At 73.2% G+C, this 453,158-nt stretch carries 394 protein-coding genes, 7 pseudogenes and 2 riboswitches (2 of these 403 running past the window's edge); of the genes and pseudogenes, 187 read left to right on the forward strand and 214 right to left on the reverse strand.

The features are described 5' to 3' along the window. Together AC5WAM_RS03315 and AC5WAM_RS03320 are read left to right on the forward strand one after the other, a co-directional pair. Positions 1-414: the end of a hypothetical protein gene (locus AC5WAM_RS03315; protein WP_495521487.1), read on the forward strand. It extends 1,254 nt beyond the left edge of the window; only the last 414 of its 1,668 coding nucleotides appear in the window; the start codon falls outside the window, past its left edge; it ends in the stop codon at positions 412-414. A 106-nt stretch (positions 415-520) separates the two neighbouring features. Beyond that, positions 521-2,935, forward strand: a complete 2,415-nt coding sequence (locus AC5WAM_RS03320; RefSeq protein ID WP_495521488.1) for a penicillin acylase family protein — start codon at positions 521-523, stop codon at positions 2,933-2,935. Between the two features lie 220 nt (positions 2,936-3,155). Here AC5WAM_RS03320 and AC5WAM_RS03325 read toward each other — a convergent pair whose 3' ends face one another. Then, positions 3,156-3,926: a phosphotransferase gene (locus tag AC5WAM_RS03325; protein WP_366789894.1), complete on the reverse strand. Its 771-nt coding sequence runs from the start codon at positions 3,924-3,926 to the stop codon at positions 3,156-3,158. 319 nt (positions 3,927-4,245) lie between these two features. On the opposite strand from AC5WAM_RS03325, the gene AC5WAM_RS03330 reads away from it, so the two are divergent. After that, complete coding sequence (locus tag AC5WAM_RS03330) at positions 4,246-5,697, forward strand: amidase (RefSeq protein WP_495521489.1); 1,452 nt, start codon at positions 4,246-4,248, stop codon at positions 5,695-5,697. A 75-nt stretch (positions 5,698-5,772) separates the two neighbouring features. Here the strand turns inward: AC5WAM_RS03330 and AC5WAM_RS03335 are convergent, their stop codons facing one another. The 3 genes from AC5WAM_RS03335 to AC5WAM_RS03345 all read right to left on the reverse strand — a co-directional run bounded on the left by AC5WAM_RS03335 (position 5,773) and on the right by AC5WAM_RS03345 (position 9,127). Continuing rightward, positions 5,773-6,687, reverse strand: a complete 915-nt coding sequence (locus tag AC5WAM_RS03335; RefSeq protein WP_495521490.1) for a hypothetical protein — start codon at positions 6,685-6,687, stop codon at positions 5,773-5,775. Positions 6,688-6,750: 63 nt separating this feature from the next. Then, positions 6,751-7,176 carry a peptidase inhibitor family I36 protein gene (locus AC5WAM_RS03340; protein WP_495521491.1) on the reverse strand — a complete coding sequence of 142 codons (426 nt, stop codon included), beginning with the start codon at positions 7,174-7,176 and terminating at the stop codon, positions 6,751-6,753. Between the two features lie 163 nt (positions 7,177-7,339). Next, positions 7,340-9,127 (reverse strand): LuxR C-terminal-related transcriptional regulator, encoded by a 1,788-nt coding sequence (locus AC5WAM_RS03345; protein WP_495521492.1) that lies wholly within the window; start codon positions 9,125-9,127, stop codon positions 7,340-7,342. Between the two features lie 390 nt (positions 9,128-9,517). Here AC5WAM_RS03345 and AC5WAM_RS03350 point away from each other — a divergent pair, with 390 nt between their 5' ends. Together AC5WAM_RS03350 and AC5WAM_RS03355 are read left to right on the forward strand one after the other, a co-directional pair. Further along, a complete protein-coding gene (locus tag AC5WAM_RS03350) occupies positions 9,518-10,312 on the forward strand; it encodes a helix-turn-helix domain-containing protein (protein WP_495521493.1) in 795 nt (264 codons plus the stop codon). Positions 10,313-10,675: 363 nt separating this feature from the next. Continuing rightward, the gene (locus AC5WAM_RS03355) at positions 10,676-11,686 is read left to right on the forward strand and encodes an aldo/keto reductase (RefSeq protein ID WP_495521494.1); all 1,011 of its coding nucleotides are present in this window, start codon (positions 10,676-10,678) and stop codon (positions 11,684-11,686) included. Between the two features lie 73 nt (positions 11,687-11,759). Here AC5WAM_RS03355 and AC5WAM_RS03360 read toward each other — a convergent pair whose 3' ends face one another. Then, entirely contained in the window at positions 11,760-12,335 is a 576-nt protein-coding gene (locus AC5WAM_RS03360) for a GNAT family N-acetyltransferase (RefSeq protein WP_495521495.1), read from the reverse strand. Between the two features lie 139 nt (positions 12,336-12,474). On the opposite strand from AC5WAM_RS03360, the gene AC5WAM_RS03365 reads away from it, so the two are divergent. Both AC5WAM_RS03365 and AC5WAM_RS03370 read left to right on the forward strand, forming a co-directional pair. Further along, positions 12,475-13,167: a 4a-hydroxytetrahydrobiopterin dehydratase family protein gene (locus AC5WAM_RS03365; protein ID WP_366789886.1), complete on the forward strand. Its 693-nt coding sequence runs from the start codon at positions 12,475-12,477 to the stop codon at positions 13,165-13,167. A gap of 74 nt (positions 13,168-13,241) precedes the next feature. Beyond that, a complete protein-coding gene (locus AC5WAM_RS03370; protein WP_495521496.1) occupies positions 13,242-13,964 on the forward strand; it encodes an N-acyl homoserine lactonase family protein in 723 nt (240 codons plus the stop codon). A 22-nt stretch (positions 13,965-13,986) separates the two neighbouring features. Here AC5WAM_RS03370 and AC5WAM_RS03375 read toward each other — a convergent pair whose 3' ends face one another. Continuing rightward, the gene (locus tag AC5WAM_RS03375) at positions 13,987-15,543 is read right to left on the reverse strand and encodes an acyl-CoA synthetase (protein WP_495521497.1); all 1,557 of its coding nucleotides are present in this window, start codon (positions 15,541-15,543) and stop codon (positions 13,987-13,989) included. 115 nt (positions 15,544-15,658) lie between these two features. Further along, positions 15,659-16,762 (reverse strand): NAD(P)H-dependent flavin oxidoreductase, encoded by a 1,104-nt coding sequence (locus AC5WAM_RS03380; protein WP_366789883.1) that lies wholly within the window; start codon positions 16,760-16,762, stop codon positions 15,659-15,661. Between the two features lie 197 nt (positions 16,763-16,959). Here AC5WAM_RS03380 and AC5WAM_RS03385 point away from each other — a divergent pair, with 197 nt between their 5' ends. Then, positions 16,960-18,192, forward strand: coding sequence for an FAD-dependent oxidoreductase (locus AC5WAM_RS03385; RefSeq protein ID WP_495521498.1), 1,233 nt, complete (start codon positions 16,960-16,962; stop codon positions 18,190-18,192). Between the two features lie 73 nt (positions 18,193-18,265). Here AC5WAM_RS03385 and AC5WAM_RS03390 read toward each other — a convergent pair whose 3' ends face one another. Next, complete coding sequence (locus tag AC5WAM_RS03390; RefSeq protein WP_495521499.1) at positions 18,266-19,399, reverse strand: YihY/virulence factor BrkB family protein; 1,134 nt, start codon at positions 19,397-19,399, stop codon at positions 18,266-18,268. 136 nt (positions 19,400-19,535) lie between these two features. On the opposite strand from AC5WAM_RS03390, the gene AC5WAM_RS03395 reads away from it, so the two are divergent. From AC5WAM_RS03395 to AC5WAM_RS03410, 4 genes are all read left to right on the forward strand, one after another. Continuing rightward, complete coding sequence (locus AC5WAM_RS03395) at positions 19,536-20,168, forward strand: hypothetical protein (RefSeq protein WP_495521500.1); 633 nt, start codon at positions 19,536-19,538, stop codon at positions 20,166-20,168. Positions 20,169-20,170: 2 nt separating this feature from the next. Then, positions 20,171-20,599 (forward strand): phage holin family protein, encoded by a 429-nt coding sequence (locus tag AC5WAM_RS03400; protein WP_366789879.1) that lies wholly within the window; start codon positions 20,171-20,173, stop codon positions 20,597-20,599. Next, complete coding sequence (locus AC5WAM_RS03405; RefSeq protein WP_366789878.1) at positions 20,575-21,111, forward strand: DUF3618 domain-containing protein; 537 nt, start codon at positions 20,575-20,577, stop codon at positions 21,109-21,111. The genes AC5WAM_RS03400 and AC5WAM_RS03405 overlap by 25 nt, the downstream gene beginning before the upstream one ends. A 131-nt stretch (positions 21,112-21,242) precedes the next feature. Then, on the forward strand, positions 21,243-21,611 hold the full coding sequence (locus AC5WAM_RS03410) for a YbjQ family protein (RefSeq protein WP_242728073.1): 369 nt from the start codon (positions 21,243-21,245) through the stop codon (positions 21,609-21,611). A gap of 209 nt (positions 21,612-21,820) precedes the next feature. Here the strand turns inward: AC5WAM_RS03410 and AC5WAM_RS03415 are convergent, their stop codons facing one another. Then, complete coding sequence (locus AC5WAM_RS03415; RefSeq protein WP_495521501.1) at positions 21,821-22,294, reverse strand: hypothetical protein; 474 nt, start codon at positions 22,292-22,294, stop codon at positions 21,821-21,823. A gap of 91 nt (positions 22,295-22,385) precedes the next feature. Next, the gene (locus tag AC5WAM_RS03420; protein ID WP_495521502.1) at positions 22,386-23,630 is read right to left on the reverse strand and encodes an MFS transporter; all 1,245 of its coding nucleotides are present in this window, start codon (positions 23,628-23,630) and stop codon (positions 22,386-22,388) included. A 158-nt stretch (positions 23,631-23,788) separates the two neighbouring features. Here AC5WAM_RS03420 and AC5WAM_RS03425 point away from each other — a divergent pair, with 158 nt between their 5' ends. Next, the gene (locus AC5WAM_RS03425) at positions 23,789-24,421 is read left to right on the forward strand and encodes a TetR/AcrR family transcriptional regulator (protein ID WP_495521503.1); all 633 of its coding nucleotides are present in this window, start codon (positions 23,789-23,791) and stop codon (positions 24,419-24,421) included. Here AC5WAM_RS03425 and AC5WAM_RS03430 read toward each other — a convergent pair. After that, positions 24,394-24,522: pseudogene (locus AC5WAM_RS03430) on the reverse strand (S1 family peptidase); the annotation flags it as partial. The gene AC5WAM_RS03425 and the pseudogene AC5WAM_RS03430 sit on opposite strands and share 28 nt — an antisense overlap. Positions 24,523-24,593: 71 nt before the next feature. Between AC5WAM_RS03430 and AC5WAM_RS03435 the strand changes: the two are divergent. Beyond that, positions 24,594-24,862, forward strand: a pseudogene (locus AC5WAM_RS03435) (glycoside hydrolase family 2); the annotation flags it as partial. Positions 24,863-25,017: 155 nt separating this feature from the next. Here the strand turns inward: AC5WAM_RS03435 and AC5WAM_RS03440 are convergent. Continuing rightward, a complete protein-coding gene (locus tag AC5WAM_RS03440; protein WP_495521504.1) occupies positions 25,018-25,572 on the reverse strand; it encodes a sigma-70 family RNA polymerase sigma factor in 555 nt (184 codons plus the stop codon). Between the two features lie 801 nt (positions 25,573-26,373). Here AC5WAM_RS03440 and AC5WAM_RS03445 point away from each other — a divergent pair. Together AC5WAM_RS03445 and AC5WAM_RS03450 are read left to right on the forward strand one after the other, a co-directional pair. Then, complete coding sequence (locus tag AC5WAM_RS03445; protein WP_495521505.1) at positions 26,374-28,044, forward strand: methyltransferase; 1,671 nt, start codon at positions 26,374-26,376, stop codon at positions 28,042-28,044. A gap of 286 nt (positions 28,045-28,330) precedes the next feature. Next, positions 28,331-28,543 (forward strand): antitoxin, encoded by a 213-nt coding sequence (locus AC5WAM_RS03450; protein WP_495521506.1) that lies wholly within the window; start codon positions 28,331-28,333, stop codon positions 28,541-28,543. A 141-nt stretch (positions 28,544-28,684) separates the two neighbouring features. Here the strand turns inward: AC5WAM_RS03450 and AC5WAM_RS03455 are convergent, their stop codons facing one another. Beyond that, a complete protein-coding gene (locus AC5WAM_RS03455; RefSeq protein ID WP_366789870.1) occupies positions 28,685-29,269 on the reverse strand; it encodes a TerD family protein in 585 nt (194 codons plus the stop codon). Between the two features lie 244 nt (positions 29,270-29,513). Here AC5WAM_RS03455 and AC5WAM_RS03460 point away from each other — a divergent pair, with 244 nt between their 5' ends. Then, on the forward strand, positions 29,514-30,815 hold the full coding sequence (locus AC5WAM_RS03460; protein ID WP_495521507.1) for a hypothetical protein: 1,302 nt from the start codon (positions 29,514-29,516) through the stop codon (positions 30,813-30,815). Positions 30,816-30,822: 7 nt separating this feature from the next. Here AC5WAM_RS03460 and AC5WAM_RS03465 read toward each other — a convergent pair whose 3' ends face one another. Next, the gene (locus AC5WAM_RS03465) at positions 30,823-31,449 is read right to left on the reverse strand and encodes a TetR/AcrR family transcriptional regulator (RefSeq protein ID WP_495521508.1); all 627 of its coding nucleotides are present in this window, start codon (positions 31,447-31,449) and stop codon (positions 30,823-30,825) included. Between the two features lie 98 nt (positions 31,450-31,547). Between AC5WAM_RS03465 and AC5WAM_RS03470 the strand changes: the two genes are divergently transcribed. Continuing rightward, positions 31,548-32,726, forward strand: a complete 1,179-nt coding sequence (locus AC5WAM_RS03470; protein ID WP_495521509.1) for a serine hydrolase domain-containing protein — start codon at positions 31,548-31,550, stop codon at positions 32,724-32,726. Positions 32,727-32,804: 78 nt separating this feature from the next. Here AC5WAM_RS03470 and AC5WAM_RS03475 read toward each other — a convergent pair whose 3' ends face one another. Then, positions 32,805-33,305: a potassium channel family protein gene (locus tag AC5WAM_RS03475; RefSeq protein WP_495521510.1), complete on the reverse strand. Its 501-nt coding sequence runs from the start codon at positions 33,303-33,305 to the stop codon at positions 32,805-32,807. Between the two features lie 217 nt (positions 33,306-33,522). Here AC5WAM_RS03475 and AC5WAM_RS03480 point away from each other — a divergent pair, with 217 nt between their 5' ends. After that, positions 33,523-36,369 carry a hypothetical protein gene (locus AC5WAM_RS03480; RefSeq protein ID WP_495521511.1) on the forward strand — a complete coding sequence of 949 codons (2,847 nt, stop codon included), beginning with the start codon at positions 33,523-33,525 and terminating at the stop codon, positions 36,367-36,369. Positions 36,370-36,408: 39 nt separating this feature from the next. Here the strand turns inward: AC5WAM_RS03480 and AC5WAM_RS03485 are convergent, their stop codons facing one another. Then, positions 36,409-36,996: a TetR/AcrR family transcriptional regulator gene (locus tag AC5WAM_RS03485; RefSeq protein ID WP_495521512.1), complete on the reverse strand. Its 588-nt coding sequence runs from the start codon at positions 36,994-36,996 to the stop codon at positions 36,409-36,411. A gap of 102 nt (positions 36,997-37,098) precedes the next feature. On the opposite strand from AC5WAM_RS03485, the gene AC5WAM_RS03490 reads away from it, so the two are divergent. The 6 genes from AC5WAM_RS03490 (at position 37,099) to AC5WAM_RS03515 (ending at position 45,827) form a co-directional block, all read left to right on the forward strand. Continuing rightward, positions 37,099-37,584 carry a nuclear transport factor 2 family protein gene (locus AC5WAM_RS03490; RefSeq protein ID WP_495521513.1) on the forward strand — a complete coding sequence of 162 codons (486 nt, stop codon included), beginning with the start codon at positions 37,099-37,101 and terminating at the stop codon, positions 37,582-37,584. A 53-nt stretch (positions 37,585-37,637) separates the two neighbouring features. Continuing rightward, positions 37,638-38,678: a zinc-dependent alcohol dehydrogenase family protein gene (locus AC5WAM_RS03495; protein ID WP_495521514.1), complete on the forward strand. Its 1,041-nt coding sequence runs from the start codon at positions 37,638-37,640 to the stop codon at positions 38,676-38,678. 34 nt (positions 38,679-38,712) lie between these two features. Next, positions 38,713-39,336 carry a TetR/AcrR family transcriptional regulator gene (locus tag AC5WAM_RS03500; protein ID WP_366789861.1) on the forward strand — a complete coding sequence of 208 codons (624 nt, stop codon included), beginning with the start codon at positions 38,713-38,715 and terminating at the stop codon, positions 39,334-39,336. Positions 39,337-40,042: 706 nt separating this feature from the next. Then, positions 40,043-42,295: a YcaO-like family protein gene (locus AC5WAM_RS03505; protein ID WP_495521515.1), complete on the forward strand. Its 2,253-nt coding sequence runs from the start codon at positions 40,043-40,045 to the stop codon at positions 42,293-42,295. Further along, on the forward strand, positions 42,295-44,025 hold the full coding sequence (locus AC5WAM_RS03510; protein WP_495521516.1) for an ABC transporter ATP-binding protein/permease: 1,731 nt from the start codon (positions 42,295-42,297) through the stop codon (positions 44,023-44,025). The genes AC5WAM_RS03505 and AC5WAM_RS03510 overlap by 1 nt, the downstream gene beginning before the upstream one ends. Beyond that, complete coding sequence (locus AC5WAM_RS03515) at positions 44,022-45,827, forward strand: ABC transporter ATP-binding protein (RefSeq protein ID WP_495521517.1); 1,806 nt, start codon at positions 44,022-44,024, stop codon at positions 45,825-45,827. The genes AC5WAM_RS03510 and AC5WAM_RS03515 overlap by 4 nt, the downstream gene beginning before the upstream one ends. A 143-nt stretch (positions 45,828-45,970) precedes the next feature. Here the strand turns inward: AC5WAM_RS03515 and AC5WAM_RS03520 are convergent, their stop codons facing one another. The 5 genes from AC5WAM_RS03520 to AC5WAM_RS03540 all read right to left on the reverse strand — a co-directional run bounded on the left by AC5WAM_RS03520 (position 45,971) and on the right by AC5WAM_RS03540 (position 49,917). Next, positions 45,971-46,474 (reverse strand): RICIN domain-containing protein, encoded by a 504-nt coding sequence (locus tag AC5WAM_RS03520; RefSeq protein ID WP_495521518.1) that lies wholly within the window; start codon positions 46,472-46,474, stop codon positions 45,971-45,973. Between the two features lie 461 nt (positions 46,475-46,935). After that, on the reverse strand, positions 46,936-47,745 hold the full coding sequence (locus AC5WAM_RS03525; protein WP_495521519.1) for a class I SAM-dependent methyltransferase: 810 nt from the start codon (positions 47,743-47,745) through the stop codon (positions 46,936-46,938). Positions 47,746-47,784: 39 nt separating this feature from the next. Further along, positions 47,785-48,387, reverse strand: a complete 603-nt coding sequence (locus tag AC5WAM_RS03530; RefSeq protein ID WP_495521520.1) for a dihydrofolate reductase family protein — start codon at positions 48,385-48,387, stop codon at positions 47,785-47,787. Between the two features lie 36 nt (positions 48,388-48,423). Beyond that, on the reverse strand, positions 48,424-49,374 hold the full coding sequence (locus AC5WAM_RS03535) for a metalloregulator ArsR/SmtB family transcription factor (protein WP_495521521.1): 951 nt from the start codon (positions 49,372-49,374) through the stop codon (positions 48,424-48,426). Positions 49,375-49,470: 96 nt separating this feature from the next. Continuing rightward, positions 49,471-49,917, reverse strand: a complete 447-nt coding sequence (locus tag AC5WAM_RS03540; RefSeq protein WP_495521522.1) for a cytidine deaminase family protein — start codon at positions 49,915-49,917, stop codon at positions 49,471-49,473. Between the two features lie 143 nt (positions 49,918-50,060). Here AC5WAM_RS03540 and AC5WAM_RS03545 point away from each other — a divergent pair, with 143 nt between their 5' ends. Both AC5WAM_RS03545 and AC5WAM_RS03550 read left to right on the forward strand, forming a co-directional pair. Continuing rightward, positions 50,061-51,335 (forward strand): SLC13 family permease, encoded by a 1,275-nt coding sequence (locus AC5WAM_RS03545; protein ID WP_495521523.1) that lies wholly within the window; start codon positions 50,061-50,063, stop codon positions 51,333-51,335. Between the two features lie 32 nt (positions 51,336-51,367). Beyond that, positions 51,368-51,859: a universal stress protein gene (locus AC5WAM_RS03550; RefSeq protein ID WP_495521524.1), complete on the forward strand. Its 492-nt coding sequence runs from the start codon at positions 51,368-51,370 to the stop codon at positions 51,857-51,859. A gap of 195 nt (positions 51,860-52,054) precedes the next feature. Here AC5WAM_RS03550 and AC5WAM_RS03555 read toward each other — a convergent pair whose 3' ends face one another. From AC5WAM_RS03555 to AC5WAM_RS03575, 5 genes are all read right to left on the reverse strand, one after another. Beyond that, complete coding sequence (locus AC5WAM_RS03555; protein WP_495521525.1) at positions 52,055-52,744, reverse strand: hypothetical protein; 690 nt, start codon at positions 52,742-52,744, stop codon at positions 52,055-52,057. 123 nt (positions 52,745-52,867) lie between these two features. Next, the gene (locus AC5WAM_RS03560; RefSeq protein WP_366789851.1) at positions 52,868-53,329 is read right to left on the reverse strand and encodes a Crp/Fnr family transcriptional regulator; all 462 of its coding nucleotides are present in this window, start codon (positions 53,327-53,329) and stop codon (positions 52,868-52,870) included. 133 nt (positions 53,330-53,462) lie between these two features. After that, the gene (locus AC5WAM_RS03565; RefSeq protein ID WP_495521526.1) at positions 53,463-53,966 is read right to left on the reverse strand and encodes a hypothetical protein; all 504 of its coding nucleotides are present in this window, start codon (positions 53,964-53,966) and stop codon (positions 53,463-53,465) included. 22 nt (positions 53,967-53,988) lie between these two features. Further along, the gene (locus tag AC5WAM_RS03570) at positions 53,989-55,989 is read right to left on the reverse strand and encodes a hypothetical protein (RefSeq protein WP_495521527.1); all 2,001 of its coding nucleotides are present in this window, start codon (positions 55,987-55,989) and stop codon (positions 53,989-53,991) included. 187 nt (positions 55,990-56,176) lie between these two features. Further along, positions 56,177-57,307, reverse strand: coding sequence for a GDSL-type esterase/lipase family protein (locus AC5WAM_RS03575; protein WP_495521528.1), 1,131 nt, complete (start codon positions 57,305-57,307; stop codon positions 56,177-56,179). A 187-nt stretch (positions 57,308-57,494) separates the two neighbouring features. Between AC5WAM_RS03575 and AC5WAM_RS03580 the strand changes: the two genes are divergently transcribed. Both AC5WAM_RS03580 and AC5WAM_RS03585 read left to right on the forward strand, forming a co-directional pair. After that, positions 57,495-57,986 (forward strand): MarR family winged helix-turn-helix transcriptional regulator, encoded by a 492-nt coding sequence (locus AC5WAM_RS03580; RefSeq protein WP_495521529.1) that lies wholly within the window; start codon positions 57,495-57,497, stop codon positions 57,984-57,986. Positions 57,987-58,244: 258 nt separating this feature from the next. Further along, complete coding sequence (locus tag AC5WAM_RS03585) at positions 58,245-58,445, forward strand: DUF5708 family protein (protein WP_495521530.1); 201 nt, start codon at positions 58,245-58,247, stop codon at positions 58,443-58,445. Between the two features lie 151 nt (positions 58,446-58,596). On the opposite strand, the gene AC5WAM_RS03590 is transcribed toward AC5WAM_RS03585, so the two are convergent. The 6 genes from AC5WAM_RS03590 to AC5WAM_RS03615 form a co-directional block, all read right to left on the reverse strand. Continuing rightward, positions 58,597-58,773 carry a hypothetical protein gene (locus tag AC5WAM_RS03590; RefSeq protein WP_495521531.1) on the reverse strand — a complete coding sequence of 59 codons (177 nt, stop codon included), beginning with the start codon at positions 58,771-58,773 and terminating at the stop codon, positions 58,597-58,599. 178 nt (positions 58,774-58,951) lie between these two features. Then, complete coding sequence (locus AC5WAM_RS03595; RefSeq protein WP_366789843.1) at positions 58,952-59,287, reverse strand: hypothetical protein; 336 nt, start codon at positions 59,285-59,287, stop codon at positions 58,952-58,954. A gap of 494 nt (positions 59,288-59,781) precedes the next feature. Continuing rightward, positions 59,782-62,001 (reverse strand): Hsp70 family protein, encoded by a 2,220-nt coding sequence (locus AC5WAM_RS03600; protein WP_495521532.1) that lies wholly within the window; start codon positions 61,999-62,001, stop codon positions 59,782-59,784. Continuing rightward, the gene (locus tag AC5WAM_RS03605) at positions 61,998-62,906 is read right to left on the reverse strand and encodes a hypothetical protein (protein ID WP_495521533.1); all 909 of its coding nucleotides are present in this window, start codon (positions 62,904-62,906) and stop codon (positions 61,998-62,000) included. The genes AC5WAM_RS03600 and AC5WAM_RS03605 overlap by 4 nt, the downstream gene beginning before the upstream one ends. After that, positions 62,896-66,885, reverse strand: a complete 3,990-nt coding sequence (locus AC5WAM_RS03610) for an Hsp70 family protein (RefSeq protein ID WP_495521534.1) — start codon at positions 66,883-66,885, stop codon at positions 62,896-62,898. Before AC5WAM_RS03610 ends, AC5WAM_RS03605 begins: the two co-directional genes overlap by 11 nt. Positions 66,886-67,063: 178 nt before the next feature. Further along, positions 67,064-69,037 carry a dynamin family protein gene (locus AC5WAM_RS03615; protein WP_495521535.1) on the reverse strand — a complete coding sequence of 658 codons (1,974 nt, stop codon included), beginning with the start codon at positions 69,035-69,037 and terminating at the stop codon, positions 67,064-67,066. Between the two features lie 323 nt (positions 69,038-69,360). Between AC5WAM_RS03615 and AC5WAM_RS03620 the strand changes: the two genes are divergently transcribed. The 4 genes from AC5WAM_RS03620 to AC5WAM_RS03635 all read left to right on the forward strand — a co-directional run bounded on the left by AC5WAM_RS03620 (position 69,361) and on the right by AC5WAM_RS03635 (position 74,509). Continuing rightward, positions 69,361-69,765 (forward strand): CATRA system-associated protein, encoded by a 405-nt coding sequence (locus AC5WAM_RS03620; protein ID WP_495521536.1) that lies wholly within the window; start codon positions 69,361-69,363, stop codon positions 69,763-69,765. After that, the gene (locus tag AC5WAM_RS03625; RefSeq protein ID WP_495521537.1) at positions 69,762-71,270 is read left to right on the forward strand and encodes a CATRA conflict system CASPASE/TPR repeat-associated protein; all 1,509 of its coding nucleotides are present in this window, start codon (positions 69,762-69,764) and stop codon (positions 71,268-71,270) included. The genes AC5WAM_RS03620 and AC5WAM_RS03625 overlap by 4 nt, the downstream gene beginning before the upstream one ends. Before the next feature lie 19 nt (positions 71,271-71,289). Next, a complete protein-coding gene (locus AC5WAM_RS03630; protein ID WP_495521538.1) occupies positions 71,290-73,719 on the forward strand; it encodes a CHAT domain-containing protein in 2,430 nt (809 codons plus the stop codon). Positions 73,720-73,993: 274 nt separating this feature from the next. Beyond that, on the forward strand, positions 73,994-74,509 hold the full coding sequence (locus AC5WAM_RS03635) for a hypothetical protein (protein WP_495521539.1): 516 nt from the start codon (positions 73,994-73,996) through the stop codon (positions 74,507-74,509). Here AC5WAM_RS03635 and AC5WAM_RS03640 read toward each other — a convergent pair. Next, positions 74,490-76,040, reverse strand: coding sequence for an alpha/beta fold hydrolase (locus tag AC5WAM_RS03640; RefSeq protein ID WP_495521540.1), 1,551 nt, complete (start codon positions 76,038-76,040; stop codon positions 74,490-74,492). The genes AC5WAM_RS03635 and AC5WAM_RS03640 overlap by 20 nt on opposite strands. Before the next feature lie 152 nt (positions 76,041-76,192). Between AC5WAM_RS03640 and AC5WAM_RS03645 the strand changes: the two genes are divergently transcribed. Further along, positions 76,193-76,669, forward strand: a complete 477-nt coding sequence (locus AC5WAM_RS03645) for an HIT family protein (protein WP_366789832.1) — start codon at positions 76,193-76,195, stop codon at positions 76,667-76,669. Positions 76,670-76,712: 43 nt separating this feature from the next. On the opposite strand, the gene AC5WAM_RS03650 is transcribed toward AC5WAM_RS03645, so the two are convergent. From AC5WAM_RS03650 to AC5WAM_RS03690, 9 genes are all read right to left on the reverse strand, one after another. Then, on the reverse strand, positions 76,713-78,113 hold the full coding sequence (locus AC5WAM_RS03650; protein ID WP_495521541.1) for an MDR family MFS transporter: 1,401 nt from the start codon (positions 78,111-78,113) through the stop codon (positions 76,713-76,715). Then, positions 78,110-88,075, reverse strand: coding sequence for an amino acid adenylation domain-containing protein (locus tag AC5WAM_RS03655; protein WP_495521542.1), 9,966 nt, complete (start codon positions 88,073-88,075; stop codon positions 78,110-78,112). Before AC5WAM_RS03655 ends, AC5WAM_RS03650 begins: the two co-directional genes overlap by 4 nt. Before the next feature lies 1 nt (position 88,076). Continuing rightward, on the reverse strand, positions 88,077-88,862 hold the full coding sequence (locus AC5WAM_RS03660; protein WP_495521543.1) for an ABC transporter ATP-binding protein: 786 nt from the start codon (positions 88,860-88,862) through the stop codon (positions 88,077-88,079). Next, positions 88,859-89,854 (reverse strand): FecCD family ABC transporter permease, encoded by a 996-nt coding sequence (locus tag AC5WAM_RS03665; protein ID WP_495523494.1) that lies wholly within the window; start codon positions 89,852-89,854, stop codon positions 88,859-88,861. The genes AC5WAM_RS03660 and AC5WAM_RS03665 overlap by 4 nt, the downstream gene beginning before the upstream one ends. A gap of 44 nt (positions 89,855-89,898) precedes the next feature. Beyond that, positions 89,899-90,942: a FecCD family ABC transporter permease gene (locus AC5WAM_RS03670; protein WP_495521544.1), complete on the reverse strand. Its 1,044-nt coding sequence runs from the start codon at positions 90,940-90,942 to the stop codon at positions 89,899-89,901. Next, positions 90,939-91,934 (reverse strand): ABC transporter substrate-binding protein, encoded by a 996-nt coding sequence (locus AC5WAM_RS03675; RefSeq protein ID WP_495521545.1) that lies wholly within the window; start codon positions 91,932-91,934, stop codon positions 90,939-90,941. Before AC5WAM_RS03675 ends, AC5WAM_RS03670 begins: the two co-directional genes overlap by 4 nt. A 65-nt stretch (positions 91,935-91,999) precedes the next feature. After that, positions 92,000-92,854, reverse strand: a complete 855-nt coding sequence (locus AC5WAM_RS03680; RefSeq protein WP_366789826.1) for a siderophore-interacting protein — start codon at positions 92,852-92,854, stop codon at positions 92,000-92,002. Next, the gene (locus AC5WAM_RS03685; protein ID WP_495521546.1) at positions 92,851-93,090 is read right to left on the reverse strand and encodes a phosphopantetheine-binding protein; all 240 of its coding nucleotides are present in this window, start codon (positions 93,088-93,090) and stop codon (positions 92,851-92,853) included. Before AC5WAM_RS03685 ends, AC5WAM_RS03680 begins: the two co-directional genes overlap by 4 nt. Positions 93,091-93,824: 734 nt before the next feature. Further along, positions 93,825-94,064, reverse strand: a complete 240-nt coding sequence (locus AC5WAM_RS03690; protein WP_495521547.1) for a hypothetical protein — start codon at positions 94,062-94,064, stop codon at positions 93,825-93,827. A gap of 150 nt (positions 94,065-94,214) precedes the next feature. On the opposite strand from AC5WAM_RS03690, the gene AC5WAM_RS03695 reads away from it, so the two are divergent. Together AC5WAM_RS03695 and AC5WAM_RS03700 are read left to right on the forward strand one after the other, a co-directional pair. After that, positions 94,215-95,426 (forward strand): hypothetical protein, encoded by a 1,212-nt coding sequence (locus AC5WAM_RS03695; RefSeq protein WP_366789823.1) that lies wholly within the window; start codon positions 94,215-94,217, stop codon positions 95,424-95,426. Then, positions 95,419-95,988, forward strand: coding sequence for a hemerythrin domain-containing protein (locus AC5WAM_RS03700; protein WP_366789822.1), 570 nt, complete (start codon positions 95,419-95,421; stop codon positions 95,986-95,988). Before AC5WAM_RS03695 ends, AC5WAM_RS03700 begins: the two co-directional genes overlap by 8 nt. Before the next feature lie 16 nt (positions 95,989-96,004). On the opposite strand, the gene AC5WAM_RS03705 is transcribed toward AC5WAM_RS03700, so the two are convergent. The 5 genes from AC5WAM_RS03705 to AC5WAM_RS03725 all read right to left on the reverse strand — a co-directional run bounded on the left by AC5WAM_RS03705 (position 96,005) and on the right by AC5WAM_RS03725 (position 102,673). Further along, positions 96,005-96,628 (reverse strand): TetR/AcrR family transcriptional regulator, encoded by a 624-nt coding sequence (locus tag AC5WAM_RS03705; protein WP_495521548.1) that lies wholly within the window; start codon positions 96,626-96,628, stop codon positions 96,005-96,007. 97 nt (positions 96,629-96,725) lie between these two features. Continuing rightward, positions 96,726-98,282 (reverse strand): phytoene desaturase family protein, encoded by a 1,557-nt coding sequence (locus AC5WAM_RS03710; RefSeq protein ID WP_495521549.1) that lies wholly within the window; start codon positions 98,280-98,282, stop codon positions 96,726-96,728. 115 nt (positions 98,283-98,397) lie between these two features. Further along, positions 98,398-100,692, reverse strand: a complete 2,295-nt coding sequence (locus tag AC5WAM_RS03715; RefSeq protein WP_495521550.1) for a serine/threonine-protein kinase — start codon at positions 100,690-100,692, stop codon at positions 98,398-98,400. Then, on the reverse strand, positions 100,665-101,600 hold the full coding sequence (locus tag AC5WAM_RS03720) for an oxygenase MpaB family protein (protein WP_495521551.1): 936 nt from the start codon (positions 101,598-101,600) through the stop codon (positions 100,665-100,667). Before AC5WAM_RS03720 ends, AC5WAM_RS03715 begins: the two co-directional genes overlap by 28 nt. A gap of 260 nt (positions 101,601-101,860) precedes the next feature. After that, entirely contained in the window at positions 101,861-102,673 is an 813-nt protein-coding gene (locus AC5WAM_RS03725) for an ArsR/SmtB family transcription factor (protein ID WP_366790029.1), read from the reverse strand. A 398-nt stretch (positions 102,674-103,071) separates the two neighbouring features. Between AC5WAM_RS03725 and AC5WAM_RS03730 the strand changes: the two genes are divergently transcribed. Continuing rightward, positions 103,072-103,500: a peptidase inhibitor family I36 protein gene (locus AC5WAM_RS03730; protein WP_366789816.1), complete on the forward strand. Its 429-nt coding sequence runs from the start codon at positions 103,072-103,074 to the stop codon at positions 103,498-103,500. Positions 103,501-103,764: 264 nt separating this feature from the next. Continuing rightward, on the forward strand, positions 103,765-105,282 hold the full coding sequence (locus AC5WAM_RS03735; RefSeq protein WP_495521552.1) for an FG-GAP-like repeat-containing protein: 1,518 nt from the start codon (positions 103,765-103,767) through the stop codon (positions 105,280-105,282). Positions 105,283-105,428: 146 nt separating this feature from the next. On the opposite strand, the gene AC5WAM_RS03740 is transcribed toward AC5WAM_RS03735, so the two are convergent. The 7 genes from AC5WAM_RS03740 to tkt form a co-directional block, all read right to left on the reverse strand. Then, on the reverse strand, positions 105,429-106,178 hold the full coding sequence (locus AC5WAM_RS03740; RefSeq protein WP_495521553.1) for a nucleotidyltransferase domain-containing protein: 750 nt from the start codon (positions 106,176-106,178) through the stop codon (positions 105,429-105,431). A 265-nt stretch (positions 106,179-106,443) separates the two neighbouring features. Then, a complete protein-coding gene (gene gnd, locus AC5WAM_RS03745; RefSeq protein WP_495521554.1) occupies positions 106,444-107,328 on the reverse strand; it encodes a phosphogluconate dehydrogenase (NAD(+)-dependent, decarboxylating) in 885 nt (294 codons plus the stop codon). Positions 107,329-107,334: 6 nt separating this feature from the next. Continuing rightward, the gene (gene pgi / locus AC5WAM_RS03750) at positions 107,335-108,993 is read right to left on the reverse strand and encodes a glucose-6-phosphate isomerase (RefSeq protein WP_495521555.1); all 1,659 of its coding nucleotides are present in this window, start codon (positions 108,991-108,993) and stop codon (positions 107,335-107,337) included. After that, complete coding sequence (opcA, locus tag AC5WAM_RS03755; RefSeq protein ID WP_366796070.1) at positions 108,986-109,927, reverse strand: glucose-6-phosphate dehydrogenase assembly protein OpcA; 942 nt, start codon at positions 109,925-109,927, stop codon at positions 108,986-108,988. Before opcA ends, pgi begins: the two co-directional genes overlap by 8 nt. Next, positions 109,924-111,459 (reverse strand): glucose-6-phosphate dehydrogenase, encoded by a 1,536-nt coding sequence (gene zwf, locus AC5WAM_RS03760; RefSeq protein ID WP_366796069.1) that lies wholly within the window; start codon positions 111,457-111,459, stop codon positions 109,924-109,926. The genes opcA and zwf overlap by 4 nt, the downstream gene beginning before the upstream one ends. Continuing rightward, entirely contained in the window at positions 111,456-112,601 is a 1,146-nt protein-coding gene (gene tal, locus AC5WAM_RS03765) for a transaldolase (RefSeq protein WP_495521556.1), read from the reverse strand. The genes zwf and tal overlap by 4 nt, the downstream gene beginning before the upstream one ends. A gap of 37 nt (positions 112,602-112,638) precedes the next feature. Continuing rightward, positions 112,639-114,723 carry a transketolase gene (gene tkt, locus AC5WAM_RS03770; RefSeq protein ID WP_495521557.1) on the reverse strand — a complete coding sequence of 695 codons (2,085 nt, stop codon included), beginning with the start codon at positions 114,721-114,723 and terminating at the stop codon, positions 112,639-112,641. Positions 114,724-114,928: 205 nt separating this feature from the next. Between tkt and AC5WAM_RS03775 the strand changes: the two genes are divergently transcribed. Beyond that, positions 114,929-115,843, forward strand: a complete 915-nt coding sequence (locus AC5WAM_RS03775) for a helix-turn-helix transcriptional regulator (protein WP_366796066.1) — start codon at positions 114,929-114,931, stop codon at positions 115,841-115,843. 19 nt (positions 115,844-115,862) lie between these two features. Here AC5WAM_RS03775 and AC5WAM_RS03780 read toward each other — a convergent pair whose 3' ends face one another. The 6 genes from AC5WAM_RS03780 to AC5WAM_RS03805 form a co-directional block, all read right to left on the reverse strand. After that, complete coding sequence (locus AC5WAM_RS03780) at positions 115,863-117,053, reverse strand: acyl-CoA dehydrogenase family protein (RefSeq protein WP_366796065.1); 1,191 nt, start codon at positions 117,051-117,053, stop codon at positions 115,863-115,865. A 176-nt stretch (positions 117,054-117,229) separates the two neighbouring features. After that, the gene (locus AC5WAM_RS03785) at positions 117,230-118,483 is read right to left on the reverse strand and encodes an ABC transporter substrate-binding protein (RefSeq protein WP_495521558.1); all 1,254 of its coding nucleotides are present in this window, start codon (positions 118,481-118,483) and stop codon (positions 117,230-117,232) included. Positions 118,484-118,491: 8 nt separating this feature from the next. Continuing rightward, a complete protein-coding gene (locus tag AC5WAM_RS03790) occupies positions 118,492-119,430 on the reverse strand; it encodes a GlnX family signal transduction membrane protein (protein ID WP_495521559.1) in 939 nt (312 codons plus the stop codon). Beyond that, positions 119,427-120,935: a VWA domain-containing protein gene (locus tag AC5WAM_RS03795; RefSeq protein WP_495521560.1), complete on the reverse strand. Its 1,509-nt coding sequence runs from the start codon at positions 120,933-120,935 to the stop codon at positions 119,427-119,429. The genes AC5WAM_RS03790 and AC5WAM_RS03795 overlap by 4 nt, the downstream gene beginning before the upstream one ends. Positions 120,936-120,969: 34 nt before the next feature. Further along, positions 120,970-123,375, reverse strand: coding sequence for a tetratricopeptide repeat protein (locus AC5WAM_RS03800; protein WP_495521561.1), 2,406 nt, complete (start codon positions 123,373-123,375; stop codon positions 120,970-120,972). Beyond that, complete coding sequence (locus AC5WAM_RS03805) at positions 123,372-125,066, reverse strand: S1 family peptidase (protein WP_495521562.1); 1,695 nt, start codon at positions 125,064-125,066, stop codon at positions 123,372-123,374. Before AC5WAM_RS03805 ends, AC5WAM_RS03800 begins: the two co-directional genes overlap by 4 nt. Before the next feature lie 78 nt (positions 125,067-125,144). On the opposite strand from AC5WAM_RS03805, the gene AC5WAM_RS03810 reads away from it, so the two are divergent. After that, positions 125,145-125,441, forward strand: coding sequence for a trypco2 family protein (locus AC5WAM_RS03810; RefSeq protein WP_366796059.1), 297 nt, complete (start codon positions 125,145-125,147; stop codon positions 125,439-125,441). 210 nt (positions 125,442-125,651) lie between these two features. Here AC5WAM_RS03810 and AC5WAM_RS03815 read toward each other — a convergent pair whose 3' ends face one another. Then, positions 125,652-126,164, reverse strand: a complete 513-nt coding sequence (locus AC5WAM_RS03815) for a YbaK/EbsC family protein (RefSeq protein ID WP_495521563.1) — start codon at positions 126,162-126,164, stop codon at positions 125,652-125,654. Positions 126,165-126,942: 778 nt separating this feature from the next. On the opposite strand from AC5WAM_RS03815, the gene AC5WAM_RS03820 reads away from it, so the two are divergent. Next, positions 126,943-127,875 carry a hypothetical protein gene (locus tag AC5WAM_RS03820; RefSeq protein WP_495521564.1) on the forward strand — a complete coding sequence of 311 codons (933 nt, stop codon included), beginning with the start codon at positions 126,943-126,945 and terminating at the stop codon, positions 127,873-127,875. Between the two features lie 11 nt (positions 127,876-127,886). Here AC5WAM_RS03820 and AC5WAM_RS03825 read toward each other — a convergent pair whose 3' ends face one another. After that, entirely contained in the window at positions 127,887-129,389 is a 1,503-nt protein-coding gene (locus AC5WAM_RS03825; protein WP_495521565.1) for an FAD-dependent monooxygenase, read from the reverse strand. 123 nt (positions 129,390-129,512) lie between these two features. On the opposite strand from AC5WAM_RS03825, the gene AC5WAM_RS03830 reads away from it, so the two are divergent. After that, positions 129,513-130,154, forward strand: coding sequence for a TetR/AcrR family transcriptional regulator C-terminal domain-containing protein (locus tag AC5WAM_RS03830; protein WP_495521566.1), 642 nt, complete (start codon positions 129,513-129,515; stop codon positions 130,152-130,154). 30 nt (positions 130,155-130,184) lie between these two features. On the opposite strand, the gene AC5WAM_RS03835 is transcribed toward AC5WAM_RS03830, so the two are convergent. From AC5WAM_RS03835 to AC5WAM_RS03860, 6 genes are all read right to left on the reverse strand, one after another. Then, positions 130,185-130,661, reverse strand: a complete 477-nt coding sequence (locus AC5WAM_RS03835; protein ID WP_366796054.1) for a VOC family protein — start codon at positions 130,659-130,661, stop codon at positions 130,185-130,187. Between the two features lie 123 nt (positions 130,662-130,784). Next, positions 130,785-131,252 carry an NUDIX hydrolase gene (locus tag AC5WAM_RS03840; protein WP_495521567.1) on the reverse strand — a complete coding sequence of 156 codons (468 nt, stop codon included), beginning with the start codon at positions 131,250-131,252 and terminating at the stop codon, positions 130,785-130,787. Further along, positions 131,249-131,884, reverse strand: coding sequence for a maleylpyruvate isomerase family mycothiol-dependent enzyme (locus tag AC5WAM_RS03845; protein WP_495521568.1), 636 nt, complete (start codon positions 131,882-131,884; stop codon positions 131,249-131,251). The genes AC5WAM_RS03840 and AC5WAM_RS03845 overlap by 4 nt, the downstream gene beginning before the upstream one ends. A gap of 65 nt (positions 131,885-131,949) precedes the next feature. Next, complete coding sequence (locus tag AC5WAM_RS03850; RefSeq protein WP_495521569.1) at positions 131,950-132,933, reverse strand: universal stress protein; 984 nt, start codon at positions 132,931-132,933, stop codon at positions 131,950-131,952. Between the two features lie 124 nt (positions 132,934-133,057). Then, positions 133,058-135,466 carry a phosphoketolase family protein gene (locus tag AC5WAM_RS03855; protein ID WP_495523495.1) on the reverse strand — a complete coding sequence of 803 codons (2,409 nt, stop codon included), beginning with the start codon at positions 135,464-135,466 and terminating at the stop codon, positions 133,058-133,060. Positions 135,467-135,678: 212 nt separating this feature from the next. Further along, a complete protein-coding gene (locus AC5WAM_RS03860) occupies positions 135,679-136,548 on the reverse strand; it encodes a universal stress protein (RefSeq protein ID WP_495521570.1) in 870 nt (289 codons plus the stop codon). 371 nt (positions 136,549-136,919) lie between these two features. Here AC5WAM_RS03860 and AC5WAM_RS03865 point away from each other — a divergent pair, with 371 nt between their 5' ends. Next, complete coding sequence (locus AC5WAM_RS03865; protein ID WP_366794864.1) at positions 136,920-137,498, forward strand: Rv1733c family protein; 579 nt, start codon at positions 136,920-136,922, stop codon at positions 137,496-137,498. A 52-nt stretch (positions 137,499-137,550) separates the two neighbouring features. On the opposite strand, the gene AC5WAM_RS03870 is transcribed toward AC5WAM_RS03865, so the two are convergent. Then, positions 137,551-138,474, reverse strand: coding sequence for an NAD-dependent epimerase/dehydratase family protein (locus AC5WAM_RS03870; protein ID WP_366794863.1), 924 nt, complete (start codon positions 138,472-138,474; stop codon positions 137,551-137,553). Positions 138,475-138,537: 63 nt separating this feature from the next. After that, positions 138,538-138,870: pseudogene (locus AC5WAM_RS03875) on the reverse strand (zinc-binding dehydrogenase); the annotation flags it as partial. Between AC5WAM_RS03875 and AC5WAM_RS03880 the strand changes: the two are divergent. Further along, complete coding sequence (locus AC5WAM_RS03880) at positions 138,870-139,616, forward strand: PucR-like N-terminal domain-containing protein (protein WP_495521571.1); 747 nt, start codon at positions 138,870-138,872, stop codon at positions 139,614-139,616. The pseudogene AC5WAM_RS03875 and the gene AC5WAM_RS03880 overlap by 1 nt on opposite strands. After that, positions 139,580-139,741 (forward strand): hypothetical protein, encoded by a 162-nt coding sequence (locus AC5WAM_RS03885; RefSeq protein WP_495521572.1) that lies wholly within the window; start codon positions 139,580-139,582, stop codon positions 139,739-139,741. Before AC5WAM_RS03880 ends, AC5WAM_RS03885 begins: the two co-directional genes overlap by 37 nt. Before the next feature lie 24 nt (positions 139,742-139,765). Here the strand turns inward: AC5WAM_RS03885 and AC5WAM_RS03890 are convergent, their stop codons facing one another. After that, entirely contained in the window at positions 139,766-140,701 is a 936-nt protein-coding gene (locus AC5WAM_RS03890) for a GbsR/MarR family transcriptional regulator (RefSeq protein ID WP_495521573.1), read from the reverse strand. A 302-nt stretch (positions 140,702-141,003) separates the two neighbouring features. Here AC5WAM_RS03890 and AC5WAM_RS03895 point away from each other — a divergent pair. The 3 genes and pseudogenes from AC5WAM_RS03895 to AC5WAM_RS03905 all read left to right on the forward strand — a co-directional run. After that, positions 141,004-141,384, forward strand: a pseudogene (locus tag AC5WAM_RS03895) (ATP-binding cassette domain-containing protein); the annotation flags it as partial. Between the two features lie 278 nt (positions 141,385-141,662). Beyond that, entirely contained in the window at positions 141,663-141,842 is a 180-nt protein-coding gene (locus tag AC5WAM_RS03900) for a hypothetical protein (RefSeq protein WP_495521574.1), read from the forward strand. A 295-nt stretch (positions 141,843-142,137) separates the two neighbouring features. Beyond that, on the forward strand, positions 142,138-142,350 hold the full coding sequence (locus AC5WAM_RS03905) for a hypothetical protein (RefSeq protein ID WP_495521575.1): 213 nt from the start codon (positions 142,138-142,140) through the stop codon (positions 142,348-142,350). A gap of 117 nt (positions 142,351-142,467) precedes the next feature. On the opposite strand, the gene AC5WAM_RS03910 is transcribed toward AC5WAM_RS03905, so the two are convergent. From AC5WAM_RS03910 to AC5WAM_RS03925, 4 genes are all read right to left on the reverse strand, one after another. After that, entirely contained in the window at positions 142,468-142,935 is a 468-nt protein-coding gene (locus AC5WAM_RS03910; protein ID WP_366794858.1) for a winged helix DNA-binding protein, read from the reverse strand. A gap of 89 nt (positions 142,936-143,024) precedes the next feature. Then, entirely contained in the window at positions 143,025-143,912 is an 888-nt protein-coding gene (locus AC5WAM_RS03915; protein WP_495521576.1) for an NAD-dependent epimerase/dehydratase family protein, read from the reverse strand. 63 nt (positions 143,913-143,975) lie between these two features. Further along, on the reverse strand, positions 143,976-144,632 hold the full coding sequence (locus tag AC5WAM_RS03920; RefSeq protein ID WP_495521577.1) for a hemerythrin domain-containing protein: 657 nt from the start codon (positions 144,630-144,632) through the stop codon (positions 143,976-143,978). 255 nt (positions 144,633-144,887) lie between these two features. Beyond that, the gene (locus tag AC5WAM_RS03925) at positions 144,888-145,775 is read right to left on the reverse strand and encodes a LysR family transcriptional regulator (protein WP_495523496.1); all 888 of its coding nucleotides are present in this window, start codon (positions 145,773-145,775) and stop codon (positions 144,888-144,890) included. A gap of 264 nt (positions 145,776-146,039) precedes the next feature. Here AC5WAM_RS03925 and AC5WAM_RS03930 point away from each other — a divergent pair, with 264 nt between their 5' ends. Continuing rightward, positions 146,040-147,419, forward strand: a complete 1,380-nt coding sequence (locus AC5WAM_RS03930; protein WP_495521578.1) for an erythromycin esterase family protein — start codon at positions 146,040-146,042, stop codon at positions 147,417-147,419. Between the two features lie 58 nt (positions 147,420-147,477). On the opposite strand, the gene AC5WAM_RS03935 is transcribed toward AC5WAM_RS03930, so the two are convergent. Then, positions 147,478-148,194: a TetR/AcrR family transcriptional regulator gene (locus tag AC5WAM_RS03935; RefSeq protein ID WP_495521579.1), complete on the reverse strand. Its 717-nt coding sequence runs from the start codon at positions 148,192-148,194 to the stop codon at positions 147,478-147,480. A gap of 123 nt (positions 148,195-148,317) precedes the next feature. Between AC5WAM_RS03935 and AC5WAM_RS03940 the strand changes: the two genes are divergently transcribed. The 4 genes from AC5WAM_RS03940 (at position 148,318) to AC5WAM_RS03955 (ending at position 150,877) form a co-directional block, all read left to right on the forward strand. Continuing rightward, positions 148,318-149,019, forward strand: a complete 702-nt coding sequence (locus AC5WAM_RS03940) for an NAD(P)-dependent oxidoreductase (RefSeq protein WP_495521580.1) — start codon at positions 148,318-148,320, stop codon at positions 149,017-149,019. Positions 149,020-149,132: 113 nt separating this feature from the next. After that, positions 149,133-149,900, forward strand: a complete 768-nt coding sequence (locus AC5WAM_RS03945; protein WP_495521581.1) for an SDR family NAD(P)-dependent oxidoreductase — start codon at positions 149,133-149,135, stop codon at positions 149,898-149,900. Positions 149,901-149,926: 26 nt separating this feature from the next. Further along, entirely contained in the window at positions 149,927-150,298 is a 372-nt protein-coding gene (locus tag AC5WAM_RS03950; RefSeq protein ID WP_366794872.1) for a MerR family transcriptional regulator, read from the forward strand. Positions 150,299-150,529: 231 nt separating this feature from the next. Further along, positions 150,530-150,877, forward strand: a complete 348-nt coding sequence (locus AC5WAM_RS03955; RefSeq protein WP_495521582.1) for a DoxX family protein — start codon at positions 150,530-150,532, stop codon at positions 150,875-150,877. 137 nt (positions 150,878-151,014) lie between these two features. On the opposite strand, the gene AC5WAM_RS03960 is transcribed toward AC5WAM_RS03955, so the two are convergent. Together AC5WAM_RS03960 and AC5WAM_RS03965 are read right to left on the reverse strand one after the other, a co-directional pair. Further along, positions 151,015-151,311, reverse strand: coding sequence for a hypothetical protein (locus tag AC5WAM_RS03960; protein ID WP_366794849.1), 297 nt, complete (start codon positions 151,309-151,311; stop codon positions 151,015-151,017). Further along, positions 151,304-151,864: an RNA polymerase sigma factor gene (locus AC5WAM_RS03965; RefSeq protein WP_495521583.1), complete on the reverse strand. Its 561-nt coding sequence runs from the start codon at positions 151,862-151,864 to the stop codon at positions 151,304-151,306. Before AC5WAM_RS03965 ends, AC5WAM_RS03960 begins: the two co-directional genes overlap by 8 nt. A gap of 318 nt (positions 151,865-152,182) precedes the next feature. Here AC5WAM_RS03965 and AC5WAM_RS03970 point away from each other — a divergent pair, with 318 nt between their 5' ends. Together AC5WAM_RS03970 and AC5WAM_RS03975 are read left to right on the forward strand one after the other, a co-directional pair. After that, positions 152,183-152,521 carry a hypothetical protein gene (locus AC5WAM_RS03970; RefSeq protein WP_495521584.1) on the forward strand — a complete coding sequence of 113 codons (339 nt, stop codon included), beginning with the start codon at positions 152,183-152,185 and terminating at the stop codon, positions 152,519-152,521. Positions 152,522-153,185: 664 nt separating this feature from the next. Beyond that, complete coding sequence (locus AC5WAM_RS03975) at positions 153,186-154,007, forward strand: hypothetical protein (protein ID WP_495521585.1); 822 nt, start codon at positions 153,186-153,188, stop codon at positions 154,005-154,007. Here the strand turns inward: AC5WAM_RS03975 and AC5WAM_RS03980 are convergent. Then, positions 154,004-154,339, reverse strand: a complete 336-nt coding sequence (locus AC5WAM_RS03980) for a GNAT family N-acetyltransferase (protein ID WP_495521586.1) — start codon at positions 154,337-154,339, stop codon at positions 154,004-154,006. The two genes, AC5WAM_RS03975 and AC5WAM_RS03980, sit on opposite strands and share 4 nt — an antisense overlap. Before the next feature lie 302 nt (positions 154,340-154,641). Here AC5WAM_RS03980 and AC5WAM_RS03985 point away from each other — a divergent pair, with 302 nt between their 5' ends. The 5 genes from AC5WAM_RS03985 to AC5WAM_RS04005 all read left to right on the forward strand — a co-directional run bounded on the left by AC5WAM_RS03985 (position 154,642) and on the right by AC5WAM_RS04005 (position 160,457). Continuing rightward, positions 154,642-155,865: an arginine deiminase gene (locus AC5WAM_RS03985; RefSeq protein WP_495521587.1), complete on the forward strand. Its 1,224-nt coding sequence runs from the start codon at positions 154,642-154,644 to the stop codon at positions 155,863-155,865. Positions 155,866-155,915: 50 nt separating this feature from the next. After that, positions 155,916-156,917: an ornithine carbamoyltransferase gene (gene argF / locus AC5WAM_RS03990; protein ID WP_495521588.1), complete on the forward strand. Its 1,002-nt coding sequence runs from the start codon at positions 155,916-155,918 to the stop codon at positions 156,915-156,917. A gap of 30 nt (positions 156,918-156,947) precedes the next feature. Next, positions 156,948-157,895: a carbamate kinase gene (gene arcC / locus AC5WAM_RS03995; protein WP_495521589.1), complete on the forward strand. Its 948-nt coding sequence runs from the start codon at positions 156,948-156,950 to the stop codon at positions 157,893-157,895. Then, on the forward strand, positions 157,892-159,421 hold the full coding sequence (locus AC5WAM_RS04000) for a YfcC family protein (protein ID WP_495521590.1): 1,530 nt from the start codon (positions 157,892-157,894) through the stop codon (positions 159,419-159,421). Before arcC ends, AC5WAM_RS04000 begins: the two co-directional genes overlap by 4 nt. Positions 159,422-160,058: 637 nt before the next feature. Continuing rightward, on the forward strand, positions 160,059-160,457 hold the full coding sequence (locus AC5WAM_RS04005) for a hypothetical protein (protein ID WP_495521591.1): 399 nt from the start codon (positions 160,059-160,061) through the stop codon (positions 160,455-160,457). Positions 160,458-160,927: 470 nt separating this feature from the next. Here the strand turns inward: AC5WAM_RS04005 and AC5WAM_RS04010 are convergent. The 5 genes and pseudogenes from AC5WAM_RS04010 to AC5WAM_RS04030 form a co-directional block, all read right to left on the reverse strand. Then, a pseudogene (locus tag AC5WAM_RS04010) lies at positions 160,928-161,725 on the reverse strand (IS5 family transposase); the annotation flags it as partial. Positions 161,726-161,740: 15 nt separating this feature from the next. Then, the gene (locus AC5WAM_RS04015; RefSeq protein WP_495521592.1) at positions 161,741-162,151 is read right to left on the reverse strand and encodes a RacP protein; all 411 of its coding nucleotides are present in this window, start codon (positions 162,149-162,151) and stop codon (positions 161,741-161,743) included. Next, entirely contained in the window at positions 162,126-162,572 is a 447-nt protein-coding gene (locus AC5WAM_RS04020) for a DUF6192 family protein (RefSeq protein ID WP_495521593.1), read from the reverse strand. Before AC5WAM_RS04020 ends, AC5WAM_RS04015 begins: the two co-directional genes overlap by 26 nt. Before the next feature lie 183 nt (positions 162,573-162,755). After that, positions 162,756-163,424, reverse strand: coding sequence for a hypothetical protein (locus tag AC5WAM_RS04025; protein WP_495521594.1), 669 nt, complete (start codon positions 163,422-163,424; stop codon positions 162,756-162,758). Further along, a complete protein-coding gene (locus AC5WAM_RS04030; protein ID WP_495521595.1) occupies positions 163,421-164,122 on the reverse strand; it encodes an RNA polymerase sigma factor in 702 nt (233 codons plus the stop codon). Before AC5WAM_RS04030 ends, AC5WAM_RS04025 begins: the two co-directional genes overlap by 4 nt. 410 nt (positions 164,123-164,532) lie before the next feature. Here AC5WAM_RS04030 and AC5WAM_RS04035 point away from each other — a divergent pair, with 410 nt between their 5' ends. The 3 genes from AC5WAM_RS04035 to AC5WAM_RS04045 all read left to right on the forward strand — a co-directional run bounded on the left by AC5WAM_RS04035 (position 164,533) and on the right by AC5WAM_RS04045 (position 167,408). Beyond that, on the forward strand, positions 164,533-164,703 hold the full coding sequence (locus AC5WAM_RS04035) for a hypothetical protein (protein ID WP_495521596.1): 171 nt from the start codon (positions 164,533-164,535) through the stop codon (positions 164,701-164,703). 106 nt (positions 164,704-164,809) lie between these two features. Next, positions 164,810-164,995 (forward strand): hypothetical protein, encoded by a 186-nt coding sequence (locus tag AC5WAM_RS04040; protein WP_495521597.1) that lies wholly within the window; start codon positions 164,810-164,812, stop codon positions 164,993-164,995. A gap of 313 nt (positions 164,996-165,308) precedes the next feature. Beyond that, entirely contained in the window at positions 165,309-167,408 is a 2,100-nt protein-coding gene (locus AC5WAM_RS04045) for an ATP-binding protein (RefSeq protein ID WP_495521598.1), read from the forward strand. A gap of 613 nt (positions 167,409-168,021) precedes the next feature. Here the strand turns inward: AC5WAM_RS04045 and AC5WAM_RS04050 are convergent. Then, positions 168,022-168,390, reverse strand: a complete 369-nt coding sequence (locus AC5WAM_RS04050) for a DciA family protein (protein WP_495521599.1) — start codon at positions 168,388-168,390, stop codon at positions 168,022-168,024. A 610-nt stretch (positions 168,391-169,000) separates the two neighbouring features. On the opposite strand from AC5WAM_RS04050, the gene AC5WAM_RS04055 reads away from it, so the two are divergent. The 5 genes and pseudogenes from AC5WAM_RS04055 to AC5WAM_RS04075 all read left to right on the forward strand — a co-directional run. Continuing rightward, the gene (locus AC5WAM_RS04055) at positions 169,001-170,368 is read left to right on the forward strand and encodes a cytochrome P450 (protein ID WP_495521600.1); all 1,368 of its coding nucleotides are present in this window, start codon (positions 169,001-169,003) and stop codon (positions 170,366-170,368) included. A gap of 357 nt (positions 170,369-170,725) precedes the next feature. Further along, positions 170,726-171,010: a polyprenyl synthetase gene (locus AC5WAM_RS04060; RefSeq protein WP_495521601.1), complete on the forward strand. Its 285-nt coding sequence runs from the start codon at positions 170,726-170,728 to the stop codon at positions 171,008-171,010. Then, positions 171,003-172,055, forward strand: coding sequence for a polyprenyl synthetase family protein (locus AC5WAM_RS04065; protein WP_495523497.1), 1,053 nt, complete (start codon positions 171,003-171,005; stop codon positions 172,053-172,055). The genes AC5WAM_RS04060 and AC5WAM_RS04065 overlap by 8 nt, the downstream gene beginning before the upstream one ends. A gap of 52 nt (positions 172,056-172,107) precedes the next feature. Further along, the gene (locus AC5WAM_RS04070; RefSeq protein ID WP_495521602.1) at positions 172,108-173,271 is read left to right on the forward strand and encodes an oxygenase MpaB family protein; all 1,164 of its coding nucleotides are present in this window, start codon (positions 172,108-172,110) and stop codon (positions 173,269-173,271) included. A gap of 270 nt (positions 173,272-173,541) precedes the next feature. Then, a pseudogene (locus AC5WAM_RS04075) lies at positions 173,542-173,838 on the forward strand (transposase family protein); the annotation flags it as partial. Positions 173,839-173,868: 30 nt separating this feature from the next. Here AC5WAM_RS04075 and AC5WAM_RS04080 read toward each other — a convergent pair. Together AC5WAM_RS04080 and AC5WAM_RS04085 are read right to left on the reverse strand one after the other, a co-directional pair. Next, on the reverse strand, positions 173,869-174,081 hold the full coding sequence (locus AC5WAM_RS04080) for a hypothetical protein (RefSeq protein WP_495521603.1): 213 nt from the start codon (positions 174,079-174,081) through the stop codon (positions 173,869-173,871). Positions 174,082-174,185: 104 nt separating this feature from the next. After that, positions 174,186-174,656 (reverse strand): LD-carboxypeptidase, encoded by a 471-nt coding sequence (locus AC5WAM_RS04085; protein ID WP_495523498.1) that lies wholly within the window; start codon positions 174,654-174,656, stop codon positions 174,186-174,188. A 723-nt stretch (positions 174,657-175,379) separates the two neighbouring features. On the opposite strand from AC5WAM_RS04085, the pseudogene AC5WAM_RS04090 reads away from it, so the two are divergent. Beyond that, positions 175,380-176,180, forward strand: a pseudogene (locus AC5WAM_RS04090) (IS5 family transposase). Between the two features lie 378 nt (positions 176,181-176,558). Here AC5WAM_RS04090 and AC5WAM_RS04095 read toward each other — a convergent pair. Further along, the gene (locus tag AC5WAM_RS04095) at positions 176,559-177,374 is read right to left on the reverse strand and encodes an IS5 family transposase (protein ID WP_495521604.1); all 816 of its coding nucleotides are present in this window, start codon (positions 177,372-177,374) and stop codon (positions 176,559-176,561) included. 174 nt (positions 177,375-177,548) lie between these two features. Here AC5WAM_RS04095 and AC5WAM_RS04100 point away from each other — a divergent pair, with 174 nt between their 5' ends. Next, positions 177,549-177,884 carry an ATP-binding protein gene (locus tag AC5WAM_RS04100; RefSeq protein WP_495521605.1) on the forward strand — a complete coding sequence of 112 codons (336 nt, stop codon included), beginning with the start codon at positions 177,549-177,551 and terminating at the stop codon, positions 177,882-177,884. Between the two features lie 45 nt (positions 177,885-177,929). On the opposite strand, the gene AC5WAM_RS04105 is transcribed toward AC5WAM_RS04100, so the two are convergent. After that, positions 177,930-178,286, reverse strand: a complete 357-nt coding sequence (locus AC5WAM_RS04105; RefSeq protein WP_495521606.1) for a hypothetical protein — start codon at positions 178,284-178,286, stop codon at positions 177,930-177,932. A 156-nt stretch (positions 178,287-178,442) separates the two neighbouring features. Next, on the reverse strand, positions 178,443-178,625 hold the full coding sequence (locus AC5WAM_RS04110; RefSeq protein ID WP_495521607.1) for a hypothetical protein: 183 nt from the start codon (positions 178,623-178,625) through the stop codon (positions 178,443-178,445). Positions 178,626-179,847: 1,222 nt separating this feature from the next. Here AC5WAM_RS04110 and dhaK point away from each other — a divergent pair. The 3 genes from dhaK to AC5WAM_RS04125 all read left to right on the forward strand — a co-directional run bounded on the left by dhaK (position 179,848) and on the right by AC5WAM_RS04125 (position 182,006). Continuing rightward, positions 179,848-180,840, forward strand: a complete 993-nt coding sequence (dhaK, locus tag AC5WAM_RS04115) for a dihydroxyacetone kinase subunit DhaK (protein WP_495521608.1) — start codon at positions 179,848-179,850, stop codon at positions 180,838-180,840. Positions 180,841-180,919: 79 nt separating this feature from the next. Next, the gene (dhaL, locus tag AC5WAM_RS04120) at positions 180,920-181,552 is read left to right on the forward strand and encodes a dihydroxyacetone kinase subunit DhaL (RefSeq protein WP_366794844.1); all 633 of its coding nucleotides are present in this window, start codon (positions 180,920-180,922) and stop codon (positions 181,550-181,552) included. Between the two features lie 37 nt (positions 181,553-181,589). Beyond that, the gene (locus tag AC5WAM_RS04125) at positions 181,590-182,006 is read left to right on the forward strand and encodes a PTS-dependent dihydroxyacetone kinase phosphotransferase subunit DhaM (RefSeq protein ID WP_495523499.1); all 417 of its coding nucleotides are present in this window, start codon (positions 181,590-181,592) and stop codon (positions 182,004-182,006) included. Between the two features lie 13 nt (positions 182,007-182,019). On the opposite strand, the gene AC5WAM_RS04130 is transcribed toward AC5WAM_RS04125, so the two are convergent. Genes AC5WAM_RS04130 through AC5WAM_RS04145 form a run of 4 tightly spaced genes read right to left on the reverse strand, consistent with a single transcriptional unit; the run spans position 182,020 to position 185,444 of the window. Continuing rightward, the gene (locus tag AC5WAM_RS04130; protein ID WP_495521609.1) at positions 182,020-183,015 is read right to left on the reverse strand and encodes an ROK family protein; all 996 of its coding nucleotides are present in this window, start codon (positions 183,013-183,015) and stop codon (positions 182,020-182,022) included. Positions 183,016-183,046: 31 nt separating this feature from the next. Further along, positions 183,047-184,099 carry an ROK family protein gene (locus AC5WAM_RS04135; protein ID WP_366794842.1) on the reverse strand — a complete coding sequence of 351 codons (1,053 nt, stop codon included), beginning with the start codon at positions 184,097-184,099 and terminating at the stop codon, positions 183,047-183,049. Positions 184,100-184,141: 42 nt separating this feature from the next. Further along, positions 184,142-184,900, reverse strand: a complete 759-nt coding sequence (locus tag AC5WAM_RS04140; protein WP_495521610.1) for a hypothetical protein — start codon at positions 184,898-184,900, stop codon at positions 184,142-184,144. Between the two features lie 31 nt (positions 184,901-184,931). Further along, positions 184,932-185,444 carry an RNA polymerase sigma factor gene (locus tag AC5WAM_RS04145; RefSeq protein WP_366794840.1) on the reverse strand — a complete coding sequence of 171 codons (513 nt, stop codon included), beginning with the start codon at positions 185,442-185,444 and terminating at the stop codon, positions 184,932-184,934. A gap of 153 nt (positions 185,445-185,597) precedes the next feature. On the opposite strand from AC5WAM_RS04145, the gene AC5WAM_RS04150 reads away from it, so the two are divergent. Further along, positions 185,598-185,798, forward strand: coding sequence for a hypothetical protein (locus AC5WAM_RS04150; protein WP_172381722.1), 201 nt, complete (start codon positions 185,598-185,600; stop codon positions 185,796-185,798). Between the two features lie 80 nt (positions 185,799-185,878). On the opposite strand, the gene AC5WAM_RS04155 is transcribed toward AC5WAM_RS04150, so the two are convergent. Beyond that, entirely contained in the window at positions 185,879-186,745 is an 867-nt protein-coding gene (locus AC5WAM_RS04155; RefSeq protein WP_495521611.1) for a GNAT family N-acetyltransferase, read from the reverse strand. A gap of 185 nt (positions 186,746-186,930) precedes the next feature. On the opposite strand from AC5WAM_RS04155, the gene AC5WAM_RS04160 reads away from it, so the two are divergent. Beyond that, positions 186,931-188,112, forward strand: coding sequence for an alpha/beta hydrolase family protein (locus AC5WAM_RS04160; protein WP_495521612.1), 1,182 nt, complete (start codon positions 186,931-186,933; stop codon positions 188,110-188,112). Positions 188,113-188,115: 3 nt separating this feature from the next. Here the strand turns inward: AC5WAM_RS04160 and AC5WAM_RS04165 are convergent, their stop codons facing one another. Together AC5WAM_RS04165 and AC5WAM_RS04170 are read right to left on the reverse strand one after the other, a co-directional pair. Continuing rightward, positions 188,116-192,060 (reverse strand): hypothetical protein, encoded by a 3,945-nt coding sequence (locus AC5WAM_RS04165; RefSeq protein WP_495521613.1) that lies wholly within the window; start codon positions 192,058-192,060, stop codon positions 188,116-188,118. A 362-nt stretch (positions 192,061-192,422) separates the two neighbouring features. Then, complete coding sequence (locus tag AC5WAM_RS04170) at positions 192,423-193,040, reverse strand: TetR-like C-terminal domain-containing protein (RefSeq protein ID WP_366794836.1); 618 nt, start codon at positions 193,038-193,040, stop codon at positions 192,423-192,425. A 222-nt stretch (positions 193,041-193,262) separates the two neighbouring features. On the opposite strand from AC5WAM_RS04170, the gene AC5WAM_RS04175 reads away from it, so the two are divergent. From AC5WAM_RS04175 to AC5WAM_RS04190, 4 genes are all read left to right on the forward strand, one after another. Then, positions 193,263-194,759: an MFS transporter gene (locus AC5WAM_RS04175; RefSeq protein WP_495521614.1), complete on the forward strand. Its 1,497-nt coding sequence runs from the start codon at positions 193,263-193,265 to the stop codon at positions 194,757-194,759. Between the two features lie 193 nt (positions 194,760-194,952). Then, on the forward strand, positions 194,953-195,741 hold the full coding sequence (locus AC5WAM_RS04180; RefSeq protein WP_495521615.1) for an SDR family NAD(P)-dependent oxidoreductase: 789 nt from the start codon (positions 194,953-194,955) through the stop codon (positions 195,739-195,741). An 86-nt stretch (positions 195,742-195,827) separates the two neighbouring features. Beyond that, a complete protein-coding gene (locus tag AC5WAM_RS04185) occupies positions 195,828-196,619 on the forward strand; it encodes an alpha/beta hydrolase fold domain-containing protein (protein ID WP_495521616.1) in 792 nt (263 codons plus the stop codon). A 28-nt stretch (positions 196,620-196,647) separates the two neighbouring features. Continuing rightward, positions 196,648-197,142 (forward strand): hypothetical protein, encoded by a 495-nt coding sequence (locus AC5WAM_RS04190; RefSeq protein ID WP_366794832.1) that lies wholly within the window; start codon positions 196,648-196,650, stop codon positions 197,140-197,142. Positions 197,143-197,239: 97 nt separating this feature from the next. On the opposite strand, the gene AC5WAM_RS04195 is transcribed toward AC5WAM_RS04190, so the two are convergent. From AC5WAM_RS04195 to AC5WAM_RS04205, 3 genes are all read right to left on the reverse strand, one after another. After that, positions 197,240-198,364, reverse strand: a complete 1,125-nt coding sequence (locus AC5WAM_RS04195; protein ID WP_495521617.1) for a PLL family lectin — start codon at positions 198,362-198,364, stop codon at positions 197,240-197,242. Between the two features lie 290 nt (positions 198,365-198,654). Further along, the gene (locus AC5WAM_RS04200) at positions 198,655-199,203 is read right to left on the reverse strand and encodes a GNAT family N-acetyltransferase (RefSeq protein WP_366794830.1); all 549 of its coding nucleotides are present in this window, start codon (positions 199,201-199,203) and stop codon (positions 198,655-198,657) included. An 88-nt stretch (positions 199,204-199,291) separates the two neighbouring features. Then, the gene (locus tag AC5WAM_RS04205; protein WP_366794829.1) at positions 199,292-199,705 is read right to left on the reverse strand and encodes a nuclear transport factor 2 family protein; all 414 of its coding nucleotides are present in this window, start codon (positions 199,703-199,705) and stop codon (positions 199,292-199,294) included. A gap of 158 nt (positions 199,706-199,863) precedes the next feature. Here AC5WAM_RS04205 and AC5WAM_RS04210 point away from each other — a divergent pair, with 158 nt between their 5' ends. Further along, positions 199,864-200,457, forward strand: a complete 594-nt coding sequence (locus AC5WAM_RS04210; protein WP_366794828.1) for an exonuclease domain-containing protein — start codon at positions 199,864-199,866, stop codon at positions 200,455-200,457. A 99-nt stretch (positions 200,458-200,556) separates the two neighbouring features. Further along, the gene (locus AC5WAM_RS04215; RefSeq protein WP_495521618.1) at positions 200,557-201,543 is read left to right on the forward strand and encodes a fibronectin type III domain-containing protein; all 987 of its coding nucleotides are present in this window, start codon (positions 200,557-200,559) and stop codon (positions 201,541-201,543) included. Positions 201,544-201,619: 76 nt separating this feature from the next. Here AC5WAM_RS04215 and AC5WAM_RS04220 read toward each other — a convergent pair whose 3' ends face one another. Continuing rightward, positions 201,620-203,134 (reverse strand): amidase, encoded by a 1,515-nt coding sequence (locus tag AC5WAM_RS04220; RefSeq protein WP_495521619.1) that lies wholly within the window; start codon positions 203,132-203,134, stop codon positions 201,620-201,622. Positions 203,135-203,393: 259 nt separating this feature from the next. Beyond that, positions 203,394-203,984, reverse strand: a complete 591-nt coding sequence (locus tag AC5WAM_RS04225) for a PadR family transcriptional regulator (protein WP_366794826.1) — start codon at positions 203,982-203,984, stop codon at positions 203,394-203,396. 151 nt (positions 203,985-204,135) lie between these two features. Here AC5WAM_RS04225 and AC5WAM_RS04230 point away from each other — a divergent pair, with 151 nt between their 5' ends. Further along, on the forward strand, positions 204,136-204,585 hold the full coding sequence (locus AC5WAM_RS04230; RefSeq protein WP_495521620.1) for a nuclear transport factor 2 family protein: 450 nt from the start codon (positions 204,136-204,138) through the stop codon (positions 204,583-204,585). Between the two features lie 85 nt (positions 204,586-204,670). Here AC5WAM_RS04230 and AC5WAM_RS04235 read toward each other — a convergent pair whose 3' ends face one another. The 3 genes from AC5WAM_RS04235 to AC5WAM_RS04245 are packed head-to-tail and all read right to left on the reverse strand — an operon-like array spanning position 204,671 to position 207,560. After that, the gene (locus AC5WAM_RS04235; RefSeq protein WP_495521621.1) at positions 204,671-206,014 is read right to left on the reverse strand and encodes an aldehyde dehydrogenase family protein; all 1,344 of its coding nucleotides are present in this window, start codon (positions 206,012-206,014) and stop codon (positions 204,671-204,673) included. Further along, on the reverse strand, positions 206,011-206,862 hold the full coding sequence (locus AC5WAM_RS04240) for a TetR/AcrR family transcriptional regulator (RefSeq protein WP_495521622.1): 852 nt from the start codon (positions 206,860-206,862) through the stop codon (positions 206,011-206,013). Before AC5WAM_RS04240 ends, AC5WAM_RS04235 begins: the two co-directional genes overlap by 4 nt. 2 nt (positions 206,863-206,864) lie before the next feature. After that, on the reverse strand, positions 206,865-207,560 hold the full coding sequence (locus tag AC5WAM_RS04245) for a type 1 glutamine amidotransferase domain-containing protein (protein WP_495521623.1): 696 nt from the start codon (positions 207,558-207,560) through the stop codon (positions 206,865-206,867). Between the two features lie 204 nt (positions 207,561-207,764). On the opposite strand from AC5WAM_RS04245, the gene AC5WAM_RS04250 reads away from it, so the two are divergent. The 4 genes from AC5WAM_RS04250 (at position 207,765) to AC5WAM_RS04265 (ending at position 211,449) form a co-directional block, all read left to right on the forward strand. Continuing rightward, positions 207,765-208,730 carry a LysR family transcriptional regulator gene (locus AC5WAM_RS04250; protein ID WP_495521624.1) on the forward strand — a complete coding sequence of 322 codons (966 nt, stop codon included), beginning with the start codon at positions 207,765-207,767 and terminating at the stop codon, positions 208,728-208,730. A 168-nt stretch (positions 208,731-208,898) separates the two neighbouring features. After that, positions 208,899-209,402 carry a hypothetical protein gene (locus tag AC5WAM_RS04255; RefSeq protein ID WP_495521625.1) on the forward strand — a complete coding sequence of 168 codons (504 nt, stop codon included), beginning with the start codon at positions 208,899-208,901 and terminating at the stop codon, positions 209,400-209,402. 170 nt (positions 209,403-209,572) lie between these two features. Next, on the forward strand, positions 209,573-210,316 hold the full coding sequence (locus AC5WAM_RS04260) for a sugar phosphate isomerase/epimerase family protein (RefSeq protein WP_495521626.1): 744 nt from the start codon (positions 209,573-209,575) through the stop codon (positions 210,314-210,316). Beyond that, positions 210,313-211,449 (forward strand): Gfo/Idh/MocA family protein, encoded by a 1,137-nt coding sequence (locus AC5WAM_RS04265; RefSeq protein WP_495521627.1) that lies wholly within the window; start codon positions 210,313-210,315, stop codon positions 211,447-211,449. Before AC5WAM_RS04260 ends, AC5WAM_RS04265 begins: the two co-directional genes overlap by 4 nt. Before the next feature lie 23 nt (positions 211,450-211,472). Here AC5WAM_RS04265 and AC5WAM_RS04270 read toward each other — a convergent pair whose 3' ends face one another. From AC5WAM_RS04270 to AC5WAM_RS04280, 3 genes are all read right to left on the reverse strand, one after another. Continuing rightward, positions 211,473-212,063: a PadR family transcriptional regulator gene (locus tag AC5WAM_RS04270; RefSeq protein ID WP_495521628.1), complete on the reverse strand. Its 591-nt coding sequence runs from the start codon at positions 212,061-212,063 to the stop codon at positions 211,473-211,475. A 53-nt stretch (positions 212,064-212,116) separates the two neighbouring features. Further along, positions 212,117-214,147 carry an FAD-dependent oxidoreductase gene (locus AC5WAM_RS04275; RefSeq protein WP_495521629.1) on the reverse strand — a complete coding sequence of 677 codons (2,031 nt, stop codon included), beginning with the start codon at positions 214,145-214,147 and terminating at the stop codon, positions 212,117-212,119. Positions 214,148-214,309: 162 nt separating this feature from the next. Next, complete coding sequence (locus tag AC5WAM_RS04280) at positions 214,310-214,843, reverse strand: hypothetical protein (protein WP_138964632.1); 534 nt, start codon at positions 214,841-214,843, stop codon at positions 214,310-214,312. 351 nt (positions 214,844-215,194) lie between these two features. Here AC5WAM_RS04280 and AC5WAM_RS04285 point away from each other — a divergent pair, with 351 nt between their 5' ends. Both AC5WAM_RS04285 and AC5WAM_RS04290 read left to right on the forward strand, forming a co-directional pair. After that, on the forward strand, positions 215,195-215,692 hold the full coding sequence (locus AC5WAM_RS04285) for a methylated-DNA--[protein]-cysteine S-methyltransferase (RefSeq protein WP_366794814.1): 498 nt from the start codon (positions 215,195-215,197) through the stop codon (positions 215,690-215,692). Continuing rightward, positions 215,689-216,417 carry a 2OG-Fe(II) oxygenase gene (locus AC5WAM_RS04290; RefSeq protein ID WP_495521630.1) on the forward strand — a complete coding sequence of 243 codons (729 nt, stop codon included), beginning with the start codon at positions 215,689-215,691 and terminating at the stop codon, positions 216,415-216,417. Before AC5WAM_RS04285 ends, AC5WAM_RS04290 begins: the two co-directional genes overlap by 4 nt. An 11-nt stretch (positions 216,418-216,428) precedes the next feature. On the opposite strand, the gene AC5WAM_RS04295 is transcribed toward AC5WAM_RS04290, so the two are convergent. After that, positions 216,429-216,647 (reverse strand): hypothetical protein, encoded by a 219-nt coding sequence (locus AC5WAM_RS04295; protein WP_366794812.1) that lies wholly within the window; start codon positions 216,645-216,647, stop codon positions 216,429-216,431. A gap of 159 nt (positions 216,648-216,806) precedes the next feature. On the opposite strand from AC5WAM_RS04295, the gene dnaA reads away from it, so the two are divergent. Continuing rightward, positions 216,807-218,606, forward strand: a complete 1,800-nt coding sequence (gene dnaA / locus AC5WAM_RS04300) for a chromosomal replication initiator protein DnaA (RefSeq protein WP_495521631.1) — start codon at positions 216,807-216,809, stop codon at positions 218,604-218,606. Positions 218,607-218,619: 13 nt separating this feature from the next. Here the strand turns inward: dnaA and AC5WAM_RS04305 are convergent, their stop codons facing one another. The 5 genes from AC5WAM_RS04305 to lnt form a co-directional block, all read right to left on the reverse strand. Continuing rightward, positions 218,620-219,282, reverse strand: a complete 663-nt coding sequence (locus tag AC5WAM_RS04305; RefSeq protein ID WP_495521632.1) for an alpha-ketoglutarate-dependent dioxygenase AlkB family protein — start codon at positions 219,280-219,282, stop codon at positions 218,620-218,622. Continuing rightward, positions 219,279-220,436 carry a methyltransferase gene (locus AC5WAM_RS04310; protein WP_366794809.1) on the reverse strand — a complete coding sequence of 386 codons (1,158 nt, stop codon included), beginning with the start codon at positions 220,434-220,436 and terminating at the stop codon, positions 219,279-219,281. Before AC5WAM_RS04310 ends, AC5WAM_RS04305 begins: the two co-directional genes overlap by 4 nt. Before the next feature lie 90 nt (positions 220,437-220,526). Next, the gene (locus AC5WAM_RS04315) at positions 220,527-221,294 is read right to left on the reverse strand and encodes a hypothetical protein (RefSeq protein ID WP_495521633.1); all 768 of its coding nucleotides are present in this window, start codon (positions 221,292-221,294) and stop codon (positions 220,527-220,529) included. 64 nt (positions 221,295-221,358) lie between these two features. After that, positions 221,359-221,829: an NUDIX hydrolase gene (locus AC5WAM_RS04320; protein ID WP_138964618.1), complete on the reverse strand. Its 471-nt coding sequence runs from the start codon at positions 221,827-221,829 to the stop codon at positions 221,359-221,361. A 10-nt stretch (positions 221,830-221,839) separates the two neighbouring features. Next, positions 221,840-223,432, reverse strand: coding sequence for an apolipoprotein N-acyltransferase (gene lnt, locus AC5WAM_RS04325; protein ID WP_495521634.1), 1,593 nt, complete (start codon positions 223,430-223,432; stop codon positions 221,840-221,842). A 267-nt stretch (positions 223,433-223,699) separates the two neighbouring features. Here lnt and AC5WAM_RS04330 point away from each other — a divergent pair, with 267 nt between their 5' ends. Continuing rightward, on the forward strand, positions 223,700-224,704 hold the full coding sequence (locus tag AC5WAM_RS04330; protein ID WP_366794805.1) for an O-antigen ligase family protein: 1,005 nt from the start codon (positions 223,700-223,702) through the stop codon (positions 224,702-224,704). Between the two features lie 12 nt (positions 224,705-224,716). Here AC5WAM_RS04330 and AC5WAM_RS04335 read toward each other — a convergent pair whose 3' ends face one another. Both AC5WAM_RS04335 and AC5WAM_RS04340 read right to left on the reverse strand, forming a co-directional pair. Next, the gene (locus AC5WAM_RS04335) at positions 224,717-225,271 is read right to left on the reverse strand and encodes a hypothetical protein (RefSeq protein WP_495521635.1); all 555 of its coding nucleotides are present in this window, start codon (positions 225,269-225,271) and stop codon (positions 224,717-224,719) included. Positions 225,272-225,473: 202 nt separating this feature from the next. After that, positions 225,474-226,274 (reverse strand): glutamate racemase, encoded by an 801-nt coding sequence (locus AC5WAM_RS04340; protein WP_495521636.1) that lies wholly within the window; start codon positions 226,272-226,274, stop codon positions 225,474-225,476. 58 nt (positions 226,275-226,332) lie between these two features. On the opposite strand from AC5WAM_RS04340, the gene AC5WAM_RS04345 reads away from it, so the two are divergent. Beyond that, positions 226,333-227,514, forward strand: a complete 1,182-nt coding sequence (locus AC5WAM_RS04345; RefSeq protein WP_495521637.1) for a glycosyltransferase — start codon at positions 226,333-226,335, stop codon at positions 227,512-227,514. 40 nt (positions 227,515-227,554) lie between these two features. Here AC5WAM_RS04345 and AC5WAM_RS04350 read toward each other — a convergent pair whose 3' ends face one another. Continuing rightward, positions 227,555-228,862 carry a TerD family protein gene (locus AC5WAM_RS04350; RefSeq protein ID WP_495523500.1) on the reverse strand — a complete coding sequence of 436 codons (1,308 nt, stop codon included), beginning with the start codon at positions 228,860-228,862 and terminating at the stop codon, positions 227,555-227,557. A gap of 281 nt (positions 228,863-229,143) precedes the next feature. Here AC5WAM_RS04350 and AC5WAM_RS04355 point away from each other — a divergent pair, with 281 nt between their 5' ends. From AC5WAM_RS04355 to AC5WAM_RS04365, 3 genes are all read left to right on the forward strand, one after another. Continuing rightward, entirely contained in the window at positions 229,144-229,596 is a 453-nt protein-coding gene (locus AC5WAM_RS04355; RefSeq protein ID WP_366792037.1) for a DUF6643 family protein, read from the forward strand. A 517-nt stretch (positions 229,597-230,113) separates the two neighbouring features. Continuing rightward, positions 230,114-230,719 carry an Rv1733c family protein gene (locus tag AC5WAM_RS04360; protein WP_366792038.1) on the forward strand — a complete coding sequence of 202 codons (606 nt, stop codon included), beginning with the start codon at positions 230,114-230,116 and terminating at the stop codon, positions 230,717-230,719. Between the two features lie 133 nt (positions 230,720-230,852). Next, positions 230,853-233,255 carry a right-handed parallel beta-helix repeat-containing protein gene (locus AC5WAM_RS04365; RefSeq protein WP_495521638.1) on the forward strand — a complete coding sequence of 801 codons (2,403 nt, stop codon included), beginning with the start codon at positions 230,853-230,855 and terminating at the stop codon, positions 233,253-233,255. On the opposite strand, the gene AC5WAM_RS04370 is transcribed toward AC5WAM_RS04365, so the two are convergent. Beyond that, positions 233,215-235,491: a hypothetical protein gene (locus AC5WAM_RS04370; protein ID WP_495523501.1), complete on the reverse strand. Its 2,277-nt coding sequence runs from the start codon at positions 235,489-235,491 to the stop codon at positions 233,215-233,217. The two genes, AC5WAM_RS04365 and AC5WAM_RS04370, sit on opposite strands and share 41 nt — an antisense overlap. A gap of 300 nt (positions 235,492-235,791) precedes the next feature. Here AC5WAM_RS04370 and AC5WAM_RS04375 point away from each other — a divergent pair, with 300 nt between their 5' ends. Continuing rightward, positions 235,792-236,619, forward strand: a complete 828-nt coding sequence (locus tag AC5WAM_RS04375; RefSeq protein WP_495521639.1) for a DeoR/GlpR family DNA-binding transcription regulator — start codon at positions 235,792-235,794, stop codon at positions 236,617-236,619. 99 nt (positions 236,620-236,718) lie between these two features. Next, on the forward strand, positions 236,719-237,198 hold the full coding sequence (locus AC5WAM_RS04380; protein ID WP_495521640.1) for an SRPBCC family protein: 480 nt from the start codon (positions 236,719-236,721) through the stop codon (positions 237,196-237,198). A gap of 12 nt (positions 237,199-237,210) precedes the next feature. On the opposite strand, the gene cds1 is transcribed toward AC5WAM_RS04380, so the two are convergent. Further along, positions 237,211-238,347, reverse strand: a complete 1,137-nt coding sequence (cds1, locus tag AC5WAM_RS04385) for an L-cysteine desulfhydrase Cds1 (protein WP_138964596.1) — start codon at positions 238,345-238,347, stop codon at positions 237,211-237,213. Positions 238,348-238,709: 362 nt separating this feature from the next. Between cds1 and AC5WAM_RS04390 the strand changes: the two genes are divergently transcribed. After that, a complete protein-coding gene (locus AC5WAM_RS04390) occupies positions 238,710-239,036 on the forward strand; it encodes a hypothetical protein (protein ID WP_242727896.1) in 327 nt (108 codons plus the stop codon). Between the two features lie 188 nt (positions 239,037-239,224). Next, a complete protein-coding gene (locus AC5WAM_RS04395) occupies positions 239,225-239,734 on the forward strand; it encodes an ATP-binding protein (RefSeq protein ID WP_138964592.1) in 510 nt (169 codons plus the stop codon). Between the two features lie 108 nt (positions 239,735-239,842). On the opposite strand, the gene AC5WAM_RS04400 is transcribed toward AC5WAM_RS04395, so the two are convergent. The 3 genes from AC5WAM_RS04400 to AC5WAM_RS04410 are packed head-to-tail and all read right to left on the reverse strand — an operon-like array spanning position 239,843 to position 243,566. Then, positions 239,843-242,413, reverse strand: coding sequence for an ABC transporter permease (locus AC5WAM_RS04400; protein ID WP_495521641.1), 2,571 nt, complete (start codon positions 242,411-242,413; stop codon positions 239,843-239,845). Beyond that, complete coding sequence (locus AC5WAM_RS04405; protein ID WP_366792045.1) at positions 242,410-243,285, reverse strand: ABC transporter ATP-binding protein; 876 nt, start codon at positions 243,283-243,285, stop codon at positions 242,410-242,412. The genes AC5WAM_RS04400 and AC5WAM_RS04405 overlap by 4 nt, the downstream gene beginning before the upstream one ends. Next, the gene (locus AC5WAM_RS04410) at positions 243,282-243,566 is read right to left on the reverse strand and encodes an SHOCT domain-containing protein (RefSeq protein WP_495521642.1); all 285 of its coding nucleotides are present in this window, start codon (positions 243,564-243,566) and stop codon (positions 243,282-243,284) included. Before AC5WAM_RS04410 ends, AC5WAM_RS04405 begins: the two co-directional genes overlap by 4 nt. A 212-nt stretch (positions 243,567-243,778) precedes the next feature. Between AC5WAM_RS04410 and AC5WAM_RS04415 the strand changes: the two genes are divergently transcribed. The 6 genes from AC5WAM_RS04415 (at position 243,779) to AC5WAM_RS04440 (ending at position 248,373) form a co-directional block, all read left to right on the forward strand. Further along, positions 243,779-244,336 (forward strand): TetR/AcrR family transcriptional regulator, encoded by a 558-nt coding sequence (locus AC5WAM_RS04415; RefSeq protein ID WP_495521643.1) that lies wholly within the window; start codon positions 243,779-243,781, stop codon positions 244,334-244,336. Positions 244,337-244,422: 86 nt separating this feature from the next. Next, a complete protein-coding gene (locus tag AC5WAM_RS04420) occupies positions 244,423-244,818 on the forward strand; it encodes a (R)-mandelonitrile lyase (RefSeq protein WP_495521644.1) in 396 nt (131 codons plus the stop codon). A gap of 36 nt (positions 244,819-244,854) precedes the next feature. Further along, positions 244,855-245,439, forward strand: coding sequence for a DUF4865 family protein (locus AC5WAM_RS04425; RefSeq protein ID WP_495521645.1), 585 nt, complete (start codon positions 244,855-244,857; stop codon positions 245,437-245,439). Then, positions 245,433-246,362, forward strand: a complete 930-nt coding sequence (locus tag AC5WAM_RS04430; RefSeq protein WP_495521646.1) for a phosphotriesterase family protein — start codon at positions 245,433-245,435, stop codon at positions 246,360-246,362. Before AC5WAM_RS04425 ends, AC5WAM_RS04430 begins: the two co-directional genes overlap by 7 nt. A gap of 100 nt (positions 246,363-246,462) precedes the next feature. Next, positions 246,463-247,059, forward strand: coding sequence for a TetR/AcrR family transcriptional regulator (locus AC5WAM_RS04435; protein ID WP_495521647.1), 597 nt, complete (start codon positions 246,463-246,465; stop codon positions 247,057-247,059). 117 nt (positions 247,060-247,176) lie between these two features. Then, a complete protein-coding gene (locus AC5WAM_RS04440) occupies positions 247,177-248,373 on the forward strand; it encodes an MFS transporter (protein ID WP_495521648.1) in 1,197 nt (398 codons plus the stop codon). Positions 248,374-248,390: 17 nt separating this feature from the next. Here AC5WAM_RS04440 and AC5WAM_RS04445 read toward each other — a convergent pair whose 3' ends face one another. Next, positions 248,391-249,611, reverse strand: a complete 1,221-nt coding sequence (locus AC5WAM_RS04445; RefSeq protein ID WP_366792053.1) for an ROK family protein — start codon at positions 249,609-249,611, stop codon at positions 248,391-248,393. Between the two features lie 225 nt (positions 249,612-249,836). Between AC5WAM_RS04445 and AC5WAM_RS04450 the strand changes: the two genes are divergently transcribed. Then, positions 249,837-251,054 carry an MFS transporter gene (locus AC5WAM_RS04450; protein ID WP_495521649.1) on the forward strand — a complete coding sequence of 406 codons (1,218 nt, stop codon included), beginning with the start codon at positions 249,837-249,839 and terminating at the stop codon, positions 251,052-251,054. A gap of 151 nt (positions 251,055-251,205) precedes the next feature. Further along, entirely contained in the window at positions 251,206-251,937 is a 732-nt protein-coding gene (locus tag AC5WAM_RS04455; RefSeq protein ID WP_495521650.1) for a maleylpyruvate isomerase family mycothiol-dependent enzyme, read from the forward strand. Positions 251,938-251,981: 44 nt separating this feature from the next. On the opposite strand, the gene AC5WAM_RS04460 is transcribed toward AC5WAM_RS04455, so the two are convergent. Then, positions 251,982-252,401: a MarR family winged helix-turn-helix transcriptional regulator gene (locus AC5WAM_RS04460; RefSeq protein ID WP_366792056.1), complete on the reverse strand. Its 420-nt coding sequence runs from the start codon at positions 252,399-252,401 to the stop codon at positions 251,982-251,984. 86 nt (positions 252,402-252,487) lie between these two features. Here AC5WAM_RS04460 and AC5WAM_RS04465 point away from each other — a divergent pair, with 86 nt between their 5' ends. Both AC5WAM_RS04465 and AC5WAM_RS04470 read left to right on the forward strand, forming a co-directional pair. After that, complete coding sequence (locus tag AC5WAM_RS04465) at positions 252,488-253,996, forward strand: MFS transporter (protein ID WP_366792057.1); 1,509 nt, start codon at positions 252,488-252,490, stop codon at positions 253,994-253,996. A 70-nt stretch (positions 253,997-254,066) separates the two neighbouring features. Next, positions 254,067-254,405 carry a DUF6332 family protein gene (locus tag AC5WAM_RS04470; protein ID WP_495521651.1) on the forward strand — a complete coding sequence of 113 codons (339 nt, stop codon included), beginning with the start codon at positions 254,067-254,069 and terminating at the stop codon, positions 254,403-254,405. Here the strand turns inward: AC5WAM_RS04470 and AC5WAM_RS04475 are convergent. The 4 genes from AC5WAM_RS04475 to AC5WAM_RS04490 form a co-directional block, all read right to left on the reverse strand. Continuing rightward, positions 254,366-255,031 (reverse strand): response regulator, encoded by a 666-nt coding sequence (locus AC5WAM_RS04475; RefSeq protein ID WP_366792059.1) that lies wholly within the window; start codon positions 255,029-255,031, stop codon positions 254,366-254,368. The genes AC5WAM_RS04470 and AC5WAM_RS04475 overlap by 40 nt on opposite strands. A gap of 22 nt (positions 255,032-255,053) precedes the next feature. Continuing rightward, positions 255,054-256,331, reverse strand: coding sequence for a sensor histidine kinase (locus tag AC5WAM_RS04480; protein ID WP_366792060.1), 1,278 nt, complete (start codon positions 256,329-256,331; stop codon positions 255,054-255,056). 97 nt (positions 256,332-256,428) lie between these two features. After that, positions 256,429-257,010 carry a response regulator gene (locus AC5WAM_RS04485; RefSeq protein WP_366792061.1) on the reverse strand — a complete coding sequence of 194 codons (582 nt, stop codon included), beginning with the start codon at positions 257,008-257,010 and terminating at the stop codon, positions 256,429-256,431. Positions 257,011-257,240: 230 nt separating this feature from the next. Further along, entirely contained in the window at positions 257,241-258,443 is a 1,203-nt protein-coding gene (locus AC5WAM_RS04490) for a geranylgeranyl reductase family protein (RefSeq protein WP_495521652.1), read from the reverse strand. Between the two features lie 218 nt (positions 258,444-258,661). Between AC5WAM_RS04490 and AC5WAM_RS04495 the strand changes: the two genes are divergently transcribed. Then, a complete protein-coding gene (locus AC5WAM_RS04495) occupies positions 258,662-260,020 on the forward strand; it encodes a dipeptidase (RefSeq protein WP_495521653.1) in 1,359 nt (452 codons plus the stop codon). A gap of 141 nt (positions 260,021-260,161) precedes the next feature. On the opposite strand, the gene AC5WAM_RS04500 is transcribed toward AC5WAM_RS04495, so the two are convergent. After that, on the reverse strand, positions 260,162-260,833 hold the full coding sequence (locus tag AC5WAM_RS04500; RefSeq protein ID WP_495521654.1) for a response regulator: 672 nt from the start codon (positions 260,831-260,833) through the stop codon (positions 260,162-260,164). A 5-nt stretch (positions 260,834-260,838) separates the two neighbouring features. After that, the gene (locus AC5WAM_RS04505) at positions 260,839-262,125 is read right to left on the reverse strand and encodes a sensor histidine kinase (RefSeq protein WP_495521655.1); all 1,287 of its coding nucleotides are present in this window, start codon (positions 262,123-262,125) and stop codon (positions 260,839-260,841) included. A 243-nt stretch (positions 262,126-262,368) separates the two neighbouring features. Between AC5WAM_RS04505 and AC5WAM_RS04510 the strand changes: the two genes are divergently transcribed. Together AC5WAM_RS04510 and AC5WAM_RS04515 are read left to right on the forward strand one after the other, a co-directional pair. Beyond that, positions 262,369-263,706: a tannase/feruloyl esterase family alpha/beta hydrolase gene (locus AC5WAM_RS04510; protein ID WP_495521656.1), complete on the forward strand. Its 1,338-nt coding sequence runs from the start codon at positions 262,369-262,371 to the stop codon at positions 263,704-263,706. 113 nt (positions 263,707-263,819) lie between these two features. Continuing rightward, complete coding sequence (locus AC5WAM_RS04515) at positions 263,820-264,536, forward strand: MBL fold metallo-hydrolase (RefSeq protein WP_495523502.1); 717 nt, start codon at positions 263,820-263,822, stop codon at positions 264,534-264,536. 422 nt (positions 264,537-264,958) lie between these two features. On the opposite strand, the gene AC5WAM_RS04520 is transcribed toward AC5WAM_RS04515, so the two are convergent. Beyond that, positions 264,959-266,002 carry an NUDIX hydrolase gene (locus tag AC5WAM_RS04520; protein ID WP_366792068.1) on the reverse strand — a complete coding sequence of 348 codons (1,044 nt, stop codon included), beginning with the start codon at positions 266,000-266,002 and terminating at the stop codon, positions 264,959-264,961. A gap of 361 nt (positions 266,003-266,363) precedes the next feature. On the opposite strand from AC5WAM_RS04520, the gene AC5WAM_RS04525 reads away from it, so the two are divergent. After that, positions 266,364-266,696 (forward strand): STAS domain-containing protein, encoded by a 333-nt coding sequence (locus AC5WAM_RS04525; RefSeq protein ID WP_495521657.1) that lies wholly within the window; start codon positions 266,364-266,366, stop codon positions 266,694-266,696. Between the two features lie 42 nt (positions 266,697-266,738). Here AC5WAM_RS04525 and AC5WAM_RS04530 read toward each other — a convergent pair whose 3' ends face one another. Next, positions 266,739-266,816, reverse strand: coding sequence for a 50S ribosomal protein bL37 (locus AC5WAM_RS04530; protein WP_375256634.1), 78 nt, complete (start codon positions 266,814-266,816; stop codon positions 266,739-266,741). A 127-nt stretch (positions 266,817-266,943) separates the two neighbouring features. Continuing rightward, the gene (locus AC5WAM_RS04535) at positions 266,944-267,351 is read right to left on the reverse strand and encodes a MerR family transcriptional regulator (protein WP_495521658.1); all 408 of its coding nucleotides are present in this window, start codon (positions 267,349-267,351) and stop codon (positions 266,944-266,946) included. A gap of 58 nt (positions 267,352-267,409) precedes the next feature. Between AC5WAM_RS04535 and AC5WAM_RS04540 the strand changes: the two genes are divergently transcribed. From AC5WAM_RS04540 to AC5WAM_RS04550, 3 genes are all read left to right on the forward strand, one after another. Then, entirely contained in the window at positions 267,410-268,324 is a 915-nt protein-coding gene (locus AC5WAM_RS04540; protein WP_495521659.1) for an NAD(P)-dependent oxidoreductase, read from the forward strand. 129 nt (positions 268,325-268,453) lie between these two features. Beyond that, positions 268,454-268,651, forward strand: a complete 198-nt coding sequence (locus AC5WAM_RS04545) for a hypothetical protein (protein ID WP_366792072.1) — start codon at positions 268,454-268,456, stop codon at positions 268,649-268,651. Positions 268,652-268,709: 58 nt separating this feature from the next. Further along, the gene (locus AC5WAM_RS04550; protein WP_366792073.1) at positions 268,710-268,838 is read left to right on the forward strand and encodes a hypothetical protein; all 129 of its coding nucleotides are present in this window, start codon (positions 268,710-268,712) and stop codon (positions 268,836-268,838) included. Positions 268,839-268,954: 116 nt separating this feature from the next. On the opposite strand, the gene AC5WAM_RS04555 is transcribed toward AC5WAM_RS04550, so the two are convergent. Genes AC5WAM_RS04555 through AC5WAM_RS04565 form a run of 3 tightly spaced genes read right to left on the reverse strand, consistent with a single transcriptional unit; the run spans position 268,955 to position 272,098 of the window. Continuing rightward, positions 268,955-269,884, reverse strand: a complete 930-nt coding sequence (locus tag AC5WAM_RS04555; RefSeq protein ID WP_495521660.1) for a carbohydrate ABC transporter permease — start codon at positions 269,882-269,884, stop codon at positions 268,955-268,957. Further along, entirely contained in the window at positions 269,881-270,795 is a 915-nt protein-coding gene (locus AC5WAM_RS04560) for a carbohydrate ABC transporter permease (protein WP_495521661.1), read from the reverse strand. The genes AC5WAM_RS04555 and AC5WAM_RS04560 overlap by 4 nt, the downstream gene beginning before the upstream one ends. Positions 270,796-270,829: 34 nt before the next feature. After that, the gene (locus tag AC5WAM_RS04565) at positions 270,830-272,098 is read right to left on the reverse strand and encodes an ABC transporter substrate-binding protein (protein WP_495521662.1); all 1,269 of its coding nucleotides are present in this window, start codon (positions 272,096-272,098) and stop codon (positions 270,830-270,832) included. 276 nt (positions 272,099-272,374) lie between these two features. On the opposite strand from AC5WAM_RS04565, the gene AC5WAM_RS04570 reads away from it, so the two are divergent. Further along, on the forward strand, positions 272,375-274,432 hold the full coding sequence (locus tag AC5WAM_RS04570; RefSeq protein ID WP_495521663.1) for an NPCBM/NEW2 domain-containing protein: 2,058 nt from the start codon (positions 272,375-272,377) through the stop codon (positions 274,430-274,432). Positions 274,433-274,494: 62 nt separating this feature from the next. On the opposite strand, the gene AC5WAM_RS04575 is transcribed toward AC5WAM_RS04570, so the two are convergent. Further along, entirely contained in the window at positions 274,495-275,466 is a 972-nt protein-coding gene (locus tag AC5WAM_RS04575; protein ID WP_366792077.1) for an ROK family protein, read from the reverse strand. A gap of 430 nt (positions 275,467-275,896) precedes the next feature. Between AC5WAM_RS04575 and AC5WAM_RS04580 the strand changes: the two genes are divergently transcribed. Further along, positions 275,897-276,883, forward strand: coding sequence for a LacI family DNA-binding transcriptional regulator (locus AC5WAM_RS04580; protein WP_216677027.1), 987 nt, complete (start codon positions 275,897-275,899; stop codon positions 276,881-276,883). Positions 276,884-276,896: 13 nt separating this feature from the next. Here AC5WAM_RS04580 and AC5WAM_RS04585 read toward each other — a convergent pair whose 3' ends face one another. Further along, positions 276,897-278,204: a DUF6986 family protein gene (locus AC5WAM_RS04585; protein WP_495521664.1), complete on the reverse strand. Its 1,308-nt coding sequence runs from the start codon at positions 278,202-278,204 to the stop codon at positions 276,897-276,899. Positions 278,205-278,489: 285 nt separating this feature from the next. Here AC5WAM_RS04585 and AC5WAM_RS04590 point away from each other — a divergent pair, with 285 nt between their 5' ends. Then, the gene (locus AC5WAM_RS04590) at positions 278,490-279,395 is read left to right on the forward strand and encodes an endonuclease/exonuclease/phosphatase family protein (protein ID WP_366792079.1); all 906 of its coding nucleotides are present in this window, start codon (positions 278,490-278,492) and stop codon (positions 279,393-279,395) included. 60 nt (positions 279,396-279,455) lie between these two features. Here the strand turns inward: AC5WAM_RS04590 and AC5WAM_RS04595 are convergent, their stop codons facing one another. From AC5WAM_RS04595 to AC5WAM_RS04610, 4 genes are all read right to left on the reverse strand, one after another. Continuing rightward, positions 279,456-280,418, reverse strand: a complete 963-nt coding sequence (locus AC5WAM_RS04595) for an electron transfer flavoprotein subunit alpha/FixB family protein (RefSeq protein WP_366792080.1) — start codon at positions 280,416-280,418, stop codon at positions 279,456-279,458. Positions 280,419-280,477: 59 nt separating this feature from the next. Further along, positions 280,478-281,266 carry an electron transfer flavoprotein subunit beta/FixA family protein gene (locus AC5WAM_RS04600; protein WP_495521665.1) on the reverse strand — a complete coding sequence of 263 codons (789 nt, stop codon included), beginning with the start codon at positions 281,264-281,266 and terminating at the stop codon, positions 280,478-280,480. 228 nt (positions 281,267-281,494) lie between these two features. Beyond that, the gene (locus AC5WAM_RS04605; RefSeq protein WP_495521666.1) at positions 281,495-282,001 is read right to left on the reverse strand and encodes a flavin reductase family protein; all 507 of its coding nucleotides are present in this window, start codon (positions 281,999-282,001) and stop codon (positions 281,495-281,497) included. A 240-nt stretch (positions 282,002-282,241) separates the two neighbouring features. Further along, on the reverse strand, positions 282,242-282,577 hold the full coding sequence (locus AC5WAM_RS04610; protein WP_366792083.1) for a thioredoxin family protein: 336 nt from the start codon (positions 282,575-282,577) through the stop codon (positions 282,242-282,244). 260 nt (positions 282,578-282,837) lie between these two features. Here AC5WAM_RS04610 and AC5WAM_RS04615 point away from each other — a divergent pair, with 260 nt between their 5' ends. After that, a complete protein-coding gene (locus AC5WAM_RS04615; RefSeq protein ID WP_366792084.1) occupies positions 282,838-283,566 on the forward strand; it encodes a lysophospholipid acyltransferase family protein in 729 nt (242 codons plus the stop codon). A 27-nt stretch (positions 283,567-283,593) separates the two neighbouring features. Here the strand turns inward: AC5WAM_RS04615 and AC5WAM_RS04620 are convergent, their stop codons facing one another. The 6 genes from AC5WAM_RS04620 to AC5WAM_RS04645 all read right to left on the reverse strand — a co-directional run bounded on the left by AC5WAM_RS04620 (position 283,594) and on the right by AC5WAM_RS04645 (position 290,837). Then, entirely contained in the window at positions 283,594-284,295 is a 702-nt protein-coding gene (locus AC5WAM_RS04620; RefSeq protein ID WP_366792085.1) for a B3/B4 domain-containing protein, read from the reverse strand. A gap of 144 nt (positions 284,296-284,439) precedes the next feature. Further along, positions 284,440-286,683, reverse strand: a complete 2,244-nt coding sequence (locus AC5WAM_RS04625; RefSeq protein WP_495521667.1) for a glycosyl hydrolase family 95 catalytic domain-containing protein — start codon at positions 286,681-286,683, stop codon at positions 284,440-284,442. A gap of 180 nt (positions 286,684-286,863) precedes the next feature. After that, positions 286,864-287,472, reverse strand: coding sequence for a transglutaminase-like domain-containing protein (locus AC5WAM_RS04630; RefSeq protein WP_495521668.1), 609 nt, complete (start codon positions 287,470-287,472; stop codon positions 286,864-286,866). Positions 287,473-287,599: 127 nt separating this feature from the next. Beyond that, positions 287,600-288,670, reverse strand: a complete 1,071-nt coding sequence (locus AC5WAM_RS04635) for a threonine aldolase family protein (RefSeq protein WP_366792088.1) — start codon at positions 288,668-288,670, stop codon at positions 287,600-287,602. Then, positions 288,667-289,407: an SDR family NAD(P)-dependent oxidoreductase gene (locus AC5WAM_RS04640; protein WP_366792089.1), complete on the reverse strand. Its 741-nt coding sequence runs from the start codon at positions 289,405-289,407 to the stop codon at positions 288,667-288,669. Before AC5WAM_RS04640 ends, AC5WAM_RS04635 begins: the two co-directional genes overlap by 4 nt. 26 nt (positions 289,408-289,433) lie before the next feature. Further along, a complete protein-coding gene (locus tag AC5WAM_RS04645; protein WP_366792090.1) occupies positions 289,434-290,837 on the reverse strand; it encodes a DUF6421 family protein in 1,404 nt (467 codons plus the stop codon). A 624-nt stretch (positions 290,838-291,461) separates the two neighbouring features. Here AC5WAM_RS04645 and AC5WAM_RS04650 point away from each other — a divergent pair. The 3 genes from AC5WAM_RS04650 (at position 291,462) to AC5WAM_RS04660 (ending at position 293,170) form a co-directional block, all read left to right on the forward strand. Then, on the forward strand, positions 291,462-292,208 hold the full coding sequence (locus tag AC5WAM_RS04650; protein WP_366792091.1) for a lysophospholipid acyltransferase family protein: 747 nt from the start codon (positions 291,462-291,464) through the stop codon (positions 292,206-292,208). Positions 292,209-292,285: 77 nt separating this feature from the next. Next, the gene (locus tag AC5WAM_RS04655) at positions 292,286-292,411 is read left to right on the forward strand and encodes a hypothetical protein (RefSeq protein WP_269078112.1); all 126 of its coding nucleotides are present in this window, start codon (positions 292,286-292,288) and stop codon (positions 292,409-292,411) included. A 75-nt stretch (positions 292,412-292,486) separates the two neighbouring features. Continuing rightward, positions 292,487-293,170, forward strand: a complete 684-nt coding sequence (locus AC5WAM_RS04660) for a glycerophosphodiester phosphodiesterase (RefSeq protein ID WP_366792145.1) — start codon at positions 292,487-292,489, stop codon at positions 293,168-293,170. 63 nt (positions 293,171-293,233) lie between these two features. Here the strand turns inward: AC5WAM_RS04660 and AC5WAM_RS04665 are convergent, their stop codons facing one another. Beyond that, positions 293,234-293,788, reverse strand: coding sequence for a GNAT family N-acetyltransferase (locus AC5WAM_RS04665; protein WP_366792092.1), 555 nt, complete (start codon positions 293,786-293,788; stop codon positions 293,234-293,236). Positions 293,789-293,893: 105 nt separating this feature from the next. On the opposite strand from AC5WAM_RS04665, the gene AC5WAM_RS04670 reads away from it, so the two are divergent. Then, entirely contained in the window at positions 293,894-294,280 is a 387-nt protein-coding gene (locus tag AC5WAM_RS04670; RefSeq protein WP_495521669.1) for a VOC family protein, read from the forward strand. Positions 294,281-294,321: 41 nt separating this feature from the next. Here the strand turns inward: AC5WAM_RS04670 and AC5WAM_RS04675 are convergent, their stop codons facing one another. Both AC5WAM_RS04675 and AC5WAM_RS04680 read right to left on the reverse strand, forming a co-directional pair. Then, positions 294,322-294,852, reverse strand: coding sequence for a MarR family winged helix-turn-helix transcriptional regulator (locus tag AC5WAM_RS04675; protein WP_495521670.1), 531 nt, complete (start codon positions 294,850-294,852; stop codon positions 294,322-294,324). A 36-nt stretch (positions 294,853-294,888) separates the two neighbouring features. Continuing rightward, a complete protein-coding gene (locus AC5WAM_RS04680; RefSeq protein ID WP_495521671.1) occupies positions 294,889-296,568 on the reverse strand; it encodes an FUSC family protein in 1,680 nt (559 codons plus the stop codon). 367 nt (positions 296,569-296,935) lie between these two features. On the opposite strand from AC5WAM_RS04680, the gene AC5WAM_RS04685 reads away from it, so the two are divergent. From AC5WAM_RS04685 to AC5WAM_RS04700, 4 genes are all read left to right on the forward strand, one after another. Further along, positions 296,936-297,481, forward strand: coding sequence for a DUF5134 domain-containing protein (locus tag AC5WAM_RS04685; protein ID WP_366792096.1), 546 nt, complete (start codon positions 296,936-296,938; stop codon positions 297,479-297,481). 130 nt (positions 297,482-297,611) lie between these two features. Beyond that, positions 297,612-298,544, forward strand: a complete 933-nt coding sequence (locus AC5WAM_RS04690) for a M56 family metallopeptidase (RefSeq protein ID WP_138964063.1) — start codon at positions 297,612-297,614, stop codon at positions 298,542-298,544. A 33-nt stretch (positions 298,545-298,577) separates the two neighbouring features. Continuing rightward, positions 298,578-299,282: a phosphatase PAP2 family protein gene (locus AC5WAM_RS04695; RefSeq protein WP_495521672.1), complete on the forward strand. Its 705-nt coding sequence runs from the start codon at positions 298,578-298,580 to the stop codon at positions 299,280-299,282. 67 nt (positions 299,283-299,349) lie between these two features. After that, a complete protein-coding gene (locus AC5WAM_RS04700) occupies positions 299,350-300,054 on the forward strand; it encodes an HAD family hydrolase (protein ID WP_495521673.1) in 705 nt (234 codons plus the stop codon). Between the two features lie 22 nt (positions 300,055-300,076). On the opposite strand, the gene AC5WAM_RS04705 is transcribed toward AC5WAM_RS04700, so the two are convergent. Continuing rightward, positions 300,077-300,322: a DUF2630 family protein gene (locus tag AC5WAM_RS04705; protein WP_138964057.1), complete on the reverse strand. Its 246-nt coding sequence runs from the start codon at positions 300,320-300,322 to the stop codon at positions 300,077-300,079. Positions 300,323-300,608: 286 nt separating this feature from the next. Here AC5WAM_RS04705 and AC5WAM_RS04710 point away from each other — a divergent pair, with 286 nt between their 5' ends. Beyond that, the gene (locus AC5WAM_RS04710; protein WP_138964055.1) at positions 300,609-301,226 is read left to right on the forward strand and encodes a TetR/AcrR family transcriptional regulator; all 618 of its coding nucleotides are present in this window, start codon (positions 300,609-300,611) and stop codon (positions 301,224-301,226) included. 19 nt (positions 301,227-301,245) lie between these two features. Here AC5WAM_RS04710 and AC5WAM_RS04715 read toward each other — a convergent pair whose 3' ends face one another. Next, entirely contained in the window at positions 301,246-302,754 is a 1,509-nt protein-coding gene (locus tag AC5WAM_RS04715; RefSeq protein ID WP_366792100.1) for an LVIVD repeat-containing protein, read from the reverse strand. Between the two features lie 175 nt (positions 302,755-302,929). On the opposite strand from AC5WAM_RS04715, the gene AC5WAM_RS04720 reads away from it, so the two are divergent. Beyond that, the gene (locus tag AC5WAM_RS04720; protein WP_495521674.1) at positions 302,930-303,625 is read left to right on the forward strand and encodes a DUF305 domain-containing protein; all 696 of its coding nucleotides are present in this window, start codon (positions 302,930-302,932) and stop codon (positions 303,623-303,625) included. A 20-nt stretch (positions 303,626-303,645) separates the two neighbouring features. On the opposite strand, the gene AC5WAM_RS04725 is transcribed toward AC5WAM_RS04720, so the two are convergent. Then, entirely contained in the window at positions 303,646-304,326 is a 681-nt protein-coding gene (locus tag AC5WAM_RS04725) for a DUF6214 family protein (RefSeq protein ID WP_366792102.1), read from the reverse strand. Between the two features lie 172 nt (positions 304,327-304,498). On the opposite strand from AC5WAM_RS04725, the gene AC5WAM_RS04730 reads away from it, so the two are divergent. Further along, a complete protein-coding gene (locus AC5WAM_RS04730) occupies positions 304,499-305,941 on the forward strand; it encodes an FAD-dependent oxidoreductase (RefSeq protein ID WP_495521675.1) in 1,443 nt (480 codons plus the stop codon). A gap of 58 nt (positions 305,942-305,999) precedes the next feature. On the opposite strand, the gene AC5WAM_RS04735 is transcribed toward AC5WAM_RS04730, so the two are convergent. Beyond that, the gene (locus tag AC5WAM_RS04735) at positions 306,000-306,356 is read right to left on the reverse strand and encodes an ArsR/SmtB family transcription factor (protein ID WP_495521676.1); all 357 of its coding nucleotides are present in this window, start codon (positions 306,354-306,356) and stop codon (positions 306,000-306,002) included. Positions 306,357-306,545: 189 nt separating this feature from the next. Between AC5WAM_RS04735 and AC5WAM_RS04740 the strand changes: the two genes are divergently transcribed. Beyond that, positions 306,546-307,631, forward strand: coding sequence for an NADH:flavin oxidoreductase/NADH oxidase (locus AC5WAM_RS04740; RefSeq protein ID WP_495521677.1), 1,086 nt, complete (start codon positions 306,546-306,548; stop codon positions 307,629-307,631). Between the two features lie 59 nt (positions 307,632-307,690). Here the strand turns inward: AC5WAM_RS04740 and AC5WAM_RS04745 are convergent, their stop codons facing one another. Both AC5WAM_RS04745 and AC5WAM_RS04750 read right to left on the reverse strand, forming a co-directional pair. Further along, complete coding sequence (locus tag AC5WAM_RS04745; protein ID WP_366792106.1) at positions 307,691-308,386, reverse strand: L,D-transpeptidase family protein; 696 nt, start codon at positions 308,384-308,386, stop codon at positions 307,691-307,693. A gap of 151 nt (positions 308,387-308,537) precedes the next feature. After that, entirely contained in the window at positions 308,538-311,765 is a 3,228-nt protein-coding gene (locus AC5WAM_RS04750) for an amidohydrolase family protein (RefSeq protein ID WP_495521678.1), read from the reverse strand. A 303-nt stretch (positions 311,766-312,068) separates the two neighbouring features. On the opposite strand from AC5WAM_RS04750, the gene AC5WAM_RS04755 reads away from it, so the two are divergent. From AC5WAM_RS04755 to AC5WAM_RS04770, 4 genes are all read left to right on the forward strand, one after another. Continuing rightward, positions 312,069-312,923 (forward strand): phosphotransferase family protein, encoded by an 855-nt coding sequence (locus tag AC5WAM_RS04755; protein WP_495521679.1) that lies wholly within the window; start codon positions 312,069-312,071, stop codon positions 312,921-312,923. Between the two features lie 220 nt (positions 312,924-313,143). Then, a complete protein-coding gene (locus AC5WAM_RS04760; RefSeq protein WP_495521680.1) occupies positions 313,144-313,341 on the forward strand; it encodes a hypothetical protein in 198 nt (65 codons plus the stop codon). A gap of 161 nt (positions 313,342-313,502) precedes the next feature. Continuing rightward, positions 313,503-316,355: a helix-turn-helix transcriptional regulator gene (locus AC5WAM_RS04765; protein WP_495521681.1), complete on the forward strand. Its 2,853-nt coding sequence runs from the start codon at positions 313,503-313,505 to the stop codon at positions 316,353-316,355. 132 nt (positions 316,356-316,487) lie between these two features. Further along, positions 316,488-317,282 carry an AfsR/SARP family transcriptional regulator gene (locus AC5WAM_RS04770; RefSeq protein WP_366792111.1) on the forward strand — a complete coding sequence of 265 codons (795 nt, stop codon included), beginning with the start codon at positions 316,488-316,490 and terminating at the stop codon, positions 317,280-317,282. A 407-nt stretch (positions 317,283-317,689) separates the two neighbouring features. Here the strand turns inward: AC5WAM_RS04770 and AC5WAM_RS04775 are convergent, their stop codons facing one another. The 7 genes from AC5WAM_RS04775 to AC5WAM_RS04805 form a co-directional block, all read right to left on the reverse strand. After that, positions 317,690-319,042: a hypothetical protein gene (locus AC5WAM_RS04775; RefSeq protein ID WP_495521682.1), complete on the reverse strand. Its 1,353-nt coding sequence runs from the start codon at positions 319,040-319,042 to the stop codon at positions 317,690-317,692. Further along, positions 319,029-320,096 carry a caspase family protein gene (locus AC5WAM_RS04780; protein WP_495521683.1) on the reverse strand — a complete coding sequence of 356 codons (1,068 nt, stop codon included), beginning with the start codon at positions 320,094-320,096 and terminating at the stop codon, positions 319,029-319,031. Before AC5WAM_RS04780 ends, AC5WAM_RS04775 begins: the two co-directional genes overlap by 14 nt. Positions 320,097-320,133: 37 nt before the next feature. After that, positions 320,134-321,651 (reverse strand): hypothetical protein, encoded by a 1,518-nt coding sequence (locus AC5WAM_RS04785; protein WP_495521684.1) that lies wholly within the window; start codon positions 321,649-321,651, stop codon positions 320,134-320,136. 157 nt (positions 321,652-321,808) lie between these two features. After that, positions 321,809-322,837, reverse strand: a complete 1,029-nt coding sequence (locus AC5WAM_RS04790; protein ID WP_495521685.1) for a hypothetical protein — start codon at positions 322,835-322,837, stop codon at positions 321,809-321,811. 65 nt (positions 322,838-322,902) lie between these two features. Next, complete coding sequence (locus AC5WAM_RS04795; RefSeq protein WP_495521686.1) at positions 322,903-323,730, reverse strand: transporter substrate-binding domain-containing protein; 828 nt, start codon at positions 323,728-323,730, stop codon at positions 322,903-322,905. 109 nt (positions 323,731-323,839) lie between these two features. Next, complete coding sequence (locus AC5WAM_RS04800; protein ID WP_495521687.1) at positions 323,840-325,432, reverse strand: M81 family metallopeptidase; 1,593 nt, start codon at positions 325,430-325,432, stop codon at positions 323,840-323,842. Then, positions 325,429-326,649: an ROK family protein gene (locus tag AC5WAM_RS04805; RefSeq protein WP_495521688.1), complete on the reverse strand. Its 1,221-nt coding sequence runs from the start codon at positions 326,647-326,649 to the stop codon at positions 325,429-325,431. Before AC5WAM_RS04805 ends, AC5WAM_RS04800 begins: the two co-directional genes overlap by 4 nt. A 224-nt stretch (positions 326,650-326,873) precedes the next feature. Here AC5WAM_RS04805 and AC5WAM_RS04810 point away from each other — a divergent pair, with 224 nt between their 5' ends. The 7 genes from AC5WAM_RS04810 (at position 326,874) to AC5WAM_RS04840 (ending at position 335,373) form a co-directional block, all read left to right on the forward strand. Beyond that, entirely contained in the window at positions 326,874-328,712 is a 1,839-nt protein-coding gene (locus tag AC5WAM_RS04810) for a peptide ABC transporter substrate-binding protein (RefSeq protein WP_495521689.1), read from the forward strand. After that, positions 328,709-329,659 (forward strand): ABC transporter permease, encoded by a 951-nt coding sequence (locus AC5WAM_RS04815; RefSeq protein ID WP_366792120.1) that lies wholly within the window; start codon positions 328,709-328,711, stop codon positions 329,657-329,659. Before AC5WAM_RS04810 ends, AC5WAM_RS04815 begins: the two co-directional genes overlap by 4 nt. Then, positions 329,656-330,573, forward strand: a complete 918-nt coding sequence (locus tag AC5WAM_RS04820) for an ABC transporter permease (protein ID WP_172381614.1) — start codon at positions 329,656-329,658, stop codon at positions 330,571-330,573. The genes AC5WAM_RS04815 and AC5WAM_RS04820 overlap by 4 nt, the downstream gene beginning before the upstream one ends. A 12-nt stretch (positions 330,574-330,585) precedes the next feature. Further along, complete coding sequence (locus tag AC5WAM_RS04825; protein ID WP_495521690.1) at positions 330,586-332,658, forward strand: ABC transporter ATP-binding protein; 2,073 nt, start codon at positions 330,586-330,588, stop codon at positions 332,656-332,658. Continuing rightward, entirely contained in the window at positions 332,655-333,617 is a 963-nt protein-coding gene (gene mmuM / locus AC5WAM_RS04830; protein WP_495521691.1) for a homocysteine S-methyltransferase, read from the forward strand. The genes AC5WAM_RS04825 and mmuM overlap by 4 nt, the downstream gene beginning before the upstream one ends. A gap of 137 nt (positions 333,618-333,754) precedes the next feature. After that, positions 333,755-334,840: a WD40/YVTN/BNR-like repeat-containing protein gene (locus tag AC5WAM_RS04835; protein WP_366792123.1), complete on the forward strand. Its 1,086-nt coding sequence runs from the start codon at positions 333,755-333,757 to the stop codon at positions 334,838-334,840. 41 nt (positions 334,841-334,881) lie between these two features. Further along, a complete protein-coding gene (locus AC5WAM_RS04840; protein WP_366792124.1) occupies positions 334,882-335,373 on the forward strand; it encodes a methyltransferase family protein in 492 nt (163 codons plus the stop codon). Positions 335,374-335,562: 189 nt separating this feature from the next. On the opposite strand, the gene AC5WAM_RS04845 is transcribed toward AC5WAM_RS04840, so the two are convergent. Both AC5WAM_RS04845 and AC5WAM_RS04850 read right to left on the reverse strand, forming a co-directional pair. After that, on the reverse strand, positions 335,563-335,736 hold the full coding sequence (locus AC5WAM_RS04845) for a hypothetical protein (RefSeq protein ID WP_495521692.1): 174 nt from the start codon (positions 335,734-335,736) through the stop codon (positions 335,563-335,565). 41 nt (positions 335,737-335,777) lie between these two features. Next, positions 335,778-336,263 (reverse strand): hypothetical protein, encoded by a 486-nt coding sequence (locus AC5WAM_RS04850; protein ID WP_495521693.1) that lies wholly within the window; start codon positions 336,261-336,263, stop codon positions 335,778-335,780. A gap of 568 nt (positions 336,264-336,831) precedes the next feature. Here AC5WAM_RS04850 and AC5WAM_RS04855 point away from each other — a divergent pair. Then, positions 336,832-338,169 (forward strand): NucA/NucB deoxyribonuclease domain-containing protein, encoded by a 1,338-nt coding sequence (locus tag AC5WAM_RS04855; protein ID WP_495521694.1) that lies wholly within the window; start codon positions 336,832-336,834, stop codon positions 338,167-338,169. Between the two features lie 56 nt (positions 338,170-338,225). Here the strand turns inward: AC5WAM_RS04855 and AC5WAM_RS04860 are convergent, their stop codons facing one another. Together AC5WAM_RS04860 and AC5WAM_RS04865 are read right to left on the reverse strand one after the other, a co-directional pair. Further along, positions 338,226-338,684: a hypothetical protein gene (locus tag AC5WAM_RS04860; RefSeq protein WP_495521695.1), complete on the reverse strand. Its 459-nt coding sequence runs from the start codon at positions 338,682-338,684 to the stop codon at positions 338,226-338,228. Positions 338,685-338,758: 74 nt separating this feature from the next. Next, complete coding sequence (locus AC5WAM_RS04865; protein ID WP_495521696.1) at positions 338,759-338,881, reverse strand: hypothetical protein; 123 nt, start codon at positions 338,879-338,881, stop codon at positions 338,759-338,761. Positions 338,882-338,985: 104 nt separating this feature from the next. On the opposite strand from AC5WAM_RS04865, the gene AC5WAM_RS04870 reads away from it, so the two are divergent. The 3 genes from AC5WAM_RS04870 (at position 338,986) to AC5WAM_RS04880 (ending at position 341,923) form a co-directional block, all read left to right on the forward strand. Further along, a complete protein-coding gene (locus tag AC5WAM_RS04870; protein WP_495521697.1) occupies positions 338,986-339,663 on the forward strand; it encodes a uracil-DNA glycosylase in 678 nt (225 codons plus the stop codon). Then, positions 339,648-340,631 carry an N-acetylglucosamine kinase gene (locus tag AC5WAM_RS04875; protein WP_495523503.1) on the forward strand — a complete coding sequence of 328 codons (984 nt, stop codon included), beginning with the start codon at positions 339,648-339,650 and terminating at the stop codon, positions 340,629-340,631. Before AC5WAM_RS04870 ends, AC5WAM_RS04875 begins: the two co-directional genes overlap by 16 nt. A gap of 362 nt (positions 340,632-340,993) precedes the next feature. Then, on the forward strand, positions 340,994-341,923 hold the full coding sequence (locus AC5WAM_RS04880; protein WP_366792127.1) for a sirohydrochlorin chelatase: 930 nt from the start codon (positions 340,994-340,996) through the stop codon (positions 341,921-341,923). Between the two features lie 111 nt (positions 341,924-342,034). Here the strand turns inward: AC5WAM_RS04880 and AC5WAM_RS04885 are convergent, their stop codons facing one another. After that, the gene (locus AC5WAM_RS04885) at positions 342,035-343,132 is read right to left on the reverse strand and encodes a lactonase family protein (RefSeq protein WP_495521698.1); all 1,098 of its coding nucleotides are present in this window, start codon (positions 343,130-343,132) and stop codon (positions 342,035-342,037) included. 283 nt (positions 343,133-343,415) lie between these two features. On the opposite strand from AC5WAM_RS04885, the gene AC5WAM_RS04890 reads away from it, so the two are divergent. Next, positions 343,416-344,054, forward strand: coding sequence for an HAD family acid phosphatase (locus AC5WAM_RS04890; protein WP_495521699.1), 639 nt, complete (start codon positions 343,416-343,418; stop codon positions 344,052-344,054). 201 nt (positions 344,055-344,255) lie between these two features. On the opposite strand, the gene AC5WAM_RS04895 is transcribed toward AC5WAM_RS04890, so the two are convergent. Both AC5WAM_RS04895 and AC5WAM_RS04900 read right to left on the reverse strand, forming a co-directional pair. Next, positions 344,256-345,764 (reverse strand): FUSC family protein, encoded by a 1,509-nt coding sequence (locus AC5WAM_RS04895; protein ID WP_495521700.1) that lies wholly within the window; start codon positions 345,762-345,764, stop codon positions 344,256-344,258. Between the two features lie 212 nt (positions 345,765-345,976). Beyond that, positions 345,977-347,932, reverse strand: a complete 1,956-nt coding sequence (locus AC5WAM_RS04900; protein WP_495521701.1) for an APC family permease — start codon at positions 347,930-347,932, stop codon at positions 345,977-345,979. 179 nt (positions 347,933-348,111) lie between these two features. On the opposite strand from AC5WAM_RS04900, the gene AC5WAM_RS04905 reads away from it, so the two are divergent. Both AC5WAM_RS04905 and AC5WAM_RS04910 read left to right on the forward strand, forming a co-directional pair. Further along, complete coding sequence (locus AC5WAM_RS04905; protein WP_495521702.1) at positions 348,112-348,621, forward strand: Lrp/AsnC family transcriptional regulator; 510 nt, start codon at positions 348,112-348,114, stop codon at positions 348,619-348,621. 44 nt (positions 348,622-348,665) lie between these two features. Next, positions 348,666-349,349, forward strand: coding sequence for an HAD family hydrolase (locus tag AC5WAM_RS04910; RefSeq protein WP_495521703.1), 684 nt, complete (start codon positions 348,666-348,668; stop codon positions 349,347-349,349). A gap of 112 nt (positions 349,350-349,461) precedes the next feature. On the opposite strand, the gene AC5WAM_RS04915 is transcribed toward AC5WAM_RS04910, so the two are convergent. The 8 genes from AC5WAM_RS04915 to tsaD all read right to left on the reverse strand — a co-directional run bounded on the left by AC5WAM_RS04915 (position 349,462) and on the right by tsaD (position 359,747). Beyond that, positions 349,462-350,286, reverse strand: a complete 825-nt coding sequence (locus AC5WAM_RS04915) for an enoyl-CoA hydratase (protein ID WP_495521704.1) — start codon at positions 350,284-350,286, stop codon at positions 349,462-349,464. After that, complete coding sequence (gene mmsB, locus AC5WAM_RS04920) at positions 350,279-351,205, reverse strand: 3-hydroxyisobutyrate dehydrogenase (RefSeq protein ID WP_366792135.1); 927 nt, start codon at positions 351,203-351,205, stop codon at positions 350,279-350,281. Before mmsB ends, AC5WAM_RS04915 begins: the two co-directional genes overlap by 8 nt. Next, a complete protein-coding gene (locus tag AC5WAM_RS04925) occupies positions 351,202-352,269 on the reverse strand; it encodes an enoyl-CoA hydratase/isomerase family protein (protein WP_495521705.1) in 1,068 nt (355 codons plus the stop codon). Before AC5WAM_RS04925 ends, mmsB begins: the two co-directional genes overlap by 4 nt. Then, positions 352,266-353,423 (reverse strand): acyl-CoA dehydrogenase family protein, encoded by a 1,158-nt coding sequence (locus AC5WAM_RS04930; RefSeq protein ID WP_366792137.1) that lies wholly within the window; start codon positions 353,421-353,423, stop codon positions 352,266-352,268. The genes AC5WAM_RS04925 and AC5WAM_RS04930 overlap by 4 nt, the downstream gene beginning before the upstream one ends. A gap of 8 nt (positions 353,424-353,431) precedes the next feature. After that, positions 353,432-354,931, reverse strand: coding sequence for a CoA-acylating methylmalonate-semialdehyde dehydrogenase (locus AC5WAM_RS04935; protein ID WP_495521706.1), 1,500 nt, complete (start codon positions 354,929-354,931; stop codon positions 353,432-353,434). Between the two features lie 173 nt (positions 354,932-355,104). Then, positions 355,105-355,284: riboswitch (cobalamin riboswitch) on the reverse strand. A gap of 139 nt (positions 355,285-355,423) precedes the next feature. Next, positions 355,424-358,084, reverse strand: a complete 2,661-nt coding sequence (gene alaS, locus AC5WAM_RS04940; protein ID WP_495521707.1) for an alanine--tRNA ligase — start codon at positions 358,082-358,084, stop codon at positions 355,424-355,426. Positions 358,085-358,104: 20 nt separating this feature from the next. Then, complete coding sequence (locus AC5WAM_RS04945; protein WP_495521708.1) at positions 358,105-358,683, reverse strand: GNAT family N-acetyltransferase; 579 nt, start codon at positions 358,681-358,683, stop codon at positions 358,105-358,107. Continuing rightward, a complete protein-coding gene (gene tsaD, locus AC5WAM_RS04950; protein ID WP_366792141.1) occupies positions 358,683-359,747 on the reverse strand; it encodes a tRNA (adenosine(37)-N6)-threonylcarbamoyltransferase complex transferase subunit TsaD in 1,065 nt (354 codons plus the stop codon). The genes AC5WAM_RS04945 and tsaD overlap by 1 nt, the downstream gene beginning before the upstream one ends. 126 nt (positions 359,748-359,873) lie before the next feature. After that, a riboswitch (cobalamin riboswitch) is annotated at positions 359,874-360,090 on the forward strand. A 162-nt stretch (positions 360,091-360,252) separates the two neighbouring features. Here tsaD and metE point away from each other — a divergent pair. Continuing rightward, positions 360,253-362,577 (forward strand): 5-methyltetrahydropteroyltriglutamate--homocysteine S-methyltransferase, encoded by a 2,325-nt coding sequence (metE, locus tag AC5WAM_RS04955; protein WP_495521709.1) that lies wholly within the window; start codon positions 360,253-360,255, stop codon positions 362,575-362,577. A 45-nt stretch (positions 362,578-362,622) separates the two neighbouring features. On the opposite strand, the gene AC5WAM_RS04960 is transcribed toward metE, so the two are convergent. The 3 genes from AC5WAM_RS04960 to AC5WAM_RS04970 are packed head-to-tail and all read right to left on the reverse strand — an operon-like array spanning position 362,623 to position 364,846. Beyond that, on the reverse strand, positions 362,623-363,192 hold the full coding sequence (locus AC5WAM_RS04960; RefSeq protein ID WP_495521710.1) for a TetR/AcrR family transcriptional regulator: 570 nt from the start codon (positions 363,190-363,192) through the stop codon (positions 362,623-362,625). Between the two features lie 30 nt (positions 363,193-363,222). After that, positions 363,223-364,659 carry an amidase gene (locus AC5WAM_RS04965; RefSeq protein WP_495521711.1) on the reverse strand — a complete coding sequence of 479 codons (1,437 nt, stop codon included), beginning with the start codon at positions 364,657-364,659 and terminating at the stop codon, positions 363,223-363,225. Continuing rightward, complete coding sequence (locus AC5WAM_RS04970) at positions 364,646-364,846, reverse strand: hypothetical protein (RefSeq protein ID WP_366796161.1); 201 nt, start codon at positions 364,844-364,846, stop codon at positions 364,646-364,648. The genes AC5WAM_RS04965 and AC5WAM_RS04970 overlap by 14 nt, the downstream gene beginning before the upstream one ends. 187 nt (positions 364,847-365,033) lie before the next feature. Between AC5WAM_RS04970 and AC5WAM_RS04975 the strand changes: the two genes are divergently transcribed. From AC5WAM_RS04975 to AC5WAM_RS04990, 4 genes are all read left to right on the forward strand, one after another. Further along, a complete protein-coding gene (locus tag AC5WAM_RS04975; RefSeq protein WP_366796160.1) occupies positions 365,034-365,912 on the forward strand; it encodes an MBL fold metallo-hydrolase in 879 nt (292 codons plus the stop codon). A 111-nt stretch (positions 365,913-366,023) separates the two neighbouring features. Further along, entirely contained in the window at positions 366,024-367,085 is a 1,062-nt protein-coding gene (locus tag AC5WAM_RS04980; RefSeq protein WP_366796159.1) for a chitinase, read from the forward strand. Positions 367,086-367,268: 183 nt separating this feature from the next. After that, complete coding sequence (locus tag AC5WAM_RS04985) at positions 367,269-369,791, forward strand: polysaccharide lyase family 8 super-sandwich domain-containing protein (protein WP_495521712.1); 2,523 nt, start codon at positions 367,269-367,271, stop codon at positions 369,789-369,791. 87 nt (positions 369,792-369,878) lie between these two features. Then, positions 369,879-371,111, forward strand: a complete 1,233-nt coding sequence (locus tag AC5WAM_RS04990; RefSeq protein WP_495521713.1) for an MFS transporter — start codon at positions 369,879-369,881, stop codon at positions 371,109-371,111. 49 nt (positions 371,112-371,160) lie between these two features. Here AC5WAM_RS04990 and AC5WAM_RS04995 read toward each other — a convergent pair whose 3' ends face one another. Genes AC5WAM_RS04995 through AC5WAM_RS05010 form a run of 4 tightly spaced genes read right to left on the reverse strand, consistent with a single transcriptional unit; the run spans position 371,161 to position 376,052 of the window. Beyond that, on the reverse strand, positions 371,161-372,303 hold the full coding sequence (locus tag AC5WAM_RS04995) for an XdhC family protein (RefSeq protein ID WP_366796156.1): 1,143 nt from the start codon (positions 372,301-372,303) through the stop codon (positions 371,161-371,163). Beyond that, positions 372,296-374,467: a xanthine dehydrogenase family protein molybdopterin-binding subunit gene (locus AC5WAM_RS05000; RefSeq protein WP_495521714.1), complete on the reverse strand. Its 2,172-nt coding sequence runs from the start codon at positions 374,465-374,467 to the stop codon at positions 372,296-372,298. Before AC5WAM_RS05000 ends, AC5WAM_RS04995 begins: the two co-directional genes overlap by 8 nt. Next, on the reverse strand, positions 374,464-375,456 hold the full coding sequence (locus AC5WAM_RS05005) for an FAD binding domain-containing protein (protein WP_366796154.1): 993 nt from the start codon (positions 375,454-375,456) through the stop codon (positions 374,464-374,466). Before AC5WAM_RS05005 ends, AC5WAM_RS05000 begins: the two co-directional genes overlap by 4 nt. Next, positions 375,453-376,052: a (2Fe-2S)-binding protein gene (locus AC5WAM_RS05010; protein ID WP_495521715.1), complete on the reverse strand. Its 600-nt coding sequence runs from the start codon at positions 376,050-376,052 to the stop codon at positions 375,453-375,455. Before AC5WAM_RS05010 ends, AC5WAM_RS05005 begins: the two co-directional genes overlap by 4 nt. A gap of 318 nt (positions 376,053-376,370) precedes the next feature. Here AC5WAM_RS05010 and AC5WAM_RS05015 point away from each other — a divergent pair, with 318 nt between their 5' ends. Then, on the forward strand, positions 376,371-376,946 hold the full coding sequence (locus tag AC5WAM_RS05015) for a TetR/AcrR family transcriptional regulator (protein WP_366796152.1): 576 nt from the start codon (positions 376,371-376,373) through the stop codon (positions 376,944-376,946). 19 nt (positions 376,947-376,965) lie between these two features. Here the strand turns inward: AC5WAM_RS05015 and AC5WAM_RS05020 are convergent, their stop codons facing one another. After that, positions 376,966-377,388, reverse strand: coding sequence for a secondary thiamine-phosphate synthase enzyme YjbQ (locus AC5WAM_RS05020; RefSeq protein ID WP_366796151.1), 423 nt, complete (start codon positions 377,386-377,388; stop codon positions 376,966-376,968). Between the two features lie 133 nt (positions 377,389-377,521). Here AC5WAM_RS05020 and AC5WAM_RS05025 point away from each other — a divergent pair, with 133 nt between their 5' ends. The 6 genes from AC5WAM_RS05025 (at position 377,522) to AC5WAM_RS05050 (ending at position 382,886) form a co-directional block, all read left to right on the forward strand. Further along, a complete protein-coding gene (locus tag AC5WAM_RS05025) occupies positions 377,522-377,605 on the forward strand; it encodes a putative leader peptide (protein WP_346347462.1) in 84 nt (27 codons plus the stop codon). A 197-nt stretch (positions 377,606-377,802) separates the two neighbouring features. Next, positions 377,803-378,696: an ABC transporter permease gene (locus tag AC5WAM_RS05030; protein WP_366796150.1), complete on the forward strand. Its 894-nt coding sequence runs from the start codon at positions 377,803-377,805 to the stop codon at positions 378,694-378,696. Then, entirely contained in the window at positions 378,669-379,421 is a 753-nt protein-coding gene (locus tag AC5WAM_RS05035) for an ABC transporter ATP-binding protein (protein WP_366796149.1), read from the forward strand. Before AC5WAM_RS05030 ends, AC5WAM_RS05035 begins: the two co-directional genes overlap by 28 nt. Before the next feature lie 64 nt (positions 379,422-379,485). Continuing rightward, entirely contained in the window at positions 379,486-380,529 is a 1,044-nt protein-coding gene (locus AC5WAM_RS05040) for an ABC transporter substrate-binding protein (protein WP_495521716.1), read from the forward strand. A gap of 2 nt (positions 380,530-380,531) precedes the next feature. Beyond that, a complete protein-coding gene (locus tag AC5WAM_RS05045) occupies positions 380,532-381,740 on the forward strand; it encodes an LLM class flavin-dependent oxidoreductase (RefSeq protein ID WP_366796147.1) in 1,209 nt (402 codons plus the stop codon). Between the two features lie 42 nt (positions 381,741-381,782). Beyond that, complete coding sequence (locus AC5WAM_RS05050; RefSeq protein WP_495521717.1) at positions 381,783-382,886, forward strand: NAD(P)-binding domain-containing protein; 1,104 nt, start codon at positions 381,783-381,785, stop codon at positions 382,884-382,886. A gap of 62 nt (positions 382,887-382,948) precedes the next feature. On the opposite strand, the gene AC5WAM_RS05055 is transcribed toward AC5WAM_RS05050, so the two are convergent. Together AC5WAM_RS05055 and AC5WAM_RS05060 are read right to left on the reverse strand one after the other, a co-directional pair. Continuing rightward, entirely contained in the window at positions 382,949-383,347 is a 399-nt protein-coding gene (locus AC5WAM_RS05055; protein WP_366796145.1) for an STAS domain-containing protein, read from the reverse strand. Positions 383,348-383,682: 335 nt separating this feature from the next. Next, positions 383,683-385,212, reverse strand: coding sequence for an MFS transporter (locus AC5WAM_RS05060; protein ID WP_495521718.1), 1,530 nt, complete (start codon positions 385,210-385,212; stop codon positions 383,683-383,685). Between the two features lie 336 nt (positions 385,213-385,548). Between AC5WAM_RS05060 and AC5WAM_RS05065 the strand changes: the two genes are divergently transcribed. Next, positions 385,549-386,742, forward strand: coding sequence for an FAD-dependent monooxygenase (locus AC5WAM_RS05065; protein WP_495521719.1), 1,194 nt, complete (start codon positions 385,549-385,551; stop codon positions 386,740-386,742). Here the strand turns inward: AC5WAM_RS05065 and AC5WAM_RS05070 are convergent. The 5 genes from AC5WAM_RS05070 to AC5WAM_RS05090 all read right to left on the reverse strand — a co-directional run bounded on the left by AC5WAM_RS05070 (position 386,729) and on the right by AC5WAM_RS05090 (position 394,890). Next, positions 386,729-387,703 (reverse strand): serine hydrolase, encoded by a 975-nt coding sequence (locus AC5WAM_RS05070; RefSeq protein WP_495521720.1) that lies wholly within the window; start codon positions 387,701-387,703, stop codon positions 386,729-386,731. The two genes, AC5WAM_RS05065 and AC5WAM_RS05070, sit on opposite strands and share 14 nt — an antisense overlap. 156 nt (positions 387,704-387,859) lie before the next feature. After that, on the reverse strand, positions 387,860-389,101 hold the full coding sequence (locus tag AC5WAM_RS05075; RefSeq protein ID WP_495521721.1) for a S8 family peptidase: 1,242 nt from the start codon (positions 389,099-389,101) through the stop codon (positions 387,860-387,862). Positions 389,102-389,194: 93 nt separating this feature from the next. Next, complete coding sequence (locus AC5WAM_RS05080) at positions 389,195-391,855, reverse strand: M4 family metallopeptidase (protein WP_495521722.1); 2,661 nt, start codon at positions 391,853-391,855, stop codon at positions 389,195-389,197. Between the two features lie 361 nt (positions 391,856-392,216). Then, positions 392,217-393,047, reverse strand: coding sequence for an endolytic transglycosylase MltG (gene mltG / locus AC5WAM_RS05085; RefSeq protein ID WP_495521723.1), 831 nt, complete (start codon positions 393,045-393,047; stop codon positions 392,217-392,219). Between the two features lie 43 nt (positions 393,048-393,090). Next, positions 393,091-394,890, reverse strand: a complete 1,800-nt coding sequence (locus AC5WAM_RS05090; protein ID WP_495521724.1) for an ABC transporter ATP-binding protein — start codon at positions 394,888-394,890, stop codon at positions 393,091-393,093. 590 nt (positions 394,891-395,480) lie between these two features. On the opposite strand from AC5WAM_RS05090, the gene AC5WAM_RS05095 reads away from it, so the two are divergent. The 3 genes from AC5WAM_RS05095 (at position 395,481) to AC5WAM_RS05105 (ending at position 400,613) form a co-directional block, all read left to right on the forward strand. Next, positions 395,481-395,924: a MarR family winged helix-turn-helix transcriptional regulator gene (locus AC5WAM_RS05095; protein ID WP_366789560.1), complete on the forward strand. Its 444-nt coding sequence runs from the start codon at positions 395,481-395,483 to the stop codon at positions 395,922-395,924. 71 nt (positions 395,925-395,995) lie between these two features. Continuing rightward, positions 395,996-398,938 (forward strand): FAD-binding and (Fe-S)-binding domain-containing protein, encoded by a 2,943-nt coding sequence (locus AC5WAM_RS05100; RefSeq protein WP_495521725.1) that lies wholly within the window; start codon positions 395,996-395,998, stop codon positions 398,936-398,938. A gap of 211 nt (positions 398,939-399,149) precedes the next feature. Further along, positions 399,150-400,613, forward strand: coding sequence for a Gfo/Idh/MocA family protein (locus AC5WAM_RS05105; protein WP_495521726.1), 1,464 nt, complete (start codon positions 399,150-399,152; stop codon positions 400,611-400,613). 37 nt (positions 400,614-400,650) lie between these two features. Here the strand turns inward: AC5WAM_RS05105 and AC5WAM_RS05110 are convergent, their stop codons facing one another. Beyond that, positions 400,651-401,385 carry a L,D-transpeptidase family protein gene (locus AC5WAM_RS05110; protein ID WP_366789557.1) on the reverse strand — a complete coding sequence of 245 codons (735 nt, stop codon included), beginning with the start codon at positions 401,383-401,385 and terminating at the stop codon, positions 400,651-400,653. A 245-nt stretch (positions 401,386-401,630) separates the two neighbouring features. Here AC5WAM_RS05110 and AC5WAM_RS05115 point away from each other — a divergent pair, with 245 nt between their 5' ends. From AC5WAM_RS05115 to AC5WAM_RS05125, 3 genes are all read left to right on the forward strand, one after another. Continuing rightward, positions 401,631-403,649, forward strand: coding sequence for an ABC transporter transmembrane domain-containing protein (locus AC5WAM_RS05115; RefSeq protein ID WP_495521727.1), 2,019 nt, complete (start codon positions 401,631-401,633; stop codon positions 403,647-403,649). Next, complete coding sequence (locus tag AC5WAM_RS05120; RefSeq protein WP_366789555.1) at positions 403,646-405,427, forward strand: ABC transporter ATP-binding protein; 1,782 nt, start codon at positions 403,646-403,648, stop codon at positions 405,425-405,427. Before AC5WAM_RS05115 ends, AC5WAM_RS05120 begins: the two co-directional genes overlap by 4 nt. Before the next feature lie 1,140 nt (positions 405,428-406,567). Beyond that, positions 406,568-408,106: an MFS transporter gene (locus AC5WAM_RS05125; protein WP_495521728.1), complete on the forward strand. Its 1,539-nt coding sequence runs from the start codon at positions 406,568-406,570 to the stop codon at positions 408,104-408,106. A 181-nt stretch (positions 408,107-408,287) separates the two neighbouring features. Here the strand turns inward: AC5WAM_RS05125 and AC5WAM_RS05130 are convergent, their stop codons facing one another. Continuing rightward, positions 408,288-409,082, reverse strand: a complete 795-nt coding sequence (locus tag AC5WAM_RS05130) for a metal-dependent hydrolase (RefSeq protein WP_172381561.1) — start codon at positions 409,080-409,082, stop codon at positions 408,288-408,290. A gap of 61 nt (positions 409,083-409,143) precedes the next feature. Between AC5WAM_RS05130 and AC5WAM_RS05135 the strand changes: the two genes are divergently transcribed. The 3 genes from AC5WAM_RS05135 (at position 409,144) to AC5WAM_RS05145 (ending at position 413,348) form a co-directional block, all read left to right on the forward strand. After that, a complete protein-coding gene (locus tag AC5WAM_RS05135) occupies positions 409,144-411,717 on the forward strand; it encodes a DEAD/DEAH box helicase (protein ID WP_366789553.1) in 2,574 nt (857 codons plus the stop codon). Between the two features lie 37 nt (positions 411,718-411,754). Then, entirely contained in the window at positions 411,755-412,654 is a 900-nt protein-coding gene (locus AC5WAM_RS05140; RefSeq protein WP_495521729.1) for an acyl-CoA thioesterase, read from the forward strand. Between the two features lie 106 nt (positions 412,655-412,760). Next, entirely contained in the window at positions 412,761-413,348 is a 588-nt protein-coding gene (locus AC5WAM_RS05145) for a tetratricopeptide repeat protein (RefSeq protein ID WP_495521730.1), read from the forward strand. A 55-nt stretch (positions 413,349-413,403) separates the two neighbouring features. Here AC5WAM_RS05145 and AC5WAM_RS05150 read toward each other — a convergent pair whose 3' ends face one another. Continuing rightward, positions 413,404-414,507 carry a DUF6397 family protein gene (locus AC5WAM_RS05150; protein WP_495521731.1) on the reverse strand — a complete coding sequence of 368 codons (1,104 nt, stop codon included), beginning with the start codon at positions 414,505-414,507 and terminating at the stop codon, positions 413,404-413,406. Between the two features lie 132 nt (positions 414,508-414,639). Continuing rightward, positions 414,640-415,053, reverse strand: a complete 414-nt coding sequence (locus tag AC5WAM_RS05155) for a roadblock/LC7 domain-containing protein (protein ID WP_138963898.1) — start codon at positions 415,051-415,053, stop codon at positions 414,640-414,642. A gap of 93 nt (positions 415,054-415,146) precedes the next feature. On the opposite strand from AC5WAM_RS05155, the gene AC5WAM_RS05160 reads away from it, so the two are divergent. Then, positions 415,147-415,575, forward strand: a complete 429-nt coding sequence (locus tag AC5WAM_RS05160) for a PPOX class F420-dependent oxidoreductase (RefSeq protein ID WP_495521732.1) — start codon at positions 415,147-415,149, stop codon at positions 415,573-415,575. 90 nt (positions 415,576-415,665) lie between these two features. On the opposite strand, the gene AC5WAM_RS05165 is transcribed toward AC5WAM_RS05160, so the two are convergent. The 5 genes from AC5WAM_RS05165 to AC5WAM_RS05185 form a co-directional block, all read right to left on the reverse strand. Next, a complete protein-coding gene (locus tag AC5WAM_RS05165; protein WP_495521733.1) occupies positions 415,666-416,280 on the reverse strand; it encodes a GTP-binding protein in 615 nt (204 codons plus the stop codon). Next, a complete protein-coding gene (locus AC5WAM_RS05170) occupies positions 416,261-416,674 on the reverse strand; it encodes a DUF742 domain-containing protein (RefSeq protein WP_366789549.1) in 414 nt (137 codons plus the stop codon). Before AC5WAM_RS05170 ends, AC5WAM_RS05165 begins: the two co-directional genes overlap by 20 nt. A gap of 18 nt (positions 416,675-416,692) precedes the next feature. Next, positions 416,693-417,127, reverse strand: a complete 435-nt coding sequence (locus tag AC5WAM_RS05175) for a roadblock/LC7 domain-containing protein (RefSeq protein ID WP_495521734.1) — start codon at positions 417,125-417,127, stop codon at positions 416,693-416,695. Then, the gene (locus AC5WAM_RS05180; protein ID WP_495521735.1) at positions 417,124-419,643 is read right to left on the reverse strand and encodes a sensor histidine kinase; all 2,520 of its coding nucleotides are present in this window, start codon (positions 419,641-419,643) and stop codon (positions 417,124-417,126) included. Before AC5WAM_RS05180 ends, AC5WAM_RS05175 begins: the two co-directional genes overlap by 4 nt. A 74-nt stretch (positions 419,644-419,717) precedes the next feature. Then, positions 419,718-420,491: an MHYT domain-containing protein gene (locus AC5WAM_RS05185; RefSeq protein WP_366789546.1), complete on the reverse strand. Its 774-nt coding sequence runs from the start codon at positions 420,489-420,491 to the stop codon at positions 419,718-419,720. 267 nt (positions 420,492-420,758) lie between these two features. On the opposite strand from AC5WAM_RS05185, the gene AC5WAM_RS05190 reads away from it, so the two are divergent. Next, entirely contained in the window at positions 420,759-421,358 is a 600-nt protein-coding gene (locus tag AC5WAM_RS05190) for a class I SAM-dependent methyltransferase (RefSeq protein WP_495521736.1), read from the forward strand. Positions 421,359-421,416: 58 nt separating this feature from the next. Here the strand turns inward: AC5WAM_RS05190 and AC5WAM_RS05195 are convergent, their stop codons facing one another. Continuing rightward, the gene (locus AC5WAM_RS05195) at positions 421,417-422,172 is read right to left on the reverse strand and encodes an alpha/beta fold hydrolase (protein ID WP_495523504.1); all 756 of its coding nucleotides are present in this window, start codon (positions 422,170-422,172) and stop codon (positions 421,417-421,419) included. A 159-nt stretch (positions 422,173-422,331) separates the two neighbouring features. On the opposite strand from AC5WAM_RS05195, the gene AC5WAM_RS05200 reads away from it, so the two are divergent. Then, a complete protein-coding gene (locus AC5WAM_RS05200) occupies positions 422,332-422,853 on the forward strand; it encodes a PadR family transcriptional regulator (protein ID WP_495521737.1) in 522 nt (173 codons plus the stop codon). Here the strand turns inward: AC5WAM_RS05200 and AC5WAM_RS05205 are convergent. After that, complete coding sequence (locus AC5WAM_RS05205; protein WP_495521738.1) at positions 422,842-423,747, reverse strand: oxygenase MpaB family protein; 906 nt, start codon at positions 423,745-423,747, stop codon at positions 422,842-422,844. The two genes, AC5WAM_RS05200 and AC5WAM_RS05205, sit on opposite strands and share 12 nt — an antisense overlap. 97 nt (positions 423,748-423,844) lie before the next feature. Between AC5WAM_RS05205 and AC5WAM_RS05210 the strand changes: the two genes are divergently transcribed. Both AC5WAM_RS05210 and AC5WAM_RS05215 read left to right on the forward strand, forming a co-directional pair. Then, positions 423,845-424,120, forward strand: coding sequence for a hypothetical protein (locus AC5WAM_RS05210; RefSeq protein ID WP_366789542.1), 276 nt, complete (start codon positions 423,845-423,847; stop codon positions 424,118-424,120). Positions 424,121-424,599: 479 nt separating this feature from the next. Continuing rightward, on the forward strand, positions 424,600-425,451 hold the full coding sequence (locus tag AC5WAM_RS05215; RefSeq protein ID WP_495521739.1) for a hypothetical protein: 852 nt from the start codon (positions 424,600-424,602) through the stop codon (positions 425,449-425,451). Between the two features lie 43 nt (positions 425,452-425,494). On the opposite strand, the gene AC5WAM_RS05220 is transcribed toward AC5WAM_RS05215, so the two are convergent. Together AC5WAM_RS05220 and AC5WAM_RS05225 are read right to left on the reverse strand one after the other, a co-directional pair. Beyond that, the gene (locus AC5WAM_RS05220) at positions 425,495-425,677 is read right to left on the reverse strand and encodes a tail-anchor membrane protein (protein WP_495521740.1); all 183 of its coding nucleotides are present in this window, start codon (positions 425,675-425,677) and stop codon (positions 425,495-425,497) included. A gap of 187 nt (positions 425,678-425,864) precedes the next feature. Further along, positions 425,865-426,920 carry an acyl-CoA desaturase gene (locus AC5WAM_RS05225; RefSeq protein ID WP_495521741.1) on the reverse strand — a complete coding sequence of 352 codons (1,056 nt, stop codon included), beginning with the start codon at positions 426,918-426,920 and terminating at the stop codon, positions 425,865-425,867. A 250-nt stretch (positions 426,921-427,170) separates the two neighbouring features. Between AC5WAM_RS05225 and AC5WAM_RS05230 the strand changes: the two genes are divergently transcribed. The 3 genes from AC5WAM_RS05230 to AC5WAM_RS05240 all read left to right on the forward strand — a co-directional run bounded on the left by AC5WAM_RS05230 (position 427,171) and on the right by AC5WAM_RS05240 (position 433,289). Continuing rightward, complete coding sequence (locus AC5WAM_RS05230) at positions 427,171-430,041, forward strand: SCO1167/SCO6262 family helicase (protein ID WP_495521742.1); 2,871 nt, start codon at positions 427,171-427,173, stop codon at positions 430,039-430,041. Next, positions 430,038-431,405, forward strand: coding sequence for an SWIM zinc finger family protein (locus tag AC5WAM_RS05235; protein ID WP_495521743.1), 1,368 nt, complete (start codon positions 430,038-430,040; stop codon positions 431,403-431,405). The genes AC5WAM_RS05230 and AC5WAM_RS05235 overlap by 4 nt, the downstream gene beginning before the upstream one ends. A 525-nt stretch (positions 431,406-431,930) precedes the next feature. Further along, entirely contained in the window at positions 431,931-433,289 is a 1,359-nt protein-coding gene (locus tag AC5WAM_RS05240) for an esterase-like activity of phytase family protein (protein WP_495521744.1), read from the forward strand. 27 nt (positions 433,290-433,316) lie between these two features. On the opposite strand, the gene AC5WAM_RS05245 is transcribed toward AC5WAM_RS05240, so the two are convergent. Together AC5WAM_RS05245 and xylA are read right to left on the reverse strand one after the other, a co-directional pair. Next, on the reverse strand, positions 433,317-433,619 hold the full coding sequence (locus AC5WAM_RS05245) for a hypothetical protein (RefSeq protein WP_138963862.1): 303 nt from the start codon (positions 433,617-433,619) through the stop codon (positions 433,317-433,319). 323 nt (positions 433,620-433,942) lie between these two features. Next, positions 433,943-435,109 (reverse strand): xylose isomerase, encoded by a 1,167-nt coding sequence (gene xylA, locus AC5WAM_RS05250; RefSeq protein WP_495521745.1) that lies wholly within the window; start codon positions 435,107-435,109, stop codon positions 433,943-433,945. Positions 435,110-435,362: 253 nt separating this feature from the next. On the opposite strand from xylA, the gene xylB reads away from it, so the two are divergent. The 5 genes from xylB (at position 435,363) to exaC (ending at position 442,853) form a co-directional block, all read left to right on the forward strand. After that, positions 435,363-436,814 carry a xylulokinase gene (xylB, locus tag AC5WAM_RS05255; RefSeq protein ID WP_495521746.1) on the forward strand — a complete coding sequence of 484 codons (1,452 nt, stop codon included), beginning with the start codon at positions 435,363-435,365 and terminating at the stop codon, positions 436,812-436,814. Further along, complete coding sequence (locus AC5WAM_RS05260; protein ID WP_495521747.1) at positions 436,811-438,010, forward strand: ROK family protein; 1,200 nt, start codon at positions 436,811-436,813, stop codon at positions 438,008-438,010. The genes xylB and AC5WAM_RS05260 overlap by 4 nt, the downstream gene beginning before the upstream one ends. Before the next feature lie 1,244 nt (positions 438,011-439,254). After that, entirely contained in the window at positions 439,255-439,794 is a 540-nt protein-coding gene (locus tag AC5WAM_RS05265; RefSeq protein ID WP_495521748.1) for an N-acetylmuramoyl-L-alanine amidase, read from the forward strand. 116 nt (positions 439,795-439,910) lie between these two features. Next, a complete protein-coding gene (locus AC5WAM_RS05270; RefSeq protein WP_495521749.1) occupies positions 439,911-441,188 on the forward strand; it encodes a GAF domain-containing protein in 1,278 nt (425 codons plus the stop codon). Between the two features lie 141 nt (positions 441,189-441,329). Continuing rightward, positions 441,330-442,853 (forward strand): acetaldehyde dehydrogenase ExaC, encoded by a 1,524-nt coding sequence (exaC, locus tag AC5WAM_RS05275; protein WP_138963850.1) that lies wholly within the window; start codon positions 441,330-441,332, stop codon positions 442,851-442,853. Positions 442,854-443,050: 197 nt separating this feature from the next. Here the strand turns inward: exaC and AC5WAM_RS05280 are convergent, their stop codons facing one another. Next, the gene (locus tag AC5WAM_RS05280) at positions 443,051-443,470 is read right to left on the reverse strand and encodes a hypothetical protein (protein WP_495521750.1); all 420 of its coding nucleotides are present in this window, start codon (positions 443,468-443,470) and stop codon (positions 443,051-443,053) included. 201 nt (positions 443,471-443,671) lie between these two features. Here AC5WAM_RS05280 and AC5WAM_RS05285 point away from each other — a divergent pair, with 201 nt between their 5' ends. Both AC5WAM_RS05285 and AC5WAM_RS05290 read left to right on the forward strand, forming a co-directional pair. Beyond that, positions 443,672-443,863: a hypothetical protein gene (locus AC5WAM_RS05285; RefSeq protein WP_495521751.1), complete on the forward strand. Its 192-nt coding sequence runs from the start codon at positions 443,672-443,674 to the stop codon at positions 443,861-443,863. A 60-nt stretch (positions 443,864-443,923) separates the two neighbouring features. Then, on the forward strand, positions 443,924-445,783 hold the full coding sequence (locus tag AC5WAM_RS05290) for a molybdopterin oxidoreductase family protein (RefSeq protein WP_495521752.1): 1,860 nt from the start codon (positions 443,924-443,926) through the stop codon (positions 445,781-445,783). An 86-nt stretch (positions 445,784-445,869) separates the two neighbouring features. Here AC5WAM_RS05290 and AC5WAM_RS05295 read toward each other — a convergent pair whose 3' ends face one another. From AC5WAM_RS05295 to AC5WAM_RS05305, 3 genes are all read right to left on the reverse strand, one after another. Then, positions 445,870-447,516: an alcohol dehydrogenase catalytic domain-containing protein gene (locus AC5WAM_RS05295; RefSeq protein WP_495521753.1), complete on the reverse strand. Its 1,647-nt coding sequence runs from the start codon at positions 447,514-447,516 to the stop codon at positions 445,870-445,872. A gap of 66 nt (positions 447,517-447,582) precedes the next feature. Continuing rightward, complete coding sequence (locus tag AC5WAM_RS05300; RefSeq protein ID WP_495521754.1) at positions 447,583-448,581, reverse strand: SDR family oxidoreductase; 999 nt, start codon at positions 448,579-448,581, stop codon at positions 447,583-447,585. Positions 448,582-449,625: 1,044 nt separating this feature from the next. Beyond that, positions 449,626-450,774, reverse strand: a complete 1,149-nt coding sequence (locus AC5WAM_RS05305) for an FUSC family protein (RefSeq protein WP_495521755.1) — start codon at positions 450,772-450,774, stop codon at positions 449,626-449,628. A 237-nt stretch (positions 450,775-451,011) separates the two neighbouring features. Here AC5WAM_RS05305 and AC5WAM_RS05310 point away from each other — a divergent pair, with 237 nt between their 5' ends. Beyond that, positions 451,012-452,568, forward strand: coding sequence for an FAD-dependent oxidoreductase (locus AC5WAM_RS05310; RefSeq protein ID WP_495521756.1), 1,557 nt, complete (start codon positions 451,012-451,014; stop codon positions 452,566-452,568). A 183-nt stretch (positions 452,569-452,751) separates the two neighbouring features. Here the strand turns inward: AC5WAM_RS05310 and AC5WAM_RS05315 are convergent, their stop codons facing one another. Then, positions 452,752-453,158, reverse strand: partial view of an MFS transporter gene (locus AC5WAM_RS05315; protein ID WP_495523505.1) — the final stretch only. Its footprint extends 832 nt past the window's final position; only the last 407 of its 1,239 coding nucleotides appear in the window; its start codon lies off the right edge, out of view; it ends in the stop codon at positions 452,752-452,754.

Below are 453,158 nucleotides of genomic sequence, written 5' to 3' on the forward strand. Positions count from 1 at the left end.
GACCCGGCCCTGCTCGCCACCGTGCTCTCCGTCCTGCGGGAGAACGCGCGCCGTGCGGGCGACCTCCGCCAGGCCCTGCGTCACGGCCGCCGCGCCCTCGCCCTGGCCGAGCAGGCGGGCCGCCCCACGGCCACCGCGTTCGAGCGCGCGAACCTCGCCGAACTCCAGCTGTCCCTGGGCGATTCGGTCGAGGCGGAGCGCCTCGCGCGGGCCGCCGTCGAGCTGGCCGAGCCCTTCGGCGGCACCGTCCTCGCCTTCGCCCTCACCGCACTGGCCCGCGTCCGGACCGCCGCCGACCCGGCCGGGGCGGCCGCCCTGCTCGACCGCGCCGAGCACCGCGCCCGCGAGGGCGGCCACCGCCAGGCCCTCGACGAGGTGCGCGCCGCCCGCGCGGAGTGGGCCGCGCGGCACTGACGGAGCCGCATGCTCCACGGGACGCCCGGCGTAGGCCCTCCAGACACGTTACGTACCGGTTGGTACGCTCCAACGGCCACTGCTCTCACCGTAGTCGGGAGGCACGATGCGCATGCGCACCAGACCCGTCGTGGCGTGGGGAACGGCCCTGCTGACCGCCTCTGCCCTGCTGACCGCCACGGCGACGGCCGCGCCGGGCGGCAGCGAGCGGCCGTCGGGCGGCGGCCTCTCCGCCACCATCCGCTACACCGAGTACGGCGTCCCGCACGTCCTCGCCAAGGACTACGCGGACCTCGGCTTCGGCACCGGCTGGGCCCAGGCCGCCGATCAGGTGTGCGTGCTCGCCCAGAGCTTCACCACCGTACGCGGCGAGCGTTCGCGCCACTTCGGGCCGGACGGCGACCCGGGCGGCGGCCTGTCATCGGCGACGACGAACCTCACGAGCGACCTGTACTTCCGGGGCGTACGGCAGGCGGGCACGGTCGAGAAGCTCCTCAAGCAGCCCGCGCCGCGCGGCCCCAGCCACGCCGCCAAGGAGCTGATGCGCGGCCTGGCCGCGGGCTACAACGCGTGGCTGCGGCAGAACCGCGTCACGGACCCGGCGTGCGCGAAGGCCGACTGGGTGCGTCCGGCTTCGGCCCTGGACGTGGCCCGCCTCGGCCACGCGGTGTCGACGCTCGGCGGTCGGGGCCGGGTCGTCGACGGCATCACCGGGGCGAACCCGCCGGGCCCCGGCGCGACACGCCGCTCCCCCGACCCGCGCGGAACCGCCGAGGCGGCGCGGCGGCTGCTCGCGCCCGGCGCCGAGGGCGCCGACATGGGCTCCAACGCCGTGGCCTTCAGCGGCAGGACCACGGCGGGCGGCCGCGGCCTGCTCCTCGGCAACCCCCACTACCCCTGGCAGGGCAGCCGCCGCTTCCTGCAGCTCCAGCAGACCATCCCGGGCGAGCTGAACGTCTCGGGCGGGGCGCTGCTCGGCACCCCCGTCGTCAACATCGGCTTCAACAGCCACGTGGCGTGGAGCCACACCGTGGCGACCGGCGTCCCGTTCACCGTGCACGAGCTGACGCTCGACCCGGCCGATCCGACCGCGTACCTCGTCGACGGCCAGCGGGAGCGGATGACGCGCCGGACGGTCACCGTGCCCGTGCGGGACGGCGCTCCGGTCACCCGCACCCAGTGGTGGACCCGCTACGGGCCGGTCGTCACCTCGCTCGGCTCCCAGCTGCCCCTGCCGTGGACGGCCAGGACCGCGTACGCGCTCAACGACCCCAACGCCGCGCAGCTGCGCGCCGGTGACGCCAACCTGCGCTTCGGCAAGGCCCGTTCGGTGGGGGGCGTGCTGCGTGCGCTGCGCGACACCCAGGGGCTCCCCTGGGTCAACACCGTCGCCGCTGACCGCGCCGGTCACTCGCTGCTGACCCAGTCGCAGATCCTGCCGCGCGTCACCGACGACCTCGCCGCGCGCTGCTCGACCCCGCTCGGCAAGCTGACGTATCCGGTGGCGGGCGTGGCCGTCCTGGACGGCTCCCGGCGCGACTGCGCGCTCGGCTCGGACGAGGACGCCCTCCAGCCCGGCACGTTCGGGCCGTCGCGCATGCCCACACTCAAGGACGCCCCGTACGCCGAGAACTCCAACGACAGCGCCTGGCTGTCCAACGCCGACCAGCCCCTCACCGGCTACGAGCGGATCTTCGGCACCATCGGCACCGAGCGGACGATGCGCACGCGCGGCGCCGTCGAGGACGTCGCCGCGCTGGCCCGCCGGGGCGGCCTGACGGTCGCGGACCTCCAGCGACAGCAGTTCACGAACCGCGCGCCCGCCGGTGACCTGGCCGCCGCCGACGCCGCGCGCGCCTGCGCGGCCCTGCCCTCGGGGTCGGCGACGGGCAGCGACGGCAGGGCCGCCGACGTGAGCGCGGCCTGTGACGTGCTCAAGGCCTGGGACCGCACGATGAACACCGGGTCGCGGGGCGCGCTGCTCTTCGACCGGTTCTGGCGCGCCCTGCTCACGAAGGTGCCGGGCGCCCAGCTGTGGAAGGTGCCCTTCAGCGCGAGCGACCCCGTCCGCACCCCCCGTTCCCTCAACACCGACGCGCCCGGTTTCGCCACCGCGCTCGCCGACGCTGTGGCGGAGCTGCGGGCCGCGGGCATCCCGCTGGACGCACGCCTCGGTGACCACCAGTTCGTCGTACGCAACGGAAAGCGCCTGCCGATCCACGGCGGCACGGAATCCCTCGGCGTCTGGAACAAGATCGAGGGCCGCTGGAATCCGACGACCGGCGGCTACCCGGAGGTCGGCAGCGGCTCCAGCCACATCCAGGCCGTCGGCTGGGACGCCTCCCCCTGCCCCCGGGCACGCACGCTCCTGACCTACTCCCAGTCGTCGAACCCCCGCTCGCCGCACTACAGCGATCAGACGCGCCTGTACTCCGACGAGCGCTGGGTGGCGTCCCGCTTCTGCGAGCGGGACATCCGCAAGGCACCCGGGCTGAAGGTGGTGAGGGCGCGCGAGCGCTGAGGCCCGGGAGGCAAGCACCGGGGCGGGTGACCTCGCCAAGCCGCCTTCGGAGCCCGCCCGGGAGGGCGTCGCGAGGGCCGTCCTGGCGGACGGGGAGGTCGCCTGCTTCCGGCGGAGGATCGCGTGGCCTCTGGCGATGAAGCAGGCGGGTGGGGCGTGATCTGGGCTCGGAGGCCACTGGGCGAAGGTGTCCGGGGCCCCGGTGCGGGTGGTCGCGGCGTCATCGATCGTCGAAGGCGGCCCGCAGAACGTCGCGGTGGGTCCGCACATAGCGGATGTCCGCCTCGTACAGGTCGGTGTGGCCTGCCGCGATGTGTTGCTGGAACGCCTCGTTGCCCTGCGCGGCCTGTTCGCGCATGAGGTCCACGAGTGCCTGCAGCCGTTCGGGGACGGCGTCGACGACCTCGGCGCCCACGCCCGGGCCGTAGGCCCGGCAGAAGGCGGCGACCCGGCGCGCCTGCTGCTGCGGCGTGCCGAAGCTCTCGGGGTTGTCCGGGGCCTGGAGCGGCGCGAACCGGTAGACGGCGTAGGCGACGTCCCAGACGCGTGGTCCGGGGTGCGCCGCGTCGAAGTCGATGAATCCGACCGCCACGCCGTCCTTCACCACGCAGTTGTACTGGGCGGCGTCACCGTGGCACATGACCTCCGCCGGCTGTCGGGGCGGGAACAACCAGCGGTCGTCGGGACGTGGCCGGAAGGTGACGGTGGCGTCGTGGAGGCGGCGCAGCAATTCGGCCGCAGAGGTGAGGAGTTCGGGCGTACGCAACTGCGACGTGAGCCTGTTGTGCACCTCGCCGTCGAGGAAGGTGAGCACTTCGTTGCCCTCGGCGTCGAAGCCCCGCGGCTCCGGTGCGCCGTGGAATCCCCGGTCATGCAGGTGGTCCAGCAAGCGGTGGATCGCCGGTGCCGCCGGGGACGCCGGTCGGTGGACGACGTCGCCGTGGCGGTGCACGACGTTCACCCCGCCGTGGAATTCCTGCCGCTCCGTCATTCCCGCCTCGCTCTCCACGTTCGTGCCTCGCCTTCCGACATCCGGGACCGGGCCCCGACCGACCGTACACGGGGGCGATCACGCGTCCGCCGTTCCGGTGGGTCCGGCCCGTGCCCTCCCGGCGTGGAGGGTGGCTACTGCGGCCCGTCCCCTCCGCTTCGCGAGGGCATGGCATGCACCGGCGCCACACCGGCGACCGTGGTGGACGAGCCGATTCCGGCAGTGGACGACCGCGCGTGGCCGTGACGATTCAGCCATTCAAAACCATTGCGGGGAAAAGCATTTTATGGCCTCTCGGCAGGGTCGTTACGGTCGATTCATGGAGTGGAAATTCTCTACGGCCGAAGAAACCATGGCTGCCCTGCGCGCCCGTGAAGTGACGTCGGTGGAACTCACCGACGAGGTGATCGCCCGTATCGAGCGGGACGACGAGGCCATCAACGCGATCTGCGTGCCGGACTTCGACCGTGCGCGGGCCGCCGCGCGCGACGCCGACCAGGCGCGTGCCCGCGGCGAGGACCGGCCGCTGCTCGGCCTTCCGGTGACGGTCAAGGAGTCGTACAACATGGTCGGGCTGCCGACGACGTGGGGCATCCCGCAGTTCCGGGACTACCTTCCCGCCGAGGACGCGGTGCAGGTGTCGCGCCTCAAGGCCGCGGGCGCGGTGCTGCTCGGCAAGACCAATGTGCCCTTGGGGCTGCAGGACATCCAGAGCTTCAACGAGATCTACGGTACGACCAACAATCCATGGGATCACAGCCGTACGTCGGGCGGCTCCTCCGGCGGTTCGGCGGCGGCCCTGGCGGTCGGGTTCGGAACGCTGTCCATCGGCTCGGACCTCGCCGGTTCGTTGCGCACGCCCGCACATTTCTGCGGCGTCTACGCGCACAAGCCGACGCTGGGTCTCACGGCGCACCGCGGCATGGTGCCGCCGCCCGCACCGGCGCTGCCGACCGAGAGCGAACTGGCGGTCGTCGGGCCGATGGCGCGCACCGCCCGCGACCTCACGCTCCTGCTCGACGTCATGGCCGGACCCGATCCGCTGACGCTCGGCGTGGCGCACGAGGTGACGCTGCCGCCCGCGCGCCACGAGCGGCTCGGCGACTTCCGGGTCCTGGTCCTCGACCAGCATCCGTTCATTCCGACCGGGTCCGCCGTGCGGGCGGGCGTGCAGCGCGTGGCCGACGCGCTCGTCGACGCGGGCGCCCGCGTCGAACGGCACAGTCCGCTGCTGCCCGACCTGGCCGAAGCCGCCACGGTCTACATGCAGTTGCTGGTCTCGGGCTCGGTGGCGCGCTTTCCCATCGAGGCCTACGAGACGCTCCAGGCCCAGGCCGCGGAGCTGAGCGCGGACGACACGAGTCTCGACGCGGTGCGGCTGCGTGCCATGGTGTTCACCCATCGCGACTGGATGGCGGCGAACAGCCGTCGCGAGCTCCACCGCCACCAATGGCGCCGGTTCTTCGCCGAGTTCGACGCCGTGGTGTGTCCGATCACGCCCACTCCCGCGTTCCCGCACGATCACCATCCCGACCCGCTGCGACGCCTCATCTCCGTCGACGGCGTCGAGTACCCGTACTTCGACCAGCTCGTCTGGGCCGGCCTCGCCACCATGCCCGGCCTCCCCGCCACCGCCGTACCCACGGGCCGGTCCCCCGAAGGGCTGCCGGTGGGGGTACAGCTCATCGGCCCGATGTACGAGGACCGCACTCCCCTGAGGCTGGCCGAACTCCTTGAGCGGGAGATCGGGGGGTTCCAGGCACCGGCGTAGGGGGACCCTGCCCCACTCGGCCGCGCCCTGCGTACCCATGTCCGTCAAGGGCCGGGCGAGCCGCGGTGGCAGTCGTCACCTCGGAGTTGCCCTGCCCGTGACGCGCGCCGCTTCGGCGAGCTGGGCTCGGTTGTTCCGCCTCAGCTTCTCCAGCGTGCTCCGATTCTCTGCGACCAGGTCCTTCTGGTAGCGCGATTCCACCGCGAACCACACACCGATCAGGTTGGTCTGCTTCTTGCAGGTGATATCGGCGTTCGCCGTCTCGATCTGCCGTGTGGTGACCTTCTTGGTGAAGCGAGGGTCTCCCGGCGGGTCGAGTGGGGTGGCGTAGTCGTAACCCCTCCTTTTCATGCACTGCGCCCACTCGGTGAACACCGCGCGTACCCGGGAGTCCTTCTGTGAGCGTGTGAAGCTTTCCGCGGAGAGGTTCTGCGCTGTCTGCGTCTCGCTTTCGGAGAGGGGCGGGGCGCCGGACGACAGTCCGCGCGCCGCCTCACCCACGCACCCCTTCTCGGGAATGGGCTTGCCCTTCCACGACCGCTGTCCCTTTCCCAGGAGTACGGAAGTCTCCGCCGGGTCATCGCTCGTGGGAGCCGGTTTCGAGGCCGGTGCCTTCCGACGCGGTGGCGGCTTCGGCTGATAGCCGTACTTCGCGGCTGTCGCCCTGTCGGTCGTCCCATAGCGCCGCTCGTTGCCGTCCGGGGGTTCGGGCTGGGGCGGCGGGTCGGGCATGCGGAACGCGAAGCCGAAGCGGTGCATGCACCGGGCGACCAGGGTGCTCTGCGCCGCGGCGAGCCGGTCGAGCTCGTCCGAGGACAGTTGGTACGTGTCGAGGGGAAGCTTCAGGGAGGCGGCTGCCAGCGCGGTAGGCGTCGACTTCACCTCGGGCTCAGCGCCGGAGGCGGCACCGGAATCGCTGCTGCAGCCGGTTGCCGCGGACAAGGCGATCAGGAGCAGTGCCGCGGCGGTTCGCTTCGCGGTGAGCTGCATGGGGTCTCCGTTCGGTGGAACCGGCCCTCCGCCCGGCGTGCCGGGCGGAGGGCCGGAGCGGCATCAGCGGAGCAGGCCCGGAGCCGGGGCCACGCCCTCCGGACCCCGCGAGAAGTAGTGCGATTCGAGGTTGGCGAAGTACGGTCGCGCAAACGTCCCGGACGTTGCGGGAGCCGCGACCCCGCGAGTACCCGTGAAATTGGGTCCGGTGAATGCTTGCACATACATGGTCAAGTTCCTGTTGTCGGCGGACAGCGCCCTGTTGGCCACGGACCGGAACTGGCCGACGCCGCCGGTGAGGAACTGCTCGTTGCTGTAGTTGGTGTCCCCGCCGCTGTAGTCGTACAGCGACCCACCCAGGTTCACGGAGGCATACAGGCACCATTCACGGACCTGACACACGCCGTCGCCGCCCGCCGCGTCGGCCGGAGCGGAAAGTCCGATGACGGCTGCTGCGGAGGCGATGGCGGTCGCCGCCGCGGCCTTCACTGATGTGGGGATCCTCATGTCTTTTCCCTCTCTCCCGGATTCCTTCGACTGGTGGTTCAGGGGCCTTTTCACAAGACCCTTGGCAGCGCCTTTCCTCGGGGAAAATCGAAGACACAGGGAAGGCTATGCCGGGTGAGTTCGAAATGTCTTGAGTAATCAATACTCAAGTCCGTCCCGGGTGTTGGCCGATGAGCACCGCGAGTGCGGCGCGGCCGGAGACGCCGAGTCTGGCGTACACACGACCCAAGTGGTTGTCGACGGTCCGCACCGACAGCGAAAGGCGCTCGGCGATGGCCTTGCTGGGCAGACCGGAAGCCGCGAGGAGCGCGATCTCGTGCTCCCGCCGGGAGAGCGCGGACACGCCGAGGCCCCGCGGCGCTGTCAGCAGGGGCGTGCTGGCGCCTTCGCACCGGTCGAGCAGCACGGTCATGCGCGTCCGCGCCGCCACCGCCGCCGCCTGGTTTCCCGCCGTCAGGTGGGCGCGTACGGCTGCGGCCGCCGTCTCGGCGGCGTGCAGCGCGAGGCCGTGGTCGTCGAGCGCGGCGACCGTGGCGTCGAGGGCGGAGCCGTCCAGGGCGACCAGCGCGTCCGCCGCCCTGGTGAGAGCCGGTACCAGCGGTCCGTGCACGGCTTCGGCGAGGTCGGCGAGCCGGGGCGCGGCGATGGCGGGTGCGCCCAGGCGGGCGACGTCGTAGAGCGCGATGGCCTCGGCGTCGTACTGCTTGGTGTCTTCGGCCAGATCGGCCGCCCACCGGGCCTGCCGGGCGGCGCGCTCCAGGTTCCCGCCGGCCGCGATGACCCAGGCGCGGTCGAGTTCGATCCAGGGGTCGACCAGCCGCCGGACCTCCCCCTGCGGGCCGTCCGTGCGCAGGGCGTCGGCGCGCCGCATCCACCGCCCTGCCCCCGCGGCATCACCGGCGAGGGCCGCGGCTCCGCCCAGATCGGCGAGCAGCCACCGGGCGAGCTGGTCGGCTCCGCGTCCGTGCAGCGCGGCCACCGCTTCCCGCAGCACCGCCTGGGCGGTGGCCACCTGCCCCTGGGCCTTGGCGATCGCGCCCCGGCATCCGGCCCAGCCGATGGCCACCTCCCTGATGCCCTGGTCGACGGCGCCGCTGTAGCCCGCTTCCGCGAGGTTCCTCGCCTCGTGCAACCGTCCGGCGAGTACCAGGCCCAGACAGTGCGTCCAGCCGAACACGGCCTCGTCCCACAGCATGGAGGCGGGTTGTCCGAAGCCCGCCGTGCGGTCGGCGGCCCGGTCCCACAGCCACACCCCCTCCCGGCGCACCAGCGCACCGCCTTCGTACGCCTCCACCAGGAGGTCCCTCAGCAACCGGGGCCTGCCCGCCGCCGTCCGGACCATCGCAAGGCGGGTCACCCCTTCCACTTGAGGTCCCAGGGAGCGCGTCAGCAGTTCGTCCATCGCTCCTGGTGCCAGCGGTTCGACGCGTATCCGGTGGGCCAGCGCGTCCTTCCACAGCGCGGTCACCGCATCCGGTGTGGGCTCTCCCGCCCGTACCGTCGCCACCACGGACACCAGCCCGCGCAAGGCGAGTTGATGGATCACCCACGCCGACTGCTCGTCCAGCAGATGGGCGTCGTCGACACCCACCACGAGCGGCGGCCGGTGCCGGGCGACACGCCGCACCGCGCGGTGCAGCACGGCCATCGGATCGGTGCCGGGCGGCTCGTCGCCCGCGACCAGCGGCAGCAGGGCGCCGAACGGGATGGTCGCGCACGTGCGGGTGGCGGCCAGCCAACAGGTGTCCAGGCCCGCCCGCCGGGCACGGGTCAGGACCGCTCGCGCCAGCCGGGTCCTGCCCACTCCGGCCTCGCCCGCCAGCACCACCCCGCCGTCGGCGTTTCCCCCTGAACCGGCGGCCGTGCTCGTGCCGATCGCGGCCCCGATCGCGACCAGTTCCCGTGCCCGGCCGACCAGAGGCCAGTCGGACATCATCGGACCGTTCCCCGTCATTGGTTCCTCCCCCCAAGAGCGCCACGAAGGCGCCCCTCACAGACAACACACAGGCATTCGGACCGCGAGGGGGGCCGGATTGGAGCGGGAGAGCGAGCCGGTGACCCCGCCGTGAGCGAGTGGATCGAGGCCGGGCCGGTACGGCATGCCAGGTCGCCGCTGACTCTCCTCAGAAGTGGCGCCCTGACCTGGAAGGGCGTGGCCGCCCCGCTGACGGGGAGGAGGGCGGACCCGGCCCGAGGGGGGCGGGTGGGTGTGACAGGGCCACCTTCTTCGTGTCACCTGCCCCTGCGTTGGTGGCCATGCACACGAAACGGCTCAGTGAGTTCCTGCGGGCCCGGCGCGCTGGTGCGTCCCGAAGACCGTGAGATGCCCGCGGGGACGCGCCGTACTCCCGGGTTGCGGCCCGAGGAGGTCGCGGTTCTCGCCGGGGTGAGCACCGACTACTACGTGCGGTTGGAGCAGGGGCGTGAACGCAACCCCTCGCCCCAGGTCCTGCGGGCCCTGGCGGCAGCCCTGCTGTTGAAGGACGAGGAGGCCGCCCATCTGCGCGCGCTGGTCGACCCGCCGCACCCGCGGCGCCCCGGGCCTGCCCGGGAGCACGCGGGCCCGCACCTGGTGGCCCTGCTGGACACGTGGACGGACACACCGGCTCTGGTCTACGGCCGGTACCTCGACCTGCCGGCCGTCAACACCCTCGGCGAGGCGCTCTTCCCGTGGCTGGGCAGCGACTCCAGCCTGATCACGGCCATGTTCCTCAACCCTGCCGCCCGGGACTTCTACCGCGACTGGGCCGTCGTCGCGCAGGGGTGCGTGGCCGCGCTGCGAGCCGCCAACCCTGCTCCGGACGATCGGCGACTACAGGAGCTGGTGGGCGAACTGTGCGTCCGCAGCCCCGACTTCGCGCGCATGTGGGCGCGCCACGAGGTGCGGGCGAAGACGGCCTCGACGAAACGCTTCCACCATCCGCCGGTAGGCGACCTCACCCTGGGCTTCGAGACCTTCTCCGTCAACAGCGCGCCCGGCCAGCACCTCGTCGTCCACCGAACCGAACCGGGCAGCGCCGCCGACCAGTCACTGGCCCTGCTCGGCAGCCTCACCCTCACCGACTCACCCGCCCTCCCGAGCTCCCGAGCTCCCGACCGGAGGGCACACTCCTCATGACCACTCCTGACGCGCCGGTCTGGTTCATCACCGGCTGCTCCTCCGGCCTGGGCCGGGCCCTGCCCACCGCCGTGCTGGAGCGCGGCTGGCGGGCAGCCGTCACCACCCCTCAAGGCCGCGGGCCCGTTCCGCGGGCGGCTGACCCAAAGGTGTTCAGTAGCGCCTCGCGCCCCGTGGCAGAGATCGGCACTCCTTGCATTAGCCCGCGCCTGCAACTATTGTCTACGCATGTAAGGCGCGTCCGCATCTAAATGTGGCGCTCACACCACCCGGTGGTCCATCCCTTCCCCAGCGCCCCCGGTTCCGTCGACGGAACCGCCGTCGCACCCATGGACGTCCACCCTCACCTGCGAAGGCACCCTCATGTCACTCAGCGACATCCTGCCCGGGCGACTCGGCTTCGGCACTGCTCCGCTCGGCAACATGTTCCGCGCGATTCCCGACGACGAGGCCCGCGCCACGGTCGAAGCGGCCTGGGACCAGGGCATCCGCTTCTACGACACCGCCCCCTTCTACGGCGCCGGGCTGGCCGAGACGCGGCTGGGCGAGGTCCTCTCCGCCAAGCCCCGCGACTCCTACGTCCTGTCCAGCAAGGTCGGCCGGGTCATCCTCGACGAGCACGAGACCGCTGCCCCCGACTTCGGCGAGAAGGGCGGCCTGTTCGAGCACGGCAACCCCAACAAGATCGTCCACGAGTGGACCGCCGACGCCACCGAGCGCTCCATCGAGGACAGCCTCAAGCGCCTGGGCACCGACCGCCTCGACATCGTCTGGGTCCACGACATCGCCCAGGACTTCCACGGCGACCGGTGGCTGAGCAAGTTCGAACAAGCCCGCACCGGCGCCTTCCGCGTCCTGTCGCGCCTGCGCGAGGAGGGCGTCATCAAGGCCTGGGGCCTGGGCGTCAACAAGACCGAACCCATCGAGCTGACCCTCTCCCTGGACGAGCCCCGCCCTGACGGCTTCCTGCTGGCCGGGCGCTACACCCTGCTCGACCACGACCACGCACTCGGACGCCTGCTGCCCATGGCCCAGGAGCAGGGCGTCGACATGGTCGTCGGCGGCCCCTACAGCTCCGGCATCCTCGCCGGTGGCACCCACTTCGAGTACCAGCAGGCCCCGCCGGAGATCATCGAGCGCGTCGGCCGGCTCAAGGCCCTCACTCAGCGCCACGGCGTGAGCATCAAGGCCGCCGCCCTGCAGTTCTCCCTGGCCCACCCCGCCACCGCGGCCGTCATCCCCGGCGCCACCCGCCCCAGCCGCATCGCCGAGGACACCGCCGCGCTGGCCGAGGACATCCCCGCCGCGTTCTGGACCGACCTGCGCGCCGACGGCCTGGTCAGCGCCGCCGCCCCGCTCCCCCACAACGCCTGACCCGCACGGGAACAGCCGACGGCCGCGCCGGACACACTGCCGACGCGGCCGTCCTGTGAGCCGTGCAGGGACCCTAGCGGCGAGCGGTCCGGGCCTCCTGCCACTCCTCCCGCGTGAGCGCGTACTCGACGGAGCTCAGGTCGGTCCCCGGCGGGAACCAACTGGCGTCCGCGTCGAAGTCGCGCACGTGGCGCAGCCCGACAGCGGTCATCGTCGCCCGGGAGGCCGCGTTGCCCGCCGAGGTCATGGCGCAGACCCGGTCGAGGCCGAGGTCCTCGAAGGCGTGCCGGATCAGCTCGGCCGACCCCTCGCTGCCCAGGCCCTGCCGCCAGTAGCGCCGCAGCAGCCGGTAACCGAGCTCGGCCTGACCTGCCGCGGGCTCCTCGTCGATGTCTCCCGGCGGGCGCAGGATCCAGTAGCCGACGAAGTCCCCCTGGACGAACCCGGCCCAGTACCCCAGGCCCTCGGCCCGCTTCGCGTCCGCGAGGGCCGCCCGGTGCGCCTTCTCCACGACCTGTTCACGGCTGCGCACCCCGCCCAGGTAGCGCATCACCTCAGGATCGGAGTCGAGCTCGATCTGATGCTCGACGTGCTCATCCGACAGCGGGACCAACTCGACCCGTTCAGTACGCAAGATCACCTGGGACATGGCGCCCAGTATCTCCCACCGCCGGACGCGATCACATGGGCGGTCCGGCTGCCGCCGCACGCCGGGCCGACGACCGTGTGGGGCGCTTGCCGGAGGAACCGGCGGGCGGGGCCGAGGGCGGGGCTGCGAGGATGCGGTCATGGAGCGGATATTGAGTCGGCAGGAAGCCTCGGAGTCGGTCCGGGACCACGGGTGGCGCTACGTGCTGGGCGCCTTGCACACGTCGGTTCCGGTGGAGTCGCTGGCTCAAGCCATCAGCTTGGCAGCGGACGCCGTCGCGGTGTGCGGCGACGACGCCGATCGCCATCTGCGGGTCGACGCCCGCCCCGACCTGGCCGTCTTCACCTTGCAGTCGCTGGAACACGCGGCGGTCACCACCCGGGATGTCGAGCTCGCGCGTCGGATCTCCGCCACCGCCGCCACGTCCGGGTTCCTGGCGGGGCCCGGACTCGGAGCGGAGGCACCGCGGTCCGTCCAGGTGGTGGAGATCGGCGTCGACGCCCTGGACGTCTCCGGGATCCGGCCGTTCTGGAAGGCGGTCCTTGGCTATGCCGACGAGGCGGGCGCCGAGGGACCGGAGGATCCGCTCGTCGACCCGCTCAGGCAGGGTCCTGCCATCTGGTTCCAGCACATGGACCGCGCGCGTCCGCAGCGCAATCGCCTCCACCTCGACATCAGCGTTCCGCATGACGAGGCACCCCGGCGCGTCGAAGCCGCGCTGGCAGCCGGGGGCCGACTCGTGTCCGCGACCCGCGCCCCCGCCTTCTGGGTGCTCGCCGACCTGGAGGGGAACGAAGCCTGCGTCACCACCTGGCAGGGCCGAGACGGCTGACCACGCGTGGGCGAAGGCTCTGCCGACAGCAGACGCGCGGCGCGTCCGCACCTCCCTCCGGGCAGGATCACCGTATGCCGATCACTCCAGCGATCCACCGACTCGACCTCGGGTACCTCGTCCGGCCCGCGTCCGAAGCGGGCGGGGCGGAGCCGCGGGTGGAGCCCGTGCTCGCCTATCTCGTACGGCACGAGCGGGGCCTTCTGCTCTTCGACACCGGCATCGGCGATGCGGGGCCCGAGACCGAGGCCCACTACCGGCCGCGGCGGCGTCCGCTGCGGGAGGCCCTGGGGGCCGCCGGGGCCTCCCTCGACGACATCGCGCTCGTCGTGAACTGCCATCTGCACTTCGACCACTGCGGCGGCAATCCCCTCCTGGCGGGCAGGCCCGTGCTCGTGCAGGAGGCGGAGCTGGCCGCCGCGCGCCGGGGCGGTTACACCGCCGAGCACCTCGTCGACTTCCCCGGCGTGCGCTATCAGGAGCTGTCCGGCGAGACGGAGGTCTGGCCCGGTGTGTGGATCGTGCCGACGCCCGGGCACACGGACGGGCACCAGTCGCTGGTCGTGCAACGTACGGACGGCGCAGTGGTCCTCGCGGGCCAGGCCAGGGACTTCGCCTCGCAGTTCGCGGGCGACCACCTCGCCCGGCGGGCCGCGCGGGACGGCGCCGCTGCGCCCCTGCCCGCGTACCCGCAGTGGCTGGAGCGGCTCGCCGCGTTTGCGCCGCGGCGGGTCCGCTTCGCCCACGACGCCTCGGTGTGGGAGTCCGCGCCGGACTCCTCCCAAGAGCCGTGGTAGCCGTCGCGGGCGGGCCGCGGCCTCAGAGCGCCTTGTCCCGGCCCTCCCAGTACGGCTCCCTGAGGCGCCGCTTGTAGAGCTTGCCGTTCGGGTCGCGGGGCATCGCCGCGACGAAATCGACGCTCTTCGGGCGTTTGTAGCCCGCCAGGTGCCGCTCGCAGTGGCCCAGGATGTCCGCGGCGAGCGCGTCGTCCGCCGTGTGCCCGGGCGCGGGCTCGACCACGGCCTTCACCTCCTCGCCCCAGTCGTCGTGCGGGATGCCGAACGCGGCGGCGTCCGCGACCGCGGGGTGGGTGAGCAGGGCGGACTCGATCTCGGCGGGGTAGATGTTGACACCCCCCGAGATGATCATGTCGATCTTGCGGTCGCGGAGGTAGAGGTAGCCGTCCTCGTCCAGATGGCCGAGGTCGCCGACGGTGAAGAAGTCGCCGATGCGGTTCTTGCGCGTCTTCGCCTCGTCCTTGTGGTACGAGAATCCGCCGGTGGTCATCTTCATGTAGACGGTGCCGAGTTCACCGGGCGGCACCCGGTCGTCGTCGTCGTCGAAGACCGCGAGCTCGCTGATCGGCCACGCCTTGCCGACCGTGCCGGGCTTCTTCAGCCAGTCGCGGGCGGTCGCGAACGCGCCGCCGCCCTCGCTGGCCGCGTAGTACTCCTCGACGCACTCCCCCCACCAGTCGATCATCGCCCGCTTCACGTGCTCGGGGCAGGGCGCGGCCCCGTGGATGGCGTGCCGCATCGACGACACGTCGTACGCGGCCCTCGTCGCCTCGGGCAGCGCGAGCAGGCGGTGGAACTGGGTCGGGACCATGTGCGTGTGCGTGCACCGGTGGCGGTCGATGAGGCGCAGCATCTCCTCGGGCGTCCAGCGGTCCATGAGGACCAGGGGGTGGCCGATGTGCAGGGCTGCGGCCGCGAACTGGAGGACGGCGGTGTGGTACAGCGGGGAGCACACCAGGTGCACGTTGCCGTCGAAGGGCTTGATGCCGAAGATGCCGAGGAAGCCGCCGAGGTGGGCCTCCTCGGGGGGCTTGCCGGGCAGGGGGCGGCGGATGCCGCGCGGCCGTCCCGTCGTGCCCGAGGTGTAGTTCATGACCCAGCCGAGCGTCCGGTCCCGCGGGGGCGATGCGGGCCTCCCGGCGAGGAGTTCGGCGTACGGGCGGAAGCCGGGGGCGTCGCCGACGGCGTGGCGGCGGGCGGCCGGGAGCCCGGCCTCGTCGGCGGCGGCCGTCGCCGCGTCGGCGAACCGTTCGTGGGCGATGAGCACCTTGGCGCCGGAGTCGGCGACGATCCAGGCGATCTCCGGGGCGACCAGGTGGTGGTTGACGGGGACGAGGTAGAGGCCCGCCTGCACGGCGGCGAGGTAGGCGGTGAGGAACTCGACGCCGTTCGGCAGCACCACGGCGAACGCGTCACCGCGCTTCAGGCCCGCCGCGCGCAGCCCGTGCGCGAGCTGGTTGGCGGCGGCGTGCAGTCGGCCCGCCGTCCAGGACGTCCCGTCGGGCGCGGTCAGCACGGTCCGGTCCGGGTCGGCGGTCGCCTGGGCCCAGAAGCCGTTGGGCGGGGCGCTGTTGGTCATCGGGCTGCCTCCTCGGGCGGGGTCGGGCCGGGCGGTCGGGCCCGTGGACGGTACGGCGGGGCCCGTGGGCCGTGCGGCCGGGCCCGGGTCGGACGCGGGGTCGCCCGAGCACGGGTCAGGCGCGCCCCGCGATGCGGTTGAGCCGGGTGACGGCCCTCTCGAAGCCGCCGGTCAGGTCGTCGAAGACGGCCTGGACGCTGCGCTCGGCCGTCATCCGGCCGACGATCTGCCCCACGGGCGTGCCGAGCAGCGGTTCCACCTCGTACTTCTGGATCCGCGAGACGGCCTCGGCGACGAGCAGCCCCTGGAGCGGCATGGGCAGCGTGCCGGGTCCCGCCGGGTCGTCCCAGGCGTCGGTCCACGCGGTACGCAGCTGGCGCGCGGGTTTGCCGGTGAGCGCGCGGGAGCGGACGGTGTCGCCGGAGCCCGCGGCGAGCAGCTTGCGCGTGAGGGCCGGGGAGTGCAGGTCCGCCTCGGTCGTGGTGAGCCAGACCGAGCCGAGCCACACCCCCTGTGCGCCGAGGGCGAGGGCGGCGGCGACCTGTTCGCCGCTGCCGATGCCGCCCGCGGCGAGCACGGGCAACGGCGCGACGGCCGCGGTGACTTCGGGCGTGAGGACCATGGACGCGATCTCGCCGGTGTGGCCGCCCGCCTCGTAGCCCTGGGCGACCACGATGTCGAGGCCCGCTTCGGCGTGCTTGCGCGCGTGCCGGGCGCTGCCCGCGAGCGCGGCGACGAGCACGCCCCGCCCGTGGGCGCGTGCGACGACGTCCGCGGGCGGTGAACCGAGCGCGTTGGCGAGGAGTCTGATCGGGTAGTCGAAGGCGACGTCGAGCTGGCCGCGGGCGACCTGTTCCATCCAGCCGGTGATGCGCCAGCCCGCCGCCTCGCCCTCGGCGAGCTCGGGTACGCCGTGCCGGGCCAGGGTGTCCTTGACGAACTGCCGGTGGCTTTCGGGGATCATCGCCTCGACGTCGGCCTCGCTGACGCCCTCGACCTTCTGTGCGGGCATCACCACGTCGAGGCCGTAGGGGCGGCCGTCGACGTGGTCCTGCATCCAGTCGAGGTCGCGCGCGAGGTCGTCGGGCGCGGTGTAGCGCACCGCGCCGAGCACGCCGAAGCCTCCGGCCCTGCTGATGGCCGCGGCCACCGCGGGGAACGGCGTGAAGCCGAAGACGGCGTGCTCGACTCCCAGTCGCTTGCTCAGCTCCGTCTGCATGGGCGCAGGATGCCGCAGGCGTCCGGACGACGGAAGAGATTTTCTGATGCGACGTCAGATTTCCCGGGGCATCCCTTCGTCCGACCCCCCGCACCCCTCGACTAACCGACCGGTCAGATGTCTGACCGATCGGTTAGAGTGCTGCGCGGGCGGCGCCCCGCGACACGAGGCGCCCTACGAGGGGAGAGGTGTCGGACATGGAACGCGAGCGCACGACGTGCTGTGTGGTGGGCGGCGGACCCGCGGGCATGATGCTCGGCCTGCTGCTGGCCAGGGCCGGAGTCGAGGTGACCGTCCTGGAGAAGCACGGGGACTTCCTGCGCGACTTCCGCGGGGACACCGTGCACCCCTCCACCCTGCGGCTGCTCGACGAACTGGGCCTCGGTGAACCCTTCGCCAAGCTGCCCGCACGCAAGCTCCAGGAGATGCGGATGCACATCGACGGCACGACGGTCGTCGCGGGCAGCCTGCGCCGCATCCCCGGCCGCCACAAGTACATCGCGATGGTGCCGCAGTGGGACTTCCTCGATCTGCTCGCGGGCGCGGCCGCCGAGGAGCCGGGCTTCGCCCTGCGGATGCGCACGACGGTCACTGGCCTGACCACGGACCGCACGGGCCGGGTCACCGGCGTGACGTACGCCGACGAGCACGGCACCCGGGGCGAACTGGCCGCGGACCTCACCGTCGCCTGCGACGGAAGGGACTCACGGGTGCGCCGGGAGGCCGGGCTCGCGCCCGACTACTTCGACGTGCCCATCGACGTGTGGCAGGTGCGCGTGCCCGCGCCGCGCGACCCGGTCAAGGACGGCCGCGTGTTCCTCAGCGTCCGCGACGGCCAGGTCGCCGCCACCATGGACCGGGGCGACTACTACCAGACCTCCTACCTCATCGAGAAGGGCGCCGACGCGCGGCTGCGGGCCCACGGCATCGAGTGGTTCCGGGACCGGCTCGGCGACCTGCTCGACTGGGACCGCGAGGCGCTGCGCGGGATCGGGTCCTGGGACGACGTGAAGCTCCTGGAGGTCACCATGGGCCGACTGCGCCGCTGGTACCGCGACGGCCTGCTGTGCATCGGGGACGCGGCGCACATCATGTCCCCGGTCGGCGGCGTCGGCGTCAACCTCGCGGTGCAGGACGCGGTGGCGGCGGCCCGCGTCCTCGCGGCCCCGCTGCGGCGGGGCGACGTCGGCGTGCGCGACCTGGAACGGGTGCAGAAGCGGCGCTGGCTGCCCATGGCGGTGACCCAGGCGTCGCAGCGCGGCGAGCACGAGACGCTGCTGCGGCCCGCCCTGGCCGGAACGCTCAGCGGCGACCGGCTTCCGCTGCCGCTCAAGCTGCTCCAGAAGGTGCCGCCGCTGCGGACGGTCGCCGGATACCTGGGCGGGGTGGGGGTGCGGCCGGAGCACGCGCCGGGTTTCGCCCGCCGGTGACCGGCCGCCCGCGCCCTCGGTGACCGCCGCCTCCACCCGTCCCGTCACGGACCGGGTCCTTCTCGAACCGCCCTCACCCGCCCACTCGTTCGCCGCCGCTCCCGTCCGCCCGTTCGCCGCCGCTCCCGCGCAGCCGCTTCCGCAGCTCGCGCGGCCACTTCCGGGTGTCACGCGGCTCCACGTACGGCTCCTGCGCCTCCGGCATGCCACCGCTGATGGCGCGCTGCCGGGCGAGTTCGGCGTCGAACTCCAGGCCGAGGAGGACGGCCAGGTTCGTCAGCCACAGCCAGACGAGGAAGACGATGACACCGGCGAGCGTGCCGTACGTCTTGTTGTACGAGCCGAAGTTGGCCGCGTACACGGCGAACCCGGCGGAGGCGACCAGCCACAGGACGACGGCCACGGCGCTGCCGGGGCTGATCCAGCGGAAGCCGGAGGTGCGGGCGTTGGGTGCGCGCCAGAACAGCAGGGCGATCATCAGGACGACCAGGACGAAGAGGAGCGGCCACTTCGCGATGGACCACGCGGTGACCGCCACGTCGCCCGCCCCGATGGCGTCACCGGCGCGCTCGGCGAGCGGGCCCGTGAACACCACGATCACCGCGCTGACGGCCAGCAGCACCATCAGGGCCAGGGTCAGCCCGAGCCGCAGCGGGGTCAGCTTCCACACGGGGCGGCCCTCGGCCACGTCGTAGACGGCGTTGGCCGCGCGGATGAAGGCGGCTACGTAGCCGGACGCGGACCAGACCGCGGCCGCGAGCCCGGCAATCGCCACCACACCGCTGACCCCGCCCCGGTCCTGCAACTGCCGTACGGCGTCCGTCAGCAGGTCGCGCACCGGCCCCGGCGCGAGGTCGTCCAGGTTGTCCAGGACGGTGCGCGTGGCCGACTCGCCGATCACCCCTAGGACGGAGACCAGGACCAGGAGCGCCGGGAACAGGGACAGCACGCTGTAGTACGTCAGGGCGGCGGCGCGGTCGGGCAGGTCGTCGTTCAGGAACTCCTTCACCGTGCGGCGCGACACGGCCCACCAGGAACGGGCGGGCAACTCGCCCGGCTCGTCCGGTGCGGCCCGCTCGACCTCGGGGCCGGGGCCGGGGTCCGGGTCCTGTCGCTGTCGTGCGTCATCGGCCTCGGGGCCCCGCTGCTGTCGTGCGTCATCGGCCTCGGTGTCCCGCTGGTGCCTGCGCTCATCGCCGTCTGTCATACGGGCACGGGTGACCCCATCGGGCCCGCGCCAATCCGGAGTGCGGCCTCGCGTGTCGCGCACGGACGGTGTTCCGATCAGCACCCCGGGTACCCGGCGCGGCGTCCGACATCAAGGCACTGCAGAGGGAGCAACCATGGACCGGATGCACGACCCCGGCCGCGAAGGCCGGTCGACCGGACAGGACGTCGCGGGCGCCGCCCGCGAGGGCGCGGCCGAGGTGGTCCACGAGTCCGTCGCCCAGGGCCGGGACCTGTACGAACGGCTGCGGGAACAGGCCGCGGACGAGGCCGGCGCGCAGGTGCGACGCCTCGCGGCCGGCCTTCGTCACCTGTCGACGGACCTGTGGCACATGGGCGAGAACGCCAAGCCCGACTCCCCCGCGGCACCGCTCGTGCGGCAGCTCGCGGAGAGCGGCCACCGCATCGCCGACCGCATGGAGCACCGCCGCGCCGACGAACTCCTGGACGACGCGCGGAACTTCGCGCGCCGCCGCCCCGGGATGTTCCTGGCGGGCGCGGCGCTCGCCGGGCTCGCCGCGTCCCGGCTCGGCCGAGGCGTCGGCGCGGCGGAGCCGCGCGCCGAGGAGCGTCCCGCCGACGAGGGGGCGGCGCGCGAAGCGCCCGAGTCCGTCGCCGCGTACGCGCCCGAGCCCGCCCTGGCCCCCGGCGAGGGGCCCCCGCCCATGCCGCGCCTGGGCGCCTCCGGCACCCCGGTGACGCCGGAGCCCCCGGCCACGCCGCCGCCCACGACCGGCCGGGGGTGGTGACCGTGTCCGCCCCGCACACCGACCGGCCACCGGCCACCCGGCAGGACCCCGCCCCGGACGCGTCCATCGGTGACCTCGTTGGCGAGATCACCAACGACCTGACACACCTCGTACGCACCGAAGTCGACCTGGCCAAGACGGAGCTGAAGGAACAGGGCGGGCAGGCGGGGCAGGCAGCGGGCCTGTACGGGGGCTCCGGATACGCCACCGGCCTCGCCCTCGCGCTCGCCAGCCTCGCGGCGGTCTTCGGCCTCGACCACGTCATGGACCGCGCGTGGGCGGCGTTGATCGTCGCCGCGGTGTGGGCGGTGGTCGGCGCGGTCCTGTACGTCACCGGGCGCAAGCGGATGCGCGCGGTGCAGCTCACGCCCGAGCGCTCGATCGACTCGTTGAAGGAGGACGCCAAATGGGCGCGACACCCGACCGGCTGAGGCAGGAGGCCGAGGAGACCCGGTCCCACCTGTCCGACAGTGTGGACCGACTCGCCGAGCGGCTCAGCCCGCCCCGTGTGGCGCGCCGCCGCGCGCGTGCGGTGCGCTCGCGCGCCGAGGACGTCAGGGACCGGGTCATGGGCACCGCCCGGGCCACCACCGCGCAGGTCGGCGACGCCACCGGGCAGGTGCGGGAGCAGGCCGGGCAGACACCCGAGCGGATGCGCGCCCGGACCCAGGGCAGCCCGCTGGCGGCCGGGATGGTCGCCTTTGGCGCGGGCCTGCTCGTCGGCGCGCTCTTCCCGCCGACCGCCGCCGAGACCCGCGTCGGCCAGCGGGTCCGCGACCACTCCGAGGAGCTCGTCGCCCCGGTGAAGGACGCCGCCCGGGGGGCGGCCCGCGAGACCGGGGCCGAGCTGCGCGAACCGGCCCGCGAGGCCGTGTCGTCGGTCAAGGACACGGCTCAGGAGGCGGCACGCTCCACGGCCCGCCGGGCCCGCACGCCGGAGTGACCGCGGGCGCACCGCCCCGGCCCGAGCCGGGCCGGGGCGGTCCTCGCTACCTCTCGCGGAGCGTCCACGCCGGTGCCCACTGGCACGACGCCGTGGAGCAGGCCATGCTGGCGTCGAGGAGGTGCACTCGCATGGGCATCGAGGATTTCGGCGGCGGCCAGGCCGCGCAGTCCGACGTCTTGGTCGTGACCACCAATGACGTTCCGGGGCATCAGGTGCAGCAGGTCATCGGTGAGGTCTTCGGCCTGACGGTGCGCTCGCGGCACCTCGGCTCGCAGATCGGCGCGGGCCTGAAGTCCCTGGTCGGCGGCGAACTGAAGGGGCTGACCAAAACCCTGGTCGAGACGCGGAACCAGGCCATGGAACGGCTGGTGGAGCAGGCCAGGTCACGGGGCGCCAACGCGGTGCTCATGATGCGCTTCGACGTGACGGAGGCGGCGGACGTGGGCACCGAGGTGTGCGCGTACGGAACCGCCGTGGTCCTCGCCCCCAAGGGATAGCCGCGGCGAAGGCCGACTCGTCGCCCGCGTCTTCACCCGTGGTGACGAAGGGCTGAAGGCGGCCCCGGGAGCCCTCGCGAAGGTCGCCGTGGAGTGCCGCCGCCTAGCTGGATCCCAGTGGCGCTACCCATGCACCCGTAAGGCGCGGATTTCTCCTCGGCCGCCGTCGCGGAGGGGCCCGGGCCGTTCCGCTGCTCCCGCGCCCCGCCTCAGGCCGCGAGGGCTTCGGCGAGGGCGTCGCGGTGCCCGGGAATGTGCTGGGCCGCCCGCAGCTCGACGAGGGTGCGCCGGCTGAGGACCGCGTCGCTGACGTGCTCGCCGTTCCGGTCGTGCGTCCGCAGGGTGAGCTGGGCCCGGGCGTCGTCGGGGGTGAACGACTCCAGCACGGAGCGCAGTTCCGCCCAGGTGCGGCGCACGGTGTCGACGCGCTGGGCGTGTGTGGTCGTGTCGATGATCGCCGCGATGCGGCCGGGATCCATCGAGCGCTGGTTGTCGACGGTGGCGGCGCGCCCCCCGATCTGTTCGCCCGCCGCGGTGGCGATGATCCGGTCGGCCAGAGCGATGTGGCACAGCCGCCGATCCACGTCGGCACGCGTCTCGGCCCCCAGAGGCGTGGAGCCGCCGATGGCTTCGGCCCGGGTGAGCAGGCCCTCGTACGCGGAAGCGAGTGCGGTGACATCCATGAGTGTGGTCCGCTGTTCTGTAGAAGGTGATGGCGGGGTGGGGTCTGTAGAAGGTGATGGCGGGGCGGGGCTCGGCCGGGCCGAGCGCGGCTCACGCGGGGCGGCGGTGCTTGCGGGACAGCAGGAGCGTGTCGAGCAGGCACAGCGCGGCCACGGCGGCGGCGAAGAGCTGGACGGCCGTCAGCAGGCCGGTGCCGGTCGCGAGAAGGCCGACGCCGATGACGGGGACGCCGACCCCGAGGTAGACGATGACGTAGTAGCTGGAGAGGACGTCGGCGTATCTGCTCTTCGGCGCCAGGCGGTTGATCTCCGTGATGCCGCCCAGGAAGGTCAGCCCCTGCCCGACGCCGCCGATGACGGTGGCGACGAGGAGGAGGGCGAGGGAGGCGACCCCTCCGGCCACGGCGAGCAGCACCAGAGCGACGGCCAGCAGGAGCAGGCCCGCGATCTGGATCACGAGCGCCTGCCGCCCCGACGCGGCGAGCTGGGCGGCCACGGAGCAGGCGAGCATCAGCGTGACCGCTCCCCCGGCCAGGGCCAGGTTGCCGCTCCCGGACAGCTTCGTCACATAGGTCGGCACCAGGCTCAGGAACAGCCCGACCACGGAGAAGGCGAGGAAGCTGGCCGTGCCGCTGGAGACGAACACACCGCGCATCGGGGCCGGGACGGACGGGCGGCGCGGGCGCCACGGCGTGGCCGGCCGCGAGGTCGGGAGGGTGGCCATGGCGATGCCCGCGGGCACCAGCAGGACGATCTCCACGGCGAAGGGCAGTACGCGGGGTGCCGGAGCGTACTCGGCGAGCAGGCCGGCGAGCAGCGGCCCCGCCCCCAGGCCGCCGACGGAGGCCACGGTCGACACGAGGGCGGCGCGGCGCCGGTCGCCGTGGGGCTCCAGTTCGTTCAGCGCGGCGGTGAGCGCGCCGGACGCCGCCCCCACGGCCAGGCCCTGGAGCAGCCGGGCGGCGAAGAGCCAGCCGACCCCGTCGGCGAGCGCGAACACCAGGGAGCCGAGCGCGGCGAGGACCACGGCGGGCAGCAGCACCTTGCGGCGCCCGACGGAGTCGGACAGCGGCCCGGCGATCAGCAGGGAGGGGATGAGCGAGGCCACGTACACCGCGAAGATGAGCGTCACCATCAGCGGCGAGAAGCCGAACTCCCGCTGGTATCCGCGGTACAGCGGGGTCGGCAGGTTGGTGCCGGTCAGTAAGAGGAGCAGGGTGTAGGCGGTCGCCCAGAAGCGGACCGGGCTGCCGCCGGTGGCCCGGGTGCCCCCGGCGGCCCGTGGGTCGGTGGGGGTCCGGGCGTCGGCAGGGGCAGTCAGTCGTTCCGTCGTCATGTCGTCCTCGGATGTCTCACGTGTGGATAGCGGAGCGGTGGGCCCACCGTCATGACCGACGGTCAGTCAAACAAATGACCGGCGGTCAGTCAACGCACTGACCGACGACCGGTCAGCTATGCTGCGCGAAGCCGGAGCACCGCTCGACGGAGGTGGACATGGAGCCGAAGGCGCGCAGGAAGCGGGTCGCCAAGAGCCCCGACGACCGCAGGGACGACATCCTGCGTGCCGGGGAGCGGGTGTTCGGCACCACCGGTTTCGAGCGGGCCACGATCTCCGAGCTCGCCGACGCGGCGGAGATCGGCAAGGGCACCTTCTACCTCTACTTCGCGTCCAAGGACCATCTGCTCGGCGCCCTGTGGGAGCGCTACGTCGACGCCATCGTCTCCACGGCGCAGGAGATCCTCGCCGAGAGCGCCGCCTGGTGGCCGACCATCGACCGGGTGATGACCGCCCTCATCGGGCACGCCCTGAAGAACGCCGAACTGCACCGGATCGTCTATGGATCGGCCAACGCCAAGGCGCTCGAACTGTGCCGGCAGGCCAACCAGCGCGTCATCGACCTCATGTGCGACTTCGTGGAGCAGGGCACCCAGGCGGGCGCCTTCCGGGCCATCGACACCCGCCTCGCGTTCCGCATGTCCTACCACGCGGCCGACGGCCTCCTGGACGACCTCGTCGCCGAGGGCGACGAGCACATCGACGAAGCGCACGTGACCGCCATGGTCCTGGAGTTGATGCACCGCGCGCTGGGCGACCCCGAGGCCGTGCCCTCACCCGCGTCCGTCTGACCCCGGGGGTCCGGGATGGTGCCCCGGCCCAGGACGACCGGCACGGTCCACCAGCCCTGCCCGATGAAGACGTACGCGTAGTCGTCGCCCGGGAACGACGACCTGCGGGTCACGGTCGGCGGCGATCGCGCCAGCAGTTGCTTCGGCCCGCGCTCCATCGCGGTGGACAACACGAGCGCTCGGCTGCAACTCGGTGCGCAAGCTCATCAAGGTGGAGCCGGACCGCTGGTTCTCCTGGGCGGACCGGCTGGGCCTGCTGGTGTGGCAGGACATGCCCCCGATGACACCGGGGCGGTCCCGGGCGGCGCCGCGCGGGTCCAGCACGAGCGCGAGATGCAGGAGGTGATCGACGAGCACGCGAGCAGCCCCTCGGTGGTCATGTGGGTGCCCTTCAGCGAGGGGTGGGGCCAGTACGACGTGGCACGCGTCGCGCAGCAGGCCGGCCGAAGCCCAGCGCGTCAGGGCCGCTCATGAAGACCTGATCGAAGGCGCGCGGGACGGCACACTGCCCTGTGCCGCGCCGTGACCCGCAGGGCGTGTGGTCGCCGCCCTTGTGTCCCGGCCACCGTGCAAGCCCGTGCATGCGCGACGGGGTGTCAGTCGGGGGTGGTGAGCCCTCGGCCGCGCAGGCTGTCGCTGAGGGCCCGCATCGCGTAGTACGCACGTGACTTGACGGTCCCGGCGGGCACACCCAGGACCTCGGCGGTCTGCGTGACGGTGCGTCCCAGGTAGTACAGGTGCAGCAGCACCTCCCGGTGGCGGGCCGACAGCTCCCGCAGGGCCGCAGCCACCACCTGGCGCGTGAGCGTGTGGTCGACGCCGTCCGGCACCGGCAGGTGGGCCGGGCTCGGCTCGCCCTCTTCCGGTGGCCGGGCCCGGCGCAGCCGGTTGCCGTCGATCACCAGATTGCGGACGACGGCGAACAACCAGGGCCGCAGCGTCTCGGCTGTCGGGTCGAGTTCGCCCGAGTGCCGCCACGCGCGGATCGCCGTCTCCTGCAAGACGTCCTCGGCGCGGTGCCAGTCACCGCCCGTGAGCCGGGCGGCGAAGCGGAGCACGACCGCCCCGTGGCGGTGGTACAGCGCCCTGAGGAATTCCTCCGTCGGCTCCGCCGCCCGGGCGGCGCTCGCCCCCCGTGTCGTCGGCGGCATCAAGTCCAGCAACGTGCTCCCCCTCCGTCGCGTACATGAGCGGCAGCGGGCACCGGCGCGGGACTGCGCGGGATCCCATGACGCGATGCGCGCCGAGCGGTGCGGGGCGGGGACGGGGCGAACGGCCTCTTCGCCGACGCCCTGGGCCTCGTGGCGTCCTGACCTCGTCGTCAGGGAACGGCTGCCGCCGGGCGACCCCCCGTGTGGGGCCTCTTGCGTCTTCCTACCCGCGGTGCGCGGGAACGGAAGCGCCCGTTGCAGGGCCCGTTCGGCCCGAATGTGCCCGGTGCTCCGCGCCTCCCACCGCTCCGGATGCCTGGTCGACGGCTCGCCCGGCCGGGGGGCGGGCCGCCCCGGAGCCTGACAGGGCCCTGCGCGATGCCCGTTCACGGCCCGGCGGGTGGGTGTCGCCGAGGAGCGCCGCTGCCCCCGTGCTGACTGGAACGAGACGAAGACTGGCCGGAACGAGGTGCCGGAGTGCGGTGAGGGCGACGTAGTACCGCGTGCCGCTGTCTCTCCAGCGGTGTGCACCGAGAGGAGCTGACCTTGACGGCTCAGCGAGTACCCACGGCCCGGCCCCATCCGACACACCTCGGCCCACGACGCACCGATCAGGCACGTGCCGAACCCGCGTGCGGTGGCCCGACACCGCCCGATCCGACAGATGCCGACCAGGCGGTTCCGGACCTGACAGCTCCGGACCCGACGACCCCAGACCCGACAGCTTTAGACCCGGTAGCCCTGGACCCGGTAGCTCTGGACCCGGCAGACCTCCGCTTGATCCGTGACGCTCTGGCGTGGGTGCGCGACGCGGATACCGACGGCGTGCTGGCCGAGCTGGTTCCCGCGCTCACCGAGCGGGAGCGGGCGGAGATGGCCGCGCACTGCGCCCTGACCCACGTGGCGGCGCTGGTGTTTCCGGCCTCGCTCGACGTGCTGACCGCCGGGCTGCGTGCCGAAGGGCTCACCGTCGGGAAGGCGGTTCCCAGCACCGTCGTGCGAGCGCGGCTCGGCCGCCGGTACGGCGTGCCGACTGAATCCCTGGACGTCGCGATCCTGCACGCGGGCCTCCCGGGGGCGGGCGACAGCGCCCGTACCGTCGAGGTCTTCGCGCTGGAGGTGCCGCCGTGCTCGCCGCTCGACGGAATCGCAGCCCGGGAGCGCGCCGAGCACAACGAGTCGCACGTCGCCCTCGACGTTCCGGCACCCAACGCGGTGGTGCTGTCCGGACTCCGCGCGCTGCTCGGCGAGCGGGGCGGCCTCATACCGGACGGCGGAGGTCACAACAGGCACGAGGACTGCACGGTGCTGTACTTCCGCAGCGCCGGAGAGGCGGACCCGACCGGACGCGCGCAGACGCGGACGCCGCGCTACCGGCGGTTGGAGATCCGGGCCCGTGGCCACCACCCGCTGGCGCTGACCGCACACCTTGAGGCGACGGCCCCCGAGCCCGCCAAGCAGCTCCTCGAACTGATGACCGGCGCCTGGACCACGCAGGCGATCGCCGTGGCAGCGGAGCTGGGCGTGCTCGACCAGTTGCCGGTGGGGCGCGGCGCGCAGCCGCGCACCGTGCCGGTCGCGCAGGTGGCCGCGCGGGTCGGAGCCGATCCGCGCGGTCTGGCCCGCCTGCTGCGGCACCTCGCGGCCGTGGGTCTGGTGGCACCGGCCGGTGAGTCCTACGCGGCCACGGAGACGGGTGCGCTCCTGCGGCAGGACGCCCGCCCCTCGCTGCGCCCGCTGGCGCTGCTCTACGGCGGGCCCTTCTACGACTCGTTCGGCGCCCTGGCCCACTCCGTACGGACCGGCGAGGAGTCCTTCGCCGCGCTCTTCGGGAAGGGACACTTCGACTACCTCAGCGAACACCCCCGCCTCGCCCGGCTCTTCGACGCCGCGATGGCCGCGAGCGCGGCCATGTTCGAGCCGGTCCCCGGGCTCTTCGACTTCCGCGGTGCCCGGGTGGTGGTGGATGTGGCCGGGGGCAACGGCCACCTCCTCGGGCGGATCCTGGAACACGCGCCGCATCTGCGCGGTGTGCTGTTCGAGCGGCCGGACGTGCTGGCGGCCGCACGGCAGCAGTGGTCCGACACGAGCCGGTCCCGCCGGTGCGAGTTCGTCGCGGGCGACTTCCTGGCAGCGGTGCCGAAGGGCGGAGACGTCTATCTGCTCTCGCGCGTCCTGCACGACTGGGACGACGACCGGGCCCTGACGGTGCTCCGCAGCTGCGCGGGGAGCATGGCGGACGGCGCCGCACTGCTGATCGTGGAGCGCCTCCTGCCGACCGACGGATCGGCCTCCCTGGCCGTCTCCTGGGACCTGCACATGATGTGCAACGTGGGCGGCCGCGAGCGGACCGCCGCCGAGTACGAACAGCTCCTCGCCTCGGCCGGATTCACGCTGGACACCGTGCACGACCTCCCCTTGGACGGCAGCCTGCTGTGCGCCCGCCGTCGCGGCGCCCCACGCCCTCGGTAGTCGGGGCCACAGGGATCCCGGAGGAGAAGCACCGGGGCGTCGAGCCCGTCGCGGGGCGGTGCCTCGTCCGGGACGGGTGAGGACGCCCTGGCGGTGAGACGCCCGGCTCGGCTGCGGCGGACGCTCGGTGAGGACTCGTCAGCGGCCGCTCCGCGGTGACGTCCACGCGAGCCCGGCGCACGCCGCCTCGCCCGGCCAACACTCCGAGTGCCTTCTTGTCCGCTGCTCTTTCCCTGGGAAAATGGTCTCTGACCAGGTGCTTCACCCCCAAGAGACAGGCCCCTGCATGTTCGACGCGCTGAAGAACGCCAAGGAAAAGGCCGAAGAACTCACCGAAGCCCACGGGGACAAGATTTCCGACGGCCTGGAGAAGGCCGGCGACCTCGTCGACGACAAGACCGGCGGCAAACACAGCGACAAGATCGACACTGCCGTCGACAAGGCCCAGGACTTGGTCGAGAAGCTGGGCGAGAAGAACGAGAACGAGAACAAGCGCTGAGCCGCCCCGCGAGCCGACCACAGGTCCGGGCGCCGCACCGCCGTCGGGCGCCCGGACCTGCCGCTCCGTCCCACGGGCACCCGGACGGCGCCTGCTCGCCCCGGGCCCGGTCCCCCTTCGGCGCCGGGCCCCGGAGACGTGCTACTTGCTCACGGCGAAGCGCATCAGGGCGTGCTCGTCCCCCTGCTTGATCTTCCCCGTCGTGTTGATCACTTCCAGCTTCCATGTGCCGCCGACCCGCACGGCCTTGGCGACGGCGCACCCGTTGTCCTGGCTGAGCAGACTCGGCCAGATGTCGGCAACCTGCTGGGAGCTGCCCCCGGTCGCGTCGTAGACCTTGAAGCTGATGTTGCGCGCCTTCTGGAAGGAACTGTTCTTCTTGTACGCGGCCGCGACGAACACGATCGACGTGATGTTGGACGGGAGCCGGGCGAACTCGACCGTCACCGTCTCGTCGTCCCCGTCGCCGTGGCCCGTCTGGTTGTCGCCGCTGTGGACCAGCGAGCCGTTGCCCATCGGGTCCAGTGAGTCCAGGCCCGCGAGGCGCACCGGGTCCGCGCCCTGCATGGCGATGGCTATCAGGTCGAGGTCCGTGCCGGTCTTGCGGCGGAGCTTGCCCAGGACCCCGCCGCTGCTGCCGGCGGTGGGGTCCCAGGAAGCTCCGATCGAGAGGTGGGTCACCCCGTCGAGGTCCGCCGGGCCGTCTTCCTTGGTGAGCGTGATCACGTGCGTGCCATCCTTTGATCTAACGGGCTACTACACGCAGAGTGTGCCTGGTGGCCCGTTGGTTCCCTGGGGTGGGTCCCGGCTGACGTGCGTCGCCTCACATCGCGGCTCGGCCACGGGCCGCTTTCGGCCCGCGCCCGGCCCTCGTCGTTGACCCGGCACCTCGCCCGCAGGTTGACTCTCCCCCGCCAACCGAGCGGCAGCATCGGCGCGGCCGCCCTGATCGCGGGGAGGACCGATCGGCGTGCGACGTACGAGCAGCGGGAGCGGAAGACGGTGGCGACGGCGCGGCGGCTGTGTGCTCGCGGCCTCCGTCCTGTTGGCGTGGGCGGCGCCGCAGGCACAGGCGGAGCCGGGAGGAGACGGCGTCGTCCAGGTCGACCTCGGGCTCGACGGTGCGCAGCCCGACAACTGGTCCCAAGCACGCGGGATCAGCGCCGACGGAAGGTTCGCCCTCTTCACCTCCCTGGCCTCCAACCTGGTGCCGGGTGACACGAACCGCCTGTACGACGTCTTCGTACGGGACCTGCGCTCCGGGCGTACCGAGCGGGTCAGCGTCGGCGACGACGGGGCGCAGTTGGACGGGTCCACGAGCGAGGCGGGCATCAGTGCGGACGGCCGCTACGTGGCGTTCAGCTCCGACGCGCCCGGCGTCGCACCGGGGCAGCCGACGGGCGGCGGCGAGAAGGTCTTCGTGCGGGACCGTACGGCCGGGCACACCGAACTCGTCCCCACCGAAGGGAACTCCGGCAACCCTGCCATCAGCGGGGACAGCCGCTACGTGGCGTACCACTCGGGTCGGCGCGACATCTCCGTCGTCGATCGCCGGACCGGGGCCACCCGGCTCGTCACGACCGGGGCGGACGGCTCCCCGGCCGACAACGCCTCCGCCGACCCGGTCATCAGCGCGGACGGAGCCACCGTCGGCTTCCGTTCCAAGGCCACCAACCTGCTTCCGCGCGGGCAGGCCCGCAGCGGGGCGGAGCCGGGCGGGGCCCCGGCGTCCAAGCCGCCTCCCGCGCGCCACACCTTCCCCTTCTTCGCGTACGACGCGCGCACCGGTCGCGTCCAGAAGGCCTCCGTCGACGCGACCGGCGCGCTCCGCGACGCGCATCCGTACGCGACGCTGAGCCCGGACGGGCGCCACGCCCTGTTCAGGGTCTTCGAGCCGAACGGCCCTGACATGGACGGCTCGCACGTCGAGCTCTACGTCCGCGACCTGCGGCGGGGGACGACCACGCGGGCCGCGCCGCCGCTGCCGGGCACCCGGACGGTGCACGACGCGTACCGCGGCACGGTGACGGCCGACGGCCGGCGGCTGGTCTTCGGCTCGGGCGCCGACAATCTGGTGCCCGGTGACACCAATCAGGCCGTGGACGTCTTCCGGCGCGATCTGCTCACCGGCCGGGTCGAGCGGATCAGCGTGACCGGGGGCGGCACGGAGATCTCCTGGACGCCCAACTCCCTCTCCGTGGACGGCCTCGGCACCGCTGCGCTCTTCGACGGGGGCGGCAGGGTCTACCTCCTGCGGCTGCCCTCCGACTGATCGGGCGTCACCGCGCGCGGCGGCACGTGCCCGTGAAGACGCGGTCGAGTTGGTCGTCCAGGGCGGTGAGGACCGCCGCTTCGGGTGTGCCGTCCGGATCGATGTGCGTGTGCAGGGCGAGCCCCTCCGCGCACGCGACGATCCGCAGGGCCTGACCTGCGGCGTCGACACCCTGGGCGACCTCGCCGCACGCCTTGCCGTTGTCGATGGCCCGGGTGACGCGTGCGCGCACGCCCGCGAGGGTCTCCCTCTGCACGGCGGCGAGGCGGCTGTTGTGCGCGGCCTGGTCCGCGAAGGCGCGGCGGACCAGGAATTCGGCGCGGCGGCCTTCGTCGAGCGGCACGAGCTCGGCCAGGGCCTGGCGCAGCATCGTGGCGATGGTGCGGCCCTGTGCCTCGCCGCGGTTCACCAGTTCCTCCACGCGCGCGGTGAAGCGCGCGTTGACGCGGGTGAACGTCGCGAGCAGCATCTCGTCCTTCGCCGTGAAGTAGTGCTGCACCAGGCCCACGGACATGCCTGCTTCGGCGGCGGTCCGCGCGACGGTCACGGCGGTCAGGCCGTCCCGCACGATCAGGCGTTGGACGGCGTCGGTGATCTGCCCGTTGCGGGCGTCGTGGTCGGCGACTCTCGGCATCTGAAGACGGTACCGTGCGCTATAACCGTATGCATATATTGCTACCGGAGAAGGGGTCCTCGATGCTTCGACGTCGTTCAACTCGCTTACTGGCCCTCGTGATTGCCCTCGCCGCGCTGCTGCCTTCCGGTGTGGCCGCCGCCGGCCCCGACAGGGACGGCGGGGGCGGTCAGGCCGAGGGCCACCGCCGTCACGCCCGCGATCCGGCCCTGCAGACCCTGGCCGACCGGGTGGTGGCCGATCCGCAGCCCAACCCCGGCGCGTTCCTGTACGCCCGCGACGGGGCGCGGGTCCGCTCCGGCGCGGCCGGCCTCGCGGACCGGTCCACCGGCGCCCCGATGGACCCGGACCTGAGGTTCCGCGCCGGAAGCATCACCAAGACCTTCACCGCGACGGTCGTCCTGCAACTCGTGGCCGAGCACCGGCTGCGCCTCGACGACACCGTGCAGCACCTGCTGCCCGACCAGGTCCGCGCCGACAACGCGCTGTCCGGCGCGCCCATCACGGTCCGTCAGCTGCTCAACCACACGAGCGGCCTGTACGACTACCTGGAAGGGCTGCTCCCCCGCTTCCGCGGCCTCGACCAGTACTGGCCCCGCGACCAGCTGATCGGCATCGGCCTCGCCGAGGCCCGGTACTTCCCGACCCCCGGCACCCGGTTCCGCTACTCCAACACCAACTACCTGCTGCTCGACCTCATCGTCGAACGGGTCACCGACCGCGATCTGCGCACCAACCTGGAACGGCGCATCTTCAAGCCCTTGGGTCTGCGCGACACCTCGTACCCACTGGCGGACACCACCATCGACGGACCCCATGCGCACGGCTACGCGGACGTCTCACAGCTACTGCCGCACGTGCCGGACCCCACGCGGTACGACGTCACCTCCCTCAGCCCGTCCGAGGCGGGAGCGTCGGGTGCCCTCGTGACCACCGCGGCCGACACCGCGCGCTTCTACCGGGCCCTGCTGCGCGGGCGGCTGCTGCCCCCGGGCGTCCTGCGCCGGATGCTCGACGACACCGTCCCCACGACGCACGCGCCACGGCCCGCCGTCGGCTACGGCCTGGGGGTGTACGTGTACGCCACGGACTGCGGCCCCGCGTACGGCCACGGCGGCAGTGCCCCCGGATATCTGACCTTCGCCCTCAACAGCCGCGACGGCGACCACCAGCTCGTGGCCCACACCAACTGGAACCCCCTCGTCGAGACCGGGCTCGACAAGCCCTTCTGGGCCGCCTTCCAGGAGGGGTACTGCGCCCGGCCCTCGACGACGTAGGGTCCGCCGCTCCGAGCGGGGCCGCGCGGCCCCCGAGCGGGATCGCGCGGCCCGCACCGCCACCGGGACGAGCGCCGGTCACTCGATGTCGCCCTCGGCGTCTTCTACGGAGCCCCGCGCCGCCAGCATCCGTTCGAGCCGGTCGAAGCGTGCGTGCAGGACGCGGGCGGTGTCGTCGCGCAGGGCGCGCGCCTCCCGCTCGGCGCTCCGGGCCGGGTGGTGGCGGCGCTGGTGGTCACGGCCCACGAACCAGGTGGCCAGCGCGGCGGTGACCATGCCGTACGTCGTGATGCCGATCCCCATCTCGACCGCCCCGACCACGCGGCCCCACAGGGTCACCGGGTAGAAGTCGCCGTAGCCGACGGTGGTCGCCGTCTCGACCGACCACCACAGGGCCTTCGGATACGAGGTGAGGTTGGCGTTCCGCGCGCCGTGCTCGGCGGCGACCACCGCCCAGGAGCCGACCGCCATCGTCACCGCGAGCACGGCGGTGGCCCCGCCCGCCGCCTTCAGATGCAGTGAGCGGCCTTCACGGCCGAGCAGCAGCCCGACCGCCCTGGTGAGGAATCCGGGCAGCATGGCCGGATCCTGCGTGACCCCCTGCGGGCACGGGCGCCGGGCGCGCCCGGGGGTCACACGATCGGGTGATTCCCCCGTACGGCACGGCCGCTGTTCCATTGAGCGGAACGGGCGCTGGCCCTCACCCGCACCCCTCGACATAGTCGGCCTTCCGCGCCCCTGCCTGCACGAGCGCGTGGACACAGCTCATCGAACCCGCGACTCGGAGGTGGCGCTCATGACCCTCATGCGTCTCACGCTCGACACCGTGTACCTCTTCGAGGAGGAGGAAGCGGGATCGACCCGCATGGGCCTGTACGTCCGGGTCCTGGACAACTCCGGGACCCAGGTGGCCGAGTTCCGTTGGAACAGGCGCAACGGCGAGGTCGAGGACAACTTCCAGTACCCGCTGGACGGTGACCAGGAGTACCCCAGCGTCCTGGTGTTCGACATCGGTGGTGTCCCGGGCGGCATCGGCCGCCTCCACGTCAAGGCGTACACGGACAACGACGAGCGCTGGCCGGACGAGGGCCACCACGAGAACTTCCTCGGCGAGGCGGAGGTCGTCTTCGACACCCGCGAGCCGAGCCAGCTCGGCCAGGTGCTGCTCGGCCCCACCACCACCGACAACGGCCACACCGGCTACGCGGTGACCGGCGTCCTCGAAACCGTGCCGCCGCACGGCTTCCGGCAGGCGCGGCTGGTGTTCCGGGACGTGGTGGTCTTCGACGACGAGAACAGCGACTTCACGCACATGGGCCTGTACGTCCGCGCCTTCGCCCCGGCGCAGGGCGGCGCCGAGGCCATCGACCAGGAGCTCCTGCGCTGGAACAACGGGGGCGACCGCGTCTTCGACGAGGCGCTCTTCCCACTCGCCGGCGGCCTTCCCTCCCCCGTCACCACGCTGGCCGTGGGCGGGCCGACCCGCATCTGGGTCGAGGCGTACACCCACGACGACGAGGCCTGGCCGAGCAGCGGCGCCTACGAGAACTTCCTCGGCCGCGCGATGATCACCATCGATCCGAACGAGCCCGACACCCTGGGCCGCCACGTCCTCGGCCCCACCCAGACCGACCAGACCCACAACGGCTTCCTGCTCACGATGAGCAGCGAGCTCCTGCCGCCCGACGCCGCCCCGAACCTGGAGATCACGGGTGTCGAGGTCACCCAGGCCACCCAGCACTTCACCCCGCCCGCGGGCGGCCCGCAGCACGCCCTCGCGGCGGGCAAGGCCACGCTGGTCCGGGTCTATCTGGACTCCGGCATCGATCCGCGCGAGGGCGGCACCGTGGACGGGGTGGTCGGGACACTGACCCTCAACGGCGGCTCCTTCACCACCCCTTCGCTGAATCCGATCACGGCCCGGCCCATCGCGCAGGTCGACCGGGGGCAGATCGCGCACACCCTGAACTTCCTCATCCCCGCGGACCGTGTGACGGCCGGGACGGCCAAGATCCAGGTGCAGGCGGAGGTCGCGGGCACCCTCAGCAACCCCATGGAGGTGACGGCCGACTTCCGGGCGACACGGCCGGTGACCATCTGGATGGTGCGGGTGTCGACCCCGACGGTCCCGGCGGTCAGCGCGGCGCACTACCGCACCGTCTCCGACACCCTCCCCCGGCGCTATCCCATCGCCGACACCGGCGGGATCGTCTATTACACGGTTCCTGGCCTCACGGAGATCCACACCACCCGCGACCTCACCAGCGACGGCGGGAAGGAGGACTTCATCGACGACCTCGAAGACATCCAGGAAGACCACGGCAACGACGACCAGTTGCTGTACGCGATGCTCGACCAGGCCGCGCCCATGAGCGTCCGGGGCGCGGCACGGTACGGCGATCACGTGGCGTTCGGGTACGACATCGTGTCCACGTTCGCCCACGAGGTGGGCCATCTGCTGGGGCTCCTGCACGCCCCCTGCGGCGGCCCGGAGAGCGTCGACGAAGACTTCACCCCGCCCGACGGCCGCACCGGCGAGGTCGGCGTGGAACCGCTGACCCGGACCCTCCACCCGGCCACCGCCGGTGACCTGATGAGCTACTGCGGTGTCGACACCCGCTGGATGAGCGGCTACCACTGGCTCCGACTGCTCAACACCCTGTCCGTGCGCGGCGAACAGGCCGACGCGGCACCGCCCGAACGCCCTGTCCACGGCACGGTTCCGGCCGCGCTGACCACCACCAGCCGACCGTTCCCGGGCCAGTACGTGCGGGTGCGCGGCCGGGTCAGCCGCTCCGGAGCCGTGCGCTGGCAGCCGTGCCTGCGGACGTTCCGCAAGCCGTCGCCGCCGCGGACGGTCCCCGGCCCCGTCCACACCGTGTCCGTCGAGGACGCGGCCGGGCAGGTCCTGGCCAGCGCCCCGACCACCGTGGTCTTCGACCGCCACGACCAGCAGGAGGCAACGTTCAGCGCCCGTCTGCCCTACGCCGCGCGGGCCCACCGCGTCGTCCTGCGTCGCGACGGAACCGAGCTGGGCGCACTGGTCGTGCCGTCCGGCGCGCCCCAGTTCATCCTCAATACACCGCTGTCCACACCGGAGATCGACACCGAGGGCGTCCTGCACCTGCGCTGGCAGCGACTGGACGTCGGCGAGCCCGAACCGCGCCCCGCCTTCACGTACTTCGTACGGTTCACCAACGCCGACGGGACCTTCGCGCCCCGCCCGGGGGTCAACCTCAGCGGCACGTCCTTCGACCTGGACCTGCGCACGATGCCGGGGCACGAGCGGTGCGTGGCGCAGGTCATCGCGACCAACGGCTACCACACGTCGTACGTGCAGACTCCGGCGTTCGCCCTGCCCCCGCGGCCGCCCCAGGTACTGCTCGGCGCCGTCGAAGGACCGGTGCTGCACGCCCAGGGCAGTTCGCCGCAGCACGGCCCGATCACCGGCGCCGACGTGGCGTGGCTCGTCGACGGCCGCGCGGCGGCGACCGGCGTCTCCTTCGACGTCCGCTCCACCGGCTCCGGAGCCCACGCGATCGCGCTCAGGGTCACCGACCACGACGGCCTGAACACCACGACGCCGCTCGGGACGTACGACGGTACGAGCGGAGAGCGCCTGCCGGTCGCACTCGAACAGTAGCCGGGGCGGTCGCGCCTGCCGCGCGCGACCAGGAAACCCTCAACCGTCGGTCTGCCGGGTCCCGGAGTCGACGACGTACTCGAAGAGTTCACGGGACGCGGCGGCGGGCGGCCGTGCCTCGGGGCGGGACGCGCCCGTGGCCAGCAGGCCGTCGACGAGGACGAGCAGCTGGTCCGCGCCGAGGTCGGGGCGCGCGTGCCCGAGGGCGGTCAACTCGTCGGCGAACAGGCCGTGGAGGGTGCGCCGGTAGGCCTGGGTGACCTCGTGGGCCGGGTGCTCGGGGTCGGTGAGCGCGAGGTCGGCGGCCAGATAGCGGCAGCCGTGGAAGTCCGGGGCCGCGGCGATCTCCGCGAGCCGGTCGACGACCGCGAGGAGCCGGGTACGGGGGTCTTCCCCCGCGGCGTCCATCGTGGCGCGGTACTTCGCCAGGTCCTCGGCGGTGCTGCGGCGCAGGACCTCGGCGATGAGGCCGTCCTTGCCGCCGAAGTGCTCGTACAGCGAACGCCGCGCGGCTCCGGCCGCCTTGAGCAGGGCGTCCACGCCGACGCCGACTCCCTGGGTGTAGGTCAGCTCCTGGGCGGAGAGCAGCAGCCGTTCGCGGGGGCCCGGCTTGGTGGTGGCGGTCATGGCGCGATTGTGCCAGCCCTTGACGCAGTAGATCAACTGGTCTATCTATATCTCCAGCGACAGCAGATAGACCGAATGGTCTATCTCTTCTGGGGAGGCATCATGTCCGCTCGCCGCACCACCGAGGCCACCGGCTCCGTCCGCGCGACCGCCGAGGCCATCGGCTCCGCAGGCGGCACGACCGCGCTCATCGGCTCCGGCCGCGACACCGCCGAGGTCATCGACCGCTTCAATCGCGCGTTCATCGAGCACGACGCGGGTCTCCTGGACGGACTGATCGCGGAGGACTGCGTCATGGAGAGCGTCCAGCCCGCGCCCGGCGGGGAGCTGGTCCGCGGCCGTGAGGCGTGTGCGGCCTGGTGGACGGCCGTCATCGACGACCGCGCCACGCAGTTCACGCCGCAGGAGGTCATCGTGGCGGGTGAGCGCGCGACGATCGTGTGGAGCTACCGCTTCGGTCCGGGGCCCGACCAGTGGGTGCGCGGGGTCAACGTCATGCGCGTGGCGGACGGCCGGATCACCGAGGCGTTCGGCTTCAGCAAGACCGCGGGCGAGGTCCCGCTCGCCGCCGAGTCCGACGCCGCGTGACCCACCCCCGCCCCCGCCGTCTCTCTCCCCCCCGTCACACGAAGGGCCTTCCGATGCGGAGCTACCACCTGTCCCACAGCGGCGCCGGGCTCTCCGGCCTCACCGTCCGCGAGCACGACGTCCCCGCGCCAGGCCCCGGCCAGGCCGTGGTGGCGGTGCGCGCGACGTCCCTGAGCTTCCGCGAACTCATGGTCCTCGACGGCACCTACGTCCTGCCGGTCGAGCCGGACGTCGTCCCGGTGTCGGACGGGGCCGGTGACGTCGTCACGGTCGGACCGGGCGTCGACGCGGTCCGCGTCGGCGACCGCGTCGCCGCCACGCTCTTCCCCTCCTGGCAGGACGGCCCGTTCGCCGTGGAGCACCTCGCGCAGCGCGGCGGCTCCCTGGACGGCATGCTCACCGAGTACGCCGTCGTCGAGGCGGACTCGCTCGTGACCGTCCCCGCCCACCTATCGTACGAGGAGGCCGCGACGCTGCCCTGCGCGGCGGTCACGGCCTGGAACGCGCTGACCGGCGACGGCGACGGCGTCCGTCCCGGCGACACCGTCGTCGTGCAGGGTTCCGGCGGTGTGTCCCTCTTCGCGCTCCAGTTCGCCAAGGCGCTCGACGCGCGCGTGATCGCCACGACCAGCAGCCCGGCCAAGGCGGCACGGCTGCGCGGCCTCGGCGCCGACGACGTCGTCGATTACGCGGCCACGCCCGACTGGGCCGACGAGGTCCGCGCCCGCACCGGCGGACGGGGCGCCGACCGCGTCGTCGACGTCGCGGGGCTCCTCCACGAGTCCGTCCGCGCCGTCGCCCTGGCCGGCACCGTCGCGTGCGTCGGCTTCGTCGGCAAGACCGCGGAGCCGCTCGACCCTCGGGCCCTGTTCGCCTCCTCCGCCACCGTCCGCGCCGTGGCCGTCGGCAGCCGCGCCCAGTTCACCGCCATGAACGCCTTCATCGAGGAGCACGGGCTGCGACCGCTGATCGACCGGGTCTTCCCCTTCGACGAGGCCGTCGACGCCTACCGCCACTACGCCTCGGGCGGGGCCTTCGGCAAGGTGATCATCAGCACCTCGCGACCCCGGGCCGAAGCCAACTTGATCGGGTGACTTGTTCCACTGACTATGTCGGTAGGATGGGCCCATGGCTCACGTTTCCGCGGCCGAGCGCCGCCCTCAACTGATCAAAGCGGCCATCGACCTCATGACCAGGGAGGGAGTGGCCGCGGGCAGCACGCGCGCGATCGCTGCCGAGCTCGGTGTCGCACAGGCCACGGTCCACTACACCTTCGGCACGAAGGCGGACCTGTACCGGGCGGTGATGGAGCAACTCACCACCGACCTGATCGCACACGTCGAGCAGGCGGCCCCGCAGGACGCCGGTTTCGAGGACACGATCGTCGCCCTGGTCGGCGTCCTGTGGCGCACCGTGCGGGAGGACGCGATGCGTTACAACCTCCAGACCGAACTGAGCATGGTCGCCCTGCGCACCCCCGAGATGACCGAGGCCCTCAGGGGCTACTACCAGGGGGTGAACGACGTGACGGCGAAGCTGGTGTCCGAGGCGGCGGCGCGGACCGGGCACGAGCTGGCCCACCCGGCCGAGGCCATCGCCCGCTTCTTCCTCGCCGGCTTCGACGGGCTGACGCTCCAATGCCTCTACACCCCGGACCAGCCCGGCGAGGACCTCGCCCTCCAAGCCCTGGTCTCCGCGACCATCGCCCTGGCGGGCGGCCGCCTGGACCTGGTGAAGGTACCGACGGACTGAGCCTCGGGCTGCCGCTGCGCCGGGAGGCGCGTCACGGGTGGCCCCCGGGGCCTCGCCCCGGGGGCCACCCGCCGTGCCGCCCCATGAACGGCCCGCCCGCCCCGGCCGCCCCGTGGCGCCGAATCGGCCAACTATATGCGGCGGCCAAAGCAACCTCACCAGTCTGCTGAGCCACACCCACTTTTCCCGTACGTGGGTGCACTCGGGTCGCGCCGAAATGATTCGGTCGAGGTGGCCGAAGCCCGATGGATATCCCTCGGGCAGCTCCGCGTATTTCCATGTCGCACGTCATTAATCCCGCACGGCCATTACGACGCCTCCTGGCATTGGTATGGCTATTGCATTTGGCGTGCAGGAGCGAGACAGCTGCAGGAGTCGGGAATCGGCCGCCCTCTGGGCGCCTACGCCCAAATGCGTATGTGCGACGCCCCTCCCGGCAGACCACCCTCTCTAGCATGCGGCGACATCCGTGATGGGAGCCGTATGTCCGTGAGGAGGACCGAATGATCGTGCACATTGACTTCCACCGCACTCGGAGGATGCTGGCCCCGAGCCACAACCACTCGAGTATCGCTCCTGTGTTCACCTGGAACGACTGAGAAATAGGTGCCGGGTTCCGGGAATCGCCGACCGGCGATTCCCGGATCTTCATGGGTTGGAGGAATCGTTGACGGTCAATGAATCCACCGGAATCGGCTGTCCCCGGATGGTGCGCGTAGAATTACGGCCGCTCGTCTGGCCCCGCCCGGGCGCGGAACGGCACACGCTCGCCATCGCCCCGAGAGGCGGCCTTTTCGAGATCAAGGCGGCGCCCGAGGACGTCGCGGCGGTCCTGGCGCGCTGTGACGGCACGACCCCCCTCGAAGAGATCGTCCGCACCACCTCCGACCCGGCGGGCTACCGCGAAGTCCTGGAGAAGCTCACGGAACTCGGTGGACTCAGCACGGCCGAACCCCTCGCGGGTGAGGCCAACTGGCTGCGGTTCGACCAGGGGCCACGGCCCGATCCCGAGCGGGTGACGGCCACACCGCTGATCCTCACGGGCGACGCGGAGCTGACCGACGTCGCGCGCGTCTGCCCGGCGACGGCCAACTTCGCCTCGGTCGAGGTGACGTCCAGGTCCGGCCTCGCGGACGCCCTGGCGGCACATCCGGCCCGAAAGCCCGTGGTGCTCGCCCTGCGCGACCGCTTCGACCTCGGCTATCTGGAGTCGCTGAACGACTTCTGCGCCGAGCACCGGGTCCTGTGGTCGTCCTTCCACCTCAGCGAAGGCCGCGGCTGGGCCGGGCCGACCGTCGCACCCGGCCGTACGCCCGACTACCGCGACCTCCTGGGCCGACGGCTCACAGCGGCCGAACGGCCCGACGTCCACGCCGCGTTGACCGGCGAGGCCGTCTTCGGCGCGGGGAGCACCCCGACGCCCTCCGAACTCCTGTGGATGCTCTCCTACTTGCTGATCGACATCGAGCGCTGGGTCGCCGGGGTCACCGCGTGGTCACTGTGGGCGGAGATCGAACTCGACCCGGTCGAGCTGACCATCGCGCGCCACCCGGTGCTTCCGCTGCCGGACCGGCCCCTGGACGACGACACCCCGCCGTTCAACGAGCGTCTCCTCCTTGACAACCGCACCGGCCTGATCGCCTCCCACCAGATCTTCGAGCACGACAAGTCCGTCCCCGACCGCCTCGTCACGGTGCAGACCAACGTCGCCGACATGCGCCGCCTGTACACCTGGGCCAACAACGTGGTCTGCGGCGGCACCGCGTTCCGCAACTTCCGGGCGGCCCGCAGCGCCGCGATCGGCGAGGCCGTCGAGCGGTACTGCGGGAACTGCATCACCGAGACCGTCGACGTCCGCGAGGCGTCGTACCAGGACCTGGAGCGGGCGGGGGAATCCGCACTCGACCCGAACCGCCTCGTGCTCTACTCGGACCGGTTGTACGACAGCCCCGGCTTCCCGTTCGTCCGGTTCACCCACGACCGGACCACCCACTGGGTGCCGGGCCACTCACTGACCGCCGACCGGCCCGTGTGGGTGCCCGCCAGCCTGGTGTACGTCAACTGGTACATGGACCAGTACGCGAACGTGCCGCCCACCAACTTCCTCTACTACCCGGGACTCGCCGCGGGGCACACCCTGGAGGACGCACTGGTCTCCGGCATCGAAGAGGTCATCGAGCGGGACGCCACCATGATCTGGTGGATGAACCGCCATCCGCTCCCCAAGGTGGAACAGCCCCCCGAACTCGCCGCGCTGTGGGCCGGGCGGCCCGCCGAGCTCGGCCAGCGGGCCTGGCTCATCCAGCTGGACAACGAGTTCGACGTGCCGGTCCTGGCGGGAGTGGTCGAGAACCACATCGAGAAGCTCTTCACCATCGGCTTCGGCGCCCGGCCCGACCCGATGGACGCCGCCCGCAAGGCGTGGGGCGAGGCGTTGACCCTCCAGGACGGCACCCGGGACTTCGACGACCCGGCGGGCCTGTTCCGGGAGGCGGTCGCGGCCGGCTGGACCAACGCCATGGTCAAGCCCTGGCGCAAGGACCGCGCCTACCTCGACGACTACGCGAAGGACTTCCACGACGTCAACGACCTGCTGTGCCAGCAGCAGCTGTTCCTCGACCCGCGCGCCACCGAGGTGGTGCGGCCCTGGGTGGACACCCCGACGAGCCGGTCGCTCGACGAGCTGCCGCGGCTGCCCGACCGCACCCTGGCCACGTACCGGGACGTGGTCGAGAAGCGCGGTTACGAGATCCTCTACGTGGACGTGACCACCCACGACGTCGCCAAGACGGGGTTCCGCGTGGTGCGGGTGCTCATCCCCGGTCTGGTCCCCAACTTCCCCGCGGCGTTCCCGTTCCTCGGCAAGCGGCGCATCCAGGACATGGCGGTCACCCTCGGCTGGAGGCAGCGGCCGCTGACGGAGGAGGAGCTCAACTACTTCCCCCTGCCGCACGCCTGATGCTGCTCCACCGCCGACTCCTCGAACTCGCCACCGCCGTCCGCTGGCACATCGCGGCGGCGGTGGCCGTGGGGCTCGGCGTCACCGCCACCTACGTCGGCCAAGGGCTGCTGGTCGCCGCCGTCCTGGAGCAGGTGAGCGACCACAGGCCGTGGACCTCCAGCATCCCCCAGGTCGCCGGGGTCCTCGCGCTCGTCGCCGTACGGGCCGCACTGCTGCAGCTGCGCGAGCTGTGCGTCAGCCGGACGGCGGCCGCGACCAAACTGCGGCTCCGCCGCCGCCTCTACGCGCATCTGCTCGCCCTGGGCCCCGGCCACCTGACCAGGACCAGGACGGGCACCGTGCAGTCGGCCCTGGTGGACGGCGTGGAGGCGGTCGAGAGCTACTACGCGCGCTATCTGCCGCAGCTGGCCGTCTGTCTCCTCGCACCCGTCGGACTCGTCGCCTACCTGGCGTCGATCGACTGGGTCGTGGGGGCGCTGGTGGCGGTCCTCGTCGTGTTCGTCCCGCTGGCGCCGCGCTGGTGGGACCGGCTGCTCGGCGAGCGCGGACAGGCCCACTGGGACGCCTACGCCGCGCTCGACGCCGAGTACCTCGACACCATGCAGGGCCTGACGACGCTCAAGGCCTTCAACGCCGGAGAGCGCCGCCGGGCCGAACTCGGCGACCGGGCCGAGGTGTTGTACCGCTCCACGATGGCCCAGATGCGCGTGTCCCTGGTCGACACCGGCCTCACCGCCTTCGGGGTCGCGGCGGGCACTTCGCTCAGCGTGGGCGTCGGCGCGCTGCGCCTCGCCCAGGGGGCGTTGGACCTCGCCGGGCTCTACGTCGTCCTGTTCCTGGTGTTCGAGTGCTTCCGCCCGTTCATCGAGCTGTCCCGGTTCTGGCACGCCGGTCACACCGCGGTCTCGGCCGCCACGGGCATCCACGCCCTCCTCGACGCGGTTCCGCAGACACCCGAGCCGCCGGCCCCCCTGCGGCCCCGGCGGATCGACCGGCCCCCCGTCGTCGAGTTCGAGCGCGTCACCTTCGCCTACGCCGACCGCGCGGCCCCCGCCCTCGACCGGGTGAGCCTCCGGCTCGAAGCAGGCGGGACACTGGCCGTCGTAGGCCCTTCGGGCGCCGGGAAGACCACGTTGGTCTCCTTGCTCCTGCGTTTCTTCGACCCTGTCGGCGGGCGGGTGCTCGTCGACGGTTCGGACATCCGCGGACTGCCCCTCGCCGCGCTCCGCGAGACGATCGCCGTGGTCTCCCAGGACACGTACCTCTTCCACGGCACCATCGCCGACAACCTCCGGCTCGCCCGGCCCGGCGCCACCGGGGCCGAGATGCGGGACGCGGCCCGCGCGGCCGGAGCACACGCCTTCGTCGAAGCCCTCCCCGCCGGATACGACACGCCGGTCGGCGAACGGGGACTGACGCTCTCCGGTGGTGAACGGCAGCGCATCGCGATCGCCCGCGCCCTCCTGAAGGACGCGCCCGTGCTGGTCCTGGACGAGGCCACCTCCAGTGTCGACGCCGCGGCGGAGGCCGACATCCAGCGGGCGCTGGGGAGGCTGAGCCGGGGCCGCACGACCCTGGTGGTCGCCCACCGCCTGTCCACGGTCCGCGACGCCGGTCGCATCGCCGTCCTGGCACGAGGGCGGGTCACCGAGGTCGGCGACCACCGCAGTCTGCTGGTCCGCCGCGGCGACTACGCCCGCATGGTCGCCGCGCAGGCGGCGCCATGACCCCGGCCGCGCGGTCGGCGCCGCACGGCAGGGCGTTGACCGGTCTGCTGCCCTTCATGAAGGGGTTCCGCCGCAGGCTGGCCCTCGCGCTGCTCGTCGGCATCGCCGACCAGGCGTTCGGGATCGCCGCGGCGGTCACCGCGGTCTGGCTGGTCGGCCTGGCCGCCACCGGTCACTCGGCGCGGGCCGTCGGCCTCGGCGTCGTGCTGCTCGGCGTGCTCGTGATCGCGCGGGCCGCCGCGGCGTGGGCCGAGATGTGGATGGTCCACGACATCGCGTACCGCATCCTCGCCGTCCTGCGGGTCCGGGTCTACGAAGCGCTGGAGCGCCTCGCGCCGGCCTATCTCCTCGGCCGCCGCACCGGTGACCTCGCCTCGACGGTGATGGCCGACGTCGAGCTGACCGAGGAGTTCTTCGCCCACACCGTGATCAGCTTCCTCGTCGCCGTCGTCGTCCCGTTCGGCGCGCTCGCGGTGCTCGGCACGCTGCATCCCTTGCTCCTGGCGGCCGTGCTGCCGTTCCTGGCGGCGATCGCCACCGTCCCGGTCTGGCTGGCCGCGCGGTCCGGCGCCCAGGGAAGGGAGCTGCGCGCGCGGCTCGGCGAGGTCAACGCCGATGTCGTGGACGGTGTGCAGGGGCTGCGGGAACTGGTGGCGTTCGGCCGCGGGACGGCCTGGCTCGACCGGATCGGCCGGGGCGGGGCCGCCCTCTACCGCACCCAGCTCGCCCACGGCCGCAGGTCCGGCGCCGAGCACTCCGCGGCGGACGCCCTCGTCACCCTCGGCATGGCCACCGTCCTCGTCACCGGCTCCCTGCTGGTCTCGGACCACCGGTTGCCCGCGACCACCCTGCCGGTCGCCGTGATCCTCGCCGTCTACTGCTTCGCCCCGCTGAACGACATCCTCTCCACCGCCCGCAACTTCGGTGCGGTACGCGCCGCGACGGACCGCGTCTTCACCGTGCTCGACACCCCGCCGACCGTCACCGACCTGGCTTCGCGGCCGCCCCCTTCGCCCGTCGATCCCCAGGTGCGGTTCCGCCGGGTGACCTTCGGCTACGGCACGAGGGGCCCCGACGTCCTGCACGACGTCAGTTTCGCCGTGGCGCCGGGCGAGACGGTGGCCCTGGTCGGCCACTCGGGCGCGGGCAAGTCCACCTGCGCCCACCTGCTGATGCGGTTCTGGGACGTCCGGCAGGGCTCGGTCTCCGTCGGCGGCCACGACGTGCGCGCGTTTCCCCAGGCCGCACTGCGCGAGCTCATCACGCTGGTGCCTCAGGAGGTGTACCTGTTCAACACGTCCGTGGCCGAGAACATCCGGATCGGCCGCCAGGACGCCACCCCCGCCCAGGTCGTGGCGGCGGCGCGGCGGGCCATCGCCGATGACTTCGTGCGCGAACTCCCGCACGGCTACGACACCGTCATCGGCGAACGGGGCGCCCAGCTCTCCGGCGGCCAGCGCCAGCGCATCGCCATCGCCCGGGCCTTCCTGCGGGACGCGCCCGTCCTGGTCATGGACGAGGCGGTCTCCAGCCTCGACGCTGAGAACACGGCGCTGCTGCAGGCCGCGATGAAACGCCTCCAGGCCGGGCGCACGACACTCCTGGTCGCCCACCGCCTGTCGACGATCCGCTCCGCCGACCGGATCGTCGTCCTCGCGGGCGGCCGGGTCGCCGAATCAGGCACCCACGCTCATCTGCTCGCCCGCGACGGCGTCTACGCCCGCCTCATCGCCTCCCAGCACGACGGTGTCGTCGACACCCCGCGGCGGCCCGGCGGGGCTTCGCACGACGGCGGGTACTGAGCCGCACAAGGGCGCGCTCGGCTCCGATCGCCCGGGCGGGCCGGGGTGCCGCCCTCGTCCCGGGTGATCGTCTCTCACTGCGGCGCCTCGGCCGCCGCGCACGGCGCGGACAGGTCAGCGTTGCTGTGCCCGTGGCGTACCGCTCAGGTGGTGTGCCACTGCTGGTGGGAGCCCAGGTTGCAGTCCCAGATGATGACCGAAGCGCCGTTCCCCCAGTTGGCGTTGGCGATGGTCAGACACCGGTTGTACGCCGGGTTGCGGAGCCGGGTGCCGTCCCAGACCCACTGCTGGGGAGCCCCGCCGTGGCAGTCCCACACGTTCAGGGCGGCACCGTTCTCACTGTTTCCCGCGGCGACGTCCAGGCACTTGCCGTTGAGGTCGCTGCGGATCGTGTTGCCGGCCCAGTACCACCGCTCGCTCGAGCCCCCGAAGCAGTCCCACATGGCGACCAGGGCACCGCTGCCGGGGTTGGCCCCTCTTACCTCCAGGCATCTGTTGTTCATGTTCGAGGCGATCATGAAGCCGACCTTGGCCCGCTGTGTGCCGGGCTGCTCCGCGGCCGAGGCCGAGAGGGTGGTCGTGAAGAGGCTGACCAGCCCCAGGGCCAAGGCCGCGAGGAGGGCGCTGGGCCGTCGTGACGTCTTCACACGTACCTCCAAAGGTTGGATGCAGGCGCTTTCGTCGGCGACGACGCTACGGGGACACGGCTGTGCCCGTTGAGACGGAAACACGCCGCCCGTGGGCGCGGCGCCCGTGCGCCGGGTCAGCTCGGGAGGTCGCCCGCCACGCCGTACCGCTGGACGGTCTGGCCGCCGTCCGTCGTGCGCAGGACGTACCACGTGCCGTTGGACGGCCGCCACACGACGGCATCTGCCTTCCTGTCGCCTTCGAAGTCAGCTGTCCAACAGCGCATGTCACTTGGTGAGTTCGCTGAGTCGTGTGCGCCTGCGGAACATGGTGACGATGCCCGAAGGGAGCGCCCGGGGGGAGACGAATTTCCGCTGAGCGGAACGCGGGGCCTGCTGTGTCCGAGAGGCGAGCGGGGTGTGGTGGCTGCGCCCCTGCCCGCCTGCCGGGCACTGACCTCCTCCCCCACGGGGTCTTCGGGTCAGGGCCGTTGACCCCATGCGGAGATCAGCGGAGCGGTGGTCAGGTCGAGCCCTCCCGCGGCGACGTTGGCCAGGTGGTGGTCGATCTCCTCGTCGGTGGCGAGTCCTCGGTCGACCAGGTGGTGGCGGACCTGCCGCACCGTCGCGTCCTCCAGTACGGCGCACGCGGGCGAGGTGATCGGAAAGTACGCGTCGGCCTGCACGCCGGTCAGACCGGCTTCGCGCAGGGTCCGGGGCAGGGTCCGCCCGTAGGCAAGGTCCGCGCCGCGCTCCGCCATCAGCGTCCGGAAGCCGGACCGCAGCCGGTTGGCGAGTCGCTGTTCGGGTCCCGACTCGTCCGGGCACAGCTGGGGCAGCAGCATCGGATCAGCGTCCTCCAGGAGCAGCCAGCCACCGGGCTTCAGCGCCTGCACCATGCGGCACAGGGCCTCGGCGCGGTCCGCGATGTGCACCAGGACGAGCCGGGCGTGCACGAGGTCGAATCCGCCGGGCGGTGCGGGCGGCGGGTCGGCCGCCACGTCGTGGGTCCGCACCTCGATCACGCCGTCGGCGACGTCCCGGGTCCAGGACACGTCGATGTCGGTGGCTAGCACCCAGCCCGTCGGGCCGACGCGCTCCGCGAGCCCGAGCGGCAGGGACGGGCCACCGGCGCCGACCTCCCAGCAGCGCATGCCCGCCCCGACCCCGAGCCGGTCCACGTGCCGGAACGTCACTGGGTCGAACAGCGCGGCGAGCGCGCCGAAGCGGATGCCTGCCTCCGACTGCCTGTTGTCCAGCAGGTAGTTGCTGTCGCCGCCGTGATCAGCCATGGGGTGAGTTTGGCAGATGGTGAAGAGGCGCTGTTCGGCTCAGCGGACCCGGTCGTAGACGAGCGCCAGCGTGCCGTGGTCGCCCGCACTCTGGCTCATGAGCTTCCACCGGCCCTCGGGCAGGCCGTCGTCGAAGAGTCTCGGGCCGCCGCCGAGGAAGACCGGAAAGACCGTGAGCGCAAGGCGGTCGACCATGTCGGCCGCCAGCAGGGCTTTGATGACGCTTGCACTGGAGAGCACGAGGATGTCGCCGCCCTCGGTCGTCTTGAGGTCCGCCACCGCCTCGGCGGTGGGCTTGTCGACGAGGGTGGTCCGCTCCCACGGTGCGTCGTCGAGGGTCGTGGACAGGACCACCTTGTCGGTGTCCACGAGCCACTTCGCGAAGCCCTCGTCGCGCGGGTCGGCGCCTTCCGCGCCGATGACGGTGGGCCAGAAGCCCAGGAACCCCTCGGCGTTGACCCGCCCGAGCAGGGCCGTCGTCGCGGTCTCCCAGAGGCTCGTGAGGTGGTCGCGGGCCACGTCGGTGACGGCGTAGGGCATCACCCAGCCCATGTCCAGGGGGTTGTCCGGGCGGGCGTAACGGCCGTCGAGGGAGAGGGCGATGTTGGTGACGACTCGGCGGCTCGCGCTCTGCGCAGTCACTTCGTGCTCCTTGTATGGGTGCTGGTTGGGGTGTCCCTACTTGGTGGTGCTGGTGCTCGTCGCGCTGGTGCCCGTGGTGCCGGTGCTTGTCGTGTTGATGCTCGTGGTGCTGTCGGTGCTGCTCGGATCTCCCGCGACGCCTCCCGTGACATCCGCCATGACGTCCGCCGCGACCTTCGCCGTGACGTTCGCCGCGAGCTTGTCGAGGCTCTGGCCGAAGCCGATCTCGATGCCTGCGATGAAGTCCGCGGAGTCGATGGTGCTGTCGGCGATCCGGTACTGGACGTCGAGGTCCGTGCCCGCGTCGGTGGGGCGGAGGTGGAAGTCGACGTGGGCCGCGAAGGCCGGGCTGCCGTCGGGGAGCAACGGGGAGAGCCGGTAGCCGAGGCCCTCCCCGGGGCGCACGTCGACGAAGGAGCCCTCCGCGCGCCCGGCGACCGGGGCGGAGCCGGTCGTGTCGTCGGCGTCGCGGTACTCCAGGACGAGGCGCCCGCCCGGTCGCGCCTCGAAGACGAGCTCGGAGACGCGGAGGCCGTCGGGCGTCCACCATCCGGTGAGCAGGTCGACCTCGGTCAAGTGGCGCCAGACCAGCTCGGGGCTCCCCGGCAGGGACCGGGAGAACGTGAAGGCGCGGCCGTCGGCCCACCCCGGCTCCCGCGCGGCGAGCCACTCCGCCTCGACGCTGCGCCCATAGCTCTCGTACGTCGTGAGCGGGCCGCCGGACCGGTCCGCGGTGTCGGCGACGCGGCAGAGCTCCGCCGCCAGCTCCCGCAGGGCCTCGGGCCGCAGAGCGTAGACGCGGCGCTGGCCGGTGCGGCGGGACGTGACCACGCCCGCGCGCTCCAGGGTCTGCAGATGCTTGGTCGTCTGCGGCTGGCGCGCCTCGGCGAGCTGCGCGAGGACACCGACCGGGCGGGGCCGCTCGGCCAGCAGGCTCACGAGCCGCCACCGGGCCGGGTCGGCCAGTGCGGAGAGGAGTGCGTCCATGGCCCCAATTATGCTCACCCACGAATATTCGCGTCAAGGAATATTCGAGAGCCGGGCGCGCCGGGACTGTGCCTCGTCGATGTCGAGCAGCAGCGGCTACTCGGTGTCGGCCCGAGCCTCCGCGTCGGGCTGCTGCTCCGCCCAGACGTAGCCCTCGGGGAGCAGGTCGGTGACGGGCACGCTGCGGAGGCGCTCGCCCGCGCCGACGATGACCCGTAGGGCCGGGAAGTAGTCGAGGAGGACCTGGCGGCAGCGGCCGCACGGCGGAACGACCCCCCGGTGGCGGTCGCCCACGGCGACGATCGTGTCCAGCTCACGCACGCCCTGGGCGGCCGCCGCGCCGAGGACGACCAGCTCGGCGCAGGGCCCTCCGGTGAAGTGGTACACGTTCACGGCGGTGACGATCCGGCCGTCCCGCGCGCGGGCGGCGGCCGCCATGGTGTGGGCGTCGCCCCGGCAGCGGGTGCGGGCGACGTGTGTCGCCGTCTCGATGAGTTCGTGGTCGACGGGGTGGGTCCGGTCGGTCGTCTTCTTCTCCGCCATCTCCTGCTCCGCCTCGGTCGGGTCCGCACAGTGCCGAGGGCCTGGTGGGGCCCCGCGGAGTGGGAGGATGGCACGGCAGCGGATCATGCTGTCCTGCCGTTCTCTCCCCCGGGGTGCCTCGAAGGGCTCCGCGGAAGACTCCGTTGCTGAAAGGTTCCGCCCTGAACGCCTCTCTCGCCGAAGCGCTCTCCGCCGTTCTGCTCCTGGCGGTCCTGGCCTGTGCGGTGGTCCGGCCCTGGGGCTGGCCGGAGGCGGTCGTCGCCGTCCCGGCCGCCGGAGTGGCCATCGCCACCGGGGCGATCCCGTTGGGCCACGCGGCGGACGAGGCCGCCCGCCTCGGCCCGGTGATCGGCTTCCTCGCGGCGGTGCTGGTCCTGGCTCAGCTGTGCGACGACGAGGGCCTGTTCCAGGCCTGCGGCGCTTGGATGGCCCGGCGGGCGGCCGGGAGCCCACGCCGGTTGCTCGTGCAGGTGTTCGGTGCCGCCTCGCTGATCACCGCGGTACTCAGCCTGGACGCCACGGTCGTGCTCCTGACGCCGGTGGTGTTCGCGACCGCGGCCCGGCTCGGCGCGCGGCCCGCGCCGCACGTGTACGCCTGCACCCATCTGTCGAACTCCGCCTCGCTGCTGCTCCCGGTGTCCAACCTCACCAACCTGCTCGCGTTCGCCGCGAGCGGACTGAGCTTCACCCGTTTCGCCGCTCTGATGGCCCTGCCCTGGCTGGCCGCGATCGTCGTCGAGTACGTGGTCATCCGGCGGTTCTTCGCCACCGACCTGGACGCCGGAGCCGAGGCACCGCCCGCTGCCGAGGCCCGCGAGGTGCCGGTGTTCGCGCTGGCCACGGTGGTCTGCACGCTGGTGGGTTTCGTGGTGGCCTCCGCGGTCGGGCTCGACCCGGCGTGGGCGGCAGCGGCGGGCGCGGCCGTGCTCGGGGGCCGCGCCCTGCTCCGGCGCCGCACCACTCCCACCGCCCTGGTGCGTGCCGCATCTCTGCCGTTCTGTGCCTTCGTCCTGGCCCTTGGCGTCGTGGTGCGCGCGGTCGTCGACAACGGGCTCGCCGACGCGCTGGGCCACGTGGTGCCCGACGGCACCGGTTTCGCGGCCCTGCTCGGCATCGCGGCCCTGGCCGCCGTACTGGCCAACGTCATCAACAACCTCCCGGCCGTCCTGGTACTGCTGCCGCTGACCGCCCCGGCCGGTCCCGGCGCCGTCCTGGCGGTGCTGCTCGGGGTGAACATCGGCCCCAACCTCACCTACGCCGGATCCCTCGCCACCCTGCTGTGGCGGCGGATCGTCCGCGAGCACGACAGCGACGTGCAGCTGGGCGAGTTCACCCGGCTCGGGTTCCTCGCCGTGCCCGCCGCGCTCCTGCTCTCCGTGGTGGCACTGTGGGTCTCGCTGCTCGTGATCGGGGGCTGACAGGCCCGAGGAGGCCGAGGAGGCAGGACACCATGACCGTCGTCGCCTGGATCGTCGAAGGCACCTGGCCCGCGTGTGTCGACGCCGTCCGCGCCCACGCGCCCTCGCCCGCCGACGTGGTGCTGCTGCACGTCACCGGGGCCGAGGCGCCCGGAGCCGCCCATGGCGCGTACGCCGGGCTGCTGGGCCGCGCCCGGCCCGACCGCGACCCCGGCACCGCCGTGGAGCACCTGGCCGCCGAGTCCGCCGAGCGCCTCCTGACCGCCGCGGCCGACCGTCTCGGCCGCCCCTGTACGCGCGCCGAGCGCGTCGGCCGCGCCGAGCGGGAAGTCGTCGCCGCGGCGGAAGGCGCGGACCTGCTCGTCCTCGCCCGCGACGGCGACCGCAGCCACCTGGGACCCCGCAGCCTCGGCCCCGCGAGCCGCTTCATCGTCGACCACGCCCCCTGCCCGGTCCTACTGGTCTGGCCGGAGGCCCCGCCGGGGACGACCACGCTTCCGCCTTCGCCTCCGCGCCACCGCTGAGCGGACCGGTGGCAGAGGGACGACGGGCCGTCGATCACGTGCGGCTCGGCGAACGCGGGCGGACGCCGACCGCCTCCGGTGTCTGTCGTGCGCGGTCTTCCCCTTACCGAGAGCGGCTCTACGGTGGCCTTGGAGCGGTGAGGGTGCACGTTGCGGGCGAGACACACGGCTGGTGCAGGAGTGGGACAGCTGCCCTCATACCCACTCGGTCAGGTCGTAGACCGCGTCGCAGAGGGGGTCTGTCACTCCGTCCGCGCGGTGGGCGGGGAGGGTCTCGCGGTCATCAGGGTTGAGGATGGCGATGAGCTTGGTCGATGCCCACCATCCCACGCTGCGAGGCTGGCGGGCGTCATCGTCGTACACCGCAAGGTCCACGCCGATGGTGCCGTAGTCACATCGCAGATAGACACGCAGGACCGCGGGCGTGCGCAGGTCGAAGCCGACCAGACGGTAGAGGTCCGGAGCAGCGGAGGCTGCCGCGTCGTGCCAGAGCGGGTCTCCCACGAGGTCGGCGATCACGTAGTCGAGCGCGTCCTGAGCGGTGACTTCTATGTCTCTGGTCAGTCGCCCTGCCGACTCCAGGCCTGCGAGGTCGACCAAGGGCAGGCCTTCGTCGTCGCACGCGGGGGTGAGGTCTCCGTCCCGTGCGCTCTGCGCTACGCGACGCAGGGCGCCCACGTACCACCAGTCGCTGATCTGCTGCCCGTCCGGCCATCGTCCGGGAAGGTCCGCGAGGAACGAGCCGCTGGTCGGGCTCGCCAAGCGGATCCGGCAGCGATCGTGGCCGCTTCGGTGGGCGGCTTGAACGCAGTAGTCCGTCCCCGGGAGCGGGGTGCCGATGAAGCGGCGGAGCGTCAGCAAGACGCGGGAGGGGAAATCGTCCATGCCTTCAGGATCCGGCTAGTACTGCTCCGTCCGAGCCCACTCCCGATCCGGCACACCGCCCCGCCCCACACCGGCCGGACCGATGTGAACGCCGGCCAGGTCGCCCGACCCACCGGACAGTGCCTAACGGGGACCCCCACTGCCGTATGGCGCGTACAGGTCCAGCAGTCGGGTGCGGGCCGACTGGAGACGGTGGGCCAGGACCTTGCCGACCCATTGGCCTACGGTGGCGCCGAGTTGGGGGTCGCTCGCGCACAGGGATCGTACGGAAGGGGCGTCGAATTCGTAGGCGCGGACGGGAGTCGTCGCCACGGCTCCCAGCTGCCATACGTACGGCGGGAACAGCCAGGACCAGCCGACCAGTTCGTCGAAGCCGATGGTCTCGATCACGGGTGAGCGGCGGCCGGGCACGTGCATGTCGAGGGTGACCGTGCCGGTGCGTACGACCCAGAAGCGGTCGGCGCGTCCGCCCTCGTGGAACAGGCGGGTGCCCTCAGCGATGGGGACTTCGCGGGCGACGCGCAGCAGACGTTCCCGGTGGGCGGCGGGCAGGGCCCGCAGCATGCGGGTGCTGGACGTGGTCATGGTGTTCACCGCTGTGCCTTCCTGTCGTGCCGCGGCGGGACCGACGCTGTCAGCATCCGCCCCGGCGCCCGCGCGGCACAGTGGCCGGGCGGCGCCCGGGAGCGGGCCGAACGGCCCTGTCGGGCCGGGCCGGTCAGACGGGTTCGGCGGCCGCGCGGCCGGGGAGCGGGTCCGGTACCGGCGGCGCCTGGAAGCCGTCCCGCGTCCAGGCGACCTCGAAGGGCATGTCCGGGTCGGCGTTGCTGAAGCGCGCGGACACGTCGCGGCCCGCGACGAGCACGGTGACGACCAGGGTGGCGGGCAGGTCGATGCCGTGTCGCGCGGCGAACGCCAACGGGTCCGCCGCCGCCTCCCGGGCGAGGTCCGGGTCGTCGGCGACGGCTTGCAGCACCTCGCCGACGCGTTCGTCGCGGGCGAGCTCGACGATCCGGTCGTGTTTGGCGATGGCGCGCTCGACGCCCGCGAGGTCACCGCTCAGCACCTCGCGCGACAGCGGCGGCTTCGGCGGCTCGGGCCAGGGCGGCCTGCGGCGCAGCATCTCCCGGAGCCTGCGGGCCTGCTGGTGCAGGCCCGCCAGGTCCGCCTGGTGGAGTTCGGCCAGGCGCTGGAGCGTGGCCTGATGCGGGTTGGCGGGCATGGGCGGTCTCCATCTCGTACTGCTAGAGGGCGGTGTCCCAGGTCCCGGACCGGTAGGCCATGACGGGGTCGACGGTCAGCCCGCCTCGCTCGTCGACGGTGAACCGCGTGACGTACCAGAGCCTGCTCGCCGCGCCGGGGACCTCCGCGACGACCCAGCGGCCGCGCCGCGCGGGCAGTCCGGCGGCGTCGAGGCTGAGCAGGGCGACGGAGGCGCCGGAGGCGGCGAGGGTCTGCTCGCCGGAGAAGTTGTCGACCCAGCAGCGGTACTCGCCGGGGACGAACGCCCCGGCGACCGGGGTGACGGTGACGCGTTCGGGCCCGGTGGCGTCGCGGTCGTCGACGTCGAGGTCTACGAAGCCGACGGGCCGCATGGCGTTGAACAGACAGTGGAAGCGCCCGCCGCTGCCGTCGGGGCCGGAGCAGTGCAGGTCCAGGTCGCGCGGCAGGGCGCCCCAGTCGAGCTGGAGCACGAACGCCGTCGGCACGTCGACGGACGCGTCGCGGCGCAGCCGCACGGTGATGGTCACGGTGCCGGAGGCCGGGACGGTCGCGGGGACGCTGCTCGGCAGATAGCCGGTCATGGTCGCCCGTACCGTGGCGGCACCCGCGGGCTGGACGCGGGCGAAGGTCGCCTGGGGCGGCGCCCCGCTGGTGGTGGCGGTGCGGGCCGTACCGCCGGCGGTGAGCCGGACGGTGGCCCCGTCGAGCGGCTGGTCGTTGTTGTCGGCGTCGACGACCCGGACGACGACGGTGGCGGCGGTGAGCTGGACGACCAGTTCGACGTGCTCGCCGCGGGGGCCGATGGTCACGGTCCTGTCGGTGCTGGGGTCGTACTCGGTCGAGAGCTTGACCTGCCCGTGCGGGACGCAGGCGAAGGAGAAGCGGCCCTCCAGGTCGGTCCTCGTCTGGTACGGATTGCCGTCGAGGTCGAGGAGCGGGTTGTCCTGGACGTCGGTGAGGAACACCCACTCGCCGGGCATGGGGCTGCCCGCGGAGTCGAGGACGCGCCCGGTGACCATCGTGCAGTCCATCGGGATCCGTACGTCGACGGCACCCCGGTCGGGGACGGTGTCCCTGACGGTCGCGGTCTGGAAGCGGTTCGCCGTGGCCTGGAGTTCGACGGGCCCGGCGGGTACGCAGTCGCGGACGGCGCCGTCGACGGACGCGGTCAGGTCGGCGCGGCCGTCGGTGGGGCTCGGTCGGGTGTCACCGGCGAAGGGCACGCTCGGCGGCAGCGCGGTGACGTGGGCGCCGGGGATCGGTGTGCCGGTGCTGCGGCGGGTGACGACGGCGGTGACGCGCGCGCAGCGGCGGCACGCGCTGTCCGCGGGCGGGCGCCAGCCGAGGTCGGGGCGGACCTCGTTGAACTCGACGGTGAACGTGGTGGCGGCCGGGCCGCCGGGCTCGGCGTCGCCGTCGACGCGGCGGGGGCTCGCGTCGTCGCGCAGCCGCCAGAACCGCTCCGGCTGGGCCCGGTTGCGGGTGGCGAAGCCGAACCTCACCTGGTCGCCGGTGTCGATCGGCGTACCGACGGGGGAAGGGCTGCCGTCCGCCACCCTGGTGATTGTGAACGTCCACTCCCTGGAGTCGCCGGACTGGTAGCCCGGGTGCCCGGGGCCCAGCGGCGAGGTCACCAGCAGGGGGCGGTCGCGGCCGCCGAACTGGTACGTGACCACCTGTGGGTCCTTCTTGCCCTTGCGGGGCAGTACGAGCACCCCGTGGTCGACCCGGACCAGGACGTCCGGCAGCGGCCGCCACGTGCCGTCGACGGCGCGCAGCACCATCTGGTCCCCGCTGCGGACGGGCCAGGTCGTGGGCTGGTCGATCAGGAAGGTTTCCCAGGTGCCCGGCGTGCCGGAGGTCGGACCGAGGAACCCGGAGTAGGCGGTGGGACCGTTGATGGCCTGAAGGCAGCGCCCGTCCGGTGTGCGGATCCGTACGGCGTTGGGCTTGAGCGGCGCCGGCCGGCATCCGCCCTCGACGCATTCACACCATTCCGAGCAGGGTGGCCAACAGCTCATGGGCGTGCCTTTCCGCTGGGGCGGCATCCGATGCGACGCCGAGGACGGAGCCCCGCGCCACGCTCCGGGCGGTCCCCCCGTCAGGGCGAAATCGGCTTGAAGGAGACGTACTTGCGGAACCGACGGCTGTCAAGGAGCCGTCGGTGGGCGGCCGCGGGGCATTGACGGGATGGCGAGTGACGTGGTGTCACAGGCGCAGGTGCGCGAGGTCGACGGCGGCGGCCATCGCGTGCGTGCCCGCGTCGTTGAGGTGCAGGTGGTCGCCGCTGTCGAGGTCGGGGCGGATGGCGTCCGGCTCCTGGGGGTCCTGGACGGCCGCGGCCACGTCGACGACGGCGTCGAAGACGGTGGAGGTACGGATCCACGCGTTGACCTCGCGTCGCACCGCGCGGCCTTCGGGGGTGTCGACGCCGGGGTAGATGGTGCCCGCGTAGGGGCCCATCGTCATGCCGATGACGGTCAGGCCGTGCGCACGCGCGCGGTCGGCGAGCGCGGTGAAGCCCGCGATGAGGTCCTCGGCGGTGGCCGGGGGCTCGCCGACCGTGCCGGGCAGGCCCACGTCGTTGAGGCCGAAGTGGAGGAGCACGTGGGTGGCGCCGGGCACGCTCAGGACGTCGCGCTCGAAGCGGGCCAGGCCGCGCGGGCCGACCTCGTCGGTCAGCAGGCGGTTGCCGCCGATGCCCTGGTTGACGACCCAGCCGCGGTCGAGCCTGCGGTTGAGCTGGTCGGGGAAGCGCATGTTGGCGCCCGTGGAGGTGCCGACGCCCTCGAACCAGGAGTCTCCGAACGCGACGGCGAGCGCGGTGCCTTCGGGGGCGAGGACGTCGACGCCGGTGACGTAGTAGCGTCCGTCGATCTCCTCGGCGTCGGTGAAGTCCGCGGTGAGCGCGTTGCCGGGCAGGAGGTAGGCGTTCTGCGACGGGGTGTGGGAGTAGGTCGCGAGGCCGGTGTCCTCGGGCAGGTGGAGGGTCAGTGCCAGGTCGGTCCCGGCGGGGGCCTCAAGGGCGACCGGGTCGCTGTGGAGCCGCTCGCCGACGGGGATGACCACCTGTGTCTCCCCGCCGAAACGCAGGGCGGTGTCGGTGGCGGGGTCGACGGTCCCGCCCGTGGTGCGCACTCCTATCCGCGCCGCCCCGATGACCAGGGGTTCCTTGCCGTATTCGTTGCTGAGGAGGACGCGCAACGCCTCGCCTCCGCCGTCGAGGTGGAGGATCTGGCGCAGCGTCTGGTCGCGGAAGCCGCGGGACTGCTTGAGCTGGATGGTCTCGTACGGGCTGAGCACGGCGGAGCGGAAGCCTGCGACCCAGGTGGCGGTCATGGTGGTGAACTCCTCGTTCTGGTGGAGGGGACGCGCGGTCGAGCGCCGTCGGCACACGCATCCCCATTTAGTTGCGGCGCGGAATTTCCATGCGGCAAGCAGATTTCTACCGCAGAGATATTCCGCACGTCAACTATCCACTCTGCAACTATCCGCACAGCAAACACTCGGGGTTAGGATGCGGAGCATGGATTCCGATGTCTTCAACGACCCCCGGCTGACCGCGGCAGGCTTGTTCTTCGAAGCCCACGCCGGGCTGAGCGCGAAACTGGCGCCGACCCTGGAGAAGTCAGGGCTGTCGTCCTTGGACTTCGACGCCTTGACACGCCTGAGCCGCTCCCCCGGCAGGCAGTTGCGGATGACCGACCTGGCCGCCCAGCTCTCCCTCTCCACCAGCGGCGTCACGCGCGCGGTGGACCGTCTGCAACGCGGCGGCCTCGTCCGCCGCGCATCGAGCCCCGAGGACCGGCGCAGCACCTACGCCGTCCTGACCCCGGAGGGCGCACAACGGCTGCACGGGGTGCTGGGCGAACACCTCGCCGAGATCGAGCGCTGGTTCACCGGCCTGTTCACCCCGGAGCAACTGGCCGACCTGGTCACCAGCCTGCGCACGCTCCGCGACGCCGTCCACCCGAACGCGACGAAGAACACCGCCCCGCCTCGGGCCGGGGCGGAGTGAGGTCAGGGGCTGCCGCCCCCTGTGGGCCCGCCAGCGGCAAGGCGGCGGCCTACTGATCCCTTAGGGCCGATGTCGCGCCGACACGCTCCCGGCCGTCGGTAGCGACCGTCGAAAGAAGGGGGCGCGACCGCGCCGCCTCCGTCCAAAGGTGCAGTGCGGATTCACCCGCCGGGACGAGATCGACACCCCTCCCCCCTGCCTACGCTGGCAGCGATCCGAGAGCCTCACGCGCCACGCGCCACCAGGGGGAGAGCAGCAGTGAACCGAGCCGCCAAGAACCTCGCCGAAGGAACCGCGACCTTCACCGTCGGCTTGGGCCTGAAGCTGTTCACCGGCGGGGTGGAGATCCCGGTCGTCACGCTCACCAAGGTCGGAGTGGTCTTGATGGGCATGGGGGCGGCACTGGCCCTCATCGGTCTCGCGCAGGCGGTCAGGGCGACAACTGCCGGGCGCCGCTGACCCTCTTCGGGCAGATGCCGGGAGTCGGCCGGTGAGCGTGCGGCCCTCGGCAACGGCATCGCGCGCCTCCGGGCGACGGGCACTCCCCCACCGGCCTGGCGGGTCGGCGCGCCGCCCGAGTCCGCAGGACGAACCGGTAGCGGTCGGCTCCTCAGTCGTCGCCCCGGACGATGTTCCCCTCCGGGCTCACCTGCGCCGAGGAGCGGGCGCCTTCGCCGGGCAGGGGAGGCAGACAGGTGCGTAGGCGCTTGCCGCGCAGACGGCGGGCCTTGGCCCAGCCGGTCTCGTGCAGACGCAGGACGTTCTCTTTGCCGGTGCGCGCGTTCACGGCGCTTCACTTCTCTCGCGTTGGAAGACGGGCAGGAGAGCGGGGGCGCCGTCGGGCGGTGCCGACTCTCCGTCGGTGTGCCGTTCGGGTTCCCTCGGCGGAGGGCGGGAAACGAGGGTGCGCCGCCCCCGGCCCCAGGACCGGAGCCGGGGGCGGACGCCGGCACGCGCCGGAGGGCCTAGCCGTGCTGGTGAGGCTGACGGGAACCCTGGTGAAGGGTCGTGTCCGACCCACCCCGGGCACCGGACTTGGCCAGTCCCCTGCTGATCAGATAGCCCATGGTCAGCAGGGTGACGTACAGCCACGCCTGATCCGCCGCGAAGCGGTCGATGCCGTCATCCCCGTCGCCCACTACCGCGGAAGCGATGAGGACGGCGATGACGGAGGCCACGTAGACGAACAACTCCGTTGTCTTGAAGGCGGGCTTGGTCTCCGCGCCGGTGTGTCGCGCAACCGGCGCCGTGGCCTGGGACGGGCCGGTTTCCGGGTAACCGGCTGACGAAGCAGCGGTCATCGCGCTCTCCTAGTGGTCGCCTGTCGCCCTGCGGGTCCGCCAGGGCGGCGGGCGAGTACCCGGGCCGTCGGAGCGACACCGTGCGTTTCGGGGCCGTCGCGCCGCCGACCGCCGCCTCGGGACCGAGGGTCGTCCACGTCGGCTGTGCGACAGCGTTCACGGCCTGGACGGGACGTAGCCCTTCCGGCCGCCGGAGCGGCGTGCTCACGGCAACTCCCCGGCCGGAGCGCCCCCACCGGTGCGCACGGGCGCCGACGTGCTGCGTACCGTCGCTACGCATCCGTCGTACGTACGGTCGTCCGAGCGTCGGCGGTATCCGCTTCACCTGGGCGCCCGGCGTGCGGGCGCCCAGGGTCCGGTCCTGCGTAACGGGGCGGGCCCAGCGCGAGGGAGCGGGCCGTCAGCGTGACGTCGTTCCTCGGTACGCCGACCGGAGGTGGAGCGTCCGGTACCGCCCATGCCGACGGGGAACGCCCACCGCTCCCCGTCGGGCGTCACGCGGGTTCCGCGCGGCGGTCGATCAGGAGGGCCGCCTCCCGTGCCGCCTTCGTCAGCTGGGCCCCGACCGAGGCGGAGAGGCGGGCGACGATCGTCTCGCGGTGGCTGTCGGCGAAGTGGCGCGCGAAGTCCTCGGCCGCCTTCGCCTCCAGACGGTCCTCGTCGGCCTGAGCGCGGATCTTCTTGAGGAGGGTCTTCTCCCGGTTGAGCTTGCGCAGCGGTCCGGCGATGTCGGCGTTGGAGATCCACTTCATCAGGGCGTCCTTGCCCATCCAGATGCCGATCACCACGGCCACGGCCGCCACGATGGAACCGATGATCCAGCCCATCGGGTTGGACGCCGCGGCGACGGCTCCGGCCCCGGCGGCGCCCTGCGACGCCGCCGAGATGACCCCGAGGGCCGCCCCCGCCGTCATGGTGGTCATCCAGCCCGCGACCAGGCTGAGGATCGAGTCCAGCGTGTCGAGGAGCGGTTGGAGGTTGACGTCGGGCCGGGGTGTCGTCGTCGCGGGGCCGAAGGGCGAGACCCGCAGGGGTTCCGTCGGGATCCCGTAGCGGTGCGCGATCGCCGCGGCCTCCCGGTCGATCACCGCGGTGACCTCGGCGTACCAGGCGCGGGTGACCTCCTTCAGCTTCGCCTGCCCGGCCGGGCTCTTGAGGTACGCCTCGCGCTTGCCCGCCACCTCCACGGCGATGTCCGTGAGCAGCCGCAGCTCGCCCTCGCGCCACCGCACGACGGCGGGGCAGACCTGGTCGTCGACGATGCCGTCCACGGTGACCTTGCCGAGGGCCAGGCCGAGCGACTCCAGGTTGTCGCCGATGACGGCGGGGACGCGGTCGCGGGCGAACACCTCCACCTCCTCCAGGAACCCCTCGACCCGGCGGCGCGTACGGCCCGCGATGGCCAGGCCCTTGGCGATCGCGTGCTCGGGGCGCACGCCCAGCAGCACCCGGGTGCCGCCCTCCTCCGCCTCGAAGACGTCGAGGCAGATCTCCTGCGCGAACCGCATCCGTGACGCCCCGCCGGTCATCAGCACGACGTCCGGCGGCCTCCCGGTCTCCTTCACCAGCTTGTCGCGCACCCCTTCGACCGCCTCGCGGAACGCCGCGCGCCAGGAGCGGCCCAGTGCGTCCAGGCGCGCGTCGAGGATGTCGTCCATCAGCGGCGGCGAGAGCCGGATGGACACCTCTATCAGCTCCCCCGACCGGGCGGTGACGTCGTCGCCCCCGAGGCGCCGCGGGCCGGGGTTCAGCCGCAGTTGGTCGGGAGAGAGCCCGAAGTACCGCTCCTTGGCATGACGGCAGGCGAACTCGAGGCGTGCGCGCTGAAGGGGGTCGTCCGCCAGCGCTTCCTCCAGGAGGGCGCTGTCGCGGTGGTCGGCCACGACGCGGCGCAGCAGTTCCTTCTCGATGAGCGAGGCGCCGAAGCGGGAGTTCCAGTCGGCCACGGGCAGCTCGCTCATGCCGGACACGAAGGTGTAGTCCGTCGTCAGGGACCCCATGTCCATCACCAGCACCGTGCCGCGCCCGGCGATGGCCCCCATCAGGTGCTGATCGGCGGTCTTGAACTCCTCGGACTCCTTGGCGTAGAGCATCGCGGCGCGCGACTCGGGCACCAACTCCACGCTCTGGCCGGGGAAGAGACCGGTGACGGCGGAGCGGAGCAGCCGCTCGTACTCCTCGCACTCCTCCTTGTCCCACCCGGACGGGACGCCGAAGACCCAGTGCAGCCGTGTCCCGGGCGTGATCTTGAGGATGCCGGAGGTCTCGACGCCCTCGGTCCGTTCCAGGGCGAGTTCCCGGGCGACCTGCCGGATGAACAGGTCCGTCGCCCGCCGCGCCCGCGCGTCGAGCCCGGCGTGCTTGAACGCCATGTAGAACTCCGGCTCGCCCGGTACGAGACCGTCCGGCGGGGCCTCGGGGACGCGGGCGAGGCGCGGGGGCAACACGGTGAAGCACGGCTCCCCGACCAGGGTCGTTTCTCCGGTGTCGTCGTCCGCCGCCCGGCAGAGGGCGACGACGGTGGGGTGTACGCGGCTGGGGGTGCGGGAGATGTCCTCCACGTGCGGCTCTCCGTCGGCGGTCGACCACAGGGTGGCCACGGCGGTCTCCCCGTGGCCGAGGTCGAACCCGATGACGAGGCTCCTGGTGGTCTCCGGCCCGGCCTCCGAGGTGCCCTCCGGCCTGTCTTCCGGCGTCGGTTCGAGCGGCGTCATCGGTCGGTCTCCTTGCCCTGAGCGGTGGTCCGAGGGGTGGTCGCGGGCAGGCGAAGGGCCCTGCCCCGCACCAGGACCCGGCGGTCGTCGCCGTCGGGGTGCAGGACGAGCGCGGGCAGGTCCGTCTCGTACCGGCACGCGGCGTCCCGCGTCACCTGCTCCAGGTGGAAGGCGTCCGCCTGCTGCTCCGGCCGGAGCTCCGCGTCGTACGTGAGGATCTCGATGCCCTGGGCGCGCAGGAGCTCCTGGAACACGCCGACGCGGTCCCAGACCCGCTCCGCGCGGCCCCGGGCGCGGAGGCTGACCAGGTCCTGGATCAGTTCCATCATGACCTCGTGCTCGTACCAGGGCGGGGCGGGCGGCCCGGTCGTCGGGGGCTGTTTGCCGAACGCCTTCTCGACGTGCGGCAGCGCCTTGCCGACCGCGTCCAGGACCGGGGCGGGCGAGGGACGGGGAGCGGCGGGCCACCGCGCTGCGGCGGCCGGGCGGTTCCGCTGCCGTCCCCCGCCCCGCCTCAGCCTGTCCCCGAGGCGGCCCTTGGGCTCCTCCTCGTCGGCCGGTGGCTCGCGCCGCGCTCCTGGCTGCTGGGCGAGGACCGTGCGGACGGTCTCCGTCACCGCCGTGCTCAGCGCGTCGAGCAGGTGGGTGAGCTGGTAGCGGGTGTGCGGATCCAGTCGCTTCCCGTCCAGGCCGCGGCGTACGTCGTCGATCGCGTTGCCGACCGTCTGCCCGATGCCGTACGCGGGGCTCAGGTTCGCCGGCTGGACCGCTCGCCTGCGGGCGGAGGCGAACAGGTCCGTCAGGGTGTGCGGGACCAAGGGCGGGTGGCCGTCGGACGCCGGGGCCTCAGGAGCCCGGCCCGGGGCGGGAGCGGGCCCGGGGGTGCGGGCCTCGTCAGGTGTCATGGCTGGTCGGCTCCTGTCGCGGTGCGGTCGGGGCGGTGGGCTCGTCGCCCGCCCGGTGGTGCGCCTCGGTGAGGGCCCACATGCGGAGTCCGGCGTCGCCCGCGATGTGGAGGTAGTGGCCGTCGGGCGAGAAGGCCAGGGCGACGGGTGTGTCCGGGTACTGGGGGCGGGCCCAGGTGCCGCTGCCCCGGGCCCCGCCGACACAGGCCTCGCCGTCGACCGCGACCGCCGCCAACAAGGCCCCGTCCCGCGAGACCGCGACGGCCCGCACCGGCTGCGCGCGGGAGGGCATGAGCCGCTCGCCCTGCCCCAGATGTCCGACGAACCCGTGGTCGTCGGAGGTCACTCCGCCCGCCAGGACCTCGTTGCCCGGGCCGCAGGCAAGACCTCTGATCTGCGCCGGCAGCGGCCAGGACGACCGTTGGCCGCCGTCCGCGAGGCCCACGACGTGCACGACGCCCCGGTGTCCGCCGCCCCCGGCCACCACGGCTCGCGTCCCGTCGTCATCCACCGCGAGGACGGTCGGGCGGTGCGGGAACTCGGCGACCACCCGGTCCCGCCCCGTCGTAGTGTCCACGCCCCGCAGGACGCCGTCGCCGCCGAGGACCACGACGTCCCGGCCGCCGGGCAGTTGGGCGAGGGCCAGCACCGCGGCGGGCTGCTCCGCCAGCTGCCGCAGCCGCGCCGAAGCGCCGTCGACGGCCGGGGCGGCCAGGGCGCACACGCTGTGCGCGGACAGCTCGGACCCCGAGACGCCGAAGACCGGCCACGTCCCCGGGCAGGACCAGGCCGCCGACAGCACCCGTCCGCGGATGCGGAGTTCGTCCCTGGTCTCCCCGGTGAGGGCGTCCAGGAGCCGGAGCACGGAGTCCTCGGGGCCTTCCCGTACGGCGACGGCCACGTGGCGGCCGTCCGGGGCGACGGCCAGTGCGGTGACGACGCCGGGCGAGCGCAGGACTTCCCGCGGGCAGGGCAGGAGGTCGCCCGGGCCCGCCGGGCGCAGTGCCGTGGCCAGCCACGAACCCGAGTACAGGGGGTCGCCGGGCCACACGTGGTGCTGCTCGATACGGCCCCCCGTGCGCGCGTGCAGGTCGAAGAGGCTGTTGTCGGCGAGGCGCACGCGGGCCAGAGCCGCGTCGGGGCGGTAGGCGGCTCCCCGGGCGGCGAACCAGCGCACCAGGGTCGCCCGGCCGCCCGGCAGCGTCCAGGACAGGGGCGCGCACAGCGAGGAGGGGCCGTCGGCGGCGATGCGCCGCCGCCCGATGCCCTCGGCCCAGGTCACGGCCCCCTCCACGACGGCCAGCACCGGGTCGAGGGCGGAGCGGACCGGCAGGCGGGTGCCGAGGCGCCGCTCCAGATACGGGCGTACCGACGGCATCTGGGTGCTGCCGCCGACCAGCAGGACGTCGACGTCCTGCGGATCCACTCCGGTCTCGGCCAGCAGGGTGCGGCAGCAGACGACCGAGTCGGCCAGCAGCTCTTCGGTGAGCTGCCCCAGGCGTTTGCGGCTCAGGCTCTGCGGCGGCATGCCGGGGACGACGGCCTCCACGGGGCAGTCCTCGGCCGCGAGGCCGTGCTTGAGCCGGACGGCCGCGCGGAGGGTGAGGTGGGCCAACTGATCGCGGTGCGCGGCGCGTTCGGGGGCGGCCCGCAGCCAGTCCTCCATGGCCGGAGCCAGGTCGCGCACGATCGCGGCGTCGATGTCGCGGCCGCCGTGACCGTCGGCGAGGCCCGCGGTGCCGAGGAGCGTGTGGCCGCTGTCGCCGATGCCGACGAGGGCCGCGTCGAAGGTGCCGCCGCCGAGGTCGTACACGAGCACGGTGCTGCCGGGTGGCCAGGGCCCGCCGTCCGACGGGGCGAGGGCGGCGGCCACGGGTTCTTCGAGGAGTTCGACATCGGTGAAGCCGGCCCGTTCGCCCGCGCGGATCATCGCGTCGCGTCGTCGCCCCGCGGTCCGCGCGGGAACCGTGACGAGCAGCCGGGCGGGAACGCCGCCGGGGAGTGCCGCCGTGCGGCGGCGGAAGGCGGCGAGGACGGCCACCGCGAGGTCCTCCGCCGTGTGGGCGCCCCCGGGGCCGCGCAGCACCGGGACGGGGCTGCCGATCTCGGGTTTGAACTCGGTGCGGAAGCAGTCCGGGCCGCCCGCCCTGCGGGCCTCGGCGACGGAGCCGACGAGCAGCTGCCCGTCGTCGTACACCGCGGTGGGCCACCAGTCCCGTCCGGTGCCCGGCTCCTTCAGCAGGCGCGTCCTGCCGTCGTCGAGCAGGACCGCAGAGGACGTGGTCGTGCCCAGGTCGACCACGAGGACCGGCGCGCCGCCGACGCAGCCGTCGTCGACGGGGCCCAGGACGTCGGAGAGGGGGACGGGCTCTGCCGGGGCCCGTCCCCGCGGCGTCGGCTCCTCCTCGTGCGCCGGTACGTCGTCCAGGAGGGCCCGGGCCTGCCGCAGCCGGTGGTACAGCTCGTCGTAGCGGCGTTTGAGGACGTGGGCCACGGCTCTGCCGCCCGGCCTCCGCGGGGGGCGCGGGCCGTTCCAGTGGGCCAGGCGGTCCAGGGCGGCGCGTTCGAGGGCGGCCGGGTCCGTCCCGGGTGCGAGGCCGAGGCGGGCCGCCACCGTGCTGCCGCGCTCGCCGGTGACGCGCTCCAGCTCCCGCGCCTCGCTCTCGGAGAGCCGTAACCGTCCGGTGTAGTGCCGCAGCAGGAGGTCGAACTCCATGAAGGCGGGCTCGGAGTGTTCCAGGCCCGTGATCGCTTCCACCGCCCGTACGACGAGGTCGCGCTCCCGGTCGGAGGTGTCCGGTGCGAGGAGCTCCGGGAGGCCGCGTACCTCCTCGATCACCCGGGCCACCTTGATCAGGTCGCTGCGGGCGGCGAACCGCTCCGTCAGCTCCCGGCGCAGCGCGGTGATCCCGCTGCGTTCTTCGAGTTCCCTGCGCAGCACGGCGGGCCGGTCCACGCCCTCCCGCAGCAGCCGGCAGGCCAGGGACACGCCGTACGGGCTGAACAGCCCGGCGAGGCGGCGCCGCCGGTCGGCGGGCAGGGGCAGGTCGGTGGCGGACACGAAGCCGGACAGATGGCCGAGCCGCAGGTCCAGCGCGGCCTGGTCCACGCCCGCCAGGGCGTGCAGCGCCTCGAAGTCGGCCTCGGGGTCGAACGCGGCGGCGCCCGCCGCCAGCAGGCTGCACAGGGGGCGCACGTCGTGGAACATGCGCGCGGTGCGGGCGGACGCCATGATGCGGCGGGCGTGCTTCCGCGCGATGTCGCGGGGGTCGTCGACCGGCTGCCCGATCTCGCCGGGCCACAGGAGCTCGACCTTCGTCAGGACGCCGAGGGAGGTGACGGGCGTCGGTGCGAAGCCGGTGCCGTCGGCGTCGTGGAACCGGCGCAGCACGTCGGCGTCGGGCGCGGTCACGTCGCTGTTGAGGACGGCTATCACGGCGTCGGCGCCGAGGAGTTCGGCGGCCGATGAGGCGGCCAACGACTGCCGGTCGACGCCCAGGGCGCGCATCGCCTCTTGGGTGTCCTGGGCGTAGGGCGAGTCGAAACCGGGCGTGTCGACGAGGTCGAACTGCCGCAGACAGGCGTGCGGGCCGAACACCTCGACGTGGTCGACGGGGCGTGGTTCCTCCTGCTGGTGTCCACGGGCCGTGAACTCCTCGATCCGGCCGAGGCCTTCGAGGTGCGTGGGTGGTCCGTCCGTGTGGTGGACGGTCAGCGCCGCACGGTCGCCGTGGCGCAGCACGCTGACCACCAGGGTGAGCGGGGCGCTGCCGGTCAGGGCTACGGGGGCGCCGATGAGCGCGTTGACCAGGGTGGACTTGCCGGAGCTCACGCGTCCGGCGACCGCGATCCGCAGCGGGGCGGTGAGCTTCGGCAGTTGGGCTTGCAGCGTCGCGCGGGCGCGGTGCGTGGCCGTGGTGGCAGGGATGCGGGCGAGCGCGTCGCGGACGGCTCGCTCGGCTCTGTGCCGCAGGGTCATGGGGTGTGTCTGTCCGTCCTGTCCGTCTCGTGGGGACGCTCGGGCGCCACGCCCCCTGTCAACAGCCGGGCGGCACCGCTGTGCTGTGCCCGCCCCTCCCCCGGCTCTCGGCTTCGCGTGAGCAGGGAATGTCCCGCCCGCCCCACGGGACGACGGCCCACGACGGGCCGCGGCCGCGTCAGTCGTCCCCCGCTGCCGCGAGGCGGCCGCGGAGTTCGTCCACGAGGGCCGTGAGACCGGTCTCGATCCGGCGCAGGCCGTCGCGGCGGGCGGCCAGGGGGGCGAGGGCCGCATCGGCGTCGCTGCGGGCCGCCGCCAGCGCCGCGACCACCTCGGTGCGGGCCGTCTCGCACTCGGCCTGGCGCTGGGCGATCCGGTCGCGCAGCTCCGCCCGCACCCGGTCGGCCGAGGCGTCGACGAGGGCCTGTACGGCGTCGTGCAGGAAGGCCCGCTGCTGCGCCTCCCACGGCGCGAACAGCCGGTCCAGGGCGGCGACCTGCTCGGCGTGTGTCGTCCTGCGGATCTCCCGGACCTGCCCGGTGAAGGCGAGGACCGCCCCGACCAGGCCGCCGACGACGCGCCCGGCCACGACACCGGGGGTCGGCGGGCGCGAGCCCTCCCGACCCTCCGCCATCGACTGGACGACGCCCTTCACCACTTTGCCCGTACGGCTGCCGCCCGGGAGCGAGAGGTGTACGGCCTGGTCCCAGGCGATGGCGCCGACGATTTCGCCCCGGGCCACGCCCAGTCGGGCCCCGCGCGCGGCGGCGTCGAAGGCCGTCGTGAGGCTCGTGACGACGCTCGGCGTGGCCGCCGCGGAGGCCGCAGGCACGGTCAGCGGATCCGGCAGGGGCGGCAGCGGCAGGTCCGCGAACATCGGGCTCCGCAGCGGGATGCCGCTGCGCTCGGCCACCGTCTCGCACGCGGCCCCGGTCAGTTCGGCCGCCGAGCGCCCCAGCTGCCCCGCCAGCACGGCGAGCTTTCCCGCCAGGTCGTCGAGGACGGCCTGGGGGTCGTCGAGGAACGCGGGGTCGGTCCGGTAGCGGGCCCGCAGGTCACGCCACGCCTTGGCGAGGGTGGTGTCGGCCCGGGCCCGCAGCCCGGCGGTGACGTCGGCGAAGGCCGTGTCCAGGTCCGCGGGCCAGGTGGCGGCGCCCGCGACCAGCCGCCCGGCCTCGACGCGCCGCGCGGCCGCGGCCCCGGCCAGCTTCTCGCGGGCCGCGGCGTCCTCGGCCTCCAGGACGCCGATGGCCTCCTCGACGGGTACGAGCAGGCCGCTGACGACGGAGTGCAGTTCGGCGAGTGCCGCGCCCGCGCGCAGCCGCAGCCGGGCGTGGTCGACGGCCTCCCACAGCCGCGCCTCGAACTCCTCGAAGCCGGTGAGGCCGCTCTCCGGCGGCTGGGCTCCGGTGAGCTGGAGCAGTCGGCTGCGGCTCGACACGGCGAGCACCGCGGACCGCTCGTCGAGCCCCGGAACCGCCGCGAGGCGGGCGCGCGCCTCGCCGACCGCCCGGCCGGGATCTCCTGTCTGGTCGGCCTTCGTCACGGCGAACAGCAGCCGCTCGGGGCACTCGTCGGCACCCAGGGCGCGCACCACCCGCTCGATGAAGGCGATCTCGGACGGCAGCGGCGGCCGCATGGCGTCGATCACGTACAGGACGAGGTCCGCCTGGGGCAGCACGCCGAGGGCGGCGGCCGTGTGGCCGCGGTGGACGCCGCCGATGCCGGGAGTGTCGACGCACACGACACCGCCCCGGAGCTTCGCGTTCGGCGTGCGGATGGAGGCCCTGAGCACCCGCTCGGCGTCCGTCGCGGCGGTGCCGTCCTGCACCTCGGCCTCGCAGATGTACGCGCGCAACCCGTCGCGGCCCACGTCGCGTTCCTCCGTGTCGGCTCCGTGCCGTGCGGCCAGCTCCACCGTGATCGACTCCTGCTCGCCCCACCGCGCCGAGGTGAGCACCCGCGTGGAGACGTACGAATCGACAGGGAAGAGCGTCGCGTCCTCCAGGAGCGCGTTGAGCAGCGACGACTTTCCGCTGCTGAACTCGCCGAGGACCACGACCGTCAACTGCGCCTGGCGCACGCGCCGTTCGACCTCGTCCAGGCGAGTGGCCAGGTCCCGTCGTCCCGCTTCGAGCGCGCACCGCGTCACAGCGGGAACAAATGCCGCAATTCGATCGGAGAAATCGTCGTTGTCCCACATGAAAGCCCCCCTACGGCCGATCGGGCTGAAGCCGCACACCCCCCACGGGTCGGCCGCCCTGACTCCGCCTTCCCGCGCAGTCTCGTCCGGATCGATGTGGATGGCCAATACCCATCCCTCACACGGGTGAACTCCTCGTGCTCGCATGCGCCCTGCCGGCGCTCCGGAAGCCGTTGACAAAGGATCCGCCGAAGCGGTGTACGGACCGCGCAGCGTCGAAGACAATCGGCATCCGTTCCTGTGCGATGGCGTGTACGCGGCGGGGGGGCAGCGTGACGGAAACGGCGGCGGGAAACGACTTCGGCGAGGCGGCGCGGCAGGCGGCCTCCGCTCTGCGCCGCGTCGCGGCGTGGCGGATGCCCGCCTCCCGCTGGGTCGCTGTCGCGGCGGCCCTCGACGCCATGGGGCAGTCGTGGCGGGCCCGTGACAGTGAGGGGTTGCGCCTGGCGACGGCCCGGCTGGCCCTGGCGGGGCCGCGCCTCGTGGCGACACGTCACGAGGACGACCCCTTGGTCCCGGCGCCGCCGGAGGTGTACGAGCGGTCCAACCTCCTGGTCACCGAGATCCTGAACCGCTTGGAGGCTCCCTCGCCGGGTCGCGGCGAGGACGGTTCGTCGGGCGGCCCGTCCGACGACGCCTCCCGCACCTCCGACGACGAGGACGGGGCAGGCGCGTGAGCGCGGTGGTCCGCCGGGCCCTGCTGCTCCACGTGTTCTACGCGGTCGACCCCGAGGGCCTGGGCGAGCGGAGGTCCCGGGTGCAGCGCGTCTGGGACGACTGCGGCCGCCTGGGGCTCGACGCGGCCGTGCCCGGCGAGCCGTCGCTCGACGAGGTGCCCGCGGTCGGCGGGCCCGCGTCCCGCTACCGCGTCCTGGCGGCCCGGCAGCGGCCGGGCCGCGGGCTCCATCAGGCGCTGCTCTTCCAGAGCCATGACGTCGTCGGGGTCACGCTCCTGCTGGCCCCGGAGCCGGAGAGCGGCTGGGAGTCCCTGGAGCGGCTGGTGCCGTGGCCCTGCCCGGGGAGCCTGGGGGCCGTTCAGGTCCTGCTCGGGCTCAGCGCCGGTGCGCTGTTCGGGGCGGACGCCTCGGGCGCCGTAGTGCCGGAGGTGGCCGCGGAGTTGAACGGCGCGTTCGCGGGGCGGCACCCCGGCCGGCCGCACCGCACCCGGGAGGGCTTCGCGCTCTGGGAGGCCCCCGGGGCCTGCACCCCGGCCGCGCGCAGGTGTCTCGTGGCGCTCGCCCCCGTGGCGCGGGAGCGCGACCTGGACGCCTTCGCCTGGCACGCCCGGGACCGCCCCGCCCCCTTGACGCGCTATGCGCTGCACGCGGCGAAGCTGCGCTACGAGCGGAGCGTGCTCGAGCGGAGCCGTCACGCGGAGCTGCGCGACCGCGCAGCTGCGGCGGTGCGGCAGGCGTGGGGGGTCACCGGGCGCCTCCTGGGCGGGGACGGGCCCGCGCTGCGGGAGGTCCTCGACGCCCGTGCCGTACTGATCGGGCTGCGGACCGACAGCCAGGGGCTGATCGTGGCGGCCGCCAGGCTCCGGATGATGCGCCGCACGGTGGAGATCGCCCGGGACAACCTGGCGGCGGCCGTGGCCGGGGAGTTCGAGCCACCGCCGGAGGCGTCACCGCCGCCCGCGAGCCCGTTCGCCGGTGACCGGCTCCTCGCGGAGCGGCTGCGACAGGACATCGACGACGAACTGGAGTACCTCCAGGCGACGATCGACTCGTCGGCCGAGGTGTCCCGCGAGGCCCTGGCGGCGGCCGAGACGCATCTGGCCGACCACCGACAGCATCTGACGCTCCTTCAGACCTCTTTCCTCGGGGCCCTGTTGATGGGCCTCGCCGCCATCCAGGCGTTCGGCTACCACGTGCCGGTGCCCGGTCCGGTCCAGGCACCGGTGATCGCCCTGCTCACCGCGCTCGCCCTGACGCTGCCCGTGACCGTGATCGCCTGGTCGCGCGGCACCGTGCGTACGGGCACCTTCGCCGTGCTGCATCACGTCCTCCTGGGGGCCGTGGGCGCGTCGGTGGGGTGGGCCGCGGCGACCCTGGTGGCCGCGGGGACCGAGGGCGGTGCGCAGCAGGCCCGGTGGTCGCTGGTGGGCGCCGGGGCCGGCGCGGTGGTCGCCGTGACGGCCGACGCGCTGGGCCGCAGGCGGCGTACGCGGGACAGGACGTGACCACAGGGGGGAGCACGGCATGGGGATCAGGCGACGGCTGCGGGCCGAGGTCAAGCGCATCGACGGATTGCAGGCGGCACGCGAGGGGCGCTGGCAGGCCGCCCGGGACGACCTCACCCAGGCCCTTGAGTCACTCACCGCGGAGCGCTTGAGCGCCGAGGTGCCCAAGGTGCTCGAACCCCTGGTCACCGCCTGCATGATGGCGGGTCTCCTGGACGAGGCGGAGCGGCGTGCCGTGGACTTCCGCGCGTGGGCCGCCGACCACGGCGACCCCGAGGACCGGGCCACCGCCATCGGGAAGTACGGCGAGGTGGTCGCGCAGATCGGACGGCTCGTCGAGGCGGCGGAGGCGTTCCGCGAGGCCCTGGTGGCGCTCGGCGAACCGGCCGACGAGACCGGCGGGGAACTGCGCTGGTCCCTGCTCAGCAACCTGGGCAGCGCCCTCGCCCACGCCGGACGCTTCGGCGAGGCCGAACAGGTGCAGCACCGGGCCTTCGAGGTCGCGCGGGAGCTGGACAGCGCCGCCCGGGCGGCGCTCGCCGCGAGCCAGTTGAGCCTGGCCGCGAACGGGGTGGGGCACCGGGAGCGGGCGCTGGAGTGGGCCGAGGTCGCCCACCGCTGTGTGCGGTCCGACGATGACGACCTCGTGGTGGCCGAGGTCGAGGGCAACCGCGCCCTGGCCCTCAGCAGGGTGGGGCGCACCGCCGAGGCCGAGGAGGCCATGGAGCGGGCGTGGGCCGCCGCCCGGAGCATTCCGCTGATCGCCCAGCAGGCGCGCGTGACGAAGCTGGAGGTGCTCAGCAGGGCGGGGCGGCACGACGAGGCCGTGGCCCTGGCCGACGCGCTGCTCGCCGCGCTCCCCCCGGGGCAGGCGCGCCAGCGCGCCGTCGCCCTCAACCTGCGGGCCGGGATCCGCCTCCAGGCGGGCCGCCCGGCGGAGGCCGTCGCGGACCTGGTGAGCGCCCTCGAACTGAAGCAGCGCGTCGACGACCACCGGGGGATGGCGACCGGCCACCTCAATCTGGCGCACGCCTTCCTGGGCACCGGGGACCTGCCCGCCGCCCGTCACCACGCGCGGCGGGCCCAGGAGTTGTGGGAGCCCCTGCTGCGGGCGGCCAGTGACGAGGCCGGTTCGGTCGGCCTCTTCGACACGCACGCCACGGCCCTCACCCAGGTCGCCCAGGAGCTGAGGCTCGGCGTCGACGACGTGACCGGGGCGCTGGAGGCCGCCGAGCGGGGACGCTCGGGACCCTTGAGCGAGCGCATCCGCGCGGCCCGGCCCGCCAGGTCCCAGGTGCCCGCGGAGCCGCCGGGCAGCGAGCGGATGCGGCGCCTGGCCCGCCGCCTGGGGGCCACGCTGCTCGTGTACGCCCCGCACTTCGAGATCGAGGCCGTCAGCGGGCAGGCCCCGCTCCTGCGGGAGATCCACATGTGGGTGGTGACTCCCGACGGGGACGTCCACCACGAGGTGCAGCGCGAGGTGACCGACGACGACCGCCTGGACGAGGCGCGGCCGGTCGATCTCCTGGAGGCCGTACGGCAGTTGGAGCGCCAGGTGGGTGACGACGCGCTGATGGCGGGGTGGTCCGACGCGCTCCTCGGGAAGGTCGCGCACCTGTTGCCGTCGGGGCCGGACGCGCGCCTGGTCATCGTGCCGCAGCGGGGTCTGTGGTCGGTGCCCTTCGCCGCGCTGCCCGTCGCGGGGGAACCGCTGGTCAGCCGGTGCTCCCTCACCATGGTGCCGTCCCTGCACGCCCTGGAGCTGATCGCCCACGAGGACGTGTGGCGCGGCGAGGCCGCGTCCGGGAGTTCCGGGGCGCTCGTGGTGGGCGGTGTGCGGGGCGCGGTGGTGCCGACTCCGGACGGGCGCCTGCTACCGCTGTCCGATCTGCCGCTGACGCTGGAGACCGCGCGGGCCGTGGCCCGGGTGCACAGGGCTTCCGCCCTGGCGGGAGCGGCGGCGACCGTACCGGCCGTGCTCGACCGGATGGGCTCCGCGGACCTGCTGCACTTCTCCTGCCACGCCGTGCTCGACGCGCGGCTGCGGCTCGACCAGCTCCCCGGCTGCATCGCCCTGACGCCCGCGGGCGCCGAGCACGGTCAGCTCACCAGCACCCTGCTGGCCAGCACCCCGACCCGGGCCAGGATCGCCGTCCTGGGGTGCTGCGCCACCGGTCAGGGCCTGGTCACCGCCGACGGCGTGCTCGGCCTGGCCCGCACCTTCCTCATCGCAGGTGTCTCCACGGTCGTCGCCACGCTCTGGGAGGTCCCCGAGGAGCCGACCCATGACGCGCTGGTCTGCTTCCACCAGGAGTTGGCGCGCACCGACGATCCCGCCGAGGCGCTGCGCCGCGCGGTCCTCATGACGCGGCGCAAGTGGCGGGCCCCGGAGATCTGGGCCGCGTTCACGCTGATCGGCTCGCCGGGGCCGCGGCGGGGCGAGGGGTGACGCGGGGGCCGGTACCGGCGTCTGCGGGCGGGGCCGCTCCCCCATGACGAAAGTTCATTCGATTCGCGGCGGGGCGGATCGTCCATCGCGCGTATCTCCTCCGGCGTTGTCCCTGCTCGGCACAGGTTGGCCGAGGTCGGCCTAGGATCCGCGCGCCGTACGCCGTAGGTTCCTCGTGGTCCCAGACCCCGGCCGTCGTCGGAGAGGTCAGGCAGCGTGCGGGCAGGTGAGTCCCCCACGGCCCCTCTCCCAGCACCGTAGCTGGAGGGCTGGTATGCCGAGCGCCGTCCACCGTCCCGTGGACCCGCGCCGCGCCCCGGACGCTCGACTCCCGAGGCTGTGCCTCGCCGTCGAGGTCAGTCGCGCGCCCCGCACCCGGATGCTCCTGGGCGAGGCCGCCCAGTGCCTGCTCACCGCGATCGGCGCCCCGCCGGTGCTCGCGCGGCGCGCGGCGGAGGTGGCCCGGCTCGGCGCCGACTACGTGACGGACCACAGCGAACGGCCGCGCTGCCGCCTGTGGGTGCGCACCGATCCGGACGGCGTCACCCTCACCATCACCGACTACGCGGGCACCAGCCCCAGCGGCCAGCCCGCCTGGCTGCCCGCGACCCCCGCCGACCAGGAGCAGCCCCTGCCGGTGCCCCCGGACCCACAGGAGCAGCGCGAGGCCGACGATCACGACCTCGCGCTGCACCGCACCCCCGAGGGGCACCTCCGCTTCGCCTTCCACACGTTCTGGCCGGCCGCGGCCGCGGGTCCGGCCGACGGCGTCAGCCGCGTACCGGAGTGACCGCGATCGGCGGGAGCGACCGCAGGCAGGAGGTGTCCCCCGGGGCGTCGGAGCGGATGAACGTCGAGGAGACGCCCACGACGCAGCCGCTCAGCTCCAGCTCGGGCACGTGGCCCATGTTGCGGGCCGAGTAGAAGCGGCTGTCACGGAACTGCTTGGCGGCCTTCTTCCCGCTCGCGTCCGGCGTGTTGGAGTCGAGGTCGCCGGAGAGGACGAGGACCGGCACGTCGGGCAGCGCGGGCTTCGTCGGCTGCGGGTCGGGGGTGTCCTTGCCCGGCCAGCCGATGCACACGTCGCCCGCGTCCGTGGTCCCTTCGGTGAAGCCCTTGGCGCTGAACGCGCCGTGCTCACCGGGGCGCACGGCCGCGAGGGCGGCGCGGTACTGGCGCCACCGCGCGGACTTCGACGCGTCCTTCGACCAGTCCCTGCGGTAGTCGTTGCAGACGACCGCGATGTACGGCGCCTGGTCAAGATCGCTGCCCGTCCTGCCCTCCTCGCGCACCAGCTTGCGCAGCGGCGCGGCGTCACCCTTGACGAAGCGGTTGAGGGCGTGCGGCAGCCTGCCGAGCAGCGAGGGCTTCTGCGGTTCGAAGCCGACCTGGCTGCTGGCCGCCTCGAACAGCAGGTTGGCGAGCTTGTCCTCAGTGAACTTCTTCTTGTAGACGCCGTGGTCGGTGTTGATCGGGATCGTCAGCGGCGCGGTGCGCAGCCGGGTCGCGGTGGTGGCCAGGTCCCGCACCGCCTGCTCCCCGTCGCACGCCGCGGGCACGCTGCGCTGACACACCCGGCGCAGGGTCGTCGAGACCGCCTGGGCACTGGGCCGCGCCATCGTGTCGAGCGCGAGGGGGTAGGCCCCCGACAGCACGATGTTGCGTACGTGCTCGGGGTGGCGGGAGGCGTAGACCGGCATCAGGTAGGTGCCGTACGACAGGCCGTACAGGCTGAGCTTGCGCACCTTGAGGCGGGCCCGGACGGCGTCGATGTCGTCGGCGGTGGCCGCGGAGGTGAAGCCCGCGGCCTTGGGCCCGAGGTTCTTGCCGCACCGTTCGACGGCGGCCCGCTGCTGCGCCCGGGTGCCGAACCGGTACTCGGCGTCGGTGACTCCGCAGGGGACGCGCTGCGACGTGCCGGTGCCGCGCGGGTCGACGAGCAGCACGTCGTGGTCCTTCAGGAGGTCGCCCAGGGCCCAGGTGATCTCCTCGGTCTTGTCGATCAGGGTCTCGCCCGGGCCGCCCGGGTTCAGGGCGACGGTGCCCTTGGCGGGGCCGGGCCCGCGGTGGCGCACGACGGCGTAGCTCACCTTGACCGTGCCGAGCCGGGGCTTGCCCGCCACGAGGGGGCGCTTCTCCTGGCCGCAGTCGACCCGGTGGCCGGGCGCGGTCGGACACCAGCCGGGGGCCGCCGCGGCCGTCGGGCCGCTCGTCGGCGCGGCGCCGGTGGCCGTCGCCGTCGCGGCCGGAAGCACCGAGGCCACCACCGCCGTCAGGCCCACCGCCAGACCCGCGCGCCGCGCCGTGCTCTTGTACGTCATCGCCCTCTCCTCCGCCTCAAAGCCCCTCGGGCTCCCGGGATCCCCGGTGTTCCCCGGGTGCGAGCACCACGATGCGGGGCATGCCGCACAGCAATGGCAGAGCAACGGCAAAAACGCGTAAGAAACGGCCGCGCGCGGGCATGCTTCTCGCCATGGCAGACGACGACAGGGACGACGGCACGCCGGAACAGTGCGTGGTGTGCGGGGCGCACCGCGGCGACGTACTCATGCCGGGAGGGCCGGTGGGGGAGGACGACCTCGTCATGGTCTCCCATGTGTCGCCCCACTCCCCCGGCCGGTCCGGCGAGGTGTATTTGGGCCACCTGCTCGTCGAACCGCGCCGTCACGCCGCCGGGTTGGCCGATCTCACCGACGCGGAGTCCCAGCGCGTCGGGCACTGGTGCGCGCGGGCCGCGCGAGCGCTGCGGGAGGCCGGGGGCGCCGAGCACGTGTACGCGGCGGTGATCGGCGACCACGTTCCTCATCTGCACGTGCACCTCCTGCCGCGCTACCCGGGCACTCCGCGCGCGTACTGGTGGAGCCGCGTCGACGAGTGGCCGGACGCGCCGCGGGGCGGGGTGGCCGAGGTCTCCGCGCTGGTCCGGCGGCTGCGGAAGGCCGCGGGCTGAGCCGCCCCCGCACGGGCGGCCCAGCCGGGGATCCGGGAGCGCGTCAGGGCTTCCCGGCGTGGGTGCGGGGCAGGCGCGTGGCCCCCGCGGCGGCACACAGGCAGAAGCCGAGCACCCACCAGAAGGTGTCCCCGAAGGCCCAGGAGACGTCGGCGTCGCGAGCGGAGAGCCGGTTCTGCAGGACCACCGCGAGGACGGCGGTGCCGAGCGAACCGCCCACGGTGTTGAGCAGGTTGAGCGCTCCGGAGGCGCGCGGGAGGTGCTCGGGTTCGATGCGGCTGTAGACGATGTTCATCACCGGCGCGCCGATCATGGCCATCCCCACGCCGCGCACGGTGAGGGCGGCGGCGATCACGAGGTCCGGCGGCTCGTGGCCGAGTTGGGTGAACGGGACCGTGCCCGCGATGATCAGTGCGATGCCCGTGAGCACCAGGGTCCGGGGCGCGACCTTGTCGATGGTGCGGTTGACGAGGACCGATCCCGCCGCCGCGCCCAGGCCCTGGGGGGCGAGCAGCAGCCCGGCCTCCCACGGCGAGAGGCCGCGCCCCGTCTGGAAGTACAGCGGCAGCAGGAACATCGTGCCGAACACCGACGCGCCCAGGACGAGCAGCGCGAGGGCGGCGGCCCCGAACGGCGGCCGGGTGAACAGCCGCGGGTCGACCAGCGGGGTGCGGCTCGTGCGCAGCCCGTGCACCGTGAAGGCGACCAGCATGGCCAGGCCCGCGAGGACGCCGAGCGCGGCGGGCAGGGTGCGGCCGTGCGCGACCTCGGTGAGGCCGAGGACCAGCACGGCGAGACCGGGCGAGAGCAGCGCCGCGCCGCGCAGGTCGAACGCCGTCCGCCGGGGCGACGGCGGCACCTCGGGCACGTAGCGGCGGGCGAGGAGCACCGCCGCCGCGCCGATCGGCAGGTTCACCAGGAACAGCCAGGGCCAGGACGCCACGCCGAGGAGGGAGCCGCCGACCAGCGGGCCGAGGACCGGGGACAGGAGCGGCACGACCGAGACGACGCTGATGACCCGGCCGGTGCGCTCCCGTCCCGCGATCCGGGCGAGCAGCGCCTGCCCGGTGGCGGGCAGCATCCCGCCGCCGAGGCCCTGGACCACCCGGAACGCGATGAGGCTGGTCGCCGACCAGGCGAGCGCGCACAGCGCCGAGCCGAGCAGGAACACGCCGACGGCGGCGAGCCACGTCCGGCGGCCGCCGAACCGCCCCGCCAGCCAGCCGGAGGCGGGCACCGCGGCCACCACCGCCAGGAGATAGGCGGTGGAGACCCACTGGATCTCGGTGACCGAGGCGCCGAACTCCGCGGACAGGGTGTCGATGCCGACGCTGACGATCGTGGCGTCCACCGTGGCCATGAAGGTGCCGAGCACCAGGATGAACGCGACGCGCAGCAGGTCGGCGTCGACCCGCGCGGGCGGCGGTGCGACCTTCTCGCTCATCGGTGCTCCAGGAGGTCGCGTACGTCGGTGTCGAGGTGGTCGCCCAAGGTGCGCAGCAGGTCGAGGAGTTCGTCGGCGAGTCCGTCGACGTCCACTCCGGCGCGGTGGGCGAGCACGCCCGTCCAGCCGTCGCCGTCCGGCATGACCGTCAGGGTCACGGGGTGGTGGGTGGCCTCGCGGAAGCGGGTGCCGACGACCGTGAGCCCGGGGGCGGGTTCGCGCAGCCGGTCGGGGTCGACCGGGTAGTTCTCGAACACCACGAGGCTGTCGAAGAGGCGGTGGCGTCCGGTCAGCCGCTCCAGGTCGGTCAGGGCGACGTGCTGGTGCTCGACCAGGGCCCGCTGCCGGGCCTGGAGGTCGGTGAGCGTCGCGGCGAGCGTGCCGTCGAGCCGGGCGCGGACGGGCACGGTGTTGGCGAGCAGACCGATGATCTCCTCGACCCCTTCGAGCTCCGGGGGGCGGCAGGCGACCATGGCGCCGAAGCACACGTCCGCGCGCCCGGAGCGGCGGGCGATGAGCACCGCCCAGGCACCCTGCACCAGCGTGTTCTGGGTGAGGCCGCGGTGCGCGGCGAGCCGGGCGAGGCCGGCCACCAGGGGCGCGTCGAAGGCGATGAGCGTGGGCTCCTGCCAGGCCGGGCCCGGCTCGCCGCCGCCCAGGTGGTCGCCCTCGGGCAGGCCGTCCAGCTCCGCGGCCCAGACGTCGAGGTCGGGCTCGTGCTCCGCGCGCCAGCGCAGATAGGTGCCGAACGGCACGGGAGCGGGCAGGTCCGGCTCCTTCCCCCGGACGCGGGCGGCGTACAGGGCGAACAGCTCGGTCAGGATGCGCGGGGCCGACCAGCCGTCGGACAGGACGTGATGGGTGGTCAGGACCAGGTCCGCGAGGTCGGGGCCGCGCCGTATCACGGTGAGGCGGACGAGCGGCCCTTCGGCCAGGTCGAACGGCTCGGCCAGATCGGCCGCGAGGACCTCCTCGGCAGGCCCGTCGGACACCCGGAAGTCCGGCCGGGACGCCTGCGGGATCACCGCGAGGTCCGCGGGGAACACCGCGCCCAGGTTCGGGTGCCGGGCCAGCAGGCCGCTGCCCGCGGCGCGCAGGGCGTCGACGTCGAGCGGCCCTGCGAGCGTGAACGTCGACTGCACGGTGTACGGGTCGGGGCGCTCGGTGCGCGCGTGCCGCAGCATCACCTCCTGCAACGGCGTGAGCGGCTGCACCTCGGCGACCGGCCGGTCCCCGGCGAGCGCGCTGATCTCCGGCGCCGCGGCGGCGCGAAGGAGCGCGGCCCGCAGATGCTCGGCGAACTCCTCGATCTCGGCGGCGGTGAACAGCGCGGACGGCCAGGTGATCCGCACCCCGAGCGCGTCGTCGCGCACCAGGGCGTTGACCATCAGACTGTGCGGCAGGGGCAGTTCGCCGGTGCCGCCGGAGCCGAGCGGGTCGGCGTCGGGGGCCGGCCGCCAGGGCGTCTCCTCGGCCGGGGCGCCGGGGAACTGGCCGAGGTAGTTCCAGGCGACCTCCGGCGTCGCCGGGTCAAGCAGGCCCGCGGCAGTGAGGATGCCGTGGCCGAGGCCGTCGCCCTGGGCGCGCAGGCGTTCCCCGACGGCCCGTACGTCGTCGCGCGCGTCGAGCCGTACGGGGTGCACGGCGGTGCACCAGCCGACGGTCCCCGACAGGTCGACCCGGGTCGGACGGCCGTGGCTCTCCAGGGCGACGAGGACCTCCGGGGTGCCGCGCCAGGCGTGGACCGCCCGGGCGAGCGCCGTCAGGAGTACGGCGTCGGGGGTGCTGCGGTGGGCGGCGGGCAGGGTCGTGACCAGGGCGCGGGTCGTGTCGGGGGCGAGGCGGATCTCGTGGTGCGCCGCGGTGGCCGCGGTGTCCCGGGCGGGGTCGAGCGGCCCGGTGAGCGCCGGGGTGGCGGTCATGCCCTGCCAGTGCGGCAGTTCGGCCCCCCGGTCGGCGTCGCGCAGGTGCCGCGCCCAGGCGAGGAACGACTGGCCGTGCCGGGCCAGGGCGCCACCGGAGTAGGCGTGGCGCACGTCGTCGAGGAGGACGCGCCAGGACACGCCGTCGACCACCAGGTGGTGGGCGACGAGCAGGAGCCTGCCCGGCCGCTCGGCTCCGGCGTCGACCCACAGGGCGCGCAGGAGCGGCCCGGTGCGCGGGTCCATCGCCTCGCGGACCTCGGCGATGTGGGCGTCGACCAGGGCCCGCGGCTCGTCGTCCGTCCGTACGCACGTCAGGACGTCGGCCGCGGTCACCGCGCCGACCTGGGGGATGCGCAGGGCGTCGGCCACCAGGCGGGCCCGCAGCACGTCGTGCCGGGCCAGGAGCGCGTCGAGCACGGCGCGCCACGTCGCCTCGGCGCCGCCCGGGGGCACGCAGATCTCCACCCACTGGCAGAAGCCGTCGGCGGCGGTGCCCGCCCGGCGCAGCAGGTCCCGCATGATCGGGGTCAGCGGCGCGTCCCCGGTCACGGGCCCCGCGGCGTCGTCCAGGGCGCGGGCGCGCGCCGCGATCCCGGCGACCGTCTCGCCCTCGAACACGTCCCGCGCGGTCAGGCCGAGGCCCTTGCGGCGGGCGCGCGAGACCACTTGCAGGGACACGATGCTGTCGCCGCCGATGGCGAAGAAGGCGTCGTCGGGCCCGATGTCCTCGGTGCCGAGGACGTCCTGGAACACGCGGAGCAGGACCGCTTCGGCCTCCGTGGCCGGTGCGCGCCGCGCGGCGGCCGCGGTCTCGGGGGCGGGCAGCGCGGCGGCGTCGAGCTTGCCGCTGGGGCTCAGCGGCAGCCGGTCGAGCTCCACGAAGGCGGTCGGCACCATGTGGTCGGGCAGTTCGCCCGCCAGGTACGCGCGCACCTCCTCGGTGTCCAGGTCCGCGCCGTCGGTGGGGATGACGTAGCCGACGAGCCGGTCCTCGCGCACGATCACCGCGCTGGCGCGCACGTCGGGGTGGCGGGTCAGCGTGGACTCGATCTCGCCCAGCTCCACGCGGAAGCCGCGGACCTTGACCTGGTGGTCGACGCGGCCGAGGAACACCAACTGCCCGTCCGGACGCCACCGTACGAGGTCTCCGGTGCGGTACACGCGCTCCCCCGGCGCGCCGAAGGGGTCGGCGACGAACCGCTCGGAGGTGAGGCCGGGGCGGCCGAGGTAGCCGCGGGCCACGCTGGGCCCGCCGAGGTACAGCTCGCCCGTGACGCCGACGCCGACGGGCTGGAGCCCGCCGTCGAGGACGTAGGCGCGGACGTGCGGGTCGGGGCGGCCGATCGGCAGCGGGCCGGGGTCGTCCGCCTCGTAGTGCCAGGTGACGGAGTTGATGGTGACTTCGGTGGGGCCGTAGGCGTTGAACAGCGCCTTGCGTCCTGTGCCCCAGCGCCGGGCCAGTTCCGGGTCGAGGCGCTCGGCGCCGACGACGAAGAACACGTCGGGGTCGACGGTGCGGTCGTCGGGCATCGCGGCCAGGAACGAGGGCAGCAGGTTCACTCCGGTCACCCGGTGCTCGACGATGTAGTCGAGGAGTTCGTCGCCGGGGACGCGGACCTCTTCGGGGGCGATCACGGAGGTGCCGCCGGACAGCAGCGGCACCATGGTCTGCCAGAACGCCACGTCGAAGCTGGTCGACGCGAAGTGCAGGTACCGGTCGTGCTCGGTGACGCCGACGACCTCCTCCTGGAGGGCGATCAGATCGGGCACGCCGCGGTGGGTGACGCCGACGCCCTTGGGGCGCCCCGTGGTGCCGGAGGTGTAGATGACGTAGGCGAGCGCGTCGTCGGTGAGCCTCGCGCGCGCCTCGGCCGGGTCGGTGTCGGGGGCGGCGGCGAGCGTGGCCGGGTCGTCGAGCCGCAGGACCGGGATGTCGCGCGCGGCGGGCAGTTCGGCGCCGGTCGTCACGGCGGCGGCCGGGGCGATGTCGTCGAGCATGTACGCCAGGCGCTCGCGCGGATAGCTCGGGTCGAGGGGGACGTACACCGCGCCCGCCTTGGCCACGCCGAACAGGGCCACCGTCATCTCGACATCGCGGCCAAGCAGCACGGCGACCGGGTCCTGGGGCCGTACGCCGCGGGCGATCAGGGCGTGGGCGAGGCGATTGGCCGCGCGGTCGAGCTCGGCGTAGCTGAGGCTGCGGTCGCGGCAGACCAGGGCCTCCGCGTCGGGCTTGTGGCGCACCCAGGCGGCGAACTCCTCCAGCCAGTGGCCCCGGGCCTTGGCGGGGACCACCTCGGTGCCGGTGCGCAGCATCCGCTGCCGCTCCTGGAGGTCGAGGGCGGGCAGCCGGACGGCGGGGCGCTCCGGGTCGGCGACGATCTCCCGCAGGAGGTTGAGCAGCCAGCGGCCGTAGTCGCGCACGGTCGACTCGGCGAAGGCGCTCGGCTGGTAGCCCAGGCCGATGGTCAGGGCGTCGTCGGGGATCACGATCACGGTCAGCGCGTAGTGCGTGGCGTCGGTGATGTCCACACCGGCCAGGTCGAGGCCGGGGGCGAGCGGGGTGCGCTTGCGGCTGGAGAGCGGGAAGTTCTCCATGACCAGCATCGTGTCGAACAGCTCGCCGACGCCCACCGCGCGCTGGATCGCGGGCAGGCCGACGTGGTGGTGGTCGGCGAGGGCCACGCTCTGGGCGTGCACCTCCGCCAGGAGGTCCCGCGCGGTGCGGTCCTGGGGGTGGGCCACGCGCACCGGGACGGTGGTGCCGAGCTGGCCGATCATCGACTCGACGCCGTCGACCTCGGCGGGCCGCCCGGACACCGGGCAGCCGAACACGACGTCGCGGCGCCCGGTGAGCCTGCCGAGCAGCAGGCCCCAGGCCGTCTGGAGCACGGTGGTCAGGGTGACGCCCTGGGCGCGGGCGAAGGCGCGCAGGCGGTCGCTGAACTCCCGGCCGAGGTCGATGCTCACGCGCCCGGGGCGCTCGACGCCGGTGACGGTGCTCGCGGGGGCGAGGCGCGTCGCGTCGTCGACGCCTTCGAGGGCGGCGCGCCACGCGGCCAGGGACGCCTCGTGGTCCCGCCCGGCCAGCCAGCGGAAGTACTCCGAGAGCGGCGGGGCGACGGGGGCGGCCGGGCCGCCGCCCAGTTCGGCATAGATCGCGAGCAGGGTGCGGCCGACCAACGGCATGGACCAGCCGTCGAGCAGGGCGTGGTGATTGGTGATCACCAGCTTGTGCTCGTGCGGGCCGACGCGGGACAGCAGGAAGCGGATCAGCGGCGGGCGCGCCGGGTCGAAGGGCCGCTGGAGCTCGGCGCGGGCGGCGTCCTCGAAGCGGTCGTCCTGCCGCCAGTCCAGGGCGACGTCGGCGGGGATCACCTGCACCACGTCGTCCCCGGCCGTGCCCAGGTGCGCCCGCAGCGCGGGGTGGCGGCGCAGCAGCTCCCGCGCGGCCTCGGCCATCCGGTCCGGGTCGAGGTCGCCGGCCAGGGTCGTCACGGCCTGGACGACGTAGACGTCGGTGTCCTGCTCCTCGCGGACCAGCGTGTGGAAGGACAGGCCGAGTTGCAGCGGCGTCGCGGGCAGCACGTCGGCGACGGGCCCGGTGCGTTCGAGGGCGTCGATGGCGTCCTGGTCGAGGTCGACGAACGGCAGGTCGGACGGGGTGAGGCCGCCGGGGGTGTGGCGGGCGTGCTCGGCGAGGGCGTCGAGCGCGGCGGCCCAGGCCGTCTGCAGGGCCGTCACGGCGTCGGCGGGGAGCACCTCGGTCGCGGCGGTCCACTCGACGGCCAGGCGCGGGGCGCCCTCCTCGTGGACGAAGCAGTTGAGGGCGAGGACCTGCTCCAGGGCCTTGCCGCCGGGTTCGGTGACGGCGAAGGCGTCCCGCTCCGGCAGCCGCCAGCCGGTTCCGGTCAGCTGGGCGAAGCGGCCCAGGTAGTTCAGGAGCACGTCCGGCGGCGGGGTCGCCGCGAGTTCGGGGCCTGTCTGGGGGTCGAGGTGGCGCAGGACGCCGTAGCCGACGCCGCCGTCGGGCACGGAGCGGCGGGCCTCCTTGGCGGCGCGCAGCAGCCGCCCCACGTCGTCGGACGCGGGCACGCGCACCGGGTACTCGCTGGTGAACCAGCCGATGGTGCGGGCCAGGTCGAGGTGTTCGCGGCCGTGGCCCTCCATCGTCACGGTCACCGCGTCGCCGCTGACGCCCCAGGTGCGCAGGGCCAGCACGAGCGCGGCGAGGAGGACCTCGTCGACACCGGCGCGATAGGCCGCGGGCAGGGTGGTCAGGAGCGCGTCGGTGGTCTCGGGCGAGGCCACGGTGACCGAGCGGTGGGCGGTGGCGACCGTGTCCCGGCGCTGGTCGAGGGGGCGCGACCCGAGGCGGGGCGCGGCGTCGAGCGCGGCGCGCCAGTGGTCGAGTTCGCCGCGGCGCGCGCCGGACGCGCCCTGCTCGGCGAGGACCGTGGCGTGGCGCCGCCAGGACGCTCCGACCGGGGCGAGGGCGCCCCCGGTGCAGGCCGTGTGCAGGTCGGGCAGCAGGACGCGCCAGGAGACGCCGTCCATGGCGAGGTGGTGCACGACGACGACCAGGCGGTCCGGGGTGCCGTCGCCGGTCCGCACCAGGGTGGCGCGCAGCAAGTCGCCCGAGCGCGGGTCGAGTTCACCGGCGAGGCGCTCGGCGAGGGCGGTCACGTCCTCGCCGTGCACCTCGTTGACGACGGCGCGCGCCGCCCCGCGGGGCAGCACCTCCAGGACGTCGTCCGCGCGCAGCCGCAGCGCGTCGTGGTGGTCGAGTACGGTCTGGACGCCTCGGGCCAGGTCCTTGTGGGCGAGGCCGTCGACGCGCAGGGCGGTCCACTGGGCGTACCCGGCGACGGTGTCGACGTCCGGGTGCGGGTCGAGCAGGCCGCGCACGATCGGCGGCGCGGGCACGGGCCCGGTCGGGTCGTCCGTGGCGTGGGCGCCGTCGTCGACCGCGGCGGCCGACGCGGCCAGGGCGGCGAAGCTGCGGCGCGCCAGCAGATCGCGGGGCCGCAGTTCGAAGCCCTTGGCCCGCAGTCGGCTGCTGACGGTGATGGCCGTGATGCTGTCGCCGCCGAGGGCGAAGAAGTCGTCGTCCACGCCGACGCGTTCGACGTCGAACACCTCGGCGAGGACGGCGCACAGCAGCCGCTCCCGCTCGGTGCGCGGCTCCCGGCCGCCGCCGGTGGCCGCGGGCGCGGGCAGCGCCGCGCGGTCGAGCTTGCCGTTGGGCGTGACGGGCAGGGCGTCGAGGACCACCACGGCGGCGGGCACCATGTGTTCGGGCAGCCGCTCGGCCAGGTGGGCGCGCACGGCGTCCGCGGTGGCCGTGGCGGACACCACGTAGCCGACCAGGCGGGACGAGCGCACCGTGGCGGCCGCGGCGGTGACGCCGGGCACCGCGCCGAGCGCGGCCTCGACCTCGCCGGTCTCCACCCGGTGGCCACGGATCTTGAGCTGTCCGTCGCCGCGGCCCAGGTACTCAAGACCGCGCCCCGGCACCCAGCGGCCCTGGTCGCCGGTGCGGTAGAGGCGCTGTCCCGGTGCGCCGAACGGGTCGGCGACGAAGCGCTCGGCACTCGCCGCGGGCCTGCCGAGGTAGCCGCGGGCCAGGTGCGGGCCCGCCAGGTACAGCTCGCCCACGGTGCCGTGCGGCACCGGCTGCAGCGCGTGGTCGAGCAGGAGGATCCGGGTGCCCGCGAGCGGGTGGCCGATCGTGGGCTCCTCTCCCGAGATCCGGGCGGTGGTGGCGTCCACGGTGGCCTCGGTGGGCCCGTACATGTTGCGCGCGGTGATCCCCGAGGCGGCGACCCGCCGCCACAGCGCGGGCGGGGTGGCCTCGCCGCCGAGGACGAGGAGCGTGGGGCGCAGGTCGAGCAGGCCGCCGTCGACGAGCGGCGCGGCCATCGACGGCGTGGTGTCCACGACGTCGATGCCGTCGCGGGCGTACGCGGCGAGCAGCGCGTCGGCGTCGCGCGCGGTCTCGGCGTCGTAGACGTGCAGGGCGTGCCCGCACAGCAGCCACACCAGGTGGTCGAAGGCTGAGTCGAAGGCGAACGAGTAGGTGTGGGCGACGCGCAGCCGTCTGCCCGCGGCCCCTTCGGCCTCGGCGACGACCGTGGCCCGCTGGTGGTGCAGGAGCGCGGCGAGGCCGCCGGCCCGGCCGAGGACGCCCTTGGGGCGGCCGGTCGACCCGGAGGTGTGGATGACGTAGGCGAGGTGCTCGGGGTGGCGTGGCGCCGCCAACTCGTCGTCCCGCAGCGGTGCGTCGGACAGTCCGGCGGCCTCCTGGAGCAGCGTGGTCCAGGGCAGTCCGTCGAGCGTGCCGTCGGTGAGGACGAGGGCGGGGCGGGTGTCGTCGATCAGTTCGCGCAGCCGCTCGGCGGGGTGCGCGGCGTCCAGGGGCTGGAACGCGGCGCCCGCGTCGAGGACCGCGAGCAGCGCGACCACCAGGTCCGCGGAGCGCGGCAGGGCCAGGGCCACGAGGTCGTCGGGCCCGATCCCGCGGGCCCGCAGCGCGCGGGCGACGCGGTGCACCCGGCCCGCGAGGTCCCCGGCGGTGAGGCGCTCGGCGCCGCACACCAGGGCGGTGTGCGCGGGGTCGGCCGCGGCCATGGCGGCGAGGGCGGTGGGCACGTCCACCGGTGTGCCGGGCAGGGCGGGCGGCGCCCAGTCGGCGAGGAGCCGGTGCACGTCGTCGGTCAGGGCGATCCGCCCGACGGGCAGGCCGTCGGTGAGTCCGGCGAGCAGGGCCCCCAGGCCGGTCAGCTTGCCGTCGACCGCGGCCTGGTCGTTGGTGCGGGCGTCGACTTCGAAGCCGAGCAGGAGGCCGCCGTCGCGGGTGGGCAGGACGCTCAGGCCCATGTCCTCCGGGGGGCCGCCGGCGACGTTGCGCATCACTCCGGTGGAGCCTGCGAAGTCGAGGGTGAGGTCGAACGCCTTGAGGTTGATGCCGCGCCCGTGCAGGAGCGCGCCCGCGCCGGGCACGCCGAGGTCGCGGGGCAGGTCCTCGCCGCGGTAGCGCTGGTGCTCGCGCATCTCCTTCATCGCGGCGGCGACCCGGCGGCTCAGCTCGCCGAGGTCGTCGCCGGGGCGCACGGTCACCCGCAGCGGCAGGACGTTCACCGCCATGGCGGGGGTGCGCAGTTCGGTCGAGCCGGTGCGGCACATCAGGGGCAGCGCGAACACCACGTCGGTGCGGCCCAGCATGCGGTGCAGGAACGCCGCGTATCCGGCGATCAGTGCCTCGCCCCAGGTGACGCCCGCTTCGTCGGCGAAGGCGCGCAGCCGGGCGACCTGGTCGGCGGGGACGACGGCGCGGGCGGTCAGGGTGCGCTCGGGCGGGCCCGCCGCGGTGTCGGCGGCGCCGAGGTCGGGCAGCGGGGTGAACCGCTCGACCCAGTACGCGCGGTCCTCGGCGGCCCGGTCGCTGTCCCGGTAGGCCCGGTCGGCGGCGACGAGGTCGGCGAAGGAACCGAAGGTCGACCCGGGCGGCTCGGTGCCGCGCACGAGGGCGGTGTAGCGGGCGGCGGTGCGCCGGGCGAGCATCGCGGCGGTGTAGCCGTCGAAGACCAGGTGGTGGCCGAGCTGGGTGTACCAGACCTCGCGGTCGGAGAGCTTGATGACGAGGCGTGAATAGAGCGTTCGTTCCACCATGCCCCGACATGCCTCGCCCGCCCGCGCGCGCTCGGCGTCGACGAGCGCGGCCGCGGCGGCCGCGGGGTCGGCCTCGCCGCTGACGTCGATCACCTCGGGCGCCCGGACCGGCTCGTCGCTGACCGACTGCCGGGGCCCGTCCGGTGTTTCGCGCACCCGCAGCCGCAGCGTCTCGGCCTCCTCGGTGGTGGCGCGGACCGCCTCGACCAGGGCGTCCACGGCGACCGGTGCGTCGCCGGATATCTCCACGACGTCGCCGACCACGTAGTACGGCGAGTCCGGTTCGAGGCGCTGGGCGTTCCAGATGCCCAGCTGGGCCCTCGTCAGGTCGAGCAGCCCGTCCGGGGACACGCGTGCGGTGCTCAATTCACTCTCCTTGCAGGGTGGGGACGACCATCGGCGTGTCCGTCACGGGGTCGGGGACGATGATGCTCGGCAGGTCGAACACGTCCTTGATCAGCGCGGCGTCCACGACGGCGCCGGGCTCGCCCTCGGCGACCACCCGGCCGTCCTTCATGGCGACCAGGTGGTCGGCGAAGCGGCACGCCTGATTGATGTCGTGCAGGACGGCGATGACCGTGCGGCCCTCGTCGCGCAACCGGGCAAGCAGGCCGAGCAGTTGGTACTGGTGGGTGATGTCCAGGAAGGACGTCGGTTCGTCGAGCAGCAGGTACGGGGTCTCCTGGGCGAGCACCATGGCCATCCAGACCCGCTGGCGCTGGCCGCCGGACAGCTCCTGCACCGGCCGGTCGGCCAGGTCGGCGACGCCCGCGGCGGCCATGGCCGCGGCGACGGCCGCCTCGTCCCGGGGCGACCACAGGGCCAGGAGCGACTGGTGCGGGAAGCGTCCCCGGGCGACCAGCTGGCGGACCTTGATGTCCTCGGGGGCCAGCGGGTCCTGCGGCAGGAAGCCGAGCTGCTTGGCCAGGGCCTTGGGCGGGTAGCCGCCGACCTCGCGGCCGTCGAGCTCGACGTGCCCGGAGTCGGGGCGCAGCAGCCGCACGAGGGCCCGCAGCAGGGTCGACTTCCCGCAGGCGTTGGGGCCCACGATGGCGGTGAACGCGCCGTCGGGGACGTCGAGGCTCAGCCGGGTGGAGACCACGCGGTCTCCGTAGCGCAGGGTGATGTCCCGCGCGGTCAGGCGTGCGGTCACGCGCGCCTCACCTCCTTGGTAAGCAGCCAGATCAGATAGCAGCCGCCGATCGCGGTGCTCACCACTCCGACCGGCAGGGAGACGGGCGCGAGGAGCATCTGGGCGATGAGGTCCGCGCCCTGCAGCAGGACCGCGCCGGTCAGTGCGGCGGGCAGCAGCGGGACGCCGGGCGCGCCCGCGAGCCTGCGGCCGATCTGCGGGGCGGCCAGGGCGATGAACGCGATCGGACCGGCGACCGCGGTCACCGTGGCCGTGCAGCCGACGCCGACGACGACCATGAGGAGCCGCAGCCGGTCGAGTCCGACCCCCGTGGTCACGGCGACGGCGTCACCGAGGGCCGCCTGGTGCATGGCGTGCGCCCGCGTGGCGATGAGGGCCAGCAGGACGCCGATGACCGTGACGGGGATGCCCAGGTCCTCCCAGCCCACGTCGTTGAGGGAACCCGCGCTCCAGCCGACAGCGGCGATGGCGACCTCCAGCTCGGCGCGCAGCACGATCCACGAGTTGAGCGCGGTCACCATGGCGTTGACGGCGACGCCGATCACCACGAGGCGCAGCCCGGAGAAGCCCCGGTCGTACGCGAGGAGGTAGATCACGGCGGCGACGACGAGACCGCCGAGCACCGAGCCGACGGCCAGTTGCGCGGAGGTTCCGGACAGGACGGTGAGGGCGACCAGGGCGCCGGTGTAGGCGCCCGCGTCCAGGCCGATCACGTCCGGGCTGCCCATGGGGTTGCGGGTGAGGTTCTGGAAGAGGGCCCCGGCCACGCCGAGCGCGGCGCCGAAGACGAGGGCGGCCAGGACCCGGGGCAGCCGCCAGTCCTGGATCACCACGGAGGGCTCGGCCCCGCTGAGCGCGGCGAACACCTCCCTGGGGGTCGACCAGGACGCGCCGTAGCAGAGGCCCACCAGGGCGAGGGCCAGGATCAGTGCGGTCAGGACCGTGACGAGCACCACCGTGCGGCGTTCGACCCGCAGTCCGAGCGCGCTCACCGCGCTTGCCCGCCGGGTGCGTACGGCGGTCGTGTCCGGCGTGTTCACAGTGCCCCCGCCCCGTGGCGGCGGACCGCCCAGATCAGCATGGGTCCGCCGAGGAACGCGGTCACGATGGCCACCGGCACCTCGCCGGTGGGCAGCAGGACGCGCGCGCCCATGTCGGCGACGAGGAGCAGGATCGGGCCGAGCACCATCGCGTAGAGGATCAGCCACGGCACGGAGCCCCCCGCGGGCCTGCGGACCAGCTGCGGCACGATCAGGCCGACGAACAGGATCGGCCCGGCCACCGCCGTGGCCGCCCCGCTGAGCACGGTGATCAGCACGAGGGCGGCGGCCCGCACGCGGACCACCCTCGCGCCCAGGGTGTGCGCCACGCTCTCGCCGAGGCTCAGGACGTTCAGTGCCCGGCTCAGCAGCAGCGCGCCGATCAGGCACACCGCGATCGCGGTCAACGGCCATGCCAGCGGCGCCTGTTCACGGCCCGCGAGGGAGCCGACCGACCAGAAGCGGTAGGTGTCGAAGGCGTCCGGGAGGATCAGGCGCAGGCCGAGGGCGACGCCGTTGAGGACCGCGGTCAGGGCGACACCGGCGAGCACCAGGCGCAGCGGCGAGTGCCGTCCGACGGCGGCGACGAGCAGGGCCGCGAGCACGGACCCCGTGACGGCGAAGCCCAGTTCGCCCGCCTGCCCGCCGGCCAGGCCGAGGGCGGAGCCGATGGTGATGGCGAACCCGGCGCCCGCGGTGACACCGAGGATGCCGGGCTCGGCCAGGGGGTTGCGGGCCAGCGTCTGGATCAGCGCGCCCGCCACCGCGAGGGCGGCGCCCACCGCGACGGCGAGCAGCGCGCGGGGCGCCCGGACGTCCCGCACGACCACGTGGTCGTCGCTGCCCCGGAAGTCGAACAGCGCCCGGACGACCTCCGTGGGCGGCACCGAGCGGGCGCCGACGCCGATGCTGAGCACGGCGACGGCCGCGAGCAGCACCAGGCCGCCGACGAGCAGCCCGATCCGCGGCCCGCCCCGCTCGGCGGGTGCCGTCCGCTGCCCGGTGGATGCCGCTTCGGACGCGCGGCCCGCGACGGTCACCGCTTCAGGAGCGGAGCGAACGACTCGTCGATCGCGTCCAGGGTCTGCATGGCCTGTCCGTAGGTCGCGGCCTCGGTGTAACGGATCGGGAAGGTCTTCTTCGCCTTGACGGCGGGGAGGTTCTTCCACAGCTTCGAGTCCATGACGTACTGGACCGACTTCGGGACGCTGCCGTCGGCCATCACCGAGTACGTGATGGCGTCGGCGTCGCGCAGCGAGGCAGGGAGCTCCTCGATGGAGGGGTACTCGCTGACCGCGCGGGAGCCGGGGCCTGGCTTCTTGACCTTGCCGTAGTACTCGGCGCCGATGTCCTCGGCGATGTTGGTGCCCCAGGAGCGGCCGAACTCGCGCTGGAAGGTGCCCTTGGCGGACTCGCCGTAGGCGCCGACGTGGCCGAGCTCGAGCTGGGGCAGCACGTTCTTGTACTTCTTCTTCAGCTCGGCGGCCTTGGTCTCGTACCTGGACCGCAGCGAGTCGAACCGCTTGAGGGAGCCCGCGGCGTCGGCCTGCTTGCGGGACAGCTCGCGCCACGCGGACGGCACGGTCGGGCCGATGGCCACCACGGGGGCGATGGACTCAAGCCGCTTGACGTCGATGTCGCCGAGGACCGGGGCGGGGACGCCGATGACGATCAGGTCGGGCTCGGCCTCGGCGATGGCCTCGTAGTTGGTCTCGGTCGCCTGCTCGCCCGCGACCTTGGGCACCTTCTTGTAGGTGGCCAGGTCCTTCTTGCTCATCATGGGCTCGCCGCGCTTCCACGACGAGATGCCGACCAGCGGTGCCTGGGCCTCGATCATGACGGGCACGGCGTAGCCGGTGGCGACCACGCGCTTCGGCTCGACCGGGATCTTGATCTTGCCGTTGTCCGCGGCGAACACCCGGGTCCTGCCCTTGTCCGACGCGTCCGACCCGTCCTTGGACGACCCGCATCCGGTCAGGACCAGGCCCAGCGCGACGGCGCCGGCCAGGCCCGACGATCTGCGTATCGGCATGTGGAGCTCCTTGCTCTTTCGGGGAGACCGCCCCGCGGGGCGGCGATGGGGAGGGAGGGAACGGATCAGTGGTCGTGCTCGTCGTCGAAGTCGGCGACGCCGCGCTTCCAGTAGCCGGTGATGTCGTGGTCGGCCTTCTCCAGGCGCAGTTCGTCGCGGGCCCAGCGGCGCAGCGGCTTGATCTGCCCGGCCTCGCCCGCGACCCAGACGTAGATCCGTTCGCCCTCGGGCACGGTCACCTGGGTCACGGCCCGCGCCAGGGCGTCGCCGCTGCCCGGCGGGCGGCCGCCGCGGTGCAGCCAGCGCACCTCGACGCCTTCGGGAGCGGAGAGGTCGATCTCCTGTGCGGCGTCGGCGACTTCGACGAACGCCCAGCCGCGCGCGTCCCGGGGCAGCTCCTCCAGCCAGCGTGCGATCGCGGGCAGCGCGGTGATGTCGCCCGCGAACAGATAGCGGTCGTAGGCGTGCGGGACGATCAGTCCGCCGGGCGGGCCCGCGACGTGCACGACGGCGCCCGGCTCGACCGCGTGGGCCCAGTCCGACGCGAGGCCGCCCGCGTGCGGGACGATGTCGATGTCGATCTCGCCCGCTTCGGGGTCGTAACGGCGCACGGTGTACTCGCGCGAGGTGGGCGAGGGGCGCGGCCAGCGCAGCATCGACCCGTCCGGCTCGGGAAGGCGCAGCGTGCCGTCCGGCTCCGGGAAGAGCAGCTTCACGTGCTCGTCCGGCGCGTGGGCCTCGAACCCGGCGGCGCCCGGGCCGCCCAGGGTGAGCCGCAGCAGGCCGGTGCCGACCATGGCGGTGCGGACGACCTCGGTCCGCCGGACGCGGATCGGGTAGCCCACCTTCTCGGCGTGGCGGCCCGCCCTGACCTCCGCGATGCGCTCCAGGTGCCGGTCCCTGTGGTCCTTGAGCGTCATGCGGCGCCACCGGTCAACAGTGCGGTCCAGTGGCCGAGTTCGGGCCGCTCGGCCAGGTCGGGGAACTCGACGGCGGCCGCCCCCGCGGCGCGCCAGCGCTCGATCAGGGTCATGATGCGCACCGAGTCCAGACCGTGGTCCATCAGGTTGTCGTCGGGCGCGATCTCGGCGGGGTCGCAGTCGAGCAGCTCCGCGACGTCGGCGCGGATCCTCTCGGGCGACAGGGACTGGGTCATCGGGTGGCTCCTGGGGACATCGGGGCCGACGGCGCGGTCGGCACGGGGTGGGCGGCCTGGCGGCCGAGGGAGGCGGGGCGTCGCGGCGGGCGGCGCGGAGGGGGTGCGCCGTCCGCCGCGCACGGCGATCACCGCCGCCGCCCGGGTGCGCCGACGGCCCGTACCGGCGTACGGAACTCGGCGGTGGTCGCCGCCGGTTCACCACCGGGCCCGGCGGCCCGGCGCACCGGTACGGAAGGCAGGGACACGTCAGCGTTTCCTTTCTCGGGCGTGCGCGGTCGCGCCACCGTCGGCGAACGGGTTCTGCGGGATGCCATGCCGGGCAGCAAGTGCACGGAAGCAGTGGGGAGTTGGCGAGGGCGACGCCCCTGCCGGACCGCGGGCGCGGCCGACGCGCGGCCGCCGTCACCCGCCCCCGGGCGACGTCACGTCGGCGCGTCGGCCGGATCCGGCGGATCCACGCCGCACCGAGACGCCACAGCCGCCCCCGCACCTAAGGCACCTAGCTCTGAAACCCCCGCAATCCACACATACTCCCCCGCTCGCTCAGGTAAGGCTAACCTAACTACTTATGCGCGGTGTGCGCAAGTGATCTTCACGCCGTGCGACCACGCACGACACGACCTGGCGGCACACAGGCCACAGGGCCATGTGACGTGTCGTCACATGGCCCTGTGGCACGGCACTTCGCAGCGTGACCCGCGCGAGCGGCGGACCGCGGCGGCGCCGCTCCCTCACCCCCGCGGCGCCCCCTGGCTGCCGCCGCTCCCCTGTCCCCACTCCTCCGGCCCGCCCCCGCGCCACTCGATCAGCGGTGACACGGCGACTTCCACCGGGTCGAGGTCCAGGCCCGCGCGCCGCAGGAACTCGGTCACGTCGGCCAGGCTGTGGGCGACGCCGACGTACTCCCCGTGCACGTCCACCCGTCGGCCGCCGGACGGGGACGCGCGGTGCACCACGATGTCTGCTGTCATGCCTCCAGCGTGCGCCCGCGCCGCGGATGACGCAGTCCGACGTGCCGCCACCAGGGTCTGGCCGAGCGGCACCGGCCCGTCGTTTCGCCCATCGGGCGCCGGGTACCCGGCGGCGGCCTTGTCCCGCACCGCGAAGCCGAGGAGTCCCCGATGACCCTGAACCCCCTGGAGCAGCGAGGCATCCCGTTGGACCGCCAGATACGCTCCTGGCGCGAACTGGACGTGGAGCCGATCGACCCCGACCACTGTGATCCGTACACCCGCTGCCGGATCATCACGATGAACGGCATCGAGGTCGAGGCGGCGCTCTTCAGCCATCAGTTCGCCCGCCACTGTCCGGACCCCGAGGTGCGCCGGCGCCTCGCCGAGGTCCGGTACGTCGAGCAACAGCAGCAGAAGGCCGTCAACTGGCTCCTGCCGGGACTCGCCTCGGTCCTGGAGACGACCATCGCGTACGAGCAGGTCGCCGTGGACCTGACCGCCTGGGTGGCCCGGTCGGAGCCGGATCCGTATCTCCAGCAGGCGTACCAGTTCGGGGTCCTGGAGGACTTCGACCACCTGTTCCGGTACGCGAACCTCTACGAGATGATCGAGCACCGCAAGGCCGACGCGATCGTCGAGCAGCTCACCGAGGTCATGCCGGGCCGCCCCACCAAGCTCCACCACCGGCACCCCGTGGACAACCTCCGCGAGCCGTACGACCGCGCCACCGCGCAGCCGCTGTCCAAGCTGCACGCGCTGACCGTGATGTCCGCCGAGCAGCAGACCATGAACTTCTACATGAACGTCGGCCCGCAGTACATGGAGCCGATCGCCCGCCAGCTCTACCAGGAGATCGCGCTCGTCGAGGAGGAGCACGTCACCCACTACGAGTCCCTCGTCGACCCCGGCGAGACGTGGTGGGAGCAGCTCGTCACCCACGAGTACAACGAGTGCTACCTCTACCACTCCTTCATGGAGCAGGAGACGGACCCCCGGGTGAAGGCCGTCTGGGAGCTGCATCTGAACATGGAGCTGGAACACCTGCGCATCGCCTGTGACCTGATGCGCCGGCACGACGGCCGCGACCCGCAGGAGGTCCTCGCGCCCGAGCTGCCGAACGTCCTCACCTTCGAGCCCAACAAGCAGTACGTACGCGGTCTCCTCGACACGCAGATGGACCTGACCACGCTGGGCACCGGCTACGTGCGGGACGCGCACGAGCGGTTCCAGCGGCTGCAGGACCAGATCCACGGCGGCGAGGAGCCGCCCAGCGAGCGCGTCATGGCCCAGCACGACGACCTGTTCGGACGCGAGTACCGCTCGCAGACCGAGGGCGACCACCCCGACACCGCCTCACGGGAGAGGAACCGCCATGCCTGACACGCCCGCGAGCGACGGCGACGTCGTCACCCTGCTCATGCGGCAGCACGGCGACATCCGCACCCTCTTCGACTCGGTTGAGCAGAGCACCGGCGACGAGCGGCGCGCCGCCTTCCGCCACCTCGTGCGGCTGCTCGCCGTGCACGAGACGGCCGAGGAGGAGGTCCTGCACCCCTACGCGCGCACGGCGTTCGCAGGCGGCCGCGACATCGTGCGGGACCGCCTCACCGAGGAGAAGGAGGCCAAGGAACTGCTCTCGCGCCTCGACGGGGTGGACCCGGAGGACCCCAAGTTCCTGCCCGCGCTCGCGGTGCTGCGCACCGAGGTGATGCGGCACGCCCGCGCCGAGGAACGGTACGAGTTCCCGCACGTGCGCCGGCACGCCGGGGCCGGCCGTCTCACCGCCATGGCGGCCGGGGTGCGGGCGGCCGAGGCCGTGGCTCCCACGCGCCCGCACCCGGGTGTGGAGTCGGCCGCCGGGAACGTGACCCTGGGCCCGCTGGCGGCCCTCGTCGACCGCACCCGCGACGCCGTGCGCGAGGCCATGCACAAGGACGGGTGAGCGCGCGTCCGTCGTGTCAGCGGCGGTCGATCGCGTGCAGGGTGAAGGTCACCAGTTCCTCCTCCGCCGCGTTCAGGTCGAGGTCCGGGTGGGCCAGCCAGTGGCTGATGACGCCGTCGATGGCGCCGCCGACGGCCAGGGAGGTCGTGGTGGGGTCGAACGGCCGGAAGCACCCGGCCTCCTGGCCCGCGGTGAGCAGCTCCGCGAGGGCCTGCCAGCGGCCCGCGGTGTCGTGGCTTCCGGGGGTCTTCAGGCGGGTGCCGCCGTGATCGTCGAGGAGCATCTCGGTGATGACGCGCACATGGCGGCGGTTCTCCCGCTGGTAGCCGACCATGGCGCGGACGTAGGCGACCACGGCGGCGCGCGGCTCCGGCGCGGCCGCGACGCGCTCGCCGACGTACGCGGTGAACTCCTCCAGGACGTGGGCCAGCGCGGCCCGGGTGAGGTTGTCCTTGGAGGCGAAGTGGTAGAGGACCGCGGCCTTGGACAGGCCCGCCCGCTCGGCGATGGCCGACAGGGACGTCGACGGGTGGCCCTTGGTGGAGATCAGGTCGATCGTGCACTCGATGAGCTGGCGACGGCGGGCCTGTTCGGTGAAGGTCGGTGCGTCCACGCGGCGGCCGTCTCGTGGGGCAGCCATGGTGAGCACCTCTCGTTTCCTTCACACGCGCGCGGGGCGCTCCTGCCGGCCCCGCGCCGACCGGGACCGACCGTACACCAGTGCCGATCGCCGCTGGTCAGCGCTCCAGGACCGCCATCGCGGCGTTGTGGCCCGCGATGCCGCTGACACCGCCGCCGCGGCGGGCGCCCGCACCGCAGAGGTGGACGTTCGGATGGGCGGTGGCCACGCCCCAGCGATCCTCGCGGCCCTCCGCGTCGTCCGCGTACGGGAAGGAGAGGTCCCCGTGGAAGATGTTGCCGCCGGGCAGGCGCAGCTCGCGCTCCAGGTCCAGGGGGGTCTTCGCCTCGACGCAGGGGACCCCGTCCGCGTCCGTGGCCAGGCAGTCGGCGATCGGCTCGGCCAGGTGCGCGTCGAGCTGGGCGAGGGTGGCGGCCAGGAGCGCGTCGCGGGCCGTGGCGTTGGTGGCCTCGGTGAACAGCCGGGCCGGGGTGTGCAGGCCGAACAGGGTCAGGGTGTGGTAGCCGCGCTCGACCAGGTCGGGGCCGAGGATCGTGGGGTCGGTCAGGGAGTGGCAGTAGATCTCCGAGGGCGGCGCCGAGGGCAGCGCGCCGCCCGCGGCCTCGGCGTGGGCCCGCGCCAACTCCGCGTAGCCCTCGGCGATGTGGAAGGTCCCGGCGAAGGCCTCGCGGGGGTCTACGGAGGGGTCGCGGAGCTTGGGCAGCCGCTTGAGCACCATGTTGACCTTGAGCTGGGCCCCTTCGGCGGGTGGGGGCGGCTGCTGGCCGGTGAGGGCGGCGAGTTCGTGCGGGGAGGCGCCGACGAGCACGTGCCGGGCGGCGACCGTGCCGTCGCCGTCCGCGGTGCGGTAGGACACCTCGGCGCGCAGGCCGTCGGTCTCGACGCGCGTGACGTCGTGGCCGGTGAGCAGTTCGGCGCCCGCGGCGAGGGCGCGGTCGGCCAGGGCGCGGGTGAGCGTGCCCATGCCGCCGACGGGGACGTTCCAGTCGCCGGTGCCGCCGCCGATGACGTGGTAGAGGAAGCAGCGGTTCTGCCGCAGGCCCGGGTCGTGGGCGTCGGCGAACGTGCCGATCAGGGCGTCGGTCAGGACGACACCGCGCACCAGGTCGTCGGTGAAGCGGGCCTCGACGGCCCGGCCGATCGGCTCCTCGAACAGGGTGCGCCAGACCGTGTCGTCGTCGACGAGCCGCCGCAGCTCCGCCTTGTCGGGCAGCGGTTCCGTGAGCGTCGGGAAGATCCGCCGGGCCGCGTGGGCGGTGAGCGCGTAGAAGTCGCGCCAGGCCTCGTACGCCCGGTCGTCGCCGGTCAGCCGGGCGAAGGAGGCCCGCGTCCGGGACTCGCCGCGGCCCACCAGGAGCCCGGTGGGACGCCCGTCGCGGACGGTCGGGGTGTACGACGACACGGAGCGGGTGCGCACCCGGAAGTCCAGGTCCAGATCGCGCACGATCTTCCTGGGCAGCAGGCTCACCAGGTACGAGTAGCGGGAGAGGCGGGCGTCGAGGCCGGGGAACGGGCTGGTGGACACGGCGGCGCCGCCCGGTCGGCCGAGGCGCTCCAGGAGCAGCACGGACCGGCCCGCGCGGGCCAGGTAGGCGGCCGCCACCAGCGCGTTGTGGCCGCCGCCGATCACCACGGCGTCATAGCTGGGTCGCATGCCTCTTCGTAGCACGGATCAGTTTTCGAGGGGGCGTTTCGCGGGGCGGGGAGGCGTTTGGCGCGGCGTGCGGCGCGGGTGTCGGGCGCGCGGGGCTGCCGGGGCGCCCGGTGTGTCAGTGGCCACCCGTCGCGCGCTGCTGGCGCAGCGCCGCCACCCTGCGGTAGAGCGCCACCGCCTCCGCGCCGCGCCCGAGCTGCTCCAGGCAGTGGGCCTCGTCGTTGCGGCTGGCGAGGGTGTCGGGGTGGTCGGCGCCGAGGACGCGCTCGCGGGCCGCGGCCACGTGGCGGTAGGCCGTCAGCGCGTCCGCCCAGCGGCCGAGCCAGCCGAGGCCGACGGCGATCTCGCGGCGGCTGACGAGGGTGTCGGGGTGGTCCGCGCCGAGGACGCGCTCGCGCACGGCGCACACGTCGCGGGCCTCGGCGAGCGCCTCCTCCCAGCGGCCCTGGCGGCCGAGGTTGACCCCGAGGCCGTGGCGGGCGCGCAGGGTCTCGGGGTCGGCGGGGCCGTTGACGCGGGTGCGGTCCTCGATGAGGGAGCGGTAGAGCTCCAGGGCCTCGGCGCTGCGGCCGAGGCGGCCGAGGCTGATGCCGACCTCGTAGCGCGCGGCGAGCGTGTCGGGGTGGTCGGCGCCGAGGGCACCGGCGCGGGCCTCGGCGACCTCGCGGTAGGTGTGCAGTGCCTCCGGCCAGCGGCCCAACTGGCCCAGGGTGTAGGCGACTTCGTAGCGGGTGACGAGGGTGTCGGGGTGAGTGGGGCCGAGGACGCGGGCGCGGGCCGCCGCGACGTCGCGGGCCAGCCGGTGGGAGTCCTCCAGGCGGCCCAGGCGGCTGAGGTTGAACGCCAGGTTGTGGCGGCAGCGCAGGGTGTCGGGGTGGTCGGGGCCCGCGGTGCGCGACCGCACGGCGAGCACTGAGGTGTACACCTGGTGGGCCTCGAAGTGCCGACCGAGCTGGCCCAGTACGTACGCCATCTCCTGGCGGACGGCGAGCGTGTCCGGGTGTTCCCCGCCGAGCGCGCGCTCGCGGCCCTCGGCCACGCGGGTGTACTCGCGCAGAGCGTCGGCGGGCCGCCCGGTGCGGCTGAGCGAGAACCCGACCTCGTAGCGGCTGGCGAGGGTGTCGGGGTGGTCGGGCCCGAGGACGTGCTCGCGCTCGGCGGCGACGGCGCGGTGCACCTCGCCCGCCTCCGTCCAGCGGCCGAGGCGGCCGAGGCTCAGGCCCGCGTTGTGGCGGCTGACGAGGGTGGCGAGCACGTCCGGCGACGGGGTGGAGCGGCCCGGGGCGGGCCGCGGCTCACCGGTGTGGCGTCCGCTGGTGCGCGGGATCCACTCGCCGGTGAGGCCCGCGGCCGCGTCGGGCGGGGGCAGGCGCAGGGGGCCCGCGCCGGTCGCCTTGTGCCCGGTGGTCATGCCGCGCGTCCACGACGGCAGGGACGGATCGGACCGGCCGGGCAGGGGCCGTCCCGTGGGCCGCTCGGGAGGCGGGTGCTGGGTGCGGCGCAGGGGCGGGCTGACGACGGTGGGGACGTAGGTGGGGCGGGTCGCCTTGCCGCCGCGGCCCGCGGCGATGCGGCGGCCCAGTTCGCGGGCGTCGCCGGGCCGCTGGTCGGGGTGTTTGGCGAGCAGGTCGAGGACGATCCGCTCGAAGAACTCGGGGAGTTCGCCGCGGCGGCGGCGCGGCGGCTCGGGCTCGGTGTCGCGGTGGCCGACGAGGATCGCCCACGCGTCGTCGAGGTCGAACGGCGGGGCGCCGGTGGCGAGTTCGTACAGGACGCAGCCGAAGGAGTACAGGTCGCTGCGCTGGTCGACCTCGGCGCCGCTGATCTGCTCGGGCGACATGTAGTGCGGGGTGCCCATGGCGATGTTGGTGTTGGTCAGGCGTGAGGTGAAGCCGATGTCGGCGCCGAGCCGGGCGATGCCGAAGTCGCAGATCTTCACCGTGCCGTCGCGCAGCCGCATGATGTTCGCGGGCTTCAAGTCGCGGTGCACGATGCCCTGTTCATGGGTGTAGGCGAGGGCGGACGCGACCTGGTCGGCGATGTCCACGACGTCGGCGACGGGCAGCGGGTGGCGCGGGTTGTCGTCCAGGAGCTGGCTGAGGTTGCGGCCTTCGAGGAGCTCCATCACCAGGAACAGGACGCCGTCGCACTCGCCGAAGTCGTGCACGACGGTGATGCCGCGGTGCTGGAGCCCGGCCGCGACCCGGGCCTCGCGCCGGAAGCGCTCGCGCAGGACGCGGGTGAACGCCGCGTCGTGCTGGGGCCCGAGCGGCTTGAGGCACTTGACGGCGACCCTGCGGCCGAGCGATTCGTCGCGGGCCCGCCACACCTCGCCCATGCCGCCGCGGCCGATGAGGTCGAGCAGCTGGTACCGGCCCTGGATCAGCCTGGTGTCCCCCGACTCTGGCATCTCGTGCTGTCGCCCCCGTCGCTTCGTCGCGCCCTCCCCGGCCCGTCCAGTATGGCGTCCAGTCCGGCGACTTTGTACGACGCGGGGCGGCTGCCCGGGCCGAGCCGGGCCATGGCGCGCAGGATGTGCTTGGGCGGCAACTGCCAGCGCAGACGCGCGGGAACGCAGCGCAGCACGGTACCCGTGGTGACGAGGCGGCGCGTCACCGCCGCGGGCGGCGGCGCACTCCTGCCGTACAGCTCGTGGGCGTAACGGGGCAGCGACGCGTAGGCGAGGTCCGCCACGCGCCGCCACAGCAGGGCGCGCGCCGGGACCAACAGGGGCGCGGTGGGCGGCCGCCGCAGGAAGTCGTCGACGACGCGCGCCTCCGCTCCGACGGCGAGGTCGGGGGCCACCTTCTCGAAGTACGCGGCGAGTTCGGCCGTCGACGCCGGTACGCGGGCGGGGTCGAGGCCCACCAGGCGGGCGCTCTCGCGGTGTTCGGCGACGTACCGGTCGGCGGCCGCGTCTGTGACCGGGAAGCCGGAGCGGCGCACGACGTGGAGGTAGGAGTCGATCTCGGCGCAGTGCACCCACAGGAGCAGCTCGGGTTCGTCGACGCCGTAGCGCTCCCCCGTGTCCGGGTCGGTCGCCGACAGCATCGTGTGTATCTTGCGCACCCGGGCGCCCGCCGCCTCGGCGGCCTCGGTGGTGCCGTACGTCGTCGTGCCGACGAAGCCCGCGGTGCGCATCAGGCGGCCCCAGGCGTCCTTGCGGAAGTCGGAATTCTGCATGACGCCGCGCACGGCGCGCGGGTGCAGCGCCTGGAGGTACAGGGCGCGCACGCCCGCGACCCACATCATGGGGTCGCCGTGCATCTGCCACGTCACCGACGAGGGCCCGAAGAGCCCGGGGTCCGCGTCCCTCATGCCCCCACCTCCCCCGTCAGGCTACCCGCAGGCGGGGGGTTTGCCCCGGGGCGGTGCGCAGCGCTTCGGCGGGAGGCGCGCGGTCCCGGACACGGCCGCACCTCCCGGACACGGCCGCGTCGAGCTCGCCCCTTCGGGCGGGCGGGGCCCTCCGCCCGCCCGTCCCCCGTGAGGTGCTCACGGAGGGCGGAGGGCCCCGCCCTGCTTCAGGTCGCCGCGGACACTGCGGGCACCGCGGGCGCTGCGGGCACCGCGCAGGCTCACGCGTCCTTGCGGTGCGGGTCCGGAAGTTCCTCGCCCGTCTCCAGGAGGGTCTTGAGGCTGGAGAGGAGCGCGGCCCAGCCGTCGTGGATCATCTCCAGGACCGTGCTGCCGGGCTCGAAGCCGTCGTGGACGACCGTGAGCTTGACGGTCTCCCCCTGCGGCTCGATGTCGAACGACACCTTGGAGCGCTTCTCGGCGGCGATCTTCGCGAGCGACTCGTCGTCCAGGTTTACGGCCTTGGCGAAGCCGGGCGTGAAGGTGTGCCAGGTGTAGGAGAGCTTCCGGTAGGGGTCGCACTCCAGGACGACCTGCTCGGGGTCGGGGCCGGTCAGGCCGTGCCCCTCCCAGGCCATGACCGAGCCGGGCTTCCAGTCGGTGACGAACTCCAGACCCCAGTAGCGCCGGGTGAAGACCGGGTCCGTCAGGGCCTGCCAGAGCTTCTCGGGGGTGGTCTTGATGTACGTGGTGTAGACGAACGCGGTGTCGTCGGTGCGGCTCATGGTGCTGCTCTCCAATGCGTGCTTGAGATCGGCGAGCGCGTGGGCCCGCGCCCGGTCGTAACGGCTGATCCAGCGGTCGGCGATGGCGTTGATGGGCTCGGCGTTGAGGTAGTGGAGCTTCTCCCTGCCGCGCCGGACGGTGGTGACCAGACGGGCCTCCTCCAGCAGGGCCAGGTGTTTGCTCACCGACTGCCGGGCCATGTCGAGCCCCGCGCACAGCTCCCGCAGGCTCTGGCCGTTGCGCGCGTTCAGGCTGTCGAGGAGCCGTCTGCGGCTGGCGTCGGCCAGCGCCTTGAAGACCTCGTCCATCTGGTGGTCCATCCCCGCCCTCCAATATGCAGCCGTTCAGCTGCCTAAAACGATAGGCAGCCATACGGCTGCATGTCAAGGCGGGCCCCACGAGCCGCGCGACCCGGGACGAGCCCCTGCGGACAGCCCCCCCCCCCCCCCCCCCGGAACGAGCTCCGGCGGACAGCTCCGCCCCCCGGGACGAGCCCCACCGCCCTGCGCCGAGGGCCAAGCAACCCCGCGCTCAGCGCCAACTCACCGAGCCTGACGCAGGCCACAATGTGAGGGCAGCCGGAAGGGGAACGGGGCCCGGCACCGTGCTGTCACTCGCGCCTCGCGCCCCTCACCCCTCGCGCCACGACCGGGCTGCCGCTCCATGCGCCTCTCCAGCACAGCACTCCTACCCGAAGGGGAAATCCGTGCGGAAATCGCTAGCCGTGTTCGCCGGTGCCGTCGCGCTCGCGGCGACATTCGTCGGACCGAACGCCGCCAGTGCGTCCGAGACCCGGTTCACCGAGGTCCCCGGGGTCGAAGGCCTGTACCGGGTGACCGGAGCCAACAGCGACGCCATCGCGCAGGACGCCTACGACCGCTGCGGTGCGGGCACGTGCTTCTTCCAGCACTACAACGGCGAAGGCCTGTTCTGGACCGTCCCGAGCTGCGGACGCCACCACGTTCCCTCCTACCTCGACGGCAAGGCCACCTCCGCCTGGAACAGGACGCCGACGCCCGTCATCCTCTACGACGGCACCTACACCGGGCGCCTCGGCACCATGCCGGGATGGTTCAAGGGCAACCTCAACCCCGCCCACGACAACAAGCTGAGCTCCGTCGACGCGGCCTGTTGACCCTGCCTCGCATCAGAGGCCCCGGGGCCACCGTCCGAGCCGCCCGCGAGCCGCGCCTCCTGAGGGCGCGGGTCGCGGGCGGCCTCGCGCGCCGCGGAGAGGCGGGGCGGCCCGCCCGGCCCGGTCACTGCCCGGTCACCCACAGAGACCTCTGGTGCGCGGGGCAACCATTGGGCGACGCGGGTGGTCAAGGGAGTGAACCGGCGGTGAACTCCCGTACGGGCGTGCGCCGCCGACCTCCGATCAAAGGAATCCGGGAACCTTATGTCTCCAGCACGTCGCCGAGCCCGTCTCACCACGCCCCTGGTCGCCATGTCCCTGCTGACGGGTGGGCTGACGATCTGGTCCCTCGGCCAGAGCCCGGCCGAGGCCGCGACGCCCGCCGCCCAGAAGGCCGCCGCCGCCAAGGCGACGGACGACTTCAACGGCGACGGCTACGCCGACCTGGTCGTCGGAGCCCCGGGCGCCACCGTCTCCGGCAAGAAGAAGGCCGGGTACGTGGCGGTGGCCTACGGCTCCAAGAACGGCCTCGACCCCGCCCACAAGAAGATCATCAGCCGCTCCACGAGCGGAGTGCCAGGACCGGCCGCCACCAAGCAGGAGTTCGGCCGCTCCTTCACCAAGGGCGACCTGGACGGCGACGGCTACACCGACCTGGTCATCGGCACCGGCTGGCGGGACGCGGGATCGGTGATCGTATGGGGCTCCGCGTCCGGCCTCACCGGCGGCACGAAGATCAACACGTATGGTCACGCCCCGCAGGCGGGTGACTTCGACGGCGACGGCAAGACCGACCTGGCGCTGTTCGCCACCGTGGCGTCCCACGGCGACGACCCGGTCGACCAGCGGGCCGAGCTGTGGAAGGGCCCGATCTCCCGCACTGCCAAGCCCACCGCGACCCTCGACTTCATGGACAAGTCGCAGTGGTGGAGCTACGGCAGCGACGACCGGCCCGACCTCAACTGCTCGCCGCTGCCCGACAAGCCCGAGAGCTGCATCGACGGCCCGCGCTCCGTGAAGGGCCCGGTCGTGCCCCGGGCCGTCGGCGACATCAACGGCGACGGCCGCGCCGACATCGCCGTGAACGACTACTACGGCGACGGCGAGTGGGGCAACAGGGTCCTGTACGGCTCCCCCACCGGCTTCAAGCGCGGCCAGGCCCCCGGCGCCAACGGGGCTCTCGCCCTCGGCGACATCAACGGCGACCACTACGACGACCTGGTGGTCGGCGACAGCGACTACCAGTCCGGGGTCACGGTCGCCTTCGGCTCGAAGGACGGGCTGAAGGTCGGCGACGGCCAGGTCCAGAGGTTCGACCAGGACCTGCCCGGCGTCCCCGGTGCCGAGGAGGACGGCGACGGCTTCGGCGCCTCCGTCGCCGTGGGCGACGTCAACCGCGACGGCTTCGCCGACATCGCCGTCGGCGTGCCCGGCGAGGACATCGGCCGGGTCACCGACGCCGGTTCCGTCGTCCTGGTGCGCGGCAGCGCCACCGGTGTGACCGGCACCGGTGCGCAGGCGTTCCAGCAGGACACGCCGGGCATCCCCGGCGTCGCCGAGAAGGGCGACGCGTTCGGTGCCGCCACGGCCCTGCTCGACGTCACCGGCGACGGCCGCGCCGACCTCGCCGCGTCCTCGGTCAACGAGAACGCGAGCGCGGGCGCCCTGTGGTCGCTGCGCGGCACGTCCACGGGGCTCACGGCCAAGAAGTCCGTGGCCTTCGGGCCCAAGGACCTGTCGGCTCCGTCCGTGGCGGCGCTGTTCGGCAGCGCATTGCGCTAGCGCTTCGCCTTGAGCCGCGATGGCCGTTGGCCGCCTGCGGGTTCGTCGTGGCTGATCGCGCAGTTCCCCGCGCCCCTTCCGGGGCGCTCCCCGTCGGGGCACGACCGCGTAGGGGCGGAGAGTGCTGCCCTCCGCCCCTACGTCGTTCAGGACGCTGCCGCGAACAGCTTCTCCGCCCCCGCGACCGCTCGCGCCAAAGCCTCCGGGTCCGGGCTCAGGTTCGTCACGATCGTGTCGAGGTCGCGGAGCCCGGCGCGTTCCAGGAGGCGCTTCTCGTTCGTGGTCCACTCGCCGCGCGCCGCGAGGACCGCGTGGGCCGTCTCCATGGCGGCCACGGCGAGTGCCCCCGCCACCTCGGTGGCCCGGCCTCGCCCGGCGTACGCGCCCTCGGCGTACCGGAGTGTCAGGGCGGCCCGGCCGCGCCAGAACGCCGGGGCCGCCTCGCGCAGCGCGGACGGGTACTCGGGGCGGGGCAGGGCGCCGCTCAGCACCTGGTTGACGGCGAGTTCGGCGACGAGGAGGTAGCTGGGGATGCCCGCGAGGTGGAACATCAGCGGCTCCCAGTGGAAGCGTCCCTGCCGGGCCTGCGTCAGCTCGTGCTCGACGACGTCGAGGTCGCGGTAGTGCACGTCGACGCGACGGCCCTCGATGCTGAGCCAGGCCCCGCCGTTGAAGACGCCCCCGCCCCACTCCCCCAGCTCGGACACCTCGCCGTCCCAGCCGATCGCGCGCAGGTCCGCCGGGTCGAAGGCGCCCCGGTAGTACACCGCCATGTCCCAGTCGCTGTCGGGTGTGTGGGTTCCCTGGGCGCGCGAGCCGCCGAGGGTGACGGCGTGCACGGCGGGCAGGGCGGCCAGCCGTTCGGTGACGGAGTGCAGGAAAGCGTCGTCGGTCATGGGGTTCCGATCGTGTGAAGGGGATGACGGGCGTGCGGGCGCGCCGCGCCGACGCCGGAGCCGGGGCTCGGACGGCGTCGTACGGATCGGCGCGCGGAGGTCATCACTCACTTCATGGGGCGTGATCGTACGGCCCCTGTCGCGGTGCGGCCAGCGATTTTCCGCGCGGCCCCACGGTGCGGCCGGTGAAGGAACCGCACCCTGGGGCCGCGAGGACCGAGGGGGCCGTGGATCACAGCCCCCTCAGCCCCCGTTCAGTGCTCGCTCAGTGCTCGCTCCGGGACTCGACGGCGTGGCCGCCGAACTGGTTGCGCAGCGCCGCGATCATCTTCATCTGCGGCGAGTCGTCCTGCCGGGAGGAGAACCGCGCGAACAGCGACGCCGTGATCGCGGGCAGCGGCACCGCGTTGTCGATCGCCGCCTCCACCGTCCAGCGGCCCTCGCCCGAGTCCGCGGCGAAGCCCCGCAGCTTGTCCAGGTGCTCGTCGTCGTCCAGCGCGTTGACCGCCAGGTCGAGCAGCCAGGAACGGATGACCGTCCCCTCCTGCCAGGACCGGAAGACCTCCCGCACGTCCGTCACCGAGTCCACGGCCTCCAGCAGCTCCCAGCCCTCGGCATAGGCCTGCATCATCGCGTACTCAATGCCGTTGTGAACCATCTTGGAGAAGTGCCCGGCGCCGACCTTGCCCGCGTGGACATAGCCGAAGTCGCCCTCGGGCTTGAGGGCGTCGAAGACCGGCTGGACGCGCGCGACGTGCTCGTCGGCGCCGCCGACCATCAGCGCGTAGCCGTTCTTCAGGCCCCACACACCGCCGGAGACACCGCAGTCGACGAAGCCGATGCCGCGCTCGGCGAGCTCGGCGGCGTGCTTCTCGTCGTCCGTCCAGCGGGAGTTGCCGCCGTCGACGACGACGTCGCCCTCGGCGAGCAGGTCCTTGAGCTCGTCGATCGTGGACTGGGTGGGGGCACCGGCCGGCACCATCACCCAGACCACGCGGGGGCCTTCGAGCTTGTCGACGAGTTCGGCGAGCGAGGCGACGTCGGAGACCTTCGGGTCACGGTCGTAGCCGACGACGGTGTGGCCCGCGCGGCGGATGCGCTCGCGCATGTTGCCGCCCATCTTGCCGAGGCCTACGAGTCCGAGTTCCATGTCGGTTCACACACCTTCCGGGGTACGGCCGCGCAGTTCGCGGTACTTCGCGACCAGTGCCTTCGTGGACGGGTCGAGACCGGGCACGTCCGCGCCCTCGCTCAGGGCGGGCTCGACCCGCTTGGCAAGGACCTTGCCCAGCTCCACACCCCACTGATCGAAGGAATCGATGTTCCACACCGCACCCTGGACGAACACCTTGTGCTCATACAGCGCGATCAGCTGACCGAGCACCGACGGCGTCAGCTCCCGCGCCAAAACCGTCGTCGTGGGATGGTTGCCCCGGAACGTCTTGTGCGCCACCAGCTCCTGCGGCACCCCCTCGGCCCGCACCTCCTCAGGCGTCTTGCCGAAGGCCAGCGCCTGCGTCTGCGCGAAGAAGTTGGCCATCAGCAGATCATGCTGACCCCCCAGCACACCCAGCTCCTCAACGGGCCGCGCGAAACCGATGAAGTCCGCCGGAATGAGCTTCGTACCCTGATGGATCAACTGGTAGTACGCATGCTGGCCATTGGTACCGGGCGTGCCCCACACCACCGGACCGGTCTGCCACTGCACCGGATTGCCCTCCCGGTCCACGGACTTGCCGTTGGACTCCATGTCCAGCTGCTGCAGATACGCCGTGAACTTCGACAGGTAATGCGCATACGGCAGCACCGCATGCGCCTGCGCGTCATGGAAGTTGCCGTACCAGACACCCAGCAGCCCCAGCAGCAACGGCACATTCGCCTCCGCAGGCGCCGTACGGAAATGCTCATCCACCAGCCGGAAACCGTCCAGCATCTCCCGGAAGGCATCCGGGCCGATCGCGATCATCAGCGACAGACCGATCGCCGAATCGAAGGAGTACCGACCCCCCACCCAGTCCCAGAACTCGAACATGTTCGCCGTGTCGATCCCGAAGTCCGCGACCTTCTCGGCATTCGTCGACAGCGCCACGAAATGCCGCGCCACGGCCGCCTCGTCACCAAGAGACCCAACCAGCCAGGCGCGGGCAGCCCGCGCATTGGTGATCGTCTCGATCGTCGTGAACGTCTTGGACGCGATGACGAACAACGTCTCCGCCGCATCCAGATCCCGCACGGCCTCATGCAGATCAGCACCGTCCACGTTCGACACAAAACGGAACGTCAGATCACGCGCGGTATAGGGCCGCAGCGCCTCATAAGCCATCGCCGGACCGAGATCGGAGCCCCCGATACCGACATTGACCACGTTCTTGATGCGCTTGCCCGTGTGCCCCCTCCACTCACCCGAACGGACCCGCCCCGCGAACGCCCCCATCTTCTCCAGCACCGCGTGCACACCCGGCACCACGTTCTCACCATCGACCTCCACCACGGCACCCGCCGGCGCACGCAACGCGGTGTGCAGCACCGCCCGGCCCTCCGTCGAATTGATCTTCTCGCCCCGGAACATGGCGTCCCGCAGTCCGAAGACGTCCGTCGCCACGGCGAGGTCCCGCAGGAGCGCGAGGGTCTCGTCGGTCACCAGGTGCTTGGAGTAGTCGATGTGCAGGTCGCCGACCTGGGCCGTGTAGCGCTCGGCGCGGCCGGGGTCGGCGGCGAACAGCTCCCGCAGGTGCGTGCCGTCGGACTTGGCGCGGTGGTCCTCGAGGGCGGCCCACTGCGGTCGCCGGGTCAACAGGGGCGTGGTGTCAGGCATGTTGAACGGACTCCTTGGATCCGGAGGCGTCGCCGTGCAGCGCGACGGCGTACATCTCGTCGGCGTCGAGGCGGCGGAGCTCTTCGGCGATCAGCTCGGCGGTCGAGCGGACCTTCAGGGCGAGGGTGCGCTCGGGCTGGCCGGGCAGGGACAGGGTGGCGAGGGGGCCCTCGGGGCGGTCGATGCGGATCTCTCCGTTCGCCGTGCCGAGGCGGACCGCGGTGACGACGGGCCCCGCGGTGGTGACGCGCTCGACCGGGACGCCGAGCCGGGCGCCGAGCCAGCGCGCGAGCAGCTCGGCGCTGGGGTTCTCGGCCTCGGACTCGACGGCGGCCGACGTGATGTCGACGCGGGCCTGGTCGAGGGCCGCGGCCAGCATGGAGCGCCACGGCGTGAGCCGGGTCCAGGCCAGGTCGGTGTCGCCGGGCGCGTAGGACCTGGCGCGGTCCGCGAGCGCGGCGAGCGGGTCCTCGACGGCGTACGCGTCGGTGATGCGGCGGGCGGCGAGGGCGCCGAGCGGGTCCTTGGCGGGCTCGTCCGGGGCGTCGACGGGCCACCACACGACGACCGGGGCGTCGGGCAGCAGCAGCGGCAGGACGACGGAGTCGGCGTGCTGACCGACCTCGCCGTACAGGCGCAGGAGCACCGTCTCGCCGGTTCCCGCGTCGGCGCCGACCCGGACCTCCGCGTCGAGGCGGTTGCCCTGGCGGTCGCGCGGGGAGCGCGCGGTGCGCTTGATGACGACGAGGGTGCGCGAGGGGTGCTCGCGGGCCGCCTCCTGGGCCGCCTTGGTGGCGTCGTAGGCGTTCTCCTCGTCGGTGACGATGACCATCGTGAGGACCATGCCCACGGCGGGGGTCCCGATGGCGCGGCGCCCTTCGACGAGCGCCTTGTTCACCTTGCTTGCCGTGGTGTCGGTCAGGTCGATCTTCATGGCCTGCGCCAGCTCCGTCCGTCTCGTGCGAGCATTTCGTCCGCCTCGGCCGGGCCCCACGTACCGGCCGGGTACCTTGCGGGCTTGCCATGGTTGTCCCAGTGCCCCTCGATGGGGTCGAGGATGCGCCAGGACTCCTCGACCTCCTCCGTGCGCGGGAAGAGGTTGGCGTCGCCCAGCAGGACGTCCAGGATCAGCCGTTCGTAGGCCTCCGGGCTGGATTCCGTGAACGACTCGCCGTACGCGAAGTCCATCGACACGTCGCGGATCTCCATCGACGTACCCGGGACCTTGGATCCGAAGCGTACGGTCATGCCCTCGTCCGGCTGGACCCGGATGACGATCGCGTTCTGGCCCAGTTCCTCGGTGGCGGCTCCGTCGAACGGGGAGTGCGGGGCGCGCTGGAAGACGACCGCGATCTCGGTGACGCGGCGGCCGAGGCGCTTGCCGGTGCGCAGGTAGAAGGGGACGCCCGCCCAGCGGCGGTTGTCGATCTCCAGCTTGACGGCCGCGTAGGTGTCCGTCTTCGAGGTGGGGGCGATGCCGTCTTCCTGGAGGTAGCCCTTGACCTTCTCGCCGCCCTGCCAGCCCTCGGCGTACTGGGCGCGCACGGTGTGCCGGTCCAAGTCGGCCGGAACCCGTACGGATTTGAGGACCTTGAGCTTCTCCAGGACGAGGGACTCGGCGTCGAAGGCGGCGGGCTCCTCCATGGCGGTCAGGGCCATCAGCTGGAGCAGGTGGTTCTGGATGACGTCACGGGCGGCGCCGATGCCGTCGTAGTAGCCCGCGCGGCCACCGATGCCGATGTCCTCGGCCATGGTGATCTGCACGTGGTCGACGTAACTCCGGTTCCAGATGGGTTCGTACATCTGGTTGGCGAAGCGGAGGGCCAGGATGTTCTGGACGGTCTCCTTGCCGAGGTAGTGGTCGATGCGGAAGACCTGCTCGGGCGCGAACACGTCGTGGACGATCGCGTTGAGCTCCTTGGCCGACGCGATGTCGTGGCCGAAGGGCTTCTCGATGACGGCGCGGCGCCAGGAGCCCTCGGGGGCGTCGGCGAGGCCGTGCTTCTTGAGCTGCCGGACGACCTTCGGGAAGAACTTCGGCGGCACGGAGAGGTAGAAGGCGTAGTTGCCGCTGGTGCCGCGCTTCTCGTCGAGCTCGTCGACGGCGTCGCGCAGCTGCTTGAACGCGGTGTCGTCATCGAAGTCGCCGGGGATGAAGCGCATGCCGTCGGCGAGCTGCTGCCAGACCTCCTCGCGGAACGGGGTCCGCGCGTGCTCGCGCACCGAGTCGTGGACGACCTGGGCGAAGTCCTGGTCCTCCCACTCGCGCCGGGCGAAGCCGAGGAGCGAGAAGCCCGGCGGGAGCAGCCCGCGGTTGGCGAGGTCGTAGACGGCGGGCATCAGCTTCTTGCGGGACAGGTCGCCGGTGACGCCGAAGATGACGAGCCCGGAGGGGCCCGCGATGCGCGGCAGACGGCGGTCGCGCGGGTCGCGCAGCGGGTTGCGCCACGTACTGCTGGGGCTCACTTGGACTCAACCCCCTGGCCGCGCAGGCCCTGCAGACGGGTACCGACGGTGCCGAGGAGGTCGTTCCAGGCGATCTCGAACTTGGCGACGCCCTCGTCCTCGAGCTGCTGCACGACCTCGTCGTAGGAGATGCCGAGGGCGTCGACGGCCTTCAGGTCGGCGCGGGCCTGCTCGTAGCCGCCGGTCACCGTGTCGCCGGTGATCCGGCCGTGGTCGGCGGCGGCCTTCAGCGTGGCCTCCGGCATGGTGTTGACCGTGCCGGGCGCGACCAGCTCGTCGACGTACAGGGTGTCCTTGTACGCCGGGTCCTTGACGCCGGTCGAGGCCCACAGGGGGCGCTGCTTGTGGGCGCCCGCGGCCGCCAGGACGCCTGCGCGCGCGGAGGCGAAGACCTCCTCGTAGGCCTCGTACGCGAGGCGGGCGTTGGCGAGGGCGGCCTTGCCCTTCAGCTCCTTGGCCGCGTCCGTGCCGACCTGGTCGAGGCGCTTGTCGATCTCGGAGTCGACGCGCGAGACGAAGAAGGAGGCGACGGAGTGGATGGTGGCGAGGTCGTGGCCGCGCTCGTGGGCGAGTTCCAGTCCCTTGAGGTACGCGTCCATGACGGCGCGGTAGCGCTCCAGGGAGAAGATCAGCGTCACGTTGACGCTGATGCCGAGGCCGATGACCTCGGTGATGGCCGGGAGGCCCGCCGGGGTCGCCGGGATCTTGATCATGACGTTCGGCCGGTCGACGAGCCAGGCCAGCTGCTTGGCCTCGGCGACGGTGGCCTCGGTCCGGTGCGCGAGGCGCGGGTCGACCTCGATCGACACCCGGCCGTCACGGCCGCCCGTCGCGTCGTACACGGGGCGCAGGACGTCGGCGGCGGCGCGGACGTCGGCCGTGGTCATCATGCGCACGGCCTCGTCGACGGTGACGCCGCGGACGGCCAGGTCGGCGAGCTGGTCCTCGTAGCCCTCGCCGGAGCCGATGGCGGCCTGGAAGATCGAGGGGTTGGTGGTGACGCCCACGACGTGGCCGTGCGACACGACGTCGGCGAGGTCACCGGACTCGATGCGCTTGCGGGACAGGTCGTCCAGCCAGATGGAGACGCCCGCGTCGGACAGGGCCCGCAGGGGCTGCGAGGTGGGTACGGCGTTGCTCATGTTCTTCATCTTCTTTCGCGTACGTGCTGCGTAGTGATCAAGCGCGGGCGGCGGCCAGGGATTCCCTGGCCCGCGCGGCGACGTTCTCGGCGGTGAAGCCGAACTCGGCGAAGAGGGTGGCGGCGTCCGCGGAGGCGCCGAAGTGCTCCAGGGAGACGACGCGTCCGGCGTCGCCGACATAGCGGTACCAGGTCAGGGCGATGCCCGCCTCGACGGCCACGCGCGCCTTGACGGACGGCGGCAGGACGCTGTCGCGGTACTCCTTCGGCTGCTCCTCGAACCACTCCACCGACGGCATCGACACGACGCGGGTCGCGATGCCCTCGGCCTCCAGGCGCTCCCGGGCGCCGACGGCGAGCTGCACCTCGGAGCCGGTGGCGATCAGCAGGACGTCCGGGGTCTCCTTCGACGCCTCGGCGAGCACGTAACCGCCCTTCGCCGCCGCCTCGTTGGCCTCGTACGTGGGCACGCCCTGCCGGGTGAGGGCCAGGCCGTGCGGGGCGGGGTCGACGGAGCCGCGGCGCAGGATCTCGCGCCAGGCGATAGCCGTCTCGTTGGCGTCGGCGGGGCGGACCACGTTCAGACCGGGGATGGCGCGCAGCGAGGCGAGGTGCTCGACCGGCTGGTGGGTGGGGCCGTCCTCGCCGAGGCCGACGGAGTCGTGGGTCCAGACGTAGGTGACGGGCAGCTGCATCAGCGCGGACATGCGGACCGCGTTGCGCATGTAGTCGGAGAACACCAGGAAGGTGCCGCCGTAGACGCGGGTGTTGCCGTGCAGCGCGATGCCGTTCATCTCGGCGGCCATCGAGAACTCGCGGATGCCGAAGTGCACGGTGCGGCCGTACGGGTCGGCCTCCGGCAGCGGGTTGCCCTCCGGCAGGAAGGAGCTCGTCTTGTCGATGGTGGTGTTGTTGGAGCCCGCCAGGTCGGCGGAGCCGCCCCACAGTTCGGGGATGACCGGGCCGAGGGCCTGGAGGACCTTGCCGGACGCGGCGCGCGTGGCGACCTTCGTGCCGGCCTCGAACGCGGGCAGCGCGTCCTCCCAGCCCTCGGGCAGGCGGCCCGCGATGACGCGGTCGAGGAGCGCGGAGCGCTCGGGGTTGTCGGTGCGCCAGGCGGCGATCCGCTTGTCCCAGGCGGTGTGCGCCTCGGCGCCACGGTCCAGGGCCTCGCGGGTGTGGGCGATGACGTCGTCCGCGACGGCGAAGGACTCCTCGGGGTCGAAGCCGAGGACGCGCTTGGTGGCGGCGATCTCGTCGGCCCCCAGGGCGGAGCCGTGGGACGCCTCGGTGTTCCGCGCGTTCGGCGCGGGCCAGGCGATGACCGTGCGCATCGCGATGAAGGACGGCCGCTCGGTCTCGGCCTTGGCGGCGGCGAGCGCCTCGTACAGGGCGTGGACGTCGATGTCGCCGTCGGCTCGTGGGGTGACGCGCTGCACGTGCCAGCCGTAGGCCTCGTAGCGCTTGAGGACGTCCTCGGAGAACGCGGTCTGGGTGTCGCCCTCGATGGAGATGTGGTTGTCGTCGTAGAGGAAGACGAGGTTGCCGAGCTTCTGGTGGCCGGCGAGGGACGAGGCCTCGGCGGAGACGCCCTCCTCCAGGTCGCCGTCGGAGACGATCGTCCAGATGGTGTGGTCGAAGGGGCTCGTGCCGCGGGGCGCCTCGGGGTCGAACAGGCCGCGCTCGTAGCGGGCGGCCATGGCCATGCCGACGGCGTTGGCGGCGCCCTGGCCGAGCGGCCCCGTCGTCGTCTCCACCCCGGCGGTGTGCCCGTACTCGGGGTGGCCCGGCGTGCGGGAGCCCTGGGTGCGGAACGCCTTGAGGTCGTCGAGGTCCAGCTCGTAGCCGGCGAGGAAGAGCTGGGTGTACAGGGTGAGGCTGGTGTGGCCGGGGGACAGCACGAAGCGGTCGCGGCCGGTCCACTCCGGGTCGGCCGGGTCGTGCCGCATGACCTTCTGGAACAGGGTGTACGCGGCGGGCGCGAGGCTCATCGCCGTGCCCGGGTGTCCGTTGCCGACCTTCTGCACGGCGTCGGCCGCCAGGAGGCGGGCGGTGTCGACGGCACGCTGGTCGAGGTCGGTCCACTCGAAGGGGCCGAGGGTGTCCGGTGTCTGCGTGCTCATCTGTCTGATTTCCTTCGCATCCGTGAGTCGTCTTTCGTGCCCGAAGGCACTGCCCGCCGAGGACCAAAGCCCCTGGTCGAGCCATCTACGAAGGTAAAGGTCATACTTTTGGCGAGGTAGGTGCCCCCGTGCCAGCGTTGGGTGAAAATGGGACACGCACAGCGGTCAGGGTCTCCGTGAGGTCCCTTTGAGCCAAGGACAGTGGATGACGGAGCGGGGCGGCGCACGGACGAGCGCACATCTGGGAGCCGCGGAGCACATCCGTACCTACCCCTTCGACCCGAGCGCGAGCGTGTCCGGGGTCGGGATGCAGGTCGGCCCGATGGGCACCGACGGCCCCTGGGCGGGTGGCGTGGGCCTGTCGCGGCGCGTGCACCGCATCGACTTCCACGTGCTGCTCTTCTTCCGCGAGGGCCCGGTCCGCCACACCATCGACTTCGCGGAGTACGCGGTCGGGGCGGGCGACGTCCTGTGGATCAGGCCCGGCCAGGTGCACAGCTTCTCGGCGACCGACCGGTACGTCGGCACCGCGCTCACCATGCAGCCCGGCTTCCTGCCGCGCGCGACCGTGGAGGCGACCGGCCTGTACCGCTACGACCGTCCGCCGCTGCTGCGCCCGGACGGGGCCCAGCGCGCCGCGATCGACGCCTCCCTGGAGCAGTTGCAGCGCGAGTACCTGGACACGGCGACGCTGCCGCCGAGCCTGCACACCTCGGTCCTTCGGCACTCCCTCACGGCCCTGATGCTGCGGGTGGCGCACGTCTCCGCGCAGGCCGCGGCGGACGAGTGCAGGCCGCAGCCGGACACCACGTTCACCCGGTTCCGCACGGCGGTCGAGCAGGGCTTCACGACCAACCACAGCGTCAGCGCCTACGCCGACGAGCTCGGCTACTCGCGCCGCACGCTCGTGCGCGCGGTGCGCGCCGCCACCGGGCAGACCCCGAAGGGCTTCATCGACCGCCGCGTGATCCTGGAGGCCCAGCGTCTGCTCGCCCACACCGACCTGCCGGTGGGCCGCATCGGCGCGGCCGTGGGCTTCGCGGACTCGGCGAACTTCTCGAAGTTCTTCCAGCAGCACACCGGGTGGACCCCGGCGGCGTTCCGCTCGGAGCAGGCCTGAGGTGCTCCGGGCGGCCCGGTCAGCGGCGCACCCGGGGCATGCCCAGGCCGATCCACGAGATGATCTCTCGCTGGATCTCGTTGTTGCCGCCGCCGAAGGTGAAGATGACCGCCGAGCGGTAGCCGCGCTCCAGTTCGCCCTTGAGGACCGCGCCCGCGGAGCCCTCCTTCAGTGCGCCCGCGGCGCCCACGACCTCCATCAGCCAGGCGTAGGCGTCGCGGCGCGCCTCCGAGCCGTAGACCTTGACGGCGGAGGCGTCCTGCGGGGTGAGGGTGCCGTCCTGGACTGCGTGCACCATCTGCCAGTTGAGGAGCTTCATCGCGTCCAGCTTCAGATGGGTCCGCGCCAGGCGGCGGCGCACCCAGGGCAGGTCGATGACGCGGCGGCCGTCGGCGAGCTTGGTGCCCGCGGCCCAGTGGCGCACGTCGTGCAGGGCCCGGATGGCCATGGTGCCGTGCGCGGCGAGCGTGACGCGCTCGTGGTTGAGCTGGTTGGTGATGAGCCGCCAGCCCTTGTTCTCCTCGCCGACGCGGTGGCCCGCGGGCACGCGGACGTTCTCGTAGTAGCTGGCCGTGGTGTCGTGCCCGGCGAGGGTGCTGATGACGGTGCAGGAGTAGCCGGGGTCGGTCGTCGGTACGAGGAGCATGGAGATGCCCTGGTGAGGCGGCGCGGCCGGGTCGGTGCGCACGGCGAGCCACACCCAGTCGGCGGTGTCGCCGTTGGTCGTCCAGATCTTCTGCCCGTTGACCGTGTAGTGACCGGTGGTCTCGTCGCCCTCGCGCACCGCCCGCGTCCTGAGCGAGGCGAGGTCGGTGCCCGCGTCGGGCTCGCTGTAGCCGATGGCGAAGTCGATCTCGCCGGAGAGGATCTTCGGCAGGAAGTACGCCTTCTGTTCGGCGGTGCCGTAGCGCATGAGGGTGGGGCCGACGGTGTTGAGCGCCATCAGCGGCAGCGGGACGCCGGCCTGGGCCGCCTCGTCGAAGAAGATGAACTGCTCCATGGGCGTGAGCCCGCGCCCGCCGTACTCCTCGGGCCAGCCCACGCCGAGCCAGCGGTCGGCGCCGAGGCGGCGGATCGTCTCGCGGTAGAACCGCTTCTGCGCGGCGCGGTCGCCGAACCGGGCGGTCCCGTGGTCGGGCACGAGCCCGGCGAAGTACGTGCGCAGTTCGGCGCGCAGCCGCTGCTGCGCGGGCGTGTATGCGAGGTGCACGGCCCCTCCTGGCGGTCCGTTGCCGAGGCGGCCCCGAGGCCGCCCCCGGCGCCACCGCACGGCGGCGGCCCGGCTTGACGGCGGCCACAGTAGAACGTGTTCCAGTAAGGGGGAAGAGCGGCGACGGGAACCGTCCGCCGTGCCCAGGGCGTGCCCCCGTCTTCAGCGGATGGGGGTCACCCGCCACCGCACACCGGCAGGTCCTGTCCGGTGCGTGCCGCCTCCAGTTCCCTCAGGCGGGCGTCCAGTTGCCTCGGGGCGACGAGGAAGCGCAGCACCGCCTGGTGGAAGGCGTCACGGGTGGTGCGGGGCATGAGGTCGGAGGCGTCCCAGCAGCGGGGCTCTCCCGGTGTGCGCAGGCGCTCTCCGATCTCCCGCGCCGTGCCGTCCCCTCCACGGTCCGGGGCGGCCTCCTTGTTGGCGGTGTACTCCGGCAGCTCCGTGCCGGGGTCGGCCAGGTAGCGGATGAACTGTTCGGCCTCCGGCGAGCGGTTGAGCAGGGTCGCGAGGTCGCCGGACACCTCCCAGGCCCCGGTGTCCGGTCGCGCGTCGGGGACGATCTCGGCGGAGTGGACGTAGTGGCCGCCCGCCCGCTGCCAGTGGGCAGCGCGGAAGGAGCCCTGGTGCTCCAGGCGGCCGGGGGCGCAGTCCGCGCCGAACCCGGTGGTCAGGGCCTGCTCGACACGGCGGTTCGGGCCGGCGCCGACCAGTTCGCCGAAGGTGGTCCAGGCCTTGCGTACGGCGCCGTCGGTCCAAGGGAGTTCGCCCGTGGCCCAGTCCTCGTACACCCGGGGTCCGGCCTGCTGGAGCAGGATGTCCTCCACCCAGTCGGTGCCCGGCCAACCGGAGGTCGCGCCGGACTCCATGCCCAGGCACCACCGCCCGGGCGTGCCCGCCGACCGTACATCGGGCCGCTTGTCCGCGTACCACACCATGCTCTTGAGGCCGGTCTTGACGGGGAGCCAGTAGGCGTGGGTGCCCCGGCCCGGGATCGTCACCCCGGGCGCCCAGATGCGGTCGTACTGCCGGGGGTCGAACAGCCCGTCCAAGGGCTGGAGCCTGCCGTCGGCCGCGTAGGACAGCAGTTCGCCCGGCCCCGGCAGGACCGCCACGTCAGGTGGGTTCCCGGCCGCCATGTCAGCGGCAAGGACCTGACTCAGAGCGGAACTGCCCTGGTAGACGACGTCGATCCGGTACTTCTCCTCGAACGGCTCGATGACCTTCTCCTCGAAGTGCTCGCGCTCCGCGCCGCTCCAGTTGGCGAGCAGGGTGACCGAGCCCGTCGCCTCCCGTGCCCAGCGCACCCCGGCGACCACGCCCGCGCCGAGCAGGACCAGGCAGACGGCGAAGACGGCGAGGGTACGGCGACGGGGTCGGCGCTGCGCGGCGCCCGGCCCGGTCCTCGTCGCGGTCTTCGGCCCGATCCTCATCGCGGCCCTCATCGCGGTGCCCTGAACCGGTACTCGGCGATCCGGGGCCACAGCCCCCACGCCGTCAACGCCATCACCACGGCCCCTCCCACCAGTACCCAACCGGACAGCGACGCCCAGAGCCCGGCGTGCGTCATCGCGTCCTGCACCTGCTCCGCGACCCTGGGGATGTCGTCCGGGTCGTCCTTCGGCACGCGGATCCCCGCGACGGAGTCGGCCATCGCGTCGTGCGCCGCGATCGTGACCCACGCCAGCAGCGGTACGCCGACCGCGCACACGACGGTCGCGGCGAGCAGCCTCACCTGCACCGGCCGCCGGAAGCGACGCCGCAGGTACCGCTGGGTCTCGAGCAGCGCGGCGCACAGCGCGACGTACAGCACGGCCACCGCGCTCCAGCCGAGCCACAGCTGCCACGGGAAGGCCGCCTGTCGTCCGGCCTCGTCGAGCTGTCGGCCGCGCAGGGCGTCGAGGCGGCTCATGACGTCCGCGTCGGAGCCGGGCCCGGCCTGGAGACCGAGCGCCTGTTCGGCGTAGAACAGGTAGGCCGCGCGCAACGGTGAGCCGTCCGGCTCCTGGCCCCAGCGCTCCACCCAGCCGGAGTAGACGGCGATCAGACCGGTGATGGTCTGCAGGTCCTGGCGGCCCTCCAGGCCGGTGACGTTCTCCGAGGCGGCGAGCGCCAGGCTCTGGTGGGCGACCGAGATCTGGGTCTGGAACTCGCCGCTCTTGTCGCCCTCCGGCCCGCTGTCGCGGACCACCTCATGGGCCTTGCGCATCGCGCTCTGCGCGGTGTCGACGGCCAGTATCCCGGGGGTGCTCGACGACGACAGCGGCACGGTGTCGTCGCTCACGCCCCGGTAGGCGAGGAACAGCACGAAGGTGGTGGCGGCCCCGAGGGCGAGGAGCAGCCTGAGTCTTCGGGTCAGGTCCCGGCCGGTGGTGCTCACGGCAGGGCCTCGAAGGAGTGGCCGCAGGAAGGGCAGAACCGGGCCGCCGCCGGTGCCTTGTGTGAGCAGACCGGGCAGGGCACGGTGGCCCTGCCCGACCCCGGGGCGGCCGTGCCCCCGGCCGCGCCGCCGCCACCGGTGCCGCCGGTGCCACCGGTGTCCGTACCGCCGCCGGTACCGGTACCGGCGGCGGACACGGGGCCGTAGCTGCTGTGGCTGCTGGCGGCGATCAGGTGCTCGAAGTCGACGGCCGTGACATCGGGGCGCAGAGTGACGCGTCCGGCTCTCGCGTCGTCGATCCGCACCAGCCGGGCGAGGCGGTCCAGCTGCGCGGCGGCGCCCATCGCCTCGGCCAGCTGCGCCGCCCGGCCCAGTTGGTGCTCGGCGAGGTCGCGCTCACCGCGGCGGTGGGCGTCGGTCGCGGCGGCGACGGCCTCGCCGAGCCGCTGGTGCTGCTCGAAGTGCTCGACCTGGGCGTCGGTGTGCCGGGACAGGGCCGGGTTGTCGGTCCAGTGCACCAGGCAGGGCTGCGGCGCCGGCAGCCGTGCCTCCTGGGCGCCGGGTACGTCGACGGCGACCACGGCGAGCTGGAGGTCCTCGCGGCGCGGGCGGCCCGCCGGGTCGGCGAACAGGCACAGCTGGTAGCGGCGGGTCTCGTCGCCCCAGGCGCGGGTGACGAACCGTTCGGTCCCGTCCTCCGGCGTCAGCTCCACCTCGGTCGGGAAGACCTGCTTGAGGTAACGCACCTCGGCGCCGGGCATCGGCGTCACCGAGATCGCCAGCTCGGGGACCGTCTTGGTGAGGAGACGGCTCACCAGCTTCTCGTACTCCGCAGGCAGGGCCGCCTCCTCCCGCACCGAGGAGGCGGAGCCGTGCAGCCTGCGGGTGACGGCAAGGAGCTCGCGGGCGTCCCAGCCGTCGCCGATCCCCCACGCGTCGCAGACGAACCGGCCCGCGCACTCCTCAAGGACGCCCGCCAGCGGCATCTGCTCGTCGTGCTCGTTCTTCCCGTCGGTGAGCAGCAGGACGTGCCCGACGGGGGCGCCCTGTTCGGTCAGCAGCCGGCGGGCGAGGTCCAGCCAGGCGCCGATGCAGGTGCCGCCGCCCGCGACGAGGCCGTGCACCACTCGCTCCGCCCGCTCCCGGGTCTCGTACGAGGCGCGGGCCATGGCCGAGGTGCCGGGGTAGGCCATGGTTCCCCGCTCGTTGCCCCGCACCACCGCGAACGGCGTGCCGTCGGGCAGTTCACGGATCGCGGCGACGGCCGCCTCCTGGGCGGCGTGCAGCTTCTCCGGCGGCCAGGTCATCGAGCCGGAGCAGTCCAGGGCAAGGACCTGCGCGAGCACCGGGCCGCCGCCTCCGGAGCCGTCCACGCGCACGCTGAGGACGGCGTGCATCTGCGGGTCGCTCTCCTCGCCGGAGAGGTACTTCCACTGGCTGACCTCAAGACCGACGGTGACCTGTCCGGCCGTCCCGCCCGTCCTCGGCGCTCCTGTCTCCACCATGGCCGTGCGCCTCCTCGACCTCGTCGTCGGTCGCTCACGCCGTACGTCGTCGTCGGCCCCGCAGCAGATCGCGGACGGCGACCGGCTCGGGGAGCACCGCGTACGCCCGGTCCAGCAGGTCCCCGCGCTCGCCGACGCTGCCCGCCTGGTCCGCGAGCCGCTTCAGCGACCGGGAGAGGAGTCCGGCCAGCGCCTCCTCGGTGTCCGCCGGGCCGAACAGCTCACCGGAGGGAAAGCCGCTCCCCCAGCCGTCGGGCGGACGGCAGTCGAGCGCGTGCTCCCTCAGCTCGGTGACCAGGCGGTCCCAGGAGCCGCTGCCGTCCAGGTGCAGCCCCGCGAGCCGTTCGGCCGCCTCGCGCAACTCGGCGGCACCGGGCACGGATCCGCAGGGCAGCCGACCGGCGAGCACCCGGACCGCGGCCACGCGCGCGGCGTCGTAGTGCCGGGAGGTGGTCGGCACCTCGTCCAGGACGGCGACGGCCCGGTGCCGGTCGCCGCGGCGCAGCTGGACGCGGGCCAGCCCGAAGGCGGCGCTGCCTTGGGCGCGGTCCCGGCGCCGCACGGCCTCGTAGTACTCCTCGGCCTGCCGGGTGCGGGCCTCGGCCTGCCGGGCCCGCTGCTTCGCGTCGTGCCGGGTCCGGGCCGGGGCCGCCCCGGGCCCGGGGGCCGCGCTCTCCTGCTCGGCCAGGTACTCGGCGCAGTAGCCGAGCGCCAGCTTCGGCGCGGCCTCGCCCGGCAGGGCGGTGTAGGCGGCCACGAACTCGCCCTCCGCCGAATCCACCTGACCCTGTGTCAGATGGGTGAGCCCCCGGTGCCAGAAGATGCGCCAGTCGTAGTCGCCGACGTGTTCCTCGGCCGTGCGCACCCATGCCGCGGCCCGGTCGGCCTCGCCCGCCTCCAGATAGGCGCGGCACAGCCACAGCGCGGTCTCCGCGGTGCCGAGGGCCGGGTCGCTCGCCGCCCGTTCGGCGATGCGGTCGGGGGTGTCGGCCGCGAGTCCCCCGAGCAGGACGGCGGCGGCGTCGTCGGCGTCGGGCAGGGGCACGGGCAGGGCGCGGGCGGTCTCCCGGGGAGCGGGGGCACCGACGGGCAGCCCGGGGGCGGTGGCGGGGCGGCGGGTGAAGTGAGCCAGGGCGGGGACCGTGCCGAGGGCGGCGCCGAAGAGCGCGGCGGTCGGCTCGAACAGGGTGGACCGCTCCGGGTACGGCTCGTGTCCGCTCAGCGCCTGGTGCTCGCGCAGCACCTCCCACAGCTGGCGGGACATCTCGGCGGCCGAGCGGAAGCGGGCGGCGGGTTCGGGGCGGGTGGCGCGTCGGATCAGCGCGTCGAAGGAGCGGGCGGCGAGGCCGGCGGGCGGTCCTGCCCGCTCGGCGAGGACCTTCAGGGTGCGGCCGACGGCGTACAGGTCGCTGTCGACGGCGAGGCCGCGTTCGTCGCGTTCCTTCTTCGGCGGGGCGTAGCCCAGGGTGTACACGAGACCGGAGGAGCGGTCGTCGATGCGGCGGATGGCGCCGAGGTCGATGACCTTGATCTCGCGGCCGTAGTGGATGACGTTCTCGGGCTTCATGTCGCAGTAGAGCAGTCCCTGGTCGTGCAGGTACTCCAGGGCGCCGAGGATCTTGCAACCGTAGGCGATGACGTGCCCGAACTCGAAGCCGCCGGGCCCGAAGAGCCGGGCCAGGTCCTCGTCGGGGGCGAACCGGATCCAGGCGAGGGAGCGGCCGCCGACGTACTCCATCACGATGTAGCCGGTCGGCTCGGTGTCGCCGGGTGCCTGGTGCTGTACGTACGTCACGATCCGGACGATGTCCCGGTGGTGCAGCGTGGTGAGCGAGCGGCGTTCCTCGACGGCGGCCCGCCGGGCCACGGCGTCCCCGGTGTTGATCAGGCCTTTGAGGACGACGTGCAGGCCGGGCACCCGGGTGTCCTCGGCGAGGTAGACCCAGCCGTGACCGCCGACCGCGAGATAGCCGAGCACTTCGTAGTGCCCGGCGATCTGGTCGCCCGGGCGCAGTTTCGGGCGGAAGGAGTACTCCGTGCCGCACTCCGGACAGAAGCCGTGGTCCGGTGGCAGGTCGTCGTCGTAGGAGACCCCGATGGTGCCCGGGCAGTTGTCGCATCCGCAACGCCGGCCCCCGGTGGGCGGCCGGGCCGTGGTGTCGGCGGCCTCCGAGGGCTCCGGGGAGGGCAGATGGGGCAGCACCAGCAGGCCGTCGCGGTCCAGTTCACCGACGGCCGGACCGGAGGGGCGTCCCGCGCCCTCGCCTGTGCCGGTCGGCGTCCCGGGCCGTCTCGCGTCCGGGCCCGTTCCGTCCGGCCCCGACGTGTCCGGCATCGGCGGGCCGGGGGCGACGGCCCTGCGGAGACAGGTGTCGCAGAACCCGGTCACCATGATCCGGCCGCCCTGGCAGTCGGCTCTGGCGCAGGCCGTCCCGCTCACGCCGGGCCCCTGCTTCGGCCGGGGCGGCTGTGGTGGGTGTCGACGTGGTGGGTGTAGGCGTCGACCGCCGCCTCGGCCGCGTGGACGTCGCACGGGCGGGTCTGGAGCAGGTCGTGCGCCCGGAGATAGAGAGCGTCCACCGCCGGGTCCTCCTCACCTCGGGTGGAGTGCTGCCGCAGGACGTGGTAGCCGCGCAGGCGGCCGCCGAGTTCGTCGCGGCGGTCGCCCAGGCGGTCGAGCCGGGCGATGTGGCGGGTGAGACGGGCGGCGACGCGTTCCGCGAGGCGCTCGTAGCGGGCCAGGTCCGGGCCGTGGTCGCGGCCCTCCGTCCGGAGCAGATCGGCCAGGGCGGCATGAGCGGCGACCAGATCCGAGTCGACGGGCGGAACGCCGTACGGCACCACGGCCGCCCGGCGTTCGCACAGTGCCCCGGCGAGGGGCCCGGTGATCTCTCTCAGCCGCGTGACGAGCCGTTCTCCGTGCTCGCGCGCGGGCCGCACGAGGAGTTCGCGGCGGGCGCGGTGACAGCAGCTGCCCGCTGTGCGGAAGACAAGGAGCAGCCTGCTGCCTCCGGCGCGCAGCACCTCGAGGAGGTCGAGCAGGGCGGGCGGGTCCAGCGCCTCGTCGACGCCGACGACGACCAGGTTGAGGGTGACTCTCGCGGCCCGGATCCGGTCGGGGGCCGAGTCCCCGTGCCGCGGCCACAGGCCCATGCGTTCGGCGATCCGCTCGGCGATCTCCGCGGAGGTGAGCCCGCCCGCGTCCACGGCGAGGTCGTGGCCGCCGGCCGACGGGACGGTGCCCGGCGGGTCCAGCGAGGCCCGGCCGACGGAGGCCGCGGTGCGTAACTCCCGGTCGGCGAGGGTGATGGCGCGGCGCAGCGTGGCGCCGCGGGCGTCGTCGTCGTGCCGGACGACGCTGATCTTCACCTGGCGGCCGTCGTCCCGGAGCCAGGCGGCGAGACGCTGGGCGAACGGCTCGTCGAGCAGCGCCTCCGCGGCGTCGTCCTCGGTGGAGCGCAGCCGGTCGTCGACGGCGGCGGGCCCTTCGAGGTACGGCTCGACGCGGGGCAGGTGCCGGACGATGGTCTCGGCGGGGCTCATGAACGAGAACCGGTTGCCGTGTGTGTCCTTCTGCCCGGTGAGGACCATGCCGATGACCTCGCCGGTGGCGCTGTCCGCGACGCCCGCGCCGCTGCAGCCGGGGCTGGCCAGTTCGCCGGGGCTGGTGGGGCTGAGCTGCACCTGCCCGTCGCGTCCGCAGCTGCCGACGACGGTGGCGCGGAACCAGATGCCGCCGTTGTGGTCGTACGGGAAGCCGTACATCCGCACCGCGCGGCCGGGCGCGGACAGCCGGTGCAGCCGGACCGCTTCCTCCACGGGCCGGGGCCGCTCCAGTCGCAACAGCGCGACATCCCCGCTGGGGTCGCCGTCCGCGTCCTGTGTCTCCGGTACGTACGCGTCCCCGTCCACCCGGGCGGCGACCGCGGGCACGCGGTGGCCGGCGGCGCCCACGAACTCCGCGGTGACCCGGGCCGCCGCCCGGTCCACCACATGGGCACAGGTGAGGACCTGGTCGGGGCTCAGCAGAATGCCTGCCCCAGCGATCTCCCCGTCAGCGCCGCGGATCCGCACGGCCCAGCTCGGCGTCTCCATCGACGAGGCGGCTCGGACTCCCCCGCCAGCAGCCATACTCCGCAACTATACGGGCGCACGCCCCCGGCGCATACTGGTGCAATGTGAGATCAACGGGCTTGCCGGGGAGGCGAGTTGTCGAACGAACCGGGGTTCGTGGGACTGGCCGAGGTCATCCGTCAGATCAGGGGCGAGCTGGCGGCGGCCCGACTGGAGAGCCAGGGCCAGGACCTGAGCTTCGCCGTGGAGAACGTGAGCCTCACCTTCACCGTCCAGGTCCACCGCTCCGGAACGGGGCGCGGTGGGATCCGGATCGGCGTGGTGACGGCCGAACTCGGCGGCGGCGTCGACCGGCAGGCCACCCATCAGATCCAGGTCGACCTGACACCGGAGCTCACGAGCGGGGGGCGGGTGAACGTGAGCCGGGACTAGGTCCGTCAGGTTCCGCGCGCACCGGAGCCGTCCGCGCTGCCGGTGTTGACGTCGTACCGCTCGCCCTTGAGGTGCTGCCGTAGGAGCAGCTGGCGGTTGACGCTGCCGACGCGGTTCACCGGGCCCAGGGCCTTCTCCGCGGCGGGGACCTCGCTAGCGGCAACAGAGCCGGTGCCGGACGGAGAGGGCCCCGCGCTCGGCGGACAGGGCTCAGTACTTCACGACGGGACTGTCCGTCTGGGACAGGAGCGCCGCCCACTGCGACGCGCTGACCTCGATGGTCTCGGTCGGCGGGCCGGGCGAGAGGATCAGGCGCGGCTCGTGCTCGATGGCGCTGTCGATCAGCAGGGTGACCTGCGGCGGAAGGCCGAGGGGAACGGCGCAGCCGGGCTCGCAGCCCGTGACGGCCTTGAGCTCGCCCCCGGAGGCGATGGAGAACTTCTCCCCCAGGGCCGCCCGTGCCCTGGCGGTGTCGAGCCGCTGCCCCTCTACGGAGACGAACATCGTGTGGCGTCCGCTCTTGCCCCGTAGGAACAGCGACTTGGTCTCCGTGCCGGTCAAGCGGAAGCGCTCCCTGACCTGCGCGGCGGTCTCGTAGTCCAGGACGGCCTCGTGCACATGGGGCGAGAAGTCGACTCCGGACCGGGCGAACACCTCCACGACGCGCTGCCGGACCTCGTCGGCGGTGGGCTGCTCATCGGCTGACTCCTGACCGTCCACCATGGGCCATTCATTCCTTTCGCGCGACCTGATAGCTGATCGGATTACCCCGGAGCCCTACCGCTCTCCGGTCCGTTCCTGCTGAACGCGCTATGCACAACAGCCCAGTTGGCCGCCGCCCGGGCGGCGTCCCGGAGGCGGCGCCCCTCGGGGGTGAGCGTGGGCAGCCGCGCCCGGCGGTCCTCGGGGTCGGATCGGGAAGTGCCGACCGGAGCCGGACGGGGCCTACGGGATGTGGCTCCGGGCGCGGCCCTCCGTCCGCCGCTGCGGCGCCGTGGCCGTGCGGCGGGGCGAAGCCGCCCCTCCGCCGGTTCATCGCCTGGCGGCCGCACGTGGAGATCATGCGCGCGTACCGGGAGCGGGGCACCCCGACCTCCACCACCTGGCACTCGGACGCGTTCGACCCGGCGCGGACCTGGGCCCGCGCCCACGCCTGTCTCGCCTGAGGCCCTCGGGCCGGAGAGCGCCACGGCTCACCGCCAGGCGGTGGGGAGTTCGGCCGGGCCGCGGGTGCGACCTGGGTCCACGGCCGCCGCTCCCGCGCCCGGCGCGGCGCGAGCGCGGACCGCTCACGACGCAAGCCTCAGTTTCGGACAGCACCTTGATTTAGACATTGTCTCGGTTTGGTCACGAGGCATGAGCGGCCTGAACGCCGGTGGACGAGGCGCCCGTACTCACGCCACGAAGGCACTCGTCACGCCACGAAGGCACTCGACAGCTCAGCGTCCACGACCGGCCCGGTGCCACGGCGCACCGGCCGACCGAACCTCAGGAGACCGCGATGCTCAAGACCAAGCCCGCCCTGTTCCTCGCCTCCTTCGCCACCGTCGGAGCCCTCGCCCTGACCGCCTGTGGGGGCGGCGGCAGCGACGACGACGCCAAGAAGTCCTCGGGCAACGCCCCCGCAGCCAACGCCGACCGCGCCGAAGGCCAGGCCGGCTCCGGCTCCGGCTACGACCTCTCCCTGCGGTCGGGCACCGCCCGCGAGAACAACGCGCCCCAGCGGACCGGCGATTGGGCCAACCCGCCCGGCAAGCCCGCGGCGAAGCCCGTGCAGCGCAAGTGGGTCCAGCTCTCGGCGAGCCGCGCGGGCAAGCTCGACCCCGTGGTCGTCAACGGCTCCGGCTTCACCCTCTACCGCTTCGACAAGGACACCGCACGGCCCTCCGTGTCGAACTGCTCCGGCGCCTGCGCCACCACCTGGCCCCCCGTCCTCGTGGACCCGGGCAGCAAGATCTTCGTGGACGGCGTGAAGACCTCGGACGTCGGCGTCATCAAGCGCGCCGACGGCACCCGCCAGGTGACGATCGGCGGCTGGCCGGTCTACCGCTTCAGCAAGGACCTCAAGCCCGGCGACACCAACGGCCAGGGAGTGGGCGGCACGTGGTTCGGCGTGACGCCCAACGGCCAGAAGGCCGGGCAGCCCGCCGGGGGCGACGCGGGCCAGGGCGGCGGCCAAGGGCAGGCCGACCCGGCGAGCAGCGTGATCCTGTTCGACAACGTCAACTTCCAGGACCCGGCGCAGGGCGTGGCCGGACCGGGCTGCCAGAACGTGCCGCGCCCCAAGGTCGCCTCGTCCCTGTCCGCCGACGGTTCCCTGAAGCTGTGGTCGCGCCCCGGCTGCAAGGGCGAGTCCAAGGTGGTCTCGGGGGACGTCGCGGACCTGCGCAGGGTCAACTTCGACAACAAGGTGAGCTCGATCGCGTTCGGCTGACCGGGCAGGCCTCAGGCGGCTTCTCCCGCGAGCCCCGGCCGGGCGGCGGCCTCCCGCGCCCACCCCACGTGCCCGTCCGGCCGGATCAGCGCGGACCCCACACCCTCCCAGTCGGGACGGTCCCCGACCGGCGGCCCCTGGTGGACGATCACGTCCGCCGAGGGGCCGCCGGCCTGTCCGGCGAAGTCGAGCAGCACGGGGCGGCCCGCGTGCAGCAGGTCGAAGAGGCGCACGTCCGCGCCGAGTCGGAGGTTCGGCGCGCGCCGGCCGGTCAGCGGATGGTCACCGCCGCCGTCACCGGTCCCTGCACCGCCGTCGCGGATCTCGTACGCCGCCGTGTACGCGGTGTCGTACGCGACCCCGAGGCCCGAGAGGCCTTCGGCGAGGCGCCGGGAGAACGCGGGCACGGTGGCGACGGCCGAGGCGAGCACCTCGCGCAGGGCGCGACCCTCGGCGGAGTAGGCGGTCATCAGGGCCGTCTGGGCCGCGGTGCTGGTGAGCAACTCGGCGCCGACGGGGTGCCGTTCGGCGTGGTAGGTGTCGAGCAGCGCGTCCGGGGCCGCGCCGCGCAGGACGGCGGCGAGCTTCCAGCCGAGGTTGGTGGCGTCCTGCACGCCGACGTTGAGGCCGACGCCGCCCGCCGGGAAGTGCATGTGGGCCGCGTCGCCCGCGAGCAGGACCCGGCCCTTGCGGTAGGCCGCCGCCTGGCGCGTCGCGTTGCCGAACCGGGAGAGCCAGCGCGGGTCGCGCATCCCGAAGTCGTCCCCGGCGATGCGCGCGACGGTGGCGCGCAACTCGTCGAAGGTGAACTCGCCCGGCGGGTCGGACCACTGCCCCTCGGGGGTGTGCCCCACGAAGCGGTGGACGCCGTCCGGCAGGCGGACACACATGAGGCCGCCCCGGGGCGTGGCCACGCTCAGGACGGGACGGGCGAACGGCCGGTCCAGGACGACGTCGCCGAGCCAGCCCCAGACCGTGGCGTCGGTGCCGGGGAAGGCGATGCCCGCGGCGGCGCGCACGGTGCTGCGGGTGCCGTCGCAGCCCACGACGTACGCGGCCTCGATGGCGTACGCGCCCTCGGGGGACTCGGCGTCGACGCGGACGCCGGACGCGTGCTCGGCCAGGCCGGTGAGGCGGTGGCCGCGCCGGACGGCGGCGCCCGCGGCCCGCGCGCGCTCTTCGAGGAGGGCTTCGGTGCGGGCCTGCGGCAGCGCGAGCGTGAAGGGGAACGGGGTGTCCAGGACGCCGAAGTCGAGGCGCTGGTCGAGCGCCCCGTAGTGCCCGTCGGGGATGCGCAGCCCCTCGGCGAGGAACGGCCCGGCGGCACCGCGGAAGGCCAGGACCTCCAGCGTGCGCGGGTGCACGGTGAGCGCCTTGGAGTGCGGCGACGGCTCGGGCCGCGCCTCCAGGACGGTCACCCGCACTCCGCCCAGGCGCAGTTCGGCGGCCAGCCACAGGCCGACCGGGCCTGCCCCGGCGATGACGACGTGGGGATCGGGGTGGTGTGTGCGCACGGGCGCTCCTCTGCCGGTGGTCTCCAGGTGCGGGCGGCGGGCATCGCCGGCGGAGGCGCGCGGCACACCTCGCCCCGCATTTGGTCAGTGACCAATTTGGAATGACCTCAGTAGACTAGGTCAGTGACCAAAAGGCAAGAGCCGCCCGTGCGGGCGGAGAGCAGCTACCGTGCGGGGCTGAGCCCCCGGGCCGTCGCCCGCGCCGCCCTCGGCATGCTGGCCGAGAAGGGCGCCGACGGCGTCTCCGTGCGCGGCACGGCCGAGCGTCTCGGAGTGCGGATGAACACCGTGCTGTGGCATGCCAAGACCAAGACCCGGCTCCTGGAGCTGATGGCCGACGCGATCGTCGACGAGGTCGCGCTCGACGGCCTCCCCACCGAGTGGCGGGAGCGCGTGCGCGAGCTGATGGCCCGCTTCCGCCGGGCGCTGCTCGCCCACCGGGACGGCGCCCGCATCGTCACCGGCACGTACGCGGCCGAGCCCGCGACGCTGCGGTTCGCCGAGACGCTCACCACGGCGCTGCTCGACGGCGGCCTGCCCGAGCGCGAGGCAGCGTGGACGGCGTGGAACCTCCAGTACTTCGTCCTGGGCCTGACGCAGGAGGAGCAGTCCGTGCCGGAGGCCGGGGACTCCCGCCTCACCGAAGCGCTGGCGGCGGGCGACTACCCGTCGCTCGGCCGCCTCGCGGCGCACATCGGCGACGCGTCGTTCGAGGGCCGGTTCGACCACGGGCTCGATCTGTTGCTCGGGCCCGGGCGGCGGTGAGCGCCCGGGCCCGCGCGGCTCGTGTCGCGCTCAGGCGCTGTCGGCGGCGGCCCGCAGGGCCGCGACGTCGATCTTCTGCATCTTCAGCATGGCCTCCATCGCCCGCTGGGCGCGGCCCGCGTCCGGGTCGGTCATCAGCTCCTCCAGAGCAGCGGGAACGACCTGCCAGGACAGGCCGTACTTGTCCTTCAGCCAGCCGCACTGGCTCTCCGCACCGCCGTCCGCGGTGAGCCGGGACCAGTAGTGGTCGACCTCGGCCTGGTCCGCGCAGTTGATCACGAAGGAGACGGCCTCGTCGAAGGTGAACTCGGGGCCGCCGTTGAGGGCCGTGTACGCCTGTCCGTCCAGCTCGAAGTCGACGGTCAGCACGGTGCCCGCCGGGCGCGGCCCGGCCTCTCCGTAGTACGACACGTTGCTGACCTTCGAGTTCGGGAAGACCGAGACGTAGAACTCCGCGGCCTCCAGGGCCTTCGTGTCGAACCACAGATTCGGGGTGATCTTGGGCATGGCACTCTCCTGTCGCCTGGTCGTCGGCGGCGGCCCGCGGGCCGCCGCCCCACTCCCTGTGATGACCCTCGCCCGGGCCGGAAATCATCGCCACCGGGCGGGGCGACGCGCTCCGGAGGCCCCTCAGCTCGTCAGGAATGCGCTGAGGCGGTCCAGGAAGGGACGCTGGCCCGCGACGAGCCGGTCGTGGGCCTCGGTCAGGGGCAGCCAGGCCACCCGGTCGAGCTCGGGGAACTCCTGGAGGCGGCCCGAGCGGGGCGGCCACTCCATCGTGAAGGTGCCCGGCACCACGGACGCCGGGTCCAGGTCGGCCTCGACGGCCCAGACGGTCACCCTCTTGCCGCCCGCCTGGCGCGCCTCGCCCAGCGGGAGGTAGGGGCCGGGCGGGGCCGGGAGCCCCAGTTCCTCCTCGAACTCGCGCACCGCGGCGGCCAGCGGCTCCTCGTCGTCGCCGTACTCCCCCTTCGGGATGGACCAGGCGGCGGCGTCGCGGCGCGCCCAGAACGGTCCGCCCATGTGGCCGATGAGCACCTCCGGGTCCGGTCCAGGAGCGCGGAAGAGGAGCAGTCCGGCGCTGCGGCGGGCGGTCATGACAGCGGGGAGGCTTCCGCCAGCGCGGCGGCTCCCGGCCCTTCGAGCTCGTCCAGTGCGGTCCGTCGCCCGGAGACGGCCAGGAGCAGGGCGAGCGCGGGGCCCTTGGCCTCCGGGCCCGTGCCGATCGCCAGGTCGGTGTCCGTGGCCGTGAGCCGGACGCGGGTCGTCAGTTCCTTGGCCCCGCCGAACGAGGCCGGTGTGCGGGTCTGGAGGCGCAGCGCCCTGGCCACGGCCTGGTGTGGGTAGGTGCGGGTGAGGCCCACGGGACGGCGGATGTCCTCGCCGTGGACGACCTCCTCGACGAGTCTGCTGTCGAGGGGCGCCGGAGGCGTCGAGGTCCGCGCCGCCACCCGGCGCAGCCGCTCCAGCGTCTCCCCCGGTGTGGCGCCGCGCTCGCGCTCCACCCCGCGGGCGTTCTGACGGTGGAAGTCGAACCGCGCCCGCAGGAGACCGGCCACGAAGCCGAGGCGCGTCGTGCGGGCCGTGTCGACGAGGTGGGCGACCACGTCGTGCACGCTCCAGTCCGCGCACAGGGACGGCGTGCTCCACCGCTCGTCGTCGAGGTGCGCGAGGTCGTCGATCAGTGCCGCGCGCTCCGCGTGCACCAGCGCCCACACGTCGTCCTTCATGACAGTTCCTCCGCTCGATCACAGGGTCTGTCAGGGGGACTCGCGGCGCACCCGGAACTCATCGCTCACGCGTACGGCACGACCGCCACGGGACAGGACACGCGGTGCACCGCCGACTGCGCCGTGCGGCCCAGGCACGGGCCCGTCGTGGCGCGGCGGCCGATGACCAGGAGCGAGGCCCCCAACGAGGCCTTCAGGAGGTGGTGGCCCGGGCGCCCGAACACCACCTCCGCGACGACCTCGACCTGCGGAAAAGCGCGCCGCCACGGGGCGAGGAGGGTGGCGAGGCGGTCCCGTGCGTCCGCCTCCGCGCCGAGGAGACCGCACAGGTCCGTCGGTTCGGCGGCGGACGACGGCGTGCTGGTGGCGGGCCGCCGTACCGTCCAGGCGTGCACCGCGTGCAGGGGCGCGCCCCGGGCCTCGGCCGCGGCGAAGGCGTACGCGAACGCGGGGTCGCCGGGGTGCTCGATGTCGACGCCGAGCACGACCGGGCGGTACGGCGTGCCGCGCGAGGGCACCCCGGCGGCGTCGGGGACGTGCGCGTCCTCGGGCCGCTCCCCCGCGCGGACCAGGACCACGGGACGCTCGGCGCGGGCGGCGACGCCCGCCGCCACCGAGCCCACCAGGAAGCCCCCGAACCCGGTCGGGCCCGAGAGCCCGCGGGAGCCGAGGACCAGGGACTCGGCCTCCGCGGACGCCGCGAGGAGCGCGGGCACCGCGGGTCCGCGGGGCTGCTGGGCGTGGATCTCCAGGGCAGGGTGGTCGTACGCCAGCGTGATCGCGGCCCGGTCGAGGACCCCGCGGGCCCGGTCGACGGGCCGCAGGACGCGGCGTTCCCGGGCCGGGTGCGCGGGCGGGGCCCCGGCGTGCACCAGGCGCAGCGGGGCGCGGTGGCGCAGGGCCTCGCGGGCCGCCCAGTCCGCGGCGTCCATGCTGGCGTAGGAGCCGTCGATGCCCACGGTGACGACGTGGGGGACGGCGGTCCGGGCACTGCCGAAGGGGGTGGTGCGAGGAGTGCCGGAGGGGGACGGAGTGCGGTCGTGTTTCATGTCGTGCCCCAGCGGGGTGGAAGGGTGAACGGTCGGTGCGGGTCGGCGCGGACGGTTCCGGACGGGCCCGATCGGGTCGATCGGGCCCGTGGGACCGGGCGCGGCCCCCGGCCGGGCGGGCCGGTCAGTAGGGCCACGACCAGTCCGCGACCTCCGGCAGGTCCGTGCCGTGCTCGCGGATCCAGGCGTGGTGGCGCGTCCGGGCGTCGGCCATGAGCTGGCGCAGGCCCGTGGCGCGCACGGACAGGTCGGCGACGCGGTCGATCACGTCCATGACCAGGCGGTACCGGTCGAGGTCGTTGCGGACGACCATGTCGAAGGGCGTGGTGGTCGAACCGGTCTCCTTGTAGCCGCGCACGTGCAGGTGGCCGTGGCCCGCGCGGCGGTAGGCGAGGCGGTGGATGAGCCACGGGTAGCCGTGGTAGGCGAAGATGACCGGCTTGTCGCGGGTGAAGAGCGCGTCGTACTCGAAGTCGGCCATGCCGTGCGGGTGTTCCTCGCGCGGCATGAGGCGGGCGATGTCGACGACGTTCACGACGCGGACCGCGAGGTCCGGCAGGTGTTCGCGGAGCAGGGCCGTGGCGGCGAGGACCTCCTGGGTGGGCACGTCACCCGCGCAGGCGAGGACGACGTCCGGGTCGCGCAGGCCGTCGTCGGTGCCCGCCCACTCCCAGACGCCCGCGCCGCGCGCGCAGTGGGCGCGGGCCGCGTCCAGCGACAGCCAGTCGAAGCAGGGCTGTTTGCCCGCGACGATGACGTTCACGTAGTCCCTGCTGAGCAGGGCGTGTTCGGCGACGGACAGCAGGGTGTTGGCGTCCGGCGGCAGATAGACGCGCACGACCTCGGGGCTCTTGTTGAGGACGTGGTCGACGAAGCCGGGGTCCTGGTGCGAGAAGCCGTTGTGGTCCTGGCGCCAGACGTGCGAGGTGAGCAGGTAGTTGAGGGAGGGGACGGGGGCGCGCCAGGGCAGGCCGCGTGAGGTCTTGAGCCATTTGACGTGCTGGTTGACCATGGAGTCGACGATGTGCACGAACGCCTCGTACGAGGAGAACAGGCCGTGGCGGCCGGTGAGGAGGTAGCCCTCCAGCCAGCCCTGGCAGAGGTGTTCGGACAGGACCTCCATGACGCGGCCGTCGGAGGCGAGGTGTTCGTCGGTCGGCAGCGTGCGCTCCTGCCAGGCCTTGCCGGTGACGGAGTAGAGCGCGCCCAGGCGGTTGGACTCGGTCTCGTCGGGCCCGACGACGCGGAAGTCACGGCGTTCGGCGGTGTCGGCGATGACCTTCGCGAGCAGCCCGCCGAGCACCCGGGTCGGCTCGTGCAGGGCGGTGCCGGGCTTGTCGACGGGGACGGCGAAGTCCTCCAGGGGGCGCAGGGGGAGGCCGCGGGTGAGCCGGCCGCCGTTGGCGTGGGGGCTCGCGCCGAGGCGGCGGGTGCCTTCGGGGACGCAGGCAAGGACCTGCGCGGTGGGGCGCCCTTCGGTGTCGAAGAGCTCTTCGGGCCGGTAGGAGCGCAGCCAGGCCTCCAGCTGCCGCAGGTGGGCGGGGTTGTCGCGGACACCGGCGAGCGGCACCTGGTGGGAGCGCCAGGTGCCCTCGACGGGGTGGCCGTCGACTTCGGCCGGTCCGGTCCAGCCCTTGGGGGTGCGCAGCACGATCATGGGCCAGACGGGCCGCTCGGTGGTGCCCTCGTCGCGGGCCGCTTGCTGGATGTGGGTGATGCGGTCGACGGCCCGGTCCAGGGCGGCGGCCAGGTCGCGGTGCACGGCGCTGGGGTCGTCGCCGCTGACGTGGATCGGCTCGTGGCCGTATCCGCGCAGCAGGGAGTCGAGTTCGGGCTCGGGGATGCGGGCCAGCACGGTCGGGTTGGCGATCTTGTAGCCGTTGAGGTGCAGGACGGGCAGGACCGCGCCGTCGTGGACGGGGTCGAGGAACTTCGTGGAGTGCCAGGAGGTGGCGAGGGGTCCGGTCTCGGCCTCGCCGTCGCCGATGACGCAGGCCACCAGGAGGTGGGGGTTGTCGAAGGCGGCGCCGTAGGCGTGCGCGAGCGAGTAGCCGAGTTCGCCGCCCTCGTGGATGGAGCCGGGTGTCTCGGGGGCGACGTGGCTGGGCACGCCGCCGGGGAAGGAGAACTGCCGGAACAGCCGTGCCATGCCGGTGGCGTCGCGCGTGACGTCGGGGTAGACGTCGCTGTAGCTGCCGTCCAGCCAGGAGTTGGCGAGCACGGCGGGGCCGCCGTGGCCGGGTCCCCACACGCACAGCGCGTCCAGGCCGCGTTCGCGCACGATCCGGTTGAGGTGGGTGTGGACGAGGTTGAGCCCGGGTGAGGTGCCCCAGTGGCCCAGCAGGCGGGGCTTGATGTGCTCGGGCCTGAGCGGCTCGGTCAGCAGCGGATTGGCCAGCAGGTAGATCTGGCCCGCCGCGAGGTAGTTCGCGGCGCGCCAGTGCGCGTCCAGGACGGAGAGCTGGTCCTTGGCCATGGGAAGCCTCGATTCCGTCGGAGTGTCCGGGGGCGGGGTGGCCGGGTTCCACGGCAGGTGCGGTTCAGGCCGGGGAGTCACCCACGCCGGATGGCCTGCCCCGCGGCGGGGCGTGCCCCACTTGGGGGCGGCCCGGTCGGGGGCGGCGGGGAGGGGGCGCGAGGGCGGGCCGGGGGCCGGGCGGGGCAGCCCCTTCGAGCCCCGCGGTGGTGCGGCCCTCCCCCTCCCGAGAGGGCCGCACCACCGGCGCTCAGGCGTGCGGTCCCCGGTCAGGCATGCGGCACCACCGCCACCGGGCACGCCGCGTGGTGCAGCACCGCGTGGTTCACCAGGCCGAGCTGCATGCCCACCTGGCCCGTGCGGCGGCGGGCGCCGACGACGAGCAGATCGGCGCCCTCGGCCGCGTCGAGCAGCGCCGCGCGCGGGCTGCCCTCGACGACCCTGCGGTGCACGGGAACGGCGCTGTGGGTGCGGGCCAGGCCGCCGATGGCCTCCTCGACCCGCTGCTCGGCACGCTGCTGGTGGGTGTCGGTGGCGTCGGCCGGGTGCGGCCGCTCCGGGGCCTCGTGCGCGGGGCAGCGCCAGGCGTGCACGACGTCGAGGGCGGCGCCGCGCCGCTGCGCGCAGCGGACGGCGTAGTCGAGCGCGGGCCGCGCGTCGGCTGCTTCGTCGACGCCGACGACGACCCGCCGGTGGGTCCCGTCGCGGTTGTCCTCCGCGCCGCGCACCACGGTGACCGGGCATGCGGCGCGGGCGGCCACGGCCAGGCCGACCGAGCCGAGGAGCAGGCCCGTGAGCCGGCCGCGGCCCCGGCTGCCGACGAGGATCCCGCTCGCCCGGTGGCTCTCGCGTATCAGCGCGGACGCCGGGTCCTCGTCGAGCGTCTGGCTCGTGACCTTGACCGAGGAGCTGCGGCAGTGGGCGCGCTCGGCCGCGTCCGCGACGACGCGGTCGGCCTGTGCCCGCACCAAGGCGCGGTTGATGCCGAAGGAGGGCTCGCGCCCCTCGTACCACTCCCAGCTCGACGCGTGCACGATCCGCAGCGGCACCGCCTGGCGGTCGGCCTCGTCGACCGCCCAGTCCAGCGCCCGCAGGCTCGACTCGGAGCCGTCGACGCCCACGATCAACGGATGCTCCACGGGCCATCGCCCCTCTCGTCTGGTCGCGAACTCATCGGAGAAGGCCGCGGCGAAGTCTCCCGGGAGTTGCTTCGGGGTGACGCCCGGGAGGATTTCAGGGCCTTCCCGCATGACGCTGACACCGTGACGACGCGCGCGCGAGTGGCGAACAGGCCTGTACGTGAAGGCCGAACGGCCCTGTGGCCGAGACCCGCCCGTCCGCGGGGCCGGGCCGCACGAGGCGTTCGGCCGGGGTGACACGTGACCGCGGGGCCCGGCGTCCCGTTCGCCCGCCGGACCTCGCGGAGGGCCGTCCGGCCCGCTGCCGAGGGGCGGCCGGGACCGCTACGCTCGAGGACGCGCACCCCTTGCGTGGTGCGGAGGTTGACGCGATGCGCTCTCGGATTCGGTGCTGGCGCTGGCGACGCGGTCCGCTGCGCCGCCGCTCGGACGTGGTCGAGGCGTGGACGGTGCTCGTGGTGGGCCTCGTCCTGTTCCTGGGCGTTCCCGCGGCGGGGGCCGCAGCCGGGCTCGCCGTGCACGCGCAGGCCGAGGAGACCGCCCGGACCGCCACGGCCACCCGCCACCGCGTGACCGCGACGCTCACCTCGGACGCGCCCCCACCTGCCCCGGCCGTCGGCACGGTGCCCCTGTACGACGTCCCGGCGCGCTGGACCACCCCGGACGGCACCGAGCGCACCGGCCACGCGCGCGTGGCCGCGGGCAGCCGGCGCGGCGAGCACGCGGCCGTGTGGCTGGACCGGCGCGGCCGGGTGGCCGGGGCCCCGCCGGACGCACAGGACGTGGCCCTGCGCACGGCGAGCGCGGCCCTGGCCGCGGGCGCGGCCACCGCCCTGGTCGCGCTCCTTGCCCGGCACGCGGTGGGCCACGCCCTCGACCGGCGCCGCCTCGCCGCCTGGGAGCGGGAGTGGCGGCGCACGGGGCCCGAGTGGGGCGGCTGGACGGCCTGACCCGGGCTCAGCTCACGGCTCGCACCGGGCCGCGCCCGCGGCCCCGGCCGCCTCAGCCGCTCTCCGCCGACGTCAGGCGCTTGCGGATCCACTCCACGGCCGAGTCGTACCGCGGCGTCCAGCCGAGCTCCGCGCGGGCCCGTGCGCCCCGGACCCGGCTGTTGGAGCCCAGGGCGTACACGGCCGGTTCGTAGCCCCACTCCTCGATCGCCGCCTCGATGCTCCAGGGCTGCGCGGCGCCGCAGCCCAGGACGTCGGCGATGGCCTGCGTCATCTCGTCGAACGGGGCCTCGCCGTTCTCCACGAAGTAGAAGGCTCCGGCGGGCGCCGACGCCAGGGCCAGCTCGTACAGGTCGGCGACGTCGTCGATGTGGACGTTCGACCAGATGTTGTGCCCCGGGCCGACGTGCCGGGCCACACCGCTGGCCTCGGCCTGGCGGGCGAGGCGGGGCAGCTGCACGCTGTCGCGCGACAGGCCGTAGCCGTGGCCGTAGATCAGGGAGTTGCACAGCACCACGGACCGCACGCCGCGCTCGGCCGCGGCGAGGACGAACCGGTCGAGGTCGACGCGCGGCGCCTTGTCCGGCTCGGCCCGCCACGGGCTGCCCGGCTCGACGTCGGTCTCGGTGAAGACCCGCTGCGACACCGCGCCGCGCGCGTCGTCCGCCACGATGCTGGAACCACTGGTGTGCAACAGGGGCTTGTCCGTGCCTTCGAGCGCGGCGACGAGGGCTTCGACGGCCGGGCGGTGGTCGCTGTCCGCCGCGTTGACCACGGCGTCGGCGGAGCGCGCGGCCGCGCCGAGGACCGACGCGTCGTCAAGGTCGCCGAGGACCGGTGTGATGCCGCGCTCCCGCAGCGCCCGCGCCTTCTCCTCGGTGCGGGCGAGGCCGCTCACGTCGTGGCCCGTCCCCCTCAGCCGGTCGGCGAGCGAGCCGCCGATGTAGCCGGTGGCTCCGGTGACGAAGATGCGCATGGTCGACCTCCAGATAACGTGCGTACGCCGTGTGCGTTCCGGTGCGGCACCACGCGCACGCGACTACCTGGCGCCGTTCCTCGCCCCCAGGCCCGGCCGGGGGGCGAGGGCGAGCACGCCCACCTTGCCCAGGTGCAGATTGCGCTGGACCAGGCGGGCGGCCTCGGCCGTCTCGTGCAACGGGTACGTGAGGGTCAACGCGGGGCGCAGGCGCGCGAGGTCGAGCAGACGGTGAACGGCGGCCTGTTCGTGCAAGTTCGCGCCGTGGCTGCCGATGATCCGCTGCAGCCGCATCCACAGGTAGCGGTTGTCGAACTCGTGCCGGTAGCCGGTGCTCGACCCGCAGGTGACGACGGTGCCGCCGCGCCGGGCCACGAACACCGAGACGCCGAACGATGGCGTTGCAGGGCTTCCTCACCCGCATCGCCCGGGCGGGCGCCGACTGGTCCTCCGTGCGCGCCGCCTACCAGGCCATCGGGCGCGGCGAGGCCGAGGAGGGGCGCAGCCTGGACGCGTTCCAGGCCGCCCTGCGGGTGGGCGCCCGGGTCACCTGGCGGCGTGTCAACGCCCTGGTCGAGGCGGAGCTGCTGCCGCGCCAGATGCTCTCCGCCTTCGGTGAGGCGATCTTCCTGCACCTGGACGAGATGGCGGCCGCGACCACCGCCGGGTACACGGAGGCGCGCCGGTACGCGGCGGGTGAGATGCAGCGCCGCCGCAACCGCCTCATCGACCTGCTCACCGCCGACCCGCCGGTCTCCGCCGAGGCCGTCGGCGAACTCGTGCACACCGCCCAGTGGGTGGTTCCGCGCGAGCTGGCCGTGGTCGTCGTCCGGCACGCCCCGCAGGCCGAGTCGGCGCCGCCGCTCGTGCCGCCCGGGTTCCTGGCACGCTTCGGCACCCGGCCGGGGGTGATCGTGGTGCCCGGTCCTGAGGGACCCGGCCGCACCCGCGCGCTCGCCGGAGCGCTGCGGGGCCTGCGCTCGGTGGCCGGGCCGACGGTCGCGCCCGGTGCGGCGGCCCGCTCCCTGCGGTGGGCGAGCAGCGCCCTGGAGCTGTCCCGGCGCGGGTCCTGCCGGACGAGGAACTGCTGTGCCGCACCGACCACTTGGCGACGCTGCTGCTGTTCCACGACGACGCGCTGATCGACGCGCTCGCCGCACGTCACCTCGGCCCCTTGGGCGCGGTGCGCTCCCCGCAGCGCGAGCGGCTCGCCGAGACGCTGTTGTGCCGGCCGCGCTGCGGGCACAACGCGTCGGAGGGGCAATGAGGGCCGCGTACGCCGCGCGGCCGCTCACGGCTCCGGGGTGAGCGCCGCGCGCTGCTCCGCGGTGAGCCGCCCGGTTCGGGCCGCGACGGCGTACGCGCCGTCCGGGGTGCGCCGCAGCTCCAGCGGGTCGGCGACGTCGGGGTGCTGCTCGGCGTCGTACAGGGCGGCCGTGACGCGCTCGGGCGACCAGCCGAGCGCCCCCGCCAACCGGCCGCCGTCCAGCGGCACTCCGGCGTGGGCGAGGGCGGCGAGCACGGTCAGCGCGTCGGCGAACGCGGCCGCCGTGGAGCCCCCGGCCATGTCGTCGCTGAGGCTGGTGAAGAAGCGCCGCATGTGGTCGAGGCGGGCGCCCGCGGGGGTCGTGGCGTCGAAGATCTCCACCCCCGCCTGGGCGGTGTCGGCCATCATCGCGTGGGCACGGGCGCTCGCCATCCAGGTCCGCAGCCACATGTCGTCGTCGATGACGTACCGCTCGCGCCGTCCCGTGGGCACGCGCTCGCGCCGCAGCAGATCGAGCCGTTCGAGATAGCCGACGGCCTTGGACACCGAGGCGGGGCTCACCCGCAGCAGGGCCACGAGCTCGGCGGCGGTCAAAGTGCCCGAGTCGGTGGTGACGAGGCCGGCGAGCACCCGGGCCGCCATCCGCGGCACTCCGGTGTGCGCCATCACCTCCGCGAACCGGGCCACGAAGCCGCGCACGAGCTCGGCGTCGCGCCCGTGTCCGACGTCGGGCGCCGCCGCTTCCGGGCCGCCCGCCGCGGATCTGCGGGCCCGGCGCGCGGTGGCGTGCTGGGCGTGCTCGGCGCGGTAGCGGCCGGGCCCGCCGTTGCGTGCGACCTCCCTGCTGACGGTCGACGTCGGCCTGCCGAGCCGCCGGGCGATCTCGGCATAGCCGAGCCCGTCGGCGAGCCCGGACGCCACCTGTCGTCGGTCCTCGTGGGTCAGCCTGCCTCCAGGCACCGCGCCCGCCTTCCACTTGCCGGTCCTCGCCACCGGCCCGCGGTCCGCGCGGGCGGCCCGGCCAGTATGCGTCGACCGTCAGCTCATTGCAACGGTCAGGCGCGTGAATTGCATTCACACGCACACCAGTTGCAATGGTTCCCCCCTGAATGTCCCTCCACTTGCCCGCGCAACTGCGTTTGTGATTGATGCTCTTGTAAACGCAACGTAGCTTTCGATGTCTTCGAACTTCCTCGACGCCACGGTGGACTGGTGACGAAAACCGGCGAGCCGACATCGCACTCGACGTCGACGGACTCCGCATGCGCTACGGCACGACCGACGTGCCGCGCGAGGTGACCTTCCGCGCCCGGTACGGCGCAGTGCTCGCCCTGCTCGGCCCGAACGGCGCGGGCAAGACCACCACGATCGAGGTCCTGGAGGGCTTCCGGGCCCGCTCGGCGGGCCGGGTCCGGGTGCTCGGCACGGATCCCGCGCACGACGACGAACGCCGGGGCGCCCGCCTCGGGGTCGTCCTGCAGTCGTGGCGCGATCACGGCAAGTGGCGCGTACGCGAACTGCTCACGCACCTCGGCGCACACTACGCCCCGTACGCCACCGCGGCCATCCCCCGCCCCTGGGACACCGCCGGGGCCCTCGCGGCCGTCGGCCTGGTGGGCCGCCCCGAACTGCTCTTTGAGGACACGTACATGACGCTGGTGCGCCGACAGGAGGCCGCGGTCCGATGAGCGCCCCCGCCACCCGCCCGTCCCGCTCGACGAGTCCGCCCCGCGCGGCGCTGCGGGCCGGGGCCGAGCGCGGTGCCGTCGAACCGCGGCAGTCGTTCACCAAGGCATGAACGCGGCGATGGGCATGGTCAGCATGAGCCAGATCCTCACCGCCGAGCGCGAGGACGGCACGCTGCTGCGCGCCAAGGCGACGCCGAACGGCACGGAGCCATCTCACCGGCAAGGTCATCGCTGTGCCGGGCGGCCTCGTCGCGGACCTCGCGATCCTGCTGGTGCCCGGCATGTTCCTCGTCGACGGCCTCGCCCCGGACCGCCCCGGCGGCTGGCTGACGCTCGCCTGGGTGCTCGGCCTCGGCCTGCGCTCGGCACTGCTGCACGGCGCGGTGGCCGAGGTGGAGGTCGGCGGCTCCTGACGGCACGGGGAGGCCGCCGGGGCCCTCGGGGCGTGGGCCGTGCTCGGGCTGCTCGTGGCACCGGTCGTCCTGCGGCGCATGGCGCGCCGCGAGTCGGGGTCGCGCCTGGCGGAGCGCCGCGAGAGGGCGCTGCGACGCGTCGGCCGGTCCCACCTCGCCGCTCTTCCGCCCGGGACGATGCCCGGTCCGCCCCTCGTACGAGGGACACGGCGCATCCACGGGCCTCGGCCTGGGCAGCCATGTCGGCGGCTCCACCCCTTCCCGGGAGGGGCCTCGACCAGCAGAAGGGGACTCCATGCGCCGACGCCTGACCGCAGCCCTCCTCGGAGGCCTGGCCCTGACCGGCACGTCCACCGCCGCCGCGGCGGCCGTCGAGCCCACTCCCACGGCGCGGCACGCCCCGGCGAACCCCGCCCCGCTGCTCCCCGCACCCGAGTCGCTGATCACCGAGGGCATCTCGGTCGAGGGCCCCCTGATCAACAACCTCGGACTGCCGAAGCTCCTCTGAGGACCCGCGCCGACGCGCGCGGCGCACGACCCGTGCCCCCACGGAGACTGCGCGGGGGCACGGGCGTTCAGGCCCTGTCGACCTGTCGCTCTATCGATCCATCGATCTGCCGACTCGTCAAGGCATCGTTCCGCCGGCGTTGCGGATCAGCTGCCGGAGCACCTTCACCGTCGTGACGTAGTCCGCGTCGTCGATGCCCGCGTGGAGAGCGGCGCGGATCGCCGGAGCGTTCTGTGCCAGGTCGATCCGGGCCCGCTCACCCTCTTCGGTGAGCCACAGCCGGTCCTCGTCGTCCCGCCTCAGCCAGCCGCGCTCGACGAGCGCCGCGGACGCTTCCGCCAGGTCGTCCTCGGGCCGGACGTAGAGGCTCATCGCCTCCCGCAGTTCGGGCAAGGTCATCCCCCGGCCGTCGGGCGAGATGTCGTTCACCGACAGGTTGCGCAGCAGCCAGAACTGCGGCTGGGTGTAGCCCTTCTCGAGCTGCCGGGCCCGGGTGAACGCGATCAGCGCCTCGTAGGCGACACCGGTCCAGTAGGCGGCGGGCTGTCCGGCGAGTTCGGCGTCGGTCATCTGCTGAGTCGTCATGAGGGTTTCCCTTTCGGGTACTTCGCGTACGCGGGACACTCCGCGAGGGCGGCCCCCGGGCCGGTCGGCGGCCCGGGGGCGCCGAACGCCTAGGCCGACCGGTAGGAGCCCGACGTCAGCTCGGCCACCATGCCCGGCCTGGACGGCTTCCAGTCGAGGGCGGTGCGGGCGGCGGCGCCGCTGACGCTCTGGTCGAGGGCGAGGGCGTCCGCGAAGAGCGCGCCGAAGAACTCGGCGGCCTGCTCCACCGGCAGCACGCGCGGGGCGCCGTGCACTCCGGCCGCGTGCCCGGCGGCCTGGGCGACGTCACGGACCGCGACGGCCGACTCGCCGACGCCGTGCCACAAGGTGCCGGCCTCGGCCCGCTCGGCCGCGGCCACGAACAGCTCGGCCAGGTCGTCCACGTGGACGGTCGGCCAGCGCACGCCCTCCTCGCCGTAGTACTCGGGCACCCCCTCCTTGCGGGCCCGGTCGACCAGGAGCGCGGGGATGCCGCCGCCGCGGCCGTACACGATGGCGGGCCGGACGACGACCGCGCGCACGCCCTCGGCGGCCTCGGCCAGCACCCGCTGCTCGATCTGCGGGCGGTAGCCGACGAGGCCGACCGGGTTGGTCGGGGCCTCCTCCCCGACCTCCTGGGCGTCGCCGGTGGCACCGAGGACCCACACGCCACTGGTGTAGACGAGGGGGCGGCCGGTACCGCGGAGCGGAGCGGCCAGAGCCTCGATGACGGCGGAGTCGACGTCCGCGTCGCCGCTCGGGGGCGCCAGGTGGATCACGGCCTCGATGTCGGGCGTCACCGCACCGGCGAGCGAGGCCGGGTCCGCGGTGTCGCCGACCAGTTGGGCGTGCCACGCTCTGGCTGGCTGCGGCTCGGCGCTCCGGGTGACCGCGACGACCTGGTGACCGGCGGCGACGAGGTGCTCGGTGACAGCGGAACCGATGTAGCCGGTGGCACCGGTGAGCAGAACCTTCATGACATTCCTATCGTGAGGAACGAGACGTCGTGTCCCGTTCGTTGGTGTGGTGACGTGCTGGGTTCAGAACCGGGTGACGGTCAGATCGACCCGGGTGCCCCAGCGGTCGAACTCCGCATAGGCGGGCTGCCACCGGTCTGCGTACGTGCGGTGCGCGGACTCGGGCAGGAGTTGCTCCAGAACGGCCGTCGCTGTCCCCTCTGCGGCGCCGTCCAGGAGCCAGGGCAGGATTCGGGCCCCGTCGGCCCCGATCCGCTGGGCGTGGACGCGCCCGAACCACTCCCACTGCTCCTGGTCCAAAGCGGCCTGGGCCAGCGGGAAAACGGCCTCCTCCTCATGGCGCAGATGTCCGCGCAGACCGGCGGCCAGGGAGCCGGTGAGCTCACCGAACAGGTCGGGACCGGCATCCGGGTCGGTCAGCGCCTTGTCGATCGCCTCGAGCAGGCGGGCGAGCGCGGCGTGCTCGGCCTCGATCGCCTCAAGACGCACCAGGGAGAAGGGGTGTCCGTGCAGGGCCCGGCGCAGGGAGGGCCACAGCGCGTCGTCCTCGGCGGAGTGATGGGCGTGCAGGGCCGCCCGGAACAGCTCCCAGCCCGCGGTACGCAGGACCTCCCGGGGATCGGGACCCGCGCGGACCGTGGCCCCGGCGAGTAGGCGCAGTTCCCTGCGCAAGGCGCTGTGCATCGCGTACGTCACGGTCATGTCGAGCGTCTCTGTCATGTCGTGTGACTCCTCGTTCGGTGGCCCGGTGAGCCCGTGTCAGGCAGTGGCTGCGTGACCGGTTCCGCCGGGAACGGGGCAGCGCGAAGCCGCGCCCGACGGAGCGGGGCACCATGGGAAGGGGGACCGGGCGGGGCGACGAGCGGCCTGCCCGGGTGCCTCAAGCCTCCCGCGGGAGCCGCGTCCGGATCAACGCGGAATTCGTACGTCGATCAATAACCCGAGGGTTATCGGAGTGCCGGACGCGGCGGCGCGTCAGAACCGCAGGGCGCCGACCTCACGGACCGTGTCGGCGAGAGCGGCGGTCAGCTCGCTCTCCGCCTCGGTCCGCCAGACCAGGGCGTAGGACAGGGGCGCCAGGTCCGTGACGGGAAGCCAGCGGACGTGCGGCATGCCCCAGTGCCGGGTGACGTGGCTGGGGAAACTATGGACGATCTCGCCCATGCCGACCTGGTTGATCAGTTCCTCCGCGTTGGTCACGGGGCGCCCGCGCTCGATCGACCGGCCCTGGGGCGTACGGAAGGGCAGGTACGTGTCCTCCCAGTACTCCGGCATGTCCGGGGCGACGGCGTGCCGGAAGTCGGCGAACATCTCCAGGTGCACCGACGTCCGCCCGGCGAGCTCGTGGTCGGCGGCCACGGCGAGGACGCGGGGGTCCGTGCACAGGACCGGGCCGACGGTGAGGTCCGGTTCCTCCACGGGCAGCCAGGTGACGAGCACGTCCATGTCGTTGTCACGGAGCCTGCCGAACGGCTCGACGCACGCGAGCTGGCGGATCTCCAGTTCCCACTGCGGGAACCGCGCGCGGAAGGCCCTCCAGTAGCGGTGCATGTCGACGATGTTGAACGGCATCATGCCGACGCGGAGCCTGCCGGTGACGCCGCTGGCGGTCATCCGGGCGCGTTCCAGGGACTCGTGCAGGCCCGCGTAGACCGGCTGGAGGTCGTCGCGCAGCTGGCGTCCGACGTTCGTCAGGCGGACCGTGCGGCTGGTGCGCTCGAACAGCGGGGCGCCGATGCGCCGTTCCTGTTTCCTGATGGCCTGGCTGACCCGCGCCTGAGAGACCAGGAGCCGCTCGGCGCTCCGCCCGAAGTGCAACTCCTCTGCCACGACCAGAAATATCTCGATGTCCCGCAGCTCCATCACGCCCCCGTGTTCTTCTCCGCCGACAGCTCAGAGGCCGCCGAGCCGCAGAAGTATATGTGGATCACTGTTTAGTGCGCCGGAGCGACGTCCCTGGTCAGCTTCTCGTTCGCCCGCGACGGCCCGTGCCTCGGAGCCGTCCGACCAGCCCTTCCCGGGGGACAACCCCCCGAAGGACCAAGGGGGCAGCACCCGTGTGCCACCGGCTCGTCGCAGGTGAGGATCTCTTCAGGCGTCGGCCACGAACGCGAGGAGCTCACCGGCATGACCAGGCATCACCACCGGCACATCGGCCGCAGGGCACTGCTCGCCACCACGGGGATCGCCCTGGGAGCGGCCCTCACCCCCGAGGTGGCGCGGGCGGCCCCGGCCGCGGACGGGACGGCGCGGGCCGCCGCTCGGGTCCAGGACCCCGTGGTCCGCGCGCTGGAGCGGATCGCCCACCCGCTGCGCTCCACCGAGCCCGGTGGGGGCAGCACCGATCTGCGGGCGCTCGGCGCGATGATCGGCGGTGCCCGGGTCGTCGGCCTGGGCGAGGCCACCCACGGCTCCCACGAGTTCTTCACCATGAAGGAGCGGGTCTTCCGCCATCTCGTCCGGGAGAAGGGATTCCGCGCCTTCTCCCTGGAGTTCAGCTGGCCCGCCGGGCTGCGGATCAACGACTTCCTCCAGACGGGCCGGGGCGACGCCCGGCAGATCGCCGAGGAAACCTTCCCGGGCTCCCCCTGGGACCGCGAGGAGTTCGTCCACCTCATCGCGTGGATGCGCGACCACAACCGCCGCAACCCCGCCCGCACCGTCCACTTCGTCGGCAACGACATCGGCGCCCCCGCCGTCACCGACGCGTTCTTCGAGCGGATCACCGGCTACGTCCACCGGCGCCACCCCGCGCTGGCACCCCGCGTCGACGCGCTCTACACCGGGCTGCGCCCCCTCGACGACGTCTTCGCGTACTGGAAGAAGCCGCTCGCCGAGCGCCGGCGCCTCGCCGGCCGGGCACAGCGCGCCCTCGATCTGATCAGCGCGGCGGGCGGCCGGGACCGGGACGCCCACGCGTGGGCCGTGCAGAACGCCCGCTCCATCGCGGACACCGCCGAGTTCCTGACCGCGGACCCCAGTGACCCCGCCACCCTGCCCGGCTTCCAGCGCTTCCGCGACCGGGTCATGGCCCGGAACGTCCTGTGGTGGCAGCAGCGCACCGGCCACAAGGTGCTGGTCTCCGCGCACGACGACCACCTCGGTCTCATCGCCTCCGAAGCGGCGCTGTACCCCAAGACCCAGGGGTCCTTCCTGCGTGACGCGCTGGGCCGGAACTACCTGCCCGTCGGGATGACCTTCGACCGGGGCTCCTTCCTCTCCAAGGACACCGCCATCGGCGGCGACTGGAAGAAGTTCACCGTCGGCGCCGCCGTCCCCGGCACCAACGAGCACACCCTCGACCGGGTCCGCCACCGCGACTTCTACGCCGACCTGCGCGCGGCCCCGCCCGCCGCCCGCGACTGGCTGGACACCGCCCGCCCCACCCGCTTCATCGGCACGGAGTTCAGCAAGGACCGCCTCCACCACGACCTGGCGCTCGGCCGCGCCTACGACGTCCTGATCCACCTCCACGAGGTGGGCGAGGCCGTCCCGCGCGAGGCGTGACGCCTGCGGCCGGGCCTCGGCCGCAGACGGCCGCCCCGGGCGTGCCGAGCGGAGGCCCTCAGCCCTTCGGCCCGATGCCCAAGGACCGGACGAGTTGCGTCAGCTCCTCCTGGAACAGCTTCTCCGGGTTCGTGGTCTGGGTGCGCAGATGGCCGTAGATCTCCAGCGTGACCAGGCCGTGCAGATGGCCCCACATGCGCAGCGCGAGGGCCACTCCGGCCGGGGGGAGGTCGGGGAAGGCGGGGCGGACCTTGTCGAGGAGGCCGGGGTCGAAGTCGGACCACTGGAAGTCGCTGTCCGCGTAGAGGTGTGCGGCATGCGGCCAGGCGGTGGCGGCGAGGCCGGTCAGGGCCGTGCAGACCCGCTGCGCGGCGTCCGGGGCGGCACCGCCCTCGGGAGCGACGTAGCCGGGCACCGGATCGCCGTAGATGAGGCGGAAGCCTTCGGGGTTGGCAAGCGCCCAGCCGCGGAAGGCCCGCGCCCAGGCCTGGATCCGGTCGGCCGGGGACGCGGCGGAAGCGGTGTCCACCGCGGCGTCGACCGTGTCGGCGAGCGAGGTGTACACGTCGTCGATGAGCGTGGTGACCAGGTCGTCGCGGGTGGCGAAGTAGCCGTAGATGGCGTTGGGGGTCATGCCCATCTCACGGGCGATGGCGCGCAGCGTGATCGCGCCGGGGCCGCCCGAGGCCATCAACTCCAGGGCCACGCTCTTGATTTCGGCCGTCGTCTCGGCCCGCAGTCGCGCCCGCCGCCCCGTGGTCCCTGTACCCGCCATGCGGCCACTCTACAGCGTCGCGACACTGATTGCCGTACGAAAACTTCACGGCGTATAGTTTCCTCATGGCGTCCAGCCGGATGGCGGCAGCCACCGTGTCTGGGCATGAACAAGGGGAGAACCATGCACATCGGAGTGATCGGTGCCACCGGCACCATCGGCAGCCGGGTCGTCACCGAGGCGCTCGGCCGCGGGCACCGCGTCACAGCGCTCAGCCGCGACGCCTCGCAGATCGACGAGAGCCGCGCGAACGTCACCTGGAAGAGCGTGGACGTCCTCGACCCCGCGAGCATCTCCGCGATCCTGCCCGGCCTGGACGTGCTGATCAGCGGGTTCCAGCCGGGCAACGCGGCCAAGGACCTCGCGGACACCGTGCGGCGCTCCATCGCCGACCCCACGGTCCACGCCACCGCGGCCCGGGCGCTGGTCAAGGCCCTGGAGAGCCACCCGCGGACCCGGCTCATCGTGATCGGCGGGGCGGGCAGCCTGGAGACGGCGCCCGGTGTCGTTCTCGCCGACGACGTCGAGCGGATTCACGAGACCCTCGACCGGCTCGGGCTGCCCCGTGAGTACGCGGCCGCGGCGCGCGGCGCCCGGGACGGCCTGAACGTCCTCCGTACGTCGAACCGGCTCTGGACCTACCTCAGCCCCGCCGAGGAGATCGCCCCCGGCGAGCGCACCGGCCGCTTCCGGCTCGGTGGCGATCAGGTGGTGCGGGACGCCGAAGGCCGCAGCCGCATCTCCGCGGAGGACGCCGCCGTCGCCCTGATCGACGAGGTCGAAGTGCCCCGCTTCGTCCAGCGCCGATTCACCCTCGGCTACTGACGCACCATCACGACCGCCTCCGCGTTTCCCCGTGGGAGAGCCCCAGGTGCTCTCCCACGGGGTCGCCGCCCGCAGGCGGATGTTGACCTTGACGTTGGCGGCAGGGTTGCACGATGACCGGCATGAACAGCACCGCACCGCAGAGCAGCAGGATCGTCGCCGTCACCGGAGCCGGCACCGGGATCGGCCGGGCCACCGCACGCGCCTTCGCCGCCGAGGGCGCCCGCGTGGTCGCGATCGGGCGGCGGACCGGGCCCCTTGAGGAGACTGCGGCCGGGCACGACCGGATCACGCCGCTGGCCGCCGACATCACCGCCGATGGCGAGCCGGACCGGATCATCCGGGCCGTGCAGGAGACACACGGCCGACTGGACGTACTGGTCAACAACGCGGGCATCGTGCGCAGCGGGGCCCTCGGCACGATGACGCCGGAGACGATCACAAGTCAGCTCGCCACCAACCTCGTCGCCCCCATCCTGCTGGCCCAGGCCGCGCTGCCGCTGCTGGAGAAGTCGGGCGGGGTGATCGTCAACGTCAGTACGTCGGTGGGGCAGCGGGCCTGGCCCGGCAGTTCGGTCTACGCGGCCACCAAGACCGCCCTGGAGCTGCTGACCCGCAGCTGGGCGGTCGAGCTGGCGCCCCGCGGGATCCGGGTGGTGGCGGTCGCCCCCGGCGCGATCGACACCCCCATCGGCGAGCACCAGGGCCTGACGCCGGAGCGGAGGGCAGCGGTGCGGGAGTGGCAGCTGGCCCACACCCCGCTGGCCCGGATCGGTCGCCCCGAGGAGGTGGCGTGGGCGGTCACGCAGCTTGCCGCACCGGCCGCGTCGTTCGTCACCGGAGTGGTGCTCCCCGTCGACGGCGGAGCGGTCGTGGCGTGATACAAGTGGCGCCGGAGGTGGGGCGGGTGCGGATCGGTGAGCTGGCCGGGGCGACCGGGACGACCGCCCGTGCGCTGCGGCACTACGAGCAGGCCGGGCTGATCTCCTCGCAGCGCGCCGCCAACGGCTACCGCGTCTACGACGAGCGGGCGGTGGTGCGGGTCCGCAACATCCGCTACCTGCTGGCCGCCGGGCTCACCCTGGACGACGTGCGGGTGTTCCTGCCGTGCCTGGACGGCGACGTGGCCGCCGCGCCGCCCTCGGACAAGGGCCTGCGGGTCGCGCTGGACCGGCTGGCGGTCCTCGAGGAACGGATCGCCGCCCAGACCGAGGCCCGCGACCGGCTGCAAGCCGCGCTGCGACGGACGGCCGGTGGCCGGATCCGCCCGGTGGCCTGAGCACCCGCCCCGTCGCAGAGGCCGGACGCGGTACCCACCCCGAAGAAGCGTCACTGCTTGAGACAGGTGGCGGCGAGCGTCTGTTCAGGTCCGCGGACGTGGCGGTTCTGGGGCCTGTCACATTTTCCGGCGCCGGTGCGTCAGACCCATGACGGCGACGCCGGCGAGGCCGGCAAGCAGTCGCCGCCGTCCCCAGCACCTGATCCGCTCAGCAGTCCCCAAGGAGTCCCCATGTCCACCACCGCCACCATCGTCACCGTGCTCACCGCCGCCTGGGTCGGCTTCTCCGGCTTCTCCCTGCTGCGCAAGGCCGCCTTCGTCGCCGAACCCCTCACCCAGTACGGCGTACCCCAGTCCTGGTGGACCCCCCTCGGCCTGGCCAAGACCGCCGGAGCACTCGGCCTCCTCACCGGCCTCGCAGTACCCGCCATCGGCATAGCCGCCGCCATCGGCCTCATCCTGTACTTCGCCGGCGCCGTCATCACCGTGCTCCGCGCCCGCTCCTACAAGACCGTCGCCTTCCCCGTCCTCTACCTCGCCCCCGTCGTGGCCACCCTCGCCCTCGGCCACACCGCCTGACAGCAAACCCCCTCCCCCGCGACACCCCAGCCCGCGACCGGCCCGCCCCGCCGACCGCGGGCTTTCGCATGGGCAGGGACCGGCGGCCGGGCGGGAGCGGGCAGCACGACTGCGGCCACCCGCGCCGCCCGAGGCTCTCAGGGCTGTCTGACGGCGCCTCCTTGTGTCCCGGTGTGCCGGGCGACGGACAGCTGGCAGCTGCCGTCCGTGCACGAACGCCGCAGCCGACCGTTCGAGACGGTCTGCAGCAGTCCGATCACCCAGCACAGGGGGCATCCGCGCAACGCGAGCAGCCCCAGGGGTGCCAGCAGGAGCCCGACCAGCCCCACTGCCGGAATGAGCAGGACCGACCCGGCCAGGGCGCCGAACCCCAGCACGCCGCGCGCCAGGTGCCGGGGCAACGACGTGCTGGCGAAACTCCGTTGGTCAGTCATGGCCGACTCCGGGCAGGGCGGCGGGTGTTTCCTGCAACGCCTGGCGAATCGCCGCGCGGGCGCGATGCAGCCTCGATTTCATCGCGGCGGTGCTGAGGCCGAGCGCATCGGCGACCACGCGTCCGCTGTAGCCCTGGATGTCCCGCAGGACCAGTACACGCCGCTGGTCGGCGGGCAGGGCGGCGATCGCCGTCGCCACCCGGCCCGCTTCCAGGCGTCGCAGCACGTCGTCCTCGAACGACGGCACGACGGCGTCCGGGACCGGTCCGTGGCTGCGCAGCGTCAGCCGCGCCCGCCGCAGGCACTCGTTGCGGACGATGCGGAACATCCACGACGCGAGCGCACCGGAGGCTCGCAGCATTCCGATCTTGCGGTACAGGATGATCAGGGCTTCCTGCGCGGCGTCCTCGGCGTCCTGGGGAGTGGCACACAACGCGTGGGCGAACCGCTGCACATGCGGGTGCGAGCCGGTCACCAGAGCGGTGGTGGCCTCGACGTCGCCCTCCTGCGCCGCGGCGATCAACTGGTCGCCGGGCCATGTGAAGTCAGCCACGCGAGCGCCCCCGCCGACGCCGCACGAGGACACCGCACGCGCAGACGAGCACAGCCGTGACGATGACGGCACCAATGATCACGACAAACCTCCGGTTCCTGTGCCGACGCTCCTGTCCGCACGCGTTAAAGAGGCACGAGCACCGCCAAAGGATTCAGACCAGAAGCGGCTCTGTGGAACGCGCTCCCTCACATCGGCCGCCACGGCGGTGGCAGTGGCAGTGGCAGTGGCAGTGGCAGGCACGAGAGTGGTGCGAGCACGGTCGAGTTCCTCGCAAAGATCGTCCCTTTGTTCTACTCCTATGGAACGATCACCGCCATGGAGATCCTCCGGAACGTATTCCTCGTCTTCCATCTCTTCGGGTTCGCCGCGATCCTGGGTGGCCTCTTCTTCCAACTGCGCGGGAAAGACCCGGTGACGGGCAGCTACATGGTGAGCAGCGCGGTCGTCCAACTCGTCACCGGTGTGGGACTCATCTGGACCCGAACATCGCTGGACCTTCCGGTGGACCACGCGAAAATGGGGGTGAAACTGGCCCTGGACGTCCTGGTGGCGGTGACAGCCCTGGCGGGCATGCGCAACAAGCAGCCGTGGGCCTTCTATGCCGTGGGGGTGTTCACGGCGGCGGCGGCCGTCGTGGCCGTCGCGTGGAAGTAGCCCCGACGGGCACGGCGATCCAGCGGGCGGGGGCGCAGGCGGGGTTGCCGTCAGCGCCACGCGCCTCGGCGATGTCCCCTGACCGCGCGGGCTGTTCGGCAGATTCCGCGGGGCGGGGCGACGCCGCCGCGGAGCGCCGACCCGTGACCTTCACCGCCCCAAGGCCGATACTGCCCTCGACGACACTGTCAAGCCCCGACCCGGCAACCGCAGTTCAACCCCCCGTCCGCCCCCTCCAGGAGGTACCCACGCAGATGCTCATCAACGTCTCGTAGTTCGGTGCGGCCGCAGGCCAGGACCATGCTGAGAGAACCTCGGTCAGCAAACTCCCAGCCTGATTCAGGAGACGTGCACTTGGCGACTCAGCTCGTCCGCGGCATGGGCAGCTTCTTCAAGAACTGCGCCTGCACCCGTCAGCGCCATTACGCATCTGGTCACCCCCCTCCAGTCCATGCGCAGAACCCGGTAGCCGCAATGCCGCATGAGTGGCCGCCGCTGGTTCCCGGCGACCCCGAGGAGATCGCGCGCCGGGCCGCCGCCGTCCTCGACGACGCCTGGGCACGGCTCGACGCCCAGCAGCGAGCTGTCCTCCACCAGCTCACCCGTGCCTCCCCGCCGAGCCCACGTCGCCGCGGCCCTGGAGGAGTTCAAGGAGGCGATCCACATGTTCCGGCGCCGGGCGGACGACGAGGCGCGCCAGTTCGTAAGCCGCCAGCTCCCCCACCTGTACGAGGAAGGCGCCCGCGCGGCCGCCGAAGCCCTGGGGACGACGTTCACGTGGACGACGTTTCACCGTGATGCGCTTCAGTCGCTCGCCGCCGACTCCTACGCCGACTTCCTGCGCCGCTCCCAGGAAGCCGAGCGCATGGCCCACCAGGTCTACCGGGCCGTCCGCAAGGCCGCCCGGGAGGAAGTGCCGCTGCTCGCCGCGGGCAACATGACCGGCAAGCAGGCCGCGAAGAACCTCGCGGACAAGCTCCCCGAGCAGTACGCCCTGACCCACGTCGTCTACCGCAACGGCGCCCGCGTCCCGGTCCGGGTGTGGGCGCAGGCCGCGACGCTGACGAAGTCCGCCGTTGCCTACAACGCCGGAACCCTCAACCGCGCGCGTCAGGCCGGCGTGCGCCAGATCGAGGTCTTCGACGGCGGCGACTGCGGCTGGACCTCCCAGCAGGACCCCGACAAGGCGACCGGCACACGGCGCAGCGTCGAGGAAGCAACCGAGTGGCCGATCAGCCATCCGCGATGTCGCCGCCCCTTCGGGCTCCGCCCAGACGCTGTCCAGGATCTGGCACCTATCACGTGCTGGACGATCGTTCAGGAATGGAGAGGGCGCGTCATGGCGGTCATGACGGGGGAGTCAGGGAACGGCTGCCGGGTACCGATTGGTTGGTTCCCGGCGACGCTGAGGAGACCGCGTCCCGGGTTGCCGCCGTCCCTGGTGATGGCTGGTCACGACTCGACGCCAGCCGTCCGCTCTGTCTAACGGAGAGAGCGCAGCATGGTGGCGTAGAGCGGGGAGTCGGGGAAGGGACGGCGCTCTCCGACCTTCACGTACCCCCATCGCTCGTAGAGGGCCTGGACCCGGGGGTGTGCCGTGTCGACCAAGAGGACGGCCAGGTGCTCGTCGCGGCCGTCGAGGAGGGCCTCGTGGAGCTTCTCTGAGATGCCGGTCCTGCGCCACTTGGGGCGGATCATCAGTTCGGAGACGGCGAAGGTGCTGGACTTGTCGGGGGCGATGGTGCGGTGCTCGCGCCACCACTCCCGGCCCGGGTTCGAAGGCGCGCCGTAGGCGGGAAGCCAGTGGCCCTCGGCCAAGAGCGGGGCGACGACGGCGTCGATGCACTTCGTCCCCCCATCCCGTCGCGGTACGCCTGGCGGGTGGTGCCGCCCTTGCCGTGGCACACATCCCGGACCGAAGGTCCCTGGGGTTCCCTCCGAACGGGTCCGCTCAGCGGGGCCCAAACGGCCCTCGCCCAGGGCCTGTTGAGGACGGGGCGGAAGGGTGCGCGAGTGACAGAGTTCAAGTGTTCCCAAGGAACCTCGGTCCGGCCGGACTTCCCGAGTCGTGCCCCTCACGGCGCCTTCCGCGCACTCCGCACCCATCTTCGGAGACCTCCATGCCCTTTCACGTCGCATCCGAGACCGGCAAGCTGAAGCAGGTCATCCTCCACCGGCCCGACCTGGAACTGAAGCGCCTCACGCCCACCAACAAGGACGCGCTCCTCTTCGACGACGTGTTGTGGGTCAAGCGTGCCCGCGAAGAGCACGACGCCTTCGCCGATGTCCTGCGCGACCGCGGCGTCCGCGTGCATCTGTTGGCGGACCTGCTCACCGAGACGCTGTCCGCCGTCGACGCGCGACAGCTCGTCCTGGACAGGGTCTTCGACGAGCGCGAGTTCGGCGTCCTCGGCACAGATCGGCTGCGCGCGTACTTCGACTCGCTGGAGCCCGCGGCTCTGGCTGCCTGTCTCATCGGCGGCGTCACGAAGGGCGAGCTGCTCGACCGCGTGACGTCCATGCCGAGCGTCCGACTGCACGCCATGGCGCCCGACGACTTCCTCCTCGCCCCCCTGCCCAACCACCTCTTCACCCGTGACACGTCATGCTGGGTGTACGACGGCGTGAGCGTCAACCCGATGAAGAAGCGCGCCCGACGACGGGAGACGGTGCACTTCGAAGCCATATACCGGCACCACCCCCTTTTCGAGAAGGGGGAGTTCAGCCGGTGGACCGATGGGCAGGAGGCCTACCCCGCCACCATCGAGGGCGGCGACGTCCTGGTCATCGGCAACGGCGCCGTCCTCATCGGCATGAGCGAGCGCACCACTCCGCAAGCCGTGGAGAACCTCGCCCTGCGGATGTTCGCGGAGAGTTCCGCCCGCCGCATCGTGGCCGTCAACCTCCCCAAGAGCCGCAGCTTCATGCACCTCGACACCGTCATGACCATGGTCAGCGGTGACACCTTCACCCGCTACGCCGGGCTCGGCGCGCTGTCCTCCTGCACGATCGAGCCCGGCGACGGAGGGCACGGTCTGAAGGTCACCGATCACGTGCCCGACCACATGGAGCAGGCCATCGCCGACGCCCTGGGGCTGCCGTCCATCAACGTGCTCACGCCCAGCCAGGACGTCCGGTCTGCCGAGCGCGAGCAGTGGGACGACGGCTGCAACGTCCTGGCCGTCGAGCCCGGCGTGGTCGTCGCCTACGAGCGCAACGTGACCACCAACACCTACCTGCGCAAGAGCGGGATCGAGGTCATCACCGTGCGGGGCAGCGAACTCGGCCGTGGCCGCGGCGGCCCGCGCTGCATGAGCTGCCCCATCGAGCGCGACGCCGCCTGAGCGCCCGCCCCACTGTCCCCCCGCCCCCTGTACACACCAGGAGCCTCACCATGTCCGTCGGCCTGCGTCACCGCCCCTTCTTGAAGGAACTCGACTTCACCTCGGAGGAACTCCACCACCTGCTCGAACTCTCTGCCTCCCTCAAGACGGCCCGCCGCGAGGGCCGGGAGGAGCAGCGGCTGCGCGGCAAGAACATCGCTGTCATCTTCGAGAAGACCTCGACCAGGACCCGGTGCGCCTTCGAGGTGGCCGCTCACCAGCAAGGCGCGCACGTCACCTACCTCGACCCGGCCGGCTCGCAGCTCGGCCACAAGGAGTCCATCAAGGACACCGCCCGCGTCCTGGGCCGGTACTACGACGGCATAGAGTACCGGGGCAGCGACCAGCGCCTGGTAGAGGAGTTGGCCCGGCACGCCGGCGTTCCGGTCTGGAACGGCCTGACCGACCAGTGGCACCCCACGCAGTCGCTCGCCGACGTGCTGACCATGTGGGAGCACACCGACCAGCCCCTGAACCAGGTGTCCTTCGCCTACCTGGGGGACGCCAGGAACAACGTCGGCAACTCGCTGCTCGTCACCGCGGCGATGCTCGGCATGGACGTACGCATGGTCGGCCCGCGCTCCCTGCATAACGCCCCCGAGGTCGTCGACGAGGCGCGGCGGGCGGCGGCCGTCAGCGGCGCGCGGATCACGTTGACCGAGGACGTGGCCGAAGGAGTGGCGGGCGTCGACTTCCTGTACACCGACGTATGGCTGTCCATGGGCGAGCCGCCGGAGAAGTGGGACGAGCGCATCACCCTGCTCAAGCCGTACCAGGTGACCGACAAGACCCTGCAGATGACGGGTAGTCCCAGGGTCAAGTTCATGCACTGCCTGCCTGCCTTCCACAACAGCGACACCAGTGTGGGCGCCAGGATCGCGGCCCGGACCGGCCTGACCGCGCTGGAAGTCACCGACGAGGTCTTCGAGTCCTCGCACTCCATCGTGTTCGACCAGGCCGAGAACCGGCTCCACACCATCAAGGCGGTCCTCGTCGCCACCCTCAGCGGCTGAACGCCCCCTGCCACCACTGGAGATCACCTCATGCGTGTAGTCGTCGCACTGGGCGGCAACGCCCTCCTCCGCCGCGAGGAGCGGCCGGACGCCGCCGTGCAACTGAAGAACGTCCGCGCAGCCGTGGACGCGCTGGCTCCCCTCGCCCGCCGACACGAGCTGGTCATCACCCACGGGAACGGCCCCCAGGTCGGCGTGCTCGCCCTGCAGAGCGCCGCCGACCGCTCGCTCAGCAGCCCCTACCCCTTCGACGTCCTCGGCGCGGAGACACAGGGCATGGTCGGCTACTGGCTGCTCCAGTCCCTTCAGAACGCCCTGCCCGACCGCCAGGTCTGCGCCCTGCTGAACCAGACGCTCGTCTCCGCGGCCGATCCTGCCTTCGCCGACCCGGCCAAGTTCGTGGGTCCGGTCTACGACCGGGCCGAGGCCGAGCGGCTGGCCACCGAACGGGGCTGGGCCGTCAAACAGGACGGCACCCATTGGCGCCGCGTCGTGCCCTCCCCTCGTCCGCAGCGGGTAGTGGAGACCCGGCTGATCCGGCTGCTGCTGAACTCCGGTGCGGTGGCCGTGTGCGCCGGCGGCGGTGGCGTGCCGGTCATCCGTGACGAGGAAGGACGACTGACCGGCGTCGAAGCCGTGGTGGACAAGGACCTCACAGCCGCCCTGCTGGCCGATGCGCTCGACGCCGATGCGCTCCTGCTGCTCACGGACGTCCCTCACGTCTCCCTCGACTACGGGGCCCCCGACGCCCGGCCCATCGGACGGACCACGCCCGCGGCCCTGAGAGCCCAGCGGTTCCCCGCCGGGTCCATGGGGCCCAAAGTCGACGCCGTGTGCCGGTTCGTCGAGCTCACCGGCGGCATGGCGGCCATCGGCGCCCTGGAGGACGCCCAGGCCGTCCTCGACGGCGCGGTCGGCACCGTCGTCACCCCCAGCGGCCGCGACATCGGCCGCAACGGACCACAGGACCTGACATGACCGGCAGCGGCGCCCCCGTACAGCCGCAGCCGACCGGGGCGGATGCCCCCGACCTACCCGAGGGCCCCGGGCGGCGGTTCCGGTTGCCATCCGCCTTCACCGTTCTGGCCGCCGTCACCGTCGCTGTCTGGGTCCTGACCTTCGTGATCCCCGCCGGCCGCTACGACGTGAAGGACGGCAGCCCCGTCCCCGGCACGTATCACTCGGTGGAGACGGGGACCGGTTTCTGGGACCGGCTGAAGGATTTGTTCCTCTCGCCGGTCAACGGTCTGTACGGCGTCACGGACGACCAGACCGGGCTTACCGCTCCCGGGGGCGCCGGCTCCTTCGCGGGTGCCGCCGGGGTGTTCCTCTTCATTCTGGCCGTGGGCGCCTTCATCACCGTGGCGATGCGCACCGGCGCCCTCACCGCCGGAGTGGCCCGGCTCGCCCAGCGCCTCCGGCACCACAGGACCCTGCTCCTCGTCGCCCTCCTGACGGTGTTCTCCCTCGGCGGGACCACCTACGGCATGGCCGAGGAGACCCTGGGCTTCTACGGGCTTATGACCCCCCTGGTACTGAGCCTCGGGTACGACCGCATGGTCGCCGCAACCGTCATCATGGTGGGCGCCGGGGTCGGCACCCTCGCCTCGACGGTCAACCCCTTCGCCACCGGAGTGGCGTCCGACAGCGCCGGCATCGGCACGGGCGAGGGCATCGTCCTGCGGCTGGTGATGTGGGTCTGCCTGACCGCGCTGGCGGCGGCCTACGTCGTGCGCTACGCCCACCGGGTCGCTGAAGACCCCTCGCGCTCGCTGACGCCCCTCACCGAGGACGACCGCCGCATCACGAGCGAGGGCAGCGCGGCGGCCGGACTCACGCGCCGCCAGCAGACCTGCCTGTACCTCTTCGCGGCCACCTTCCTCTTCATGATCTTCGCCGTGGTCCCCTGGTCCGACCTGCACCTCACCTTCCTGCCCACACTGGGGTGGTACTTCCCCGAACTCGCCGCCCTGTTCATCGTCGCGGCGGTCGTCGTCGGGCTGGTCGGCGGCCTGGGCGAGAAGGGGACGACCAGCGCCGTCACTGCCGGTGCCGGAGACTTCATCGGAGCGGCGATGATCGTCATGCTGGCCCGGGGCGTCACGGTGATCATGAACAACGCCAGTGTCACCGACACCATCCTCGACGCCCTCCAGAGCGCGGTGGCCGGCACCTCTTCCGGTGTGTTCGCCGTCCTGATGCTCCTCGTGAACCTCCCGTTGGCCTTCTTTGTCCCGTCCTCCTCCGGCCATGCGGCCCTCGCCATGCCCATCCTGGCTCCGCTGGCGGACTTCGCGGGAGTGAGCCGGTCCCTGGTGGTGACCGCGTACCAGTCGGCCTCCGGCTGGGTGAACCTCGTCACGCCCACGTCGGCCGTCGTCATGGGCGGTCTCGCCCTCGCCGAGGTCCGCTACGACCAGTACCTGCGCTTCATGGCTCCCCTGATGGGCGTCCTGTTGGTGGCCGTCACCGGGTTCTTGGCCCTCGGCGCGGTCCTGGGCTGAGCCCGGTGGCACGTTCCGGCACCGGCGGGCCGCTCAGGCTGTTCGCCGGGCGTAGTCGTCTCGCTCATCCCGGCCTCCTGCCGGCGTCCGTACGTCATCAGCGAGCGACGGGCACCTCGCCAACGCAGAGCACGGCGCGCCAAGTCAGGTCGTAGAGCTGCTCCACGGCGGCGCGGCCCCATGGCGTCGACCGCCACGGTGACGAGCGAGGTGCCACCCGGCATCAGTTGCTGCCGGGCCTCCACGCGGGCCTGCGCCACCGAGTAGCACAGGCAGCACGAAGGCCGACACCACCCCAGGGCGGTGTCGGCCTTCGGTGAGTCCGCGCGGCAACGCGGAACTCGAAGTCCCTGCTGATCAGCGGTTGGAGCCAGAAGCCATCAGGGTCTGCCGCATCGTACGAGTTCTCCAGCCCGGCTCGCAGCCGTACGGCGGGCCCGGCAACCCGGGCGTGACACCCCTGCCGGGCGGCATCCGGACGTTTCTCCCCGCTGCCAGGACCACCAGCTGCCCTCGGACGGCCCTCACTAACACAGCAGGCAAAGTCCGCCCGTGCTTGCCTGGGAAAGCTGCAGCCCCGACCGGCCGAATTCCGGTCCGGCTCTCCCGGGCCGACCGACAACTTGCGGAGCACCCCATGAAGATCCCGCGTACCGCGCTCGCGCTTCTCACCACGGTGCTGCTCACCAGCGGCACCGCCCTCGCCGCCGTGCCTGCGCATGCCGCCCCCCGCGCCGACCCCCGTCCTCCCGTCACCAGCGACTTCGGCGGCTTGAACCTGCCGGTCCCACTGCCTTCGAACTGCGAGAAGCTCCTCAGCCGCTTTCCCTTCCCGCGCTTCGACGGCACTCTCCCGACGCCCCTCAAGCCGTACCGGGAACAGCTCCTGGAGCTGCGGGATGAGCTCATGGACAAGATTGACCTCGGGCAGTACCTGCCGCAGATCCCAGTGCTCCTCTCCGCGGCAGATCGGACGTGCGAGAAGCTGCTCCGCTGGGAGAAGCCGCTCACTTCCCTCAGTAGCTCCACCGCGTAAAAGCTGTTCCAGCGGCACGCGTCGCGCTTGCCGGAGTGCCCCGGGCTCCAGTGCCTGCATCCCGAGGATGATGATGTCCGGTACGAAGACCTCGAGTGCCTGTTTCTCACCTGCATGCCGTGCAGGCGAGAAACAGACACTCACTGGTGCCTGCGCGCAGGTCAGTCCTTCGGAAGCTCACTCTCCATGAGCCTCAGAACTTGCTGCTGACGTTGACATGCCAGTGCTGTTCACCGATTGCAACCGGTGGCACGGCGACGCCGCCTGGGAGATGGCTGGATCAAGACAGCCTCGTGTGGAGTCGATCTGCGTTGGTGGTGAAGCGGCCACTAGCGTGTGCCTCGGAGATCAATCAGGCAGCGGCTAGCGGTAAGGAACGATCTTGCTGGCTAGCACGGGCAGGAGGCTTGTCAGGCGGCCCGGACGGCGGTGGCCGGATGCGTGAGCGCGACATCGGGCCACACCGGTCTGCGGGCCAGGCGGCGGGTCATGAGGGTGGTGGCGGCGAGGGTGAGCATCGCTTCGGCGTGTGCGGGCAGGCGTTCGTAGTCGCGGACCACGCGGCGGGCGTGCATGATCCACGCCCGGGAGCGCTCGGCGATCCATCGCCGCGGCAGCAGGACGAAGCAGGTCGCGTCCCGGGGACGGCTGACGGTCTTGACGGTCAGGTTCAGGTGTGATTTTGCCCAGGTGATGAGGGTTCCGGCGTAGGCGGTGCCCGCCCGCACGACGGTGATCTGCGGGTGCGCGCGGCGCAGCGGGCAAGGACGGTACGGGCGGCGTTCGCGTCGTGTGTGTCGGCGGGGGTGACGGTGACCAGCAGCGGCAGTCCGTGCAGGTCGGCCACCGCGTGTCGTGTGCGGCCGTTGGTGCGTTTGACCGCATCGAAGCCGCGCGAGGTCCGGGTGACGGTTTCGGCGGCCTTGACGGACTGGCTGTCGATGACCGTGGCCACCGCGTGCGGTGAGGCGCCCAGCGCGCGGCGTACCCGGCGCCGCAGTTGGTCCCGGAGCTGGTCCAGGACGCCGCGCTTGGCCCACCGGCGGAAGAAACCGTACACGGTGGTGTGGGGCGGGAGGTCGACGGGCAGGGAGCGCCAGCGGCAGCCTTCGAAGCACACATAGCGCAGGGCGTCGACGATCTCGCGGCGCGGCTGGGCCTCCGGTCGGCCGCCGCGCGGCGTGGACCACGCCGCGCTGCGGCAACAGGCCCTCGATCACGGCCCATTCCGCGTCGGTGGTGTCCGAGGGGGAGCGGCGTGTCCGCATCGGTGTCCCCGGCTTTCAGGCCATCAGGCCGAGGGTGGACTCGGCGGAGTTCAGCTGCACGACCAGATGCCGCACTCGCGTGTCGTCCGGAGCCAGCACCGTGTGCGGGGTGATGGTTCCGGTGATCAGGCGGCGGATCGCGGTGAGCTTCTCGCGGACCTTCGTCACCTCATACACCGCCAGCTCATCAGGATCGACCGTGAACATATGGCCGTCCTGGCGGGTGACGACCAGCGGCGGCCAGCCGCGCTCGGCGATGACATCACGCAGCATGGCCAGCCCGGCACGGGCCTGGGCAGGAGCGAGCTCGCACGCGGCCAGCAGCTGGGGGAAGCGCAGGCCCGCGGGGCGGGCTTCGAGCAGGATGTGGCACAGGCATTCGGCATGCCGCCGGGCCGCATCACCGCGGCGCCGTGACACCGCCATGGCTACTCGCCCCGCAGCAGCCGGGCCCGCTCCTCGTCCATGTCCGTCTCCCCCTGGAGACCGCGTGCTCCACCCAGTCACACGCGGCGCACACCCGAACCAGGTTGTGCTCGATCACCTCGTGCGCGTCCGGCGAGAGGTCACGGTCACGAACCAGCGGCACCAAACGGCTGGTGGAGGCCACGAACTTGTGACAGGCCCCCACGAGGTCGAGGAACTCCAGGGTGCGGTCGATCGCCCTCACACCCGGCGCCACCGGGCTCCCCTGGCGGCCGGGCAACAGGTCCCGGGCGGACTCCTCGGTCGTCTGTTGTGCGCGCTGGTTCTGAGCCTTATGGTGCTCGCCACGCGTGACGGGCACGTCCAGCACCAGTCCCCTGCATCGAGCAGCTCCTGCCCCGCAGCCCCGAGGGCTGGGCATCGGTCGCCCCCCGCTGCCGACCGGCCGACCCGGTGTGCGGCCCCTCACGGGTCCGGGCGGGTCCGAACGACGCGTCCGGGCGGGTCCGAACGGATTCGGGCTGGAAGATCCCCGCCCGTCCCGCAGAGGGCCGCGCCACTCCCGCCCGGTGCAGGACCGGGCGGGAACGGCGCGGTGATTGCGTCAGTTGCTCCCCTGCGGGCTCGGGACCGGCTCGCAGGGTGCTGCCTTGCCCCGGATGCCGTAGAAGCTCGTGAAGGCCATGTCGTTGCCGGCGTAGAACCCGGTGCCGCGCTCCATCACCATGGTGTCGCCCCGATGGAAGACCAGCTTCCACACCTTGGCGTACGGTCCGCCGGGCTTGCCCTCGCGCAACCCGGCCGGGTCGGGCTTCGTTTCCTTACGCCCGCCGGTGCCGTCGCCCTTGTCGTGACGCTCGGCATTGAGAAGGCTGATGACGGTGTTGCCGATCATCTTGCCCCGCGGCATGTCGCAGACCTTGCCCTTGGGCAGCTCGTCCACCGACACCCGGACCCCGGCCGCGCGCAGCTTGTCGGCCAGCGCGTCCTGCTCGCCGGTGTCGAGCGTCAGATCGTTGACGGTGACACGCACCTGACCACCGGGAAGCCGCTCCACGGCATACGCCGACGAACCCCCTTCGCCCCCCGGCACGACGATCGCCGTCACGGTCGCCGCCGCGCAGGCCGCCAGGACCGCACCGGCCCGCACCGGCGTCACCAACCGCCGGCGCACCGGCACCACAGCGGGCCGCGAGTCTGCCCCTGCGCTCTGCAGCCGCGCCTCGCGCTGCAGTTCTTCCAGCAGCCGGTCCTCGAACGTCTGGGTGCTCATGACTCTCCCCCTGCGTAAGCGATCGTGGTGGTAGGTGACTCGGCCTGCCGCGCCTGCTCGGCGTGCCCTGTGCGTTCGTCCTGGCGCGTGCGCGAAACGACCGGCTTGTGGTGCCCGGCCTGCCGGACCTCCTGCTGCTCGCCCGCGAGTTCCTCGGCGCCGCGCAGCTTTCTGCGCGCGCGGTGCAGCCGTACGCGGGCGGCGACCTGGGTGGTACCCAGGGCTGCCGCCGCCTCGCTGACGGTCAGCTGGTCGACGGCGACGAGTTCGAGCACAGCGCGCTCGCTCTCGGGCAGACCGGCGAGCAGCTCAAGGGCCCGCCGTCCGCCCCGCTCGGCGTCGAGCTTCTCCTCGAGCCGCGCGATGTCGTCGTCGTCGAGCAGCCGCCGCCCCGCGATCCGCGCGCCCAGTCCGACCTGCCGCGAACTGCGCCGGTACTCGGCGCGGACGACGTTACGACCTATGCCGAACAGCCAGGCCGCCTCGCTGCCGCGCCCGGGCCGATACCCATCGGCCGAGTCGACCACCGCGAGAAAGACATCGGCGGTGAGATCCGCGACGGTGTGCGGATCGCTCACCCGCCGTGCCACGAACCGCGTCACGGCGTCCACGTGCCGCCGGTAGAACTCCTCGAACGCCTGCGGATCCCGCAGCCCGCCCCCGGGCGGCCCGCCTCTGCTCCTGCTCTCGGTCCCCATCACTCTCCTCGACACCCTGATCGATCAGCACCAATGCTGCGTACGACTGTTCTTGGACGGAGAGGGCCCTGGCGTTACACGGGCGGGCGGCTTCGGCGCGCCGGCGATCCAGCGCAGGCCGTTCGACGTCGGCGCGGGCCTGCGCCGCCTGGCCGAGGAGGGCGGATACGTCCTGCCCGCCACCGACGTGTCCTCGGTGTCCAGGGCCGGCCACAAGCTCTCGGTCCTCGTGCGCTGGTTCCTCGACCAGCGCCGCGCCGTGGCAGCTCGCCGCCGAGGCCGGACACCGCGGCGCGGCCTACTGCCTGCACCTGCACCACCTCGGACGCGGCGAGACCGCCGAAGGCCAGCACTGGCTCCACGAACTCCAGCACGCCCTGGACGGCCCCGACATCGACTTCGTCATCGGCATGGGGCAGTTCGCCGTCTACATGTGCGCCCCCCCCCCGGTGCCCCAGGGCGCCGGACTCACCGCCGAGGTCGAACGCCTCGCCTCCCGCGGCGACGCCGAGCCCGTCCTGGTGTGCAGGCCCGAACGGGAAATCGCCGACCGGCTGCAGCACTTCGCCCAACAGCCCTGACCAGCCCGAAAAAGGCGAAGAGCCCCCGGCGGTCTCCGGTTTCCAGGCCACCGACCGCCGACAGGCTCCGCAACCCGGCACAGCCCTCCAGAAAGGACTCACCGCGATGCGGCGTACGCCCGCGACCGCACAGACGGCCATCGCCTCCCTCGACAAACCCCCGCCCACCCCTACCGTCCGCATCCGCCGATGGCTGCGCCGCCGACGCCGCTACGCCGCCCTCCACCTCCTGCGCGGCCTTTGCTACGGCCCGGCCGGCGTCGGCTTCTACTGGCTCCAGCACCGCTTCTGACCCGGCAGATCCTTGTGTCCGCACCCTTGGGCGTGAGCTTCGCCCAGATCGTTCCCCTCCCTCACGAGGTCACTGGCGAGCTCAAGCAGGCCCTCGTCGAGTGCTCATGGCGGTCCGCGCGTCATGACGCGCTCATTCGCGCATTCACCGCACTGCAGCGGTCCACTCCCGGCAGTACATGGCTCTTTACAGGGCACTTCAGCTCCATCCCCGCATGGCGCGGGCACGGAGCGAGGAGACTGTGGGCCTTCCTGGGCGGGAGACTCCTCTCGCATGGTGGACGTGTCACGCAAGATGGTGGGGAATAGCGATCGTGGCCGGTCAGCAGCGGCTGGCAGGAAACCTGCCGGTGGCGAAGAGCACGATGGTGGGCCGTCGTAGCGAACTGGCAGACATCCAGGGACTGTTGGCGGGGGTGGGGCCTCGGCTGGTGACGCTCGTGGGGGTCGGCGGGGTGGGCAAGACCCGGCTGGCCCTGGAGGCCGCGGCCGGGCTGCAGCCCGCGTTGCGGGACGGGGCGTGGCTGGTGGAGCTGTCGCCGCTGCGCCAGGGCGCACTGCTGCCGCACTCCATCGCCGAGACGCTGCCCCTTGCGGACCAGACCACGCGGTCGATGCTCGAAGTCCTGGTCGGCTATCTGGCGGGCCGGGAGCTGCTCCTGGTCCTGGACACCTGCGAGCATCTGACCGACGCCTGCACGCTGATGATTCCGGCGCTGCTGCGGGCCGCGCCGGGCCTGCGGATCCTCGCCACCAGCCGACGCGCCCTGAACATGGTCGGCGAGCAGGTGCTCACCATCGAGCCGTTGCCGGTGCCGGAGCCCGACGACCCCGCCGCGTCGAGGGCGGATGCGGTGGTGCTGCTGGCCGAGCGCGCCGCGCGCCAGGTCCCCGGCCTTGTGAGCGGAGACGCCGACCTGGCAGGACTGGTCGCACTGAGCCGCCGCCTGGAGGGCCTTCCGCTCGCCATCGAACTGGCCGCGGCCCGCCTGGGCGGATTGACCGTACAGGAGCTGACCGCGCGTCTCGACGACCGGTTCGCCATCCTGGGGGAGACCGACAAGGTCGTGTACGGGGTCGAGCCGCCATGGCACCAGGCCCTGCTGACCGCGATCGGCTGGAGCCACGAGCTGTGCAGCCCGGCCGAACGACTCCTGTGGGCACGCCTGTCGGTGTTCGCCGGGACCTTCGACGCCGAGGCGGCCCGCGCGGTGTGCGCCGACCGGCATCTTCCGGAACCCCGCGTGACCGGGCTGCTGGACTCCCTGGCGCAGAAGTCGATCCTGACCTGGCACCCCACCGTGGCCGGCGAGCGCTACGGGATGCTGGACACCCTGCGCGAGTACGGCGTCGGATGGCTACGTCACCTGGGCGAGCAGGACGAGATGCGCTGCCGCCACCGCATTCACTACCGGGCGCTCGCGCTGCGGGCGGAGGCCGCCTGGATGGGGCCGGAGCAGATCGCCTGGTACGAGCGGACGTCCGCCGACCACGCCAACTTCCGCGCCGCCCTGGACTTCTGCCTGGGCGAGGGCGAGGACGCACACACCGCGCTGGAGATGGCCGGGGCGCTGTGGTTCTTCTGGCTCGCCTGCGGCTTCCAGCGCGAAGGCCGCCACTACCTCGACCGCGCCCTGCGGCGCTGCCCGAAGCCGGGTCCGCCCCGCAGCAAGGCACTGTGGGCCTGCGGCACGATCATGCTGCAGCAGGGCGACCGCGACGCGAGCATACGGCTGCTAAAGGAGTTCCGGGCCGACGCCGAGGCGGCGGGCAGCCCGGCCATGCTGATCGCCGCCGCCTTCCTCGACGGCGCGTACTTCATGCAGGGTGAAAACCCCGCGCAGGCAGCCGCGGTGTTCGAGGCGGTGCCATACACCCAGGATCACGGCAGCGCGTACCTCGGGGCGCGCCTGCTGACGTGGCTGAGCCACACCTTCACCCACACAAGCCTGGGTAAATACGCGGACGCCGCCACGGCAACCGATGTCCTGCACGCGGAGTGCGTCACGCGCGGCGAACGGTGGATCCGGGCCTACGCCGACTACGTACAGGGGCTGGCGGCGCACGGCCTCGGCCAACTGGACCAGGCCACCACGCACGCCCGCACGGCCCTGGAGGGCAAGGCCCTGCTCCACGACATCCTCGGCATCGCCATGGCCATCGACCTGCTGGCCTCGCTGGCCGCCGCCACCGGACGGGGCGAGCGAGCGGCCCGGCTGCTCGGCATCGGCCAGCAGATCTGGAACACCATCGGCCGCTCCCAGATCGGCTTCCCCGATCTCGTCGCCGCCCGCGAAGCCTGCGAACGCCAAGCACGCGAGACCGCCGGAGACGCCGCTTACGAAGACGCCTACCGTACAGGTCTGGACATGAGCATGAACGACGGCATCGCCTACGCCCTGCAGCAGCCCTGACCCACAGACGGACGCCCGGTCAGGCGTGCACCACCCGGCCGCTGCTACTTCAGCCACACTCCGATCAGGAACCACCGTGTGGAAGGACGGCCCTATCTCCTCAGCGAAGATCCGCAAAGAGGCCTCCACGCTCAGCGTGTCCTCGTCCCCGATGGGCTGGTGACCGCGGTGGCCGCGCAGCGGCCCGAGATCCAGGGCCGTATCGCCCAGCGTGAACTGGCACCGGGTCATCGTGTGCACCAGCTTCACCGACTCCGTCACCAGTTCCTCGAACCGGGCGCGCAGCACACTCCCGATCGTCTGGGCCACGGCACTCACCCCTCACGGACCGAAGCGCCGGAATCTTGCAGCACGGGGAAGGCTCCGGCCCTGACCCGGCCGCCGCCTCGGCCCACGTGGACGACTGCGAGGCACCCTGGCGCTGATCGCGCACTTCCGCGACATCAGCACCGCCCGGATCAGGTACGGGCTCGCGTGCCGCTCCGCCCGGAACGTGGCCGAGGCGTCGCACCAGCGGCGCCACTGCGCAGCGCGCTAAGCAGCGTGTACCACCAGCAGACCAAGAACCTCCTGGTGTCGTACTCGCCGAAGAAGCTCGGCTTCTTCTGAGCGATCAGCTTCGATGTGCTCCAGTGCAGCTTCGCGCCGACGGCCGGGCGTCAGGGCTGACGTCCAGGCGGCCGGTGTCCGCGTCGAACGCCACCGCCTGGGCGCGGCCAGTGAGTTCGGGCACGGCCGTGGCGAGAATGGAGTCGAACCGGATGAAGACGCTGCAGTCGGCGGCCGGGGCGGTCAGGCCGCGCTCGGTCATCATCATGCCGATCGCCGCGCCGAGCCCGAGCGGCTCGCGCCCCTCACGCCGTACGACGGCGGTGGTGCGCCGCTTGGGCTTCCTCGTCTGGGTGTTGCCGTTCTTGTCCGCCGCTTCCTGGGCCGCGACCAGGGCTTGGCGCGCAAGGTCGATGCCGCTTGGCTCGGTCATGTGATCATCGCCCCGGCCGTGCTCGGGGTGAGCTCGCGCAGCTGCTCCAGCCGTGTCGCGAGCATGTACTTGGCCACGCGCTGGCGGGCCGTGTCGGCGGCAGCGCCGTGGCACGTGCCACCCGTAGATTCCTTGAGACTGCCGGCGCCGCCAGCACGCCAAGATCGTCTGGGGTCTCGTGCTCGACCTGCTGACGCGTCAGCTCGCCTTCGGACACCGCCGTATCAACCAAGGACCTGTTCGGCAGGGCCCACTGACGACGTGGGTCGAGGACGAAGGCTGCCAGCCTCTTGGGGTCACCTCGGCTCCGGAGCGCGCCCGCGTGGGTATGCAGCAGATAGAACGGTGTGATGTCCGCAGGCAAGCCCCGAGCCCGGCTGTGCGGGGCGGAGAAGGAGCCTGATCATGGAAGTTCCGGGCCGGTCGGCGCGGCCGGCCCGGAACACCACACACGCGGGCTGGCGGTGTCACCGTGGACAACGCTGCGCCGCACCATGCCGCACGGCGCCGAAGCGTGGCACCGCTCTCGGACGGCTGCGCGAGCTGACACTCTCCTTTACACGATCGCACCGGTAGTGGCGCCCGTCCGCTGTACCTCAGGAGATTCCCATTGTCCGCCTGCACACCACCACCGCTGGTCCCGGTCCGCGGCCCACGGGGGCTGCCCGGGGTGGGGAACCTCGTGCCCTTCGGGAAGGACCCGCTGGGGTTCCTGGCGCGGCTGCGCGATGACTTTGGGGACGCCGTGACCTGGTCACTGGGCCCCCTGCGCAACGTGTTCCTGTCCCATCCCCGGCACATCGCCGAGGTGTTCGCAGCACGCGAGAACACGTTCGACATCGCGGCGATCGGCTGGGCCTTTCAGCAGATCACCGGGCAGAGCCTCATTCGCAGCACGGGCAGCCAGTGGCGGCGCAAGCGTGCGCTCCTCCAGCCCGCCGTCCGGCCGCGCCAGGTACGCGCGTACGCCACGACCATGGCCACCTGCGCACGTGCAGCGTCCGACCGGTGGCGCGACGGCGACCGGATCGACGTCGCCGCCGAGATGGCCGGCATCACCCAGCGGATCGTGGTGCGCACCCTCTTCGGCAACGACATCGGCGAACAAGCACAGCGACTGTGCGACGCGGTGGACACCGCCGTGCAGGCGGTGGGCCACGAACTGCGCAGCATCAGCCTCTTCCTGCCCGCCTGGGTACCCACACCACACCGACGGCGCCTGCTCGCCGCGGTCCCGACAGTCGACGCGGAGATGCACCGCCTGATCCGGGCACGCCTGGAGTCATCCGATGCCGCGACCCGTGACGACCTGCTCAGCAGACTTCTCGCGGCCCGTGACGAACAGGAAGGGATGCTTTCACCTCAGGAAGTGCGTGACGAGGCGGTCGGTCTCTGGGCCGCCGGCCACGAGACGACCTCCACGGCTCTGACCTGGACCGTGTATCTCCTGGCCCAGGCCCCGGCGGTGCGTGCCCGCCTCGAAGCCGAACTCGCGGACGTCCTGGGCGGCCGGCTGCCCTGCGCCGACGACTACGAGCGGCTCGTCTGGACCCGGCAGATCGTCACCGAGGCGCTGCGGCTCTACCCGCCCGTGTGGGCCGTTCCCGCCCGCGCACGGGAAGGAGCGACGCTGGGCGGCACACCGATCCGGGCCGGAACCCTTGTGTGGTGCAGCCAGTGGGTCACCCACCGCGACCCCCGCTGGTTCCCGGATTCCGACGCGTTCCGCCCCGAACGCTGGGACCCCGACACCTCCGAGCCGATCCCCGATCACGCCTGGTTCCCCTTCGGCAGCGGCCCGCGCGGGTGCCTCGGGAGCCGCTTCGCGCTGGTCGAGGCCACCCTGGTGCTCGCCACCCTCGCCCAGCGTTTCCGATTCGAGGTCCCCACCACAGATGTCGCGCCGCACGCGGCGCTGTTCCTGAGACCCGCACGACCGGTCTGGGCAACCGTACGCAGGCGGGCCTCGGCCGCCTGACAGGGCCCGAGGCCGATCATCGCGACATGGGTCACGGCTTCCGACCGGGCGGCCCACGGGGCCGGCCAGGCGACAGTGTTCCCGTGGTCCGGGCAGCGCACCCCGAGTGGCACCGATGATGAAAAGCCCTTCCGTCAACAGCCCGCCCCCGGGGCTGTCTGCTGTTGCCTTTGTGAACCCGGGAGGGACCCGGCAACCCGGACCTCGTTCGGCACTCGTGCCCGGCTGGCCGGAGGCCGACTATCACATTTCCGATGCTGCGTTTCACTCGATCGGGCAATCACGGCGGAGCGCGAATTCCGTGCCGCTACCGTGAATTCCGCAGGTGGCGGATTCGCGATCGCGCAGGAGGACGGTATGGCATCGACACCAACAGGGCCGGGTCGGGAGCGGCAGGCGCTATGGCTCGCCGCCGGCCTGGCGGACCTGGCGCTCAGCGTCGCCGGGTCCGCTATGGGAGCGGTGAGGCAGCTACTGCGCCGCTCCGACGGCTCCGAGCTCGTCCAAGACGCGCAGCAGGACCTGATGGCGCGCGGCCGCATCGCCTTGGACCGCGTCACCCCGGCCGCCGCCCCGGCCCATCTGGAGGTCCTGGCCCAGCGGGTGGTGGCGCGGCGTGCCGCGTGCGGCGGCGATGGCTGAGGGCTGGGACCCGGCCCGGTTCAAGGAGCGCGTCGACGCCCTCCTGCACGGGTTCCTGGAGGAGGAGGCCGTGCGGCTCGTGGGCCTGGACGAGGCGCTGGAGCCGGTGGCCGGGCAGCTGAAAGCGGCCGCGGGCCACGGCAAGCGGCTGCGGGCGGCGTTCTGCTACTGGGGGTGGCGGGCGGGCGGCCAGCCCCACAACGAGGAACTGCTGCGGGCGGCGGCGTCCATGGAGCTGGTCCACGCGGCGGCGACCGTCCACGACGATCTCATCGACGACAGCCCGCTGCGCCACGGCCTGCCCACCGCCCACGTCGCCCTGCGGGCCGCTCTCGCCGGCCGGCCGCGAGCGCACGGTGCCGCTCGCTCGCTGGCGATGCTGGTCGGCGACCACCTGATGGCGCTGGCCGGCCAGCTGTTCGCCGACTGCGGCCTGCCCGCCGCCTACCTGGCCCGGGCCCGGCCGCTGTGGTCGGACCTCGCGCGGGAGCTGATCGCGGGCGAATGCCTGGAGATTTTGGCCACCGGTGGCACCCCGGACCCGGAGGTGTCGCTGAAGGTCGTCCGCTACAAGACGGCCAAGTACACCGTCGAGCAGCCCCTGCTCATAGGCGCCCTGCTCGCCGGTGCCCCGCCGGGGCTGCGGCAGGCCCTGTCCGCGTACGGGCTCGCGCTGGGCGAGGCGTTCCAGCTGCGCGATGACCTGCTGGGCCTGTTCGGAGAGCAGGAGTCCACAGGCAAGGCGAGTTTGGACGACCTCCGCGGCCGGCGCCCGACCGCGTTGCTGGCTCTCACCTGGCAGGCTGCGCAGCCCGCGCAGCGCGAGCACCTGGCCGCCGTCCTGGGCCGCCGCGACCTGGACGAGAGCCACCTGCGCGAGGTCCGCGAACTGATGGCACAGCTCAAGGCCCCTCAGCAGGTCGAGGACCTGATCACAGCACGGACGCGGGAGGCCGCGCGTCACCTCGGCGGGGCCGCTGTCCCCGCGCAGGCCCGCCGCACGCTGACCGACCTCGCCCAGCGCGCCACCGACCGCCGTACGTGACCTGCCCGCGCGAGGGCACCAGCGCCCCGCAGGCCCTTGGGGAAGGAACAACATGCCCTACACCGAGACCTCGATGGACACCCTGCGCGAGGCGGGGGACGAGCTCGCCGACGCGGTGGTCGCCACGCTGTTCGAGCGGGGGGAGGTCGGCACGTTCAACACGCTGATGCGCTACGTCTCCACCGCCGGCTCGCCGCTGCCCGACGGGCTGCCGGAGGTGGCCCGCGAGTACCTCCACACCACCAGCGTGCCCCCGGCGTGGGTCGACTGGAACGAGATGGAGAAGGCCCGGCTGTTCTTCATCGACAACAACGTCCACATCACCACCGCGCTGTCCTTCGCCTCGATGCCCGCCTGCTACCTCGTGCCACACGTCGCCCGGCTGCTGTCGGCCACACACGGGCTGAACTACCCGTCCAAGCGGATGGCGGAGACCGGCCAGTTCACCGTCTACCTGATGCAGCCCGGCGCCTTCGAAGCCGGCAGCCGCTTCATCCCGGCCGCGCAGAAGGTCCGCCTCCTGCACGCCTCCATCCGCCACCACCTGACACGCGAGGACCGCTGGGACGCCCAGGCTCTGGGAGTGCCGATCTGCCAGGAGGACATGATCGGCGGGCAGATGTTCTTCTCCCTGCTCGTCCTGGACAGCCTCCACCGGCTCGGCATCCACATGACCACCGAAGGCGCCGAAGCGTACTTCTACGCCTGGCGCGTAGTCGGCGCCATGCTCGGCGTCGACCAGGCTGCCGTACCCACGACCCTGGACGACGCCCGGCAGTTCCTCGACCTCTACATGCTCCGCCACATGGGTCCCTCCGACGAGGGCGCCCACCTCACCCGCCAACTGATCGACCTGTACGAGGAGGTCGTCCCGGGCACCTTCTTCGACCCGATCGTCTCCGCCCTCATCCGCCACCTCGTCGGCGACACCAGCGCCGACTGGCTCCAAGTGCCCCGCACCGCCTGGGACGCCCTCGTCAAAGCCGTCCCCGCACTGCTCGGCGTCCTGGAGACCATCGAGGACCACTCACCACTGGGCGCGTGGGCCCTGGACCACCTCGGCCACCTCACCACCGTCTTCGAGCTCGCCTCCCTCACCCGCGGCCGCGTCATGCACTACGCCATCCCCGAACACCTCAAGAAGGACTACGGCGTCAGCAGCACCGTGCCACCCACGCGCCGCTGGCCCCCACCCGCCCCCAGCCCGTCCCTCTGAGCCGCAGGCCGGCACCCCGCACCCCCGCCGACCCTGTCTGCGCGAACCCGGTGGTCCTCCAGCCCCGGCAAGACACCCGCCGTGCCCCCTGCGCACCTGGCCGCTCTTCCCGTCGGCCTCGCCCGAGACAGCGGCCAGCGAGATCTTTCCAACCTCGTGGGGAGACAAGGCAGTTGATGCGGTGGAACGACAAAGCCCCTGATGGATGGGTTGTCGACCAAGAGCAACCTTCTCTGTCAGGAGCTTCGCTGTGCTTGTCCACTCGGGACCGCCCGCGCCCACGGCCTACTGGACGCGTTCGACACCACCGGCGTCATCTGCTGGGCGGATAGGGCGTACCAAGGTGCTGGCCACGCCGTTCGCTTCCCCTATCGCCGCCGCTGGGGCGGGCTCTTCGCAGGGCAGAAGGCCGTCAACCGCGCTCACGTGAAGATCCGCGCGCCCGGTGAACAAGCCATGGCGACCCTCAGGACTTGGCGGCTCCTGCGCAAGCTCCAGTGCCGCACCCCCCGCGTCACTGACCTGGTCAAGGCGGTCCTCACCTTGGAGCTGACCGCTTCAGCCTGAGGATGCGGAATCCTTACTGATCCGCGTTGCTCAGCCGATCGGACCGCCGCCATGAGCGGCCCGTACTGCCGGTTCGAGCAGCGACAACGTCTGTTGCTGCGCATCGAGGGCGACGCGGATGCCGACCGGCATCGGCAGATAGCTCCACACATGCGATGCGTGGCCGCCCATCTCCTCCCAGAAGAGCACCGCGCCGTCGAACCAGTCGAGCGGCAGGGCGTAACGCGTCGCCTGGGCCAGCACGATGCGATTGATCAGCCCCCCGATCAGCCGGCCTTCGGTGCGGCCGGCACGCCAGCACTCCCACGACGCACTGGCAGGCAGCGGACCGATCGCCTCAGGGCCGCTCAGCAGCGTCGAGTAGAGCTTCTCAAGCTCCGCTTGGCGCGTTGCGGCGCGGCCTGCCAGTGCCCGCCCAGTCCAGGGGTGGCCAGATCGGCGTGGAATCCGACCAGGCCCGTGTGCGCGTAGAGCACCAGATGCAGCAGCGAGATGTCGCTGTAGCCGAGGATCGGCTTGGGATCGGCCGTGATCGCCTCAACGTCGATCAGGTCGAGGTAACCGAGCACCGTCGCGCCGCCGTCATGCGCGACGACCGCGCGCACCTCAGGATCACGCAGAAGAGCGTTGAGCTCCTCGGCGATCTCCACCGGCCGGGCCGCGCTCCACCGATGGCGCCGCCCGGCTTCGAGCAGCGGCGCGAGACGCACGCGGAATCCCATCCGCTCGAGCACGGCTACCGCCCGCTCCAGATCGGGGACGTACCTGACATCGAGCGGCCCGGACAACGACGCGATGACGACGAGGTCTCCGGGCACCAAGGCGCGAGGCCGAAGCGGTTGAGGCAGTGCAACACGGGTCACCGAGACAGTGCCCCGGTGCCTGCAATGACACGCTACATATTTACGGATCGACTCCCTCCCCAGGTTGGAAAGGGCTCACTCTTCCCGGCCGCCCAACGCCGGCACATCTCTCTTTCCGCAGCTGTGAACCCCACGGAAGCGCAACCCCACCCCGCGCGACCCGCGTTCTGCATCGGTGTGCAACCGCGCGCCCGCGCGCATCACAGGCCCCCGCTGCCGCGACGCGCCCCCAAGACCTCTCTGTCCAACCGCCCCTCGGGCCTCACCCCGGCCGTCACCACTTTGTTCCGCAGCGACGAACGAACCGTGATGATCGAGTCGCTCACCAGCATGAAAGCCATCCTCGGTGCTGAGTCCCTCGCCATCGTCGACGACATGTCGAAGCTCAAGGGCACCGGGCACCTGCCCGCTCATATCGGAAACGCACCCGTCCTCCGGGACTCCGCCGCAGGGCCCCTAACGCAAGCAGCGGGGTGAGGCACTCCCCACACCCAGGCTGTCCTGCTCTCACTGGCCTGTCGGCGCGTCGACCCTAGCGGCCGTGCTTCGAGACAAGCGGCCGCTCCCCCGCTACCTCCCGCCAGTGCTCTAAGAACTCCTAACGCAATACGGGTAGCCGTGACTTCCGGAGAGTCGTGGCGGTTGCTTGGGTGTGGGCAAGCGAACCCTCAACCCTGGCTGGTTGACGATGAGTTGTGGTCACGGATTGAGCTGCTGCTGCCGATGTCACCAGCAGGAGCACGGCGACCGGGCCGGAAGAAGGTGCTGCAGGACCGCAAGGTGCTGTGCGGCATCCCCTTCGTCCTCTACACCGGCATCCAGTGGAAATGGCTGCCCCAGGAGCTCGGGCTCGGCTCCGGGATGACCTGCGGGCGCCGCTTGCGGGACTGGAACAACGCGGGAGTATGGCAACGGCTGCACGAGGTACTGCTGGACGAACTGCGGGCCACCGACCGCCTGGACCTGTCACGGGCGGTGACCGACAGCTCCCACATCCGGGTGCTCAAAGGCGGCCCAAAACCGGACGGAGCCCCGTCGACCGCGGTCGGCCGGGCTCCAAGCACCACGTGATCTGCGACGCCACTGGCATCCCGCCGGCTGTGACGCTGACCGGCGGCAACCGTAACGACGTCACCCAGCTGATGCCCCTGCTGGCCGCGTTTGCCGCGCATCCGCGGCAAACGCGGCCGGCCCCGTCAGCGGCCCAGGGAGATCCACGCCGACCGCGGCTACGACCACGACTGCTACCGCCGCCAGGTCTGGGCAAGGGGCATCAAGCCCGTCATCGCCCGCCGCGGCACCGCCCATGGCGCCGGACTGGGAACCACACGGTGGGTCGCCGAACAGGCCATCGCACTGCTGCACTGGTGCGGCCGCCTGCGCATCCGCTGGGAAACCCGCGCCGACATCCACGAAGCCTTCCTGAAACTGGCCTGCTCACTCATCTGCTGGCGACGCCTGCGAACCACGTTGCGTTAGGAGTTCTAAGCGGCTTGGCGCGGGCCATGCGGATCGTCCCACCGAAATGGTCCCAGCCGGGCGGTAGCGGGTGAGCCGCCGCGATGTCCAGCCAGGCGCCACATCCGGTCCTTGCGCTCGCCCCTCCCCGAGACGATGCTGCCAGGACCGGGAGGGACACTTCGGGACTGCCCCTCTGCCAGGGAGGGATCGACGGCCGTCCTCACGGAAGCACGGACTGCCCCCTGCGTGCGTCCAGTTTCTTGCATCTCATCCGCTCGCAGAGAGCCCGTTTGGCCCTGCTGTGGGGACCGTTGGGTCCAATCGTGGGGAGGCGTCCAAGTAGCAAGCCGGTCAGTTGCTATCAGCGCGAGGCCGCTTGACGCTTAAGACCGTGTCCTACATGGTCAGTTTGAGTAAACGTTTGTAGCAGCACAGTGCGGCGGCGAGGCCAAGAAAGGCCAGGTAGTTGCGGGGGTGGCGCTCATAGCGGTGGGTGAGTCTGTGGTAGCCGGTCATCCAGGACATGGTGCGTTCAATCACCCACCTTCGTCGCCCGAGTCGTTCGTTGGACTCGATACCCTTGCGGGCGATGCGGACGCCGATGCGTTTGCCCCACAGCCATCGCCGCAGGTGAGGAATGTCGTACGCCTTGTCGGCGTGCAGCCGTGTGGGCTTGGAATCGGCTGCGTAGGTTTCGTGTCCCATGTGGAAATGGGACAGCATCGGCTTCAGGGCAAGGCTGTCGTGGGTGTTGGCCGCGGAGAGTCCGACTCGGAGGGGCAGGCCGTCCGCATCGGACAGGATGTGCATCTTGGAACCGGGCTTACCCCGGTCCACGGGCTCGGACCTGCAAGTTCGCCCCCCCCTTTTCGCGCGGACGTGAGCCGAGTCGAGGACTGCACGGGACAAGTCCACCAGGCCCTGCTCGTCCAGAAGCTGGAGAACCCGCTGGTGCAGTCGGCCCCAAACTCCGGCACGCGACCAGATGAGAAACCGGCGGTGCACGGTCGACTTCGACGCGCCAAAGCAGGGCGGCAAAGCGCGCCAGGCGCATCCGCTGACCAGCACGTAGACGATCGCAGCGAAGACGGCCTCGTCATCAATGTTCGCAACCCCGCCGCCCTGCGGGCGCACCCGTGCCGGCGGCAGCAACGGCCTGGCAAGCTCCCACAGCCCGTCCAGAACGATCCATCCCCACCGTCCACTCCCCATGCTCGGCACAACTGTCAACTGACCGTGTAGGACTCGGTCTAAGCGCGAGCGGCCACGCCCAGTTGTGTGAACCGAGAAATCACCCGCCCCAAGGGCCAAGTGCCCGCTCCTGTACGTCGCTTCAGCGTGTAGCTGTCGAGTACCCGTAGAGGGGCCCGTCTGGCGAGGCTCCTGGTGACGGAGCAACTGCGGGCGTGGGGGCTTCCGTTGGAGGCCACGGGTCAGATCATCGCCGAGCTGGCGAGCAATGCGGTGGTGTACGGGCGTGTGCCCGCGCGGGACTTCAGGGTCTCGCTGGCCGCGAGCGTCGAGGTGTTGCGTATCGGGGTGATGGATACGCGGGGTGACCGGCTGCCGGAGGTGCGGGAGCCGGGCGGCGAGGAGGAGACGGCCCGGGGCCTGCTGATCGTGGCGGCGCTCTCGGACCGGTGGGGCGTGGAGCTGGGGCTGGAGCCGCTGAAGACGGTGTGGGCGGAGCTGGACGTGCGTCAGGGCCCGCACCGGGGCTGATGCGCCGGTGCGGGCCCTGGTCCGGTCGGAACCGGAGCGTCAATGTCAGTCGCTGAAGTACACGGAGCGGAACTTCATGTCCGCACCGCCCTCGCCCGTGTCTGCGCGCAGGACGTACTCCGTGCCCTCACAGTCCGGCTCCGAGTAGACGTACGCCTTGTCGTCCGTGCGGTTGTAAGGCGAGCGCGCGGGCTTTTCCGCGGTCACGTCCGGGGTCGTATCCGAAATGTTGTGACATTGATTGCTCTCAGGCTCGAACAGCTTGTCCCTCTTGAGGTCGCCGTTCGAGTCGACGTACTGGTAGCGGAACTCACCGGTCGTGGCGGAGGCGGAGCCGGGAGTGGCGAGGAGGAACGTCAGGGCGCAGGCGGCGGCGAAGGCGATGGCGCGTAGGCGCAACACGGGGAGTCCTTACGTGGAGGGGGGTTGCTCAGGTTTTCCCGAGTTACCCGGCAAAGCCACTGATAGGCCTTGTTTCACCCGAACGGGCGCTAGGAACGTTTCTGTTCTCATTCGGGCCGACCCGGCGCGGGCGGTGCCCGCGCCGGGGGAAGGCGATTAGAGGGTGCCGGTGACGTTGGTGACGGTCACCACGAGACCCGTGATCAGGTTCTGGACCGTGGCGACGGCCGAGGCGGCGGTGGCGTCGACGGTGCCGGGGCCGGGGGCCGCGGAGGCGGGGGTGACGAGGAGGCCGAGGAACGCGACGGTTCCCAGGAGGACGGCGGTGGTGCGACGCATGGCGATGTGCCTTTCGCGACGGCGGAGGTGAAGACCGGCTCGACCGATGCGAGCCGAACCCCACAACGCCGCAGGTAGATCGTCGGACATGCGTCACATACGTAGATCACCCGAACGTGCGCAAAACGTTTCCCTTGGCCCGCCAGAGGGCACGAGGACGCCGCCCTGTGAGTCCCTTCGGCTCCGAGCCGTAGGCGTCATCGCTAGCGGGTCAGGAGTTGCTCGTCATCCTGCGCGGGACGCGGATCCGCCCCGCGTCGGATGACGGCGTGGGCCGCGGCCGCCGCGACGGCCTCCGGGGTGACCATCGCCCCGCCGAAACCGGCAAGGGCCCGGCCTCCGGTCCGCAGGCTGGCGGCGTGTCCAAACGCCTCCTCCGACTCACCACATAGGACACGGTCTAAGGCACCTCTCGGAGTGAGCCCGAGCTGAATCGCGCGACCTCCTGCCTTTCGCCCAAGCGCCTTGACTGCTTGACTTCGGACATTGAGATGCCTCGAAGCCTCCCTGATCAGTATCTGATTGAGCTGGCGGAGCGCGTTCGGACGGTCAGGCGCCTCGTTCAGGGCGTCGGCGGAGCTCATCAGGCGGTCGATCAACCTATGGAACGACTCTGGGAGATAGGCAGGTTCCTCGTGCGGCTCGGCCGGCATTTCATCGAGGATCTCCGCCACTCAGCGGCGCCGGGTCGATCCGTCGTGCATCCGGCCCATGCCGAGTTCGGCGAAGAGATCGACGAGGGTACACGTTGGAGCAATACGGGAAACTTCGGCTCCAACGCGCTGCTGAGATCTCCGGACCGGGATTCCCGCACACCGGGTCGCCAAGACATTCGAGCACCCTCTTCTTGCTGAACGTCACGCCGCAGTGCCCTGCCCGCCGCTGCCCCCCCCACCGAGCCAACCTCGTGCTCGTGCCGCCCCTCCTGACGGAGCCGACAGAGAGCGGTCACGGGCACGTGGGCCCCTGCGGAGCGTCCGCGCACGTGACCTTCGCCGCCGCAAGGCCAATACTGCAGATGGCAGCACTCACACCGACCCGCGTCCAACCGGCTCGCAAGCCTGACGACCCGTCACCAAGGTCTGCAACGGGTCAGCATCAGCACCGCCGGAGGCCGCTTCCGACCGCCACGAACCGCCACGATCCACAACTCGCGCAATGCCCTTTGACCAGCTACAACGCCCGTTTCAGGCCCACCTGTTAAGCTCACCAGGAGGTACCCGTGAGGATGCTCATCAACGTGGCGGAGACCGTGGTCGCGGACGCGCTCAGGGGGATGGCGGCCGCGCATCCGGAGCTGGCCGTGGACGTGGAGAACCGCGTGGTCGCGCGGAGGGACGCGCCCGTCGCCGGGAAGGTCGCGGTCGTCTCCGGCGGGGGCTCGGGGCACGAGCCCTTGCACGGTGGGTTCGTGGGGCCCGGGATGCTCTCGGCCGCGTGCCCCGGCGAGGTGTTCACCTCGCCCGTGCCGGACCAGATGGTGCGTGCGGCGGCCGCCGTGGACAGCGGTGCGGGTGTGCTGTTCGTGGTGAAGAACTACACCGGTGACGTACTGAACTTCGACATGGCCGCCGAACTCGCCCAGGACGAGGGCGTCCAGATCGCCAAGGTCCTGGTCGACGACGACGTGGCGGTCACCGACAGCCTCTACACGGCGGGGCGGCGCGGCACCGGCGCGACCCTGTTCGTGGAGAAGCTCGCGGGCGCGGCGGCCGAGGAGGGCAGGCCGCTGGCGCGCGTCGAGGCGATAGCCCGGCGCGTCAACGACACCTCCCGCAGTTTCGGCGTCGCGCTCAGCGCCTGCTCCACGCCCGCGAAGGGCTCCCCCACCTTCGACCTGCCCGCGGGCGAACTGGAGCTGGGCGTCGGCATCCACGGCGAGCCGGGCCGCGAGCGGCGGCCGATGATGACGTCCGGCGAGATCGCCGACTTCCCCGTGAACGCCGTCGTCGAGGACCTCGGCCCGCGCGACCCGGTGCTCGTCCTCGTCAACGGCATGGGCGCCACCCCGCTCCTGGAGCTGTACGGCTTCACCGCGGAGGTGCACCGCGTGCTCCGCGAGCGCGGCGTGGCCGTGGCCCGCACCCTCGTCGGCAGCTACGTGACGTCCCTCGACATGGCGGGCGCCTCGGTGACGCTGTGCCAGATCGATGAGGAGCTGCTGCGCCTGTGGGACGCGCCGGTACGCACGGCGGCGCTGCGCTGGGGCATGTGACACCCCCGTACCGGCGCGCGTGCGGTGCGTGCCGCCCGCCGCGGAGACGTCCCACGAACCCCCGACGCGAGGAGGCCCCGTGCTCGACGCCGACTTCTTCCACCGCTGGCTGACCTCGGTCGCGGCGGCCGTGGAGCGCGAGGCGGACCGGCTCACCGAGTTGGACTCGCCGATCGGCGACGCCGACCACGGCGGCAATCTGCGCCGCGGCTTCACCGCCGTCGTCGCCGCCCTGGAGAAGGAGGCACCCGCCGCCCCGGGCGCCGTCCTGACCCTCGCGGGGCGGCAGCTGATCTCCACGGTGGGTGGCGCGTCCGGCCCGCTGTACGGCACGCTGCTGCGCCGCACGGGCACGGCGCTGGGCGCGGAGCCGCAGGTCAGCGCGGCGGACTTCGCCGCCGCGCTGCGCGCGGGCGTGGCCGCGGTGGCCGCCCTGGGTGGCGCCGCGCCCGGCGACAAGACGATGCTGGACGCGCTGGTCCCGGGCGCCGACGCCCTGCCCACGTCGTTCGCGGCGGCCCGGGAGGCGGCCCGCCAGGGGGCGTTGGCGACGATCCCGCTCCAGGCCCGCAAGGGCAGGGCGAGCTATCTGGGCGCGCGCAGCGTCGGCCACCAGGACCCGGGGGCGGCTTCCTCGGCCCTGCTGTTCGAGGCCCTCGCCGACGCTGCCGAAGCCACCGCCACCGCCACCGGGGAGACGCCCGGTGAGTGACGGCCCCCGGGACACGGACCGGCACGTGGGCCAGCACCTGGGCCAGCACCCGGACGAACGCGTAGGCATCGTCCTCGTCTCCCACAGCGCCGCCGTGGCGGAGTCCGTCGCGGCCCTCGCCCTGGGCCTCGCGAGCGGTGGCGGTGCCGCCCCCGTCGCTCCTGCGGGCGGCACCGCCGACGGCGGCCTCGGCACCAGCTCCGACCTCGTCGCTGCCGCCGCCCGCCGGGTCGACCGGGGCGCGGGCGTGGCGATCCTCGCCGACCTGGGCAGTGCCGTCCTCACCGTGCGGGCCCTCATCGCCGATGGGGAGGAACTCCCCGCCCTGACCCGCCTGGTGGACGCGCCCTTCGTCGAGGGCGCGGTCGCGGCGGTCGTCACGGCGTCGACGGGAGCGGACCTCACCGCCGTGGCTGCGGCGGCGCAGGACGCGTACCGCTACCGGAAGGTGTGACGCCCGGCGGGGCTCAGCCGACCGCCGTGCGCTCGGTCTCCAGGCGGTGCGGGCAGTTGCCGTCGCGGGCGAGGAGTGCGGCGCCGACCCACCCCGCCCCCGGGCCGCAGCGGGTCAGCCGGACGTCCGGCAGGGCGCGGTGGGCGCGCGCGGTGACGTACCGCTCGAAGCTCGCGCGCACCGGGGTGAGCAGGGGTTCACCGGCCTCGGCCACGCCGCCGCCGAGGACGACCAGCTCGACGTCGAAGAGGTTCACGAGGGTCGCGATGCCGATGCCGAGCCAGTGGCCGACCCGGGCCAGCTGCGCCCGCGCGGCGGGGTCCCCGGCCTGGGCGGCGGCGGTGACGTCCTCGCCCGTGACCCGGGGCCGGTCCGGGCCCGCCGCCGGTGTGGCGTAGCGCGCCAGTGCCGGGCCGGAGGCCAGGGGTTCCAGGCAGCCGACGGTGCCGCAGCCGCAGCGCTCGCTCCCGTGCGGGTCGACGATCATGTGCCCGATCTCGGTGCCGATGCCGGTCCTGCCGCGGAAGAGCCGGTCGTCGAGGACGAGGCCGCCACCCACACCGGTGCCGACGGTGACGAACGCCATGTAGGAGGCGCGGTGTCCGAGGTGGTACTCGGCCCAGCACGCGGTGTTCGCGTCGTTGTCGACCACGGTCGGCAGGCCGGTCGCGTCCGCCAGCAGTCCGCGCAGCGGTGCGTCCCGGAACGCGCTGTTGGGGGCCGTGCGGACGCGGCCGTCGGGCCAGTCGACGAGCCCGGCCACGCCCACGCCGACACCCGCGACACCGGGGTGGCGGGAGCGCAGCGCCTCGATCAGCCGCACGGCCGTCGTGAGCATCGCTTCCTGGTCGGCCGCGGGGCACGGCACCGCGGGCACGCGTTCCACGACGTGCCCGTCGGCGTCGACGACTCCGGCGGCGATCTTCGTACCGCCGACGTCGAGCCCGACGAAGAGGCCGGCGGACGGCCCGAGGGAGGAAAGGGTGGGAAGGGAGGGAAAGGGATCCATGGGGTCTTCTCCTAAAGGGGTGGGGCGGCGCTCAGTGGGGTTGGAGCCGCACTCCGAAACAGTTCTGCAGCGCGATGAGGGCCGCGCCGTGCGCGCCCCGGTCGGCGACCAGTGGCTTGGTGACGAGGTGGCAGTCGCGGTTGTCGTGGAAGGCGTACGAGCGGTAGGTGCCGACCGCGCTCAGGAACGCGTTCGCCGCGCGGTGGCCGCGGCCGCTGATGAGCAGGCTGTCGGCGGCGTACAGGACGACGTGGCTCGGGCCGAACAGGGTCAGCAGATGCGCGAGTCCGCGGGCGACCGAGGTGCCCGCCTTGCGGAAGGCGGCGACCGCGGCCAAGGCGTGCGGGTCGTCGCCGTCGGCGAGGTCCACCGCCGCTTCCAGACCGTCCAGTTCACGGCCCGTGATGTCCTTGATCGCCCCGGTCAGCGCCCGGTTGCCGACCTGGCTCTCGATGCAGCCGCGCATGCCGCAGTCACAGACGCGCCCCTGCGGCCACACCCGCAGGTGACCGAACTCCATGGGCACGCTGAGGCGTTCGCGCCGCACCACCATGCCCGCGCCCACGCCGTCGCGCACGAGCACGACGCCGAAGGTGTCCGCGCGGCGCCCCACGCCCAGCGTCTGTTCGTAGGCGGCGAAGGCGTGCGCGTCGTTCTCGACGACGGTGTCCCAGCCGGTGGCGGCCATGAGCCGGGGGCCGAGCGGGAACTCCACCCACTCGTAGGGCGGCGGCTTCTCCGTCCCGTGGTCGTCGGGTCCGTTGACCAGGTGCCGCACCAGGCCCGTGTCCGCGTCGACGGGCCCGCCGACCTGGACGCCGACGCACACCCGGTTCCGGGGGAAGGAGCGCCCCAGCTTGCTGTCGGCGAGGGAGCGGATCAGCGCGGCCGCGCGCTGGACGACCGCCTCGGGCTCCATGTCGGACAGGTCCGTACGGGACCGGGCGGTCACCACTCCCTCGCTGGTGACGATGACACCGGCGAGTTTGTACGGGAGCACCTCGATCCCTATCGCGTAGTGTCCGTGGTCGAGTTCGTACGACCGCCGAAGGACCCGCCGCACCTTCGCGTCGTATCCGTCCATGGTCCGATCCCCCCGGGGTCGTCTCTGCCGTGAGCGGGCGGGTCAGGGCGGGAAGCCGGGGCCGACGATGTCGGGGTGGCGCTCGACCGCGGTGCGGACCGCGCGCCGGGTCAGGGCGACCACCTCGTCCATGTCGTACTCCTCGACGCCTCCGACGCGGCGCAGTCGCGCTCCGCCCTCGGCGGTCGCGGCCGCCCCCACCCGCTGGACGAGGCGCGGCTCGCCCGTGTCCTGGAACGCGTCGTCCGGCGCGCCGATGTCGATGAGCCTGCTCGCCCGGTAGGCGTAGGGCAGATGCCGCACGCACTCCGTGAGGAACGCGGCCTTCGCCTCCGTCCCCGCCGTGCCGGGCGGGAGCGCGCTCTCCGGCCGTTCCAGCTGGTCGCGGAAGGTGTTCACCGAGCGTGCCACCGTCTCCACGACGAGGTCGTCGACCTCGTCGCGGCGCGGCCCGGCCCCCGCGTACCCGGACGTCGCGATCGCCGCGAGCCAGAGCTGGACGATCTGGAGGCCGTAGACCACCCAGTCGGCGCGGGCGCCGAAGTCGGAGGTGTAGGCCTCCAGTTCCCGTGCCCCGCCCCGGCCGCGCGCGTGCGCGTCGAGGACCGTCCGCAGCCGGGCCTCCACCTCGTCCGACGTGAGGTCCGCGTCGACCTCGGACCGGACCTTCTGGAGATACCGTTCGAACGCGGGGTGCACCTTCAGTTCGGCGCCCGTCCGAGGCGGCGGGCTGACACGGATCGACGTGGGATTCCGGCTGTCCCCCATGCGCATGTGCGCCTCCTCCCTCTCGTTCTTCATGGGCCCGGCTCGTTCTTCCTGGGCACGGCGGTCACGGTCCGCCCTCCGGCTGTTCGCCCTCGATGCTGCGCCGCAGCGCGGTCCGCGCGTGCCGCAAGTGGCTGCGCACCGTGCTCACTTCCGTCTTGAGCAGCTCGGCGATCTCGTCCGTGGAGTAGCCGTCCACGTAGAGGGCCACCACGGCCCGCTGCCGCGGGGGCAGTTCGAGGAGGCGCTGGCGCACCCATTCCTTCTCGTCCGGATCGTCGTAGCTCTGGACGGCCTGGGGGCACAGGCAGGCCTGCCACTCGCCGTTGGTCCGTTTGCGGTCGCGTTCCGCGATCTTCAGGTACTTGTGCCAGGCCACCTTGCGGACCCAGCCGTACGGGCGGCGGCAGTTCGGCCAGATGCCCGCGAGTTCGAGCATGGCCTCCTGCGCGACGTCCTTGGCCTCCTCCACCGTGGCCCCGGCCGCGGCCAGGCCGCGGACGAGGCGGGGGTATTCCGCTCTGAAGAACTCGGAGAACTCCGGTGGGACGGCCCCGTGGACACCTAGAGGGCTCACGCAGCCACCTCCTCGGCTCGGTCTCCCTATAGGTCCCTCCACAGGCCGTTCGCGTGCAAGGAAGGCGGCACTTTTCCTCCACGCGGCGGGAGTTGCACGCCGACGGCTCGAAATCGCCCCCTTTTTGACAAGCGTGAAGGAGGCAGGGCACTCATGAAGTGGAAGACCCGGACACGGCACGAGGACGACAACGCGGACCGGCGCTCCCGGCGCCCCTCCCCCGCCGAGGTCGTGAAGCTCGTCAACGGCACGGCGATGGGCGTGGGCGGGGCCTATGTGCTGACGTCGTCGGCGCTGATCGCGGTCCTCGCGGGGGTGCTTGCGGTGGTGTTGGCGGCGCTGTACTTCCTGTAGGGGACGGGGCCCGCCCGGGCCGGAGGGGTTGCAGGCCTGCCGGGTCGCCGCTCAACGGCCCGGGGCAGGGCGGTCCCGGCCTAGGCGTCCCGGTACCGGTCCCGCACCTCGGGAAGGTGCCGGTACCCTGCCGACGCGTAGGTCGCGACGGCCCCGGCGTTGGAGCTCGGCGTGCAGACGACCGCGCTCGACGAGCCGAGCCGCTGGAGCGCGGCCGCCGCAGCGACGCTGATCGCCTTCCCGTGGCCGCGCCCGCGGTGGTCCCGGTGCACGCCCAGCGGCTCGAGGAGTCCGGGCCTGCCCGGGCCCGCCGACCACACCGTCGCCGCCGCCACGGCGTCACCCCGGTCGTCGTACGCGATCAGGCACCGGGCGGCGGCGTACGGCGCCCCGGCCGCCATCGCGTGCCAGCCCTCGGCCGTGAACGTCGACCCGTCGAACGAGGCCCGGTGCAGGGCGGCCCGCAGGTGCGCCCGCTCCGGGCCGATCTCCTCGATGCGTACGCCGGGGTCCTCGACCGGCCGCGTCAGGTCGCGGCGGAGCGGCGTCCACGGCTCGTCGGTCGGCCAGCCGAGCTCGCCCAGCAGGTCGTCGACCAGGGCGCCCGGCGGCGCCTCGACGTTCACCCGTCCGGCGGGCAGCACGCCGCGCTCCGGCTCGCTCGCGTCCTCGGCCACCTGCCGCGCCAGTTCCGCGTCCCGCAGGGCACCGGGCGCGGTCGTCAGCCGCAGCAGGCGGGGGCCGTCGAGCAGCCCGACGGCGAGGATCCGGCCGTCGCGGCTCCACGTCCGGACCGCCGCGGCCGTCTCCTCCGCACCCGTGCGGCAGTACCAGCCGAGGTCCCCCGGATGGAGCTGCGTCGGCGCCCCTTCGGCCTGCCACTCCCGCAGCGCGCCCACGGCCCCGCCGAGACCGTCGGCCTCCGGCTTTCCCACAACGATCGTCATGCCGCTCATCACACCCCGCCGCGCGGTCGGTCCGCACCTGGTTTTCGCCGGGTCACGGACTGGCTCTCCAGGGCTACTTCACGGGTTGGCTCCACGGCGGGATTCCCCACGGATCCGCCGTTCCTACGGTGGTTCCACCGAGGCCGGCACCCCTGTGCACGGCCACCGAGAGAAGGGTCGTGGACATGTCCTCCCATCGTCGTGGAGCCGTTGCCGTCCTGCTGGCCGGTGCGGTCGCGCTGACCGCCTGTGGCTCCGGGGCCGCGGCCGCGGCATCCGGCACCGCGGACCGCCGGGAGAAGCAGGAGCCGCGGCTCGCGCTTCCCGCTCCCACCGGTGCGTACGCGGTGGGCCGGGACTCGCTGCACCTCGTCGACAAGGCCCGCCGCGACCCGTGGGTGCCGAAGGCGGGCGCCCGCGAGCTGATGGTGTCGCTGTACTACCCGGCGTACCGCCCGGCGCGGAAGGCAACCGGCGCACCGGCTCCGTACCTGAGCGTCGAGGGCGCCCGGGCCTTCCTGAAGGAGATGAAGGTGGAGCTCCCCGCCGAGGTCCTGAACACCACCCGGACCCATACGTTCGCGGGCGCCAGAGCCAGGTCAGGGACGTTCCCGCTGGTCGTCCTCTCGCCGGGCTTCAGGACGCCGGGAGCCGTCCTCACCGGCCTGGCCGAGGACCTGACCAGCCGCGGCTACGTCGTGGCGGTGGTCGACCACGCCTACGAGGCCGCCGGGGTCGCCTTCCCGGGCAAGGGCGTCCTGCCGTGCGCGGCGTGCGGAAGGATCGGCCCCACCACCTTCCGGCCCGCCGCGGAGGGACGCGCCAAGGACCTCCGTTTCGTCCTGGACCGGTTGATCGGGAAGACGTCGCCGTGGAAGCACGCGGACCTCATCGACAAGAGCAGGGTCGCCCTCGGCGGGCACTCCCTGGGCGGCGCCGCGGCCGCGGCCACCATGGCGCGGGACTCCCGCGTACGGGCCGGAGTGAACATGGACGGCCCCTTCGTCGACAGCGGTGACGCGTCAGGCCTGTCCGGCCGCCCCCTTCTGATGATGGGCACCGAGGCCGACCACAGCCCCGGCGGCGAGGACGCCAGCTGGGACGTGACCTGGAAGCGCCTCGAAGGCTGGAAGCGGTGGCTCACGCTCTCCGGCGCGGACCACTTCGCGTTCACCGATCTGGCGCCGCTGGCCGGGCAGTTGGGCGAGGACGACCCCGAGGGCCTGCCGGGCAGGCGGGCCGCGGAGATCACGCGGGACTACACGGGGGCGTTCTTCGACGCGTGGCTGCGCCACCGGCCCACGCGCCTGTTCGACGGGCCGAGCGCGGCCAACCCCGAGGTCGTCTTCCAGCACCCACCGCGCTGAGGCCTACAGGTCGGCGCCACCGGCCTCACTTCCGCCCCACGGCCCCTCGACGACGTGCTCCCGCAGCAGGCGTACGTGGCGGCGGCGCACGTCGAGGGGCCAGGCGGCCGCGGTGCCCCAGGCGACGAGGGCCGCGGCCTTCCAGTAGCGCGACTCCAGGCCGCGCGCCTGGGACAGGGCGGTGCCCGCGAGGCCCTGCGCCACCATGCCGGTGAAGTAGGCGCGGGCGACGCCGCCGAAGTCGAGGTCCTCGGCCAGGGACGTCCGGAGCATGGGCTCGGCCAGGTCCACGCGCCCGGCCCGGAGCAGCGGCCCGAGGAACATCTCCGTCGTGAAGGCGTCGCCGCGGCCCACCTCCGCCCACGCCGCGACGGCCTTCTCCGCCACGCGCCCCGCGGTCGCCGTGTCGCCCGCCGCGGCATAGCTCTGCACGATGTCGGGCAGCGCGAAGGGCAGGCCGAGGTCCTCGGCGAGGCGCAGCGCGTGGTCGTTCATGCCCACCCGGGTCAGGGCCTCGCCGACGCGGTACGCGTCCTCGACGTCCCGGTCGGCACCGGCACTGACGTCCCGCTCGGCACCGACGCTCCGCGCGAACTCGTAGGCCTCGCCCGCGAACCCGCGCGCTTCCTCGTCCAGACCGGCGCGGCTCAGCGCGACCGCCATCGCCGCGTGCAGCCCCGCAGCGGCCCCGTCCGTCACGTGCGCGGCCCTGCGCCGGAAGGCGGCGATCGCCCGGTCGGCGGCCGCCGGGTGTTCCCGCAGTGGCCCGGCGGCACCCACCACCGCGCCGAGCGCGGCCAGGCACTGGAGGTCGTCCCGCAGGCGGAGGGCCAGGCCGACGGCCTTGTCGAGCAATGCGTCGGCCCCCTCAGCCCCCGTCGTACGGCAGCACGCCGACAGCTTCGCGAGTGACTCGGCGCGGCGGGCGACGGGCCGCATCCGGGCCAGCGTGGTCGCGCAATGGGCGGCGCCGTCGCTGCGGTGGAGCGCCTCCACCGCGCGCAGGACGGCGGCCCACAGCGTCCCGTCGGGCTGTCCTGCCGGTCGGTGCCGCCCGTTCCACTCGTCGATGACGCCGTGCGCGAGGTCCCGCGCTGCGGCGGTCCTCCCGGCCTGTGCCCACGCCAGGGCCAGCTCGGCGCGGTGCTCCGCGTCCCAGGTCGCGCACCCGTCGGCCGCGGCCAGGTGTCCGGCGGCCGCCTCCGCGATCTCGACCGCCCGGACGGAGGGGCCGCGCCAGGCGAGGTTGGGATTGGCCTCGGCCACGCGGCGCGCCCCCGCCCGGTCGCCCACCTCGATCGACGCCTCGACCACCTGGTGCATGAGGTCGTCGGTGAAAGGGTGGCTGGAGCGCCCGCTGAAGGCGAGGGCGTGCCGCGCCGCCCGGACCGCGCCGTCGCGGTCACCGGCCGCCAGCAGGCCCTCGCCCAACTTCGTCAGGCCCAGGCTGACGTACCAGTCCGGGAATACGACGGCGTCGGCGCTCCGGACGAGGCGGCGCATGGCCGGTACGTCCCCGTCGCCGCACTTCGCCTGCGCAGCCCGCAGAGAGGCCAGGGAGACGAAGCGCATCGACTCGTGCCGCAGCGCCGCGGCCCGGCTCAGCTCCCGCTCCAGCACGGCGGCGGCCCGCGCTCGGTGGCCCTCCGCGGCGAGGGCCTCGGCCAGCGCGGCGTGGAGCCCGGCGCGCAGGTAGTCCGCGTCGCTCGTGGCCATGGAGGCGAGGGCGCACGCGTCCTCGACGCGCGCGGCGCGCACCAGGTCTCCGACGACCCGGCCGACCGGCACGGTCCCGTTGCTCCCCAGCAGGAAGTCGCCGCGCTCCCGCGAACTGGCTCTCCGTGCCAGGTCCACGGCGGCGTCCAGGTCACCCAGGCGGCTCAGCGCCGCGGCCGCGTCGGCGAGCACCCACGCATAGAACGGGCCGTACGCGGGCGCGTGCGCGAGGAGTTCCACGAGGACCGAGCGGGCCGCCTCCGGCTCACCGGCCTCCAGGAGGTACTGCGCGCAGGCGCAGCGCACCCGTTGGTCGGCGCCTTCGAGCCAGTCACCGGGTGCGAACGGCGGGATCCCCGCTCCGGTCCCGCGCGCGGCACGCGCGCAGGCGCCGAGGGCGACGAACTGCCAGTACGCATCGCCGCGGGCCGGGGCGAACGCCCAGGCCCGGTCGGCGAGTTCCCGCGCGCGCTCGGTGGCCCCGGTGTCGAGATTCGCCTCGGCCACCTCAGCGAGCGCCTCCGCGCGATGGGTCTCCTGGACGCACAGGGCGATGCCCTCCGCCTGTCGCGCCTGCCCGGAGCGCACGAGGAGCCCGAGCAGCCCCGAGGGCAGACCGGCCGTGCTCGCGGTGGCCGTCAGATGGTGCACATCGAGTCTGAACTGGAGTTCCAGGACGCGGTCGGACGCGGGCCCTTCCGGCGCGCGCAGTGCTTCGCGCGCGAACGCGATGGTCTCCAGGAACGTCGCTTCGTGCCCGTACACGGCGAGGAGGCGTCGGCGGCGCGCGGTGTTCACCAGGTCCACCAGGCGCGTGCCGCCCACGAGTTCGCGGTGCGCGCGGACGAAGTGGTGGAGGCCGTGCAGGAGGAAGGGCGGTGTCGTCCCGGGCCAGCCGTCGTCCGCGTACCGGTCCGCCCACGCGATGACCTGGTGGATCTCCTGCGCGGAGCGCGCCTTTCCCACCCAGTGGTCGACGAACTCGCCGTACGTGGCGTGCGCCCACTGGTAGCCGGTCCCGCCGCACTCCAGGGCCAGCGGCAGCAGACAGCGCTCGATGCCGCGCAGGTGCCGGGCGACGCGGCCGACGCCGAGGTCCAGCAGATCGGCGAGGTCGTGCCGCGTCAGGGGCGCGGCCGCGACCCGCAGCAGCGTGGCGACGCGCTCCGGCATCGGCTCCGCCGAGGACAGCCAGTGCTCCAGGTGCCGCTGCGCGTCGTCGTGCCTGGCCTCGGCGTGCGGGCTGGTCTTGAGGGGTACGACGTGCACCGGGGTCGCCGCCAGGGCGTGGTGGCGGGGCACCGCCGCGCGGAAGTCGGGCAGGCACCGGGTCGCGACGACGACGTGGGCGTGGCCGAAGACGTGCACGGGCAGCAGCGGGCTGACGCCGTCCGCCGTGAGCTGCTCGTCGAGGCCGTCCACCAGGAGCACCGCCGGGCGCCCGGCCGTGCCGAGGGCGGCGAAGCCCGTCCACAGCCGGGCGAACTGGGCGGGCCGCTCCTCGGGCGGCGCGAGGGGTTCCTGCGAGCGCAGGGCGGTCAGGAGCTGGCCGATGGCCGCTTCCAGGAAGTCCTGCGACCGGTGGGCGTAGCGGTCCACGACGTAGAACACGGCGGTGGGGCAGCCCTGCGCGCGCAGACGGCGGTACAGCTCGACGGTGAAGGCGGTCTTCCCGGCGAACGCGGGTGCCTCGATGACGTGGTACGCGCCCGGTCCCCGGACGGCGGCGAGCAGCCGCGCCAGGTCCTCCTCGCGGTCGAGGACGACGGAGTGGTAGCTCTCGAAGGCGCTGCGGGTGGCGCCGTAGCGGTCGTGGACGCTCTCCGGCACAGGCCCTGGGCCGCCCGGTTCCGCTTCCTCGGCTGCGGGCTCCCGCGGCGCGGCGGCCGCGCGGGGGCGCCGGGGGCCGACGGCCCGCACGAGATCGGCGTGCCGTCGGCGCCACAGGGATCGCCGCAGCTGCGGCACGGCCTCCGGCGGGAGGTCGCCGTACCGCGCGACGGCCGCCGCGCGGCAGGCGTCGACGAACGCCTCGATGACCTCCCACCTCGGCGGGCGTACGAAGGTGGCGTTCAGCAGAGCGCTCAGGCCCGCACGGTTGAGCTGTCCGCGCAGCCGGCCGGGCGCGGCGGTCGCGTTGTGCGTCACCAGGGCGCCGTAGCTCGGGTTCCCGGCCGCCACGCGCAGCTGGACGAGCCAGTCGGCGAACCTCTCCTGGGGCGTCACCACCATCGGCCGGATGCACTCCTCACCGCCACCGCGCGTACGCGCCGGTCCGGGCCCTTCGGAACCGTTCGGCCCTCCGCGTCCCGCGCCTGGCTTCCACCAGGGGGTACGGCCGGACCGTTCGGGTCCGTTCCGGAACCGGGACCCCCGTCGGGGTCCCTTGCGAGCGTAGCCCCCGGCGGGCCGGAACAGGCCCCTCTTCGCCCACGGAGCACCGGAGGACACCATGCCCCAACCACCCCGCAGGGAACGCGAGTCGAAGCCCGTCGTCCGCCTGGTGGCGGGGGCGGTCCTGTCCGCCGCCGTCCGCTCGCTGATCGACTGGCTGACGGGCCGTTAGCCGTACGTCCTGCCCGGCCCCGTCGCCGTCATCGCGGTGACGGGGCCCAGACTCCCGCGCGCGCCGCGGTGGCCGCCGCCCGCGCGGCCGCGTCCGCGTCGGCCTCGGTCAGGGCGCGGCCCTGGTTGAGCAGGGCGTAGTACAGCGGTGCCGAGACGGCGGCGACGACGGCGTGCGGGTCGGTGCCTGCGGGGAGTTCGCCGCGCGCGATCGCGTCGCGGACGCAGCCGGACCACTCCTCGATGCGCACCTCGTAGAAGCGGTGCAGGGCCCGCGCGGCCTGGTCGTCGCAGAGGGACGCGGCGATCAGCGCCGTGAACAGGCGGCCCTGCCGGGGGTCGGTGAGGGTCTTCACGACGAGCCGGGCGTTCGCCCCGAGGTCCCCCTCCAGGCTGCCGGTGTCGGCGCGCCGCAGCGACTGCTCGGCCATGTCGGCCAGCACATCGGCGGCGAGCGCGCCGGGGGTGCCCCAGCGGCGGTAGACCGTGGTCTTGCCGACGCCCGCGCGGTTCGCGATCTCGGTGAGGTCGAGCGCGTCGAACCCGTCGGCGGCGAGCGCGTCACCGGCCGCCCGCAGGACGGCCTCGCGTACGCGGGCGGTGCGTCCGCCCGGTCGGACGGTGCCGGGGGCCGGGGCGTCAGGCATGGGTCCCCTCCTAGGGGTGTCGAGCGGTGCTTCACGGCGCGCGCCCCATCGTATCGGGACTCCAGTTCCCTTACCGCCTTCGGCGTGCTAACTTCACAGCCGTAACGGAACGACAGACCCATTAGGGCGGATCGCTCCAGGATCTCCTCCGTCCTGCCCCGGCGCCCCGGCGTCGTCGGCACTTCCCGCCCCGCCGCGGTGAAGCCGAAAGGAAGCTCTCCCATGTCCGCACCGAAGCTCGCGGCGCGCCCGGCTCCGCGCCGCACCGACGCCACCGCCCCTCCGACGCGGGCTGCGGCTCACCCTCCGGCCCAACCCCAGCGGCTCACCGGCGAGTTGAAGCTGACCCTGGCCGTTCTGCTGGTCGCCCAGTTCATGCTGGCCGTCGACTTCTCGATCCTGAACGTCGCCCTGCCCGCCATCGGCGACGGCCTCGGCTTCTCGCTCTCCGACCTGCAGTGGATCGCCACCGCCTTCGCCCTGAGCGCGGCGGGCTTCACCCTCTTCTTCGGCCGCATCGGCGATCTGCTCGGCCGGAAGAAGATCTTCATCGGCAGCCTGGCCCTGCTGGGCCTCGCCTCGCTCGTCGGCGGCCTGGCCACGAGCCCGGAGGTACTGCTCGCCGCCCGCGTCGCCCAGGGCCTCGCCACGGCCGCCGCCACCCCGGCCGGGCTCGCGCTGCTCACCACCTCCTTCCCCGAAGGACCCCTGCGGCAGAAGGCGCTGGGCATCAACGGCGCCCTGATGTCCGCCGGGTTCACCACCGGCGCGATCCTCGGCGGCGTCCTGACCGACCTGCTCTCCTGGCGCTGGGCCTTCTTCCTCAACGTGCCCGTCGCCCTGGCCGTGATCGTCGTCGCCCCCGCCGTCATCAAGGAGTCCAAGCCGACGGTCCGGCCGAAGCTGGACCTGCCCGGCGCGCTCACCGTCACCCTCGGCCTGCTCGCCCTCGTCCACGGCCTCACCCAGGCGGGCGAACACGGCTGGGCCGACGCCCACGCCCTGTCCGGCCTCGCCGCAGGCGCCGCCCTGCTCGCCGCGTTCTTCGCCGTCGAGCGCAAGGTCGCCGAGCCGCTCGTCCCGCTGAAGACGCTGGGCCGCCGCACCGTCGCCTGGGGCAATGTCCTCGGTCTGCTCGCCTTCGTCACCGAGACCTCGCTGGTCTACCTCCTCACCCTCTACCTCCAGAAGACCCTCGGCTTCACCCCGCTCGCCGCCGGTGTCACCTTCGGCGTCCTGGGCGCGGGCACCGTCGTCGGCGGGCTCCTGGCGCCCAAGGTGATCGCGCGCCGCTCGACGCTGACGGCCCTGGTGGCGGGCGGCGTCATCCAGACGGTGTTCACCGCCGCGCTCCTCTTCCTCGGCACGACGACGGGCGCGTCCCTCGCCCTGCTGCTGCCCGCCACCTTCTTCGGCGGCATCGGCAACATGCTCGTCATCGTCGGTTTCATGGTGACCGCCACCAGCGGGCTCCCGGACGCCGAACAGGGCCTCGCCACCGGTCTCGCCTCGATGTCGCAGCAGGTCGGCATCACCATGGGCACCCCGATCATGTCCGCGGTCGTCACCGCCACCACCACGGGCGCGGCCACCGCCTCCGCCGTCCACCACGGCGTCACGGTCGCCATCGCGGTCAACGCCGCGCTCGTACTCCTCGGCGTCGTGTTCGCGGCGGTGTTCCTGCGGCCGAAGCGGACGGCCGGGGCCGTGACGGCCTGAGGTCCCCGTGCCCCGGCGCGGGGCCGGACGGCAGGCGCGTGACGCACGGCAGCGGGCACGTGTCGCCCGGCAGCGGGCACGCACCACCCCGCAGGGGGCACCCGGTAGGGCCCTGCGCGCTGAAAGAGCAGCGCAGCGGGCCGGGGACTCGCCCCCACCCCCCATCCGTTCTTCTCCTCGAAGGAGCCAGTTCATGGACCTCCAGCTCACCGACAAGGTCATCGTCGTCACCGGCGCCACCAGCGGCATCGGCCACGCCACCGCCCGCCTGCTGGCCGAGGAGGGCGCCCACGTCATCGCCGTGGCCCGCGGTACCACCGGCACCACCGCCGTGCCCGCGAAGGCCGACTTCCTCGCCGCCGACCTCACCGACCCGGCGGCCGCCGAGCGGATCGTCGAGCACGTACGCTCCGCCCACGGCCGCCTGGACGGCCTGGTCAACAACGCCGCCGCCCTGGTCTCCCAGCCGTCCTTCGCCGCCATCGACGACGACCAGTGGCACACCACCTTCGAGCTCAACCTGCACGCCGCCGTCCGCCTCACCCGCGCCGCGCTGCCCCTGCTCCAGGACAACCCGCGCGGCGCGAGCGTCGTGCACGTCGCCAGCGAGGCCGCCCGGCTGCCCGACGCCACCATCGCCGACTACGCCGCCTCCAAGGCCGCCCTGCTCTCCGTCTCCAAGTCCCTCGCCACGAGCCTCGGCGACTCCGGGGTCCGCTCCAACGTCGTCTCGCCCGGCCCCACCCGCACCGCCCTCTTCGACGCCCCCGGCGGCTTCGCCGAACAGCTCGCCGAACGCTTCTCGCTCCCCGCCGACCAGGCCGTCGACCACTTCATCCGCAACGAGCGCCGCCTGCCCACCGGCCGCATCGGCGCCCCCGATCAGGTCGCCGACCTCATCGCCTACCTCCTCTCGCCGCGCGCCGCCCAGGTCACCGGTGCTGAATGGAGTGTCGACGGCGGAGCCCTCCGCCAGCTGTGACCCGCCCGCGGTCGGGCACACGGACCCACGGACACGCACACACGGACGTACAGGGACACACACGGATACCGGGAGGACCCTCCGCCATGATCACGAGTAGCACGGTCCGCGCGGGCTACCTCGCCCGGCGGCATCTGACCGTCCCGGCGCCGAGCCCCGTCCCCGTCCGCGTGTACGAGCCCGGGGCCCGCCCCGGCGGCTGGCTGGTCTGGGCGCACGGCGGGAGCTGGCAGTACGGCTCCGCCGCCGACTGGCACCCGGTCACCCACCGCCTCGCCGCCCTGAGCGGCTGGAACGTCGTGAGCGTCGACTACCGGCTCGCTCCCGCGCACCGCCACCCGGCCGCGCTCGAAGACGTCCTCGCCGTCCTGGACTGGGCGGCCGAGCAGACCGGCGCCCCGATCGCGGTCGGCGGGGACAGCGCGGGCGCCACCCTGGCCGCGGGCGCCGCCCTCGCACAACGCGACCGCGGCCGCCGCCTGGACGCCCAGCTGTTGGCCTACCCGCCCCTCGCCCCGGACTGCGCCACACCCAGCCACCTGCGGGACCCGGCAGCCTTCCCCCAGCCCGCCGCGCTGCGCCGGGCCTGGCGCACCTGGCGCGGCACCGGGCCCGCCACGGCTGTCGCGCCCGACGGCACGGCCCTGCACAGCACGCCGCTCGACGCCCCCGACCTACGGGGTCTTGCCCCCGCGGTGCTCGCCGTCGGCGCCCTGGACCCCGTCGCCGACGACGTCCTCGCCTACGCCGAGCTCCTGAAGGCCGCGGCCGTCCCCGCCCGTCTTCTGCACGCGCCCGACGCCGCGCACGCCGACCTCCTCCGCCCGCGGAGCCGTCTGTTGCCCCGTCTGGCCGACGCCCTGCGTCACCTGCCCTGACCGACCCTCCCGGAACGGACGCCCCACCATGACCGCACCGCCCGCCCCCATCGAGGCCCTCGTCCGGCACTTCACCGATCTGCGCGACGGCACCCACGCCGGGCAGACCGAACGCCCCGCCAAAGAAGCCGTCTTCGCCGCCACGACCGACCTGCTCGACGCCCCCGCCCGCCAGGTCCTCACCGAGTACGACACGCATCTGCTGCTCGGCACCGGCACCCTCCAGGCCACCGGCCTCCGTCGCGACCGGCACGGCGGCAGCTACGCCACCTGGAGCCTGACCTGGCCCGAACAAGTCCGCGCCGGCCTCCCCGCGCTCGCCCTCCACGCCCACTACGACGCCGGCTTCCACCACCCCCACCTGCGCGGCGCCACCGTCTCCGAATGGCCCCTGAACGTCTTCACCCCCGCCCAGGCCGCCGAACTCCTCCCCACCTTCCGCACCATCGTCGCCGCCGACCTGCACAACTTCGTCTTCCAGCGGGACTGGCGCATCGTCCCCGCGCTGCACGCCGACCGGTAGGAGCCGGGCCTGCGGGGCAACTGCCCCGGCGACCGGCCCGGTTCCCCGTCGGGTGGCGGGCCCCGAGTCGGTCCGGGGCCCGCCTGACGGCTACGGCTCAGGGCAGGGACCACCAGTTGACCCAGAGGTCGGAGTCGTCGGTGATCACGAAGGCGTAGGGGCGCTGCGTCGCGCTGGGGTTGTCCTGGACGGTGATGGCTTCACCGGGGCGTTCGGCGACGCGGCCGGCGGGGGTGCCCTGGGCCGCCCAGTTCCACTTGTTGCCGTCCCACCAGTTCACGTACAGCTTGGAGTCGTCGCCGATGACGAAGACGTAGGGACGGGAGAAGGCGCTGGGGTCGTCCTTCATCGTGATCGCGCCGACGGAGTCGAGGATGAGCCGCCCGCCGGGTGCGCCCTGGTCGCTCCAGTTCCACTTCGAGCCGTCCCACCAGTTCACGTACAGCTTCGAGTCGTAGCCCTGGACGAAGGCGTACGGCCGGTCCACCGCGTTCGGGTTGTCCTGGACGCTGATGACACCGGCGCCCTTCTTGACCGGCTGTCCCGACGGTGCGCCCTGGTCGCTCCAGTTCCACTTCGAACCGTCCCACCAGTTCACCCAGACCCGGGAGTCACCGGTGATGACGAAGGCGTAGGGGCGGGTGAAGGCGTTCGGATTGTCCCGCATGGTGGTCACGCCCAGGGGGCGCGAGATGCTGCGGCTCGGCGGTGCGCCCTGGTCGCTCCAGTTCCACTTCGAGCCGTCCCACCAGTTGACCCACAGACGGAAGTCGTCGGTGATGACGAAGGCGTACGGGCGTTGCGCCGCGTTGGGGTTGTCCTGGACGGTGACGACCCCGACGCCTTCGCGGATCAGTCGGTTGCCGGGTGCGCCCTGGTCGCTCCAGTGCCAGTTGGAGCCGTCCCACCAGTTCACGTACAGCTTCGAGTCGTCGCCGATGACGAACGCGTACGGCCGCTGCGCCGCGGCCGGACCGTCCTGAACCGTGACCGCGCCGACCTTCTCGATGACGCTGCGGCCGCTGGGTGAGCCCTGGGCGCTCCAGTGCCACGCCTTGCCGTCCCACCAGTTGACGTGCAGCTTCGAGTCGAGGCCGCGGACGAAGACGTACGGGCGCTGCGCGGCCTGCGGATCGTCCTTCATGGTGACCGCGCCGACGGTGGCCCTGACCCCGACCGTACTGGTGGGCCTCTGCTGATCGTTCCATTGCCATGAACCCATCGAGCTTCCCTCCCCGGCCCCGGCCCGGCACCACGCCGGCGGGGCATGCTGAGTCGTGCTCCGGGAGCCCGGCACCGCAAGGACGCAGGCGCCGGGTGACAACAGGGACGGGTCCGGCCGGAATCCCGCAAAGGTGATGCGTGGGAAGACTCTGGCAGCGCATCCACCACCTGTCACCACCGCATGACGGAAGGCAACGTTCCGTGGAGTCGATCCGGACATGGCCACCTCGCCCGCCCGGGAACCCTCACGCCCGCCCCGGCTGAAGCAGCAGCACCGGGGGCGTACGGCTACGCGGCCTGCACCGCGTCCGCCGGGACCTCGAAGACGAGCACGAGCCCGCCGTGTGCGTCGCTCTTCTCGCCGACGCGGGTGAAACCGAAGCCCGCGACGGTGGCCAGGGACGCGCTGTTGTCGGACCTGATGGTGGCCCGCACGGTCCTGACACCGGGCTCGGCGGCGGCCCTGACGAGCAGCGCCTTCAGCATGGCGCGGGCATAGCCCCGGCGTCGGTGCCCCGGCACGACGGTGTAGCCGACCTCCACCGCCCCGGCCGCGTCCGGCGGTCCGTGGAACCCGGCGTCGCCGATGACGGTGCCGTCCGGCTCGGACACAGCGGCCCGCGTGATCCAGGGCGCGGCCGACGGGTCTCGGGCCACCTGGTCGGCACGATGGGCGAAGATCGACCGGGCCCGGTCGCTGACGAAGTGCGGGTCGAGGGCGACCCCGGCCTCGGCGCTGCCCGCTGCGAGGTCGCCATCGGCAAGCGCCCGCAACGCCGCCGCGTTGAGCTCGACGAAGCGGACGCGTGGAGGTGGGGAGAGAGGTTCGCTGTTCATCGCGGCGATGTTCGCCCAGCGCCGGCGGGTTGTCCAGCGGTTTGCGCCTCCAGGGGGCCGAGCGCCCCGGCGGTGCCGGTGGGCGTCCTCAGGTCACCAGGTCGGGCGCGAAGTAGTCCCGCAGCCGGGCGATCTTCCCGTCGCGGAGGCGGAAGATCTGCACCAGCGACACGCTCACGTCGTCCTCCCCCGCGCGCCCGTCGAAGACCGTGTCGATCTCGGCGACGAACACGTCGGGGTCGGCGGTGGTGTGCAGCACGTACCCGGACTTCTCCAGGTTCGGCGCGCGGCCGTCCTGCCGCTGCCGCTCGTAGTACGCCGCCATCGCGGTACGGATCTCCGCGCGGCCCACCAGCCTCCTGGGGAAGTCGGCGCCGGCGGGCACGAGCGGCGCCTCGAACACGCCGTCCTCGGTGAAGGTCTCGGCGACGGCGTCGGCGTTCCGGGTCATGCTTCCGGCGTAGACGTACCGCTCGAAGATCTCCTGGGGCGTTGGGGACATGACGGCCTCCCTGGGTTCGGACGCGGACGCCCAGATCATCACAGCGGGGCCTCGGAGAAGGCGGTTTCCGGGAACCGGTCACCCCCGTCGGACCGCGATGATGGGCACCCCGGCCGCGTCGGCGCGCGGCCTTCCCGCAGGGCGAGGAGAACGGCACTGTGTCCACCTTCGTGGTTTTCGACCTGGAGTTCACCACGTGGCCAGGAGCGCTCGAGAACGACTGGTCGGGTCCCGGGCAGTTGCGGGAGATCGTGCAGATCGGGGCGCTGCGGCTGGACGCGGACCTCTCGGTCGTGGAGGAGTACGAGGTGCTGGTGCGGCCGGTGGTCAATCCGCGGCTCTCGGCGTTCTTCACCGAGCTCACCGGGATCGAGCAGGAGGAGGTCGACCGTAAGGGCCTTGCCCCCGCCCGGGCGATCGGTGACTTCCTGGGGTTCTGCAAGGGCAGGACCGCGCTCTCGTACGGCAACGACATGGTCGTCGTCGGGGAGAACGCGGGCTGGGCGCGGGCGCGCGGCGAGCGGATCGCCGGCAGCTGTCTCGACACCCCCTTCGTGAACGTGCGGCCCTGGATCAACGCCCTGGCGCCGACGACGACCGGGGTGAACGTGGGGCGGCTGTGGCAGGTGCTCGGGCTGCCCAGGCCCGCCGCCGGGCGGGAGCATGCGGCGCTCTTCGACTGCTACTCCTTCGCGGCGGCCCTGCGGCACCTCCGGGCGGCCGGGGCCGCCTTGCCGGAGGGCTGGCTCTGACGTCCGGCGCGGTGGTCGATCCGCCGCACCTCTTGATGTGCCCCGGTCACGCCTGACAAATTGGTCCGGACCAATTGCCGTCGAGTGGAAGGCACACCCGTGCGACGGACCCCCCACACCCGCCATCTGCCGCCCGTCTGTCTCACCGTCACCGTCGCCTGTCTGCTGAGCGCCTGCGCCTGGGGCGGTGAGGAGGGCGGGGGCGCGGCGCCGCCGGACGCGCCGCGCGGGGTCACCGCGCAGGCGGGCAGCGCCACGTCCGTGCACGTGATGTGGAACCGGTCCGCCGGCCGCGCCGAGATCGACGGGTACGAGGTGTACCGGGGCGCCACCCGGGTCAAGCGCGTCCCGGCCGCGCAGCACATGGTCGACATCACCGGGCTCAAGCCGTCCGCCACGTACACCTTCTCCGTCCGGGCCCGCGACGCCGACGGGAACCTCAGCGCGGACAGCAAGAAGCTGACGGTCACCACGCCCGCCGCGGTCGCGGCCGACACCGAGGCGCCCTCGCGTCCGCGCACCCTGCGCGGCGAGGCCGAGGGCGGGCACGCCGCGACCCTGTCGTGGGGAGCGTCGAAGGACAACAGGAGCGTGGCCTCGTACGAGATCTACCAGGGCACGACAAAGATCCACAGTGTGGGCGGCGGCACCACGGACACGCTCGTCACGGGGCTGCGGCCGGGCCGGACGTACACGTTCAGCGTGAAGGCGCGGGACGCCGCCGACAACTTCTCGCCCGCGAGTCCCTCCGCGCGCGTGACGACGTCGGGCAGCAAGGACAGCGGGCGCGGCACCGCGCCGGCGGACCTCCGCGCGACGACGCACCTCAAGGACGGGGCGTACTACATCGACCTGTCCTGGAAGCCGCCGCACACCGGCGGCTCGGTGACGGAGTATCAGATCCATCTCGACGGGGAGAGCGCCACCTCCCTCGTCTTCGGCGGCACGGTCCCGCAGGGCCGCATGAAGCACAGCTTCTACGTGGGCAAGAAGCCCGGCGAGACGCACCGCGTGCGGCTGCGCGCCAAGCTGCCCGACGGCACCTGGGGCGCCTTCTCGGCCCGGCGCACGGTCACCACGCGGTGAGCGAGCGGCAGCGAGCCGGTGCGGACCGGCACCGTGAGGGGCGTGCGGTCGCCACGCGTGGGGCGACCGCACGGTCTCAGCGGGTGCTGCCGGAGTCGATCGTCGGCAGGTAGCGCGGGGCGCGCCAGGCGTGCAGGCGCTGCTCCACCGCGGCGCCCAGCGACAGGAGTCGCGCGTCCTGGTGGTGGCCCGCGGTCAGGAGCACGCCGACGGGCAGCTCCTTCACGAACCCTGCGGGCACCGAAAGGGACGGGTAGCCGGCGACGGCCGCCGGGGTGGAGGACGGGATGACGTCGTTGTCGCCCCGCTTGCAGTCGGTGGTCCAGGCGGGCGGGTTCGTCGGCGCGGCGATGGCGTCGAGGTCGTGGGCGGCCAGGGTCTCGTCGATCGAGCGCCGGGAGAGGTCCTTCAGCTCCGCGCGCATGGCCCGGTAGGCGGGGTCGGTGGTGGGCGGCGCCGCGAGCGCCTGCTCGAACAGCTCCTGCCCGGCGAAGCAGGTCTGCTCCGCGGGGTGGGTGCGGTTGAACTCGATCAGACCCGCGAGGTCGCGCGGGCCCTTGCGGGTGCCGAGGTAGGCGTCGATGTCGCGGTGGAACTCGCTGAGCAGCGCCGGGAACTCAAGCTCCGCGAGCCGCTTCTGGTACGGCGGCGTCACCTCGACGACCTCGGCCCCGGCGGTCCGCAGCTTGCGGGCGGTGCGCGTCATCACGGCGTCCACGTCCGGGCCGAGCTCGGGCAGCCGCCACAGGCCGATGCGCTGGCCGCGCAGGCTGCCCGGGCGCACGCCCGCGTCCTTGAGGCCCCGGGACGCGGACGGGCGGGCACCCTCGCCGCCGCTGAGGACGGCGAGCGTGAGCGCGGTGTCGACGACGTTGCGCGCCATCGGCCCCGCCGTGTCCTGCTCGGCGGAGATCGGGACCACGCCGGACTCGCTGACCACGCCCAGGCTGGGCTTGAGGCCGACCACGCCGTTCATCCCGGCCGGGCACACGATGGAGCCGTCCGTCTCGGTGCCGATGGCCACCTGGGCGAGGGACGCCGCGAGGGCCGCGCCCGAACCGGCGGAGGACCCGCACGGATTGCGGTCCAGGACGTACGGGTTGTGGGTCTGGCCGCCCACCGCCGACCACCCGGAGGTCGGCCTGGCCGCGCGGAAGTTGGCCCACTCGGACAGATTGGTCTTGCCGAGGATCACCGCCCCGGCCTTCCGCAGCCGCTTCACCAGCGGTGCGTCGGCGTCCGGCGGGCTTCCGGCGAGGGCGAGCGACCCGGCCGTCGTGGGCATGCCGCGGGTGTCCACGTTGTCCTTGAGCAGGACCGGGATGCCGTCGAGCGGGCCGAGGGCGCGGCCCGCGCGGTGCCGCTCGTCGCTCGCGGCCGCCTGGCGCAGGGCCGTCGGGTCGGTGCGCAGGACGGCGTTGATCTCGGGGTCGACCGTGTCGATCCGCCGCAGATAGGCGGAGGTCAGCGCCTTCGAGGTCAGCGCTCCCTTCGCCATCCGCGCCTGGAGCTGCGGGATCGTCACCGTGTCGAGGTCGACGCCGAGGCCCGTGGCCGACGCCCGCCCCTCGGTGCCGTCCTCGGCGTGCACGGCGGGTGTCCCCGCCCAGAGCGAGCCCGCGACGAGCGCGGCGGCCGCGGTGGCAACGCCGGTCCTCCGCAGGCCCTTTGCGGCCCCTGTCGTCCCTGTGCCTCGTGTGCTTCTCGTCCGCCTCGTGCTTCGCGTGCTCCTCATGGGGCATAGCCGACTACACGGCGAAGGGCCCGCGCAAGGGCATCGCGGGCCGTACTCCCGGGCAAGGCGCGCGGCCTCGGGGACGGCCGCCTCAGGCCTCGGCCGGGGGGCCGCCTCAGGCCTCGGCCCGGCCGCTCCCCCGCCGCACGGCCCCCTCGCCCCGCGCCGCCAGCAGGTCCGCCGACCGCTCGCACCACGCGCGCGTCTCCCGCTCGAAGGCGAGCCCGCGCAGACACGTCAGATACGGTCCGATCCGCCGGCCCGTGCGCAGGAACTCCTCCTCGTCCAGGTCGCCGCGCAGCCGTCGCAGGAGCGCGGTGAGGACCTCGGTCTTGGCCTCGGCGACCCGGGCGCGCTCCCGGAGCTGCGCGATCACCGGGGTCGCGTCGACCCCGTCCACGGCCTGCACCTTGACCAGCAGGTCGTCGCGGATGAACGACGGTTTGGCAGTGTCCGCCGCGAACCGCTCCAGCTCGGCGACGCCCGCGTCCGTCACCGTGAAGAGCCGCTTGTTCGGCCGCCCTTCCTGCACCACCTCGCGCCCGGCGACCAGGCCTTCGCCCTCCAGGCGCGCCAGCTCGGCGTACAGCTGCTGCGGCAGCGCGTGCCAGAAGTTGGCGACGCCGATGTCGAACCCCTTGGCGAGCTGATAGCCGCTGAACTCGCCGTCGAGCAGTGCCGCGAGCACCGCGTGCCGCAGGGCCATGAGCCACCGCCTCCCCTTCTCCTCGCCGCCTCTTCCCTTTGCCGGTCGGCTCCCCCATCATAGTCAACGATCTGACTAGTCAGATTCTTGACTATGGAGACCGGGGCCCGGCCCCGGTGACGCCGCCCACAGTCCCTCAGGAGGTTCCACCGTGACCGCGCACCCTGCCGCAGCCGCCGCCGACCGCTTCCGCGCCGCCGTCGAGAAGCGCGAACTCGCCGCCCTGGACGACCTGTTCACTCCGGACGTGCGCTTCTACAGCCCGGTGAAGTTCCGCCCCTTCGAGGGCCGCGAGATGGTGCTCGGCCTGTTCGGCGTGCTCCTTCGCACCTTCGAGGACTTCCGGTACGTCGGGTCCTTCGAGGGCACGTCCCAGACGAGCGCCGACGGAACCGAGGCCCCTTCGGCGGTGCTGCTCTTCCGGGCGACCGTCGGCGGCAAGGAGATCCACGGGATCGACCTGCTGCACGTCGACGAGGACGGCCGGATCAAGGAGTTCACGGTGATGGTGCGGCCGCAGTCGGCCGTGGAGTCCCTCGGGCGGGCGGTGTACGCGGGCCTCGTCGCCGACGGACTGGTGCCGCCGCCCGAGGGACGGTGAGCCCCGGAGAGCCAGGCCAGGGACAACCCCGGGCTCTCCGGAGGCCCAGAAGCTCCCAGACCGTCCCAGACCGTCTCAGACGGCCTCAGGAGCCGAGCGGCACGTCCAGGCGCGCCTTGCGGTGGCTGAAGACCGCGATCGAGTGCGGCCCGTGGTAAGCGCCCATGCCGCTCTCGCCGACCCCGCCGAACGGCAGCTCGGGGACCGAGAGATGAGCCATCGGCAGCCCGAAGCCGAGCCCTCCCGACGACGTCTGCGCGGCGATGCGCTCGCGCGTGGCCGCCGAGTCGGTGAAGGCGTACAGGGCCAGCGGCTTGTCCCGGTCGTTGATGAACGCGATGGCCTCGTCCAGGTCCGCCACCTCGACGATCGGCAGGACGGGTCCGAAGATCTCCTCCCGCATGACCGGTTCGTCGGGCCGCACCCCGGCGAGCACGGTCGGCGCGATGTACTTCGCGGCCCGGTCGCTCTGCCCGCCGGTGACGACGCGGCCCGAGCCGAGCAGCGCGGACAGCCGGTCGAAGTGCCGTTCGTTGACGATGCGCCCGTACGCGTCCGACGCCGCCGGGTCAGGCCCGTACAGCTCCTCGACCGCCTCGGCCAGGTCGGCCGCGAGCGCGCGGGCGGTGTCCGGGTCGGTGAGGACGTAGTCGGGCGCCACGCAGGTCTGGCCCGCGTTCGCGAACTTGGCGCGGGCCAGGCGCCGTGCGGTCTCCGCGGTGTCGACGCCCGCGTCGACGAACACCGGTGACTTGCCGCCGAGTTCGAGCGTGACCGGCGTGAGGTGCTCGGCGGCGGCCCGCATGACGATGCGGCCCACGGTGCCGTTGCCGGTGTAGAAGATGTGGTCGAAGCGCTGCGCGAGCAGAGCCGTGGTCTCGGGCACCCCGCCCTCGACGACGGCCACGGCGTCGGTGTCCAGGTACCGCGGCAGCAGCTCGGCGATCAGCGCGGAGGTGGCGGGGGCCAGCTCGCTGGGCTTGACGACCACCGCGTTGCCCGCGGCGAGCGCCCCGGCGATGGGCACGAGGAGGAGCTGGGCGGGGTAGTTCCAGGGCGCGATCACCAAGACGACGCCGAGCGGGTCGTACTGCGTACCGGCGCGCGCCGCCTCGCCGAAGACGCCGCGCACGTCGACGTCCTGCGGGCGCAGCCACTCCTCCAGGTGCTCCAGGGTGTGGTCGATCTCGCGGACCGAGAAGTCCACTTCGGAGCGGTAGGCCTCGGCGCGGGGCTTGCCGAGGTCCGCGTGGAGCGCGTCGGCGAAGTCGTCGCGGTGCTCGGTGAGCAGCGCCCGCAGCCGGGTGAGCTGGTGCTCGCGCCAGTCGAGGGGGCGGGTGCGGCCGGTGCGGAAGGTCGCGCGCAGCCGGGCGACGAGGGCCGAGGAGTCGGCGGGAGCCGAGGGGGCGGCGGGGGCGGGGGCGTTCATGAGGTCCTCTGGAGGGGTCGGAGCGGTGGGGTGCGGTGTGGCAGCAGCCCCGTGAGCAGGGCGTCCGTGGCGGGTCGCAGCAGGCGGGCCGCGTCGGGCGCGGTTTCGAGGCCGACGACGAGGGCGAGGCAGATGTCGGCGCATTGCGCGGGCGTCGGGGCGGGGCCGGGGGCCGGGGCGGCGGGCTCTCCCGGGTCGGCGCGGGCGGCGTCGGGGCCCGCGGCCGTTTGACCGGGTGCCGCCGCCTCACGGACTTGACCGGGTGCTGCCGCTGCACGGACCGTCGCCGTTTCCCGGCCTGGCGCCGCTTCACGGCCTGGCGCCGCTTCACGGCCTGGCGCCGCTTCACGGCCTGGCGCCGCTTCACGGCCTGGCGCCGCTTCACGGCCTGGCGCCGCTTCACGGCCTGGCGCCGCTTCACGGCCTGGCGCCGCTTCACGGTCCGCCGCCGTGAACTGCTCCGTCAGGAGCGCCCGCAGCCGGGCCGTGAACGCGTCGCAGATGTCGCCGGAGAGTCGTGCGCCCGGGTCGAGGAGTTCCACGGCGTGCGGGGAGCGGCCGGTGAGGTCGAGGACCAGGTCCAGCTTCGCCGCGAGGATGCCGTGGACGCGCTCGGCGGGCGGGACCGCGGCGACGGCGGCGGCCTCGGCCCGTGCGAGCGCCCGGTCGTGCAGGCGCATGGCGAGCTTGCGGACCGCGTCGTCCTTGCCGCGCACGTACTGGTAGACCGCCGACCGTGAGACCCCCATCTCACGGGCGATGTCGTCCACTGTGGTCCGCCGCACGCCGTACCTGCTCAGGCACGCGTACGTCGCGTCGAGGGTCTCGGAGAGCCGGTCGGCGGCCACGGTCAGCCCAGCGCCTTCACGATCTCGGCGGCCAGCGGCGCGGCCGACGCCGGATTCTGGCCGGTGTACAGATTGCGGTCGGCCACCACGTACGGAGCCCACGGCTGCCCCTCCTGGAAGTCGACGCCGAGCGCCACCAGCCGGTCCTGGAGCAGCCACGGCGCACGGTCCGCGAAGCCGGACTGGGCCTCCTCAGCATTGGTGAAGGCCGTGACGCGGTAGCCCGCGAAGGGCGATCCGCCCTGTTCGTCGGCGGTGGCGAGCAGGGCCGCCGGGCCGTGGCAGACGATGCCGAGCGGCTTGCCGGACGCGAGGACGTCGCCCAGCAGGGCGCCGGAGGCGGTGTGCACCGCGAGGTCCTCCATCGGTCCGTGGCCGCCCGGGTAGAACACGGCGCCGTACTCGTCGAGCCGCACGTCCTCCAGGGCGACGGGCTGCCGCAGGGCGGTGACGCGCGCCAGGTCGGCGGCGATCGCGTCGGCGTTCTCCTGGCCGCCGTTCAGCTCGGGCGCGAGGCTCGCGGGGTCCATCGTCGGTACGACGCCGCCGGGCGTGGCGACCACCACCTCGTGCCCCGCCGCGGTGAAGGCCTGCCAGGGGGCCGAGACCTCCTCGGCCCAGTAGCCGCTCGGGTGCGCGGTGCCGTCCGCCAGCGTCCATACGGCGGAGCCGGTCACCACCATCAGGATCTTCGCCATGCCTGTCTCCTCTGCTGCCACGCGGATCTGTGCCACGCGGATCTGTGCCGCACGGATCTGCTGCCGCGCGGATCCACTGCTGTGCGGACCCGCTGCCGCACGGTTCCGCTCCCGCACGGACTGACGTTTCGTACGCGAAGTGTCAGTGCGTCCAGACCTCGACCGTAGACCCGCCTCCCATAGAGAGCCAATAGGATCTCCGGCATGGCCCATAGGAATTCCGATGGCACTGGGGTCGAGGGCGTGAGCGCCTCGCAGCCGCCCCGCGCGCCGCTCGACCTGTCGCTGCTGCGCACCTTCCTCGCGGTGCACCGCTCCGGTTCGTTCACCGCGGCCGCGCGACTGCTCGGCCTGTCCCAGCCGACGGTGACGACGCAAGTCCGCTCCCTGGAAAAGCAGTTGGGCCGGGAGCTGTTCGAACGGCGGCCGCGCGGGGCCGTGCCCACGTCGGTCGCCGACGAACTGGCCATCCAGGTGGCGGGGCCCCTGGACGCCCTGGCCGCGGTGGCCGACCGCGGGCCGCTCGCCACCGAGCGGACGCCGGACCCGGTGCACCTGGCGGGCCCCGCCGAGCTGGTGTGCACCCGGGTCCTGCCCGCGCTCGCCCCGCTCACCGACCAGGGGGTTCGCCTCCGGGTCACCATGGGCCTGACCGACGAGCTCCTCGACGGGCTGCGCGGCGGCCGCTTCGACCTGGTGATCTCCACGATGCGGCTGCGCGGCCGCACGCTCAGCGCGGTGCCGCTCGCCGACGAGGAGTTCGTGCTCGTCGCCTCGCCCGCGTGGGCGCGGCGGATCGGCCCGGAGCGCGTCGCGGCCGACGGTGCCGCCGCGCTGCGCGGGGTGCCGCTCGTCGCGTACGCCGACGACCTGCCGATCGCCCGCCGCTACTGGTGGCACGTCTTCGGCGAGCGCCTGACCGCGCGGCCCGCCCTGACGGTGCCGGACCTGCGCGGGGTCCGCTCGGCGGTCGCGGCCGGGGCGGGGATCTCGGTCCTGCCGCGCTACCTGTGTCTGGAGGAGCTGGCCGCGGGCACGCTGGTGCCGCTGCTCCTTCCGGAGGACCCGCCGATCAACACCGGCTACCTGGCGCAGCGCCCGGGCACGCCGCGCAACCCGCACGTCCTGCTCGTGCGTGACAGGCTGCTGCAGGCGGCCCCGTCCTGGTGACGACCGGTCAGCCGTCGGCCGGACGAAGGATCCCGTCACCTGCCCGGAGGCAGTCCGCATGCGGCGCGGCCCGACGGCACGTTGGCTCGTCGTCAGGCAGCACGGGCGCTCCCCCATCGCGGCGGCGCACGGAACGTACCGCCTCCCGTGCCGCCGGAGGGCAGACTCATGCGTATTCACCGGATATCCCTTCGCTCCGGCCTGACCGTCGCCGCCGTCGCGCTTCCCCTGGCCCTGAGCGCCCCCGCGGCGCTCGCGGCACCGGGGATCACCGTGACCGTCAACGGCACCACCGTGCAGGCCACCACGGCCGCCTGTCCCAGCGGGGGCAAGGCCGCGCTGCTGAGCAACGGCGCGGCCGACTTCGCCCAGGGCCGGCAGGTGGACCTGGCGGGCGGCAGCGCCTCCTGGCAGAACGTGACGGCCGGCACCCATACGGTCGTGGTGATCTGTCAGGACGGTTCGACGGCGGGCTCGCAGACCGTCACGGTCTCGGGCGCGCCGACGGCGTCGTCGACGACGGCCCCCGCACGCGGGGTACGCGGCGGCTTCGGCGGCGCGGTCGAGGACTACGGCACGGTCACGCTCGCCGCGGGCGGCGCCCTGGTCGTCTCGGCCCTGGGCGGCGGCGCCTGGTACCTGCGCCGCCGTACGGTCCGCGGCCGCTTCTGACACCCCTTCCCCTTGGAGCCGGGCAGCCGGTCCGGCTCCCCGAACCGCGGCAGGCCGGGCCCTCGGGCCCGGCCTGCCGTCGTAGGGGCCGGTCCTCCTCGTGCCCCCGGCGCCCTTGTTCACGCGGCCCGCGCGCCTTACCGTCCTCCCAGCCGACTGGGAGGGCCGCCATGCCACGACCGCTCAGCGTCCAGCTGTACTCCGTGCGCGACGAGCTCGCCGCCGACCGGGCGGGGACGCTGGAGCGCCTCGCGGCGATGGGGTACGGCGCGGTGGAGGCCTTCGACGTGACCGACGACGCGCCGGGGCTCGCCCGGATCGCCGAAGGCGTCGGCCTCGCCGTCTCGGGCGCGCACGTCGGCCACGCCCTGGCCGGGGACCCGGGCCCCGTCTTCGACGCCGTCGCCGCGCTCGGCACCGGTCTCGCCGTCGTCCCCGCGGGCTTCCCGCACGAGGACTTCACGACGCGCGACGGGCTCGCCCGGGTCGCGGACCGCCTCAACTCCCTCGCCCGCCGGGCCGCCCGGCACGGGCTGCGGCTCGGCTACCACAACCACTGGTGGGAGGTGGAGCCGCGGCTCGACGGCGAACACGCCCTCGACGTGCTCGCCGGGCTGCTCGACCCGGACGTGTTCCTGGAGGTCGACACCTATTGGGCGGCGGTCGGCGGCGCGGACGTGCCCGCGCTCCTCGGCCGCCTCGGCGACCGCGTGGAGGCCCTGCACCTCAAGGACGGCCCCGGCACCAAGGACGACCCGAACGTCGCCGTCGGCGGCGGCACCATGCCGGTGCCCGAGGTCCTCGCGGCGGCCCCGGACGCCTGGCGGGTGGTCGAGTTCGACGCGTGCGCGGGCGACCTGCTCGGCGAGCTGGCCGCGAGCCGCGTCTACGTCAGCGCCCTGGAGGCGGCGTGAGCGCGGACCCGGTCGGCGTCGCGGTCGTCGGCGCGGGCGTCATCAGCGCGGAGTACCTGCGGACCCTGGGCCGCTTCCCCGACGTGCGGCTCCTCGCCGTCGCGGACCTCGACCGGGAACGGGCGGCCGCCGCGGCCCGCACCCACGGCCTACCGCTGCACGGCGACGTGCCCACCGTCCTCGCGGAGCCGGACGTGGAGCTCGTGGTGAACCTGACGGTGCCCGCGGCGCACGCACAGGTCGCGGCCGCGGCGCTGCGCGCGGGCAAGCACGTGTACGGCGAGAAGCCCCTGACGCCGACGCCCGTGGAGGCGGAGAAGCTCATCGCCGACGCGTCCGAACGCGGGCTGCTGCTCGGCGGCGCCCCGGACACGTTCCTCGGCGCGGGCCTGCAGTCGGCCCTCCGTGCCGTCCGGGCGGGTCACATCGGCACGCCCGTGGCGGCGACGACGGCGGTGCAGAGCCTGGGCCCGGAATCCTGGCACCCGGACCCGGCGTTCTTCTACCAGCCGGGCGCGGGGCCCCTGTTCGACGTCGGCCCGTACTATCTGACGGCCCTGGTGGCGCTGTTCGGCTCCGTGTCGAGGGTCGCGGCGACGGCGGCGCGGGCCCGCGCGCGGCGCACGGTCGGCTCGGGCGCGAGGGCCGGGCAGTCGTTCCCGGTCGACGTGCCGACGCACGTGAGCGCGCTGCTCGCGTTCTCCTCGGGAGCGAGCGCCAACGCGACGTTCAGCTTCGACAGCGCACTGCCTCGCATCCGCTTCGAGGTCACCGGCACGGAGGGCACCCTCGCCGTGCCGGACCCGAACACCTTCCGCGGCCCGCTGCGGCTGCGGCCGAACGGCTCCGACGACTGGCGCGAGCTGCCCGTCCGCGGCCGGACGGACGGCCGCGGCCTCGGCGTCCTGGACATGGCCCGCGCGATCCGCGCCGGGGCGGGGCGGATCACGCCCGACACCCAGAGCACGCACCGCGCGTCGGGCGCCCTGGCCCTGCACGTCCTCCAGACCATGACGGCGATCACCGAGTCCGCCGAGCGGTCGGCGTTCACCTCGCTCGCCACCCAGGTCGTTCCCCCGGCGCCGCTGCCCGAGGACTGGGACCCGACGGCGGCGACCCTCACCGGGCCTTGACGACCGCCGCGTCAGGCCGCGCGTCAGGCCTCACCCGCACGGTCGTGGACCTCGTCCGCGCGGGCTGAGCGGCCGTCGGGCCGGGGCGCTGCCAGTTCGTCGAGCGCCCGGGCCAGCCACCGCGTCCAGAACGTCTCCAGGTCGATCCCGGCCCGCAGCACCAGGTGCCGCAGCCGGTCCTCGACCGCGTCGCTGCCGGGCGGGAAGTCGCGGCGCTCGATCTCCTCGTACTCCGCCAACTGACGCCGGTGGAGTACGAGGTGGCGGCGCAGGTCCTCCTCGATGCCGGCCGTGCCGACGACGGCCGCCGCCCGCAGCCGCAGGAGCAGCGCGTCGCGCATCGGCTTGGGGTCCTGGCCCGCCGCGGTCCAGCGGGACAGCTCGGCGCGGCCCTCGGGCAGCACCTCGTACTGCTTCTTCTGGCCGCGGCTCGCCGTCGCGGCGGGCAGCGCGCGGATCAGCCCGTCCCGCTCCAGCCTGCCGAGGTCGCGGTAGATCTGCTGGTGCGTGGCGGACCAGAAGTAGCCGATGGACCGGTCGAAGCGCCGGGTCAGCTCCAGGCCCGACGACGGCTTCTCCAGCAGGGCGGTGAGGATCGCGTGCGGCAGTGACATGCGGGCATCCTAGGGACGCGGCGCGGCCGGGCGTCCGGCCGCGCCCGGCCCGCTCACAGCGCGGCGGCCAGCTCCGTGCCCTGCTTGATGGCGCGCTTGGCGTCCAGCTCGGCCGCGACGTCGGCGCCGCCGATGAGGTGCGCGCTCACCCCCGCGGCGAGCAGGGCCTCGTACAGGTCGCGCCGGGGTTCCTGGCCGGTGCACAGCACGACCGTGTCCACGGGGATGGTGCGCGCGGCGCCGTCGACCGTGAGGTGCAGGCCCTCGTCGTCGATGCGGTCGTAGCGGGCGCCCGCGACCATCTCGACGCCCCGGTGGCGCAGCTCGGCGCGGTGGATCCAGCCGGTGGTCTTGCCGAGGCCGCCGCCGACCTTGGACGTCTTGCGCTGGACGAGGTGGACGGTGCGCGGCGAGAGCGGCCGCTCGGGCGCGGTCAGCCCGCCGCGCTCCCGGTAGTCCATGTCGACGCCCCAGTGCTTGAAGTACGTGGCCGGGTCCAGGGCGGCCTTGTCGCCGCTGTCGGTGAGGTACTCGGCGACGTCGAAGCCGATGCCGCCCGCGCCGACGATCGCGACCCGGTCGCCGACGGGCGCGCCGTCGCGCAGCACGTCCAGGTAGCCGACGACGCTCGGGTGGTCGACGCCGGGGATGTCCGGGGTGCGGGGCGTGACGCCGGTGGCGACCACCACCTCGTCGTACCCGGCGCCGGTGAGCCGGTCCACCGTGACGTGGGTGTTCAGCCGTACGTCCACACCGCGCAGGTCGAGCTGGGTGCGGTAGTAGCGCAGCGTCTCGTCGAACTCCTGCTTGCCGGGGACCTTGCGGGCCACGTTCAGCTGGCCGCCGATCTCGGCCGCGGCGTCGTAGAGCGTCACGTCGTGGCCGCGCTCGGCGGCAGAGACGGCGCAGGCGAGCCCGGCGGGGCCCGCGCCGACGACGGCGACGCGCTTGGTGCGGCGGGTCGGCGCGAGGACGAGCTCCGTCTCGTGGCAGGCGCGCGGGTTCACCAGGCAGGAGGTGATCTGGAGGTTGAAGGTGTGGTCGAGGCAGGCCTGGTTGCAGCCGATGCAGGTGTTGATGGCGTCGGGCTGCCCCTGGCGCGCCTTGGCCACGAAGTCCGGGTCGGCGAGCAGCGGGCGGGCCAGGGAGACCATGTCGGCGGCGCCGTCGGCGAGCAACTGCTCGGCGAGCTCGGGGGTGTTGATGCGGTTGGTCGTCACCAGCGGCACGGACACCTCGCCCATGACCTTCTGGGTGACGAAGGTGTAGGCGCCGCGCGGCACGGAGGTCGCGATGGTGGGCACGCGGGCCTCGTGCCAGCCGATGCCGGTGTTGATGATGCTGGCGCCCGCGGCCTCGATCTCCTTGGCGAGCAGGACGACCTCGTCGAGCGTGGAGCCGCCGGGCACGAGGTCCAGCATGGACAGGCGGTAGACGATGATGAAGTCCTCGCCGAGGCGCTCGCGCGTGCGCCGCACGATCTCGACGGGGAAGCGGATGCGGTTCTCGTAGGCACCGCCCCAGCGGTCGGTCCGCCGGTTGGTGGGGGCCGCGATGAACTCGTTGATCAGATAGCCCTCGGAGCCCATGATCTCGACGCCGTCGTAGCCCGCGTGCCGGGCGAGTTCGGCGGTGCGGACGAAGTCCTCGATGGTCCGCTCGACCTCGTCGTCCGTCAGGGCGCGGGGCGGGAACGGGCTGATCGGTGCCTGGAGCGCGCTCGACGCGACCAGGTCGGCGTGGTAGGCGTACCGCCCGAAGTGCAGGATCTGCATCGCGATCCGGCCGCCCTCGCGGTGCACGGCGGCGGTGATCGGCGCGTGCTGCTCGGCCTCGGCCTCGGTGGTGAGCTTGGCGCCGCCCTCCCAGGGGCGCCCCTCCTCGTTCGGCGCGATGCCGCCGGTGACGATGAGGCCGACGCCGCCGCGCGCCCGGGTCGCGTAGAACTCGGCCATGCGCGCGAACCCGCCCGGCGCCTCTTCGAGGCCCACGTGCATGGAGCCCATGAGGACCCGGTTGGGCAGCGTGGTGAAGCCCAGGTCGAGCGGGCTGAGCAGATGCGGGTAGCGGCTCGGGGAGTCCATGCGGCCTCTTTCGTCCACGGGTGCGCGAAGTCGTCAGGACAGTTGTAGGCCAGCCCCATCCCTTATGCAACTAGTTGCACAATGGGCGGGACGCAGCTCACACCGGCCGGACGGGCCGGGGCGGGGTCCCGCCCCGCACCCGACGGCCGCCCCCGCAGGGCCTCACTCCCCCTGCGCCTTGTCCTGGAGGAACCGCTCCACCTCGCTGGCCACGCCCGCCTTGGCCGTGGACGCCCGGGCGCCCGCGCGCGTCGACGCCTCGTGCACCCCGAGGCCGCCGACCCACACGTAGCCGAACGACGGCTCGCCGTCGAGGCGCGGGCTGACCTGGACGTCCACCTGCTTGAGCTTGGTCACGGGCGCCGCCGCGTAGAGGGTCGCCGTGACGCGGCGCTGCGGATACAGATTGAAGTCCCGGATGACCACCGAGCCGTACTCGTCGACGAACGCGCCGTGGCCGTCGCGGCCCACGCGCACGTCGAAGTGCCACGGATGGTCGTGCAGATCGATGGTGACGAACTCGGAACCGCGGTTCTCGAAGGTGACGTCGAAGGCGACGTAGGTCAGGCCCTTGGCGTCATCGTCCCGGCCGCGCTTGGGAGTGGCCCGCTTGAGGCCGTGCACCCGCACGCGCAGCCCTGCCAGTTCGTCGGACTGGTACTCCTGCCAGTCCCCGACGACGTTCGGTACGTCCATCATCCCCACCCTTCGGTCGGCACAAGGCTAGAACGGGCTGCCCCTCGGACCTTTCCCCACTTGATCACTACCGGCCGGAGCGGCAGGTTATCCCCGGGCGCACGCGTGACCGATGACTTCTCGCCGCCGCCACGGACCGCCCGGACGCCCCCGGCGGCCCGCACCGCGCGGGTCCTCGCCGCCGCGCTCGGCCGCCGGTCCTCCGACGTGCGCAGGGCCCCGTGACCGCCGTGTCCGAAAACCGCCAGCCGCGACTTCGCGCGCGACGCACACTGATCACAGGGACACGCTCCCCCGATCCCCTCCGGGCCACCGGAGGCGATCTCGAACCCCTCGGAGAGGACCGGCGCGATGACCGTCTACACCACACTGGACAGCCCGCTGGGCGAACTGCTGCTCGTCGGCGAGCCCTCGGCCACCGCCAAGGGCGGCACGGCACTCGCGTCGCTCTCCATGCCGGGGCAGAAGGGCGCCGTGGCCGTCCTGGACGACTGGGTCCGTGACGACGAGGCGTTCGCCGCGATCACCGACCAGCTGCGCGCGTACTTCGCGGGCGCGCTGACGCAGTTCGACATCGAGTACGCCACCGGGTCAGGCACGGACTTCCAGCGCAGGGTCTGGGACGCCCTGGACTCCGTGCCGTACGGCACCACCACCACGTACGGGGCGCTCGCCGCGCGGCTCGGCCTGTCGCGCGCCGCCGTCCGCGCCCTGGGCACCGCCATCGGCCGCAACCCGCTGCTCGTGGTGCGCCCCTGCCACCGCGTGATCGGCGCGGACGGCTCGCTGACCGGCTACGCGGGCGGCCTGGACCGCAAGCGGCGGCTCCTGGACCTGGAGGCGGCATGACCAGGGCCGCGCCCACCACCGACGGGCCCGCCGCCCGGGTCGCCGCCACGGACTGGGCCGGTGCCGCCGCCGAGCTCGACGCCCACGGCTGCGCCCTCACCCCCCGGCTCCTGGACCCCGAGGCGTGCCGGTCGATCGCCGCCCTGTACGACGAGACGGAGCTGTTCCGCAAGACCGTCGACATGGCACGGCACCGCTTCGGCTCCGGCCAGTACCGCTACTTCGGCCACGACCTGCCGCGCCCGGTCGCCGAGCTGCACGCCGCGCTCTACCCCGCGCTCCTGCCGCTCGCCCGGGACTGGGCGGCCCGCCTCGGCCGCCCCGCCCCGTGGCCCGACAGCCTCGACGAGTGGCTCGACCGGTGCCGCGCGGGGGGCCAGTCCCAGTCCTCGCAGATCCTGCTGCGCTACGAGGCGGGCGACTGGAACGCGCTGCACCGCGACCTCTTCGGCGACCTGGTCTTCCCGCTTCAGGTCGTCATCGGCCTCGACGTCCACGGCGACGACTACACCGGCGGCGAGTTCCTGCTCGTCGAACAGCGCCCCCGCGCCCAGTCCCGGGGCACCGTCACCGTGCTCCCCCAGGGGCACGGCCTGGTCTTCACCACCCGTGACCGCCCGGTGCGCTCCGCCCGCGGCTGGTCGGCGGCCCCGGTCCGGCACGGCGTGAGCACGGTCCGCTCGGGCCTGCGGCGCTCGCTCGGCCTGGTGTTCCACCTCGCCTAGGGCCCCCGCGGCTACTCACGGCGTTCGGACGCGCGCGGGTCGGCCGTGCCCCGCTCGGCCGGGGGCCGTGGCGCGCCGTCCTGGCGCTGCCAGGCGGCGTACAGCGTGGAGAGCCCGATCGCGACCGTGGACACCGCCTCGGCCTCGATCCCGCACCGGACGAGGACGACTCCGGTCCCCAGGACCGCGAGGAATACGGCGAGATCGGTTCGCCGCCGTGGAAGGTGCATCGCTGAGCCTCTCTGAAATCCCTTGTAGTGACTACTGCCTGATGTTGCGTCAGGCAGCAATCAGACTGTTGGGGGTGCGGGGTGTTGCGGTAGGCGGCACAGTTGCCACGTGTCGCAACACCGGGCGACAGCAGCCGACAGGGAACACAAGGAGGGGGCATGGGCAGCCTCGTGCCGCTGGGCGGGGAGCTTCCCGACGAGTCGCGGGCGCTCGCCGAGGCGCTGCGCTCCCTCTTCGACGGGCTCGGTCTCAGCGTCCGCCGGTACGCGGCCCGGCGGAGCTGGGACGCCGGGTCCCTGTCCCGCTTCCTCAACGGGACCCGCGTCCCCACCTGGGAGTTCATCAACTCCCTCTTCCACGACGTGGCCGAGCACCAGGGCCGCACGCCCACGCCCGAGGCCATGGAGCTGCTCCGCCGGCTGCACCGCGAGGCCCTGGCCCGCAACGGCTCCCCGCTGCACCGGGTGCAGCTCCTCGAGGACCAACTGGCCGAGGCCGACCGGCAGTCCACCCGCTCGGCGGCTCTGGTCCGCGCGCTCGAAGGGGCGTTGGTCGACGCGCAACACCGCGCGGCGGACCTGGAGGTACAGATCGGACAGCTGCGGGCACACCAGAGCCGCGAGCACGCCGACACGGACGCGGTGCTCGAACTGTACGAGGACCAGCTCGCCGGGCTCCGCAGGGAACGGCAGTCCCTCATCCAGCAGGTGGAGGCGCTCGGCGAGGAGCTCCGCGAGGCCCATGCCCGCCGCGTCGAGGCGGAGGAGCGCTGCGAGGAGCTGGAGCGCCAGCTGATCACTGCCGAGGAGCACGGGCAGGACGACGAGAGTGACGCCGCGCCCCGCCCCGAGGAGAGCCGCGAGGAGCCCGAGGACGGCTTCCCGGACACCGGCCCCGCCGCGGCGGCGGCGCCCCGGTCACGCCCCCGTACGCCCGGCGGGAAGACCCACCCCGGATGGCTCAACCCCGGCTTCGTCTTCGACACCTTCATCGTCGGCGCCTCCAACCGCTTCGCCAACGCGGCCGCCCTCGCCGCCGCCAAGCGACCCGGCCGCGCGTACAACCCCCTGTACATCTACGGCGCTTCGGGGATCGGCAAGACGCACCTGCTGCACGCCACCGCGCACTACGTACACGCTCTGCACCCCGGCCTCCGCGTCCGCTACGTGCACGCGGAGGACTTCAAGCCCCAGGGCGAGTACCGGAACGCGGACGTCCTGCTGGTCGACGACCTCTACTTCCTGATGCACCACAGGTCGACGCGCGAGGAGTTCTTCCACACCTTCAACGCGCTCCACAAGGCCGGGAAGCAGATCGTGCTCTCCTCCGACCGGCCGCCCAAGCAGCTGCCGAACCTCGAGGACTGGATGCGCAGCCGTCTGGAGTGGGGCCTGATCACCCACGTCAATCCGCCCGAGCTGGAGACGCGCGTCGCGCTCCTGCGCCGCAAGGCCGTCGCGGACGGGCTCGACACCCCGCCGGAGGTGCTCGAGTTCATCGCCACCCGCACCCTGCGCAACATCCGCGAGCTGGAGGGCGCCCTGAACCGGGTGACCGCGTTCGCCAACCTCAACCGGCAGCCGGTGGACCTCGGCCTGACCGAGATCGTCCTCAAGGACCTGGTCCCCGACCGCGGGCCGTCGCGCGGGGAGCGGGTCGGGCAGTTGATCATCGCCGTGACCTCCGACTACTTCGGCCTGGCCGAGGGCGACTTGTGCGGCACGTCGCGCAGCCGGGTCCTGGTGACGGCACGCCAGATCGCCATGTACCTGTGCTGCGAGCTGACCGACATGTCGCGGCCGAAGATCCGCGAGCTCTTCAAGCGGAGCGACCCGAGCACCGTGGACCACGCGGACCGCAAGATCCGCGCGCTGATGGCGGAGCGCCGCTCCATCTACAACCAGATCACCGAACTCACCCTGCGGATCAAGGACGCCGCCGACGAGCTGGCCGACTGACCGGGGCGGCGCCTCAGCCGAGCCCGCCCACCCGCAGCGTGACGTTCAGCCGCCCCGTCAGGCCGAGCCCCGGCGGCGCCGTACCGGCGTGGATCTTCGGCACGCCGTGGTACGCGAGACGGGACGGGCCGCCGAACACCACCAGGTCACCGCTGCGCAGCTCGACGTCCGTGTACGGCCGCGAACGCGTCTCGGTGTTGCCGAACCGGAAGACGCACGCGTCCCCGAGGCTCAGCGACACCACCGGCGCGACGGACTTCTCGTCGCTGTCGCGGTGCATGCCCATGCGGGCGTCGGCGTCGTAGTAGTTGACGAGCGCGATGTCGTACGCGAGCGGGGCGTCACCGTCCGCGCCGTCGTCTCCGTACGCGTCCCGCACCGCGGCGCGCCCCAGCTCCGCGAGCCAGGCGGGCATCGGCTTCACCGGCGCGCCGTCGCCGTCGACGACGGTGCGCGCGTAGCCGTACGGATACCAGTGCCAGCCGAGGCACAGCTGCCGGGCGGTCATCGTGCCGCCGCCCGGCAGGTGGACGGTGCGCAGGCCCGCGGGCGGGCGCGCCCAGGCGCGGCAGGCGGCGAGGAGCTCCCGCTGGCGGTCGGGGCCGAGCCAGCCGGGCACGTGCACCGCGCCCGGGGCCACCTCGCCGCGCTCGCGCGGGAACAGCTCGTCGGTCATGGGCGCCGTACCGCCCGAAGGATCACGAACTTGCGGTTGCTGGCGGCGACTTCGACGTTGCCGAAGAGGCGCTTGAGCCGTACGTGGTAGCCGAGGTGGCGGTTGCCGACGACCCACAGCTCACCGCCGGGCCGCAGCGCGGCGCGGGCCCCGCGGAACATGCGCTGGGCCGTCGCGTCGGTCGTGGCCTGGTGGCTGTGGAAGGGCGGGTTGTTCAGGACGAGGTCCACGGACGCGGCGGGCATCGCCGTCAGCGCGTCCCCGGCCAGGAACTCCGCCTTCGCGGCGGCCGAGTTGGCCTGGAACGTCGCCTCGGCCGAGGCGACGGCCTGGTACGACTCGTCCACGAACGTGACCCGGGCCCCGGGGTTGGCGACCGCCGCGGCCGTGCCGAGCACGCCGTTGCCGCAGCCCAGGTCCACGATGTGGGCGTCGCCGTGGCTCGCGGGCAGGTGCTGGAGGAAGAACCGGGTGCCGATGTCGAGGCGCTCGGCGCAGAAGATGCCCGCGTGGTTGACGGCGGTCAGGCCCGCGCCCGCCCCGGAGTCGGCGGGCAGGACGTACCGGCGCGGCCAGGGACCGCTCTCGTGGGCCCGCTCCGGGTCCGGCGTGGTGTGGATCAGCCGGGCCTTCTGCCGGGCCAGCGAGGTGCGGGTCGGGCCGATGATCCGCTCGAAGAGATCGAGGGTCGAGGTGTGGATCTCGGTAACCATGCCGGTGCCGACGACGACGGTGCCCGCGTGCAGGGACGGGGCGATCCGGTGCAGCTGGTCCTCCAGGAGAGCGAGGCTCTTGGGCACCCGGACCAGGAGCACGTCCACCCGCTCCGGCGGCGCGTCCCGCGTCGTGAGCAGCCGGGCCGGGTCCGGCGCGTGCCCGGCCCGCTCCAGGTTGGCGAGGGTCGCCTGCCTGCCGAGGAAGGAGTCGGTGATCTGGACGGGCCGGTGCGCGGCGAGCACCGTGGTCAGCGCGCCCCAGCGGTCACCGATCACGGCCACGGTGCCGTCGAGGGCGACCGGCGCGCCACCTTCCTCTCCCGCCAGGTGGCGCAGCAGATAGGCGTCGGCGGCGGACCAGGCCCGCAGCTGGTCGCGGGGGTCCTCCGGGAAGCGTGTGAGGTCGTACGCGCCCCATGACGTGCTCAAACGGTTCATCGTGCCCTCAGGCTACTGGTCCGCGCCCGGCGGCGCGGACCCGGCCGCTTCGCGGCGGCGGGACCTCCGGTCGTCGCGGGGCGGCCCGGCTCAGGAGGAGCGGGGCAGCCGCTGCCGGGGCACGGCGACCCGGGTGCGCTCGGGGTCGGCCGGGCGCTCGGTGTCGTACACCGCGAGGACGGGCCGGTCGAGGGCCACGCGGTCCACGACCACCGGCACGGCGTGCCGCGCGCCCCGCCGGTCGTGGAAGACGACGGTGACCTCGCCGCGCCTGCCGCGCACCGGCCGCCACCCCTCCAACCGAGCCTCGGCCGTGGCGAACCCGGCCCGCACCCGGCGCAGCGCGGCGGTCCTGCGCAGGCTCACGACGGCGCCCCACGCGGCGAGGAGCCCGCCCACGGCCGCCACCGACCACAGGAACGTCAGCCAGGCCGCGACGGAGTGCCGACCGACCGGCGCGAGCAGCATGTAGTCGGTGACCGTGTCGTACGCGACGCGGCCGTCGGCCAGCGCGTCGTACCAGCCCACGGCGGCGGCGAGCGCGCTGAGCGCGATCACCGCGCCCACCGTCGCGCGGTGCAGGAACCGGGCGGCGACGAAGCCGAGCAGCACGTCTGCGCCGATGCCGAGCTCCGGCGCCACGGCCACCAGCTGGTCGCTGCCGCAGCCCACGTCGTCGTAGCAGGACCACCCGGCGCTCGTGGCGTCGTACGTGCTCAGGTGCCACACGAGCCAGACCTGCCAGACGAGGAGCGCGCAGGCGAGCCCCCGCAGCACGACGCCATAGCCCTTCCGGCCCAACTCCCGTCCCTGCCTCAGTGGTTCGGCGACGCCGCGGGGGCGCCGCGCGGAGAGCATCCGTCAATGTCCGTGCAGGCTACACGCTGTCCGGGGCGGCCACCACGGGGCGTGCGGCCGCCGCTCAGCCGCGGGCGAACCAGGTGGGTCCGTCCGCCATGGCCTGCTTGATGCGGAACAGACCGGTCTCGTGCAGCTCGGGAAGCCGGTCCAGGGCGAACCAGGCGACTTCGAGGGACTCGTCGTCGTTGACGCGGGGCTCGCCGCCCACGGCCCGGCAGCGGACGGTGATGTCCATGAACTGGCAGACGTCGCCGTTGGGGTAGGTCACGGGCTCCAGGGTCTCCACGAGGACCACCCGCTCGGCCACGCAGCGCACGGCCGTCTCCTCGAAGACCTCCCGCTCGGCGCACTCGGCGGGCTGCTCCCCCGGCTCGGGGATGCCGCCGATCACCGACCACTTGCCGTTGTCGGCGCGCCGTCCGAGCAGCACCCGGCCCTCGTCGTCGAAGACGATCGCGGTCACTCCCGGGAGCCACAGCAACTGGTGGCCCACGTCGGCGCGCAGGGTCTTGATGAAGTCTGGAGTAGCCATGATCAGCAGCCTAACTGCCGGTGCCCGTCCGCCTGCGCGCGATCACCCAGCCGATTCCGGCCACTCCGAGACCGGCCAGAAACACCTCCGGCCAGACCCCGAGCCGCGTCGCGGGCGTCAGCGAGCTGCGCTTGGGCACCTGGGCGACGAGCGACTCCGCGGTGAACATCCCGGTGCGCTGGGCGACCGTCCCGTCCGGGCGGATCACGGCGCTCACCCCGCTGGTCACCGGCACCATCACGGCCCGTCCGTGCTCGACGGCCCGCACCCGGTCGATGGCGAGCTGCTGGTACGTCATCTGGCTGCGCTCGAACGTCGCGTTGTTGCTCGGCACCGACAGGATCTGCGCGCCCTGGTGCACCTGGTCCCGCACCACGTCGTCGAACGCCGCCTCGTAGCAGGTCACGGGCCCGACCTCGGTCCCCGCCATGTCGAACACGACCGGCTTCGTACCGGGCTGGAAGACACCGGCGCGGTCGACGTCGGAGCTGAAGATCCGGAAGAAGCTCCGGTAGGGCATGTACTCGCCGAACGGCTGGAGGTGCCGCTTGTCGTACGAGGCGCCGGGGCCCGTCTTCGGGTCCCACAGGATCTGCCGGTTGCGGGGCTTGCCGTCCTTCGCCCCGACGACGGCGCCCACGGAGACGGGGGCGCCGATGGCCTTCGCCGCCTTGTCGATCTCCGCGTAGGCGTCGGCGTTGACGAACGGGTCGATGTCGGAGGAGTTCTCCGGCCACAGGACCAGGTCGGGCTGCTCGGCCTTGCCCGCCCTGACCTTCGCGGCCAGGCGCAGCGTCTCCCGGACGTGGTGGTCGAGCACGGCCCGGCGCTGGGCGTTGAAGTCCAGGCCCATGCGCGGCACGTTGCCCTGGATGACGGCGACCGTGGCGGTGCCGTGCTCCGCCGCGGTGGACACCAGCGGCAGCGCGGCCGCCCCGGCGGCCACGGGCGCGACGGTGAGCGCGGCCGCGGTCAGCACGGCGCGGTCCCGGGCGCGGGGCGCGGCCCTCAGGCGGCGCACGACGTCGGCGAGCCCGAAGCCGCTGAGGACCACGGCGAAGCCGAGCAGCGGCGTCCCGCCGAGCGCGGCGAGGGGCAGGAAGAGACCGGTGGGCTGGCCGAAGGCGACCTTGCCCCAGGGGAAGCCCTCGAAGGGGAAGCGCGAGCGCGCCGCCTCCAGCAGGAGCCACACGCCGGAGGCCCACACCGGCCACACCGGAAGGCGGGACACCAGGGCGACGCCCAGGCCCGCGAGGCCGATGAACAGCGCTTCGGCGACGGCCAGGGCGAGCCACGGCAGCGGCCCCACGTCGACGCCCGTCCACGACAGGAGCGGCACGAAGTAGCCGAGCCCCATCAGCAGGCCGAGGCGGAATCCGGAGCGGGCCCGCCGGCCGTGCAGGACGAAGCCGAGCAGCGCGAACGCGAAGGGCGCGAGCCACCACAGCTCACGCGGCGCGAAGCTGAGGTAGAGCAGGACGCCGGAGAGCACCGCGGCGACGGCCGGAACCAGCCGTCGCCGTACCCGCTCCGCGCGGGTTTCCGGTCCGGGCTGCGGTTCGGTCTGCTCCGACGTCTCGGTGGGAGCGGTGGTGGCGGTCACTCGGGGAGTCTACGGCCCGCCACCTGGGCGCGGACAGCGCGGTCGACCCCCGCGCACGGGTGCCCCAGGTGCCCCTTCCACACATTTGCTAGATCGTTTCTGCGCAAGACATCCACAATCGACGCCGTCAGCCGCTACGGTGTGCCGCAGTCCCTGACGTGCGGCCGGAACACGCTGCCAGGCCCGTCGGGGGCCCGCGGACATTCGGGGGGCGGGTTGGGGTCGACGGGGACGGTGGCGGTCGAGCGGACCGGGGAGCGGCACGGGGTGGCCGACGCGAGCGGTCTCGCGATCCTCGCGGCGTGCGCGGCCTGGGCGCTGATCACTTCGGGGGTCGGCGGCGGGCGGCCGGACGGCGTGCTGCTCGCGATCCTCGCGGTCGCCGCCGGATACGCGGGCGGGCGCATCGCCGGAGCGCTCCTGCCGGTGGCGGCGCCGTGCGCCGGGGCGCTCGCGGGGGTCTGCCTCGCCGCCGCGGCCCCGCACGTCACGCCCGGCCCCGCCAGTTCCTCGCCGCTCGGCCCCATCGGCGCCACCGCCGCGCTCCTGAGCCTGTCGGCGGGCGCGGTCTGCTGTGCGGCGTGGGCGGCGCGCGGTCCCGCGCTCCGGCTGTGCCTGCGCCTCGCCGCCGTCGGTGTCGTGTGCGGTGCGGCGCTGCTCGGCTCCACCGCGGGCTTCCTCGCCAGCGTCGGGATCCTGTTGTGTTCGCTCGCGGGGGCACTGACCCGCAGGGCCCTCGGCCTCGCGGGATTCGCCCTCGCCGCCGTGCTGGTGGCCGGGGCGTCCTGGGCCGTCGCCGAGGAGGTGCTTCCCCGCGGCCTGGCCGCGTCCCTGGAGGACCAGCTGGGCCCGCACCGGGTGGGCCTGTGGCGGGACGCCGGGGATCTGGCGGGGGCGCATCCGGCGTTCGGGGTGGGCCCGGGGCGGTTCGGGGACGCGTCACCGACCGTGACGGAGGGCCTGCTCCCGGACGGCAAGCCGCACTCGGCGCTGCTCCAGCAGGCCGCCGAGCAGGGCTTCACCGGTGTCGTGCTGCTCACGGCGGCCTTCGGCTGGGTCCTGTTCGCGCTGTGGCGCTCGCCGCGCTCCACCGCGGTCGTCCTGACGGCGGGCGCGGCCCTGACCGCCGTCGCGGCGGTGGCCACGCTGGGCAACGCGCTGAGCGTGACGTCCGTGACGGCGGGCGCGGGCCTGCTCGCGGGAATCGCGACGGCACGGCCGCTGCCTGAGGGCAGGCGGGCCCAGGGCGGGGAGGCCGACCGCCTCCCGTGAGGGACGCGCCGGTCAGACCGTCGGCGTGGGGCGGGTCGGCCGCAGGTGGTCGCGGATGACGCGGACCGCGCTCTCGGCGTTGTCCACGGTGACCGTGAACTTGTGGCCGTCGCCGAGCCGCAGGACGACGCCCTCGCCGCGCCGCACGACGACGGCGGTGCCCTGCTCCGGCCGCCAGCGGTAGCCCCAGCCGCCCCAGTGCCGCGGGGTGACGGCGGGCGCGAAGTCGGCGCCGACGACGTGCGAGAGCGGGATGCGGCGGCGCGGTACGCCGATGTGGCCGCAGCGCACTTCCATGCACTCCTTGTCGACCTTCACCGCGACGTGGACGAACGCCAGCGTGCCGAAGAGCATCAGCAGACCGACCGCGATGCAGCCGACGATGGCCATGACCAGCGGCAGGACGCCCGAGGGCCACAGCGTCTCCACGGCCAGGTCGATGCCCAGCGCGAGGCAGGCGGCGCCGGCGCAGGCCAGCAGCCACTGGACGCGGTTCGACGCGCGTCCGGTCCAGATCTCGGGCTGATCCTCGGCGGCAGCCCGCTCGCCGTGGGCTTGGTCCGTCATGGAGTCGAGGTTACTCACGATCCGCGGCGAAGGCACCGCGTCGCGGAGGGTTACCTCTCCGGCCGGACACCCCGAACACCAGGTTTCCCGTGGTGCGAGGCGCCCACCACGGCGCGTTCCGCTCGCTGGGCCGCACGGGCGGGGTCAGCCGTCGGCCAGGACGGGCGCCCTTTTGGCCACCGCCGCGGGCCGGGCGCGGGTCTCAGCCCTTCAGGGCCGGGCTCGACGACGCCAGGAGGCGTCCCTCGGCGTACGTCAGGGCGGCGGGCGGCAGGGCGGCCTCGCGCCCGCTGAGGAGCACGCGGACGCCGCCGTGGTCGTCCCCGGCCGCCGGGCGCGCGCCGGGCACCTCGCCGATGCGGCGCAGCGTCTGGGCGGCGACCGCGCCGGCCGAGCCGTGCAGGACCAGCGGCGGCCGGTCAGCCCGCTGGACGGCGGCGCGGATGCGCTCCGCAACCAGTTCGTAATGGGTGCAGCCCAGGACGACGGCCCTTACCTCGGGCGGCGTGAGGGCGGCAGCCGCCGCGATCGTCCGGTCGATGGCGTCCTCGTCGGCCCACTGCACGGCATCGGCCAGACCGGGGCAGGGCACCTCGGTGACGTCGACGCCGTCGGCGAACTCCTCGATGAGGCCGCGCTGGTAGGGGCTGCCGGTGGTCGCGGGGGTGGCCCAGATGGCGATGGGTCCGCCCCCGGCCGCGGCGGGCTTGATCGCCGGGACGGTGCCGATGACCGGCAGCCCCGGCTCGAAGCGGGCGCGCAGGGCGGGCAGCGTGTGCACGGTCGCGGTGTTGCAGGCCACGATCAGCGCGTCCGGGCGGTGCGCGGCGGCGGCCGCGGCGACCGCGAGGGACCGCTCCGTGAGGTCCGCCGTGCTGCGGGGGCCCCAGGGCATGCCGTCGGGGTCCGAGGAGAGGACGAGATCGGCGCCGGGTGCCAGGCGCCGCACCGCGGCCGCCGCGGCGAGCAGTCCGATGCCGGAGTCCATGAGCGCGATCTTCACCCGGTCACCTTAGACGATCGGCCGTACAACCCGGTCACCGTGGGGCAGACTGCGGCGGATGAGTGCCGTTGCGTGGATCTGTGCCGCCTCGCTCGCCGCGTGGCTGTGGCTGCTGGCCGGACAGGGCTTCTTCTGGCGCACGGACCTGCGCCTGCCGCCCCGGCGCGAGCCGGAGCGATGGCCGGCGGTGGCCGTCGTCGTCCCCGCGCGCGACGAGGCCGAGGTGCTGCCCGCCAGCCTGCCGTCGCTGCTCGCCCAGGACTATCCGGGGCGGGCCGAGGTGTTCCTCGTCGACGACGGCAGCACCGACGGCACCGGGGCTCTCGCGCGGGAGCTGTCCGACCGTCACGGGGGCCTTGCGCTGACCGTCGGCTCGCCGGGCGAACCGCCCGGGGGCTGGACGGGCAAGCTGTGGGCGGTGCGGCACGGCATCGGCCTGGCCCGCGCGCGCGAGCCGGAGTACCTGCTGCTCACCGACGCGGACATCGCCCATGAGCCCGACAGCCTGCGGGAGTTGGTGGCCGCCGCCGAGTCCGGCGGCTTCGACCTGGTGTCGCAGATGGCCCGGCTCCGCGTGGCCAGCGTGTGGGAGCGCCTGGTCGTTCCCGCGTTCGTCTACTTCTTCGCGCAGCTGTACCCGTTCCGCTGGATCGCGCGCAAGGACGGGCGGACCGCCGCCGCGGCCGGTGGCTGTGTGCTGCTGCGCGCGGAGGCCGCCGCGCGAGCGGGGGTGCCGGACGCCATCCGGCATGCGGTGATCGACGACGTGGCCCTCGCGCGGGCGGTCAAGCGGAGCGGCGGGCACATCTGGCTGGGGCTCGCCGACCGCGTCGACAGCGTGCGCCCCTACCCGGCCCTCGCGGACCTGTGGCGGATGGTGGCGCGCAGCGCCTACGCCCAGCTGCGCCACAACCCGGCGGTGCTCCTCGGGACGGTCGTGGGGCTCGCCGTGATCTACCTGGTGCCGCCCGTCGGCCTGGTCGTCGGCCTGGCCGGGGGCGACACCACCGCCGCGGCCGTGGGCGGCACCGCCTGGCTCGTCATGACGGCCACGTATCTGCCGATGCTGCGCTACTACCGCCAGCCGCTGTGGCTCGCGCTCACGCTGCCCGGCACGGCCTTCCTGTACCTGCTGATGACGGTGGACTCGGCGGTGCAGCACTACCGGGGGCGCGGCGCCGCGTGGAAGGGCCGGACGTACGGGGCCGCCCCTGAGGCGGCCCCCGACTCGCGGCCCTGACCGGCGCCTCCGCCCTGCCCGGAGGCGCCGGTGCCGGACGTCACTTCCTGCCGGGCGTCCAGTTCATGCCCCAGCCGTACGCGTAGTCGATGGTGCGCTGCGGGCTCACGCCGCGCTCGGGCACCAGATAGCGGGCCTCGCGCTGGACGACCAGCTCGCCGTTCTGGTTGGTGATGAGCGCGAGGGCGCACACCGTCGACGGCACCGTGCACTCGTCCAGGGAGAACTCGATCGGCGCGCCGTGCTGCGGAGTCAGCGTGACCGTCGCGTTGAGGTCGGCGAAGCTGCGCGCGCCCTCGTAGATGGTCACGAAGATGACCATGCGCTTGAACTCCTGCGTACGGTCGAGGTTGACGGTGAGGTTCTCACCGGTCGACACGGCTCCGGTGCGGTCGTCGCCGTCCAGGAGGATGTACGGGGGCTGGTGGAGGGATCCGAAGGCGTTGCCGAGGGCCTGGACGACTCCCTTGCGCCCGTCGGCCAGTTCGAACAGCGCGCACAGGTCGAGGTCCAGGTCGGCGTGCATCGCCACGGCCCGGCCGAGCTTGCTGGCCCACCCCTTGAACTGCTTGCGCACCTCCCAGTTGAGGTTCACGCGCAGCGCGCCCGAGGTGCCGCCCTGCTTGGTCAGGGAGACCGTGGGCGCCTCCTTCGTGAGCGTGACCTTGGTCAGGCGCACGGGCTGGGCGGCGGCCGGCGGCGGGGGCGTGACGGGGGCGGGCGCGGTCACGGGCGGGGCCGGGGCGGGCGCGGGAGCCGCCACCGGCGGGGCGGGGGCCGGGGGCGGGGTCGGCGCGGCCGCCTGCTGGGGCTCGTCCACGGTGATGCCGTAGTCCGTCGCCAGGCCCTCCAGGCCGCTGCTGTACCCCTGGCCGACGGCGCGGAACTTCCAGGCGCCCTGGCGCCGGTAGAGCTCGCCGAGGACGAACGCCGTCTCCACGCTCGCGTCGGCGCTGTCGTAGCGCGCGATCTCCGCGCCGCTCGCGGCGTCGAGGACCCGGATGTGCAGCCCGGGCACCTTGCCGAACGTGCCGCCGTCCGAGGACGCGGCCAGGACCACCGTCTCGACGGCGGGCTCCACGCGCGCGAGGTCGACGACCAGCGCGTCGGTCACGGTGCCGCCCGCGCTCCGCTTGCCCTCGTGGCGCACGGCGCCCGAGGCGTGCGTCGCCTGGTTGTAGAAGACGAAGTCCGCGTCCGAGCGCACCTTTCCGGAGCCCGCGAGCAACAGAGCGGACGCGTCGGCGTCCGGAACTCCGGGTCCGGAACCCCAGCCCAATTCGACCCGTACGGCAGTTGCCCCCACGGGAACATTCGAACCTTTGGCCATAGACATGTCTGCCCCCATCACCAGTGCCGGGTCCGGCAGGACCGCCGTTCCGTTCCCGCCCAACCTATTACCTGGCATTCGCGGACGCGCACGGACCCACCCGGCCATCGCTCCGCGTCAACCGCCGGTCGACCACCGGTAACCCCCGAGATCCCCGCCTTTTACAGGATCCCTACGCCGCCGCGCGACCGATTTTCCCAGGTTCGCTCGCATTGAGGGCCCGAAGGCACGGGCAACACGGCAATCAACCCTCTTATCGGTCTCCCCAACCAGCACATCAAGGGCTTAACTTATGGAGCATGACCTCCCCCCGCTCCACCTATGGCGGCGGTTACTACTCCGCGCCGTCCTTCCCGGACACTCCGATCTACGACTCTCTGGTCGCCGAGCGGGGCACCCCGCAGATCGCCCCGATCCGGGTGAACCCGTCCCCCTATGACACGGGCAGCCACCTCCCGGCCCTTCCGCCCGCGCTGCCCGCCCTGCCGTCGGCGCCCTCCGGGCCCTCGATGGCCGCCCCTCCGAACGCCGCCCACGGCTACGCGCCCGCGCCGCAGCCCGCACCGCTGCAGCAGGCCCCGGCGCCGTACATCCCGCAGCAGGCGGGTCCGCCCCGCGGCTATCCGGGCCCGCAGCAGCAGCGGCCCATGGGGACCACGACGGGCTATGAGGCGATGCGCCCCGCGGCGCCCCGCCCGGCGCCCGCGCCCCACGAGGACCCGTACAACCGGCAGCAGTACCGGGGCTACTGACCGGCCGCGGCCGACGCCGTCAGCGACCACTGACAGCACGGCCGCGCGTCGGGTCCACCGATCGATCGCTCCACGTTCATCCGCCGCAGGCGTCCGGGGGGCACGCCTGGCAGCCGCCGTCGACCCATGGGTCGACGGCGGCTTTCGTATGCGCGCACACGGCCGGAGCGCCCAGGAGCCGTTTCCGGCCTAATGTGCGGGGCCCGTGACTGCCCGCCCGGGCGGACTTCGTCCCGCGGGCGAGAGGCGCCATCCGTATCGGTGACCCTCCGAAGATCCCCGAATGAACAGGACGGTCGTGGGGAACTCGAAGGCGGGGCACGGCCGTTGAGGTTCGATGGAAACCATCGGAGCCGGTGGGAAAACACCGGTGAGGGCGCTGCCGGGCCCCGTCGGCAGGAGTCCGGAAAGCGACGGGGAACAGGCCGATGTCATCCTCGGTTCTCGTGACCCATGCGTGAGCCGGGCCGTCCGCGGTTAGGGCCGTGGTGACGGACGCGGAAGGGGGTGCAGGACCGTGCGAGCGATCGCCGGACTCTGGCGCTGGCGCCGCAATCCACTGCGCCGCGCGACGGACCTCGCCGAGGCCTGGGCAGCGCTTGTCGCGCTCGTCCTCATCGTCGTCGGGGCCCCGGTGGTCGGCGCCGTGACGGGCAGTCTGACCAATGACGCGCTGCTGCGCTCGGTGGAGGCCCAGCGCGCGGCCCGCCACGTCGTGACGGCCACCGTCCTGAAGAAGCTCGACCAGCCGCCCCTCGACCCCGACCCGGAGACCTCCTCCGCGCGGGACGCGCACCACCGCGTGCTCGCCCACTGGAAGGGGCCGGACGGCTCGGGCCACGCGGGCACGGTCGCGTCCGGCCTCAAGTCACCGCACCCCGGCGACCGGTTCACGGTCTGGACCGACCGCACCGGCCGGGTCGTCGGCCGCCCGCTCGACCCGGCCACCGCGACGACCCACGCCGCCCTCGCCGGATTCGGCGCCGCCCTCGCGAGCGCCGGCCTCGTCGAGGGCGCCCGGCGACTGCTCCTGTGGCACATCGTCCGGCGGCGCTACGCCCGCTGGGACCAGGCCTGGCAGCAGGCGGGCCCGGACTGGGGCAAGACCGGTACCGGCGCTTGAGCTGGTGAGAGCCTGCCCATCAGGTCAACTCCCCCGCGCCGCGCGCGCTACGGTGGAGCGGGCCGACTCTTCGGCCTCCTCGCGCGCGGGCGCGGGGTACCCGCGTACGTCGAGGTGGGGGCAGAGCAACTCCATGGCACAGGGCACGGTCCAGGTGACGCACACCGGTACGTCGCGGTGGCGGCGCCGCACGGGAGAGTACGCATCGCTGGCCGCCGCCCTGGAGGCCGCGGGCGACGGGGACGTCCTGACAGTGGCCCCGGGGACGTACCGCGAGAACCTCGTCGTCCAGCGGGCGGTGACGCTGCGCGGCCCCGAGGGCTCCCCCGGCTCCGTGCGCATCGCGCCCGCCGACGGCGTGCCCCTGACGGTGCGGGCCTCCGCCGTCGTCCAGGACCTGCACATCGAGGGCCAGGACTCGGCCGCGCCCGCGCTGCTCGTCGAGGACGGGGCGCCGGAGCTCGCGGACCTGCGGGTGATGACGCGCTCGGCGGCCGGCATCGAGGTCCGCGGCGGCGCCCGGCCCACCCTGCGCCGCTGCACGGTCGACAACGCGGGCGGCATCGGCATCGCCGTACTCGACGGCGGCGGCGGGGTGTTCGAGGAGTGCGAGGTCGTCGCGGCGGGCCAGTCCGGGGTCGCGGTGCGCGGCGGCGGACATCCGCGTCTGGAGCGCTGCCGGGTCCACCACACCTCGGGCGCGGGCCTGTCCGTGACCGGCGAGCACAGCGGCCTGGAGGCCGTCGGCTGCGAGGTGTACGAGGTCAAGGGCGCGGGCGTGCAGATCACCGCGCGCGCCACGGCGCACCTGACGGACTGCGCGGTGCACCGCACGACGTCCGACGGCGTGACGCTCGACACGGACGCGGTCCTCACCCTCGCCGACTGCCGCATCCACGACATCCCGGAGAACGCGGTCGACCTGCGCTCGCGCTCGGTCCTCACGCTGACGCGCACCACGGTGCGCGAGTTCGGGCGCAACGGCCTGTCGGTGTGGGACCCGGGCACCCGCGTGGACGCCAACCAGTGCGAGATCCACGACAGCACGGGCGACTACCCGGCGGTGTGGGTCAGCGACGGGGCGACGGCCGTCCTGGAGTCGTGCCGGGTGCACGACGTGCCGGACGCGCTGTTCGTCCTCGACCGGGGCTCGCGCGTCGACGTCATAGACAGCGATCTGACGCAGGTGCGCAACACGGCGGTGTCGGTGAGCGACGGCGCGACCGCCCAGCTCGACGACGTGCGCATCCGGGAGGCGGCCACCGGCGCGTGGTTCCGCGACCACGGCAGCGGCGGCGTCCTCGCGGACTGCACCGTGGACGGCACGCAGACGGGCGTGATCGTCACCAAGGGCGCCGATCCGACCATCGAGCGGTGCACGGTCACCTCCCCGGCCGAGGCGGGCTTCTACGTCTCGGCGGGCGGCCGCGGCAGCTTCCACCGCTGCAAGGTCGTCGACAGCGGGGGCTACGGCTTCCACGTCCTCGACGGCTGCCGTACGACGCTGAAGCGCTGCCGCACCGAGCGGTGCGCGCGCGGCGGCTACGAATTCGCGGAGGACGGCCCGCTCGTCGAGGGCTGCACCAGCGACGAGAGCGCCAGCGCGCGGCCCGCCGTGCCCGAGCCGCCGGTGCGGACGGCCACGCAGTCCACGGGGCTGCTCGGCGCGGTGCCCGAGCCGCGCGCCACCGAGCAGCCGCCCGCACGGCCCGCCCCGCAGCCCTCCCGCACCTCCAAGGCGGTGCTCGGCGAACTCGACACGCTGGTGGGCCTGGAGAGCGTCAAGCGCGAGGTGCGGGCGCTCACCGACATGATCGAGGTGGGTCGGCGCCGCCAGGAGGCGGGCCTGAAGGCCGCCTCGGTCCGCCGCCACCTGGTGTTCACCGGCTCCCCCGGCACGGGCAAGACGACCGTGGCCCGGCTCTACGGCGAGATCCTGGCCTCGCTCGGCGTCCTGGAGCGCGGCCACCTCGTCGAGGTGTCGCGCGTGGACCTGGTGGGCGAGCACATCGGCTCGACGGCGATCCGCACCCAGGAGGCGTTCGAGAAGGCCCGCGGCGGCGTCCTGTTCATCGACGAGGCGTATGCGCTCTCGCCGGAGGACTCCGGGCGCGACTTCGGCCGGGAGGCCATCGACACGCTCGTGAAGCTGATGGAGGACCACCGCGAGGCGGTCGTGGTGATCGTCGCGGGCTACACGGACGAGATGAACCGCTTCCTGTCCGTCAACCCCGGGGTGGCGTCCCGCTTCTCGCGCACCATCACGTTCGGCGACTACGACGCCGAGGAGCTCCTGCGCATCGTCGAGCAGCAGGCGGAGGAGCACGAGTACACGCTCGGCACGGGCACCGCCGAGGCGCTCCTGAAGTACTTCACGGCCATCCCGAAGGGCCCCACGTTCGGCAACGGCCGGACCGCGCGGCAGACGTTCGAGGCGATGGTGGAGCGGCACGCGGGCCGCGTCGCGCAGGTGGCGGCGCCGAGCACCGAGGAACTCACCCTGCTGTATCCGGACGACCTTCCGGAGCTGGTGTAGGGGCTGGTGCGGGAGCCGGTACGGGGGTCGGCGACGGGACGGTCGCGGAGCGCGGCACGGCGGGCCTGAGCCGGGCGAGCAGCCGGGCCCGCTCCTCGGCGAACGCCGGGTCGGCCTGGTAGTCGCCGTGGCCGAGGAGGGGCGCGGGCAGCGGGTGCTCGGCGGTGCGGCCGTAGGCGAGCGGGTCCTTGAGCGCGGCGCGGTCGACCTGCGGGCCGCAGTCGCCGTGCAGCCGCACCGGGCCGCCGATGGGGTCGGTGGCGCGGTACAGGTTGCGCCAGCAGTCGACCTCGCGGTGCAGGGAGCTGAGCGCGGCGGGCCCGAAGTGCGCGGGGAACCAGCGGCCGTACAGGCGCTCGAGGGGGGAGCCGTAGGTGAGCAGCGCGACCCGGCGGCGCACGGACGGCAGCAGCTGCCAGGCAGCCGCCGCGGCGAGGACGCTGCCCTGCGAGTGGCCGGACAGGACGAGGCGGCCGCCCGTGGCGCGGGTCCAGGTGTCCATGCGCCAGGTCAGGTCGGGCACGGCGCGCTCGGCGTAGCAGGGCGGCGCGAACGGGTGGGCGGCGCGCGGCCAGAACGTGCCGACGTCCCAGAGGATGCCGATGGTGCGGCGTGCGGACGCGTCGCGGTAGGCGCGGCGGCCCCAGGTGACGAACAGTATGAAGCCGAAGCCGATCAGCCAGGAGCCGAGCGCCTGCGCGGTCTGCGCGGTGCCCTCGACGAAGGCGGGCGCGCCCTCGGCGGCCGCGCCGGGGACCTCGTCGCTCACCCAGGCCCCGACGAGGGCGGCGGCCCCGAGCAGCAGCGTCGTGGCCGAGGTGACGCCGACGATGAGGGGCGCGCGGTCGGTGAGGGTGGCGCTGGCGCGCTTGGCGGCGATGCGGCGGGTGCGGGCGGTGTCGGGGCGCTCGCCGGGGTACTCGCGCGGCACCCGGGCGAGCTCGAAGCGCAGGCGCCGCGCGGTGGCGACGGCGAGCCCGGCGCACAGCACGGCGACGACCACGAGCAGCGGCGGGATGACCGAGGCCTGCCAGGTCAGCAGGGCGGGCGGCCCGTCGATCGTGCCGCCCCTGCCGTCCAGCCAGTCGGCGACGCGCTGCGAGCCGCCGCCGGACATGACGCCGCCGAGCGCGCAGGCCAGCATGGCCACGGCGGGGCCGCCGAGGCCGCGTATGGCCGTGCGCGAGTCGGGCGCCCCTCGGTAGAGCCCGGTGGCGACGGCCGCGAGGGCGAGCACCAGGGCGCCCTGGACGAGGGCGATGCCGCCGAAGGTCGTGTTGCCCGGGAGGCGGCCCGTGGAGGTCCAGTCGGGGCGCGACCACCCGGCGTACAGGACGGCGAGGACGAGCAGGGCGAGGGCGGTGAGCGGGAGCAGGCGCACCAGGGTGCGGTCGAGCCGCATGTCGATGCGGTGTTCGCTGCGGCCCCTGCGGCACACCACGCCCACCACGACGGCCCCGCACCCGGCGAGGGCCGCCATCAGGGTCCAGCCGAGGGCGTCCAGGAGCGCGGGTCCGCCGGGGCGGCGGTCGTGGCGGGCGGCGGCCGCGCCCACGGCGGTGGCGACCGTGAGCAGGCCCGCGGCCGTGTGGGCGGCGCGCAGCCGGGCGACGATCCGGCGGCCGTACCAGAAGCCGGGCCTGCCGAGGGCGTTGCGGGCGGCCTCCTCGGGGTCCGGCTGGTGCGGCAGCGGCTGCTGGGACTCGTACGCGCTCCAGGTGCGGCGGGACAGGTACCAGAGCAGGCCGGTGAGGGCGGCGGGCAGGGCCGCGGCGAGGGCGAGGCGGCGCCCGGGCTGCGACCACCAGCCGCCGCCCCCGGCCGGGCCGGGGGCGAGGAACCCGAGCCAGGAGTGGTCGGCCGCGCACCCGCGGGTGCCCGCGCACTGCCAGGCCAGCAGGTCGATCGCTATCTCGCAGGCCGCGGCCACGAGCAGCACGGTGAGGGTGAGCGCGACGAGGCGCACCAGGAGGCCGTACGCGCGGACCGCGCGCCGCATGCGGCGCGCGGTGGGGCGCATCCAGTGGGCGAGGTTGACCACCATGAACGGCAGGAGCAGGAGCCACAGGGCGCGGGAGCCGTTGCCGGAGGTGAGGTTGGACCAGACGTACGCCTCCGGGACGGGACGGCCGCGGTAGTCCTCCGGGCGGGACTCGGCCGTCACGTCGTCGGCGCGGCGGTGGACGGCCGCGGTGCCGTCGCCGAAGACGCGGACGGTCCTGGGGTCGTCGAGCATCGCCTGCGGCGTGGCGCCGCCGACGCCGTGGACGAGGAGTTCCAGGGCGATCCGCTCCGCCGGTGCGGGCGGGCCGGACGCCGGGTCCTTGGCATGCGCGGGCTGCCCCGCCGTGGCGCGCTCCACTGTTCTGCTTCCCCCGAGGTGTGCGCTGCTGACTGCGAGTACCAAGGATCCCGGCTCGGGGCGCCGCGCGCACCCGCCGTCACGTAATCTCCCCCTTCGTTATCCACCGGTGGCGCATGCGAGGATGAGGCGACCTGATGACGGGCTTGACGAGGCGAAAGGGCCGGACCTGACGTGAGTGAGAATCAGCACCTCCTCGCGGAGCAGCGCCGTGCCCTGATCCTGGACGAGGTCCGCCGCCGGGGCGGCGTCCGGGTCAACGAGCTCACCAGGAAGCTGGGCGTGTCGGACATGACGGTCCGCCGCGATCTGGACGCGCTCGCGCGCCAGGGCGTCCTGGAGAAGGTCCACGGCGGCGCGGTGCCGGTGGCGGAGGCGAGCACGCACGAGCCGGGGTTCGAGGCCAAGTCGGGTCTTGAACTCAGCGCCAAGGAGGACATCGCGCGGGCCGCGGCGGCCCTGGTGGCCCCGGGCACGGCGATCGCGCTCTCCGGCGGCACGACGACCTACGCGCTCGCACATCAGCTCCTGGACGTGCCGGACCTGACGGTGGTGACGAACTCGGTGCGGGTCGCGGACGTCTTCCACTCCGCGCAGCGCAGCTCGGGCCAGCGGCAGGGAGCCGCCACGGTGGTCCTCACCGGCGGGGTGCGCACCCCCTCGGACTCGCTGGTCGGCCCGGTCGCCGACCAGGCGATCGCGGCGCTCCACTTCGACGTGCTGTTCCTCGGGGTGCACGGCATAGCGGCCGACGCCGGTCTGTCCACGCCGAACCTCGCGGAGGCGGAGACCAACCGGCGGCTCGTGCAGTCCGCGCGCCGCGTCGTGGTGGTCGCCGACCACACCAAGTGGGGCACGGTGGGCCTGAGTTCCTTCGCCACGCTGGGGCAGGTGGACACGCTGGTGACCGACGCGGGGCTGCCCGCCGACGCCCGCGCGGAGGTCGCCGAGCAGCTGCGGCTCGTCGTGGCGGGCGAGCCGGAGAGCGCCGAGGAGGCCTGAGGGTCACCCGGCGTCCGCCGGTCACTGCCCTTGTCGAGCGTGCTCGTCTAAGGTGACCGTACTCGTTCCACCACCGTCGTCCGCTGGGGGCTGAGTGCGATGCCACGCCGTCTGAGGCCCGTGGGGCTCGACTTCCTCGTGACCGCTCCCGTGCGGCACGTCTTCACCGGCGAGGTGTCCGCGCCGCCGGAGGCGGTGTTCCAGGCCCTGGCGGTGGACGTGGCGCAGTGGCCCGCGTGGTTCACGTCGGTCACCCGCGCCCGGCCCACGCGGGACGGCGCGGGCCGGGTGGTCCACCTCCAGGGCGGCTTCCGGCTCCTGGAGACGATCCTCGCCGCGGACGCGCCGACGCGGTACGTCTACCGCGTCGACGTCGCGAACGCACCCGGGGTCCGCGCCCTGGTCGAGGAGTGGCAGCTGACGCCCACCGCCACCGGGACGCGGGTGCGCTGGACCTTCGCGGTCGAGCCCAGGGGCCTGATGCGGTTCCTCTTCCGGCACGGCCGCAGGGGCCTCGGCAAGACCTTCGACGCCTCCGTCAGGAACCTGGACCGCCGGCTGTCGGGCACGAAGGCCTAGCGCACGGCGGGCTCAGGCGTTCGTCCACCTGCCGGTGGCGAGGAGCGTCTCTATGGCCGCCGCGTACGGCCGGATGTCCAGGCCCTGTTCGGCGAGCCACGCGTCGGAGTAGTACTTGTCCAGGTAGCGGTCGCCGGGGTCGCAGATGAGGGTCACGACGCTCCCGGTGCGGCCCGCCGCCACCATCTCGGCGACGATCTTCAGGGCGCTCCACAGGCCGGTGCCGGTCGAGCCGCCCGCCTTGCGGCCGATGACCTGCTCCAGGGCGCGGACGGCGGCGACGCTCGCCGCGTCCGGGACCTTCATCATGCGGTCGATGGCGCCGGGCACGAAGCTCGGCTCCATGCGGGGCCGGCCGATGCCCTCGATGCGGGAGCCGCAGTCGCTGGTGGCGCCGGGGTCGTGCCGCGTCCAGCCGTCGAAGAAGCAGGAGTTGTCCGGGTCGGCGACGCAGATGCGGGTGTCGTGCTGCATGTAGTGCACGTAGCGGGCGATGGTCGCCGAGGTGCCGCCGGTCCCGGCCGTCGCCACGATCCACGTGGGTTCCGGATAGCGTTCGAGGCGCAGCTGCTGGTACATCGACTCGGCGATGTTGTTGTTGCCGCGCCAGTCCGTGGCCCGTTCCGCGTAGGTGAACTGGTCCATGTAGTGGCCGCCGGTCTCGACGGCGAGGGCAGCCGACTCCGCGTACATCGTGCGGGAGTCGTCCACGAAGTGGCACCGGCCGCCGTGGAATTCGATGAGGCGGCACTTCTCGGCGCTGGTCGTGCGCGGCATCACCGCGATGAAGGGCACGCCGATCAACTTCGCGAAGTAGGCCTCGGACACGGCCGTCGACCCGCTGGAGGCCTCGATCACGGGGCGTCCCGGGCGGATCCAGCCATTGCACAGGCCGTACAGGAACAGCGAGCGGGCGAGCCGGTGCTTGAGACTGCCGGTCGGATGCGTCGACTCGTCCTTGAGGTACAGGTCGATGCCCCAGTGCTCGGGCAGCGGGAAGCGCAGGAGATGCGTGTCGGCCGAGCGGTTGGCGTCGGCCTGGACCTTGCGCACCGCTTCTTTCAGCCAGGAGCGGTACTCCGGGTCGCTGCGGTCGACGTCGAGGGTGACGGCGGGCTCGCCGGTCGGGTCGTGCTGGGTGGTGCTCACCGCGTGGCTCCTCGCGTTCGTGCCGGACGCGGTTCGATCCGGCCGGGCCTCTTGATGATAAACACCTACAACACCGCCCTCACCTGCATAAACACTCCTTTTGGTACCTCAAAGGCGCAGCTGTCGCGGCCATCTGGCCCTCTCGTGTTCCTGACGTGGTCACGCACGGAAGTGGCATGTGCGTCGTCGCCGTACGCCCTAGTGCTCGGCGCCGGGCACGTGCACACTGCACCGCACGGGGCAGGGGTAGTGTCCCGGACGGGCGCCATCGGGCGGCGCCCGGACAGCGGCAGACGAAGGCCCGCGGCACGCCGCGGCACACCATGCGCGGGACGTCACCGCGCGCGAGGGGGCGGAGCCTCATGGCAGAGCCGGAGTTCAGGGCCACCGGCGTGCGGATCGGGAAGCGGCTGCGCTCCCTGACCCGTGCGGGCCAGGTCCGGATCAACGACGGCAGGCTGGAACTGCTCACCAGTTACGGAACGGAGATCGACAGCGCACCGGTGCAGGCGGTGCGCGCGGGCAAACCGTGGTTCGCCCCGCACGACCGCGCCCTCGCCGAGGTCAACGGCACGCGCTACCGGCTCACGCTCGGCGACCACGATCCGGTGCCCGGAGAGCCGGGCCCACCCTCCGTCCGCGCCTTCCTGGAGGCGCTGCGCAGCGCGGGCGGCCGACGGCACGTCTGACGGGGCCGAGCCGGGCGCGAGTTGCACGCCCGCACCCCCTGCGTCACTCTGGTTTCACATCACTCTGGGTTTACCGGCGATAACGCTGCGAACCAGCCGCCGGTCCCACAGCAGGCGGCAGACAGCGCGCGGCCCCTGCTGGATCGGAACGCCGTCTTCTTCCGGACCTCACTTCGGGGAGTCGCACCGTGATCAGCCAGCCGAGCAGGCAGTGCACGGTAGAGCTCCAAGCCCTGCCGTCGCGGATCGGTCAAGTCCGCAGAATCGTATCGGCGCAGTTGCGCTACTGGCATCTCGATCCGTTGATAGACCGGGCCGCGCTCGGCGTCACCGAGTTGCTGACCAACGTCCACCGGCACGCGGAGCCGGACAAAGTGTGCACCGTGGACATCGAGCTGATGCTCGGGCGTCTCGTGGTCTCCGTCCACGACCACGATCCGCGGCTGCCGGAGGTGCGCGACGCGGAGCAGTTCGCGACCTGCGGCCGCGGGCTCGCCATGGTCGCCGCGGTCAGCGACAGCTGGGGCGTCAGGCCGGAGGGCGAGCGCGGCAAGGTCGTCTGGTTCACGCTCGCCGCGCCGTCGCCCACCGTGGACCTGCCGACGTATCCCGCGTACGACGCCGCGAGCACCCGCTCCTTCGTCGCCGCGTCCCCCGTCGGCGCGCATACTCCCGCCCGGTCGGCCGTTCCTGGCTGACCGGGCGGTGACCGTTGTCGCTCTGTTCCCCGTCCCTTCCCTCGCTCCTCCTTTCCGCTGATTCAGCTTTTCCGCTGCTTTGGTATCCCGCCTTCCACCGCGTTCCGCTCACTCCGTCGCGATCGCGCGCAGTACGTCGAGACGTGCCGCGCGCCGTGCCGGGCGCAGGCCCGCGAGGGCCCCCGCGACCACGCCCACCAGGGCGACCACCGTGAGCGGCAGCGGCGGAAGGGCGAACGCGAAGGGGGTGTCGGACGCCCCGTCGGACGCCTTGACCAGGACCCAGCCGAGGAAGCCGCCGAGCGCCAGGCCGCCCGCGGTGCCGAACGCGGCGACCAGGACGGACTCCCAGCGGACCATGGCGCGCAGCTGGGCGCGGGTCTGACCGACGGCCCGCAACAGGCCCAGCTCCCGGGTGCGTTCGTGCAGGGCGAGGGTCAGGGTGTTGGCGATGCCGAGCAGCGCGATGAGGACGGCGAGGGCGAGCAGCGCGTAGACGAGGGTGAGCATCATGTCGATGCCTCCGGCCGAGGACTGCGCGTACTCGTCGCGGGTCTGGACCTCGGGGTTGCCGTAGTCCTTCGCCACGGCGGAGACCGCGGCCTTGCCGTCGGCGGCGCTCACGCCGTCCTCGAACGTGACGGAGACCAGGGTGTCGGAGTCCTGGGCGCGGTGCGGGGCCCAGGCCTGGCGGGTGACGACGTAGTCGCCCACGAGTTCCGACCTGCCGTACACGGCGCGCACGGTGAAGGTGTCCTTCTTGCCGTCGGTGAAGGCGAGTTCGGTGCGGTCGCCGACCTTCAGGCCGCGCTTGTCGGCCTCGCCCCGGGTGACGGCGATGCCGTCGTCGCCGAGCCGGGTCAGGTCGCCCCGGACGTCGCCGAGGTCGAAGGCCTCAGCCAGGGCCCGGGGGTCGGTGACGGTCAGGGCCCGGCCCTTGCCGTCCACTTCGGCCACTCCCTTGCCGAGGCCGACGGCCGTGGCGACCTCCGGGCGCTGGGCGAGCGCGGGGGCCAGGCGCGGGCTCAGTCCGCTGCCTCCGGCGCCGAAGCCCGGGGTGCTGACCGCGATGTCGCCCGCGAAGGACCGGGACACCGTCTGGTCCATGGTCGCCTTCAGGGACGCGCCGAAGACCGTGAACAGGCAGACGACGGCGACGCCGACCATCAGGGCGCTCGCGGTGGCGGCGGTGCGCTTGGGGCTGCGCAGGGCATTGCGCCGCGCGAGGGCGCCGGTGACGCCGCGCAGCCGGTCGAGCGGGCCCCCGATGAGACGGACCGCGCGCGAGGCGGCGACGGGGCCGAGCACCACGAACGAGGCGAGCGCGAGCACGGCGCCGGTCCCCGCCAGCCACACCGACGGGTCGGCGAGGACCCCGACCAGCGCGAGGGAGACGGCGGTGAGCCCGAGGGCGCTGCCCGCCACGGCCCGTGTCCGTGAGGCGCCGGAGTGGTCGACGGCCGTCTCGCGCAGCGCGGCCAGCGGCGCGGTGCGCCCGGCCCGGACGGCGGGCAGCAGCGCGGAGGCCATGCAGACGACGACGCCGACCGCGAGGGGCAGCAGCATGGAGGTGGCGCTGATCACCAAGTCGCCCTCGGGGAAGGGGAATCCGATGGCGGGGAACAGCGCCTGGAGCCCGGCCGCGACGGCGATGCCGCCCGCGAGGCCCGCCAGGGACGCGACCACGGCGACGGCGCCCGCTTCGAGCAGTGTCGCGCCGGTGACCTGGCGGCGGGAGGCGCCGAGGGCGCGCAGCAGGGCGTTCTCGCGGGTGCGCTGGGCGACGACGATCGCGAACGTGTTGTGGATCGAGAACGTCGCCACCAGCAGCGCGATGCCGGAGAAGACCAGCAGGAACGTCGTGAAGAGGGTCAGGAACTGCCCGGAGACCATCTCGGAGTTCTCCTCCGCGGCCTCCTGGCCGGTGATGGCCTCGACGCCGTCGGGCAGGACGGGGGCCAGCGCGTCGACGAGCTCCGCCTGGCTGGTGCCGGGCCCGGCCCGCACCTGGATGGACGAGGCCCGGCCGGGCTCCGGCGTCAGGTGCTTCTCCGCGTCCGCGCGGGTCATGCCGGTGAACGTCGTCTGCGCCATCCCGTCCTCGCCGCCGAACGTGGCCAGGCCGACGACGGTCACCCGGACCGGGTCGGGCGTGCGCAGGGTCGTGGTGTCGCCGATCTTCAGGTCGCCGCGCTCGGCGGCGCCGCGGTTGACGACGACCTCGCCGGACTTCGCCGGGGCGCGGCCCTCGGCGAGCCGGTAGGGGTTGAGCGCGGTGTCCTCGATCCAGTTGCCCGCGAGGGTGGGCGGGCCCTGGCCGCCGACGGGGTCGCCGTCCTTGCCGACGAGCTGGCCGGCGCCCTGGATGCTGGGCTCGGCGGCCGCGACGCCCGGCACGCGCGCGATCCGCTCGGCGAGGCCGGAGTCGACGGCCTGCCGGACGCCCTGGCTCTCGCCGGGCGCGGTGATGGTGTTCTCCGCGCGGACGACCGCGTCGGTGCCGCGGGTCGCGTCGCCGAACATCGTGTCGAAGCCGGCGCGCAGCGTGTCGCCCATGACGAGGGTGCCCGCGAGGAACGCGACGCCGAGCAGCACCGCGACGAACGTACCGGCGAAGCGGCGCTTGTGGCCGCGCAGCGAGGTGAGGCCGAGGCGCGCGGCGGGGGCGAGGGAGGTCATGACGCCGCTCCCGTCGTGGGGTCGTACGCGCGCGACGCACCGTACGCCGCTTCGCCGTACGCGTCGTAGGAGGCCAGGCCGGAGCGGACCGCGCCCGTGGTCTCGAAGGCCTTCATGCGGTCGAGGACCTTGTCCGCCGTCGGGGCCTGCATGCGGTCCACCAGACGGCCGTCGGCGAGGAAGACGACCTCGTCGGCGTGGGCGGCGGCCACCGGGTCGTGGGTGACCATGACGACGGTGCGGTCCATCTGGCGCACCGTGCGGCCGAGCAGCCCGAGGACCTCCCCGCCGGAGCGCGAGTCGAGGTTGCCGGTGGGCTCGTCGGCGAAGACGACGTCGGGGCGGCCCGCGAACGCCCGGGCCACGGCGACGCGTTGCTGCTGTCCGCCGGAGAGTTCGGCGGGCCGGTGGTGCAGGCGGTCGCGCAGGCCGACGACGTCGATGAGCGCGTCCGTCCACTCCTGCTGCGCGCGGTCGCGGCGGCGCCCGGCGAGGTCCATCGGCAGGGTGATGTTCTCCGCGACGGTCAGCGTCGGCACCAGGTTGAAGGCCTGGAAGACGAAGCCGATCCGGTCGCGGCGCAGCAGGGTCAGACGCCGGTCGTCGAGGGTGCCGAGGTCCGTCTCGCCGATGAGGGCGGAGCCCGAGGTGAGGGTGTCCAGGCCCGCGGCGCAGTGCATCAGGGTGGACTTGCCCGAGCCGGACGGGCCCATGATCGCGGTGAAGCGCCCCGCAGGGAAGCCGACGCTGACGTCGTCCAGGGCGGTCACCGCGGTCTCGGCGGCCGCGGTCGAGCCGTAGACCTTGACGGCCCGCTCGACCCGTGCGGCGTAGCGGATTCCGGTCGACTGCGGGGTGGTGGCGGTGCTCATGACCGGCCTCCCTTGAGCACGTGGCCGAACTCCTCGTTCAGGACGGTGAGGCGGCGCCAGTACTCGTCCTCGTCGATCTCGCCTGAGGCGAAGCGGTGGCCGAGCACCGCGATGGGCGACTTCGGGTCGACGCCCGCGGCGCCCCGCCGCCAGGGCCCGCCGCGACCGCGCCACACGGTGCGGCGCAAGGCCGTGACCACGCCGAACACCACGGCCGCCCAGATCAGCGGGAAGAACAGGATCCACGGGCCGGGCCCGCCGTCGAACGCCAGGCTGTACATGATGTCCATCTCCTCGAAGGGGTGCGGAGCCGTGCTTTCCGTCGCTTCCGAGCCTGGTCCGGGGGCGCGTCGAAGTCGTCGTACGGCCAGCGGCAGTGCGCGTACCTCCCGGGGAGTACGAGGGGGCGTCTCGCCTGCTCCCCCACGTGCGGCGGCGCGGTGGACACCTCCCCACCCGGCACTCTGTACCTATTAGTATGTACAGTAGAAGCATGAGCACCCCGGAGCGTCTGATCGAGTCCACCCGCGAGCTGCTGTGGGAGCGGGGCTATGTGGGCACCAGCCCCAAGGCCATCCAGCAGCACGCGGGCGCCGGACAGGGCAGCATGTACCACCACTTCTCGGGCAAGCCCGACCTCGCGCTCGCCGCGATCCGGCGCACCGCCCAGGAGATGCGCGCCACCGCCGAGGCCTCGCTGAGCGGCGACGGGTCGGCGTACGAGCGCGTCGCCGGGTATCTGCTGCGCGAGCGCGACGTGTTGCGCGGCTGCCCCGTCGGGCGCCTGACGATGGACCCGGACGTCATCGCGAGCGACACGCTGCGCGCGCCGGTCACCGAGACCCTGGAGTGGCTGCGCGAGCGGCTCGCCGCGATCGTCCAGGAGGGCCTGGACCAGGGCGAGTTCGGCCCGTCGCTCGACGCCCACGAGATCGCGTCGACCATCGTCGCGACGGTCCAGGGCGGCTATGTCCTGGCCCGCTCCACGGGCTCCCCCGACGCCTTCGACGCGGGCGTGCGCGGCCTGCTGGCCCTGCTCGCCCCGCACTGAGCCCGCCGTACGCACTCCGGCGCCCGCGCCCGCACCCGGGGCGCCGCCCTTTCCGCACGTCCCCGTACTACGCACAGAGGAACGCCGTGCACATCACCCGCACCCGCCCCGCAAGCCTGCGCGGCCCCGCCGACCACTTCACCGGCAGCGTCTGGCTCGACGAGATCGCAAGCCCCCAAGCCCCCTCCCGGCTACGGATGTTCAACGTCCACTTCGCCCCGGGCGCGCACACCGCCTGGCACCGCCATCCGCACGGCCAGGTCCTGCACGTCACCGAGGGCGAGGGCCTGGTGCAGCGCGCGGGCGGGCCCGTGGAGCCCCTACGGGCGGGCGACACCGTGTGGATCGCGCCCGGCGAGCGGCACTGGCACGGAGCCGGGCCGCGCACGTTCATGACGCACCTGGCCGTGGTGGAGGCCGCCGACGACGGCACCGCCGCCCACTGGGAGGAACTCCTCGCCGCCGACGAGTACCCGGCCTGAGACCCCGCATCCGACAGAACAGCAGGTACGCACCCCATGCACGCTCTGCAGTACGAGATCACCCTGCCCGCCGACTACGACATGGGCGTCATCCGTGACCGCGTCGCGGCCAAGGGCCATCTCCTCGACGACTTCCCCGGCCTCGGCTTCAAGGCCTACCTCATGCGCGAGCGCGGCGTCGACGGCTCGCCCGTGAACCAGTACGCGCCCTTCTACCTCTGGAACACCGCCGAGGGCATGAACTCCTTCCTCTGGGGGCCCGGATTCCAGGGGCTCACCGACGACTTCGGGCGGCCGGTGGTGCAGCACTGGACGACGCTCGCCTACGAGGCCGGGCCCGCTGTCGACGCCCCGCCCAAGGCGGCGGTGCGCCACCGGGCGCCGCTTGCGGAGGGCGTGCGGATCGCGGACCTCGCCACCGGGCTCCTCGACGACGCGGCGGCCCTCTCCCGCGTCGACGGGGCGGTCGGCGTGACCGTGGCCGTCGACCCCCGGCACTGGGAGGCGGTGACGTTCTCGCTCTGGGCCCACGAGGCGCCCGCCGAGCGCGGCGAGGTCTTCCAGGTCCTGCACTGCTCGACGCCCGAGCGCGACCGGCTCGTCCGGGGCAGGTCGTGGTGAGCGGGGCAGGCCCGGCGGTCCGTACCGTCACGGGGGACGTCGCGCCGTCCGAGCTGGGCGTCTGCGACGCGCACGACCACCTCTTCCTGCGCAGCCCCCAACTCCCGGGCCAGGAACTGGACTCGGCTCGGGCCGCGGCCGACGAGCTCGCGGCCTTCCGCGCGGCGGGCGGCCGCGGCCTCATCCAGTGGACCCCGCACGGCATGGGCCGCCACGCGGCCGAACTGCCCGCCCTGGCCCGCGCGACGGACACCCGGATCGTGGCCGCGACGGGCCTGCACCAGGCCGTGCACTACGACGAGGACACACTCGCCGCGCTGCGCGCCTCGGGCCTGGCCGCGCTGTTCGTAAGGGAGTTGACCGACGGCATCGCCGACAGCGGCGTACGAGCCGGCCTGATCAAGGTCGCGGGCGGCTTCCACACCCTGGACGCCCACGCCCGCTGGACGATGGCGGCGGCGGCCGAGGCCCACCACGCGACGGGGGCGCCCATCGCCGTCCACCTGGAGCTGGGCACCGGCGCCGAGGACGTGCTCGACCTGCTCTGCGCCGAGCTGGAGGTGCCGCCCGCCAAGGTGATCCTCGGCCACCTCAACCGCTTCCCTGACCTCGACGTCCACCTCCGGGCCGCGGCGGCGGGCGCCTATCTGGCCTTCGACGGGCCCTCGCGCGCCCACCACGCCACGGACTGGCGCATGCCGGACGCGGTACGGGCCCTCGCCGACGCGGGCCACGGCGCCCGGCTGCTCCTGGGCGGCGACACCACGACGGCCGCCGCGCGCTCCGTGCACGGCGGGCCCGGCCTGCCGCATCTGCTGCGCGGGGTCCGCCCGCGCCTGGCGCGCGCCGTCGGCGCGGACCTGGTGGACCGGATGCTCACGGCGAACCCGGCCGCGGCCTTCGCCGTGGAGTGGCCCGCCTGACACCGCCGGTGCGGTGCCGCCCGGCACCGCACCGGGAAGGCGGGCCCTCGCCCGCGCACCCGTATTGCATCGTGCGTTCCAAAACAGGTACGGTTCCGTCATGGCCCGACCGAGGACGTTCGACGAGGAGCGGGCCCTGGACGCGGCGATGCGCGCCTTCTGGGAGAAGGGCTACGAGGCCACTTCGACCCAGGACCTGTGCGACGCCACCGGACTGGGCCGCAGCAGCATCTACAACACCTTCACCAGCAAGCACGATCTGTTCCGCAGGTCGCTGAACCGCTACATCGACATGATGAGCGCCCCGCAGGCGGAGATCCTGGAGGACAGCGAGCGCCCGGGATTCGACCGGATCCGCGCGCTGTACGCCCGGATCGTCGACACCGAGTTCGAGTACCGCGAGGACGGCCGCAGCATCGGCTGCCTCACCGTCAACACGGTGGTCGAGCTCGCCCGGCGCGACGCCGACGCGGACGCGCTGATCCAGCGCGACCTCGACCTGCGGCTGCGGCTGCTGCGGATCGCGATCGACGCGGGCAAGCGCGACGGCACCATCACCGCCCGACGGGACACGGAGTCCCTGGCCCGGTTCGTCAACGCCACCATCGGCGGCATGCGGGTCTCCGCCCAGGCGGGCGCCGACCGCGCCGTCCTGGAATCCATCGCCGAGACGGCCCTGGACGCACTGCGCCCCTGACCCTCCCGGCCGCACGGGCACGCAGAAACCCACCACGAAGCCCCTTTCGCGGTGCCCCCTGCCCTACTTTTGTACTGACCTGTCCAATATTTGCCCCGCTCACCTCAAGGAGCACCCATGCCCCGCGCCGTATACGTCCTGGCCCTAGGCATCTTCGCCATGGTGACCAGCGAGTTCGTCGTCGCCGGACTCATGCCGCAGATGGCCGACGGGCTCGGCGCCACGATCCCCGAGATCGGCTATCTGATCACGGCCTTCGCGATGGCCATGGCCTTCGGCGGACCGTTCCTGACGGCCGCCCTGCTCAAACTGGCGCCGAAGCGGGCCCTGCTGGTCGTCTTCGCCGTCTTCCTTGCGGGCAACGTCCTGGCCGCCCTCGCCCCCGACTACGTGACCATGCTGGTGGCGCGCGTGGTCACCGGCATCGCCTCGCAGGCCTTCTTCGGGGTCGGCATCTCCCTGGCCACACAGCTGGCCCGGCCCGAGATGCGGGGCCGCGCCGTCGCCGTCGCGCTCAACGGGCTGATGCTGGGCACGCTCCTCGGCCTGCCGATGGCCACCGTCGTCGGGGAACACCTCGGCTGGCGCGCCGCGTTCTGGGCCATCACCGTGCTCACCACCCTCGCCGCGGTCACGACGTTCTTCGGGGTGCCGCACGTCGAGCGCACCGAGGGCGGTGGCCCGCTCCGCGACGAGCTGGGCGCCTTCAAGAGCCCGCGGCTCTGGCTCTCCCTGCTCACCAGCACGTTCGTCATCGGCGCCACCTTCTCCGCCTTCAGCTACCTCAACCCGATCCTCACCGAGATCACCGGCTTCGCCACCGGCACCGTGCCGCTGCTGCTCATCGCCTACGGCGCCGCCACCCTCATCGGCAACACCGTCGTCGGCCGCCTCGCCGACCGGTACACCCTGCCCGTCCTGGCCACGGGCCTGCTGCTGAACCTCGGCTTCCTCGTCGGCTTCGCGCTCGTCGCCGACGTGCCGGCCGCCGCCGTGGCGATGATGCTGGGCATCGGCCTGGTGGGCGTCACCATGAACCCGGCGATGATCACCCGCGTGCAGCGCGCCAGCAACACCGGCCCCCTGGTCAACAGCGTCCACTCGTCGTTCATCACCGGCGGCATCATCATCGCGACGTCCGTCGGCGGCCCCGCCATCGACGCCTACGGGCTGCGCGCCCCGCTGTGGATCGGCGCCGGACTCGCGGTGCTCGGACTGCTCTCGCTGATCCCGGACCTGCGGCGGCGCCAGGCCGCCGCTCCGGGCGCCACCGACGTCGCGACCCCCGTACGGGAGCCCGCGCGGGTCGGCTGAGGCTCCCCGGGCCCCTCCTAACCCAGCGCCCCCAGGGGGTCGTCGAGCACCGGCTGCCAGGCCAGCTCGGCGGCCCCCACCAGGCTGTTGTGGTCGAGGGTGCAGGCCAGGATCGGCACCCCGCCGCTGCGGCCCCACAGGCTCCGGTCGGCGACGACCGCGCGCAGCCGCTCCGGGTCCGCGTCGAGCAGCGCGCGGTGCAGGCCGCCGAGGACGATGCGGTCGGGGTTGAGGATGTTCACCAGACCCGCGAGGCCGAGGCCCAGACGGTCGATCAGGGCTTCGGCGGCCACCCGCACCGCCGGGTCGGCGTAGTGCTCGGCCAACAGCGTGCGCGCCTGGTTGAGCAGCCCTTCGGGGCCGGGCCTGACCCCGGCCTCCGTCAGGAAGGCGAGCGGGTCGGTCTCCACGTCCAGACAGCCGCGGCTGCCGCAGTGGCAGGGGCGTCCCTCCGGGTGCACCGTGAGGTGCCCGACTTCGAGGGCGAGGCCCGAACTGCCGGTGTGCAGGCGGCCGTCCAGGACCAGGGCGCCGCCGACCCCCCGGTGCCCGGTCGCCACGCACAGCAGGTCGCGGGCGCCGCGCCCGGCGCCGTGCCGGTGCTCGGCGAGCGCCGCGAGGTTCACGTCGTTGCCGGTGAAGGCGGGGCCCGTGACCCCGGCCCGGCGTACGCACTCCGCGAAGATCTCCCGCACCGGCGCGCCCGCGGGCCAGGCCAGGTGCAGCGGGTTGAGGGCGGTGCCTTCCGGTTCCGCGACGGCCGAGGGGACCGCGAGTCCGGCGCCGACGCACCGCCTCCCGGTCTCGCGCAGCAGGCGCGCGCCCTCGTCGACGACCGTGCCGAGCACCTGCGCGGGGTCCGCGTCGATCGTCTCGCAGCCGGGCGTCGTGGCGACGATCTCGCCGCCGAGGCCGACGAGCGCCGCGCGGAAGCCGTCGGCGTGCACCTGGGCGGCGAGGGCGACCGGACCGGCCCCCGCGACGGAAAGGCGGTGCGAGGGGCGGCCCTGCGACCCCGAGGCGGCGCTCGGCTTCGCGTCGACGCTGATCAGGCCGAGCGCCTCCAACTCGGCCGCGACGGCGCCCGCCGTGGCGCGCGTGACGCCCAACTCGGCGGTGAGGACGGCTCGGGTGGGTGCGCGCCCGGTGTGGACGAGTTCGAGTGCGGGGCCGAGCGCGGTACGCCCTCGCTCCAGGCGCGTACGCGCCTCACCCCCGGTGGCAGCCTTCCCGTTCATGAGGGCGAGTCTCCCATGATCCGTACGCCACCTCGCCGTTCCGTCGTCGCCATCCGGCCTTCCCGCGCCCTTCGCCTGCCCGTGATCCACGGTTTCGTCCGCCTCTTTCCGAAGTGCGGCACTCCGGCCCCGCGCCGGGGCCCCTCGCGCCCCGCTCACCGCGCGGCGGCCGCGCCCCGGACGACCGCCTTGTCCCCGACCGGGGTGCGGCCCTACGCTGAGTTTGTGCCGCTACTAAACAAAACCACGTCAGAGGCGTCCGAGGCCACGTCCCACGACTTCAGCAGGCTGCGGGCCGCCCTCACCGTGTTCTTCGCCCTCGACGGCTTCGTCTTCGCCGGGTGGGTCGTCCGCATCCCCGCCATCAAGGAGCAGACCGGGGCGTCGGCGAGCACGCTGGGGCTCGCGCTGCTCGGGGTCTCGGCGGGGGCCGTGGTGACGATGACACTGACGGGGCGGCTGTGTACGCGCTTCGGCAGCCACCCGGTGACCGTGGCGTGCGGCGTGCTGATGCCGCTGAGCGTCGCACTGCCCCCGCTGACGCACTCGGCCCTCGCCCTCGGCCTGGTCCTGCTGCTCTTCGGCGCCGCGTACGGCGGCATCAACGTGGCCATGAACAGCGCGGCCGTCGATCTCGTCCGGGCACTGCGGCGGCCGGTCATGCCCAGTTTCCACGCGGCGTTCAGCCTGGGCGGCATGATCGGGGCGGGCCTCGGCGGTCTGGTCGCCGGGCACCTCTCCCCCACCCGGCACCTGCTCGGGCTCGCCCTGATCGGCCTCCTCGTCACGGCGGTGACCGCGCCGACGCTGCTGCGGTACGAGGTGCCTCGGGCCCCGGCCGCCGCCGGGTCGCGGGCGTCCGCGCCGCCCGGGTCCGGCCGCGGCGGCGCGCGCGTGCTCGTCCTGGTCTTCGGGCTCGTCGCGCTGTGCACGGCCTACGGCGAAGGGGCGCTGGCCGACTGGGGCGCGCTCCACCTGGAGCAGGACCTCGACGCGCACCCCGGCGTCGCCGCGGCGGGCTACTCGTGCTTCGCCCTCGCGATGACGATCGGCCGTCTGTCCGGCACCGCCCTCCTCGAACGCCTCGGCGGCACCCGCACCGTCGTCGGCGGCGGCCTGCTCGCCGCGGCCGGGATGCTCCTCGGCGCGCTCGCCCCTTCCACGGGCGCGGCGCTCGCCGGGTTCGCGGTCACGGGCCTCGGCCTGGCCAACATCTTCCCCGTGGCGATCGAGCGCGCCGGCGCGCTCGCCGGTCCGGGCGGGGTGGCGGCCGCGTCCACCCTCGGCTACGGCGGCATGCTGCTGGGCCCGCCCGCGATCGGCTTCATGGCGGACTGGTTCTCCCTGCCGGTGGCGCTGACCAGCGTGGCCGTCCTCGCGGCGCTCGCCGCGGGCATCGCGGGGGCGACGGGCCGCACGTCCGCGGCGCGGGGCGACGCCTGAGCCCGCCGGGGGAGGTGGGTGCGGCGCCCTCCACCGCCGCGCCCGCCCCCGCTCGCGCCCCCGCGCCGGCCCGCAAGCGCCTTTCGTCCCGGCGCGAACCCGGGCATCGCTTCCCCCACGCGAGGGCCGGACCGTCCTGCACAATCCCCGCATGGAGATTGCCGAGCACATAGAGATCCTCGACCGGGAAGGGCGGCTGCTCGCCCGCGCCGCCGAGGAGGCGGGAACCGGTGCCGCCGTGCCCACCTGCCCCGGGTGGCAGATGCGTGACCTGGTGCGGCACACGGGCGTGGTGCACCGCTGGGCCGCCGCGTTCGTCGCCGACGCGCACCCCTCGTTCCGCCCCTTGGGGGAGGAGCCGGGCCTGGACGGCGCCGACCTCGTGGCGTGGTTCCGCGAGGGGCACGCACAGCTCGTCGCCGCGCTCACCGCCGCCCCGTCCGAGCTGCAGTGCTGGACGTTCCTGCCCGCCCCGTCACCGCTGGCCTTCTGGGCGCGGCGGCAGGCCAACGAGACGGCCGTGCACCGGGTGGACGCCGAGTCCGCCCGGGGCGGCGCGCCCACGGCCGTCGGCACGGACTTCGCGGTGGACGGCATCGACGAGCTGCTCCGCGGCTTCCACGCCCGGCCCAAGAGCCGGTTGCGCACGCCGGAGCCGCGCGTGCTGCGGATCCGCGCCACCGACGCGAAGGAGGCGTGGACGGTCCATCTGTCCGCGGAGGTGCCCGTCACCGAGCACGGCGACACCGTGCCGGCCGACTGCGAGGTCGCGGGTCAGGCGGCGTATCTGTATCTGGCCCTGTGGAACCGGCTGCCGTTCCCGCAGATCACGGGCGACACCGCGCTCGCCACGCTGTGGCGCGAGACGGCGGGGGTCGACTGACGGCCTGGGCCGCGGGCCCGGCCCGGGCCCGCCCCGAGCCGCCGTCAGGCGTCCGGCGCCGCCAGCATGCGGGTGAGCACGGCGCGCTGCACCGGCTTCACCTCGGCGTGCAGCGCACGCCCCTTGGCAGTCAGACAGACGAGGACGCCGCGGCGGTCCTCGCTGCACATGCCGCGCTCGACCAGGCCGTCCTTCTCCAGGCGGCCGACGAGGCGGGACAGGGCGCTCTGGCTCAAGTGGACCTGGCAGGCGATGTCCTGGACCCGGAAGCCGCCGCCACCGCCCGCGGAGTGCCCGGCGGCGAGCACGTCGAGCACCTCGAAGTCACTCGCGCCCAGACCGTGCGGATGCAGCTCCCGGTCCAGCTCGCAGAGGGTGCGCGCGTGCACCGCGAGGATCTCCCGCCACTCGTCCACGAGCCCTTGCTCGGCCTCCGCCGGGGGCTCGGCCTTCGTCGCCGCCATGGCGGCACCGTAGCAGAACTGAAGGGATTATTGCATCGGAATTAAATGCACTTGCAGTCAATGCATATGCATGTACTGTGCTCCGCATGACTTCACCGGTCTCCCCTGTCCCCCATGCCTCCGCGTCGGCGGAGCGCTGGACCCCACGCCTGTGGGGCACGCTGCTCGTCCTGTGTGCCGCGATGTTCCTGGACGCCCTCGACGTCTCGATGGTCGGCGTCGCCCTGCCCTCCATCGGCTCGGACCTGGATCTCTCCACCTCGTCCCTGCAGTGGGTCGTCAGCGGCTACATCCTCGGCTACGGCGGTCTGCTGCTGCTCGGCGGCCGCGCCGCCGACCTCCTCGGCCGCCGCGAGGTCTTCCTCATCGCCCTCGGCGTCTTCGCCGTCACCTCCCTGTTCGGAGGGCTCGTCGACTCCGGGCCGCTGCTCATCGCCAGCCGCTTCGTGAAGGGCCTGAGCGCCGCGTTCACCGCGCCCGCGGGCCTGTCGATCATCACCACGACCTTCGCCGAGGGCCCGGTCCGCAACCGCGCCCTGTCCATCTACACCACCTGCGCCGCCACCGGCTTCTCGCTGGGCCTCGTCCTGTCGGGCGTGCTCACCGAGGTCAGCTGGCGCCTGACCATGCTGCTGCCCGCGCCGATCGCCGTCATCGCGCTCGTCGCCGGTCTCAAGCTCATCCCGCGCTCCGCCCGCGAGGCGAACCGCGGCGGCTACGACGTGCCGGGCGCCGTCACCGGCACGGCGTCGATGCTGCTGCTCGTCTTCACCGTCGTCCAGGCCCCCGAGGTCGGCTGGGCCTCCGCCCGCACGCTGCTGTCGTTCCTGGCCGTGGCGGTGCTCCTCGCCGCCTTCGTCGCCATCGAGCTGCGCACCGCGAGCCCGCTGATCCGCCTCGGCGTCCTGCGCTCGGGGGCGCAGGTCCGCGCCCAGCTCGGCGCGGTGACGTTCTTCGGCGGCTACGTCTCGTTCCAGTTCATCGCCACCCAGTACCTCCAGTCGCTGCTCGGCTGGTCGGCCCTGGAGACGGCGCTCGCCTTCCTGCCCGCGGGCGTGATCGTGGCCCTGTCCGCCACGAAGATCGCCGGGGTCATCGACCGGTTCGGCACCACCCGGGTCATCGTGACCGGCTTCGCGCTGCTCGTCGCGTCGTACGCGCTGTTCCTGCGCATCGACCTGACGCCGACGTACGTCGCGGTCATCCTGCCCTCGATGGTGCTGCTCGGCGTCGCGTGCGCCCTGGTCTTCCCCTCGCTCAACATCCAGGCCACCAACGGCGTGGCCGACCACGAGCAGGGCATGGTCTCGGGCCTGCTCAACACCTCGATCCAGGTGGGCGGCGCGGTCATCCTCGCGATCACCACCGCGGTCATCACGGCCTCCGGCAAGGGTGCGCCCGAGACCGGCGCCTCGCCCGCGGAGGTCCTCGACAGCTACCGCCCGGGCCTGGTCCTGGTGACGGCCTTCGCGGTCGCCGGTCTGCTCATCAACCTCACCGGCCTGCGCGCGCGGCGCAGGCAGCGGACGATTCCCGTCGCCTCGTCGCAGCCGCGGACGGACGCCCCGCGCGAGCGGGTCACCGTCGGCGACTGACCACGACCGGCCCCGGGGCCCGGCGGGCGGTTTCTTGCCCGCCGGGCCCCGGCCCTGTGACACTCCCCGTATGAATGACATGGGGGACACCGTCGGACAAGGCCGACGGAGCCAGGCCGAGCGGGACGCGGTCACGGTCGAGATCGGATACGCGCTCGCGAGCGCGGCGGCGGCCGCCGCGCTCGTCTTCATGGCCCTCGCAGGCGGGCCCATCCTGGTCTTCGGCCTGTCGGGCGGCACCGCGCGGGCGCTCACGGTCGTGGGCGTGACGCTCGCCGCCCTCGTGTTCGTCGTCCGCGTCGTCACCGTCCTGTGGCGCTTCGCCGAGCGGTGGCGGGCGCGCCGCGCGGCCCTTCCCGGCCTGCCCGCTCAGCCCAGCCAGCCGGGGCGGACCAGGCCCGACTCATAGGCCAGGACGACCAGTTGGGCGCGGTCGCGGGCACCCAGCTTCACCATCGTGCGGCTCACATGCGTCTTGGCGGTGAGCGGGCTGACGACGAGGCGGCGCGCGATCTCCTCGTTGGACAGGCCGATGCCGACCAGGGCCATCACCTCCCGCTCCCGCTCGGTGAGGTCGGCGAGCGCCCCGGCGGCCGCCGGTTCCTTGGAGCGCGCGGCGAACTCCCCGATGAGGCGGCGCGTCACACCGGGCGAGAGCAGCGCGTCGCCCGCGACCACAGCCCGCACCGCGCGCAGCAGTTCGTCGGGCTCGGTGTCCTTCACCAGGAAGCCCGAGGCACCGGAGCGGATCGCCTCGAAGACGTACTCGTCGAGCTCGAACGTGGTGAGCATGACCACCCGGACGCCGTCGAGGTCCGGCTCTCCGGTGATCCGGCGGGTGGCCTCCAGGCCGTCGAGCAGCGGCATGCGGATGTCCATCAGGACGACGTCGGGCCGCAGCTCCCGCACCTTGCGCACCGCCTCCTCGCCGTCCGGGGCCTCGCCCGCCACCTCGATGTCCGCCTGGGCGTCGAGCAGCGCCTTGAACCCCGCGCGGACCAACGACTGGTCGTCGGCGAGCAGTACGCGGATCACGGGGCCTCCTGGGGTGTGGTGCTCACTGGTCGTCGTGCCGGTCCCGGCCGGGCCGTGCGGCACCGGTGGTGGGCAGCACCGCCGTCACGCGGAAGCCGCCGTCGGGGCGCGGACCCGCCTCCATGGTGCCCTTGAGCGCGGCGGCCCGCTCCCGCATGCCGGCCAGGCCGTTGCCGCTGCCGCCCGCGTCCGCGCCGGTGGCGGGGCCGTCGTCGTCGACGCGCAGGGTCACGCAGCCCGGGGCGTGGCGCACCAGGACACGGGCCCGCCGCGAACCGGAATGGCGTACGACGTTGGTGAGCGCCTCCTGGACGATGCGGAAGGCGGCCAGGTCCACGCCGGGCGGCAGCGGGCCGCCGCGGCCCTCCCTGGTGACGGTCACCGTCAGGCCGGTGCTCCCCGCCTGCTCGACGAGTTCGGGCAGCCGGTCCAGGCCCGGGGCCGGGGCGCGCGGGGCGGCTCCCGGGGCCCGCAGGGTGTCGAGGACCTGGCGGACCTCGCCGAGGGCCTCCTTGCTGGCGGCCTTGATCGTGGTCAGGGCGGTTCTGGCCTGCTCGGGGTCGGAGTCGAGCAGGGCGAGGCCCACACCGGCCTGCACGTTGATGACGGAGATGCTGTGGGCCAGGACGTCGTGCAGCTCGCGGGCCATCCGCAGGCGCTCCTCGTCGGCGCGGCGCCGGGCCGCGAGCGCCCGCTCGGCGCGCTCCTTGGCCCACTGCTCGCGGCGGGTGCGGGCCAGCTCCGCGACCGCGACGGTCGCCACCACCCAGACGGCGACGACCAGTTCCTCGCCCCAGCCGAGCGCCCCGTCCCCGTCCGGCGGCAGCCAGCGGTACAGCACCTGCGTGACCAGGATCTGCCCGGCCCACCACAGGCCGACGGCGCCCCACGCCGCCCGCCGGTGCCCCGCGACGACCGCCGCGAAGCAGCCGACCGCGACCGTGAGGAGCACGGGCCCGTACGGATATCCGGCGCCCAGGTAGACCAGGGTGACCACGGCGGTGACGTAGGCCACGGCCACGGGGCGGCGGTGGCGCAGCAGCAGGGGGCCCGACGCGAGCAGGAGCAGCGCCCGTGCGAACGCGTCGACCCCCTCGCGCTCGGGCTGGCCGTGCGCCGCGAAGCCCGTGCCGATCTGGATGAACACCGTGAGCAGCACGGTCGTCAGCCAGGGCAGGCGGCGCCCGGCCGCGGCAGGCTCGTCGGCGCCCCGCCACCGCCACCACGGCGGCCCCTGCCGCCACACCGGTGGTCCGCTCCGGGGCGGGCCGGGACACCCGCGTCCGCGCTGTTCGTCCATGGCGGCCACGCTAGACGGCGGCCGGGGCGCCGGGCGTCCGCCAGGCGTGGCGATCAGGCGTACTCCCGGCGGAGTACGCCACGCGCGCGCCCGGCGGTCAGTCCGTCGGCAGCGGTCTTCGGCGCGCCGGCCCCTTGGGCTGGGAGGGCACGCGGACCTGTACGGCGTCCGGCGCGGCGGGGGAGTCGGACGGCGGCTTGGGCCCGCCCCGGCGGGCCGGTTTGCCCGCGGCGGGGCGCACGCCGTCGAGGCTCCGGGAGCGATAGCCGTCGACCTCGGCCTGGAGGGCGCGCAGCCGCTGGTAGGTGTCGTAGAGGTAGCGCACCTTGGTGCGCAGCGTCCACGGGTCGACGGGCTTCACGACGATGTCGGCCACGCCGAGGCGCAGGGCCGTCGCCGACAGCTCCTGGCTCACGTCGAAGCCGGTCAGGAGGATGATCGGCAGGAGCTGCGTCTGCTCCACGCCCCGTACGTAACGCACCACGTCCAAACCGTCGACGCCGGGCATGCGCACATCGAGCAGGGCCACGGCGATGTGGCCGCGGAGTATCTCCTTGAGGGCGTCGTCCCCGTTGGTCGCGCACGTCGTCTCATAGCCGAGCGGAGCCAGCGCGCTTTCGAGCGCGAAGAGGTAATCCTCGTGGTCGTCCACGACGAGGATCTTCGAGTGCGACGGCATGTGTGGAGCCCCCTCATCCGAGCTAACCAGCCTATGCCCATGGCGAGTTGGAGAAACCTTCATGCGAAACGCTAGACGACTTCTCATTCTTCACAAGCCGATCACCGCACTCGGCCGCTCCACGCGTTTCCCTCCAGGGGGCGTGCGGCACGGGCGCACGCGTGGGAGCGGGGCCGTCGGGGCGGGCGCGCGGGGCGTCCTTGTGCCCGCCGCCCGCCCCGGTCTCGGCGCTACCGGTCGAGCTTGCCGAGCACGCGGCCCGCCATCGGGTGCGTGCGCACGATCTCGGCGAGCGTCGTCCGGCCGCTGGTGATCTTCGCGAACGCGTTCCACGCCGGGCGGAAGCCCGTGATCGCCGTGTGCAGGAGGCCCGGACGCCGCTCGAAGACGGCCAGCATGCGCCGCCCGACGCTCATCTCCACGCCGAGGCCCGCCTTGACGGCGAACGCGTAGTTCAGCGCCTGGCGGCGGGCGTCCACCGCGTCGTGCGCCTCCGCGATGCGCACCGCCCACTCCCCCGCGAGACGGCCCGAGCGCAGCGCGAACGAGATGCCCTCGCGGGTCCACGGCTCAAGGAGGCCCGCCGCGTCGCCGCACACCAGGACCCGGCCGCGGGACAGCGGCGAGTCGTCGCTGCGGCAGCGCGTGAGGTGACCGGAGGAGATGCTCGGCTCGAAGCCCGAAAGGCCGAGCCGGGCGATGAAGTCCTCCAAATAGCGCTTCGTCGCGGCACCTTCGCCGCGCGCGGAGATCACGCCGACGGTCAGCGTGTCGCCCTTGGGGAACACCCAGCCGTAACTGCCGGGCATCGGGCCCCAGTCGATGAGCACCCGGCCCGCCCAGTCCTCGGCGACCGTCGCGGGCACGGGGATCTCCGCCTCCAGGCCGAGGTCCACCTGGTCCAGCTTCACCCCGACGTGCGCTCCTATGCGGCTCGCGCTGCCGTCGGCGCCCACGACCGCGCGCGCCAGGACCGTCTCGCCGCCCTGGAGGACGACCGCGACCGTGCGCCGGTCCGGCACGGCCGGGCCGTGCTGCTCGACGCGCGCCACGGTGACGCCGGTGCGCACCTCGGCACCCGCCTTCTGGGCGTGCTCCACGAGCTGCTGGTCGAACTCCGGCCGGTTGATGAGCCCGAAGAGCATCTTCCGCGAGCGGCGGGTGCGGGAGAACTTGCCGTCCAGGGTGAACGTGACCGCGTGCACCCGGTCCCGCAGGGGCAGCTCGAAGCCCGGGGGCAGCGCGTCCCGCGAGGGGCCGATGATGCCTCCGCCGCACGTCTTGTACCGCGGCAGTTCGGCCTTCTCCAGGACCAGGACGCTGCGTCCCGCGACGGCCGCCGCATAGGCCGCGGAGGCTCCCGCGGGGCCCGCGCCGACCACGACGACGTCCCACACCTGCCGCGGGTCGTCCGCTGACTTCTCGCTGCTCACGTTGGTCTTACGCTCCTGATCCCCGTCTTGGCCGCGCTGTCCTTGCTCTCTGGAGGGCATCCTACGGCGCACGCCCGCGCGATCCTCCTGTGGGAGGATCAGCAACGTGCACACCGCACGCACCGTGCCCACAGGCCACGCGCGCGGCGCACCCGAGACCACCGCGAACCGCGTCACCCGTCCCCAAGGACAACGTCGCACCTACGAGGAGCGTGCCCATGCCGTCGCATCCGATCGCCGAGACCGTCGCTTCGCTCATGCCGCGGGCGAAGGCGGAGCTCACCGAGCTGGTGGCCTTCAAGTCGGTGGCGGACTTCGAGCAGTATCCGAAGAGCGAGAGCGAGGCCGCAGCGCGCTGGGTGGCCGACGCCCTGCGCACCGAGGGCTTCGAGGACGTCGCGCTCCTCGACACCCCGGACGGCACGCAGTCGGTGTACGGCTACCTGCCGGGCCCCGAGGGCGCCCCGACGGTGCTCCTGTACGCGCACTACGACGTCCAGCCCCCGCTCGACGAGTCCGGCTGGACCACGCCCCCCTTCGAGCTGACCGAGCGCGACGGCCGCTGGTACGGCCGCGGCAGCGCCGACTGCAAGGGCGGCGTGGTCATGCACCTGCTCGCCCTGCGCGCCCTGAAAGCCAACGGCGGCATCCCCGTGGCCGTGAAGTTCATCGCCGAGGGCTCGGAGGAGCAGGGCACGGGCGGCCTGGAGCGGTACGCCGAGGCACACCCCGACCTGCTGCGCGCCGACACCATCGTCATCGGCGACGCGGGCAACTTCCGCGCCGGACTGCCGACGGTCACCGCGACCCTGCGCGGCATGACCCTGGTGCGCGTGGAGGTCGACACGCTCGAAGGCAACCTCCACTCCGGGCAGTTCGGCGGCGCGGCCCCGGACGCCCTCGCGGCCCTCGTGCGCGTCCTGGACTCGCTGCGCGCCGAGGACGGCTCGACGACGGTCGACGGCCTCGACAGCACCGGCGTCTGGGAAGGCCTGCAGTACGCCGAGGACGACTTCCGCAGGGACGCCAAGGTCCTCGACGGCGTGGGCCTCATCGGCGAGGGCACGGTCGCCGACCGCATCTGGGCGCGCCCGGCCGTCACCGTGCTCGGCATCGACTGCCCGCCCGTCGTCGGCGCGACCCCGTCCGTGCAGGCGGGCGCGCGGGCGCTGATCAGCCTGCGGGTGCCGCCGGGCGTGGACGCCGCGGAGGCGACGAAGCTGCTGCGCGCCCACCTGGAGGCGCACACGCCGTGGGGCGCCCGGGTGCGCACGGAGCAGGTCGGCCAGGGCCAGGCCTTCCGCGCGGACGTCACCAGCCCCGCGTACGAGGCGATGGCGGCCGCCCTCAGCGAGGCGTACGACGGCCGGCAGATGCAGGCCTCCGGCATGGGCGGCTCGATCCCGCTGTGCAACACGCTGGGCGCGCTGTACCCGGAGGCGGAGATCCTCCTCATCGGCCTGAGCGAGCCCGAGGCGCAGATCCACGCCGTGAACGAGAGCGTGTCGCCGGACGAGCTGGAGCGCATGTCGGTCGCCGAGGCCCTGTTCCTGCAGCGGTACGCGACCGGGGCCTGACCCCACCCCGATGCCCGGGGCCGCGAACGCGGCCCCGGGCTCCGGCTCCCCCTCCGGAGCCCTACCGTGCCCGGCCGCACCCCCTCGTGTCGTCGGCACGGAGCGCAGGAATCCTTGACCCGCAGCGCAAGGCCCCGGGTCCTACAGCAGACCGCGGTCGCGGGCGTACAGCGCGGCCTGGGCGCGGCCGCGCAGGCCGAGGCGGGTCAGGATGCGCGAGATGTGGTTCTTGACGGTGCCCTCGCTGAGGTAGAGCGCGGCCGCGATCTCGCGGTTGGTGGCCCCGGCGGCGACGAGCCGCAGGATCTCGATCTCACGGGCGGTGGGCGGGCCGCCCGGTTCCACGACGGGCCCGGGCGCCCCGGCGGGCGGCGGCGCGGCCGCGAGACGGCGGGTGACCGCCGGGTCGAGCGGGGCCACGCCCCGGTGTGCGAGCCGTACGGCGTCGGCGAGTTCGGCCGCGGGCAGGCTCTTGAGGAGGTAGCCGACGGCCCCTGCCCGCAGGGCGCGCACCACGTAGTCCTCGTCGTCGAACGTCGTCAGCATGACGACCTTGCAGGCGGGAGCGCGGTCACTGACGGCGGCGACGGCCGTGACGCCGTCCATGCCCGGCATGCGCACGTCCATCAGGATCACGTCGGGCGCCAGCGCCGGCGCGGCGTCGACCGCCCCGGCGCCGTCGGCGGCCGTGCCGACCACCTGGATGCCGGGCTGGATGCCGAGCAGGGACGCGATGCCCTCGCGGACCAGTTCCTGGTCGTCGACGACGAGGACGCGCACGGCGTCGGGGCCGTCGGGGGCCGGGGAGTTCATCGGCTTCACCCCGTAGGCGCTGTGGGCTCGGCGCCGTCCGCGACGCCCGGCACCGGCGGGATTCGGGGCACCGTCGCCGTGAGCGTGGTGCCCTCGCCCGGCGCGCTCCGCACGCGCAGCGCGCCCCCGAGCGGCTGGAGCCGCTCGCGCAAGCCGCGCAGGCCGACGCCGGGGGCGGCCCGCGCGGCGGCCAGGTCGGGGAGGCCGCGGCCGTCGTCGGTGACGGTCAGGCGCGCGGCGGCCGGTCCGTACGCCACGTGGAGGTGGACGTGCGCCGCGTCCGCGTGGCGGCGGGCGTTCGTCAGGGCCTCCTGGGCCGCACGGTACAGCGCGGTCACCTGGCCTTCCCCGTATCCCGTTTCCTGTCCGGCGATGTCGAGGGTGACGTGCGGGCCGCCGCCGTCGGCCGCGTTCCGCACGAGGTCCGTGAGCGCGTCCGAGAGCGAGAACGGCTCCGGCTCCTCGCGCAGGGCCCGCACCGAGCGGCGGGCCTCGTCCAGCGCGCGCCGCGCCGACCAGCGGGCGGCGGCCAGGGCCCGGTCGGACTCCGCGCGGTCGAGGTCGCGGAACGCCTCCGCCTTCTCCACCTGCACGGCGACGGCCGTGAGGTGGTGGCCGATGCTGTCGTGGATCTCGCGGGCGAGCCGGTTGCGCTCCTCGGCCGTGGACAGTTCGGCGACCCGGGCGGCGTAGGCGCGCAACCGGCGCTGGGAGCCGGCGAGTTCGCGCACCGTCGACTCCAGGCGCCACCGGGCGTCCTGCTCCCCCGTCGCGACGGCCGCCATGGACACCGTCAGCACCAGGACGAGGGCGAACATCAGCAGGTCGGAGATCGCTTCGGCGTCCGTGTACCAGCCGTCGGAGGTCAGCGCGTAGCGGCCGAGCAGCACGCCCGCGCAGCCCGCACCGAGCGCGAGGCTCACGCGCCGCCCGAAGGCGAAGTACGCGGTGAAGGGCACGAGCACGAACAAGGCCCGCGACAGGCCCGCGCTGTCGCAGGCCGTCACCGCGAAGAAGAGACCCACGCGCGCGAGGAGCACGCCCGCCGCGAGGCCGCGCGCGACGCCCGAACGCCGGTGGAGCCGCCGCTCGGCCGCGTCCAGGGCGAACAGTGCGGCCAGCGCCGCGACGAATCCCGTGGTGCGCGCGGGGGCCTGGGGCTCGTCCCCGACGAGGTCGTAGTACACGCCCGCGAACAGCACGGCCGCGTAGAGCACGGAGGCCACCCAGGGCGGAGCGTGGCCCGGTCGCACCGGCGACGGCTCCCTCGGATGCCACGGCGTGGTCGTCATCCGCCCTCCCCCACACGGCGTGCGGGTCACGGTACTGGGGGCGGGCGGCGGGCCACGCCCCTTCGGGGGCTCCCGTAGGGGCTCTGGCCGTTCGGCACGTGCCGAACGGCTGGCCGCCGCCCGGGAGAGTGGCCGCCGCTCCGGCCGTCCGGCACTGACCGCCGCCCCCGGCCGCTCCCTAGGGTCTGGCTGCCCCGGCGCTGTCCGCGGCCGGGCCCACGACGAGAACCGGGAGCCTCGCGCATGATCCGTCATCTGGCCGCCATCGCCGCGGCGTTGCTGCTCGCGATGCTCGCCCCCGCCACCACGACCGCGCCGCCGCCGGGAGCCTGCCCCGGCGGGCGGCTGCGCGTCCCCGGCGCCGAGAAGACCGTCGCCGCCTGTCTGCGCGACCTCACCACGGCCGGTACGGTCGCCTCCGGCCACACCGACCCGGCGGACTGGACGGGCCTGGTGGCACCCGGCACCCGCAGCCCGTCGGGCGTGCCCGGCGTGCAGCTCGACGGCTACTTCCCCGACTCGTCGCACACCAACGGCACGCACGGCTGGAACCACGACAGCCAGTTCGTGATCCGTCTGCCCGAGCGCTGGAACGGCGGCCTCGTCGTGGCCGGGCCGCCCGGCGTCCGGGAGCAGTACGCCAACGACCGCACCATCGGCGACCACGTCCTGGCGCGGGGCTACGCGTTCGCGGCCACCGACAAGGGCAACACGGGGCCCGCGCTGTACCGCGACGGCGCACGCCCCGGCGACGCCGTCGCCGAGTGGCACCGGCGCCTGACGCAGCTGACCGTCGCCGCGGAGCGGGTCGCGGCGCGGCACTACGGCCGCGCGCCCCGGCGCACCTACGCGGCGGGCATGTCCATGGGCGGCTACCTGGTGCGCTGGCAGCTGGAGAACGTCCCGTGGCTGTACGACGGCGGGCTCGACTGGGAGGGCGTCCTGTTGACCCGCGACGCGCCCGACCTCCTCTCGACGCTGCCGCCCGCGCTGCGCGCCTACCCACGGCTTCGCGCGGGCGAGCCGGGCGCACGCGAGGCGCTGGCCGCCGCGGGGTACCCGCCGGAGTCCGAGCCCCTGTGGGACACGCACTACCGGACGCAGTGGGACACCTTCCAACGGCTGTTCCGCGAGGAGGTCGACCCCGGCTACGACGGCGCCACCGAGGCCGGTACGCCGTTCTGCCCCGAGGGCACCGGCCGGGGCTGCGACACGGACTACGACTACGCGGCGCGCCCCCGCGCGGTGCACGACACCGTGGGCAGGCTCGCGCTGACCGGCCGCATCGCCCGGCCGCTCCTGACCGTGCACGGCACCCTGGACGCCCTGATCCCCATCGGGCCCGGCTCCGACCGCTACGCGCGGCTCGTCGACGCGGCCCGGCGCGGCCCGCTCCACCGCTACTACCGGATCACCGGGGGCAAGTACGCCGCGCACCCGGACCTCGTCCGCCCCCTGCTGCCGTGCGCGCGCGACGCCTTCGACGCCCTGACGGCCTGGGTGGAGGACGGCACGGCGCCCCCGCGCGGCCGCACGGTGCCGCGCCCGGACGGCGACCCGGTGCACACGTGCGCGCTCTGAGCCCGGCGCGGGCTCCGGCCGGGCCGCTCTGCCGGAAGCAGAACCCGTACGCTCCGGGCGAAGGGCGCTCGCTCCGCAGGCCGCGCCGTCCCTACGGTCACCGCATGAACCCGATCGAGATCATCGAACTCCGGCCCCAGCTGCACCTCTTCCGCTTCTTCGTCGGCCAGGCCTATCTGTGGCGCGACGGCGACGAGCTGACCCTCGTGGACGCGGGCACCCCCGGCTCGGGTCCGGCCGTCGTGGAGGCGATCGAGGGTCTCGGGCTCCGCCCCCGCGACGTGCGGCGCGTCGTCCTGACGCACTTCCACAGCGACCACGCGGGCGGCGCGGGCGAGGTGGCGGCCCTCACCGGCGCCACGGTCCTCGCGCACCGCCTGGACGCGCCCATGGTGCGCGGCGAGGTCCCGGGCCCGGCGCCCGTCCTGGAGGACTGGGAGGTGCCGATCTTCACGGAGGCGTCGAAGAACGTGCCGAAGCCGACCGAGCAGCGGGTGTACGCCGCCGAGGTGAAGGAGGTGACGGACGGCGACGTCCTGCCCTTCGGCGGGGGCGCCCACGTGGTCGGCGCCCCGGGGCACACCCGGGGCAGCATCGGCCTGCACCTGCCGGAGCACGGCGTCCTGTTCACCGGCGACGCCATCGCCAGCACCCCCGAAACGGGCGTGCTCCTCGGCGTGTTCAACCAGGACGCGGCGCAGGCCGTCGCCTCGTTCCACCGGCTCGCCGCCCTTGACTCGGACATGGCGTGTTTCGGTCACGGCGATCCGGTCCGCGCGGACGCGTCGGCGGTCCTGCGGGAGTCGGCGGCGCGGTATGCGCGCGCCTGACACCGCCTGGGCGGGACGGGCGGGGGCGGCGGCCCTCAGCGGCCGATGACCGCCTCCGCCCTGCCAGGGCCACGGCCTGGACGCGAGTGAGCTCCGCGAGCGGCTCGCGGTCCCGCTCGGGACGGCGGGACAGCTCCGGACGGCGGGACGCGGGCGCCCCGCGTCCCGCCCGAGCGGCCCGGGGCAAGCGCGCTTTGAGCGCGCGTTCGCCGTCCGCGAGCACGATGACGGTTTCCCGCCGCCGGAACGCGCCCTTCGGCTTCGCCGCGTGCTTCCGGTCGGCATGGCCTCCCGCGACGCCGTGCGCCACGACGCGATGCCGCGCACGGGAGAGCCGGCCCTGCACACGGTCACGGCCCTGGGGGTGTCGCTCCTCGACGACTGCCCGCCTGACCTGCCGCGCGCCCGGCGCCCGCGCGGGCTCAGTCGCCCACCGGCTCCCCGGCCTCCAGATACAGCGGAACGCCCCGCTCCCGGGCGCGCAGGGCCCAGCGCAGGCGCTCGTAGCGCACCGGCGGCAGGAGCCGGGCGGCCTCCTCCTCGGTGACGAAGCGCCAGTCGCGCAGCTCGGGTCCCGGCAGCAGCAGGCGCTCGGCCTCGGCGCCGTCGAGGACGCCGCCGTCGAAGAGGAAGCGCATCCCGCCGTAGCCGGGCGGCAGCGGCGGCTCCCAGTCGGCGACGAGGAGGCGGGGAGTCCCGGTGAGCCGGATGCCGGTCTCCTCCGCGACCTCGCGCACACCGGCGTGCGCGGGCGCCTCGCCGCGCTCCACGACCCCACCGGGGAACTCCCAGCCCGCCTTGTACGTGGGATCGACGAGCAGCACCCGGTCCCGTTCGTCGAACAGCAGCACGCCCGCGGCCAGCGTCTCGGCGGTGGGCTGCGGGGTCTGCACGATCTCGCAGACGGGGGCGGCTCCGGTGCGCACCGCGTCGGCGATGTGCTCGGCCGTCTCGTACGGCGTCAGGGCGCTGGTGTCGACGCGGTGGGCGTCCGCGCCCAGCCAGACGGCGAGCGCGGTGTGGAAGGGCTCGATGTGGTCGAACGACCATTGGCGAATGCGCAGTTCGCCATCGGGCAGGTCCGGGGGGACTTCGCGTCCGGCTATGCGTTTGCGCAGGATCGTTTCGTCCGGGGCGAGCACCACATGGCGTATCGGTATCCGCCGCGAGGCGAGCCCCCCGAATATCTCGTCCCGGTACTCCTGGCGCAGGAGCGTCATCGGCACCACGAGGACCCCGCCCAGCTCCGCGAGCAGTCCGGCCGCCGTGTCCACCACGAGGCGTCGCCAGATCGGCAGGTCCTGGTAGTCGCTCACCTCGGCGAGTCGCTTGGCGGGCAGCAGCTGCGGCAGGGCGCCGCCGATGACCTCAGGGTCGAACAGCGCGCTGTTCGGGATCAGCTCGATCAGTTCCCGTGCGGCGGATGTCTTTCCCGCACCGAACGCCCCATTGATCCAGACGATCACGTTTCCCCCTCTTCTGTTGGCCCCAAGTGGCTTGCCCGCTACACAGTGCCACGGAAACCAGCACCTGATGAGCGCCGCCGACGCCAGACCAAAAGCCGCCAGATCATGTCAAGTCTCTCGCGGCAACTTCGCCCCATCGAGTGGCACCGCCACCCCACGAATCGTTCCCGCACTGTGGGGCGGGTCCCCGCCCGCTACCGTGATCGGCCAGGCACCCCGGCCCCTGGTGACCTCCTCATTCCGGTTGCTTCACGGCATCCACCCCGGCCTCGCAGCCCGGTCGGGGCCCGCCCTGGGGGGATTAGTGCATCAGGACGAACTGCGCGAATTCGCGTGCGAGATTCCGGACTTACCGCCTCGGGTGTACGAGTCCGGTGGCGGCGTCGTGGTGGAACTGCGCGGCGAGGTCGACCTCGTGGGCTTCCAGCAGGCGGTGCCCGTACTCGATCCCGTCATCGCGGGCTCCGCGGAGACCGTCGTCATCGACCTGACCCACACGACGTTCATCGACTGCTCCGGCCTCGCCCTGCTCATGCGGGCGCGGCGCCGCCTCACGTCGAGGGGCGCCGAGCTGCGGGTCGTGTGCAGCGATCCGATGGCGCTGCGCGTCATGGGCATCACCGGCCTGCGGGTGATCCTCGCGCCGGTGGCGTCGGTGCGCGAGGCACTGGAGCCGCCGGGGCCCGGTACGTAGCCGTCGGACCGGGCGGGGCGGCCCGAAGCCGCCCCGGCCGGGTCAGGACTGCGGACGCTTTCCGTGGTTGGCCGCGTGCTTGCGGCGGGCCTTCTTCTTGCGGCGTCGCTTCGAGGACATGCGTGCTCCTCTCCCTGCTGGTCAGGGCCTGTGCCCGAGCCGGAGTGTGTCTCCACCGTGGCACACCCCCGCCCCACCCGCGATTCGCCGCCCGCCTCGGGCCCCGGCGCCACGCAGAGCGCACACGTCACGCGGCATCCGGCGCGGCGCCCGCGTAGCAGGCGTCCGGGTCGGCGAGCGCGCCCGGCACCGTCGCGTCGATGATCTCGTCGAGACGGGCACGGGCGGCGAGCAGACCGGCGACGGCCTCGTCGATGCGGTCGCGCTCCTTGGTGAGGTCCGGCAGCATCCCGGAACAGCCGGGGGCGAGGACGCCGTCGTCGTCGATCATGCAGGGCAGCAGCTCCGCGATGGTGGCCGTGTTGAGGCCTGCGGCCAGCAGGACGCGGATGCCGCGCACGGTGACCACGTCCTCCTCCGTGTACTCGCGGTATCCACTGGGCCGCCGCGCGGGAGCGAGCAGGCCCTGCTCCTCGTAGTAGCGCAACAGCCGCTGGCTGACGCCGGTCCGCCGGGAGAACTCCCCCATGCGCATGTGATCACCACCACGTCCGTTGACTCTCACATCGATGTGAGAGAGCAGTCTAGGCCGCATGACGCACCACGAAGCATCAGCAGCCACGACCACCCCGGCCCCCGTCTCCGTCGTCGGCCTCGGCCCCATGGGCCTGGTCCTCGCCGAGGTCCTGCTGGCCAAGGGCCACCCCACGACCGTCTGGAACCGCACCGAGGAACGGGCGAGCGGCCTCGTCGCCCAGGGCGCGCGGCTCGCCCCAAGCATCACGGACGCGGTGTCCGCGAGCCCCGTCACGCTCATGTGCCTCAACACCTACGACACGATGTACGAGGTCTTCGCCCCCGCCCACGACGCCCTGCGGGGCCGCGCCCTGGTGAACCTCAACTCCGGTACGCCACAGGAGGTCCGCGCGGCCGTCGCCTGGGCGTCCGAGCTGGGCGCCGGCTATCTCGACGGCGCCATCATGGTGCCGCCGCCGCTGGTGGGGCGGCCCGACGCGGTGTTCCTGTACAGCGGCGACCGCGTCGTCTTCGACGAGCACCTGGCACCCCTGGCGAGCCTCGGCGACCCGCGCTTCCTCGGCACGGACCCGGCCCTGGCCGTCCTGTACAACACGGCCCTGCTGCACATGATGTACGCGAGCGTCAACGGCTTCCTCCAGGCCTCCGCCCTGGTCGGCTCCGCCGGGGTGTCCGCGGTCGACTTCTCGAAGCTCGCCCTCGACTGGTTCGCGCCGACGGTCCTCGACCCGATGCTCGCCCGGTACGCGCCCGCCTTGGACAAGGCCGACTACCCCGGCGAGCTCGGCACGTTGGTGATGAACGCGAACGCCCTGGAGCACATCACGCGGGCCAGCGCGGAGCAGGGCGTCCACACCGACCTGCCACGGCTGATGCACGAGGTCGCCGAACGCGCGATACGTCAGGGCTACGGCGAGCACAACTACCTCGCCGTCTACGAGGTCTTCAAGCAGGCGTCGACCACGCCCTGACCGGGGCCGCTCCTTCGACCGGCACCTGCGGCAGGGCCGGTGCCGGATCGCCACGCCCGGCTGGACGCCTCCTCAACCCGGCGGGATCTTCGTGGTAGTCGTGGAGGTCCAGTCGTCGAGAGGGATGTCATGGCTGACGAGCCTGTGCCTGGCCGGTTGGGCGTGGAGATGCGGGAGGCGGTGTTCCCCGACGGAACGAAGGGCGTGATCACGGTGCGGGCGGGCCTGCCGCAGGCCGAGGTGGACGCCCTCGCGGCCCAGCTCTGGACCGCGACCCCCACCAAGCCGGACGACACCCCGGCACCCCGCGGCCCGTCCGCCCCCTGACGGTGCGATCCGGGACCACGGGCTCGGACGAGCCGCGACCGAGACGAGGACGCCCCACGTGAACTCCCTGGCCCTCTTCCTCCCCGAAGCGGGAGCCATCCCTCCGTGGCTGCGGATCACGGCCGGGGTCGTGGTTCTCGGCCTGGCGGCGCTCCGCGTCTGGTTCTCCATCCGGCGTCGGCGGTAGCCCGCTCGCCCTCGCCCGGGCCCGTACGGTCGCAGCGCACCCCGGCACGGACCTGCCGGGGTGCGCTGTTTCAGGTCGGTGGGTCAGCCGCCGGTGCCCGAAGCACCAGGCCCGCCTCAGCCCTTGCTCGACCCCAAGGTCAGGCCCGCGATGAAGTGGCGTTGCAGGAGGAGGAACACCAGGATCGTCGGGAGGGCCACCAGGACGGAGCCTGCCGCCAGGAGGTTGTAGTCGGTGAAGAACTGGCCGCGGAGGTTGTTCAGGGACGAGGTGATGGGGAGCTTGTCGGGGTTGGAGATGAAGATGAGGGCCCAGAGGAAGTCGTTGTAGATCCAGGTGAATTCGAGGGTGGCCAGGGCCGCGAGGGCCGGGCGGCACAGCGGCAGGGTGATGCGCCAGAACTGGGTCCACACCCCGGCCCCGTCGACGACCGCGGCCTCCAGGATCTCCTTGGGCAGGGTGCGCATGAACTGGGCGAGGACGAAGACGCAGAAGCCCACCTGGAAGCCGATGTTGACGAGGATGACCGCCCAGTACGAGTCGTAGAGGGTCATCGAGTCGGACATCCACCAGGGCAGGTCGATCTTCAGGAAGAGGACGTAGAGCGGGGTCACGAGGACCTGCGGCGGGAGCAGGTTGCCCGCCGTGAAGAACATGAGCAGCGCGAGGCCGCCGCGGATGTGCAGACGGGAGACCGCGAAGGCGACGAAGGCCGCGAGGAACAGCGTGACGAGCACCGCGGGCACGGCGATGATCAGCGTGTTGGTGAAGTACTTGCCCATGCCGGAGGCGGTGTAGGCCTCGCGGTAGTAGGCGAACGACAGCTTGTCGGGCCAGGAGAAGTAGCCGTCCCGGGCGGTCTCCTCGTACGGGCGCAGGCTGGCGTAGACGGCGAGGAGCAGCGGGGCGACGAACGCCAGGCAGACCGCGGACAGGAAGATGTGGACGCCGTATCTGCCCCGGCGCGGACGGGGCCTCGGCGCGGCGCCCCGGAGGCTCGGCGTCACCTCGCCGGCCCGTGTCGTGGACTTCAGGTCCGCGGTCATTTCTCGCGCGCTCCTCTCAGCTCCTGGACCAGGAACGTCACGATGAAGCCCAGCGAGACGCCGAGCAGTACGACCGCGATGGCCGAGCCGAAGCCGATGCGGCTGGCCTCCCCGATGATGTTGTCGGTGATGAGGACGGAGAGCAGTTCCAGGCCGTTGCGGCCCTTGTTCACCGCGTACACGATGTCGAAGGCGCGCAGCGCTTCGATGACCGTGATGACGCCCACGATGACGTTGACGGGGCGCAGGGTGGGGAAGGTGACGCGGAAGAAGGTCTGGCGCTCGTTCGCGCCGTCGATCGCCGCGGCCTCCTTCAGCTCGGGGTCGACGGACTTCAGCCCGGCCAGGTACAGGATCATCACGTAACCGGTGTGCCGCCAGCTCGCGGCGAGCATCATCATCCACAGGTTGATGTCGGAGTCGCCGAGCCAGTCGACGGGGTCCTGCTCGTTGCCGAGGACGGTGTTGACCACGCCCTGGTCGGTGCCGAGCAGCAGTTGCGCCATGAAGCCGACGACGGCGAGCGAGAGCACCACCGGCAGGTAGATCACGGACTGGTAGAAGCGGCTGAAGCGGATGCCCCGGTCGATGAGGACCGCGAGGAGGAGCCCGAAGGGCGTCGCGACGAGTCCGAGGAAGGCGATCCACAGCAGGTTGTGGCGGACGGCGGGCCAGAACGCGGGATAGTCCTGGACCAGGTTCTCGTAGTTGTCGCCGCCCACCCAGTGGATCTCCCCGATGCCGTCCCAGGACGTGAAGGACAGGCCGACGGAGGCGAGGGCGGGGCCCCAGACGATGAGGACGTCCAGCAGGACGGGTAGGCCCAAGAGCGCGCCGAGAACGGCGATGTCGCGGCGTGTGAAGCGCCGTGTCGTACGCCGTCCGGCGCGCCGTGCGGTGTTCTGCGGCACGGAGTGCGCTCCCCTGACTCAGCTCACGGATGACTCAGTTCACGGACGTGGAGAAGATGTCCTTCTTCTGCCGTTCGATCCTGTTGCACAGACCGTCGACGTCCTTGGGGTCGTCGATGAAGTCCTGAAGTGCCTTGATCATGACGGTCTGGGCGAAGTCGGGGCGGGTGTCGCGGTCCAGGAACTGGGAGATCTGCTGCGCCTTGGCGACCAGTTCGGCGGACTTCTTCTGCAGCGGGCTGTACTTGCTCGTGTCCGCGTCCTCGTTGACGGCGACGTTGTTCGGGTCGCCCTTGAGGTAGACGTCCTCGGCTTCCGCCGTGCCGAGCCACTTCAGGAAGTCCTTGGCGCCGTCCACGTTCCTCGACTTCTTCGGGATGAGGAATCCGTCGATGGGAGCCTCCACGGCGTCCTGGCCGTACCGCGGGTCGATCTCGGGGAAGGGGAAGAAGTCGATGTCGCCGCGCTCGCCCTCCGGGAACTGGCTGCCGGGGTGCGGCATGCCGAACACCGCCATGCCGGTCCTGCGGCGCTGGAGGCCCTGTCCGGCCTCCTCCCAGGTCCGGCCGAGGGCGCCCTTCTGGTAGTACGGCATGAGTTCGCGCCACAGGTCGAAGACCTTCTTGACCTTCCGGTCGGTCCACGCCTCCTCGCCCGCCATCAGGCGCTTGTGGAAGTCGTAGCCGTTGAGCCGCAGGTCGATGTAGTCGAAGGTGCCCATCGCGGGCCAGCCGTCCTTGTCGCAGAAGGCGACGGGGGTGCCGTCCTTGTGCATCTTCTTGGCGAGCGCGATGAACTGGTCCCAGTTGGCGGCCGGTTCGTACCCCCGCTTCTCGAAGAGGCTCTTCCGGTGGAACACCGCCCACGGGTAGTAGTAGTACGGCACGAAGTACTGTTTCCCGTCGTGCGTGGACTGGTCCTTCAGCGCCTGCGAAAAGCCCCGGAAGCCCTTCCACACATCACTGATCTCGACCAGCAGTCCCTTCTCGGCGAAGTACTGCATGCGGTAACCGGCGAACCACATGAAGACGTTGTCGGGTGAACCTTGCAGATAGCGCGTGATGTTCTGCTGGAATTCGTTGTGCTCTGTGGTGTTGACCTTGACGCGCTTGTCGGTCTCCTTCTCGTACGCCGTGAAGGCCTGCGCGAAGGCCGCCTTGGGCACGGCGTCCGAGGCGTTGGAGCCCACCGTCACCTCGTTCTTGTTGCCGCCGGGCCCGTCGCCGCAGGCAGTGAGCAGGGCGGGGAGCGTCACCGCCCCGGCGCCGAGGGCGGTACCGCGCAGGAGGGTCCGGCGGGACATCGGATGTCCATTCACATTCCGGGGGGCGGTCGGACCGTGGGACCCGGTGAAATCTGACTGTGCCATGTCCCCCTCCTCGGGGTGCAACCCAACACAACCGAACGCAAGGCTTGGATCTCACTCCCCAGAGTCACCGCCGTCAAGGGTTCTGACGCCGAATGCTCGAACCGTTACCCCTCCTCTTCCAACAGACTTCAACACGCTCTACCGTAAGCGCGCACGAGTGACACGTCCCTGGAGACATCCCATCTTCCGCGAGTACGGAGGAACGTAACGATGCGTCACCTTCCCACCCGCACATCCCGCCGAAGAGTGGTCGGATCCCTCGCCGCGGCGCTGCTCTGCGCGGCGGGGCTCGCCTCGCCCGCCGTGGCGGGCGCGGCACCGGGCCCGCAGGCCGCGCGGGCCGCGGGCGCCGACGGGCCCCGGCTGCCCGACGGCCTCGCGCTGACCCCGCCGATGGGCTTCAACAACTGGAACGCCACCCACTGCCGCGCCGAGTTCGACGAGGCGATGGTCAAGGGGATCGCCGACCTCTTCGTGTCCAAGGGCCTCAAGGACGCGGGCTACCAGTACGTCAACCTCGACGACTGCTGGGCCCTGCCGCAGCGCGACGCGAACGGCAAGCTCGTGCCCGACCCGAAGAGGTTCCCGGGCGGCATCAAGGCCGTCGCCGACTACGTGCACGGCAAGGGCCTCAAGCTCGGCATCTACACCAGCGCGGGCACCAAGACCTGCAACCAGGCGGGCTTCCCCGGGGCGCTCGGCCACGAGCGCAGCGACGCCCGACAGTTCGCGGAGTGGGGTGTCGACTACCTCAAGTACGACAACTGCAATAACCAGGGCGTGGACGCCAAGGAGCGCTACATCGCCATGCGCGACGCCCTCAAGGCCGCCTCCCGGAGCACGGGGCGCCCCATCGTCTACAGCATCTGCGAGTGGGGCGAGAACAAACCCTGGGAGTGGGCCGCTGACGTCGGCCACCTGTGGCGCACGACGGGCGACATCAGCGACAACTGGAACTCCATGCTCTCCATCATGAAGCGGAACCTTCCGCTCGCGCGCTACGCGGGCCCCGGCCACTGGAACGACCCGGACATGCTCGAAGTCGGCAACGGCGGCATGACCGACACCGAGTACCGCACGCACTTCTCCATGTGGTCGATCATGGCCGCGCCGCTGCTCATCGGCTCCGACCTGCGCAAGGTCTCGCCGCAGACCTTCGAGATCCTCGGCAACAAGGAAGTCGTCGCCGTCGACCAGGACCCGCTCGGCAAGCAGGGCACCGTCCTCTCCTCCACCGGCGGGCGCTGGGTCGTCGCCAAGGAGATGAAGGACGGCAGCCGCGCGGTCGCGCTGTTCAACGAGACCGGAAGCCCCCAGCGCATCGCCACGACCGCGACGGCCGTCGGCCTGCCGAAGGCCTCCGGCTACACCCTGCGCGACCTGTGGAAGCACGAGAGCTTCAACACCGCGGGGGCCATCTCCGCGACCGTGCCCGCGCACGGCACCGTCCTGGTGCGCGTCGCCGCCGACGGCACGTGGGCCGACAAGCCCCCGGCCGTCGAACTCGGCCTCGACGGAAGCGCGTTGGTCGAGGCGGGACAGCCCGACAAGCTCACCACCCGTGTCACCGACCTCGGCCGCACCCCCGCGCACGACGTCCGCGCGCGCCTCAGCGGCCCCGCGGGCTGGCAGATCAAGGCGACGTCACCCACGAGTGCGGCGGTCCTGCCCACCGGCAAGGCCCTCACCACCTCCTGGACCGTGACGGCACCCGCGGGCACGCCCACCGGCCCGTACGCCTTCGAGCTCAAGACGACTCACCGCGGCCCGGGCGGCCGCCAGGTCGAGAGCGCGCTGCCCCTGACGGCCCAGGTGGTGACCGCGCCGCCGGCGGGCCGCTCCGCCCTGAGCGACCTGCCGTGGATCTCCACCACCAACGGCTGGGGCCCCGTCGAGAAGGACACCAGCAACGGCGAGAACCGGGCGGGCGACGGCAATCCGCTCACCATCGACGGCAAGGTGTACGCCAAGGGGCTCGGCGTCCACGCCGAGAGCGACGTCGCCTACTACGCGGGCGGCGCCTGCGAGCGGCTGACCGCACAGGTCGGCCTCGACGACGAGAAGCTCCTCAAGGGCACCGTCGCCTTCGAGGTCTGGGCCGACGGCGAGAAGGCCGCGGCGACCGGCGTCCTCACCAACCAGCAGCCCGCACAGGCCATTGCCGCCGACGTCAGCGGCGCCGAGGTGGTGCGCCTCGTCGTCACCGACGGCGGCGACGGCATCGACTCCGACCACGCGGACTGGGCGGAGCCCGTCCTCAGCTGCTGAGCAACCCGCCAGGCGCCGGAGCCCCTCGCGCCGCACGCCGCGCGAGCGGGCCTCCGGTCCGCTCAGCCGTTGACAGCCGACCGCAGCCGCGGCGCCGCCGGGTCGGGGAAGGCCCGCAGCGCGGCCGCCGCCGCGCCCACCAGACCCGCGTCCGTGCCCATCAGGGCCGGGGCGACCGTCAGTTGGCGTACGAAGGACAGCGCGGCGTAGTCCCGCAGGGCGCGGCGCAGCGGCGCGAACAGGACGTCGCCCGCCATCGCCACTCCTCCGCCGATCACCGCGATGTCGATCTCGACGAGCGTGGCGGTGGCGGCGATGCCGGCCGCGAGCGCCTGCGCGGCCCGGTCGAAGGAGGCCGTGGCGACCGGGTCGCCCGCACGGGCCGCGAGCGCCACGGCTGCCGCCGAGGTGTCGCCGTCCGGGCCCGGCCGCCAGCCCGCCTCCAGGGCGCGCCGGGCGATGTTGGGGCCGCTCGCTATGCGTTCGACGCAGCCGCGGGCGCCGCAGGGACACGGGTCGCCGTCCAGGTCGACGCAGATGTGGCCGATGTGGCCCGCGTTGCCGGTGGGTCCTGGATGCAGCGAGCCGCCCAGGATCAGGCCGCCGCCGACACCGGTGGAGACCACCATGCACAGGGCGTTGTCGTGGCCCCGGGCGGCACCTTGCCAGTGCTCGGCGGCCGTCATGGCCACGCCGTCGCCCACCAGCTCCACCGGCAGGCCGTCGGTGGCGGCGCGCACCCGCTCCACCAGGGGGTAGCCGCGCCAGCCGGGCACGTTGACGGGACTGACCGTGCCCGCCGACGCGTCGACGGGGCCCGCGCTGCCGATGCCGACGGCGCGCACCCGGGCCCACGGCTCCCCGGCCGCGAGCTCGCCGAGCACGTCCTGGACCGCCCGCATCACGGTGTCGCCGTCCTCGCGCGCGGGCGTCGGCCGCTGGGTGCGCAGCAGGATCCGGCCGCGGCCGTCCACCAGGGCTCCGGCGATCTTGGTGCCGCCGATGTCTAGTGCGGCGACGAGGTGCGTGGGCATCACTGTCAGATCTCCTGGTGAAAGGGCAGGCCGGAGAGTGCGGGGGGACAGTCTCTCGTGCTTCTGACAACGTTGTCCAGGTTCTATGCTCGATGCCACACGGCGGGCCCTTGCGCCCACCGCCGGAACCGCGGCCCCCGCCTCGGCAGCGCATGACGCCACCCCCGGGTAAACACCGGACATCCAACCCCCCGTATACATAGTGGACGTCACATGAGCCCCGTACACAGTGGAAACCTGAACTTCCGCACGCGAACCGGCCTCCGTTACGCAGACTGGGTCCGCGACCCGCGCAGCACAGCACCGTAGTGGACGACAGACAGGACAGCGCACCGTGGCAGAGACCGCCCGCACCCCCGTCTCCCACCGCCGCACCGACGGCAGTTCGGACCCCGCGGACCCCAGGAGCCGCTACGGCAACCGGCCGACCATGAAGGACGTCGCCGCCCGCGCGGGCGTGGGCCTCAAGACGGTCTCCCGCGTCGTGAACGGCGAGCCGGGGGTCACGCCCGACACCGAGCGGCGCGTCCAGGAGGCCATCGACGCCCTCGGCTTCCGGCGCAACGACAGCGCGCGGGTGCTGCGCAAGGGCCGCACGGCCAGCATCGGCCTCGTCCTGGAGGACCTGGCCGACCCGTTCTACGGCCCGCTGAGCCGCGCGGTCGAAGAGGTGGCGCGGGCGCACGGAGCGCTGCTCATCAACGGTTCGAGCGCCGAGGACCCGGACCGCGAGCAGGAGTTGGTGCTCGCCCTGTGCGCGCGGCGCGTCGACGGTCTCGTGGTGATCCCCGCGGGCGACGACCATCGCTATCTGGAGCCGGAGATCGCCGCGGGCGTCGCCACGGTGTTCGTGGACCGGCCGCCGGGGCGGATCGACGCGGACGTGGTGCTCTCCGACAGCTTCGGCGGCGCGCGGGACGGCGTCGCGCACCTGATCGCGCACGGCCACCGCCGCATCGGCTTCATCGGCGACCAGCCGCGCATCCACACCGCCATAGAGCGCCTGCGGGGCTACCGCACGGCCATGGCGGACGCGGGCATCGACGTCGACGAGTCCTGGGTGTCCCTCGGCCTCACGCACCCCGAGCGCGTCGCCCGCGCCGCCGAGACGATGCTGGCGGGCCCGGCTCCCGTCACCGCGATCTTCGCGGGCAACAACCGCGTGACGGTCACCGTCGTACGCGTCCTCGCGGGGCTCCCCCGCCCCGTGGCCCTGGTCGGCTTCGACGACATCGAGCTGGCCGACCTGCTCCGGCCGGGGGTCACGGTGGTCGCCCAGGACGCGGCCCAGCTCGGCCGCACGGCGGCGGAGCGCCTCTTCCGCCAGCTGGACGGCGCGTCGGGTCCGCCGGAGCGGGTGGAGCTGCCGACGCGCCTGATCACCCGGGGCTCGGGGGAGCTGGCGCCCGCGGACTGAGCGCGGCGGGGCGCTACTCGGCCGAGGGCGTCAGGTCGCCCCGGCGCGGCCCCGCGTACGTCTGGAGCCCGGCCGGGGTGAGCCCGGTGAGCCGGGTGACCTCGGCGGTGTCGAGCGCGCCGCAGTCCAGGCCGCGGAGCAGATACCCGGCGAGGGCCTTGGCGGTGGCGGGCTCGTCCGCGATGTCGCCCGCGGTCCGGTTGGCGTACGCGGCGAGGCGGGCGGCGGCCTGCTCGAAGCCCTCGCGGTAGAAGGCGAACACGGCGGCGTAGCGGGTGGGGATGTGGCCGGGGTGCATGTCCCAGCCCTGGTAGTAGGCGCGGGCCAGGGCGCGCCGGGTGAGGCCGTAGTGCAGGCGCCAGGCGTCGTGGACCTTCGCCGTGGGGCCGACCGGCAGGACGTTGGTGGAGCCGTCGGAGACGCGCACGCCCGTGCCCGCGGCCGCGACCTGCATGATCGCCTTGGCGTGGTCGGCGGCCGGGTGGTCGCTCGCCTGGTACGCGGCGGACACGCCGAGGCAGGCGCTGTAGTCGAAGGTGCCGTAGTGCAGGCCGGTGGCGCGGCCCTCGGCGGCGTCGATCATGCGGGCGACGGTCGCGGTGCCGTCGGCGGCGAGGATCGACTGGCTGGTCTCGATCTGGATCTCGAAGCCGATCCGGCCGGGGGCGAGGCCGCGCGCCTTCTCGAACTCCTCCAGGAGCCGCACCATCGCGGTGACCTGCTGCGGATACGTCACCTTCGGCAGCGTCAGGACGAGCCCGTCGGGCAGGCCGCCCGCCTCCATGAGGCCGGTCAGGAAGACGTCGAGGGTGCGGATGCCGCGGTCCCGCACGGCGGCCTCCATGCACTTCATGCGGATGCCCAGGTAGGGGGCCGTGTGCCCGGCGGCGCCGGGCGCGTACGTCTCGGCGATCAGCCGGGCCGCGCGCGCCGCGTCGGTGTCCTCGTCGGCGTCCGTGCGTCCGCCGTAGCCGTCCTCGAAGTCGACGCGCAGGTCTTCGATGGGCTCGCGCTCCAGCTTGGCCCGCACACGTGCGTAGACCGGCTCGGCGAGGTCGTCGGCGAGGCCGAGGACGGCGGCGAAGGAGGCGGCGTCCGGCGCGTGCTCGTCGAGCGCGGCGAGCGCCCGGTCGCCCCAGGAGCGGATGGTGTCGGCGGCGAACAGCTCGCCGGGCACGTACACGGTGTGGACGGGCTGGCGGGTGCCGGGGTCACCGGGGTAGCGGCGCTCCAGCTCCTCGTCCACCGGCGTGAGCGAGGCGCTGACCCGCTCGCTGACGGCGCCCGCGAGACTCGTCGCCACCTTTTCCTGCTGACCCATCCGTGCACCCTCCACATTCATGGTGCGGCGTTCCGTGCTCACGGTGTTCCATGGCGGGGACGCCGGTGAACCGACCATCAAATCTTCCGCTTCACGGAATTAGGAATCCGTATGGCGAAGTTATCCGTGTACCTTCCCACTGGTCAACACCTTCTCGTGTACCGGACCCCGGGTGTTCACGCCTGTCTCAGATGGCGCTTCCACACTCCGATGGGCCCCTTCCGCACGGCCGGGGCCCGCTCGGAGCCCGACAGCGCCGCACCGCGACCGACCGAAGGAGAACGCGTGCCGACCGACACACCCGTGACCCGCCGCTCCGGCCTGCGTACGGCCGTGGCCACCGCGACGGCCGTCACGGTCCCGCTGCTCGCCACGGCGCTCGCCGCCACGCCCGCGCACGCCGCCGAGCGCCCGGGCCGCCGCCTGGAGGTCATGACCTTCAACCTGCGCTACGCGAGCCCCACGCCGCCGAACGCGTGGCCGGAGCGCCGCCCGGTGACCCGCGAGCTCCTGCACCGGGCGCGGCCCCACGTCATCGGCACCCAGGAGGGCCTCTACCAGCAGGTGCAGGACATCGCCGAGGACCTGGGGCCGCACTACGCCTGGATCGGCACGGGCCGCGCGGGCGGCAGCCGCGACGAGTTCATGACCGTCTACTACGACACGCGCAGGCTGACGCCCGTCGCGTACGAACACTTCTGGCTCTCCGACACCCCGGAGGTGATCGGCTCCAACACCTGGGGCGGCGGTTCCGTCCGCATGGTCACCTGGGTCCGCTTCCACGACCGGCGCACGGAGCGCGAGTTCTACTTCCTCAACACCCATCTGGACAACCACAGCCAGTACGCGCGCACGCGGGCCGCGCATCTGATCTCCGACCGCCTCTCCGCCCTCGACCGCACCGTGCCGAAGGTCGTCACCGGCGACTTCAACGTCGCGGCCCACAAGAACCCGGTGTACGAGACGCTGCTCAAGGCGGGGCTCGTCGACACCTGGGACGCGGCCGACGAACGCGGCAAGCAGTACGCGACCTTCCACGGCTACAAGCCGCTCGTGCCGGACGGCGACCGCATCGACTGGATCCTGGCGACTCCGGCCGCGCGCGTGCACGCGGCGGCCATCAACGTCTTCTCCCTGGACGGACAGTTCCCGAGCGACCACCTGCCGGTGCAGGCGAGCCTGACGCTGTGACGCGCGAGGCCCCCGGCCCCGCGCGCGGCGGAACCAGGGGCCTCGTGAGCGTCGAACGGCTCAGCCCTTGCGGGCCTTGACCTCTTCGGTGAGCTGCGGGACGACCTCGAAGAGGTCGCCGACCACGCCGTAGTCGACGAGGTCGAAGATCGGGGCCTCGGCGTCCTTGTTGACGGCCACGATGGTCTTCGACGTCTGCATGCCCGCGCGGTGCTGGATCGCGCCGGAGATGCCGGAGGCGATGTACAGCTGCGGCGACACGGACTTGCCGGTCTGGCCGACCTGGTTGGAGTGCGGGTACCAGCCGGCGTCGACGGCGGCGCGCGAGGCGCCGACGGCGGCACCGAGCGAGTCGGCGAGCGCCTCGATGATCGCGAAGTTCTCGGCGCCGTTGACACCGCGGCCGCCGGAGACCACGATCGCGGCCTCGGTGAGCTCGGGGCGGCCGGTCGACTCGCGCGGCGTGCGCGCGGTGACCTTGGTGCCGGTGGCCTGGGCGGAGAACGACACGGCCAGGGCCTCGACGGCGCCCGCGGCCGGGGCGGCCTCGACCGGCGCCGAGTTCGGCTTCACGGTGATGACCGGGGTGCCCTTGGAGATGCGGGACTTGGTGGTGAACGCGGCCGCGAACACGGACTGCGTGGCCACCGGGCCCTCGTCGCCGGCCTCCAGGTCGATGGCGTCGGTGATGATGCCGGACTCGATGCGGACCGCGAGGCGGGCCGCGATCTCCTTGCCCTCGGCGGACGACGGGACGAGCACGGCGACCGGGGACACGGCGTCGTACGCGGCCTGCAGCGCGTCCACCTTCGGCACGACGAGGTAGTCGGCGAACTCGGGGGCGTCGGCGGTGAGGACCTTGACCGCGCCGTGCTCCGCGAGCGTGGCGGCGGTGGCCTCGGCGCCCGCGCCGAGAGCGACGGCGACGGGCTCGCCGAGACGGCGGGCGAGCGTCAGCAGCTCCAGGGTGGGCTTGCGGACGGCTCCGTCGACGTGGTCGACGTAGACGAGAACTTCAGCCATGGGACTTCAATCTCCTGCGGTTGCGAAGAAGTTGGGGCGGTTGAGGGAGTGACTGAAGCTCAGATGAACTTCTGGCCCGCGAGGAACTCGGCGAGCTGCTTGCCGCCCTCGCCCTCGTCCTTGACGATCGTGCCCGCGGTGCGCGCGGGACGCTCGGCGGCGGATTCGACCTTGGTCCAGGCGCCCTCGAGACCGACCTCTTCCGCGTCGATGTCCAGGTCGTCCAGGTCCAGGGACTCCACCGGCTTCTTCTTGGCCGCCATGATGCCCTTGAACGAGGGGTAACGGGCCTCGCCCGACTGGTCCGTGACGGACACGACGGCCGGCAGGGAGGCCTCCAGCTGCTCGGAGGCGATGTCGCCGTCACGGCGGCCCTTGACGACGCCGTCCGCCACGGAGACCTCGGAGAGCAGCGTGACCTGCGGGACGCCCAGGCGCTCGGCGAGGATCGCGGGGAGCACGCCCATGGTGCCGTCCGTCGAGGCCATACCGGCGATGACGAGGTCGTAGCCCGTCTTCTCGACGGCCTTGGCGAGGACCAGCGAGGTGCCCATCACGTCCGTGCCGTGCAGGTCGTCGTCCTCGACGTGGACGGCCTTGTCGGCGCCCATCGACAGGGCCTTGCGCAGCGCGTCCTTGGCGTCCTCGGGGCCGACGGTCAGGACCGTGATCTCGGCCTCGTCGTCCGCCGCCTCCTTGATCTGCAGGGCCTGCTCGACCGCGTACTCGTCGAGCTCCGAGAGGAGGCCGTCCACGTCGTCACGGTCGACGGTCAGGTCCTCGGCGAAGTGCCGATCGCCGGTGGCGTCGGGCACGTACTTCACACAGACAACGATCCTCAAGCTCACGCCGGCTCTCCTACTGCATCGTCATTACTGGGCTGCTGCCTTGGCTGGGCCACTGCCTTCTTGCAGGCAGCATAGGCGCCTCAAGCGGCGGATCCCGGTCGGGGCGGCCCCGCTCCAACCGGAATATTACTCATGAGTACACCCACTGCTTTCCCGCTGAGCAAGCGCTTTGAACTGTGACCTTCGCAACGCTCCGTAATCACGCGCACCCCGCGTCATCGGGAACTCTCAGTCACGCAGCGCGTTGAAGCGCCCCTGGTGGTACAGCAGCGGGCGGCCCGCCCCCGCGGGGTCGCCGACGACCGCCTCCGCGAGCACGAGCCGGTGGTCGCCCGCGGGCACCCGCGCCACGACGCGGCACACCAGCCAGGCGAGGACGCCGTCGAGGACGGGCACGCCGTGGGGCCCCTCGAACCAGCGCGTGGGCGCGCCGAAGCGGTCGGCACCGCTGCGCGCGAACGTCGCGGCGAGCTCTTCCTGGTGCTCGCCGAGGACGTGGACGCCGACGTACTCGGCCCGGGACATGGCGGGCCAGCTGGAGGCGCCGGTGCCGATGCCGAACGAGATCATGGGCGGCTCGGCGGACACCGAGGTGAGCGAGGTGGCGGTGAAGCCGACGGGGCCTGCGCCCCGCGCGGTGATCACCGCGACCCCGGCCGCGTGCCGCCGGAAGACGGAGCGCAGCAGGTCGGGCGCGGCGAGCTGAGGGATGTCGAGGTCGGGCGAAGCCGTCATGGAGTTGTCCTTCTGCAGGAGGTACGAGCGGGTCCGTGGCTGCTCAGCAGGACCAACAGCGCGCACTGGCATGACGGGCGAGGTCCACATGGACGCGCTCGTAGAGAAGGAGCTCCGGTGGCATGGCAGCAGGCTGTCGATAGATGGCCGGTGCAGTCAAGGCCCTGCGGGCGCGGTAAAGATCACTCAGGAACACGGGCCGGAGCACGGGTCCTCCCTTCCGGGACCGCGGCCCCCGCCTCATACGGCCGCTCCGAGGGCGGCGATGACGTCGGCCTTGCGCGGCTGTCCCGCCGCGCGCCGCACCTCGCGGCCGCCGCGGTCGAGGACGAGCACCGTGGGCGTCTTGTCGATGCGCAGCTCCCGGACGAGCTCCAGGGCGCCCTCGGCGTCGATCTCCACGTGCGCGACGCCGGGCACCATGGCGGCGACGTCGGCCAGGACCCTGCGGGTCGCCCGGCAGGGCTGGCAGAAGGCGCTGGAGAACTGCACGAGCGTGGCCCGCTCACCGAGCGGTCCGCCCAGGTCCCCCGCCTCCAGCCGCCGTGCGCTCTCGCGTCCGCGCGCCGCTGTCACCCGCGCCTCCCACCCTTCTCCGTCGCCCGCCCGGGCGCTGTCCGGCCCCCGGCCGGGGGCGCACATACCTCATTCCCTTCAGCACGCGCGCGTCCTCAAAGATTCCGACGTGACGAGAATCTCCCGCACTACGGGCACTAGCGCTGGCCAGTCGCTCGTTCTTGGGGCACGATCTGCGGAGCCGTATACCTACGGATCCGTAACTTGGTTACCTGCCAAAGGTCCCCCTCCTCTGGCAGAGATGAAGGGCCTCCCCACCCATGGCAGAACTCGTGTACCGACCGGTCGTCGGCGTCGCCAAGACCTTCTTCAAGGCACTGGACCTGAAGATCGACTGCAAGGGTTCCGAGAACATTCCGCGCACGGGTGGCGCGGTCCTCGTCAGCAATCACATCAGCTATCTCGACTTCGTCTTCAACGGCCTGGCGGCGCTGCCGCAGAAGCGCCTGGTGCGTTTCATGGCGAAGGAGTCGGTGTTCCGCCACAAGATCTCCGGTCCGCTGATGCGCGGAATGAAGCACATTCCCGTGGACCGCAAGCAGGGCGACCAGGCGTATGCCCACGCCCTGGACTCGCTGCGCTCCGGGGAAATCATCGGCGTCTTCCCCGAGGCGACGATCTCGCAGTCGTTCACCCTGAAGTCGTTCAAGACGGGTGCCGCGCGCCTGGCCCAGGAAGCGGGGGTCCCGCTGATCCCCATGGCGGTGTGGGGCACGCAGCGGGTCTGGACGAAGGGCCACCCGCGCAACTTCAAGCGCCAGCACCTGCCCGTGACGATCCGGGTCGGCGAGGGCGTGGAGGCGCCGAAGGAGCAGTACGCGGGTGCGATCACGCGGCGCCTGCGCGAGCGCTGCCAGGAGCTGCTGGAGGCCGCGCAGCGCGCCTACCCCGGCCGCCCCAAGGGCCCCGACGACACCTGGTGGCTCCCCGCCCACCTGGGCGGCACGGCCCCGACCCCGGCCCAGGTCCGCGCCGCCGAGGCGCACTGAGGCCGCGGCGGACGGCCCGCCGCAACCTCAGTGGAGCGGCAGGCCCGTCCGCTCGTGGACGACGATCCGCGCGCCGGGGCTGAACTTCTCCAGGAGCTCGACGAGCTCCGCGGCCGCCGCGTCGAGGCCCGCGTGCGGGCCCATGCCTTCGAGCAGGAAGACCGCGCTGACGGTCTGCTCGGTGAGGCGGGTGCGGGGGCCCTGCCGCCAGTTCCAGCGACGGCAGGTCACGCCCTCGTCGTCACGCCAGACGACCTCGCCCGCGTCGGGGTGCTCGACGGTCCGCTCGCCCCCGGCCATGGTGACGAAGTCCTCGTCCCCGGTGGCGCGGACGAGCCGCATGGCGCCCTTGATGTGGTCCAGGTCCTCGCCGCCGACGGGGATCAGGTGCGCCACGCTGATCGCGTTGTAGACGTCGACCAGCGTGTTGATGCGCGGCAGCCCCGCGTCGGTGAGGGCCCTCTTGGCCAGGGCCTCGGCGGAGTTCCTTGTGCGCGAGGGCTTGGCGCCGAAGTCCGTGTAGGCCCCGCGCCAGTCCGCCATGTGCGGGTCCTCGTGCGGGGCGCGGCCGTCGAGGCGCGCGGTCAGGCGCCGCGCCGCGTCGTCGAGGAGGGCCGACGTGCCGTCGGAGCTGGGGCCGTTCACGAGGTCGTACGCCTCGACGGCGATGTGGGTGAAGCCGGGCGCGAGCGCCCGCACCTCGTCGGACACGGTGAGCGTGAGCGTCATGATCTGCCTTGGGTCGCGGACGTCATCAGCGGAAGTACAGCATAACGAACTCACTAGTTCATTTCACTGTACTTTCGCTCCGCGGCAGGCGCAGGGCGGATCCGTGCCGCACGACAGCGGGCGTGCGGCAGGTCCGTGGCAGGTCTACGGCAGCCCCCAGGCCGGTTCCGTCGCGTTGCCCGGCACGTCGCGCGGGCCCGGTGCCGGGCGGGCGCCCTTCGGGGTGACCAGCGCCGACTGTCCGCGCCGCAGCGGGACACTGATCACGTCGCCGCCCCGGAAGGGCAGGTCACGGCCCCGCTCGTCGCGCACGTCGATCTCCCCGGCGATGCCGTGCCGCAGCCGCAGCGGCTCCCCGGCCTCGCTGTGCACCCGGATCCACTCCGTGCGCCCGGCGCGCCGCGAAGCGTCGACGAGGAACGCGCCCTGCGTGCGGATCCGCTGGAGGCTCGCGTCACGCCAGGTGTCGGAGACGGCGGGGAAGACCTTGACCACTCCCCCATGGCTCTGCGTCAGCATGTCGAGCAGGGACCGGCCCGCGGCGATGGGGCTCTCCAGGGCGAAGTTGGAGCCCTCGCGGTACATGGTGTTGGGCGTCAGCGCGCAGTTGTCGGTGACGTTGCCGTCCACGAAGAACCGCAGGTGCCGCAGGGCCCGCTCCGCCTGTCCGAACAGCGTCTCCATGGAGGCGGCCGCCGCGTAGCTGTAGCCGTGCCAGCGGTCCTGCCGCCCGGCCCAGTGGTCGAAGCTGCGCCGGTCGAGGCCCTCCTGGAGCGGGTGGAGCCACAGCAGGTGGGAGAAGTGGCGGTGGGACTCGGCGAGCGGGACCCCGGCGCCGATCATGACGCCGTTCTGGTCGCGGTGGTACGGGACGAGGCGGTCGCGGATGTCGCGCCACCGCTTCTCGTCCGGGTCCCGCAGGCGCAGTCGCCGCACGGAGTCGAGCAGGGCCGTGACGCCCCACCGCAGCAGCGACAGGTCGTAGGTGCAGTCGGCGGCGTTGGCGTACTCGGGCGAGCGGGTCTCGGGCAGGTGCAGCCTGCCGTCGGAGCCCTCGGTGAGGTGCCGCGCGTAGTAGCGGACCGCCTTGGCGAGGACCGGGCGGATGACGTGCCGCAGGGCGTCGTCGTCCATGTGGTGGCGGTAGGTGACCCAGGCGTTGTGCAGGGCCCAGATGAGGTTGCCCGTGTGGTCGTTGGGGCTCACGCCGGGCACGCCGACGTAGCGCGGCCCGGAGCGCAGCCGCCAGTCGCCGGGGTGGCACAGCGCGTAGGTGTCGCCGTCGCGCAGCTCCGGGCGGATGTTGGTCTCCAGGTTGGCGTGGTCGTGGGCGAACGTCGCTGTGACGGCGTCGAGTTCGCGGTGGTTGGAGGCGTCGGCGAGGGGATAGGTCACCTGGACGTTGGTGTTCCACCAGATGCTCGTCCAGTTGTTGCCCGTCTCCGGGAACCACGGGCCGAAGACCGGGGTGACGGGCCCGCCCGCGCGGGTCGCGCACGCCAGTTTGTACAGCTGGATCCAGTAGAAGCGCTGCAGCTTCTTGTCGGGCACGGACACGAAGCTGCGCCGGTAAAAGGCGTGCCACCAGCCGCGGTGGCGGGCCACGGCCGCCTCGGCCGAACCGTCGAGCGCCTTCTCGACCGCGCGCAGCGCCCGCTCCCGGCCGGTGGAGTCCGGGTGTCCGTACGCGATGGTGGCCGCGAGGAGGCGGCCGGTGCCGGAGCGGCGCTCGCGCCAGGCCGTGGTGTAGCCGCCGCCCGCGTGCAGGGGCTGTTCGACGTGGCCGGGGCCGGTGGCGGGGTCCGGGTTGGCGGTGTACTCGGGCGGGACCCGGACGGTGCGGGTGGTGCGCGAGGGCAGCGCGGTGAACCCCCAGGACGTGGCCTCCTCGCCCGCGCTCGGCTCCGTCGAGACCAGCAGGACGTCCTCGTGGCTGAGGATCAGGGCGGAGAAGGCGACGCTGCCGCGGGTGGTGGTGACGGTGCCCGCCAGCTCGGCGTCGTCCAGGTCCAGGCGCCAGTCGACGCCGGTGACGGTCCCGGCGAAGGTGAGCGTCAGGAAGCCGACGCCGAGCCGGGAGTAGCCGATCGCGGCCTCCCACTGGCCGCGCTGGTCCTGTACGTGCGCGTGGTTGACCATGAAGCGCAGGGCGTTGCCCTCGCCGGGCTGCGCGTACACGTGCGCGGCGAGGAAGCCGTTGCCGAGGAACGGCCCCTCCTGCCAGCCGCGCGGGAGCCGCTTCCACACCATGGCGGCGTCCCGCAGGAGCGCGCCGTGCGCGTCCGCGCGGGGCGCCGCCGCGGACGCGGCCCAGGCGACGGGCGAGCCCGCCGCGACGAGTGCTCCGGAGGCGCCTGCGACGAAGGCGCGCCGTGAGAGGGGAGTCATGGCGTGGGCCTCTCCAACAGCGGTGCGGTCAGGGTGAGTTGGCGTACGCAGCATCGGGTCCACGCCGTGCCGCGTCAAGCGATCCGACAGGAATAGGTCCGATGACTTTCCAACTCGCCGCCTCACAGGCCCCTTTCACGCGGTGCTTGCGGCAGGCACCCCCTCACCACATCCGATGTTTCAGCCTTGCGCCACGGGGAGTTCCTCCGGCAGCCTCTCCCAGAGCCAGGGCCGGTCCGGGGCCGCCTTGAGGATGTCCAGCAGCACCGGGTTCGGCTCGGCGTGCAGCGTCGGGTAGTCGACCTCCCCGGCGGTGGCGTCCACGGGGAAGGCCAGCCGCTCGCCCCCGAGGGAGAACCGCGCGTCCACGCCGGGCTTGTTGCCGCGCGGGTCCTGGCGGTGCCAGGACCCGTCGAAGCGCACGGCGACGAGACCGTGCAGCGCGAAGGCGCTGCCGTCGTCATGGAGGAGCCGCTGGTAGCACAGGGCGGTGGGGATGTCCTCGGCGCGCAGCAGCGCGACGAGGGCGTGCGCCTTGGCGTGGCAGATGCCGGTCCGCCGCTCCAGGACGTCGGAGGCGCGCCACGTCACGCGCGGGTCCCCGGCGTCCGCGGAGTGCGGGATGGTGTCGCGGACGAATTCATAGGCCGCCCGCGCGTATACGTATGAGTCGTCGGCGCCCTCGGCCAGGCGCGCCGCGGTCTCCCGGACCAGGGGGTGCCTATGGTCGATGGCCTCGTCCGCCGCGAGATAGGCGGACAGATCTGGGTTCTCCTGGATCAGCTCCATGAGCCGCGAGCATAGGAAAGCGGCCGATCGAGAGTCAATGACGTTTCGATCGGCCGCATACCTATGCGAGATGGGAGCCTATGCGGGACGGGCACGGCCGGCGCGCCCGCGGCAGGTCCGGGCGCGACTAGCGCGCCATCTCCTCCTTCAGCGCCGCCACGAAGGCGTCGACGTCGTCCTCCGTGGTGTCGAAGGAGCACATCCAGCGGACGTCGCCCGCGGCCTCGTCCCAGAAGTAGAAGCGGAACCGCTTCTGCAGGCGCTCGCTGACGTCGTGCGGCAGCCGCGCGAAGACGGCGTTGGCCTGCACGGGGTAGAGGATCTCCACGCCGTGCACCGCGCGGACGCCCTCGGCCAGGCGCTGCGCCATCTCGTTGGCGTGCCGGGCGTTGCGCAGCCACAGGTCCTTGGTGAGCAGCGCCTCGAACTGCACCGAGACGAAGCGCATCTTGGAGGCGAGCTGCATGGAGAGCTTGCGCAGGTGCTTCATGTGGCGCACCGCGTCGCGGTTGAGGACGACGACGGCCTCACCGAACAGCGCGCCGTTCTTGGTGCCGCCCAGCGTGAGGATGTCGACGCCGACGGCGTTCGTGAACGTGCGCATCGGCACGTCGAGGGCGGCGGCCGCGTTGGCCAGGCGGGCGCCGTCGACGTGCACCAGCATGCCGAGTCCGTGGGCGTGCTCGACGATCGCGCGTATCTCGTCCACCGTGTACAGGGTGCCCAGCTCGGTGTTCTGCGCGAGCGAGACCACCTGCGGCATCGCGCGGTGCTCGTCGTCCCAGCCGAACGCCTGCCGGTCGATCAGCTCGGGGGTGAGCTTGCCGTCGGGCGTCGGCACGGTGAGCAGCTTCAGACCGCCCATGCGCTCGGGGGCGCCGCCCTCGTCCACGTTGATGTGCGCGCTCTCCGCGCAGATCACCGCGCCCCAGCGGTCGGTGACCGCCTGGAGGGCGACGACGTTGGCGCCGGTGCCGTTGAAGACCGGGAACGCCTCGGCGCTCGCGCCGAAGTGGCCGCGGATGACCTGCTGGAGGTGGTCGGTGTACTCGTCCTCGCCGTAGGCGACCTGGTGGCCGCCGTTGGCCAGGGCGAGGGCCGCCATGACCTCCGGGTGCGCGCCCGCGTAGTTGTCGCTCGCGAAACCGCGGACGGCGGGGTCGTGATGCCGCTTGGCATCGGTCTTCGGAGGGTTCACGGCTTCTCGGTCAGCCACAGACGTTTCCCGTTCACTTCCGATGTGGGGCGCTCCCAGACGCCGGCGATGGCCTCGGCCAGCTCCTTGACGTCCGTGAAGCCCGCGAACTTCGCGTTGGGGCGCTCCGCGCGCATCGCGTCGTGCACCAGCGCCTTGACGATCAGGATGGCAGCCGCGGCCCGCGGGCCGTCCTCGCCCCCCTCCTTGCGGAAGGCGTCGCCGAGCGCGAGGGTCCAGGCCTCGGCGGCCGCCTTCGCCGCCGAGTACGCCGCGTTCCCGGCGGTCGGCTTGCTGGCACCCGCGGCGCTGATCAGCAGGTAGCGGCCGTTGCCGCCGCGCTGGAGGCCGCCCTGGAAGGCGAGCGACGTGTGCTGCACCGTGCGGATCAGGAGGTCTTCGAGGACGTCCCAGTCGCCGAGGTCGGTGTCGGCGAAGGAGGAGCTGCCGCGCCAGCCGCCGACGAGGTGCACCAGGCCGTCGATCCGGCCGTACTCCTTCTCCGTGCGGTCGGCCCAGGCGCGGGCGGCGTCCAGGTCGAGCAGGTCGACCGTGTCGCCGGTGACCGTGGCGCCGCCGTGCGCGTAGCGCGCCGCGTCCACGGCCTCCGCCAGGCGCGAGGCGTCGGCGTCGGACGCGACCACGGTCGCCCCCGCCTCCGCCAGGCGCAGCAGGGTCGCCCGCCCCGCGGGCCCTGCGGCCCCCGCCACCGCGATCACGGCTCCGTCGAGTGCGGACATGGCCCTCGCCTCCTTGCTGCGGCCGCTCACGCGGCAACCGTCTCGGCGCCGGACTCCGCAGTGATCCCCTTGGTGGAGGCGATCACGTGCTTGAGCTTCTTGGAGAGCGCCTCATAGAACATGCTGAGTGGAAATTCGTCGGGAAGCACGTCGTCGACCAGTTTGCGCGGCGGCAGCGACGTGTCCAGGGCCTCGGGGCCCTTGGCCCAGCGCGAGCCGGGGTGCGGGGCCAGATAGGAGGAAACCAGCTGGTAGCCGGCCAGCCAGTGGACGAGCTTGGGCCGGTCGATGCCGTCGCGGTAGAGCTTCTCGATCTCCGCGCAGAGCTGGTTGGTCAGCTGCGGGGCACGGTCCCAGTCGATCTTCAGCTTGTTGTCGGTCCAGCGGACGACGTCGTGCTTGTGCAGGTACGCGAAGAGCAGCTGGCCGCCGACGCCGTCGTAGTTGCGCACGCGGTCGCCGGTGACCGGGAAGCGGAACATCCGGTCGAAGAGCACGGCGTACTGCACGTCACGGGCCTGGGGCACGCCCTCGGCCTCCAGCTTCACGGCCTCCTTGAAGGCGGTGAGGTCGCACCGCAGCTCCTCGAGGCCGTACATCCAGAACGGCTGCCGCTGCTTGATCATGAAGGGGTCGAAGGGCAGGTCGCCGTGGCTGTGGGTGCGGTCGTGGACCATGTCCCACAGGACGAACGCCTCCTGGCAGCGGGCCTGGTCGGAGACCATGGCGCGGATGTCGTCCGGCAGCTCGATGCCGAGGATGTCCACGGCGGCCTCGGTGACCCGGCGGAAGCGGGCGGCCTCGCGGTCGCAGAAGATGCCGCCCCAGGTGAAGCGCTCGGGGGCCTCGCGCACGGCGATCGTCTCGGGGAAGAGCACCGCCGAGTTGGTGTCGTAACCGGCCGTGAAGTCCTCGAAGGTGATGCCGCAGAACAGCGGGTTGTCGTAGCGCGTGCGCTCCAGCTCGGCGAGCCACTCGGGCCACACCATGCGCAGCACGACCGCTTCGAAGTTGCGGTCCGGATTGCCGTTCTGCGTGTACATGGGGAAGAGCACGAGGTGCTGGAGGCCGTCCTCGCGGCGGGCCGCCGGGTGGAAGGCGAGCAGCGAGTCGAGGAAGTCCGGCACCTGGAAGCCGCCTTCGACCCACTTGCGCAGATCGGCCACCAGGGCCGTGAGGTACGCGGCGTCGTGGGCGAGCAGCGGGGCCAGCTCCTCGACCGAGGCTATGAGGCGGTCGACCGCCTGTGCGGCCGCCGCCCTGGACGGCGCGCCCTCGCGCTCGAAGTCGATCGAGCCGTCCTTGGACTGCCAGGGCCTGATCTCCTCGACGGCACCCTTGAGCACCGGCCAGGCCGGGTGGTCCACCACTCGCCCGTCACGGGAAGCCCCGGGGCTGTCCGCCGCCGTCTGCACAAGAATTTCCGTCATGTCCCATCCTCCACGGGAGAACCTCGCGTATGAGCAGCGTATGTGTGCGAGCTTCTCCGTTACAAGAGGGGATCCGGGAAATTATCCTGCCCACCCTCCACTGGGCCGCTGTTTTTCCTGTCGTCCGGCGCCGTGGCGGCGGCCTCCCCCCACTGTTTCCCGCTCCGGGCGGATGGACACCCCTCACCCCGGGGCGACCCGCGCGCCACGGGGTGCGGCCGCCGCCCGCGCAAGAGCACGGCATTGCCTCACAGGCAAAATCCACGAGTACGGCCACACGCGAAAGGCCCGTGCCCCGGAAAACGCGCCGGTAATGCGAACCGAAAAGCGGATGCGGGCGGTTCGGAACACCGCAAGCAATCTCGCCACGGTGACGCGGCGAGCACCTCGACGAGCACCGACTCACCGGCGTCATGCCAGCTCAGAGGCCACACCTGCGCTCGTACACAGGCACTACGAATCCCAACGTTTCACCCCTCCAATTGTTCAGCACACCATGAATCCCGCGCTTTTCGGCCGCGTTCCCCACACCGCTTCCGCTGGCTCGATTCGCCTTCTCCCTCCCGCCTCGAAAGGCGGCTAGCGTGCCCGGGCGCGGGGGCAGTCGAGGAGGGGATCAGCACCATGTTCTATGCCGTGTTCAGGTGTGTCGTCCTGATACCGCTGCTGCGGTGGCTGTTCCGGCCGCGGATCGAGGGGCTGGCCAACGTGCCGGCCCGGGGCGCGGCCATCGTGGCGGGGAACCACCAGTCGTTCTGCGACCAGTTCCTGCTGGGCGTGACGCTGCGCCGGCGCATCAACTTCCTTGCCAAGCAGGAGTACTTCACGGGCAAGGGCCTGCGCGGACGCCTCGCCGCCGCGTTCTTCCGGGGCATCGGCGCGATCCCCGTGGACCGGTCGGGCAACGGCGCGGGGCAGGCCGCCGTCGAGGCCGGGCTCGACGTGCTCGACCGGGGCGGCCTGCTCGGCATCTTCCCCGAGGGCACCCGCTCGCACGACGGGCGCCTCTACAAGGGCCGGGTGGGCGTGGCCGCGATGGCGCTGCGGTCCGGCGCGCCCGTGATCCCCTGCGCCATGATCGGCACGTTCGAGGCCCAGCCCGCGGGCCGCCGGGTGCCGAGCATCGTGCCGATCACCCTGCGCTTCGGCAGGCCGCTCGACTTCTCCAAGTACGCGGGCATGGAGGACCAGCGCGCCGCGCTGCGGGCCGCCACGGACGAGATCATGTACGCGATCCTGGAGCTCTCGGGCCAGGAGTACGTCGACACGTACGCCGTCGAGGCCAAGGCCGAGGCGCAGGCCCAGGAGCTGGCGCGGCGCACCCGCAGGCGCGCGGGTCAACCCCCGGCCGACGCGCCCACCCACGGGTGAGACCGCTCGCGATCACGGTGCCCGCGGCGGTAGGACGGGCCGGGTCAGCCGTCCCCGCCGCAGGGAGCGTCGAACCGTTGAGCACCCGCGCCGTTCTGGTCGCCGCCGTCATCACCGGACTCATCCTGGGCATCGTGGGCACCAGACCGGATGATTCCGCTTCGCCCCGCAGGAACGATCCGATCGTGGAGGCGGGCGATTAGGCTGCGGCCGTGCCGCGCGGTCCCCTGCCTCCGCACCGCGCGGAGCCGAGCCGCCGTCGACGGAAGCGAGTGACCTTGAACTTCCTCACCATCGGGCATCGCGGTGTCATGGGCACCGAACCCGAGAACACCCTGCGATCCTTCGTCGCCGCGCAAGCCGCGGGCCTGGACGTCATCGAACTGGACCTGCACCTGAGCAAGGACGGCGCCCTCGTCGTCATGCACGACGCCGACGTGCGCCGCACCACCGACGGCAGCGGCCCCATCGCCGAGAAGACCCTCGCCGAGCTGCGCGAGCTCGACGCGGGCCTGGGCGAGCGCGTCCCGGTCTTCGAGGAGGTCCTGGACGCCGTCCGGGCCCCGCTGCAGGCCGAGATCAAGGACGTGGCGGCGGCGCGCGCCCTCGCCGACGTCATGCACGCGCGGGACCTGGTCGGCCGGGTGGAGGTGCTCTCCTTCCACGACGAGGCGATCGCCGAGATCTCCCGGCTCGTCCCCGGCGTGCGCACCGCGCTCGTCGCCAGCCGCTACGGCGTGGACGTGGTGGAGCGCGCCACCGCGGTCGGCGCCGCCACGCTGGTGCTGAACATCCGCCGGCTGACCCTGGAGGTCGTCGAGCACGCGCGCAAGGCCGGTCTGCGGATCATCGGCTGGGTCGTGAACACCCAGGACGATCTGCGCCTGGTGCGCGCGCTCCAGCTCGACGGCGCGACGACGGACTACCCGGACATCAAACGGACGGGACGTTTCACCGCCTGAGGCATCCTGCGGGACCTGTACCGGATCCCCGCGGGGCCGTCGCCGCGCCGAGGCGGGCCCGGCTCAGCCGATCTGCTTCACCAGGAGCTCGAACTCCAGGTCGTCGCGCTGCGGGACGCCGAAGCGCTCGTCGCCGTACGGGAAGGGGCTCATCTTTCCCGTACGGCGGTAGCCGCGCCGCTCGTACCAGGCGATGAGCTCCTCGCGTACGGAGATCACGGTCATGTGCATCTCCCGGGCGCCCCAGGTGTCCCGCGCGGTCCGCTCCGCCTCCGCCATGATCGCCTTGCCCAGGCCCGCGCCCTGGAGCGCCGGGCTGACGGCGAACATACCGAAGTACACGTGGTCCCCGCGGTGTTCGAGCTGGCAGCAGGCCACGATCCGGCCGTCGCGCTCCACCGCGAGCAGCTTGCCTGCGGGCGCGGTGATGACGTCGACGACGCCCTGCGGATCGGTGCGCCGGCCCTCGAGGAGGTCCGCCTCGGTGGTCCACCCGGCCCGGCTGTCGTCGCCTCGGTACGCCGACTCGATCAGTTCGACCAGCGCCTCGGCGTCGGCTTCGGTGGCGTCGCGGAAGGTGAGGTCGCCGTGCGTGCTCGGGTGCGGGGCGGTTGCCATGGGGGCGGGTCTCCGATCTGCTGGTGCTGCGGTGCCGTCGCGCGTCCGGACTCCTGAGCCCCGGCACGCACCGCCGAGCGTAACCCGGGACTAAGGTGCGGCCGCATGGTGCACGTACTCAGCAGCAGAATCCTCCTGCGCCCCAGCGACCCGGAGCGCTCCCGGACCTTCTACGGCACGGACCTCGGCCTCGCCGTCCACCGCGAGTTCGGCACGGGGCCCGAGCGCGGCACGGTGTACTTCCTCGGCGGCGGCTTCCTGGAGGTCTCCGGGCGCTCGGCGGAACCCGCCTCGCCCGCCGTGCAGTTGTGGCTCCAGGTCGTGGACGCGGCCGCCGCGCACGCGGAGCTGGCCGCGCGCGGCGTGGAGATCCTGCGGCCGCCGGTCAAGGAGCCCTGGGGCCTCGTCGAGATGTGGATCGCCGACCCGGACGGCGTGCGCATCGCGGTGGTGGAGGTGCCGGAGGACCATCCGCTGCGGTACCGCCCCTAGGGCAGGTCCGATGCGCGCCGGCCCTCCGGGCAGGCCCCGGGTCACCCGCGCGGGACGCCGAGGCGGCCCTCCAGCTGGCCGAGCAGCTCGCCCAGGAGGGCCGCCAGGCGCTCCTGGCCGTCGCCCGCCAGGCCCGCGAGCACCGTCGTCTCGTACGCCAGCTGGTCGGGCAGGACCGCGTCGACGAGGTCGCGGCCCGCGTCGGTCAGACGGACGTGCGTGACACGGCGGTCACGCGTGTCCGGGCGGCGGTCGATCAGGGCGCGCTCCTGGAGCAGCTTGAGGCGCTTGGTGACCGCCGCACCCGAGGAGAAGGTCTCGCGGGCCAGCTCGCCGGGGGTCAGCTCGTGGCCGGTGCGGCGCAGGGCGCCGAGCAGGTCGAACTCCGGGCGGGTCAGGCCCGCCCGGCGCAGCGGGGCGTCCTCCGCCTGCTGGAGCAGGGCCGCGCAGCGGTTGATGCGGCCGATGATCTCCATCGGTGCCGTGTCCACGCCCGGATGCACCTGCTGCCACTGGCGGACCACCGCGGCCACCGTGTCGCCCGCACCCGCCCGGCCGTACCCACTCGTCATCCCCGCGCCCCGCTCCTCGTGCTCATTCCGCCGGTGTCACGGCCGCACGCCCTCCGCGGCCTGCGGTCCACCACGTACCGTAGCCGCGAGCGTACGGTGCCCGGCGCGCTCGGCGTCCGCCACCCGGCGCGCGGGGAGCTCGCGCTGCCACCACTCGCCCGCGGCCGTGTCGTGGGCGGCGCGCAGGGCGACGAGGCTCGCGGTCAGCCGGCGCCGGGCCCGGTGCAGGTCGCGGGCGGGACCCGACAGGGCGCTTTCGGCGTGGGCGCGGGCGCGGTCCGTGGCGGCGAGGGCGTGCTCGATGTGGTCGGCGGCCCGCCGGTTGGTGACGGCCACGGCGGCGACGAGGCCGAGCAGCGCGCCGAGCAGGGTGTCCACGACGCGGTCGGCGATCAGCGCGCCGGGGTCCTGGAAGCGCCCGAACTCGGTGACGAGCAGCGCCATCGGCGTCACGCACACACAGCCCAGCCAGTAGTTGCGGGTGATGAGGGCCTCCGCGCCGAAGGCGCAGAGCAGCCCGCACCCGATCAGCGCGGCGTGGTCGTGGTGCGCGAGCGGCACGAGCGCGGCGAAGGCGACCACGCCCACGACGTTGCCGACGACGCGCTGCACGCCGCGGCTCCAGGTCAGGGTGACGTTGGCCTGGTACAGGGACGCGGCGGTGACCAGGGCCCAGTAGGGGCGCCCGACGCCGAGCGCGAGCGCCGCGTACCCGGCCAGGGCGCAGCCGACGCCGGTGCGCAGCGCGATGGGCAGCAACGGCGACCCGGGCGCGAGCCGCCGCCACAGCGGCAGCGCGGCCTCGGCCGCCTCGGCCCGCTCCAGCGGCGGGTGCGGGGCCGCGGCGCCGGTGTCCGGGACGGCCCCGGTGCCGCGCAGCCCCTCAGCCAGGGCGCGCAGCCGCGCGGCATCTCCCGCGGCGGGCGCGGCGAGGGCTTCCTCGGCACGCGCCACGAGGTGGTGCAGCGCGGTGCGGGTCGCATCCGCGCGGGTCGCGCGCAGGGACTGCCAGGCGGCGTGCACGGCGTCGGCAGCGGCGGCACGGGCCCGCGCGGCGCCGGGCCCGCGCGCGTCGCCCGCCACGGCGTCGGCGTACGCGGCGGCGGCGCGCAGGGCCCGGCCGGTGGCGCGCCGCTCGGGGCCGTGCGGGCGCAGCGGCGCGGGTGCCATGCCGACGAGCCAGGCCACGGCCCCCGCGCCGAGCGTCAGGGCGAGATGGCCGGGCACCTGGCCGAGGCGCTGCGGCGCGAACAGGCTCGCGGAGCTGACGAAGGTGAAGATCAGATGGCCGGGCGGGCCGACGCGGGTGGCGTCGCAGAGCGCCTTCTGGGCGGCGGCGAGGAGCGCGCCCACCGCCACGAGCACCACCGCGCCGGGCGCGAGCGCGGCGGTGGCCAGGGCGACCGCCACGCTCGCGACCATCCCGGCGACGACCCAGGCGAGGGCGCGGGCCCGTGCGGCGTACGGCAGTTGGTGTGCGTACAGGGCGCAGAGCGACCCGGCCATCGTGTACATCACGAGGTCGACGCGGCCGAGGGCGAGCAGCGTCAGCTGGGGGACCGCCATGGCGACGAAGACGCTCGTCGCGGGCTTGAACCAGATGTCCGACGGCTTGCCCGGGCGGAGCACACCGGCGAGCGGCAGACGGCGCAGGTGCGCGCGCGGCGCAGGCCCGGACGGGGGCGAGGCGGGGGCGGGAGATGGGGTGCTGCTCATGCCAAGAAGGTTAGCAAGTGTTTTACCTGAAAAATAAATAGGCGCGCGACCGGCTTCGGGGCCGAGTACGGCTGAGCCTGCGGTCGCCCCGAACGAGCACGGCCGGGACCCGCGGGCCCGCGCCCGGTCGAGCCGACGGCCGGCCCGAACCGGTACGGCCGAGGCCCGGCCCGAAGCGAGGAGACCAGCGACCCGCCCCGAACCAGTACGGCCGAGACCCGCCCCGAAACGAGGAGGCCCGCGACCGGCCCCGCACCCCTTCCGCCCCCGTCGCGCTCCCGCCGTACACCCGTGCGCTCCCGTACGCCGCCCCCGCGCCGGGCATCGACTCGTCATCGACGTCGTCCGTCGATCGAGGAGGTGCCCGGTGCACGGACCCGGTTCGGCGAGCTGGCTGCTCGTGGCGCTCTGCGCGGCGAGCGGCGCCTACTGCGTGCTGCGGATGCGCAGCCGCGTCGAGGAGCAGCGCCGCACGGCGGGCGGCGAGGCGCTCATGGGCTTCGGCATGGCGACGATGGCCGTCCCCGCCGCCGCGCTCTCCCCGCCGCGCGGCGCGTGGCTCGTCTACGCGACGGTGTTCACCGCCATCGCCCTGCACGCGGCCTGGACGACGCGGCGCTCCGTCCACCACGTCCACCACGTGGTGGGTGCCGCCGCGATGGTCTACATGTCGGCGGCGATGCTCTCCGCCCCCGGCGGCGGCCACGGCGACGCGGGCGTCCCGGTGCTGACCGGCGCCCTGCTCCTGTACTTCACCGCGCACGTGCTCGCCTCGGGCGCGCGGCTCGCCCCGGTGGGCGCGGTGGTCACCCCGGAGACCGGGGTCGTCCGCTGGGCGGACCGGCCCGAGCTGGCCCTGGTGTGCCGCCTCGCGATGAGCATGGCCATGATCGCCATGCTCCTGACCCTGTGAGCCCCCTGCCCGCGAGCACCCCTCCCGCCCCGCGCCGACGGCCCTGACCCCCCGGCCTCCGCCGTGGCGTGCGTCACTTCACGGCGAAGGTCCATACCCTCATGCGGCAAGCCCCTCATAGGGTTGACCCATGATGGTCCCCGTCGCGCTGCTGCTCCTTGCCGGGCTGACCGCCGTCGTCGCGCCCCGGATGCTCGCGCGAGCGGACTGGCCGGAGCGCGAACCGGTGGTGGCACTGTGGGCCTGGCAGTGCGTGGTGGCGGGTGTGCTGCTCTGCTGCGCCCTGTCGATGACCTTCAGCGCGGCCGCCGCCTGGCAGGCCGTGCGGGGCCAGCTCTTCGCGCCCGCGCCGCACGGCGTCGTCGAGGCGTACGCGCTCGGCCCGACGCCCTGGGCCACGGTGACGGCGGTGGCCCTCGCCTGCGGCGGCGTCTGGACGGCCGTGATGCTCACGCGCGAGATTGCCCGCGCCCGGACCCGGCGCGCCAGGCGGCGGGCCGAACTGGTCGTGCGCGCCCCGCTGTTGCCCGGCGAGGAGCCCGGCGCCGACCGGCTCGTCGTCCTGGAGGGCGAGCGCCCCGACGCCTGGTGGCTGCCCGGCACCGCGCCCCAACTGGTCATCACCACCGCCGCGTTGCGCCGCCTGAAGGGCCGTCAGCTCGATGCGGTGCTCGCCCACGAGCAGGGACACGCGCAGGCCCGGCACGACTGGCTCCTGCACTGCTCCGGCGCGCTCGCCGCGGGCTTCCCGCAGGTACCGGTGTTCGCCGCGTTCCGCGACGAGATGCACCGGCTCGTGGAGCTGGCCGCCGACGACGTGGCCTCGCGCCGCTTCGGGCGCCTGACCATCGCGCTCGCCCTCGTCGAACTCAACGAGGACCGGGGCGTGTTCGGGCCCTGCCCGACCCCGCAGGCGCACGTCCCCGCCCGGGTGCACCGGCTGCTCGCCGCCCGCCCCCGGCTCACCGCGGGGCGCCGGCTGCGGCTGACCGCCGCGGCCGCGCTCGTGCCGGTCGTCCCGCTCCTGGTCGCGTTCGTCCCGGCGCTGCGCGCGCTCGGTTAGGCGTCGCCGCGGGGCATCGGTCAGGATCGGGTCATGGACTCCGCGCCTCCCCCGACGCCGCCCCCGCCGTCCCGTGCCGCCCGCGCGGCGGTGCTGCTCGCGCTCCCCTCGCTGCTGCTGCTCGTCCTGGTCTCGGCCGAGTGGCAGCCGCTGCTCACGCTGGACGGCGACATCGCGCGGACCACGCACCGCTGGGCGGTGGCCCACCGGGACCTCACCCACGCCGCCCGCGTCCTCACGGACTGGGTGTGGGACCCGTGGACGATGCGGGCCCTGTGCACGGCCGTCGTGCTGTGGCTCGCCGCGCAGCGGGCGTGGTGGCTCGCCCTGTGGCTCGCGGCGACCTGTCTGGTGGGCACGCTGCTGCAACAGGCCATGAAGGCGGCGGTCGGCCGGGAGCGCCCGGTCTGGCCGGACCCGGTGGACTCCGCGCGCTACGCGGCCTTCCCGTCCGGGCACGCGCTGACCGCCACCGTCGTGTGCGGGCTGCTCCTGTGGCTGCTCCGCCTCCGCGCCGTGGGCCCTGCCATGTGGCGCACCGCCGTCGCCGTGGCCGTGGTGTCCGTCGTCGGCGTCGGCCTCACCCGGGTGTGGCTGGGCGTCCACTGGGCCTCGGACGTCGTGGCGGGCTGGCTCATCGGCGCCCTGGTCGTCGCCGCGGCGATCGCCCTGTACGACCGCTACGCACCCGCCGTGCGGCCCCCGGCGGTGACGGGACGGGCACACAGCCGCCGGTGACCGCGATCCCGCGGGGCGCGTCGGACGGTGCTTGACCCCGCGCCGGACGGTCCCGGAGGATCGCCGCATGGCGATCAAGGGCGTGCTGTTCGACTTCTCCGGGACGCTGTTCCGCGTCGAGTCCACCGCGTCCTGGCTGCGGGCCGCGCTCACCGCGCGCGGGCTCGCCCTGCCGCCGGACGAGGAGGCACGGCTCGCGGCGGCGCTCGACCGCGCGGGCGCGCTGCCCGGCGGCTCACCGACCCCGAAGGCGCCCGGGCACCTCGCCGACCTGGTCGCGCGCCGCGACGAGAGCGCGGAGCTGCACCGCGCCGCGTACACCGGCCTCGCCCGGACCGTGCCGCTGCCCGATCCGGGCCTGTACGACGCCCTCTACGACCGGCACATGGCGCCGGAGGCCTGGCGGCCCTACCCCGACGCCCTCGACGTCCTGCGCGGCCTGCGGGGGCGCGGGGTGCGCGTCGGGGTCGTGAGCAACATCGGCTGGGATCCGCGCCCCGTCTTCCGCACGCACGGCCTCGACCCGTACGTGGACGCGTACGTGCTGTCGTACGAGCACGGCGTGCAGAAGCCCGACCCCCGCCTCTTCGCGCACGGCTGCGCCACGCTGGCCGTCGCCCCCGCGGACACGCTGATGGTCGGCGACGACCGCCGTGCGGACGGCGGCGCGACCGCCCTCGGCTGCGCCGTGCACTTCGTGGCCCATCTGCCGGTGCTCCAGCGCCCCGACGCCCTGCGCGCGGTCCTGACGCTGGTGGGCGGCGCGGGCTGACCGCCGCGCCCGCGGACCGCGCCTACGACTCGTAGTTCTCGACCTGCGCGACGGGACGCGCCCGGACCGCGTCCGGATCGCCGCCGAACTCCTCCTTGGCCCGCCGTCTGCGCAGCAGGTCCCAGCACTGGTCGAGCTCCCGCTCCAGATCGCCCAGGCGGGCCCGCTCCGTGGCCTCGTCGATCGCTCCGGAAGCCAGCGATTCCCGGAGGGTCTTCTCGGCGTCGACCATCTCCGTGATCCGCGCCAGAATCTGCTGTTGGTCCATGTTCACGCACCTCCTCAGACCCCCGGCCCCACTGTAAGGAGACAGAGCCGGATCGGCGAGGAGAGAAGGGAAGAACGGGGAGAACGGGGTGAAGGGGGACAACGAGGGGGATGAAGAGACATGTGGAGGAAAGGGGCAGCCGCGACGGCCGCGCTCCGGACATGCCTGGAGGCAGGCAACACTCCCCCGCGGTGTTGCCTGCCCCGAGCAGCCCCGGCCCATGTCGGCCCGGTCCGGGACGTCCTGAGTATATTGGCTGTGAGCCAGTCAACGCAGGAGTTACAGGATGTCCCCGCGTAGCCCATCGGTCAATGAAGAGTTGCGACGGCGTTCCCGCGAGCGGCTTCTGCAAGCCACGGTGGACCTGGTGGGCGAGCGCGGCTACGAGGCGACGACGCTCGCGGACATCGCCGACCGCGCCGGCTCCGCACGCGGCCTCGTGTCGTACTACTTCCCGGGAAAGCGCCAGCTCCTGCAGTCGGCCGTGCACCGTCTGATGCACCTCACCCTCCAGGAGGGCCTGGAGCGCGAGCCGCGCACCGAGGACGGGGACGAGCTCCTGGCCCGCGCCGTCGACGCGATCCTCGGCCTCGCCCGGGACCGGCCGGTCCTGATGCGCACGCACATGGCCGGGATCCTCCAGGCCGACGGGTTCGTGCAGTGCCCCGAGCAGCAGCGGCTCGCGTTCCTGCTGCGCGACACCATGGTCCGGCACGGCTCGCCGGACGTGGAGACGGACTATCCGATGCTGCGCGCCCTGCTGATGGGCGCGGTGTTCGCGCTGCTCATCCCGGGCGCGCCGATGCCCTACGAGCGGCTGCGCGCGGAGCTGTTCCAGCGCTACGGACTCGACTGGAAGCTCGGCGTCCCGCCGGGCGACGAACCGCCCGACGGGACGTTCTAGACCTCACCGGAGCAGGGGCTCAGTGCCCGTTGAAGTACTCCGGCTGCGTCTGCACGTTGAGCTCGCGCAGCCGCACGCGCTTGGCCGGGTCCGTGCGCTTGTCGTTGAGCTTCAGCACGTCGAAGCCCTTGACCATGTCGTTCGAGTAGATGTGGCCGTTGTAGTAGTACGCCGACCACGAGCCGCCGCCGACGAGCTGGTCCGCGGAGAGGGGGCCGCGCTCGAAGTAGGCGATCTCCTTGGGCTTGGCCGAATTGGTGAAGTCCCACACGGAGACGCCGCCCTGGTACCAGGCCTGCACCATGAGGTCCTTGCCCTTGACCGGGATCAGTGAGCCGTTGTGGGCCACGCAGTTCTCGGTGTCCGCCTGGTAGCGCGGGATCTTGTAGTAGCTCTTGAAGACGAGCTGGCGCTTGTCGCCCCGGCCCTTGATCTCGTAGATGCCGTCGGCGCCGCGGTTCGGGCCGATCTCGGCGTTGCAGGTGGCGCCGCCGCCACCGCCGAGCTCGTCGGTGAACACGACCTTGTCGGCGTCCTGGTTGAAGGTCGCCGAGTGCCAGAACGCGAAGTTCACGTTGTCCTGGACGCGGTCGATGACCTTCGGATGTTCGGGGTCCTCGATGGAGAACAAGATCCCGTCACCCATGCAGGCGCCCGCGGCGAGGTCCTCCGAGGGCAGCACGGTGATGTCGTGGCAGCCGGTGGTCTTGGAGACGCCCGGGTTGGTGGGCGGACCCGGGTTCCCGCCGCCGTCCGGGCCCTCGCCCGGGAACAGGACGGGGAAGCCGACGACCGCCGCCTTCTGCGGCGCCTTGCGCGGCACCTTGATCACGGAGATGCCGTCGTGCGGCGGCTGGCAGTCGGGGAACGCCGCGCTCGGCGCGTACGAGGAGACGTAGATGTAGACGTTGCGGCGCTCGGGCACCAGCGTGTGGGTGTGCGAACCGCAGGCGGTCTCGACGGCGGCGACGTAGCGCGGGTTGCGCTTGTCGCTGATGTCGAAGACCTTCATGCCCTCCCAGGAGGACTTCTCCGTGGCGGGCTGCGTGGTGCTGGCGCAGGAGCTGTCGCTGCGCGAGGAGTCGGTCGACAGGAACAGCAGGTCACCGGAGACCGAGACGTCGTTCTGGGATCCCGGGCAGAGCACCTGCGCGACGGTCTCGGGCTTCTTCGGGTTGCTGATGTCGAAGATGCGGAAGCCGTCGTAGTTCCCGGCGAAGGCGTACTTCCCCTGGAAGGCCAGGTCGGAGTTGGTGCCCGGCAACGCGTCCTTGGGGATGTTGCCCAAGTGCTCGATGTTGTCGGAGTGGACTATCTCGTCGGGTGCGGGGATCTTTCCGTCCCGTATGGCCCGCTCGGTGTCGGCGGCATCCGACTTCGACACCTTCTTCGGTGCCGCGGGGGTGTCGCCGGGGTCGGGCGTCGCCGCCGCGGGCACGGCGGTGAGCAGCGCGGCGAGGAGCCCGGCGGCCGCCGTGGCTACTCCCAGGCGTCTGCGCCGGGTTCGGGGTTCGTTCAGCAGAGTCACTGCTTCCTCCCTTGTGGCCGTTCGAAGGCGAACGGTGCACGGACACCCGCAGTATCGTGCCCCTCATGTACAAATCAACAGATGGAAACGCGGCCGTAATGAACGCTTCCGATCACTGACGCTCATCGGCGTGCTAGGACGGACCCAACTACCCCGCGCGTCCCAGGAGGTTGCCGTGCCCCACCGCCGTACGCCCGCCGCCCGTACGTCCGTTGCCCGAGCCTCCGCCGTGACCGCGCTCGTCGCGGCCGCCGCCCTCACGCTCGGCGCCTGCGACTCCGCGTCGGACCCGGACGCGAAGGCCAAGTCCGGCTCCTCGACCGGGCCTTCGGTGATCGCGCCGGGCAAGCCCGGGGAGAAGGCGGCGACGCTCTCCGCCGAGGAGGCCGCGAAGCAGAGAACCGACGACGACAGCCCGAACTCGGCGGACTTCGACTACGTCGAGAAGATGATCCCGCACCACGCCCAGGCCCTGGAGATGACCCGGCTCGTGCCGAAGCGCGCGAAGTCGACGCGGGTGAAGCGGCTCGCCGACCGCATCACGGCCGCCCAGAAGCCGGAGATCGGCGCCATGGAGCGGTGGCTGAAGAGCCAGGGCAAGAAGGCGGAGAGGCGCGGGCACGACGCGCACCACGACCACGCGGGGATGCCGGGGATGGCCACGCCCGCACAGCTCAAGCAGTTGCGGGCGGCCAGGGGCGAGGCCTTCGACGAGCTGTTCCTGAAGCTGATGATCACGCATCACTCGGGCGCTGTCACCATGGCCACGGACGCGCTCTCGGAGGGCAACAACCTCCTGGTCGAGGAGATGGCCAACGACGTCGTGGCGCAGCAGACGGCCGAGATCAACCGGATGCGCGGGATGAGCTGAGCCCCGCCCGGCCACCGGGCCTAGCGGCGGCGGTGCCGGGGCGACAGATGGCCCGCGTCGCGCGCCCCCGCGATCAGGCGCAGGGACTTGCGGCGGCTGTGCCCCGTCGCGCACATCACCGCGAGCACCGGGTCGCGGCCCTCGTCACGCGCCGTGCGGTACGCCTCGACGGCGGCCTGGCGCACGGTGTCGCCGCGCTGTCCGGAGGGCCGGGCCGGGCGCGCGGCAGCCGCCTCGTCCCCGAGGGCGCCGCGACAGGAGGTGTCGGCCGGGCCGTACTGCTGGGCGACGCCCCGGCAGACGTCCGCCAGCGGGCCCTCGATGCGGTCGGCGAGCGCGACGAGCTCGGGCAGCGGCAGCGGGGGCTCCGCCCGCAGGTCCTCGATGGCGACGCGGCCCTCGCAGACGGCGGCGAGCACGTCGACGTGGGCGCCGTCGAGGTCGAGGCGCATGTGCAGCAGGGACGCGGGCCCGCCACCCGGCCTGCGCACGTCCAGGTGGCCATCCGTGCTCGTGAACAGCTGGAGCGTGGCGGCCGAGGGGTCCGCCGCCCAGCGCGGCGCCTCGTCGTACGCCGCGGGGTCCAGCGGTTCCTGCGGTGCCGGGGGCCACTCCTCCAGCGGATCCCCGCCGGGCCACCCCGGGCCTTCGGCCGTCCGTGGGTAATGATCACTCTCGTCGAAAAATGAGCTTTCCAGCACAGCCGCACGGTAGCCCTACAGTCACACTCCGCCAGGGCGGCACGCACGCGGCGGGCGGCAGGGCACCCTGTCAGCGGCACGCGCGGAAGGGTCCGGCGGGCGCCCCTGAAGCGGCCCGCACCACGGGTCCCGCGACCCGTTCGTCCCCTCCCCCTTTGGGCACACCGGTGCGATGCTGAAGCCAGACAGGCATCAGGGCGTCCCGGGGACACCTCGCGGAAGGAGCTCCGCCGTGCACGTCGCCGTCGTGGGATCGGGTCCGAGTGGGGTCTACACCGCGCAGAGCCTGGTCCAGCAGGACCGGGTGCCCGGCGTGCGGGTCGACGTGCTCGACCGGCTCCCGTGCCCGTACGGCCTGGTGCGCTACGGCGTGGCGCCCGACCACGAGAAGATCAAGTCCTTGCAGAAGACGCTGCGCACGATCCTGGAGCACGAGCGCGTGCGGTTCCTCGGCGGCGTGGAGATCGGCCCCGGCGCGCTGCCCCCGGCCCGGCTCCTCGACTGCTACCACGCGGTGGTGTACTGCGTGGGCGCCGCCACCGACCGCAGGCTCGGGGTGCCGGGCGAGGACCTGCCGGGGAGCCACTCGGCGACGGAGTTCGTGTCCTGGTACAGCGCCCACCCGGACGTGGCGGTGAACGGCTCGGGGCCGCAGGACCGCTTCGTACGGGACGTGGACGCGGCCGTCGTCATCGGCGTCGGGAACGTCGCGGTGGACGTGGCCCGCATGCTGGCGCGCGGCGTCGCGGAGCTCGCGCCCACCGACATGCCGCACGAGGCGCTCGGCGTCCTCGCCGCCAGCCGGGTGCGCGAGGTCCACATGGTGGGGCGGCGCGGCCCTTCGCAGGCGCGCTTCACCACGAAGGAGCTGCGGGAGCTCGGCTCGCTTCCGGACACCGAGGTGCTCGTGGACCCCGAGGAGCTGGCCCTCGACCCCGCCTGCGCCGACCCTTCGGGCCTGCCCGCGACGAGCCGCCGCAACGTGGAGGTGCTGCGCGGCTGGGCCGAGCGGCCCGAGCGCGGGCTCGCGCGCCGGATCCGGCTGCGGTTCTTCCTGCGGCCGGTGGCGCTGACCGAGGCGGCGGGCCGGGTGGGCGGCGTGCGGTTCGAGCGGACGCTGCCGGACGGGCACGGCGGCGTGACCGGCTCCGGCACGTACGAGGAGATCGGGGCGCAGCTCGTGCTGCGGTCGGTGGGCTACCGCGGGGTGCCGATCGAGGGGCTGCCGTTCGACGGGTCGAGCGGCACGGTGCCGCACACGGCGGGCCGGGTGCTGCGCGAGGGCGCGGTGTCGCCGGGCGAGTACGTCGCGGGCTGGATCAAGCGCGGGCCCACGGGCGTGATCGGCACGAACCGGCCGTGCGCGAAGGAGACGGCGCTCTCCCTGCTCGACGACGCGCCCGCCCTGGCGCGCCGGGCGGTGGCGGACGAGCCGCTCGCCGCGCTGCGGGCGGCGGGCGCCGATCCCGTGGAGTGGCCCGGGTGGCTCGCGATCGAGCGGGCCGAGGCGCGGCGGGGGCTGCTGCTCGGGCGCGGCGGGCCGGTGAAGATCCCGGACTGGGCGGGCCTTCGCGAGGCGGCGGCCGGCGGCGAACACCCGCAACTGCGGCCCTGAGCGGCCCGCGGGCTCGCTCTCGACCGAGCCGGCGCGCCCCGGTCGGGCCCCGGACGGGTCAGCCTTCGTCCGCCAGGCGGTCCGCCTGGCGGACCGCCGCGGCCAGGACGCTGTCCAGCAGGCCGGGGAACAGGGCGTCCAGATCGGCGCGGCGCAGGGCGTTGAGCTTGGCGGTGCCGCGGTAGGTCTGCTGGATCACGCCCGCCTCGCGCAGCACGCGGAAGTGGTGCGTGCTGGTCGACTTGGTGACCGGCAGCTCGAAGTCCGAGCAGGTGAGACCGGCGTCGTCCCCGGCCAGTTCGCGCACGACCAGCAGGCGCAGCGGGTCGGAGAGGGCGTGCAGCACGCCTTCGAGGCGGATCTCGTCACGTGCCGGGTGCGCGAGCACGCGCGAGCCCGGGGCGGCGGTCGTCATGGCGGCTCCACTGGAACGAGGGCGTGCGCGGCACCGGTGTGTGTACGGAACGTTTCCATTGTACGAGAGACATCGTAGTTTGACAGTTTCCGTACTACGGTGCCTATCGTACGAGCGGCAGGGGGCGTCCGGAGCGGCCTGTGGCGCCCCCTGCCCCGTTCCACTCGCCGCCCCCGAAGGGAGCACGCCGTGAGCGCGCTGTTCGAGCCCTACACCCTGCGGAACCTGACCGTCCCCAACCGCGTCTGGATGGCGCCGATGTGCCAGTACTCCGCCGAGGCCACCGGGCCCGCCGCGGGGGTCGCCACCGACTGGCACCTGGCCCACTACGCGGCGCGGGCCACGGGCGGCACCGGCCTGATCCTCACCGAGGCCACCGCCGTCAGCGCCGAGGGCCGCATCAGCCCCTGGGACCTCGGCATCTGGAACGACACGCAGGCCGCGGCGCTGCGCAGGATCACCGACTTCGTCAGGGGCCAGGGCTCGGTGCCCGGCATCCAGCTCGCGCACGCGGGCCGCAAGGCCTCCACGGACGCCCCCTGGCGCGGCGGCGCTCCGCTCGCCCCGGACGCGGGCGGCTGGCAGCCGCTGGGTCCGAGCGCGGTGGCCTTCGCCGAGGGCCACCCCGTTCCCACCGAGCTGACGGCGGCCGGCATCCGGCGGGTCGTCGGCGAGTTCGCGGACGCGGCGCGGCGCGCCCTGGACGCGGGCTTCGACGTCGCCGAGATCCACGGCGCCCACGGCTATCTGATCGGCGAGTTCCTGTCCCCGCACAGCAACCGGCGCACCGACTCCTACGGCGGCGACTTCGCGGGCCGCACCCGCTTCGCCCTGGAGGTCGTCGACGCCGTGCGCGCGGTGTGGCCCGAGGACAAGCCGCTGTTCTTCCGCATCTCGGCCACGGACTGGCTGGCGGAGGGCGAGCCGGGCTGGACCGCCGACGACACCGTCCGGCTCGCGCCGCTGCTCAAGGAGCACGGCGTGGACCTCCTCGACGTCTCCACCGGCGGCAACGCCGCGGGCGTGCGCATCCCCGCCGGGCCCCACTACCAGGTCCCCTTCGCCGCCCGGGTGAAGGCGGAGACGGAGCTGCCCGTGGCGGCCGTCGGGCTGATCACCGAGGCCGCGCAGGCCGAGAAGGTCCTCGCCAACGGCGAGGCCGACGCGGTCCTGCTCGGCCGGGAGCTGCTGCGCGACCCGTCGTTCGCCCGCCGGGCCGCCCGGGAGCTGGGCGCCGACGTGCACGTGCCGAACCAGTACCTGCGCTCCGTCTGAACACACGAGCGCCGCCGGGAGGAGTCCCTCCCGGCGGCGCTCGGCGGTTCCCGGACCGGTCAGGTGCCCGGCTTGCGGCCGTAGACGAACACCTCGTCGCCCTTGCGCAGCATGCTCCAGTACTTCGCGGCGTCCTTCTTCGTCATGTTGACGCAGCCGTGCGAGCCCGGCGGGGCCCAGACGCTGATGCCCACCGAGTGGAAGGCCTGGCCGCCGTCGAAGAACTGGCTGTACGGCATCGGCACGTGGTACAGGCTCGACACGTGGTCGATGTCCCGCCAGTAGACCTTCTTCAGGCCGGTGCGGGTCTCATGGCCCTTGCGGCCGGTGCGCACCGGGACCGGGCCGTACTTGAGCTGCTTGCCGTCCTGGATCCAGCTGAGCTGGAGCGTCAGGTCGACGCAGGCGATGCGGCCCTTGTTGGTCGGGCACTTGCCCGCCTTGTTCGGGTTGTTCCCCACCTTCTTCTGCTTGTTCATCAGGTCCATCACGCCCCAGGTGACGGCGCCCGCGTACCCCGCGTTCGGGGTGATCTGGTGCTTGGTCTGGAAGGCCTTGATGGCCTTGCAGTCGGCGGCCGACTGCTTGCCGTCGACCGGGCGGCCGAGGAACTTCTCGACCTGCTTCTGGTACGGCCCGGTCTGCGTCGAGCACGACGCTGCCTGTGCGGTGCCGGTCCCCATCGCGATCGCGAGCGGGGCCACCAGTCCGGCTATCCCCAGTGCGACGGCTCCTCGTCTGACTGTCTCCCCCACGGCTGCGCGCTCCTTCTTCGTACGTACGGCGAATTCCCCCTGGTAGACAGCGCGCGAGCCAGGTTCGTTGTAGGGGGAATTGACACAGGTCTGTAACAGCGGCCGGGGTGGCGGCGGGCCCGGCCGTACGGACCGGGCCCGCCGTCCCGCCTCACACCCCCGGGTCGCAGCAGCCGTCCCTGCGCATGAGCCGGCCCACGGCGAGCCAGTCCGTGTCGCGCGGGGCGTGCCGGGCCGCCGACGCGAAGGCGCCCACCAGTTCCTCGGTCTCGTACGGGGTGCCGCCGCGCAGCACCCCGACCGTGCGCACCAGCGTGGTGAAGTCGGTGAACGGGTCGCCGTCGACGATCGTCAGATCGGCGATCCGGTCCGGCTCGACGGTGCCGAGGTCCTTGTCCACGCCGAACACGCGGGCGGGCAGGACCGTCGCGGTGCGCAGCGCCTCGGCCGGGGAGAGCCCGCCCTGGTGCAGCGCGCGCAGGCCCATGTGCAGGGCCAGGCCGACGGGCACGAGGGGCTGGTCCGTGCCGAGGGCCACGAGGCCGCCCGCGGCAAGGATCCTCCGGTAGATGTCGGTCTCCGTGCGCAGCGTGGCGAGCTGGGCGGCCGTCGGCGGCGCCGCGGCCGACTTGCGGACGGACTCCACGTCCCACGGCGGCATGACGGCCGTGACCCGGGGGTCGTCGGCCAGCGCGGGATCGGCGCCGATCAGCGGCACGGACGTGAACGGCGTCGCGATGAGCGCGAAGCGGGCGCCGCGCGCGGTGTAGATCTCGGTGACGTCGTCGTAGGCCCGGCCCGACGCGGTGATGGCGTGCCCGAACTCGGCTCGCTGGGTGGCCTGGAGATGGGTCGTCAGGTCCTGGCCCGTCTGGATGCCCGGGGACAGGAAGTGGCTGCCGCTGCGCACGCCGAGCCGCTCGTGGGCGAAGCGCGCCGCCTCCTCCATGACCCAGGTCGGCGCCCGTACGTACGTCTTGACGAAGTCCCAGTCGAGGTGCTCGGCCCGCTCCAGGGAGCGTCTGAGCCCGGCCCGGGTGCGGTGGGCGCGGCCCATGCTGTAGGCGACGCGGCCGCCGTCGAGGAGTTCGCCCGTGGTCAGCAGGCGCGGCCCGGCGAGCTGGCCGGTGGCCACCGCCTCGCGGATGCGGGCCTGTTCGTGGGCGAAGCCGCCGAGGGACACCGCGGTGGTGATGCCGTACGTGAGCTGGCCCACCGTCTGGCGGCCGCCGTAGGTGCTCTGCCAGGGGTGGGTGTGCGTGTCCCACAGGCCGGGGAGCACCGTGCGGTCGGAGGCGTCGATCCTGCGCCGGGCCGTCCGTGCGCCGCGGTGCGGCGCGACCTCGGCGACCCGGCCCCGGCGTACGACGATGTCGACGTCCTCGCGCACGGCGGTGCCGGTGCCGTCCCACAGCCGCCCGGCGTGCACCACGGTGTCGGGCGGGGTGGGGCGGCGCTGGTCGAGCGGCACGCGGACGGTGCGGGCGCGCCCGCCGTCGACGCCGATCAGGCGCAGCCGGGTGCCCGACAGATAGAGCAGGGTCGCCGAGTCGCCGGACCAGGTGGGGTGGTCGGCGGGCTCGGTGGTGAGGGTGCGGAGCCTGCCGCGCGGGGTGCCGTCGGCCGCGACGGGCAGCAGACACAGGGCGGACTCCACGATCACGGCGAGCCAGTGCCCGTCCGGCGACCAGACGGGCCCGGAGTCGTAGCGGTCCGCGATGGAGGTGTGCGGCGCGACGGGGTGGAGGCGGTCGGTGCCGGTGGTGGCGTCGACGACGCGGATGAGGTTGTAGCCCTCGCGGAAGCGCAGGTTGAGCCGGTTGCGGTCGCAGAACGCGAGGTGGCGGCCGTCCGGCGACCAGCTGGGGCGGCCGGGAAGCCCGCCGCCGCCCAGTGGCTCCGCGAGGATCCGCTCGGTCCCCGCGTCGAGGTCGCGGACGACCAGCCGCCCGGTCATGTCGAGGCAGGCCAGCCGCTTGCCGTCGGGCGAGAGCGCCGGGTGCACCCGGCCGCCGGTGGCGAGCGTGGTCTCGGCGCCGCTGTCCAGGTCGTGGCGGTAGACGCCGAGCAGTCCGTCCCGGTCGTCGGCGTACACCAGGGAGCGGCCGTCGCGCGCCCACGACGGGCCGAGCAGATAGCGGGTGGGCTTCGCCCGGCGCAGCCGGCGCGGCGCCTTGCCGCCCGACGTGCCCGCGAGCCACAGCGAGTTCAGGGCCGCGAAGGCGATGTGCCGGCCGTCCGGGGAGAGCGCGGGCAGGTGGATGCCGCGCACCGGGCGCACCCGGTCCTCGCCCAGGTCGTACTCCTTGACCCGGTAGCGGGGCCGGTCCACGGGCAGGACGCCCTCGAAGGGGAGGGGCCGCGGGGTGCCGGGGGCCTCGGGGCGCACGAGGGTGAAGCGGCCGTCGACGGTGAGGAGCAGTTCGCCGTCCTTCGTCCAGCGCGGCGGCACGGGCGCGATGTCGCCGGTGACGTCGACGGGCTTGCCGTCGACGACGAGCACGCAGGAGCCGTTCGGGGCCGCCGTGGTCTGCAGATGGGCGAGGCGGCGGCCGTCCGGGGCCGGGGCCGGGGTCATCACCTGGGCGTTGGCGGTCTCGGTGTGCTCGACGGTCACGGGGCCGGTGCCCCGGGCGGGTACGGCCGCGACCGTGCGCGCTTCGAGCGTGATGCCCGTGGGCCCGGTGACGCCCTTGGCCCGGACGAAGAGGATGCGGGCGCCGTCCGGGGTCCACGCGGGGTCGAAGTCCTCCCAGCGGCCGTCCTGGAGGGGGCCGTCCTGGCCCGGCACGCCCGTGACCCGGGTCAGCTCCCCGGTGCGCAGGTCGAGGACGTGGATGCGGTACGCGCTGCCCGCCACCGGGTCGCCGCCCCGCTCGGAGGCGAAGGCGATCCTGGTGCCGTCGGGCGACCAGGCGGGTCCCCGGTCGTCCCACGGGCCGTCGGTGCGGCGGCGCAGGTCGGTGCCGTCGGCCCGCAGGGTCCAGAGGTGGAAGCCGCCGTCGCGGTAGGCGCAGAACGCGATGTGCTCGCCGTCCGGCGCGTACACCGGCCGGTTGGGTTCGAGCCCGGCCGGGGTGAGCCGCACGGCCTGACCGCCGGAGCGCGGGGCGGACCACAGGACGTGCTGCACCTCGGCGACCAGCCGGTCACCGGCGGGCGAGAGGGTCGCCGAGCCGTTGGTGGCGCGGGTGAAGGACAGGGGCACCCCGGTGGCGGGGCGGGCCGCGGCGGGCGCGGGGGCCACGACACCCGCCGCACTCGTGGCGGCGACGCCCGCGGCGCCTGCGACGACCAGGAGTTGACGGCGTGTCAGGGAGACCGGCAGGAGGGGGGTGGAAGACGAAGACAACGAGTCAGTGTTGCTGTCACAGTCCATGACACAGCACACTCGCGCACCCCCGGGGGCCGGGCAACACCGCCTTGCGCACGGTCACCCGACTCGGCGCACAGGCGTCACCCGGGTTCGGCACGCCCCCGCCGACCCGGGCTCGGCGCGCTCCGTCCATCCGGGCCAGGCGCGCCCCCGCCGACCCGCTCGGCACGGCCTGCCATCCCGGGCTCGGCACGCACCGCCGACCCGGGCTCGGCGCACGCGCCTCACGGCGTACCGGTGACGCTCGAATGGCGCGCCCCGATATTCGGTTCACCCGCACGAGTCACCCCTGTCATGATCGGCGGCATGCACTCCGGCCCCACCCCCCGTCAGCCCACGCCCGCCGACGCCCGCGCCCTCGTCCGCGAGGCGCTGCCGCGGGAGCACGACCTGCCCGTGGCGCCCGTGGACGAGGGGGGTGAGCACTCCACCTGGTGGGTGGGAGACCGGTACGTGCTGCGCATCGCCCTGGACGCGGACACCGCGGCCCGGCAGCGACGCGAACTGGCCCTGCGGGACGCGCTGCGCCCCCTGCTGCCGGTGGCCGTGCCCGCGAGCGTCGCGTCCGGCTCCTGGGCGCCGGGGCTCACCTACACCGTCGACGTACGGCTGCCGGGAGTCTCCGCCGAGCGCCGCCCGGTCGGGCCGGAGGGCGAGGAGGACCTGGCGCGGCTGCTCGGGGCGCTGCGCACGGCGGCAGCTCCCGCGCTGCCCACGCGGCCGCCACGCTCCCTGGAGGCACTCGGGGCGGCGGCCGGACGCGCCCTGGCCCGGCTCGCCGCCGACGGCGAGGTCCCCGGCGGCCTCGCCGTCGACGCCGCGGCACACCCCGCGCCCGCCGCCCCGGTGGTGTTGCACAACGACCTCAAGGGCGAGCACCTGCTGGTGAGTTCCTCGGGCCGGGTCAGCGGCGTGCTCGACTGGGCGGACGCCGTCGTGGGCGACCCCGCAGAGGACGTCGCCGGGCTCGCCCTGTCCGTCGGCGCCCCGGCGGCCGCGCAGGTGGCCGCCACGGCCGGGCACGCCCCGGCGGTGGCCGAGCGCGGGCTGCTCCTGGCCCGCTACGACACCGCCCTGCGCCTGGCCGACCGCCTGTACGGGGACGACGACAGCCCCCTACCGCTGCTGCGGGCCCAGCTGGCGCGCGCCTGGGAGCGCTGAGCCCGGCCCGGCGCCCCTGGGCCTCACCGCGCGACCCACCCGCCCCGGACGCACCTCCCCTTCCGCCCTAGGGACTTCCCTAGGTGCCGCACCGACGCGGCAGTCGCGCGCGGGCTCCTATCCTGGTCGCCCTTGCCATGCGTCACGGCTGTCACGCGTCACGTCCTTCGCCGTCGTCACGCGTCACGGCTCACGCCCCGCAGCGGCCCCGGGAGGCGTTGTGCGCTACGTCATCGAGGTGTACCGGTCGCATGAGGGGGTGTGCGGGAACGTCGTGTGCGAGAACACGGCGAACTCCGAGCACCCCGAGAGCCCGCCGCGGCCGTTCCACGGCTGGCTGGAACTCCTCTCGCTCCTCGAACCGCCGCTGCCGGAGACCTTCGCCCTGGGGGACGCGCCCCCCGACGACACGCCGTAGTCCACCGCCCCGCCGGGCACCCCACCTGACCACGGATCCGGGCCATTGGCTTGTGCACAGGGTGCGTTGGCCACCATCGTGGGTTCCATGGCCATGTGTTCGGCACGGGTCGCCCTCTCCCACAGGCCCCCCGTGGCCGCTGCCGGCGCACGGGGGCGGCGATGACACTCGAGGACGCGGCGCACGACCCGCACCACCCCGCCGTACCCGACGACGCCTTCTGCGGGCGCGCGCCCGAACTCGCCGCGCTGCGCGCCGACTTCGAGGCCGCCGTCGCGGGCACCCCGCGCCTCGTCCTGCTCGAGGGCCCCGGCGGCATCGGCAAGACGGCCCTCGTCCGCCGCTTCCTCGACACGGTGGACGACGACACGTGCGTGCTGCACGCGAGCGGCGAGGAGAACGAGAGCGCGCTGCCGTGCGGCGTCCTCGCCCAGCTCGTCGGGCAGAGCCCGCTGCCGGTGCCGGAGACCCTGGCGGGACTCGTGCGCACCCCGCAGTCGCTGCACGCGAACCTCCCGGCGCTGTCCGCCGGCTTCGGACTCATCGACCTCCTCAGCGAGGTGCAGGGCAAGGGGCCCGTCGTCCTCGTCGTCGACGACGCGCACTGGGCCGACCCCGAGTCCCTGAACGCGCTCACGTTCGCGCTGCGCCGCCTGCGCCACGACCGGGTCCTCGCCGTCGTCGCGCTGCGCGACCCGCACGTCCCCGAGCTGCCCGAGGGGCTGCGCAGGCTCCTCACCGACGCGCGCACGCGACGGCTCGCCCTCGACGGCCTCAGCCCGGACGAACTGGCCGTGCTCAGCGACCGGTTGGGCGTGGCCCGGCTGCCGCACTCGGCGTCCTTGAGGCTGCACACCCACACCCACGGCAACCCGCTGCACGCCCGCGCGCTGCTCGACCAGGTGCCGTCCGCCGTGCTGCTCGACGTCACGACGCCGCTGCCCGCGCCGCGCTCGTACGCCATGCTGGTGCTCGCCAACCTCGCCGGGTGCGGGGCGCAGGCCCAGCGCCTGGTGCAGGCGGTCAGCGTGCTCGGGCTCTCCTGCCGATTACAGGTCGCCGCCCGGCTCGCCAAGGTCGCCCAGCCGCTGCCCGCCCTGGAGCGGGCCGTCAAGGCCGGGCTGCTCCGCGAGGCGCACGGCGGGCCCGGCGCGCCGGAGATCTCCTTCCCGCACCCCCTGGTGCACGCGGCGGTCTACCAGGACATCGGCCCCGCCCAGCGCGCGGCCCTGCACACCCGGGCCGCCGCCCTGGTCACCGACGAGTACTCGACGCTGCGCCACCGGGTCCTCGCCGCCACCGGGCCCGACGAGCAGCTCGCCGCCGCGCTCGCCGCCTGCGCGCGCCGCGAGGCGGCCACCGGCCAGTGGGCCGTCGCCGGAACCCATCTGCGGCACGCCTCGCGGGTGGCGACGAGCCCCCGGGAGCGGGACCGCCTCGCCGTGGAGTCCGTCGAGGCGCTGCTGCTCGACGGCCGCGTCCAGGAGGCCGCGGAGCTGGCCGCCGGCCTGCCCGAGTGCGCTGACCCGGCGCTGCGCGGCTACGTCCGCGGCTATGTGGCCCGTGTCCAGGGCCGCACCCAGGCGGCGTGGACGCTGCTCGTCGACGCCTGGGAGCAGTGCGACCAGGAGCGCGAGCCCGCGCTCGCGGCGCGCGCGGCCGAGCAGCTCAGCTACGCCGCCGTCATGTGCGGCCAGGCCGCGTCGGCCGCACGGTGGGCCGAGCGCGCCCAGCGCCTGTCCACCGCGCAGGGGCCGAGCCGGATGCTGCGCTTCAACCACCTCATCGCGCTCGGCCTGAGCGGCCGCGCGAAGGAGGGCATCGCGCTCGCCGCGGACCTGCCGGATCCGATGATCGTGCCGCTCAAGAGCATCGACCTGCTGCTCGCGCGGGGCGAGCTGCGGCTGTGGTCGGACGATCTGCACGGGGCGCGCCACGACCTGCGCGGCGCCGTCGCCAACTGCCGGGCCACGACGGTCCCGCTGCGGCTGCTCTCCACCTCGGCGCTCGCCCAGACCCTGTACCGGCTCGGCGAGTGGGACGAGGCGCTGATCCACGCCGAGTCCGCGGCGTCCATCGCCGACGACGCCGACCAGTGGTGGCTCAAGCCGGTCACGCACGGCGTCGCCGCGCAGATCCTCGCCGCCCGCGGCGCCTTCGACCGGGCGGCGGAGCACCTGCGCACGGCGGGCGAGGGGCCCGGCGGCGCGGAGACACCCGTGGCGTACGCGTACGGGGTGTGCGCCCAGGGGCACTGCGCGGACGCGCGCGGCGAACCCCGGGCCGTCGTGGAGGCCCTGCGTCCGCTGCTCGGCTTCGCCGAGCAGGACGGCGTCAACGAACCCGGGGTCGTGGACTGGCAACCGCTGCTCGTCGACGCCCTCGTCCAGCTCGGGGAGCTCGACGAGGCGGAGGCGGTCCTCGGTCCCTACGAGGAGCTCGCGCGGGCGCGCGGGCTGCACTCGGCGCTCGCGTCGGCCGCACGGATCCGCGGCAATCTGCTGGCCGCCCGCCGCGAACCCCAGCGCGCCCAGGCGGCGTACGCCCGGGCGCAGGACCACGCGACGCAGGCCCCGCTGCCGTATCTGCGGGCCCGGGTGGCGCTCGACCACGGCGCGTTCCTGCGCCGCATCGGCCGCAGGTCCCTGGCCATCGCCCAGCTCCAGGCGGCGCACACGGCGATGACGGGGCTCGGGGCGCTGCCCTACCGGGCCCGGTGCGTGCGCGAACTCAGCGCCTGCGGGCGGGCGGCACCGCCGCTCGCGGCCGACGAGCGAGGGCAGGACGGCGTCGGCGACGACCTCGACGGGGCGCTCACCCCGCAGGAGCTCGCGGTGGCGCGGCTGGCCGCGCAGGGCCTCACCAACCGGCAGATCGCCACCGCCCTCGCCCTGAGCGTCAAGACCATCGAGTACCACCTGGGCCATACGTACGCCAAGCTCGGCATCACCTCGCGGATCGGCCTGGTCCAGCGGCTCGGCCCCCAGGAGCGGTCGTCGCCCTCGGCGGGCTGACGGGCGGCGCCGCGACCCGATCACGGGCACACCGGGGTAAACCCCGGCACGCTCCCGGAGGCGCACGGCCGCCCCGGCCCGTACGTTCGTGCCGGACGGCAGGGCGTCGGCGGGACCCCTGGAGGTGGCTCGATGGCTTCGTTCACGTGCGCGACGGCCGGTGACGAACGGCCCGCGCTGCGACTGCGCCTGCTCGGCGGTTTTCTCCTCACCCGTGAGGGCCCGGCGAGCGGTGAGCTCCGCGGGACCGACAGCGACTGCGCGTGCTGTTGCGCCTTGCGCGGCGACCCGGTGGAGGTGCCCGCCAGCGGGCAGCAGGTCCTCGCCCGGCTCGCGCTGTGCGGCACGGCCACGCGCTCGGCGCTCGCGGGGATGCTGTGGCCGGACGCCACCGAGGCGCGGGCCCGCGCCAGTCTGCGGACCGCCATGTGGCGCCTGAACGGGGCGGGTTCGGCCCTGTCGGACGCGCGCGGCGGCGCCCTGGCGCTCAGCCGCAAGGTGCGCGTCGACGTCCAGGACTTCACGGCGGCCGCGCGCCAGGTCCTCGCGGGGGCGCCGGTGCGGCTGCGCTCGGCGTACGAAGTCCTGCTCTGCGGAGGCGAGTTGCTGCCCGGCTGGCAGCAGGACTGGGTGGCCTTCGAGCGGGAGCGGCTGCACCAGCTGCGGCTGCACGCCCTGGAGGCGCTGTCGGCACGGCTCGTGGCGATGCGCGCCTACGGACCCGCCCTGGAGGCGGCCCTGGAGAGCACTCGCATCGACCCGCTGCGGGAGAGCGCCCATCGCGCGGTGGTCTCCGTCCACCTCGCGGAGCACAACCTCACCGAGGCCGTACGGCAGTACGAGAGGTTCCGCGGGCTGCTGCGCGGGGAGCTCGGCGTCGAACCGTCCGGGCAGTTCTCGGAAATGCTGCGGCACGCGACGGTGTGACGCGGCGGTGACGCCCGCGCGTCAGGATGGACCTGCCTCGTCCAGGATGCGGGGAGAAGGGGGAACTCCCCTGGTTGAGCGACGCGTCGGCCGACAGGCCGCCGCTTTGGTCCGCTCACGCCCTGGACGGGGCTTCACCCGCCCGGGCACCCCTCGGGCACCGGCCGGTCATGCCCCGGGCACAGGCCAGGCATGCCCCGGGCACCGGCCAGGCATGCCCCGGGCACACGCCGGTCCGGGCCGAGCACCCGCCGGGCATCCCGCGGGCATCCTTCGGACATGCGCGGAGGCTTCGGACGCGGGAAACGTGCACCGGACATGCGAAGGACACACGAAGGGGCTGAACCACCCCCCGCGTGGCTCAGCCCCCGCTCCCCCGGCGCCCGCCGCACCGGCGGGCACGTCCCTCACCCGGCCCCGGTCTCCCGCAGCCCCTCGATCGCCCGCTCCACGGGCCGGTGCGGCAGGCCCGTCCTGCGGCACAGCTCGTCGCGCGGCACGGTGTGCAGCACGTCGGCCACGGCCCGGCCCTCCAGGTCCGCGATCTCCTGGACGTAGGCCTGGACGCGGCTGACCGCGTCGGACGCCAGCGGCCGGGCGCCGCCGACGCCGCGGGGCACGGGTCCGCCGCGGGCCGCGAAGGCGCCGGGCCAGCGCTCCTGCTCCAGCCAGGTCGTCCACACCCCGCGCCCCACCAGGCGCTCGGCGACGCCCTCCGCCACGGAGTCGTCCTGGATCACTCCGGGGTCGGCCGCGTCCGCCGCGACGAGCAGGCGGCAGGAGGCCGCCAGCATGGGCGGCGACGTGACCCGCGCGGGCGGCCCGTCGGTCAGGGTGCGCAGGGCGGCGACGTCCGGGTGTCCCGGCAGGTGCGGGGTGAGCCGCCGCACCACCTCGTCGAGCCGCCGCAGATCCGGCCTGTGGTCGAGCAGCATCGCGTGCGCGCCCACGACGCCGAGGAACGGGTCGACGCGCCGCGAGTCCAGCATCGGCAGGAGCTGCTGGTCCGAGATGAGGTCGATGCCCTGGCGCAGCCCGGAGAGCGCCGCCTCGCGGGCGAGGCCCAGCTCCTCGTCGACGGGGCTCCAGCCGCTGCCGAGCGGCGCCATCTCCACGGTGGCGTGCTGGGGCTGGGCGCCGCGCGTGCTGTTGCTGACGAAGACGAGCGTGGTCCAGCCCTCGGACACCCACAGCGCCTGGGCCAGCGGCAGGCCCTCGCCGGACGGCCTGCGCAGCCGCAGCCGGTAGCCGCCGGGCGCCAGCGGCCCGCTCCACGCCGACCAGCCCTGCTGCTCGTCGACGCGCCAGCCGACCTCGCCGCCGTCCACGGGCGCGCCGTTCTCGGCGGCGATCTGCAGGGCGTAGGGGTCGAGCCGCAGGGCGGGGCGCAGATTGCGCAGCAGCACCATCAGGCTGGGCGCGCCCGTCCCGTGCGTGGACTGCCGGCTCCAGCGCAGCGCGGCTGCCCCGTGCTCGTCGTGGGTGGTGGCGGTCCGCCGCACGGGCGCCGGGGCCGGGACCCGGGGCAGCGGCAGGCGCTCCGTGAACGCCTCGTCGCCGACCTCGACGAACCGGGTGGCGACGGCGCCCGCGAAGCGCTGCTCGATGCGGTAGATGCCGGGCGTCACGGTCGTCTCGATGGTGCCGATGCCGGAGGCGACCTCGCGCAGCGCCTCGTCCGTGACGGTGACCAGGACGGACGGGGTGTCGGGGATGACGACGAACGGCACCTCGGGGCGGGCCTGCTCAGAACTGGACACCGCGGCCACCTCCGGTGACGACCTCGAAGAATCCGCCGTCCCTGAAGTCCGGCGCGACCGGGCTCTCCGGCACGACCTTGTACAGGCCCGGCACGAGCGGCTCGACGTGGTCGGTGCCGCCGTTCCCGTCGACGTACAGCCTGCGCGGCGGCGCGATGTCGCGGCCGCGCAGCTCCACCCAGCCGTGGAAACCCGCGGGGAAGCGCAGCGTCACCGGGTAGGAGCCGACGCCCCGCAGGCCTTCCGCGAAGACGATGGGCGTGCTGGTCTCCCGCAGGAAACGGGCCTCCTGCGGGACGAGTTGCCGCGCGGTGCGGTCCGCCACGTGGCGGCGCACGTAGTCGCTGAGGCTGTCGGAGGTGACCTTGCCCTCGGACGTGACCGTGCCGCCGCCCGCGCCGTGAAGGCCCTCGATCAGCGCGCTGGTGAAGTGCCCGCGGGACTGGTTCGGGTCGGGCGCCTGCTGTTCGTAGGCCGGGTCGCCGAGCGAGGTCGCGTAGCCGACGAGGCACTCGACCTTGTCGGGCGCCTCGGTGGTGTCGGTGAACGGCGGGCCGAAGGCGGCGACGCCGCCGAAGCGGGTGCGGCAGCAGTCGGCGAAGAAGACGATCTCGTGGAACGGCGACGCCGACTCGTACCAGGACAGGTAGGGACGCACGGCGATGTGGTTGCCGAGCAGGTCGATCGCGGCGTTGGCCATGAGCAGCGCGGCGTCGCCGCCGAACGGGGCGATGCCGTGCCCGGCGAGGAACAGGTACAGGCGCGTGTCGGCCCAGTTGCCGCCCTCGTCGACGGCCTTCCGGACCGCGCGGTGGGCCAGGTACAGGGCCCGGTTGACGCCCTCGCGGGTCGGCACCGCGGTCATCACGTCGGCCTCGCGCTCGTCGCGCTCGCTGGCCGTGACCAGGGCGACGTTGTCCTCCGGTACGTTGCCGCCGGCCGGGTCCACCAGCCAGTCGTGGAACCGGCCCGCGTCGCCGCGGGCGCCGCGCAGGTCGCTGATCGCCGGATAGCGGTTGATGCCGACGACCACGGCGTAGTGCAGGTCGTTCATCGAGTCTTCCCCCTGGATGGAGCCGTCCCCCCGGACGTCAGTCGGCGAGCATCCGGGCCAGGCTGGCCAGGACCTCCGGGTCGTCGTCGAATCCGGCGTGGCTGCGGGCGCCGGAGGTGAGTCCCGGGCCGCCGTCCACCGGCGACCACACGGTGCGGGTGACGTCCGCGCGCAGGAAGGTCCGCAGGTCCCGCGCGTCCGTGCCGCCGGTGTCGCCCTCGGCTGTGAACCAGCGCTGCAGGCCCGCGAGCGGCGACACGGCGCTCTCCCCCTCGGGTCCGCGCTCCAGGACGCCGGAGACGAAGTACAGCAGGGAGCGCGGATACAGGAAGGGCACCAGCTGGTCGGCGCGTTCGGCCGCGTCGGTCAGGGTGAACATCCGCAGCCGGTCGAAGAGTTCGGCCCTGCGGCGCACCACGTCGGCCAGCTGACCGACGGTGCAGGCGGGCGCGAGGAGGACGACGTCGTGGACGCGGAAGTCCTCGGGCAGCGGGTCGTCGGCGTCGGCGCGCCTGCGGGCGATCTCACCGAGGAGGTTGCCGATGAAGACGGCGCCCGCGCTGTGCCCGACCAGGGTCACCCGGGGCCTGCTCCCCGAGGCGAGCAACTGGCCGAAGCGGTCGAGGAAGTAGCGTCCGGCGCGGGTGTCGCCCGCGGCGTCCGGGGCATCGGCCGCGAAGGCGTCCGCGGTCTGCCGCTTCATCGCGTCCCAGACGGCCGCGCCGACGTTGGCGAGGTAGAACTCGCGGAGTATCTCCTCGACGACGGTCGGGTACAGGCCGTGGTCGGTGCGGTGCCGGAAGCGGGCGACGACGGCGGAGACGACGCGCACCGTCTTGCGCACCAGGAGCGCGGAGGTGACCACGGCCCTGCGGTTCTCCGCCTCGGCGGTCTCCGCCGCGAGCTCGGCCACGGTGTCCGGGGACATGAGTGTGGCGACCGCCGCGCGCCCCCCGTCGATGTCGCGCGCGGCGGTCGTCGCGGGAGCCGAGCGCAGGACGGAGCCCACGATCTCCCGGTTGCGCTCGGCGAGTTCGGTGTCCGCCGCGAGGTCGGCGGTGATGCGCACGCGCTCAGCCTCGCTCAGCGCGGGGACCTCGGCGGGCGGCGTGAGGTGTGCGTACGGCTCCTGTCCCGTGCGCAGCAGGGCGAGTTCACGGGCCACGGCCCGGGTCGACGGCACGACGAGGCCGCCGGCGGCACGCTGGCCGGGCTGCTGGAAGAGGACGCCGGAGGCGAAGCGCACGACCCGGTTCAGGAGGGTCTGGAAGACGCCCTCGCTGAGGATCTGCGGCAGGTTGCCGCGCAGCACCTCCAGGAGGCCGCTGCTCCACACGAAGAACACCGGCTCGGCGCCCGCGGCCTCGTACACCGGGGCGAGCCGTTCGGCCGTCACGAAGCCCAGCGTGTCGTCGACGAGTCCGCCGTGGAAGTGCAGGACGACGCGCTGCCGGTCCTTCAGGCGGGCGACGAGCGCGTCGATGTCGTCGGTGGTGGTCGAGGCGAGCCGCCCGCTCGTCCCGCTGTGGACGCAGTTCCTGCGGGATGGGTGCATCGCGCAAACCTCCGGCCCGCCCGAAGCTCACCGCAGCCGTCTGCGGCGCCCCTCAGCTCCCGGCGGCTGTCACCGTAGGCCGCCGCCGGGCGGCCCGGCATCGGGGACGGGCCCAGGGATTACCCCGGGGTGCGCGGGGGCCGCCCGTGCCCGGTGCTCAGAGGCCGGCCCGGGCGGTGGGTTCCCGCCCGTCCTGGGCCTGTTGGGCGCGGTCCACGATCATCCGGGCGAGGGCGGTGAGGGTCCCGGGGTCCAGGGATTCGTCGCCGGTGCGGTAGGTGGTCCAGGTGACGACCGTGCCCACGCGCGCGCCCGCCTCGGCGCTCGCCGCGTTGACGATGTTCTTGCGGTACGCGACGCTCTCGTCGCCCAGTTGCTGGATCGACAGGGGGTCGAGGACGTCGGTGTTGCGGTCCTTGTCCGCCCGCAGGTCCTGGAAGCGCGCGGCCGCGTGGTCCGCGGTGTCGTACGCCTCGACGTGGAAGAAGACCCCCGCGAGCGGGCTCTCCTTCTCGTGCCGCACGGTGGCGGTGTACAGGGCGCCCTCGCAGCCGCTGCCGCACTCCGGGGCGCCCTTGCGGACGTCGGCGGCCTGCGTGGTCTGCCAGCCCTGTGCGACGCCGGCGGAGTCCGGCAGGACCGCCCTGACGTCGGGCTCCTGCCGCAGCGCGGTCACCCGGCCGCTCCCGGAGCCCCCGCCGTCCCCGCCGCCCTCGTCGTCCGTGAGGCCGCCCAGGACGCTGCGGAAACCGAGGACGAGCAGCACGGCCAGGACGACCCCGATACTGGTCAGGGCGATCACCACGCCTCGGGTGCGCGGCAGTTCGACGGGCCCGATGACGACGGTGCTGCGGTTGGCGTTGCCGCCGATGGTGATCTGCTGGTGGACGGTCGGCGGGGCGGCGGGCGGGGGCGGCGCGTCCGGCGCGAGGGCGGCCCGGAGCCTGCGGGCGAGCTCCGGGTCCTCCTCCAGCAGCGCGGTCAGCCGGGCGGTGACGTCGTCGGCCGCGCCGTCCGGCGCCGGTTCGGCGTCGAGCCTGCGCAGGGCGCCGCGCCCCTCCTCGGACCGCTCCAGGCGGCCCCGGACCAGCTCTCTGACCTCGTCGACCACCGCGGTTCCCGCACCGGAGGCGACCCCCGTCGTCATGGCGGTGACGGCCGTGCTCGCCAGCTCTGCCAAGGACATGCGCACAGTTTGGCGCGTGCATGCAGACACTGTCAGGGGTCCGGGACCGTGCCGGTCCCTGACCGTTACTTCATCCACTCCGCCTCGTAGGCCGCGTACGTCCCGTCGTGGGTGGCCAGGTGCACGAACTGGTCGACGTACGCCTTGAACTCCTCGTCCCCGCGCGGGAGCGCGTAGGCCTTCTCGGCGAAGGTGAAGGGCTCGTCCGGGTGGAGCGAGCACAGTTCGGGGTGGAGCTTGGCCTGGTAGCGGGTCTCGCTCGCGTCGGTCATCATCACGTCCGCGCGGCCGTCGACGATCTCCTGGAAGATCGTGGTGTTGTCCGGGTGGACGGTGAGGGTGGCCCGCTTGATGTGGGCGCGGGCGAACTGCTCGTTCGTACCGCCGGGGTTGACCACGACCCGGGTGCCGGGCCGGTCGATCTGTTCGAGCGTGGCGTACTTGTCCTTGTCCGCGCAGCGCGCGATCGGGGTCTTGCCGTCCTCGCGGGTCGGCTCGCTGAAGTACGCCTTGCGGGCGCGCGGCAGGGTGACGGAGATGCCGCCGACGGCGATGTCGCAGCGGCGGTCGGCCACGTCGTCGACGATCTCCTTCCAGCTGGTGGCGACGTACTTCGGCTTGGCGTCGAGGGACGTGGCCAGGTCGCGGGCCATGTCGATGTCGATGCCCCGGTGACCGCCGTCGCTCTCGCGGTGCGTGAAGGGGCGGTAGTCGCCGGTCGTGCACACGCGCAGCACGCCCCGCTTCGGCACGGAGTCGAGGAGGCTGCCCTTGTCCCGGCCCTTGTCCCGGCCCGCGCCGTGCCCGGTGTCGTGACCGCCGGGCGCGGCGGGCGCGGCCGCCGTCACGGCGAGCAGACAGACCAGGGCGGACAGGGTGGCGACACGCTTCATGACGGACGGTTCCTCTCGTGCGGGGCGGACGGGACGGCGCGTGCGGGACGGCTCATGCGGTCAGGCGACGCGCGCGGCGACGCCTGCCGTGCCTGTCGCGGGCAGGATCTCAGGGGGCCAGCGGCGCCAGGGTGGTCGCCGTCAGGTCGGGGCCCGCGCCGTCCTCGTACGCGTCCTCGTCGAAGGGGTACAGGGGCCGCTCCACCCGGTGGTGGCCGAGCCGGAGGAGGTCCTGGTCGACGCCACCGGGCGTGAGGGCGAGGAGCCAGTCGGCGGCCATGTCGTACAGCTCCGGCTCCAGATAGCCGATCTTCACGACGACCAGGTCGTACGTCCTCGGGTCGATCCCGAGGCCTCCTTCGGCGGGGCCGAGGAAGTCGGCGAGGGTGTGGAAGGGCTTGCGGCGCGCGACGAGGATGAGCGTGAGCCCGCCGACGCGGACCGCCGCCATGTCGACGCCCCGGTCGTAGGCGCCGCCCTCGGCCCGGTCCTGCCGGTCGGTGGCGCGCTGCAACGCCTCGACGGTGCCGGTGAGTTCGTACGGTCCGCCGTGGCCCGTGTCGACCTTGCCGCCCACCGACAGCGTCACCTCGGCGCCGACGCCCGCTGCGAAGCACCGGGCGACCGCGACGGGGTCGGTGATGCCGGGGTGCACGGCGGTGACGCGCCCGGAGCGGATCGCGTCGTCGGCCAGGAGCCGGGCCAGCATGTACGCGAGGTCGCCCGCGCCGCCCGCGGTGGGGTTGTCGCCGGAGTCGCTGATGAGGAACGGCCGCCGGTCGGACGCCACCGCCTTCTCGATGCACTCGTCGGCGCTGCCCGTCGGCCCGACGAAGACGAAGTCGCGGCGCGCCGCCCAGTAGCGGCGCGCGAGCCCCTCGGCCTCGGCGGCGGCCCGCCCCGCGTCGTCGCCGGTGACCACGACGGCGGCCCGGCAGCGCGGCTCGTCGGCCCAGGCGTAGCCCACCCACAGGGCCGCGTCGAGGATGCCGGGCAGCTTCTCGATGCCGGCGAGCGAGGCGTACAGGGACCTGGCGGGCTCCAGGCGCGTGCTGGTCTTCTCACCGGGCAGCAGCACCGGCACCTGCACCCACGCCCGGTGCGGCCGCCTGCCCTCGCGCAGGCAGCGCACCAGGTTGCGGGCGGCGCGCTCGCGGGTCTCCCAGGCGTCCTCGTGCGGGGCCAGGCGGTGCGCGGTGAGCAGGTCGACGGGCTCGGCGAAGCGCCGCGAGACGTTGCCGTGCAGGTCCATGGCCGCGGAGATCATGGGGCGGCTCCTGCCGTCCGGGGTGCCCACGGAGTCCAGGGCCGCGCGCACCGCCTCCGTGAGGTCGGCCTCGGCGTCGGTGAGGCCGACGACGCTCATGGCGCCGTGGATGTCGTACACGAGCCCGTCGAGCGGGCCCGCCCGTCGGACGCGGGTGACGAGTTCGTCCTTGAGGGTCAGATACGACTCGGCTTCCACGGGGCCGCCGGGCAGGGACGTGGCGTGCAGGAGCGGCACCCACTCGACGGGGCCGCCGAGGCGGGTGAGGTCGCTGTCCGGGCGGGTCCAGGCGTAGCGGTCAAGGAGCTCCTGGCCACGGCTCTGGCGGAAGTCGTCGGTGGTGGAGCGGTGCGGGCAGAACGTGGAGGACTCGATGCCGATGCCGCCGATGCCGATGCGCAGCGGACGGCCGGTGACGGGCTCGGTGCCGGTCATGTGCGGGCGCTCTCTTCCTGATGGGGGGCGGACTGCTCGCGCGGGGCCGCGCCGGGTTCCTGGGCGGGCGCGGTCGGCAGCTCTTTGCGCAGGGCGGTGAGGCCCGCGCCGAGCAGCCCCGCGTCCGGCCCTGTCATCGTGGTGGTGATCTCCAGGTCCGCCGTGGCGAGCGGCAGACAGCGTTCGTAGAGGACCCCGCGCACGGCGGCGACCAGCGGCTCGGCGGTGGCGAGCACGCCGCCGAGCGCCACGGCCTGCGGGTTGAAGAAGTTCACGACGACGGACAGGACCGTGCCGATGTGGCGGCCCGCGGTGCGCACCAGGGTGGTGGCCCGGGGGTCGCCGTCGGCGACGAGCCTCAGGAGTTCGCTCGTGGACGCCACCTCGACGCCCTGCGCGGCGAGTTCGCGGATCAGCGCGGCGCCGCTGGCGACGGTCTCCAGGCAGCCGATGTTGCCGCAGCTGCACGGGCGCTCGCCCGCCGCCTCGATGCGGACGTGGCTGATGTCCCCGGCCGCGCCGTTGGCGCCGTCGTGCGGGCGGCCCGCCGCGATGACGCCGCTGCCGATGCCCCGGCCCGCCTTGACCACGACGAGGTGGTCGAGTTCGGGCCGGGCCGCGCGGTGCTCGCCCACGGCCATCATCGTGGCGTCGTTCTCGACGGTCACGGGCAGGCCGAGGCGTTCGGTGAGCACCTCGCGCAGCGGGTAGCGGTGCCAGCCGGGCATCCGTGAGGGGCTGAGCACACAGCCCTCGCCCGGCCGGACGGGGCCGGGGAAGGCGACGCCGAGGGCGCGCACGGCACGGCCAGCCGCGCGTTCGCGGGCAGCCAGGCCGGCCACGCGCTCGCACAGCCACTCGACGACCGGCTCGGGCCCGGCCGTGATGTCGTGCGGCAGGTCCAGGGGGCCGAGGACGCGGCCGCCGAGGTCGACGGCGCCGAGCCGGGCGTGGTGGCTGCCGAGGTCGGCGGCGAGCGCCACCCCGCCCTGGGTGCGCACCCGCAGGAGCCTCGGGCGGCGCCCGCCCCGGGAGGCCCCCTCGCCGGACTCGGTGAGCACCCCGGCGGTCACCAGCTCCTGGACGCGCAGCGAGACCGTGGACGGCGCGAGGCCCAGCTCCCGTACGAGGGCGGCCCGTGACGTGGCCGCGCCCGACGACACGAGATGCACGATGTGCTGCGCCGATCCGGGCTCGCCGTGTGCGCCGCTTGCCATATCGCCCCCGTACGTTCGACGAGTTGTTTCGCGTGCCGACCGAACACTAGGGCGCGACAAAGGAAGTTGACCAGCTCTTCGAAGAAACAGCCGCCCCTGTCCGGCTTTTCGCAGTCTTTGCCGAACGAAGCTCTTGACTTGCTTTTCGTCCCAGGCCTAGCGTGCGGCCCTCCCACCGCTCAAACGTGCGGATCCGGCCCGGCAGCTCCTGGAGGCCCCGAACCATGCGTGCACTCAAGGCGGCCGCGGCCGCGGGCCTCGTGCTCGCGGCCCTCACCGGCTGCACCCGCGACGGCGCCCGCGTCGACATGGGCCCGACCGGCGGCACCCCGGTCGAGGGCGGCACCGCGACGATGGCCCTGCCCCCGGCCGCCACCCCCAACTGGATCTTCCCGATCGGCGCGCCCGGCTACGGGGGCTCGTACAACTACGGCATCCAGAGCCTGCTCTTCATGCCGGTGTACGACGCCGTGCAGGACCGGCACAAGGGCGAGCTGACCACGCACGGGCCGAGCACCCTGGGACTGGAGCCGACGTACGGCGACGGCAACAGGACGGTCACCGTGCCGCTGCGCAAGGGCGTGAAGTGGTCCGACGGCAGGCCGGTGACAGCACGCGACCTGGAGTTCTGGTTCAACCTCGTCAAGGCCAACAAGGCCTCCTGGGGCAACTACTCGGTCGGCACGATGCCCGACAACGTCAAACGGTTCGAGACGCTCGACGCGCACACCGTGCGACTGCGCCTGAGCCGCGCCTACAACCCGGACTGGTTCACGGCCAACCAGCTCACGCTGATGCGGGCACTGCCCCAGCACGCCTGGAGCGCCACCGCCGACGGCGGCAGGACCGGTGACTTCGACCGGACGGCGAAGGGCGCCAAGGCGGTGTTCGCCCGGCTCACCCGGCACGCCAAGAGCCTCGGTTCGTACGGCAGCGACCCGCTGTGGAAGACCGTCAACGGGCCCTGGAGGCTGGCGGGATGGCGCGACAACGGCCAGGTCACCATCGTGCCGAACGAGAGGTTCACCGGCCCGCGATCCCAACGCCCGCACCTGGACAAGGTCGTCTTCAAACCCTTCACCACCGCCGACTCCGAGTACAACGTGCTGCGCTCCGGGGGCGTCGACTACGGCTACATCCCGCCCTCGGTCATGGCGCAGAAGGAGAAGTTCGAGGGCCGGGGCTACCGCGTCGACCCCTGGGAGGGCTGGGCGGCCACGTACATCGTCTACAACTTCAACTCCACGCACGCGGGCCCGCTGCTCCGCCAGCTGTACGTGCGCCAGGCCATGCAGCACCTCGTCGACCAGAAGGCGATGAGCGAGGTCATCTGGCAGGGCAGCGCCACGCCGACGCTCGGCCCGGTGCCGGTCACCCCGAAGAGCCAGTACCTGTCACCCGCGATGCAGCGCGACCGGTACCCGTTCTCGGTGGCCAAGGCCGTCTCGCTCCTGCGCGCGCACGGCTGGCGCGACGACGGCGGCACCGCGCGCTGCGCGCGCCCCGGCCCGGGCCCCGACGAGTGCGGCCCGGGCATCGCGAAGGGCGCGCCCCTGAAGCTGACGCTCCTGTCCCAGTCCGGCTCCACGGAGACGACGAACACGATGCAGGAGCTCACGTCCTCCCTGTCCAAGGCGGGCATCGAGCTGACGGTGCGCCAGCAGCCGCTGAACTCCGTCCTCGGCAACTCCGTGCCGTGCACGGCGAAGGACCCCGGCTGCGACTGGGACATGTCCTTCTTCGGCACGGCGGGCAGCTGGTACTACCCGCTCAACCCCAGCGGCGAGCAGCTGTTCTCCACGGGGGCGTCCGCCAACTTCGGCAACTACAGCGACGAGCGGGCCGACCGCCTCATCCGCGCCGTGCAGTACGCGCCGGACATGAAGGCCGTGCACGCCTACGGCGAGTACCTCGCCGAGCAGCTCCCCGTCATGTGGATGCCCAATCCCGCGTACCAGGTGTCGGTGATCCGCAACGACCTGCGGGGCATCGAGCAGAACCCCACGGTCACCTTCGCCCCGCAGGACTGGTACTACGTCAAGAAGAAGGGAGCCGACACGTGACCGGCTTTCTGGTCAAGCGCCTCCTCCAGGCGCTCGTCGTGCTCTTCCTGGTGTCGATCATCGTCTTCGTCCTCCTTCACCAGCTCCCCGGTGGCCCCGCACGCGCCATCCTGGGCCCCAAGGGCACCCCCCAGCAGATCCAGGACTTCAACCACCAGCAGGGCTACGACCGTTCGCTGCCCACGCAGTACGGCATGTACCTCAAGCGCCTGTTCACCGGCGACCTGGGCGACTCCTACAAGCTCAACTCACCCGTACTCGACCTGCTCGCGCAGCGGCTGCCCAAGACGCTGCTCCTGACGGTCCTGTCCACCGCGCTCGCCGTCGTCATCGCGATCCCGCTGGGCCTGCTCCAGGCGGTGCGGCGCGGCAAGGCGTCCGACTACGCCCTCACCGGTCTGGCGTTCCTGCTCTACGCCACGCCCGTGTTCTTCCTCGGCCTCGTCATGATCATCGTGTTCGCGCAGGTCCTGCCGGTCTTCCCGGCGGAGGCCCCGCAGGGCGAGTCGGTCGGCGACCTGCTCGGGGACTTCACCGGCCTCGTGCTCCCGGTGGTGACGATGGCGTTCGGCATCGTGGCGATGTTCAGCCGCTACATGCGCTCGGCGGTCCTCGACAACCTCACCGAGGACTACGTCCGCACGGCCATGGCCAAGGGGCAGTCGAGCCGCCGCGTGCTCGTCCGGCACGTCCTGCGCAACGCGCTGATCCCCCTGGCCACCCTCCTCGGCCTGTATCTGCCGACGCTGTTCAGCGGCGCCCTCGTCGTCGAGTCGATGTTCAACTACCCGGGCATGGGGCTGCTGTTCTGGAACGCCGCCCAGGGCTCGGACTTCCCCGTGCTGCTCGGCGTGACGCTCGTCGTCGGCATCGCCACCGTCGTCGGCTCCCTGCTCACCGACGTCCTGTACGCCGTCCTCGACCCCCGGATTCGGAGCGTGGCATGACCACCACGACGGCCCCCGTCCCGGCTCCCGGGACCGCTCCGGGCAACGAGGAGGCCGCGCTCGCGACGCCCTCCCTGGCCCGCCGCACCCTGCGCGTCTTCACCGGCAACAAGCTCGCCCTGACGGGCGTGGTCCTCCTGGCCCTGCTCCTTGCGTTCAGCTACCTCGGCCCGCTCCTGTACGACACCGAGCAGACCCACACCGACCTGTCGCAGGCCAACCTCTCCCCCGGCACCGACGGACACCTGCTCGGCACCACCGACCTGGGCTACGACATGGTGGGCCGACTGATGGTGGCCGGGCAGACCTCGCTGGAGATCGGCCTCGCGGCGGGGCTCCTCGCGACGCTCTTCGGGACCGTGTACGGCGCGGTGTCCGGCTACTTCGGCGGCTGGGTGGACGCGGCCCTGATGCGGATCACGGACGCGGCGCTCGCCATCCCCGCGATGTTCCTGCTCGTCGTGGTCGCCGCGATCATCACGCCGAGCAAGGGCGTGCTCGTCCTCGTCATCGCCGCCGTCGCCTGGCTGTCCCCGGCCCGCCTGGTGCGCGGCGAGGCGCTGTCGCTGCGCGACCGGGAGTACGTCCAGGCCATGCGGATGATGGGCGGCGGAGGCGCGCGGGCGGTCTTCAAGCACATCGTGCCGAACGCCATCGGCACCGTCATCGTCAACTGCACGTTCCAGATCGCCGACGCCATCCTCTACGTCAGCTATCTGGCGTTCCTCGGCCTGAGCATCCCGCCGCCGTCGGCCGACTGGGGCTCGATGCTGTCCGCCGGGATCACGTACACGCAGAACGGCTACTGGTGGCTGATCTTCCCGCCGGGCATCGCGATCGTGCTGGTCGTCGCCGCGTTCAACTTCATCGGTGACGGGCTGCGGGACGCCTTCGACGTACGGCTGCGGAAGTAGGGACGAAGCGACATGGCTCACGACACCTCCGCGCCTCGGTCCACGGCCGAGCCACTGCTGCGCATCGAGGACCTGTGCGTCGACATCGAGGCGCGCGACCGCACCGTGCACGCCCTCGACGGCGTCTCGCTCGACCTCGCGCCCGGCGAATCCCTGGGCATCGTCGGGGAGTCGGGCTGCGGGAAGACCATGACCGCGCTGAGCGTCCTCGGGCTGCTGCCGCCCGGCGGCCGCATCACCGGCGGCCGCGTCCTGTTCGCGGGCCAGGACCTGGCCGCCGCGCCCGCGCCGGTGCTCAAGGACGTACGCGGCAACACCATCGGGATGATCTTCCAGGACCCGCTGACCTCGCTCAACCCCACGATGACGATCGGCGCGCAGGTCGCCGAGCCGCTGCTCCTGCACCGCCCCGGCACCGGCCGCAGGGAGGCCTGGACGCGCGCCGAGGAGATGCTGCGCCTCGTCGGCATGCCCCAGCCGGCCGAGCGCATGAAGGCCTACCCCCACCAGCTGTCCGGCGGCATGCGCCAGCGCGTGGCGATCGCCATGGCCCTGGTGTGCGAGCCCAGGCTGCTGATCGCCGACGAGCCGACGACGGCCCTCGACGTGACCACGCAGGCCCAGATCCTGGAGCTGGTGGACGACCTGCGCCGCACGCTCGGCATGGCGATGATCCTCGTCACCCACGACCTGGGCGTCATCGCGAGCCGCGTGGACCGCGTCGCGGTGATGTACGCGGGCAAGGTCGCCGAAGAGTCCGACGTACGGGGCCTGTTCGCGCGCCCGCGCCACCGCTACACCGAGGCGCTGTTCGCCGCCCTGCCCGAGCGCGCCGCGGGCAGGGGCACGGAACTGCACACCATCCCCGGCCTGCCGCCGAGCCTGACGACCCGGCCGCAAGGGTGCCGGTTCGCGCCGCGCTGCGCCTTCGCGACGGACCTGTGCCACACGCGCGCACCGGAGCCGGTGGACGACGAACTCCAGGGCCCTGAGCACCGGTTCGCCTGCTTCCACCCCGTACCGTACGACGAGGAGGCACCCGCCGGGGAACTGCTCGCCGTGCCCCCGGCCGTGGCCGCCGAGCCGGGCGGCGTCCTCCTCGAACTCGACGCGCTCACCAAGGAGTTCCCCCTTCCCGGTGGCCCGTTCGCCCGGCGCCGGGGCACGGTCAGCGCGGTCGGCGGCGTCTGTCTGACCGTCCGCAGGGGCGAGACGTACGGGGTGGTCGGCGAGTCCGGGTGCGGCAAGACGACGCTCGGCCGGATCGTCGCGGGCCTGGAGGAGCCGACGGCGGGCACGGTCCGCTTCGACGGCCGGGACCTCGCCGCCCTGTCCCGCGCCGAGCGGCGCGCGCACCGCCGCCGCGTCCAGCTGATGTTCCAGGACTCCACGGCCGCGATGGACCCGCGCATGCGCGTCGGCGAGATCCTGCGCGAGCCGCTCGTCATCCAGCGCGTCGGCGGCCGCGCCGACCAGGAGGAGCTGGTGGGCGCGCTCCTCGACGCGGTCGGCCTGCCGCGCGGCGCCGTGCACCGCTACCCGCACGAGTTCTCCGGCGGCCAGCGCCAGCGCCTCGGCCTGGCCCGGGCGCTCACGCTCTCCCCCGACCTGGTCGTCGCCGACGAGCCGGTCTCGGCCCTCGACGTCTCCGTGCAGGCGCAGATCCTCAACCTGATGCGGGACCTGCAGCGCGAGCGCGGCCTGGCGTACCTGTTCATCTCCCACGACCTGGCGGTGATCCGGCACCTCGCCGACACCGTCGGCGTCATGTACCTGGGCAAGCTGGTGGAGTCGGGACCCGCGGAGCGCGTGTACGCGCACCCGCTGCACCCCTACACGAGCGGCCTGCTCGACACCTTGAACGTCCCCGACCCGGGAGCCGCCGCGGCCGCGCGCTCCCCGCTGACCGGCGAGGCCCCGTCGGCGGCGAAGCCCCCGTCCGGCTGCCGCTTCCGCACCCGCTGTCCGCTCGCTCAGGACGTGTGCGCCACCGTGGAGCCACCGGTCACCACGCCGAACGGCGCGGGCCATCAGGTCGCCTGTCACTTCCCTCTTACCGCTCCTCGGCTAGCGTCGACCGTATGAACGAGGCAGCAAGTACGGGGGCGGGCGCGGGAGGCGGACCGACGAGCCTGGCGGCGGCCCTCGCGCGCGGCCCGCTGGTGCTCGACGGCGGCCTGTCCAACCAGCTGGCCGCCGCCGGGCACGACCTGGCCGACGACCTGTGGTCGGCGCGGCTGCTCGCCGAGCGCCCGGACGCGGTGCGGGCGGCGCACCGCGCGTACTACGAGGCGGGCGCCGACGTCGTGATCACGGCGAGCTACCAGGCCACCTTCGAGGGCTTCGCACGGCACGGCATCGACGCCGTCAGCACGGCCGAGCTGCTCCGCCTGAGCGTGACGCTGGCCCGCGAGGCCGCGGCCCTCACCGGCGCGCGCCGCCCGCTGTGGGTCGCCGCGTCGGCGGGGCCCTACGGGGCGATGCTCGCCGACGGCTCGGAGTACCGCGGCGGCTACGGCCTGAGCGTGGCCGACCTGGAGCGCTTCCACCGGCCCCGCCTGGAGGTGCTCTCCGACGCCGCGCCGGACGTCCTGGCCCTGGAGACGGTCCCGGACACCGACGAGGCCCGCGCGCTGCTCCGCGCGACCCGCGGCCTCGGCGTGCCCGCTTGGCTCTCGTACAGCGTCGTCGGCACCCGCACGCGCGCGGGCCAGCCCCTGGCCGAGGCCTTCGCCCTGGCCGCGGACGCCGACGAGGTCCTGGCCGTGGGCGTCAACTGCTGCGACCCGCGCGACGCGGACGCCGCCGTGTCCCTGGCCGCCCGCGTCACCGGCAAGCCGGTGGTGGTCTACCCCAACTCCGGCGAGACCTGGGACGCCGCGACGCGCTCCTGGCGGGGCCCGGCCCACTTCACCGCCGCCCAGGTGTCACGGTGGCGGGAGGCGGGGGCGCGGCTGATCGGGGGCTGCTGCCGGGTGGGCCCGGAGGCGATCGCGGAGGTGGCCGGGAAGCTGCGCGGCCCCGGCGGCCCAGCCGACGCCTGAGGCCGGGCGCACGACGCGCCCCGGAACCGGGTGGAACCGCCCTGACCTGCGCGGACGCTCCGTCCAGGGGAGATTGTCAGTGCCCGGGTGCAGACTGAGCCGTACCTGAGACAACGACGTCCGGAAAGGTGCGAGGCATGGCTGACGTCCTGCTCACCATCGGCACCCGCAAAGGCCTCTTCATCGCCCGCCGGTCCGCCGGCGCGTGGCGGTTCGACGAGGCGCCGTACTTCAACGCCCAGGCGATCTATTCGATCGCCATCGACACCCGCACCTCCACGCCCCGCCTCCTGGTCGGCGGCGACAGCTCCCACTGGGGCCCGTCGGTGTTCCACTCCGACGACCTGGGCCGCACCTGGACCGAGCCGTCGCGCCCCGCGGTGAAGTTTCCCCGGGACACCGGCGCCTCCCTGGAGCGGGTGTGGCAGCTGCACCCCGCCGAGGCGGAGCCCGACGTGGTGTACGCGGGCACGGAGCCCGCCGCGCTGTACCGCTCGGAGGACCGCGGCGAGAGCTTCTCCCTGGTCCGCCCGCTGTGGGAGCATCCGACGCGCTCGCAGTGGCAGCCGGGGGGCGGCGGCGAGGGCCTGCACACCATCCTGACGGACGCCCGCGACAAGGACGCGGTGACGGTCGCGGTGTCGACGGCGGGCGTCTTCCGCACCCGGGACGGCGGCGCTAGCTGGGCTCCGGCGAACTCGGGCGTCTCCGCGGTGTTCCTGCCGGACCCGCACCCGGAGTTCGGCCAGTGCGTCCACAAGGTGACGAAGGACGCCGTCGACCCCGACCGGCTCTATCTGCAGAACCACTGGGGGGTGTACCGCAGCGACGACGCGGGCGCCCACTGGACCGACATCGGCGAGGGCCTGCCGTCGGACTTCGGCTTCGCGGCGGTCGCGCACCCGCACCGCGCCGACACCGCGTACGTCTTCCCGATCACCGCCGACGCGGACCGCGTCCCGGCGGACCACCGCTGTCGCGTCTACCGCACCCAGGACGCGGGCAAGAGCTGGGAGCCCCTGAGCGAGGGCCTGCCCCGGGGCGACCACTACGGCACGGTGCTGCGCGACGCCCTGTGCACCGACGGCGCGGACCCGGCGGGCCTGTACTTCGGCAACCGCAACGGCGAGGTGTACGCGTCGGCGGACGACGGCGACACCTGGCAGGAGCTCATCACCCATCTCCCGGACGTGCTCTGTGTGCGCGCCGCCGTGCTCGCGTGACGGGGGCTTCCCGCGGCCGGTGAGGCGCGCATACTGGCGGCATGCGCAAGTCCGCTGCGGCGATGGGCAGTTCGGTGTTCATGGCGCTCGCCCCGGGCACGGTGGCCGTCCTCGTGCCGTGGTGGCTGACGCGCTGGCAGGCCGGTCACTGGTGGCTGCCGGTGCGGGTGCTCGGCGGGGTCGCGCTCGCGGCCGGGGCGGTGGTGCTCGTCCACGCCTTCGCGCGGTTCGTGACCGAGGGCCTCGGCACCCCGGCCCCGGTGGCGCCGACCGAGCACCTGGTCGTGGGCGGCCTGTACCGGCACGTGCGCAACCCCATGTACGTCGCGGTGGTGACCACCATCGCCGGGCAGGGCCTGCTGCTCGCCCGGCCGGTCCTGCTGGGCTACGCGCTGCTCGCGGCCGCGGTCATGGCCGCCTTCGCCCGCTGGTACGAAGAGCCGGCGCTGCTGCGCGCCCACGGCGCGGAGTACGAGCGCTACCGCGGAGCCGTCCCCGGCTGGCTGCCCCGGCCCCGCCCCTGGCGCGGCTGACACCACCGGCCCTGCCGGGCTCGACGCCCGGGCCCCGGCATCAGGCCACCCCCAACAGCCCGGACCTCACCGCCACCACCCCGCAGACGATGCGCAAGACCAGCACCCAGAAGGGGCGGCTGGACGAGGCGCAGCAAAGCCCCCGTCCCGAGTCCCTTGCGGGGGCTGTCGAGTGTGCACGCCCGGTGTCTACAGGTCGGGCTTCCAGCCCGGGGGAGCTTCCTCGACCAGGTCCAATTGCTCATCGCTGTACATCTCCACCCCCGTCAGGGGGAATTGGACGCACAGCTCGTCCGTGGAGATGCGGATGAGGACGGTGCCGACAGGGTCCTCGGGGTGGTCGGTCTCTTCCCGCGACCGCACCCGGTCACCCGGCCGGTACCGCCGAGAGCTCGGAGACCTGCTCAGTCGCCCTTCTTGCTCAGGCACGTGTCACGCCCCTTCGGACCGCTCCGCCCCTTGCTCCAGTATGCCGTGATGATACCCCTCTGCCCCACGTTCTTCCCGTGGTACTTCCAGTCCGAGAAGTCAACGTACACGCAGTAGGTCTTCTTTTTCTTGCCCCGGCCGAAGGGGTGGCAGTACAGCGAGTAGAGCTTGTTGATCTGCGAGCACACTCCGTTCCCGAAAGCCAGTTGCCACTTCTTCTTGGCCTTGGCGTCGTACGGATGATTCGCCGTACTTCCATGCGTGCCACCCTGCTTGATGTGAGCCAGTCCGAACTTGGCATTTCCCTGCCGGAGAATGGGGTTCTCACCACTGGGCGATGCCAACGTGGTGAAGCTCTTATCCACTATCTTGGCGGCGCCTGGACCGTTCTTGACGGGTCCGGGGCCGGCCATCGCGGGAGTTGACACGACGACGCAGGTCGCCACGACCGCAGTGGCCATGCCCCTAACGGAATACCTTCGATTGAACACGGCATTCTCCAACGACTTGTGCGCACACCTGCTGCTCTTTGAAGGTGTGAGATTTGAGAGGGTGCGATGTCGGACCGATACAACCCGCGACGGACCCGACCTCCATCGGGAGCGGATTAAGTATCCTGATATCCCTGAGGGACGGGAATACCGTAGCGCCAGGTAGCGAAATGATCAACTATGAAAGGGTTTCCCTATCACGAAAACCGGCATACCGGGCGCGCCGAAAAGGCACCCCTATCACGCCGCACTTCAAAGACTGCAAACCAGCAGCCGCGGGGACTTCTTCGACGCCACCGGCCTGCGCCCTCCGCGCCTGCGGAGGCGTCCTGGCCTGTCGGGAGCTCCGGGTGTGCCGTCAGGGCTTGGCCATTCTCAAACGCAATCTCGCCAGTCATGCCGCTTGGTCGCCACACTGCACACAACCCCTGATAACTATGGCAACGGCCACTCCACGCGGGGTGGTTGCAGCGTCTGACTTTGAGGGGTGCTTATGCGAATTTCCGGTTCGCGCAGATCGCGTTTACACATATCGGCCGTGGTGTTGCCCGCGTCGCTGACGGCGGTGTTGGCACCGATGGGGAGTGCGGGTGCCGAGGAACCGCGACAGGAGGTCATCACGACAGTCGGCCCGTTAGGCAGCAAGCTGCCGAATCTCCAGACGCTGCAGACGCCCGGCGCTGCGGACCAGCTGCGGGCTGGGCAGTGGTCCCAGGAGGGTGGGGCGGTCCTGCCGCGGGAGACGGTCGGCCCAGCGCGGGTCGGCGCCCCACGAGCAGCACAGGAGTCAGCGACGCCATCGGGGCTGGGGCGCAAGAGGGCGGCGGTGGTTCAACTGCCGGAGCCTGCGCACACGATGTCCACCCAGCAGTGCACGTCGGGACTGGCCGGCAAGACGTTCTACATCCGGTCACGGTTCGCGGTGTGCTCGGGGCGTACGTTCACCCAGACGTGGTTTCGCGACGGCCGACCGGTCGGGGCGAGTGCCTTCAGCGTGCTGGCTATCGGAACGATTCCCAAGAACAGCCGTACCGTGACGGTGAAGTATCACTTCCAGAACTTCGTGGCGACAGGCCACAACAGCGCTCCAGGCCTGGGCATCACGACGAAGGCGAAGATTGCACAGAGTACGCCGTCGCGCGCGCAGTACAAGTTCGGCGGGTCTTCGATGCCGGTAAAGAAGAAGTGGTCTCAACTGGTGACGTCGAGCAGCTTCCAGCACACGGTGTACGCGGCAGCAGGTCAAGGCATCAGCGATGATGCGATCTACGCTGTCTATCAGCCGAGTGTCAGCCTGACAGCGCCGCCGCGGTGGGTGATCGAGACTCCGAACGGCGGGGATACCTTCCTACTGCCGCCGCGGTGGGACAAGGCGTCCTACCTGCCGAACAGGACCAAGGGCGCGGCAGTGTTCGCCGTGTCTACGGCGCTGAAGTACAGCACGAAGGAAAGCGCCCCTGAGGAGGACGTGGCGAAGCACATAAGGAAGGCATTCACCAACCCGGGGGCAACGAAGCCGCCGTACAGCGGGAAGCGACTGCCCGGACAGAAGGCCGATGAACCGCTGACGCGACTGTTCAAGGACAGCAGGCGGGTGAAAGAGAACTACAACAAGTCACGGCACAACTGCAAGAAGTATTTTGGTGACCACTACACAGATGGCGGGAAAGAGTGTGATGAGTTTCCGTTCAAGAGTACCTACGAGGGGTCGGCCGCCTCGAAGTATGACCATCGAGTGCATCCGAATAACTTCAGTGTGCAAGCCCTGCCGGGCAGGCCGAATGGCGCAGCGGGAACGTTACTGCGGGACTTCTACAATCTGAATCGCCTCGTTGACGGCCCGGACGACGGATTCTTGGTGAAGATCACGCCTTGACGGGTCCAGCAGGCCAGGGACGCAGATGTCCGTGCCACACCCCTGGCCCGCGATCCTTAGGCCTTGGGCCAGAATTGGAAGACGTAGCGTTCGATGCCTTCGACAGACTGGTGCCGGGCCCGCTCGGCGACTTCCGCTCGCCCGGTGCACGAGATGCGCACCGCCCAGGTGCCCGCCTGATCCGACAAGTGGATCGGCTCAGGCATCGGCCCGTTGGTCACCCCGCCGACTTCGAGTTCCCCTGAGACGCAGGCGATTTCGGTAACGGCGGTCTCCTCCCAGTCACCCGACGGCGCCACGGGCTCCTCGTCCCATACTTCGACGGTCAGTGCCGCAGTGTGCGTATGCGCGCCACTGGTGAGGTCCAGCCGCCCGGCACGGGCGGTCAGGAAGGGTCCTGCTTCCCATCCCTTGGGGAACGGTACGGGAACCTGACTGTCGTCCCAGTCCTGCAGGTAGAGACCGTAGAAGTCGATGTCGACAGGTACTTCTTCGCGGCTGATCAGCTTGGGCATTCGATCCGCCTCCACGCGGTCAGGCTCGGTGACGAGGCCACGCTATGGCACACGAGAGCAAGTCGGTCGCGGTATCAGCCGCTTCCGGGCCCACGCACCTGTTGTTGATCCGGCAGCGGGGCCGCGCCGCCTGCGGCCGCGACGGGAGGCGCCCAGCGCACCGGCGGCGTGACCTGCTCGAGCGGCTCGATGTCCATGACGACGAGGAGAAAGGCTGGAGACTAGTGCCGAGCCGCGCCCTGTGGGCGGGAGGGTTGGTCCGTGTACGCGCTGTCGGTGCGGGCCACTAGAGTGACTTGGCGTGGCACCACGACCGTTGAGTGAACTTGTTGAGGCCGGCTGGGCGAAGGCTCTGGAGCCGGTGGCGGACCGCGTTGCGGCTATGGGGGACTTCCTGCGCGCCGAGGTGGCGGCGGGGCGGACGTATCTCCCGGCAGGGGGCAATGTCCTGCGGGCATTTCAGCAGCCCTTTGACGACGTGCGCGTCCTGATCGTCGGCCAAGACCCCTACCCCACCCCCGGGCACGCGGTGGGTCTGTCGTTCTCGGTGGCTCCCGATGTCAGACCGCTGCCCGGCAGTCTGATCAATATCTATCGGGAGCTGAACACCGACCTGGGGCTGCCCCAGCCGTCGAACGGTGATCTGACGCCGTGGACCCAGCAGGGCGTGCTGCTGCTCAACAGGTCCCTCACGACGGCCCCGCGCAAGCCGGGCGCGCATCGTGGCAAGGGCTGGGAAGAGGTCACCGAGCAGGCCATCCGGGCCCTCGCGGCGCGTGGCCGTCCGCTGGTGTCGATCCTGTGGGGGCGGGACGCGCGCAATCTGCGGCCGCTGCTCGGTCAGTTGCCCTCGGTGGAGTCCTCGCACCCGTCGCCGATGTCGGCGGACCGGGGCTTCTTCGGCTCGCGGCCGTTCAGCAGGGCCAACGACCTGCTGGTGCGGCAGGGCGCGCAGCCGGTGGACTGGCGGCTCCCGTGACGGTCGTCCTCGGCGTGGACTCGGGCGGCTCCGGGCTGCGCGCGGCGCTCGGCGTCGCGGACGGGGCCCGCCCGGCGCCGAGGAGTTCCAGGGAGCCGGTGCGGACGGGGCCGCGCGGGATCGACGCCGCGCACCTCCTCGGCCAACTGAAGCCGATGGTCCGGGAGTTGCTCGCCGAGGCGGGCGCCGGGGCACGTCTGACGGCCGTCGCGGTGGGCGCGGCCGGAATGGCGTCGCTCGGCGACGAGCTGCGCGACCGGCTGCCGTCCGCGCTCGCGGAGCTGTTCGGGGTGCGCCGGGTGGCGCTCGCCGCGGACGCCGTCACCGCGTACGCGGGTGCGCTGGGCCAGCGGCCCGGCGCGGTCGTCGCCGCGGGCACCGGCCTGATCGCGACGGGCACGGATCTGACGGCGTGGCGGCGCGCGGACGGCTGGGGCCATCTGCTCGGCGACTGCGGCGGCGGGGCGTGGATCGGCAGGGCGGGCCTGGAGGCGGCCCTGCGGTCCTTCGACGGGCGGCGCGGCGGTTCGCCCGCGCTGCGGGCGCGCGCCGAGGCGCGGTTCGGCGCGCCCCTCTCCGGGCTGCCGGGGCTGCTGTATCCGCGGCCGGACCGGCCCGCGGTGCTCGCCTCGTTCGCCCCCGACGTGGGCCGGTGCGCGGCGGAGGGAGATCCGGTGGCCGTCGGCGTGCTGCACGCGGCGGCCGGGCACATCGCCGACGCCGCGGCCGCGGCGTGCCCGGCCTCCGGGGACTGCGAAGTCGCCCTCACGGGCGGCCTGCTGAAGCTCGGCGACGCCCTCCTGGCCCCTCTGGAGGCGGAACTGACGGCGCGTCTACCGCACGTCCGCCGTGTCCCCGCCGCGGGCGACCCGCTCGACGGCGCCGTCCGCATCGCCGCCGACCTCGCCCGTGACGCCCTCGAGCTGCCGCACGATCCCCAGCTGTTGCGGGTGACGACGCTTCCGTGACGAGGCGTCCGTGACGGCGCGCGCACGACGACGGACGAACGTCCGTGGGCGCACGACCGTGGACGCGCGACCGTGGACGCGCGACCGTGGACGCGCGACCGTGGACGCGCGACCGTGGACGCGCGACCGTGGACGCGCGACCGTGGACGCGCGATGACAGGCACAGGACGGCGAGCCGACCGGCGCGCCCGCCGACCGCGGCCGCGCACCCGTACGCGCGTCAACCGGAATGGTGACTTCCGAACTACCGGAAGCGTGACGTCCGCACTCTCCGACATATCCGTACGACAAAGCGGACTAATGCCTCTGACCTGCACCCTCCCCGAACAGGGAAGCCTCACAAGCCAGTAGCATGCGGCGCCATGAGCTCCCCCACTGGGCCCGCATCCGGCCTGCCTGTACGAATGCCGCGCCCCCGCCAGCCGGGCCGGCACCGACGCCCGGAGCCCGTCGCGGCTCCCGAGGGCGCGCCCGCGCTCGTCCTCGCCGTCCCCGGCGTCCCCAGCACCACCGCGCGCGGCCTCGCCGAAGAGGTCGCCAGCATCGCGCGCTCCGAGCTGCCCGGCCTGGACGTGCGGATCGGCTACGTCGACGGGGAGGACTCCGGCTCCGCCGAGTTCCCCACGCTGCGGGCCGTCCTCGCGCACACCGCCGCCCAGCGGGTCGCCCGCTACGAGCAGGCGCTGGCCGCCGGGGTCGAGGCCAAGGAGCCCGAGGGCGCCGACGCCGTCGTCGTGCCGCTGCTCGCGGGACCCGACGGCGCGCTGATGCACCGCGTCCGGCAGGCCGTGGCGGACAGCAGCGCCGCCGCCGAGCTGACCGATGTGCTCGGCCCGCACCCGCTGCTCGCCGAGGCCCTGCACGTGCGCCTGTCCGAGGCCGGTCTGGCCCGCGCCGACCGCGCCCGTCTCTTCACGGTGGCCACCGCGGCGGACGGCATCGTCCTGGCCACGGTCGGCGGCGAGGAGGCCGTACAGGCCGCCGGGATCACCGGCATGCTGCTCGCGGCGCGCCTCGCGGTGCCGGTGATGGCCGCGGCCCTGGACGTGGAGGGCTCCGTGGCGGCGACCGCCCAGCAGCTGCGCGGCGCGGGTTCGGCTCAGCTCGCGCTCGCCCCGTACCTGATCGGCCCCGAGGTCGACGCGCGCCTGCTCGACGCTGCGGCGCAGGACGCGGGCTGCGCCGTGGCCGGGGCGCTCGGCGCCTACCCGGCGATCGGCAAGCTGGCCCTGTCGCAGTACACCACGGCGCTGGGCATCGCCCCGCGGCCGTCGGGCGCGCCGGTGCGCTGACCGGCGTACGCCCCGTGATGCCGATGGGCCCGCACCCCGGACCGGGGTGGCGGGCCCATCGGCGTCGCGCGGCGCGGCCGCGGACGGACTGGACGGACTGACCGGGCGGGCTCAGCCGAAGACCACGCAGGAGGCCGCGGGGACGGCCACCGCGCCCGCGCGCCGCGGCAGCCCGGTGTCCGGGTCGACGGTGAACCAGGTGACGTCGCCGGAGCGCTCGTTGGCCGCGTACAGGAAGCGCCCGGAGGGGTCGAGGGTCAGGTCGCGGGGCCAGTGGCCGTCGCACGGGACGGTGGCGGTGAGGCGTGCGGTGTCGCCCTGCGGGTCGAGGGCGAAGACGGACAGGACGTCCTCGCCGCGCGTGGCCGTCCACAGGAAGCGGCCGTCGGGCGCGACGACGATCGCGGAGGGGTAGGCGTCGCCGTCCGGCGCCCCGGCGAGGACCGGTGTCTCGCTCAGCGGCTTCAGGCTGCCGTCGGCGGCGTCCCAGGCGCAGACAGTGAGGGTCGGCGCGAGTTCGTTGAGGACGTACGCGTGCTCGCCGCGCGGGTGGAAGGCCATGTGGCGCGGTCCTGAGCCAGGCCGGAGCGCGACCTCCCGGTGCAGGGTGAGCCGCCCGTCGCCGCCGAGGGCGCACACGCGCACGGAGTCGGTGCCGAGGTCGACGCTCACCACCCAGCGGCCGCTCGGGTCGGCGAGGACCTGGTGGGCGTGCGGGGCCTGCTGGCGCTGCGGGTGGGGCCCCGAGCCCTCGTGGCGCAGGACGGACGCCGGGGCGGGGGCGAGGCTTCCGTCGGCGTGGACGGGGACGGCGGTGAGGCTGCCGGAGCCGTAGTTCGCGGCGATGAGGTGGCCGTCGTGCAGCGTGAGGTGCGTGGGCGCGTCGCCCTGCACGGGCACGGGCCCGGCGAGCAGTTCGGGGCGGTCTCCGGGCCCCCCTGAGCTGCCGGAACCGGCTGATCCGCCGGAACCGCCGGAACCGCCGGAGACACGGAAGGCGGCGAGGGCGCCGTCGGAGGTCTCGCTCACCGCGTAGAGGGTGTCCGCGCCGGGCGCGAGCGCGAGGTAGGAGGGGTCGGGCACCGCGTCCGTGGCCGCGAGCACGGTCAGTGCCCCGCTGTCGGGGTCGACCGCCGCACTGACGACACCGGGCCCGCCCGCCGCCGTGAAGGACCCGACGTACGCCCGCCGTACCTGCCTGTCGCCCACTGCTCGCCCCTCTCCGCGCCGGTGCCGCACTCGTGCCCACCGGGACGCGTTCCCCAAGCCGTCGCGTGCCGAGTGGCACGCGTGGGGCCGACGGTAGCAGCTGGTCTGGACCACTAGGGGGCGGACCGCACCCCGGCCGCCAGGAATCCTCTACCAGCCGGTAACCAGAAGTCCGCCTGCCCTCCATCCCTCACCGTGACCATGACATCCGCGGCGCACGGCGCCGCGCCGAGCACCACGGAAATGTCGAGTACCAGAGAACAACAGCAGAGGGGAAACCGGAATGGGACGACGCGGTGTGCGTCAGCGGATCGGTACGGCAGCGGTGGTCGTGGCGGTGGGCCTGGGAGCGACGGCGACGACCGCCGCCTCGGCCCACGCGGCGCCGAGCGCTCCCGTCGGCGCGGTGGCGGCCCGGACGGCCGACGTCGACTACGCGACCTGGCAGCGGGACGTACGTGCCGTCGTCGACCGGGCCCTGCCGTATGTGAAGCAGCGCACCGCAGACGCCTCCGGGCAGAAGCTCGCGGTCGTCTTCGACATCGACAACACCACCCTGGAGACGGACTTCCACCCCTGGTGGCAGCTGCCCACCCCGGCCGTGCAGCCCTCCCTCGAACTCGCCGACTACGCCGCGTCGCGCGGTGTCTCCGTGTTCTTCGTGACCGCCCGGCCCGGCATCATCAAGAGCGTCACCCAGGCCAACCTGACGACACGGGGCTACCCCGTCAACGGCCTCTACGTGCGCGCGCTGCCCGACCTCTTCGACGAGGTCAGCGCCTACAAGACGCGCAGCCGCGCCGACATCGAGGCCAAGGGCTACACGATCATCGCGAACGTCGGCAACCGCGAGTCCGACCTCGTGGGCGGCCACGCGGAGCGGACGTTCAAGCTCCCCGACTACGACGGGAAGCTGTCCTGACGCCCGCGCCGCGCCCCGCACCGCCGGGCGCGGCGCCAGGGCCCGGCGCGGCGGGCGCGGGGACCGACTGCGCCTCGCGGGCCAGGAGGACGTCGGCATCTGGCGGCTGCGCGCCGATCCGACCGGCACGCCCCGGATCCACGTCCCAGACGTGCTCGACGCCTGACCGGGCGCCGGGGCCGGGCCCCGGCGCGGGCGGGCTCAGCCGCCGCTCAGCCGCGCCCGCCCCGGGGCCTGCAGCGGCTCGGCGAGCTGCGCCAGGGCCTGCTCCAGGCCGTGCACGTGGGCGAGCGCGCCTTCCACGACGCCGGCGTGGGCGGGGGCCGCGACGTCGGGCCGGCGCCCCGTTGCGGCCCCGGGCGCGGTCAGCGCCTCCACGGCGGCCTCCACGCGCCAGCACGCGGCGGTGAGGCGGTCGTCGTGCGAGGCCTCCGCGTCGGCGGCGACGGCCGCAAGGCCGCGGACCTCGCGCGCGCAGTCGTCCAGGAGGGCAAGGACCCGGCGCGCCCGCTCCTTGCGGGCGAGCAGCGGGTTGAGCGGGTGCAGCAGCGGCGCGAGCGAGAGCCGCACCCGGCCGAGGAGCGCCTCGAGCTCGGCGACGTGCGGGGCCGGGTCGGCGTCCGCCGTGCCGCGAAGGCGGGCCGCGGCCTCGGCAGTGCAGGCGTGGACGCAGCGCAGCGCCCGCTGGATCCAGCCGTCGGTGACGGCGTGGGTGGTGACGGGCAGCACCAGCAGGACCGCGAGCGCGGCGCCCAGGGCGCCGACGGCGGTCTCGCCGACCCGCAGGGCGAGCAGCGCCGGGTCGAGCACGCCGAGGAGGCCGTAGAGCATGCTCGCCATCACGGTGACCGCGAGCATCATCCACGTGTACGAGACGGCGGCGGTGTAGAAGATCCCGAAGACGCAGACCGCGACGATCACGGCGGCGGCGACCGGCTCCGTGTGCAGCGGCACGGCCAGGACGAAGCCGAGCGCGATGCCGAGCGCGGTTCCCAGGAACCGGCGGAAGCCGCGCACCAGCGTCTCGCCGCGCGAGGTGGTGTTCACGAACACCCACCAGGTGGCGCCGACCGCCCAGTACCAGCGCTCCTGGGACAGCAGCTGCCCCAGGGCGAGCGCGAAGGCCGCGCCCGCGGTGGCCTGGACCGCCTGTCGGGTGGTGGTCCGGGCGAGCCCGGTGGCCGCCAGGGGCGCGGGCACCGTCGCGGGCGGGAGGCCGCGTTCGTAGCACCACACGCCGAACCGGACGACGGCGGCCGCGCACACCGACAGCAGGATGGCCGCGAACAGCTCAGGAAGCTGGCCGGTGCGCGCGTGCAGGAACTGCGCCGCGAAGAACATCATGAACGCGAACACGCCGAGCGAGTGCCCCCGGGGCCCCCACCGGCGCGCGTACACGCCGAGGCCCGTGACGGCGAGGAACGCCACGTCCCGCACCAGCGGGTAGTCGTGCAGCGTGGCCGCGAGAGCGAGCACGGGGAGGCCGACGACGGGCAGCAGCGCCGTGGTCCCGGCCTGGCCGCGCACCGTCGGGTCCAGGACCGTGAAGAGCGCGAGCAGCGCGGCGAGACCGCCGATGATGGCCGCGACGAGTGAGTGCCCGACCAGGCCGCACAGGGCCACGGCCGCTCCGATGCCGAGCACCGCCCGGCTCGCGCTGCGCAGGCGTAGCAGCCCCGGGTCGGGCGCGACGAACGCTCTCTTCAGCACCAGCGTGTGTGCTCCTTCCCGCAGCTGCCCGGATCCGCGCAGCTGCGTCCGCATGAAAAAGGCGCCGCGGAATCCGCAGCGCCATCGACGGGTACATCACATCATCAACAGGCCCGTTGGCTCAACCTGACCGTGATCCACTGAGCCATTGGCATACTTTGATGTCCTCATACTCTGTCGCGAACGGGCCATCGGGCCATCATGTCCGCAGGTCAGCGGCGCTTGCCCCGCACCGGGACGGCGTACGGCAGCACCGTGACGGCCACCGACGGCAGGCCCGCCAGGGCGTGGGCGAGGTGTTCGCCGCCGCCGCGGTGCAGCAGCCTGCCGAGGGTGGTGCGGTAGGCCCGGTGCGGGATGAGCAGGGTCAGCGCGGTGTCGCCGTCCGCCGTCGTGGCGGCCGCGTGGTCGATCAGGGCCCGCTCCAGACGGCGGTCCTGGCAGTCGACGACCTCCAGCGGCACGTCCGTCGCCTCGCTCTGCGTCCAGCGCGCCGCGAGCCGTTGCGCGCGCGGCCCGTCGACGGCGACGTGCACGGCCCGCACCTCGTCCGGGCGGATCTCGTGGGCGTACCGCAGCGCCTGGAAGACGGCCGGGTCGAAGGCGTCGACCAGGATCTGCACCACGTGCCGTCGCCAGCGCGGCCGGTCGTTCTCCTCGGCGGGCGGCAGCGCCTCCAGGGCCTCCGCCTCGGCCCGGTACTCGCGGTTGATGCGGATGAGCACCCACACGCCGAGCGGGAAGACCACGACGACCAGCCAGGCGCCCTCGGTGAACTTGGTGACGGCGAAGATGAGCACGACGGCCGCCGACACCACGGCGGCGCTCGCGTTGACAGCGATCTTCCAGGGGCGGCCGCGTTCGCGGCGCCGCAGGTGGTAGGCGGTCAGCCCGGCTCCCGCCATGGTGAAGGCGGTGAACACCCCGATCGCGTAGAGCGCGACCAGCTTGTCCACGTTGGCGTTGGTCACGAGGAGCAGGGCCAGGGAGACCGTCGCCAGGCTGATGATGCCGTTGGAGAAGACCAGCCGGTGGCCGCGCCGGGTGAGCTGCCGGGGCAGGAAGCGGTCCTCGGCGACGAAGCTCGCCAGATGGGGGAAGCCGGTGAACGGCGTGTTCGCCCCGGTGTAGAGGATCAGGGCGGTGGCCAGCTGGACGAAGACCAGGCCCGCCGTCCCCGCCCAGCCGCCGCCGAAGACGAGATGGGCCTCCTGCGCGATCACCGTGGGGGTGCCGTCGGTGTAGGGCAGCGCGTGGGTGAGGTGGGCGAGCCAGGAGATCCCGAGCACGAGGACGCCCAGCGCACAGCTCATCGCGATCAGGGTGCGGCGGGCGTTGACGCCCTGGGGCTCGCGGAACACGGAGATGCCGTTGGAGATCGCTTCGAGCCCCGTGAGCGAGGAGCCGCCGTTGGCGAACGCGCGCAGCACCATGAACAACGAGGCTCCGTACAGCCAGCCGTCGCCCGCCTCGCCCAGCGGCACCGCGCCCGCCGCGCGCACGTCGGCGTGCGGCAGTTCCCCGAGCGCCCAGCGGACCACCCCGACCAGGAGCATCAGGCCGACAGCCGCCATGAACAGGTACGCGGGCACGGCGAAGACCCGTCCGGCCTCCTTGAGCCCGCGCAGATTACCGTACGCGAGCAGCAGGATCACGCCGACGCTGAACGGCACCTGGAGATGGTCCAGGCCGGTCCAGTCGTTGCCGACCAGGTGCGCCAGCGAGATGAGCGCGTTGGTGCCCGCCGACACCTGTACGGCAACCGTGACGACGTAGTCGACGAGCAGCGCGACGGCCGCGATCTGCGCGACGTCGGGCCCGAAGTTCTCCCGGGCCACGACGTACGAGCCGCCCGCCCGCGTGTAGATCATGACGACGTCGCAGTAGCACAGCGTCAGCAGCACGAGGATCAGCAGGATCGCCCCGGTCACCGGCATCAGCAGGGTGAAGGCGGCCACGCCGACGACGGGAACGAGGACGCGCAGTATCTCCTCGCTGCCGTACGCCGACGAGCTCACGCAGTCCGAGGCGAGCACGCCGAGCGCGGTGCGGTTGTCGAGCTTCTCCTTGCGGATGCGCGCGGTGACCAGAGGCGGCCCCAGGAGCATCCGCTTCAGGCGGTACGGGACGGATTCCGGGACGCCCGCGGGGCGGTCGGTCGTGGCCATGGCTCCATGACACCGGTGCCCGGCGCGGAAGCCGAGGGGCCACCCCGGCCAAGAGCCGATCGGCGTACCGGCCGGCATGCGGCGGCCCGGGGCAACCCTGGTCCGCGGTGGGGCCGCGGGACTGGGCCATTGGTACAGTCGGCCGCGATCAATCCGCGCACCGAGGAGGCCAAGGGCCCATGGCGGTCGACGAGCTGGACACCCGTATCCTGCGGCTGCTCCTGGAGCAGCCGCGCACGAGCGTGCGGGAGTACGCGCGTGTGCTCGGCATCGCACGCGGGACGCTCCAGGCGCGCCTCGACCGCATGGAGCGCGACGGGGTGATCACGGGCACGGGCCCCTTCCTGTCCCCCGCGGCCCTGGGCCACCCGGTCCTCGCCTTCGTGCACATCGAGGTGACGCAGGGGCATCTGGACGAGGTCGGAGACGCCCTGGCCGCCGTGCCGGAGATCATCGAGGCCTTCTCCATCACCGGCGGCGGCGATCTGCTGACGCGGGTGGCCGCCCGCGACAACGGGCACTTGGAGGACGTCATCCAGCGTCTGATCCAGCTGCCGGGCGTGGTGCGCACCCGTACGGAGATGGCGCTGCGCGAACGCGTGCCGCACCGGCTCCTGCCGCTCGTCGAGTCGGTGGGCAGGGCCACGGCCAAGGAGACGACGCAGACCCGCGAGCCCCGGGAGAGGTGACGGCGGCCACTTCGGCTTGATCGCGTCCTTGGCATGCTGAGGGCATGAGCGCCCTGAACGACATCTCGGTCATCTTCGATCTCGACGGCACCCTCGTGGACAGCGAGCCCAACTACTTCGAGGCGGGGCGGCAGCTGCTCGCCGAGCAGGGGGTCACGGACTTCACCTGGCAGGACCACGAGCGGTACGTGGGCATCTCCACGCAGGAGACCCTGGCCGACTGGAAGGAGACGTACGGCCTGAGCACCCCGCTCCCCGAGCTGCTCGCGGACAAGAACCGGCGCTATCTGGAGCTGGCCCGTACGTCCACGCGCGTGTACCCGCAGATGGCGGCGTTCGTGGAGCTGCTGCACGCGGCGGGGGTGCCGATGGCGGTGGCCTCCGGTTCCTCGCGGGCCGCGATCGGCGCGATCCTGGAGGGCACGGGTCTCGACGCGTGGCTCAAGACGTATGTGTCGGCCGACGAGGTCGCGCACGGCAAGCCCGCGCCGGACGTCTTCCTGGCCGCCGCGGAGCTGCTCGGCGCCGACCCCGCGCGCTGCGTGGTCCTGGAGGACGCGGTGCCGGGCGCCCTGGCGGCACGGGCGGCGGGCATGCGGTGCGTCGCGATCCCCTACGTTCCCGCGCAGGCGGACGACCCGGCGTTCGCCGCGGCGGAGCTCCTGGTGCGGGGCGGGCAGGCGGAGTTCTCCGCGCGGGCGGTGGTGGACTGGCTCGGCGGGCGCTAGCACCCGAGGGGCGCGGGAGCGTGTTCTCAAGCGGCTCCGCCGCGCGGGCGCGCCCAGCCGCGACGGGCCCGCGGACAAGCGGCGGGCCCGTCGCGGTGACCCCGGTGAGGCCCTACCGGTGCCGGAACACCGGCGGGCGCTTCTCCACGAACGCGTCCATCCCTTCCTTCTGGTCCGCGACGGCGAACACCGCGTGGAACAGCCTGCGTTCGAAGCGGACGCCTTCCGTGAGGGTGGTCTCGAAGGCGCGGTTCACCGCTTCCTTGGCCATCATCGCGACGGGCAGCGACATGCCCGCCACGGTCTCGGCCACCGCCAGGGCCTCGGTGAGCAGGTCGGCGGCGGGCACGACCCGGGAGACGAGCCCCGCGCGTTCGGCCTCGGCGGCGTCCATGGTGCGGCCGGTCAGACACAGCTCCATGGCCTTGGCCTTGCCGACGGCGCGAGTGAGGCGCTGGGAGCCGCCGATGCCGGGGATCACCCCGAGCTTGATCTCGGGCTGTCCGAACACCGCGGTGTCGGAGGCGAGCAGGACGTCGCAGAGCATGGCGAGTTCGCAGCCGCCGCCGAGGGCGTAGCCGGAGACGGCCGCGACCGTCGGCGTGCGCAGCTGGGCGAGCCGGTCCCACGCGGTGAACCAGTCGCTGAGGTACATGTCCAGATAGCCGCGCGGCCGCATCTCCTTGATGTCGGCGCCCGCGGCGAACGCCTTCGCGGACCCGGTCAGGACGATGCAGCCGACGTCCGGGGACCGGTCGAGCTCCTCGGCCGCCGCGACGACCTCCCGCATGAGCTGGAGGTTGAGGGCGTTCAGCGCCTCGGGCCGGTCGAGGGTGAGCAGGGCCGTGCGCGGGGCGGCCGCCGGGTCGACGAGGATGGTTTCGTACGCCCTGGCGGCACGGGCCGCCGCGGCGGGGGTGTCCGCGGGTTCACTCATGCGTCTGTCCTTCCGGATTCCTGAGGGTCTCGACGATCCCGGAGAAGTCCCGCTCGGCGCCGGGCCCCTGGGCGAAGTCCCGGTACATCGCCGCCGCGCGCAGGCCGAGTTCGGCGCGCACCCCGCCCGCGCCGATCGCGGCGGCGGCGAGGCCAAGGTCCTTGGCCATCAGGGCGGCGGCGAAGCCGGGGCGGTAGTCGCGGTCGGCGGGCGAGCCGGGAACCGGGCCCGGCACGGGGCAGTTGGTGGTGAGCGCCCAGCACTGGCCGGACGCCGTGGACGCCACGTCGTACAGGGCCTGGTGGGACAGGCCGAGGCTCTCGCCGAGGACGAAGGCCTCGCTCACGGCGATCATCGAGATGCCGAGGATCATGTTGTTGCAGATCTTCGCGGCCTGCCCGGCGCCCGCGGCCCCGCAGTGCACGGCCTTCTTGCCCATGGCGGCGAGGAGGGGCTCGGCGCGCGCCACGTCCGCGGCGGAGCCGCCGACCATGAAGGTGAGCGTGCCCGCCGCCGCGCCCACGACGCCGCCGGACACCGGGGCGTCGACGGCGGCGTGCCCCGCGGCGGTGGCCGCCGCGTGGGCGGCGCGGGCGTCGGCGACGTCGATCGTGGAGCAGTCCACGAACAGCGTGCCGGGCCGGGCCGCGCCGAGCAGGCCCTCGTCCTCGTAGAGGGAGAGGACGTGCCGGCCCGCGGGGAGCATGGTGAAGACGACGTCCGCCCCGGCCACGGCGGCCACCGCCGAAGGGGCGGCCTCGACCCCCGCGGCCACGGCGGCGGCGAGCGCCCGGGGCACCAGGTCGTGGCCCACGACGCGGTGTCCGGCCCGGACGAGGTTGGCGGCCATCGGGCCGCCCATGTGGCCGAGGCCCACGAAGGCGACGACGCGGGACCGGTCCTGTGCTGCGGGGTTCACCACGGCTCCTCCTGTGCGGGTTCGCCGCCGCCGAGCACGAGGTCGCGCGCGCCGAGCGGCAGGAAGTAGCGGTCCACGTCGGCGGCGGTGACCTCGGCGAGCGTGGCCGGGGACCAGCGCGGGGCCCGGTCCTTGTCGATGACCTGGGCGCGGATGCCCTCGACGAGGTCGGCGGAGCCGAGGGCCGCGCACGACACGCGGTACTCCTGCTCAAGGACCCGTTCGAGCGGCCCGAGCCGCCGGGCGTCGCGCAGCGCCCTGAGGGTGACCTTGAGGGCGGTGGGCGACTTGCCGAGCAGGGTCTCGGCGGCCTCCTTCGCGGCCGGTGAGCCGTGGGCCCGGAGGCGGTCGACGATCTCCTCGACCGTGGCGGCCGGATAGCAGACGTCGATCCACTCCCGGTGCCCGGCGAGCGTCCCGGCCGGTGCCTCGGTCACGTACCGGGCGAGGACGTCGCGCACCGGCTGTGTCGCGAGGTCCGCGACGAGCCGCGGCAGGTCGGCGGAGGGGACGAAGTGGTCGGCGAGGCCGCACAGGAGGGCGTCCCGCGCGCCCACGGGCTCGCCGGTGAGGGCCAGATGGGTGCCGAGTTCGCCGGGCGCGAGGCCGAGCAGATGGGTACCGCCGACGTCGGGCACGAAGCCGATGCCGGTCTCCGGCATGGCGATCCGGGAGCGCTCGGTGACGACGCGGACGCTGCCGTGGGCGGAGACGCCGACGCCGCCGCCCATCACGATGCCGTCCATGACGGCGACGTAGGGCTTGGGGTAGCGGGCGATGCGGGCGTTCAGGCGGTACTCGTCGCGCCAGAAGTCCGCGGACGCCCCGCCGCCGGTGCGCGCGTCCTCGTGGATCTGCCGGATGTCGCCGCCCGCGCACAGCCCGCGTGCGCCCGCGCCGGTGAGGACGACGGTCTCGACGGCCGGGTCCGCCGCCCAGGCGGTCAGCGCCTCGTCGACGGCGCGGACCATGGCGTGGGTCAGGGCGTTCAGGGCGCGCGGCCGGTTGAGAGTGAGGTGGCCGGCCCGGCCCTCGGTGCGGATCAGGACGGGGTCGCCGGTCATCGCAGCGCCCCCGTGAGGCCGCGGGCCACGATCAGGCGCATGATCTCGTTGGTTCCTTCCAGGATGCGGTGCACGCGCAGGTCACGGACCAGCTTCTCGATGCCGTACTCCGTCAGATAGCCGTAGCCGCCGTGGAGTTGGAGGGCGCGGTCGGCGACGGAGTGGCCGGTGTCGGTGGCGAACCGCTTGGCCATGGCGCACAGCTGCGGCGCCTGCGGGTCGCCCTGGTCGAGGGCCTGCGCGGCCTGCCGGACCAGGGCGCGGGCCGCCGCCAGCTCGGTCGCCATGTCGGCGAGCTCGAAGCGCAGCGCCTGGGCGTCCAGCAGCGGGGCGCCGAAGGCCTCCCGGTCCGCGAGGTGGACGAGGCTGCGGTCGAGGGCGCTGCGGGCGCCGCCGAGGGAGCAGGCGGCGATGCCGAGGCGGCCGCCGTTCAGGGCGTTCATGGCGATGCGGAAGCCGTTGCCCGCGCCGCCGAGCAGCCGGTCGGCGGGGACGCGCACGCCGTCGAGGACGACCTGCCGGGTGGGCTGCGCGTTCCAGCCCATCTTCTTCTCGTTCGCGCCGAAGGACAGGCCCGGGTCGTCGCGTTCGACGACGAACGCGGACACGCCGTCGGGTCCGCCGCCGCCGGTGCGGGCCATCACCACGTACACGTGCGCGGCGCCCGCGCCGGAGATGAACTGTTTGACGCCGGTGAGGACGTACGCGTCCCCGTCGCGCTCGGCGCGGGTGCTCAGCGCCGCGGCGTCCGAACCGGCCCCCGGCTCGGTGAGGCAGTAGCTGCCGAGCCGGTCCATGGAGGTCAGCGGCCCCAGCCAGCGGGCGCGCTGGGCGCGGTCGCCGTAGTGGTCGATCATCCAGGCGACCATGTTGTGGATGGACAGATAGCCCGCGACGGAGGGGCAGCCGGAGGCGAGGGCCTCGAAGACGAGGACGCCGTCGGACCGGGTCAGGCCGGAGCCGCCCGCGGCCTCGTCGACGTAGACGCCGCCGAGCCCGAGGTCCGCGGCCTTGCGCAGCACGTCGACCGGGAAGTGCTTGTCCTGGTCCCAGGTGAGGGCGTGCGGGGCGAGGTGTTCCTCGGCGAAGTCGAGGGTGGTCTCGACGAGGGCGAGCTGGTCCTCGCCGAGCAGGGTGGTGGTCGTGACGGTCATCGGGGCGCTCACGCCATCGTCGGGATCGTGAAGCTCGCGCCTTCCTTCGCCCCGGAGGGCCAGCGCGAGGTGACGGTCTTGGTGCGGGTGTAGAAGCGGATGGCGTCGGGGCCGTGCTGGTTGAGGTCGCCGAATCCGGAGCGCTTCCAGCCGCCGAAGGTGTGGTAGGCGACGGGGACCGGGATGGGGACGTTGACGCCGACCATGCCGGTGTCCACGCGCCGGGTGAAGTCGCGGGCGGTGTCGCCGTCGCGGGTGAAGAGCGCGACGCCGTTGCCGTAGGGGTGCTCGGTGGGCAGCCGCAGCGCCTCTTCGTAGTCGGCGGCCCGTACGACGGACAGGACGGGGCCGAAGATCTCCTCCTGGTAGATCCTCATGTCCGGGGTGACGCGGTCGAAGAGCGAGGCGCCCGCGAAGAAGCCGCCCTCGTGGCCGGGCAGGGTGACGTCACGGCCGTCGACGACGAGTTCGGCGCCCTCCTCGACGCCGAGGTCGACGTAGGCGCGGACGCGCTCGACGGCGTCGCGGCCGACCAGCGGCCCGAAGTCGGCCTCGGGGTCGTCGGAGCGGCCGATGCGCAGCGAACCGACGCGCTCCTTGAGGCGGGCCACCAGGGCGTCGGCGGTGGCCTCGCCGACCGGGACGGCCACGGAGATCGCCATGCAGCGCTCGCCCGCGGAGCCGTAGCCCGCGCCGATCAGCGCGTCGACGGCCCTGTCGAGGTCCGCGTCCGGCATCACGATCATGTGGTTCTTGGCGCCGCCGAAGCACTGGGCGCGCTTGCCGTGCGCGGCGGCGGTGGCGTACACGTGCGCGGCGATCGGCGTGGAGCCGACGAAGCCGAGCGCCTTGACGCGCGGGTCCTCCAGGAGCGTGTCGACGGCCTCCTTGCCGCCGTTGACGACGTTCAGGACGCCCGGCGGCAGGCCCGCTTCGAGGAACAGCTCGGCCAGACGCAGCGGGACGGAGGGGGCGCGCTCGGAGGGCTTGAGGACGAAGGCGTTGCCGCAGGCGAGCGCGGGCGCGGCCTTCCAGAGCGGAATCATCGCGGGGAAGTTGAAGGGCGTGATCCCGGCGACGACGCCGAGGGGGCGGCGCAGCGAGTGCACGTCGATGCCGGTTCCGGCGTTGTCGGTGAACTCGCCCTTGAGCAGGTGCGGGATGCCCGCGGCGAACTCCACGACCTCCAGACCGCGCTGGAGGTCGCCGTGCGCGTCGGCGACGGTCTTGCCGTGCTCGGACGACAACAGGTGCGCGAGGGCGTCGCGTTCGTCCTCGACGAGCTGGAGGAACCGCAGCAGGACGCGGGCGCGGCGCTGCGGGTTCCACTCGCCCCAGGCGGGCTGCGCCTTCGCGGCGTTCGCGATCGCCGCCTCGGTGTCCGCGCGGTGCGCGAGCGGTACGCGTGCCTGGACGTCACCGGTGTTGGGGTCGTACACGTCGGCGTGCGTTCCCGATGTTCCCGGGGTGTGCTCGCCGCCGATGAAATGGGTCAGTTCACGGACCATGGGGACCTGCTTCTCTCGTCAGGTGCGGTCCGGGGATGGCAGGGCTGGGCCGCGCGCCGCCACAGGGCACGCCGAACAGCCGTCAGGCAGCGGGGATCACCGCTCGCAGGTCCGGATCTCCAGGGTCGCGGGTGCGCACCGGGGCCATGCGTGTCTGCTCCATCCTCGTGGACAACACGGAACACCCCGCGGCCGGTATCCTGACTCCCGGATCAGCGCGCGCTCCCCCGCCTTCCCGACGGACTTCTCCGTCAGTGGCGTCGATCCTCCACGGGAACGCGCTCCCCGGTCACAGTGGCGGGACCGTGCCGGATTCACACCGGCTTCCCTGCACCGCGGGCCTTGGTCACGACGATATACTTGGACGTCCTAGTAAGTCCACGGAGGCCAACCCCTACCGCACCCCTGACACCCCCGAAGGGGCACGGGGAGCCGCGCGACCAGCCACGACGGACCTCAGGTGAACGGCCGTCGTGGCTGCTCGCGCCGCGCTCAGGCGCCGAGTTCCTCGCGTACGACTCCGGGGAGTCCGGCCACCGCGGCCGCGAGCGCGTCCCGGTCCGTCCCGGCGCCCTGCGCCACCTCGTCCGAGCCGCCGCCGCGGCCGCCGAGCAGCCGCTTGACCAGGGCGGACGCGGACAGGCCCGCCGACCGTGCCGCCTCGTTCACCGCCACGGCGAGCACCGGCCTGTCGCCGGAGAGGGTCACGGCGGCCACGCCCGGCCGCTCGGGGCGCAGCCGTCCGCGCACTTCGAGGGCCAGGGCCCGCGCGGCGCCCGCGTCGCCCTCGGCCGTCGCGGTGGCCACGTACGCGCCGCCCACCTCGACGGCCCGCCCGGCGAGCTCGGCGGCGCGCGCGGCACGGGCCGCCTGCCGCAGGCGTTCGTTCTCCCGGTCGGCGGCCTTGAGCCGGGCGAGCAACGCGGCGACGCGGTCGGGGAGTTCGGCGCGCGGCGCCTGGAGCTGCTCGGCGATGCCGGCGAGGAGGTCGCGCTCGCGCGCGAGGTAGCCGAAGCCCTCGATGCCGACCGCGGCCTCCAGGCGCCGCATGCCCGCGCCCACCGACGACTCGGCGGTCAGCGCGATGACGCCGATCTGCGCGGCGTGCTCGACGTGGGTGCCGCCGCACAGCTCGCGCGACCAGGCGCCGCCGATCTCGACCACCCGGACCCGCTCGCCGTACGTCTCGTCGAACAGCGCGAGCGCGCCGAGCTCCTTGGCCTCGGGCAGCGTCATCCAGCGCACGCCGACGGGCAGGTCGCGGCGGAGGGCGCGGTTGGCGGCCTCCTCGACCTCGCTGCGGACGGTGGCGGAGAGGCCGCCGCGCCAGGGGAAGTCGAGGCGCAGCTGGCCCGGGCGGTTGTAGGAGCCGGACTGCAGGGCGGTCGGGCCGAGGATCTCGCGCAGGGCGGCGTGCAGCACGTGGGTGCCCGAGTGGGCCTGGCGCGCGCCGAGGCGCCACTCGGGGTCGACGGCCGCGTGCACGGCGTCGCCGACGGCCACCTCCCCTGCCGCGACGCGGATCTGATGGGCCACCAGGCCGGGCAGCGGCCGCTGCACGTCGAGCACCTCGGCCTCCAGCGAGGCCCCGGTGAGCCGTCCGGCGTCGCTGTCCTGGCCACCGGACTCGGCGTAGAACGGGGTGCGGTCGAGGACGGCGGTGACGATCTCGCCGTCCCGGGCGACCGGTACGGGACCCGCGGGGCCCAGCAGCGCGAGGACGCGGGAGTCCGTCGCCAGGGTGTCCCAGGCGCGCCAGTCGGTGGGCCCGTGCGCGTCGAGGACGGCGCGCAGGGCCGAAGTGTCGGGGGCGGAGCCGGACTTGCGGGCGCGGGCGTCGGCGCGGGCCCGCTCGCGCTGCTCGCGCATGAGCGCCGTGAAGCCGTCGCGGTCGACCTCGACGCCCTGTTCGGCGGCCATTTCCAGGGTGAGGTCGATGGGGAAGCCGTAGGTGTCGTGCAGCAGGAAGGCCTGGGCGCCGGGCAGGTGGCGCCCGCCGTCGGCCTTGACCCGGGTGACCGCGGTGTCCAGGACGGTGGTGCCCTGCTTGAGGGTGGCGCGGAAGGCGTCCTCCTCGCCCTGGGCCTGGTCGGCGATGCGCGCGAAGGCGTCGGCGACCTCCGGGTAGCTCGGCGCCATCCGGTCGCGGGCGACGGCGAGCAGGTCCGCGAGCGCCGGGTCGCCGTACCCGAGCTGGCGCAGGGAGCGCACGGCGCGGCGCAGGATGCGGCGCAGCACGTAGCCGCGGCCCTCGTTGCCGGGCGCGGTGTTGTCGGCGAGCAGCATCAGGGCGGTGCGGACGTGGTCGGCGACGACGCGCAGACGGACGTCGGCGGTGGCGTCGGCGCCGTAGCGGACCCCGGCGAGCTCGGCGGCGCGGTCGAGGACGGGCCGGGTCTCGTCGGTCTCGTACAGGTTGTCGACGCCCTGGAGGAGGGTGGCCATGCGCTCCAGGCCCATGCCGGTGTCGATGTTACGGCGGGGCAGTTCGCCGAGGATCGGGAAGCCGGTCTTGCCGGTGCCCTCGCCGCGTTCGTACTGCATGAAGACGAGGTTCCAGAACTCCATGTACCGGTCCTCGTCGACGGCGGGGCCGCCCGCGCGGCCGAGGGCGGGGCCCCGGTCGTAGAACAGCTCCGAGGACGGTCCGCACGGGCCGGGCACGCCCATGTGCCAGAAGTTGTCCTCGTCGCCGCGCGCCACGATCCGCTCGTCGGGCAGCTCCGCGAGCCGCCGCCACAGGGCGCGCGCCTCGGTGTCGGAGTGGTGCACGGTGACCCAGATCCGGGCCGGGTCGAGGCCGTAGCCGCCGTCGGCGACGGGGCGGGTGCTCAGCTCCCAGGCGTAGGCGATGGCCTCCTCCTTGAAGTAGTCGCCGAAGGAGAAGTTGCCGTTCATCTGGAAGAACGAGCCGTGCCGGGTGGTCTTGCCCACCTCCTCGATGTCGAGGGTGCGCACGCACTTCTGCACGCTGGTGGCGCGCGGCCACGGCGGTGCCACCTCGCCGGTCAGATACGGCTTGAACGGCACCATGCCCGCGTTGACGAACAGGAGCGTCGGGTCGGGCGTGGGCAGCGGGGCGCTGGGCACCACGGTGTGGCCGCGCTCGGCGAAGAAGTCGAGGAAGCGGGTGCGGATGTCGGCGGTGCGCAAGGCGTGCTCCGGGCGGGGGCTCAGGGTGACAGGGGCGGGGCGGCGGCGGTGCGCGCCGGGTGGTGGGGGCCGAGGAAGACGGCGGTGCCGTGGCCGTCGGGGGCGGGGTGGGTGACCTGCCGCCAGCCGAGCCGCTCGTAGAAGCGGACGGTGGCGTCGGCCCGCACGGACGTGAGCAGCCAGCAGCGGGCGTCGGGCGCGTCGCGCGTGACCGCTTCGAGGAGCGTACGGCCGAGTCCGCGCCCGTGCGCGCCGGGCACGACGGCGAGTTCGTCGACCTCCAGGCCGCCGCACAGCCAGGCGGCGGTGCGCTCGGCGCCGAGCGCGGCGGTGACGCGCGGGTAGGAGCGGGCGTCCGGCAGCGGGGTGCTCGACGTCCAGGCCGTGGCGAAGCCGAGCACCCGCTCGCCGTCGAGGGCGACGGCGCCCGCGAAGCCGGGCCGGGCGGCGTCGGCCGCGAGGCGCGTCAGATACCCGTCGGCCTCGGCGGGCTCCGCGTGCCAGGGCGGCTCGGCGAACGCGGCGGCGTAGACGGCGCGGATGCCCTCGCGGTGGGCGAGCAGGCCGGGGCCCGCGAGGCGGTGCACGACGGCGGCCATCAGGCGGCCCTCGCGACGCGGGCGACGGGGTGCAGCGCGGCGTGCTCAAGGGGCGCCGAGGGGTCGATGGACACGTCGAGGGGTGCGGGCTCGGCGCCCGCGCGCACCAGGAGGTCGCCGACGGCGGCGATCATCGCGCCGTTGTCGGTGCACAGGCCCAGCGGCGGGACGCGCAGGGTGATCCCCGCGGCCCGGCAGCGCTCCTCGGCGAGGGCCCGCACCCGGGAGTTGGCGGCGACGCCGCCGACGACCACGAGCGTGCCCACGCCGTGCGCGGCGCAGGCCGCGACCGCCTTGCGGGTCAGGACGTCGGCGACGGCCTCCTGGAGCGCGGCGGCCCCGTCGGCGACCGGCAGTTCGCGGCCCCGGTGGCTCTCGGCCCAGCGGGCCGCGGCGGTCTTCAGACCGGAGAACGAGAAGGCGTACGGGTCGTCGCGCGGCCCGGTCAGGGGGCGCGGGAAGGCCACCGCGTCCGACGAGCCCGCGCGGGCCGCGCGGTCGACGGCGGGGCCGCCCGGGTAGGGCAGGCCGAAGACGCGGGCCACCTTGTCGAAGCACTCCCCCGCGGCGTCGTCCAGGGTGTCGCCCAGGTGGGTGATGGGGTCCCGGGCGAGGTCGCGCACGAGCAGCAGCGAAGTGTGGCCGCCGGAGACGATGAGGACCACGCACGGGTCCGGCAGCGGCCCGTGCTCCAGGGTGTCGGCGGCGACGTGCCCGGCCAGGTGGTGCACGCCGTACAGCGGTACGTCGAGTGCGTACGCGAGGCCCTTCGCCCCGGCGAGGCCGACCTGGAGGGCGCCGGAGAGGCCCGGCCCGGTCGTCACGGCCACCGCGCCGATGTCGCCGAGCCGCAGCCCCGCCCGGTCGAGGGCGCTGCGGACCACCGGGTTCAGCGCGTGCACGTGGGCGCGGGCGGCGATCTCGGGGACGACGCCGCCGAAGCGGGCGTGCTCGTCCATGCTGGACGCGACGGCGTGCCCGAGCAGCTGCCCGTCCCGCACGAGACCTGCCCCGGTCTCGTCGCACGAAGACTCGATCCCCAGAACGATCCGAGGGGGTGCCATGCGTGTACTCCCGCTTCTTCCGCGTGCCGACCGGCCCAGCTAATGCGGCTCCATAGTAATTGCAATCAATATGCAATAAGCCGCGCCTGTCGTCTTCCCCCCTCCCCCGGACAGGGGTTCATCACCTACGCTTGCGGCGCGACTGGTTCGTCCTGCCCGCCAGGCAGTGGCGTCGTAAGAGGGAACCCGGTGGAAATCCGGGACTGCCCCGCAGCGGTGAGTGGGAACGACCGCCGTCATACGCACTGGGTCCGGCACGGACCCGGGAAGCGACGGCCAGTAGGTGACCTCCTCGGAGGTCTCGCCCGCGAGTCCGAAGACCTGCCCGTTGCCCGTGCGCGCCCCGGCGTGCGCGGCTCACCGGTGACCTCGTGGGCGGGTCGGCGTACACATCGGGCACAGGCGCGCGGCCATCGACGGCCGTGGCCGGTCGGCCGGTCTGTTGCTCCTTCGCGCTCCCGATCGTCCCGGGACCCACACGACATTGCTCGCGAAGGAGAGTTCTGTGACAGACAAGTCCGCAGCCGCGGCGGCACGGGCCACCGTGTACGGCTACCCCCGCCAGGGCGCAGACCGGGAGTTGAAGAAGGCCGTCGAGGGCTACTGGAAGGGCCGCGTCAGCGCTGCGGGCCTGCGGGAGACGGCGGCCCTACTGCGCCGCACGAACTGGGAGCAGCTCGCGGACGCCGGTGTCCACGAGGTGCCGACCGGCGACTTCTCGTACTACGACCACGTCCTGGACACGAGCGTGATGGTCGGCGCGATCCCCGCGCGGCACCGCGCCGCCGTCGCGGCGGACCCGCTGGACGGCTACTTCGCGATGGCCCGGGGCACCGCGGAGGTGGCGCCCCTCGAAATGACCAAGTGGTTCGACACCAACTACCACTACCTGGTGCCGGAGCTGGGCCCGGACACCGTGTTCGCGGCGGACGCGACGAAGCAGGTCGCCGAGGTGAAGGAGGCGCTCGCGCTCGGCCTCGCCGCGCGCCCCGTGCTCGTCGGCCCGGTCACCTATCTGCTGCTCGCCAAGCCCGCGCCGGACGTCGATCCGGGCTTCGAGCCGCTGACCCTCCTGGACCGGCTGCTTCCGGTGTACGCGGAGGTCCTCGCCGATCTGCGGGCGGCGGGCGCCGCCTGGGTGCAGCTGGACGAGCCCGCGCTCGTGCAGGACCGCACGCCCGCCGACCTGAACGCGGCGGCCCGCACCTACCGCGACCTGGGCGCGCTCGACGACCGTCCGAAGCTGCTCGTCGCCTCCTACTTCGACCGGCTCGGCGAGGCGCTCCCCGTGCTCGCCAAGGCGCCCGTGGACGGGCTGGCCGTCGACTTCACGGGGCCCGCCGCCGCCAACCTGGACGACCTCGCGCGGGCGGGCGGCCTGCCCGGCAAGCGCCTGGTCGCGGGGGTCGTCGACGGGCGCAACATCTGGATCAACAACCTGGAGAAGTCCCTCAGCACCCTCGGCACCCTGCTCGGGCTCGCCGACCGCGTGGACGTCGCCGCCTCCTGCTCCCTGCTGCACGTGCCGCTGGACGCCGCCGTCGAGCGCGACATCGACCCGCAGGTCGCCCGCTGGCTCGCCTTCGCCCGGCAGAAGACGACCGAGCTGGTCACCCTGGCCCGCGGCCTGTCCCAGGGCCCGGACACCATCGCCGCCGAACTCGCCGCGAACCGCGCCGACCTGGCGTCGCGCGCGGGCTCCGCGCTCACCCACGACCCGGCAGTGCGCGCCCGCGCCGCCGCCGCGACCGCCGCCGACGCCCGGCGCGCGCAGCCCTACCCCGAGCGGGCCGCCGCCCAGCGCGCGAGCCTGGGCCTGCCGCTGCTCCCGACGACCACCATCGGCTCGTTCCCGCAGACCACCGAACTGCGGGCGGCCCGCGCCGACCTGCGCGCGGGCCGCATCGACACGGCCCGGTACGAGGAGCGCATCGAGTCCGAGATCCAGGCGGTGCTCTCCTTCCAGGAGAAGGCGGGCATCGACGTCCTGGTGCACGGCGAGCCCGAGCGCAACGACATGGTCCAGTACTTCGCCGAGCAGCTCACCGGCTATCTGGCGACCCGGCACGGCTGGGTCCAGTCGTACGGCACGCGCTATGTGCGGCCGCCGGTGCTCGCCGGGGACATCTCGCGCCCGGAGCCGATGACGGTGCGCTGGACCGCGTACGCGAACGCGCTCACCGACCGGCCCGTCAAGGGCATGCTGACCGGTCCGGTGACGATGCTCGCGTGGTCGTTCGTCCGCGACGACCAGCCGCTCGGCGACACCGCGCGCCAGGTGGCGCTCGCCCTGCGCGACGAGGTGAACGACCTGGAGGCGGCGGGCACGTCGGTGATCCAGGTCGACGAGCCGGCGCTGCGCGAGACGCTTCCGCTGCGCGCCGCGGACCGGGCCGCGTACCTGCGGTGGGCGACGGAGTCCTTCCGGCTCACCACGAGCGGCGTGCGGCCGGAGACGCAGATCCACACCCACATGTGCTACGCGGAGTTCGGCGACGTCCTCCAGGCCATCGACGACCTCGACGCGGACGTCATCAGCCTGGAGGCGGCCCGCTCGCACATGCAGGTCGCGGACGAGCTGGCCGCCGCGGGCTATCCGCGCGAGGTGGGTCCCGGCGTGTACGACATCCACTCGCCGCGGGTGCCGGGCGCCGACGAGGCGGCCGCCCTGCTGCGCAAGGGACTTGAGGCCATCCCGGCCGGGCGCCTGTGGGTCAACCCGGACTGCGGCCTGAAGACGCGCGGCTGGCCGGAGACCCGGGCCTCCCTGGAGAACCTGGTCGCCGCCGCGCGGCAGGTCCGGGCCGAGCTGACGGCGCGGGAGTCCTGACGCGCGCCGCCCGGTGGCCGGGACGCCCCGGCCACCGGGCGGCGCTCAGCGGTCGCCCTGGGCGAGGACCGCTGCCACGAGGTCGCGCGCGAACCGCGGTGACAGGCCGTCCGGCCGGAACAGGATCCGGAAGAGCAGCGGCGCGACCACGTGGTCCATGACGGCCTCGCGCTCCGGCAGCCCCCGCTCGCCCCGCTCGGCGGCGCGGGCCAGGAGCAGGTCGATGTGCTCGGCGGAGTAGTCCGAGCAGCGGCTCGCGTTGCCGCTCTCGGGGTCACCGAGGAGCGCGTCGCGCAGATAGGCCCGGCCCGGCGCCGACGACATCTCCTCCAGGAAGTGCTCGGCCCACGCCGTCAGGTCGGCGCGGAAGCCGCCGTGGTCCGCGGGGTCCGCCTCGGGCCGCAGCCGCTCGACCGCGACGTCCGACAGGAGCTCCTGGAGGTCGCCCCAGCGGCGGTAGACCGTGGACGGCGTGACCCCGGCCCGCGCCGCGACCAGCGGGACGGTCAGCGCCGCGCGGCCCTGCTCCGCTTCCAGCTCGCGCACGGCGGCGTGCACGGACGCCTGCACCCGGGCGCTGCGCCCGCCGGGTCGGGCCATGGGCCTGGGACTCATGCCGTTCACCTTAACGCGCATTCCTAGCTTCTACGGGACGGCGAGCCCGGCCCCGGCGGGGCGCTCGGACGGGCACGGCGACGGGCCGGGGCCGCCCGCGACCGGCGCGGCGACCGGCGTCGGAGCGAGTGCGCCCGTGTCCGGCCGCGTCCGTTCGTACGCCTGCCCCGCGCGCAGCAGCGTCCGCTCCCCGCGGGGGCGTCCGATGAGCTGCATGCCCAGGGGAAGGCCCGCGCCGTCGCGGCCGACGGGCACGGTCAGGGCGGGCAGCCCGGTGATGTTGGCGGGCGCGGACAGGCGTACGTAGGCGTCCGGCACGCTCTCCGCCGTGCCGTCGGGCCACCGCACGGACTGCTGTCCGGCGCGGACCGCGGTCAGCGGCACGGCGGGCGCGGCGATGACGTCGACCTCCTCCAGGAGCGGCGCCCACTCCTGCCGCATCAGGGTGCGGGCGCGCTGGGCCCGCAGGTAGTCGCCCGCGTGGAACAGCTCGCCCGCCTCGAGGAGGACGCGGACGTCGTCCCCGTACAGCTCGGGCGTGGTGCGCAGCGTCCGCTCGTGGTTCGCGCTGGCCTCGGGGACCATCAGGCCCCACTGGACCGCCTGGACGTAGCGGGTCATCGGGATGCGCACGTCGACGAGGTCGGCACCCAGCTCGCGCAGGCGTTCGACGGCGGCCCGCACGGCGGCTTCGACGTCAGGGGTGACGCGGTCGAAGTAGTAGTTGACGGGGACGCCGACCCGAAGGCCCGTCAGATCCCTTTCCTCGTACGGGAGATGGGCGTCTCCGGTCAGGGCGGGCAGCACGAGTGCGGCGTCCTGGACCGTGCGCGCGAGGGGGCCGACGTGGTCGAGGGACCAGGACAGGGAGGTCACTCCGCGCGTGGGGACCAGGCCGTAGGTGGGCTTCAGGCCGACCACGCCGCCCAGCGCGGCGGGGACCCGGATGGAGCCGCCGGTGTCGGTGCCGATCGAGAAGAGCGCGGCTCCGGCCGCCACGGCGACGGCCGAGCCGCCGCTCGACCCGCCCGCGACCCGGTCGGCGTCCCAGGCGTTGCGGGTCTGCGGCGTCGTCAGGCCGTAGGCGAACTCGTGCGTGTGGGCCTTGCCGAGCAGGACGCCGCCCGCCGCCGCGAGCCGGGCGGCGACGGCGCTGTCGGCGTCCGCCACATGGCCCTCGCGCACGCGGGAACTGGCGCTCGTGGGCTGCCCCTTGACGTCGATGAGGTCCTTCAGGGCGTACGGGACGCCGTGCAGGGGGCCGCGCGCACGCCCGGCGGCGAGGTCGCGCTCCGCCTCCTCGGCGGCCCGGCGGGCAGCTTCGGCCCGCACCTCCACATAGGCGTTGAGGCGCGGCTCCACCTCCGCGACGCGCTCCAGGACCGACGCGGTGAGTTCGACCGGGGACAGTTCGCGCGCGGCGATCGCGGCGGCCGCGGCGGCGAGGGTCAGCTCATACGGCCGCATCGCGCACCTCCGCCCCGGCGGGCGCGGGCGCCACGTCGGTGAGGTCGAGCTCGCGCAGGGTCGCGACGACGGCGTGGATGTGCGCGGCGGTGGCGGCCACGGCGTCGAGGCGCTCATCGGCCAGCGGGAGGCCCGCGCGGCGGGCCCAGCGGGCCGCGTCGTGGCGGTCGAGGTCGGCAGGGGGCATGGGGTGGGTCCTTCCGGACGGGACGAGAGGGATGAGACGAGGGGAGGCAGGGGGAGGCAGGGGAACCGCAAAAGCTAAAGGTTTGCTTTAGGTCACCCTAGGGGCTAGCCTCCACTAACGCAAAGGCATTGCCTTAAGCCCGCCGGACCGCCGGGGGGCGGCCCTCGATCGAGTCACGGAGTCCCGCATGAACCACCACCCCGCCCCCACTTGGACCGTGGGAAGCATCGCCGTGCACCGCGTCGACGAGATCGACTTCCCGCCCGAGACGGGCGCCTGGCTGCTGCCCGACGCCACCCCGGACACCGTCGCCCGAACGCCGTGGCTCACCCCGGACTTCGCCGACGCCGACGGCGTGCTGCGCGCGTCCAGCCACAGCTTCGCGTTCACCGTCGAGGACCGGCGGATCCTCGTCGACACGGGCATCGGCAACGGCAAGCAGCGCGCCCTGCCCGCCTGGAACGACCTGGACACCGACTACCTCGACCGGCTCACCGCCGCGGGCTTCCCGCCCGAGTCCGTGGACCTGGTGATCCTCACCCATCTGCACGCCGACCACGTCGGCTGGAACACCCGCCTGGACGGCGGGAGTTGGGTGCCGACCTTCCCCAACGCCCGCTATCTCACCACCCGCACGGAGTGGGACCACTGGGCGACCGCCGAGATGGAGGAGTCCCGGCGCCAGATGTTCCGGGACTCCGTGCATCCGGTCCACGAGGCGGGCCTGCTCGACTTGGCGGACACCACGGAGGGCCCCGTCACGCTCGCGCCGGGCCTGCGGCTCCTCCCGGCCCCCGGCCACACCCCCGGCCAGGTCGCCGTGGAGCTGGGCGACGCGGGCGCCACCGCGCTGATCACCGGGGACGCCGTCCACCACCCCGTCCAGCTGGCGCACCCGGAGATCAACAGCTGCGTGGACATCGACCCCGCCCTGGCCCGCAGGACCCGCCGCGCCCTGCTCGGCGCGGCCGCGGACACCGGAGCGCTCCTGCTCGGCACCCACTTCGCCCCGCCGACGGGGGGCCGCGTCGCGCCGGAGGGCGAAGGCTGGCGGCTCGACGCCTGACGCATCGACAGTTTCAGATTGGACCAGACCTATTGACGACAGGTCTATACCTACTTACCGTCGGCCGCATCACATCCCATCCGTAGCAAGGCCTCCCCGAGGGAGCACGCCATGATCGGTCGGACGGTACGTCTGTTGGGAGCGGCCCTGGCGCTGGCCTTCGCGGCACAGTTGCCCGCCGCGGCGGCGCCGGACGCGCCGGCGGCAGCGCAGGACGAGACCTGTCCGGTCAAGTCCAAACCCGCGGGCAAGGTCCTCCAGGGCTACTGGGAGAACTGGGACGGCGCGTCGAACGGGGTCCACCCGCCGTTCGGCTGGACCCCCATCACCGACGCCCGCATCGGCGCCCACGGCTACAACGTGATCAACGCCGCCTTCCCCGTGATCCGCTCCGACGGCACGGTCCTGTGGGAGGACGGCATGGACGCCACCGTGAAGGTGGCGACCCCGTCGGAGATGTGCCAGGCCAAGGCGAACGGCGCCACGATCCTCATGTCGATCGGCGGCGCGGCGGCCGGGATCGACCTGAATTCGAGCGCGGTGGCCGACCGCTTCGTGCAGACGATCGTGCCGATCCTCAAGAAGTACAACTTCGACGGGATCGACATCGACATCGAGACCGGCCTCGTCGGCGGCGGCAACATCAACCAGCTCTCGCCCTCCCAGTCCAACCTCATCCGCATCATCGACGGCGTGCTCGCCCAGATGCCGCCAGGCTTCGGACTGACGATGGCCCCGGAGACGGCGTACGTCACCGGCGGCAGCGTGGTGTACGGCTCGATCTGGGGCGCGTACCTGCCGATCGTCAAGAAGTACGCGGACAACGGCCGCCTGTGGTGGCTGAACATGCAGTACTACAACGGCAGCATGTACGGCTGCGCGGGCGACTCCTACTCCGCGGGCACCGTCCAGGGCTTCGTCGCCCAGACCGACTGCCTCAACAAGGGCCTGAACATCCAGGGCACCACCATCAAGGTCCCCTACGACAAGCAGGTGCCGGGCCTCCCCGCGCAGCCCGGCGCGGGCGGCGGCCACATGTCGCCGAGCCTCGTCTCCCAGGCCTGGAACAACTACAAGGGCGCCCTCAAGGGCCTGATGACCTGGTCGATCAACTGGGACGGGTCGCGGAACTGGACGTTCGGCGACAACGTCAAGCGCCTCCAGGGGCGTTGAACCACGGCCTCGGACGGCCCTCCATCGACGTCCCCCGCCCGGCGGCAGCCACCGCCGGGCGGGGGACGTCGTCGTGCCGGGCCCGGCCGGATCGCTCGGCGCCGGGCCCGTCCCCTTGCCCGGGCCACTCCCCTCTGCTTGACTCCGCCGCCGACAGGCCACCCCCACTCGCGGAGGACCCCCATGGACCTCACCCGCAGACGTCTGCTCTCCGCGCTCGCCGCCGCCGGGCTGCTGAGCGTCGTCCCCCGGCGGCAGGCGAGCGCGGCCGACCGGGACCGCCTCGTCGCCAACGTGGTGGCCGTGTTCGCCGGGACTCCGGACTCCAACGCCAGGCCCGAGACCCGCGCCAAGCTCGCCGCCGTCGAGCGCACCGCGCGGGCGAACCTGAGGGCGCTCGACGACGCGGGACCGGACGAGCTGTTCGACGGCCTCGTGCTCGGCACCGACGAGGCCGACCTCAACACCGCCTTCCGCAAGCTGTCCGAGATCGCGCTCGCCACCCGCACGCCCGGGCTCCCCGCCCCCGACCTGTACGGGAACACGTCCGTGCAGCGCCGCGTCGTCGACGGCCTCACCTGGCTGCACGAGCGGTACTACGGCGACCAGGCCAAGGGCTACTACGGCAACTGGTTCCACTGGGAGATCGGCATCTCCCAGCACGTCAGCAGGACGCTGGTGCTGCTCGCCGACGCGGTCCGCGCGTACCGTCCCGAGCTGATCCGCACCTACGTCGCCTCCATGGACGCGTACCTGCGCAACGGCGTCGGCGGGGACGTGAACCTGGACTCCCGGTTCCACACCGGGGCCAACCTCGCCGACATCACCACCAACCGCGTCCTGCAGGGCGTGCTGCTCGCCGACGACGCCCGCGTGCGCAAGGCACTCACCGACCAGCTCACGGTGTTCGCCACCGTCGACCCCTACGACCTCAAGCACGGCGTGACGGACGGGCACTACGCCGACGGATCGTTCCTCCAGCACTCCTCCGTCGCCTACACGGGCTCGTACGGGAAGGGGCTCCTCACCCGGGTGGTGCAGACCCTGAAGTTCCTCGACGGGACGGGCTTCGCGCACGGCGAGGAACTGGTGCCGGTCGTGCTGCGGTGGGTGCGGGACGGTTTCGCCCCGGTGATCTTCGAGGGCTGGATGATGGAGATCGTCAAGGGCCGGGCGGTGTCCCGCACCGACACCGGATACGCCGACGTGGGCGTGGTCGTCGAGGCCGTCGTCGACCTGGCGTCGCTCGCGCGCGGCGACGACGCGCGCGCCCTGCGGAGCTATGTGAAGCACGTGCGGCAGACGTCCCGCGTCGCCCCCGACCCGAACCGGTTCGTCTCCCCCGTCAGCATCGTGCGGTACGCCGACGTCCTCGGCGACGCGTCCGTCCCGGCCGCCGACCTCAACCCCGCCGCGCGGTGCGTCGCGTTCAACGCCATGGACAGGACCGTGCACCGCAGACCCGGCTACGCGTTCGCGCTCGCCCGCAGCTCGGACCGGATCAGCAAGTACGAGTACATGAACGGGGAGAACCTGCTGCCCTGGTTCCAGGGGGACGGCGCCCACTATCTGTATCTGTCGGGGCAGGACCAGACGGACGCCTTCGGGGTCGACTACTTCACCGCCGTTTCGCCCTACGGGCTCGCCGGGGTCACGGCCCCGGTGGAGACGCGCCGCTCCGTGCCCGAGCTCTACGGCAAGCCCTACTACGACAACCCCTCCCACCCACTGCACTTCACGTCGTCCTCCGAGTCGCAGAACACGTACGTGTACTTCCCGCGCGGCACCAACCGGTTCTCGGGCGGTGCCGTCCTGGGCGCGTACGGCGCCGCCGGAATGGTGCAGTCGAGCGATGTCGCCGACCGCGACCGCGCCCTGCTGCCGGACGACTTCGTGACGTACCGCAACGCCTCCGCCACCAAGTCGTGGTTCCTGTTCGACGAGGAGGTCGTCGTGCTCGCGGCGGGCGTCGGGGACGCCGCCGGGCGCGCGGTGACCACGACCCTCGACACCCGGATCTGCGCGCCGGGCGACCGCGTGACCCTCACCGGGGCACTGCGCGACGGACGGCGCTGGAACGGCACCGGGGTCGGCCGCCTCGCCTGGCTGCGCTGGGCCGACGCCTCGCGGGGCGACGCGGTCGGCTACGCCTTCCTGGACACGCCCCCGGTGCGCGTCGCCCTGGACGACGTGACGCGCAGCCGCCGCGTCGTCAGGACGGCGAACCCGGACACTCCCGTGACCCGCGGGGTGTTCGCCGTGCGGGTCGAGCAGGAGGCCGGAGCCGACCCCGCGCGACTGGCCTACGCGCTGCTGCCGCACGCCGACGAGGCGCGGCTGCGGTCGTACGCGGCGGTCGAGGTGCTCGCCAACTCCTCGCGCCTCCAGGCGGTCACCCACACCCGCATCGGCCTGACGGCCCTCAACTCCTTCGCGGACGGCCGCCAGGAGGTGGGGCGGCTGTGCGTGGACGGGCCCGCGTCGGTCCTCGTGCGGCGCGGGCCCGGCAGCCCGTCCGTCGAGGTCGCCGTGTCGGACCCGACCATGGGCAGGGACGCCGTCGGGGTGCTGCTGCGCGGCCGTCCGCTGCGCGTCGTCGACGCCGACGCCGGGGTGCGCGTCCGGGCCGTCCCCGGCGGCACCAGGATCGACGTCACCACGCGCCACGCGTACGGCCGCAGCCTCACGGTCGCCCTGCGCCCTTGAGAAATCCCCGGCGCGGCCCCACCGTCGTGTACACCCGCAAATTCCGGGTGCGCACCGGCGACGGTGCGCCCGTGGTGTGGAGGACGCATGGCGACGGACAAGACGGACAGGTCGACGAACCGGCGCGGCGTGGCCGTCGTCGCCGCCCTGATGCTGGGCGCTTTCGCCTTCAACACCACCGAGAACTTACCGATCGGCATCCTCAAGCTGATGGCGGACGACCTGGACCGGTCGCTGTCCGCCGTCGGACTCCTGGTGTCCGGGTACGGCCTGACCGTGGCCCTCGTATCGGTGCCGATCGCCCGCGCGACCCGGTCCGTGCCGCGCCGTCTCGTCCTGTGCGCCCTGCTCGCCACGCTGCTCCTGGCGAGCGTCGTGGCCGCGCTGGTCCCCTCGTACGGGGTCCTGTTGGTCAGCCGGCTGGTGACGGCGGTGGCCCAGGCGCTGTTCTGGGCGGTGATGGGGCCGGTCGCGGTGGGGCTCTTCCCGCCGCACGTGCGGGGCCGTGTCATCGGGGCGCTCTCGGTGGGCGGTTCGGCCGCGCTGGTCCTGGGCGTGCCCGGCGGCACCTGGCTGGGGCAGCACACCGGCTGGCAGGTGCCGTTCCTGGTGGTGGGCGCGCTCGCCGTCCCCTCGTTCGTCGTCATCGCCGCCGCCCTGCCCGCCTCGCGCCCGGAGGAGAGCCACGCCGCCCGGGGGGTGCGGCCCGACAGGCGGCGCTTCGCGGTCGTCCTGAGCGTCACGGCCCTCACGGTCACGGGGGTGTTCGCCGGGTACACGTACATCTCCGAGTTCCTCGTCGACGAGAGCGGGTTCTCGGAGTCCGCCGTGAGCACGCTGCTGCTCGTCCTCGGCATCACCGGCATCGTCGGCGTCGCGGTGTACGGGCGCCTCCTCGACCGGTTCCCGCGCGCGACGCTCGCGGTGCCGGTGGCCACCCAGGCGGTGGCGCTGCTCGGCCTGTACGCGGCGGGCGACTCGCGGGCGGTCGCCACCGCGATGATGGTGTGCCTCGGCGCCTCGCTCGGCCCGGTCTTCATGGCCACGCAGCACCAGGTCATGTACGTCGCCCCGGGCCGCACCGAGACGGCCGTCGCGGCGAACAGCGCCGCGTTCAACGCGGGAGTGGCCGCGGGCGCCCTCGCGGGCGGCCTGCTGCTGCCCCTCGTCGGCGTCCGGGGCACGTTCCTCGTCGGCGGCCTGATGACGCTGGCCGCGCTCGCGCTGCTCCTGGAGGAGCACCTCCCGCGCCGCGGGGAGCGGCGGGCCGCAGCGCCGCAGGGGGCGACGGCCCGTGCGGACGTGGGCGCGCGGCCCTGACGCGCCGGGCCCGGACGCGGTGTGCGCCGTCCGGGCCCCCGTGCCGTGCTCAGGCTCCCGCCGGTACCCGGCGCTCCCGTCCGTCCCGGTGGATCGGCACCCGCGTGCCGGTGAGCGACACGCCCGTGCCGCCGCGCCGGGTCGCCACGATCTCGGCGGCGATGGACAGCGCCGTCTCCTCGGGGGTGCGCGCGCCGAGGTCGAGGCCGATCGGCGAGTGGAGCAGTGCCAGTTCGCCCTCCGTGAGGCCCGCCGCGCGCAGCCTGCGCATGCGGTCGTCGTGGGTGCGGCGCGAGCCCATCGCGCCGACGAACGCGACCGGGAGACGCAGGGCCACCTCCAGGACGGGCACGTCGAACTTGGCCTCGTGCGTGAGCACGCACACCACCGTGCGGGCGTCCGTGCCGGTGCCCCGCAGATAGCGGTGCGGCCAGTCCACGACCACCTCGTCGGCCTCGGGGAAGCGCGCCGGGGTGGCGAAGACGGGCCGGGCGTCGCACACCGTGACGCGGTAGCCGAGCAGTTTGCCGGTGCGGACGAGGGCCGCGGCGAAGTCCACCGCGCCGAACACGATCATGCGCGGCGGCGGCGCGCTCACCTCGACGAGCAGCGTCACCCCGCCGGGGCAGCGCGCACCGTCCTCGGACACCTCGACGGTGCCGGTGCGCCCGGCGTCGAGCAGGGCGCGGGCCTCCGCCGCGGCCGTGCGGTCCAGGGCCGCGGCGCCGCCGAAGCCGCCCGCGCAACTACCGTCGGCGCGGACGAGCAGGGCGCGGCCCAGCAGTTCCGCAGGGCCCCGGGCCACCCGGACCAGGGCCGTCGGCTCGCCGTCACCGACCCGGCCGAGCGCCTGCCCCACCACCGCGCGGTCCGGGGAGTCCGCACCGTACGGCGTGACCAGGATCTTGAGGGTGCCGCCGCAGGTGAGGCCGACGGCGAAGGCGTCCTCGTCGCTGTAGCCGAACTCCTCCACCACCGCCGTGCCCTCCTGGAGCGCGCGCAGGCACAGGTCGTACACCGCGCCCTCGACGCAGCCGCCGGAGACCGAACCGACGGCCGTGCCCTCGCTGTCGACGGCGAGCGCGGCGCCGGGGCCGCGCGGGGCGCTGCCGCCGACGGCCACCACGGTGGCGACGGCGAAGGCGCGGCCCGCGTCGGTCAAGCGCCGCAGCTCGTCGGCGATGTCAAGCATGGCCGTCCCCGTCTCCGCCCCCGGCGGGCGTCGCCGCGGCTCCGGTGCCCGCGAGGAGCACCCGGTCCGGCCGGATCGGCAGGTCCCGGTGGCGCACCCCGGTCGCGTGCCAGACGGCGTTGGCGACGGCCGCCGCCACGCCCACGACCCCGATCTCGCCGATGCCCTTGATGCCGACGGGGTCGTCCTCGTCGACGTCCTCGACCCAGTCGGCCTCGATGGCCGGTACGTCGGCGTGCGCGGCGTAGTGGTAGCCCGCGAGGTCGGCGCCCACGTGGGTGCCGGACGCCGTGTCCCTGGCCGCCTCCTCGTGCAGCGCCATCGACAGGCCCCACGTCATGCCGCCGACCAGCTGGCTGCGCGCGGTCAGCGGGTTGACGATGCGGCCCGCGGCGAACATGCCGAGCATCCTGCGGACCCGTACCTCACCGGTGGTGACGTCCACGGCGACCTCGGCGAACTGGGCGCCGTAGGAGTGGCGTTCCTTCCTGGCGAGGGCGGCGAGCACCTCGCTGGTGTCGGACCGTGCCGTGATCCCCTCCGGTGGTACCGCGCCGCCGAGGGCCAGGCGCTCCCGCAGCTCGCGCGCGGCCAGGGACACGGCCCAGCCCCAGGAGCGCGTGCCCATGGAGCCGCCCGCGAGCCACGCCAGGCCGAAGTCGCTGTCCGCGATGCGCACCCGCACCCGGTCCGGCGCCGCCTCCAGGGCGTCCGCGGCGATCTGGGTGAGCGCGGTGCGGGCGCCGGTGCCCACGTCGGACGCGGTGATCCGCACGGTGAAGGTGCCGTCGGGCTCCGCCGTCACGGCCGCCGTGGACGGCGACGCCCCGACGAAGAACGTGGCCGCGGCCGTGCCGGTGCCGATCAGCCAGCGCCCGTCACGGCGCGTGCCCGGACGAGGGTCGCGCTCCGCCCAGCCGAAGCGCCGGGCGCCCTCCCGGAAGCAGGCGACCAGGTTGCGGCTGCCGAAGGGGAGGCCGGAGACGGGGCCGACGGCGGGTTCGTTGCGCGCGCGCAGCGCGATCGGGTCGAGGCCGCACTTCTCGGCCAGCTCGTCCATGGCGCTCTCCAGGGCGAACGAGCCGGGCGCCTCACCGGGCGCGCGCATGAACGTCGGCGTGGGCACGTCCAGGGGCACCACGCGGTTGACGGAGTGGTGGGCGTCGGCCGCGTACAGGTTGCGCCCGAACGAGGCGCTGGGCTCGACGAACTCGAAGAGCGTCGACGTCACGTTGTGCCCCTCGTGCCCGAGCGCCCGCAGCCGCCCGTCGGGGTCGGCGCCGAGGCGCACGTGCTGGGTCGTCGCGCTGCGGTAGCCGACCACCGAGAACATCTGCCGCCGGGTCAGGACGACGCGCACGGGCCGGTCGAGGACCGTCGCCGCCATCGCGGCGGCCACCTGGTGCGGCCGCAGGCCCTTGCAGCCGAAGGCGCCGCCGACGTGCTCGGAGCGGACCCGCACGGAGCCCGGGTCGAGCGAGAACAGCCTGGCCAGCTCGTCGGCGATCCAGTGGCTGCCCTGGTTGGAGTCGACGACTTCGAGCCTGCCGCCCTCCCAGCGGGCGGCCGCCGCGTGCGGCTCCATCGGGTTGTGGTGCTCTTCGGGGGTGGTGTACCGCTCGTCCACCACCACGGCGGAGGCGGCGAGTTCCGCCTCGATGTCGCCCTTGGTGGCCTCGTTGGGCGCGCCGAGCACGCTCTGCGGCGTGTAGGCGTCCGCGTGGCCCGCGTGGAAGCCGACGTCGTGCGGCTCCTCGGCGTAGCGCACCCGGAGCGTCTGGGCGGCCTCGCGCGCCTGCTCGGAGGTCTCGGCGACGACGAGGGCGACCGGCCAGCCCGCGTACGGCACGCGGTCGTGCTGGAAGAGCCCGACGACGGGGTCGGGCGGTCCGATCGTGCCCACGTACCCGGCGTCGACGCGCGGGGCGTTGCCGTGGTGCAGCACCGCGAGCACGCCGGGCAGTTGGAGGACGTCCTCGGCGTCCACGCCGAGGACGCGTCCCTTGGCGACGGTCGACAGGACGAGCCAGCCGTGGGCGAGTTCCTCGAAGGGCAGCTCACCGGCGTAGCGGGCGGCTCCGGTGACCTTGTCGCGGCCCTCGATCCGGGTGTGCCCGGTGCCGACGGCTCCCGATCCGGCCGACGTGCGGGTGGCGGTGGTCATCGGCCCGCCTCCTCGGCGAGTTCGGTCAGGACGGCGATGACGAGGTTGCGCATCAAGGTGACCTTGTATCCGTTGTGGGGCAGGGGCGCGGCGGCCGCGAGCTCGGCGTCCGCGGCGGCGGCGAAGGCCTCGGCGCTCGCCGGGCCGCCGGTCAGCGCCCGCTCGGCGGCGTGCGCCCGCCAGGGCCGCGAGGCGACGGCGCCGAAGGCCAGGCGCACCTCGTGGACCAGGCCGTCCCGCACGTCCAGGGCGGCGGCGAGCGAGCCGATCGCGAAGGCGTACGAGGCGCGTTCGCGCACCTTGCGGTAGCGGGAGCGCGCGGCGACCGGGGCAGGCGGCAGGGTGACGCCCGTGATCAGGGCGCCGCGCGGCAGGGCGGTCTCCTCGTGCGGCGTGTCCGCCACCGGCAGGTAGAAGTCCGCGAGCGGCACCTCGCCGGGGCCGTCCAGGGTTTCGTACGAGACGACGGCGTCGAAGGCGGCGAGCGCGACGCCCATGTCCGAGGGGTGCACCGCGACGCAGTGCTCGGTGGCGCCGAGGATGGCGTGGTTGCGGTGCTCGCCCGCGACGGCGGAGCAACCGCTGCCGGGCGTCCGCTTGTTGCACGGCCGCGCCAGGTCGGTGAAGTAGGCGCAGCGGGTGCGCTGCAGGAGGTTGCCGCCGACCGTGGCCATGTTCCGCAGCTGGCCGGACGCGCCGGCGAGGACTGCTTGGCTCAACGCCGGGTACTGGCGGCGCACTTGGGGGTGGGCGGCGAGGTCGCTGTTGCTGACGGTGGCGCCGATCCGCAGGCCTCCGTCGGCGGTCGGTTCGATGGCGCCCAGGGGCAGTCCGGTGACGTCCACGAGCCGCTCGGGGCGCTCCACGCCCGCCTTCATGAGGTCGACGAGGTTGGTGCCGCCCGCCAGGAAGCGCGTACCGCCGTCGGCGCCGTGCAGGGCGACGGCGCCGGGGACGTCCGGAGCGCGCAGATAGCCGAACTCCCTCATGCCACGGCCTCCTTGCCCGCCTCGACGGTTCCCTCGGCCGGGTCGGCCGGAGTCGCCAGGGCCGCGCGCTCGACGGCTCGCACGATGGACACATAGGCGCCGCACCGGCACAGGTTGCCGCTCATCCGCTCCCGGATCTCCTCGGCGGTCAGCGGCGGCACGGCCGCGTCGGGCCGTACGTCGGCGGTCACGGCGCTCGGCCAGCCCGCCGCGTGCTCGTCGAGCACGGCGAGGGCCGAACAGATCTGCCCCGGCGTGCAGTACCCGCACTGGAAGCCGTCGAGGTCGAGGAACGCCTGCTGCACCGGGTGCAGTTGGCCGCCCCGGGCCACGCCTTCGATGGTGGTGATCTCGCGCCCTTCGGCGGCCACCGCCAGCTGCAGGCAGGAGACGGTGCGGCGGCCCTCGACCAGCACGGTGCAGGCGCCGCACTGGCCCTGGTCGCAGCCCTTCTTGGTGCCGGTCAGATCCAGGCGCTCGCGCAGCACGTCGAGCAGCGTCGCGCGGTGGTCGACGGGCAGCGTGTGCTTCTCGCCGTTGACGGTGAGCGTGATGACGCTGCCCGTCGCGGCGGTTTCCGAGGGGGGTGGAGCCATGGTCAAGCCTTCTTTCGCGGACGCGGTGACGGCGCGCGCTCGCGGCCGGGACGTGCCCGGGCCGACGGGACGTGCTTGAACTGGTGGGGCTTGCGGGAAAGGTGGCGCGGGGGCGCCGGGCCGGGCCTCGGCCCGGCCGAGCGAGAGGGCGGACACGGGCAGCGGACGACAGGAGGGCACACATTCAGCCACTCTGCCGCTATCGTGAGCACAAGCGGACAACTGTCCGTTGCCTTCGAACCTAACGGACAGCTGTCCGCTTATCAAGGGCTGTCGGCTCGACACGGCCGGACGGCCGCGATCCCGGAAGGACGAGGGGTGCACGAGAGGAAGAACGCGCCACTGCGCTCGGACGCGCAGCGCAACCGCGCACGCATCCTGGAGGTGGCCCTCACGGAGCTGACGCGGGCGGCGGACACCCCGCTCAGCGCGATCGCCAAGAAGGCGGGCGTCGGACAGGGCACCTTCTACCGCAACTTCCCGAGCCGCGAGGCGCTCGTCCTTGAGGTGTACCGCTACGAGGTGGAGCAGGTCGCCGACACCGCCGCCCAGTTGCTGGAGACCCGGCCGCCCGACCAGGCCCTGCGGGAGTGGATGACCCGCCTCGCCCAGTACTCCATGACCAAGGCGGGCCTGGCCCAGGCGATGGGCAAGGCCACCGCGTACGGCAGCTTCGCCGCGCTCGGCCACGGCCCGCTGACCTCCGCCATCACTCTGCTCCTCGACGCCAACGACGCGGCGGGCACCATCCGCCCGGGCCTGAGCCCCGACGACTTCCTGCTCGCCATCGCGGGGCTGTGGCACATCGATCCGGACAGCGACTGGCAGGCGCGTGTGGACCAGCTCCTCGACATCGTCATGGACGGCCTGCGCGCGGGGGCGCCGGGCCGCTGACCGGGCGGGCCCCGTCCGCTCACCCCAGGAAGCTCAGCCGCACCTGGCGGTCGGGGTTGTCCTTGTTGGTGTCGACCAGGCACACGGACTGCCAGGTGCCGAGCTCCAGGCTGCCGCCGATCACCGGGAGCGTGGCGTGCGGGGCCACCAGGGCGGGCAGGACGTGGTCGCGGCCGTGGCCGGGGCTGCCGTGGCGGTGCTGCCAGCGGTCGTCGGCGGGCAGCAGGGTGTGCAGCGCGGCGAGCAGGTCCCTGTCGCTGCCCGCGCCGGTCTCCAGAATCGCGATGCCGGCAGTCGCGTGCGGGACGAAGACGTTCAGGAGGCCGTCGCGACCGCGGGCCGCCTCGCGCAGGAAGCCCGCGCACTCGTGGGTGAGGTCGACGACCGTCTCGTCCGAGCCGGTCGCGACGTGCAGGATGCGGGTGGTGAAGGCGTCGGACATGCCTCCCATCCTGCACCAGCTCCCGGCCCCGGCTCAGCTGGACACCCCCCGGGCTTTCCGCCAGGCGAGACGGCGCGTCCGGTCTGCGAGACGCCATTGACCGTCCCCTGCCGAGATCGCTACGTTCGCCCGCATGGTGCGTTCAGCTCTGCTCACTTCGCGCGGTCACATCGACCTGCTGCGGGTGGCCTCCTCCGCGTGTCGCCGCGGCTGCTGACGCCTTCTCACTTCGCGTCTTCGCGCACGCTCCGTCCGCCGTCGCCAGGTTCCCCCGACCGCGTGACCGCGCGTCGCGCCCCCGCCGTGCCCTGACGCGCCCCGCCCTCGCTCCCGCCGCCGCCCCGCATCGCGCCGGGCCGAGTCGCCGCGGCGCGCCGCGTCACCGCGCCCCGCCCCTCCCCGCCCTGGAGCGCCATGAGCATCAGTCACGCCCCGCCGCCCCCGCCACCCGACATATCCGGAACGTCTCCGCGCGAGGCCGGTGCTTCGGGGGCCGGGGCCGCGCCGCACCTCGTCACCCTCGTCCCGGCCTCCGCCCGCCGCGCCCGTGTCCCCCGCTGGCTGCGCCGCACCACCGGCCCCGTGCTGCTGCTCGCCCTGTGGCAACTGCTCAGTGCGACGGGGACGTTGAGCCCCGACACCCTCGCTCCGCCGGGCACCATCGCCCGGGTCGCGGGCGACCTCGTCGAGGACGGGTCGCTGCCCTCGGCCATGGGTGTCTCCCTCCAGCGCGTCGCGATCGGCCTGCTGCTCGGCACGGTGGCCGGGACCGGGCTCGCGCTGCTCTCGGGGCTCTTCCGGATCGGCGAGGACCTCGTGGACGCGAGCGTGCAGATGCTGCGCACCGTGCCGTTCGTAGGCCTGATCCCGCTGTTCATCATCTGGTTCGGCATCGGCGAGACCCCGAAGATCGCCATCATCACGCTCGGGGTGTCCTTCCCCCTGTACCTGAACGTGTACGCGGGCATCCGGGGTGTCGACGCCCAGCTCATCGAGGCCGGCGAGTCGTTGGGGCTGTCCCGGTGGGGGCTCGTGCGGCACGTGATCCTGCCGGGCGCGCTGCCGGGCGCCATGACCGGCCTGCGCTACTCCCTCGGCATCGCCTGGCTCGCGCTGGTCTTCGCCGAGCAGATCAACGCCGACGCGGGCATCGGCTTCCTCATGGTCCAGGCCCGGGACTTCCTGCGCACCGACGTGATCGTCGTCTGCCTGATCGTCTACGCCTTCCTCGGCCTCCTCGCCGACTTCGTGGTCCGCACACTCGAAAGGCTGCTGCTGCAATGGCGACCGACGTTCACCGGCCGGTGACCCCCGGCCCCGCGCCCTCGGCCGTGCGCGTCGAGGGCCTCACCCGCGCCTTCGACGGCCGCCCCGTCATCGACGGACTGCGCCTGGACGTGCGGCCCGGCGAGTTCGTGGCGCTGCTCGGCCGCAGCGGCTGCGGCAAGTCCACGCTCCTGCGCGTCCTCGCCGGACTCGACCGGGACATCGAGGGCACCGTCCTCGTGCCGCGCCGCAAGGCCGTGGCGTTCCAGGCGCCGCGCCTCATGCCCTGGAAGCGGGTGTGGCGCAACGTGCTGCTCGGCCTGCCCGGCAGGCCCGACCGGGCCGTCGCCGAGCGCGCCCTGGCCGAGGTCGGGCTCGGCCACCGCGCGCACGCCTGGCCCAAGACGCTCTCCGGCGGCGAGGCCCAGCGCGCCTCGCTGGCCCGCGCGCTGGTGCGCGAGCCCGACCTGCTGCTCCTCGACGAGCCGTTCGGCGCCCTGGACGCGCTGACCCGGGTCACGGCCCAGCGCCTGGTCGGCGAGGTGTGGCAGCGCCGGGGCTGCGCCGTGCTGCTCGTCACCCACGACGTGGAGGAGGCCGTGCTGCTCGCCGACCGGGTCCTCGTCATGGACGAGGGCGTCATCGCGCACGAACAGCCCGTCGAGCTGGACCGGCCGCGCGACATCACCGACCCCCGGTTCGCCGCGCTGCGCGCCTCCCTCCTGGAACGCCTCGGCGTCGAGGCCCGTGCCACGGCCGCCGCCTGACCGCCCCTCCCCCGCGCCGCCCCGGCGCGTCCCCGTGACGTACTCGTAGAACGGACCCCCGCCCATGCGACGCCGACGCCTCGCCCCCGTCCTGCTCCTGCCCCTGGCGCTGGCCCTCGCCGCCTGCTCCGGGTCGTCGTCCGCCAGCTCGTCGACCGGTGGCATCGGCGGGAGCAACACCGACGGCACGGGGTCGCTGACCCTCAACGTCGGTGACCAGAGGGGCGGTTCGGAGGCCGTCCTGCGCGCCGCCGGAGAGCTCGACGACCTCACGTACAAGATCAAGTGGTCGACGTTCACCTCGGGGCCGCCGCTCCTCGAAGCCGTGAACGCCAAGGCCGTGGACCTCGGCGCGGTCGGCAACACGCCGCCGGTGTTCGCGGCGGGCGCGGGCTCGAAGATCACCGTGGTGGCCGCGAGCCACGGCACGGCGCGCGGCGAGGCCGTCGTCGTGCCGAAGGACTCCGGCCTGAAGCGCACGGCCGATCTGAAGGGCAGGTCCGTGGCGGTGGCCCAGGGGTCGTCCGCGCACTACCAGTTGATCGCCTCCCTCAGGAAGGCCGGGCTCTCCCTGAAGGACGTCCACGTCAAGTACCTCCAGCCCGCCGACGCGCTTGCCGCCTTCACCGGCGGCAAGGTGGACGCCTGGGCGGTGTGGGACCCCTACACCTCGCAGGTCCTGCGCGGCGGCAAGGGGCGGATCCTCACCGACGGCGACGGGCTCGTCAACGGCCTCAGCTTCCAGGTGGCCGCACCCGGCGCGCTCAAGGACAAGAAGAAGGCCGCCGCCGTCGCCGACTACCTCAAGCGGCTGCGCAAGGCGCAGGACTGGGTCTTCCGCCACCCCGAGGCGTGGGCGAAGGTCTGGGCGAAGGACACGGGCCTTCCCTACCAGGTCGCCCTGGACTCGGTGAAGCGCTCGCAGGGCACGCGCGTGCCGGTCGCCGTCGACCGGCACGTCGTCGCGTCCGAGCAGGCCATCGCCGACACCTTCGCCGAGCTGAAGCTCATCCCCCGCCGCGTCGACTTCCGCGACTTCACCGACACCCGGTTCAACGGCTCGCTGCCGCCCTCCACCACCGAGCCCCGCACGTACAAGGAGTCCTGACCATGACCGTCCACCTCCACTGGTTCCTGCCGACCGGCGGCGACGGCCGCACCCTCGTCGACCGGCACGCCTACACCGACGGCGGCATCACCCGCTCCCGCGTCACCCCGGTGAGCGGCGTGCGGGCCCCCGACATCGCGTATCTGGCCCAGATCGCCAAGGCCGCCGAGCAGCTCGGCTTCGAGGCCGTGCTCACGCCGACCGGCACCTGGTGCGAGGACGCCTGGCTGACCACGGTCGCGCTCGCCCAGCACACCGAGCGCCTGAAGTTCCTGGTGGCGTTCCGGCCGGGGGTCCTCTCCCCCGTGCTCGCCGCGCAGATGGCGGCGACGTACCAGCGGATCACGCGCGGGCGGCTGCTCCTGAACGTGGTGACCGGCGGCGACGCGACCGAACAGCGGCGCTTCGGCGACCACTTGGACCACGACCGCCGCTACGCCCGCACCGACGAGTTCCTCTCGGTGGTGCGCGGGGTGTGGAGCGGCAAGCCGTACGACTTCGACGGCACGCACTACCAGGTCGAGGGCGGGCTCACCGCGCTGCCGCCGGACCCGCTGCCGGAGATCTTCTTCGGCGGCTCGTCGCCCGCGGCGGGCCCGGTCGCGGCGCGCCACACCGATGTCTATCTGACCTGGGGCGAGCCGCCCGAGCAGGTGAAGCAGAAGATCGACTGGATCCGTGGCCTTGCGGAGGCGGAGGGGCGCACGGTCCGCTTCGGCATCCGCCTGCACACCATCTCCCGGGACTCGTCCAAGGAGGCGTGGGCCACCGCGCACCGCCTCCTGGAGGACCTCGACGCGGACACCGTCGCCGCCGCCCAGGAGGCCCTCGGCCGCAGCGAGTCGGTGGGCCAGCAGCGCATGCTGGCGCTGCACGGGGGCTCCCGCGACGGCCTGGTGGTCTCGCCCAACCTATGGGCCGGTGTCGGTCTGGTGCGCGGCGGCGCGGGCACCGCGCTCGTGGGCAGCCACGCGGAGGTCGCCGACCGCATCGAGGAGTACCACGCCCTCGGCGTCGAGCACTTCGTCTTCTCCGGCTATCCGCACCTGGAGGAGGCGTACTGGTTCGGTGAGGGCGTCATCCCCGATCTGGCGGCCCGCGGGCTGCTCGCGCGCATTCCCGCATCGCCCCTGACCGGCGTCCCGGCGGCGAACGGCCGCCCGGCGTCGGCTCCGGGCGGGGCCCCGCTCCTGGTAGCCGGGGGCCGCTGACCGCGCGGGAAGATCCCGGCCCCGGCCATAGTTAGTAGAAGCGTGAACGACATCGGGGTGCGAGACGCGGGCGTGACGGACGTCGACGTGGTGGTCGTGGGCGCGGGGCAGGCGGGCCTGTCCAGCGCCTACCACCTGCGGCACAGGGGGTTCGAGCCGGAGCGGGACTTCGTGGTGCTCGACCACGCGCCCCGCCCGGGCGGCGCCTGGCAGTTCCGGTGGCCGTCGCTGACGTACGGCAAGGTGCACGGGATGCACGCGCTGCCCGGCATGGAGCTGACCGGCGCGGACCCCAGGCGCCCGTCGTCGGAGGTCATCGGCGCGTACTTCACCGCGTACGAGGACCGCTTCGACCTGCGGGTGCGGCGCCCTGTCGACGTGCGCCGCGTCAGCGAGGGCGAGGGCGGGCGGCTCCTCGTGGAGACCTCGGCCGGGACCTGGTCGACGCGTGCGCTCATCAATGCCACCGGCACCTGGGACAAGCCCTTCTGGCCGCGCTACCCGGGGCAGGAGACCTTCCTCGGGCGGCAGGTGCACACCGCCGTCTACCCGGGCCCCGAGGCGTTCCGCGGGCAGCGCGTCGTCGTCGTGGGCGGGGGTGCGTCCGGCACCCAGCACCTGATGGAGATCGCGCCGTACGCCGCCCGGACCTGGTGGGTGACGCGGCGGCCGCCCGTCTTCGCCGAGGGCCCCTTCGACGAGGGGCGCGGCCGTGCCGCCGTCGCCATGGTCGAGGAGCGGGTCCGCCGGGGCCTGCCGCCGCTGAGCGTGGTGTCGGTGACCGGGCTCGCCGTGACGGACGCGGTGCGCGAGGCGCGGGCGAACGGGGTGCTCGACCGGCTTCCGATGTTCGACCGGATCACGCCGACGGGCGTGGAGTGGGACGACGGGCGCAGCGTCGAGGCCGACGTGATCCTGTGGGCGACGGGCTTTCGCGCGGCCGTCGACCACCTGGCGCCGCTGCGGCTGCGGGAGCCCGGCGGCGGCATCCGCATGGACGGCACGCGGGCGGCGGCCGACCCGCGCGTGCACCTGGTCGGGTACGGCCCGTCGGCCAGCACCATCGGCGCGAACCGCGCGGGGCGCGCGGCGGTGCGGGACATCGTGCGGCTGCTGGCACAGGAGCCGGTGCCCGCGCTGACCTGACGTCAACTCCGCGCGGCGCGGCGCCCGTCGGGGCCGCGCCCAGGCGTGCCCGGGTGCCGCGCTCAGGCGTGCGTGGGGGCCGGCGGCCGCTGTCCGTGCGTGTCGCCCGGCGGGACGGCGAGCGCGGCGCTCAGCGAGCGGGCGACGTCGAACGATTCGGCCACGCCTGCCAGGCGCAGCACCTTGCGATGGAAGGGGTCTTCCAGAACGACGGTGAGCCGCAGCTGCCTGCGCCGTGTCGCGGCCCGCGCCTGGCAGAGCAGCGACAGGCCGCCGCAGTCCAGGAACGTCACGCCGCTCAGGTCCAGGATCACGTCGTGGCAGCAGGTGAGGGTCAGCTCGGCGAGACGGCCGGTGAGCCGCTCGGTGGCGTAGATGTCCAGCTCTCCCCAGAGCGCGACGACCAGCCGCTCCCGCCGCACGTGGGAGCGGAGGCCGAAGGGAAGGCTGTCGTCGTGCATCGTTCCCCCTCGTGGCGCCCTTGAGCGCGGATCCGGGGCGTGGTGGCCCTCGGCCTCCGGACCACGGAACGGAACGAACCGGCCTGGAGCGAGAACCAACCACATCGATTGCGGTCTGTGCGGTGAGCTGGTGCCCCCGAGGGCACGGGCGACGCGGTGGTGCCTATGGCATACCCGACAGGCGCAGGATAATGCAACTCCCCTGCATTAAACCTGGGTTGGTCCATACGGTCGAGCCCCGGCGCGGACGTCCGCGCCGGGGCTCGACGGAAGCAGGGAGTCCGTCCCGGGGCGGGCGCGCGCCACCAGGTCAGGGCCCGTCGGGTGCCCTCGGGTCAGTGCCCGCCGCTCGCCCGGAAGCCGCGCGGCACCAGCCGGACCACGAGCAGGGCGACCGCCGTCACGATGCCTACGCTGACGTACGCCGTGGTCGTCAGGGCGGTCTCGAACGCCGCCCGGGCCGCGTCCATCAGGCGGGTGCCCGCCGCGCCGCCCAGCGTCCGGGCCGACTCGACGGCGCCGCCGATGGACTCCCGGGCGGCGGTGGGACGGCCGTCCATGTGCCCGGCGTAGACGGTGGCGTGCAGCGAGCCGAGGAGCGCGACGCCGAGCCCGATGCCCAGTTCGTACGCGGTCTCCGAGACGGCACCGGCCTGACCGGCGCGTTCGGCGGGGACGGCGGACACCAGGACGGCGGCGGACGCCGTGACGGCGAGTCCGTCGCCGAGCCCGAGCGCGACGAAGACGACGGCCACCACGCCGTACGGCGTGGGTTCCGGCGACAGGGCGAGCACCAGGAACCCGGCGACGAGGCCGCCGAGGCCGAGCGCGAGCACGGTCCGCACGCCGCAGCGCTCCATGAGCCACGGCGTGACCAGCGAGCCCGCGAGCATCGCACCGGCCGCGGGCAGGGTCCGCAGCCCGGCGCCGAACGGCGAGTACCCGTGGACGTACTGGAGCCAGAGCGACATCAGGAACAGGGCGGCGCCGATCGCGAGCATGGCCAGGAAGATGGCGAGCGCCGCGGCCGTGAACGCGCGCCGCGTGAACAGGCGGACGTCGAGGAGCGGGTCGGCGAGCGTCAGTTGGCGCCGGGTGAACACGGCGAGGAAGACCACGCCCAGCGCCAGGACGGCCAGGTCGCCGACCGCGAGACCCCCCTTGGCCACGTGTTTGACGCCCCAGGCGAGGGCGATCACGCCGACGACGGAGAGCGCGGCGCCGGGCCAGTCGAGCGGGCCGTTGCCCGCGCTGCGGAACTCGGGGAGGAGCTTGACGCCCGCGAGCACGGTCACCACGACGACGGGTACGTTCACCCAGAACGCCGCCGACCAGCCGTGCGTCTCCACGAGCAGCCCGCCGACGAGCGGGCCGACGGCGGCACCCGCGCCCGCGACGGCGGCCCAGATGCCGATGGCGAGGGTCCGTTCGCGCGGGTCGGTGAAGACGCCGCGGATCAGCGACAGCGTCGACGGTATGACCATGGCGCCGCCGATGCCGAGCAGCACCCGCCCGGCGATGAGCTGCGCGGGGGTGGCGGCGGTCGCGGCGACGACGGAGGCGAGCCCGAACAGCACGAGGCCGACCAGGAAGAGGCGTTTGCGGCCGAGCCGGTCGCCGACCGCGCCGGAGGTGACGAGCAGTCCGCCGAGGACCAGGCCGTAGATGTCGATGATCCACAGCTGTTGCACGGCGGTCGGCCGCATGTCGTCGATCAGTGACGGCAGCGCCACGTTGAGGATGGTGGCGTCCATGGCCACCAGGAGCAGGCTGGAGCACAGCACAGCGAGGGCGGCCCAACGTCCCGGAGCGGGGGTCGGGCGGCTTTCCGCGGCGGGGCCTGAGGAGTTCAGGTCACGAGCCACGGGATATCTCATCCCTTCGGGGCCCCGGCGCGCACGAGGCGGTCGGGGCGGAGGTCGTACGAGCGCCCGGTGTGGCGCTCGTAGCCGAGTATGAGCCATTCACCCAAAAGTCGCACATGTGGGGTGGATGCGAGGTTCAACCCGGATGCCCGAGCAGCGAATGCCGACGTCATGAGCAGCGGATCCCGATGCCATGAGCAGCGGATGCCATAAGCAGATGTGCTGGCTCGCAGCAGATCCAGCTGTTGGACTTCCGCTCCGGCACCGCCGACCGTGGAAGCACCACGTCAGCCGCACACAGCGTCAGCGGCCCCTCACTGCACGGGAGTCGAGCCCATGAACAGTCAAGTCCTCATCGCGGGCGCGGGCATCGGCGGCCTCACCGCCGCCCTGACCCTGCACGCCGCGGGGATCGACGTCACCGTCGTCGACAGCGTCCGCGAGATACGGCCGCTCGGCGTCGGCATCAACATCCAGCCGTCGGCCGTGGGTGTCCTCACCGAACTGGGCCTGGGGGACGCCCTCGCCGCCCTCGGGATCCCGACCGCCGAGCACCGGTACGCCGATCTGCGGGGCGAGGTGGTCTTCACGGACCCCCGAGGGCTCGCCCGGGGATACCGCTGGCCGCAGTACTCCGTCCACCGCGGCGCGTTGCAGATGCTCCTGCTCGACGCCGTGCGCGACCGGCTCGGTGCGGGCGCCGTACGAACCGGCGTCCGAGTAGAACGCTCTATCCAGAGCGAAGAGGAAGTCCGCGTCCGGGTCACCGACCGGGCCACGGGCGGCGCCTCGGTCCTGAGCGCCGGGCTGCTGGTCGGCGCGGACGGGCTGCACTCGACGGTGCGGGCCGCGCTCCACCCGGAGCAGGGCCCGATGCTGTGGTCGGGGGTGTCGATGTGGCGGGGCGTCCTGGAGACCGAGCGCTTCCTCACGGGCCGCTCGGCGGTCATCGCCTCGGACGACCCGCGCCCCGACGGGAGTCAGGGCCCGCAGTTCCTGGCCTATCCGATCTCCCGCCCCGCCGACGACCGCGGCAGGTCCCTGCTCAACTGGGTGGCCCTGGTGACCGTGGCCGAGCCGGGGCCACTGGACCCGGCGGCCGTCGACTGGAACGCCCCGGCGCGCCCCGAGGACGTCCTGCCCCACTTCGAGGGCTGGCGGATCGGCGGCCGTGACGTCCACGACCTGGTCACCGGGAGCGAGTTGATCCTGCGCTACCCCATGGTGGACCGCGACCCGCTGCCGCACTGGGGCGAAGGCCGGGTCACGCTCCTCGGGGACGCCGCCCACCCCATGTACCCCGTGGGCGCCAACGGCGCGACGCAGGCCATCATCGACGCCGACGTCCTCGCCGACCGCCTGGCCGCCGCCGACGACCCGCGCACGGCCCTCGCCTCGTACGAGACGGAGCGCCGTGCGGCCACGGCCCGGATCGTGGAGGCCAGTCGGCGCATGCACGCGGCCCCGCACTCCGGCGAGGGCGCCATCGACGCCATCACCTCGGCCTACCGCACGGCTACCGGCGGCTGACGTCCCGCTCGCGCGCGTCGAGCGCCCGTGCCGCCGCCGGTGCCACGTGGCGCAGCGCCTTCTGCACCTGCTCGACGCCCGCGGTCTGCGAGAGCTGGTCCTGGGAGAGCGCGACGACGTCGAGGAGACGGCCCTCGACCCGGACGCGGCCGATGCTGTTGATGATCCACAGACCGGTGCGGCTGCGCGGCAGCCAGCCGTCCTTGGCGGGGTAGGTGGTGCCGGGGTCGGCGATGGTGTGCACGCCGCCCTCGATCTGCTCCTTGTCGAGGGTGCTCATCAGGTGCAGCTGGTACGCCCGCGAAGCCCGGGACAGGGGCGAGTCGGAGGCGTGCAGGACGTCCAGGAAGCGCAGCTGGTCGCCGACCGTCGTGGTGGTGAGGCCCCACAGGCCGTCCACGCCGGGGGTGGTGTCCTTCATGCCGAGCCGCCGGTAGACCGCCGCCATGCCGGAGTCGGCGCCGACCAGCGGCCACAGCGCGGTGGCGGGCTCGTTTTCGCTCTGCCGGATCATCGGGGTGACCAGGGCGGTCTCGCGCTCGGTCAGGGGCCGCCGCTCGTCCTGGGACTTCAGCAGGAGCGCGGCCAGGATGTGCGACTTGACGACGCTCGCGGTGTGGAAGCGGAAGCCGGTGTCGCCGACGGTGGCGACGGCGCCGGTGACCACGTCCCGGACGCCGATGGCGACCTGCCCCTCGGGCCGGGGCAGCGCGGCGGCGTACGCGGAGGCGACGGCGTCCCGCAGGACGGCCCGCGCGGAGGGGCGCACGGGCTCGGCGGACACCGGGGCGTCGGCCGTGTCGGCGGACGCGGCCCTGCCGGGGCTGAGGGCGCCCCAGCCCGCCCAGGCGAGGACGGCCGCGGCCCCGGCGGCCCCGGCGGACACGTACAGCCGCCGGCGGCGGTGACGTCGCCGACCGGGGGCGCGTCGGTGGCCGGGGGCGTGCTGGGGTGCGGGCATGGCGTCAGGGGCTCCTGGTTCGGGGGTCGGGCGGGGCACGCGGGAACGGCCTCACTGACCCCCGCACCGGGCACCGGGGCCCGGACACAAAGGGAGCACTTTAACCGGAAAGATCAGACATGAGCAAAACTCACACTTTCCGCCCGTATTCGCCCCTTAGCGACTGGTCGGGAGGTAGAGCGTGTAGAGCAGCTTGTTCGGCACCACGGGCGGGGTGCCCTGGAGCACGCCCGTGGTCGCGTTGTCGACCAGGCCGCGCTTCACCTGGGCCGGGGTGTCCGCGGGGCGGAAGGCGAGGTGCAGGGCCGCCGCGCCCGCCACGTGGGCCGTCGCCATGGACGTGCCGCTGATGGTGTTGGTCGAGGTGTCACTGTCCTTCCAGGCCGACGGGATCTGCACGCCGGGCGCGAACAGGGACACGCACGGGCCGTGGTTGGACGAGGAGGCACGGCGGTCCGCGCGGTCGCTCGCGCCGACGGTGATCACTTCGGGCAGCCGTGCGGGCGAGGTGGAGCAGGCCCCCGTGGACGAGCCCGCGCTCCCCGCCGCCACCGCGTACGTGACGCCGGAGCGGACGGAGGCGCGCACCGCGTTGTCGAGGACGTCGCTGGCCTGGCCGCCCAGGCTCATGTTGGCCACCGCGGGCCTCGCCTTCTGGGCCGTCACCCAGTCGACGCCCGCGACGACGCCCGCCGTGGTGGCCGAGCCCTCGCAGTTCAGGACCCGCACGGCCACCACCTTGGCCCGCTTGGCGACGCCGTAGGTCCGCCCGGCGGCGATGCCGCCGACGTGGGTGCCGTGGCCGTTGCAGTCGTTGCCGTTCCGGCCGTCGCCCACGGTGTCGACGCCGACCGAGGCCCGCCCGCCGAACTCCTGGTGCGTGGTGCGCAGGCCGGTGTCGATGACGTACACGCTGACGTCGGGAGCCGTGGTGCGGTAGGTGTACGTGCCGGACAGGGGCAGGGTGCGCTGGTCGATCCGGTCCAGACCCCACGGGGCGTCCGGCTGCGTCTCGTCGAGGGCCCCGGCGTCGAGGCGCACCCGGGTGTCCTGGCGGACGTACGCGACGCGCGGGTCGGCGGCCACGCGCGCGGCCCGGGCCCGGCTCATCGTCGCGGAGAAGCCGTGCAGCGCGGCCCGGTACACATGCCCGAGCCGCGCGCCGGACCGCCCGACGAGGTCACGCGCCACGGCACGCACGGCGTCCGCCCGAGCCTCCTTCAGGACCACGATCCAGCCGTCCGGCACGGCCGTCTCCCCGGCACCGGCGAGGCGCAGCACGCCCGGGTCCTTCGGCGCGCCGGCCCCGGCGGCGGGCGCGGCGCCGAGCTGGAGGCCCGCGGCGAGCGTCGCGGCGGACAGGACGGCCGCCGCACGGCGGCGCGGGGTTCTCCTCATGACCGTGCACCTGAACCTTTCGTGGGGGGCAGAACAGGAGTGGGACTCGGGAACGGTGGCCCGCCGGGGCGGCGGGCCACCGGGCCGTCTTGCTCAGGAGCACGTACCGGTCGGCCGTGCGCGCGTCACGACCTGGCTGATGCCGATGGTCGCGTCGACCCACACCACCTGGCTGCCGGGCCCCGCGGCGGCGGACAGCTGCTCGCCGCGGTTGCAGGAGACCCGGCCCCTGCGCGTGGCCGGGTCCTTCGGGTCGCCGCTCGCCGCGAACTGCCAGAGCTTGGCCAGCGTCTCGTTGCGCCACGTCGTGTCGGGCAGCCGGGCGCCGACGGTCACCGCCTGGTCGGAGGCCGTCAGGTCGTACGCGTTCAGCGCGCCGGGAGCGGCCTCGGGGCTGAGGTCGACGAGGTGCGAGCCGTCGATGTCCGCGCGGCGCAGGGAGGTCGTCCCCTCGCCGCGGACGGCGTCGCGCAGCCAGAACACGTGCGTGCCGGTGACGGCCGTCGGGCCGAGACTCGTGCTGCCCGGGACCTGCTCGACGACCTTGTTCTCGCCGGTGGCCACGTCGATGAGCCGGGTGGTGTACGCGTACTCGGCGCGCACCCGGCGCCGCTCCTGGTAGGCGATCCTGCCGTTGCTCACCGACGGGAAGGAGGCGCGGTGGTAGGTGCCGCCGCCGATGCTGACCACGTTCGCCGGGTCCTTCAGGCTCAGATACGTCACCCCCTGCCGGCCGCCGTGGTTGTAGTGGGAGAAGGTCACCACGTCGCCGTCGACGCCCATGGCGTCGGCGACGCCCCGGCTGTTGTGCCAGAGCTTCTTGACGGGGCCGCCCGCGAGCGGCCGGGCGAGGACGTCCACGCCGGTGGGGCCGTGCGCCTGCCACACCACCGTCTTGCCGTCGGTGGCGGGATTGACGTGGTAGCGGCCGTCGTTGGGGCTCATCAGTTTGGGCTGGCCGCTGCCGTCGGCGCGTCCGGCCCACACCGAGTACGCCTCGGAGCCCGTCTCGTCGGACCGGGACGCGGTCCACCAGCCGCCGCCGGAGCCGAGGCGGGTGTCGTTGGTGTTGACCCGGTCGAGCAGCGTGTCGGAGTCCACGCCGAGGGCCAGCTCCCAGCCGGGCACGATGCCGTGGGCGTTGAAGGCGCGGTGCAGGGCCTTCAACTGCCCCGCGTCGGCGTTCAGGTCCCCGGCCGCGGCGAGCACGGCGGCCCGGCCCTCGGTGAAGCCGTCGAGCGGGGTCAGGTACTGGGTGAGCGCCCGGTACACGATGCTGTCGGTGAGGGTGTCGCCGACGTCCTCGCGGGCGTCCCAGAGCGCGCCCGCGAAGATGGTGGAGTTGAGGTGCACGCCGCCGTTGTCGGTGCCGAAGCCGACGCCGAGGAAGTGCTTGGCGGTGTTCCGGCCGTCGCCCAGGTCGCGGAAGGCGCACGCGCGCGGGGACTTGGTGCGGCACAGCCGCTCGCCGACCAGGCCCGCGTCCGGGTCGGTGGTGGCGACGCCGTACGCCTCGTTCTCGATGGCGTTGCCGAAGTAGTCGGCCATCGCCTCGTTCAGGGCGCCGGACTGGCCCGCGTACACGAGGGCGGCGGTGTTCTCCACGACGCCGTGGGTCATCTCGTGGCCGACGACGTCCAGGCCCGCGGACAGCGGCCGGTACTCGGCGTCGCCGTTGCCGTACACCATCTTCTGGCCGTCCCAGAAGGCGTTGACGTACGGGTATCCGCCGTTCGTCACGCCCACCAGGGAGTTGACGGTCATGCCGTGTCCGTCGAGGCTGAGGCGGCCGTGCTTGTTCTTGTAGTAGTCGAAGACCCGCGCGCCGCCCCAGTGCGCGTCCACGGCGCCCGCCCCGGTCGCCTCGCTGCCGAAGGCCGGGGTGGGCGAGCCGAACTCCTGGATCCCGGGCGGCCACTGGCCGCTGACCTCGCCGACGGACTTGTCCCGCGCGTCCCAGGTGGACAGGGTGCGGCCCCAGCCCTCGTCGTCCGGGATGCGGGTGGTGTCGCGCAGCACGTACTGCTGGCGCCAGGTGTCGCGCTCCACGTCCAGGGCGACGGACCTGCCGTCCAGCGTGACGCCGGAGCCCTTCTCCCGCGGCTCCGCCGATGCCTCCCGGCGCGGCGCGGACGCCGTGCGCGGCCCGCTCGGCGCCGCGCCCCCGAACGTCTTGATACCGCTGTACTGGAGGACGGGATACCCGGCGCGCGCGTCGACGTACACCTCGCGCAGCACGGGTTCGCCGGTGGCCGGGTCGATGCCGCGCACGGTGACGTGGTGGGTGAGGACGCCCTGCCCCTTGGGCAGCACGACGAGGCCGCGGGCGGTGCCCTTGAGGGGCATCTCGCCGTCGTCGGCTTCCTCGGCCCCGGCGGGGCGGGTGAAGTTCTTCGTGGTGAGGTCCGTGAACACGCCGTCGACGGCTCGCTCGACGGCGGTCTCCGCGCCGACCTCGGGGGTGACGCCCGCCGTGAGCCCGGTGAAGTACTTGCCGGAAGTGCCGGTGACGACGCGCGTACCGCCCTCGTTCTCCATGCGGACGACGTACTGGCCGCCCAGGACGGGTACGCCCCGGTGCTTCTGCTGGAGCCGCACGGTCTCCTGGCCGCCCGCCGCCCTGGTGGTCCGCGCGGACTTCAGGTCGTGGCCGGGGTCGGCGATCCGGTAGCGGCTCTCCTTCCGCTCCAGGTACGCGCGGGCGGCGTCCGCCGCGCTGTCCGCCCGGGGCGCCTTCTCCCTGATGCCGTCCACCAGGGCGGGCGTCCTCGTCCGCTGCCCCGGGATCACCTCGCCGGGACCGGGCGGCGTCCCCTTCCCGGGGGCCGCCTCCGCGGGACCCGCCGCAACGACGAGTGCGGCGGCGCTGATCAGCGCCGCCGCACCGGATAAACCACCCCGCCGTGCTCTGGATCTCCTGGCTCTCGTCGCGCGGGCGCTGTGCTGGCCCATCCCTTCCCCTCCCCCTCCTCAGCCGGACCGGCGGCGGGGGCGCCGCCGGGAGAGCCATGGAAGCGACGAGGGGACGAGCCATCAATGGGGCAGGGGACCGCGAGGACGACTTCCGGCCTACGTGAACGTGAACTCACTTCCCCCAAGGGTTGGTGACGGGTCGTCATTGATTTCTGTTGAACTCCGCCACGTTGCGCTGCTGCTCCTCGTAGTTCGCGGTGAACCGCGTGTCCCCGGGCTTCACGGTCACGAAGTACAGCCAGTCCCCCGGCGTCGGGTTGGTCGCGGCGCGCACCGCGGCCTCGCCGGGGTTGCCGATCGGGGTGGGCGGCAGGCCCATGCGGGCGTACGTGTTGTAGGGGCTGTTCAGCTTGGTGTCGCGCGCGGTGGTCTTGAGCGTGGAGCGGTTGAGGGCGTAGTTGATCGTGGAGTCCATCTGGAGCGGCATGCCCCGGTCGAGGCGGTTGTAGATGACCCGGGCGACCTTGCCCATCTCCTCCTTGGAGCCCGCCTCGGCCTCGATCATGCTCGCGATGGTGACGGTCTGGTAGACGTTGACCGCGTTCCGGTCGGCGCCCGCGGTGATGTGGCCGCCGCTGAACCTCTTGTTCGCGGTGTCCACCATGTACGTCAGGACGGACGCCGGGGTCGACCGGGGGCCGATGGGGTACGTGGCCGGGAAGAGATAGCCCTCCGGATTGCCGCCCGCGTCGCCGGGCAGCTTGAGGCCTGCGCTGTCGACGGCCTTCTTCGTGGTGCCCTTGGAGACGTGCAGGGCCGCGTCGACGGCCTCGTACACCTGGCCGGCGCGCCAGCCCTCGGGGATCGTCAGCGTCCGGGGCCTGGCCTCTGTGTTGTCGTCCGGGAGCAGCAGCGGGACCGCCACGGCGGCGACCGCCGCGACGGCTCCGATGGCGATCAGGGCGATCCGGCCCCGGCGCGTCAGCCGGACCGCTCCGCGTTTGGTGCCCCGTGGCGGGGTGGTGGTGTGCATGCGGGCACGGTAACCCGCCTTTTGTCATATTTCCGGCATATCTCTACGTCGCCGGCTCCAGCCGGGCGTCCCTGCGGACGAGGGCGGCGTACCGCCCGTCCTGTGCGAGCAGCTCCGTGTGGGTGCCGCGCTCGACGGCACGCCCGGCGTCGAGCACCACGATCTGGTCGGCGCCGCGCACGGTGGACAGGCGGTGGGCGATGGTGAGCGTGGTCCTGCTGGCCGACAGGGCGTCGATGGCCTGCTGCACGGCGTGTTCCGTGCGGGTGTCCAGGGCGCTGGTGGCCTCGTCCAGGATCAGCACGGGCGGGTCCCGCAGGATCGTGCGGGCGATGGCCAGGCGCTGCTTCTCGCCGCCGGAGAAGCGGTGTCCGCGCTCGCCGACGACCGTGTCGTACCCGTCGGGCAGGGCCGCGATGTGCTCGTGGATCTGGGCGGCCCGCGCCGCCTCGTGCAGTTCCTCCTTGGTGGCGTCCGGCTTGGCGAAGCGCAGGTTGTCCGCGACCGAGGCGTGGAAGAGGTAGGTCTCCTGGGAGACGACGCCGATCGCGCGCGCGAGGGTGTCGAAGTCCAGGTCGCGCACGTCCACGCCGTCGAGCGTGACGCGGCCGCCCGTCACGTCGTACAGGCGCGGCACCAGATAGCTGAGCGTGGACTTGCCGGAGCCCGTCGGGCCGACGACGGCGAGGCTGCCGCCCGCGGGCACGGTGATGTCGATGCCTTCGAGGACGGGCGCGCCCTGGGGGTCGTAGCGGAACTCCACGCCCTCGAAGCGGACCTCGCCCTTGACGCGGTCCAGGCGCACGGGCCGGTCGCGCTCGGTGATGTCGATGGGCAGGTCGAGGTACTCGAAGATGCGCTGGAAGAGCGCGAGCGAGGTCTGGATCTGCACCCCGGTGGACAGCAGGCTGACCGTCGGCCGGAACAGGCCCTGCTGGAGCGAGACGAAGGCGACGAGGGTGCCGATGGAGACGGTGGGCCCGCCCATCTGGAAGGCGAGCCCCGCGCTCCAGTAGAGGACGGCGGGCATCGCGGCCATGACGATGGTGATCACGGCCATGCGCCAGCGCCCGGCCATGTTGGAGCGGACCTCCAGGCTCACCAGTTCGGCGGACTCGTCGGCGAAGGAGCGCGTGAGCGAGTCGGCGCGGCCCATGGTGCGGCCGAGCAGGATGCCGCTGACCGAGAGGGACTCGGTGACCGTGGCGGCCATCGCGGCCATCTGCTTCTGCCGCTCGGTGGCGATCTTCTTGCGTTCGCGGCCGACGCGGCGGCTGATCCACGCGAACAGCGGGAGCAGCAGCAGGGAGACGAGGGTCAGGCGCCAGTCGAGGGCGAGCATGGCGACGACCGTCGCGATGACGCTCGTCAGGTTCGAGACGAGGGAGGTCGCCGTGGAAGTGACGGTCGCCTGCATGCCGCCGATGTCGTTGGCGATGCGGGACTGGACCTCGCCGGTGCGGGTGCGGGTGAAGAAGGCGAGGGACATGCGCTGGAGGCGACCGTACACGGCCGTGCGCAGGTCGTGCATGACCTGCTGGCCGACGGTCGTGGAGATCAGCGTCTGCAGCACGCCGAAGACGCTGGTGACGACCGCGCTCAGGATCATGCCGAGGGCGAGCAGGCTCAGCAGACCGGTGCGACCCTGCGGGATCGCGGTGTCGAGGATCTCCTTCAGGAGGAAGGGGGTCACCACCGACACCAGGGAGGCGGCGCACACCAGCAGGCCGACGAGGGCGAGGCGGGCGCGGTACGGGCGGAAGAGGCGCAGGATGCGGCGCAGCTGACGGGGCTCTTCCGGCTCACCGGACGCCGGGGTCCGGGAGGGTTCTTCGTGAGGCATGGGCTCCTACGGGACGTAGTGGGACATCGGCGACGGTGCGCCGACGGGGACGGGTCGCGCCCACGGGGCCGCGGCAGCGCGGACCGGCAGTACCCGCGTCCGCGTCCGTGCCCGCGTCACCGGTGTCCGCGCCCGTGCGCACGGGGCGGCACGGACGGGCCGCGTCCGTGAGAACGCGGCGACGCGGGCGCCGATTCCGCGGACGCCGGTGACGCGGCCGCCGATTCCGTGGACACCGGTGACGCGGGCGCCGGTGACACGGCACAGGTGCCATGAACACCGGCGGCGCGAACACCGCTGACGCGGACACCGGCCGTACGGGTACCGGCTGTACGAGCACCGGCCGTACGAGCACCGGAGCACGGACGCGAGTGACACGGGCCCCGGTGACGCGCACGCCAGCGACGAGCACGCCGGTGACGCGTACGTCGGTGGCGCGCACACCAGTGGTGCGTCGACGGGAGCGCCGAGCGCGGATGACGCTTCGGCGGGAGCGCCGGACGCGGGTGGCGCGCCGACGAGGGCGACCTTGGGAGCATAGCTCACTGTTACCTACGCTCACAATGCACCAGGTCCTGTACTGTTTCGGCATGAGCACATCGGACAGCGACGGACTCCTCGCCGAGCAGCTGCTACGGCTGACCCGTCGGCTGCACCGCATCCAGAAGCGCCATCTGGAGCCCATCGGCATCACGCCCGCGCAGTCCCGGCTCCTGCGCACCCTCGCGCACTACGAGACGCCGCCGCGCATGGCCGATCTCGCCCAGCGCCTCGAAGTCGTGCCGCGCGCCGTCACCAGCCTGGTCGACGCCCTGGAGGCGAGCGGCCGCGTGCGCCGCGCCCCGGACCCGACCAACCGCCGGGTCATCCGCATCGAGCTCACCGACGGCGGGCACGAGGCCCTGCGGAAGCTGCACGGCGCGCGCCGGGCCGCCGCCGAGGACATCCTGGCTCCACTGGACACCACCCAGCGCACCCAGCTGGGCGGGCTGCTCGACGCGCTGTTCGAGGCGCCGGAGAGCCGCCACTGCTGACCACCGGGACGGTGTGCCGCCGCTGAGAGGCCGTGGCGGTGGGCAGCCGCCGACGACGCCGAGGAGAGGCCATGCCCCTGCTGGAGCCCGATCCCGAAGCGCTGCGCCCCGCCCCCGACGGCCGTACGCCGTCGCCCGACCGGCTCCCGCGGGAGCGGGCGGGCGGCACCCCCGAGCCGCTGCGCGGCGACCTCGTCGCGCTCCTGGGCGCCGACAAGGTCCTCACACACGTCTCCGACCTCGTCCGGTACGCGTCGGACGCGAGCCCGTATCGCTTCGTGCCGCGCGTCGTGGTCGTCGCCGAGGACATCGACGACGTGTCGACCGTCCTGTCGTACGCCCACGGCAAGGGCCGCGAGGTCGTCTTCCGCGCGGCGGGCACCTCGCTCAACGGGCAGGCCCAGGGCGAGGACATCCTCGTCGACGTGCGCAGGCACTGGTCCGGCGTCGAGGTGCTCGACGGCGGGGAGCGGGCGCGGATCGGCCCCGGCACGACGGTGGTGCGCGCGAACGCCACGCTCGCGCGCCACGGGCGCGTCCTCGGCCCGGACCCGGCGAGCGCGATCGCCTGCACCATCGGCGGCGTGGTCGCGAACAACGCCTCCGGCATGACGGCGGGCACCACCCGCAACTCGTACCGCACGGTGGCCTCGCTGACCTTCGTGCTGCCGTCCGGCACGGTCGTCGACACGGCCGATCCGGACGCCGACACGCTGCTCGCGCGCGCCGAACCCGCCCTGTGCGCGGGCCTGCTCGACATCAAGCGCGAGATCGAGGCGGACCCCGCGCTCACGGCCCGCATCCGGGCCAAGTACGAGATCAAGAACACCAACGGCTACCGCCTGGACGCGTTCCTCGACGGCGCGACGCCCGTCCAGATCCTGCGCGGCCTCATGGTCGGCTCCGAAGGCACCTTCGGGTTCATCTCCGAGGTCGTCTTCGACGCGCTGCCCCTCGACCGGTGCGTGTCCAGCGCGCTGCTGTTCTTCCCCACGCTGCCCGCCGCTGCCGCCGCCGTGCCGCTGTTCAACGACGCCGGGGCACGTGCCGTGGAGCTGATGGACGGCAACACGCTGCGCGCGTCGGTGCGCGTGCCCGGCGTCCCGGCCGACTGGGCCGATCTGGCCAAGGAGACGGCGGCGCTCCTGGTGGAGTTCCGCGCGCCGGACGAGGCGCGGCAGGAAGCGTACGAGGCGGCGGCCGCCGAGGTGACGGCAGGGCTCGAACTCGTCGCCCCGGTCGCGTCGGTGACCAACGCCTTCACGCGGGACCCGGGGGTGATCGCCGGCTACTGGACGGCCCGCAAGGCGTTCGTGACGGCCGTCGGCGGCTCACGGCCCGCCGGAACCACGCTGATCACCGAGGACTTCGCGGTGCCGCCCGCCCGGCTCGCGGAGGCCTGCGAGGCGCTGCTCGCCCTCCAGACGCGGCACGGCTTCGACGCGGCCGTCGCGGGGCACGCCGCGCACGGCAATCTGCACTTCCTGCTCGCCTTCGACGCGGCCGAGCCCGCGGACGTGGAGCGGTACGCCGCGTTCATGGACGACTTCTGCCGCCTCACCGTGGAGCGCTTCGACGGCTCCCTGAAGGCCGAGCACGCCACGGGCCGCAACATCGCGCCGTTCCTGGAACTCGAATGGGGCCCGAAGGCCACGGAGCTGATGTGGCGCACCAAGCAGGTCATCGACCCCGACGGCGTGCTCGCCCCGCGCGTCGTCCTGGACCGCGACCCCAAGGCGCATCTGCGGGGCCTCAAGACGATCCCCAAGGTGGAGCCGATCGCCGACCCGTGCATCGAGTGCGGCTTCTGCGAACCGACCTGCCCGAGCGAGGACCTGACGACCACGCCGCGCCAACGCATCGTGCTGCGCCGGGAGATGATCCGCCAGGCCCCGGGCTCCGACGTCGAGGACGGCCTCGTCGCGGCGTACGGCTACGACGCGGTCGACACCTGCGCGGGCGACTCGACGTGCAAGCTGGCCTGCCCGGTCGGCATCGACACCGGCGCCCTGATGAAGACCTTCCGGCACGCCCGGCACTCGCCCCGCGAGGAGCGCGTGGCGGCGCTCGCCGCGCGCCGGTTCAAGGAGGTCGAGGCCTCCGCGCGGCTGGCGCTCGGCGCCGCCGCGACGCTCCGCGCGGTGACCGGGGAGCGGACCGGCGACCGGCTCCTGACCGCCGTGACCCGCGCCGCCCGCAAGGCCGTGCGCCCGGACCTGGTGCCCGAGTGGCTGCCCCGGCTGCCCGGTGCCGCCGCCCGGCGCCTCCCGCGCACCGCGCGCGTGGGCGCCGCCGCCGTGTACTACCCGGCGTGCGTGAACCGCATCTTCGCCGGGCCGGGCGAGGTGCCCCTGGCGCGGGCCGTCGTGGCCGTGTCGGCGCGCGCGGGCAGGCCCGTGTGGATCCCGGACGACGTGACCGGGACGTGCTGCGCGACGATCTGGCACTCCAAGGGGTACGAGGCCGGGAACCGCGTGATGGCCAACCGCGTCGTCGAGGCCGCCTGGGGCTGGACGGCGGGCGGCGCGCTGCCGCTCGTCGTGGACGCCTCGTCCTGCGCGCTCGGCATCGCGCACGAGGTGGTGCCGTATCTGACGGCCGACAACCGCGCCCTGCACGAGGAGCTGACCGTCGTCGACTCCGTCGTCTGGGCCGCCGAGGAGCTGCTGCCCCGCCTGACCGTCCGCCGGACCGTGGGCTCCGCCGTGCTCCACCCCACCTGCTCCATGCGGCACTTGGGCGACGAGCCGCAGCTGCGGGCCGTCGCCGAGGCCTGCGCGGACGAGGTGGTCGTACCGGACGACGCGGGCTGCTGCGCGTTCGCCGGGGACCGGGGGATGCTGCACCCCGAGCTGAGCGAGGCCGCGACCCGTGCGGAGGCCGCGGAGGTCACGGCCCGGCCCTACGACGCGTACCTCTCGGCCAACCGCATGTGCGAGGTGGGCATGGAACAGGCCACGGGCCGGGAGTACCGCTCCGTGCTGCTCGCCCTTGAGCGGGCCACGCGGCCCTGACCACTGCCCTTCCCGAGCGGGAGGGCGAGCCTCCCGCAGGAGGGGAAGGCCTCCCGCACGCGGGGGAGGCCTTCCGCACGGGGGAGAGGGCTCCCTTACGGAGGAAGAGAAAAGTCCAAGCCCTCGGCCACCGCGGTCTCTTGCGTCCCGTGCGCACCGCCATCAGGGTGGGCCCCGCCCAGTGACATGGCACTGTGACGACGGAGGTCCGATGCACGACGAGAACGCGACACCGGTCCCTGACGAATCCACCGACGGTCACTCCCGGCGCGCGGTCCTGCGCACGGCCGGACTCGCCGGGGCCGGGCTCGGGCTCGGCACGTTCGCGGGCGGCACCGCCCGGGCCGACACCCCCGACGCGTCGGGCACGGCCGGGACGGCCGGCACGGCCGAAGGCCCGGCGGGCGCCGCGCCCGCCCGCAAGGGCAAGACCATGATCGGCGTGCCCTTCAAAGCGCGCTCCACCGTCCGCGTCGGCATGATCGGCCTCGGCAACCGCGGCGGCGGCATGATCGACCTGTTCCTCGCGCAGTCGGGCGTGCGGGTCGTCGCGCTGTGCGACCCGGCCAAGGAGAAGGCCGCGGCGGCCGCGAAGAAGGTCGTCGCCGCGGGCCAGCCCGCCCCCGCGACGTACACCAACGGGGACAACGACTTCGAGAAGCTCTGCGCACGCGGCGACATCGACTTCGTGTACGTGGCGACGCCCTGGGACTGGCACTTCGAGATGGCCAAGGCGGCCATGCTGAACGGCAAGCACGTCGGCGTGGAGTGTCCGCTCGCCCTCCGCCTCGACCACCTGTGGGAACTCGTCGACCTGTCCGAGCGCACCCGCAGACACTGCATGCAGCTGGAGAACTGCTGCTACGGCAAGAACGAGATGCGCGTGCTGCGCATGGCGCACGCGGGCAAGTTCGGCGATCTCCTGCACGGCGCGGGCGCCTACAACCACGATCTGCGCCAGCTGATGTTCGACCCCACGTACTACGCGACCCCGTGGCGCCGCCTGTGGCACACGCGGCTGCGCGGCGACCTGTATCCCAACCACGGCTTCGGCCCCGTCGCCAACTACATGGACGTCAACCGCGGCGACCGCGCCACGCACATCTCCAGCTTCGGCACGCCCGCCCTCGGCCTCGCCGAGTACCGCAAGGCGCACATGCCGCCGGGCGACCCGAGCTGGAAGGAGACGTACATCGAGAGCGACCGGACCATCAGCCTGGTGCAGACCGCCAAGGGGCGGGTCATCCGCCTGGAGCACGACGTGTCGACCCCGCACCCCTACAGCCGCGTCAACAGCCTCGGCGGCACCAAGGGCCTCTTCGAGGACTACCCCGCCCGCATCTACATCGAGCCGGACCACACCGACGACCAGTGGGGCGACTTCTCCAAGTACGCGGCGGAGTTCGACCACTGGCTGTGGAAGGAACACGCCAATCCGCCGGGCGGGCACGGCGGCATGGACTACCTCCTGGTGTTCCGCCTGATGCAGTGCATGCGGCTCGGGCTCGTCCCCGACTTCGACGTGTACGACGGGGCGACGTGGACCGCGCCGGTACCGCTGAGCCATGCCTCCATCAAGGCGAAGGGCGCGCCGCAGGAGATCCCCGACTTCACCCGTGGCCTGTGGCGGAAGGCGCGGCCGGGCATGGACTCGGAGAAGCCGAAGGCGACCTGAGCGGGGTCCTCGCGGGCTGCTGCCTCGGGGGCGGCTCTCAGGACCTGAGGGCCGCCCTGTCCCCCATCACCACCACCGGCCGCAGCTTCGGGTCGAGCGTGCGCAGCAGGTACTCCATGCCGGACTTCGACAGGCTCACACAGCCCGAGGTGCCGCTGCCGTGGTCCATGTGCAGCCAGATGCTGCCGCCCTTGGACTGACCCTGCGGGCGCGTCGGGTCGTTCGGCGGGGTGCCCTTGACGCGGTTGTAGTCGATCGCGACGACGTAGTCGAAGTCGTGCCAGTGCGTCTTCGGCCAGTAGTGCGGGGCCTGGAGGGCCGCGGTCCGCGTGTACGGGAGCCGCGCACCTGGGTCGGCGAGGACGCCGCCCGCGTCGCTGAGCGTGAACACGCCCACCGGGCTGCGCTTGTCGCCCTCGCGGTGGTCCGGGGTCCAGCCCTTCTTGCCGTTGTGGGCCGGCCAGCTGCGCGTCTTCTTCCAGCCTGCCCCTGCCTTCGTGTAGAGGACGACCGTGGCCTTCGCCGAGTCCTCGCCCTCTCCGTAGACGGCGACGACCTGGCGTGCGCTCTTGGGAATGCGGGCCTGGAGCCGGTCGCCGACGTCGGGGATGCGCTTGAGGCCGGCGTCGGTCCGCGCCGCGCCCCGGTCGCCGCCCTGCGCGGAGTGCGCCGCCTCTCCTCCGTCGTCGCCGCCCGAGCCGCCGCAGGAGGTCAGGACGACTGAGCAGGCGGCGGCCGCGGCCGCCGTTCGCACCACACCGGCTATACGCATGCGCCCCATGCTCGCACCGGCTCCCCCCGCCCCTCGCCGACGCCCCCGTCCCACCGGCAGGAATGGCCGACTCTTTGCCGGACGCCGGAAAATCGTTTGCTTCGGGCCACCGTGCGACGCGAACCTTGCACGGTTTGTTACCGCGTTCGTCACGCCGTTCGATTCCACGTTCGCCACGCCGTTCGTCGCCGTGGCCCTCGCGTCGTCCGGCACCACCACGCGTATCGCACCGAAGCTGGGATCCCATGCACATTCGTGATCTTCCGTACGCCGATCCGGGCGAACCCGACACCCGCTCCGGCCCCCGCTTCCTGCTGTGGCTCGGCCGGAACCAGCTGGGCGGTCAGCTCAAGTCGCTGGGCTGGGGGCTGCTGCACTTCCTCGGCATCGCCGCGCTGCCCTACATGGTCGGCCTCGCCGTGCAGGCCGTGATCGACGGCTCGGGCGCGCGGCTCGCCCTCGCCGGCGGCGTCATCCTGCTCGCGGGGCTCGCCATCGCGGGCGGCGACACGATGCTCCACCGCACGGCCGTCACCAACTGGATCACCGCGGCGGCCCGTGTGCAGCAGCTGCTCGCCCGCAAGACCGCGCGGCTCGGCGCCGCCCTCACCCGGCGCGTGGCCGCCGGTGAGGTCGTCGCGGTGTCCACCGGTGACGTGGAGAAGATCGGCTGGTTCGTGGAGGCCCTGTCGCGCTTCGCCGCGGCGGCCGTGACCGTCCTCGTCGTCTGTGTGGGCCTGGTCGTCTACGAGCCCGCGCTCGGCGTCGTCGTGGCCGTCGGCATCCCGGTGCTCGCGCTCGCCGTGCTGCCGCTGCTGCCCCGGGCGACCCGCCGCGCCGACCACCAGCGCGAGAAGGCCGGGCGGGCCACCGAGCTGGCGTCGGACACCGTCGCGGGCCTCAGGGTGCTGCGCGGCATCGGCGGCGAGGAGCTGTTCCTCGACCGCTACCGGCACGCCTCGCAGGAGGTGCGGACCGCCGCCGTGCGCAGCGCGCGCATGTGGGCGGTGATCTCCGCGATCCAGGTCCTGCTGCCCGGCCTCCTGCTGATCGGGCTCGTCTGGCACGGCGTGCACCTGGCCCGCGAGGGCCGCGTCACGGTCGGCGAGCTCGTCACCGTCTACAGCGCGGTGATGCTGCTCAACTACCCGCTGCGGCACTTCGAGGAGATCGCCATGGCGTACTCCTTCTCGCGGCCCTCCGCGAAGCGGGCGGCCCGGGTGCTGTCGCTGGAGCGCACGACTGGGGCGGGCAGTGGGGAGGGGGGCTCGTCCGGGTCGTCCGCCGGGGAGCCCGTGGCGTCCGCCGGGGAGCCGGTGCCGACCGCCGGAGAAGGGGTGGCGTCCGCCGGGAAATCGGTGGCGTCCGCCCGGCAGCCGGTGGCGCCCGCCGAAGGTTCGGTGGCGCCCACCGGGGACCTCTACGACCCCGCCACGGGCCTGCTCGCCCCGGCCGGGCGCTTCACCGCCGTCGTGTGCGGCGATCCGGACGCGGCCGGGCGGCTCGCCGAACGGCTCGGCGGGCACCCGGCGTTCGAGACGGACCTGCCGTCGGTGCGCCTCGGCGGCGTCCCCCTGGACGGGCTGCCGCTCGACACCGCCCGCACCGCGGTCCTCGTTCAGGACAAGGACCCGGTGCTGCTCTCCGGCACGCTGGGGTCGCTGCTCGACGTACCGGCGTCCGGGGCGGTCGGTCCTGAGCGAGCGCTCGCCGCCGCGCAGTGCGCCGACGTCCTCGACGCGCTGGTGCAGGGCTCCGTGGCCGACGACCCGATGGCCGCGCACCTCACCGAGCGCGGCCGGTCCCTGTCCGGCGGCCAGCGCCAGCGTCTGGCACTCGCGCGGTCGCTGGTCACCGACCCCGAGGCGCTGGTCCTCGACGAGCCGACGTCCGCCGTCGACTCCCACACGGAGGCCCGGATCGCGGACGGCCTGCGCGAGCTGCGCGCGGGCCGCACGACGGTGGTCCTCACCTCGTCGCCGCTGCTCCTCGACCGCGCCGACCGCGTCGTCTTCCTGCACGACGGCGAGGTGGCCGCCGTCGGCGTGCACCGCGAACTCGTGGTCACGCAGCCGGGGTACCGCGCGGTCGTCACCCGGGAGACCCCTGATGAGACGGCCGAGGCGGCGGGGTCGGCGCGGGCCGTGGACACCGCCCGAGGCGGGCGCGCTCCCGCCGACGAGGGCGCGGGCTCCGGCCCCGGCCCGGGCTCCGCTCCACGCAGTACCCGCGTACACACCATCGACATCGAGGAGACGGCATGATCGGCCTGGCGCCGCCGGAGTACGACCCGGCGGCCCCGACCACGGCGGAGACGCTGCCCGTCGGCGCCCCCGCGACCGTACGGACCTATGTGCGCGAGCTGCTGCGGCGGCACCGCAGGGCCTTCGTCCTGCTGGTCGTGGTGAACACGCTCGCCGTGACCGCCTCGATGGTGGGCCCGTATCTGCTCGGCGGCCTCGTCGAGGACGTGTCGGACAACGCGCGCGAACTCCATCTGGAGCGCGTCGTGGCCCTGTTCGCGCTCGCGCTCGTCGTGCAGGCCGCCTTCGTGCACCAGGTGCGGCTGCGCGGCGCCATGCTCGGCGAGCGCATGCTCGCGGACCTGCGGGAGGACTTCCTCGTCCGGTCGGTCGGGCTGCCGCCTGGCGTCCTGGAGCGGGCGGGCACCGGTGACCTGCTGTCCCGCATCACCACGGACATCGACCGGCTGGCCAACGCGATGCGCGAGGCAGTGCCGCAGCTGGCCATCGGCGTGGTCTGGCTGGTGCTGCTCGTCGGCGGGCTCGCCGTGGTCGCGCCGCCGCTGGCACCCGCGCTGCTCGTCGCCGTGCCGCTGCTCGTCGTCGGCTGCCGCTGGTACTTCAAGCGGGCGCCGTCCGCGTACCGTTCGGAGGCCGCGGGGTACGCCGCCGTGGCCGCCGCCCTCGCCGAGACCGTCGACGCGGGCCGCACCGTGGAGGCGCACCGCCTCGGCGCGCGCCGCGTCGAGCAGTCGGAGCGCCGCATCAAGGAGTGGACCGCCTGGGAGCGCTACACGCTCTATCTGCGGTCGGTCCTCTTCCCCGTCATCAACGCCACCCACGTCACCGTCCTCTTCGCGGTCCTGATGATCGGCGGCTGCTTCGTCCTGCAGGGCTGGATCGGCGTGGGCCAGCTGACGACGGGCACGCTCATCGCGCAGATGCTCGTCGACCCGATCGGCATCATCCTGCGCTGGTACGACGAGCTCCAGGTGGCGCAGGTCTCGCTGGCCCGGCTCGTGGGCGTGCGCGACATCGAGCCGGACGCCGGTGACGCGGGCGTGGTGCCCGACGGACGCGACGTCCTCGCGGACGACGTGCACTTCGGCTACCGCGAGGGCGTCGACGTACTGCGCGAGGTGTCCCTCGCCGTCGAGCCCGGCTCCCGGGTCGCGCTCGTCGGCCCGTCCGGCGCGGGCAAGTCCACGCTCGGCAGGCTGCTCGCCGGAATCTACGGACCGCGTACGGGCCAGGTGACGCTCGGCGGCGCCGAACTGGCGCGGATGCCCGCGGAGGGCGTCCGCGCGCACGTGGCGCTCGTCAACCAGGAGCACCACGTGTTCGTGGGCTCCCTGCGCGACAATCTGCGCCTCGCCAGGGCCGGGGCCGAGGACGCCGAGCTGTGGGCCGCCCTCGGCGCGGTCGACGCGCACACCTGGGCGCGGGACCTCGACGCGGGCCTGGACACGGAGGTCGGCTCGGGCGGTCTGAGCCTGACGCCCGCCCAGGCACAGCAGATCGCCCTGGCCCGGCTCGTCCTCGCCGACCCGCACACGCTGGTGCTCGACGAGGCGACCTCGCTCCTGGACCCGCGCGCGGCCCGGCATCTGGAGCGCTCGCTCTCGCGGGTCCTGGAGGGCCGCACGGTGGTCGCCATCGCGCACCGCCTGCACACCGCGCACGACGCCGACGTCATCGCCGTGGTGGAGAGCGGCCGCATCAGCGAACTCGGCAGCCACGACGAGCTGGTGCGCGCCCAGGGGGCGTACGCGGCGCTGTGGAAGTCCTGGCACGGGTGACGGGGTCGTGACGGCAGAGGTCCGCCCGCTCCTCCCGGGGGAGGTAGAGGAGCGGGCGGACCGGTCTCATGCCGTCGGGCCCGCGTCCACGGGCCGCCGTACGAGGCCTCGGGCCGACGGCCTCGACGAGTACCTGCGCGTTCCGTTCCTGCGCGTTCCGTTCCTGCTTGTTCAACGACGTCACATCCGCCCGAGCCGGTGGTGAGCAGTACGGGAATTGCAGGTGCCGAGGATCGACCCGAAGGCCGGTCACGCATTCATCGCACTCGTGCGCCAGAGCGCTGCCGCACCACCTGGAACCATTTCGCAAGGTTGTTATCGGAACCCTTCAACAGACGTGCGGGAAAAGCCTGACAACCGTCCCTCTTATGCGGCAAGAAAGTACTAACAGGAGGTCGAACAGCAGCCAACACCCCGGGGCTGATTCAGGCCGCCGGTTCGAGAAAGCGGACCTTTCCGGCTTGTTACGGCAACGTCCCAGGCCCGACCGGGTCCAAGCGCCACGCCACGGCAGTCCGCAACGGTCGGCGAACGGCCCGTCGCGACACTCGGCGGCGGGGCACCACAGGGCATGGACGGCCGCCGGGGCAGGCGTCCGCGATCCCGGCTTTGATGGCCGAATCATGGCCCGCACGGCCCGGCGAACATCGATTCGCGCCGATTCCGCAGGCATGTGACCGCACGGCCGAAGGGGTTGGCAAGTGAATCCGTGTCAGTTACGGTGAAGTTGCTTCAGTCGTTCGTCGAGCGACTCCCGAGGGCAACGCCCCTTCATTCGGTGCCCCTGCTCTTTTCCTTGGCCCTCAGGTTCTCCAGGTATCAGTTTTTCTGGATCCACCTTTTCGTCGGCCCCTCAGATCTCCGGCTCCCCGTTCACCGGGCCTCCCGTTCACCGGGCCTCCCGTTCACCGGGCCTCCCGTTCACCGGGCCTCCCGTTCGCCGGTTGTCTCGTTCACCGGTTCCCTGGCCACCAGGTCCCGGATCTCCCACAGCGACGCCCCGCTCCCGAGGGCGCCTTCAGGCTGCACCAGCTCCCCTCCCCACCCAGCACGTCCACCGCCGTATGCCCTGACGGCGGTGTCCACGGTGAGCAGTGCCCCCGAACCCATCGCTCACCACGTGACGGAGGAGGCAGGAGCATGCGGACACCCACCGGCAACGACGTCAGCGCAGTACCGCCGGGCGGCAGGAGCCCGACGACGTCGGCCACGGCATCGGCCACGGCGTCGGCCGGGGCATCGGCCACGGCATCGGTCGGCGAGCGCAGATGCGCTCTCCTCGCCCTGTCCCTGGGCGTCTTCTGCATCCAGCTCGATGCGTTCGGCCTCAGCCTCGCCCTGGCCCGGATCGGTCGCGACCTGGACGCGGGCGGGTCCGGCCCGCAGTGGGTGATCAGCGCGTATCTGCTGTCCACCGGCACCCTGATGCTCGGCGCCGGACGCCTCGGCGACCTCTTCGGCCGTCGGCGGCTCCTGGTCACCGGACTCGTCCTCTTCGGCGCGGCATCCCTGGTGTGCGCGCTCGCCGCGACCCTGCCCCTCCTCGTCGGCGCCCGGGTGGCCCAGGGCGCGGGCGCGGCAATGATCATGCCGGTCGGCCTGTCCCTCCTGACCAACGTCTACCCCGGCGATCTGCGCGGCCGCGCCACCGGCTGGGCCCTCGGCATCGGCGGCATCGCCACCGCCTGCGGACCGTTCATCGGCGGCGCCCTCACGGACGCGGCGTCCTGGCGGGCCGTCTTCTGGCTCAACGTCCCGCTCGCCGTCCTCGGCGCGGTCTGCGCGTCGCGGACCGCCGAGAGCTACGACGCCGGCGCCTCCCGCACCGTCGACTGGCGGGGCCTGCTCACCGTGACGGCCGCGCTCGCGGCGCTCGGCGTCCTCATCGAGCGCGGCCCGGCCCTGCCCCGCCCCGCGCTCTGCGGCGGCGCGCTGATCGTGACGGGCCTCCTGATCCTGTTCATCCGGCAGGAACGTGCTGCCCCTCGGCCACTGGTACGGCTCACGCTCTTCCGCAACGGGCCGTACGTGGCGCTCACGCTCGCGGGGGCCACCGCCAACACCGCGACCGTGATCTTCCTGCTCGTCGCCCCCCTCACGCTCCAGGGGCGGTGGGCGCTCCCCGTCGCCTCCGCGGGTCTGGCCTTCCTCGCCCCGGCCCTCGCCATGGCGGTCGCGGGCCCCCTCGTCGGACGCGTACCGACGCGCGCCGCCGTGCCGCTCATGTCGGCCTGCCTGGGCGCGGGGGCACTCGGCCTCGGCTCGCTGCCCGTGGCCCCCTCGCTGACGGCGCACCTCGCCACCGCCACCGGGTGCGGCGCGGCCCTCGGCATCGCCAACGCGCTGACCCTCATCGCCACGCAGGCCGTCGTCGCCCCCGAGCGGGCCGGTGAGGCCTCCGGTGTCACCAAGACCGCCCTCACCATCGCGGCGGGCCTCGGCGTGGGCCTCACCGGAGCCCTCACCGACCGGGGCCACGTGAACACCGGGGCGGCCCACGACGCGGTGCTGCGGAGCACTGCGGTGGGGTGCGGCGGGGCGATTCTGCTGATGGGGGTGTGGTGGGGGCTTGCGGTGTGGAGGGCTGGATCTGGCGGCGGGGCTGGTCCTGGGGCTCGGCCAGGCGCGCGGCCTGAGGCCGACGCTCGGCCTGAGCGTCACGCCGGATCCGGGCCGTGACCTTGCGGTCGGGCCCTGTCCCGGTTCGCCGGGCGGCCCGGCCAGGGCGGCGGCAACGGCACGGCCCCATGCGCCCTCGCCCTCCTTGCCCCCTTGCCCCCTTGCCCCGGGCAAGCACCCCCGCAGGCACCGGGCCGGGCCCGGGCGCCATCCGCCGGGCCGTCACGGCGCCGCCCCGGCCTCAGATGAAGTTGAGCGCGACCGCGCCGCCCGCTCCCCCGAGCAGCATGAACACCGGCATCAGCACCTTCAGCTCGATCCAGCTCCCCGCGCGGAACCGCAGCGCCCGCGGCGGACCGATCGGGTACCAGCGCTTCCGGCCGATCGGGATGGGCCACAGGATCGGGCAACCGGACACCGTCAACGCGTCCCCGATGTCGTGCACCAGCGCGCCGAGCACGATCGGAAGGCCCAGCCACAGATACTCCTGGCCGTCCCCGGTGAACAGCCAGTCCGCACCATTGCCCGGTTTGTCCAGAACCCCGGCCAGGATCCAGGCGCTGGTCGCGGCGAGCAGCCACACCAGCACATCGCTGCTCGAACCGCGCGCCGCCCGCCACAGCAGCCCTTCGATGGCGAGCACCATGTGCACGAAGAGCAGGGCGAGCACCGCCCACCGGCCGCCGGTCACCGCGAGCACGGACGAGCCCGCGCCGATCAGGACGGCCCACACCCAGGTGTGGGTGAGCGTCCGGTGCCCGCCGGAGCGACGCGGATCGCCCTGCTTGCGCGTGGCGCGGTACACGGAGTACGAGAGCTTGTCGACGATCTCGCACAGACCGCGGGACACCGGGCCGAAGGCGCGCGAGATGGTCGCCGACTTGTGGTCGAGATCCGGGGCGAGCGCGGCCCCGGCACAGATCAGGGCGCCGACCAGGAGGACCGGCCAGGGCATCGAATGCCCGGCGGCCGTGGCGGCCGCCCCGACCCCCAGCCAGGCCGCCGCCCCTGACAGTGAGTGTGCCGGTCCCATCATCGGTGCTGCCCGCCCCATTTCTGTTGTCGCGATGCCCCGTTGGCGACCCAGCGTAGCGTTCATGATCTTGGAGCCGTCGTCCGGTTCCCTGATCCGGGCAGCGGGAAGGCAAGATGGGGGTGTGACCCTTATCGATCAGCTGCCGCAGGACGCCGACCCCGATGCCCTCTACGAAGCCTTTGAAGGCTGGGCCCAGGAGCGCGGCATCACCCTCTATCCCCACCAGGAGGAGGCTCTGATCGAGGTCGTGTCCGGCGCGAACGTGATCGTGTCGACGCCCACCGGCTCCGGCAAGAGCATGATCGCGGCCGGGGCGCACTTCGCAGCGCTCGCCCGCGACGAGGTCACCTTCTACACCGCCCCGATCAAGGCCCTGGTGTCCGAGAAGTTCTTCGAGCTGTGCAAGCTCTTCGGCACCGAGAACGTCGGCATGCTCACCGGCGACGCCTCCGTGAACGCCGACGCCCCCGTCATCTGCTGCACCGCCGAGGTCCTCGCCTCCATCGCGCTGCGTGACGGCAAGGACGCCGACATCGGCCAGGTCGTCATGGACGAGTTCCACTTCTACGCCGAGGCCGACCGGGGCTGGGCCTGGCAGATTCCGCTGCTTGAGCTGCCGCAGGCGCAGTTCATCCTGATGTCCGCGACGCTCGGTGACGTCTCGATGTTCGAGAAGGACCTCACCCGTCGCACCGGCCGCCCCACCTCGGTCGTCCGCTCCGCGACGCGCCCGGTGCCGCTGTCGTACGAGTACCGCCTCACGCCCATCACCGAGACGCTCACCGAGCTCCTCGACACCAAGCAGGCTCCGGTCTACATCGTGCACTTCACGCAGGCCCAGGCCGTGGAGCGGGCGCAGTCGCTGATGAGCATCAACATGTGCACACGCGCCGAGAAGGACCAGATCGCCGAGCTGATCGGCAACTTCCGCTTCACCACCAAGTTCGGCCGCAACCTCTCGCGCTACGTGCGGCACGGCATCGGCGTCCACCACGCCGGGATGCTGCCCAAGTACCGGCGCCTCGTCGAGAAGCTTGCCCAGGCGGGCCTCCTGAAGGTCATCTGCGGCACCGACACCCTCGGCGTCGGCGTGAACGTGCCCATTCGCACCGTATTGTTCACCGCGCTCACCAAGTACGACGGCAATCGCGTGCGCACCCTGCGCGCCCGTGAGTTCCACCAGATCGCGGGCCGCGCCGGGCGCGCGGGCTTCGACACGGCGGGCTTCGTGGTGGCGCAGGCGCCCGAGCACGTCATCGAGAACGAGAAGGCGCTCGCGAAGGCGGGCGACGACGCGAAGAAGCGGCGCAAGGTGGTGCGCAAGAAGGCGCCCGAGGGCTTCGTGGGCTGGACCGAGAGCACCTTCGAGAAGCTCATCGCCGCCGAGCCGGAGCCACTCACCTCCCGCTTCCGCGTCACCCACACCATGCTCCTCGCGGTGATCGCCCGGCCGGGCAACGCCTTCGAGGCGATGCGCCGCCTCCTGGAGGACAACCACGAGCCGCGCAGGCAGCAGCTGCGCCACATCCGCCGCGCCATCGCCATCTACCGCTCGCTGCTCGACGGCGGTGTCGTGGAGAAGCTCGAGGAGCCGGACTCCACCGGCCGCATCGTGCGCCTGACCGTCGACCTCCAGCAGGACTTCGCGCTCAACCAGCCCCTGTCCACCTTCGCCCTCGCCGCCTTCGAACTCCTCGACCCCGAGTCGCCCTCGTACGCCCTCGACATGGTCTCCGTAGTGGAGTCCACGCTCGACGACCCGCGCCAGATCCTCGCCGCCCAGCAGAACAAGGCGCGCGGCGAGGCCGTGGCGCTGATGAAGGCCGACGGCGTCGAGTACGAGGAGCGCATGGAGCGGCTGCAGGACATCACCTACCCGAAGCCGCTGGAGGAGCTGCTCTTCCACGCCTACAACACCTACCGCACCAGCCACCCGTGGGTCGGCGACCACCCCCTGTCCCCGAAGTCCGTGATCCGGGACATGTACGAGCGGGCGCTGTCTTTCACCGAGTTCACCTCCTTCTACGAGCTCGCCCGCACCGAGGGCATCGTGCTGCGCTACCTGGCGAACGCGTACAAGGCCCTGGAGCACACCATCCCGGACGACCTGAAGTCCGAGGACCTCGAGGATCTGATCGCCTGGCTCGGCGAGATGGTCCGCCAGGTGGACTCCAGCCTCCTGGACGAGTGGGAGCAGCTGGCGAACCCGGAGGTCATGACGGCCGAGGAGGCGCAGGAGAAGGCCGACGAGGTCAAGCCGGTGACGGCCAACGCCCGCGCCTTCCGCGTGCTCGTGCGCAACGCGCTCTTCCGCCGTGTCGAGCTCGCCGCCCTCGACCAGGTGGACGAGCTGGGCGAGATGGACGCCGAGTCCGGCTGGGACGCGGACGCGTGGGGCGAGGCCATGGACAAGTACTGGGACGAGTACGAGGACCTGGGCACCGGGCCCGACGCGCGCGGCCCCAAGCTGTTGCGCATCGAGGAGGATCCCGAGCACGGTCTGTGGCGCGTCCGCCAGACGTTCGCCGACCCGAACGGCGACCATGACTGGGGCATCGGCGCGGAGGTCGATCTCGCGGCCTCCGACGCGGAGGGCCGCGCCGTCGTCCGGGTCACGGACGTCGGCCAGCTCTGAGCTCCCCACGTTCCCGGACAGGAGTCGAGGACTTCCCATGAACAACCCCGCGGACCGACTGGTCGACCTGCTGGACCTCGAGCAGATCGAGGTGAACATCTTCCGCGGCCGCAGTCCCCAGGAGTCCTTGCAGCGCGTCTTCGGCGGGCAGGTCGCCGGGCAGGCACTCGTCGCGGCCGGGCGCACCACGGAGGGCGACAGACCGGTGCACTCGCTGCACGCGTACTTCCTGCGCCCGGGCCGCCCGGGCGTGCCCATCGTGTACCAGGTCGAGCGCGTCCGTGACGGGCGCTCCTTCACCACGCGCCGCGTCACGGCCGTCCAGCAGGGCCGCACCATCTTCAATCTGACCGCCTCCTTCCACAAGCCCGAACCGGGCACCTTCGAACACCAGCTGCCGCCGCGCATCGACGCCCCCGACCCGGAGTCGCTGCCGACGGTCGCCGAAGAGATCAAGGAACACCTGGGCGCGCTCCCCGAGCAGCTGGAGCGCATGGCCCGGCGCCAGCCCTTCGACATCCGCTATGTGGACCGGCTGCGCTGGACCGCCGAGGAGGTCCGGGGCGCCGAGCCGCGCAGCGCGGTGTGGATGCGCGCCGTCGGCCCCCTGGGAGACGACCCACTCGTGCACACCTGCGCGCTCACCTACGCGAGCGACATGACGCTCCTGGACGCCGTCCGCATCCCGGTGGAGCCGCTGTGGGGCCCGCGCGGCTTCGACATGGCCTCGCTGGACCACGCCATGTGGTTCCACCGCCCGTTCCGGGCCGACGAGTGGTTCCTGTACGACCAGGAGTCGCCGATCGCGACGGGGGGCCGCGGTCTGGCGCGCGGGCGGATCTACGATCGTGAGGGACGGCTGCTCGTGTCGGTCGTCCAGGAGGGTCTGTTCCGCCCGCACGCGCCCCGCCATCCGGGCGGTCAGTCGGACGGCTGAGTCCTACGGCGGTACCTGCCGTCGCGGGGCTACAGGGTCGGTTCGGGTGACGGGACACGGGCGCCTCCTGACGCAGGGGACGGTTGCGGGGGGGCGGGAGCACGGCATGAACGACACCGACGGCACGGGGCGGAACGGCAGCGCGGACTCTCAGAAGAGCGACGCGGACGCCCGGGCGGACAGCGCGGACGCCCGAGCAGGCACCGGCCGGGACGAGATACTCGCCCAGGCCGTCCGGCTACGGGAGAGCGGCCGCCGTGAGGAGGCCCGCGCCCTCCTGCTCCCCCTGAGCGAAAGCCACCCCGATGACGCCGAGATCGCCTACCAGACGGCCTGGGTGCACGACACGCTCGGCCTGGAAGCCGAGGCCCTGCCGCACTATCTGCGCGCGATCCGGCACCCCGGCCTCTCCGACGAGGACCGCCGCGGGGCGCTCCTGGGTCTCGGCAGTACGTATCGCGTCCTCGGCAAGTACCCGGAGGCCGTCGCCGTCCTCCGGGACGCGGTGGCGGAGTACCCCGACGACGGGGCGCTGCGGACCTTCCTCGCCATGGCGCTGTACAACACGGGCCGGCACCACGACGCCATGGCGCTCCTGCTGAACCTGATCGCCACCACGAGCCGGGATCCGGAGATCGCCGCCTACCGTCCCGCCATCGAGCACTACGCCAAGGACCTCGACGCGACCCTCTAGCGCGCCGGGCCGCTGCTTCCGCGCCGTGAGGTGTCGCGAGCCCTCCGTCGTGTTGTCAGTCCTCAGGCCGTCCGCGCCTGCGGCGCAGCCACCTCAGCAGCCCGCGCGGCCCTTCCCTCCGGCCCGTGTCCCGCTCCCGGGACACGGCCGACGGAGCGGTGACCGCCGAGGAGACTGCCTCCGAAGGCCGCCCCGCTCCGCAGTCGTCGCCTATGGCAGGGGTCTGCGGCTGCTCCGGTGCGCTGTGCGGGCGCGCCGTGGCGCTGACGGGCGGACGGCCCGGCCGCGGTGCAGGTCGGTGCCGCCGCGCTTCCGCCAGGCCGAGGCTCAGATTGGCCCGCAGCCAGCTGATCTCGTCCGGGTCGTCGGCCGTGGTGATGCGCTCGACGATGTGGGCCGTCGGAGACTCGGGGCCCGCCTGGGTGAGCGGCTGAGGGCTGAGGCGATGGAGATACGCCCGCTCGTACGGATTCCTGACGAGTTGCGCGAGGCTCATCGGGTCCAGGAAGGAAGCCGTCACGGCGACGCGCTCCCACGGGTCCTCCGCCTGCCGCAGGAGAAAGCCCACCTGTCGACGGCGCCAGTTGCGGGCCCGCAGGTCCGCGCCGCTCGCCAGCTGTGCCCGCATCATGTCCGGCGCCCGGCCGGTGAGCAGCGGAGCGTTGGCCTCGCACGCGGCGAACTCGCGCAGCTCCTCCGCCAGATAGAGCCAGACGACGGCCCGGTAGCGGTTCAGATAGAACTTCACCGGCGTCAGCACGCCCGTGCGGGCGAGCCGGGTGAAGCGGGCCTGGGTGATGTCCAGCAGGGCCGCGCCCTTAGCGGTGCCCACGGTTTTGACGCCGTCGCGCAGGGACTCCGGGAAGCCGGGTGTCTCACGGACGCGGTCGATCTCCTCGCGGCTGACCCGGCGGCGCGCCCCCGCCGGATCGGGGACGGTACGGACCCGGCCCAGCATCACGGCCAGCTCGAACTCTCCCCGCTTCAGGCCCAGTTCCCGCGCGGCGCTGCTGCGCGCCAACGGCCCGGGCCGGCCAGCTCGGGCCGTCGGGGGCGCGGCCACTTCCGTCGGCGGCGCGGTGCCTTGCGTCGGCGGCGCGGCCGCTTGCCTGGGCGTGGTGGACGCGATGTGCGAAATGGTCTGCGTGTCGCCGGCCATGGCGGTTCTCCCCCGTGCTTGGTCACTGCTTCTGGGAAAAACCGTAGCCCGCGAGGCCCGCCTCCCGCTCGGCCTGTGGATAACTCCGCTCGCGCCCGCGTTCACGCAGGTCAGCAGCGGGTCAGTAGGAGGTCAGAGATCTACGACCGGTGTCCGCTCCGGGTGCCGCGCGTCTACGCCCAGGTGCTCCCCGACACGGTTCACCAGCAGTGTCATCTCGTACGCGACCTGGCCTATGTCGGCCTGCGCCGAGCTGAGGACACACAGACAGCTGCCCTCGCCCGCCGCGGTCACGAACAGGACGGCGTCGTCGAACTCGATCATCGTCTGGCGTACGTTGCCAGCGCGGAAGTGGCGTCCGGATCCCTTCGCCAGACTGTGCAGGCCGGACGACACCGCCGCCAAGTGCTCGGCGTCCTCGCGCGGCAGGTCCGAGCTCGCCCCCGTCACCAGACCGTCGCTGGACAGCACCAGCGCGTGCCGTACGTGCTCCACCCGCCTCGTCAGGTCGTCGAGCAGCCAGCCCAGGCCCGTGTTCTGCGCCATGGCCCCTTCTCCCCGTGTGTCCCTCCCCCTGGCTGGAGGATCTGACCTGCCAGCCTTCACCACCTCCGGCGTCCCGGCAAGCATGATGGGGACATGGCACAGAAGATGACTGACGAGCAGTGGCGGGCCTTCGTCTCGCAGGGCACCCGCACGGGCAAACTGTCCACCGTCCGCGCGGACGGCAGCCCGCACGTGGCGCCGATCTGGTTCCTCCTCGACGGCGACGACCTGGTGTTCAACACGGGAAAGGACACTGTCAAGGGGCGCAATATCGCACGCGACGGGCGTGTGGCACTGTGCGTCGACGACGACGCGCCTCCGTTCGCCTTCGTGGTTCTGCAGGGCAGGGCGGAACTGTCCGAGGACCTGGAGCAGGTGCGGCACTGGGCGGCCCGCATCGGCGGGCGCTACATGGGCGAGGACCGGGCCGAGGAGTTCGGCGCGCGCAACGGCGTGCCCGGAGAGCTCCTCGTGCGGGTGCAGATCGACAAGGTGCTCGCGTACGCGGCCGTGTCCGACTGACGGCGCGCGGCCCCGCCCTCACCGGGGCGGCGCCCCTCGGGTGCGGTGCCGCACCGCACCGGGGCGCGGCCGCCCGGCGGGGCGGACCCGTCAGCCGACCGAGTCGAGCAGCCGGGCGGTATGCCGCCGCCCGGCGTACTCGACAAGCCGGATCAGCACCTCCTTTCCCGAGTCCCGGTCCCGGGCGTCGCACAGCACCACAGGGGTTCCGCGGTCGAGGTCCAGGGCCCGTGACACCTCGTGCGCGCCGTACGTCCGTGCGTTCGCGAAGCAGTTGACCGCCACGACGAACGGGATGTCGCGGTGCTCGAAGTAGTCCACGGCGGGGAAGCAGTCCTCGAGCCGCCGCGTGTCCGCAAGGACCACGGCGCCGAGGGCTCCCTGTGACAACTCGTCCCACAGGAACCAGAAGCGGTCCTGTCCCGGGGTGCCGAAGAGGTACAGCGAGAGCCCGGATCTGATGGTGATGCGGCCGAAGTCCATCGCGACCGTGGTGGTGACCTTGCGGTCCAAGCCGTCGGCGTCGTCGACCGACTGACCCGCCTCGCTGAGGAGTTCCTCGGTACGCAGGGGCCGGATCTCGCTGACGGCGCCGACCAGCGTGGTCTTGCCCACGCCGAAGCCTCCGGCGACCAGGATCTTCAACGCCAGGGCCGTGTCGTCACCGGTACCGTCGGCCGTGGCGTCAGAGCGCTCGGAGCCCATCGATCACCTCTCGCAGGATCGTCTCGTCAGGTAGCTGGGCGGGAGGAACGGGCCGTCGCACCTCAACGCGGCCCTCCTCCAGGAGGTCGCCGAGCAGCACCCTGACCACGCCCACAGGCAGGTCGGCGCCCGCGGCGAGTTCGGCGACGGACTGGGTTTCGACGCGGCACAGGTCGAGCAGCACCCGGTGTTCGGGGCCGAGCGCCACGTCGTCGCCCGGCCGCATGGCTTCCTCGGTGAGGCTGACCAGGGCGATCAGGTCGAACCGCACACCACTGGAGGCCGGTCTCGTGCGCCCGCCCGTCATCGCGTACGGGCGGACCAGGGGCCCCGCTTCGCTGTCGTACCACTGGCTGCCGTGCTGTCGCACGGCGCCGTCGCTGTTGTCGCTCATCGTGTGACGCCGCCCAGGTCATCCGGCGCTCGGTGGCGGCTCGGTGAAGCGCGTGGGGGTCGTCAGATGCGCCCCCACGCGCTTGACCATGCGTGCCATCTCGTACGCGACGAGGCCGATGTCAGCGGTGACCGTGCTGAGGACGGCGAGGCAGGAGCCGTCGCCCGCCGCGGCCACGAACAGGAAGGCATCGTCCATCTCGACCATGGTCTGGCGCACGCCGCCCGCTCCGAAGTGCCGTCCCGCGCCTTTGGCGAGGCTGTGGAATCCCGAGGCGACGGCGGCCAGGTGTTCGGCGTCTTCCCGGGTGAGGGCCGTCGAGGCGCCGACCGCGAGCCCGTCGTTGGACAGCACGACCGCGTGCCGTACGTCGCCGACGCGAGCCACCAGGTCGTCGAGGAGCCAGTCGAGTTCGCCGGACCGGTGCGCCGTGAGGCCGGTTTCCTGGATCATGCGGGGTCTCCTTCGCTGCTGTCGCTGCCGGGCGGGCGCCCGCCGCCCCGAGCCCAGCCGTCCCGGTAGGCGGCCAGTTGACTCCGTACGCGCTCCGGGCTGCGTTCGCCGACGGAGTCCGGACTCTCGGTCGCGGGCGGGCGCTTCCGCAGCTGCGGGGCGAGGCTCGCCTGACGTACGCGGCGCGGCAGTTCGTCCGACGGAGGCGCGGCGGACGCGGGGGCAGGCGCGTCCCTGGGCGACGGCGTGTCCGCGGGCCTGCGCAGGCGCAGTGCCGTGACACCTGAAGGTGACGGCGCGGGCACGGGGCGCCCGGCGGAGGGGGTCAGCGCCCGGTGATCGCCCTGCCCGGCGGTGGCCGCACTGAGTACGGCCGGCGCGTCGGGCACGGGGGCTGACGCGAACCCCTCTTGTCGCTCTCCCTGTTCGCGTTGCGCGGTGCGGGTGGAGTCGTCGTTCTGGAGCAGCGCGGTGGGCAGCAGGACGACGGCGGTGGTGCCGCCGTACGGGGAGGTGAGCAGGCGCACCCGGATGCCGTGCCGTGCGGCGAGTCTGCTCACTACGAAGAGGCCCAGTTGGTCGCTGTCGAACAGGTCGAGCGCCTCGGACTCCTCGACTCTCTGGTTGGCTTCGGCGAGCGTGTCGGGGTTCATGCCGAGGCCCCTGTCCTCGATCTCCAGGGCGTAGCCGTTGCCCACGGGCTCACCGGTGATCCGCACTTTGGTGTGCGGGGGCGAGAACTGGGCGGCGTTCTCCACCAGTTCGGCCATCAGATGGGTGAGGTCGGCGACGGCACCGCCCACGACGGCGGCCTCGGGCAGTGGTCGTACCTCGACGCGCGCGTAGTCCTCGATTTCGGAGACCGCGGCGCGTACGACGTTCGTCAGGGGCACCGGCGTGCGCCAGGCACGGCCGGGCGCGGCACCGGAGAGGATGATCAGGCTCTCTGCGTGGCGGCGCATCCGGGTCGTGAGGTGGTCGAGCCGGAAGAGGTCACCGAGTTCGTTCGGGTCGTCGGCCCGTCGCTCCATCGTGTCGAGGAGGCTGAGCTGCCGGTGGACGAGCACTTGGCTGCGTCGGGCTAGGTTCACGAAGACCCCGGAGATGCCGCTCGCCAGCTCCGCGCGTTCCACGGCGGCCCGCAGCGCGGCGCGGTGCACCGTGCCGAGCGCCTCCGCGACCTGGCCCGCTTCGTCCTCGGCAGGCGGCTCCTCGGGGGCTTCCGCGGCGATGTCGACCTCCTCGCCCGCGCGCAGCTTCCGCATGGCGTCGGGGAGTTGGCGGCGGGCGATCTCCAGGGCGCGGTTGCGCAGTCCGACGAGTTCGACGACCAGGCCGCGGCCGATGCGTACGGAGATCACGAGGGAGGCCACGACGGCGGCGAGACCGCACAGCACGGCCGCGCCCGCGACGGTGAACACGCCGCGCGTCAGCGGGTCGGCGCGGTTTGCGGCGTCCCGTGCCGCGCGCTCCGCGAGGGTGCGCTGGGTGTCCCGTACGGTCGCGTAGGCGGGGTCCCAGGTGAGGGCGGGGGCCGCTTCCAGGGCCTTCTTGCCGGGCCTGGCGGCGAGCACCTTGTCCTCGACGGCCCCGACGGCCCCGTACGCGGGTTGCTGTGCGAGGCGCTGCCACGCCCGGCGTTCGGGTCCGCGCAGGTCCGCCGCGGCCGCCTCGGTGAGGGTCTGCCGGGTGTCCACGGCCCCGGTGAACCGGCGCAGTCGCTCGCCGTCGAGGGTGCCCGCGAGACGGGCACCCGCCAGCAACACGTCCTCGCGCGCCAGCATTTCGCCCGCCCGGGAGAATTCGAGCAGCACGCGCGCGTGGGAGCCCGATTCGGCGCCCTCGAGCCCGGACAGCGCACCACCGACTCCGAAGGCTGCCGCGATGGTCTTCGTGTACTGCCCGTAGACGTCGTCCCACCCGGTGCGGCGGTCGAGGACGGAGGCACGCACGGTACGCAGCCGCTCGGCGTCGGTGGCGAACTGTTCGAGCCGGTTCCCCACGGCTGCGGGCAGCCCCGCTCCGTCGGCGACGGTGTGGTCCTCGCCCAGGCGCAGCTTCGCCACGGCCCGGTCGGTCTGGTCCGCCTGCTTCCGGAGGGCGGCGGCGCGGTCGGCGGTGGGTCGCGTCGCCTGGCGCACGGCCGCGGCCCGTTCGGCCTGAAGAGCGGTGACGGCCGCGGCGACCGGTGCCCGCACGGCGGCGTCGGCGCGTTGGGTCTGCCGCAGGGACGCGACGTCCTGGGCGGTGCTGACGGTCGCGTACGCCCACAGGGCGAGGAGGGAGACGACGGGCACCATCAGCAGGCACACGACCTTGGCGCGGACGGTGCGGGGGCGGAACCACCGGCGGCCCGCGCGCGGGAGCCCCGTGCTGGTGGTCCCTGTTCCGGTGTGAGGCGTCCCTGCGGGCGGGTGTTCGTCGGCGGGCGGGCCCGCGTGTGCTCGGCGGCCTCGGGCCGTGGGGGCGGCCTGGGCCGGTGTGCCGGGGTCGGGGGTGTTCCTGGGTATGCGCATGGCCTCCTCGTTCGGAAGGGTCGGGGTGGGCCCGCGGCGCGCACGGCCCGCTCGTGACCGGGTCGTGGACGCCGTTACGGAGCGGTGCGTCCGACGGGGCGTTGAGCCGACGCGGAGGCCGCACGCTCGCCCGCGCTCGGGGACAGGGCGACGAACGCCGAGGTCAGGAACAGATAGGAGCCCAGGCCCACGGCGAAGGGGAAGATGAACTGCATCGTCGTGGCCCCGGGCAGTGCCGCCCCGGAGGGGGTGACACGTACGCTCACGGCGAGCATGCCGGTGTAGTGCATGCTGCTCACCGCGCCGCCCATGACGAGCGAGGCGACGGCCACCGCGAGCGTCGACTTGATGTTCAGCGCCGCCCAGAGCGCGGCGGTCGCCGCGACGACGGCGATCACTACGGAGAGGGCGACGACGGCCGGGTCGTAGCCGACGTCGCCGTGCAGGCGCAGCGCGGCCATGCCCAGGTAGTGCATGCTCGCGACGCCGAGCCCCGTGGTGAGGCCCCCGAGGGCGAGCGAGCGCCCTCGGTCGCTGCCGTAGCCGACGGCGAAGACCCCGGCGCCGACGACGGCCATGGCGACGAGCAGGCTCAGGAGCGTCAGCGGCACGTCGTAGCGGATCTGCGTACCGCTGACTCCGAATCCGAGCATCGCGACGAAGTGCATCGTCCAGATGCCGGTGCCGATTGCCGAGGCCGCGGTGAGGAGCCAGTTGCGCCGCGAGCGTCCCGTGGTGCCCAGGGCGCGCACGGTGCACTGCAGACCGAGCGCGGCGCCGACGCACGCCATCACGTACGACAGCACGGGCGTCAGCCAGCCGAAGGTGGCGTGGTCCAGGTGTCCCATGGCCCAGGGACGCTAGACCCGCGGGGGGCGCACGGCGGGGGCGCATTTCGAAAGCTACTGCTATCTGGTGCGGAGATGTCCCTGAACGATCGCGCCACGGTCGAACGTGCGCGCCCCGGTTCCCCCTTGAGGAGGCACCGGGTCGACGGAACCGGCACGGTGCTCGAGCGTCAGCGGCGCCGTGCGGCACAGACCTCAGCAAACATGATCTTTGTAAGAGCACAGCATGTCCTGTGCCGCTGCCGAGGCATGCTGGATCATGAGCCCATGAGCGACGACCACACACGTGTCCAAGAGTTCTTCGCAGCGCGCGCTGCCGACTGGGACAGCCGCTTCCCCGACGACGGCCCCGCCTACCGCGCCGCCGTGGCCGAACTGGGCCTGGCCCCGGGCGCCCGGGTCCTGGACGCCGGATGCGGCACGGGCCGCGCCCTGCCCGCACTGAGGGACGCTGTGGGGCCCTCGGGGACGGTTCTGGGGGCCGATCTCACTCCGGCCATGCTGGAGGCCGCCGTACGGGCGGGCAGGCAGTCGTGCGGGCAGCTCCTGCTCGCGGACGTGGCGCGGCTGCCCGTGCGGGCGCAGGCGCTGGATGCCGTGTTCGGTGCGGGCCTCATCGCGCATCTGCCCGACCCGGCCGAGAACCTGCGGGAGCTGGCACGGGTGGTGCGCCCGGGAGGGGTGCTCGCGCTGTACCACCCCGTCGGGCGCGCGGCCCTGGCAGCTCGCCAGGGCCGCCAGATCACTCCGGACGACCTGCGTGCCGAGGGCAACCTCCGTCCGCTGCTTGCCGGCTCGGGCTGGCGGATGACGTCGTACGTCGACGAGGACACGCGCTTCCTCGCCCTGGCCCTGCGCCAGGACTGACGCTCCGCGCGGATTCGCGGGGGTTCGTGGGGGCTCGTGGGGTTCGTGGGGGCGTCGTTCAGGAGTGTCCCGTGAGTACCGCGGCGAAGGCGGCCGGGTTGTCCAGCATGACGTTGTGCCCGGCGTCCGGCACGGTGACGACCCGGACGCCGGAGGCCTCCAAGTCGTCTCCGCCCGGGACGTCACCGCTCAGCGCGCCCTGCACGTAGACACGCTCTACGGAGAGGGCCATCAGCATCGCGCGCATCGTAGGGCTCGTCCCGCGCACGAGCCCCGTGGCGCTGCGGTGCAGGGCACGCGGATCGGTGAGGCGCATGGTCGCGGCCCACCCCGGACCGACCCTCTCCAGTACGCGCGCGTGACCCTCGGTGACGAAGGCGTCCTCTTCGTAGTCCGCGATTCCGCTGCTTCCCGCGGTCTTCGGCGGGTACGGGTCGAGGTTGGCCTCCGTGAGGACGAGGCGTGCCACCAGGTCGGCCCTGCGGTGGGCCAGCACGATGGCCACGGAGCCGCCCATGCTGTGCGCGACGATCTCCGCGTCGCGCACGTCCGCCTCGTCCAGCGCCGCCGCGAGGGCCTCCGCATGGTCTTCCAGGGTGTAGCCGAAGCCGGTGGGGCGGTCGCTCAGGCCATGACCGGGCAGGTCCACGAACAGCGATCTGCGTCCCGCCAGTTCGGGCCGGGCGGCGAGGTGCGCGTGATAGGGCGCCGACGCGGCCCCGAGTCCGTGCACGTACACGCGCGCGGGGTCTTCGCCCTCGCATTCCGTCCAGCGGATCAGGCTGCCCTCCGTGTCGAACCGCGCGCCTCGCATCGTCATGTTCCGCTCCCCCTGAATGGTTCGTTCCGCCGCCTGCCGTGTCCCGCGTCCGCCTGTCGCGTTCCGGGCCTTCGTCCGGCGTTCAGCACACAATACATCGGCCTCGAAGTACTACGACACCGATGTACTCCGTGGATGCGGCAGAATGCGGGCATGCTGGAGCTCGCCATCCTTGGATTCCTGTACGAACGCCCGCTGCACGGCTACGAGCTGCGCAAGCGCATCACCGCCCTGACGGGACACGTCCGCCCGGTCGCGGAGAGCACGCTGTACCCGGCCATCAAGCGGCTCGAGAAGGCGGGGCTGCTGGCCCGTGAGACCCAGCCCGGCGCGGTGGCCGCGCCGCGCCACGTCCTGAGCCTCACCGCGGACGGCAGGAGCGAACTGCGCCGCCGCCTGGCCGAGCCCGCGCGGACGGACATCACCGACGAGAACCGCTGGTTCACGGTGCTCGCTTTCCTGCGGCACCTGGAGGACCCGGACGCCCAGGCCGCGGTGTTGCGGCAGCGTCTCGCCTTCCTCCAGGAGCCCGCCAGCTTCTTCTACGACGGCGACCGCCCGCTGCGCGCGGAAGAACTGGACGACCCGTTTCGGCAGGGCATCCTCACCATCGCGCGGGCCACGAGCCGCGCCGAGCTCACCTGGCTGCGCAAGATCCTCGCGTCACTCGGCTGAGCCCGCCGCGGACACCCTGGTGTGCCGCACCGGACAGCCGCGCACACCGGGCACCGGCCAGGTGCCGAGCTCGCCGGGCCGATAGCCGTCGGGATAGCCCTTCACCTCCCAGTTCTGCCGTCCGTAGTGCGGGGCCGTGCGCGGCGGCAGGAGGCGGACCGCACGGCCGCGCAGCCGCACCGCGCGCCGGGTCACGGCGCGCGTCAGAACGGAGGGCCGTTCGTAGCCGAAGGCCCGCAGCAGCGGCTCGTCGAGCAGGGCCAGGGTCGCCGCGCGCAGGACGGGCGCCAACGGGCGCGGGTACCAGGACACCATCAGCCCCAAGGTCGCGTCGGCGACGCCGCGCGCCCCTGCGTCCCATCCGAAGTGCGCCTCTTCGTAGGCATCGAGGAACTGGGCGAACTCTTCGTAGGAACCGGGGATCTCCTTGATGCCCATGTGCTGACCCAGCGTGCGGTAGTACACCGCTGACGCGGCCGTCTCGTGCCGCGACAGCCGACGCCATCCGTAGGCGTCGATCCACCGTTTGGGCATCACGACGAACGTACACAGCACGTAGCGCATGTCGTCATTGCTGATGTCGTAGCTGCGGTGCATCTGATTGATGCGGCGGATCGCCGTGCGCCCCTCGTCGCTGTCGAAGCCGTGCTCGATGACCGCGTCGAGGAGCAGTGCCGTGTCGTCGTACCGCTTCTGCGCACGGGTGGCGAACTCCGCCGTCTCGGCCAGGAGGGCGCCGATGCTCGGCACCGCATACGTGCGGTACAGCGCCAGCTCCAGCGCGCGCGTGTGGTCCCAGGGGAACTCGTAGGCCGCGGACAGTCGGTAGATCTCCAGGAAGTCCTTCTCCGGGTCGAGACGCCGGATCTGCTGGAGCCGCTCGTAGCGCTTCACCGCACGGATCCCCTTCTTCCGCCGAGGCTTCAACTTTACTTTGGAGTACGGAGGATGAGCACCCAGTCGCGGGCCCATACGGGGGAAGGTGACCTGAATGTTCAACAGGATCCGCAAGCTCTGGAGGGTCGACGCGGCGCCGGAGGACGACAAGCGCGCCCACAACCTCTTCGAAGCCGCCGCTGTCTACGTGGCGGCCTGCGCCGAGGACGACCAGGAGCAGATCGACAAGGCTGCGGGCTGGGTCTCGCCCGAAGCGCTGTCCTTCGGAGTGAACGAACTGGCCTGCCGGGCGGTCATCGCTCTCGCCCGGGAACACGACGAGTCGCCGAGCGCCGTGGCGCGTACGCTCCTCGGCCTGCCCGCCGCGTGACGTCGGTGTGGGTGGGATCGGGGCAGACGAGCGCCGTCCCGAGCGGAACGCCGGTCTCGGCGGCATGGGCGAGCCGTTCACGGACCTCGCGCGGTGTGCGGGGCCGGTAACCAGGGCCCCATCCGCAGCAGTCCTGGCGGAAGCGCACGCCCGCCCTCAGAAGCGCTGACAGGGCACGCCAGGCGGCGAGGTCCCGGCGCTTGGGCACGGCGAGCGCGGAGCCCGCGTCGACCAGCGGGTCACCGCAGCGCGGGCAGACGTCATGACGCACGCGCGCGTGGTCGGCCGGTTTCTTGTACGACACGCGGCACGCGAGACACACGAAGTGCGAACTGACACGGGACATGACACGCAGCGTAGAGGCCTCGCTCATCGGCGCACGAGCGAATTTTCCTGGTCACCGCCCCTCGACGACGCCTGGGGCCAGTGGTTATGGTGCGCCGTCGGAGTAATAAGTGGGCACTGATGGGGAGGCCTGCATGGCCGGAACGGACGCCGTCGCCGCGGATGACGAGGCGCTCTACGTGCTCACGGCCGTCCTGCTGACGCCCGCGAAGTTCCCCAGTGTGCTCGGGGACGACTATCCGGAGGCGTGTGCGGCTCTCGGCCTGCCGCCGGTGGCCGCCGGATACGGCTTGGTGCTCGGCCAGGACGGCTCCGGCGCACGGTGGACGGTCGTGACCGACGACGTCTCGCTCGTTGCCGTCGCGATCGCCGCCTGGGACTGCGGCATGGAGTACGACCTGTCGCCGGACGAGCGCACCGTGGTCGCGGCGCTGCCGGGCTGGCCGCTCGCGGTGGCCGTGTCCGCCCCGGGCGTGCCCGCGCCGCACGACCCGGAACCCGAGCCCGACCGGCCCCACCGCGCTCCCTTGTCGCCACCGGGGTCGGATGCGTGGGGGCCCGCGCAGCGACGTCTCGGCGCCGACGAGATCGCTCTGCAGTGGGCGGCCTGGCGCGCGCAGATCGACGACGCCGACTTCGCGACGGACAGCAAGGCCGGGGTCGAGCCGCCCCAGGACGGCTCCCGGTCGGCCGCCTCCGGGGCCACGCACGCCGAGCCGCTGACGGGCGTACGCCGCGTCCTCGCCGAAGTACGCGCCTATGTGGAGACCCCGCCGCCCCTGGGCCGGGTCCGCTCGTCCTTCGCCTCCGGGGAGGCCCGCACCTTGCGAGCCGACGGTCCCGGCTGGTCCATGGTCGCCAGGACCGACGACATCGCGTTCGTCCTGCTCGACGAGGAGCCGGGCGAGGTGCTTCCGGTGGGTCGCGGTCCAGAGCTTCCCGGGCTCCTCGCGGCGCTCGACAGGATGGCGGTGCGCCCCTCCTAGGAGAGGTGGTTCCCGAGGGCGGCGACTGCCCGGCCGCCTCCGCTCAGCGGCCGAGCTCCTTGCGGCTGACGCGGCGCAGCCGGCGCCGCTGTGAGGGGTCGAGTGTCAGATAGGCCACCGCCGGAACGCCGATCACGATCAGGAAGGCGGCCCACCAGGGCAGCCAGATCAGCAGGAAGAGCCCTACCGCCACGCCTCCTGCGGCGATCTTCGCTTTCTTCGACATGTCCGTCGCCTCCTTCGCGGCTGTTGCCGCTCTCTGCCCTGAGAAACGGGATCGGCCCCGCGCCGAGTTCCAGGACGCGACCCTGACCGATCCCTGAGGTGCGACCCCGAGAGAACCCCGAGTCATGCCTCAGGGGCCCCTTGGCACCCCCGAGTCGCGCCTCGGGGGCTCCTCGGCACCCTCGGCGTCACTCGGCCCTGAGCGGCTCTCCCACCTCGTACATGTGGCGGAGCACCTGCCGGTAGGAATCGATCAGGCCGGTCTCTGCGTAAGGCATACCCACAGCATGGCAGTGCGCGCGGACCATCGGCCGGGCGAGCCGCAGATGCGGACGCGGCATGCTCGGGAAGAGGTGGTGCTCGATCTGGTAGTTGAGGCCGCCGAGGAACCAGTCGGTGACCTCGCCGCCGCGGATGTTCCGGGAGGTGAGCACCTGCCGCTGGAGGTGCCCCCAGCGCTCGCCGTCCGGGTCGGGCATCTCCATGCCCTTGTGGTTGGGCGCGAAGGCCATGCCCAGGTGCAGGCCGAACAGGGCTTGGTGGAGGGCGGCGAACGCGAGTGCGTGTCCCAGAGGCATCGCGGCCAGGAGGAGGGCCCCGTAGCCCACGAGGTGAGCCACCAGGAGGGCCCCTTCCACCACGCGCCCGCGCGGGCTCTGGCGGCGCAGGTCGCGGAAGCCGTACACCTTCATGGCGATGCCCTGAAGCAGGGTGAGCGGGAAGAACAGCCAGGCCTGATGACGGGTGAGCCAGCGCCGGAAGCCGACGCGGACCCTGGCCTGCTTGCTGGTGAACACCAGGACGTCGGCGGCGACGTCAGGGTCCTTCTCGATGTGGTTGGGGTTGGCGTGGTGACGGTTGTGCTTGTCGTTCCACCAGCTCACGCTCATGCCCAGCAGGAGGTTGCCGTGGAAGAGCCCGATGAGCCGGGCGGCGGTGCGGTTGCCGGTTATCTGGGAGTGCCCGGCGTCGTGGCCGATGAACGCGGTGCGGACGCACAGCACGGACAGGACGGGGGCCAGCAGCAGGACCCACCAGGTGTGGCCCACGGCGAACAGACCCACCGCCACCGCCGCCAGTGCCGCGGCGTTGACGATCATGGTGCGGGCGTACCATCCGGTGCGCCGCTCCAGGAGCCCCTGAGACTTGACGGTGCGCAGCAGCGGAGCGAAGTCACTTCCGGCGGGCGACTGCCGGGGCGCACGCGCGGGGCGGTCCGCGAGGACTGTGCTTGCCTGGGGCATGGGTCGGTTCTCCGGCTTCCACGAGGACGGGCTGACCTGAGAAAACGTACGAATCAGTGACCGTTGGCGACCATGGCGCCACCACCCGTATCGGGAGGGGTGCCAGCAGGGGGCCGGAGGGGTGCTGGGTACACCCCTGCCACGGAGAGTGATGAGGATCACCGTCGAACAAGGTCCGGTCGGCCGGAAACGTGTTGTACTCTCGGCCGCTCCGGTCTCATTAGTCAAATTTGAGGAATGCGCCATCGCTGTGCACAGGCTCCCCGCTGTCACTCCCTCCGAGATCTCAGAACTCTCCCAGTGCTCCGTCGTGTTCGTGCCCGGTGACCCCGGGCGGACCGGACACGTCGCCTTCTGGCACGTGGACGGCGACGCTCCGCCCACCCCGGCCGCGGGCACTGTCCAGGACCTGACCGTCGCGTTGCCGGACGACGACGGTGTCCGTCTGCACGACGTCCCGGCGGTGCTGCTCCCGGTACGGGTCGCGCTGCCCGTCCTGACCCGGGTACGGGCTGCCTCCGGGGCTCATCCCACGGCCGCCTTCTGGGGCACCGCGGCCGTGCTCGCGCTGCAACTGGCTGCCCGGGGGCTGCTGCTGCCCGGCCTGACCGACAGCGACCACGACGCCTGGCGTGCGGGCCCGCTCGGCACCGGGGACCTGGAGCGGCTGCGGGAGCTCGCCGCCGCGATGCCGCCCGCGGCGCACACGGTCCCGCTCGACGGTGCCGTGCCGCCGCGGCTGCCCGCGCCGGAGCGGTTGCTGCGCCAGTTCCTGGACGCGGTCGCCGACACGCTGCCCCGCTCCCCCGCCGCCGTTCCGGCCGCGGGCCACCGGGCCTTCGCCGCGCCCGAGCCCCAGCACGTGCCGGAGCAGCGCTCCTGGGCCATGGACGTCGCGGCCGGGCACGACGCGGGCGTGCGGATCTCGCTGCGCGTGGAGGTTCCCGGTCTCCTTGCCGAGGCCTCTCAGGAGACCCGGCTGCCGTTCCGGGCCGTGGTCCAGATCCACAGCGTCAGCGACCCCTCGCTCGTCGCCGACGCCGCGGAGGTGTGGTCCGGCTCCGGCGCCGCGGCGGAGGCTTTCGGTCCGCGTGCGCGCATGGACGCGCTCCTGGCCCTGCGGCGGGCCACGCGCGCGTGGGCACCGCTCGGCCCGCTGCTCCAGGCGTCGGTCCCCGATGCCATCGAGCTGGCCGACGAAGAGGTCACCGCTCTGCTCGGCGAGGGCGCGCGCGTGCTCGCCGTGGCGGGCGTCGACGTGCACTGGCCGAGGGAACTCGCGCGCAGCCTCACCGCCCGCGCCGTGATCGGCCCGTCCGACAGCGAGGCCCCGCAGGGCCCCGACAAGCTGACGTCGGACACGCCGTCCTACCTCTCCGCGGACGCGCTGCTCGCCTTCAACTGGCGCTTCGCCCTGGGTGAGCAGGAGTTGAGCCGCGAGGAGCTCGACCGGCTCGCGGAGTCCAACCGGCCCGTGGTCCGGCTGCGCGACCAGTGGGTGCTCATCGACCCCGAGGAGGCGCGCCGGGCCCTCGCACAGCAGGACCGCAAGGTCACGCCCATCGACGCGCTGAGCGCCGCTCTGACGGGCACCACGGACGTGGACGGCCGTCGCGTCGACGTGCAGCCGACCGGATGGCTCGCGACGCTTCGCGAGCGCCTCGCGGACCCGGAGGGCATGGAGCCCGTCGGACAGCCCGCCGCGCTCGCCGCCGAACTGCGCGACTACCAGCTGCGCGGCCTCAACTGGCTGGCCCGGATGACCTCTTTGGGACTCGGCGGCTGCCTCGCCGACGACATGGGCCTCGGCAAGACCATCACCCTGATCTCGCTGCATCTTCACCGCCAGAGCGACGAGACCACGACGGGCCCCACCCTGGTCGTGTGCCCGACGTCCTTGATGGGCAACTGGCAGCGGGAGATCCAGAAGTTCGCGCCCGGCACGGCGGTGCGCCGTTTCCACGGTGCCCAGCGCGGTCTGGAGGACCTCGCCGACGGCGAGTTCGTCCTGACCACCTACGGGACGATGCGCCTCGACGCGGAGCTGCTCGACGCGGTCGACTGGGGCCTGGTGGTCGCCGACGAGGCCCAGCACGTCAAGAACCCCTACTCCGCGACGGCCAAGCAGCTGCGCGCCATCGGGGCACGCGCGCGCGTGGCACTCACCGGCACCCCGGTGGAGAACAACCTCTCCGAGCTGTGGGCGATCCTCGACTGGACGACCCCGGGGCTGCTCGGCAAGCTCAGCACGTTCCGCACCCGCTACGCCCAGGCCGTCGAGGGCGGTACGGACCCGGCCGCAGCCGAGCGGCTCGCCAAGCTGGTGCGCCCCTTCCTGCTGCGCCGCCGCAAGTCCGACCCGGGCATCGCCCCGGAGCTGCCGCCCAAGACGGAGACCGACCGCGCGGTGTCGCTCAGCACCGAACAGACCGGCCTCTACGAAGCGGTGGTGCGCGAGGCGCTCGCGGAGATCTCCGGAGCGGACGGCTTCGCCCGCCGGGGTTTGATCGTCAAGCTGTTCACCGGCCTGAAGCAGATCTGCAACCACCCCGCGCAGTACCTCAAGGAGGACGCTCCGCGCCTCACCGGCCGCTCGGGGAAGCTGGAGCTCCTGGACGAGCTGCTCGACACGATCCTGGCGGAGGACGCGAGCGTGCTCGTGTTCACCCAGTACGTGCAGATGGCCCGGCTCATCGAACAGCACCTGGCGGCGCGCGGCGTCCCCACGCAGTTCCTGCACGGCGGTACCCCCGTCGCCGAACGCGAGGCGATGGTGCAGCGCTTCCAGGACGGCGAAGTGCCCGTCTTCTTGCTGTCGTTGAAGGCGGCTGGCACCGGTCTGAACCTCACGCGGGCCGAGCACGTCGTGCACTACGACCGCTGGTGGAACCCGGCCGTCGAAGCGCAGGCCACCGACCGCGCCTACCGCATCGGGCAGACGCAGCCCGTCCAGGTGCACCGTCTGATCGCGGAGGGGACCATCGAGGACCGCATCGCCGAGATGCTGCTGCGCAAGCGCGAGTTGGCCGACGCCGTCCTGGGCTCCGGCGAGGCGGCCCTGACCGAGCTGACCGACGCCGAGCTGACCGACCTGGTGGAGCTGCGAGGGGGCGCACGATGAGCGACGCGTACGACGAGGCGCCCCGAGGGGCGCACGCGGGCGGCATGGGCGACAACGACGGGAGCGACCATTTGACGACGTACGACGGCGGGTCGGCGGCGGGCGACGGCGAGCGGACCTTCGCTGCCCTGCCGCCCGCGCACGGGCGGGGCTTCGCCCGGACGTGGTGGGGTCTCGCCTGGCTCCAGGCCCTGGAGGACACGGCTCTGGACACCGCGCAGCTCAAGACGGGCCGCAGGCTGGCGCGCGCGGGAGCCGTGGGCGCGGTCTCCGTGCGCCCCGGCCGCATCACGGCGGTCGTCCAGGACAAGGACGGCACCCCGCGCCGCTCGGACGTCCTCCTGCAGCGGCTGAGCCCGCAGGAGTGGGACCGCTTCCTGGACATGGCCGTCGAGCGGGCCGGGCACATCGCCGCGCTGCTCGACCGGGACATGCCGCCCCATCTGGTGGAGGACGCGGCAGCAGCGGGCGTCGACCTCCTGCCCGGCATCGGCGACCTGGAGCCCGAGTGCGACTGCGAGGCGTGGGACCACTGCGGCCACACGGCCGCGCTCTGCTACCAAGTGGCGCGGCTGCTCGACGAGGATCCCTTCGTCCTGCTCCTGATGCGGGGCCGCGGCGAGCGTGAGCTCCTCGACGAGCTACAGGTCCGCAGCGTCGCGCACATGGACCTCGAAGAACCTTCTCGGGCGGAGTCCACCGACACCGTCCAGGAGGGCGTGGACGCCGCCCAGGCCTACGCGGACGGGCTGATCCTGCCTCCGCTGCCCGCACTGCCTCCGCTGCCCGCGGAGCCGGGTCTGCCGCCGTCCCTCGACACGGAAACGGAGCCGGCGCCCGGCGTCGACGTACCGGCGCTCGCGTTCCTCGCGGCCCGCACGGCGGCCGAGGCGCACCGGCTGCTGGCCGAGGCCCTCTCGCCCGGGCACGAAACGCTGGCCGTCGAGGCCGAGTTGGCGCTCGCCGAGGACGCCGTACGTCTTGCGACGGCCGCGCCCGCGGCGATCGCCGCCCGGCTCGCGGACGGCTCCGGCAGGGACAGCGACGGGCTCGCGCGGGCCGTACGGGCTTGGGAGTACGGCGGGCGGGCCGCACTCGCCGTCCTTGAGGAGGAGTGGGCTCCGGAGGGCGAGGCCCTGGCACGCGCGCGTGCCGCACTCGACGCGGCGTGGGACGAGGACGAGCGGCCGACGCTGCGGGCCGCGCGCAACCACTGGACGGTCGTCGGCGCCGACGCCCAGCTCCGTCAGGGGCACGACGGCCGCTGGTGGCCGTACCGCAAGGAGCGCGGTCGCTGGATACCCGCGGGACCGGCGGCCCACGACCCGGCGACCGCCCTGGCTGTGGCGACCGGCGGCGAGTGACCTCTCCGGTCCGAGGTGTCGGCTCGGCTGGCTGAAACGTGTACGGCGACACCGGCGTATCCACGGGGTGGGCCGTGTGCGCCGGGAACACCGGGTCGCGCACTCGCCCCGGTCAGGGATTGAGCAAGGTCACGACGTCGAGGACTGTGGAGACGCCGGTGCAGCCGAGCGGATCCAGACGAAAGGGGATGACGAGGTAGGTGTCCCGCCGCTGTTGATCGGCTGGTGATGTCCGACGGCGCCTCCTGCCCCTCGCGGGAGGCGCCGTCGGCGCGTCGCGGGCGCCAGGCCCCGGGCGGCACACCGGACACGGCGTCGGCCCTGAGAACACAAGACTCAGGACGCGGGCCTCAGGACACAGGCTTCGTGACGCGGGCTTCAAGGCGCGGGCTTCAAGACGTGATCTGCACGAACAGCACGTGATTCATCCACAGGACTCCTGATGGTTCACCCTCACGACACCTGGCGTTCGTGAGGGCCGCTGAAGGTGGCGCCGTTACCGATCTCGTGCCCCAGGAGGCCCCGATGTCCGCGCCCGTCGCCGGTCAGCGCCGTGTTCGTCGATCCACCGCTGTCGGCGTGCCGCTCGCCCTGCTCACCGCTCTCGCGGTCAGCGGCACCGCCCTCGGCGCCCCCGCCGACTCCGGGCACCAGGGAGGTGCCGCACGCGTCACCTCCCAGGCCACGCTGGGCGACATCCCTCTAGGCGCATTCAGCAACCGTCTGCTGCCCGGCACGGTGCGCAACGACCGTGGTGTCGATCTCGGCGGCATAGGCAGCGACATCTACCCGGCGGGTCGCAAGGGCGAGTTCTGGACGGTCACCGACCGGGGGCCGAACGGGCAGATCAAGGTCGACGGCAAGAAGCGCCGGACCTTCCCCGTGCCCGGCTTCGACCCGGCGATCGTGAAGATCCGGGTGTCCGGCCGCTCGGTGAAGGTCATCGACGCCCTGCCGATCACCACACGCGCCGGGAAGCCGGTCACCGGGCTGCCCAACCAGGAGGGGCGCGACGAGGCCCCGTACTCCTACAACGCCGCCAAGCCGCTCGCCTACGACCCGAACGGCCTGGACACCGAGGGCATCGTCCGCGCCGCGGACGGCAGCTTCTGGCTGGTCGACGAGTACGGCCCGTCGCTGGTGCACGTCTCCGCGCGCGGGAAGGTCATCAAGCGCTACGTCCCCCAGGGGCTGAAGCTGCGCGGCGCGGACTATCCGGTCGTCGAGGCGCTGCCGGGAGTGCTGCTGCACCGGAAGGTCAACCGCGGCTTCGAAGGGCTCACGCAGCTGCCGGGCGGCGACCTGGTGATGGCCGTGCAGAGCCCGCTGTCGCTGCCGGACCAGGAAGCGGGAGAAGGCTCGCGCACGGTCCGGCTGCTCCGCTTCTCCCCGGGCAAGCAGGCGGTCACGGCCGAGTACGCGTACCGCTTCGACCCGGTGGGTGTCGTGGACCCCGGGGAGGACGACACCTCCGAGCTGAAGATCTCCTCCCTCGTGGCCGTCGGCCGCGATCGCCTGCTCGTGGAGGAGCGCACCGACAAGGCGGCCCGGTTGCAGCTCGTGCGCCTGGACCGGCGTGCGAACATCCTCGGCAAGAAGTGGGACAACGCCGCGACGCGCCCCTCTCTGGAGCAGCTCGACGACCCCCGGGCCGCGGGTGTACCGGTGCTGCGCAAGCGCCTGACCGTGGACCTCGGCACCCTCAAGGGGGTGCCCGGCAAGATCGAAGGGGTGGCCCTGGTCGACCGCCGCACGCTGGCCCTCATCAATGACAACGACTTCGGGATGACGGACGGCCCGGAGGCGTTCGACAAGAACGGCCGCCTCGTCGACAGCGGTGTGGAGACCTCCGTGACGTACGTGCGGCTCCCCCGAGCCTTGTAGCCGCCCTGGCTCGGAACGGCGGGGCCTTTACGGCACTTCGTTGCCCGCAGGTGTCTGCAGGAGCGACTCGAGGTCGCTCGGCAGCCCGGTGGGCAGCGTCGGGAAGTCGCTGGGCAGCTCCGTGGGCAGGCCCGTGGGGAGCTGGCTGGGGAAGTCGCTCGGCAGGCGTGTAGGGAGCTGTGTCGGGATGCTCAAGGAGGGTGTGGGGCGGGTCTCGCTGCTCTTGGTGCTCTCCGAAGGCCGCTTGTCGTCAGGGGAGTCGTCACTTCCGGTGGCGACGAGGACCACGACGACGATCACCCCGACCGCCACGAGCGCGGCGAGCAGCATGAACAGGCCGTTGCGCCGCCCGGGCGGTCTCCCCTCGGGCGGCGGCTGCCACCCGCCGCCTCCGGGAGGGGGCCCGTACCCTCCGGGCGGCGAGCCGAAGCCGCCCGGAGGCCCGAAACCGCCACCCCCGGAAGGCGGGCCGAAGCCACCGCCTCCAGGAGGGACGTCACCGGGCGGACGAGGAGGCGGCGGTACCGGCGGCATGGTCATACCGCAAAGAGACACCTCGAACCGGTTATGACGCGACCCCTGCGCGGGAGTTGATACACACACGGGCTACGGAACAGACAGTTCCGGCACCCCACACCCTTGTGGGCCGGCCGTCAGCCCCGCGCTCCCAGCAGGTGGTCCATGGCCAGCTGGTCGAGCCGTTCGAAGGCCATCCCGCGCGCGGCCGCCGCTGCCACGTCGAACTCCTCGTAGGCGCCGCGGTCGGCGAGCAGCCCCGCCAGGCCGTCGTCAGCCGTGGGCTTCGCCAGTTCGTGCAGACGCGCGTCACGCAGCGCCTGGTGTACCTCTGGGTCGGCGCGGAAGGCCGTCGCACGCTCACGCAGGATCAGGTAGTTGCGCATGCAGCCCGCGGCGGACTCCCACACGCCCGCGTCGTCCTCGGTGCGCGGCGGCTTGAAGTCGAAGTGGCGCGGCCCGTCGTAATCGCCTCTCTCCAGGAGGTCGACCAACCAGAAGGCGCTGCGCAGGTCTCCCGCGCCGAACCTCAGGTCCTGGTCGTACTTGATGCCGTTCTGGCCGTTGAGGTCGATGTGGAAGAGCTTGCCCGCCCACAGGGCCTGCGCGATGCCGTGCGGGAAGTTCAGGCCCGCCATCTGCTCGTGGCCCACTTCGGGGTTCACGCCGTACAGTTCGGGCCTCTCCAGGCGCTCGATGAACGCGAGGGCGTGTCCCACGGTGGGCAGCAGGATGTCGCCGCGCGGCTCGTTCGGCTTGGGCTCGATCGCGAAGCGCAGGTCGTACCCCTGCTCGGTCACATAGGCGCCGAGCAGGTCGAAGGCCTCCTTCAGCCGGTCGAGCGCGGCGCGTACGTCCTTGGCCGCGCCGGACTCGGCGCCTTCCCGCCCGCCCCAGGCGACGTAGGTGCGCGCGCCGAGTTCGACGGCGAGGTCGATGTTCCGGATCGTCTTGCGCAGCGCGTATCTGCGGACGTCCCGGTCGTTCGCCGTGAACGCGCCGTCCTTGAAGACGGGGTGCGTGAACAGGTTGGTGGTCGCCATCGGGACGACGAGTCCGGTGTCGTCCAGGGCCGCGCGGAAACGCTTGACACGGGTGGCGCGGTCCGCCTCGGAGGCGCCGAACGGGATGAGGTCGTCGTCGTGGAACGTCACTCCGTAGGCCCCGATTTCCGCGAGGCGGCGTACCGCGTCGGCCGGGTCGAGCGGCGCCCTGGTGGCCTCGCCGAAGGGGTCCCGGCCCTGCCAGCCGACGGTCCACAGACCGAAGCTGAACTTGTCCTCCGGGGTGGGCTGGTAGCTCATGTGTGGCTCCTCGACGGCTCCGGGGCTATTTCGTCATGGCGATTGACAAATTAGTATCCTCACGCGCCGCTGAGAAGGCCGAGGCCCACATCGGGTATCTCTGGGCGGGCACGCCCTCGGGGCAGAAGCACCTCCCGGGGGTGGGCACATCCCGTGGGTACAGCCCGGTGGGTACATCCCGGTGGGACGGTCGTGTGCCGGGCGAGTGCCCGGCACTCCCGAGAAGCGCAGAGCAGCGGAAACGGAGAAGCCGATGTCGTCAGCGCCAGCAGCCGAGGGTCCCCTTGTCGTCGGTGTGGACAGTTCCACGCAGTCCACCAAGGTCCTGGTCGTCGACGCGGCCACAGGGCGGGTCGTCGCCGGCGGTCAGGCACCGCACACGGTCACCTCGGGCTCGCGGCGGGAGAGCGATCCGGAGCAGTGGTTCAGCGCCCTGGGCGACGCGCTGCGCCAGTGCGGCACCTACGCGCGCGAGGCCGCCGCCGTGTCGGTCGCCGGACAGCAGCACGGCCTCGTCACGCTCGACGAGCGCGGCAGGCCCGTGCGCCCCGCGCTGCTCTGGAACGACGTGCGCTCCGCACCCCAGGCCCGGCGACTCGTCGAGGAACTGGGCGGCGCCAAGGCGTGGGCCGACCGCGTCGGCAGCGTCCCCGGGCCGTCCTTCACCGTCACCAAGTGGGCCTGGCTCGCCGAGCACGAGCCGGCGTCGGCCCGCGCGACCACCGCCGTACGGCTCCCCCACGACTACCTCACACAGCGCCTCACCGGTTCCGGCACCACGGACCGGGGCGACGTCTCCGGCACGGGCTGGTGGGCGTCCGCCACCGAGTCGTACGACGAGGACATCCTCGGCCTCGTGGGCCTCGACCCCGCGGCACTGCCCCGCGTGGCACTCCCCGGGGAGGTCGTCGGCACCGTGCGCGGCAGCGGTGAACTGCCCTTCTCCCCAGGCACACTGGTGGCGCCCGGCACCGGCGACAACGCGGCGGCCGCCCTGGGCCTCGGTCTGCGCCCCGGCATCCCCGTGCTCAGCCTCGGCACATCCGGCACGGTGTACGCGGCCTCGGAGCAGCGCAGTACGGATCCGACGGGCACGGTCGCCGGATTCGCCGACGCGCGCGGCGCCTGGCTGCCGCTCGCCTGCACGCTCAACTGCACCTTGGCCGTCGACCGCGTGGCCGCCCTCCTGAGCCTGGATCGCGACGCCGTGCAGTCCGGTGGGTCCGTCACCCTGCTCCCCTACCTCGACGGCGAGCGGACCCCGGACCTGCCGCACGCCGCGGGCCTACTGCAGGGGCTGCGCCACGACACGACACCGGGCCAGATCCTGCAGGCGGCCTACGACGGGGCGGTCCACGCGCTCCTGGGCGCTCTGGACGCCATCCTCGACGCGGACGCGGACCGCTCGCAGCCACTGCTCCTCATCGGCGGCGGAGCACGGGGCACCGCGTGGCAACAGACCGTACGGCGCCTGTCCGGCCGCCCCGTACAGATTCCCGAAGCCCGTGAGCTCGTCGCGCTCGGCGCCGCCGCGCAGGCGGCAGGGCTACTGACGGGCGAGGACCCGGCGGCGGTCGCACGCCGCTGGAACACCGCGCGCGGGCAGGTGTTCGACGCCGTGGACCGGGACGAGGCAGCACTCTCCAGGATCGCGGACGTGCTCCGCGACGCGGCACCGCTGCTGGAAGGGGACGCCACAGCATGAGCGCACCACCCCGCACGACGCACCCCGGGACGTCCGGAGCCCGGCTGCCCGACACCCAGCAGGGCATGCGTCGCCGCAATCTCGCGCGCGTGATGCACACGGTCGCCGCACACGGCCCGCTGTCGCGTGCTTCCGTGGCTTCCCGAATCGGCCTGACGCGAGCAGCCGTGTCCACGCTGGTGGACGAACTGGTCCGCTCGGAGCTCCTGGAGGAGTTGGGCCCCGAGCGGCCCGGCAGGGTGGGCCGCCCCGGTTCCGCACTCGCCGTCAGCGCGCGAGGACCCGTCGGCATCGGAGCGGAGGTGGGCGTCGACCATCTCTCCGTGTGCGCGGTCGACCTGCGCGGCGACGTACGCGCGCGTGCGCAGCGACGGGTCGGCAACCGGGGACGTGCGCCCGAGCCCGTGCTCGCGGACCTCGCCTCCCTGATCCGCGGGGTCACTCAGGACGCCGAGCGCGAAGGGCTGCGTCCGGCAGGTCTGGCCGTCGCGGTGCCCGGCCTGGTCGCCCGCGACAGCCAGACGGTCGTGCGTGCCCCCAACCTCGACTGGCACCACACGGACATCGGCCCGCTCTTGGCGTCGGAGCTGCCCCTGACCGTCGACAACGAAGCCAACTTCGGCGCCCTGGCGGAGCTGTGGGTCGGCGATGACGTGCCGGACGACTTTCTGCACGTCTCCGCGGAGATCGGCATCGGCGCGGCGCTCGTGGTCGACGGAATGCTGCTGCGCGGCAGCCGTGGCTTCGCGGGCGAGCTGGGGCACGTGCCGATCCGCCCCGACGGGCCGCGGTGCGCGTGCGGCGGACGCGGGTGTCTGGAGCGGTACGCGGGTGAGGAAGCGGTGCTGCGCGCCGCGGGGCTGCCACCGGGACCGGACCGCCTCAGCCTGCTCGTCGAACGCGCCGTCGCCGGCGACGAAGAGGTTCTCGGGGCGCTGCGCGACGCCGGGACCGCGCTGGGGATCGCCCTGACCGGCGCCGTCAATCTCCTCGACCCGCGGACGATCGTGCTCGGCGGCGCCCTGTCCCGTCTGGCGCCGTGGCTGCTGCCCTGTTTGGAAGGCGAGTTGGGGCAGCGCACCACAGGCCCGGGTTGTGCCGTCGCCGTCTCTCGCCTCGGCTCGGAAGGGCCGCTGCTGGGGGCGGCGCACGCTGTGGTGCGGGCGGTGCTCGACGATCCGGCGGGGGTGGCCTAACTCCCACTGGATCCGGCCAGGCGAGGCCCGGCCGGTCCAGGCCCTCCGAGCGTCCCCTGCCGGGCCGGTCCGGCACGTCCCCGGCACATCCCCGGCACGGAATGTCCCGGCGCAGCGTTGCCCCCTGCCCTCCCCGGCATGCTCCGCCCAGGCGTGGGGCGAGCCTCCGTTCCCCTGTCACCCACACGAGTGGTCAGGTTTTCCACAGCCACCGCACCGTACACAGATGCGCTGCGGGCACTTCCACCTCAATCTCCAACGGCCGTACGGTGATTCACGTGAGCCGAGCGCTCCGCGGACGGCGGGGCGAGGCCACGATGATCGGGGGATTCGCATGTCCGGACTTCGCATGCCGAGGGCGCGCCCGTCGGGGTTTCCCACCTCGCGGTTGCGCACGACGGGGTGTCACACGTCAGGGGAAATCAAGCCGGGAGCGGCGCGTCAGCTCCGCAAAGGCCTGGCTGGAAGTGTCACCCTCGTGCCCGCGACGGCGCGCGCGGGCCCGCCGCATGAACCGGATCCACCGCATGAACCGGATCCACCGCATGAACCGGGTCCACCGCATGAACCGGGTCCACCGCACGAACCGGATCCACCGCACGCCCCACACCGACCGTACGCACGACTTGCACCCACACGGCCCAGAGCGGAGCACCACCCGATGAGCACCCCGCCTCTGCTCGGCATCCGCCCCGGGCCGGACCGGAACGCCTGGCCACGACGCGGCGCACCGCGCCTCACCCCCACAGCTCCCGGAACCGCGCCCGATCCGCACCTCGCACGCACTGCGCACGCCCCTTTCATTCCGAGCGCCGCACCCGACCCGCTCACCGAACGCGACCTCCCACAACAACCCGCACGAGATTTCGACTTCAGCAATCTGGACGTGCCCCAGCACGCCGCTCACACTGTGCGAACGACCGTGGCGAACGATCCCCACACGCACCACACGTGCGTGGCGAAGCTCCGCGAGGAGCGGCCGCGCCATCGCCGTCATACCGCGCGCCACGAGATATGAAGCTCTGCCTGCAGGATCCGGCCCTCCACGCACCCTGAGACGCGCACACCGCGCAGTCCAGCCGCTCCCCCCACCGAGAGGCAGAACAGCCATGGATCAAGCAAGTGAACGAGCTGCGCACCAGACGCCGGACGCGCCGGGCGACAGCACTCGACCACCGGCGCCACGCCCGGCGAGACTCCAGCCCAGCAGGCGCCGCATCCTCCAGGGCGCGGCACTCGCCGCCGTGCCTTCGGCCCTGCTGACGTCCCCGCACGCCGTGGCGAAGACGCGGCGCCAGGCCGCCTACCCGCCCGTCGAGTGGGTCCCGGCCAGCTCCTCGAACTACACCGCCTCCAACCGCCCCAGCAGCTATCCCATCACCTACGTCGTCGTACACGTCACCCAGGAGACGTATGCCGACACGCTGGCCATCTTCAAGAACCCGGCGAAGAAGGTGTCCGCGCACTACGTGGTCCGCTCGGCGGACGGGCACATCGCACAGTGCGTCAGCGAGCGGAACGTCGCCTGGCACGCGGGCAACTGGACCTACAACACGCGCAGCATCGGCATCGAGCACGAAGGATGGGTGGATCAACCGGAGTACTTCACCGACGCGATGTACGAGCAGTCCGCCCTCCTCACCGCGGCGATCTGCGGCAAGTACGCCATCCCGAAGGACCGCCAGCACATCATCGGCCACGTCGAGGTCCCCGGCACCGATCACACGGATCCCGGACGCTACTGGGACTGGTCGCGCTACATCCGCTTGGTCAACTCCGCCTGACGGCCGGGAAAGACCGGCCAGCGGGGGCGCGCGGGCGCTTGTCGGCTTCTGTTCCCGGGGTGACGATGGCAGCGCCGCACCGCTGTCATCGCCGTCATCACTGTCCGGAGGCCGACTTGACCGATCCATGGGTGGCCCTCGAGCCCGGCGCCGACCCCGCCGAGCGGGTGCGCACGATCCGTCGGGCCCATGAGCGGTTCACCGCGGCGGGGACCGTCGCCCGTCCGGTGCGCTCCGCGGTGGCCGACTCGTGGCGTCGTTCGGCACGGGCCCGGGTCAGCCCCGCGGGCACCGGGGCGTCGGTGGAGCTGACGGCCGGGGATCTGGGCGCCTATCGGGCGGAGCATCCGCTGTCACGGGTGATGCCGCTGTTCCGGGAGTTGATGGGAGGCTTCGCCAAGGACGGCGAACACCTGCTCGCGGTGTGCGACGCGCACGGCAGGCTGCTGTGGGTCGAGGGGCACACCACGACCCGGACGCAGGCGGGACGGATGAACTTCGTGCCGGGCGCGCGCTGGGCGGAGTCGGCGATGGGGACCAACGCGCCGGGGACGGCTGTGGCCGTCGACCGGCCGGTGCAGGTGTTCGCCACGGAGCACTTCGTCCGCGAGGTCCAGTCGTGGACGTGTGCGGCCGCACCGGTGCACGACCCCCGCACCGGGCGGCTGCTCGGAGCCGTCGACGTGACCGGTGGGGACGGCCTCGCCCACCCCCACAGCCTGGCGTTCGTCCAGGCGGTGGCGCGGGCTGCGGAGTCCCAGCTGGCCTTGCTCGCACCTGCGGTGGACCCCGCGGACACCTTGGAGCTGACGGCGCTCGGCCGGGACGAGGCCTTGGTGCTCGTGGGCGGACGCAAGCGGCGCCTGAGCCGACGGCACAGCGAGATCATGGTGTTGCTGGCCCGGCACCCCGAGGGCCTGACCGGCGACGAACTGCTGTGCGCGCTGTACGAGGACCAGGCGGTGACGCCGGTGACGTTGCGGGCGGAGCTGACGCGGCTGCGGCAGGTGCTCGGCCCTGAGGTGCTGCGGTCGCGGCCGTACCGCCTCGCGGTGCCGGTCACGTCGGACGTGGACGTGGTGGAGCGGCGGCTGGGGTGCGGGGCGGTGACGGCGGCGTTCTCCGTCTATGCGGGGCCGCTGTTGCCGGGGGCCCAGGCGCCCGCGGTGGTGCGGTTGCGGCGGCGGCTCGCGGACCAGATGCGGGCGGCGCTGATCGTCCGCGGGGACCCGGACCTCCTGTCGGACTGGGCGCACGCGCCGTGGGGTGAGGACGACGTGGAGGTGTGGCGGGCGCTGGCCGCGGTGCGGCCGACGCCACCGGTGGTGGCCCGCGTGCGGTCCCTCGACCAGGAGTTCGCGGCGGACGGCTTCGACCGCACACTGCGACCGTAGGCCCGCGGCACGGCGTACGTTCCACCACTGGAGCCCCGGCCACTGCGGGCGGCAGCACGCAACGTACTTGCAACCTCGCCCTCCGTACGCTCCCGCCGAGAGCTGCCCAACGGCGGGCAGCGTGTCCGGGGAGGCAGTCACATGGCCCGTTACGCGGCGCCCGGTACCGAGGGCGCGGTCGTGTCCTATCAGGCCAGGTACGACCACTTCATCGGGGGCGAGTACGTGCCGCCGGCGCGGGGGCAGTACTTCGAGAACCCGAGCCCGGTCAACGGGCAGCCGTTCACGGAGATCGCCCGGGGTACGGCCGAGGACGTGGAGCGGGCGCTGGACGCGGCGCACGCCGCCGCGCCCGCGTGGGGGCGTACGTCCCCCGGTGAGCGCGCGGCCGTCCTGCGGCAGATCGCGGACCGCATGGAGGCCAACCTCGAGCAGTTGGCGGTGGCGGAGAGCTGGGAGAACGGCAAGCCGGTGCGGGAGACGCTGGCGGCGGACATTCCGCTGGCCATCGACCACTTCCGGTACTTCGCGGGGGTGATCCGCGCGCAGGAGGGGACGCTCAGCGAAGTCGACGACGACACCGTGGCGTACCACTTCCACGAGCCGCTCGGGGTGGTGGCGCAGATCATTCCGTGGAACTTCCCGATCCTGATGGCGACGTGGAAGCTGGCGCCCGCGCTCGCGGCCGGGAACGCCGTGGTGCTCAAGCCCGCCGAGCAGACCCCGGCGTCGATCCACGTGTGGCTGAGCCTGGTGAGCGACCTGCTGCCGCCGGGTGTGGTGAACGTGGTCAACGGCTTCGGCGTCGAGGCGGGCAAACCGCTGGCGTCCAGCCCGCGGGTGGCCAAGGTCGCGTTCACGGGCGAGACCACGACGGGGCGGCTGATCATGCAGTACGCCTCGGAGAACATCAAGCCGGTCACGCTGGAGCTCGGCGGCAAGAGCCCGAACATCTTCTTCGACGACGTCTGGGCGGCCGACGACGACTTCCGCGACAAGGCCCTCGAAGGCTTCACCATGTTCGCGCTCAACCAGGGCGAGGTCTGCACCTGTCCCTCGCGGGCGCTCGTCCAGCGCGGGAACTACAGCGAGTTCCTGGAGGCGGCGGTCGCCCGCACCGAGCTGATCAAGCCGGGCCACCCCCTGGACACGGACACGATGATCGGCGCCCAGGCCTCCAACGACCAGTTGGAGAAGATCCTCTCCTATCTGGACATCGGCCAGCAGGAGGGCGCGAAGATCCTCACCGGCGGCCAGCGCATCGAGTACGACGGCGAGTTGGCGGGCGGCTGGTACGTACAGCCGACGATCTTCGAGGGCGACAACCGGATGCGGATCTTCCAGGAGGAGATCTTCGGCCCGGTCGTCTCGGTCGCGTCGTTCAACGACTTCGACGACGCCATCAAGATCGCCAACGACACCCTGTACGGCCTCGGTGCGGGGGTGTGGACGCGGGACATCAACACCGCGTACCGCGCCGGGCGTTCGATCCAGGCGGGCCGCGTATGGACCAACTGCTACCACGCCTACCCGGCACACGCCGCCTTCGGCGGCTACAAGCAGTCCGGCATCGGCCGCGAGACGCACAAGATGATGCTGGAGCACTACCAGCAGACCAAGAACCTCCTGGTGTCGTACTCGCCGAAGAAGCTCGGCTTCTTCTAGAGACACAAGAGAAGGCGCCTGACCTGGGCCTTTGCCCGTCAGGCGCCTTCTTCTCGACCGGGTCAGCACAGGGGTTGATTTGTGTTGTAACTCCCATTTTCTCCCCCTGCTGTCCCGCTTCCGACCAGCTGTTCCGGACCAGTGGCGGACCAAAACCCGACTCACCCCGACGGCAACGCTCCCTGGCTGACACAGGTTCACGCCTGCCTCGGCTGCTCGATGAGCCGGTTGGCCTGCTCCCGGACGCCATCCAGGAACTTGGCGTAGTGGCGGAAGAGGACCTCGATGCTCTGGCCCGTGCGGCGAACGCATTCGGCCGGCTCCACACCGGAGTACAGCCAGAACGAGATTCCGGCGTGCCGGAGATCGTAGGGCCGCTCGGCCGGCCCGGAGGTGAGTTCCACTCGGGTCAAGAGGCAGGTGCGGGCCCGCGCCCATGGTGTGCCGTACGCGGCAGCATCCACGCAGTTGCCTGCCTGATCCCGGCACAGCCGACCGTCCGGAGCCACCCCGAATCGTTCGATGTGCGCGAGGAGTATGCGCACGAAGGGCGGCGGGATGGGCACCGGCCGGGTCGCGGCGGCTGCGCGACGCTTCAGGAAGTGCACCTCGTGCACCGAGCCTCCGCCAACTTGAAGACGCAGGCCGAAGGGCTGGTGCAACCGGTTGGCGGAGCCACTCCGCGCGCATCCCGCACGGGCCGGTGCCACTCCCCATGCCTCCCACTCCCCGGCACCGCCGCGATCGCGGATCGACTACGTACGGCCGGGTACTCGGCGCCCCGCCGTACGTACCAGATCTCGTCCATAGGAGGGGACGTGGCCGACCGGGTGGAGGCCAGCTGGCAGGCCGACCACCCCCCGGACCGCCTCACCGAACCCTTGATGCGGGTCGACGGCCAACTGCGGCCCACGGACTGGGAGTCGGCGACGGGCGCGGTGGCCGACCGTTCACGCGAGGTGCTCGACGCAAACGGACCGCTGGCGATGACGTTCTACACGAGCGTGTAGCTGTTCGCCGAGGAGCACTACCTACAGACGCTCATCGCGCGGCGGCATAGGCACCCCCTCATGGACGGCAATACGCGGCTGTGCACCGCGACCGCCGAATGGGCCCTGATCGAGAGCTTCGGCAGTGACGGCGACTCCGGCTCGTACCGGGACCTGGATCTGTGCGACACGCTCTTCGTCATCGGGCACACCATCGCCGAGACGCAGACCGTCCTGTGGTCGCGCACCCTCGACCGGCTGCGCGGCCCCGACCGCGCGCGGCTGGTCGTCGTGGATCCGCGTACCATGCCCACGACCCGGGAGGCCGACGTCCATCTGCCGGTACGGCCCGGTACGAACGTGGCCCTGCTCAGCGCACTGCTCGGCGAGCTCAACGCCAACAAGTGGGTCGACGAGCGCTGGGTTCAGGAACGCGCAGTCGGATGCAGGGAGTTACTGGGCACTGTGGGCGACTGGGACGCGCGGCGGGCGGCGGGCGGCCGGGATCTGTGGGGTTCCGGCCGAGGACATCCGCGAGGACGCGCGGATCGTCGGGACCGGCGAGCGTCTGGTGTCGACCGTGCTACAGGGTGTCTACCAGGCCCATCAGGCGACCGCCGCGGCCGTCCAGGTCAACAACCTCCCTCTGCTGCGCGGCATGATCGGGCAGCCCGGATGCACGGTGTTCCAGATGAACGGACAGCCGACCGCGGAGAACACCCGCGAGACCGGCGCCGACGGCACGTTGCCCGCCTTCGCAACTGGCAGAACCCCGCCCACATCGGCGACATCGCCCGCGCCTGGAACATCGACGAACTGCGGCTTCCGCACTGGGCAACGCCCACCCGCACCGTGGAGGTCTTCCGCCAGTGCGAGACGGAAACGATCGGGTTCCTCTGGGTGAGCGGCACCAACCCGGCCGTCTCACTGCCCCAACTCCACCGCATACGCGCCGTGTGCGATCGCGAGGGACTGTCCCTCGTGGTGTCCGACGCGTTCCTCACCGAGACGGCGCAGCTCGCCGATGTCGTGCTGCCCGCCGCGCTGTGGGGCGAGAAGACCGGCTGCTGCACCAACACCGACCGCACCGTGCACCTCAACGAGAAGGCGGTCGAGCCGCCGGGGCAGGCGCGGACGGACTTCGGCATCCTCCTCGACTACGCCCGACGCCTTGAGCTGCGGGACAAGGACGGGGCGCCGCTGGTGAAGTGGGCACGGCCCGAGCAGGCCCGGAACGCGTTCACCGCGCTGACCCGCCGACGCCCGTGCGGCCGGAGCGGATTGACGTACGAGAAGCTGCGGGGCGCCGGGGGCATCCAGTGGCCCTGCACCCAGGACTCACCCGACGAAACCGGGCTCCGCTACGCCGACCATGCGTTCCCCACCGCCGCTGACCAGTGCGAGGACTACGGCCACGACCTGGTCGCCGGCGCACAACAGGACGCGGACGCCTACCGTGCCCACGACCCCGCCGGACGCGCCGTCATCAAGGCGGCCCCGTATCTTCCGCCGCATGAACCGGCGGACGAGGACTTCCCGTTCGAGCTGACCACCGGCCGGACCGTGCACCAATGGCACACCCGCACCAAGACCGCTCGCGCCCCTCAACTGCACAGTGGCGCACCGGAGATATGGGCGGATCTGTGCCGCGATGACGCGGTCCCGCTCGGCATCGGGGACGGCGACCTGGTCCGGGTGCGCCCGCGCCTGCCATTCGGTGTCCGAACGGCAGGTCGCCGCCCCGGGGACCCACTACCACCTGTGCGCGACGCTCGCCCGGCGCGCCGAGGTGCGCGCCACTCGCCTGACGGAACTCGCCGAGCCCTGCACCACCGACCTCTCCGACTCGCAGGTCCGGGTCAACTGGATCCTGCTGCGACAGGGCGCGCACGCCCTGCGGGACCGCCGGCTGCTCGACGTGGCCGTCGCGTTGCAGCGTGACGTGGTCACCGAGGTCACGTGGGTGAAGACGCGGCTGAAGAGGGGCGGCACCGCAGGCGTTGCTCGCCTCCGAGTAGGAGCGCGGCCTAGGTACGGTCGCCCTTCGGCTTCCCCGGCTGGTCCGGCGTGCCGTGCGGCGGAGGGCTCATGGGCTCTGGCGACGTGGCCGGCGTGACGGGCGAGCCCTTGCCGGTGCGGGAGTGCTCCGGGTGCGGTGCGGCCGGATCGCCTGCGGAGAGTGCGCTGCCCGCCTCGACCTGGCGGAGCCGCTCGGTGAGCAGCTCGATCACGCCGGTCCGCCGGGCATGGTCGCGTTCGTACGCGAGCAGCCGGCCCAGTGCGTCGGAGTCGAGGGAGCGGATGCGGTGCCGGAGCGAGCCGAGCGGCAGTTCGTCGTAGTCCGGCAGCGGCAGCGGCCCGGCCTGCTCGCCGGGCCCGGCGGCGGCCGGTCGATGCGCCGCACCTGGGCCCCCTGCCCTTGCACCCGCAAGGGCAGGTGTCGGTGTCGGCGGGGCCGAATCCGTCACGTCGAGCGCGACCTTGGTCCAGCCGTGCTCACGGCGGTCGAAGTGCTCGTATGCCGCGATCGCGTCCTGTGTCCCGGTCCACTGGGTGATGAGCGGCGCGAGGTCGAGGGAGCCGGTCCGCGCCATGTCGACGAGGCGCGGGATGTAACGGCGGTGGTGGCAGTTGCCTCCCTGGAGGGTGAGGTTCTTCTGCATGGCCTGCCCGATCGGGAACCGGTCGGCGCCCGGCGGGTACACGCCGATCATGCCGATGGTCCCGGCCTTGGCCGCCAGGTCGACGGCCCAGCGCGCCGCGAGACTCGGTGCGTCGCCCGGCACCCAGGTGCCGCCCGGGCCGGGGTGCTGCACCTCGGCGATCCGGTCGCGCTCCTCGTCGAACTCCCCCTCCGCGCCGGACAGGGCCTCTGCGGCCGGACCGCGCACGGGACGTTCCGCGTCGATGCCGACGGCCTCGACGACCCGGTCCACGCCGATGCCCCCGGTCATCTCCAGGACCGCGTCAATGGGGTCCTCGGCATTGAAGTCCACGGTCTCTGCGTGCTGTTCGCGGGCCAGGGCAAGCCGGTCCTCGACGCCGTCGACGACGATCACCCGGCCCGCGCCCTGCAGCCGGGCCGCGAGAACGGCGCACTGCCCGACGGGTCCCGCGCCCAGAACGGCCACGGTGTCACCGTTGCCGACCTGGGCGAGCTTCGCGCCAAACCAGGCGGTGGGCATGATGTCCGAGAGCAGGATCGCCTGTGCGTCGTCCACGGTTTCGGGCAGCGGTACGAGCCCGACATGGGCAAACGGCACCCGGGCGTACTCGGCCTGCAGTCCGTCCAGGCCGCCCGCTGCCTCCGGGCCGCCGAAGAAGGTCGTACCGCCGCGCCGACCGGCGGGGTTGGCGTGGTCGCACTGGGCGAAGTAGCCCGCGCGGCAGTAGCTGCACACTCCGCACGCGACCGTGGACGGGACCACCACGCGGTCGCCCGGCCGGAAGTTGCGCACTGCGGGACCGGTCTCCTCGACGACGCCCACCGCCTCGTGTCCGAGCACCCGCCCCTCGGCGAGGCCCGGCACGGTCCCGCGTACGAAGTGCAGATCGGTGCCGCAGATCGCCGATGTGGTGATCCTGACGATGGCGTCGTGGGGGTCCTGGATCTTGGGTTCCGGCACGTCGTCAAGCCGGATGTCACCGACCCCATGCCATACGACAGCCTTCATGGGTCTCTCCTCGGACTTTCCTTGTTCTGTGCGGGTTTCCCGGCCCGCCCTCGGCGGGCGGAGATCTCAGGCGGCGCGCTTGCCCCGTGCCGTCCGCCGTGCGCGCGCCCCCGCGGCCGCAAGACCCAGCGCCACCGTGGCGGTGCCCACCCTGCGAACCGCCGTGCGCCTGCCGCCGTTCCAGCCTCCTGTCTCCGAGGCCGGTTCGGCGGACGGCCGCAAGACGTTGCCGTCGGTGGGCGGGGCCGTACGCGTACGGGAGAGGTGGGAGCGGTCCATCTGGCGGGCCAGTGCCCGCTCCACCAGACCCGGCGTCCACTTCGCCTGCACGCCGAGCAACCTGCCCGCGGGGCCGACGTAGGCCTCCCGGCGGGGATGGCGCGCGAGGCGCGCCACCGTCTTCGCGGCGCGCCGTGCGGTGTAGACCGGCGCCATGGGGGTAACAGCGCGGCCCGAGTAGTTGGCCGCGTTGCGGAAGAAGGGGGTGTCCATCGTCGCGGGGAGCACGGTGCAGACATGGACGTCGCGCTGCCCGGCCAGCCTCAGCTCCTGGCGCAGACTGCCGCCCAGCGCACGGACCGCCGCCTTGGACAGGACGTAGGGGGTGTTGTACGGCACGACGGCGACGCCCACCACGGATGACACGTTGACGAGGGTGCCGTGCCCCTGCTCGCCCATCACGCGCAGGGCCGCGCGTGCGCCGTTGACGCAGCCGAGGATGTTCACGTCGAGGACCTGCCGGAAGGCGTCGTGCGGTACGTCCTCAAGTGGGCCGAAGGCGGCCACGGCGGCGCTGTTGACCCAGGTGTCGATCCGGCCGAAGCAGGTGACGGCCCGGCGCGCGAGATCGTCCACCGCCTTGGCGTCCGTCACGTCCGTGGGTGCCACGAGCACGCGAACGCCATGGCGCCCGCGCCAGTCCTCCGCGAGCTCCTCCAGTGCGTCCGCACGTCGGGCGGCGAGCACGAGGGCGTGGCCCCGGGCGGCGAACTCCCGCGCGCAGGCCAGGCCGACTCCGCTCGACGCTCCGGTGATCACAACGACCTGGTCCGGTTCGGCAGCCACGAGGCCCGGCTCCTTCCGTTCGGGGGCATCGGGTTTCCGGTTCACCCCCGACGCGCCCGCCGGGTACCCGAACGTCATCGGCCCACACAGCACTTGGCTCGGCACGGCCGGGAGGGGATGGTTCGGGCACAGGCGGTCACTCGGTGGCAATCCGTTGATCAGCACCGATGGGTCAGAGACCGGCCGAGTCGCCTGGAGGCAACCGTGGCCGTACGGCACCAGCTCATCCGCCGCCCTCCTGAGGCCCTGTGGGAGGTGCTCCGGGACGGGACGCGATACTGCGACTGGGTGGTCGGGACGCGTTCCACCTGTCCCGGCGACGGGAAGTGGTCCAAGGCCGCTTCCTGCGCTACGCGGTCCGCCTCGGCCCCAAGGAGGTCGAGGGCATGACCGTCGTACGCCGCCGCTAACCGCCGCGCGTACGCGCACTCGAATCCCACAGCGGCCCGTTCGGCACCGCGCGCATCGCCTTCGACATCCGCCCCTGGGACGAGCACCCGCTGCGCGGCCTCGGCGGCGCCCTGCACAACAGCGCGCTGGACGCCCTGCTGCATCTGCGGCCGCTCACCAGCCTCGCCCGGGTCGTCGAGGAATCGACTCCGGACACGTCAGATGAGGGTGCCGAGGCGGCGGACCCGAGCGGGGCAGCCGTCGATGCCTGACGCCGTGGTGATCAGCAGCGGTCCCTACGGGCTGGCGACCTGCCGGCCGACGCGGGCCGGCAGGTCGCCGCCCTGGAGGCGCGGGACGAGCCGGGTGGCGCGGTGCGCAGCGACCGCGGTGCGCATCCGGACTATGTGAGCGACGTGTTCAGCGCGTTCTCTCCACTCGCCGCCGCCTCGCCGGTGATCACCTTCCTGGGCCTTCACCGGTACGGGTCGCGCTGGAGCCACGGCCCGCACGTCCTCGCCCATCCGCTGCCGGACGGCCGCTGCGCGGTGCTCGACCGCGACCGCGCGGCCGCACTTCCGCATCCGCCGCGAGGTGGTTCCGCAGCCCCCGGGAGGCAGGCGCGAGGCGGCTCCACGTTCCCAGGCGCGGGTTTCACTCCCCTGCCCACCGGCCCAACGCGTCGGAGCCGCGCCGGCACTCCTCCCACAGGCGGGTGGCCTCGACGACCAGCACGCCGTACGGGCGCGAGGCGTCGGCCAGCGGGAGTTCCCGTCGTACGGCCTCCTCGGCGAGGGCCTGGCGCAGTGCGCGCGCTTTCTCGGTCAGGCGCCTCAACTCGGTTGCCTGGGTGGCGAGATGGCCCTCGTCGAGTTCGCCGAGTACACGGGCGTACTCGTGCAGGGCGTCCAGGAAGCGTGCGTAGTTCCGCAGGAAGATCCCGTCCTCGATCCGCTCCCGGTCCTCCAGCCGCTCCTCGCGCTCGTGCCGGTCCTCGTCCGCGCGCCACCGGTGGAGGCTGCGGTGCAGTGAGGCCACCTGGTAGAGCGTGCGCACCAGGGCTTCGAGCACGGTCGCGTACCCGTCGAAGCTGGTGTGTCCGCGGTGTACGCGCAGCAGGCGGCGGGGGTTGAAGTAGACGCTGTCCTGGGCCGTCCGCAGATCCGCCCGTGCCTGCGCGATCAGGGCGTCCGCGTCGTCGAGCCGACGCGCGCGCCCGCCGCCCGCGCCCGGTTCCTCCTCGCGCAGCTCACAGGCGATGTCGGCGAGCAGCTCGGCGAGGGTACGGGCGAGGATCCCGATCCCGAACTCCGCGCTGCGGTAGCGCATCGGCGGCACCAGCACGACGTGGACGACCATGGCGATCGCACAGCCGATCAGGACGAGCAGGACGATCTGCCCGAGGTCCGCGAGGCGCTCACCGGTACCGGCCGCGGTGACGTAGAGGGAGAAGGCGAAGAACGCGGCCGTCGGCACCTGCATACCCAGTCGGCCGAGCTTCGCCCAGCGGCCGATGCCGAGCGTCACCAGCGCGACCAGCGCGAACGCCACCGGTCCCGGCCCGGCAAGCAGCGTGAGGGCCGCCTGCACGGCGACGCCCACGATCACCGCCGCCGCATAGCGCAGGGAGTGCAGCACCGAACGGTAGACGGTGGTCTGCAGGACAAGGACCGCGGAGAACGGGGCGAACGCCGGGGAACGCGCCTGCACCACCTCGCGGGCGACGACCCACGCCAGGGTCGCCGCCAGGGCGCTCTTGCCGGTGAGCAGCACGGTGTGCCGCTCGTGACCCGACCGGGTCACGGCGCGCCGCCACCATCGCACAGCCCTGTTCGCACGGTGCCGGAAGGTCTCGGTCATCAACGGTCACGCAGTACCCATGAGGCCGGGACGTATGTGCGGCCGGTCCGGCGGCATGAGTCACGTGTGGCGCACGTCCGGGTCACGTGTGGCGCACGTCCGGGTGCGCACCGTCGTCGCGTGCCCGAGCACACCCCCGTATCCGGGCATCTTCCGCGGCGATCGAGGCACTCAGTTCCCATGAACACACAAGGCACCTTCGGATCAGCGGCACTTGAGGGGCGCGCCGAGTCGTACTGGATGGCGACGTGTCCGCCGACGTCCCTGCCGCCGCTGTCCGCGGACACCGAGACGGACGTCGTGGTCATCGGCGGCGGCATCGCCGGGCTCAGCACCGCCTGGGAGCTGTCCCGCACCGGACTGCGGGTCGTCGTGCTCGAGGCCGACCGCATCGCCGCCGGAGTCACGGGACACACCACGGCCAAGGTCACCGCCCTGCACGGGCTGGTGTACGACCGGCTTCTGAACACCCGCGGGGAGCAGGCCGCGCGGCTGTACGCGCGCTCGCAGCAGGGTGCCGTCGAGCGCATCGCCACGGTGTGCAGGGAGCTGGGCATCGACTGCACGTGGGAACGGCGCCCCGCCTTCACCTACACCACCCGGCCCGAGAACCGGGCCATGCTGAAGGCGGAGGCCGCAGCCGCGCGCACGTCGGGACTCGACGCCCAGTTCGTGGAGGAGACGGGCCTGCCCTTCGAGGTGGCGGGAGCGGTACGGGCCGAGGGCCAGGCCCAGTTCCATCCGCGGGCCTATCTCCTCGCCCTGGCCGAGGACTTGCGGGCACGTGGCGCGGTGGTCCACGAGCGGACCCGGGTCACGGGTCTGAGCGAGGGCTCCCCGTGCCGGGTCACGACCGAGGCCGGGCACACCGTGACCGCGCGGGACGTGGTCGTGGCCACGCACTATCCGGTCTTCGACCGCGCTCTGCTGTTCGCGCGCCTGAAGCCCCGCCGTGAACTCGTCGTTGCCGCGCCGCTGCCCGCCGGGCAGGACCCGGCCGGCATGTATCTCACGGAGGACTTCGGAAAGCGGTCCGTGCGCACCGCGCCGTACGGCGACGGCCGGCGGCTCCTGATCGTCACGGGCGAGAACTTCACCCCGGGCGAAGGCGACGCCGCCGCCGGTTTCGCGCGGCTCGACGCATGGATGCACGCCCACTTCGCGGTGGGCCCCACCGCCTACCGGTGGGCGGCCCAGGACAACGACCCCAGCGACACCGTCCCGATGATCGGCCGCTTCCATCCGGGTGCCCGGCACACCTATGTCGCCACCGGCTTCGGCGGCTGGGGCATGACCGGCGGCGTACTCGCGGGACAGCTCCTGACCCGGCAGCTGCACGGCGAGGAGCCGCCGTGGACGGCGTTGTACGACCCGCGCAGGCTGTGGAGCACCGTGCGCGAGGCGCCCGCGCTCCTGAAGCAACAGGCCGATGTGGCCCGGCACTTCGTGGGCGACCGCATCGGCACCACGCATGTCGACTCGGTCGCCGAGATCGTCCCGGGAACGGGTGCGGTGGTACGTCTCGACGGCAGCCGCTGCGCCGTCCACCGCGACGAGTCGGGTGTCGTACAGGCCGTCTCGGCCCGCTGTACGCATCTGGGCTGTCTGGTCTCGTTCAACCAGGCCGAGACGGTGTGGGAGTGCCCGTGCCACGGTTCACGCTTCGCCGTGGACGGCACCGTCCTCTCCGGCCCGGCCACACGGCCGCTCGCGCCACGGGACGTTCCGAAGGAGTGAACGCCTGGAGGCGGTGTGCCGACCGGGGTGCGCTCGCTCCCAGGGCGGTACGGCGGGCGCGCGGCGCCCGGGTGCGCGGCTCACTCAGCGAGGGCCGTCTCCAGGCAGCCCCAGGGAAGAGCCGCGCACTTCATGGGCTGTCCCGGGGGGCCGGGGCCCGGACGGCCCCACGGAAGCACGGGCTCAGCGCGTGGGATCGACGGTGTCGCGGACGTCCGGACGCCGTTCCCGAGCCGTGTCGGCCGTCCCGCGCAGTCGGCGGCCGCCCGCGAGGGCCACCGCGACGGCCGCAGCCCCGGCCACGCACGGCACGGCGTATCCCGCGTCGGCGCCCGAGGCGTCCACGACCCAGCCGGACACCGAGGAGCCCGTGGCGAGGCCGAGGGCGAGGCCAGTGCCGGTCCAGGACATGCCCTCGGTGAACTGGCCCGGGGGCACGTGCCGCTCCAGGAGCGGCATCGCGGTGATCATGGTGGGAGCGATGCACAGGCCCGCGACGAACAGCAGCGCCCCGAGGACCACGAGACTGTGCGCCCACAGCAGCGGCAGCACCGTCACCGCCATGGCGCACACCCCCACGAACCAGTTCC

It is taken from the genome of Streptomyces sp. JLYT201, assembly GCF_059448825.1.

Bases quoted from the DNA above. Each gene is read 5' to 3' on its own strand.
- AC5WAM_RS03320 (WP_495521488.1), top strand. From the start codon at position 521: ATGCGCATGCGCACCAGACCCGTCGTGGCGTGGGGAACGGCCCTGCTG.
- AC5WAM_RS03325 (WP_366789894.1), bottom strand. From the start codon at position 3,926: ATGACGGAGCGGCAGGAATTCCACGGCGGGGTGAACGTCGTGCACCGC.
- AC5WAM_RS03330 (WP_495521489.1), top strand. From the start codon at position 4,246: ATGGAGTGGAAATTCTCTACGGCCGAAGAAACCATGGCTGCCCTGCGC.
- AC5WAM_RS03335 (WP_495521490.1), bottom strand. From the start codon at position 6,687: ATGCAGCTCACCGCGAAGCGAACCGCCGCGGCACTGCTCCTGATCGCC.
- AC5WAM_RS03345 (WP_495521492.1), bottom strand. From the start codon at position 9,127: ATGTCCGACTGGCCTCTGGTCGGCCGGGCACGGGAACTGGTCGCGATC.
- AC5WAM_RS03350 (WP_495521493.1), top strand. From the start codon at position 9,518: ATGCCCGCGGGGACGCGCCGTACTCCCGGGTTGCGGCCCGAGGAGGTC.
- AC5WAM_RS03355 (WP_495521494.1), top strand. From the start codon at position 10,676: ATGTCACTCAGCGACATCCTGCCCGGGCGACTCGGCTTCGGCACTGCT.
- AC5WAM_RS03360 (WP_495521495.1), bottom strand. From the start codon at position 12,335: ATGTCCCAGGTGATCTTGCGTACTGAACGGGTCGAGTTGGTCCCGCTG.
- AC5WAM_RS03365 (WP_366789886.1), top strand. From the start codon at position 12,475: ATGGAGCGGATATTGAGTCGGCAGGAAGCCTCGGAGTCGGTCCGGGAC.
- AC5WAM_RS03370 (WP_495521496.1), top strand. From the start codon at position 13,242: ATGCCGATCACTCCAGCGATCCACCGACTCGACCTCGGGTACCTCGTC.
- AC5WAM_RS03375 (WP_495521497.1), bottom strand. From the start codon at position 15,543: ATGACCAACAGCGCCCCGCCCAACGGCTTCTGGGCCCAGGCGACCGCC.
- AC5WAM_RS03380 (WP_366789883.1), bottom strand. From the start codon at position 16,762: ATGCAGACGGAGCTGAGCAAGCGACTGGGAGTCGAGCACGCCGTCTTC.
- AC5WAM_RS03385 (WP_495521498.1), top strand. From the start codon at position 16,960: ATGGAACGCGAGCGCACGACGTGCTGTGTGGTGGGCGGCGGACCCGCG.
- AC5WAM_RS03390 (WP_495521499.1), bottom strand. From the start codon at position 19,399: ATGACAGACGGCGATGAGCGCAGGCACCAGCGGGACACCGAGGCCGAT.
- AC5WAM_RS03395 (WP_495521500.1), top strand. From the start codon at position 19,536: ATGGACCGGATGCACGACCCCGGCCGCGAAGGCCGGTCGACCGGACAG.
- AC5WAM_RS03405 (WP_366789878.1), top strand. From the start codon at position 20,575: ATGGGCGCGACACCCGACCGGCTGAGGCAGGAGGCCGAGGAGACCCGG.
- AC5WAM_RS03410 (WP_242728073.1), top strand. From the start codon at position 21,243: ATGGGCATCGAGGATTTCGGCGGCGGCCAGGCCGCGCAGTCCGACGTC.
- AC5WAM_RS03415 (WP_495521501.1), bottom strand. From the start codon at position 22,294: ATGGATGTCACCGCACTCGCTTCCGCGTACGAGGGCCTGCTCACCCGG.
- AC5WAM_RS03420 (WP_495521502.1), bottom strand. From the start codon at position 23,630: ATGACGACGGAACGACTGACTGCCCCTGCCGACGCCCGGACCCCCACC.
- AC5WAM_RS03425 (WP_495521503.1), top strand. From the start codon at position 23,789: ATGGAGCCGAAGGCGCGCAGGAAGCGGGTCGCCAAGAGCCCCGACGAC.
- AC5WAM_RS03440 (WP_495521504.1), bottom strand. From the start codon at position 25,572: ATGCCGCCGACGACACGGGGGGCGAGCGCCGCCCGGGCGGCGGAGCCG.
- AC5WAM_RS03450 (WP_495521506.1), top strand. From the start codon at position 28,331: ATGTTCGACGCGCTGAAGAACGCCAAGGAAAAGGCCGAAGAACTCACC.
- AC5WAM_RS03465 (WP_495521508.1), bottom strand. From the start codon at position 31,449: ATGCCGAGAGTCGCCGACCACGACGCCCGCAACGGGCAGATCACCGAC.
- AC5WAM_RS03475 (WP_495521510.1), bottom strand. From the start codon at position 33,305: ATGCTGCCCGGATTCCTCACCAGGGCGGTCGGGCTGCTGCTCGGCCGT.
- AC5WAM_RS03480 (WP_495521511.1), top strand. From the start codon at position 33,523: ATGACCCTCATGCGTCTCACGCTCGACACCGTGTACCTCTTCGAGGAG.
- AC5WAM_RS03485 (WP_495521512.1), bottom strand. From the start codon at position 36,996: ATGACCGCCACCACCAAGCCGGGCCCCCGCGAACGGCTGCTGCTCTCC.
- AC5WAM_RS03490 (WP_495521513.1), top strand. From the start codon at position 37,099: ATGTCCGCTCGCCGCACCACCGAGGCCACCGGCTCCGTCCGCGCGACC.
- AC5WAM_RS03495 (WP_495521514.1), top strand. From the start codon at position 37,638: ATGCGGAGCTACCACCTGTCCCACAGCGGCGCCGGGCTCTCCGGCCTC.
- AC5WAM_RS03500 (WP_366789861.1), top strand. From the start codon at position 38,713: ATGGCTCACGTTTCCGCGGCCGAGCGCCGCCCTCAACTGATCAAAGCG.
- AC5WAM_RS03505 (WP_495521515.1), top strand. From the start codon at position 40,043: ATGGTGCGCGTAGAATTACGGCCGCTCGTCTGGCCCCGCCCGGGCGCG.
- AC5WAM_RS03510 (WP_495521516.1), top strand. From the start codon at position 42,295: ATGCTGCTCCACCGCCGACTCCTCGAACTCGCCACCGCCGTCCGCTGG.
- AC5WAM_RS03515 (WP_495521517.1), top strand. From the start codon at position 44,022: ATGACCCCGGCCGCGCGGTCGGCGCCGCACGGCAGGGCGTTGACCGGT.
- AC5WAM_RS03525 (WP_495521519.1), bottom strand. From the start codon at position 47,745: ATGGCTGATCACGGCGGCGACAGCAACTACCTGCTGGACAACAGGCAG.
- AC5WAM_RS03535 (WP_495521521.1), bottom strand. From the start codon at position 49,374: ATGGACGCACTCCTCTCCGCACTGGCCGACCCGGCCCGGTGGCGGCTC.
- AC5WAM_RS03540 (WP_495521522.1), bottom strand. From the start codon at position 49,917: ATGGCGGAGAAGAAGACGACCGACCGGACCCACCCCGTCGACCACGAA.
- AC5WAM_RS03550 (WP_495521524.1), top strand. From the start codon at position 51,368: ATGACCGTCGTCGCCTGGATCGTCGAAGGCACCTGGCCCGCGTGTGTC.
- AC5WAM_RS03555 (WP_495521525.1), bottom strand. From the start codon at position 52,744: ATGGACGATTTCCCCTCCCGCGTCTTGCTGACGCTCCGCCGCTTCATC.
- AC5WAM_RS03560 (WP_366789851.1), bottom strand. From the start codon at position 53,329: ATGACCACGTCCAGCACCCGCATGCTGCGGGCCCTGCCCGCCGCCCAC.
- AC5WAM_RS03565 (WP_495521526.1), bottom strand. From the start codon at position 53,966: ATGCCCGCCAACCCGCATCAGGCCACGCTCCAGCGCCTGGCCGAACTC.
- AC5WAM_RS03570 (WP_495521527.1), bottom strand. From the start codon at position 55,989: ATGAGCTGTTGGCCACCCTGCTCGGAATGGTGTGAATGCGTCGAGGGC.
- AC5WAM_RS03575 (WP_495521528.1), bottom strand. From the start codon at position 57,307: ATGACCGCCACCTGGGTCGCAGGCTTCCGCTCCGCCGTGCTCAGCCCG.
- AC5WAM_RS03580 (WP_495521529.1), top strand. From the start codon at position 57,495: ATGGATTCCGATGTCTTCAACGACCCCCGGCTGACCGCGGCAGGCTTG.
- AC5WAM_RS03595 (WP_366789843.1), bottom strand. From the start codon at position 59,287: ATGACCGCTGCTTCGTCAGCCGGTTACCCGGAAACCGGCCCGTCCCAG.
- AC5WAM_RS03600 (WP_495521532.1), bottom strand. From the start codon at position 62,001: ATGACGCCGCTCGAACCGACGCCGGAAGACAGGCCGGAGGGCACCTCG.
- AC5WAM_RS03605 (WP_495521533.1), bottom strand. From the start codon at position 62,906: ATGACACCTGACGAGGCCCGCACCCCCGGGCCCGCTCCCGCCCCGGGC.
- AC5WAM_RS03610 (WP_495521534.1), bottom strand. From the start codon at position 66,885: ATGACCCTGCGGCACAGAGCCGAGCGAGCCGTCCGCGACGCGCTCGCC.
- AC5WAM_RS03630 (WP_495521538.1), top strand. From the start codon at position 71,290: ATGGGGATCAGGCGACGGCTGCGGGCCGAGGTCAAGCGCATCGACGGA.
- AC5WAM_RS03635 (WP_495521539.1), top strand. From the start codon at position 73,994: ATGCCGAGCGCCGTCCACCGTCCCGTGGACCCGCGCCGCGCCCCGGAC.
- AC5WAM_RS03640 (WP_495521540.1), bottom strand. From the start codon at position 76,040: ATGACGTACAAGAGCACGGCGCGGCGCGCGGGTCTGGCGGTGGGCCTG.
- AC5WAM_RS03645 (WP_366789832.1), top strand. From the start codon at position 76,193: ATGGCAGACGACGACAGGGACGACGGCACGCCGGAACAGTGCGTGGTG.
- AC5WAM_RS03650 (WP_495521541.1), bottom strand. From the start codon at position 78,113: ATGAGCGAGAAGGTCGCACCGCCGCCCGCGCGGGTCGACGCCGACCTG.
- AC5WAM_RS03675 (WP_495521545.1), bottom strand. From the start codon at position 91,934: ATGCCGATACGCAGATCGTCGGGCCTGGCCGGCGCCGTCGCGCTGGGC.
- AC5WAM_RS03680 (WP_366789826.1), bottom strand. From the start codon at position 92,854: ATGACGCTCAAGGACCACAGGGACCGGCACCTGGAGCGCATCGCGGAG.
- AC5WAM_RS03685 (WP_495521546.1), bottom strand. From the start codon at position 93,090: ATGACCCAGTCCCTGTCGCCCGAGAGGATCCGCGCCGACGTCGCGGAG.
- AC5WAM_RS03690 (WP_495521547.1), bottom strand. From the start codon at position 94,064: ATGACAGCAGACATCGTGGTGCACCGCGCGTCCCCGTCCGGCGGCCGA.
- AC5WAM_RS03695 (WP_366789823.1), top strand. From the start codon at position 94,215: ATGACCCTGAACCCCCTGGAGCAGCGAGGCATCCCGTTGGACCGCCAG.
- AC5WAM_RS03700 (WP_366789822.1), top strand. From the start codon at position 95,419: ATGCCTGACACGCCCGCGAGCGACGGCGACGTCGTCACCCTGCTCATG.
- AC5WAM_RS03705 (WP_495521548.1), bottom strand. From the start codon at position 96,628: ATGGCTGCCCCACGAGACGGCCGCCGCGTGGACGCACCGACCTTCACC.
- AC5WAM_RS03710 (WP_495521549.1), bottom strand. From the start codon at position 98,282: ATGCGACCCAGCTATGACGCCGTGGTGATCGGCGGCGGCCACAACGCG.
- AC5WAM_RS03715 (WP_495521550.1), bottom strand. From the start codon at position 100,692: ATGCCAGAGTCGGGGGACACCAGGCTGATCCAGGGCCGGTACCAGCTG.
- AC5WAM_RS03720 (WP_495521551.1), bottom strand. From the start codon at position 101,600: ATGAGGGACGCGGACCCCGGGCTCTTCGGGCCCTCGTCGGTGACGTGG.
- AC5WAM_RS03725 (WP_366790029.1), bottom strand. From the start codon at position 102,673: ATGGACGAGGTCTTCAAGGCGCTGGCCGACGCCAGCCGCAGACGGCTC.
- AC5WAM_RS03735 (WP_495521552.1), top strand. From the start codon at position 103,765: ATGTCTCCAGCACGTCGCCGAGCCCGTCTCACCACGCCCCTGGTCGCC.
- AC5WAM_RS03740 (WP_495521553.1), bottom strand. From the start codon at position 106,178: ATGACCGACGACGCTTTCCTGCACTCCGTCACCGAACGGCTGGCCGCC.
- gnd (WP_495521554.1), bottom strand. From the start codon at position 107,328: ATGGAACTCGGACTCGTAGGCCTCGGCAAGATGGGCGGCAACATGCGC.
- pgi (WP_495521555.1), bottom strand. From the start codon at position 108,993: ATGCCTGACACCACGCCCCTGTTGACCCGGCGACCGCAGTGGGCCGCC.
- opcA (WP_366796070.1), bottom strand. From the start codon at position 109,927: ATGAAGATCGACCTGACCGACACCACGGCAAGCAAGGTGAACAAGGCG.
- tal (WP_495521556.1), bottom strand. From the start codon at position 112,601: ATGAGCAACGCCGTACCCACCTCGCAGCCCCTGCGGGCCCTGTCCGAC.
- tkt (WP_495521557.1), bottom strand. From the start codon at position 114,723: ATGAGCACGCAGACACCGGACACCCTCGGCCCCTTCGAGTGGACCGAC.
- AC5WAM_RS03775 (WP_366796066.1), top strand. From the start codon at position 114,929: ATGACGGAGCGGGGCGGCGCACGGACGAGCGCACATCTGGGAGCCGCG.
- AC5WAM_RS03785 (WP_495521558.1), bottom strand. From the start codon at position 118,483: ATGAGGATCGGGCCGAAGACCGCGACGAGGACCGGGCCGGGCGCCGCG.
- AC5WAM_RS03795 (WP_495521560.1), bottom strand. From the start codon at position 120,935: ATGGTGGAGACAGGAGCGCCGAGGACGGGCGGGACGGCCGGACAGGTC.
- AC5WAM_RS03805 (WP_495521562.1), bottom strand. From the start codon at position 125,066: ATGGCTGCTGGCGGGGGAGTCCGAGCCGCCTCGTCGATGGAGACGCCG.
- AC5WAM_RS03815 (WP_495521563.1), bottom strand. From the start codon at position 126,164: ATGGTGGACGGTCAGGAGTCAGCCGATGAGCAGCCCACCGCCGACGAG.
- AC5WAM_RS03820 (WP_495521564.1), top strand. From the start codon at position 126,943: ATGCTCAAGACCAAGCCCGCCCTGTTCCTCGCCTCCTTCGCCACCGTC.
- AC5WAM_RS03835 (WP_366796054.1), bottom strand. From the start codon at position 130,661: ATGCCCAAGATCACCCCGAATCTGTGGTTCGACACGAAGGCCCTGGAG.
- AC5WAM_RS03840 (WP_495521567.1), bottom strand. From the start codon at position 131,252: ATGACCGCCCGCCGCAGCGCCGGACTGCTCCTCTTCCGCGCTCCTGGA.
- AC5WAM_RS03845 (WP_495521568.1), bottom strand. From the start codon at position 131,884: ATGAAGGACGACGTGTGGGCGCTGGTGCACGCGGAGCGCGCGGCACTG.
- AC5WAM_RS03850 (WP_495521569.1), bottom strand. From the start codon at position 132,933: ATGAAACACGACCGCACTCCGTCCCCCTCCGGCACTCCTCGCACCACC.
- AC5WAM_RS03865 (WP_366794864.1), top strand. From the start codon at position 136,920: ATGCGCTCTCGGATTCGGTGCTGGCGCTGGCGACGCGGTCCGCTGCGC.
- AC5WAM_RS03870 (WP_366794863.1), bottom strand. From the start codon at position 138,474: ATGCGCATCTTCGTCACCGGAGCCACCGGCTACATCGGCGGCTCGCTC.
- AC5WAM_RS03880 (WP_495521571.1), top strand. From the start codon at position 138,870: ATGGCGTTGCAGGGCTTCCTCACCCGCATCGCCCGGGCGGGCGCCGAC.
- AC5WAM_RS03905 (WP_495521575.1), top strand. From the start codon at position 142,138: ATGCGCCGACGCCTGACCGCAGCCCTCCTCGGAGGCCTGGCCCTGACC.
- AC5WAM_RS03910 (WP_366794858.1), bottom strand. From the start codon at position 142,935: ATGACGACTCAGCAGATGACCGACGCCGAACTCGCCGGACAGCCCGCC.
- AC5WAM_RS03915 (WP_495521576.1), bottom strand. From the start codon at position 143,912: ATGAAGGTTCTGCTCACCGGTGCCACCGGCTACATCGGTTCCGCTGTC.
- AC5WAM_RS03920 (WP_495521577.1), bottom strand. From the start codon at position 144,632: ATGACAGAGACGCTCGACATGACCGTGACGTACGCGATGCACAGCGCC.
- AC5WAM_RS03925 (WP_495523496.1), bottom strand. From the start codon at position 145,775: ATGGAGCTGCGGGACATCGAGATATTTCTGGTCGTGGCAGAGGAGTTG.
- AC5WAM_RS03930 (WP_495521578.1), top strand. From the start codon at position 146,040: ATGACCAGGCATCACCACCGGCACATCGGCCGCAGGGCACTGCTCGCC.
- AC5WAM_RS03935 (WP_495521579.1), bottom strand. From the start codon at position 148,194: ATGGCGGGTACAGGGACCACGGGGCGGCGGGCGCGACTGCGGGCCGAG.
- AC5WAM_RS03940 (WP_495521580.1), top strand. From the start codon at position 148,318: ATGCACATCGGAGTGATCGGTGCCACCGGCACCATCGGCAGCCGGGTC.
- AC5WAM_RS03945 (WP_495521581.1), top strand. From the start codon at position 149,133: ATGACCGGCATGAACAGCACCGCACCGCAGAGCAGCAGGATCGTCGCC.
- AC5WAM_RS03955 (WP_495521582.1), top strand. From the start codon at position 150,530: ATGTCCACCACCGCCACCATCGTCACCGTGCTCACCGCCGCCTGGGTC.
- AC5WAM_RS03960 (WP_366794849.1), bottom strand. From the start codon at position 151,311: ATGACTGACCAACGGAGTTTCGCCAGCACGTCGTTGCCCCGGCACCTG.
- AC5WAM_RS03970 (WP_495521584.1), top strand. From the start codon at position 152,183: ATGGAGATCCTCCGGAACGTATTCCTCGTCTTCCATCTCTTCGGGTTC.
- AC5WAM_RS03975 (WP_495521585.1), top strand. From the start codon at position 153,186: ATGTTCCGGCGCCGGGCGGACGACGAGGCGCGCCAGTTCGTAAGCCGC.
- AC5WAM_RS03985 (WP_495521587.1), top strand. From the start codon at position 154,642: ATGCCCTTTCACGTCGCATCCGAGACCGGCAAGCTGAAGCAGGTCATC.
- argF (WP_495521588.1), top strand. From the start codon at position 155,916: ATGTCCGTCGGCCTGCGTCACCGCCCCTTCTTGAAGGAACTCGACTTC.
- arcC (WP_495521589.1), top strand. From the start codon at position 156,948: ATGCGTGTAGTCGTCGCACTGGGCGGCAACGCCCTCCTCCGCCGCGAG.
- AC5WAM_RS04000 (WP_495521590.1), top strand. From the start codon at position 157,892: ATGACCGGCAGCGGCGCCCCCGTACAGCCGCAGCCGACCGGGGCGGAT.
- AC5WAM_RS04005 (WP_495521591.1), top strand. From the start codon at position 160,059: ATGAAGATCCCGCGTACCGCGCTCGCGCTTCTCACCACGGTGCTGCTC.
- AC5WAM_RS04015 (WP_495521592.1), bottom strand. From the start codon at position 162,151: ATGGCGGTGTCACGGCGCCGCGGTGATGCGGCCCGGCGGCATGCCGAA.
- AC5WAM_RS04020 (WP_495521593.1), bottom strand. From the start codon at position 162,572: ATGCCCAGCCCTCGGGGCTGCGGGGCAGGAGCTGCTCGATGCAGGGGA.
- AC5WAM_RS04025 (WP_495521594.1), bottom strand. From the start codon at position 163,424: ATGAGCACCCAGACGTTCGAGGACCGGCTGCTGGAAGAACTGCAGCGC.
- AC5WAM_RS04030 (WP_495521595.1), bottom strand. From the start codon at position 164,122: ATGGGGACCGAGAGCAGGAGCAGAGGCGGGCCGCCCGGGGGCGGGCTG.
- AC5WAM_RS04035 (WP_495521596.1), top strand. From the start codon at position 164,533: ATGGGGCAGTTCGCCGTCTACATGTGCGCCCCCCCCCCGGTGCCCCAG.
- AC5WAM_RS04040 (WP_495521597.1), top strand. From the start codon at position 164,810: ATGCGGCGTACGCCCGCGACCGCACAGACGGCCATCGCCTCCCTCGAC.
- AC5WAM_RS04050 (WP_495521599.1), bottom strand. From the start codon at position 168,390: ATGACCGAGCCAAGCGGCATCGACCTTGCGCGCCAAGCCCTGGTCGCG.
- AC5WAM_RS04060 (WP_495521601.1), top strand. From the start codon at position 170,726: ATGGCATCGACACCAACAGGGCCGGGTCGGGAGCGGCAGGCGCTATGG.
- AC5WAM_RS04065 (WP_495523497.1), top strand. From the start codon at position 171,003: ATGGCTGAGGGCTGGGACCCGGCCCGGTTCAAGGAGCGCGTCGACGCC.
- AC5WAM_RS04070 (WP_495521602.1), top strand. From the start codon at position 172,108: ATGCCCTACACCGAGACCTCGATGGACACCCTGCGCGAGGCGGGGGAC.
- AC5WAM_RS04095 (WP_495521604.1), bottom strand. From the start codon at position 177,374: ATGGGGAGTGGACGGTGGGGATGGATCGTTCTGGACGGGCTGTGGGAG.
- AC5WAM_RS04110 (WP_495521607.1), bottom strand. From the start codon at position 178,625: ATGCGTCGCACCACCGCCGTCCTCCTGGGAACCGTCGCGTTCCTCGGC.
- AC5WAM_RS04130 (WP_495521609.1), bottom strand. From the start codon at position 183,015: ATGGATCCCTTTCCCTCCCTTCCCACCCTTTCCTCCCTCGGGCCGTCC.
- AC5WAM_RS04135 (WP_366794842.1), bottom strand. From the start codon at position 184,099: ATGGACGGATACGACGCGAAGGTGCGGCGGGTCCTTCGGCGGTCGTAC.
- AC5WAM_RS04140 (WP_495521610.1), bottom strand. From the start codon at position 184,900: ATGAAGAACGAGAGGGAGGAGGCGCACATGCGCATGGGGGACAGCCGG.
- AC5WAM_RS04150 (WP_172381722.1), top strand. From the start codon at position 185,598: ATGAAGTGGAAGACCCGGACACGGCACGAGGACGACAACGCGGACCGG.
- AC5WAM_RS04155 (WP_495521611.1), bottom strand. From the start codon at position 186,745: ATGACGATCGTTGTGGGAAAGCCGGAGGCCGACGGTCTCGGCGGGGCC.
- AC5WAM_RS04160 (WP_495521612.1), top strand. From the start codon at position 186,931: ATGTCCTCCCATCGTCGTGGAGCCGTTGCCGTCCTGCTGGCCGGTGCG.
- AC5WAM_RS04165 (WP_495521613.1), bottom strand. From the start codon at position 192,060: ATGGTGGTGACGCCCCAGGAGAGGTTCGCCGACTGGCTCGTCCAGCTG.
- AC5WAM_RS04170 (WP_366794836.1), bottom strand. From the start codon at position 193,040: ATGCCTGACGCCCCGGCCCCCGGCACCGTCCGACCGGGCGGACGCACC.
- AC5WAM_RS04175 (WP_495521614.1), top strand. From the start codon at position 193,263: ATGTCCGCACCGAAGCTCGCGGCGCGCCCGGCTCCGCGCCGCACCGAC.
- AC5WAM_RS04180 (WP_495521615.1), top strand. From the start codon at position 194,953: ATGGACCTCCAGCTCACCGACAAGGTCATCGTCGTCACCGGCGCCACC.
- AC5WAM_RS04185 (WP_495521616.1), top strand. From the start codon at position 195,828: ATGATCACGAGTAGCACGGTCCGCGCGGGCTACCTCGCCCGGCGGCAT.
- AC5WAM_RS04190 (WP_366794832.1), top strand. From the start codon at position 196,648: ATGACCGCACCGCCCGCCCCCATCGAGGCCCTCGTCCGGCACTTCACC.
- AC5WAM_RS04195 (WP_495521617.1), bottom strand. From the start codon at position 198,364: ATGGGTTCATGGCAATGGAACGATCAGCAGAGGCCCACCAGTACGGTC.
- AC5WAM_RS04200 (WP_366794830.1), bottom strand. From the start codon at position 199,203: ATGAACAGCGAACCTCTCTCCCCACCTCCACGCGTCCGCTTCGTCGAG.
- AC5WAM_RS04205 (WP_366794829.1), bottom strand. From the start codon at position 199,705: ATGTCCCCAACGCCCCAGGAGATCTTCGAGCGGTACGTCTACGCCGGA.
- AC5WAM_RS04225 (WP_366794826.1), bottom strand. From the start codon at position 203,984: ATGGCCCTGCGGCACGCGGTGCTCGCGGCACTGCTCGACGGCGAGTTC.
- AC5WAM_RS04235 (WP_495521621.1), bottom strand. From the start codon at position 206,014: ATGAACGCCCCCGCCCCCGCCGCCCCCTCGGCTCCCGCCGACTCCTCG.
- AC5WAM_RS04245 (WP_495521623.1), bottom strand. From the start codon at position 207,560: ATGGCGAAGATCCTGATGGTGGTGACCGGCTCCGCCGTATGGACGCTG.
- AC5WAM_RS04250 (WP_495521624.1), top strand. From the start codon at position 207,765: ATGGCCCATAGGAATTCCGATGGCACTGGGGTCGAGGGCGTGAGCGCC.
- AC5WAM_RS04255 (WP_495521625.1), top strand. From the start codon at position 208,899: ATGCGTATTCACCGGATATCCCTTCGCTCCGGCCTGACCGTCGCCGCC.
- AC5WAM_RS04260 (WP_495521626.1), top strand. From the start codon at position 209,573: ATGCCACGACCGCTCAGCGTCCAGCTGTACTCCGTGCGCGACGAGCTC.
- AC5WAM_RS04270 (WP_495521628.1), bottom strand. From the start codon at position 212,063: ATGTCACTGCCGCACGCGATCCTCACCGCCCTGCTGGAGAAGCCGTCG.
- AC5WAM_RS04275 (WP_495521629.1), bottom strand. From the start codon at position 214,147: ATGGACTCCCCGAGCCGCTACCCGCATCTGCTCAGCCCGCTCGACCTG.
- AC5WAM_RS04280 (WP_138964632.1), bottom strand. From the start codon at position 214,843: ATGGACGTACCGAACGTCGTCGGGGACTGGCAGGAGTACCAGTCCGAC.
- AC5WAM_RS04285 (WP_366794814.1), top strand. From the start codon at position 215,195: ATGACCGTCTACACCACACTGGACAGCCCGCTGGGCGAACTGCTGCTC.
- AC5WAM_RS04290 (WP_495521630.1), top strand. From the start codon at position 215,689: ATGACCAGGGCCGCGCCCACCACCGACGGGCCCGCCGCCCGGGTCGCC.
- AC5WAM_RS04295 (WP_366794812.1), bottom strand. From the start codon at position 216,647: ATGCACCTTCCACGGCGGCGAACCGATCTCGCCGTATTCCTCGCGGTC.
- dnaA (WP_495521631.1), top strand. From the start codon at position 216,807: ATGGGCAGCCTCGTGCCGCTGGGCGGGGAGCTTCCCGACGAGTCGCGG.
- AC5WAM_RS04305 (WP_495521632.1), bottom strand. From the start codon at position 219,282: ATGACCGACGAGCTGTTCCCGCGCGAGCGCGGCGAGGTGGCCCCGGGC.
- AC5WAM_RS04310 (WP_366794809.1), bottom strand. From the start codon at position 220,436: ATGAACCGTTTGAGCACGTCATGGGGCGCGTACGACCTCACACGCTTC.
- AC5WAM_RS04315 (WP_495521633.1), bottom strand. From the start codon at position 221,294: ATGCTCTCCGCGCGGCGCCCCCGCGGCGTCGCCGAACCACTGAGGCAG.
- AC5WAM_RS04320 (WP_138964618.1), bottom strand. From the start codon at position 221,829: ATGGCTACTCCAGACTTCATCAAGACCCTGCGCGCCGACGTGGGCCAC.
- AC5WAM_RS04335 (WP_495521635.1), bottom strand. From the start codon at position 225,271: ATGACGGACCAAGCCCACGGCGAGCGGGCTGCCGCCGAGGATCAGCCC.
- AC5WAM_RS04345 (WP_495521637.1), top strand. From the start codon at position 226,333: ATGAGTGCCGTTGCGTGGATCTGTGCCGCCTCGCTCGCCGCGTGGCTG.
- AC5WAM_RS04350 (WP_495523500.1), bottom strand. From the start codon at position 228,862: ATGGGGGCAGACATGTCTATGGCCAAAGGTTCGAATGTTCCCGTGGGG.
- AC5WAM_RS04355 (WP_366792037.1), top strand. From the start codon at position 229,144: ATGACCTCCCCCCGCTCCACCTATGGCGGCGGTTACTACTCCGCGCCG.
- AC5WAM_RS04365 (WP_495521638.1), top strand. From the start codon at position 230,853: ATGGCACAGGGCACGGTCCAGGTGACGCACACCGGTACGTCGCGGTGG.
- AC5WAM_RS04370 (WP_495523501.1), bottom strand. From the start codon at position 235,491: ATGCTCGACGACCCCAGGACCGTCCGCGTCTTCGGCGACGGCACCGCG.
- AC5WAM_RS04380 (WP_495521640.1), top strand. From the start codon at position 236,719: ATGCCACGCCGTCTGAGGCCCGTGGGGCTCGACTTCCTCGTGACCGCT.
- AC5WAM_RS04390 (WP_242727896.1), top strand. From the start codon at position 238,710: ATGGCAGAGCCGGAGTTCAGGGCCACCGGCGTGCGGATCGGGAAGCGG.
- AC5WAM_RS04400 (WP_495521641.1), bottom strand. From the start codon at position 242,413: ATGACCTCCCTCGCCCCCGCCGCGCGCCTCGGCCTCACCTCGCTGCGC.
- AC5WAM_RS04405 (WP_366792045.1), bottom strand. From the start codon at position 243,285: ATGAGCACCGCCACCACCCCGCAGTCGACCGGAATCCGCTACGCCGCA.
- AC5WAM_RS04410 (WP_495521642.1), bottom strand. From the start codon at position 243,566: ATGTACAGCCTGGCGTTCGACGGCGGGCCCGGCCCGTGGATCCTGTTC.
- AC5WAM_RS04415 (WP_495521643.1), top strand. From the start codon at position 243,779: ATGAGCACCCCGGAGCGTCTGATCGAGTCCACCCGCGAGCTGCTGTGG.
- AC5WAM_RS04425 (WP_495521645.1), top strand. From the start codon at position 244,855: ATGCACGCTCTGCAGTACGAGATCACCCTGCCCGCCGACTACGACATG.
- AC5WAM_RS04435 (WP_495521647.1), top strand. From the start codon at position 246,463: ATGGCCCGACCGAGGACGTTCGACGAGGAGCGGGCCCTGGACGCGGCG.
- AC5WAM_RS04440 (WP_495521648.1), top strand. From the start codon at position 247,177: ATGCCCCGCGCCGTATACGTCCTGGCCCTAGGCATCTTCGCCATGGTG.
- AC5WAM_RS04445 (WP_366792053.1), bottom strand. From the start codon at position 249,611: ATGAACGGGAAGGCTGCCACCGGGGGTGAGGCGCGTACGCGCCTGGAG.
- AC5WAM_RS04455 (WP_495521650.1), top strand. From the start codon at position 251,206: ATGGAGATTGCCGAGCACATAGAGATCCTCGACCGGGAAGGGCGGCTG.
- AC5WAM_RS04460 (WP_366792056.1), bottom strand. From the start codon at position 252,401: ATGGCGGCGACGAAGGCCGAGCCCCCGGCGGAGGCCGAGCAAGGGCTC.
- AC5WAM_RS04465 (WP_366792057.1), top strand. From the start codon at position 252,488: ATGACTTCACCGGTCTCCCCTGTCCCCCATGCCTCCGCGTCGGCGGAG.
- AC5WAM_RS04470 (WP_495521651.1), top strand. From the start codon at position 254,067: ATGAATGACATGGGGGACACCGTCGGACAAGGCCGACGGAGCCAGGCC.
- AC5WAM_RS04480 (WP_366792060.1), bottom strand. From the start codon at position 256,331: ATGGACGAACAGCGCGGACGCGGGTGTCCCGGCCCGCCCCGGAGCGGA.
- AC5WAM_RS04485 (WP_366792061.1), bottom strand. From the start codon at position 257,010: ATGCCGTCGCACTCGAAGATCCTCGTCGTGGACGACCACGAGGATTAC.
- AC5WAM_RS04495 (WP_495521653.1), top strand. From the start codon at position 258,662: ATGCCGTCGCATCCGATCGCCGAGACCGTCGCTTCGCTCATGCCGCGG.
- AC5WAM_RS04500 (WP_495521654.1), bottom strand. From the start codon at position 260,833: ATGAACTCCCCGGCCCCCGACGGCCCCGACGCCGTGCGCGTCCTCGTC.
- AC5WAM_RS04505 (WP_495521655.1), bottom strand. From the start codon at position 262,125: ATGACGACCACGCCGTGGCATCCGAGGGAGCCGTCGCCGGTGCGACCG.
- AC5WAM_RS04510 (WP_495521656.1), top strand. From the start codon at position 262,369: ATGATCCGTCATCTGGCCGCCATCGCCGCGGCGTTGCTGCTCGCGATG.
- AC5WAM_RS04530 (WP_375256634.1), bottom strand. From the start codon at position 266,816: ATGTCCTCGAAGCGACGCCGCAAGAAGAAGGCCCGCCGCAAGCACGCG.
- AC5WAM_RS04535 (WP_495521658.1), bottom strand. From the start codon at position 267,351: ATGCGCATGGGGGAGTTCTCCCGGCGGACCGGCGTCAGCCAGCGGCTG.
- AC5WAM_RS04540 (WP_495521659.1), top strand. From the start codon at position 267,410: ATGACGCACCACGAAGCATCAGCAGCCACGACCACCCCGGCCCCCGTC.
- AC5WAM_RS04545 (WP_366792072.1), top strand. From the start codon at position 268,454: ATGGCTGACGAGCCTGTGCCTGGCCGGTTGGGCGTGGAGATGCGGGAG.
- AC5WAM_RS04555 (WP_495521660.1), bottom strand. From the start codon at position 269,884: ATGACCGCGGACCTGAAGTCCACGACACGGGCCGGCGAGGTGACGCCG.
- AC5WAM_RS04565 (WP_495521662.1), bottom strand. From the start codon at position 272,098: ATGTCCCGCCGGACCCTCCTGCGCGGTACCGCCCTCGGCGCCGGGGCG.
- AC5WAM_RS04570 (WP_495521663.1), top strand. From the start codon at position 272,375: ATGCGTCACCTTCCCACCCGCACATCCCGCCGAAGAGTGGTCGGATCC.
- AC5WAM_RS04575 (WP_366792077.1), bottom strand. From the start codon at position 275,466: ATGCCCACGCACCTCGTCGCCGCACTAGACATCGGCGGCACCAAGATC.
- AC5WAM_RS04580 (WP_216677027.1), top strand. From the start codon at position 275,897: ATGAAGGACGTCGCCGCCCGCGCGGGCGTGGGCCTCAAGACGGTCTCC.
- AC5WAM_RS04585 (WP_495521664.1), bottom strand. From the start codon at position 278,204: ATGGGTCAGCAGGAAAAGGTGGCGACGAGTCTCGCGGGCGCCGTCAGC.
- AC5WAM_RS04595 (WP_366792080.1), bottom strand. From the start codon at position 280,418: ATGGCTGAAGTTCTCGTCTACGTCGACCACGTCGACGGAGCCGTCCGC.
- AC5WAM_RS04605 (WP_495521666.1), bottom strand. From the start codon at position 282,001: ATGACGGCTTCGCCCGACCTCGACATCCCTCAGCTCGCCGCGCCCGAC.
- AC5WAM_RS04615 (WP_366792084.1), top strand. From the start codon at position 282,838: ATGGCAGAACTCGTGTACCGACCGGTCGTCGGCGTCGCCAAGACCTTC.
- AC5WAM_RS04620 (WP_366792085.1), bottom strand. From the start codon at position 284,295: ATGACGCTCACGCTCACCGTGTCCGACGAGGTGCGGGCGCTCGCGCCC.
- AC5WAM_RS04625 (WP_495521667.1), bottom strand. From the start codon at position 286,683: ATGACTCCCCTCTCACGGCGCGCCTTCGTCGCAGGCGCCTCCGGAGCA.
- AC5WAM_RS04630 (WP_495521668.1), bottom strand. From the start codon at position 287,472: ATGGAGCTGATCCAGGAGAACCCAGATCTGTCCGCCTATCTCGCGGCG.
- AC5WAM_RS04640 (WP_366792089.1), bottom strand. From the start codon at position 289,407: ATGTCCGCACTCGACGGAGCCGTGATCGCGGTGGCGGGGGCCGCAGGG.
- AC5WAM_RS04645 (WP_366792090.1), bottom strand. From the start codon at position 290,837: ATGACGGAAATTCTTGTGCAGACGGCGGCGGACAGCCCCGGGGCTTCC.
- AC5WAM_RS04650 (WP_366792091.1), top strand. From the start codon at position 291,462: ATGTTCTATGCCGTGTTCAGGTGTGTCGTCCTGATACCGCTGCTGCGG.
- AC5WAM_RS04665 (WP_366792092.1), bottom strand. From the start codon at position 293,788: ATGGCAACCGCCCCGCACCCGAGCACGCACGGCGACCTCACCTTCCGC.
- AC5WAM_RS04670 (WP_495521669.1), top strand. From the start codon at position 293,894: ATGGTGCACGTACTCAGCAGCAGAATCCTCCTGCGCCCCAGCGACCCG.
- AC5WAM_RS04675 (WP_495521670.1), bottom strand. From the start codon at position 294,852: ATGACGAGTGGGTACGGCCGGGCGGGTGCGGGCGACACGGTGGCCGCG.
- AC5WAM_RS04680 (WP_495521671.1), bottom strand. From the start codon at position 296,568: ATGAGCAGCACCCCATCTCCCGCCCCCGCCTCGCCCCCGTCCGGGCCT.
- AC5WAM_RS04690 (WP_138964063.1), top strand. From the start codon at position 297,612: ATGATGGTCCCCGTCGCGCTGCTGCTCCTTGCCGGGCTGACCGCCGTC.
- AC5WAM_RS04695 (WP_495521672.1), top strand. From the start codon at position 298,578: ATGGACTCCGCGCCTCCCCCGACGCCGCCCCCGCCGTCCCGTGCCGCC.
- AC5WAM_RS04700 (WP_495521673.1), top strand. From the start codon at position 299,350: ATGGCGATCAAGGGCGTGCTGTTCGACTTCTCCGGGACGCTGTTCCGC.
- AC5WAM_RS04705 (WP_138964057.1), bottom strand. From the start codon at position 300,322: ATGGACCAACAGCAGATTCTGGCGCGGATCACGGAGATGGTCGACGCC.
- AC5WAM_RS04710 (WP_138964055.1), top strand. From the start codon at position 300,609: ATGTCCCCGCGTAGCCCATCGGTCAATGAAGAGTTGCGACGGCGTTCC.
- AC5WAM_RS04730 (WP_495521675.1), top strand. From the start codon at position 304,499: ATGCTGAAGCCAGACAGGCATCAGGGCGTCCCGGGGACACCTCGCGGA.
- AC5WAM_RS04735 (WP_495521676.1), bottom strand. From the start codon at position 306,356: ATGACGACCGCCGCCCCGGGCTCGCGCGTGCTCGCGCACCCGGCACGT.
- AC5WAM_RS04750 (WP_495521678.1), bottom strand. From the start codon at position 311,765: ATGGACTGTGACAGCAACACTGACTCGTTGTCTTCGTCTTCCACCCCC.
- AC5WAM_RS04755 (WP_495521679.1), top strand. From the start codon at position 312,069: ATGCACTCCGGCCCCACCCCCCGTCAGCCCACGCCCGCCGACGCCCGC.
- AC5WAM_RS04765 (WP_495521681.1), top strand. From the start codon at position 313,503: ATGACACTCGAGGACGCGGCGCACGACCCGCACCACCCCGCCGTACCC.
- AC5WAM_RS04770 (WP_366792111.1), top strand. From the start codon at position 316,488: ATGGCTTCGTTCACGTGCGCGACGGCCGGTGACGAACGGCCCGCGCTG.
- AC5WAM_RS04780 (WP_495521683.1), bottom strand. From the start codon at position 320,096: ATGAACGACCTGCACTACGCCGTGGTCGTCGGCATCAACCGCTATCCG.
- AC5WAM_RS04785 (WP_495521684.1), bottom strand. From the start codon at position 321,651: ATGCACCCATCCCGCAGGAACTGCGTCCACAGCGGGACGAGCGGGCGG.
- AC5WAM_RS04790 (WP_495521685.1), bottom strand. From the start codon at position 322,837: ATGTCCTTGGCAGAGCTGGCGAGCACGGCCGTCACCGCCATGACGACG.
- AC5WAM_RS04795 (WP_495521686.1), bottom strand. From the start codon at position 323,730: ATGAAGCGTGTCGCCACCCTGTCCGCCCTGGTCTGTCTGCTCGCCGTG.
- AC5WAM_RS04800 (WP_495521687.1), bottom strand. From the start codon at position 325,432: ATGACCGGCACCGAGCCCGTCACCGGCCGTCCGCTGCGCATCGGCATC.
- AC5WAM_RS04805 (WP_495521688.1), bottom strand. From the start codon at position 326,649: ATGGCAAGCGGCGCACACGGCGAGCCCGGATCGGCGCAGCACATCGTG.
- AC5WAM_RS04810 (WP_495521689.1), top strand. From the start codon at position 326,874: ATGCGTGCACTCAAGGCGGCCGCGGCCGCGGGCCTCGTGCTCGCGGCC.
- AC5WAM_RS04820 (WP_172381614.1), top strand. From the start codon at position 329,656: ATGACCACCACGACGGCCCCCGTCCCGGCTCCCGGGACCGCTCCGGGC.
- AC5WAM_RS04825 (WP_495521690.1), top strand. From the start codon at position 330,586: ATGGCTCACGACACCTCCGCGCCTCGGTCCACGGCCGAGCCACTGCTG.
- mmuM (WP_495521691.1), top strand. From the start codon at position 332,655: ATGAACGAGGCAGCAAGTACGGGGGCGGGCGCGGGAGGCGGACCGACG.
- AC5WAM_RS04835 (WP_366792123.1), top strand. From the start codon at position 333,755: ATGGCTGACGTCCTGCTCACCATCGGCACCCGCAAAGGCCTCTTCATC.
- AC5WAM_RS04840 (WP_366792124.1), top strand. From the start codon at position 334,882: ATGCGCAAGTCCGCTGCGGCGATGGGCAGTTCGGTGTTCATGGCGCTC.
- AC5WAM_RS04850 (WP_495521693.1), bottom strand. From the start codon at position 336,263: ATGGCCACTGCGGTCGTGGCGACCTGCGTCGTCGTGTCAACTCCCGCG.
- AC5WAM_RS04860 (WP_495521695.1), bottom strand. From the start codon at position 338,684: ATGCCCAAGCTGATCAGCCGCGAAGAAGTACCTGTCGACATCGACTTC.
- AC5WAM_RS04865 (WP_495521696.1), bottom strand. From the start codon at position 338,881: ATGGACATCGAGCCGCTCGAGCAGGTCACGCCGCCGGTGCGCTGGGCG.
- AC5WAM_RS04880 (WP_366792127.1), top strand. From the start codon at position 340,994: ATGAGCTCCCCCACTGGGCCCGCATCCGGCCTGCCTGTACGAATGCCG.
- AC5WAM_RS04890 (WP_495521699.1), top strand. From the start codon at position 343,416: ATGGGACGACGCGGTGTGCGTCAGCGGATCGGTACGGCAGCGGTGGTC.
- AC5WAM_RS04900 (WP_495521701.1), bottom strand. From the start codon at position 347,932: ATGGCCACGACCGACCGCCCCGCGGGCGTCCCGGAATCCGTCCCGTAC.
- AC5WAM_RS04905 (WP_495521702.1), top strand. From the start codon at position 348,112: ATGGCGGTCGACGAGCTGGACACCCGTATCCTGCGGCTGCTCCTGGAG.
- AC5WAM_RS04910 (WP_495521703.1), top strand. From the start codon at position 348,666: ATGAGCGCCCTGAACGACATCTCGGTCATCTTCGATCTCGACGGCACC.
- AC5WAM_RS04915 (WP_495521704.1), bottom strand. From the start codon at position 350,286: ATGAGTGAACCCGCGGACACCCCCGCCGCGGCGGCCCGTGCCGCCAGG.
- AC5WAM_RS04925 (WP_495521705.1), bottom strand. From the start codon at position 352,269: ATGACCGGCGACCCCGTCCTGATCCGCACCGAGGGCCGGGCCGGCCAC.
- AC5WAM_RS04930 (WP_366792137.1), bottom strand. From the start codon at position 353,423: ATGACCGTCACGACCACCACCCTGCTCGGCGAGGACCAGCTCGCCCTC.
- AC5WAM_RS04935 (WP_495521706.1), bottom strand. From the start codon at position 354,931: ATGGTCCGTGAACTGACCCATTTCATCGGCGGCGAGCACACCCCGGGA.
- AC5WAM_RS04945 (WP_495521708.1), bottom strand. From the start codon at position 358,683: ATGGCCGCCGTCGTGCACCGCCTCGCGGGCCCCGGCCTGCTCGCCCAC.
- tsaD (WP_366792141.1), bottom strand. From the start codon at position 359,747: ATGGCACCCCCTCGGATCGTTCTGGGGATCGAGTCTTCGTGCGACGAG.
- AC5WAM_RS04960 (WP_495521710.1), bottom strand. From the start codon at position 363,192: ATGAGTCCCAGGCCCATGGCCCGACCCGGCGGGCGCAGCGCCCGGGTG.
- AC5WAM_RS04965 (WP_495521711.1), bottom strand. From the start codon at position 364,659: ATGCGGCCGTATGAGCTGACCCTCGCCGCCGCGGCCGCCGCGATCGCC.
- AC5WAM_RS04970 (WP_366796161.1), bottom strand. From the start codon at position 364,846: ATGCCCCCTGCCGACCTCGACCGCCACGACGCGGCCCGCTGGGCCCGC.
- AC5WAM_RS04975 (WP_366796160.1), top strand. From the start codon at position 365,034: ATGAACCACCACCCCGCCCCCACTTGGACCGTGGGAAGCATCGCCGTG.
- AC5WAM_RS04980 (WP_366796159.1), top strand. From the start codon at position 366,024: ATGATCGGTCGGACGGTACGTCTGTTGGGAGCGGCCCTGGCGCTGGCC.
- AC5WAM_RS04985 (WP_495521712.1), top strand. From the start codon at position 367,269: ATGGACCTCACCCGCAGACGTCTGCTCTCCGCGCTCGCCGCCGCCGGG.
- AC5WAM_RS04990 (WP_495521713.1), top strand. From the start codon at position 369,879: ATGGCGACGGACAAGACGGACAGGTCGACGAACCGGCGCGGCGTGGCC.
- AC5WAM_RS04995 (WP_366796156.1), bottom strand. From the start codon at position 372,303: ATGCTTGACATCGCCGACGAGCTGCGGCGCTTGACCGACGCGGGCCGC.
- AC5WAM_RS05000 (WP_495521714.1), bottom strand. From the start codon at position 374,467: ATGACCACCGCCACCCGCACGTCGGCCGGATCGGGAGCCGTCGGCACC.
- AC5WAM_RS05005 (WP_366796154.1), bottom strand. From the start codon at position 375,456: ATGAGGGAGTTCGGCTATCTGCGCGCTCCGGACGTCCCCGGCGCCGTC.
- AC5WAM_RS05010 (WP_495521715.1), bottom strand. From the start codon at position 376,052: ATGGCTCCACCCCCCTCGGAAACCGCCGCGACGGGCAGCGTCATCACG.
- AC5WAM_RS05020 (WP_366796151.1), bottom strand. From the start codon at position 377,388: ATGTCCGACGCCTTCACCACCCGCATCCTGCACGTCGCGACCGGCTCG.
- AC5WAM_RS05025 (WP_346347462.1), top strand. From the start codon at position 377,522: ATGGTGCGTTCAGCTCTGCTCACTTCGCGCGGTCACATCGACCTGCTG.
- AC5WAM_RS05030 (WP_366796150.1), top strand. From the start codon at position 377,803: ATGAGCATCAGTCACGCCCCGCCGCCCCCGCCACCCGACATATCCGGA.
- AC5WAM_RS05035 (WP_366796149.1), top strand. From the start codon at position 378,669: ATGGCGACCGACGTTCACCGGCCGGTGACCCCCGGCCCCGCGCCCTCG.
- AC5WAM_RS05040 (WP_495521716.1), top strand. From the start codon at position 379,486: ATGCGACGCCGACGCCTCGCCCCCGTCCTGCTCCTGCCCCTGGCGCTG.
- AC5WAM_RS05045 (WP_366796147.1), top strand. From the start codon at position 380,532: ATGACCGTCCACCTCCACTGGTTCCTGCCGACCGGCGGCGACGGCCGC.
- AC5WAM_RS05055 (WP_366796145.1), bottom strand. From the start codon at position 383,347: ATGCACGACGACAGCCTTCCCTTCGGCCTCCGCTCCCACGTGCGGCGG.
- AC5WAM_RS05065 (WP_495521719.1), top strand. From the start codon at position 385,549: ATGAACAGTCAAGTCCTCATCGCGGGCGCGGGCATCGGCGGCCTCACC.
- AC5WAM_RS05070 (WP_495521720.1), bottom strand. From the start codon at position 387,703: ATGCCCGCACCCCAGCACGCCCCCGGCCACCGACGCGCCCCCGGTCGG.
- AC5WAM_RS05075 (WP_495521721.1), bottom strand. From the start codon at position 389,101: ATGAGGAGAACCCCGCGCCGCCGTGCGGCGGCCGTCCTGTCCGCCGCG.
- mltG (WP_495521723.1), bottom strand. From the start codon at position 393,047: ATGCACACCACCACCCCGCCACGGGGCACCAAACGCGGAGCGGTCCGG.
- AC5WAM_RS05090 (WP_495521724.1), bottom strand. From the start codon at position 394,890: ATGCCTCACGAAGAACCCTCCCGGACCCCGGCGTCCGGTGAGCCGGAA.
- AC5WAM_RS05095 (WP_366789560.1), top strand. From the start codon at position 395,481: ATGAGCACATCGGACAGCGACGGACTCCTCGCCGAGCAGCTGCTACGG.
- AC5WAM_RS05100 (WP_495521725.1), top strand. From the start codon at position 395,996: ATGCCCCTGCTGGAGCCCGATCCCGAAGCGCTGCGCCCCGCCCCCGAC.
- AC5WAM_RS05105 (WP_495521726.1), top strand. From the start codon at position 399,150: ATGCACGACGAGAACGCGACACCGGTCCCTGACGAATCCACCGACGGT.
- AC5WAM_RS05110 (WP_366789557.1), bottom strand. From the start codon at position 401,385: ATGCGTATAGCCGGTGTGGTGCGAACGGCGGCCGCGGCCGCCGCCTGC.
- AC5WAM_RS05115 (WP_495521727.1), top strand. From the start codon at position 401,631: ATGCACATTCGTGATCTTCCGTACGCCGATCCGGGCGAACCCGACACC.
- AC5WAM_RS05120 (WP_366789555.1), top strand. From the start codon at position 403,646: ATGATCGGCCTGGCGCCGCCGGAGTACGACCCGGCGGCCCCGACCACG.
- AC5WAM_RS05125 (WP_495521728.1), top strand. From the start codon at position 406,568: ATGCGGACACCCACCGGCAACGACGTCAGCGCAGTACCGCCGGGCGGC.
- AC5WAM_RS05130 (WP_172381561.1), bottom strand. From the start codon at position 409,082: ATGATGGGACCGGCACACTCACTGTCAGGGGCGGCGGCCTGGCTGGGG.
- AC5WAM_RS05135 (WP_366789553.1), top strand. From the start codon at position 409,144: ATGATCTTGGAGCCGTCGTCCGGTTCCCTGATCCGGGCAGCGGGAAGG.
- AC5WAM_RS05140 (WP_495521729.1), top strand. From the start codon at position 411,755: ATGAACAACCCCGCGGACCGACTGGTCGACCTGCTGGACCTCGAGCAG.
- AC5WAM_RS05145 (WP_495521730.1), top strand. From the start codon at position 412,761: ATGAACGACACCGACGGCACGGGGCGGAACGGCAGCGCGGACTCTCAG.
- AC5WAM_RS05150 (WP_495521731.1), bottom strand. From the start codon at position 414,507: ATGGCCGGCGACACGCAGACCATTTCGCACATCGCGTCCACCACGCCC.
- AC5WAM_RS05155 (WP_138963898.1), bottom strand. From the start codon at position 415,053: ATGGCGCAGAACACGGGCCTGGGCTGGCTGCTCGACGACCTGACGAGG.
- AC5WAM_RS05160 (WP_495521732.1), top strand. From the start codon at position 415,147: ATGGCACAGAAGATGACTGACGAGCAGTGGCGGGCCTTCGTCTCGCAG.
- AC5WAM_RS05165 (WP_495521733.1), bottom strand. From the start codon at position 416,280: ATGGGCTCCGAGCGCTCTGACGCCACGGCCGACGGTACCGGTGACGAC.
- AC5WAM_RS05170 (WP_366789549.1), bottom strand. From the start codon at position 416,674: ATGAGCGACAACAGCGACGGCGCCGTGCGACAGCACGGCAGCCAGTGG.
- AC5WAM_RS05175 (WP_495521734.1), bottom strand. From the start codon at position 417,127: ATGATCCAGGAAACCGGCCTCACGGCGCACCGGTCCGGCGAACTCGAC.
- AC5WAM_RS05180 (WP_495521735.1), bottom strand. From the start codon at position 419,643: ATGCGCATACCCAGGAACACCCCCGACCCCGGCACACCGGCCCAGGCC.
- AC5WAM_RS05185 (WP_366789546.1), bottom strand. From the start codon at position 420,491: ATGGGACACCTGGACCACGCCACCTTCGGCTGGCTGACGCCCGTGCTG.
- AC5WAM_RS05190 (WP_495521736.1), top strand. From the start codon at position 420,759: ATGAGCGACGACCACACACGTGTCCAAGAGTTCTTCGCAGCGCGCGCT.
- AC5WAM_RS05195 (WP_495523504.1), bottom strand. From the start codon at position 422,172: ATGCGAGGCGCGCGGTTCGACACGGAGGGCAGCCTGATCCGCTGGACG.
- AC5WAM_RS05200 (WP_495521737.1), top strand. From the start codon at position 422,332: ATGCTGGAGCTCGCCATCCTTGGATTCCTGTACGAACGCCCGCTGCAC.
- AC5WAM_RS05210 (WP_366789542.1), top strand. From the start codon at position 423,845: ATGTTCAACAGGATCCGCAAGCTCTGGAGGGTCGACGCGGCGCCGGAG.
- AC5WAM_RS05215 (WP_495521739.1), top strand. From the start codon at position 424,600: ATGGCCGGAACGGACGCCGTCGCCGCGGATGACGAGGCGCTCTACGTG.
- AC5WAM_RS05220 (WP_495521740.1), bottom strand. From the start codon at position 425,677: ATGTCGAAGAAAGCGAAGATCGCCGCAGGAGGCGTGGCGGTAGGGCTC.
- AC5WAM_RS05225 (WP_495521741.1), bottom strand. From the start codon at position 426,920: ATGCCCCAGGCAAGCACAGTCCTCGCGGACCGCCCCGCGCGTGCGCCC.
- AC5WAM_RS05235 (WP_495521743.1), top strand. From the start codon at position 430,038: ATGAGCGACGCGTACGACGAGGCGCCCCGAGGGGCGCACGCGGGCGGC.
- AC5WAM_RS05240 (WP_495521744.1), top strand. From the start codon at position 431,931: ATGTCCGCGCCCGTCGCCGGTCAGCGCCGTGTTCGTCGATCCACCGCT.
- AC5WAM_RS05245 (WP_138963862.1), bottom strand. From the start codon at position 433,619: ATGCTGCTCGCCGCGCTCGTGGCGGTCGGGGTGATCGTCGTCGTGGTC.
- xylA (WP_495521745.1), bottom strand. From the start codon at position 435,109: ATGAGCTACCAGCCCACCCCGGAGGACAAGTTCAGCTTCGGTCTGTGG.
- xylB (WP_495521746.1), top strand. From the start codon at position 435,363: ATGTCGTCAGCGCCAGCAGCCGAGGGTCCCCTTGTCGTCGGTGTGGAC.
- AC5WAM_RS05260 (WP_495521747.1), top strand. From the start codon at position 436,811: ATGAGCGCACCACCCCGCACGACGCACCCCGGGACGTCCGGAGCCCGG.
- exaC (WP_138963850.1), top strand. From the start codon at position 441,330: ATGGCCCGTTACGCGGCGCCCGGTACCGAGGGCGCGGTCGTGTCCTAT.
- AC5WAM_RS05290 (WP_495521752.1), top strand. From the start codon at position 443,924: ATGGACGGCAATACGCGGCTGTGCACCGCGACCGCCGAATGGGCCCTG.
- AC5WAM_RS05295 (WP_495521753.1), bottom strand. From the start codon at position 447,516: ATGAAGGCTGTCGTATGGCATGGGGTCGGTGACATCCGGCTTGACGAC.
- AC5WAM_RS05310 (WP_495521756.1), top strand. From the start codon at position 451,012: ATGAACACACAAGGCACCTTCGGATCAGCGGCACTTGAGGGGCGCGCC.